This is a genomic window from Microbacterium sp. HA-8 (assembly GCF_046111165.1).
GTDB lineage: Bacteria > Actinomycetota > Actinomycetes > Actinomycetales > Microbacteriaceae > Microbacterium.
On sequence record NZ_CP162025.1, the window covers coordinates 2964102 to 3417214 of the forward strand.

Sequence of the window (453113 nt, forward strand, 5' to 3'; positions counted from 1 at the left end):
CCCAGTCGGCGATACGCTCGGCGCCCTCGCGCACATAGGCCTCGATCGAGCTGCGCAGACCCCCCATCATCGCCGCCACGACCACGTTGCCCGAGGCCTCGGCGAGCGACAGATGGAACTGCGCGTCGAGCACAAGGAAGTCCGCCGCGGTCAGCCCCGGCCGATCCATCGCGTCGAGCGCGGCGAGCGCCACCGCGAGCGAACGATCGGGATCGGCGGCGAGGGATTCGACGACGGCGGTCTCGAGCAGCAGTCGCGTCTCGACGATGTCGTGCAGCGGAAAGCCCTGCGCGGCGACCTGCAGCCGCAGGAGGGCCGCCATGCCGCCCTGCGGGGTCGCGATGATGATCGCCCCGGCCGCGGGACCCGACCCCGTTCCGGTGCGCACGAGCCCCAGTACCTCGAGGACGCGCAAGGCCTCGCGCACACTCGATCGGCCCACGCCGAGGCTGGCGGCGAGCTCCCGCTCGGCGGGCAGACGGTCACCGGGAGCGAATCGTCCATCGATCAGGCCGCGCTCGATGTGCTCGAGCACGACCTCCCAGGCCTTGGGTGACTCCGGCGTCCTGTTCTGCATGCTGCTCCGCTGCTTGTGTGGTCAGGCCACGCTAGCGCGTGTGGTCTGACCACGCAACAGGCAGATCAGGCTCCCGCGTAGCCCGCGGGATTCTGCTGCTGCCAGTGCCAATAGTCGCGGCACGCGTCGTCGATGCCCAGCCGGGTCCTCCAGCCGAGATCGACCGCCGCCTTGGCGGGATCGCAGTAGGTCGCCGCGACGTCGCCGGGGCGGCGCGGGAGTGTCTGCTGCGGCAGCTCGCGCCCGACGGCCTTCTCGAACGCAGTGATCAGCTCGCGCACGCTCACCGGCACCCCCGTGCCCAGGTTGTACACGACGTGGCCCGGGCTGGCCTTCTCCAGCGCGGCGACGTGCCCCTCGGCCAGGTCCACGACGTGGATGTAGTCGCGCAGGCCCGTGCCGTCGGGGGTGTCGTAGTCGTCGCCGAAGACGCCGATGCGATCGAGCGCGCCGATGGCGACGCGCGAGACGAACGGCATCAGGTTGTTCGGGATGCCGGCGGGATCCTCGCCGATCAGGCCACTCGAGTGCGCGCCGACCGGATTGAAATACCGCAGCACCGTGACGTTGAGATCGGGGTTGACCCGGGCGACGTCCTCGAGTACGACCTCGTTCATGCGCTTGGATTTCGAGTAGGGATTGGATAGATCGACGCTCGTCGTCGACGTCTCGGTGAAGGGCAGATCGGCCGGGTCGGAGTACACCGTGCCGGTGCTCGAGAACACGAACGAGCGGATGCCGTGGGCAAGTCCCACCCGCAGCAATGCGAACGTGGTGCCCAGATTGTTCGCGTAGTAGTCGAGGGGCTTCTGCGTCGACTCCCCCACCGCCTTGAAGGCGGCGAAGTGGATGACCGCTTCGAAAGGCCCGTGCTGATCGAAGACATCCTCGACCACGGCATCGTCGCTCGCATCGCCCACCACGAGAGGTGCCGGCCGGCCCGTGATCCGCTCCACGCGCTCGGCGGCCGCCGCGTGCGTGCCCGAGAGATCATCGAGCAGGACGACCTCGTGGCCGGCATCGAGAAGGGCGACCGCGGTGTGGGCGCCGATGTATCCGGCACCGCCGGCAAGGAGTACACGCATGCCCTCCAGCCTACTCAGCCCGTCCGCGCCCCTCACGCGCCGGCGACCCCCAGCCGGCCCCCGGATTCCTCGAGGTAGCAGGCGCCGCAGAGGGATTCGTAGGTGACGAAGTGCTCGTCGCGCAGCGCTGCGGTCGCCGCGTCGATCGCGACCTGGTCGCCGTCGAAGACGAACCGCCCCGCCACCACGCGACCGTTGAAGACGGCCTTGCGGCCGCAGCGGCAGATCGTCTTGAGCTCTTCGAGGGCGTGCGCGATCTCGAGGAGCCGGCGCGAGCCCGGGAAGGCCGCTGTCAGGAAGTCGGTGCGGATGCCGTAGGCCAGGACCGGGATGTCCTCTTCGATCGCGATCCGGAAGAGATCATCGACGTGGCGAGGGAGGAGGAACTGCGCCTCGTCGACCAGGAGACACGCGACATCCGACACCCTCCCCTCCGGCAGGAGCTCATCGTCGGCCGCGTGCCTCACCCGCTCGCGATGCCGCTCGAACAGCGCGCGAGCGTCGTCGTCCGGACCGATGAGGAAGTCGACACGGCGTGAGACGCCGAGCCGCGACTCGACCTGATCGGCGCCCTTCGTGTCGATCGCGGGCTTCGCCAGCAGCACCCGCTGTCCGCGCTCCTCGTAGTTGAACGCGGCCTGCAGGAGGGCGGTCGACTTGCCCGAGTTCATCGCACCGTAGCGGAAGTACAGTTTGGCCACCGCCCGAGTCTACGAGCAGGCGACCTCTGTCACCGACGCGGCTCAGGCGCTGATCGAGAGTGCCTTCGCGGTCTCGGTCATCGACGCCCGAGCGGCCGCGGCATCCGGATTCAGAGTCGTGCCGTAGCTCGGGATGAGCTCCTTCAGGCGCGGCTGCCACTGCTCGATGCGGTCGGGGAAGCAGGTCTGGAGCAGGCCCAGCATGATCGACACGGCCGTCGAGGCCCCCGGCGATGCGCCGAGCAGCCCCGCGATCGAGCCGTCCTCGGCGGCGACCACCTCGGTGCCGAACTGGAGGACGCCGCCCTTCTTGGGGTCCTTCTTCATCACCTGTGCGCGTTGGCCCGCATCCAGCAGCTCCCAGTCCTCGTCCTGCGCGGTGGGCATGAAGGCACGCAGGCTCTCGACCTTGTCTTTGTGCGACTTCATCAGCTCACCGACGAGGTAGGTGATCAGCGAGGGGTTGTCGATGGCGACCTTGAGCATCGGCAGGATGTTGCCGGGGCGCACCTGGGTCACGATGTCGAGCATCGAGCCGTTCTTGAGGAACTTCGGGCTGAAGGTGGCGAACGGGCCGAACAGCAGCGAGGTCTCGCCGTCCACGACGCGGGTGTCGAGGTGGGGAACCGACATCGGCGGCGCCCCGACGGATGCCTGGGAGTACACCTTGGCGCGGTGCTGAGCGACGAGCGCGGGGTTGGATGTCTTCAGCCACTGGCCACCGATCGGGAACACTCCGTAGCCCGAGATCTCGGGGATGCGCGAGCGCTGCAGGAGCTTGAGCGCCCAGCCGCCCGCCCCCACGAAGACGAAGCGCGCCTTGATCTGTCCCGGCGTGCGGCCGATGGAGTCGCGGTAAGTCACGAGCCATGTGCCATCCGGCTGCCGCTTGAGCTTTCGCACCTCGCGGTTGGTGCGCACATCCGCTCCCCGTTCGCGGAGATCGTCGAAGAGCTGACGGGTGAGGGCCCCGAAGTCGACGTCGGTGCCGGCCGGCACCCGCGTCGCCGCGAACGGCTCGTCGCTCTTGCGCCGCTTCTTCATCAGCAGAGGCGCCCACTGGTGGATCACCCGCGAATCCTCGCTGTACTCGATGCCGGCGAACAGGGGCTGCTCGCGAAGGCTCTCGTAGCGCTTCTTGAGGTATGCGACGTCCTTCTCACCCCGCACGAAGGTCATGTGCGGCGTGGCATTGATGAAAGTGGAGGGGGCATCGAGCACCCCGCGCTCGACGAGCGAGGACCAGAACTGCCGGCTCTGCTGGAACTGCTCGTTGATCGCCACCGCCTTCGCCGGATCGACGGACCCGTCGGGGCCGGCGGGCATGTAGTTCAGCTCGCACAGCGCCGCGTGGCCCGTGCCGGCGTTGTTCCAGGCATTGGAGCTTTCGAGCGCGACATCGTGAAGGCGCTCGAAGACGGTGATCTTCCAGTCGGGCTGCAGCTCTGCGAGAAAGGTACCCAGGGTGGCGCTCATGATGCCGCCACCGATGAGTACGACGTCGACGGTTTCGGTCACCCGACCATCCTAGTTCGGCGCGCGACCGGCCCCGACCGCGCGCCGGGAGCGGAGCGGGCGGGCCGGGCTCAGGCCGCCGCGGTCGCGGCGAGCTTCGCCGCGACGAGTTCGGCGATCTGCACGGCGTTCAGCGCCGCACCCTTGCGCAGGTTGTCGTTGCTGATGAAGAACACCAGGCCGCGCCCCTCGGGGGCGGACTGGTCGGCGCGGATGCGGCCGACGAAGCTCGGGTCCTTGCCCGCGGCCTCGAGCGGAGTGGGAACCTCCTGCAGGGTCACCCCGGCAGCATACGCGAGGATCTCGCGCGCCCGGTCGGGGGTGATCTCACGGGAGAACTCGGCGTGGATCGAGAGCGAGTGCCCCGTGAACACGGGCACGCGCACGCATGTGCCCGCGACGCGGAGATCGGGCAGCTCGAGGATCTTGCGGCTCTCGTTGCGCAGCTTCTTCTCTTCGTCGGTCTCGTTGTCGCCGTCGTCGACGAGGTTTCCGGCGAAGGGGATGACGTCGAAGGCGATCGGGGCGACGTACTTCTCCGGCGCGGGGAAGTCGACGGCGGAGCCATCGTGCACCAGGCGCAGCGTGTCGCCCTGGGCGAGCACACCCTCGACCTGGCCGAGCAGCTCGTTGGCGCCCGCAAGGCCCGAGCCGCTGACGGCCTGATATGTGCTGACGATCAGGCGCTCGAGGCCCGCCTCGGCGTCGAGGGGCTTGAGCACGGGCATCGCCGCCATGGTCGTGCAGTTGGGGTTGGCGATGATGCCCTTGACGGCCCGCTCGATGGCGTGGGGGTTGACCTCGCTGACGACGAGGGGCACCTCGGCATCCATGCGCCACGCGCTGGAATTGTCGATCACCGTCGCACCGGCTTCGGCGAAGCGGGGTGCGTGCGCGCGGCTGCCGGTCGCGCCCGCCGAGAACAGCGCCACGTCGATGCCGGCCGGGTCGGCCGTCGCGACATCCTCGATCTCGATCTCGTGACCGCCGAAGTCGACCACCGTGCCGGCCGAGCGCGCGGTGGCGAACAGACGCAGCTCGCGGATCGGAAAGGAGCGCTCGATCAGGATCTCACGCATCACGGTGCCCACCTGGCCGGTGGCGCCCACGATGGCGACGGAGATTCCGGAGTCTGCGATACGGGTCATGGCGGTGCTTCCTCGGTTCGGGGGGATGCCGACGATCATACCGAGCGCGAAAGACCGCGCCCGCGCGGCTCAGCGGCCGGTGCCGGCGTGCACGGTGGCGTCGGTGTCGCCGTCGAGCCCGTAGGCGGTGTGGACGACGCGCGCGGCCTCGGCGAGATCGTCGGCTCGGACGACGACGGAGATGCGGATCTCGGACGTCGAGATCATCTCGATGTTGACACCCGCGATGCTGAGCGCCTCGAACAGCGTCGCCGACACACCCGAGTGGGTGCGCATGCCGGCGCCGACCACCGAGAGCTTGCCGATCTGGTCGTCGTGCACGAGGCTCTCGAAGCCCACCGATGCCTGCTCGGCGGCGAGCGCCTTGAGGGCCGTGGCCGCGTCGCCCTTGGGGAGCGTGAACGAGATGTCGGTGCGTCCCGTGGCCGCGGCGGAGACGTTCTGCACGATCATGTCGACGTTCGCACCGGAGCGCGCGACGATCTTGAAGATCTCGGCGGCCTTGCCGGGCACATCGGGCACGCCGATGACGGTGACCTTGGCCTGCCCGAGGTCGGTCGCGACACCCGCGACGATCGGCTCTTCCATGCCCTCTCCCTGCTTTCCGTGCGCCGCGCGGCGCGTCTCGTCGAGCACGAGCGTGCCCTCGCTCGAGCTGAAGGTCGACCGCGCGTGGATGAGCACGCCGTGGCGTCGGGCGTACTCGACCGCGCGGATGTAGAGCACCTTCGCCCCGTTGGCGGCGAGCTCGAGCATCTCCTCGCTCGAGACGACGTCGAGCTTGCGCGCCTTGGGCACGATGCGCGGATCTGCGGTGAAGATGCCGTCGACGTCGCTGTAGATCTCGCACACATCGGCCTCGAGCGCGGCGGCGAGCGCGACGGCGGTCGTGTCGGATCCCCCGCGCCCCAGCGTCGTGATGTCTCGGGTGTCGCGGTTGAAGCCCTGGAAGCCGGCGACGATGACGATCGCGCCCTCATCGAGCGCCTCGCGCAGCCGGATCGGGGTGACATCGACGATGCGGGCGGCGCCGTGCGTGGCATCCGTGATCATTCCGGCCTGGCTGCCGGTGAAAGAGCGCGCCTCGAAGCCCATGGAGTGGATTGCCATGGCCAAGAGCGCCATCGAGATGCGCTCGCCGCTGGAGAGCAGCATGTCGAGCTCGCGCGGGGCGGGGATCGGCGCGACCTGGTTCGCCAGATCGAGCAGCTCGTCGGTCGTGTCGCCCATCGCGCTGACGGCGACGACGACGTCGTTGCCCGCACGGCGCGAATCGACGATGCGCTTGGCGACACGCTTGATGCTCTCGGCGTCGGCGACCGATGAGCCGCCGTATTTCTGCACGACCAACGCCACGATGGATTCTCCCGGTTGTGGGCGGCCGATCGGTGCGTGTGCCGCCCGTGCCATTCTACGGATGCGCGCATGCCCGCCCGTCCATGTGTTCGGTCAGGTGCGCGACGTAGGGTTGTTCGGCCCCACCCCGCTCCAGAGAACTGCCCTCATGTCGCCTCGCCGCAGCCGCACCCTGCTGTCCCCGCTCCGCCACCTCGTCCGCACCGAGGATCCCTCCGCCGCCCTCACCGAAGCACTGCCGGTCATCGACGACGCGATGGCGGTGCGCATCATCGACCTCGCGGTCCGCATCGGCGAGACGATGCTGACAACCGGTGCCCCGGCGAGCGAAGTCACCCTCACGATCGTGCGCGTGGCCGGTGCGTACGGCCTGTCCCCCGTGCACATCGACGTGACGTACAACTCGATCACGGCGGCTCACCACCGCAGCGGGGCGACGCGGCCCATCACGCTCATGCGAGTCGTGCGTCAGAGCGCTCCCGACCACGACAAGCTGCGCCACCTGCAGGCGCTCGTGGTCGACATCCGGCAGGGACTGGACATCGACACGGCCCGCGAACGCTACCGGGCGATCCGGCGCGCGGCGTTCCGCTATCCGCCGGTCGCCGTCATCGCGGCGCAGGCGCTGCTGGCCGTGGGTGTCGCCGTCATGTTCGGCGCGACGCCCGCCGTCGTCGCGATCGCCGGCGTCGCGGCGGCTCTGGCAGCCCTCACCCAGTTCGCCCTCGCCCGCGCGCGGGTGCCCTTCTTCTTCAGCCAGATCGCGGGCGCCTTCGTACTGACCATGGTCGCCGCCGCGGCGCCGCTGCTCGCTCTCACCGGACTGGTGGCGGCGGATGCTGTCCGCCCCTCGGTCATCGTCGCGTCGGGCATCGTGCTGATGCTCGCCGGCCTCACGGTGGTCGGCGCCGCGCAGGACGCGATCGACGGATTCGCCCTCACCGCCCTCGGCCGCATCCTCGAGCTGACCATGCAGACCCTGGGTGTCGTGCTCGGCATCCTCGCGGCCCTGCAGGTGGCCCTCGTCGCGGGGATCGGCATGGCCGCCCCGAGCGAGGCGCTGCCGTTGGGGGCCGTGCCCCTGCAGCTGACCGGGGCGGTGCTCATCGCGATCGCCGTCGCGCTCTACAACGGTGCGGGGCTTCGCATCGTCGCAACCAGCGCTGTGCTGAGCCTCGTCGCCTGGCTCGGCTTTCTCGCCGCCTCGGCGACGGGACTCGATGCGGCCGCCGCGAGCGGCATCGGGGCCTTCGCCGGCAGCTTCCTCGGCATCGTCGCCGCGCACCGCCTGCACGTGCCGTCCGTCGCGATCACGACGGCGGCCATCCTGCCGATGGTGCCGGGAGCCGCGGTGTTCCGCGGGCTTCTCACGATCGTCGACGCGAGCGAGTCGCCCGACCTGCTCGGCCCGGGCTTCGGCACCCTCGCAAGCGCGGCCGTCATCGGCGTGAGTCTCGCCGTCGGCGCCTCGCTCGGCATCTATCTCGGACAGCCGGTGCGCGCGACCCTCGGCGGGGTGATCCGCTCCCGCGCCCGCGTGCGGCGCTGAGCTCGCGACGGACGCGGAGCCCGCGACGCGGCGAGACCAGGCGCTACAGTTCGGGCATGACGGACGATCTGGCGCTGTGGTCGGAATTCAATGTGGCGATGCTCGGCGCGACGGCCGCCCTCGCCGGCCTCGTGATCGTGGCGATGAGCGTCAACATCCGCGAGATCATCGCCTCCCGCGCGCTGACGGCGCGACTTGCCGCGGGCATCGCCGCGCTCGTGCTCGCGATCGTCGCGTCGGGCACGGCATTGGTGCCCGGCATCCACCCGGCGGCCTACGGCGTGGTGTTGATCGCTGCGGCCCTGTTCGCGGGGGTGTTCCAGGTGAACGCGAGCGTGGCGATCTTCACCGATCCCGAGCCCGCGGCCCGCGCGCGGCTGGCCAAGTCGCTCCTGGGGTTCCTGCCGATCCTCGCCTACCTCGTCGGCGGGTCGATGGCGATCGGCGGCGCTCCGGGGGCTCTCGCCGTCACCGCCGCGGGGGCGCTCATCGCGATCGTGGCCGCGATCATCGTGGCGTGGGTCGTTCTGGTCGAGGTGCTGCGCTGACCGCTGCGGGCGGGGCTGTCCGCCAGGTGCGAGAACAGGAGATGTGGCGGAAACAGGAGCAACCGAGCCGAAATCTCCTGTTCTCGGCGCATCTCCTGCGTCGGACACGTGCGGCGCAGCGCTCTGCCCTGCCCACAGGGCACAGGGGGGCGCAGGTGCGCAAGGGCGCAAAAGGCGCGTCCTCGCGCCGCCGCTACAGAGTGCGGCGACCCTCGAACGCGCGCCCCAGGGTGACCTCATCGGCATACTCGAGGTCGCCGCCGACGGGGAGGCCCGATGCGAGCCGCGAGACGCGGACCTCGAGCGCGAGCAGCAGCCGGCTGAGGTAGGTGGCGGTCGCCTCCCCCTCGAGGTTGGGGTTGGTGGCGAGGATGACCTCGTGCACCGTGCCGTCGGCGAGACGCGTCATGAGTTCGGTCACGCGCAGATCGTCGGGGCCCACGCCGTCGATCGGGCTGATCGCGCCGCCCAGCACGTGGTACAGGCCGCGGAACTCGCGGGTGCGCTCGATGGCCGCGACGTCCTTCGCGTCCTCGACGACGCAGATGACCTCGGGATGCCGACGCGGATCGCGGCAGATGCTGCACCGCTCCTGCTCGGCGACGTTGCCGCAGATCTCGCAGAACCGCACCTTCTCGCGTACCTCGGCGAGCAGGGTCGCGAGACGTGCCACGTCGAAGGACGGTGTCTGCAGGATATGGAAGGTGATGCGCTGCGCAGACTTGGGACCGATGCCGGGCAGACGCCCGAATTCGTCGATCAGGTCTTGGACGATGCCGTCGTACATCAGGTGAACCTCGTCGGGGGCTCGAATCGCTCCTCGCGCACGAAGCGCGCACCGAGAACCTGTCGCACGACGGCCTCGCCATAGCGCTCGACGCCGACGGGCGAGGGTGCGAAGCGGGCAGGGGGCACGCGCACCGGGGCCGCCGGACCTCGCACGTCGATGTCGGTCTCGTCTGCCTCGTCGCCGGTATCGACCGGCGGTGCGGAGTCGGCGATCACGTCGCCCTCGTGCGGGGCGGTGGCCTCGGGCGCGAGGGGGGATGCTGCGGCCTCTTCGGGCTCGACGTCGACGGCGAACTGCGCGGGCACGGAGCGCACAGGCGCGATGACCATACCTCTGGGCGCGGACGAGGCGTACGCCGACGAACCCGCAGGCGACGCGGGCGCCTCATCGGCGGGAGAGGTCGGAATAGGGGCGACGGCCCACTCCGTCACCGGGGCGGGCTCGATGGCACCTGCCGCCCGTGCCGCGGGTGCCGGGGCATGACCCGCGGCCGGCCCGCGAGCGGGCGTCGCGGTGCGCGCGACGCCGCCGTCCGAAGAGGGCGGGCTCGCCCACGCGCTGCTCTCGGGCGGTCCGGGCTCGGGCTCGGGTTCGTCGACCGGCGGGGGCGGCGGCGCCTGGCCGTCGGCGTCCAGACGCGCAATGAATTTGACGCGCACCGCGAGGACACGGTCGATGGCGGTGCGCAGGTCTTCACTGGCCCCGGCGCCCGCCGTGCGCTGCTTGAACTTGGCGACATCGCTCTGGCTCTGGAAGGTGAGCGTGAGGACATCGCCGGTGTAGGCCTGCACGCGCGCATTGCTCGCCACCAACCACGAGGAGCGGCTCAGGCCTTCGAGATTCGAGAGGACCTCGGGCCATGCGTCGCGAACATGGGCGAGGGTGAGGGGCCCCTCGGGGACAGGACGGGCGGCGCGGGCGGGCGAGGCCGCCGGCGGCGGCGGCGGCGCGGCCGCAGGCGCGGCGGGTGCATCGGTCGCGGGCGGCACGGCCGGAGCGGCCGCCTCTCGCACGTTCGGAGTCGGCTGCGGCGTCGCCACCACAGGCGGAGCAGCCACAGGCGGAGCAGCCTCAGGCGGAGCAGCCACGGGCGGAGCGGCCGCCGGTGCCGCGGGAGCGGGCGTGACCCCCGCGGCACGAGGCGCCGCAGCCGGAGCAGGGGCCTCGTCGGACGGGCCGATGCGCTCGGCCGCGGCCTGTGCGCCGGCGGGAGCCGCCGCGAGCACGCGCGCGATCATGAGCTCGAGCTGCAGGCGCGGGGATGTCGCCCCGGTCATGTCGTCGAGCGTGCGGCTGACGAGGTCGGCGACGCGCGAGAGGCGGTCGGCTCCGAAGATCGACGCCTGCCGCGACATGCGCGCGAGTTCGTCGGCGCCGATGCCGCGCAGCACCGCCGCGGCGCCCTGCCCTGTGGCCTCGACGACGATCAGGTCGCGCAGCCGCTCGAGCAGGTCGTCGACGAAACGGCGCGGATCTTGCCCGGTCTGCACCACGCGGTCGACAGCCTGGAACGCCGCCGCCGCGTCGGCACCGGAGAGTGCGTCGACGACCTCGTCGAGCAGCTCGGTGTGCGTATAGCCGAGGAGCGAGACGGCACGCTCGTACCGCACCAGCACCGTCGGCGAATCGGCCGCGGTATCGGAGCCGGCGATCAGCTGATCGAGCAGCGAGAGGGTGTCACGGGGGGATCCGCCGCCGGCGCGCACGACGAGGGGCAGCACGCCCGGCTCGACCGAAACGCCCTCTTCGGTGCACAGCTGCTGCACGTACTCGAGCATGGGCCCGGGTGGCACCAGCCGGAAGGGGTAATGGTGCGTGCGGGAGCGGATGGTGCCGAGCACCTTCTCGGGCTCGGTCGTGGCGAAGATGAACTTGACGTGGTCGGGCGGCTCTTCGACGAGCTTGAGCAGCGCGTTGAAGCCCTGCTGCGTGACCATGTGCGCCTCGTCGAGGATGAAGATCTTGTACCGGTCACGGGCCGGGGCGAAGATCGCCCGCTCGCGCAGGTCGCGCGCGTCGTCGACGCCGTTGTGCGAGGCCGCATCGATCTCGACGACATCGAGCGAGCCCCCGCCCGCGCGAGAGAGCTCGACGCAGCTGGCGCAGGTGCCGCACGGGGTGTCGGTGGGACCCTCGGCGCAGTTGAGACAGCGGGCGAGGATGCGCGCCGACGTCGTCTTGCCGCAACCGCGCGGCCCCGAGAAGAGGTACGCGTGACCCACCCGATCGTTGCGCAGCGCGGTCATCAGCGGATCGGTGACCTGCGACTGCCCGATCATCTGCGCGAACGTCTCGGGACGGTAGCGGCGGTAGAGGGCGGCGGTCACGCCCCCAGCCTACGGCGTGGGTCCGACATCCGTTCCGGCGTGATCAGGTGTCCGCCCCGAAGCCGTCGTCCGGGGATGCCGGCAGTGATCCCGAGACCACAGCGACCGATCCCGTGATGACGGGGATCGTGGTCGTCACCGTGGGGACGGATGCCGAGAGCAGGGTGCCGTCCTCGCGACGGACGTCCTCGAACTGCTCGAGGGAGGGCTTGCCGCGTCGCACCGGACCCTGGTCGGCCAGCGGGACGACGACCTCCGCGCCGGGCGTCGCGGTGTACGACTGCCCGCGCACGCGGAAGGCGACAGCATCCCCACCCTCGTCGACGCTCGCCCGGAGCGCGTCTCGGGTGATCGTGACGTGCAGCGGGGTGCTCTGCCAGCGCAGCGTGAACGACAGCTCCGGCCACGAGGCGGGCAGGCGCGGGTCGAACGAGAGGTCGCCGTAGTGGTCGCGCATGCCGCCGAATCCGCAGACGAGAGCGGTCCACACGCCGCCTGCGGACGCGACGTGCACACCGTCGGCGGCGTTGTGATGCAGGTCGCCGAGGTCGACGAAGATCGACTCGAGGAAGTACTCCAGCGCGAGGTCCTGATACCCCACCTCGGCCGCGAGGATCGACTGCACGACCGCCGACAGCGTCGAGTCGCCCGTCGTGAGCGGGTCGTAGTACTGGAAGTCGGCGAGCTTCTCCTCGGCCGTGAAGTGATTGCCCTGCAGGAAGAGCGCGAGCACGACGTCGGCCTGCTTGAGCACCTGGAACCGGTAGATCACGAGGGGGTGGAAGTGCAGCAGCAGCGGCCGCTTGTCGGCCGGCGTGTGCTCGAGGTCCCACACCTCGCGTTCGAGGAAGAGCGAGTCCTGCGGGTGGATGCCGAGGGCCTCGCTGAAGGGGATGTGCATCGCCTCGGCCGCCAGATCCCAGCCTTCGGCCTCGCTCGGATCCAGCCGCAGCCGGTCGGCCATGAGCCGGTACGCCTCGGGGTCGTCCTGCTCCATCTCGCGGACGGTGCGGGCGGCGAAGCGCAGATTGAAGCGCGCCATCACGTTGGTGAACAGGTTGTCGTTGACCACCGTGGTGTACTCGTCGGGCCCCGTGACGCCGTGGATGTGGAAGGTGGGCTCGTCGCCGCCCTCGCGCCAGAAGCCGAGCGTGACCCACAGCCTCGCGGTCTCGACCGCGATGTCCACCCCGTCGCGGTAGAGGAACTCGACGTCATCCGTCGCGCGCACGTACTTCGCGAGCGCGTACGTGACGTCGGCGTTGATGTGGTACTGCGCGGTGCCGGCGGCGTAGTAGGCCGAGGCCTCTTCGCCGTTGATCGTGCGCCAGGGGAACAGTGCGCCCGCCTCGTTGAGCTGGAACGCGCGCTTGCGCGCGGCGGGGAGCATCAGCGTGCGCATGCGCAGGGCGTTGCGGGCCCACAGCGGCGAGGTGTAGGTCAGGAAGGGCAGGACGTAGATCTCGGTGTCCCAGAAATAGTGGCCGCTGTAGCCCGACCCGGAGACGCCCTTGGCCGGCACACCCTGACCGTCGGCGCGGCCCGCGGCCTGCGCGAGCTGGAACAGACACCAGCGTGTCGCCTGCTGCAGGTCCTCGTGGCCTCCGATGCGCACGTCGGAGCGCTCCCAGAACGCCGCCATCCAGTGCCGCTGGCGCTCGTAGATGTGCTCGATCCCCTCGCCCGCGGCGCGATCCAGCGAACGGCGGCACCGGTCGACCAGCTCCCGCGCGGGCACACCGCGGGAGGAGTGGTAGGTGACGATCTTCGTCACCGTCGTCGGCACACCGGCCTTGGCGCTGACGCGGAAGACGTTCTTGGCGATGTCGGGCTCGATCAGCGTGCGCGCCTCGAACTCGTTCTCGGTGTCGATGAAATGGTCGGCCGCCACCGCCACCGTCATGCCCGAGGCGTTGACCCGGTAGCTCAGGGTCGATCGGTTGCCGTCCTGCCAGTACTCCTGCGGCAGCAGCACGCGCTCGGCGATGCGCTCGGCCTTGCGCGGGTCGAACCCGGCTTTCTTCGGCGCTTTCGGTGTGCCGCCGTAGACGTCCTCGCCGTCCTGGCGGTTGATCAGCTGGCACGAGACGGTCACGGCCGCGTCGGCGTTGAGCACCGTGACCGTGACCCGCATGACCGCGAGGTGCTTCTCCTCGAACGACACCAGGCGGTCGAAGTCGATCTGGACCTGCTTGCCCGCCGGTGTGCACCACAGCACGTTGCGGCGCAGCACCCCTTCCTTCATGTCGAGCTCGCGCCGGTACGCGCGCACGTCCGCGATGTCGAGCGAGAGCGGCTCGTCGTCGATGTAGACGCGCATCACCTTGGCGTCGGGGGCGTTGACGATGGTCTGGCCGACCTCGGCGAAGCCGTAGGCCTGCTCCGCGTGCCGGATGGGCCACGTCTCGTGCAGGCCATTGATGAACGTGCCGTGCTCGTGGGCGCGGCGGCCTTCGGGATGGTTTCCGCGCAGGCCCAGGTAGCCGTTGCCCACCGCGAAGAGGGTCTCGGTGACGCCCGTGTCCTCCTCGGAGTAGGCCGTCTCGACAAGTCGCCAGGGGTCGACGGGGAAGCGGTCGCGATCGATCATTACGGCGGATGCTCCTTGTGCGGGGGGATCAGAAGGGCGAGAGGATGCTGTCGTCGCGGCCGGTCAGCGCACGAACTCGTCGAGATCGGAGACGACGATGTGCGCGCCGGCGGCGGTCAGCGCCTCGGCGCCGGCGCCGCGATCGACGCCGACGACGAGTGCGAAGCCGCCGGCGGCGGCGGAGGCGACTCCGGAGACGGCGTCTTCGACCGCCGCGCAGCGGGCGGGATCGACTCCCAGCATCCGCGCCGCTTCGACGAAGACATCGGGCGCGGGCTTGGAGGCGAGGTGGTCGCGTTCGGCGATGACGCCGTCCATCACGACGGGGAACCGGTCGCGGATGCCCGCGGCGGCGAGCACCTCTTCGGCGTTCTTCGAGCTCGAGACGACCGCGATCGGCGTGCCGGCGGCGGCGAGCACGTCGAGCAGTCGCAACGACCCGGGAAAGGCCGCGATGCCCTCGCTGCGCAGCACGCGCGCGAACACCTCGTTCTTGCGATTGCCGATGCCGCAGACGGTGTCGGCCGACGTCGGATCCGACGGCGCCCCCCACTCGATCTCGATGTCGCGGCTGCGCAGGAGGCTGGCCACGCCGTCGTAGCGCTTCTTGCCGTCGAGGTACTCGAAGTAGTCGCGCTCGGTGTAGGCGGGAGTGATGTCCCAGTCGGCGAACAGCTGGTCGAACATCGTCTTCCAGGCGTACTCGTGCACCTCGGCGGTCGGGGTGAGCACCCCGTCGAGGTCGAAGAGCACAGCGTCGAAGGTGGAGAGGTCGGGCAGGGCGTCGGCGGTCACAGAACCTCCAGGCGGGCGGCGCACCGCGGGTCGAATCAGCGGCTCCCCATCGTGCCGTGGTGCCAGCGTAGCCCCGCGGAGCGCGACGCCGGTACCGGCAGGATCGGAGAGCTCAGTCGCGTGTCGCGGCGAGGGTCTGGCGAGCGATCTCGAGCTCCTCATTGGTGGGCACGACGAGCACCGCGACGGCGGAGGAATCTGTCGAGATCCGCCGTGGCTCCCTGCTGCGGACGGCGTTTCTCACCGGGTCGATCTCGACCCCCGCGAAGGCCAGCGTGGCCATCGCCTGCTCGCGCACGAGCGGTGCGTTCTCGCCGACGCCCGCCGTGAAGGAGATGACATCGACACCGCCGAGCTGGGCGATGTAGGCCCCGGCGTAGGCGCGGAGGCGGTGGATGTAGACCTCGAAGGCGAGCGTGGCATCGGGGTCCCCCGCCTCGACGCCCGCGACGACGTCGCGCATGTCGCCCCGGCCCGAGAGGCCCAGCAGCCCGCTGCGCTTGTTCAGCATGGTGTCGAGGTCGGAGACCGACAGGTCTGCGCGGCGGGCGAGGTGGATCAGCACCGCCGGATCGAGGTCGCCCGAGCGCGTGCCCATGACGAGGCCCTCGAGCGGGGTCAGGCCCATCGAGGTCTCGACCGAGCGTCCACCCTCGATCGCCGTGACCGAGGCGCCGTTGCCGAGGTGGAACACGATCTGACGGAGCGCATCGACAGGTCGCTCGAGGAAGGCGGCGGCCGCCTCGCTGACGAACTTGTGGGAGGTGCCGTGGAACCCGTACCGGCGCACGCGGTGCGCGCTCGCGAGCTCGCGGTCGATCGCGTACGTGTAGGCGGCCGGGGCGAGGCTCTGGTGGAAGGCGGTGTCGAACACCGCGACGTGCGGGATGTCGGGGAACGCCGCCTTCGCCGCACGGATCCCCTGCAGATTGGCGGGGTTGTGCAGCGGGGCGAGCACCGAGAGCTCGTCGATGTTGATCTCGACGAGAGGCGTGATCAACGTGGGCTCGAAGAAGCGCGCGCCGCCGTGGACCACGCGGTGCCCGACCGCGATCGGCGGGCTCTGCGCCAGCGAGGGGCCGTCCTGCGCGAACGCCTCGAGCATGACCGCGAACCCCGCCGCGTGGTCTGGGATCGGCAGGTCGCGCTCGAATGTCGCGTCGAGCACCGTCGGTTCCGGGGCGGCCGACGCATCCGTCCGCATTCCCGCCACCGTCACCGTGTGCGCGGCATGTCCTACGGACTCGCCGATGCGCTCGACGAGACCCGAGGCGAGCACGGCCTCGGTGTCGGCGTCGATCAGCTGGTACTTGAACGAGGATGAGCCGCTGTTGACGACGAGGATGGCACTCATGCTCACTCCCCCTGGGCCTGGATCGCGGTGATCGCGATGGTGTTCACGATGTCTTCGACGAGCGCGCCGCGAGAGAGATCGTTGATCGGCTTGTTCAGACCCTGCAGCACGGGCCCGATGGCCACCGCGCCCGCCGAGCGCTGCACCGCCTTGTAGGTGTTGTTCCCCGTGTTCAGGTCGGGAAAGACGAAGACCGTCGCGCGTCCGGCAACCTGAGAGCCCGGCATCTTCGCGGCCGCAACGGCGACGTCGGCCGCGGCGTCGTATTGGATCGGCCCCTCGACGAGCAGCTCGGGAGCGCGCTCGCGCACGAGAGCGGTCGCCGCGCGCACCTTCTCGACGTCGGCTCCCGACCCGGATTCCCCGGTCGAGTACGAAAGCATCGCCACCCGCGGCTCGATGCCGAACTGCGTCGCCGTCGCCGCCGACGAGATCGCGATGTCCGCGAGCTGCTCGCTCGTGGGATCGGGGATCACGGCGCAGTCGCCGTAGACCAGCACGCGGTCGGCGAGCGCCATCAGGAAGACCGAGGAGACGACCGAGACGCCGGGCGCCGTCTTGATGATCTCGAACGCGGGGCGGATCGTGTGCGCCGTCGTGTGCGCCGCGCCCGAGACCATGCCGTCGGCAAGGCCCAGATGCACCATCATCGTGCCGAAGTACGACACATCGGTCACGGTGTCGGCCGCCTGCCCGTGTGTGACGCCCTTGTGGGCGCGCAGCCGCGCATACTCCTCCGCGAAGCGGTGCACGGTGACGGCGTCGAACGGACTCAGCACCTGCGCGTCGCGGATGTCGATGCCCAGCTCGATCGCGCGATTTCGCACCTCGATCTCCTCGCCGAGGATCGTCAGGTCGGCGATGCCGCGCGCGAGCACCCGCGCTGCGGCCCGCAGGACTCGGTCATCATCGCCCTCGGGCAGCACGATCCGCTTGCGCTCGGATCGCGCGCGCTCGATGAGCTGATACTCGAACATGAGCGGAGTGACCACCGTCGCCCGGGCGACACCGAATGCGGCGAGCAGCTCGCGCGTGTCGACGTGCTTCTCGAACAGTGCGAGGGCGGTGTCGTAGCGGCGCTGCGAGTCGGCCGCGAGGCGTCCGCGCGTGTTCATGATGCGCACGGCGGTGTCGTAGGTGCCGAGATCGGTCGTGATGATCGGCAGGGTGGACCCGAGCCCGTCGATGAGACGCGTGATGGCCTCCGGCAGCTCGAAGCCGCCGTTGAGCACGATGCCCGAGATCGAGGGGAATGTGCCCGACGCGTTCGCCAGCAGAGCCGCCAGCAGCACCTCGGACCGGTCGGCGGGGATCACGACGACGGCGCCCTCGAACAGCCGGGGCAGCACGTTGACCATCGACATCCCGGCGACGACCACCCCCAGCGCCTCGCGGGTCAGCAGATCGGGGTCACCCGAGAGCAGATGCCCCTCGACGGAGCGCATGATGCCGCGGATGGAGGGTGCGACGAGGAAGAGGTCCTCGGGGATCGCCCACACCGGCACCGAGCCCCGCCCGTGCACCGTCAGCGATCGGCGCAGGGCCTCGACGGTGCCCTCCAGTGTGGCGGCGTCGGCCCTGTTCGCCACGACCGCGAAGAGCTCCGCACGTCCGTGGGCGAGCTCCACGAGGGCGAGGTCGGCGATCTGGCCCATCTGATCCGGAGTGCGGGCGATGGAGGAGCCGAGCTGCTCGGTCTGGCCCTGCCCGGCGCGCCCACCGAGCACGAGCAGCACAGGCGCCCCGAGGTTCGCCGCGATCCGCGCGTTGTACGCCAGCTCTGCGGGGCTCCCGACGTCGGTGTAGTCGCTGCCGAGGATCACGACCGCATCGCACTGCGCCTCGACGGCCTTGTAGCGCTCGACGATCATCGACAGCGCAGCATCCGGATCGGCGCGCACGTCGTCGTAGGTGACGCCGAGGCACTCGTCGTAGTCGAGGTCGACACCGTCATGATCGAGCAGCATCTCGAGGACGTAGTCCCGCTCGAGGGTCGAACGGGCGATCGCCCGGAAGACGCCCACCCGGGGCATCGCGTGGCTGAGGGTGTCGAGAACCCCGAGCGCGATGGAGGACTTGCCCGAGTGCCCCTCGGCGGACGTGATGAAGATGCTCTGCGCCACGCGACCAGCCTAGGTTGCGGGATGCCGCGCGGCACTGCTGCGTGCGCACCGACATGGATCCGCCCCGGCGGAAAAAGAAAGACTCTCCGCGCACCCGGCAGAGCCTGGTTACCCTTGCTACGTTTCCGTCCTGGGGGAGTTGGCCTGGATGCCGTCACGCGGAGAGCTGCCCCCAGTCTAACCCGCGCTCGGGTCAGAGATCTCCCACGACGAGACTCAGCTAAAAGGTCCGGGAAGGGCTGCGCGTGCCTCACGTAGGAATGTCCGCGTAGTTCCCTGGGGTGATGAGCAGGGAGTTGTCGATGGCGGCGCGCCGTGAGATCACGAAGAAGTTCGCCCGCGAGTATGCGAAAGCAGGCAAGGAAGAGAAGGGCCGGCTGCTGGACGAGCTTGTGCACGCGACAGGCTGGACGCGTGATCACGCGCGCCGCGCGATCCGTGCCGCGAACGCACGCAAAGGTGCCGCGCGCGATCAGCAGCGTAAGCCGCGTGAGCGGAAGTACTCCTACGATGCGCTCGTGGTGCTGCAAGAAGTCTGGCGGCTGTCCGGGCAGCCGTCGGGAAAGTACTTCGCGGCGATCATGGACGACACCCTCGAACGCCTCGTCCGCTTCCGTGAGCTCGGCAAGGTCGAGCAGCGGGTCACACCGGAGGTGCTGGACGAGTTGCGATCGATGAGCGCCGCGACGATCGACCGGTACCTGAAACCGCACAAGGACGCCGCCTACCCGGTCGCGGTCTCGGGCACGAAGCCGTCCCACATCCTGCGCTCTTCGATCCCGACGCGCACCAGCATGGACGCCCCGCTGACCGTCCCGGGGTTCCTGGAGCTGGACACCGTCGCGCACTGCGGCCACTCCCTCAAAGGCGAGTTCCTGCGCACCCTGACCGGCACCGACCCGGTCGCGGGGTGGACGATGCTGCGCACGATCCGCAACAACGCCTACGTGCACGTGCACGGCGCCCTGGAATGGATGGTGAAGAACGCGCCCGTCCCGGTCGCCGGGCTCGACTTCGACAACGGATCCGAGTTCATGAACTGGGGCGTGATCGCCTGGGCGGACAAGAAGGAGATCCCCGTCACCCGGGGGCGTCCCTACAAGCACAACGACAACGCGCACGTCGAGCAACGCAACGGCGACTGGGTCCGCAAACACGCGTTCCGCTACCGCTACGAGACCGAGGCGGAGATGACCCTGCTCAACGAGCTCTGGGATTTCGTGATGGCCCGCAAGAACCATCTGCTGCCCTGCGTGAAAGCGATCGACTGGACCCACACCGCAGCCGGCCGGAAGAAGCGCGTCTACGACAAGCCACGTACCCCCTACCAGCGGTTGCTCGACGCCGGTGTGCTCGACGAGAAGACCCGCGCCCGACTGGAGCGCGAGCATGCGAAGCTGAACCCGGCACGGATCACCCGACGGATCAACCAGATCCAGCAACAACTCATCGAACTCGCCGCCGCCCGCACCCAGGGCACCCGCCCCGCCGCCTGAGCTACGCGGACATTTCACGTGAGGCAAGCATCACTCACTCCCGGACATCTTGACGTGAGGCAAGACGTCCCAGCCCCGGGCGCCCCTGCAGAGGTTACGATCGGATAACGGTGCCGACGACGACCCGAGTCCTCGCCCGTTCCGCTCGAGGGGGTCCCATGCAGCAATCCGCAGCACCGATCGATGCCGACCGCTTCGCGGAGCTCTCCACCGGCATTCTCGAGTCGATCTCGGAGGTGATCGACGGCAAGCCGCAAGCCGTGCGCACAGCGCTGATCGCGCTGCTTGCCGAGGGGCACCTGCTGATCGAGGATGTGCCCGGCGTCGGCAAGACGATGCTCGCCAAGGCCCTCGCGCAGAGCGTCGATGCGAGCGTGCGGCGCATCCAGTTCACCCCCGACCTGCTGCCGGGAGATGTCACCGGCGTGTCGGTGTTCAACCCCGTGCAGCGCGAGTTCGAGTTCAAGGCGGGCGCGATCTTCGCGCACATCGTCATCGCCGACGAGATCAACCGCTCCTCCCCCAAGACGCAGTCCGCCCTCCTCGAGGCGATGGAGGAGGGCCAAGTCACCGTCGACGGCCACTCTCACGCCCTGCCCGAGCCCTTCCTCGTCGTCGCGACGCAGAACCCGCTCGAGATGGAGGGCACATACGCCCTGCCCGAGGCGCAGCGCGACCGCTTCATGATCCGCATCTCGATGGGGTATCCCGACGCGGCCTCCGAGGCGCTGATGCTGCGCCAGCGCGACGCGATCAATCCCCTCGACCGCATGCGCGCGGTGGTCGACACGGCCCAGGTGCGGCAGATGATCGCCTTCGCGCGCGCCGTGCACGTCTCCCCCGCCGTCGAGGAGTACGCCGTCGCGCTCGCACAGGTCACCCGCAACCACCCGGATCTGCGCCTGGGCGCGAGCCCCCGAGCGACCCTGCAGCTCGTGCGGGCCGCGAAGGTCTGGGCTGCCCTCGACGGACGCGCCTTCGTCATCCCCGACGACCTCATCGCGCTCCTGCACCCCGTCTTCGCCCACCGCCTGATCCCCTCCCGCACCATCGCGGGGGCGCGCGCACGCGGGGGCGCCGACGCGATCACGGCGATCCTCGATCGCATCGCGACGACCGTGCGCGTGCCCGTCGCCGCCCGCGCATGAGTCGGTGGTGGCCCCTCACTCTGCGGGGCACGGGCGCACTGATCCTCGCGCTCGCCTGCTTCGTGCTCGCGGGCGAGCTCGGCACCGTCGAGCTGCTCTACGTCGGCAGCCTGCTGCTCGCCCTCATCGTGGCGAGCATCGTGGTGCTGCACCTGGGCCGACGCATCGACGATGCCGAACGCACGCTGCACCCGGAGATGGTCCCGGTCGGCGAAAGCACCGAGGTGCGCGTTCGCATCACGATGCGCGGGATGCTGCCGGCCGGTGGTGCGCGCTGGTCCGACGCGCTGCCGCGAGGCCTCCGCAGTCCCGCGCGGGGCGACATCGACGCGTTCGACACCTCTTCCGGGCCCGGCTCCCGCACCGCGACCGTCAGGTACACGGCGACGGCTCTGTGCCGCGGCACGTGGCCGCTCGGGCCGCTCTCCGTGCGCACGAGCGACCCGTTCGGCATCGCGGCGCGCACGCACCGCGTCGCCGGCGACACCCGGGTGATCGTCCCGCCCGCCGCGACGGCGCTGGATCATGTGCCGATCAGCGCGGGCGAGTCCGGCGGAACCCTGCACGCCGCGAGCGATGAGCTCGGTCAGGGCGCCGACAATCTCATCGCCCGTCCCTACGCCCCGGGCGATTCGATGCGGCGGATCCACTGGCGCGCGACGGCGCACCGCGACACTCTGATGGTTCGGCAGGAGGAGCAGGAGCAGACCCCCACGGCCACCGTCATGCTCGATCGCAGCGCCGTGCGCTGGGACGCCTCCGCCCGCCACTCCCCCGGCGCCGACTCCGGATTCGAAGCCGCGCTCTCGGCGTGCGTGTCGATCGTGCTTCGGCTCGCCCGCGACGGATACCTCGTGCACGTGCGCGACTCCGACGGCCAGGCGCTGTGCGACCCCATACCCGGCACCGAGTCGGCGGATGAGACCGACCACATGCTCACGCGGTTCGCCACCATCACGACCCGGCGGGATGACACGCTGCCCGCCGTGGCGCGCCTGTTCGCGGGCGACCAGGTCGGGCCGCTGCTGCTGATCACGGGTCGGCTCGACGCGGCCGACGCCGCAGCCCTCGCCCCCGCCGCCCACCATTCCGCGCTGCCCGCGCTGCTGTGCACCGCGGCGTCCGCCGACGCCTTCGCCACGGCGGGTGCCTCCGGGTGGCATACCGCGGCGATCGGGCCGGATCTCGATCTGCAGGCCGTCTGGGTCGGAGTCGCCGAGCACGGGGGTCGACGTGTCCACGCCTGAGGGCGGCATCCGTCGTCGGCCGCAGGCGACGCTCGCGATCGCCGTGCTGCTCGCGGTCGTGACCGCGCTGATGCCGCTGCTGCGGGTGATCTCGGGGGGCGCCTGGCTCGCCACCGCGCTCGGGATGATCGTCGCCGTGCTCGCCGCGGGATACGTCGTGCGATGGCTGCGCCGGCCCGCGATCATCGTGTCGGTGGTCGAAGCTGCCGTGTGGCTCGTCGCGATGACGGTGCTCTTCGGCGGCGGCACCGCTCTGCTGGGCGTGATCCCCACCCCCGACACCCTGCGCCAGGTGCCACTGCTGATGGATGCTGCGCTGCAGCAGATCCGCGACGGCGCGGCGCCGCTGGATGCCGGTCCCGCCCTGGCCTTCCTCATCGTCGCCGCCGCGGGGCTCCTCGCGATCGCGATGGACCACGTCGTCGTGACGGCGCCGATGCCCCTTCTCGCGACGGTGGGGCTGCTCGCCGTCTATCTCATCCCCTCCATCGCGGTGCCCTCGGGCATCGACCTGGTGGGGTTCATCGCCTTCGCGGCCGCGATCCTGCTGATGCTCGCCGTCGAGACTGCGACGCGCGACCGCTCCAGCGGGTCGGGCGCCCGAGGGGCGTCCCGGGTGCCCGCCGGCACCGCCGCGGCCGTCGGCACCGCCGCGATCGTCGCGGCCGTCGCGATCGCCCCCGTGATGCCCGCTCCGCAGTCGGCCGGTTCGACCGTGATCGCGGTGCGCGGCAACACGATCGACCCGAGCCTCGAGCTCGGACAGGACCTGCGCCGCCCGCAGGAGGTCGAGGTGCTGACCCTGCGCAGCGACGCGCCCGCGCCGCCCTACCTGCGCGCCGTGACGCTCTCGGAGTACGACGGCGACGAGTGGGAACCCGACCGCGGCGTCCCCGCGACTCTCGAGGCCGGATTCGATCCCGTCATCGTGGATCCGGATGTGCGGGTGTCCGAGTACACGGCGACGATCGAGGTGCGCAACTTCGTGAGCCCGTGGCTGCCGATCCCCTACCCCGCCGTCGGCATCGACGGGCTCGACGGCGAGTGGTCCACGATCGAGCAGAACCGCACCGTGCTCTCCCGCCAGTCCTCGCCGCAGGGTCAGGACTACAGCGTCAGCTACCAGGTGCCGCGGCCGACGCTCGAGCAGATCCGCGAGACCGACGCGAGCGTGCCGGCTGGTTCACGCTCGCTGCAGCTGCCCGAGGGGGAGGATGAGGCGATCGGCGCGATCCGCGAGACGGCGCTGGCGGTCACCGCGAGCACCTCGACCGACTATGACGCGCTCGTCGCGCTGCAACGGTGGTTCCGAAGCCCCGACTTCGAGTATTCGCTCGTCGCCCCCGTCAACGATGGGTTCGACGGCTCCGGCCTCGAGGCCGTCCAGGCGTTCCTGGAGGAGCGCAGCGGATACTGCGTGCATTTCGCGTCGGCGTTCGCGATCATGGCGCGCACGCTCGACATGCCCTCGAGGATCGTCGTCGGCTATCTTCCCGGCGCCCCGACACAGGAGCAGATCGACCGTCAGACCGTGCACACCGTCGTCAGCTCCCAGCTGCACGCGTGGCCCGAGGTGCACTTCGCCGGGATCGGCTGGGTTCCCTTCGAGCCCACGAACAGCCTGGGCGTGCCGACCGGGTTCGCCTCGGGAGCGGTGTCGGGCTCGGCCGATTCACTGACCCCGGATGCCGGGGGTGCAGCATCCCCCGCTCCCTCGAGCTCGCTGGCGCCCGGCATGACCGACGGGCTCGACGAGTCGGGTGCGCCTCTCGATTCCCGCGTCGCGATCGACCCGACCGGTCCGGTGTTCCTCACGATCGCCATCGCCCTCGCCCTCGTGCTGCCCGGCCTGTGGCGTGTCGTCCGGCGCCGTGCGCGGCTGCGCGAGGCGGACGCGGGCGACGCGGCCGCGGCCTGGCAGGAGATCGTGGACACCGCCGCCGATCTCGGCATCAGCTCGCCGAACGGCGAGTCGCCGCGCGCGCTCGGACGCCGCCTCGTCGCCGAGCACGGTGCACCCGCCGCGGAGATGGGCGTCGTGGTCGGCGCGATCGAGCGCGCGAGCTATGCCGGCGCCGCCGATCACGCCCCCGACCTGGCCGACGCGGTGCGCGCCGTGCAGTCCGGGCTCGCGGCGCGCGCCGATCGGCGCGACCGCCTCTCGGCCGCCGTCGTGCCCCGCTCGCTGCTGCGCCGCGGATACCGGGCGGTCGGCGGGGCCCGGCAGGCACGATAGGATGGTCGGCGGCCCTTCGGGGTCACGTGCCCGTCCGCGGGCGCGGGAGGATTCGCCTAGTGGCCTATGGCGCACGCTTGGAAAGCGTGTTGAGTGAAAGCTCTCAGGGGTTCGAATCCCCTATCCTCCGCCCCTTTCCCTCGCCATCCCCGACCCACCTGTTGTTGCGTGTGCGTGCACAACTGCGGACCGAACGGGCGACACGCCGCACCTCGCGCCGCGACACGCGACGGGGCCGGCACGAGGTCCGCAGCTGTGCACACCCGGTGGGCGCAGACCGGACTCACGACGGGAGGAGCTCGGCGAGCAGCTCGCGCACGCGCGCCTCGATGTCGTCCCGGATGCCGCGCACGTCTTCGAGCGATCTGCCCGTCGGGTCCTCGAGTTCCCAGTCGAGATATCTCGGGCCGGGGTAGACCGGGCAGGCGTCTCCACAGCCCATCGTCACCACGACGTCCGCGGACCTGACCGCGTCGTCGGTCAGCGGCTTGGGGAACTCGCCCCCGAGCGAGACCCCGATCTCGTCGAGCGCCGTGACGATCGTCGCGCGGACCGCTCCCGCGGGCGCCGAGCCCGCGGTGCGCACGACCACCCGCTCCCCCGCGAGTTGGCGGAGGATTCCGGCGGCCAGCTGCGAGCGCCCGGCGTTCTCGACACAGACGAACAGCACCGCAGGTGTCGAGCCGGCCGGCGCATCAGCGCGGGCCCTCGCATCCAGGCGCGCCGTCGCGAACGCCGCGGTGCGCGACCCGATCAGAGCGTCGGTGTTGCTCCGTGTCAACAGACGATGACTCTCGACGACGTAGCGCTCGATCGTCTGCCGGCTGAACGTTCCGCGGTATCGCTCGACGAGCCCGGCCACGATGCGCGTCAGATCGAGGTCCGTCGACGCATCGGGCGTCTCCGTGCCGAGCAGGGCATCGATGCGCTCGATGTGCCGAGGATCGAGCGAGTACCAGACGCGCCGCCCCTCCGGTCGGCGCTCGACGATTCCCCGCGCCGTGAGCTCCTTCATGTGGTGGCTGACCGTCGGCTGGCGAAGGCCCAGGGCGTCCGCCAGACGGCCCACCAGCGCCCGACCATCGGGCGCATCTCGGATCAGGCGGACGATGCGGGCACGGGTGGGATCGCCGAGCACCGTCCAGTCCTCCGAACCACCACCGAAACCCATAGACCGAAGTCTATGCGCCGACCGCCGTCACGAGACGTCCGCCGGAACGAGCTCCTCCAGCAACTGCTCGACGCGCGCGCGGATGTCCTCGCGCACCGCGCGCACCCCGTCGAGGTCGAGGTCGGCGGGATCCCGCAGCTGCCAGTCGAGGTACCGCTTGCCGGGGTAGATCGGGCAGGCGTCGCCGCAACCCATCGTGACGACAGCATCCGCCGCCCGCACGACGTCGTCCGTGAGGGGCTTGGGATATTCCTCGTCGACGGGGATGCCGAGCTCGGCCAGCACCTCGGCGACCTCGGGGAGGATCTGCTCGCCCGGCTGCGACCCGGCGGAGCGCACGTGCACCCGCCCGCCGGAGAGGTGGCGGGTGAGGGCGGCGGCCATCTGAGAGCGTCCGGAGTTCTGCACGCAGACGTAGAGGATCTCGGGGACTGGCTTCGCGATCAGCCCCTTCGACTGCGCGAGGGCGGTGAGGCGGTCCCGGGCGAACTTCTCGGCCAGCGACGGCAGATGCACCGAGACGGAGGCCGTTCGAGCGAGGGCGGCGTAGGACTCGAAGACGATGCGCTCCACCGTCTCCTCGTTCACCATCCCCGTGAAGTGCTGCGCGAGGCGCTCGGAGGCGCGCTGCAGCACGGAGTCCGCCGACAGCAGGCCATCCTGGCCCCTGCGGGTGGTCATGAGGCTCTCCGTGCCGGAAGCAGCTCGCCGATCAGGCTCTCGATGCGGCCGCGGATCTCGTCGCGGATCGGCCGGACGGCCTCGATGCCCTGGCCCGCCGGGTCGTCGAGCTCCCAGTCCTCGTAGCGCTTGCCGGGGAAGATGGGGCAGGCGTCGCCGCAGCCCATCGTGATGACGACGTCCGACTCTTTGACAGCCTCGACCGTCAGCACTTTGGGCGTGTTGCCCGTGATGTCGATGCCCTCCTCCGCCATCGCGGCCACCGCGACGGGGTTGATCTGGTCTTTCGGCGCGGAACCCGCCGAGAGGACCTCGACATCGTCGCCCGCGAGCGCGCGCAGGTACCCCGCGGCCATCTGGGAGCGGCCGGCGTTGTGGACGCAGACGAACAGGACGGTGGGCTTGTCGGACATGCTGTCTCGCTTTCTCTTTCTCAGAAGCATAGACGGCTGTCTATTGCTCTCGCGGAACGGGAGGTGAACTCCCGTCGACGATTCGCCGTAGCCTCAGTCGGAACCCGTCACCGCACTCCGCCGCTCGATCAGGACCGTGTCGCGCCACCGTCCGGCGTGGGCACCGCGCCCCGAGCGGGCGATGCGCTCTCGGCGTCCCACGACTCGGAAGCCCGCCGACTCATGCAGACGCAGGCTCGCCGCATTTTCGGGAAAGATGCTCGACTGGATCGTCCAGATATCCACGGCCTCTGCCGCGGCGATGAGCGCATTCAGCAGCATCCGCCCCACCCCCGCGCCCCGCACCTCCCGGTCGACGTACACCGAGTGCTCGACGACGCCCCGGTACGCGGGCCGCGCCGAAACGGGGGATGCCGCGGCCCATCCGCGCACCGTTTCGGCGTCGTCGACCGCCACCCATCGGAGTGCTGAGGGACGCGCGGCCTCGAACACCTCCCACGATGGGGTGTCGATCTCGAAGGTGGCCTCCCCCTCGTCGATGCCCTGCCGATAGATGCGCTCGACGGAGGACCAGTCCGCGGCGGTCATCGCCCGCACGCGCATCAGGCGCAGCATCCACCCGAGGCGTCGCCTGTGGAGCAGACACCGGTCGCGGGAAGCGAGAGCTGCACCGTCGACGCGGCACTCATGTCTCCATCAAGCCACGCCGCGACGGAGCGCACCTGCTCGTATCCGGTCGCGAGCAGGAACGTCGGCGCCCGACCGTAGGACTTCATGCCCACGATGAAGAAGCCGCTCTCGGGGTGCGCGAGTTCGCGGTACCCGTGCGGCTCGACCGTGCCGCAGGTGTGCACGTTCGGGTCGATGAGCGGCGCGAGGCGGCGGGGGGCCTCGACGATGTCGTCGAGCTCGAGGCGGATCTCGCGCAGCATGTCGAGGTCGGGGCGAAAACCCGTGGCGTTGACCACGACATCGGTCGCGTGCGAGACCACCTCGCCGCGGCGGTGCCCGACAAGCGACACCTGGTCGCCGGCGCGATGCGCGCGGATGATCTCGAATCCGTCGACCATCTCGATGAGCCCGTCCGAGACGGCACGGTCGACCCGTCCGCCGAGACGGGCGCGATCGGCGAGCTCGTCATCGCCGGACGACGTCACCCGCACCGCCGCACTGCCCCGGATCAGCCAGCTCACTCGCGTGCCGGGCTCCTCGCGGGCCAGCGCGACGAGCGCCAGCAGAGTGTTTGCGGCGGAGTGACCGGCACCGACGACACTCGTGTGGCGTCCGGCAAATCGAGGCCGATCGGCGCCGAGGACATCGGGAAGCGCCGGCGCGACCCGGTCGGAGATCTCGGCCAGGCCGAGCAGGTCGAGTCCGTTCGAGGAGAGCGGGTTGGGCGAACGATAGGTGCCCGAGGCATCGATCACGGCCCGCGCCGGGATCTCGTCGATGTCGCCGCCGGCCGTGCGGGTGCGGATCACGAACGGCGTCGAGGCCCGGCCCCTGCTGCGGGTGCGGTCCATGCCCTCGCGGCTCACGGCGACGACCTCGGTGCCCAGACGCAGACGCGCGCCGATCTCGGGCACCTCGGCGAGGGGAGCGACGTACGCCTCGACGAGTTCGCCGCCGGTGGGCGCCACCTCGGGGGCAGGATGCTGCCACCCGCGCGTTTCGAGCAGCTCCCGCGCCACGGGGTCGACGAGGTGCCGCCACGGCGAGAAGAGGCGCGTGTGTCCCCACGAGCGGACGCTGTCCGCGACGCGGTCACCGGCCTCGAGGATCACGAAGTCGATGCCGCGGCGCTGCAGGTGCGCCGCCGCCGCGAGCCCGATGGGACCCGCCCCGATGACGACCGCCGGAAGGGTTGCGAGCCTCGCGTCCTCGCGCACGCGAGGGGTCAGATCGAGCAGGGTCATGGCGGCCTCCGAAAGACATCGACGAACTTCGATGTAGATTCTGCGCCCGAGTATCGATGATTGTCAATATCGACTATCGTCGATGCATGCCCACCCCGCTCGCCGTGACCGACGTGACCGTCGTCGGCTCCTGCTGCACGCCTCTCGTGCGCGAACCCCTCTCGGCCGAAGAGGCCGAGCAGCTTGCCGTCACGATGAAGGCCCTCGCGGATCCGACCCGACTGCGCCTGCTCTCGATCGTCGCCGCCTCGGTGAACGCCGAAGCGTGCGTCTGCGACCTCATCGAGCCCGTCGGTCTCAGCCAGCCCACTGTGTCGCACCATCTGAAGGTGCTCACCGCCGCGGGCTTCCTCACCCGAAGCAAGCGCGGCACGTGGGCGTACTACGCGCTCGTCCCGGGTGCCCTCGACCGCGTCTCGCGGATGCTCGCGTCGTGAACGCCACCGCCCGCGCCGCTCTGGGCGAATTTCTCGGCAGCGCCCTGCTCGCCGCCGTCGTCGTCGGATCCGGCATCGCCGCCCAGCGCCTCTCGCCCGGCGACATCGGCCTGCAGCTGTTCGAGAACGCATTCGCCACCGCCCTCGGCCTCGCCGTGCTCATCGTCGTCTTCGCCACCGTCTCAGGTGCGCACTTCAACCCGGTCGTCACAATGGTCGACGTCGTCCTGCACCGCCGCCCCTGGTCGATCACCGCGATCTACCTGCCCGCTCAGATCGCAGGGTGCATCGCCGGAGCCGTGCTCGCCAACCTCATGTTCGCCGCGCCCGCCGTGTCGTGGAGCACGACCGAGCGCGGAGGATGGCCGCTGCTGCTATCGGAGGTCGTCGCCACCGCGGGATTGGTGCTGGTCATCTTCTCCCTGGTTCGCACCGGCCGATCTCACCTCGCGGCGCCCGCGGTGGGGGCGTATATCGGCGCGGCCTACTTCTTCACCGCTTCGACGAGTTTCGCCAACCCGGCGATCACGATCGGTCGCATGTTCAGCGACACCTTCGCGGGCATCTCCCCCGCTTCGGCGCTGCCCTACATCGGCGCGCAGCTGATCGGGGGCGCCCTGGGGTGGGCGCTCGTGCGCGCGCTGTATCCCACCGCCATCGCGCCTGCCGTACCCGCGGCATCGACCGCGAGCTGATCACGGACGCGGCTCCGTCCCTGCGGAGGCGCCCGCGCGCTGACCGCGCACTGGGCAGCGGGCCCCACCTGACCGCGGACTCGGCAGCGGCGCCTCCGGCTCATCACGGCGGCGCACGCCCCGCCTCCTCCGGCCGCTCCGCCCGGCGACGGCGCATCTGCGCGAGCGGCAGCGCGAGCCGCGGGTTGTCTGTCAGGAGCGGTTCGTGGCGATCGAGGAAATCCCAGTACGCCGCCGTGACGGCATCCGCCTGCGCGTCCTTTGCGGTCGGCCACCACGACCCCATGCGCTGGAGGTAGGCGCCGCCCGAGACGTAGGGCTTTGTCGCCACGCGACCGCCGTCGGCGTACTGACTCATGCCCTGCACATTCGGGACCATCACCCAGTCGTAGGCGTCGACGAACATCGCCGAGAACCATTCGAAGACCTCGCGCGGCTCGTACCCCTGCAGGAGGAACCAGTTGCCCAGCACCATGAGCCTCTCGATGTGGTGCGCGTACCCGTACCGGTGCACGCGCGCGAGCACGGCGCGCACCGGCACGGGCAGGTCGTCGGGGATTGCTTCGCCCGTGTACCACCAGGGCTCGAGTGCGCGGGTCAGACCGAAGTGGTTGGCGTGCACGAGGTCGGGCTGCGCGCGGAATGCGCCGCGCATGTACTCGCGCCACCCGATCACCTGACGGAGGAATCCCTCCCGGCTCTCGAGAGGTGCATCCGATGCCTCGACCGCCGCGACGACCTGCGCGGTCGTGATCAGACCGATGTTGAGCAGTGGACTGATCACCGAGTGGAAGAGGAAAGGCTCGTCGGCATCCATCGCGTCCTCGTAGCGACCGAACAACGCCAGCCGCCGCTCGACGAAGTCCGCGAGCCAGCCGCGAGCGGCGTCGGAGGTGACGGGAAGCCAGAAGGTCTCGGGGTCGCCGGGGTGATCGGCGAAGACTGCGGCGGTGTCGGCGATGGCGCCCCGGGTGATCTCGTCCGGTTCGAGGGCAGGCAGCGGCGGGATGTCGATCGCCAGTGCCCTGCTTCGCCTGTCGCGAGGAAGGGGGTGGCGGTTCTCGGTGTCGAAGTTCCAGCGGCCGCCCGCGGGCGCCCCGTCGTGCACGAGCACGCCGGTGCGACGACGCTGCCACCGGTAGAAGTCCTCCATCCGGCGTGCGGGGTGTGCGGCGAACCAGCCGTCGAGCGCGCGGTCGGTCGTGAGGAACAGATCGTCGGGATACGTGCGGGTGTGCACGCCGCGCGCCGCGGTGACGGAGAGGAGGCGACGGTGGACCCGATCGTCGGTCGGTCGCATCCATGCGAGGTGCGTGATGTCGTGCTCCTCGATCGTCTTCGACAAGACCCGCGAGAAGGACGCCTCGGAGTCGCGGAGACGATGGTGGACCACGTCCCGGCCCGCCTGCCGAAGTTCTGTGACGGCGTGCCGCATGGCCGACAGCAGCAGGACGATCTTGTGGGCGTGATACGGGCGACGTCGGAAGGCCCCGACAGACTCGATGACGATGAACAGGTCGATCTCGGGGTCGGAGTACGCCGGATGCTCATCGAACAGTTGCGTCGCGAGCACCAGGGCGGCCTTCATGTCTCCACCATCGCAGGACTCGGCCACTGCGGTGCGAGAATGAGCGCATTCTCATCGTATTTTTGTTCTATTCTCATCTGAGCCTGGCAGGCTATACATATGAACCTTTTGACGGCTATGCGACGGCGACTTGAGTCCCTCGCGGGTGTCGTCGAACTGGATGTCGCGGCCCATGACCTGCCGGCAAGCGCCTCACGACTGAGCGACGCATCTCTCATCGAGGGGTTGCGCGACCTCGCAGCACTCGCCAACGACGTGGCACGCCTGCAGTCGGTGCTCGCCGGGGTGGCTGCGCACAGGTCGCGACGCGAGGACGGCCACTCCGGGCTCGCGGCAACACAGGGACACGCCACGCCCGCGGCGCTCGTTCAGGCGATCACCGGCGGCACGAGAGCCGAGGCGCAGCGTCAGGTGCGCGTGGGGCAGGCGTTGCTCGACGACGACTCAGGCTGCGCAGGGCCGGGCGCTGATGATCCGGCGTCGGGTGACCAACCTACGATGCTGCCGGGATGCGACCCCGAAGCGACATCGGCCCTGTCCGCGCGCACGCCGTGGCACGACCCGCTGCGACGCGCCCTGCTCGAGGGCCGCATCACCACGGCACAGCATGATGCGATCCGCCGGGGCCTGGGCGCGCCCACGACCGACGGCGCCGACGCGCTCGCCGCCGAGGGCGCATGGTCGGTGGCCGCCGAGATGCTCGTAGACGAGGCCGCCGGCACAACCGTCGAAGGTCTCGCCGCACGCGCGCGCACCATGCGCGACATGCTCGACCCTGCCGGCGCGGAGGAGCGATTCGCGCGCCGCTACGACGCGCGCTCGTGGCGCACCTGGATCGACGAGAACGGGCAGCACCACGCCCGAGTCGTGTTCGACGACGAAGCCGCACTCTGGGTGCGCTCATTGCTCGCCTCCGCGGTGCGCCCCCGACGAGGCGGGCCTCGGTTCGTCACGGAGGAGGAGCAGACGCCGTCCGCAGCAATCCGGGACGACCCGCGCACCAACGAGCAGATCGAATACGACCTGATCATCGACGTGCTGCGCGCGGGCTCACTGGCGCAGGCGTCGGATGTCTTCGGAGCCCGTCGGCCGGGTGTGCGCATGGTCGTCGTCAAAGACCTCGTCGGCCCTCGCGACCCGTTCGGCCGCCTCCTCGCGGTCGGTCACGCTGAAGACGGCGGGCAGTCGCTGCCCGGCACTGTCATCGATCGGGCGCTGTGCATGCACGGCTCCACCGAGGTGACCGTGGACGGCCGCGGCAATCCGCTCGACGTCGGGCGCGAGCAACGCCTGTTCACGCCAAAACAAAGACTTGCTCTGACCGTGCGCGACGGCGGCTGCGTCTGGCACGGATGCCGGCAACCAGCGTCGTACTGCGAGGCCCATCACATCGACCATTACGTGGCCGATGGCGGGCGCACCGACATCGACCGTGGCGTTCTCCTCTGCAGGTTCCACCACATGCTTCTGCACAACCGTGGATGGAGAATCGAACGGTTCGGATCGGGCCCGCTCATGCTTCGCGCACCCGGCGATCCGCGCGGCGGCGGCACCGTGCTGACGTCGAAGGCGACGTGGCGATGGGCGTGGGACCCTCCTCCGCTCGACCGCAAGGGATGGCGCGCGGCGTGAGCACGGGCGATCGCGACGACGCGCGGCGCGATCTCGTTGATGCACGCCGCGCGCGGCACGCGGCGTCAGTTCTCGACGTCGCCGCGCCACTCCCCTGTCTCGCGCGGGTGCTCCTCGATGAACTGCGTGAAGTTCTTCAGATCCTTCTTCACGGCGTGGTCGTCGACCCCGAAGGCGGCGCCGGCCTTCTCGAGCACGCCCGACGGCTCCCAGTCGATCTGCACGGTCACTCGGCACGAGGCATCCGTCAGCTTGTGGAACGTCACGACGCCCGCGTGATTCTCATCTCCGCCGACGCTGTTCCACGCCACCCGCTCATCGGGATGCTGCTCCGTGATCTCGGCGTCGAACTCGCGCACCGCGCCGCCGATCTTCACGACCCATCGCGTGTGGGTGTCATCGGTCTGCGTGATGGACTCGACGAAGCTGAGGAAGCGGGGGAACGACTCGAACTGCGTCCACTGGTTGTAGGCCGTGGTGACGGGGACGTCGACGTCGACCGTTTCGATGATGCGTGCCATGAGGACTCCTTCTCTGCTCGCGCCACCGCCGCGGATGGCGGCGGCACATGTGGGCGACGGATGCCGACAACGCTAGGCACGGCAGACCACACGCTGACGGGGGTTGACAAGCCGCGGCCGCCGCACCCACGCGCGCGTGCCGCAGCGCTCGCGTCACGCCCCCGCGACACATCCCACGCGAGCGACGAAAAGACGCGACGCTACCCCTGCACCCTCCGCACCGACACGCGGTAGGGCATAACTAACACTCCTAATTACTAGTTTGGTGAGCAATACTGGAGTCATGTCCACTGCTCAGACCACGTTCGCGCTCGGCGCCCGGTCCCGCTGGACCGAGGTCGAGGAAGGATTCCACGTCGGCAACAGGGGCGGCGAGTACGCCGGCTCCGTCAGCAAGGTCGAAGACGGCTTCGTCGCGTTCGACGGCATCGGCACCCCCGTGGGCCGATTCGCCACCGTGGAGCAGGCACAGGCCTCCGTCGACAGCGTCGTCCCGGCGGGCGAGCCGCCCGCCGTCCGCGTCGCCCGCGCCCGCCTCGGCATGACCGCCGCCACCATCGCCGCCGGTGTCGCCGGCACCCTCCTCCTCACGGCGGGCGTCCTCGCTCCCTGGCTCTGACGGCCCACGGCCCCACCTCCCCACATCCCCGCACCCCCTCTTCGAAAGGCCGCACGCCCGTGACTGCCCACGCACCCCTCGACGCCGCCACCCTCGCCCTCCCGCCGACCGAGCCGCTCGACCTCTCGGAGCTCGCCGAACTGACCGGCACGCCGTCGCGCCGCTAGGCTGGGTGACGAAGCTTCCCCTTCGAAGGAGATCCGATGTTCATCGTCGCCCTGGTCCTGTTCATCGCCGGCATGTGGCTCACGGGGTTCGCGTTCTCGCTCGAGGCCTGGCAGGGCCTCGTCTTCGCCGCCGGCATCCTCTGCGTCTCGGCGGCACTCGCGATCCCGGTCCACCTGGCCCAGCGACGCTGATACCCGCGACGCCTCACCGCGCGACGCTGACGCCCGCGACACCTGGTGCCGAGACCACCCGAGCCGGGATAATGACGCCATGGCGGGCACCAGCGGCACCTACAGCGCGATCTCGAGCTTCTCGCGCGTCGAGATCCTGCACCTGATCCAAGAAAGACCCCGGCGCACGATCGCCGAACTCGCCGAGGCCACCGGCCTGCACGCCAACACCGTCCGCGAGCACCTCGACCGCCTGACCGAGGGCGGGCACATCGTCCGCGAGACGGAGCACCGCACCACCCGCGGCAGGCCGCGCGTGCTCTACTCCGCCGCGACCGGTGAGGCCGAAGCATCCAGTCCCATCGCGCGGCGCAAGGCCCGCGAAGCCGCCGAGCGCGGCGACATCATGCGGCGGGTGATGCCGTGGACCGGCTCATCGGTCAACGAGATCGGCACCGATGCCACCCATCAGCTCGACGCGATCGTCGACCACCTCAGCGAATCCGGCTTCGACCCACTCGTCGACGACAAAGAGCTCACGATCGATCTGACCCCCTGCCCCCACGCGACCGCACAGGCGGGGCACCGCGCAACGCTGTGCTCCGTGCACCGGGGCATCATGCAGGGCGTGCTCACCGCGGCCCGCGGCCCGCTTCTGATCGACGGCATGCGATCCAGCTGCAACCCCGAGGAGTGCGTGGTCCAGCTCACGACGCGCTGAGCGCCGCCCGATCCCCCGCGCCGACCCGGATGCGATCCGGACGCGTGTACACGTTCATCGAATCCCCCCGCAGGAATCCGACCAGCGTGAGACCCTGGGCCGCGGCGAGCTCGACGGCGAGGGACGAGGGCGCCGACACCGCCGCGAGGATCGGGATGCCGGCCATCACCGCTTTCTGCACGAGTTCGAAGCTCGCGCGACCCGACACCATCAGCACGTGACCCGACAGCGGCAGCCGGTCGTTCAGCACGCCCCAGCCGACGACCTTGTCGACGGCGTTGTGGCGCCCCACGTCCTCGCGCAACACGACGAGCTCTCCGGTCGCCGCGTCGAACAGGCCGGCGGCGTGCAGCCCGCCGGTCTTGTCGAACACCGCCTGGGCTGCGCGGAGCAGGTCGGGAAAGGTCACGAGCACCTCGGCGGCGACGTCGACAGCATCCACCGCGACATCGTAGGAGGACACCGTCTGCACCGCCTCGATGGAGGCCTTGCCGCACAACCCGCACGAAGAGGTGGTGTAGAAAGTGCGGGCGAGGTCGGGATCGGGTGCGGCGACCCCCTGAGCGAGGGTGACATCCAGCACGTTGTACGTGTTCTCGGCGGCGCCCGCGATGGGCCCGCCGGCGCCCGGCCCGCCGCAGTGGATCGCCGAGTGGAACTGCCCTCCCGCGGCGATGACCCCCTCCGAGACGAGGAATCCCCCCGCAAGCTCGACGTCGTTGCCCGGGGTTCGCATCGTGATCGCCAGCGACGCGCCGCCCACGCGGATCTCCAGCGGCTCTTCGACCGCGAGCGTGTCGGGGCGGCGCACCGGCTGCGTGCCGAGCGTGATCCTGGTGACCGGCCGCCGTGCCGTGATGCGTCCCACGATCAGCCGCCGATCGCGTTCATCCCGCGGGCCGGCTGCAGGAACGCGGGGTCGTTGATGGCATGCCCGGGCAGCTTTCCGTGCACGCATGAGCGCAGCATCGCGTCGATCGCGTCGTCACCCTCGCCGGCGCGCAGGATCGGCAGCAGGTCGTACTCGGTGGTGGAGAAGAGACAGTTGCGCAGCTGCCCGTCCGCGGTCAGGCGCAGCCGGTCGCAGTCGCCGCAGAAGGGTGCCGTGACCGACGCGATGACACCCACCGTGTGCGGTCCGCCCTCGAGGGCCCACTTCTCGGCGGGAGCACCCCCGCGCCCCGGCACCGGGGTCAGCGTGAAGCGCGCGGAGAGCGCGGCGAGGATCTCGTCGCGCGTGACCATCCGCGATCGATCCCAGGTGTGGCCGGCATCGAGGGGCATCTGTTCGATGAAGCGCATCTGCGCATCGTGTGCGATCGCGAACTCGACGAGGTCGACGATCTCGTCGTCGTTGACCCCGCGCATGGCGACCGCGTTGATCTTGAGCGGGCGAAGTCCGCAGTCCCGGGCGGCGGCGATCCCATCGAGCACCTCGTCCAGGCGATCGCGCCGGGTCAGGTCGCGGAAGCGATCGCGTCGCAGCGTGTCGAGACTGATGTTCAGCCGCGACAGGCCTGCGTCGATCAGCTGCGGCAGCACCTCGCGCAGACGGATGCCGTTGGTCGTCATCGCGATCTGCACGGGTCCGTCCGGGCCCGAGACGGCGGCGAGGCGACGCACCACCTCAACGATGTCGGTGCGCAGGAGCGGCTCGCCACCCGTGAGCCGGAAGGTGGTGATGCCGGATGCTGCGGCCACTCTCGCGACGCGCTCGATCTCGTCGAGACCCAGGATGCTCGTGCGTGCGAGCCACTCGTTGCCCTGTTCGGGCATGCAGTAGGTGCAGCGCAGGGAGCATCGATCGGTCAGCGAGATGCGCAGGTCGCGGTGGACCCGGCCGTGCGTGTCGATGAGGGGTGAGCCGGAGGCCTGAGCGTCCCGGGCCGCGGGCCCCGGCATCCGCACGCCGATCGTGACCGGCACGGCGCTCACGGCGTCGCCCCGCTCTCGAGCGCGCGTGTGCCGGACATGCGTCCGAGCCTATCCCCGCACGGGCTTATTCACGGCCGGATCAGGCTCGCCGAACGACGGGAATGCGGGAATCTCGTTGTCGAGATACCGCCCTCCCGTGTGGTCTGACCACATGCTACGGTGAGTCGCGAACCGCCCCCTGAGCGAAATCGGAGTCCGCCCGTGGATCTGCTCGACCCGCTGCTTCTCGCCCGCTGGCAGTTCGGTCTGACGACCCTGTACCACTACCTCTTCGTCCCGCTCACCCTGGGACTCGCGCTCGTCGTCGCGATCTTCCAGACCGTCTGGCACCGCACGGGCGATGTGAAGTGGCTGCACCTGACGCGGCTGTTCGGCAAGATCTTCCTGATCAACTTCGCGATGGGCGTCGTCACCGGGATCGTGCAGGAGTTCCAGTTCGGCATGAACTGGTCGGCCTACTCGCGCTTCGTCGGCGACGTCTTCGGGGCGCCGTTGGCGTTCGAGGGCCTCATGGCCTTCTTCTTCGAGGCCACCTTCATCGGTCTCTGGATCTTCGGATGGGACCGACTGCCCCGCATCCTGCACCTGCTGTCGATGTGGATGGTCGTGCTCGGCTCCACCCTGTCGGCCTACTTCATCCTCGCCGCCAACGCCTTCATGCAGAACCCCGTCGGCTATCAGATGGCCGCCGACGGGGGCCGCGCGGAGCTGATCGACTTCGGAGCGGTGCTGACCAACCCCGTCGTGCTCGCCGCGTTCCCGCACACGATCTTCGCCGCGTGGATGTTCGCGGCCGCCGTCGTCATCGCCGTCTCGGCGTGGCATCTCTCCCGCGGCCAGCATCTCGAGACGATGCGCTCCTCGCTGCGGTTCGGCCTGTGGTTCATGATCGTCTCGTTCGCCGGCGTCGCCCTCTCGGGAGACCAACTGAGCCTCGTCATGGTGGCGACGCAGCCGATGAAGATGGCCGCCGCCGAGGCGATGTGGAACACCGCCTGCGGTGCGGACGCGTCGTTCTCGATCTTCTCCCTCGGCACCCCCGACGGGTCGGAGGAGATCTGGTCGCTGCGCGTGCCCTACCTGCTCAGCTTCCTCTCCACGCATACGTTCGACGGCTGTGTCGAGGGCCTCAACGACCTGCAGGCGCTGTACGAGCAGCAGTTCGGCGAGGGCGTCAGCTACATGCCCATCATCTGGGTCACGTACTGGTCGTTCCGCTGGATGATCGGCCTCGGCGGTGCCGCCGCCCTCGTCGCGGTCGCGGGCCTCTGGGTCACTCGCAAGAAGGCGACCAAGCCGGTCGCGGGCTGGATGTGGAAGATCGCGATCTGGTCGGCCCCGCTCCCCCTGCTCGGCAGCCTCGTCGGCTGGGTCTTCACCGAGATGGGTCGCCAGCCCTGGATCGTGTTCAGCCTCATGCTCACCGAGGACGGCGTCTCCCCCAACGTGCCGGGGTGGACCGTGCTGATCTCGCTCGTCGCGTTCACGCTCATCTACGCCGCGCTCGCGGTGGTCGAGTTCGGACTCATCCTCAAGGCCGCGCAGAAGGGCCCGGATCCGCTGCCCGATCCGAACGCGCCGAAAGACGATTCCGACGACGCCCACCGCCTCACCTCGACGGTCTACTAGGAGCCGATCATGGATCTCGCCTATCTCTGGTTCTGGATCATCGGATTCCTCTTCATCGGGTACTTCGTGCTCGACGGGTTCGATTTCGGCGTCGGGATGTCGCTGCCCTTCCTCGGCAAGGACGACATCGGCCGCCGGCAGATCATCAACACGATCGGTCCCGTGTGGGACCTCAACGAGACGTGGCTGATCGTGGCGGGGGCCTCGCTGTTCGCCGCGTTCCCGGAGTGGTACGCGACGCTCTTCAGCGGCTTCTACCTGCCGCTGCTGCTCATCCTGCTGGCGCTCATCGCCCGCGGGGTGTCGTTCGAGTACCGGCATCAGCGCGACAGCCTGCGCTGGAAGAAGGGCTTCGACACGATGATTGTCGTCGGGTCCGCCGTGCCGGCGCTGCTGTGGGGAGTCGCCTTCGCGAACATCGTGCAGGGGGTGCCGATCGATCAGGACTTCGAATTCACCGGCACGCTGCTGACGCTGCTGAACCCCTACGCGCTGCTGGGCGGCCTCACCACGCTCCTGCTGTTCTTCACGTACGGCGTGAGCTTCGTGGCGCTCAAGACCGACGGAGCGGTGCACGACGACGCCCGCAAGCTCGCCGCCCGCGCCGGGTTCGTGACGATCGTCGTCGCGGCGCTGTTCCTGCTCTGGACGGTGCTCGCCCACCCCGCGCTGCCCGTCATGCTGCTCGCGATCGCCGCGGCCGTCTTCCTCATCCTCTCGGTCGGCGCGAACCTGCGCGACCGCGAGGGCTGGGCATTCGGCTTCGGCGCCGCGACCGTCGTAGCGGCGGTGGGGACGCTGTGGTTCGCGCTCTACCCCTCCGTCATGCCCTCCTCCACCGACCCGGCCTTCAGCCTGACCATCGAGAACGCCTCAAGCACCGACTACACGCTGACGATCATGTCGTGGGCGGCCCTGATCTTCCTGCCCCTGGTGCTGGCCTACCAGGGGTGGACGTACTGGGTGTTCCGCCGCCGCGTCTCGCGCTCACGCATCGAGAAGGCCGCCGCGGAGGCCCACTGATGCGGGCCGGCGATAGCCTCGACATGCTGTGACCGACCAATCCGATGCCCCCGGCGCGCGCACGCCGCGCACGCCCCCCGTCGACCCCCGCCTGCTGCGGTACGCGCGCGCCTCCCGCGGCTTCTTCGTCGCGCTGGCCGTGATCTCGCTCGCGCAGACGGTCGTGATCATCGCCTTCGCGTGGCTGCTCACGCGCGCGATCACCGGCGCGATCGACGGGATGCCGTGGCCCGAGCTCTCGGGGACCCTTCTGGCGCTCTGCGGCGTGGTGCTCGTGCGCGCGCTGATGATCTGGGTGCGCGATCAGGCCGCGGCGCGCGCCGCCGCCCGTGTGCAGGCACAGCTGCGCGACGGGCTGATGAGCGCCGTCGGGCACCTCGGGCCGGGCTGGCTCGAGCGACAGAACTCCGCCGCCCTCGCGGTGACGGCCGGTCGGGGGCTCGAAGCGCTCGACGCGTACTTCGGCCGGTACCTGCCGCAGCTCGTGCAGACCGCGATCGCGACCCCCGGCATCCTGATCGTGATGTGGTGGGCGGACTGGATCAGCGGCCTCACCGTGCTGCTGACGCTGCCACTGATTCCGATCTTCATGATCCTCATCGGCCTCGCCACCCGTGCCGTGCAGAAGCGGCAGTGGCAGACCCTGCAGCGCCTCGCGGCGCGCTTCGCCGATACGGTGCAGGGTCTGTCGACGCTCACCGTCTTCGGGCGCCAGCACCGCGCGGCGGCCTCGATCGACGAGGTGACGGGGCGGTACCGCGTCGAGACGATGAAGGTGTTGCGCGTGTCGTTCCTGTCGGGGTTCGCTCTCGAGTTCCTCGCGAGCATCGCCGTGGCGATCGTGGCGGTCTCGATCGGGTTCCGTCTGCTCGATGGCGCGATGGTGCTCGGCGTCGGGTTGTTCGTGCTGCTGCTGGCGCCCGAGGCGTATCTGCCGCTGCGCCAGGTGGGTGTGCAGTTCCACGCGGCCGCCGAGGGTGTCGCCGCGACGGCGGATGTGTTCGCCGTGCTCGACGCCGCGCAGGCGCTCGGCGCCGCGCCGCGGGCCGCACAGACGACGCAGAATGCCGGGGGGCCGGCACGACTGGAGCTGCGCGGCCTGCGGGTGCGCCGCGGGGATCGGATGCTGCCGGCCGTGGATCTTGTGGCGCGGGCGGGCGAGGTCGTGCTGATCGAAGGACCGAGCGGGTCGGGCAAGTCGAGCATCTTCGCCGCTCTGCGCGGCACCGCGGCGTTCGAGGGCGACGCGTCGTGGGCGGGCAGCCCCGTCTCCTCCCTCTCCCCCGCGAGCTGGCTGGCGTGGGCGGGTCAGCGGCCCGGGCTCATCGCGGGCACCGTCGCCGCCAACATCGCGCTCGGTTCGCCGGATCCCGATGCGGGGCGCGTCGATCGTGCTCTCGATCTCGCCGCCGCGGAGGGTATCGACCCCGCTCTGGAGCTCGGGGTGCAGGGTGGCGGACTCTCGGGTGGTCAGGCCCAGCGCGTCGCGGTGGCCCGCGCCCTGTACCGCCATCTCTCGGGTGTCGCGCCCGTGATCGCGCTGGATGAGCCGAGCTCGGCCCTGGATGCCGAGACGGAGCGCGCCCTGTGGGTGCGCGTGCGCGAGATCGCCGATGCCGGCGCCCTTGTGCTGCTCGTGTCGCACCGCGCGTCGGCGCGTGGCATCGCCGACCGGATCGTGTCGCTGCGCGGCGCGGAGGTGATCGCGTGAGTGCCCGCTCCACCGTGTCGACCCGTGGCCGCCTCACGCCGCGCACCCGCGACGTGCTGCGCGGCGCGATGCCGCCGCTGCGGCGCTTCTGGCCGGGTGCGGCATCCGGATTCCTCTCCGAGGCATCCGCCGTCGCACTGCTCGCGGTCAGCGCGTGGCTGATCGTGCGCGCGAGCGAGCAGCCGATCCTGCTCGCGATCTCGGTCGCGGTCGTGGGGGTGCGGCTGTTCGCACTGACGCGCGCGGTGTTCCGCTACACCGACCGCCTGGCCGGGCATGACGCGGCGCTGCGCCAGCTGGCGACGACCCGCTCCGATCTCCTCCGGCGGCTCATCCCGCTCGCGCCCGACGGCCTCGGCCGCACACGCCGGGGATCTGTTCTCGGGGCCCTCGTCGATGACGTCGACGAGCTGCAGAATCTTCCGCTGCGCGTCGTGCAGCCGCTGACGGCGTCGGCGCTCGTCGCGCTCGGCGCGGTGGTCTTCGTCGCGACGGTGTCGTGGACGGCGGCGCTCACGCTGCTCGCGTGCCTCGTCGCCGCCGGCGTGGCGGCGACCCTGTGGGGCTGGGCGCTGGGCGCGCGTGCGGAGCGTGCCCTGGCCCCGCTGCGGGCTCGCCTGGCCGACCAGGTGCTCGATCACCTGGGCAGCCTCGACGTGCTTGCGGCATACGGCGCCGAGGCCGAGAGCCGGGAGCGTATCCGCGAGACCGACGCGCTGCTGCGTCGTGCGGTCGTGCGGCGCGCGGGCGCGCAGGCGGGCACCGCCGCGGTCGTGTCGCTGCTGGCGGGCGCGGCGTCGATCCTCGCCGTGGTCACCGCGGGGGCACCGGGCGCGCTGCCGGGGCCCTCGCTCGCGGTGGTCGTGCTCGTGCCACTCGCGGTCTTCGACGTGTTCGCCTCGGTGCCGCTCGCGGCGTCGGCCTGGCGGCAGGTGCGGGCGAGCGCGCAGCGCATCGCCGTGTCGCTGCCCGAGGCCGCACCGCCCGAGATCGTGGCCGCGGGGCCTGCCCCCACGGGTGTCGCACCCGCGCTCGGTGCCGGGCCCGCCGCGGGGTTGCGACTGCGTGGGGTCTCCGCCCGCTGGCCGGCGGCCGCGAGGCCCGCGCTGCGCGATGTCGATCTGCACGTGCGCCCCGGCGAGCGCGTGCTCGTCGTCGGGTCCAGCGGTGCAGGAAAGTCGACCCTCGCGCACGTCCTCGTGCGCTTCCTCGAGCACACGGGCTCGTACGAGATCGGCGGGGTGCCGGTGCGGCAGCTCGCCGCCGACGATGTGCGCCTGAGCGTCGGACTGTGCGAGCAGCATCCGATGCTCTTCGACGAAGACATCCGGCAGAACCTGCTCTTCGCGCGCGACACCGCGAGCGACGCCGACCTCGTCGCCGTGCTCGAGCGCGTGGGTCTCGGGCCCTGGCTCGCCGAACGCGGCGGACTCGATGCCCGCGTCGGCGAGCGCGGCGCTCTCGTCTCGGGCGGGCAGGCGCAGCGCATCGCCCTCGCAAGGGCGCTCCTGCGCGGCTTTCCCGTGCTCGTCCTCGACGAGCCCACCGCCGGCGTCGACGTCGAGGCCTCGGATCGCCTGCTCGCCGACCTGCTGGGCGCGGTCGGACCCGAGCAGGCGGTCGTGCTGATCTCGCACGTGGGGGTTCCGGGCGGCGCGGTCGATCGTGTCGTGCGGCTGGCGGATGGTCGTGTGCTCGACTGACCCCGTTCAGGGCAGCGCGCGACCGAAGGCCTGCTCGCCGGATCCCGAGGGCAGCCGTGTGAATCCCAGGCGGTCGTAGAAGGCGAGCGCACCGGCGTTCTGCGCATCCGCGACGAGATGCACGCCGCCGACGCCGCCGAGCGCCAGCGCATCGCAGAACCGTTCGACGAGGGCGCGGCCGGCACCCCGGCCCTGGGCATCGGGCAGCAGGTCGATGTGCAGGTGCGCGGGGTACGTCGCGGCGTAGGGCGCGGGTACGGTGCCGCGCGCGTCGGCGTACGCGATCATCTCGGCGTCCCGCGCATCGCGCACCCCTGCCGGGGTGGCGTATCGTCCCCGGCGCGCCGGCCACCATTGTTCGGCGAACCAGGTCTCGAACGCGGCGGTGTCGGGCGTGCCGACGACATAGCCGCGTGGCCCCCGGACGCCCGCGTCGTCGCCTGCGTCGTCCTCCAGGACGAAGCAGAAGTCCGGATGCCGCGCCGCATACGGCAGCACGAACAGGTCGGGCAGCAGCCCATCCGACGAGTGCGCGCCCGTCGCGTCGGCGCCGGCGGCGCCCGTGCGCACGCAGATCTCGGCCAGCGCCTCATGATCGTCCGGCCGGACGGGACGGATCCGGGTCACGCAGACGCACCAGGCGTGACGGCGCCGGCCTCCAGAGCGGCGCGCGCCGCCGACCGCGAGCGCATCGCTCCGGCTCCGGCTCCGGCCCCGATCGATTGCAGACGCACGTCGGCCGGCGCCAGCGTCAGGCGCACCGGGACCCCGGCGGTCAGGCGCAGATCGGCGACGACGTCGGCTCCGACATCCACCGCCACCGCCGGGTCGGCGGTGTGCACGCGCGCACCCACCGGCGTCTGCTCCACGCGCGTCACCCGCGCCAGCCACGTTCCGGGGGTGCTCTCGTCGTCGGTGACCAGCCGCAGGGCGCCCGTCCAGGATGACTCGCCCGCGCGCTCGAGGCGCACGACCCCGGGGCGGAAGACAGCGGCGACCGCACCGCCGTCCTCCTCCGCGGCGGCGCGGGAGGCGGCATCGGCGCTTTCGATCAGCACCTCGGGGCTGACGCCGGGCGCCCGCCACAGGCCACCGCGCGCGACGCCTTCGACCCGGTTCAGGCCGGCGATGCTCGCCGCGAATCGCGTCGCGGGGGCATGCAGCACGTCGCGCACGTCGCCCGACTGCGTGACCCTGCCCTCCTCGATCAGCACGAGACGGGAGGCCAGACCCGCCGCGTCGACCGCGTCGTGGGTGACGATGAGAGCCGTTGCGCGGGTCGCGGTGAGCTGCTCGCTGAGCATCGCGCGGATATCGCCCGCCGTCTCGGGGTCGAGGGAGGTCAGCGGCTCGTCGAGCAGAAGCACCTGAGGGGCCGTCGCCAGGGCACGGGCGATGGCGACGCGCTGCTGCTGACCCCCCGACAGGTGCGCGGGGCGCTTGTCGCCGGCGCCCGGGAGGCCGACGCGCCAGAGCCAGTCGTCGGCTTCACCGAGGGCCACCGAGCGGCCGATGCCTCGCGCGCGGGTGCCGAAGGCGACGTTCTCGCGCGCCGTGAGATGCGGAAACAGGCGCGGCTCCTGGCCGAGGAGGACCGCCCCGCGCTGCGCCGCCCGCAGGTGCCGACGCGGTCGCGCGGAGGCGACGTCGCGATCGCCGATGCGCACCCGGCCCTCGCTCAGCCGCGCGAGGCCGGCGATCGCCGCGAGCAGCGTTGACTTTCCGGCACCGCTCGGTCCCATGATCGCCACGACCTCGCCGGGCTCGCACGCCACCGAGGCCTCGAGGCGGAACCCGCGGCGGGCGACGGCGACGTCGGCGACCAGGCCCGAGCCCGTCATCGCGGCGCCCCCTGCCGCCAACCGCGGACGAGCAGCAGCACGACGAGCGAGGTGACCAGCAGCAGCAGCGACAGCGCGACCGCCGTGCCCTGACCGACACCGGCGCCGTTGAAGGCGGTGTAGATCGCGAGCGGCATCGTCTGGGTCACGCCCGGCGCGTTGCCGGCGAATAGCGCGGTCGCGCCGAACTCGCCGATCGCGCGGGCGAAGCAGAGGATCACGCCCGCGAGCAGCCCGGGCGCCGCGAGCGGCAGTGTCACCCGCCAGAGAATGCGCCAGCGTCCGGCGCCGAGCGTGGCCGCGGTGTTCTCGTACTCGACGCCGGATGTGCGAAGCGACCCCTCGACGGCGAGCACGAGGAAGGGCAGCGCGACGAACACCTGCGCCAGCACGACGGCCGCCGTCGTGAACGGCAGGGTGATGCCCCAGGTGGCGAGCACCTCGCCGACGGGACTGCTGCGTCCGAAGAGGAACAGCAGCGCAACGCCTCCGACCATCGGCGGCAGCACGAGTGGCACCGTCACGAGCACGCGCAGCACGCCCGCGATGCCCGGGCGCGCCCTCGCGATCACGAGCGCGAGCGGCATGCCCAGCACGGTGCACACGAGGGTGGCGATACCCCCCGTGCCCAGCGAGAGCAGGAGCGCATCGATGGCCTCTGGCGAGGTGATGTCGGCCCACAGATTCGCCCATTCCATGCGCCCGACGAGCGCGCCCAGGGGCACGACCAGCAGCGCGAGCCCGAGCAGGGCCGGCACGACGAGGATCGGCGGCAGTGTGCCACCGGGCGCCCTCGGCTCGGCGGCCGTCACGGCGCCCCGAATCCGCGCGCGCCGAGCATGTCCTCTCCGCGACCCGAGACCACGTACGCGACGAAAGCCTCGGCGGCCGCGCGATCGGTCGCGGTCTCGAGCACCCCGATCGGGTAGCGGTTGACGACACCCTCGGCCCCCGCCGGAGTGAAACTCTCGACGGGCTGACCGACGACATCCGTCGCGTACACCAGGCCCGCGTCCGCTTCGTCGGCGGCGATCTTGGTCAGCACGGCGGTGACGTTCTGCTCGTAGCTGGCGGCGCGCACGGTGAGGCCGGCGGCCTCGAACAGACGCTGGGATGCTGCGCCACACGGCACCTCGTCGGCGCACAGCACGACGGTGGCCGCGGGGTCGGCCAGGTCTTCGAGCGTCGTGATGCCGGCGGCGTTGCCCTCGGGAACGGCGACGACGAGCGTGTTGGTCGCGAAGAGCTCGGGCGCCGGCACGAGTTCTGCGACCGCCGCCATGTTCGCCTCGTCGGCGGACGCGAACACGTCGACGGGCGCACCCTCGGCGATCTGGGTGGCGAGCGTGCGGGATCCGTCGTACACGATCGGCAGGATATCGACCCCGGGGTTCGCTGTCTCGAATGCGAGAGCGATCTCATCGAATGCGGCCTGCAGCGACGCCGCGGCGTAGACCCTGACCTCGCCCGAGAGCGCGCCCGCGGCCGGGGTGCTCTGCCGATCGGCGGGCGCGCTGCCCGCGCAACCCGCGAGCGCGAGCGCGCCGGCCGCGACGGCTCCGGCAAAGGCGCGGGATGCTGCCCGCAGACGCCCGCGCACGCCTCAGGCCCTCGGGGTCTCGACGATGACGGTGGTCGCCTTGACGACGGCGACGGCGAGCGATCCGACCTGGAGGCCGAGCTCGGCGACCGCCTCGGCGGACATGAGCGAGACGACGCGGTGGGGGCCAGCCTGGATGTCGACCTGCGCCATGACGCCGTCGAGCTGGAGGCGGGTGACGAGGCCCACGAATCGGTTGCGGGCGCTCGAGAGGCGGTCGGCCGGATCGGCCGCGGCGTTGGCCGTCTCGATCGCGCGGGCGGCGAGCGCTGTCCCGGGCACCTCGGCGGGGGTGGCGCCCGTCGTCGACAGCGTGCCCTGCTCGATCCAGCGCCGCACGGTGTCGTCGCTCACGCCGAGAAGCCGGGCCGCTTCGGCGATCTTGTACGCGGGCATGGGTCGATGATACCCGCGTTCGCGGACGTAGCGGGCCCCAGCATCCGCATCTGCGTCTTGCCTGCGGATGCCTCGGAGCCCACGCCGTGCCCTCCTTCGGCGTGCCCCCTTCGGCGTTGGGGCGTTGAAATCACCGTGGGGCGCGCTGCAGCACGCCCCAACGCAGCCCTGACGCCCCAACACGGGACTCGCGCGGCCATCCCGGCACCCGGACGCGGCCCCCCTTCGGCGTTGGGGCGTTGAAATCACCGTGGGGCGCGCTGCAGCACGCCCCAACGCAGCCCTGACGCCCCAACATGAGAGCGGGAGCGGGTTAGCCTGAAGCCATGCGCCTTCCCCCGCTCGTCGAGCCCGTCGACGAGCTCAGCGAGAACGAGCGCGCGCGAACCGCGCGCCACATCCGCCTTGCGCCGCTGGGCGAGCTCGGTCAGCGGCGCCTCGCCGCCGCGCACGTCGCGGTCGTCGGCGCGGGCGGGCTCGGCTCGCCCGTCATCCTCGCCCTCGCCGCCGCCGGGGTCGGCACCCTGACGGTCATCGACGACGACATCGTCGAGGCATCCAATCTGCAGCGCCAGGTCATCCACTCCCTCGCCGCCCTCGGGCAGCCCAAGGTCGACAGCGCCCGCGCGGTCATCGCGGGCCTGTCGCCGCAGACGCGCGTGGTCACCCGCAACACCCGCCTGAGCGAGGCGAACGCCGCGGACCTGCTGCACGGCGCCGATCTCGTGATCGACGGGTCCGACACATTCGACACGCGCGAGGCCGTCGCGGCGGCCACCGAGGCACTCGGCATCCCCCTCGTCTGGGGCACCGTCCAGGAGTTCGACGGACAGGTCACGGTGTTCTGGGCGTCGCCCCCGCCCGGCGCGACGCCCGTGCGCCTGGCCGACCTCTACCCGTCCGGAAGCGTCGGCGACGTGCCGACCTGCGCCGACGTCGGGGTGCTCGGCGCCCTGTGCCTGCAGATCGGCTCGCTCATGGCGACCGAGGCGATCAAGCTCATCACCGGCATCGGTGAACCGCTTCTCGGCCGCGTGCTCGTCATCGACGGGCTGCGGGCGCGGCAGCGCGAAGTCCCCCTCGCGCCGTCGACCGCCCGGGCCGCACCCGCGTCGACACCCGCGTCGACGCACGCGACCGACACCGCCCCGACCGCTTCCCCGCACATCGACGCCGTGACCCTCGCCGCCCTGATCGAGGGCGGCACCACCCCCGACCTCGTCGACGTGCGCGAGGCGCACGAGCTCGAGCGCGGTGCGATCACCGGCATCCGGCACATCCCCCTCGCGGATCTGCTCGCCGATCCGGCCGGCGCCGCACCCCCGCCGCACGCCTCCACCCCCACCGTCGTGATCTGCCAGGTCGGCGTCCGCGCCCGCCGCGCCGCCGACGCCCTGCGTGCCGTCGGCGTCGACGCCGTCGTGCTCACCGGAGGAATGGATGCCTGGGCCCGATCGAGGCGCGAGTCGTGAGCGACGACCTGCGCAGCGTCGAGCAGCACCTGGCCGACATCCTCGCCTTGACGAGCGTGCTCGGCCCCGAACCCGAGCCGCTGTCCCTCGCGGACGCCGCTCACCGCGTGCTCGCGGCACCCGTGCTGGCGCGCGTGGACATCCCCGTGTTCGACAACTCCGCCATGGACGGCTTCGCCGTGAGGTTCGCGGATGTCGCCACCGCGGCATCCGACGCGCCCGTGACGCTGCGGGTCATCGCCGACCTGCCGGCCGGCACCGAGGCCGATCCGCCGCTGCGGCCCGGTGAGGCCGCGCGCATCATGACCGGCTCCCCCGTGCCGGCCGACGCCGACACGATCGTGCCGTTCGAGGACACCGCCGCGGGGCTGTCGGAATCGCTAGAGACCACCGCGGTCGTGCGGGCTCCGAGGGCGCCCGGCGCCCACATCCGCCGCCGCGGCGGGGACGCGCGCGCGGGTGATGAGATCGTGCCCGCGGGGAGCGATCTCGGTGCGCTGCAGCTGGCCGCGGCCGCGGCCGCCGGCGTCGATGCCGTCGTCGTCTCGCGCCGCCCGCGCGTCGCCGTCGTCTCGACGGGATCCGAGCTCGCCGCGCCCGGCGCACCCCTGCGACGCGGCCAGATCCCCGAGTCCAACTCGACCCTGCTGGCCGGGCTCTGCCACGAGGCCGGCGCCGACATCGTGCTCGTCACGAGCGTCGACGACACCGAAGCGGCGTTCGTCGGGGTCCTCGAGCGCGCGGGTCGTGCGGGCGCCGACGTCGTCATCACCTCGGGCGGGGTGAGCGCGGGGGCGTACGAGGTCGTCAAGAACACCCTCGCGGCGCCCGCGGACGGCGCTGTCGTGTCGTTCGTCAAGGTCGCCATGCAGCCCGGCAAACCGCAGGCGTTCGGCACGCTCGCGGGGGGCGCGCTCTTCTTCGGACTACCCGGCAACCCGGTCAGCGCCGCCGTGTCGTTCGAGACCTTCGTGCGCCCGGCGCTGCGGACCATGCTCGGCGCGAGCAGCATCCATCGCCCGCTCCTGCGGCTGCCCGCCGCGGTCGGATGGCGCACGCCGCCGGGGCGACGGCAGTACCTGCCCGCCGCGATCGACCGCACGGACCCCGCCCGGTGGAGCGTCCGCCCGGCGACCGCGGGAGGCTCGGGCTCGCACCTCGCGGGGGGCCTCGCCCGCGCCGAGGCCTACGCGATCGTCGGCGCCGGCATCGACGCCGTCGAGGCGGGGGATGCGGTCGATGTCATGCTGGTGACATGAGCTTCACGCACCTGGATTCCGCGGGTCACGCCCGCATGGTCGATGTCACCGAGAAGCAGCCGACCGTTCGCGCCGCGACGGCGCGCGGGTTCGTCCGGTGCGCGCCGCACGTGATCGAGGCGCTCCGCGACGGCACCGCACCCAAGGGCGATGTGCTCGCCGTCGCGCGGATCGCCGGCATCCAGGGCGCCAAGAAGTGCGCCGACCTGCTGCCGCTGGCGCACATCATCGGCGTGCACGGCGCGGTCGTCGACCTCGCGATCACCGACGCCGGGGTCGAGATCGAGGCCACGGTGCGTACCGCCGACCGCACCGGTGTCGAGATGGAGGCGCTCACCGCCGTCAGCGTCGCGGCCCTCGCGATCGTCGACATGGTCAAGGGCATTGACAAGTCCAGCTCGATCGAGAACGTGCGCATCACCGCCAAGCAGGGCGGCCGCTCCGGCTCGTGGACCCGCCCCGGCGAGTAGCCCGTGCGACGCCTCGACGCGATCGTGCTGGCGGGCGGGCGAGCCTCGCGCCTGGGCGGCGCGATCAAACCGCTCCTCGAGATCGAGGGGCGCTCGCTCCTCACGCGGGCGATCGATGCGGCGGTGGATGCCGGAGCCCGGCGCATCGTCGTCGCCTCGACGCCGCTCGGCGATGACCCGCGGGTGACGTGGGTGCGTGAGGATCCCCCGTTCGGCGGTCCCGTCGCCGGGATCGTCGCGGCGCTCCCGGCGATCGACGCCGAGTGGGTGCTGGTGCTCGCGGCCGACCTCCCCCGCGCCGCCGCCGCCGTGCAGGCGCTCCGCGCCGGCTGGCCGGATGCCGCGGCCGAGGCGGCGACCGAGGGTGTCTGTCTCGTCGATGCCGAGCACAGGGCGCAGCGGCTGACCGCGGTGTATCGCACAGCATCCCTGCGCCGTGTCGCCGCCGCGCTTCCGGCGGCGGGGCGGGGTTCGGCCGTGCGCGCGCTGACCGACGGACTCGCCCTCTCCCTCGTGGACGACGTCGCGGGGGCTTCGCGCGACGTCGACACATGGCAGGATCTTGAGCAGGCGCGATCCCTGGCCCGAGCGGCCCGGACGGCGCCGGAGACGGAGAGCATCATGTCGGACGAGACCTCGCGCACGCTTCCCCCCGAAGCCCTCGCCGCCTGGGCTGCGGCCCTGCGGGAGCGGTTCGACCTCACGGAGGACGATCTGCCCGTCTCCCTGATCCTCGATCTTGCGCGCGATGTCGCAGGCGATGTCGCCCGCCCCGCGGCGCCCTTCAGCGCGTTCGCCGCGGGACTGGTCGCCGGTCGCGCGGGCGGCACGCCCGCCCAGGTGCGCGAGGCCGTGGCGGCGATCGCGGCCCTCGCCGCCGACTGGGCGAAGGACGGCGCCTGATGGCGCGGGTGCGCTACTTCGCCGCCGCCGAAGAGGCGGCGGGACGAGACGAGGAGTCCCGGGACGAGACGACGTTGGGCGCGCTGCGCGCAGCGCTCGTGGCGGACTACCCGGCGCTTGCGGGGATCCTCCCCCGCTGTGCCGTGCTCGTGGGCGGCGCCCGCGTCTCGGACGTCACCCCGCTCGCGGCCGACGCGACGATCGACGTGCTCCCGCCCTTCGCGGGCGGGTGACTCAGCCGCCGAGACCCTTCCACGCCGTCGTGCCGTCGGCCTCGACCTGACGCTTCCACACCGGCAGATCGGTCTTGATCGTCTCGATGATCGTGCGGCACACCTCGAAAGCCTCGGCCCGGTGCGACGAGGCGACGGCGATCACGACCGCCGCATCGCCGACGGCGAGGCGCCCGATCCGGTGACTGACGGCAACGATCGCCCCGCCTCCGCCGATCGCGTCGGCCGCGATTCGCACGAGACCCGTCTCGGCGTCGGGATGCGCGGTGTACTCGAGCGCGACGACGGCACCGGCCGCATCCGGATCATGGTCGCGCACGCGGCCGACGAAGGTCGTCAGAGCGCCGGCGCCCGCATCGTCGACGGCGCGCAGGTGCGCGTCGAGATCGAGAGGCTCCGAACTGATCCGCGCGAGGCGGACGCCGCTGGCGTCGCTCACGCCGCCCGCGTGCTCCACGCCACCCGCGTGCTCCAGGCCACCCGCGTGCTCCAGGCCAACCCCGCCCGCGTGCTCCACGCCACCCATCAGTGATCACCGCCCGCGAGCTGATCGACGACATGCCGCGCGACCGAGAGCACGACAGGCATGCCCGACGCGACCGCCGCGGTCGAACCCGGCAGGTTCACGATCAGCGCCCCCGCGGTGTCGACGACTCCGGCGAGACCGCGGGACAGCATCCCGGCGGGCTTCTCGTCCGCGCCGAGACGACGCAGCTGCTCGGCGATTCCGGGCACCTCCCGATCGAGCACACGCGCGGTGCCCTCGGGCGTCTGATCGCGGGGGCCGACCCCCGTGCCCCCGGTCGTGACGATCACCCGGGCGCCCGTTGCGAGCGCCGCGCGCAGCGCATCCGCGACACTGTCGGCGCCGTCGGAGACGACCGTCGCGTCGGCGCAGGTGTATCCCGCCGCACGGAAGGACTCCACGGCGACGGGCCCGCTGTGGTCGGCGCGCACGCCCCCGGCCGAGCGGTCCGACACCGTGATGACGGCGGCGGGGGGCGGTTCGGAGGACGCGTGCACATGCATGGCTTCAGCCTAGGCGTGCGTCACTCGCCCTCATCGCGCGCCTCGGCCGCGGCCACGATGCGGTTGGCCATGCCCGCGAAGATGAAACCGTGAAAGGGCAGCACGGCCAGCCAGTAGAGTCGGCCCGCAAGTCCCCGCGGAAAGAACACCGCCCGCTGTTCGTACCGCGCGCCACCCGCGGTGGGCACCGCACGCATCTCGAGCCATGCCAGGCCCGGCACCTTCATCTCGGCGCGCAGGCGCAGCAGCGAATCGGCCGCACCGCCGCCGCGCTCGACGTCCTCGACGCGCCAGAAGTCGAGGGCGTCGCCGACGGCGAGGCGATCGGGATGCCGCCTGCCGCGGCGCAGGCCCACGCCCCCGACGACCTTGTCCATCCACCCGCGCACGGCCCACGCGAGCGGCCATGAGTACCAGCCGCGTTCGCCGCCGATGCCCTCGATGACCTCCCAGAGATCCTCGGCCGGCGCGGCGGTGTCCATGCGACGCGCGTCGGTGTACACGACCCGACCCGCCCAGTCGGGGTCGGCCGGCAGCGGATCGCTCGGGGCGCTGTGGACGGCGGCATCCTGCCAGCTCGTCTCGACCCCGTGCACCTTCTCCCGACCGAGCGCGAGCGCCACGGCGCGGCGGTAGGGGGTGAGGCCGTCCTCGGGCGGCGGGATCAGCCCGTCGATGTCGTGGTCCTTCATGACGCAGTCGTTCTGCAGCGACTCCACGAGCGGACGCGCGAGCGACCCCGGGATCGGTGTGACGAGGTTGACCCAGTGCGACGCGAGCCCCGGGGTCAGCACCGGCAGCGCCGCGATCGCGCGCTGCGGCAGCCCCGCCTCGACGGCGTACCCGTTCATCATCTGGCCGTAGCGGAGCACGTCGGGTCCGCCGATGTCGACCGTGCGATTGACGTCGGGCGCGATGCGCGCAGCGCCGAGCAGGTAGTGCAGCACGTCGCGCACGGCGATCGGCTGGATGCGGTTGCGCACCCATTTGGGCGCCGGCATATAGGGCAGCACCTCGGTCAGGTGTCGCACCATCTCGAACGACGCGGAACCCGAGCCGATCACGACGCCCGCCTGCAGCACGAGCGTGGGTACGCCCGAGGCGAGGAACACCTCGCCGACTTCGACGCGCGAGCGCAGGTGCCGCGAGAGCTCGGCGTCGTCGGGGTGCAGCCCGCCGAGATAGACCAGGCGCGTCACGCCGGCGGCCGCCGCGGCCTCGGCGACGACGCGGGCCGCGCGCAGATCGGTGTCGGCGAAGTCCTTGCCACCACCCATCGAATGCACGAGGTAGTAGAGCACGTCGACGTCCGCGACGGCACGGGTGAGCGCATCCACGTCTTCGGCGGCTCCGAGTTCGATCTCGACGTCATCGCCCCACTCGTAGGCCGCGACACGGGCCGCGTCGCGGGCGAGCACGCGCACGCGGTAGCCGGCGGCGATCAGGCGCGGCACGAGCCGCCCGCCGATGTAGCCGGTGGAGCCGATCACGAGGGCCCGCGGTTGGTCTCCGTCGGGTCGGGGCCGGGCGCGCAGGGCTTCTTCGCGCCCCGTGGGCGCCGCGATCTGGGTCACACTCGCGACGCTACGGGCCGGGGCGCGACGGCGGCAACCCCTTGACGGCGCCCCCGTTCGTCGCGCCCGCAAGGGCCGCGGCGCCCTCGTGAACGCCGAACCCACATTTTTGCAGCGAGCCACCACTCGACGCGTGGGGTTTCGCTGCAAAAATGTGGGTTCGGCAACGTCGCGCGGCCGGCGCGCCGGGCCGGGCCGCGGGGCCGGGCCGCGGGGCCGGGCCGCGAGCCGTCAGCCCCCGCGCCGCTCGAGCCGGACGATGACCGACTTGGACGTCGGCGTCCCCGAGACGTCGGCGGTCGAATCCAGCGGCACGAGCACGTTGGTCTCGGGATAGTAGGCCGCCGCGTTGCCGCGCGGCGTGCGGTACGCCACGATCCGGAACGCCTCGGCCCGCCGCTGCTCGAGATCGCCCGAGGGGCCGCGCCACTCCGACACGAGATCGATCACGTCGCCGTCCGCGAACCCCAGGGCATCGATGTCGTCCGGGTTCACCATGACGACGCGCCGCCCGTCGTGGATGCCGCGATAGCGGTCGTCCTTGCCGTAGATCGTGGTGTTGTACTGATCGTGCGAGCGCAGGGTCTGCAGCAGCAGCCGCCCCTCGGGGATCCGCGGGTACTCCAGCGCGTTGACCGTGAAGTGCGCCAGACCGGATGCTGTCGCAAAACGCCGCCCGTCGCGGGGGCCGTTCGGCAGGAAGAACATGCGCCCCTTCGCGATGCGGGTCTCGTAGTCCTCGAAGCCCGGAATGACGCGCGCGATGTGCGATCGGATGAGCGCGTAGTCGGATTCCAGCGCGCCCCAGTCGGCGTGCGGCACGTTGCCGGCATCGCCGACGAGAACGGCGTCGGGGCCGGCAGCCTCTTCGCAGGCCGTGCGCTCGACCTGGTCGCGGTCGACGTCGCCGCCGTGCGACGCCGGGGCGACGACGGAACTCTGCCCCGCATCCTGGCCGAAGACCAGCGCGCACAGGCGCGCGATGATCGCGACCTCGCTGAGCATGTCGGACGACGGGGGCCGCAGCCGGCCGCGGGACGCGTGCACGGCACCCATCGAGTCCTCGACCGTGACCCGCTGCTCCCCTCCGGCGCGCGTGTCACGGTCGGTGCGACCGAGGGTCGGCAGGATGATCGCGCGGCGCCCCGTCACGACGTGCGAGCGGTTGAGTTTGGTCGACACGTGCACGGTGAGATCGCACCGCGACATCCCCTCCTCCACCACGCGGGTGTCGGGGGTCGCGCTGACGAAGTTGCCGCCCATGCCGAGGAAGACGCGCACCCGGCCGTCGCGCATGGCGCGGATCGCCTCGACGGTGTCGTAGCCGTGCTCGCGCGGCGCGGTGAACGAGAACTCGCGGTCGAGCGCCTCGAGGAAGGCCTCGGACGGCTTCTCGTAGATGCCCATGGTGCGATCGCCCTGCACGTTGGAGTGCCCTCGCACGGGACACACGCCCGCGCCGGGCCGGCCGATGTTGCCCTGCAGCAGCAGCACGTTCACGACCTCGCGCAGCGTCGGGACGGAGTGCTTGTGCTGGGTCAGTCCCATCGCCCAGCAGACGATCGTCGCGCTCGATCGCCGGACGGTGTCGGCGACGTGCCGCAGCGACCCTTCCGAAATGCCGGTCGCCTGAACCAGCTCGCTCCACGGCACAGCGCGCACGGCCTCGGCGTACGCGTCGAACCCGGTCGTGTGCGCGGCGATGAAGTCGGTGTCGAGCACGTCGGCTCCGGCATCCGCCGCCTCGATCAGGACCTTGCCGATCGCCTGGAACAGCGCCTGGTCGCCGCCGAGGCGGATCTGGACGAACTGGTCGGCGAGCTTCGTGCCACCCAGCAGCACACCCTTGGGCGTCTGCGGGTTCTCGAAACGCATCAGGCCCGCCTCGGGCAGCGGATTGACCGCGATGATCGTCGCGCCGCGCTCCTTCGCCTTCTCGAGCGCGCTCAGCATGCGGGGGTGGTTGGTGCCGGGGTTCTGGCCCGCGACGATGAGCAGGTCGGCCCCGTGGATGTCGTCGATCGACACCGTGCCCTTGCCGATGCCGATCGTCTCGGTCAGCGCCGACCCGCTGGATTCGTGGCACATGTTCGAGCAGTCGGGCAGGTTGTTCGTGCCGAGGCCCCGCACGAGCAGCTGATAGAGGAAGGCAGCCTCGTTCGAGGTGCGCCCCGAGGTGTAGAACACGGCGTCGTCGGGGTCGTCGAGCCCCCGCAGCTCGGCGGCGATCTCACCCAGCGCCTCGTCCCACGAGATCGGCCGGTAGTGAGTCGCGCCCGCGTCGAGCACCATGGGCTGCGTCAGCCGCCCCTGCTGCCCGAGCCACCAGTCATCGTGTGCGCGCAGGTCGTCGATCGGGTGGGCCGCGAAGAACTCGGGCCCCACCCGGCGCACCGTCGCCTCCTCGGCGACGGCCTTCGCGCCGTTCTCGCAGAACTCGGCGATGTGGCGCTTGTCCTCCTCGGGCCACGCGCATCCGGGACAGTCGAAGCCGTCCTTCTGGTTGACCCGCATGAGGGTCTGGATGCTGCGCCCCACGCCCATCTGCTCGTTCGCGATCTGCAGCGCGTGCAGCACCGCGGGCACGCCGACGGCGACCTTCTTGGGGCGCGTGACGTGCAGACGGGACTCGTCGATATCTGATGCCGGGGGCTTCGTCGCCATGCCGCCATGCTACGCCTCACCCCCGCAGATGCCTATGCCGATAGGTATCTGATCGAGGCGGAGGCCGGTGCCGGTGTGCACAGCTGCGGACGTGATCGCCGACACGCCGGGGATGGGGTCGGTGCACCGGCGTGTTGCGCTGCCGGTCCGCAGCTGTGCACGGGGCGGGGCCAGACAGAACGAGATCAGCGGCGGCCGGTGCCGAAGATCCCGCGGATGACACTCGTCAGCACCGTCTGGGTCGCCTTCGACCCGAGAACCTGCTCGATCGTCGACTTCTGGGCCCGGGCGGGGGTGCGCGCCCGTCCCTGCGTCTTCTTCAACAGACGCTCGTACTCGACCCGCGCCTTCTTCTCCGCCGCCGCGGCCTTCTTGGCCTCAGCCTCCTCGACCCGCTCGATCGCGGCGCGCTGCCTCGCATACTCCGCGTCCGTCTTCGCCTTCGCGAGCGCCGCCTCTTCCATCGCGGCCGCCTCGGCCGCCGCGCTCATCCGCGCGGCGAGCATCTCACGCGCCGACTCGGGATCGATCGCCGTGCCGTATCGCGCGAGCAGCGGCGAGGCCTGCACGGCGGCCTGGATCGCCGGGGCCGGCGTCGGCGACATCAGCCCCTGCGGCGCCCGCAGGCGCGTCCAGGCGACAGGCGACGGCGCACCCTTCTCGTTCATCACGGTCACGATCGCCTCGCCGGTGCCCAGCTCCTGCAGCACACGTTCCAGGTCGTATCCCGACCGCGGGTAGGTGCCGACGCTCGCCCGCAGCGCCTTGGCATCGTCGGGGGTGAACGCCCGCAGCGCGTGCTGCACCCGCGAACCCAGCTGCCCGAGCACGTCGGAGGGCACGTCCTTCGGCGTCTGCGTGACGAAGAAGACCCCGACCCCCTTGGACCGGATGAGGCGGACCGTCTGGGTGATGGCGGCGAGGAAGTCCTTCGACGCGTCCCGGAAGAGAAGGTGCGCCTCATCGAAGAAGAACACCAGTCGGGGCTTGTCGACATCCCCCACCTCGGGCAGCACCTCGAACAACTCGGCCAGCAGGTACATCAGAAACGTCGAGAACAGCTCGGGGCGCTCGATCACTCCCGGCACCTCGAGCAGACTGATGATCCCGCGACCGTCGGGTGCTGTGCGCAAGAAGTCGGCGACATCGAACTCGGGTTCGCCGAAGAACACATCCGCCCCGCCGTCGGCGAACGTGATCAACTCGCGCAGGATCACGCCCGCCGTCGCCTTCGACAGCCCGCCGAGCCCCTCCAGCTCGGCCCTGCCGAGATCGCTGGTCAGATACGTGAGCACCGCGCGCAGGTCCGCGAGGTCGACCAGGGCGAGTCCGTTGCGGTCTGCGTAGTGGAAGACGAGCCCCAGGCTCGATTCCTGGGTCTGGTTCAGGCCCAGGACCTTGGCCAGCAGCAGCGGCCCGAACCCCGAGACACTCGCGCGCACCGGAATGCCCGTGCCGACGCCGCCGAGGGCGAAGTACTCCGCGACGGATGCTGTCGCCACCCACTCCTGACCGATCGCCCGCGTGCGGGCCGACAGCTTGTCGGAGGGTTCGCCCGCGGTCGCGACGCCTGTCAGGTCGCCCTTGATGTCGGCGGCGAAGACCGGCACGCCGTGGGCCGCGAGCTGCTCGGCGAAACCCTGCAGGGTGCGGGTCTTGCCCGTGCCGGTCGCGCCCGCGATGAGGCCGTGCCGGTTCATCATCGACAGCGGGATGCGCACCGCCGCGGTCGGCACCGCGTCACCGTTGACGAGGGCGCCGATCTCGAGCGCGGGCCCCGCGAACGCGTAACCGTCGATGATCGCGGCGACCTCGTCCGCACCGAGGGGCCCCGCCGTCGTCGACACCGTCGCCTCGACGGAATCGGGCACCGGCGCGCCGGCCGCAACGGGCGCGGGCGCCTGCGCAACCCTGGCACGCGCCATCGCGGCTTGCGCTTCGGCAGCGGCGAGTTCCGCGCGCGCCCGCGCCGCGGTCAGTTGTGCGTCGGCAGCCTCCGCCGCGGCGCGCAGGCGATGGAGCTCCGCCTCGGCCGCGACCACCGCGGGGTCCTGCGAGGAATCGCCGCTCATGCGTGAGACCCCTGCGACGGCACGGCGCGCAGCATCCGTTCGTCCTCCCGAGTGAGAACCACGGTGAAGATCGCCGCGACCAGCAGCGCCGAACCCGCACCGGCGAGTGCGCCGCCGGCCGTGTCGCTCAGCCAGTGCGCGCCGAGGTAGGTGCGCGAGAAGGCCATCAGCAGGATCCACGCGACGCTGAGCAGCGCCACCCACCGCCGCGGAAACACGATGAAGAGCGCGACGGCGATGGTCGCGGCGTTGGCGACGTGACCCGAGGGGTAGGAGCCGAAATCGGCGAGCACGATGATGTCTTCGGGACGAGCCCGACCGAAGAGGCGCTTGAGCACCTGCACGACGATCGCGGAGAACAGCGATGCCGCGAGGAAGTACGCGGCTCCCCAGGGCCTGCGCGAGACCGCCAGGAGCGTCGCGACCCCGAGGGGGACGACGAGGATGCCGAACCATCCCCCGCCGAGCCAGTTCATCGCGTACGAGACGAAGAGCAGCACGCTGGTGCGTCCCGATGCCAGCCACGACGACCACAGCGCGTCGATGTCGAACGGTGCGTTGCCGCGTCCGATCGAGATCCAGGCGCCGAGGGCGACGGCGGCCGCGAGCAGCACGACACCGGCCACGAGATGGAGCGTCAGCCGACGACGATGGGCGGGTGTCATCCGCTCATCATGCCAGCGCCCGGCAGGGGCTGCGAGCGCCGATCAGGGCGTGAGCGCCTGCACGGAGCGGGGGCGCACGATCAGCCAGAGCGAGAGCACTCCGATCACGCCGCACCCGGCCATCACGCCGGCCATCGTGGTCGCCGTGATGCCCGCACCGCCCGAGACCCAGCCGACGACCGGCGAGACGAGCCCCGCGACACCGAAGTTGACCGCACCCAGGATGGATGCCGCCGTACCCGCGGCTTTGCCGTGGCGGTCGAGGGCGAGCACCTGCGTGCAGGGGAAGGTGAATCCGCAGGCGGTCATGAACAGGAACAGCGGGATGAGTGTTCCCCAGAGCCCCAGCCCTAGCTGGTCGAACACGATGATGGCCACGGCGGTGACGACGAGCGCCGCGGTGGAGTAGGCCAGCACCCACTGCGGGCCGAACCGGGCGGCGAGGCGGGACGAGACCTGCACGCCGATCACGAGGCCGATGGAGTTGACCGCGAAGAGCACACCGTAGAGCTGGGCGTCGAATCCGTAGCTCTCCTGGAACAGGAAGGACGAGGCCGACAGGTAGGAGAACAGGCCGGAGAACGTCATGCCGCCGATCACCAGGACGCCGACGAAGATACGGTCGGAGAAGACGCTGCGATAGCGCTGCCAGATGGTGGTCGATCCGCGCTCGGCCCGCCGGGCCGGCGGGAGCGTCTCGGGGATGAAGAGCAACGTGCACAGCAGCATGACGGCGCCGTAGACCGCGAGCACGACGAAGATGCCCCGCCACGGCATCACCAGCAGCAGCGCCGAACCGATCAGAGGCGCCACGACCGGGGCGACGCCCGAGACGAGCGCCAGCCTCGAGAGCATGACCACCAGCCGCTTGCCGCCGAACAGGTCGCGCACGATCGCCATCGCGACCACGCCGCCCGCGGCCGCACCCGCGCCCATCAGCACGCGGGTGATGCCCAGCGTGATGAGGGTGGGCGCGATCGCCGCGGCGATGCTCGCCGCGACGTGCAGTGCCGTGACTCCGATCAGCGGCAGCCGTCGGCCGACCTTGTCGGAGAGCGGCCCCACCAGCAGCTGGCCGATCGCGAAGCCGAGCATCGTGCCCGTGAGAGTGAGCTGGATCGCCGCCGCCGTGGTGTCGAAGTCCGACTCGAGCACGGGGAACGCGGGCAGGTAGAGGTCGATCGTGAACGGGCCGAGCGCCGTCAGCGCGCCGAGCAGGATGACGTAGCCGAACCGCCGCGCCGCGGAGAGGCTGTCGCCGGGATGAAGCATGATCGGCGCGGTCGCCGGGTTGGCGCCGAGCACGCGGATCGCTCCCGTGCGGGCTCGGTGGGCAGCGCCGTTCGCGGTGTCGGAGGGGACGACGGGCGAGTTGCCGGTTTCGAGCACGAAGGAACCTTGCTGACGAGAGAGTGGGATGCTGATCGAATCGATTCGATCACTGCCAGTGTACCCGTTTCGCAGTCGGCGTCCAGGCTCGCCACGATGCGCGCGAATAGACTCGACCCGAGGCGCGTCCGCCCTTTCGACCCCTTCGAGCCGAGAGCATCCGCAGCATGTCCCCCAAGAATTCGAGCGGCAACCCCGCGAAGCAGGCCGAGCAGGCACTGACCGTCAAGCAGCAGCGCGAGGCCAAACGCGCCGAGAAGCTCGCCGAATACCAGCGACAGGTCGCCAAGCGTCGCCGCACGGGTGTGATGTGGTGGATCGTCGGCGGCGTCGCCGCGCTGGCCGTCGTCGGCGTCGTGGTCGCCTCGATCGTGTTCCAGCCGGCGCCGCGTCCGAGCTACGAGGCGGGGGCGGGGACAGGCATCGAGATCGCGGGCGTCGAGACCTTCGCGCACGAGACCACCCACGTCGAGGGCGTTGTCGAGTACGAGCAGACGCCCCCCGCGGGCGGCCCCCACAACCAGTACTGGCTCAACTGCGCCGAGTACTCCGTGCCCCAGCAGAACGAGTACGCCGTGCACTCGCTGGAGCACGGGGCGATCTGGGTGACGTATGACCCCGAGCTCGTGCAGGGCGAAGACCTCGAGACGCTGCGGTCGTACATGCCCTCCAGCTACTACATCCTGTCCCCGCACGAGGGCATGGACTCGGCGATCGCCCTCAGCGGCTGGAACTCGCAGCTCAAGCTCGACGCGGTCGACGACGAGCGCATCCCGCAGTTCTTCGAGGAGTACTGGCGCAGCGCCGACGTCCCCGAGCCCAACGCGGTCTGCACCGGCGCGATCGACGGCGAGGGCAAGGTCTGAGTCCTGTGGCGACCGACTCGGTCCGCACGGGACCCCCGCGCTGGCTCCTGGTCACACTCGGCGCCCTCGCGATCGCCGCACTCGCCTTCGCCGCGGGACGTTTCACGACCTTCGGCGCCCTGACCCAGGCATCCACCCCCACCTCGGACTCGGCCGAGGCGGGATTCGCCCGCGACATGCAGCTGCACCACGCGCAGGCCGTCGACATGGCGATGACCCTGTACCGCGAGACCGACGACCCTGAGCTGCGCGCTCTCGCGTACGACATGGCGACGGCGCAGTCCGCGCAGCAGGGCGAGATGTACTCGTGGCTCGTGTCGTGGGGGCTTCCGCAATCGGGGGGACAGATGATGGCGTGGATGTCGGAGTCCGACGAGCACGCGCATGGCGGCGCATCGGGTGAGCCGCTCACCGACGCCGAGCTGCGGGCGCAGATGGGCATGGCCACCGACGCCGAGCTGGCGGAGTTCGAGGGCGCGTCCGGCACCGCGGCGGACTGCATGTTCCTCGACCTGATGACGACCCACCACGAGGGCGCGATCCAGATGGTCGACGCCGTGCTCGAGCTCGGCTCCGAACCGAGGGTGCTGCACGTCGCGCAGGGCATGAAGGACACGCAGCAGTTCGAGATCGACTCGATGGCGGCGTCGGCGGCTCGGCTGGGCTGCAGCGCGGGCTGACCTTGCGGGTCCGGCTTCTCGGCGATCAGTCCTTGGCGCCGAGCTCGGCGAGCTGGCGACGGACGTAGGTCTGCTGCACCGAGCGGGTGATCCCGATGACGACGATCGCCCCGGCGCAGAGCCCGCCGATCAGCGCCAGCGCCTCCTCTCGCGGCCAGGCGAGGTCGAAGAAGTCCACGGCGAGCGGCACATTGAGGATCACGACGAGCCCGCCGACCATGCCCGCGAGGATCGCCGCCTTGATCCAGGTGAGCGGCAGCGAGATGAGGGCGAGCACCCAGATCCCGAGGATCGCGACGATGATCGTCGACCCCGTGCGGATCTCTTCGATCGGAACCTCCCAGAGGTGACCGGCGATGCGGGAGAACACCGTCAGAGCCAGGCCGATCGTGATGCCGGCGGGGATCGCGAAGCTCAGCGACCGGCGGAGGAACCCGGGGATGTACCGCTGCGCGTTGGGCAGCAGCGCCAGGAAGAACGCCGGGATGCCGATCGTCAGACCGTCGGTGATCGAGAGCTGTCGGGGCAGGAACGGGATCTCCATGATCATGAGCCCGAACAGGATGGCGATCGTCGTGGCGTAGGCGGTCTTGGTGAGGAAGAGCATCGAGACGCGCTCCATGTTGGCGATCACCTTGCGTCCCTCGGCGACGACGCCCGGCAGCCTCGAGAAGCGGCCATCGAGCAGCACGAGCCGGGCGACGGCCTTCGTCGCCGCCGAACCCGAGTTCATCGCGATGCCGATATCGGCCTGCTTGATCGCGAGGGCGTCGTTCACGCCGTCGCCGGTCATCGCCACGACATGCCCCCGCGACTGCAGGGCCGTGACGATTCCCTTCTTCTGGTCGGGGCTGACCCGGCCGAAGACCGTGTGCTGCTCGAGCTCGTCGGCGAGCGCATCGGCGTCGTCGGGGAGCGTGCGCGCGTCCACGCCCGCGGACACGTCGAGACCGAGCTCGCGGGCGATGGCGGCGACGGTGTGGGGGTCATCGCCGGAGATGACCTTGACGTCCACTCCCTGCGCGGCGAAATACGCCAGTGTCTGGGCGGCGTCCTCGCGGACCCGCTCCCGCAGGGTCAGCAGCACCACGGGGTCGAGCCCGCGCGGCAGGCTCTCCCCCGACACCAGAGCGTCATCGAGCGGGGTCGGCGAGTACGCGAGCAGGATCGTGCGGCTGCCGGTCGAGGCGAGTTCGATCACGGCGTCGGCGAGGGAGGCCTCCCCGTTCTCGGCACGAGGTCCGCTCCACGCGACCGCCCGGGTGGCAGCATCCGGGAAGACCATGGTGGGCGCCCCGAGCACCCACGTGCCAGGCTCGCCCGCGAACGACACCGCGCTCCACTTGCGGCGCGACGAGAACGGGATCTCGCGGGCGGAGACCCGCGGCGGCGCGGCCGGGTAGCGGGAGGCGAGACTGCGGGCCGTCGCGTTGGCGTCGGCGGCGGCACCGAACCAGCCGAGGGCCTCGCGCCAACCCTCGACATCGCCGTCGAGCGGGTGCTCGGCGTCGAAGGCGATGTCGCCGTACGTGAGGGTGCCGGTCTTGTCGAGGCAGACCGTGTCGACCCGCGCGAGACCCTCGACGGCCGGCAGCTCCTGCACGAGCACCTTCTCGCGCGCCAGTCGTGCCGCGCCGACGGCGAAGGTGATGCTCGTCAGCAGCACCAGCCCCAGCGGGATCATCGCCGTGATCACGGCGATCGAGTCCACCGCCGCCTGCTGCCAGGAACCGTCGGCGAGGGCCTGCTCCCACCCGCCCTGCACCTGGACCTGCGCATTGGTCACAAGCAGCGCCACGGGCCCGATGCCCCACGCCACCCAGGCGAGCACCCGGTTGACCCCGCGGCGAAGCTCCGAGCGCACGAGCGAGAACCGGCGGGCCTCTCCGGCGAACTGGTTGGCGTACGAGTCGGCACCCACCTTGGTCGCGCGCGCGTCGCCGCGCCCGCCCACCACGATCGAGCCGCTGAGCAGGTCGTCGCCCGGGTGCTTGTCGACGGGATCGGACTCCCCCGTGAGCATCGACTCGTCGACCTGCAGACCCTGCACATCGAGCGCCGTCGCGTCGGCCGGCACCTGATCGCCCGCGCGCAGCACGAGCAGGTCGTCCTGGACGACGTCGGCGGGAGCGATCTCGGCCTCGACGCCGTCGCGTCGCACCCGCGCGCGCGGCGCGTTCAGCAGCGCCAGCCGGTCGAGGGCCAGCTTGGCCCTGATCTCCTGATAGCAGCCGATCAGCGCATTGAAGATCGCGGCGAGCCCGAACAGCGCGTCCTGCCAGCGGCCGAGCACCAGCAGCGCGGCGAAGCACGCGAACACGATCGCGTTGAAGAGCGTGAAGACGTTCGCCCGCACGATGCTTCCCCACGTGCGGCTCGTATCCGCCTCGAACGCGTTCGTGCGACCCGCTGCGACGCGCTCGGAGACGTCGGCTGCCGAGAGCCCGCGCGCAGCGCCCGGGTCGGACGTGCCTGTGCTGGTCACGCCCGCCCGGGCCGCAGCATCCATGGGGTCACTGTAGCGAGGCGCACTACCCCTTCGTCGAGCCCGCGAGCAGACCGCGCACGAAGAATCTCTGCAGCGCGAGGAACACGATCAGCGGCACGATGATCGCGATGAACGCGCCCGCGGTGAGCAGGTACCAGTCCTGGCCCCGGTTTCCGGTCATCTCGGCCAGCAGCTTCGTGATCGGCGCGACGTTGCCGTCGGCGAAGATCAGCGAGACGAGCAGGTCGTTCCACACCCACAGGAACTGGAAGATCGCGATCGACGCGAGAGCCGGCACGGTCAGCGGCAGCACGATGCGGAAGTAGATCTGCCCGTGCCCCGCACCGTCCACGCGCGCCGCCTCGATGACATCCGGCGGGATCTCGGAGGTGAAGTTGTGCAGCAGGTAGATCGCCAGCGGCAGGGCGAAGATCGTGTGCGCGATCCAGACCTGCGAGTAGCCCGCCGCGCCGATGGCCTGGATGACCGGGACGCCGAAGATCGTGCCCTGCGAGAACAGCTGCAGGAGCGGGATCAGCGCCATCTGGATCGGCACGATCTGCAGGGCGAACACGAACAGGAACAGCAGGTTCTTGCCCTTGAAGTCCATCCATGCGAACGCGTACGCGGCGAGCGAGGCGATGACGATCGGGATGACGGTGGCCGGCAGCGTGATCGCGAACGAGTTCACGAACGCGCCTGCCATGTTCAGCTGGCTGTTGCCCGACTGCAGCGCCGTGGCGTAGTTGTCGAGGGTCCAGCCCCAGTTCTCGAAGACCGTCCACCACCCGGTGGTCTGGATGAACTCCCGCGGACGGAACGACGAGATGAAGACGCCGAAGGTCGGCAGGGTCCACAGCACCGCGATGACGAGGGCGGCAAGCGTCGCCCACCGCGAGGTCAGGCGCTTCTTGGTGCGCCCGAGCGCTTGCTTCTCCGCCCTGCGCTCACCCCGTGCGAGCTCCTTCTTCGTGTCGGGGTCGACGGGCAGTTCGATCGGCTGTACGGCGCTCATCAGCGCACCTCCCTCTGCTTGGAGAGTTGCCTTGCGTTGTAGACGATGATCGGCAGGACGAGCACGAACAGGATCACCGCGAAGGCCGCGGAGCGCCCGGCCTCGAAGCTGCGGAACTGCGTGTACATCTCGTTGGCGATGACCGAGGTGTTGTTGGCGCCCGCGGTCATGGTGCGGACGATGTCGAAGACCTTCAGCGAGGCGATCGAGATCGTGGTCAGCACGACGATGAGCGAGGGCCGGATGGCGGGGACGACGACGTTGATGAACCGCTGCCACCCGTTGGTGCCGTCGAGCTCGGCCGCCTCCAGCTGCTCGGTGGGCACGCCCTTGATCGCCGCCGAGAGCACGACCATGGCAAAACCGGTCTGCACCCAGATGAGCACGACGATGAGGAACAAGGTGTTCCAGGGGTCCGCCGCGAGGAAGTTGATCGGCTCGCCGCCGAACCACACGATGACCTGGTTCAGGAAGCCGATCTGATTCTGGTCCTCGGGACGCGCGGTGTACATGAAGCGCCAGATGATCGAGGCGCCCACGAACGAGATCGCCATCGGCAGGAAGACGAGGATCTTGTAGTACTTCTCGCCGCGGGTCTTGTCGATGAAGTAGGCGTATGCCAGGCCCGCGATCGTCGAGACGATCGGGGCGACGAGCACCCACACGATCGTGTTGAGGATCGTGCGCACGCCGGCGTCGGTCGAGAAGATCCAGGCGAAGTTGTCGAGACCGACGAACGCCGTGCCCCGCGAGTTCATGAACGCCTGGAAGATCGTCTGGATCGACGGGATGACGAGGCCGATGATCAGCAGCACCAGCGCGGGGCTGAGGAATCCGATCAGCTGGAAGAGGTAGCCGGCGCCGGACTTGGCCCGCATGTCGAGCCAGAAGAAGAGGAGGCCGACGACACCGGCGGCGAGGATCGCCCAGGTGTAGGACTGCAGCGCCCAGAGCACGACGAGCGGGATGAGGATGCAGGCGGCCAGGCGGATGATCGTGTAGACGCGGCCCTTGCGCGGCGCGATCTCGATGAAGAAGAGCAGGAGCCCGATCACGACGAGGAATGCGCCGATGATGATCGGGATCTCGAGCCACGGCGAGAGGGTGCTCAGCCACTGGAGGAAGGCGGTCACGGGGGTCCTTTCGAGTGCTTCGTCGAACTCGCAGGCGTGGCGATGGCGCTCAGCCTGCCCTCAGGTTAGGGAGTGGGGCCGCCCCATGACAGGGGCGGCCCCACGGACCCGGTCGATCAGCTCGACGGCCAGCCGGCCTCGATCTGCTCGAGCACGGTGGCGGTCGGCGTGCCGCCCACCCAGTCGCGCATGCCCGCCCAGAACGTGCCCGAGCCGACGGCGCCGGGCATCAGGTCGGACGCGTCGAAGCGGAACGTGGTGCCGGGATCCTGCAGGATCTCGATCGCCGCCGACAGGATCTCGCTCGAGGCGTTCTCGGGGTCGAGCCCGTTGTTGGCCGAGATCACGCCGCCGAGCGCGACGCGGCTGTTGGCCCATTCGGGGCTGGAGAGGTACTCCTGCACCATCTGGACGGCCTCGCGATCATCGAACGCGCCGACGATCTCGCCACCGCCGGTGACGACGGCGCCCTCGGCACCCTCCTCGAAGGGAGGTGTGAGGAACGCCCAGATGTCGCCGTCCTCGGCGACCGTGCCGCCGGCGTCCGTGATGAACCCGTCGTAGAACGATGCCTGGTGGTGCAGGACGCAGTCACCCGACACCAGCGCAGAGGCCGGGTCGCCGAAGGGCGTCGTGCCGATCGACTGGACATCGCCGAATCCGGCGTTGACGTAGTTCGGGTCGAGCATGATCTTGCCCACCTCGTCGAACGCCGAGGAGATCTGCGGGTCGGTGAACGGGATCTCGTTCGCGACCCACTGGTCGTACACGTCGGTGCCCGACTGGCGCAGGACGACGTCCTCGATCCAGTCGGTGCCGGGCCATCCCGTGGCGGCGTCCGAGCCGAAGCCGACGCACCACGGCGGGGCGCCGGTCGACTGCTGGATCTGCGCCGTGAGGTCGAGCAGGCCCTGCCAGGTCGTGGGGATCTCCCAGCCGTTCTCGGCGAACAGCGAAGGCGAATACCAGATCCAGCCCTTGACGCTCGCCATGAGCGGCGCGCCGTACACGGTGCCGTCCACGGTGCCGTAGCCCGCCCAGTCCTCGGACCAGTACTCCTCGACGTTCTCGACGACCGCCTCGGGCGCCGGCACGAGATAGCCGCGATCGGCCATGTCGGCGAGAAGACCCGGCTGTGGGAAGATCGCGAGGTCGGGCGGGTTGCCGCCCTGGGCGCGCACCGCGATCTGAGCCTCGAACTCCTGGGAGGCTTCGTACTCGATGTCGATGCCGTTCTCCTCCTCCCATTCCGCCCACGACTCGTTCAGCAGCTCGGCTTCGGTGTCGACGATGGTGCCGTACACCGTGACGACGTCATCGGAGCCGCCGCCCCCGCCGCCGTCCGTCGCACCCGGGCCGCCGGTGCAGCCTGCGAGAACGAGCCCGCCGACCGCGAGAGCCGACGCCGAGACGAGGATCCTGCCCCGTCGCTTTGCCATCATGTGATCCTCCTCATTGAGTTCGCGCGTTCATCGCGCGTGGTCACCGCCACCGCAGGACACGGTCGGGAACCGATTCCATGTTCACCGTAGAGGACTCAGTCTCTTCACCACAACGACTGCGTGTCACAACTCGGTAACCGCTTCTCGGCGGGCGGAAACGCCCGTGGTACGGTCCTGACTACCGTGAATGTGATGAGCATGGCGCAGCGCAGCGCTCATGGAATCGATTCCAGCCGGGACCGCTCCCATGGAACTGCGCACGCAGGGCTGCGCCCACACCCGAGGCGCGAGGAGGCGCGATGAGCGGGATCGCCGATGTCGCCCGGCACGCCGGGGTCTCCAAGGCCACCGCGAGCCGAGCCCTCACCGGCAACGGATACGTCGCCCCCGAGACGCGGCGCCGTGTCGAACAGGCTGCGACCGAGCTCGGCTACATCGCCTCGAGCAGCGCGGCAAGCCTCGTCACCGGCCGCACGCGCAACGTCGGCGTGATCCTGCCGGGCCTGACCCGCTGGTTCTTCTCCGAGGTGCTCGAGGGCGTCCAGAGCACCCTGCTCTCCCACGGCCATGACCTCACCCTCTACGACGCCACCCCCGGCACGGAGGGCCGGTCCACGATCTTCGCGACCTTCCTCGGCCGCAAGCGCTTCGACGGACTGATCGCCGTCTGCATCGAACCCGACCATCACGAGATGGAGCGCCTGCTCGCCCTGGGCAAGCCGATGGTGAGCATCGGCAGCTACGACATGGGCGCAGCATCCGTCGCCGTCGACGACACGGATGCTGCCCGGCGCGCCACCGAGCACCTGATCGATCTGGGCCACCGTCGCATCGCGTTCGTCGGCGGGCCGCGGACCGGCATGACCCACGGTGATTCGCTGCGCCTGCACGCGTATCTCGGCGCGATGTCCGCGGCGGGACTCGGCGACCTCTCGCGGCACGCGACATCGGCGGTGTCGATGCCGGGGGGCTACGGCGCGGCCGTCGACCTGCTCGGCGACTCCCGCGACCGGCCGACCGCGATCGTCGGGGTGTGCGACGAGGTCGCGATCGGCGCGATCATCGCGGCGCGACGACTCGGATTGCTGGTGCCCTCGGATCTGAGCGTCGTCGGCATCGACGACCACGAGAACGCCGAGATGTTCGCGCTCACGACGCTGCAGCAGCGCCCGCGCGAGCAGGGGTGCCTCGCCGCGCGGCTGCTGCTGCGTCGCCTCGACGACCCCGACGCCGAGCGCGAGCACATCCGCGAGGCGTCGCGTCTTGTCGTGCGCAGCTCGACGGCGGCGGCGGATGCTGCGCAGTCGGCCATCACCGCCGGCGTCGGTCGCCGGCGGGATTGACGCGCGCAGGAATGCGTACACGGGAAAGGCCCCGGACACCGCGTGCGCGGTGCCGGGGCCTCTCTGCGTGGAGCGTGATTACTTGAGGGTAACCGTCGCGCCGGCCTCTTCGAGAGCGGCCTTGGCCTTCTCGGCGGCGTCCTTGTTCGCGCCCTCGAGCACGGCCTTGGGGGCACCGTCGACGACGGCCTTGGCCTCGCCGAGGCCGAGCGAGGTGAGCTCGCGGACGACCTTGATGACCTGGATCTTCTTGTCACCGGCGGCCTCGAGGACGACGTCGAAGGAGTCCTTCTCCTCGACCTCTTCGGCGGGGGCGCCACCGGCGGGGGCACCCGCGGCGACGGCCACGGGGGCCGCGGCGGTGACGTCGAAGGTCTCCTCGAACGCCTTGACGAACTCGCTGAGCTCGATGAGCGTGAGCTCCTTGAACGCGTCGAGCAGCTCCTCAGTGCTGAGCTTTGCCATGATTTTCTCCTTGATCTGGGTTGTTCAACCGGGGCCTTGTCAGGCCGCGGACTCCTGCTTCTCACGCAGCGCGTCGACCGTGCGGACGGCCTTCGACAGCGGCGCGTTGAACAGATAAGCCGCCTTGGTCAGCGAGGCCTTCATCGCACCGGCGAGCTTCGCCAGCAGGACTTCACGGCTCTCGAGATCAGCGAGCTTGTTGACCTCTGCGGCGGTCAGGGGGGAACCGTCGAAGTACCCTCCCTTGATCACGAGCAGAGGGTTAGCCTTGGCGAAGGCACGCAGACCCTTCGCGACGGCGACGGGGTCGCCGTGCACGAAAGCGATGGCCGAGGGACCCTTGAGGTCATCGTCCAGGCCCGTGACCCCCGCGTTGGACGCGGCGATCTTGGTCAGCGTGTTCTTCACCACGGCGTATTCCGCGTCCTGACGAATGCTGTTGCGCAGCTCCTTGAGCTGGGCAACCGTCAGACCGCGGTACTCGGTCAGCAGAACGGCGGTCGAGTCCTCGAAATTCTTCGTGAGCTCGGCGACCGATGCATCCTTCTGCGCCATGGCCACTCCTTGTGTGTACGAGGCGGCCCGCGGTGGCGGGGCGCCGGCCTCAGACGCCGGACCCCGCACATGAAAAAAGCTCCGGCGCAGGGCACGGAGCGGGAATTCTTCCGAAGAAGTTCGTTCGTACACCTGCGCGGGCCCCTGCTGTGCAGAGCTTCGATCGCTGTGCGCTTGCGCGCGCACCGATGACCGGCGGTCTTTGGCTTCGTACACCATACCCCGGCCCCGGTTCATCCACAAAATCCCCTCCCCTGCCCGCGAGCGCACGACGTGTCGCCCAACGCACGACCTGCCCGCGCGTGAAACGTCGTGCACTCGGCGACAAGCCGTGCGCTCGGCGGGGATCGCGGCGCAGTCAGGAGGGAGGGGTCACGCCGAGGGAGCGCAGGTGATGCCCGAGGCGGGCAGAAGTTCGCGCCTGCGCATCGCCCCAGCGCAGCATCCGCCGGTTGGTCGTGCCGCGGATCCAATCCTCGCGATACTTCTCGTCGAGGAGCACGTCCTCGAGCGATCGCCCCGAACGCAGGGCCTCATCGCGATACTTCGTCTCGCCATCGCACTCGCCGAATGCGTCGATCTCGTCGAGCCCGAGATCGAGGTAGTACCAGCGCCCGTTGGGCGCCGCGACCGGCACCTGGACTCGAAGGACGCGGAACCCCAGCCGGTGCAGCTGCAGCCGACTCACCGATTCCAGCGGCAGCTGTGCGCGCGCCTGCGCGAATTCCGTCACGAATCGCGCAGACCGGATGCCGCGTGCGCCGCCGGCCGCCGCGATCCGCGCCGTCATCAGTCGCCGCCAGCGTGCGAGCGCATCCTCATTCCATTCCCGCTGCCGCTCGGCGACAGACCGCTCGGCCGCGTCCGCGATCGACACCGCCGCCTCGAGCGGCAACGACCGCGACGTATCGAACACGGTGCGCGCAAGTGACGTGCACGTGACCCCTCGGACAACGGTGACATCCTCGGGCGGCAGCGGGCAGACGTGACGGAAAACATCGGGGCCGCTGGCGATGCGCCGCGGCGCGTCCGTCGTGAGGTGTACGCGGGCGGGGTTTCGCCGGTAGAGAGGCAACCCGTGCACAACGGCGGCAGACTCGTGCGAAACCACGCCCGATCCGCGGCCGTCGCGCACGACGGCGAGGACGTGCAGGAGATGCCGGGATTCCGGCCACAGATTCGTCCAGACCGCTGACTCGACGTACCACCCGCGACGAACCACGGTCAGCTCCCCCGAGCGGACCCGGCCGGCAATAGTGCGCTCGCTCATCCCGAGCGCCCGCAGGGCGGCGAAAGAGACGAGGATCTGCGAAAGTTCGTCGACGGTGGCGTGGCGCGGCATCCCGCAACGATGCAGCACACCGAAGCTCAATACCCGTCTGCGCGGCCTTCGCGACACCCGCTCCTCGCTCGCGCCCGCCTGTGGAGGAGCCGCCCCCCATCGCCGAGCGCACGACGTGTCGCCCAACGCACGACCTGCCCGCGCGTGACACGTCGTGCACTCGGCGACAAGCCGTGCGCTCGGCGGGGATCGCGCGGAGGGCGGGCTAGGGTCGAGGGCGTGACCCCCGAACTCGCCGCACGCATCGTGGCCGACAGCCGCGATCGGGTGGCCTGGGTGCGTGCGCGCTCGCGCGGGATCACGGCCACGGATGTCGCTACCCTCACGAGCGTGAACGCGATCCGCAAGGCTGCGGACCAGAAGCTGATGGGCTCGCGCTTCTCGGGCAACGCCTACACCGATCACGGCCGACGCCGCGAGCCCGAGATCGCGGCTTGGGTCGCCGCGACGCACGGCATCCGCCCCTCTTCGGCTCTGTTCCACGCCGTCGTCGAGAAGCGCCATCTCGCCACGCCCGACGGCATCGGACTCACCCCCGACGGCACCGTGATCCTCGCCGAGATCAAGACGACCAACAAGGCATGGCGCTCGATCCCCCGCTCCTACCTGCGGCAGGTGTGGTGGCAGCAGCACGTGCTCGGCGCCGAACGCACCCTGGTCGCGTGGGAGCAGCATGACGACTTCGTCCCCGTCGGCGACGAGCCCCGCTGCGCATGGGTCGATCGCGACGAAGCCGAGATCGATCGGCTCGTGACTCTGGCCTCCGCGCTGATCGACGAGCTGTACCGACGCACGACGGGCAAGCCCCTCGTGCGCGACGACGAGCGGATGCTGTCCTCCGGCACCGCGCGCCCGCAGCCGTATCGCGCGCTCGCCCTCGCGGACTGACGCGCGGTGCCGGGCGACAGCATCCCACCCGGCCCCGACGAAGTAGTTGACGTGCGTCAACCATGCGCATATAGTTGACGCAGATCAACTTTGCGGCAGCGTGGCCGCGACCGCCCGGCGCACGAAAGGCCCCGCATGGCCACCCACCCCGCCGCACCGGAAAGCACCCGGACTCCCTCACCCGCGCCGATGTCGCGTCGCGCCGTCCTCGAGGCGCTCTCGGGACTGCTGCTCGGAATGTTCGTCTCGATGCTCGCCGCCACCGTCGTATCGACGTCGCTGCCGGTCATCGTGCACGATCTCGGCGGCGACCAGGCCGCCTTCACCTGGGTGGTGACCGCGACACTGCTGACCACCGCGATCTCGACGCCCGTCTGGGGCAAGCTCGCCGACCTGTTCGATCGCAAGCTCCTGATCCAGATCGCGCTCGTGCTGTTCGTGCTCGCGACGGCGGCCGCCGGCTTCTCGCAGGACACCGGCACACTCATCGCCTTCCGCGCCGTCCAGGGCCTCGGAGCCGGTGGCCTCGCCGCACTCAGCCAGGTCATCATGGCCGACATCATCAGCCCCCGCGAACGCGGTCGGTACATGGGACTGTTCGGTGCCGTGATGGCCCTCGCCACGGTCGGCGGTCCGCTTCTGGGCGGTGTCATCACCGACGGCATCGGCTGGCGCTGGAACTTCTTCGTCGCGATCCCGTTCGCGATCGCGGCACTCGTGATCCTGCAGCGCACGCTGCACATCACCCGCACGAGGCGGGAGCGCGTGCGCATCGACTACCTCGGCATCGTGCTGCTGGCGACATCCGTCTCGCTCCTGCTGGTGTGGATCACGAACGCCGGCGACACCTACTCCTGGTGGAGCGTCGAGACCGCCCTGATGGCGGGCGGCGCGCTCCTCGCGGCGGTGCTGTTCATCGTCGTCGAGCTGCGGTCGAGTGAGCCGCTCATCCCTCTCTCGATGTTCCGCAACCGCACCTTCACGCTGTCGGTGATCGCATCGATCGCCACGGGCGTGGCGATGTTCGGCACGTCGGTGTTCCTCAGCCAGTACATGCAGATGGCCCGGGGCGCGACGCCCACCGAGGCGGGTCTGATGACCCTGCCGATGATCGGCGGGCTGCTGCTGACCTCGATCCTCGTCGGCCAGCTCATCAGCCGGTACGGGCACTGGAAGCCGTACCTCATCGCCGGAGCGCTCTCGCTGATCGCCGGATCCTCCCTGCTGTCGACACTGCACTACGACACCCCGTTCGTCCTGGTGTCGCTCTACATGTTCCTGCTGGGCGCCGGCGTCGGGATGAGCATGCAGAACCTCGTGCTCATCGTGCAGAACACCGCCCGCCCCGAAGAGATGGGCGCCGCGAGCTCGGGGGTGACCTTCTTCCGCAGCCTCGGCGGCACCGTCGGCGTCTCGGCGATGGGAGCGGTCCTCGCGGCGAGCGCGACCGACCTCTTCGCGGTCAACCGTGGCGCTCTCGCCGCCGCGATCGAGACGCTCGGGGAGCAGGGCGCGTCGGTTGCGGCGCAGCTGCAGTCGGGCACGCTTCCCGCGGTCAGCGCGCTGCCCGAGGCCGTGCGGGTGATCGTCGAGGACGTCTACGCCCAGGCGATCGCCGACTCCTTCCTCATCGCCGTGCCGCTCGCGGTGATCAGCCTGATCGCGATCGCCTTCCTGCCCAACAAACCGCTCACGCGGATGACGACGACCGAGCGCATCGCGGCGGGCGAGGCGGATCTGGCGACCGTGTCGACCAGCGAGGGGATGTCGGCGATCCCCGCGACCGGCGCCACGCCGCGCCCGTAGGGTCGGACCATGCCCGAACCCGACGACCTCACCGAGCGGACGGACGCCGTGCGTGCCCTCGAGGCCGAGTTCGGCGCGCTCATCCATCAGCTGCGGCGGGTCATCGCCGAGAATGCGCAGCGGGTGAGCCCCGGGATGCTGCCCGCCGCGTACAAGGTGTTCACGACGATCGTGCGACGCGAGGGCATGAGCCTGTCGGCCCTCGCCGAGTCGCTCGCGGCCGACAAGGGGCAGATCAGTCGCACCGTGCGGGAGCTCGAGCAGCTCGGCCTGATCACGCGCACTCCCGACCCGGAGGACGGGCGCTCGAGCCTGCTCTTCGCCACCGAGCACGGCGTGGAGCGACTCGCTGCGGCGCGCGCACCGCAGGAGCAGTCGCTGCTCTCGGCGCTGGGAGAGTGGTCGGTCGACGACATCCGCTCCCTCACGCGGCTGCTGCACGCGCTCACGGCCGGCGAACGTCCCGACACGGTTTAGCCGCGCGGTAGCACCGGTGTAACACCGGCGAGATATACCGGGGCTTTACTGGGACGCATCAGACACCTGTGCGGTATGCGCAAGGTCGCGCAGAACGGAGCAGTCGATGACCCCTCGTCCCCCGCACCCCGGAACCACTCCCCTGGCCGGCGCGCCGCGCGTGCCCGAGTCCATGCGCGCGATGGTGATCGACGCGCCGGGCGGCCCCGAGGCCTTCCGCTCGGCCGAGGTCGACGTGCCGCAGCCGGTACTCAGCGAAGTGCTCGTGCGCGTGGTCGCCGCGGGCGTCAACCCCATCGATGCCAAGACTCGCGCGGGTCGTGGCGTCTCGCCCGCGATCTCCGCCTACCCCGCCGTGCTGGGGTTCGACTTCAGCGGCGTCGTCGTCAAGGCTCCCTACGAGACGCACCCGCTGCAGCCGGGCACTGCCGTGTTCGGCATGGCGTCGTTCCCGCGCACACAGGGCGCATACGCCGAATACGTCGTGGCGCAGAGTCTCTCGGTCGCGAAGATGCCCGCGGCGCTGTCGCACGTCGAGGCGGCCGGGGTTCCGCTGGCGGCACTCACCGCCTGGGGACTCGTCGTCGAGACCGCGCACGCGCATGAGGGCCAGCGGATCCTCATCCACGCCGGCAGCGGCGGCGTCGGCCACTTCGCCGTGCAGCTCGCGGCCTACTTCGGCGCCCATGTCACGGTGACCGCCTCGGGCCGCAACTCCGCCTGGCTGCGTGAGCTCGGGGCCGCCGTGGTGATCGACTACACAGAGATGATGGATTCGGCTCCGGCGCCGGCGTGACCCGAAATTACACGGACGCCGTTCGCGGCTGTCTTTTTGTGGATCTGTCCGTCGACGCCGCCGGGGTCGCTGCGGGCCGGGCGGGCACATGACTTGATAGGAGCCTGACCGGAAAGTCGTCTCACCTTTGTGCTGTCTGCACTCACCCGACCCGCGGTGACGTTCATCACCATTGGAAGGAATCCCGTCAATGACGAGCATGACACTCGACCCGCCGCTGACCAACCCGTTGCCACCAGGCTCCGAGTTGGTCGCCGGGGTCGACACACGCACAAGAACACGCATCACGTCGCGATCCTCGATCTCGTGGGCCGACCTGTCGCGGACCGAGAGTTCCGTGCCGACGGTCGCGGTTACGCGCAGATCGTCGCGTTCCTCCACGCGCACGGTGATGTCGTCCGTATCGGGGGGAGGGAACGGGGTCGTACGGGGCTGGCCTCGCACGCGCGCTGACCACGGCGGGGCTGACCGTCATCGAAGTCGCGCGACAGGACCGGCAAGCCCGCCGTCGTCGCGGCAAGTCCGACCCCCTCGACGCCCACCAGGCAGCGGTCGCTGTCCTCTCTCAGGAACGGACACCGCGATCCCAAAGTCTGGTGATGGCGCGGTCGAGTCGATGCGGATCCTCCTCGCAGAGCGGCGCTCGGCGGCCAAGGCCAGAGCGCAAGTGATGAACCAGATCCACGCGCTGCTGATCACCGCACCCGAGCTCGTGCGACAGGCGTTCCGCGCTCTCAGCGGGCAGCGTCTGGTGAACACGCTCGCCAAGACTCGGCCCGGAACAATCACGTCCCCCGATCCCGCGGTCGTCGCCCGGCAGACACTGCGACGGTTCGCGGTCCGACACCTCACGATGCAAGCCGAGATCGACCTGATAGAACAACAGTTGGAGATGCTCGTCCGGCAGGTCAACCCCACGCTGCTGTCCCTGAGCGGAGTCGGTCCTGTCACCGCAGCGACGCTCCTGGTCGCCGCGGGCGACAACCCCGAGCGGCTCGGAACCCGCGCCAGCTTCGCCGCTCTCGCCGGTGTCGCCCCGATCCCCGCCTCCTCCGGACAACGCACACGGCATCGACTCTCTCGCGGCGGGAACCGGCACGCGAACGCCGCGCTGCACCGGATTGTGCTGTTGCGCATGCGGCCGACAAGCGAAAGGCATCCCGATCAGCGTTCTCGCCGCCACTCTCGGCGTCCCCTACCAGCGGCTCCGACGACTCGAGATCGGCACTCGCGCCGACCCTGAACTCGAGGCCCGAGCGACCGCCATCCTGGAGCAGATCAGCCCACCACTGGCCGCTTGACAGCAATAGGAGCATCCACGACGCGATTCGAAGAGGTCATCGCCGACGTGGATGTCGTGATCGACCTCGTCGGCAACGCCGCCGATTCGACGAGATCGCGCTCGCTTCGGGTGCTGCGACCCGGCGGACTCATCATCAACGTCCCCACCGGCAGCTGGCCGGACTTCGCCGCCGACGCCGCGGCCGCCGGGGCGCGGGCGACGACGTACAAGGTCGTGCCCGACGGCGGCGCGCTGGCCACGATCGGCAGGCTGCTCTCCTCCGGCTCCATCCAGGTCTACATCGAGCGGGTCTTCGACCTCGCCGACGCCGCCGCCGCCCACACGGTCCTCGAAGAGGGGCACACCCGGGGCAAGCTCGTCCTGCGCGTCAGCGACGACTGAGCGCCGTCCCGGCGGCGGCGATCACCTCCGCCGCGACCGCGCCCAGCAGCGGTGAATGCAGATTCCACTGCTGCCAGTACAGGGCGACGGGGATGCCCGGCCCGCCGATGTGCACCAGTTCGCCGCCGGCCAGCGCATCCGCGGATTGCAGCAGCGGCAGCATCCCCCACCCGAGCCCCGCGCGCACGGCGGCGGCGAAGTCGTGCGAGGCGGGCACGAAGTGGCGTGGCGGGGCGCCCGGGTCGGCGCCGACGGCGACCAGCCAACGCGTCTGCAGATCGTCGCGCCGGTCGAAATCCACCAGGGGCGCCGCCTCGAGCTCGTCGGCGGTCGCGCCCCGCCCGAGCCAGCGGGCCACGAAGGAGGGTGTGGCCACGGCCTCGTACACCATCGTCCCGAGCGCAGTCGCGACGCACCCGGCGATCGGATCGGCCTGCGATGTGACGCCCGCGAGGGCCGTGCCGTCGGCCAACAGCGCGGCGGTGAAGTCCTGATCGTCTCGGTGCAGATCGAACACGACGGGATGCTGCCGACTCAGGCGCGCAAGCGGCTCGAGCAGCCACGTGGCGAGTGAATCCGCGTTCACCGCGAGCGAGATGCGCGCCGTTGCGGCGTCGTCGCGCCCGAGTTCGGCGAGCGCATCGTGTTCGAGGAGCGCCATCTGTCGCGCCAGGCGCAGGACCACCCCGCCGGCGGCGGTGGGCCGGACAGGACGACTTCGCACCACGAGCACGCCACCCAGCTGATCCTCGAGGGTGCGCACGCGCTGGCTCACCGCCGAGGGCGTGACGTGCAGCCGGCGTGCGGCGCCCTCGAACGACCCCTCGTCGATCACGGCGAGCAGGGTCGACACGAGATCGAGGGGCAGCTTCATGAAGCCAGGCTAATGCAGCATTCAGAACATCAACTGGTCTGATTCGGCACCCGATCGTACGCTCGAACGGTGCCCTCCTCGCTTCTCGCCGGTCTCGGCCTCGGCCTCTCGCTCATCATCGCGATCGGCGCGCAGAACCTGTTCGTCCTGCGACAGGGCATCCGCCGCGAGAACGTGCTCGGCGTGGCCCTGATCTGCATGATCAGCGACGCCCTGCTGATCATCGCCGGGGTCGCGGGCATCGGCCTGATCCTCGCCCAGGCGCCTTGGGCGGTCGAGGTCGTGAGGTGGGCCGGCGCCGCTTTCCTCGTCGGCTACGGGGCCCTCGCGGCGCGGCGCGCCTGGCGCCCCTCCACCGGCGCCCTGCGGGTCGACTCGGCCGCCGCGGGACCCGGCCGGACTGCGGTGTTCGCGACGACGCTGGCGCTGACGTGGCTGAACCCCCACGTCTACCTCGACACCGTCTTTCTGCTGGGCTCCGTGGCGAACACCCACGGCGACGCCCGATGGTGGTTCGCCGCGGGGGCAGTGGCCGGCAGCATCCTCTGGTTCGGCTCGCTCGCCTTCGGCGCCCGGCTGCTCAGCCGCCCGCTCGCCTCACCGCGTGCGTGGCGACTGCTCGACGCCGTCATCGCCGTCGTCATGATCGCTCTCGGCATCAGCCTCGTCGTACCGCACTGACACCGCCCGCACATGCGAGAAGGGCCCCCGCGCGATGCGGGAGCCCTTCTCGTCTGGCGTATGCGATCAGATCGCGTTGACATCCAGCGGGATGCCGGGGCCGAACGTGGTCGACACGGCACCCTTCTGGATGTAACGACCCTTCGAGCTCGAGGGCTTCAGGCGCACGATCTCGTCGAGAGCGGCCTTGAGGTTCTCATCGAGCTGCTCGGGCGTGAACGAGGCCTTGCCGACGACGAAGTGCACGTTGGCGTGCTTGTCGACGCGGAACTCGATCTTTCCGCCCTTGATCTCCTCGACGGCCTTGGCCGGGTTGGGCGTGACCGTGCCGGTCTTCGGGTTGGGCATGAGGCCACGGGGGCCCAGCACCTTTCCGAGACGACCGACCTGGCCCATCAGCTCGGGCGTGGCCACAGCCGCGTCGAACGACGTGTAGCCGCCCGCGACCTTCTCGATGAGCTCGGCTCCACCGACCTCATCGGCGCCGGCCGCGATGGCGGCCTCAGCGGCGGGGCCCGTGGCGAAGACGATGACGCGGGCCGTCTTGCCCGTGCCGTGGGGCAGGATGACCGTGCCGCGCACCATCTGGTCTGCCTTGCGGGGGTCGACGGCGAGCTTGAGCGCGACCTCGACGGTCGAGTCGAAGGTCGCGGAGCCGGTCTCCTTGGCCAGGGCAACGGCCTCGGTGGGCGTGTAGAACGTGTCAGCCGCGATCTTCGCGGCGGCGGCCTTGTAGGCCTTGGACTTGGTAGCCATGATCCCTATCCCCCTCAGTCCTCGACCGTGATGCCCATGGAACGGGCGGTGCCGGCGATGATCTTCGAGGCGGCCTCGATGTCGTTCGCGTTCAGGTCGGGCTGCTTGGCCTCGGCGATCTCGCGCACCTGCTCCTTGGTGAGCTTGGCCACCTTGGTCGTGTGCGGGGTCGATGAGCCCTTCGCGACGCCGGCCGCCTTCTTGATCAGCTCGGCTGCCGGGGGCGTCTTCAGGATGAACGTGAAGCTGCGGTCCTCGTAGACGGTGATCTCGACGGGGATGACGTTGCCGCGCTGCGCCTCGGTGGCCGCGTTGTATGCCTTGCAGAACTCCATGATGTTGACGCCGTGCTGACCGAGCGCGGGCCCGATCGGCGGCGCCGGGTTGGCGGCTCCGGCCTTGATCTGGAGCTTGATCAGGCCGGTCACCTTCTTCTTGGGTGCCATTCTTCTTTTCCTCTCGACGAACGATTCGGACCCCTCGACGAGCTCAGGGGCCGAATCCTTCTCCCGCGTCCGGTCTTTCCGGGGCGGTGGTCTGTGGTTACTGCTTGGTGACCTGGTCGAACGAGAGTTCGACCGGGGTCTCGCGCTCGAACAGGGACACGAGCACCGTGAGCTTGCCGCTCTCGGGCTTGATCTCGCTGATCGAGCCGGGAAGACCCGCGAACGAGCCTTCCTTGATCGTGATCGTCTCGCCGATCTCGAAGTCGACCTCGGTGACGACGCTGCGCGCCTGCGTGGCCGAGCCCTTGGCGGCACCCTTGGCGGGTGCGACCTCGGCGACCTGCACGAGCGACTTCAGCATGTTGAAGGCCTCTTCGAACCGCAGCGGCGTGGGGTTGTGGGCGTTGCCCACGAAGCCCGTGACGCCGGGGGTGTGGCGCACGACCGACCAGGTGTCCTCGTTGAGGTCCATGCGCACGAGCACGTAGCCCGGGATGCGCACGCGGGTGACCATCTTGCGCTGGCCGTTCTTGATCTCGACGACGTCCTCCATCGGGACCTCGACCTGGTAGATCTCGTCTTCGACCTCGAGCGACGACTTGCGCTGCTCGATGTTGGCCTTGACCTTGCGCTCGAAACCGGCGTAGGAGTGGATGACGTACCACTTGCCCGGCAGGTACCGCAGCTCTGCGCGGAAGGCCTCGTAGGGGTCCACCTCGGCGTCCTCATCCGAGTCACCCTCGGCCACGTCGGCATCGCCGGCCGGGTCGGGTCCGTCGTAGTCAGAGACCTCGTCGGCGGCCTCGGCCTCGCGCTCGGCGGCCTCGTCGGCCAGGGAGTCGGTGAGCACCTCGGCGGCGGCCTGTGCCTCGGCCGCCTCGTCGATGTGCAGGGCGTCGTTCACGATGGCGTCGGCCTCCGGGTCCTCGATCTCGTCCAGCTCTTCTTCGACATCGTCCTCGCCGTCGTCGGCGACCAGGTGCACCGCGAGGTGCTCGGCGGGCTCGACGGAGTGCTCCTCCGCGGCGAGGACGTTGCCCTCCTGGGCCTCGTCGTCCTCGCTGGACTGCTCCGCAGCGGTCGCCCAGTCGGCGTCGTCGAGATGTCTTTCGGTCACTGGTTCACTTCCGTCCGGGGCTCCGTCGTACGGAGCCCTCGATGCTTGTCAGGGCGTCGTGCGCCCCCGGTCAAATCGTCAGGAGACCACGGCCCCGCCGGGCACCCCGAAGACGACCGAGGCCATCCACGAGAACACGAAGTCCAATCCGTAGACGACCGCCATCATCACGACGACGAACCCGAGAACGACCGCGGTGAACTTCAGCAGCTCCTGCCGGGTCGGGGTGACGACCTTGCGGAGCTCGGCGAAGACCTGACGGATGAACAGGGCCAAGCGGGAGAAGACGCCGGGACGCTTCTCCTTGCCGGTCTTGCCGCCCGCGGCGACGATCTCGCCGTTCGGCTCGTCCTGGGCCACTGCACTCACCTGATGTACCTTTCGTGTGCCAGCACGGGGCTGACGCGCAGGGCGGACAGGAATCGAACCTGCAACCTGCGGTTTTGGAGACCGCTGCTCTGCCAATTGAGCTACCGCCCTAGAGGCCGTCTCCGGCCCCGGGCCCGCACTCGATCGTCGCGCTCAAGACGTGGGCCTTCGCCCGGTCACGGGCACGGCGAAAGAGTGCAGATTTACACTGCTCTTCCCAGTGTACGGCATGCCCCCGGAGCCCGCGAATGCGCGTCGCCCCGTCAGTACTCCGCGATGCCGTAGCGCTCGGGCTCGGGGCCGATCCGGAAGGCGCGCCCGGTGAGCGCGCGCGGGGTGATCCGCACGTAGTTGTACTTCAGCGTCGGCACCCAGGGCGTCAGCGGCAGAGTGTCGGCTACGCGCACCTCGTCGGAGGTGTCGAGCCGATGCGCCCGCCCGCGCACGACGACGCTCCACGCGTCGGTGTCGGTGTGCGCGTCGACCTCGAAGATCACCTCGTCGTTGACCGTCAGCTCGAACAGCTTGCTGCCCTCGGCGGTGCGGAAGAGCACGCTCTCGCCGTCCACGACGTAGTTGACCGGAAAGATGTCGATGACGTCGCCGACGTTGGTCACCAGACGCCCGAGCTGCTCGCCGCGCAGTCGCTCCCAGCATCCCGCGTCGTCCAACCGCGTCACCGCGTCGTTCTGCGTCTCATCCATGAGGCAGACCTCCCAGCCTCTATCGTCGCGCGGATGCTCTCGCGCCGCCACCGCGCAGGCCGTGCAAAACCCGCCCGGCTAGGGCCCTACGCGGATGAGCTTCTTGTTCACGAACTCGTCGGCGGCCAGCAGCCCCATCTCGCGCGACGTGCCGCTGCGCTTGACGCCGCCGAAGGGCAGCTCGGGCGAGTCGGCGAGGACAAGATTGACGTAGACCATGCCGGCCTCGATGCGGTCGGCCACGCGCTGGGCCTGCTCGGGGTCGGTGGTGAAGACGTAGGAGCCGAGCCCGAAGGGGGTGCCGTTGGCGACGGCGATCGCCTCCTCCTCGTCCGCGACGCGATAGACCACGCCGACGGGTCCGAAGAACTCCTCGCGGTAGGCGTCCATCTCGGGAGTCACCCCGGTAAGCACCGTGGCCGGGTAGTAGGCGCCGTCGCGCGTGCCGCCGGTGACGAGGGTCGCGCCCTGCGCGATGGCCTTCTGCACCTGCTCGTCGAGACGTTCGGCCGCGGTCAGCGAGGACAGCGGGCCGTTGACGGTGTCGTCGGCGAACGGGTCGCCGAGTGCGGAGTCCGCCATCGTCGCGGTGAACCTCTCGACGAAGGTGTCGTACAGGTCGTCGACGACGATGAAACGCTTGGCGGCGTTGCAGGACTGCCCGTTGTTGTCGAGGCGCGCATCGACCGCGGCGCGTACGGCGGCGTCGATATCGTCGGTCGAGAGCAGGATGAAGGGGTCCGACCCGCCGAGTTCGAGGGCCACCTTCTTGAGGTGGCGACCCGCCTGTTCGGCCACGGCGGCGCCGGCGCGCTCCGACCCGGTCACCGAGACGCCCTGCACGCGGGGGTCGGCGATGATCGTCGCCGCCTGCTCGTTCGTGGCGTAGACGTTGACGTACACCCCCTCGGGAAACCCGGCGTCCCGGTACATCGCCTCGATCGCCGCCGCCGATTCGGGGCACTGCGGCGCGTGCTTGAGCAGAATGGTGTTGCCCAGCGCGACGTTGGGGGCGGCGAAGCGAGCCACCTGGTAGTACGGGAAGTTCCAGGGCATGATGCCCAGAAGCACCCCGAGGGGAGCCTTGCGGATCACCGCGGTGCCCTCGCCCAGGATGTCGATCGGCTGGTCGCGCGTGATCGCGAGGGCGTTGTCGGCGTAGAACTCGGTGATGTCGGCGGCGAAGTCGACCTCGCCCTCGGCCGCGGCGAGCGGCTTGCCCATCTCCCGCACGATGATCGCGGCGAGCTCGTCGCGGCGCTCACGATGCAGCTGCGCGACGCGGCGCAGCAGGTCGGCGCGCTCCCCCGCACCGCTCGTGCGCGCCCAGTCGCGGTGTGCGCGGTCGGCGGCGGCGATCGCGGCCTCGATCTGCGCATCGGTGAAGGCCGGATACGTGGCCAGGGTCTCGCCCGTGGCCGGGTTGACGACGGCGTAGTCGGTCATGGTGCTCCCGTTCCTCTGCCCGCCGCTCAGGCGGGGATCAGCGTGTACTTCGTCGACAGGTATTCGTGGATGCCCTCGAGGCCGCCCTCGCGGCCGACGCCCGACTGCTTGACGCCGCCGAACGGGGCGGCCGCGTTGGAGACGACCCCCACATTCAGCCCCATCATCCCCGTCTCGAGCCGGTCGATCATCCGGTGGCCGCGGGCGAGGTCCTGCGTGAAGACATAGGAGACGAGGCCGTACTCGGTGTCGTTGGCCAGCCGCACGGCCTCGTCCTCGGTCGTGAACGTCGCGATCGCGAGCACCGGCCCGAAGATCTCCTCGCGGAGGATGTCGCTGCCCGGTGCCACGTCCGTCACCACCGTCGGGGCGAAGAAGGTGCCCTCCCCCGCGATCGCCTCGCCGCCCACCCGCACGCGGGCACCGCGTTCGACGGCGTCCGCGACGAGGTCGGTGGCCTTGGCCACCGCCTTCTCGTCGATGAGCGGTCCGATCTGCACGTCGTCGTCGGTGCCGCGCCCCACGCGCATCGCCGCGACGCGCGCGGTGACCCGCGCCGCGAACTCCTCGGCGACATCCGCGTGCACGATGAAGCGGTTGGCGGCGGTGCAGGCCTGGCCGATGTTGCGGAACTTCGCCAGCATCGCCCCCTCGACCGCCCTCTCGAGGTCGGCGTCGTCGAACACCACGAAGGGCGCGTTGCCGCCCAGCTCCATCGACACGCGCAGCACGCCCTCGGCGGCCTGCGCGATCAGCTTGCGGCCCACCGGCGTCGAGCCCGTGAACGAGAGCTTGCGCAGCCGCGGGTCGGCGATGATCGGCGCCGAGACCTCCCCGGACGACGTGGTCGTGACGACGTTCACGACTCCCGCCGGAAGCCCCGCCTCGGCGAGGAGCCCTACGAACATCAGCGTGGTCAGCGGGGTGAGCTCCGCCGGTTTGATCACGACCGTGCAGCCGGCGGCGAGCGCCGGGGCGATCTTGCGCGTCGCCATGGCGAGCGGAAAGTTCCACGGCGTGATGAAGAAGGAGGGCCCGACGGGGCGCTGCGAGACGACCACGCGCCCCGTGCCCTCGGGGTTGAGTCCGTACCTGCCCGAGACCCGCACCGCCTCCTCGCTGAACCACCGCAGGAACTCCCCGCCGTAGGTCACCTCGCCACGGGACTCCGCGAGGGGCTTGCCCATCTCGAGGGTCATGAGCAGGGCGAGGTCGTCGGCGCGCTCGCGCACGAGGTCGAAGGCGCGGCGCAGGATGTCGCTGCGTGTGCGCGGAGCGGTCGCCGCCCACTCCTCCTGAGCGGCGACGGCGGCATCGAGGGCGCGGATGCCGTCACCCGGCGTCGCGTCGGCGATGGTGCGGATGACGCGCCCGGTCGCGGGATCCTGGACGTCGAAGCGCGCGCCACCCTCGGCATCCATCCATTCGCCGCCGATGAACAGCCCGGTCGGCACCGCCGCCAGCAGCGCTTCCTCCCGCTCCCGGCCGGTGCTCACCGGCCGGCCTCCGCGCGGGCGCGCCGCGCGCTGGGCGGGGCGTCGAGCGACAGGGTCTCACCGCGGAAGAAGGCGGGGCTGCGGAAGCGCTGGATCACCATGATGACGATACCGAGGCCGATGATGACGACACCGAGCACGAAGACACTGCCCAGGCCGAACCACTCCGTGCCGCTGCCGTAGTCGGGATCCATGCTCTCGACGAGCGTGATCACGAACAGCGTGGCCAGGATGATGCCGCCCACGAGCGGGAACAGCAGCGTGAAGAAGACGTTGCGCGCCGAGTCGAACCACTGCCTGCGGAAGTACCAGACGCACGCGAAGGCCGTGATGCCGTAGTAGAAGCAGATCATCAGGCCGAGGGTCGTGATCGTGTCCCACAGCACGTTCTCGTTGACGAAGCGCATGACCGCGTAGAACACCGACGCCACCACGGCCGACACGATCGTCGCGTAGCCGGGGGTGAAGAAGCGCGGGCTGACCTCGGCGAAGCGCTTCGGCAGCGCCCCGTAGTGTCCCATCGCGAGGAGGGTCCGCGCCGGCGAGACGAAGGTCGACTGCAGCGACGAGACGGAGCTTGTGAGCACCGCGAGCGAGACGAGGAAGGCGAGAGGCCCCAGGATCGGACCGCTCAGGAAGAAGAAGACGTTGGCCTGGATGTCTTCGTTGCCGAGCCCCAGCTCGCCCGTGCCGACACCCGCGAACGCGAGGAGCGAGATCGAGATCAGGAGGTAGAGCACGACGATCGTGATGACGGTGAGGGTCGCCGCGCGCCCCGGGGTCTTCTCGGGGTCCTTCGTCTCCTCGTTCATCGTGAGGGTGACATCCCACCCCCAGAAGATGAAGATCGACAGCGACAGCCCCGCCACGACGGCCGTGAACGACCCGACGGCGAAGGGGTTGAACCACGACAGCTCGGGCGCGGTCCCATCGAACGCGTTGCCCTGCGCGACGTGCACGAAGGCCGCGATCGAGAAGACGACCAGCACGAGCACCTGGAATCCGACGAGGAAGTACTGCAGCCGCTGCGTGGTCTGCATGTCGCGGTACGAGATCGTCGTGGCCCCGAGCATGAACAGCAGGCAGACGATGACGTTGATGAAGGGGTTGAAGGCGAGGTCGGCGATCGACCCTCCCGCCTGCGCGATCTGATCGATCAGCAGGAAGAGAAACTCCACCGCGATGCCGGCGAGGTTGGAGAGCACCAGGATCGTCGCCGCGATCAGCCCCCAGCCCGCCATCCAGCCGACCCACGGTCCGAAGGCGCGAGCGGCCCACGTGAACGAGGTGCCCGAGTCGGGCATCTGCCGATTGAGTTCGCGGTACCCGAAGGCGACGAGGAGCATCGGGATGAAGCCGATGAGGATGATCGCGGGCACCTGGAATCCGACCTCGGACACGGTCGGGCCGAGAGCGGCCGTGAGCGTGTAGGCGGGGGCGATGCACGAGATGCCGATGACGACGGCGCCGATGAGGCCGACCGCGCCGGCGCTCAGGCCCTTCTTCGACAGTCCGCCGGTGACCGGGTCGCCCGTGCGGGCGCTCTTGTCGGTGGTGCTCATCGTTGGGCTCCTTCGGGGGTGCGGGTGCGCGGGACGACGATCATGGGCACGGGCAGCTCGCGCAGCATCTTGGATGCTGTCGAGCCGAGGAACAGGCGACGAGGCTGTGCGAGGCGGCTCGATCCCACCATCACGACCTCGCCGGGCTGCCAGCCGAGATTCGCGACGGCCTCCTCGATGCTCTCGCCGGCGGCGACGGTGGCCTCCGCATCCACGCCCTCCGGAAGCTCGCCGCGCGCCTTCTGCAGCACGCGGTCGGCGTGCGCGGCACCGGCCAGCCGGATCACGCCGGTGTCGACCCCCGAGGGCATGTCGACGGCGACGAGCGAGACCAGGCGCAGGGGCGCCCCGGACGCGGCGGCGAGCGCGACCGATTCGTCGAGCAGTGCGTCGGCGCCGGGCTTGGTGCCCACCGCGGCCGTGATGCGCGTCACGTCGGCGTCGACGTCCGCCGCGCCCGCCGGGGCGAGGACGACGGGCACCGTCGACGAGTGCACGAGCTCATTGGCGACCGACCCGAGACCGAAGCGGCCGCCGCGAGTGCCGCGCGCGGCCCCCACGACGATGTAGTCGGCCCGGAGGTCGGCGGCAGCATCCATCAGCCCTTCGGCGAAGGACTCGGCGTACCGGAGGTGCGTGGCCTGCGCGATGCCGGCGGGGATCTTCGCAGACCCCGCGGCGAGCCACTGCGCCGCCTGATCGCGCACGAACGCGTCGTAGCCGGCGTCGGGGGGAACGACCGCGCCGCGCCCCTCCTCCGGCAGCACCATGACCAGCTCGACCCGGCCCGCCGACGCGCGGGCCAGTCGCGCGGCGAGCCCCGCCGCGTCGGAGCCGGCGTCGGTGGCGGTGTATCCGACGACGAACACGGGTGCGCTCATGCGCGGGCCTCCTCGATGATGTGCGCCGCCGCCTCGCGGCCCATGCGGATCGCGCCGTCGACGTGCTGGTATCCGGTTCCTGCCAGGTCGCTGCAGGCGAAGTGGATGGGGCCGACCGGCGTGCGCAGGTCGGCGCCGTACCGGTGCAGACCGCCGAGGTCGAAGCTCGCGGCGTAGGCGCCGCGGGTCCACTCCTCGGCTCCCCAGTCGCTCTCGTAATAGACGACGGGGTCTTTTGCCTCGGGCCCGTAGTAGTGCGAGAGGGACTCGAGGATTCGCTCCTTGCGCTCCTCGGCGCTCAGGCGGAACAGGTCGTCGGCGATCTGGTCGGAGACGAAGCCGACGAGCGTGCCCCGGGAGTCGCCGTGGTTGGTGTTGTCGTATGCCTCGTGCGAGAGCTCGTACGGGCTGAACGCGGTGCCCGAGAGGCCCTTGTCGCGCCAGAAGGGCGTGTCGTAGACCGCGTGCACCTTGATGACGAAGCCCATCGACAGGTGCTGGTGCATCTGGTGCTGCAGGCGTGGGAGCGGGGGCTCGAACGAGATCCGCGAGTACAGGTTGGGGGCGAGGGCGACGATCGCGAAGCGGGCGCGGACGGTCATGCCGTCGGCGATGGCGGTGACCCCCGCCGCGGCCTCTGAGCCTGTCGAAGGGCCCCATCGCAGCGTGCGCACGGGCTGACCGGTGAAGACGTCGGCACCGAGCCGTTCGGCCAGCAGCAGGGGCACCTGCTGGAGCCCCCCGACGACGCGCTTGTCGAGGATGAAGTCGGCGTCGACGAGGTGCGAGTAAGAGCCGGCGGATGCTGCCATCAGCAGCGACTGCAGGAGGGAGAACGTGTGCGTGGGCTTGGTCAGCATCGCCGAACCGGTCGCGAACGCGAGGTTGCGCACGGCCTCGTCATCGTCGGTCTGTGCGCGCAGCCACGCATCCCATGAGATCCGGTCCCACTCCGCCGCCTTCTCGTGCGCCCAGGGACGGTCGGGGTCGATCTCGGCCACCATCGCATCGAGCCGCTCGGTGATCTCGGCGATCGCACGCGCGGTATCGGGCGAGACGGGGAACATCTCACCGCGGAAGCGGTGCGATACGCCGTCCGGCCCGACGTACACGCTGTCGCCCTCGCGGAATCGGCTGTAGGTCTCGAGCCCCAGCTCCGAGATCGTCTCGATGAGGGCGTCCTGATCCGGCGAGACCCACTGGCCGCCGATCTCGAGCATCGCGCCCTCGATCTCGTCGGTCCACAACCGGCCGCCGATGCGGTCGCGCGCCTCGAGCACGGCGACGGAGAGACCGGCCCCCCGCAGGTCGTTGGCGGCCGTCAGGCCCGCCGCGCCGGCCCCGATGACGACGACGTCACGGCTGATCTCGGTCATTGCTGTCTCCTTCATGCGCCGACGAGAGCGGTCTCGAGCACGTCGAGCCCCTCGGCGAGCAGATCGTCGGTGATGGTCAGCGGCGGGAGGAAGCGGATCACATTGCCGTGGGTGCCGCAGGTGAGCACGATGACGCCGGCCGCGATGCATGCTTTCGCGACGCGGGCGGTGAGCGACCCGTCGGGAGCGCCCGTGGCGGGGTCGACGAACTCGGCCGCGATCATCGCGCCGTGGCCGCGCACGTCACCCACGCGGGGGTCGCGGGCCTGCAGCGCCGTCAGACGACCGGTGAGCTGCGCGCCGATCTCGGACGCGCGCTCGAGCAGACCGTCCGCCTCGTACGATTCGATCGCCGCGAGCGCCGCGACGCACGCGAGCGGATTGCCGCCGTAGGTGCCGCCGAGTCCGCCCGCGTGCGGGGAATCCATGATCTCGGCGCGCCCGGTCACCCCCGACAGGGGTAGTCCGTCGGCGATGCCCTTCGCCGTGACGACGAGGTCGGGCACGATGCCGAAGTGCTCGCTCGCGAACCAGCGTCCGGTGCGGGCGAAGCCCGTCTGCACTTCGTCGGCGATGAAGACGGCGCCGTTGTCGCGGCACCAGTCGACGAGGGTGTTCAGGAACCCGTCGGCGGGGACGATGAATCCGCCCTCGCCCTGGATCGGCTCGATGATGACCGCCGCGACGTTCTCGGCGCCGACTTGCTTCTCGATCAGCGTGATCGCGCGGGCGGCGGACTCGGGTCCGGTGAGGCCGTCGTGGAAGGGGTACGACATCGGCGCGCGGTAGACCTCGCCGGCGAAGGGGCCGAAACCGTGCTTGTAGGGCATGTTCTTGGCCGTGAGGGCCATCGTGAGGTTGGTGCGTCCGTGGTAGGCGTGATCGAACGCGATGACGGCCTGGCGTCCCGTGTGCTTGCGGGCGATCTTGACCGCGTTCTCGACGGCCTCGGCGCCCGAGTTGAACAGGGCCGTGCGCTTGTCGTGGTCGCCCGGAGTCAGGCGATTCAGCGCCTCGGCGACCGCGATGTACGACTCGTAGGGGGCGATCATGAAGCACGTGTGCGTGAAGCGCGCGACCTGCTCGGTCACCGCGGTCACGACGCGGGGATTGGCGTTGCCCGCCGTCGTGACCGCGATGCCCGACCCCAAGTCGATGAGCGAGTTGCCGTCGGCGTCGACGACGACGCCCCCGCCGGCCGCGACGGCGGCGATCGGCACCGTGTGGCCGACTCCCGCCGCGACGGCCCGCGCCTTCCGATCCAGCACCTCGCGCGAGCGGGGTCCCGGCAGTTCGGTGACCAGGCGCCGCTCCTGAGGCAGTGTCGGGCCGCCGACCGGACGCGGGGCAAGGGTTTCGGTGACGCTCATGAGCGCCGAGCGTAGGGGCGGATGCTGCGCGACAGCATCCGCCCCTGTGTACATTCTTTGCGAACGTGCTGTACGAGGTGTACACCGGAGACGTGAACGCGCACACCCCCGCCCCGACGTTGCGAGCACTGCTCGGCCGAACCGAGCTGCGACTCGCACTCGCCGTGCGCGATGAGGACCTGCCGACGGGCGCCCTCGACGCCCCCATCCGCTGGGTGCACAGCTCGGATCTCGCCGACCCGACTCCGTTCCTCTCGGAGGGGCTGGCGCTGCTGACCACCGGCACGCAGTTCACCACCGCGGGCGAGGACCCCGAGCCCTACGAGGCCTACGTGGCGCGCCTGGTCGTGCGCGGGGTGGTCGCCCTGGGCTTCGGCACCGAGGTCGTGCGCGCGGGGATTCCCGCGCCTCTCGCCCGCGCGTGCGCCGACGCTCGCCTCCCCCTGTTCGAGGTTCCCTACCGCACCCCGTTCATCGCGGTCGCGCGCGCCAACGCCGAGGCGATCGCCGCGCAGGACTACGCCCGACGCAGCTGGTCGCTCGCCGCCCAGCGCTCCATCGCTCTCGCCGCCCTGCGCCCGGACGGTCTCGACGAGAGCATCGCCGAACTGTCCCGCCAGCTGGGCGCGTGGGTGGGCCTCTTCGACGGTGGAGGCGGGCTGGCCGTCGAACACCCGCCCGGGTCGCTCGGCACCGGGGTGCCCGCGGCCGTCGCGGACGAGGCCCGCCGCGTGCTGCGCCGCGGGGCGCGGGCCGCGTCGACCCTGCGGGCGGACGAGGCGCCGTACACCCTGCAGACCCTCGGCCGCGGCGGTCATCTGCGCGGCGTGATCGCGGTGGCCGGCGACCTCGATGCGGAGGCGCGGGTGGTCGTGACCTCCGTCGTCGCGATGGTGGGTCTGGCTCTCGAGCAGGGGCGCGACCTCGCCCGGGCGCGTGTCCAGCTGCGGGGCGCGCTCGTGCAGCTGCTGCGCGCGGGGCGCGTGGGCGAGGCCCGCCGTGTGGCCCGCGAGCTCTGGGGCGGGCTACCCCCCGCCCCCGTGCACATCGCCTGGACGGATGCTGCCGCCTCTCGCCGCGAGAGCCTCGTCACGGGTCTCGACGCGATCGCCGAGCAGCATCGCGGCGCCGTGATCCACGGCCGCACCGAGGACGGCATCGTGCTGATCGTCGGTGCGGGTGCGGGCGCGGGTGCGGGTGCGGGCGCGGGCGCAGGTGCGGGTGCGGGCGCGGATGATCCGCTGCCGGCGGTGGCCGCGCTCGCCCGCGAGCACGATCTGCGGATCGGCGTGTCCGACGCCGTGGCCTACGAACAGCTCGCGGCCGGGCTCGAGCAGGCGCGGATCGCGCGGGAGCGCGGCGCGGGCACCGGACTCGCGCGGTTCGGCGACGCCGCGCGAGACGGGGTCCTCGCCCTCGTCGACGCCGAGGCCGCCCGCGCCGTCGCACGGTCGCGGCTCGCTCCCCTGCTCGAGCGCGACGCGACCGCGGGATCGACCCTCATCGCGACCCTGCGCACGTGGCTCGAGCAGGACGGCTCGAACGAACGCACGGCACAGGAGCTCGGCATCCATCGTCATACGGTGCGGGCGCACGTGGCCCTCGCCGCCCGTCTGCTCGGCCGCGACCTGTCGGGCTTCGCCGCGCGCGCCGACCTCTGGACCGACCTGCGCGCGCTGCACTGACGCCCACCCCTGCCCCCGCGGGCCCCGCGTCGCGGCGAACCCACACATTTGCAGCGAAACCCCACCCGACGAATGGTGGCTCGCTGCAAAAATGTGGGTTCGGCGTAGCGGCGGGCGCGGCGCGCGCGGCGCGGCGGGCGGCGGCGGGCGGCGGCGGCGGCGGCGGCGGCGGGCGCGGCGCGACGACGCGGCGGCGCCGCGTCAGCCCGGCGCGTGCGCCTGGAGGAACTCGTACACCTCGGTCGTGTCGACGCCCGGGAACGACCCCGTCGGCAGGGTCGCGAGCAGCGTGCGGGGCGTGCGCACGTTGGGCCAGGCGTTCTCACGCCACGCCGCCTCGAGGTCGGCGGGCGCCCGGCGGCAGCACACCTCGACCGAGTGCTTCGACACCCCGCGGTTGGGTGTGTCGCGGCCGAGGAACCATTTCGTGTCGTCGAAGCGCACCCCCACGCTCACCGAGTGCGCGCCCTCACTCGAGTGCTCGACGCGCGCCGTGCACCAATACGTGCCGTTGCCGGTGTCGGTGTACTGGTAGTACGGGTTGAAGCGGTCGTCGACGTCGAACACGACACGGCTGGTCCATCGCCGGCAGCACATCTGCCCCTCGATCGCGCCCAGACGGTCGGTCGGAAAATTGACGTCGTCGTTCTCATAGGCCTTGGTGATCGTGCCCGACTCGTGCACCTTGAGGAAGTGCACCGGGATGCCCAAGTGCACGCTCGCGAGGTTCGTGAACCGATGCGCCGCCGTCTCGTACGACACGGAGTACGCGTCGCGCAGATCCTCGATCGAGATCGCCTTCGCCGCCTTCGCTTCGACCAGCACCGGCACGGCGTGGGACTCGGGGATCAGCAGCGCCCCCGTCAGATAGTTCGTCTCGACCCTCTGCCGCAGGAACTCGGCGTAGCTGCGGGGCTCGGCGTGGCCGAGGATCCGGCTCGACAGCGCCTGCAGCACCGCGGTGCGGGGGTCGCCCTTCGCCGAGATGCGGCTCGAGAGGTAGAGCCGTCCGTGGCGCAGGTCGGCGACGCTACGGGTCGTCTGCGGCAGGTCGGGCACGTAGTGCAGGGTGAACCCGAGATGGGCGGCGATGTCGGATGCCGTCCTCTGGGTCAGCGGACCTCCCGGGTGACCGACCGCCTCGAGGATCCCCCGCGCCTGCGCCTCGAGATCGGCGAAGTAGTTGTCTTGCCGACGCATCAGGTGGCGCAGGTCGACGTTGGCCCGCCGCGCCTCCTCGGGGGTCGCTGCCCGCTCGTCGCGGAGACGGTCGATCTCTCCCTGCAGCGACAGCATCGCGCGCAGCACCTCATCGGGGATCGTCTTGCCGATGCGGAACGACGGGATGCCGAGGGCCTGGAACGTCTGCCCCTTCATCGCCCGCTCGAGCGATATCTCGAGCGACGCGCGCTCGTCGAGCGGCTCGGCCTCGAGCAGCGCGTCGATGCTCACCCCGAGCGCCTTGGCGATCGCCCGCAGCAGGGTGAGTTTCGGCTCGCGCTTTCCGGTCTCGATCATCGAGAGCTGGCTCGGGGCGCGCTCGACAGCTCCCGCGAGGTCGTCGAGGGTCATGCCCCGCGCCGTGCGGAGCTGACGGATGCGCCGCCCGATCGTCAGGGCGTCGGCCTCGGCCTCTTCGTCTTCGGTGACTTCTACGATCGCCATGCTCGGCATTCTGTCACAGAGCGTGAATTTTCCTCAATCTTCTCCCCGAGATTGTGCAGTCCGGTGCGTCAAATTCACACAAAGTAGACGCATGACCCACTGACCGGCCCGACCGGATCTGCAAAGGACGACGATCATGACCCTCATCACCGAACCGACGATGACCCGCCCTTCGACGAGCTCAGGGCGCGCCGCGACAAGCGCGGGGCGCGCGCTCGAGGTCGTCGGTGCGATGCGGACGCGATACGACGAGATCCTCACCCCCGATGCCCTGGCCTTCGTCGCGGCGCTCCACGAGCGCTTCGCCGGGCGTCGCCATGACCGCCTCGCCGACCGCATGCGCCGCCGCTTCGAGATCGGCAACGGCCACGATCCGCGCTTCCGCGACGACACGGCGCACATCCGCGAGGACACGCAGTGGCGTGTCGCCGGGGCGGGACCCGGGCTCGAGGACCGCCGCGTCGAGATCACCGGCCCGACCGACCCGAAGATGACCATCAATGCGCTGAACTCGGGCGCGAAGGTGTGGCTGGCCGACCAGGAGGACGCGACGAGCCCGACCTGGGGCAACGTGATCGAAGGACAGCTCTCGCTGCGCGACGCGATCCGCGGCGAGTTGACGTTCACCTCCCCCGAGGGCAAGCGCTACGAGGTCACCGCGGAGCGCACGCCGACGATCGTGATGCGCCCCCGCGGCTGGCACCTGACCGAGGCCCACATCCGGTTCACCGACCGTCTCGGTCGCCAGATGGCGGCATCCGGCTCGCTCGTGGACTTCGGGCTGTACTTCTTCCACAACGCGCAGGCGCTGATCGACGGTGGTCGGGGGCCGTACTTCTACCTCGCCAAGATCGAGTCGTCGGAGGAGGCCAAGCTGTGGGACGACGTGTTCTCGTTCAGCGAGGACTACGTCGGCATCCCGCACGGCACGATCCGCGCGACGGTGCTCATCGAGACCCTGCCCGCCGCGTTCGAGATGGACGAGATCCTCTTCGAGCTGCGCGACCACTGCGCCGGGCTGAATGCCGGCCGGTGGGACTACATCTTCTCGATCATCAAGAACTACCGCGGCCGTGGGGCCCGGTTCGTGCTGCCCGACCGCAGCGAGGTGACGATGACCGTGCCTTTCATGCGGGCCTACACCGAACTGCTGGTCAAGACGTGCCACCGGCGCGGGGCGTATGCGATCGGAGGCATGAGCGCGTTCATCCCGAATCGCCGCGACCCCGACGTGACGGCACGCGCGTTCGAGAAGGTGGCCGCCGACAAGAAGCGAGAGGCCGGCGACGGCTTCGACGGTACGTGGGTCGCTCACCCCGACCTCATCCCGACAGCCATGGCCGAGTTCGATGCGGTGCTCGGCGACCGTCCGCACCAGCTCGATCGGCAGCGCGATGACGTCGAGGTGAGCGCCGCCGACCTGCTCGACGTGCACATCGGTTTGCCCGTCACCGAAGCGGGCGTGCGCGGCAACGTGTCGGTGGCGATCCGGTATCTGGAGGCGTGGCTGCGCGGCCAGGGTGCCGTCGCGATCGACAACCTCATGGAGGATGCGGCGACCGCCGAGATCTCGCGCTCGCAGATCTGGCAGTGGATCCACCAGGACCGCGAGCTGCACGACGGCACGCGCATCACGCGCGAGTACGTCGAAGGCCTGATCGGGCAGGAGCTGGATGCTGCCGCTCGATCGACCGGCGACCGGTTCGACGACGCCGCCGCCATCTTCCGCGAAGTAGCCCTCGGCGCCGACTTCCCGGCCTTCCTGACTCTGCCCGCCTACGCGAAGTACCTCGTCGAGCACGAGTGACACCCCGCATCCACCCACGATCAAGGACGAACATGACCACCTATCAGAACGACATCGACGCCATCGAGACCCTCGCGCAGCAGAGCGGGCCGAGCTGGGATGCCATCAACCCGGAGTACGTCGCCCGGATGCGCGCGCAGAACCGCTTCCGCACGGGCCTCGAGATCGCGCAGTACACGGCCGACATCATGCGACGCGACATGGCGGAGTACGACGCCGACTCGTCGCTGTACACGCAGTCGCTCGGCGTCTGGCACGGCTTCATCGGCCAGCAGAAGATCATCTCGATCAAGAAGCACCTGAAGTCGACCAACAAGCGCTACCTGTACCTCTCGGGGTGGATGGTCGCCGCCCTGCGCTCGGAGTTCGGGCCCCTCCCCGACCAGTCGATGCACGAGAAGACCTCGGTGCCGGCCCTGATCGAGGAGCTCTACACCTTCCTCCGCCAGGCCGACGCCCGCGAGCTCGATCTGCTCTTCACGAAGCTCGACGAGGCGCGGGCCGCCGGCGACGAGACGGCGCAGGAGTTCATCCAGTCCCAGATCGACAATCACGAGACCCACGTCGTACCGATCATCGCCGACATCGACGCCGGCTTCGGCAACCCCGAGGCGACGTACCTGCTGGCGAAGAAGATGATCGAGGCGGGCGCGTGCGCCATCCAGATCGAGAACCAGGTCTCGGACGAGAAGCAGTGCGGCCACCAGGACGGCAAGGTCACCGTCCCGCACGATGACTTCATCGCAAAGCTCAATGCCGTGCGGTACGCCTTCCTCGAGCTCGGGATCGACAACGGCATCATCGTCGCCCGCACCGACTCGCTCGGCGCAGGCCTCACCCAGAAGCTCGCCGTCTCGCACGCACCGGGCGATCTCGGCGACCGCTACAACGCGTTCCTCGACGTCGAGGAGGTCACAGCATCCACTCTCGGCGACGGCGACGTCGTGATCCGGCGGGAGGGCAAGCTGCTGCGTCCGAAGCGCCTGGCAAGCAACCTCTACCAGTTCCGCGCGGGCACCGGCGAAGAGCGTGTCGTGCTCGATTGCATCACGGCGCTGCAGAACGGCGCCGACCTGCTGTGGATCGAGACCGAGAAGCCGCACATCGAGCAGATCGCCGGCATGGTCGATGAGATCCGCAAGGCGGTGCCGAACGCGAAGCTCGTCTACAACAACAGCCCGTCGTTCAACTGGACCCTCAACTTCCGCCAGCAGGCCTACGATCTGCTGGCGGCCCAGGGCGAGGACGTCTCGGCCTACGACCGCGCCGACCTCATGAACGTCGCCTACGACGACACGGCGCTCGCCCGGCTCGCCGACGAGAAGATCCGCACCTTCCAGCGCGACGGAGCGGCTCGCGCGGGCATCTTCCACCACCTCATCACGCTGCCGACCTATCACACCGCCGCGCTGTCGACGGATGACCTGGCCAAGGGCTACTTCGGCGACGAGGGGATGCTGGCGTACGTCCGCGGCGTGCAGCGTCGCGAGATCCGCGAGGGCATCGCGACCGTCAAGCACCAGAACATGGCCGGAAGCGATATCGGCGACAACCACAAGGAGTACTTCGCGGGGGATGCGGCCCTCAAGGCCGGCGGCAACAACAACACGATGAATCAGTTCGGCTGACGTCGTCAGAGCAGCCCGCGCTCCATGGCCAGGGTCACCGCACGGGTGCGGTCGGCGACACCGAGCTTGTCGAACACCTTGATCAGGTGCGTCTTCACGGTCGATTCACCGATCCCCAGATCCACCGCGATCTGCTTGTTGCTGCGGCCCCGCGCGACGCGCGAGAGCACGTCGCGTTCGCGGGTCGTCAGCGAGAGGGATGCTGTCGGCTCGCGCATGCGCTGAACCAGGGCCACCGCGACCTGGGGGGAGAGCGCCGTCTGCCCCGCCGCGACCGATCGGATGCCCGCGACGATCTCGTCGCGCGGGGCCGCCTTGAGCAGGTAGCCGCTGGCTCCCGCCTCGATCGCGGCGAGGATCTGATCGTCGGACTCGTAGGTCGTGAGGATCAGCACGCGGGGGGCGGGGTCGCCCGCCTCCCCCGCGACGATGCGCACGGTCGCCGCGACCCCGTCGACACCGGGCATGCGCAGGTCCATGAGCACGACATCCGGGCGGGTCGCGGCCGCCAGACGCACCGCCGCGTCGCCGTCGGCGGCCTCGCCCACGACCTCGAGCCCGGCCTCGTCCGAGAGCAGCCCCGCAAGTCCAGCCCGCACGATGGGGTGATCATCGGCGATGACGAGGCGGATCATGCCGGTACCACCGCGTCGGGCACGCGCACCGTGACCGTGGTCCCCGCCCCGGCGGCCGACACGACCGCGAACTCCCCGCCGGCCAGCCCCACACGCTCGGCCATGCCGTCGAGCCCGAAGCCTCGCGGTGCGGTGCCGGCGTCGAAGCCCCGGCCGTCATCGGCGACGACCAGATCGACCGCGCCGGCAGCATCCACTCGCACGCTCACGCGCACGAGCGTCGCCCGGGCATGCTTGCGCACGTTGGCCAGTGCCTCCTGCAGGCAGCGCAGCAGCACGACCTGGGCCTCACGAGCGAGGGATGCCGCCCCCGGCGCCGCGTGCAGATCCAGATCGATAGCGAGCCCCGCCTCGGCCCGGAACCGCGCGACGAGGCGTTCGAGGGCGGCTTCGAACGCGGCGTCCGAGGGCACCGCCGCCGTGCGCGAGACGAGAGCGCGCGCCTCGCCCAGTGCCTCGCGCGCGATCTGCTCGAGCGTCGCGACGGTGTCGGCGGCGGCATCCGTCTGCCCCTCGCGGGACTGACGACCCGCGCGCTCGGCGAGAAGCACGAGGCCCGCGAGGGTCTGCGCGAGGGTGTCGTGGATGTCGCGGGCCAGGCGCTCGCGCTCGGCCGCGGCTCCGCGATCGCGGCTGAGCGCCTCCACCTCCCGCTGTGCGGCGGTGAGCTCGGCGAGGAGCCGCGCCCGCTCTTCGCCGTACTCGGCGATGCTGTAGATCCACAGGCCGAGGGCCGTCGCGAACACGAACGAGAAGATCGCCGTGGTCGCTCCCGACACGAACGCCGACCAGCCGAAACCGCCGCCGACGAAGAAGCCGATCCAGACCGCGAGGGCGACGACGCCCGAGGCGATCACCGCGGGCCGCCGGCGCGGGGCGAGCACCCAGACGAGCGGGTAGGCGAGGGTCTGCAGCATCGCCAGAAAAGGCGCCACCGAGGTCGCGACGATCAGGAGGACCCCCAGCGCTGCGACGAAGACGGGATAGCGCCAGCCCGGATCGCGGCCGATCACCGGTCGCGCGATCGCGGCGTAGAGCACCGCGAACACGACGATCGCGACGATGCCGCCCACGCGGGTGCCCGCCTCGTCGGACCCGAGGCCGGCGAGCAGGGCGACGACGATGACCGCCGCCGCGCCCGTGACCGCGATGTCCCACCACCGGCGGTTCAGCATGGCGTTCCCCTCACTCCCCGCTCAGGCTACGCGTCGCGCCGGATCCACCGGAAGGTGAGGCGGCTGAGCACGAGCCCCACGACGAGCCACGCAGCGAGCGCGAGCACCACCCAGCCGAGGTCCCACTCGCCGGTGGGTTCGAGCGCCGCGTACTCCTCCGGCAGGAAGACCGCGCGCATGCCGCGCGCCATCCACGCCAGCGGGAAGATGCTCGCGATGTTCTGCAGCCACTCGGGCAGCTGCCAGAAGAAGAGGTACACGCCCGAGATGAACTGCAGCACGAGGGCGATCGGCACGACCACGGCCGTGGCGCTCTTTCCGGTCCGCGGCAGCGACGACAGGGCGATGCCCAGGAGCGCTGACGTCGTGATGCCGAGCACGAAGACCCACGCGAACGTGCCCCAGGCCGCGGCGTCGCGGGGCAGCTCCACCCCGAAGACGAGCGTCGCGACACCCAGCAGCAGTGCCGCCTGCAGCACGCCGGTGGCGAGGACCTGCCCGATCTTGCCGAGGAAGTAGCTGACCGGCGAGAGCGGGGTGCCGCCCAGGCGCTTGAGGGTTCCCTCCGTGCGCTCGATCGCGATGTCGATCGCGAGGTTCTGGAACCCCGAGAGCAGCAGGCCCGCGGCCATCAGCCCCGGCAGATAGATCTGCGCCACCGGCAGCGCGGGCACGCCGGGGGCGGGCTGGAAGTCGCCGTCGGCTCCGAAGATCGTGCTGAACAGCGCCAGCATGACGACGGGGAACAGGAAGGTGAAGAACAGCGTGTCCGCCGAGCGGAAGTAGGTGCGCAGTTCGTATCGGGCGCGCCACACGCCCAGGGTCGCGACGCTCATCGCCGTGCTCCTTCGGTCGGCGCCGCAGCGGGCGCGGGGGATGTCGGGGGTTCTTCGACGAGCTCGAGGTAGATGTCCTCGAGGCTCGGGCGACGGATCTCGAGCCCGGCGGGCTCGGTACCCAGACGTGCGGCGAGGGCGGTCACGAAGGCCCATGGCTCGGCGACTCGCCTCTCGTGCACCTCCCCCGCCTCGATCCAGCGCACGATCGGCGTCGTCGCACGCTCTCCCCCGAACGTCGCGACGGGGCCGATCGCACGCAGGCGTCCGGCGGCGATCACGGCCACACGGTCGGCGAGCTGCGCCGCCTCGTCGAGATAGTGGGTGGTGAGCAGGATCGTGACCCCGTCGTCCTTCAGACCCCGGATCAGCTCCCAGAACTCTCGCCGCGCGTGCGGGTCGAACCCCGTCGTCGGCTCGTCGAGGAAGAGCAGCTCGGGGCGTCCGATGATGCCGAGCGCGACATCCACCCGCCTCTGCTGGCCTCCCGAGAGCTTCGAGATGCGTGTGTTCGCCTGCGCCTCGAGCCCCACCGCCGCGATGACCTCGTCGACGTCGCGAGCACGCGGATAGTAGCCGGCGAACTGCCGCAGCTGCTCGCGCACGGTGACCAATCCCGCCTCGCCGTGCGCCTGCAGCACGATGCCCAGGCGCGCCTTCCAGTCCAGGTCGCCGCGTGCGGGGTCCACACCCAGCACCGAGACCTCGCCGGAGGTGCGCCGACGATACCCCTCGAGGATCTCGACGGTCGTGGACTTGCCCGCGCCGTTGGGTCCGAGAAGCGCGAAGGTCTCGCCGCGCGCGATATCGAACGACACGTCGTCCACGACATGTCGATCTCCGTAGCTCTTGCGCAGGTTCCGCACCCGCACCGCATTCGTGTCCATGTCTCCACCCTGCCGCCGGGGCGAGACCTGCGACAGCGTCCGTTCGCAGGAGTCGGCATCCCCCATTCGGTGGACCCCCGGCATCCCTCACGTCATCCGCGAACGGGGCCGACTACGCTCTAACGCGTGACCGAACGCGCTCCGCTCTCCCGCAAACTGTCCGCCATCGCCGAGTCGGCGACCCTCAAGGTCGACGCCAAGGCCAAGGCCCTGCAGGCGGCGGGTCGCCCCGTCATCTCCTACGCCGCGGGCGAGCCCGATTTCGCGACGCCGCCCTTCATCGTGGATGCTGCCGCCTCGGCCCTGCGCGACCCCGCCAACTACCGCTACACCCCGGCCGCGGGTCTGCCGGTGCTCCGCGAGGCGATCGCCGCCAAGACGCTGCGCGACTCGGGACTCGAGGTCGCACCCTCGCAGATCATCGTGACCAACGGCGGCAAGCAGGCTGTCTATCAGGCCTTTCAGACGGTCGTGAACCCCGGCGACGAGGTGCTGCTGCCGGCTCCCTACTGGACCACCTACCCGGAGGCGATCGCACTGGCCGACGGCGTGCCGGTCGAGGTGTTCGCGGGCGCCGACCAGGAGTACAAGGTCACGGTCGACCAGCTCGAGGCCGCCCGCACCGACCGCACGACGGTGCTCGTGTTCGTCTCGCCCTCGAACCCCACCGGCGCCGTCTACACGCCCGAGGAGACGGCCGCGATCGGCGAGTGGGCGCTCGCTCACGGCATCTGGGTCATCACCGACGAGATCTACCAGAACCTCGTCTACGAGGGTGCCCGGGCCGTGTCGATCGTCGAGGCCGTGCCGGAGCTTGCGGGTCAGACGCTGCTGGTCAACGGTGTCGCCAAGACCTACGCCATGACCGGGTGGCGCGTGGGCTGGATGGTCGGTCCGGCCGACGCGATCAAGCTCGCCGGCAACCTGCAGTCGCACCTCTCGAGCAACGTCAACAACATCGCCCAGCGCGCCGCGGCCGCGGCCCTCACCGGTCCGCAGGACGAGGCCGAGGCCTTCCGCGCCGCGTTCGATCGCCGCCGCCGCCTCATCGTCGGCGAGCTGTCGAAGATCGACGGCGTCTCGGTGCCCACCCCGCTCGGCGCGTTCTACGTCTATCCCGACGTCACGGGTCTGCTCGGGCGCGAGTGGGCGGGAGTGACGCCGACGACCTCCCTCGAGCTCGCCGACCTCATCCTCGAACAGGCCGAGGTCGCGGTCGTCCCCGGCGAGGCGTTCGGTCCGAGCGGGTATCTGCGCCTGTCGTACGCGCTCGGCGACGACGCTCTCCTCGAGGGCATCCAGCGCCTGCAGCGTCTCTTCGCCTGATCTGCCGCCGAGTGCACGGCGTGTCGCCGAGTGCACGACTTCGCCCGCGCGGGGAGGACGTGCACTCGGCGACAACCCGTGCGCTCGGCGAACGAGCTAGAGCTCGACGTTGAGCAGGACGGGCTCGGGCTGCAGGATCAGCCCGAACTCGGACTGCACCCGGCCCTGGATGAAGCGTGCGAGCTCGGCGATCTCTGCCGCGCTGGCCCCGCCTCGATTGGTCAGCGCGAGGGCGTGCTTGCTCGAGAGCGCCGCCCGCGAGCGCGGAAGCTTGAACCCCTTGCGCAGCCCGGAGTGCTCGATGAGCCACGCCGCGCTGACCTTGACATCGGGCGCCGCGCCCGAGGGCTGCGGCACGGTGCCATCCCACGTCGCCAGCGGGATCACGGTCACGGTGTCCATGTCGGGCTTGACCGGCCACCGCGGGCACTCATCGGGCAGCGTCCTGGCGAAGGACGTCGACACGATCGCGTTCTGGAAGAACGACCCCGCGCTGTAGGTGTCAGGGTCGGCATCGTCGAGCACCATGCCCTTCGCCGCGCGGGTGGCCAGCACATGGTCGCGGATCCACGCCAGGGTGACGGATGCTGTCGCGTCGATGCCGAGCGCACGGCGCAACTGCTCGCCCCGCACGGGAAAGGCACCGGCACCGACGGCCCGCAGCTCGAGGGTGACCGAGAGGATCACGGCCGAACGCTCCGCGACCGACCCGTAGTGCGCCTTCAGGACCGAGGTGCGAAAGCCCAGCCCGAGCTGCGCCGCGGGAAGGATCGAGACCTCGCCGGTGGCCTCGTCGATCAGCTCCACCTCGATGAGGGTCTGCTCGATCTCCTGCCCGTAGGCGCCGATGTTCTGCACCGGAGCGGCGCCCACCGTGCCGGGGATGCCGGACATCGCCTCGATGCCCGCGAGGCCCTCGGCGACGGTGTAGGCGACGAGTTCGTCCCAGTCGTGTCCGGCCGCGACGCGCAGGCGCACGTGGCCCTCGCGGGGCGAAGGCAGTTGTTCGATGCCGCGTGTGCGCACCAGCACGACGGTGCCCTCGACCTCCTCATCCCCGACGAAGAGGTTCGAGCCGCCGCCCAGCACGAGCCACGGCTCGCGCGCGGCCCACGCCTGCCGCAGCGCGGCGACGAGGGCGTCGCGCGTGTCCGCCTCGACGAGGCGCTCGGGGACGCCGCCGGTTCGCAGTGTCGTCAGCTCGGCGAGCGGCCGAGGGGTCAATTCGGGCATCAGGCGAACGTCACGCGCACCTGGGCTTTGCCCAACACCGTCGTGTCGGCGCAGGTCACGGTCAGATCGATGCGGCCGGTGCGGGCCTCGGCGTCGAACTGCGCGAGCGTCGCGACCACGTGTACGTCCGCGCCCGTCTCGGCGTCGACGACGACGGGGCGGGTGAAGCGCACGCCGTAGTCGGTGATCCGACCGGCGTCGCCGAGCCACGGCACGATCGTCGCCCCGGCAAGACCCATGGTCAGCATCCCGTGCGCGAGCACACCCGGAAGACCCACCCTCGCTGCGACGTCGTCGCGGTAGTGGATGGGGTTGAAATCACCCGAGGCGCCGGCGTACCGCACGAGGGACTCGCGCGTCAGATGCACCGAGCGTTCGGCCACGATCTCGCCCACGGCGGGCAGGTCGGCTGCGCTCATGCGTCCTCGCCTCCGATCAGCAGGATGGATGTCGCCGTCACGACGTGCGCACCGTCGGCGTCGACGACCCGGGCCTCGCTCGTGACCATCGCCCCCTTTCCGACGGCGCGCACGCCGGTCACGGTGAGGGTGGCGCGCAGCTCGTCGCCCGCGACGATCGGGCGGCTGTAGGCGAAGCGCTGCTCGGCGTGGATGGTGCGCTCGAGCGCGATTCCCGCGTCGGGCTCGGCGAGCAGCTGCTGCAGCGTGAGGTCCTGGATGACCATCGCGAAGGTGGGCGGGGCCACGATGTCGGGGTACCCGAGGGCCTGCGCGGCGGCCGGATCCGCGTGCTGGGGGTCGGTCGCGAAGACGGCGCGGGCGAACTCGCGCACCTTCTCACGACCCACGAGGTAGGGGGCGGTCGGCGGGAAGACCCGCCCGACCAGCTCGGGGTTCACTGACACCCGGCCATCCTACCGAGCGGTCGCGACCGGGCCGTGGTCAGCCCTTGCGGCGCAACGCGCGGTAGACGATCTGCCCGGCGATGAAGACGAGGAACACCGCGAAGATCATGTTGCCGGTGAAGGGGTCGATGCTCTTGGCGATCCATGCGCCGAGCGCGGTGGTGGTGCACGCCGCGACGCCGACCAGCAGCGCCCCCAGCAGGTCGATGTTGCCGCGTCGGATGTTGCCGATGGTGCCGGAGATGGCGGTCGGGATCATCATCAGCAGGCTCGTCCCGCGCGCGATCAGGTCGCTCGTGCCGAACAGGAGCATGAGTGCGGGGACGACGATGATTCCGCCACCCACGCCCAGAAGGCCAGACAGCACCCCGGTGATGAGTCCCAGGCCGACCAGGCCCGCACCCGTGACCCACGTCAGATCGAACGGCTCGCCGCGCACCGGCACCACGAAGAAGAGGCTGACGACGACCGCGAGCATGAAGCCGGCGAAGCCGAGCTGCAGCGCCTTGACGGGCACCTTCGGCAGCAGCCAGCTGCCGACCTGGGCGCCGACGACGGCGCCGGCGGCGAGGATCAGGGCCGGGATCCAGGCGACGTCCTGGGTCAGGGCGTACGCGATGACGCCGACGGTGGCGGTGGGCACGATCGCACCCAGTGAGGTGCCCGTCGCGCGGCGCTGCGGGTAGGTCGCGAGCAGCACCAGCAACGGCACGATCACCACCCCGCCGCCGACGCCGAACATGCCCGAGAGCAGTCCTGCGAACAGCCCGATCCCGAGGTGCGTGAGGATTCGACGCGCTCCCCACGTCCGCTCGTCGATCGCCCGTGCTGGATCGTCGCTCATCATCCGCCCTCCCACGACCGGGGTAGCGGGCCGCAGAGAAACCCTAGTGGAGCGCCGGGGCGCCCCCGATCACGCCGGGTCGGCGTCGGGTGCGCGCCCGGCGTCCGCCGGCCGCGGCGAGCGGGCGGGCGGTGCGCCGAACATCTGCGCGACCTGCTCGAGTCGCGCCGACATCTCGTGGATCTCCGCGCGCGTCGCCGGCAGCTCGTCCTCGTGCCCCCGGGCCGCGCGCTCGGCAACCCACGACGCGAGCGTCGCGGTGACCGTTCCCACGACCGCGACGCCCCCGATCATCAGCCCCACCGCGACCAGGCGACCGAGGAAGGTCACCGGCGTGTAGTCGCCGTAGCCGACGGTCGTGATAGTGACGAAGGCCCACCACAGCGCATCCCAGAAGTTCGTGATGTTGGCCTCGGGCGAGGCACGCTCGGCCTCGAGCACCGAGAGGGCCGCCAGATAGATCAGCATGAGCGCCGCGGCCGCGCCGTAGATCATGATGCGGCTGCGCAGCGCCGAGCCCGCCGTACGGCGGAGCACGTGGAACACCGTCAGCACGCGCAGCAGCCGCAGCGGTCGCAGGGCCGGCACCAGCACGACGACGAGGTCGAAGATGTGGCGACGGAACCATCGTCCGCGCTCGCTCGCGAGCGAGAGGCGCACGACGTAGTCGACGACGAACATCAGCCAGGTGATGAAGATCAGCGACTCGGTGACGAGTCGGTCGGGGCCGCGCAGCTCGGCGATGACCTGCCAGGAGTAGGCGACGGTGAAGACCAGGGATGCCGCGATCAACGGCCAGTAGGTCAGCTTCTCCCAGCGATCCTCGGTCATGCACCGCACTCTAGAGGCGCGTCCCGGCACCCCCGCGGCGCCCCGCCGCACCATCGCGAGCGCCGTCGCGGGGCCGATCGCAAGGGATCAGATGTACCCACATTTTTGTCCCCCATTCGGTGGACAGAAACACTGCCGGTCCGGTAGCTTTTCCCATACCCGATCTCAACGATGTGAAGTGGGGACTTTGCATCGCCAGTCTCATCGGCGTGCGATGGGGCGACACGCTTCGGGGGGAAACAAGACAAGTCCCTCCTGCGCCGACGACTGGGGAAGACGACGGCGCAGGAGGGCTTTTCTTGCGTGCGCAGGCATCGCGCTAACGCGATATCCGCGCCGCGAGGGGCATCATGGTCTGAGCATGATGGCCCGCGCACCCTCCAGGATCGGCCGGTCGGCGCGCACCGCCGCGGGCCAGGTCGTGAATGCCGCCCAGCTTCTGCTGGCGGCGAAGGCCGCCGGTGCGGCCGTGATCGCGTGGTGGCTGGCGCCCCTGATCCCCTTCGCCGACGACGAGTACTCCTACTACGCACCGCTCGGCGTGCTGGTCGCGATGTATCCCACGCTGGCGGCCTCGGCACGCTCCGGACTGCAGGCCCTGATGGGGCTCGCCGTGGGCATCGTGCTGGGTGTCGCGGGGATCCTCCTCATTCGTGCCGGCGTGCCCGTGCTGCCGGTCCTCGCGCTCGTGGTGGGCGTCGGTGTCCTGCTCGGCGGCGGGCGCGCCCTCGGCGTGGGTCGCGACTGGATCGCGATCGCGGGGCTGTTCGTGCTGATGCTCGGCGGCTCGGACGCCGACGGATTCTCGATCTCGTATCTCGCGACGATGGGCTTCGGTGTGCTGGTCGGCATGCTCGTGAACGTGCTGATCGCGCCGCCCCTGCGCCTGCGGCACGCCGGCGAGCGGCTCTCGGCCTTGCGCGACCAGATCGCGAGCGATCTCGACACCATGGCCGGCGCCGTCGCCGATGGCGCCCTCGATAGCGACGCACTCGGTGAGGCGATGGTCGCGCTCGCGGACACCGCCGCCGACGTCGCGGACGACGTGCGCGAGGGCGATGTGAGCCGCAAAGGCAATCCGCGCAGCATCCGCCATCGCGAACAGCAGCGCGAGAACACCGCGCGCTTCCGCGCGATCGAGCGCATCGTGTTCTTCACCCGCGACCTGGCCGATGTGCTCGCCCGCATGCACGAGCAGCGATCGCCGCTGCTGGGCGCCGCACACCGCGACGAGCTCGCCGCCGTCATCCGCGCGACCGGTGCGTTCGTGGCGGCGCCCGTCGGCAGCCCGGACGCCCCAGATCTGCTCGCGACCGCCGAGGCGGGCCTCGACGAGTATGCGCGGCTCGTTCCCGAGCGCCTCAGCCCGCCGCGCGATGCCGGCGCGGAGCTGACCGCCATCGAGTGCCTGCGGCGCATCCTCGAGGCCGCCCGGCCGTTCGCGTGATCCGGGGGATCCCCGTGCCCGGCGATGTGCGCTCTGTGCCTCACGGGGTTTCGCGTCACACGCCCGTCATCTCACGTCGCTAGCGTGAGGGAGAATCATCCGGCCGGCGGCACCCACCCCAAGGAGACTTGCGACCGATGACACTCCCCCCGCTTCTGACCCGAGCCACCCGAAGGGCCCTCATCTTCGCCACGGCCGCCGCGGTCGTCATGGGCGCCCTGGCGGCTCCCGTCGCGAGCGCCGCGGACACGAGCCGCACGGCGCACGCGAGCACACGCGAACCGGGCACGCTGCCGGCGCTGGGCTTCTCCCTCAACGGAGAGGCCCTCTCGGGGCCCGTCTCGCCGGCGCACTACGCCACCCTCGGCGAGATGACCCCCGGCACCGTCTGGGCACGCGTGGGCTTCAACAGTGACGGCAACTGGCGGGCGAACGTCGACGAATACCTCGTCCCCATCCGCAAGGCGGGAATGAAGGTGCTGCTGCGCGCGTCGTTCCGGGGTGCCGTCTACAACAAGAAGGTGCCCCTGAACGCCACCGAACAGGCGCGCTACGGCGACTTCGTCCGCGACCTCGCGCAGTACGTCAAGACCAAACACGGCCTCACCCCCGACGATGTCGTCTTCGAGCACCCGAACGAGAGCAACGGCCTGGTGTCGGGGGCGGCCTACGCGGCGGCCGCCAAGAACGCCTACCCGAAACTCAAGTCGGTCGATCCCGGATTCCAGATCATCGGCGCCAGCGAGAACGTGTACGCGTCGAACTGGAAGACCTGGCTCAAGGACGTCTACAGGGGCGGGTACGCATCGGCATCCGACGGTGTGAGCTTCCACAACTACGACCCGCAGGGCGATGGCTCCCGGTACGCCTTCCTCGAGAGCGTCATGAAGGAGCACGGGCACTGGCCCGCGATGGTGTGGCTGAGCGAGTTCGGCACCACCACCGTCCCCGGCGCGAAGGGAAATGGTTCATGGGGTGCAGGACGGGTGGCACAGAGCGAGGCGGGACAGGCCGTGCGCATCACCGGCGTGCTCGAGTATCTGCGCGACGAGTACCCCTGGATCACGCACGCGTTCGTGTACGCCGATGAGGACATCCCACCGCGCAAGTCCTCCGACCGTTCGAGGCCTACTTCGGCATCTTCGCCAACGATTCGAAGGGCACGATCACGCGGGAGAAACCCGCCGTCCAGGCCATTCGCGACCTCTACGCGGCAGAGGCCGCAGCGGGCGTGGGGCCCACGGCATCCTCCGTCGCCTCGGCGGATCAGCGGGCGACGGCAGCCCCCGCGGCCCTCGCCCCCGCACCTGTCACGGGCGATTCCCAGACCCTCGCGAGCTTCGCTTTGAGCGGCTCCGCGCCGTCGTCGTCCGGCCAGGGGGTCAGAGTGACTCCGATCACCGGCAGCGGATTCGGCACCGCACCCAAATACGGCGACTACACCCCCGCCTACGGTCGAAAGCTGCTGCAGACCAACCCGACCACCACGACGCCGAAGACGAATGCCGCCTACGTCGAGACGGTGCTCACCCCGGCCGTGGCCGGATCGACGGTGACCGTCGAGTCGATCCAGCTGAAGGCCGCCCGAGGCGGGGATGCGCAGCCTCGAGGTCTGGTCATCGTCGCCGTCGTCGACGGCCGACCGACCACCCTGCTCTCACAGCCGATCGCGACGCAACGACCCAAGCTCAGCGCCTTCAGCGTCACGGGGCTCGCCCTGACGGGCAAGGAGGTGCGCATCCGCATCTATCCGTATTCGCCGGTGCAGACGGCGACCGTCGAGATGTCCGATCTCTCGATCACGGGACGCATCAGCGGCTGAGGTCAGTGCACGACGGCCTTGAGCACGACCATGACGAGGCCGAACGCCGCGGTGCTCAACGTCCTGACGAGCGCTCGCGGTGCTCGTAGAGACCGTGGTGGGCGACCGGCCCGGCATAGACATGAGCGATCCAGAAGACCAGGACCGTCACGACGACGGTCAGGAGCACCTGCAGCGAGGTGGCCCGGTGCATGCCTGCGACGACGATCATCCCCGAGACGAGGATGACCCCGTAGACGGCCTGCTCGGTGGCGAAGCTCGCGCGGATGACCTTGGACGGCAGATCCGCGGGCTCCGGTTCACGGGACGACGCACTCATGGCCCTCATCGTGCCAGATGCGGCGCCATCAGTCGCCTGGCGTTCTTCGCCACCGCACGATGTCAACCGGTCGCGAGCGGCGCGATGACCGTCGCGTCGCGCGCGTCCTCCCGCGCGGCGTAGTGGGCGAGGGCCCCCTCGACGGTCAAGGCACCCGTCGTCTCGGCGAGTGCGGCATCGTAACGCTCCAGGACGCCGCGCACGTAACGATTCGCGAGCGGGACGCAGGCGTCGTACACCGCGACGAACAGCCGGCGGGCCTCGCGCCGCGGCCAGTCGCTGGGGAGGTAGGGCGCAGGCAGATCCGGGTCGATAGTGGGAAACCCCCGCCAGCGGCCGAGCGCGACGAGGGCGATCTTGAGCGCCTCGGCAGGCGCCACCTCGCCGGCACGGAGCCGATAGACGAACGGGCGCAGATCCGCGATGAAGTCCAGGTAGACCTGGCGGATCTCCGCGAGCGGCCAGAGCTCGTGCGGATCGAGGTCGCCCACCATGTGCGACGAACGGAAGATCAGGCCGTCGCTGGGAAGATGCTCGCCCAGCGACTTCTCGATCAGGGCGACATCGGCGTGCGGCGATATCCACACACCGTCGCGTGCCGGCCCGAATCCGAGCCAGCGAAGCCATTCGCGAAGACGCTGCCGGCGGTCACGCTCCTGCTCGCTGAGTGAGAAGACGACCACCGTCCACTCCCCGTCCCAGGTCCGCTCTTCGCGGCCGAAGGACATCGTGAGTCGTTCGCTGACGGGCACAGTGGCCGCGACGTCGGGACTGAGGGCATAGGCCGTGTTGCGTCCGGACCGTGAGACCTCGAGTGTGCCCCGACGCGCGAGACGGCTGAGGGCTGCGCGCGCGGCTTCGGGCGACACCCCCAGGGGCGCGACGAGCTCGACCAGCGCGGCCGACGGGATGGGAAGCTTCGGGCTGTAGCGCCAGAACTCCCCGATCAGCAGAAGGACGAGGCTGGGCGCCGATTCATGCTCGAGATCTCGGGGCAGATGCGGAGAGTCGACGACCGAGTGGTAGTAGTACGTCACTCGCGACCTCCCATCAGCGTGCGGTCAGCCTATTGCGTCATGACGCGATCAGGATGCTGCCTCATTCTAGACAATGCGTTTGACGCGCGTCCATTGCCGTGTCATAGTTCCTCTCAATGCAACCCGGTCGCCTCGCGATCCGTCTCGGAGTTCAATGATGAAATCACCCGCCACGCACTCTCCCGGTCCCGCGGTCGAGACTCGACTCTCGACAGGGCACGTCGCGCCCGGGTTCGAATCGGTCAGGAACGCGCTCGATGCGATGCTGCTCTCCGATCCCCGATTCAGCGCCCAGATCACCGCGGTCTGGCGCGGAGAGACCGTGGTCGATCTGACCGGCGGCCCGGACCTCGCGGCAGACTCCGTCACCGGCGTGTTCTCCGCGACGAAGGGCGTCGCCGCCACCGTCATCGGTCTGCTGCTGGAGCGGGGTCTGTTCGATCTCGACGAGCCGATGGCGACGTACTGGCCGGAGTTCGCCGCCGAGGGCAAGGGCGAGATCACCGTTCGCCAGGTCTTCTCTCACCGCGCCGGCCTCGTCGGCGTCGACGACGGCTTCGCGGTCGAAGAGTTCATCGACTCCGCGCGGGCCGCCGCGAGGCTGGCCGCGACGGCTCCGCAGTGGCAGCCCGGCTCCACGCACGGGTATCACGCGCTGACCATCGGCATCCTCATGGAGGAGTTCGTCCGGCGGCTGACGGGACGATCGCTGCAGGAGGTGTACGAGACCGAAATCCGTGCACCGCGCGAGATCGACTTTTATCTCGGCTTCCCCGAGTCCGAGGAGCCCCGATTCCGCGAGGTTCTGCCGCCCGCGCCCACCCCAGCCGAGGCCGCCGAGCTGAGCGCACGGGCCTCGTCCACCGACGGTATCCAGGCCCTCGCGTTCAACGTGCTGCACGGTGAACTGCCGCCTGCCGGGGGCGACATGGGCCCCAACAGCCGGCGGATGCGCGCGTCGGGCTTCGCCGCCATCGACGGCATCGGCTCGGCCCGAGGACTCGCCCACCTCTACCAGGCGATCCTCGGCGGCCCCGGGGCCGAGCCCCTCCTGTCGAAGACGACGACGGAGCAGATGAGCCGCGAGCAGTCCGTCGGCCCCGACCGGGTACTGGTCCTGCCCACGTCGTTCGCCATCGTCTACGTGAAGCCCAATCCGCGGCTGGATTTCGCGAGCTACCGCGCCTTCGGCCACGACGGCGCGGGCGGTGTCCTCGCCTTCGCCGACCCTGTCCATGACCTGGCCTTCGGCTACGTGCCGATGCCGATGCAGCTCCCGGGGGGAGCTGACCCGAAGGGCATCGAGCTGTCGCGACTGATTCGCGCCAGCATCCGCAGACTCCAGCAGTAGCTCACCACCCGCCCGAAACACACGAGTCATAGGAGACCGAAATGTTCAGAAGATCAGCAATGGTGGGGGCTGCGGTCATCGCGCTCGCGCTCGGCATCACCGGCTGCACCGGGTCGGCGAACACGCCGTCGGAGGAATCGGACACCCTCACGGTCGGCATGGCCACTCCCCCGGTGAGCCTTGACCCGTCGAAGGCTGCCGCCGGCTTCGGCCTGCTCTACGTCGACCCGGCCTACGCGTCGCTCATCAACACGTCCGAGGATGGCGAACTCATCCCCGGGCTGGCCGAGGAGTGGGGTTACATCGGCGACGACAACAAGACCTTCACCCTCACCCTGCGCCCCGACCTGAAGTTCGCCGACGGAACGGATCTGACCGCGCAGTCGGTCGTCGACTCGGTCGCGTATTTCGTCACCGGCAGCGGCCCGACCAACTCCTTCTTCCGCAACCTCACCCTCACCGCCGTCGACGACGTCACCGTGGAGGTCGTCTCGTCGGAGCCCAACCCGATGCTGCCGTTCCTGTTCTCCAACACGATCCTGGGCGGAGACATCATCAGCGCCGCGGGCCTTGCAGACCCCGAGGGTCTCGCCTCGGCCACTTTCGGAGCCGGACCCTATGTCTACGACCCGGAGCAGTCGGTCGCCGAGGACCACTACGTCTACACACCCAATGAGAACTTCTGGGATCAGGATGCCATCCACTTCGACAAGATCGAGATCAAGGTCATCCCCCAGATCCAGTCGCAGGTGCAGGCGCTGAAGTCCGGCCAGATCGACATGATGGCCGGGGATCCCTCGGTGGTGAGCACTGTCGAAGACGAGGAGTCGATCGCGATCGCGGCCGCGCCGATCGTCTGGAACGGCGTCTACCTGCTGGATCGCGAGGGCGTCGTCGCGCCCGCCCTCGCGGATGTGCGCGTGCGCCAGGCGCTGAACTACGCCGTCGACCGGGAGGCCGTGGCCAGGGCGGCCTACGGCGAGGCCGGAACCCCGATCGATCAGGCCGCCGTCCAGGGGTTCGACGGATACGACCCCGACCTCGAGGGCACGTACCCGTACGACCCCGAGAAGGCGAGGGAGCTGCTCGAGGAGGCGGGGTACGGCGACGGATTCACAATGGCCGTGAACTATCAGTCCTTCGATCCCGGATCGACGAAGATGATCCAGGCCGTGGCGGCGCAGTGGGCCGAGATCGGCGTGACGCTCGAGCTCAAGGGCAACACGAACTTCGGCGAATGGGTCGGTGACCTCGTGTCAAAGAACTTCCCCGCCACGGTCCTCAACGGCACGGGTGGCCAGCCCCAGTACCTCGACGCCGAGTTCGCCTGGCTGCCCACGTCCATCATGAACGTCTTCCAGGTATCGGACCCCGGCATCCCCGAGGCCTTCAACACACTCGCGACGGCATCCGCCGACGACAGCGGCGCGGCAGCGCGGGCATTCCAGAAGGTGATCGTCGACAACGCCCTCGCCGTTCCGATCGTGCAGTTCGACGCCTACGCCTTCCACGACACGGACCTGAAGGGTGTCGTGTTCGCCCCCGGCATCGCCGCCGTCTCATCGATCGTGACCTGGACGAAGTGACGATCAGACGTCCGTGAAGCGGACGCCGGTCGGGGCCGCCCCCGGTCCCGACCGGCGTCGCTCAGGATCAGAGAGACCCATGACTTTCATCATCGTTCGAAGACTCCTGCTGTCCATTCCCCTGCTGTTCATCGCGTCGATCATCACGTTCGTGCTTCAAGCATTCGTGCCCGGGGATCCGGCGCGGACGCTGCTGGGGCTCAACGCCACGACGGCGCAGTACGAAGCGCTGCGCGAGTCGCTGCACCTGAACGAGCCGATCCTCGTCCAGTACTGGCTGTACCTCTCCAGCGCTCTGCGGGGCGACTTCGGCTCGTCGATCTTCACCGGCGAGGCCGTGCTGGACACCATCGGCCAGCGTCTGCCCGTCACCCTCTCGCTGATCGTCGCCGCCACCTTCGTGGCGACGGTCATCGGCGTGCTGTTCGGAGTCTTCAGCGCCACGCGAGGACGAGTCGTCCGCCGCATCGTCGACGTGTCGTCCCTGATCGGCAACGCGCTGCCGAACTTCTGGGTCGCACTCATGCTCGTGGCCATCCTCGCGATCGGCATGGGCATCCTGCCCGCGACGGGGTACACCTCCTTCGCCGACTCGCCCTCGGGCTGGGCGACGAGCCTCATCCTTCCGGTCGCCGCGCTGAGCCTCGGTGGTATCGCGCTGGTCGCCAAGGTCACGCGAGACGGGATGCTCACGACATTGGAGCTGGACTACATCCGCACCCTCCGCGCGTCCGGAGTGAGCCGCGGCTCCCTGATCTGGAAGCACGCGCTGCGCAGTTCCGGGATCGCGGTCGTGACCGTCATCGGACTGACGCTGATCAGCTTCGTGTCGGGATCCATCCTGATCGAGAACGTGTTCGCGCTGCCCGGGCTCGGCACGCTGATCGTGTCGGCCACCAACAAACACGACGTCCCTGTCGTCCAGGGCCTGGCCATCACCTTCACCCTCATCGTCATCTTCACCAACTTGATCGTCGATGTCGTCTACGGTCTGCTGAACCCGAAAGTGAGAATCGATGACCTCTGCCGCGGCACCGGACGCCGGATCGGATGCCCCCTCGACGGCACGGTTGACGCTCGGCCAGGTGCTGCGTCGTCCGGTGCCGCTCATCGCGCTCATCGTCATCGTCACGATCACCGCAGCGGTGGTGCTCGCTCCGGTCATCGCACCGTACGACCCGCTCGCGCAGGATCTCGACGCCATCCTCGTCGGCCCCTCGGCGGCCCATCTTCTGGGTACCGACCAGCTCGGCCGAGACATCTACAGCCGGCTGCTCTTCGGCGGCCAGCCGGCGCTCCTGGGCGTCCTCGTCGCCGGCATCGTCTTCGCTGTCTTCGGACTGGTGCTCGGCCTCCTCGCCGGGTACCTCGGCGGGTGGACGGACCGCGTCATCGGCGGTGTGCTCGATGTGCTGATGTCCCTTCCCGCCATCGTCGTGATCCTCGCGGTGCTCGCGATCTTCAGCCAGAGCATCGTCGCCGCCATGTTCGTCCTGGGCCTGCTCAGCTCCGCCAACCTCGCCCGCGTTACCCGCAGCACCTGTCTGGCGCTGCGGGAGGAGTTGTTCGTCTCAGCCGCGACGGTTTCCGGGATCGGCCCCGTGCGCATCATGTTCCGCCACGTGCTGCCCGCCCTGATCGGGCTGACCATCGTGCAGGTCGCACTCTTCGCCGGGATCGCGCTCGCCGTGCAGACGGGACTGGGATTCCTGGGACTGGCGACACCTCCGCCCGCGCCGAGCTGGGGCGGGATGGTGGGCGAGGCTGCCCAGGTGATGAGCCAGAGCGGATTCTTCCTCTTCATCACGGGGGCCGTCATCGCCGTCATGACACTCGCCTTCGGACTCCTGGGTGACGGCATCCGCGACCTGAACGCCGATCTGAGGGGACGATCGTCGGGAGCGACGAAGCGCCCCGTGCGCGCGACGGACGACCTCCGCGCGCAGGCATCCGAAGACGTCCTCCTCGAGCTGCGTGACTACTCCGTCGCCTTCTCCTCACCCTCCGGGGCGAAGACAATCGTGGACGAGATCTCCTTCGACGTACACCGCTCGTCGGGGAGTCCGGGAGCGGCAAGACGGTGACGGCCCTGTCGTTGCTCGGTCTGCTGCCCCCGAACGGCGCCGTGACGGGCGGGCACGCGTGGCTTGACGGACGGGATCTGGCGACGCTCACAGAGAAGCAGTACGAAGGCGTTCGCGGCACCGAGATCGGTCTCGTCTCCCAGGAGCCGATGGTCGCCCTGGACCCCCTGTTCACCATCGGTTCGCAGCTCTCCGAGGTCGTGCGGCGCATCGGAGCCGTGCCGCGCCGCGAGGTGCGCAGCACGGTCATCACCCTTCTCGAGAGCGTGAAGCTACCCGAGCCCGCGATGCTCATGCGCAAGTACCCGCACGAACTCTCGGGCGGCATGATCCAGCGCGTCGCCATCGCCATGGCCCTCGCCGGCTCTCCGAAGCTCCTGCTCGCGGACGAACCGACGACGGCTCTCGACGTCACCGTGCAGGCTGGGATCCTCGATCTGCTGCGCGAGCTGCGCGACTCGCGCGGGATGACGGTGATCCTCGTCACACACGATCTCGGGGTGGTGGCAGAGATCTGCGACGCCGCGATCGTGATGTCGCAGGGGAAGATCGTGGATTCCGGATCGATCGACCACATCTTCTACGATTCCGAGCACCCCTACACGAGAACTCTGATCGCGAGCACCCCAAGCCTCGAGGAGAGCGCAGCATGAGCGTCGAGCCGCTGCTGAACGTGCAGTCACTGAGCATCGAGTACCCGTCCCCTCGCCTCACAAAAGCACCGACTCGGGTCGTGCACGACGTGGACTTCTCCATCGGCGTCCGTGAGACGGTTGCCCTGGTGGGCGAATCCGGATCGGGAAAGACGACGATCGGCAAGGCCATCCTGGGCCTCGTGGCGCCGGCTTCGGGGCGGATCCTGCTCGACGGGCGCGACATCTCCGCTCTCCGCCCGCGGCAACGTCGCGCCTTGGCGGTCGATCTGCAGGCGGTCTTCCAGAACCCGTACGGATCGCTGAACCCGTCCATGAAGGTGGGGCAGATCCTCGCCGAGCCGCTGTTCGCCGATGGGTCGGTCAGCAGAGCGGACGCGCTCACCATCGTGCGACGCCTGCTGGAGCGGGTCGGGATGCCGGCCGACAGCGTCTCGCGCTACCCGGCGAACTTCAGCGGAGGACAGCGTCAGAGGATCGCGATCGCGCGCGCGGTGGCACGCAATCCCCGCCTCGTCGTGTGCGATGAGCCGACCAGCGCGCTGGATGTCACCACGCAGGCGGCGGCGCTGGATCTGCTCGCCGAGCTGCAGGATTCGCTCGGCGTCTCCTACCTCTTCATCACCCACGACCTGGCCGTGGTGAAGGAGTTCGCTGATCGCGCGATCGTCCTGAGGAACGGCTCCGTGGTCGAGAGCGGAACGAGTGCACAGATCTGTCTTCAGCCCTCGCACCCGTACACGCGAGCGCTGCTCGCCTCCGCTCCGGTTCCCGACCCCAGGATTCAGCGGAGACGTCGCGCTGCGCGGCTGGCCATGGCGTCGGGGGCCGCTCCGGTCACTCCCGCCACTCCCGTCGCGGGCGGGTGACACCCGGGAGCTCCCCCGCAATGGGCTGGGAGTGTCGCATGAGGCGGCGGTTCCGCCGGGTGAAGTTGCGAGACTCGGATGACGAGTACTCGGCCGGTGGGAGTGAGCAGTGGCGAACACACGTGCAACGCGGTCGATCATGGCCGTCGGCATCCTCTACACGGTCGTGATCCTGTTCGCGACGCTGGCACCGATCCCGTGGGCATCGCTGAACAACAACCAGTTGCCGCTGGGCGTACTCGATCCCGATGCGTGGCTCACAGCGACCACGTGGACGGTCGGCTCCGTCGTGGAGGTCGCCGTCAACCTGCTGATGTTCGTCCCCATCGGCGTCTTCGCCGCACTCGTGCTGCGCGGCGCCTGGTGCTGGATCGCGCCCGTGCTGCTGAGCGCCGGCATCGAGATCGCGCAGATCGCACATCCGGATCGCATCTCCGACCCGCGCGATCTCGTCATCAACACCTCTGGTGCGCTTCTGGGGGTCCTGATCGTGCGGATGGCGCGACGTCCGGCGGTGACCCCCTCGTCGCTCGCATGACACTTGAGGCACGGTCGCAAGCCTCCTCGCCGCGACAGAGGAACGCGACCCGCGCACGAAACGTCAGGATGCTGCGACGCAAATGCAGCTTCGACCAGGCTATTAATCTGTAGCAGGAGCGGGGCTTGAACCCGCGACCTCACGATTATGAGTCGTGCGCTCTCACCAACTGAGCTACCCTGCCGAACGGCTTCCGGCGGTCGAGACCGGAGGCTGCGAGCCCCGAGTCAGGATTGAACTGACGACCCCTTCCTTACCATGGAAGTGCTCTGCCACTGAGCTATCGGGGCGTTGAACCCGCATGCGGGCAACCAGAAGAGAATACCAGAGCCGCGGCATCCCGAAAGAATCGTGTCAGCCGCCGGCGTGCTCGCGGAGCCAGGTGAGCGGGTCGATGCGCTGGTTGTTCACGAAGACCTCGAAGTGCAGGTGCGCGCCGTACGAGAGGCCCGTGTTGCCGGTGAGGCCGAGGAACTGCCCCACTTCGACCGTGTCGCCTGCCTTGACCTGCAGCGATCCGTACTGCATGTGCGCGTAGTGCGTCGAGAAGATCTCGCCGTCGATCTCGTGATCGATGATGACGTGCACACCGAAGGCCGCGCCGCTCTCGCTCGCGACGCGCACGGTTCCGCCCGCGACGGCCTGGATCTGCGCACCCTCGCCCGGGGTGAAGTCCAGCCCGTAGTGGAACGAGCCCCAACGCGGTCCATAGCCGTCCGAGATCGGCACGCCGGCGGCGAACGGCCACTGGATCGGCGCCGACGGGTCGTTGACGAAGAAGTTCGTGTGCCGGGTGATGCCGGTCGCGGCGGCGATCTCGGAGAACGTCGCCATCGTGTAGGTCTCGTCGCGTCCGAGCTCTGTCGTCGCGGTGTCGGGTGCGACGTACGCCTGAATCTGCTCGACCTCGGCCTCGTCGGTGGATGCCGGAGCCTCGATCGTCGTGACCGCATCGGTCTTGGTCGCAGCGGCGACGGCCTCGGCGGGCGCGCCGACGGCGATCGTCATGAGGCCGACGACGCCCATGACCCCGACACTGAACGAGGCGGCGACGGCTTGTTTCGCGAAGACACGGGAACGGCGGGCTCGCGCCCTGCGAACCCGCCGCGGTGCGCGGTCCTCCGCCTCGGACTCATCCGCGGCGGAGGCCTCGGCGTCCGCCGCGTCCTCAGCCTCGGGCTCCGCATCGAAAGCCGCGGCGGCCACACTGATCGGAGTCTCTCCGGTGAAGGCGAAGGCGCGCGCGGCGCGAGCGAACGCATCGTGCTCGGCGTCGCGATCCGCGATCCCCGCGACCGGTCCCTGCGCCTGCGCCGCCTGCTCCGCCTTGACCCGACGCAGCTCCGCCCGCGTCATCATCGCGGGGCGCCCCACGGGAGACGTGGGCGCGGGGGCGTCTGCTCGACGGGCACGGCGCGTAGCGCCGGGGTCCGCCAGGGGGGCGTCGGACTGCAAGCGGTGGAACTCTCGGTCGGGTTCGTATCGGGGGGCGATACGCGGACTTCGGGGTGGAGGTGTCGTCACGATCCATTCGGGTGAAAGGTAACGAATGGATAAACCTTAGCGGCTCGGTCCTGAGAATGCCATGTGGGCACCCCGGTCAGGATGCGAGCGCGTCGGCGAGCGCCTGCGTGAACGCGGGCCAGAATCCCGGCGCCGCGGCGATCAGCAGATCCCGGCTCGCGCGCTCCCCGTCGAGGGCACCGACGATTCCCCCGGCCTCTTCGACGATGAGCGCGCCCGCGGCCTGGTCCCAGGGCCACAGTCCGCTTTCGTAGTAGGCATCGACCCGCCCCGCGGCCACGGCGGTCAGATCCAGCGACGCGGCACCCATGCGACGGATGTCGCGGGCGATCGGCATCATCTTCCCCAGCACCGCGAGCTGGCGCGTCCGCTTCTCCGGGTCGTACCCGAAGCCCGTCGCGATCAGCGCGCCCGAGGCGTCGGGTGCCGCGTTCACGGCGATGGGGCGCTCCCCGAGAAAGGCACCCGCTCCGCGCGCGGCGTGGAAGAGCTCACCGGTGGCGGGATTGTGCACGACCCCGGCGAGCGCGGTCCACTCGCGGGGATCCGGCGTGCCCTGCACGACGCCGATCGAGACGGCGTACGCGGGGATCCCGTACGCGTAGTTGACGGTGCCGTCGATCGGGTCGACCACCCACGTCACCCCCGTGGTGCTCTCCCCCGCCCCGGACTCCTCGCCGAGGAACCCGTCGCCCGGCCGCTCGGCATCCACGCGGGCGCGAATGAGCGCCTCGACCTCGCGATCGGCTTCGGTGACGATGTCGGCGAGACCCGACTTGGTGGCGGCGATCCGCACCCCCTCGTCGCGGCGGCGCCGGGCGAGTTCCCCCGCCTCGCGCGCGATGTCGATGGCAAGCTCGCTCAGCGTGGATTCGATCGTCACCCCACCACGCTACCGAGTCCCGGCATCCACCCCACCCGCCCGGCGGCGCGCACTAGCGTGATCGGCATGAATCACGCCGGACCCGCCCGACCCGTGCACGATGTCGTGATCGTCGGCGGCGGACACAACGCCCTCGTCGCGGCGGCCTACCTCGCGGGGGCCGGACGCAGCGTCGTCGTACTCGAGCGAGACGGCCACGTCGGCGGCGCGGCCGTCTCGGAGCGCCCGTGGGCGGGCGTGGACGCCCGGCTTTCGCGCTATTCCTACCTGGTCAGCCTGCTTCCGCGGCGCATCATCGACGATCTCGGGCTCGAGATCACCCTTCGCCGCCGGCGCATCTCGTCGTACACGCCCGTGCCGGACGCACCCGAACGTGGCCTGCTGATCGACACGGAGGATGCCGCGGCCACGGCCTCTTCGTTCGCGCGGGCGACGGGCGATCGTGCCGACGCGGACCGGTACGCGGCGTTCGGTGCGCGGCTCGCCCCCCTCGCGCGTGCGGTCTTCTCGTCGATGACCGAGCCGCTCGCACGGCCCGAGGAGCTTCGCCGACGCGTCGGCGACGACGCGCTGTGGCACGGTCTCGTGGAGGCGCCCCTCGGCGAGCTGCTGCGCACCCAGAGCCAGGACGACCTCGTGCGGGGCGTGCTGCTGACCGACGCGCTCATCGGCACGTTCTCGTACGCCGACGATCCCTCGCTGCGCCAGAACCGCTGCTTCCTCTACCACGTCATCGGCGGAGGGACGGGCGACTGGGACGTGCCGGTGGGCGGTATGGGTCGGGTCACCGAAGCCCTCCGGGATGCGGCGCTGCGCGCGGGTGCACGGCTGCGCGTGCACGTCGAGGCCGTGTCGATCACGCCCGACGGCGAGGTCACCCTCGACGACGGCGAGATCGTCGCGGGTCGGCTCGTCCTGAGCGGGGTCGGCCCGGCGGTCCTCTCCCGCCTGCTTCGAGCGGGAGGCGCGACGACGGATGCTGTCACGCCGGCACCGGAGGGGGCGCAGATCAAGGTGAACATGCTCCTCGACCGTCTGCCGCGACTGCGGGACCGCGAGGTGGCGCCCGAGCAGGCCTTCGCGGGCACGTTCCACATCAATGAGACGATGACGCAACTGGACACGGCCTTCCGGAGTGCGGCGGACGGGTCGATCCCCGATCCGCTGCCCGCGGAGATCTACTGCCACTCGCTCACGGATCCCTCGATCCTCGGACCGGACCTCAGGCGACGAGGCGCGCACACCCTCACGCTGTTCGGCCTGCAGACGCCACACCGTCTGACCACCGACACCGACCCCGACACGATCCGCGCTGCGCTGCTTCTGGCGGCGGAACGCTCGCTCGAGAGCGTGCTCGCCGAGCCGTTGGCGCCACTGCTGCACACGGGTCCCGATGGCACCCCCTGCATCGAGGCACGCACGACGGCGGATCTCGAGGACTCTCTCGGCATGGTGGGGGGCGACATCTTCCACGGCGAGCTGTCGTGGCCGTGGCTGGAGTCGGACGCCACGGAGACGACGCCGGGCGCTCGGTGGGGCGTGAGCACCCGGCACGACAGCATCCTGATGTGCGGGGCCGGCGCACGTCGCGGAGGCGCCGTCAGCGGTCTCGGCGGCCACAACGCCGCGATGGCGGCGCTGGAGATACTCGGTCGCGCCGGATGATCAGCGCGGCGGCGCGGGCGGTGACGGCGGCGCGGGGGGCACCTGAGAGACGGGAGGTGCGGGCGGCGCCGGCTGCGCGTGCGGCGGGACGGGCGGCATCGGCGGAACGGGGGCCGCGTACCCCGAAGCGGGCTGCTGCGGATAGCTCGGGCGCCCCGTGTAGTACGCGTTCCAGTCGGGCGATCCGTCGGACATGACCGGCAGCGGGGTGCGCCCGTCCGCATAGGTCGGCCAGGGCAGCGCCGCCGGCGCGGGCGGAGCGGCGACGACGCGCGGCGAGTTCAAGGCCTTCACGAGCGGGACGAGGGCGGTGCCGACCGCCGCGAGGATCGTGACGGCCACGACGACCCGCCAGTAGAAGTCCGACCAGCGGGCGTCGAACATGAGCGGCAGCAGAAGCATGATCGCGAGCACCGTGGACAGTCCGACGGTCACGGCGGTGCACGCCCGCGTGAACACGGTGGCGTTGCGTTCCTGCGTGCGGATGAGCAGTCGCGCGTGCAGGATCGCCAGCCGCACGACCAGCACGATGGCCACGAACTCCATGAAGCGCGTGTATGACGACATCCACCACGCGTCGATCGGAGTCCAGATCTTGATCGCGCCGGCGAGAAGGATGACGACCCAGCCGACCATGCTCAGCAGCACGTACCACTGGGGTCGTCGAGGGGCCTGCCCCGCGTCGAAGACGGCCGCGCCCGCGAACGCCGCGAGGAGCAGGATCGTCGCGAGCGCACGGCCGATGATGCCACTCTCGCCCCCGAAGAGAACCCAGAAGACGCAGACCAGGGCCGCGGCCACGAGGGCGGCGATGGCGATGATCACCGACAGCCGCCAGAAGGACCTTCGCTCTTCGTACTGCTCCGACATCGTCGTTCTCCTTGCTCAGCCGCAGACGAGCCCATCCTGGCACGGAGGGTGTATCAGGCGGAGGAGACTGCACTCCTCTGGGGAGAAGAATCCGTCCGCACCCGATGGGGAGGACGGGGAAATGAATTGGCCCCCTCGGGCAGCCCATTGGGGACTGGGCGACTCGAGGGGGCCCTGCTTCTTCCTGGTCGAACGCGAAACCGCTTGGGGAACCGGCCCGCACGCCGCTGGGGACGGCGTCTCGACACTTCCCGGAAGAGCTGGTAACAGCATAAACCCTTCGGCGATAGTGGGTCTGTCCCCCCTTTGGGGGACAAACGGCCACGTTCGCGTCCCCTCTTCGGGGGACAGATGAGCTTTCAGAGAGCTCACGCGCGAGAGATCGACGGGAATCGCGATCGATCAGATCGCGAAGATGCTCCAGGTTCCCGCGGCTGTCGAGCTGGGGTCAAGCAAGATGAGAGCATTCTCACTGTTGAAGGCGTCGGGTGGACAGGTCATCGGCTCGACCGCCAACCCGCGCCGAGATCGGGACTCGTCGGGCAGATCCGCCGTGTGCACCTGCACCCACGCGCAGTCCCTTCCCCAGGCCATTCCGACGCCCGAGCCCTGCCCATCGGTCACACGCACGGTCACCCGCCCGCCGGGTGCCGATTCGAGGTCCGTGAACGCATGATCGATCCGGGCACCCGCGATCCGGCGCGGGGCGCGGAAGTCGAAGCGGTCGGCGTCGATCTCGACCGAGCGCAGCTCGGTGGGGATCAGCCGGTCCTCCGTCACCTCGAGCACCTGGCGGGCCGGCAGTTCGAGGATCCAGTCGTCGACGCGGCCCGGCCCGGCGACGAGATAGGGGTGCGGTCCGGTGCCGAACGGCGCGGTCTCGCCCGAGAGATTCGTCGCCCGCACCGTCTGGGTGAGCCCGTCCGCACTCAGGGCATAGGTGGTCTCGATGCGCAGCCGCCACGGGTACCCCGCCTGCGGCTCGATCTCGGCGGCGAGCGTGACATGGTCATCGCCTTTGTCGACGGCGTCGAAGTCGAGCCACGCCACGAGTCCGTGCAGGGCGTGGCCTCGCGCCGGTTCGGTGAGGGCGAGCACGTGGTCGCGACCTCCGAACCGGAACCGGCCGTCCACGACGCGGTTGGGCCAGGGCGCCAGCGTGGCACCCCGGTAGGCTGGGCGCACCTCGTCGGCGTCGAAGGGAACGGTCAGATCGCGCTCCCCCGCCGCGGAGCTGAACCTCAGCACACGCAGCGATGCCCCCACGCTGGCGATGACGGCGGTGTAGTCGCCCGCCCGGAGGGTGTGCTGAGTGCCGGATGCGGGGCGTCTGTCTTCATGGATCACTCGACGTATCCTGCCGCAACGGCGGCGTATCGCGCGCGGACCTCGCTTCGGGTGTCGACGTCGAGCGTGCGCTCCATCGCCGATGTCCACGTCGGTCGCGAGCCGTTCAGCACCCAGGCCGCCTGGACCGCGGCACCTCGCGCGACATACTCCCCCGGCGCGGGAACGACGACGGGCACGTCGAAGACCTGAGCCGCGATCGCCGCGACGGCGGGGTTGCGCGCGGCGCCGCCGATCAGCAGCACGCGCCGCGCGACGACGCCCTGGGCGCGCACCGCGTCGACGCCCTCGGCGAGGCCGCACAGCATCCCCTCGATCGCTGCGCGGGCGACGCCGGCTCGCGTCGTCGTCGCGAGGGTGAGGCCCGCGAGCGTCGCGGTCGCATCCGGCAGGTTGGGGGTGCGCTCGCCCTCGAAGTAGGGCACGAGCACGGGCGCCGGGGCTCCGGCATCCACCTCGAGGGCGAGTCGCCCGAGCTCATCGTGATCCACGCCGAGCAGCGCCGCGATCGCATCGAGCACACGCGCCGCGTTGAGGGTCGCCACGAGCGGAAGGTAGCCTCCGGCTGCGTCGGCGAAGCCGGCGACCGTGCCGGACGCATCGGCCACCGGATGATCCGTGACGGCGAACACGGTGCCGGAGGTGCCGATCGAGACGACGACATCTCCGGTCGCGGCGCCCAGGCCGAGCGCCGCCCCCGCGTTGTCGCCCGCCCCCGGACCCACGAGCACGCCGCCGGCGGTGCGCCCCGCGGCCTCTCCCGGGCCGAGCACTCTCGGGCGTACGGCGTCGTGCCCGAGAGCCCGCACGAACAGCTCATCGTCGTACCCGGCAGCACCCCAGTAGGCCGTACCGCTGGCATCCGAGCGGTCTGTGGTCAGCTCCTCCAGCACCGGGCCCTTCGCCGACTCGCCCGTGGGGCCGAAGCCGCGCAGCCGCCAGGTGAGCCAGTCGTGCGGTAGCGCGACCGCGGCCACCCGGGCGGCGCGCTCCGGCTCCGCATCGCGCAGCCAGCGCAGCTTGGTCGCGGTGAACGACGCCACGGGCACGACCCCCGTCCGCCGGGCGTACTCACCCGCCCCGACCTCGCCGATCAGGCCGCGCGCCGCCGATGCCGAGCGGGTGTCGTTCCACAGCAGCGCGTCGCGGATCACCCGCCCTTCGGCATCGAGCACGACCATGCCGTGCTGCTGCCCCGCGACCGACACGGACGCCACGTCGCCGAGTCCGCCGGCATCCGCGATCGCGTCCGTCAACGCCACCCACCACGCATCGGGCGACACCTCGGTGCCCGGGGGGTGCGCGGCGCGCCCCTCGCGCACGACGCGCCCCGTCGCGACATCGACGATGACGACCTTGCAGGACTGGGTCGACGAATCGACCCCCGCGACGAGCGTCATGGCGTCCGCGCTCAGCGGGCGCCGAGCAGGTGCTCGGTCGCCAGCTGCTGGAGCCGGACGAAGCCGAAGCCCTTGCCGCCGAGGTAGGCCGCGGCGTCGAAGTCCTCGTACGCCGACCGGTCGGCGAGCAGGTCGTCGTACGACTCGCCGGGGTTGAGGGTGGGCACGGCGAGCTCGGCGACCTTCGCGGCCTCGAGCGCCTCCTGCACCTCGGGGTCGGCGCGGAAGGCCGCGGCTCGCTCCTTGAGCAGCAGGTAGGTGCGCATGTTGGCGGATGCCGACTCCCACACACCCTTCTCGTCCTCGGTACGCGAGGGCTTGTAGTCGAAGTGACGGGGGCCATCGTAGGCCGGTACCCCACCGGGGCCGCCGTTCTCCAGCAGGTCCACGAGCGAGAAGGCGTTGTGCAGATCACCGTGGCCGAAGACGAGGTCCTGGTCGTACTTGATCCCGCGCTGGCCGTTGAGGTCGATGTGGAAGAGCTTGCCGTGGTAGAGCGCCTGCGCGATGCCCGCGGTGAAGTTCAGGCCCGCCATCTGCTCGTGGCCGACCTCGGGGTTGACACCCACGAGCTCGGGACGCTCGAGCGAGTCGATGAAGGCGATCGCGTGGCCGAGGGTCGGCAGCAGGATGTCACCGCGCGGCTCGTTGGGCTTGGGCTCGATGGCGAAGCGGATGTCGTAGCCCTTGTCGGTGACGTAGTCGCCGAGCAGGTTGACGGCCTCGCGATAGCGCTCCAGCGCCTGTCGCACATCCTTTGCCGAGTCGTACTCGGCGCCCTCGCGGCCGCCCCACATGACGAAGGTCTTGGCACCCAGCTCCGCGGCCAGGTCGAGGTTGCGCAGCACCTTGCGCAGGGCGAAGCGGCGCACGTCGCGGTCGTTGGACGTGAAGCCGCCGTCCTTGAACACGGGGGCCGAGAAGAGGTTCGTGGTCACCATCGGCACGACGAGTCCGGTGGCGGCGAGCGCGCCCTTGAGGCGATCGATCTGCATCTGACGCTCGGCGTCGGTGGATCCGAACGCGAAGAGGTCGTCGTCATGGAACGTGAGTCCGTACGCACCGAGCTCGGCGAGCTTCTCGACGGCGTGCACGACATCGAGCGCGGGCCGCGTCGGGCCCCCGAACGGGTCGGTGCCGTTGTAGCCGATGGTCCAGAGGCCGAACGAGAACTTGTCGGCGGGCGTGGGGGTGGGCATGCGATCCTGCTCCTCGCTGAACGGAAATGTTGTTAGCGACAACCTATACCACGCATCGTCCGCCCGCGACCCCCTACGCTGGTGCGATGACCGACCGCGCGACCACCTTCGAGGCGGTGCGGCGCGCGAACCTCGCACGGCTGGTGCGCCTCGTGCACCTCGAAGGACCGCAGTCCCGCGCGCAGTTGACGGCCACGACGGGCCTGAACCGCTCGACCATCGCCGACCTCGTCGGCGAACTCGTCTCGCTCGGCATCGCCGCCGAGCTGCCGCCTGCCCCTTCCACGCGCGCCGGCCGCCCCTCCCCCGTCGTCGCGTGCGATCCCCGGATCGTGGCGCTCGCCGCGAACCCCGAAGTCGACGCCCTCACACTCGCGGCTGTGCGCCTGGACGGCTCCGTCGCCGCGCGTCTGCGCATCGAGGTCGACCGCCTGCTCACGCCCGACCAGACGGTGGCGATGATCGCCGGCTGGAGCCCGGCGGAACTCCACGGCGCCCGTATCGTCGGTCTCGGCCTCGCCGTGCCCGGGCTCGTCCGCGCGGCCGACGGCATGGTGCGCCTCGCACCGCACCTCGGCTGGCACGACGTGCCGCTGCGCGACCTCGCGACGCACGCCACCGGCCTGCCGGTCGTGGTCGACAACGACGCCACCCTGGGCGCGATCGCCGAGCACTTGTTCGGCGCCGGCCGGGGCATCGACGACCTCGTCTATCTCAACGGCGGCGCCAGCGGAATCGGCGGCGGCCTGATCGTGCACGGGATGCCGGTATCCGGTCTCTCGGGATACGCCGGGGAGTTCGGACAGAACCGGCCCGGCATCCCCTCCTCGGCGGATCGCCTGGCCGGCGACGGTGTTCTGGAGGACGAGGTGAGTCGGGCACGCCTGCTCGCCGTCGCGGGACTCGCCTCGGCCGACGAGCCCACGCTCGCCGCCGCCCTCGCCGCGAGCGATCTTCCCGATGCCGCCGACGAGATCGCGCGCCAGCGCCGCATCCTCGCCACCGCGCTCGCGAACGCGGTCAACGTGCTGAACCCGCGCGTGATCGTCCTCGGCGGGTTTCTCGCGACGCTCGCCGCGGGCGGCACCGACGAGCTGCTCGACGCGGTGCGCGCCCTCTCGATGCCGGCCGCCGGGGAGGATGTCGAGATCCGCCCGGCGGCACTCGGCGAGGATCGCCTGCTGATCGGCGCGGCGGAGGCCGCCTTCGCGCGCCTCCTCGACGACCCGGTCGGCATGCTGCCCCCCGGGCGTTGAGCGAGCGCAGCGAGACGCCGGCTCTACAGCCCCTGCGCGAGCCGGTAGTAGGCCTGGTTCCACCGCACCTCGCGCTGGAAGTCGCGCACCGTCGTGGTGTCATCGATCACGAGCAGCTCGGTCTTGGCGATCTCGGCGAAGTCGCGGAACACGTCGATGCCCACGGCGGTGGTCATGACCGTGTGGTGCGCGGCGCCGGCGATGAGCCAGGCGGCGGCGCTCGTGGCGAAGTCCGGCTGCGGCTTCCAGATCGCACGTCCCACCGGCAGCTTGGGCAGATCCGGGGCCTCGACGTTCTCGACCACGTTCGCCGTCAGCCGGAACCGGTCCCGCATGTCGCTCATGGCCACGACGAGCGCGGGTCCCGGGTCGGCGGTGAACACCAGGCGTACGGGATCCTGCTTGCCGCCGATGCCGAGCGGGTGGATCTCGAGTCTCGCTCTCTGCGACGACAGCGATGGTGACACCTCGAGCATGTGCGCCCCCAGGATGCGCTCGGAGCCGGGCACAAGATCGTAGGTGTAGTCCTCCATGAGGCTCGCACCTCCCGGCAGCCCCGCGCCCATGACGTTCGCGACGCGCACGAGGATCGCCGTCTTCCAGTCGCCCTCTGCGCCGAAGCCGTAGCCCTCGGCCATCAAGCGCTGCACCGCGAGGCCGGGCAGCTGGGTGAGGGCACCGAGGTCTTCGAAGCTCGTCGTGAAGGCGCCGAACCCGCCCTCCTCGAGGAAGGAGCGCAGTCCGAGCTCGATCGCGGCGCCGTCGCGCAGCGACTGATGACGCTCGCCGCCGGCGCGCAGCTCGGGCACGACATCGTACTCCTCTTCATAGAGAGCCACGAGGGCATCGACCTCCGCGTCGGATGCTGTCGCGACAGCATCCGCCAGCTCGTTGACACCCCACGTGTTCACCTGCACGCCGAAGCGCAGCTCGGCCTCGGTCTTGTCACCCTCGGTGACCGCGACGTAGCGCATGTTGTCGCCGAAGCGCGCGAGCTTGAGGCTGCGGGCGGCCGCCCAGCCCGCCGCGGCCCGCTGCCATGATTCGACCTCGGCACGAACGCGGGCATCGGAGGCGTGACCGGCGACCGTCTTGCGCGCGACGCCGAGGCGGGTCTGGATGTAGCCGAACTCGCGGTCGCCGTGCGCCGCCTGATTGAGGTTCATGAAATCGAAGTCGATGTCGGCCCACGGCAGTTCGACGTTCGCTTGCGTGTGCAGGTGCAGGAGCGGCTTCTGCAACGCGTCGAGGCCGCCGATCCACATCTTGGCGGGGCTGAACGTGTGCATCCACGCGATGAGGCCGATGACCTCGTCGGCCGCGTTGGCCTCGAGGGCGAGGCGACGGATGCTGTCGGCGTCCTTCAGCACGGGTTTCCAGACGACCTTCACGGGCACATGGCCCTCGAGCTGGGCGACGACACCCTGCGACTGCTCAGCGACCTGGCGCAGGGTCTCTTCGCCGTACAGGTTCTGGCTGCCGGTGACGAACCAGACCTCGTAGGCGTCGAGGGTCGTGGCGAGGGGCGTGCGGGTCATGTCGTTCTTCTTTCGGTCGGTTCAGAGGACGGCGGTGGCGGCGCGCTCGATCGCGAGCCCCACCTCGTAGCGGGTGAGGTAGGAGGCGTAGCCCGCGGCATCTGCGGCGTCGGGGGCCGCAGTTGCGAACTCCTCGTCCGCGAAGACGCGCTGCGCGAGATACGCATCCAGGGGCAGCTCTGCGGCCGCGTCCAGGTAGGCCGCGAGCACGGCGATGCCCCATGCGCCGCCCTCGGACGCCGTCGCGGCGACCGCCACGGGCGCGTCGATCGCGGCCGCGAGGAAGCGCTGCGCGACGCCGGCGGTGCGGAACATGCCGCCGTGCGCGTACATCGTCTCGATCTCCACGCCCTCGCCCCGGAGCACCCGCATCCCGAGGCTCAGGGTTCCGAAGACCCCGTAGAGCTGGGCGCGGAAGACGTTGCCGAGCGTCAGGCGCGAATCGGGGGTGCGGACGACGAGCGGACGCCCCGCGTCGAGTCCCGCGATGGGCTCCCCCGCGAGGTGGTTGTACGCGAGGATGCCGCCGGCATCCGCCTCGGCGTCGAGTGCTTCACTGAAGAGCACCTCGTACACGGCGTCGGCCTCGAGGGGCGTGCCCGCCGCCGCGGCGAACCGCCCGAAGACGCTCACCCACGCGGCGAGCTCGCTCGCGCCGTTGTTGCAGTGCACCATCGCCACCGGGTCGCCGGCGGGCGTGGTCACGATGTCGAGTTCGTGGTGCACGCGGGCCAGGGGCCGATCGAGCACGACCATCGCGAAGATGCTCGTGCCGGCGCTGACGTTTCCGGTGCGCGGCGAGACGGCGTTCGTGGCGACCATTCCGGTGCCGGCGTCACCCTCGGGCGGACAGAACGGGATGCCGGGGCTGAGCGATCCGGTCGGGTCGAGCAGGGCCGCTCCCTCCGTCGTCAGCTCGCCGGCGATCACGCCGGCGGCGAGGACCTCGGGCAGCAGCTGAACCAGGTCGGCCGGAAGCCGGCCGCTCACGAGCCGGTCGTATGCCGAGAGCATCGCCTCGTCGTAGCCGCCGGTCGCGGGATCGATCGGGAACATGCCGGAGGCATCCCCCACCCCGAGCACCCTGTGCCCGGTGAGACGCCAGTGCACATAGCCCGCGAGGGTCGTGACGAAGCGGATGCCGGGCACATGCTGCTCGGCGCCAAGCACCGCCTGGTGCAGGTGCGCGATCGACCACCGCAGCGGGATGTTGACGCCGAACAGTTCCGTGAGCTCGGCGGCGGCGGGACCCGTGGACGTGTTGCGCCACGTACGGAAGGGGACGAGCAGATCTTCGTCGGCCCCGAACGCCAGGTAGCCATGCATCATGGCCGAGACACCGATGGCACCGAACGTGGTGGGGCGCTCCCCGTGACGACGCTCCGCGTCGGCGAGGAGACCGGCGACGGCATCCTGCAGTCCCGACCAGACGTCCTCGAGCGCGTAGGTCCAGGTGTTGTCCTCGAACCGGTTCTCCCACTCGTGTGAACCGACCGCGAGGACGGTGCCGGGGTCGGCGGCGTCGACGAGGCAGGCCTTGATGCGGGTCGATCCGAACTCGATGCCGAGCGCCGTGCGGCCGGCGCGGATCGCGTCGGCGCTCATCGGGCGTCCTCGCTCTCGTCGCGGCGGTCGTCGGTGGCCTGGCCGTAGACGTTCTGGTACCGGCCGTAGAGGGCGTCGATCTTCTCCTGCGGGATCGGGACCAGCGGACCCGCCTGCGCCGCGATATGAACCGTGCGCGCCGCGTCCTCACACATCACCGCGGCCTTGACCGCATCCTTCGCCGACACCCCGATCGTGAACGGCCCATGATTGCGCATCAACACCGCACGGCTCCGGTGACCGGTGAGGGTCTCCACGATCCCCCGACCGATCGAGTCATCCCCGATCACCGCAAACGGACCCACCGGAATCGGACCCCCGAACTCATCCGCCATCCCCGTGATCACACACGGAATCGATTCCCCCCGCGCCGCCCACGCCACCGCATACGTCGAATGCGTGTGCACCACACCACCCACACCCGGCATATTCCGATACACATACGCATGCGCCGCCGTATCACTCGACGGAGACCGCTCACTGCCCGGCGTCCCCGGCACCACAACCCCGTCCAGATCGCACACGATCATGTTCTCCGGCGCCAGATCGTCATACGACACCCCGCTCGGCTTGATCACGAACAGATCCGCACCCGGCACACGACCCGACACATTCCCACCCGTCCACACCACCAGCCCATACCGCACCAACTCACCATGCAGACGGGCCACATCCTCGCGGGTCCGCGCCACCGCGACCTCGAGGGGCTCGGGGGTGGACGTCGTCGTCGCAGCGGTGCTCATGACCGGAATGTTACCGGTAACAGATCCGGTTTGTCACGTGTCATTCACCCGCGACGCCGGGGCGGCGACCGAGTCGCGTTCGACGAGAACGGGGGCGGATGCCGGAGCGACAGCATCCGCCCGATCGACGAGCGCCGCGATGCAGCGCCTTGCTTCGCCCTCGATGTCGAGGCGCACCGTGGTGAGGGCGGGGGCGTAGAACGCGGCGTCGGGGTTGTCGTCGAACCCGACGATGCTGACCCGTGCGGGCACGTCGACACCCGCGCGAGTCAGGCCCGCCGCCAGGCCGAGCGCCATCTGGTCGTTCGACGCGAAGACCGCGGTCGGAGCATCCGGCCTGCCCACGAGGGCTGCGATCTCGACCGCCACGGCCGCGCCCGCGGCTGCCGTCCAATCGCCCGACCAGCGTCCCGCGCGGCGCAGGCCGCGCGCGGCCAGAGCGTCATCGAACCCGGCCTCGCGCGCCGCCGCCTCGACCCAGTCGTCGGGACCTGCCAGCAGCGCGATCCGCTCGTGGCCGGCGGCGGCGAGGTGGTGAGCGGCGAGCGCCGCACCCGCCCGCTGAGCGGCGGCGTCGCCGTGCAACGCGACGACCGCCGCACTCCCGCCCGCGGCGAGCGCATCGAGCGATCCGGTGTGAGCGGCGACCACCGCGATGCCGTCGACACCCTGCTCGCGCAGATGTGCGGCCGCCGCGCGCACGGATTCTTCATCCGCCGCGTCGGCATACGCGGTGCTCACCCAGCGCCCGGCGTCGCGGGCCGCGCGCTCCAGCGCGGCGATGCCCACCGAGGGACCATAGAGGCTCGCATCCGAGGCGAGGATGCCGATCGTGCGCGACACGCTCGTACCGAGCGCCCGCGCCGCGTTGTTGACGCGGTAGTCCAGCGCCTCGATCGCATCGAGCACCTTGCGCCGCGTCTCGGGCCGGATGTGGGGGTGGCCGTTGAGCACACGCGACACCGTCTGCGTCGACACGCCCGCGCGGGCGGCGACCTCGCGGACGCCGGCGGCGCGTGGGACGGCTGGCTGCGACATCCGATCCTCCTCCGGGCTGGGGTTCAGCGTAGCCGCGCCGCGGAACGGGTCGATCGACGGATCGTGCGTCTTGCGATCTGCGCGCGCGTCGGCCGCCCACATCGGAATCGAATTTTTGTGCTATACTGAGGCCTATGGACATTGACGAGGTACACCCCTCCGAGTCCTCCGTCGCGCTCACCCCGCAGCAACTGCTCGATCATGTGTTCGATGATGTGCAGGTTGATCAGTTCGAGATCAACCGACGCGACGCCCGCCGCGCGCGAGGCATCGCCGAGGCCGTCGACCTCGCGAGACGGCACGCCTACGTGTACTCCGACCTGCCCGGCGACGCCGGCGAGGCGATGGCCGAGCGGGGCGCCTACTTCGACATGTCGCTGCGCCTCGCGCTCTCCGAGACCACCCTGCGCGCGCTCGCGGGCACGGCCCGCAACGCGGCTCGGCTCCTGCCCGAGCTGTGGCAGCGGGCGACCGACGGCTTCGCTGCCCTCTCCCTCGTCGACGCAGCGGTGACCGGTGCCCTGCGACTACAGCCTGCCGCCGATGCGACTCGCGCCGAGATCAGCGCCGCCGCCGCGGCGATACGCGAACTCGATGACGCCGCATCCGAATGGGTGCTGACCTGCACCCCCGCCTCTTTTCGCGCCAGACTCGCCCGCCTCGTCGAGCGCCTCGACGCGCGGCGCGCCGAGGCCCGGCACGCCGCCGCGATGCGTGACCGGCGCGTGGTCATCGAGCACGTCGACAACGGCATGTCGTGGGTGTCGGCCCTGATCCCCACCGTCGATGCGGTCGCCGCGGGTCGGCGCCTGACCGCAACGGCCAAGGCGATCGCCAACGGCGGCGGCGAGACCCGACGACGCGATCAGGTGCGAGCAGATCTCTTCAGCGCATGGCTGCGCGGTGAGGGCACAGCCACGGCCGTCAAGACCACCGTGTTCGTCACGGTTCCCGTGACGCTGCTCGCCGGCGACACGACGGCGGCACTCCCCCGGGAGCAGGCGCAGCTCGTCGGACACGGCCCGATCGACTCCCTCACCGCGGCTCAGCTGTTCTTCGAGGCCAAGGCCTTCCGCCGAGTGATCACCGACCCCGTGCGGGGCATCGTCCTCGACATGGATCGCCGCACGTACCGGCCGACCAAGGCCCAGCGCGACTGGCTCGTGCTCACCCACGGCCGGTGCGCGCGTGACGGGTGCTCAAGACTTGCGCTCGACGCGGATCTCGATCATGACAGAGCCTGGGCACGCGGCGGCACCACCGACGCATTCAATCTGCGTCCTCTCTGCCCGCCCGATCACACGCACCGGCACAAGACGAGATTCCGGTTCGTGTCGCGCCGCGACGGCACGGTCCAGGTGACCACCCCGACCGGGTTCACCACATCGCCTCCGCCGCCCTTCTGATCAGCACGACCCCGCCGCGCCCGGGCTGTGCGAGCCTGGGGCCATGCGCATCGCACTCACCGGCTCATCCGGCAAACTCGGCTCCGTCGTCCTGCGCGAGCTCCGCGCCGCGGGTCACGACGTCATCGGACTGGATGCCGTCGGCGCCCGCGACCCGGGCTTCGTCCAGGTCGATCTCACCGACTACGGGCAGGTGATCGACGCGCTCGCCGGCGTGAACGACACCCACGACGGCGTCGACGCGCTCGTGCATCTCGCGGCGATACCGGCCCCCGGCATCCGCGCCGATGTCGCGACCTTCCACAACAACATGCTCGCCACGTTCAACGTCTTCTGGGCGGCGATACGCCTCGGCATCGAGCGGATCGTGTACGCCTCGAGCGAGACCGTGCTGGGGCTGCCCTTCGAGGTGCCGCCGCCGTACATCCCCGTCGACGAGGAGTACGCCGCTCGACCCGAGTCCGTCTATTCGTTGGTCAAGCATCTCGAGGAGCAGCTGGCGATCGAGCTGGTGCGCTGGCATCCCGAGGTCTCGATCACGGCGCTGCGCTTCTCCAACGTGATGGCGCCCGAGGACTACGCCGCCTTCCCCTATGACGACGACGTGCGCGAGCGCAAGTGGAACCTCTGGGGCTACATCGACGCGCGGGACGGGGCGCAGGCGGTGGCGAGGGCATTGGATGCCGCACCCGCGGGCTTCGACCGATTCATCATCGCGGCGGCCGACACCGTCACGACGCGCACGAATGCCGAACTCGTCGCCGAGGTGTTTCCCGACACCCCGGTGCACGGCGACCTCGGCGAGCACGACACGATGCTCTCGATCGCGAAGGCACGGCGCCTGCTCGGATTCGATCCCCAGCACTCGTGGCGCGACGCGACGCAGTGAACGAAGAAGGCCCGCGCAGTGCGCGGGCCTTCTCACAACGTGGCGAGTGAGGGATTCGAACCCCCGAAGGCTACGCCGGCTGATTTACAGTCAGATCCCTTTGGCCGCTTGGGTAACTCGCCAGTGCGCGCCCGTCCGACTTTCTCAGACGACCGGAAGCGCGATCACCAATCCTACCCCGTGCGGGAACGCTCCAAGAACCGAGGCCGGCCGGGTCAGGTACCGATGCTGTCGATGTCGACGTCGCGCAGCTCGCTCGCGGTGCGCAGCAGCGCCCCCTCGAAGCGGCACGTCGCGGCGGCGATCTCCATCGCCTCATCGAGCACCTCCTGCCACCCCGGTCCGTCGGCGGGCGGCTGATCGCGCACGAGCGCCGCCACGATCGCGGCGAGGCTCGCATCGCCCGCCCCCATCGTGTCGACGATCCGGCCGCGCAGGGTCGCCACCGGCGAGGAGACGTCGAAGCCCTCCCCCGTCATGCCCGCCCCCGCGGCTCCCCGCGTGGCCAGGACGACCGGGGCTCCCAGCGCGCGCACACGGGCGACAGCGTCGTCGAGCTCGTCGGAGTACATCAGTGCCGCGTCGTCGTCGCCGACTTTGACCACTGCGGCCCGCGGCACCAGGCGCTCGAACGCCGCGACGAACGCCTCGAGATCGTGCATCATCCCGGTGCGCGGGTTGGGGTCGATCACGAGCCGCGTATCGGTCGCCGCGACAGCATCCACGAGGTCCTGCGTCTGGGCGGCGTCGTCGAGCGGAAAGCAGCTCACGACCGTCACGGGCGCCGCCGCGATCGCCGACCGCTCGCGCTCGCCGAACACCACACGTCGCGCCTGCGCGGCGGCGTTGAACTCGTAGGTGGGTTCACCGCCGCGCGAGCGCACGCTCACCGCCCGGGAGGAGCCGTGCGGAGAGGGCGACGGGATGAGCTCGACGTCGAAATCGGCCAGGTAGGCGGCGATCCGCTCACCGGCGGCATCGTCGCCGACCATCGCGATCAACGACGTCGGCACCCCGAGTCGCGACAGACCGACGGCGACGTTCAGTGCCGCTCCACCGACGAACTCGCGCAACCCGAGATCGTCGCGCAGCTCATCGATCAGGGCATCGCCCACGACCACGACTCGATCCTGCGACATCGGCGCCTCCTCGCGCTCCACCTGTGCGGGTCATCCGCTCCCATCGAGCCTAGGACGACAGCACGCGCTCCACGAGGCGTTCGGTGCGCAGTCTCGCGCCGTCGATGCGCAGATCGACGCTGCTGCGCACCTCCGACGGGGCGAGCGGCGTCGCCAGGCGCACGTTCTCGTGGCACGACAGATCGGCGCAGATGTACGTACCCACGCTGCTGCCCTCGATGCCCGCACGCCCCGCCTTGCGCGCCGTGAACAGCGAGACCTGATCCGCCGGCTGCATGGTGTGACAGATGTCGCACAGAGCGGCCCGCGCCCGCGACGAACCGTCGGCGGCGCGAAGGGCGACCCCGGTGGGCGCTCCGGCGTGCTCGGTGATGAGGTAGCCTCGGCCGCGCGCGCGGGGATCGCGCCAGGCGAGAAAATCCAGGTGATCCCAGTCGGTGAGCAGGAAGTCGTGCGGCAGCGCGACATGTCGGAGCTCGTCGGGAACCACGTTCACGAACGAGGCCCGCACCTCAGCTTCGGTCAGCGGCCGCATGTCACCTCCAGGCACTTTCCTCGTCCCAGTCTACGAAGGCCTCGCGACAGGGGCGGTCACGGGCCCGCGTCGCTAGACTTTCGGAATGGCCGATTCATCCTTCGACAACGTTGCCAAGTAACCTCTGACCGCCATCTGCTCTCGGCCGCTCCGATCGCGCACCGCTCTCGGAGAACTCCAAACTCAGGTGGGATGTCGGATTAAGGCGAACCGCGGCGGCACGCTGCAACTTCAGCGCCTGGAGGGCTCCGCACGCCCTTTCAAGCGCCAGAGCAGCCAAAGTCCAGTCATCGGTATAATCGCGAGGCCCACGAGGACCATGGTGTGCCACATGTCGAATGCGCTGAGTTGGGGTTCAGGGAGAGACGGCCCAAATGAGGAGTCAGCCACGGACGACTCCTCACTCACAACTCGGGTGAGCATCACGACCGCAACCATCACGGCGAACACGATGAATGGTGTCGCGATCGCCACGATCTTCTCCCATCTCCTCCACAGGCGACTCATGCAAACCAGCACAACGCCGACGACCCACCCGACGGCGGGAACGATGAATCCGCCGAATCCGAGTACGAGCGCCGCGGTGATGGCGAAGCCGCGCGATCGTTCGACCGGCGTCTTCACTTGTCGCTCAACCGTCATATGGGCAGGCCGCACTTGGGCGTCACGGGCCTCGCGTGCGATCGACGCAGGAGTGCCCAGCTGGGCGATCCGGGCGGCGGTGGCAGTCGCGTCCAACCCGCTTAGCTCTTCCAGGATTCCAACACGGATTTCGGATGCGATTCCGAACGGCAGACCGCTCATCGCGGAGTCCAGCCGCTCTAGGAAATCGTCCCGCAGTCGCACGGATTCGTGGTCAGTCATGGTCTCTGTCCTCTCCGAGAAGGTCCGTCACCGACGCCGCGAACGGCGTCCAGTATGTCCGGAACTGTGCGAGTTGCACCTGCCCCGATGGCGATAGTCGGTAGTACTTGCGCGCCGGACCAGACGGTGATGGCTGATCGAACGTCGTCACCCACTCGTTCTCGCGCAGCCGCGCAAGAAGCGGATAAAGGGTTCCGATGCTCCCGATGAGCCCGGCCTGGGTGAGCGACTCGTTGAGCTGCCAGCCATACATCGGTTCGCGCGCCAGGAGGGCGAGCACGCAGTACTCGACCACGCCCTTACGCATTTGTGCGCCGACGTCGTGACTCATGTTTAACACGCTACCCTGTATAGCACGCTAGCGGTCACGCCGCCCGCGTCGCACTGAACGCCACTGGCTAGAATTGCAGAATGGCAAACGACTCGAGCTTCGACATCGTCAGCAAAGTCGACCACCAGGAGGCCGAGAACGCCCTCAACCAGGCCCGCAAAGAGATCGAGCAGCGCTACGACTTCAAGGGCACGGGCGCCTCGATCGAATGGTCGGGTGAGCAGGTGCTCATCAAGGCGAGCAGCGAGGAGCGCGCCAAGGCGGTGCTCGATGTGTTCCAGTCGAAGCTCATCAAGCGGGGCATCTCGCTGAAGAGCCTCGACTCGGGCGAACCGTTCGCCAGCGGCAAGGAGTACCGCATCGTCTCCTCCATCAAGGACGGCATCTCGCAGGAGAACGCCAAGAAGATCGGCAAGATCATCCGCGACGAGGGGCCCAAGTCGGTCAAGTCGCAGATCCAGGGAGACGAGCTGCGCGTGCAGTCCAAGAGCCGCGACGACCTGCAAGAGGTCATCCGCGTACTCAAGGCCGCCGACCTCGACGTCGACCTCCAGTTCATCAACTACCGCTGAGCCGCGTCGTGGCGGCCGGGTACGTGTTCTCCGACTCCCGAGCCGCCATCGACCGCGCCCGCGTTCACGGCTGGCTCAGCGAGCAGGCCTACTGGGCTCTCGGACGTACGCGTGAGGTTCAGGATGCTGCGATCGACGCCTCGCGCAACTACGGCGTCTTCGAGCGCGACTCAGGCGAACAGGTCGCGTATGCCCGTGTCGTCACGGACGCAGCGACCTTCGCGTGGCTGTGTGACGTCTTCGTATCCCCGCGGGTGCGGGGAACGGGCGTCGGCAAGCAGCTCATCGCCGGCGTCGTAGCCGACCTCGAGCCGCTCGGTCTGAAGCGGATTCTGCTCGCCACCGGCGATGCGCACGGACTCTATGCTCAGTACGGCTTCGCGGCCCTCGACGACCCCACCACGATGATGGCGCGCACCACCATCGCACCGGCGAATCCGGCCGTGGGCTGAGCGCAGCGCTCAGCCGAACCAGCCGGCGAACAGCCCGACGATCCCGAGCACGACGAGCAGGGCGAAGACGAGACCTCCGACGGGCCAGCCGAAGCCCGCACCTCGGCGCACGGCGAAGAACAGCCCCACCACGCCCAGCAGACCCGCGATCACCGCGAACATCATCGCCATCGGGAAGGTGAAGAAGAACAGCCACGGCGCCTCGGGCGAGACGGTCACCGCGAGCAGCAGCACGATCACGCTCGGCAGCAGCCCGACGGCCATCGTGATGACGCTCGCGAGACCCCACCGACGCGCGACGGTGGCTGCGGGCGCCGGATCCATGCTCATGACGCCCAACGTATCGCCCCGCGCCCGTGCAAGCCGTCAGCGCCGGGCCACGAAACCGGACACCCAGCGGTCCAGACGGGCGTACGCCTGCCGCCGAGGCTCGGGCCGCGAGAGGAACACATCGTGCAGCGCCCCCGTGATCCGCTCCACCGTGACCGACGGGCCCAGACGCAGCGCCGCCCGTGCGATGTCGTCGACCACGAGCACCGAATCGGCACGCGTGAGCTCGTCCGACCACCGTGTCGGAACGGCGCTGCGCGCCGAGAGCAGCACGCACACGGGCGCCTCGATCGCGAGGCCCGCCGCGACCTGGGCGTGGCCGAGGAGCACCGCGTTCAGCCAGCCCGCGTGCACCGGCATCGAGTGCTCCGGCCGCCACTGCGGATTCACCTCGACGGGATCGTCGGGATCCGCCGCCTCGGCTTGCGCGCGCGAGTAGAAGCCGAGATCGACCTGCGGGGCGACATCCAGGGGCCGCATCCGCGCCTGCAGCCCCACGAGGGGCGCGACGGCCGCCCGGGTGATGCCGCTCAGCTGGAACTCCAGCCATGGGCTGTTCAGGATCACCGCCGACGCCACGCCGGGGTGCCGGTGCGCCCACAGACTGAGGATGAGCCCGCCCGTGGAATGCCCGAGCAGCACCAGGCGACGCGCCGTCGGCCCGGGCTCCATCCCGCGCCCCATCGCCGTCAACCCGGCGGCGATGTCGGCGTCGTAGACGGCGAGATCGTTGACGTACCCCGGCGTCTGTCCCGGCCGCAGCGACCGGCCGTACTTGCGCAGATCGAGCGCGAAGAAGCGCGCACCCCGTTCCGTGAAGTACCGCCCCAGCCGTCGCTGGAAGAAGTAGTCCGACCACCCGTGCACGTACAGCACGTCGACGTCGGCGAGCGGGCGCCGGTCGCCGAACACGGCCCCGAGACGCCCGCGCCCCGGCAGCGCCCGCACGAGGGTCGCGACGACATCGCCCTCGTCATCGGTGCCGAGAGGCAGCATCCGCTGCTCGAACCCGGTCCCGAGGATGTCGGGGATCCAGGTCTCGCGGTTCACACCGCCAGGCTAACCCGCCTCACTCGCCCCGCGAGACGCGCACCATCTCGTCGCGCGGGACGACCTTGATGCGGGCGCGCTCGTGCGGCGCGCCCAGCGCGACCTCGTGCTCGTCGAGGCGGTGCCAGCCCTCGAGGTCGGTCCACGCGATGCCGCGCGAGGCCAGCAGCTCGGGGATCGCCGGCTCCGACGGATCCTCGGGCTGCCACCACGACCCCTGGTCGTTGATCAGGTGCCGCACGGTCTCCATCGCGTCGGACTTGGTGTGTCCGATCAGTCCCACCGGGCCCCGCTTGATCCAGCCCGTCGCGTAGACGCCGGGCACGCGCTCGTTGGAGTCCTTGCGCAGCACCTGGCCCTCGTGGTTGGGGATGACGCCGTGCCGCTTGTCGAACGGCACCCCGGGCAACGGCGACCCGAAGTAGCCGACGGCACGGTAGATCGCCTGGATGGGCACCTCGCGCAGCTCGCCGGTGCCGGTGACCCCGCCCTCGCCGTCGGGCCGCGTGCGCTCGTACACGAACGACGACACCCGACCCTCGGCATCCTTCGTGACCTCCACCGGCTTCGCCCAGAAGTGCAGGTGCAGACGACGGGATGCTGTGCCGCCGGTGTTGTTGACCGAGTCCCTGGCGCGCCACGACTGCAGCACGCGGTCGATGACCATGACCTGCTTGTTGCTCGCGATCGCGGCCTTGGAAGCCTCGTCGTAGTCGAAATCCTCGTCGTAGACGACCATGTCGACATCGCGCAGTTCGCCGAGCTCCCGCAGCTCGAGGGGGGTGAACTTGACCTGCGCGGGGCCGCGACGGCCGAAGACGTGCACGTCGGTGACCGGCGATGCCTTCAGGCCCTGGTAGACGTTGTCGGGAACCTCGGTGGGCAGCAGGTCGTCGGCGTGTTTGGCGAGCATGCGCGAGATGTCGAGGGCGACGTTGCCGTTTCCGACCACGGCCACCGACTCCGCCTCGAGCGGCCACGTGCGAGGAACGTCGGGGTGGCCGTCGAACCAGCTCACGAAGTCCGCGGCACCGTACGAGCCCGCGGCGTCGATTCCGGGGATATCGAGGTCGGTGTCGCGGATCGCTCCGGTCGAGAAGATCACCGCGTTGTAGTGGCGCTTGAGATCGTCGAGGGTGATGTCCTGTCCGAAGCGCACGTTGCCGAACAGGCGGATGTCGCCGCGGTCGAGCACCTCGCGCAGCGCCGTGATGATGCCCTTGATGCGCGGGTGATCGGGGGCCACGCCGTAGCGCACCAGACCGTAGGGAGCGGGCAGCTGCTCGAACAGGTCGATCGACACGTCGAATTCGCGCTCGGCCTTGAGCAGGATGTCGGCGGCGTAGATGCCCGCGGGTCCGGCGCCGACGATGGCCAGCCTCAGTCTGGTCACGGAGGATTCCTTTCGGATCGAGCGGCGCGGGGTCGCGCCCTGAGCCTGTCGAAGGCTCAGCTGCTGCGGTCGACGACGACCTCGGCGAATCGGGTGAGCGCCTCGCGAACCGGACCGCTCGGCAGGGGCGTGAGGGCGGCGACCGCATGGTCTGACCACTCGTGCGCGAGGCGCAGCGTCGCCGCGGTGGCGTCGTGTTCGCGCAGCTGTGCGAGATCGTCGTCGAGGATGGCGGGATCGGCGCCGTCGGCGATGCGGGCGACGCCCTCGTCGATGCGGGTGCGCAGGGCGATGGATGCCGAGTCCTCGCGCTCGCCGAGGAGCAGGTAGGGCATGGTCGGAACGCCGGCGCGCAGATCGGTGCCGGGCACCTTGCCCGTCTCGTCTGCGTCGGCCGAGAGGTCGATGACGTCGTCGAGCAGCTGGAACGCGACGCCGATCTTCTCGCCGAACACGCGCATCGGCTCTTCGAACTCGGCGGGGCCGCCCGAGAAGACGACACCGGTCTGGGCGGCCGCGGCGATGAGCGAGCCGGTCTTGTCGGCGAGCACCTGCAGGTAGAACGCGACCGGGTCATCGCCCGCCTGGGCGCCCACGGTCTCGTGCATCTGGCCGAGCACGAGCCGCTCGAACGTGTCGGCCTGCAGCTGGATGGCGCGCTCGCCGTGCCGCGCCATGATCTGGCTCGCACGGGAGAAGAGCAGGTCGCCCGTGAGGATCGCGACGTTGTTGCCCCAGACCGCGTGTGCACTCGGCACCCCGCGGCGCACGTCCGCACCGTCCATCACATCGTCGTGGTAGAGCGAACCGAGGTGTGTCATCTCGAGCGCCACGGCGCCCTCCACGACCCGCACGGTCGCCCCGTCGCCGAGCTGCGAGGTCAGCAGGGTGAGCATCGGACGGATGCGCTTGCCGCCGGCCTCGTAGAGATACCGGCTGGTGGTGTCGGCGAGCGCGTCCGAGACGCGCAGTTCGTCGGCGAGCGCGGCCTCGACCGCCTCGAGGCCGTCCTCGACGCGCGAGAGGAGCTTGCGGGCGCGCGGACCCGCGAAGACGCGCTCGGTCAGACCGAGTCGGCTCGCCAGGTGCGAGCCCGGCGCAGAGGGGCTCGGGGTCACCCGTCCAGCCTACCGGCGGGTTTCACCGCGCGGTGCAGGGCGACGATTCCGAACGAGAGGTTGCGGTGCGCGACGGCCGACCACCCGGCCTGGCGGATCCACGCCGAGAGTGTGCGCTGGTCGGGCCAGTCCTTGATCGATTCGTTCAGGTACTGGTACGCGTCGGCGTTCGAGCTCACGACCCGCGCGACCAGCGGCAGCACCCGGTCGTTGTAGAAGCCGTAGAGCTTCGCGAAGGCCGGCTGAGGGGGGTGCGAGAACTCGCAGACCACCAGGCGCCCGCCGGGTTTGGTCACCCGCAGCAGTTCGGCGAGCGCCTTCTTCGGATCGATCACGTTGCGCAGCCCGAACGACATCGTCACGACGTCGAACTCGTCGTCGCCGAAGGGCAGTGCCGTCGCGTCGGCCTGGGTGAACGACAGATTCGGGATGCCGCCGTGACGCCGCCTGCCCTCGGCGATCATCCCCGGCGAGAAGTCGGCGGCGGTCACCCGCGCGCCACTGCGGGCGAGGGCGACCGACGATGCCCCCGTCCCCGCGGCGAGATCGAGGATGCTCATGCCGGGACGCGGGTCGACCGCTCGAGTCGTGGCGATCCGCCACAGCTGATCGTTGCCCAGGCTCAGCACGGTGTTCGTCGTGTCGTACCGGGTGGCGACGGTGTCGAACATGCCGCTCACACGCGACGGGTCCTTGCCGAGATCGGCGCGGTTCGGCTGGTCGGTCATCACCCGTCGAGTCTAGGCGCGCGATCTTCGAGGGCGGCGAGGGCTGCCAGCCACCGCCCGGCCGTCGCAGGGTCGAAGGGCGCCTCGTGGTCGCGGACGCGCCGCTCGAGATCGGCGGCGCGGCGCTCGAGGGCTTCGACGATGTCGAGCGGATACCCGTAGCGCACGCGGTGCTCCTCCCACTCGTCGATGTCGTCGATCCAGATGCCGCGCTCCGCGTGGTCGACGACGTCGAGGTCCATGTCGATGCCCGAGGGCTCGTACTCCCCCATGCCGGAGGCCACGGGCGCCCAGCGCACGTCCCAGGCGAGATCGATGTAGACGCGGGTGCGGTGCGGGGGTGCGTTCATCGTCAGGGCGTGATCGCCCGCGGGCGGCAGCAGCGTGACGTTGTCGTGCGGGGCGACCACGTCCCGACCGGGCCGCACACTCCGCCAGCCCGCGCGCTGCCCGAACCAGTCGCCGTGCGCATCGGCGCCGAGGTACACGCACTCGTGCAGCCAGTGCACGCCGCCGTCCCACTTGCGCCAGCGGAAGAAGAGCCGCGTTCCCACGGCGGGCCGAGCTATCACGGTGCGAGTCTAGGCTGGAGAGGTGACCCCGCCCGCCCCGCCCCGTGTGCGCCGGCTCGTGGTCCACACCCGCGAGGTCGACCCGATCGAAGACATCCTGGCCTACGCCAGCCCCGCCGATCCCCTGGTCTGGCAGCGCCGCGGCGACGGATTCGTGGGCATCGGCATGCTCGCGGCCCTCGAGGTCGGGGGGCGTCGCCCCGAACCCGACAGCGGCACGCGCTCCGCGGCCCTCGCCGAGGCGTGGCGCGCTCTCGCCGCGGCCGCGGACGTGCACGACGAGGTGGGACTTCCGGGCACCGGCCTCGTCGGTTTCGGCGCGCTCGCCTTCGCCGACGGCTCGGCATCCACGAGCACGATCATCGTGCCCGAGGTCATCGTCGGACGCCGGGACGGTCGCTCGTGGATCACGACGATCCGTCGCCCCGACGCGGACGCGACGGACCCGCAGCCGCGGCCATGGGGCGAGTACTGGTCGGCGACCCTCGGGCCGGGCACGCTCGATGCTCCGGGGTACCAGCGCGCCGTGCGCGGGGCGCTCGGCGCGATCCGCGCGGGAAAGGTCGCCAAGGTCGTGCTCGCGCGCGATCTCGAGGGCACCGTGCCCGCCGGCGCCGACCTGCGCCGCCTCGTCCGCGCCCTCGCGGGCGGGTATCCCGATGTCTGGACCTTCGCGGTCGACGGGCTCATCGGGGCGAGTCCCGAGACCCTCGTGACCGTCGCCGGCGGCACCGTCACCGCCCGCGTGCTGGCGGGGACGGCCTCGCGCGGCGCAGACGCCGACACCGACATCCGGGCCTCCCTCGATCTCGCCACGAGCGCGAAGGACCAGGACGAGCATCAATACGCCGTGCGCAGCGTGCTCGCGGCGCTGCGGCCCCACACGAGCGCGCTCGCCTCGGGAGAGACGCCCTTCACGCTCAAGCTGCCCAACGTCTGGCACCTGGCGACCGACATCGAGGGCGAACTCTCGCACGGCGCCTCGGCCCTCGACCTCGTCGGGGCGCTGCATCCGACGGCGGCGGTCGCCGGCAGCCCCACTCCCGCAGCGCTGGCGGCGATCGCGCGCCTCGAGCCCTTCGACCGCGGCCGGTACGCCGGTCCCGTCGGGTGGATCGACGCGTCCGGAGACGGCGAGTGGGCGATCGCCCTGCGGTGCGCGCAGTTCGGCGAGAGCGATGCGGAGGGAACACGGCCGGTGCACGCCCACGCGGGCGCCGGCATCGTCTCCGGCAGCGACCCCGAGTCCGAGCTGCTCGAGACGAGGGTGAAGTTCCGCCCGATCGTCGACGCGCTCGCCTGAGCAGGCCCGCGGGCTACGTCGCCGCGAGGCGCCTCTTCTCGGCCTCGATGTCATAGTCGGCGGCCGGCCACTGCGGGTCGATGGATTCGAGCGCGTCGAGCAGCAGCGCCTGCACCGCCAGTCGCGAGTACCACTTGCGGTCGGCCGGCACGACGAACCACGGCGCGATGTCTGTCGACGTGCGCTCGAAGACGCTCTGGTACGCCGACATGTAGTGCGGCCAGCGCACGCGCTCGTCGACGTCGCCCGGGTTGTACTTCCAGTGCTTGTCGGGACGATCGAGCCGCTCCCGCAGACGCGCCGCCTGCTCCTCGTAGGAGATGTGCAGCATCACCTTGACGATGCGGATGCCTCGGCCCACGAGCTGCGCCTCGAAGGCGTTGATGGCGTCGTAGCGGCCCTCGATCTCGTCCTCATCGGCGAGGTGGCGCACCCGCCCGATGAGCACGTCCTCGTAGTGCGAGCGGTCGAACACGCCGATCATGCCGGGCTCGGGCACGCGCCTCTCCACGCGCCAGAGGAAGTCGTGCTCGAGCTCCTCCGGTGTGGGCTTCTTGAAGGCGGCCAGCTGTACCCCCTGCGGATCGACGCCGCCGACGACGTGGCGGACGATGCCGCCCTTGCCCGCGGTATCCATCGCCTGCAGCACGAGCAGGACGGCGTCGGGCGCGCCGCCGCGGCTGGCGGCGAACAGCCGCTCCTGGTACTCGCCGAGCGCCAGCAGCCCGGACGCGAGATCCGCCTGCCCGCCGTCCTTCATGCCCTCGTACCCCGGCGTGGACTGCGGGTCCCGGCCCGAGAGCACGAAGCCCGCGCCCGCTCTCAGGACGGTGGCGGGGTCGGCGCTCCAGTTGTGCTGGCTCTTGGCGATCATGCGCTCATCCTGCCGCACGAGCCCCTCAGCGCGGCAGCGGCACCTCGATGAGCTGCCGGCCGCCGACGGGAGCCGTCAGCAGCTGGTCGAGCGCCGCGCGCGTGGTGACCCGGTGATACTCCCATCCGTACGCGAGCGCCAGATGCTCGAGGCGCACGTCGTGGGGCGTGTACATCACGCGATCGAGCACGCTCGCCTCCGCGAGCGCGGCCACCTCGAGCCCGTCGAAGATGGTGCCGCCGCCGTCGTTGCCGACGATGACCTGCACCCGGGGTTCGGCCTCGGCGGGGGGCAGCAGCATCGCGCCGACGTCGTGCAGCAGCGCCAGGTCGCCGAGCACGACGCGGGTGACACCCGGCCGGCCGTCGCGCTGGCTCGCGAGGGCGATGCCGATCGCGGTTGCGACCGTGCCGTCGATGCCCGCCACGCCGCGATTGGCGTGTACCGGCACCTTCTTTCCCGGCAGCAGCTGGTCGGCCACGCGCACCAGCCGCGACGAGCCGAACATCAGGCGATCGTGCGGCCAGCTCGCACGCCAGACCGCGTCGACCAGGCCCGGGCGATCCAGCGGCCGGCGGACGGCGTCGAGCTCGGCATCCACCGCGCGCAGACGCTCGGCGGGATCGGTCGAGGACAGCCCCTCGACATCCGGCGCGGCCGGCGCAAGATCGACCATCCCCGCCCGCGACGCGCTCATCCAGGCGCCGAGCCAGTCGCGATCGGGATCCCCCGCGGCAGCGGTGACGGCATCCACCGACTCGGTGACGCCGTTGAGGTTCAGCCGCTCGCCGGGACCGCGCACGGCGATGACCTGCACGTCGGCGCGCGAGAGCACGGCCACCACCTCGCGGCTGAGCGTCGGGCGGCCGAAGACGATCGCACGCTCGATGCGCCCGCCGAGCTCGGCATCGCCCAGCAGCCGCCGGTATCCGTGCACGACGAGGCGACCGAAGCGCGCGCCGCTGACGATCTCGGCGATGAGGGGCCACGATCCCCGGTGCGCGAGCAGTTCGGCGTCGGGCCCGGCATCGGCTCCCGCGATCACGACGGTGCGCGGGCCCCGCTCGAGCACGAACGGGTCGGGCTCGAGCGGGTCGGCGACATCCGCGTCCCCGATTCCTCCGCCGCCCTGATAGAGAGCGCCGGAGCCCTCGTCGGGGTCGACCACGACGTCGGGGGTGGTGCGCCGGGGCGCGGTGAACCAATCCGGCAGCGCGCCCGCGAGCGGCTCGCGCAGGGGCAGATTGATGTGGGCGGGACCCGCGGAGCGGGAGCCCGCCCCGGCCGCCGCGACGTAGGCGTCGACGGCGATGGCACGGAAGGTCGCCGTCTGCGCGGCCAGGGCGTCGCCCTCGTCGGCCTCGGGCACGGGTGCGTCGAGCGCGAACCGCGTCCAGGGTCCGAACATGCCGGGCTGGCGGGTGGTCTGGTTGGCACCGACGCCGCGCAGCTCGGGCGGGCGATCGGCGCTGAGCAGCAGCAGAGGCACCCCGGCGTGGTGGGCTTCGGCGGCCGCGGGCATCAGGTTGGCGACGGCGGTGCCGGAGGTGCACACGACGGCGACGGGCCGCTGGGACTCGCGCGCGAGGCCCAGAGCCGTGAAGCCCGCCACCCGCTCGTCGACGCGCACGTGCAGCGCGATCTCGCCGCGCCGCTCGAGGTCGGCGGCCGCGAGCGCGAGCGCCTGCGAACGCGAGCCGGGGCTGAGTACGACGTCGGTGAGCCCGAGCCGGACGAGCTCATCGAGCAGGGCGGCCGCGGCGCACGTGGCGGGGCTCGCCTCGGAGAGCGGCCGATCGCCGCCGACGACCGACACGTCAGCCGATGGCGCCGCGGCGGGGACCGCGGGGGTCGTCGCCGTCGGGGTCAGGGGTCTCGTCGGGTTCGGCGTCGGGGGCCGGCGTCGTGCCGGCGCGGGCGTCGCGCGGGTCGTCGGCCTCGGCGTCGAGCTGGGCGAGCTCCTCTTCGAGACGGCGGATGCGCTCGTCCTGATCCGAGATCGTGCCGATCTTGCCCAAGAAGTCCGGATCGTCGTCGGGTGCCCGGCGGGTGGCGGCGCCCTGCTTGCGTCCACGGCCGATGATGAACCACAGCAGGCCACCGATGACCGGCAGCAGCACGATGATCGCGAGCCACACGCCCTTCGACACGCCGCGGTGACGCGAAGGCGGCTGCACGGCGCAGTCCACGATGCTGACGACGTAGAACGCCAACGCCAGCACCGCCAGGATCAGCAGGACGCGGGGCATCTGCCCATCCTAGGCGTCCCCGGGTGAGAAGGGGCCGTGCGCGTGCGGCGCCTAAAATGAAGGGGTGAACCTGCCGCCCGTCCTCGTCTACACCGTGCTGCGGCTGCTGGCCTTCCTCGTCCCGCTCGGCCTCATGATGCTGCTGCCGATCTTCCGCGACAACTGGCTGCTGGCTGTGATCTTCGCCGCCCTCATCGGGCTGAGCCTGTCGATGATCTTCCTGCGCAGGCCGCTCGACGCCGTGACGGGCGAGCTGGCCGCGAAACGGCAGCGCCGGAGGTCGGAGTCCACCGCATCGCAGGACGAAGACGTCGAGGATGCCGCGACCGAGGCCCCGCGCCGCTCAGGCGACGAGCGCCCAGGCCAGCAGCCCCGCGTAGACGAGTGAGGTCAGCGAGGTCAGGGCGAGCGCGGTGACGAGCTCGCGCGGCGCGCGGTACGACCACACGATCAGGATCGCCGGAAGCCCCGCGAGCAGGGCGAGCAGCGTCAACCAGGCCACGGGGTAGAACAGCGCGAGGAATCCCGCGATCCCGAACGGCGCGAGCACGAACAGGGTGAACACCACCTGCGTGGCGCGACGTCCGATCAGCACGCTGAGCGTGCGCTTGCCGGCCGCGCGGTCCTGGTCGATGTCGCGGAGGTTGTTCGCCAGCAGAACCGCGCAGGCGAGCAGCCCCATCGCGACCGCCGCGAACCAGGACTCCTGGGGCAGCGCGAGCGCCTGCACCCAGGTGGTGCCGAGGGTCGCCACGAGGCCGAAGAAGACGAACACGAACACCTCGCCGAGCGCCATGTATCCGTAGGGCCGCTTGCCGCCCGTGTACAGCCACCCCGCGACGATGCAGAGCGCGCCGACCAGCAGCAGCCACCACTGCTGGGTGCGGATGACGATGGCGAGGCCGGCGAGCGCGGCGAGCGCGAAGAACGTGAGCGAGACCGTCAGCACCGCGCGAGGCGACGCCTTGCGCGAGGCGGTCAGGCGGGCGGGACCGACGCGGTGGTCATCGGTGCCGCGGATGCCGTCGCTGTAGTCGTTGGCGTAGTTGACGCCGATCTGCAGACAGACAGCCACGGCGAGGCAGGCGAGCGCGATCACCCAGTGGAACACGCCCGTTGCGAGCACGGCCGCGGCCGTGCCGACGACGACGGGTGCGACCCCGAGCGGAAGGGTGCGCAGCCGCGCCGCGCCGATCCAGTCGCGCGCGGTGGCGGGGGTGACCCGCACCGCCGTCTTGGCCGGACGGCGACCCGCGGGGTGCCCGCCCGTGCGCTTACGGCTGCCGGGGTTCTTGCGGTTCTTCGCGGGTGATCCTGCCACGAGGGATCATCCTAGGCGGCGACCGCCGAATCGCTCGCGCAGGGCCACCCGATCGGGTTTGCCGGAGGCCAGCAACGGCAACGCATCGACCCGCACGATCTCCCGCGGGCGCGCCGGCGCGCCGAGGGCGCTCTGCACGGCGGCGCGGGCGTCGGCGAGGTCGTGCGCCGCTCCCTCCGCCGTCACGACGACGGATGCCTCCCCCCATGTCTCGTCTGCGACCCCGATCACGACGGCATCGCGCAGTGCGGGCACCGTGTGCACCGCGGACTCGACGAGGTCGAGGCTGATGTTCACGCCGCCCGAGACGATGACGTTGTCGGCTCGGCCCGTGATGCGCAGCATCCCGCCCTCGACGGAGCCGAGGTCGCCGGTGCGGTACCAGCGCTCGTCGTCGAGCGTCGGGAAAGCCCGCGCGGACCCGGCCGGATCGTCGACGTATGCGGTCGCGAGCACGGCGCCCGTGATCAGCACCTCGCCGGAGCGGATGCGCAGACGCACGCCGTCGAGAGGCGTGCCGTCGTACACACAGCCACCCGCGGTCTCGGTGGAGCCGTAGGTGCGCACGAGTCGCACCCCGCGGGCCGCCGCCCGCTCGAGAAGGTCGGGCGGGGTCTGCTGCCCGCCCACGAGCACCGCGTCGAAGCGCGCGAGCGCCTCGGGGGCGGTCTCGAGGAGTCCCCGCACCTGTGCCGGCACGAGGGAGGTGAAGGCGGGGATGCCGCCCGGCAGCCGCCGCGTCGCCGCCTCGAACGCGGCACCTCCGGTCCGGTCGACGGTGGCGACGGGGGCACCCGCGAGGGCGGCGCGCACGAGCACCTGGATGCCGGCGATCCGGGATGCCGGCAGCGCGAGCACCCACGCTCCCGCCCCGATCCGGCCGGCGGTGGCCCGTGCGCTCGCACTCAACGCGTCCGCCGTCAGCGCGACGCGTTTGGGGATGCCCGTGGAACCGCTCGTGGCGAGGACGAGAGCGGTGCCGGGCGGGATGTCGCGGGCGCCGATCCGCGCGGGGTCGGTGCCGACGACGACCGGCGGACCGGCGGCATCCATCGCCCGGATCAGCGCCGCCTGCAGCGCCGACGGGTCGGCGGGGTCCCCCGGAACGGGCGTCAGTAGTGCCACGGGTAGGGCGACCAGTCGGGATCGCGCTTCTCGAGGAACGAGTCGCGCCCCTCGACCGCCTCGTCGGTGCCGTAGGCCAGACGCGTCGCCTCGCCCGCGAAGACCTGCTGACCGACCATGCCGTCGTCGACGGCGTTTAAGGCGAACTTGAGCATGCGGATCGCGGTCGGGGATTTCGTGAGGATCGTGCGCGCCATGTCGATCGCCTCGCGCTCGAGCTCGGCGTGCGGCACGACCCGGTTGACGGCGCCCATCTCGTACGCGCGCTGTGCCGAGTACTCCTCGGCGAGAAAGAAGACCTCCCGCGCAAACTTCTGCCCGATCTGGCGGGCGAAATACGCGCTGCCGTATCCGGCGTCGAACGACCCGACGTCGGCATCGGTCTGCTTGAACCGGCCGTGCTCGGCGCTCGCGATCGACAGATCGCACACGACGTGCAGGCTGTGCCCCCCGCCTGCGGCCCACCCCGGGATCACGCCGATGACGACCTTGGGCATGAAGCGGATGAGGCGCTGGACCTCGAGGATGTGCAGACGGCCGGCGCGCGCGGGCGCTTCGACCGACTCGGCGACCGACTCGGCCCCTGAGCTCGTCGAAGGGGCGTACTCGTAGCCCGACCGTCCCCGGATGCGCTGGTCGCCGCCGGAGCAGAACGCCCATCCGCCGTCCTTCGGGCTCGGGCCGTTGCCGGTGAGCAGGACGACGCCGACCCGCGGGTTCTGGCGTACGCGGTCGAGGGCGTCGTAGAGCTCGTCGACGGTGTGCGGGCGGAACGCGTTGCGCACCTCGGGACGATCGAACGCGATGCGGGCGATCCGGCCGTCGGGCGAGAGGTGCGCCGTGATGTCGGTGTAGTCGTCGGCGCCGGGGGCCGGAGCCCAGGCGTCGGCGTCGTAGAGCTCGGAGACCATGGATCCCAGCCTAGGCACCCGCCGTGTTGCGCTCGTCGCGCCAGCGCAGCCAGCGTTCGACGAGCGCCCAGTCGAAGTCGGGGCCGCGCAGCGCCAGCGTGAACAGCCGCACGCCGCCCGCGAAGAGCGCGTCGACCTCATCGTCGCTGCGCCGGTCGAGCTCGTTCGAGACGATCAGGCGGCTCACGTCGCCGCCGTCCCGCGCGGCCCACTCCTCGATCACCGAGATCTTGTGCGCGAGCCCCTCGGAGGTGGTGAAGCTGTGCCAGTAGTCCGCGTGCCGCGCGACGATGCGCAGGGTCTTCTGCTCACCCGCGCCGCCGATGAGGACGGGGATCTCGCGCGTGGGGGGCGGGTTGAGGACGCCCCAGCGCGCGCGGATGCGCTCGAGCCCGTCGGCCAGATCGTTCAGTCGCGATCCCGCGGTGCCGAACTCGTACCCGTACTCGTCGTAGTCGCGCTGAAACCAGCCCGAACCGGTGCCGAAGATGAACCGGCCCTCGCCGCCCTTCGCGCTGATGTGGTCGATGGTGCGCGCCATGTCGGCCTGCAGGTCGGGGTTGCGGTAGCTGTTGCAGTTGACCAGGGCGCCGAACTGCACCCGCTCGGTCTGCTCGGCCCAGGCCGCCAGCTCGGTCCAGGATTCGAAGTGCAGGCCGTCGGGGTCGCCGGAGAGCGGGAAGAAGTGGTCCCAGTTGAACAGGATGTCCACCCCCATCCCCTCGGCGCGGACGACGGCCTCGCGGATGAGCTCGTAGGAGGTGTGCTGGGGCTGCAGCTGCACGCCGAGCATGACGGGAGTCTCGAGAAGCATGCGGTCAGCCTACGACCGGGGCAGGATGGACAGCGTGACCGACGATGCCGCGCCCCTGCCCCCGTTCGACGAGCTGCGCGAGGGAGCGCGGGTGGTGGCGCTGCCGATGCGCACCCGGTTCCGCGGGGTCGACACGCGCGAGGCGCTGCTGCTGTCGGGTCCGGGCGGCTGGAGCGAGTTCTCGCCCTTCGCCGAGTACGACGACGACGAGGCGGCGACGTGGCTGTCGGCCACGATCGATTTCGGGTGGATGCCGCAGCCCCCCGCCGTGCGGCACGAGATCCGCGTGAACGCCACCGTCCCGGCGGTGCCGGCCGAGTCCGTGCCCGAGATCCTCGCTCGCTTCGAGGGCTGCCGCACGGCCAAGGTGAAGGTCGCGGAACCGGGACAGACGCTCGCCGATGACGTCGCCCGCGTGCGCGCGGTGCGCCGCGAGATGGGCCCGGAGGGGCGCATCCGAGTCGACGCCAACGGGGCGTGGAACCTCGACGAGGCCGAGCACGCCGTGCACGTGCTCGCCGACTGCGACCTCGAATACATCGAGCAGCCCTGCGCGTCGGTCGACGAGCTGGCCGAGCTGCGCCGCCGCATCGGCTACCTCGACATCCCCATCGCCGCCGACGAGAGCGTGCGCCGCGCCACGGACCCCCTCGCGGTCGCACGGGCGGGGGCCGCCGACATCCTCGTGATCAAGGCCCAGCCGCTGGGCGGCGTGCGCCGCGCGCGGCGGATCGTCGAGGAGGCGGGGCTGCCCGCCGTCGTCTCGAGCGCGCTGGACACGTCGGTCGGACTGTCGATGGGCGCAGCGCTCGCCGCGGCCCTCCCGCAGCTCGACTACGACTGCGGTCTCGGCACCTCGGTCCTGTTCGCCGCCGACGTGTGCGAGCCCCCGCTGACGCCCTCCTTCGGCGCGATCCCCGCGCGGCGCGTCGTGCCCGACGCCGACGCGCTCGCGGCGCGTGCCGCATCACCCGAGCGACGGGAGTGGTGGCTGCAGCGCCTCGAGCGCTGCTACGCCGTGCTCAGCGCCCGGACGGACGCGCCGAGATGATGAGGGCCGTCGCGCGCCCGAGCTCCTCGCTCGTGCGTCGGCGGATCTCGTCGGCGTCGGCACCGGCCATGACCGCGCGGACCGAGCACGACTCGAACACCGTCATCATGATGCGCGCCGCCTCCTGGGCAGGCAGCCGCAGCTCGAGATCCTTCGCGCGGGAGATGTCGTCGATGATCTGGGCGATGCTCACGAGCACCTCGGCCTCCTGCGCGAGGTAGGCGGTCGCAAGCTGCGGGTCGCGCAGCGCGTGGATGCGGATCTCGGCCATCAGCAGCACACCGAGGCGGTCATCCGATGAGACGTCCATGACCTGCTGCACGAGCTGCACGGCGCTGCCGGGGGCGACGTCGAACCTGCCCTCCCCCTCGAGCGCGGCCACACGCGCCGTGACCGCATCGACGCGCTCGCGCGCGACCCTCGCCGACAGCTCGAGGAACAGCTCGTCCTTGGACTCGAAGTTGGAGTAGAACGCGCCGCGGGTGAACCCCGCCCGCTCGCACACCGCCTCGACCGACGCGGCATCCAGACCGACCTCGGCGAACACCTGGGCGGCAGCATCCAGCAGCCTCTGACGGGTAGTCTCGCGACGACGGGTCGTCGGGGTGGCGGACTCGCTCATTCGCCGTCCTTTCGACGTGTTCACACGGACTACTCAGGTTCGGGTGCGTAGCCGTCCCTACGATACACCTATGTATCGGATACAACGCCGTATCGAACTCGTCCGTCCGTAGTTCTGGAGGCACCGTGTCCACACTGCTCTACGCCCTCGGCCGCTGGTCGTACCGTCACGGCGGTCGCGTGCTGGTGGCCTGGCTGCTGCTGCTCGGGCTGACCGGCGCGGGGGCGCTGTTCCTGAACCAGGGCACCGACAACTCCTTCTCGATCCCCGGCACCGAGGCGCAGGAGGGCATCGAGCAGCTGAACCGCACGTTCCCGCAGGCCAGCGGCACGAGCGCGCAGTACATCGTCGTCGCGGCGGAGGGCGATCGGGTCGACGAGGAGCCCTACTCCTCGGCCATCGCCGGATCGATCGCCGACATCGAGGCGCTCGAGGGAGTGCTCGCCGTCACCGACCCCTTCGACGAGATGGTCTCGGGCCTCGTCACCGAAGACGCCTCCGCCGCGCTCGTACGCCTGCAGTTCGATGGACAGGCCACCGACGTTCCCGCCGAGTCGCGCGACGCCCTGACGGCGCTCACCGACGAGCTCGGCGCCGAGCTGCCCGAGGGCAGCGAGGTCGCCCTCGGCGGCGACCTGTTCTCGCAGTCGGTGCCGGGAGTCACCATCACCGAGGCCGTCGGCCTGATCATCGCCCTGCTCGTGCTGATCGTCACCTTCCGCTCCTTCGTCATGGCGGGGCTGCCCCTGCTGACCGCGATCATCGGGGTCGGCCTGTCGATGGCGGGGATCTTCGTCGCGACGCTGGTGGCGCCGATCTCGTCGACGACCCCTCTGCTGGCGCTCATGCTGGGACTCGCGGTCGGCATCGACTACGCCCTCTTCATCGCCGCACGGCATCAGGACCAGGTGCGGGAGGGCGTGGATCCGGAGGAATCGGCGGCCCGGGCCACGGGCACCGCGGGCTCCGCGGTCGTGTTCGCCGGCGTCACCGTGCTGATCGCCCTCATCGGCCTGTCGTTCGCCAACATCCCGTTCCTGACGACGATGGGAATCGCGGCCGCGGCGGCAGTCGCCATCGCCGTCCTCGTCGCCGTCACCCTCACCCCCGCCATGCTCGGCTTCGTCAAGGGCAAGGCGATGGGCAGGATGCCGCGGCCCCGTGCCGCGAAGACGCCCCGACCCGGCTTCGCCGCACGGTGGGTCGGCGGGGTCACCAAGCGCCCCCTCGTCACGACCATGGCCGTCGTCGTCGGGCTGGGCGTGCTCGCGATCCCCGCGGGCAGCCTCGCCCTAGCTCTGCCGAACGCGGGCATGCTGCCCGAGGACTCCCAGGCCCGGCAGAACTACGACCTGGTCGCCGAGGAGTTCGGCCCCGGATTCAACGGGCCGCTCATCATGACCGGGACGATCGTGACATCGACCGATCCGCTGGGGCTGATGGAGGACCTCGCCGCCGAGATCGAGCAGGTGCCGGGCGTGCGCGAGATCGCCCTCGCCACCCCGAACGAGACCGCCGACACGGGCATCATCCAGATCATCCCCGAGACCGCCCCCGACTCCCCCGAGACGGCGCAGCTCGTGCGCGATCTGCGCGCCGAGCACGACCGGCTTCTCGACGAGTACGGCGTCGACCTGAAGGTCACGGGGTTCACCGCCGTCGCCATCGACATCTCTGACCGGCTGGGGCAGTCCCTGGTTCCGTTCGCGATCTTCGTCGTGGGCCTCTCGTTCGTGCTGCTGATGATCGTCTTCCGCTCGATCGCGGTGCCCCTCACGGCGGCCCTCGGCTACCTCCTCTCGGTCGCCGCGGCCTTCGGTGTCGTCGCGGCCGTGTTCGAGTGGGGCTGGTTCGCCGATCTCCTGCACGTGACCAAGGTCGGGCCCGTGATCAGCTTCATGCCGATCGTGCTCATGGGGGTGCTGTTCGGGCTCGCGATGGACTATCAGGTCTTCCTCGTCACCCGCATGCGCGAGGACTTCGTCCACGGGATCGACAAGACCCGTGCCGGAGCGGTCGCCGCCGTGCGTTCGGGCTTCACCGCCTCGGCGCGCGTGGTCACCGCCGCCGCTCTGATCATGTTCGCGGTCTTCGCCGCGTTCGTGCCCGAGGGTGACTCATCGATCAAGCCGATCGCCCTGGGCCTTGCGGTGGGCATCGCCGTCGACGCCTTCCTCGTGCGCATGACCCTCATCCCCGCGCTCATGGCGCTTCTGGGCGAGAAGGCGTGGTGGATCCCGCGGTGGCTGGATCGGATGCTGCCTTCCTTCGACGTCGAGGGCGACGCCGTGCGCCGCGAGCTCGAGTACGCGGACTGGCCGGAGCCCCGGACGACCGCCGTCGTCGCGGCCGAAGGCCTCGCGCTCACCGAGGAGGACGTCACCGTGTTCGCCGAGGTGAGCGTGCGCGTCGAGCCCGGCGAGACCCTCGTCGTGACCGCCCCCGACCCGCGCGCCGCGCGGGCCCTGCTCCTCGCCGTCGCCGGCCGCGTCACCCCCACCGCGGGTCTGCTCAAGGTCGCCGGCCACCTGTTGCCCGGGCGCTCCGCGTGGGTGCGCGCCCACGTCGGCGTCGCCCTGCTCAGCGACGCCGACGACCCGCTCGACGACCTGCGCCGCGCGCTCGCAGGCCCCCCGCGCACGGTGGTGGTCGACGGACTCGATCGCGTCGCCGATCCCGCCGCGCGCGACGAGGCCGCGGCACTGCTGCGCGATGCCGGAGAGCGGGTGGCGGCGCGCGGGGGCGAGCTGACCGTCCTCGTCTCTGCCCGCCGCGAGCCCGTCGCGCTGGCCCTCCTGGCCGAGGCGCGCCGCCCCGGCGTCCGCGGCCTGTCGCTCTCCGCGGCGTCGGCGCCGGCATCCCCTCTTCCCCTTTCTCCCTCGACCGAGACCGAGGTGCACGCATGACCCTCCCCATCGAACGAGCGCGCACGCGCCGACCCGTCACCTGGCTCACCGTCATCGGTGTGCTGCTGCTGCCCGCCGTGCTCGGGGCGATCCTCGTCACTGCCCTCTACGACCCCACCGAACGCCTCGATGCGATGACGGCCGCGATCGTGAACGAGGACGAACCCGTCACGATCGACGGCCAGACGACGCCGCTCGGGCGCCAGCTGACCGCCGGTCTGGTCGAGGGGTCCGACGACGTCGCCTCCAACCTGAACTGGGTGCTCTCCAACGCCGACGACGCCGCCGCGGGTCTCGCCGACGGCACCTACCAGGCCGTCGTGACGATTCCCGAGAACTTCTCCGCCGCCGCGACGTCCTCGGGCACCTCCCTCTCGCAGGTCGAGGGGGCATCCGCCCCCTCGCGCGCCGTCATCGAGGTCACCACGCCTCCCGACGCCCTCATCGTCGACGACGCCATCACCGCGCAGATCACGCAGACCGCGGCCTCCGTGCTCGGCGAGCAGCTCTCGACGCTCACTCTCGAGAACGTGTTCGTGGGGTTCACGACCCTCGGCGACCAGCTCGGCGAGGCCGCGCGCGGCGCCTCCGACCTCGCCGACGGCGCCCAGCAGGCCGCGGACGGGGCTGCCGAACTGCCGGGCGGGGTCGCGGCGCTCGGTGAGGGGGCCACCGGGCTCGCCTCCGGCGCCGGCCAGCTCGCCGGTGGACTCGCGACGATCGCCGACGAGACCCGCGGGGCCGGCGACGGCGCCCAGCAGATCGCCGACGGCGCGAACGCGGGCGCCGCCCAGATCGAGGCGCAGGGCCTCGTGCCCGCGCAGCTGCTCGAACTCGCCACCGGCACGCAGACCGCTGCGACGGCGGCCGCGCAGCAGTCCGGTGCCCTCGCACAGGGACTCGCCGATCTCTCCGCCACCTGCGTGGACGAGGGCGGCTCGGAGGAGTTCTGCGCCGCGCTCGGCACGCAGGTCGCATCCGCGTCGGAGGCCGCCCGCACCATGGAGGGCGCCGCGACCCAGGCCTCGTACACCGCCGTCGGGCTCGACCAGCTCGCGGCGGCGCTCCCGGGCGAGATCGCGGGCCAGTTCCGCGCGCTCGGCTCGGGCGTCGGCGAGCTCGCGGGTGGTCTCGACCAGCTCGCGGCGGGCGTCGACCAGTCCGCCTCCGGCGCCGCAGGGCTGCAGTCCGGCGCCGCGCAGCTGGGCGCGGGACTCAGGGAGCTCGAGACGGGCACGGCGACACTCGCCACCGGCGTCGGTGAGCTCGCCATGGGCACGGCGTCGCTCGCCGACGGCCTCGCCGAGGCATCCACCGCCCTGCCCTCGTACAGCGACAGCGAGGCGCAGACCCTCGCCGAGGTCGTCAGCGACCCGGTCGAGGCGAACGGCATCGGCTCGTCGCTGTTCGGTGCCTCGGCGATCCCGCTCCTGGCCATGCTCGTGCTCTGGTTCGGATCGCTCGCGACCTACATCGTGATGGGCGCGGCGAGCGCCAAAGCCCTCTCCTCCCGTCGCCCCTCGGCCCTCCTCGCCCTGCGCGCCTTCACCCCCGCCGCCCTCGTCGGCGCCGGGCAGGGCCTGCTCGTGGCGATCGTCGTGCAGATCGCGGCCTCCTACGAGTGGGGGGCGTGGTGGTCGTTCGCCGGGGTCAGCGTGCTCGCCGGTGTCGCGTTCGCCGCGATCAATCAGGCGCTCGTCGCGGTGCTCGGCGGGGCCGGCCGCTGGGTTGCCGCTCTCGTGGGTGTGCTGGCCGTGGCGACCGGCATCGTCTCGACCGTTCCGGGCGTGCTCGCCTCGGTCGCGACCCTCGTCCCGACCTCGCCGGCCTACCACGCGATGCTCGGCGCCCTCATCGGCGGCGGTGGCGTCGCGGCGGGAGTCGGCGCGCTGATCGTGTGGGGCCTGCTCGCGCTGGTGGCCACGACGCTGGCGGTGGCGCGCAGGCGCACCACGTCTGCGCGGGCACTGCTGACGGCATCCGTCGCCTGACCCCGCGAGGCGCGGCGGCAGCGCGCCGTCGCGCCTCAGCTCAGGCCGGAGTAGGCGTGCAGGCCCTTGAAGAACATGTTCACGACCGTGAAGTTGAACATGACGGCGGTGAAGCCGACGATCGACAGCCACGCCGACCGCGTACCGCGCCAGCCGCGGGTCGCGCGGGCGTGGATGTACCCGGCGTAGAGCACCCAGATCACGAAGGTCCACACCTCTTTGGTGTCGAACCCCCAGTAGCGGCCCCACGCGTCCTGCGCCCAGATCGAGCCCGCGATGAGCGTGAACGTCCAGAAGATGAACCCGATGATCGCGAAGCGGTAAGCCAGGCTCTCGAGGCTCTCGGCGGTGGGGATCGTCCGCAGGAACCGGCCCGAGGGGGCGGCCGCGGGAACCGCCGCGGGCGCTGAGGCGAGGCGCGCCTCGCGCCGTGCCTGCGCGAGCTGAAGCACCGAGAGCGCGAACGCGAGCGCGAAGAAGGCCGTCGCGAGCGAGGCGACGAAGACGTGGATGACGAGCCAGATCGACTTGAGCGGATCCATCAGGGGCACGACCTCGACGTAGAACGAGAGGGTCGCGGCCCCGAGCAGCACGGCGACGAGGCCCGTGATGAAGGTGCCGAGGAACCGGAGGTCGTAGCGCAGGAGCACGGCGAGGTAGACGGCGATGATCAGCAGGGTGCCCGTCATCGCGAACTCGTACATGTTGGACCACGGCACACGCTCGGCCGCGATGCCGCGGGTGAGGGTCGCGGCCAGGTGGAACAGGAACGCCAGCACCGTCAGCGATGTGCCGATGCGCGCCCACACCTGCCGCGGGCGCCGCGCCGGAGCTGCGGCGAGGGTGTCGGCCGGCGCCGATGCGCCGCCGGAGACGGCGCCCGCGCCGACGAGCACGCGCTCGGGGGCGAGGGCCTCGGCATCCTTCGCCTCAGCGGCCGCCGCACCACGCCGGGCGAGGTCGAACGCGTAGGCCACGAAGCCGAGTGCGTAGATCGCGATGGCGGTCCAGATCAGCAGCACCGAGACGGCGTCGAGCGAGAGCGTTTCCGAAGCGGGCATGGCCCCAGTCTACGTGGGCGTACCCCGTCAGAGCCGGGGCTGTCGGGCGTTCAGATCGCGCTCGTGGCGGTCGGCGATCTGCGCGACCGCCGCGGCGAGCGCGGGGTCCTCACCCCGGGCGAGCCCGGCGTATTCGATCTGCACCGTGGTCTCGTCGGCGGCCCGGGCCTTGACCCAGACGCGCCGCCGCGGCACGAACAGCGCCGTCAGCAGACCCAGCATCGCCAGCACCGCGAAGGCGAGCACCCACGGTGCCGACGAATCGCGATGCACCTGCAGCGACGCGAATCGCTTGACCGTGTCGTCGGCGGCGCCCGCCGCCTGGTTCTCGAACGTGACCGTGCCCCAGCCGTTCGGCAGATCCGCCGACATTCCCGGCGCCAGTTCGATCGAGTCGAGACCCGAGTCGCCGCCCGTCAGCTGCTCCATGCCTGCGGTGTCGAGGGCGTACACCGAGCGCGGCGTGCCGTCGTTGATGCCGAGGTCGCCGGCGAAGACGTTGAGGGTGAGCACCGGGTTGATCAGGTCGGGGAAGATCGAGGTGTACGCGCCGGATTCGAGCGTGCCCTGCGTCGGGTAGAAGAACCCGACGAGGCCCAGCTGCTCGGGCAGACCGTCCGGCACCTTGATGACGCCGAGCGAGGTCATGTTGTTGTCCTGGGGCAGGAAGGGCTGCGACTCGCTGTAGACGACATCGCCCGCGGAATCGCGGATCGTGATGGTCGGGGCGTATCCGTTGCCGAGCAGATAGATCTTGTCGCCCGCCACATCGAGCGGGTAGTTCACGCGCACCTCGCCCTCGCGCGCCTCCTCGCCGGGGATGCGGGTCGTCACGACGGCGGTGAAGTCGCCCGCCTGCCCCGCCGCGTTGGTGCCCGGGTCCTCGTAGGTCACCTGGAACTCCTCGAGCGTCATCGCGTAGGGCGCCAGTCCGGACCCGTCGACGAAACGACCGGGGTTGAACGAGGAGTAGTCGCTGAGCGCGTTGACGAACGTGGTGCCCTCGACCACCACCCGCTGGCCCGTGTACGCGAACCCGCCGCCGAAGCCCACCGCCACGAGCACGCCGACGAGCGAGAGGTGGAAGACGAGGTTGCCGGTCTCGCGCAGGTATCCGCGTTCGGCCGAGACCGACCACGCGCCCCGCCCGTCGTAGCGCTCGACCCGGTAGCCCGCGCGCGAGAGCTGGGCCTGGGCGAGATCGACGGCACGGGATGCTGCAGCCTCGGCATCCTGCCCCTCGGGCACCGCGTGCTCGCGCACACGGTGGTCGGCCAGCCGGGACAGGCGCGCGGGGGTGCGCGGCGGACGGGACATCAGGGCTTTGGCGTGATGCTTCGCGCGCGGGATCACGCATCCGATGAGCGAGATGAACAGCAGGATGTAGATCGCCGAGAACCACGGCGAGGTGTAGACGTCGAAGAGCCGGAACCAGTCCAGCACGGGGGCGGTGTCGGGATGATCGGTGTAGTACTGCGTGACGCCGTTGGGGTCGGCGCTGCGCTGCGGCACGAGGGATCCGGGAATGGCCGCGATCGCGAGCAGCAGGAGCAGCACGAGCGCGGTGCGCATGCTGGTCAGCTGACGCCAGCCCCACCGCAGCCAGCCGACGAACCCGAGGGCCGGCGCCGAGACGTCCGCGTCGCCGTCAGCGTGATCGCCCGGGCGCAGCGGGTCGCCCGAGACGTCGAGCTTCTCGTCAGAGCGGGAGCTGGACACCGCCGATCACCGCCCCGAGTCTCGACATGACCTGCGTCCAGACGCCCGTCACCATCAGCAGTCCGAGCGCGATCAGCAGCGTGCCGCCGATGATGTTGACGACGCGGATGTGCCGGCGCAGGAACGACACGGAGCGCGTCGCCCAGCCCAGGCCCAGGGCGAGCAGGACGAAGGGGATGCCCAGGCCCGCCGAATACGCGAGTCCGAGCAGTGCGGCACGCCACGGATCGCCGAGATTCCACGAGATCGAGAAGATCGCCGTCAGCGTCGGACCGATGCACGGCGTCCAGCCGATGCCCATCGCGATGCCGAGCAGGGGCGCCCCGATCAGGCCCACGCTGCTGCGCGCCTGGGGTCGCAGCGTGCGCTGGGCGATGCCGAAGAGTCCGATGAACACCAGGCCCATGAGGATGACGACGACGCCCATGATCCGGGTGATGGGGTCGGCGTAGCGGACGAAGAACTGCCCCACCGTGCCCCCGAGCACGTTCACGGTCATGAAGACGAGCGTGAAGCCCGCGATGAACAGCAGCACCCCGCCGAGCAGCCGGCCCCGCCCGACCGCGGCGGCGGTGCGGGCTCCGCCGCGTCGCGGGGCGACCGTGCCGCCGATGAATCCGAGGTAGCCGGGCACGAGGGGCAGCACGCACGGCGAGAGGAAGGAGATCAGCCCCGCGAGCAGCGCCACCGGCAGAGCCAGCCAGAGCGCGCCGTCGACGACCATCGCGCCGGGGTTCACGCGGGCTCCTGCACGAGATCGTCGACGATCGTCGAGAGGATCGAGGCGGTCTCGAGCTGGCCGATGATGCGCGCCGCCACGCGTCCCTCGCGATCGATCACGAGGGTCGTCGGGGTCGCCTGGATGGGCGTCGCGCTCGCGAAGGCGAGCTTGACCGCGCCGTCGTTGACATCGATCACGCTGGGATAGGTGATGCCGTAGCTCTCGGCGAAGGAGAGTGCCGTGTCGGGCTGGTCGTAGGTGTTCACGCCGAGGAAGGCGACGCCCTCGTCGGCGTGCTCCTGCCAGACCTGCTCGAGCAGCGGCGCCTCGACCCGGCAGGGGCCGCAGGCGGCGTACCAGAAGTTGATCACCAGCACCTCGCCCGCCGTGTCGGCGCTCGAGACCTCATCGCCTGTCTCGGTCACGCCCGCGAACTCGACGGGGTCGCCCCGCTGGTCCTCGGGGATCTCGATCACCTGGAACTCACCCGAGATGTAGCCCTTGTTCGTTCCCTCGCGGTACTCCTGCGCGAGCGTGTCGTTCGTCGTGCAGCCGGCCAGCAGCGCGGCGGCGACGAGCGCGCCCGCCACGGCGAGCACTCTGCGGGCGCTCATACGGCTCCCACGTCCACGGCGCCCGCTGTGTCAGCGGGCTCGGCGTACGACAGCTCGCGCCAGCAGGTGCGCTCCCCGTCGCCCGCCGGCTCGTCGCGCACGAGCGTCGTCACGCTCGAGAGCGCGCAACGACGCGCGCGGGGATCGTGGCGCAGCGGCTTACCCGCCACCGCGAGGTGGGTGACCCAGATGGGCAGCTGATGCGAGACGACGACGATGTCGCCCGAGGGCGCAGCATCCCACGCCGCATTCATCGCCTGCCGCATGCGCGAGACGACCTGGCTGTACGGCTCCCCCCAGCTGGGCAGATCGCGATCGCGCAGGTGATGCCAGTTGAAGGGGTTCGCGAGCGCTCGGCTCATGCGTTTGCCCTCGAAGACGTTGGTGGGCTCGATCACGCGCGCATCGATCACGGGCGTCGCCCCGAAGAGCTCGGTGAACGGCTCGGACGACTCGCGGGCGCGCTGCAGGGGCGAGACGACGAGGGATGCCAGGGGCCGGTCGAGCCGGTGCACGAACTCGGCGGCACGGCGGGCCATGACCCGCCCCTCTGCGCTCAGGCCGTAACCGGGGAGCCGGCCGTAGAGCACGCGGGCGGGGTTGTGGACCTCTCCGTGGCGCACGAGATGAAGGCGTTCGGCGGGCACCGGGCCAGTCTACGGGGGCGCCCGGACGCCGAGCCTGGACGCGGGCCGAGAGCCGCCGTCTCAGGCGGCGTCGGTCGCGCCGTCGTCGCCTCCGCGCGAGCGCAGCAGCGCGCGGGTGCGCACGTAGAGGAACCAGGCGACGGCTGCCACGGCGGCGGCGATGACGACGTACTGCAGCACGTCCGCGTACTGCTCGACGATGTGCCACTGCTCACCGAGGAGGAAACCCGCCAACACGAAGATCGTGTTCCAGATCAGGCTGCCGGCGGCCGTGAGCAGCCCGAACTTCCACACCGGCATGCGGGTGACCCCGGCGGGAATGGAGATCAGGCTGCGGAAGATCGGGATCATGCGTCCGAAGAAGACGGCCTTGCCGCCGTGCCTGCCGAACCACGCGACCGTGCGGTCGATGTCCTCGGGGTGCAGCAGCGGCATCTTGGCGGCGAAGGCGCGCAGGCGCCGCACGCCCACCCAGGCCCCGATGCCGTAGAGGACGAGTGCGCCGACGATCGACCCGGCGGTTGTCCAGAACAGCGCCTCGAAGAGCGTGAATGTGCCGCGGCTGGCCGTGAGGCCCGCCATCGGCAGGATCACCTCGCTCGGCAACGGCGGGAAGAGGTTCTCGAGGGCGATCGCGATGCCGGCGCCGACGGGGCCGATGACCTCCATGAGCGAGACGGACCAGTCGATGAGGGCGGTGAGCCAGGATCCGTCGGACGCAGTCATATATCTGAGGGTAGCCCGCCCGTGTTACGGGTTTCTGAACGCGCGCCTAGACTGGGCGACCGTGAGCGAACGCGTACTGGTCAAGCAGCTGAAATCCCTTCCCGACGGGCCGGTGACGGTCTCCGGCTGGGTCGAGACCGTCCGCGATCAGAAGAAGGTGCAGTTCGTGATCCTGCGCGACGAGTCGGGCGCGGTCCAGCTGGTCAACCCCGCCACGCGCGAGATCCCCGAGGACGCCGACGCGACGGCATCCTCCGCCCTCGCTCTCACGCAGACGATCTCCACGCTCGCCACCGGCACGTTCCTGACCGTGACGGGCGCTCTGAAGGCCGACGAGCGCGTCAAGCTCGGCGGCGTCGAGATCAAGATCGGGCGGCTCGAGATCGCCGCCGAGGCCCTGCCCGAGACGCCGATCGCCGCAGACTCCGGCATGGACAAGCGCATGGATTGGCGCTTCCTCGACCTGCGTCAGGCCCGCAACAACCTCATCTTCCGCGTGCAGACCACCCTCGAGCACGCGATGCGCACGTACTGGATCGAGCGCGACTACATCGAGGTGCACTCCCCCAAGCTCATGGCGAGCGCGTCGGAGTCCAACGCCGAACTGTTCGAGGTGCCCTACTTCGAGGACAAGACCGCCTACCTCGCGCAGAGCCCGCAGTTCTTCAAGCAGATGGCGCAGGTCGCCGGATTCGGCAAGATCTTCGAGATCGGCGACGTCTACCGCGCCGATCCTTCCTTCACCTCCCGGCACGCGACCGAGTTCACCTCGATCGATGCAGAGATCTCGTGGATCGACTCGCACGAGGACGTCGCACGCATGCAGGAGGAGCTGCTGGCCTTCGCCTTCGAGGCGGTCAAGGTCAAGCACGGCGCCGAGATCGAGGAGCTGTTCGGGATTCCCGTCGAGGTACCCGCCCTGCCGTTCCCGCGCATTCCGCTGGCCGAGGCGCGCGAGATCGTCGCGGCGCGCGGCTACGAGATCCCCCGGACCGACGGTGACCTCGATCCCGAGGGCGAGCGGCAGATCTGCGCACACGTCAAGGAGAGCTTCGGCCACGACTTCGTGTTCGTCACGGACTACCCGGCCGACATCCGCGCGTTCTACCACATGCGCGACGAGCAGACGGGGCTGACCAAGAGCTACGACCTGCTCTACCGGGGCGTCGAGATCACGACCGGAGCTCAGCGCGAACACCGCGTCGACGTGCTGATCGAACAGGCCCGGGAGAAGGGCCTCGAGCCCGAGAGCCTCGATTTCTACTTCGACTTCTTCCGCTACGGTGCGCCGCCGCACGGCGGCTTCGGGATGGGGCTTGCCCGCCTGCTCATGCTGCTGCTCGGCGAATCTTCGATCCGCGAGGTCACCTACCTCTTCCGCGGCCCGACCCGTCTCGCGCCGTAGCGCGGGTCTCGGCGGCGCGCCGAGCCGCCGCTCAGATCTCGAAGTCCACGGCGACGCGGCCGGAGCGCACCGAGCCGATGTACTCGGCGGCCTCGAGGTGCGCGGGATGCGAGCCGTACGCCTTGAGCCCGTCGACGTCCGCGAAGTCCGCGACGAGCGCGACATCCCAGTTCTCCTCGGGGAACGCCGTGTTGACCCCCACCGAGAGCGCCCGGATCGAGGGCACCACGCCGACGAGAGACTCGAGCCGGCGCTTGACCTCGGTCGCCTGCGCGCTGCGGGTCTCGTCGTCTTCGGCGGCGAGCTTCCAGCTCACGACGTGGCGCAGGGTCATCCGGCTCTCTCCTTGGTTCGATCATCGGCCGCGATCAGGGCGTCGCGCAGCCGGTCGGATGCCACGCGCCAATGGGCGTGCAGCTCTCCGTCGACGAGCACGACGGGAATCTTCTCCCACCAGCGCTCGTACAGCGACGTGTCCTCGAGGATGGATCGCTCCACCACCTCGACACGGTCGGCGACGCCGTCCGGAAGATCGGCGAGCACTCGCTCGATGACGCCCTCTGCCACATCGCAGAGATGGCAGTCGGGCTTTCCGATCAGGGTGAGGACCGTCACCCCTTCATTCTACGCGCGGCATATCCGCACGCGGCGGCGATGCCCAGACGGGCGTCGTATCGTGGCAGGCCCGCTCACCCTCACCAAAAGGAGACACATGCTCAATCCCTGGCTCGGCTTCGCCATCACGGCCGCCGTCTGCGTCGTCACAGCGATCGTCGTCACCGCGCTCGTATCGCTCACGGTGCGGCTCGTCGCCCGCAAGCGGGAGTGGCCGGGTCGGCTGATCACCTACGCCCGGCGGCCGTTCCGTGCGCTGGTGCTCCTGGTGTCGCTGTGGATCGCGTTCGCGCTCGCCTTCCCCGACCGGGACTGGATCGACACGATCGATCAGATCTTCACGATGGCGGTCATCGCCGCCGGCGCCTGGCTCGCGATCGCCCTCGTCCGCTTCGCGACGGACCTCGCGATCGGCCGGTACCGCATCGATGTCCCCGACAACCGCGTCGCCCGCCGCATCCGCACCCAGACGCTGATCCTGCGACGCCTGGCGATCGCCGTCATCGTCGTCATCGCCATCGGTGCGGCGCTGCTGACCTTCCCCGCCGTGCGCACCGTCGGCGCGAGCCTGCTCGCCTCGGCCGGTATCGCGTCCATCGTTGCGGGCCTCGCCGCCCAGTCGGTGCTGGCGAACATGTTCGCCGGAGTCCAGCTCGTCTTCAGCGACGCGCTGCGCGTGGATGACGTGGTGGTCGTCGAGGGCGAGTGGGGTCGGGTCGGGGAGATCACACTGAGCTACGTCGTGCTCGATCTGTGGGATGACCGCCGGCTCGTGCTGCCCTGCACCTACTTCACCACCAAGCCATTCCAGAACTGGACACGACAGGGCAGCGAGCTGCTCGGCGCGGTGGAGCTGGATCTCGACTGGCGGGTCTCCCCCTCGCGCATGCGCGAGCAGCTGGTCGAGGTGCTCGCCGACACCGCCCTCTGGGACGGCCGGGCTTCGGTGCTGCAGGTGACCGAGGCGACCGGCGGCCTCGTGCGCGTGCGCATCCTCGTCACCGCGAGCGACGCGCCGACCCTGTTCGACCTGCGCTGCTACGTCCGCGAGGCGATGGTGTCATGGGTGCAGCGCACGATGCCCGCGGCGCTGCCTGTCCAGCGCGTCATGATGACCGCCGAGTCGTCGGAGCCCGCGCTCGAGGAGCCCCGCGGTGACACCGACGGCCTGTTCACCGGCAGCGCGGAGGCGCAGCAGCGCGCGCAGAGCTTCACGCAGGCGATCCCCGTCGTCGCCGGGGGGAACGACGACGGGGAGGATGCCGGCGGTCAGCGCTCGACGGGGTGACCCGCCGCCATCCACTCGCCCGTGCCGCCCTCGACGTTGGTCACATCGTATCCGCGGGCCTCGAGCGCCTGGACGACCCGGGCGGAGCGCCCGCCGGCCTGGCAGATGACGTCGAAGGGCTCGTCGGGCAGCTGATCGAGCAGGTCGCCGATGCGCGACATGGGCAGGTTCACGGCGCCCGGCACGCGGCCGGCGGCGAACTCGTCCTCCTCACGCACATCGACGAGGGGCACGCCCTCGCGCTCACGCAGCTGCTGTACGGTGATCGACTTCATGGGTCAGGATGTCCTTTCCGTGGTAGGCGAGGAGCGTCTGCATGCCCCCCGAGAGTGTGGCCGAATCGATACCCGCCGCGGCGAGCTGACGATGCGCGAGGTAGGAGCGCACCCCGGATGCGCAGTGGATGCGCACGGGCCGGCCGGCGGCTGCGCGACGCACCTCGTCGAGGCGCTCCCGCAGCTCGGTGTGCGGGATGCGCAGGGCTCCCGGCAGGAACCCGGTCCGCCACTCGTCCGCGCGCCGCACATCGAGCACGAGCGCGTTCGAGAGCACATCGTCGAGATCCTGCGGCTGCCACAGGCGCGTGATGCCCTCGAGCACGTTCTGACCGAGCAGCCCCGCCATGTTGACGGGGTCCTTCGCCGACCCGTAGGGCGGCGCGTACGCCAGATCGAGATCGATCAGGTCATCGACACCGAGCCCGGCGCGCATCGCCGTGGCGATCACGTCGATGCGCTTGTCGACGCCGTCGGCGCCCACGGCCTGCGCACCGTAGATACGACCGGGTTCGTCGGAGGATGCGGGGGCGAAGTGCACGACGAGGTGGATCGCCTCGGCACCCGGGAAGTAGCCGGCGTGCGAGCCCGGGTGCAGATGCATCGTCTCGTGGGCGACACCCGCCTCCTCGAGCGTTCGCCGATTCGCCCCGGTCAGGGCGGCCGTCAGACCGAAGACCCGCACGATGGCGGTCCCGAGCGGCGGCGGCATCACGCGCGCCGAGCGCTCACCGAGCATCGCGTCGGCGATCAGGCGTCCTTCGCGGTTGGCAGGGCCCGCGAGGGCGACGGGTCGAACGGCGCCCGTGACGGGGTCCGTCTTGGCGACGGCGTCGCCGGCGGCCCAGACGTGGGGGATGCTCGTACGCCCGTGAGCGTCGACGATGATCGCGCCGCGCTCGATCGCGATGCCCGCGTCGCCGGCGAACGCCGTGTCGGGGCGCACCCCGACGGAGAGGACGACCAGGTCGGCGGGCAGACCGCGCCCGTCCGAGAGCCGGACGATCGCGTGGTCACCGGCATCCTCGACGGCGGAGGCCGCGATTCCGGCGTGCACACGGAGGCCGTGGCGCTCGAGTTCGGCGGTCACGAGGCTCGCCATCTCGGTCTCCAGCGGCGGCAGCACGTGAGGTGCGAACTCGACGATGTCGACCTCGAGCCCGCGCTGGCGCAGCGCTTCGGCCGCCTCGACGCCGATGAAGCCCGCACCGAGCACCACCGCACGACGGGCGGAGCCCGCCGCATCCTTCATCCAGGCGGCATCGCCGACCGTGCGCAACGTCCGCACGCGGGAGTCGTCGAGTCCCGGGATGGGCGGGCGCAGGGCGAAAGCACCGGGCGCCAGCATCAGTTCGTCATAGGCGAACTCGGTCTCGCCGCCCGCGGTCGCGGCCACCACGACCTTGCGCACCGGATCGATGGAGGTGACGTCGTGGCGCACGCGCACGTCGAGATCCAGCGCCGCACGCAGGCTCTCGGGTGTCTGCACGAGCAGCTGGGACTGCTCGTCAATCTCGCCGCCGACGAAGTAGGGCAGGCCGCAGTTGGCGAAGGAGACGTGATCGCCGCGCTCGAGCACGAGGATGTGCGCGTGCTCGTCGAGCCGGCGCGCACGGGCCGCGAAGCTCATGCCCGCAGCGACGCCGCCCACGACGACGATACGGCGGGGGGTATGCGTGAGCTCAGGCGAAGGCATGGAACAGCTTCTCCAGTCGGGCACGGTCATCGAGTCCGGCCTCGCCGCGGGCGATGCACTGCTCGAGCCCGCTCGAGATCACGGCGAAGCCGGCGGCGTCGATGGCCTTGGACACTGCGGCGAGCTGGGTGAGCACGTCTTTGCAGTCGCGCCCCGACTCGATCATCGCCATCACGCCGGCCAGCTGGCCGTGCGCGCGCTTGAGCCGCGGGAGCACGTTCGGCATGTCGACGTGCAGTTCGTCCGCGGCGGTCTTGTCTGTCGTCATGACCTCGATGCTATACCCCCGGGGGTATCCACGCAAATACCGTGACAACACGAAGCGCCCGTCCTTCGGACAGGCGCTCGGTGTGTACGGCCCCGCGGGGCCTGGCCGCTACTTCTTGTTGCGGCGCTGGTGGCGAGTCTTGCGAAGCAGCTTGCGGTGCTTCTTCTTCGCCATGCGCTTGCGGCGCTTCTTGATGACTGAACCCACGGAAAACCTCACTAAGTCGGGGTCTGGGCGCGGTGCGCGGTGCTGCGCGGAGCGCCCGGGAACGGGCAAAGCGGAAAAATGCCTCGGAGCAGTCTAACAGGAGGGCAGAGCTCCGAGAGCGCGCGTCAGCCGGCGTCGGCGATCGGCCGCTGCAGCGCCTCGGTCACGGCCTGCTCCGGCACACGGTACGACCGCCCGAACCGAACCGCGGGCAGGTCACCCGCGTGCACCAGCCGGTAGACCGTCATCTTCGACACGCGCATGATCTCGGCCACCTCGGCGACCGTCAGAAACCGCATGTCCGGCAGTTCTGCCATCTTCCCTCGTTCCCCATCGGATGTGTTCCCCAGACGCCGTTTTCGCGGCGCTCAGCGACACTCTAGGGCCCGGCCGAGTCGCGTGTAAACCCGTGGGACTGCTGTGACCAGTGGGAAGAGAGCGTCAGTTACCGAACTTGCGCAACGCGCTCGTGACGGCGTGTTTGGCCGAGGCGGCCGCGCGGCCCACGAACTCGGCGGCGTGCGCGGCCGGTTCGGGCAGGCTCGCCGCCCCCGCCGCCTCGAGCAGCTCTTCGGCATCGGCGTCGTCGATCAGGAAGGGCACCAGCCAGTCGTCCACCTGCTCGAGGGGGGCGGCGTGCAGGCTGTAGTAGCGGTGCTGACCCTCTTCGCGCACCGTCACGAGGTCGGCATCGCGCAGCACCTTGAGGTGCTTCGAAACCGTCGGCTGACTCACGCCGAGCTCGTGCACGATCTGCGAGACGCTCGTACCGGCACCCCCGGAGCCCCCGTGCGCGCGCAGGATGTGCAGGATCTCGCGCCGGGTGCCGTCCGCGATGACGTCGAAGATGTCGGCCATGACGTTAGGTTAGCCGCGCGGGGGCCGGAGTACCATGAGCGAGTCTTCGGTGCGAGAGGGGCAGGTGCATGGCGACGAGCCGTTCGACGGCGCGCGCCGGTGAGTGGAGGAGCAGGCTCCGCGAACTGGGTCATTTCCTCCGCGACTCCACCACTTCCTCCCCTGCCCGCTTCGCGATCATCGTCTTCGCGGCCCTCATCCTCATCTTCACGGCGCTGCTCTCGCTGCCCGCAGCATCCGCCTCGGGTACCCGCGCACCGCTCGCCGACGCGCTCTTCACGGCGGTCTCGACCATCTGCGTGACCGGTCTGACGGTCGTCGACATCGCCACCTACTGGTCACCGCTGGGCAAGGTCATCATCTTCATCGGCGTGAACATCGGCGGTATGGGGGTGCTCACGCTCGCATCGATCCTGGGGCTGATCATCTCGAAGCGCCTGGGCCTGCGAGCCAAGCTCATCGCGGCGGGCGACTCCAATCCCCTGCGCGCCCACGGCGGTCCCGTCAACGAGGGGCAGACCGTGCGCCTCGGTGAGGTCGGACAGCTGCTGGTCACCGTGGCCCTGTCTACCCTCGTCATCGAGGGCGTCATCGCCGCCCTCCTCTACCCCGCTCTCCTGATGGCCGGCGTCGGCGCGCTCGAGGCGCTGTGGGAGGCGCCGTTCTACGCCGCGATGGCGTTCACGAACACCGGTTTCACGCCCAACCCCGGCGGCCTGGAACCCTTCGCCGACGACTACTTCCTGCTCACGGTGCTCATGATGGGCGTCTTCCTCGGCAGCATCGGGTTCCCCGTCATCTACACCCTCTCCAAGCACCTCTGGCACGTCGGCAAGTGGTCGCTGCACACGAAGCTGACCCTGATCACGACGATGCTGCTCTTCCTCGCCGGCGCCATCGCCTTCCTCGGGCTGGAGTACGACAACCCCGGCACTTTCGGGTCGATGGACGCGTGGGACACCACCTTCCAGGCCTTCTTCCTCTCGGCGATGACGCGCTCGGGCGGATTCTCGGTGGTCGACGTCGGCGAGCTCTACGGGTCCTCCCTCGTCGTCGGCTCGATGCTCATGTTCGTCGGCGGCGGCTCGGCGTCCACCGCGGGCGGCATCAAGGTCACGACGCTCGCCGTGCTCGCGCTCGCCGTCTGGTCCGAGGCCAAGGGCCGCACCTCCGTCGAGGCGTTCGGTCGCCGCATCCCGAGCGACGTGCAGCGGGTCGCCCTGTCCGTCGTCGCGTGGGGCGCGACGATCGTCGCCCTCTCGACGATCACGATCACCCAGATGACAAAAGCGCCCGTCGAAGAGGTGCTGTTCGACGTCATCTCGGCCTTCGCGACCGTCGGTCTGTCGACGGGTCTCACGGCCGAGCTGCCCGATCCCGCGGCCTACGTCATGGCGCTGACGATCTTCATGGGCCGCATTGGTACAGTGACACTCGCCGCGGCCGTGGCCGCGACATCCCGATCGCAGCTGTATTCGCTTCCCGTGGAAAGGCCCATCGTTGGTTGAGCAGATCCGCGGCGACGCGCCCGTCCTGGTCATCGGACTCGGCCGCTTCGGCGCCGCGTGCGCCGGCGAGCTGGACCGCCTCGATCGTGAGGTGCTCGCGATCGACGAGAGCCTCGACCTCGTGCAGAAGTGGTCGGAGCGGGTCACCCACACCGTGCAAGCCGACGCCCGCAACATCGACGCCCTCAAACAGATCGGCGCCGCCGACTTCCAGGTCGCCGTCGTCGCCGTCGGATCGAGCATCGAGGCATCCGTGCTCATCACGGCAAACCTCGTCGACCTAAAGGTCCCTCAGATCTGGGCGAAGGCCGTATCGCAGTCGCACGGCAAGATCCTCGCGCGCGTCGGGGCCAACCACGTCATCTACCCCGAGCGCGAGGCCGGAGAGCGCGTCGCGCACCTCGTCAGTGGGCGGATGCTGGATTTCATCCGTTTCGACGACGACTTCGTCCTCGCCAAGATGTATCCCCCGCGGTTCATCCGCGGGGTGGGCCTGAACGAGTCCGGCGTGCGCACCAAGTACAACGTCACCGTGGTGGGTGTGAAGAGCCCCGGCAAGCCGTTCCGCTACGCGGAGGCCAACACGGTCGTCACCAACCACGACCTCATCATCGTCTCGGGTACCAACAGCGACATCGAGCGGTTCGCCGGGCTCGACCGGTGACCGCACCCGCGCTCAGGGCAGCTGAGCGAACGCCTCGACGCGATCGGTGGGGCCCACGATCAGGATGCGGTCGCCGGGCGAGAGCACCGTCTGGTTGTCGGCGTTCTGCCACGCCCCCTCGAGGGTCTTGAACGCGGTCACGGTCACGCCGTGCGTGCGCCGGAGCGTCGTCTCACCGAGCGGGGTGCCCTGGAAGCGTTCGGGGGCGGCGATCTTGGCGAGGGAGTAGCCCCGTTCGATCTCGAGGTAGTCCATGGCGGCGCCCCGCACGAGGTGGGCGACCCGGCGCCCCATGTCCTTCTCGGGAAAGATCACGTGGTGCACACCGAGCTGCTCGAGGATGCGGCCGTGCTGCTCGCTGACCGCCTTCGCCCAGATGACGGGGACCTTCAGCTGCAAGAGGATCGAGGCGGTGAGGATGGACGCCTGCACGTCGTCGCCGATGGCCACCACGACCCGGTCGAACTCGTCCACCGCGAGCTGGCGCAGCACCTCCTCGCGGGTCGAATCGGCGCGCACGACCTGGGTGAGCTGGCCGTTGAGGGATTGCACGAGCTCCTCGTCGACGTCGATGCCGAGCACCTCCGTGCCGGAGGCCATGAGTTCGAGCGCGAGCGAGCTGCCGAAGCGGCCGAGGCCGATGACGGCGACGGAGTCCGCCTCCGCGATGCGGCGGGAGGAGTCGCCGAAGAGGGGGAACCTAGCCAATGGCGGGCCTTTCCTTGGGGTATTCGTAGAGCACGCGGCGCGTGCGCAGGGCGAGGGCGGTGCCGAGGGTCAGCGGTCCGATGCGACCGAGGAACATCAGCAGCACGAGCACGACCTCCGCCGCCGCCGGCAGGTCGTAGGTGATGCCGGTGGACAGGCCCACCGTGCCGAACGCCGACACCGCTTCGAAGAGCACCCGGTCGAAGGGATGCCCCGTGATCACCATGAGCGCGATCGTGCCCGCCATGACGGCCGCGAGCGCGATGAGCACCACGGCGATCGCCTCGCGGTGCACCGCGCGCGAGAGCCGCTTGCCGAAGATCGTCACCGCGCCTTCGCCGCGCAGCTCGGTGACAAGGATGAAGAACAGCACCGCGAAGGTCGTCACCTTGATGCCCCCCGCCGTGCCGGCGGGGCCGCCGCCGATCAGCATCAGCACGTCCATCCCCACCCACGTCTCGTCGCGCATCAGACCGATGTCCACGGAATTGAACCCCGCCGTGCGCGTCTGCACCGAGTGGAAGAAGCCGATGAGCAGCCGCGTGAGCGGGTCGTAGGCACCGAGGGTGTCGGGGTTGGTCCACTCGAGGACGGTGATGTACAGCATCCCGACCAGAAGCAGAACGGGCGTGGCCCACAGCACGATGCGGGTGTTCATACTCCAGCGCAGCGGGCGACGGAACTCACGGCGCAGCTGCATGAGAACCGGGAACCCGAGTCCGCCGAGGATGATCGCGCCGCAGATCGGCAGGCAGATCCAGGGGTCGGCGGCGAAGCCCATCAGGTTGTCGCTGTACAGCGCGAAGCCGGCGTTGTTGAACGACGACACCGCGTGGAACAGCGCGTGCCACGCCGCCTCGCCGATCGCGTAGTCGTAGCCGAGGACGAAGCGCGGGAAGAGGAACGCGAAGGTCACGCCCTCGATGAGGAGCGAGATCACCAGGATGCGGCGCGCAAGGCCCCGCACCTCGCCGATACCGCCGGCCTTGGCCTCGGCGGCGGCGTTCAGCCGGGAGCGCACCCGGAGCTTGCGGGCGATCGCGATGCCGATGAGCGAGGCCGAGATCATGATGCCCAGGCCCCCGAGCTGGATCAGCACCATGATGACGACGAGACCGACATCGCTCCAATGCGTGGGCGTGTCGACCGCGGTCAGCCCCGTGACGCAGACGGCGGAGGTCGCGGTGAACAGCGCGTCGAAGACATCGGTCCAGCGGCCCGAACGCGACGAGATCGGCAGCATGAGCGCCAGCGTGCCGACGGCGATGGCACCCGCGAATCCGAGGACGACGACCTGGGCGGGATGCAGGCGGCGGGTGCGGCGCAGCCGCGTTCCCGAGGCCGCGACGCGTGTGGGCACGGAGGGGAACGATACGCCTCCTGCGGCGGAACGCAACCCTGCCGCGGCGTGACCCCCGCAGGCGCGGCTCAGGCCCCCGCGGCCAGCTCCCGCGCCCGGGCGAGCGCAGCGTCGGTTGCCCGGATGAAGATCTCGTCCAGGCGGGCCTCTTCGAGCACGGCGACGGCGCGCTCGGTGGTGCCCTTCGGGCTCGTGACGCGGCGGCGAAGCTCCGCCGGATCCAGACCCGACGCGGCCAGCAGCGCGCCCGCGCCGATGAAGGTCTGCTCGGCCATCAGGCGCGCGTCGGCCACGGCGAAGCCCTTGCCGATCGCGGCGAGGGTGAGCTGCTCGATGAGCAGGTACACGTACGCGGGACCCGAGCCCGAGATCGTCGACAGCGCGTCGATCTGGGTCTCGGGTACCTCGATCACGACCCCGCACGTCTCGAACAGCCGCCGGACGAGGGCGCGCTGCTCCGGGGTGACCGTCGCCGCCGCGCTCAGTCCCGTCACCGCCTTGCCCACGACCGCGGGCGTGTTGGGCATCGCCCGCATCGCGGACGCGCGGTCGTCGAGGGCCCGCTCGATCGTCCCCAGGGACACTCCCGCGGCCAGGCTCACGACGACGGTCCCGGGCCGCAGGACGGGTGCGATCTCGCGCAGCAGATCCGACACCATCGCGGGCTTGACCCCGATGAGCACGACGTCGGCGCCCGCCGCGGCGCGGAGATTGCCCCCCTGCTCGACCTCGAGCGCGATGCTCTCCACTCCGGACCGACCCTCGAGGGTCGCGGCCTTGGCGCGCGAGCGATTGGTCACGACGACGTGCGGCGCGATCCCCGAGGCGACGAGGCCCTCGAGAATCGCTCCGCCCATGGACCCCGCCCCCAGGATCGCGACGGGCGGCAGCGGGACGTTCGGGGGCGTCGACATGACAGCATCCTATGATTCCGGCCTGCGCCGCATCATGCCCCCGGACGCGGGCGCGCGGGACGTCTAGGATCGCCTCTGGGGCTCCGCCGCCCCGAGGGAGGACCGCACCATGACGCTCTTCGACGGCATCACCGCCCGCATGATCGAGACCCCGGGTCTCGCCGTGAACATCCTCGAGCGCGAGGGGGACGATCCCGCGACGACCCCCGACAAGACGCTCGTGCTCGTGCACGGCAATGTCTCGTCGAGTCTCTTCTGGCAGGAGCTGATGCAGGACCTGCCGCACGACCTGCGGGTGATCGCCATCGACCTGCGCGGATTCGGCGGCACCGAGAACGCCCCCGTCGACGCCACTCGCGGCGTCCGGGACTTCAGCGACGACGTGCACGCCACCCTCGAGGCGCTCGGCATCGAGTCGGCGCACCTGATGGGCTGGTCCATGGGTGGCGGCGTCGTGATGCAGTACGCCATCGACCACGGTGCGCTCAGCCTGACCCTGCAGTCCCCCGTCTCGCCCTACGGCTTCGGCGGCACACGTCGCGACGGCTCGCGCCTCACCGACGACGACGCCGGCACCGGGGCGGGCGGAGCGAACCCCGACTTCGTCGCACGCCTGGCCTCGCACGATCGCACGGCGGACGCGCCGACCTCGCCCCGCAGCGTCTTCCGCGGCTCGTACGTCGCCGAGGGGTACGCGAGCGAGCACGAGGACGTCTGGGTCGAATCCATGCTCACCACCTCGACGGCGTCGGGCAACTATCCGGGCGACTCGGTGGCGAGTGAGGACTGGCCGGGATTCGCGCCCGGACCCAGCGGCGTGCTCAACACGATGGCGCCCGGCAACTTCGACGTGTCGGGCATCGTCGACCTCGACCCGAAGCCGCCCATCCTCTGGGTGCACGGCACACTCGACGCGATCGTGTCGGACGCGTCGTTCTTCGATCTGAACCACCTCGGAGCTCTCGGCATCATTCCCGGCTGGCCGGGCGAAGACGTCGCGCCGGCCCAACCGATGGTCTCGCAGACCCGCGACGTGCTGACCGCCTACACGGCAGCCGGCGGAGAGGTCGCCGAGCTCGCTCTCGAGGGTGTGGGCCACAGCGCGCACCTCGAGCGGCCCGCCGAGGTGCGGCGGGCCCTGCTCCAGGTCATCGGCTACGTCGACCGGCCGGCGGACCCCGCGCCGCCGACCGAGGCGATCATCCTTCGCTCGGCCGACTGATCCCCCCCGTGAGCTAGCGGCGCGACGAGAAGAACGCCCCGAGCAGCGCGGCGGATTCGGCCTCGCACACCCCGCCCACCACCTCGGCGCGCGAGGGCAGCCGCCGATCCCGCACGACGTCATAGACGGAGCCCGCCGCCCCGGCCTTCTCATCCCACGCCCCGAACACGACTCGCGAGACGTGCGCCTGCAGCGCGGCGCCCGCGCACATCACGCAGGGCTCGAGCGTCACCACGAGCGTGCAGCCCGCGAGATTCCAGGAGCCGAGGGATGCCGCGGCACGGCGCAGCGCGACGACTTCGGCATGGGCGGTCGGGTCGCCGGTGACCTCCCGCAGGTTCGCACCCTCGGCGATCACCGTCCCCGCCGCGTCCAGCACGACCGCACCCACGGGGATGTCGCCCCCCTCGGCCGCGCCCTGCGCGAGCGACAATGCGCGGCGCATCGCTGCGAGGTCCGTGGGCGCGGGTGGGAGCATGGCTGACCTCCTGGTGACCCGCACGAGCCTACGCCGATGGGGAGTTCTCCCCATCGGCGCTCGGTCCGCCCGTCAATAGACTCGACTGCGGAGGAGGGGTGCCATGGCTGATCTGCGTTTCGATCTCGACGCCGTGCGTGACATCGCGAGCGACCTGAGGACGATAGCGTCGGAATTCCGCGACGCGAACGTCGGCAGCGAGCGCATCGCCGACGCCACGGGACACCCCGGCCTCGCCGACGCGGTGCGCTCGTTCGCCCATTCGTGGGACGACACCCGCGAGGAGATGCTCGGCACCATCGAGGGGCTGGGCGAGGCCACCGACGCGATCGCCGACGCTTTCGCGCAGACCGACTCCGACCTCGCCGATGCGTTCGCCGAGCAGCCCGCGGGGGCGACCGGCACCCGCGGCATCCCGAGGGCCGTATGAGGCCCGCGGACTGGTCGGCGCTCGACCTCGCCACCGATCCCGTTCCCGGCGACCCGTCGATCGTCCGCGCCGGCGGACAGGACTATGTGGATGTCGCCGCCGCGATCTCGCGGACGGCGATGCGCCTGCGTTCCCTGAGCCTCGAGGGCACGGTGTCGGAGGCCCTCGAGACGCTGGGCGAGACCGCACGCACCGTCGCCGACGACATCTCGCGAGCGCAGACCCGATATCGCGAGACCGGCAACGCGCTGATCGACTACGCGAGCACTCTCGAGAGCGCGCAGTCGGAGTCGCTGTCGGCGCTCTACGCCGCCCGCGAAGCGCGCACCGAGCAGGAGAGCGCGGCGGGCGCCCAACGGCGCTACCTGCGCCTCGCCTCGGACGCGACCGACCCCGCCACGGTGCTGCGCTATGAGAATCTCGCCGACGACGCCCTCGGGGAGAACCGGCTCGCGGGCTCCCGCGTGGCCGGCGCGCAGGGTCGCGTCCACGATGCCGTGGGCGCGCGAGACCGCGCCGCCGAGACCGCACGCACCCGCATCGAGAACACGACCGCCGACGACGGTCTGGGCGACTCGTGGTGGCAGGACTGGGGCGCCGATGTCGTCGCCGTCATCACGGATGTCGCCGGCTGGGTGGCGACGATCGCGGGAGTGCTGGCGCTGGTGGTGTCGTGGATCCCCGTGATCGGACAGGTGCTCGCCGCAGCCCTGCTGCTCATCGCCGGCATCGCCGCGATCGTCAACGCGGTCGGCAACATCGCCCTGGCGGCCACGGGTGAGCGCAGCTGGACCGAGGCGGTCATCAGCATCGTCGGTGCGGCGCTCTCGGTCGTCGGCCTCGGCGCCGCCGCGCGCCTGGTCGGATCGGCGGCGGCGGCGGCGCGCATCAACAACCTCGCCCGCGTGCAGTCGGGTTGGGCCGGCGAGGCGCTCACCGTGCGCGAAGCGCTGCGAGTGCGCCCGAGCGCGATGGCGGAGTCCGAGAGCCTCTGGCGCACCCCCGTCGCGGCCCCGCAGAACGGCGACGACGCCTTCCGGCTGTGGGGCACGCGCCCCGGCGCGAGCAGCGGGTCGGGTGCGGGCGGAGGCTCGTGGTCGCCTACCGACCCGCGCACCCTCGCCCACCACAGTGAGAGCCTCGGGCTGCCGGATGTCAACTACGCGGACACGCTCTCGATCGGGCACATCACCGACGCGACGCAGGTGCAGCACGTCCGGCACGCTCTGCCCCTGGACGGCATGCCGGGCGGCGGGGCCGAGTGGGTGTTCCGCGGTGGCAGCCCGGTCGACCCGACGGTCGGACGGGTGACTGACGTCGACGTGCCGATGAGGCTGCCGTGACGCGCGTGGGCGAGCGCGCCTTCGACCACCGTGTGATCATCGTGTGCGGCGGAGAACGCTGGAGCGGGCCGCTGTCGGCCGATCGTCCGCTGCCGGAAGACGCGCCCTTCCGCGGTTTCGTCACGACATCGGATGCCGGCATCCCCCGCTTCGCGTGGATCGCGGGCCGCACACTCTCCCACGACGACGGCGCGGTTGTGACCGAGGGACTGCTGTACGAGGTGTCCGAGCGTCAGCGTGATGACCCGCCCGGCATCCCCGCGAACGGGCGCCGCTTCCGGCAGGTGGCGGAGATGTTCGTGACGGGGTCGGAGACAGCGGCGGAGCGGCTGCGCGCCGCGTGCTGACCCCCGCTGCGCGTCCGCCCGCTGGCAGGATGGACCGATGAGCTTCTCCCCCGACGATCCGCCCCTGGCCGTCGCCCCCTCGACGGATGTCGGGTCCGCCCGGCTCGCGGCCGCCCTCGCGGCGGTCGACGTCGCGGCGATCGGTCGTGCGCTGCGGCAGGACTACGTCATCGTCCCGCTGCTGCGCGGATCCGACGGGCGCACCCAGACGCGCGTGGTCTCGGCCGACGACGCCGAGGGCGAGCGGCGATGGGTGCTGTGCGTATTCTCGTCGACGCAGGCGTTCGCGGACTTCGTGCAGGACGATCCGCAGCGCGAATTCGCCATCCGCACGGGCGCGTCGCTCGCGGGCACGATCGAGTCGTACCGTCACCTCCTGCTCCGGATCGACTTCGACCCCGCGGGGCCCCACCCCGTCACCGCTGAGATCGACGATGTGCTGGCAGCCCTCGCCCCGGACCCCTCGGACGATCCCGTGCGCTGGATCACCGAGAGCGACGACGGCCCCGCCCACGGTCTGCGCCCCGGTGAGCGGATCGCGGGCCTGGAGCTGGCCCTGCCCGACGACTGGGCGCGCATCGATCTGACCGACTCCGCCCGCACCACCGACGATGTCGCGGCCCTCGTCGGACGCCAGCTGCAGGGGCTGGCCACGGCGCCGGTGCTGCGCGGGCAGCTCACCGCGTGGCTCACCTCGACCGCCCGCGCGGCGGCGGCGGGCGGTGGCCGCGAGATGGCGTTCCTCGTGCGACGCACCGAGTCCGCCGCCGCGGCGCTGAGCGTCACGACCTACGCGCAGCAGCTCGGCGAGGCGCCCGCGGGCACCCACCTCGACGCCGTCGTGGAGCGTCTGCGACCCGCGCTCGCTGAGGCCGATGACCTCTCGCGCGCCCGGACCGCCACGGGGCCCTTCGTGCGACACGTCCACACCTCCTCCGGCGCGGCCGAGCTCGAGGCCGAGGGCACAGCACTGCTGGTTGCGGACTACTGGCTCGAGAACCCCGATGCGCGCGGCATCAGCCTCGTCAGCTTCAGCACACCCCACGTCGATGCGCGCGAGGCGATGCTGCTGCTGACCGACAATGTCGTCCTCGGCGCGGCGTGGCAGATCCATCCGCCCGAGGAGGACGCCCCCGGCGGCGACCGCTCCGACAGGTAGCCTGTCCGTATGCGTGTGCACGTCGCCGACCACCCCCTGATCACCCACAAGCTCACGGTGCTCCGCGACGCGACGACCCCGTCGCCCGTGTTCCGTCAGCTGACCTCCGAGCTGGTCACCCTGCTCGCCTACGAGGCCACCCGCCAGGTGCGGGTCGAGCCCATCGAGATCACCACGCCCGTCACCACGACGATGGGGGTGAAGATCGCCGATCCCCGCCCGATCGTCGTGCCCATCCTGCGCGCCGGCCTGGGCATGCTCGAGGGGCTCGTCACCCTGCTGCCCACCGCCGAGGTGGGTTTTCTCGGCATGGTCCGCAACGAGGAGACCCTCGAGCCGACGACGTACGCCGAGCGCCTGCCCGATGACCTCAGCGATCGGCAGTGCTTCGTGCTCGACCCGATGCTCGCCACCGGCGGATCGCTCGGGGCCGCGATCGAGTTCCTCTTCGCCCGCGGCGCGCAGGATGTCACCGCGATCTGCCTGCTCGGCGCGCCCGAGGGTGTGGCCGCGATCGAGAAGCAGGTCGACGGCAAGGACGTCACCCTCGTGCTGGGTGCCCTCGACGAGCGCCTGAACTCCAAGGGCTACATCGTTCCCGGGCTCGGCGACGCCGGCGATCGGCTGTACGGCACCGTCTGACTCACCCGACGAGGCGCGAGAAGGCGCTCAACCGGGCCACGCCCTCGGGCGTGTGCGGAAGATCGTCGAGCAGCGCGGGCGAGTACACGAGGTAGGCGGCGACCTTCGCCCGTGAGATCGCGACGTTGAGGCGGTTCGCGAGCAGGAGGAAGTCGAGGCCCCGCGGAGCATCGCGCCCCGATGACGCCGCGAGCGTGACGATCGCCGCCGCCGCCTCCTGCCCCTGGAACATGTCGACCGTGCCGACCGGCACGCCCGGCAAGCCCGCCTCATCGAGTGCCCGGCGCACCGTGGCGACCTGGGCGTTGTAAGGCGCGACGACGATCAGATCCGTCGCCTCGAGGGGGCGCGCGGGCACCGGGTCGGCGCCGCCCGCGTCATCGAGCGCGACGTCGCGGTAGGGCCTGCCGATGAGCGCGCGGGCGATCTCGACGACGCGCAGCGCCTCCTCGGGGGATGCCGTCGTGTTGCCGGTATGCGTCACCGGCGAGATCTGCACGCCCGGCGCCACACCCTCGATCTCGCGCACGGCCGCCGACGGGTGGGATGCGAGTCGCCCCGCGTAGGCGAGGTGCGACACGGGCAGCGCGACGGCGGGATGCATGCGCCGGCTCTCGGGCAGGAAGAATCCGTACCCGGAGGGCAGCACGGCCTCATCGCGCATGACCCATCCGAGCGCCGACGTGTCGACGGGCTCGGGGTGCGTGCCCTGGCTGACCTGCGGCAGCTGCTGGGGATCGCCCAGCAGCAGCAGCCGCGATGCGGCCAGCGACACCGCGATCGTCGAGGCCAGCGAGAACTGGCCCGCCTCGTCGATGACGAGCAGATCGAGGGACGCACGCGGAATGCGTCCCTCGTGGCTGAAGTCCCATGCCGTGCCGCCGATGACGTAGCCCGTCGCGGCGTTCTCGGCCGCGAATGCCGCGACGCCGTTCTTGGGCAGCACGGTGTAGCCCGGGCGCGCACTCTCGTCTTTCGGCGCCTTGCCCACGAGTCGGGGCGGGACCCCCGCCGCGACGACGCGCTCGAGCATGTGCTCGACGACCGCGTGGGACTGCGCCACCACGCCGACACGCCAGCCGTGCTCGCGCACGAGGCGCTCGATGACGTGGGATCCGATGTACGTCTTGCCCGTGCCGGGAGGGCCCTGCACCGCGAGGTAGCTGCGATCGAGGGTGCGCAGGGCCGCCACGACCTCGGCGGCGTCGACGGGGGTGCCGGGCGCGGGCATGTCCGAGACGCCGCGGGGCGGGAGCCTGCGCAGGATGTCGGCGGCAGGACCGGCGGGCAGCTCGCCGTCGGCGTCGATCAGCGCATCTGCCCATGCGTCGATCGCGGACTGCTGGTTGCCCGCCCGCGGCGGCGCGGCCGGGGTCAGGGCGATCGGCAGCGGGGCCCACGTCATGCCGGACACCGAGGTCTCTTCGACGATCGCGCCGTCGTCGCTCTCGTCGATGACCTTCACGCGACGATCGGCGTGGATCCAGCGCGGAGAGGCCTCGAAGGGAAAGGGTGCGGGCAGCTCGTAGAGCGCGAAGGGGTCGGTGCCCACCTTGAGACGTGTGCCGGGGGCGGGCTCACCCACGAGCCTCAGCACGCGCACATCGACGCGGCGACCCTCGGGGCGATGCCAGTCCTCGAGCACCTCGCAGCGGGCACGATCGAGCGCGACGACGTCGCGCGCCTGATCCCACACGCCCACGGGCTCGCGCAGGCGCAGGAAGTGGGTGGCCCAGAACGACTTGGCCTCGCGCGGGTAGTAGTCGATCGCGGCGGCCGCGAGGCGCAGCGCACGCTCGTCGTCGCCGACGTCGCCTGCCGATCCCGGCGGGCGCGAGGCCGCGAGGGCATCCGCGCGGCGAGCCAGCGCCTCGGCGCGCGGCGAAGGCGCATACCCCGTGCTCTCGGACTCGGGATCGGCTGCCGCCGGCACGCCGTGTTCGGCGGCGCGCTCGCGCAGCCAGTCGCGCAGGCGCCGCGTGGAGACGCAGTCGTACCGGTTGTAGTCGCCGATGTCGTCGAGGATGCGCTGCGCTGCCGCCGTCTCGCCCTCATCGGCCAGCGCCCGCGCCTCGACGTACCGCACGATCGACTCATCGCCGCGCTGGACGTCGCTCTCGCGGCGCTCCTCGCCCATATACAGGGGTTCGAGCTTCTTGATCGAGTACGAGCGCGACCCCACGCGCAGCGCCCGCCGCACGATCGGATACAGGTCGACGAACACACCATCGCGCAGCAGGGTGTCGACCTCGGCCTCGCCGACGCCGTGGCGCGCAGCCATGGCGAACAGGTGACTGGTCTCGTAGGGGGCGTAGTGGTAGATGTGCATGCCGGGGTGCGCGAGGCGATGCACCCGGACGAACGCCAGGAAGCGCTCGAGCGCCTCGCGCTCGGCGGCGAACGAGTGTGCCCAGATCGAGGAGAACTGCTCGCGATCGTCGACCCAGCCGAAGAGGTAATCCAGCCCCCACACTCCCCCCGATCCCTCGGTGTAGAGCGGGTCGCCCTCGAAATCGAAGAAGAGATCGCCGGGATCGGCGGGAGGCAGTGCTCCGAGCGCGCGCGGAGCGACCACACGGTAGGGCGGCGCTGCCGACTCGTGGGCCTCGAGCTGGAGCGCCGCCTGGGTGACCAGCAGCGCGAAGACCTCGGGGTTCATCCCCGGCGGCACGGCCGCGACGTCGGCTGCCGCCAGCTCGTCGATCGTCTGCACCCCGTTCGCCCGCAGCCGGTCGCGCTGCGAGGGCCGCATGCCCGCGACCAGCAGCAGATCCCGTGCCGACTCGACCTCGATCTGACAGGTGGCGCAGCGGCCGCAGGCGACGAAGCGGTCATCGCCCCACACCGCGGGCGCGATCGCGGGGCCCTCGGCGATGCGGCGGTCCTCGATCAGGACGGACAGGCGCGCGCGCCGCAGCCGGTACACCGGCAGCACGTCGTCGACGGCATGCACGCTCGTCGTGCCGTCGCCGAGCAGCAGCTCGACACGATCGGCGCGCGGCACCTCCAGCCGGTCGAGCTGCTCGACATATGCCGCGAGCTGCATGAGCGCGGTCACGCGTGCGCGGCGGGCCAGCTTGGTGTCCTGCACGACCCAGCGCCCGTCCGGGTCGCGCAGGAGGAAATCGGCGAAGCCCACGAAGTCGTCGGTCGCGAACGCCGCCTGGAAGACCACGCGGGCGTCGGAGCCGAGCGCTTCGCGGGTCGCCCGCGCGGCCTCGGCCAGCGCTGCGGCGTCGGCCGACGAGGCGCGCGGGATCTCGACGACACCGGCCCCCAGCTCGGCGCGGTAGCGCTCGAGGACGCGCTCTTCGTGGCGGTCGCCGAGGCGTGCCGCGCGCTCGAGCGTGAGGTCTTCGGGCTCCTGCACCGCGGGCACCCGACCCAGCCTCGCGTCGATCGCCCGCAGCCACGCGAACTCGCACTCGGACGCGGCCTTGAGGTCGCTGGCGCTGGTGACGAGGCGGGCGGGGCTTTCAGCCGTGGCGGGTGTGTAACGCATCGGTTCGAGGCTAGCGGCGGGCTCCGACATCCACCCGGCGGCATCGGTGCAAGACTGGGCGGGTGAACGAGAGCCTGCCGTTCGAGAATCCCTACCGGCACGGGTTCGCCCGGATCGCGGCGTGCACCATCCCGGTCGCGATCGCCGATCCCCGCACGAACGCCGACGCCGTGATCGACGAGGCGCGCGCGGTCGACGCCGAGGGCGTGGCCGTCGCGGTGTTCCCGGAGCTGTGCCTGTCGGGGTACAGCATCGACGACCTCGTGCTCCAGGATGCCGTGCTCGACGCCGTCGAGGACGCCGTCGCCCGAGTGATCGACGCGTCCGCCGATCTCGGGACGGTGCTCGTCGTCGGTGCCCCGCTGCGCCACCGCCACCGCCTCTACAACTGCGCCCTCGTGATCCAGGGGGGGGAGCTGCTGGGCGTCGCGCCGAAGTCGTATCTGCCGACCTACCGCGAGTTCTACGAGCGGCGCTGGTACGCGCCCGGCGACGACCTCACGGGAGCCGACGCCCGATGGATCACCGTCGCGGGCGTCGAGGCGCCGTTCGGTCCCCACCTGCTCTTCGAGGCCACCGACGTCCCCGGCCTCGTGCTGCACGCCGAGGTGTGCGAAGACGTCTGGGTGCCGATCCCGCCCTCGGCCGAGGCTGCGCTGGCGGGAGCGACAGTCCTCGTCAACCTCTCGGGCAGCCCGATCACGATCGCCCGCGCCGACGATCGCAAGGCGCTGTGCCAGTCGCAGTCGCTGCGCTGCCTCGCCGTGTACGCGTACGCGGCCGCGGGCGCCGGCGAATCGACGAACGACCTGTCCTGGGACGGGCAGACCATGATCTACGAGGCCGGCAACCTGCTCGCCGAGACCGAGCGGTTCCCCGACGGACCGCGCCGCAGCATCGCCGACGTCGACCTCGACCGCATCCGTCAGGATCGCGCCCGGCAGGGCACGTTCGATGACAACCGCCGCACCCACGCCGCGCGCGCGGACGAGTTCTTCCGCATCCCGTTCACGCTCGGATCCCGCACGGCGGCAGGGCTGCGACGCACGCTCGACCGGTTCCCGTTCGTCCCCGACGACCCCGAACGCCTGGCCCAGGACTGCTACGAGGCGTTCAACATCCAGGTGTCGGGCCTCGTGCAGCGCATGCGCGCGATCGGCGATCCCAAGCCCGTCATCGGCGTCAGCGGCGGTCTCGACTCCACGCACGCCCTGCTCGTCGTGGCTCGCGCGATGGACCGTATGGGGCGGCCGCGCTCCGACATCCTCGCCTACACGATGCCGGGATTCGCGACGAGCGACCACACCCGCTCCAACGCGATCGCGCTGGCCGAGTCGGTGGGCGCGACGATCGAGACGATCGACATCCGCGAGAGCGCCGCGCTCATGCTCGCCGAGATCGGACACCCCTTCTCCGGCGGCGAGCCCGTCTACGACATCACGTTCGAGAACGTGCAGGCGGGGCTGCGCACCGACTTCCTCTTCCGCCTGGCGAACCAGAACGGCGGCATGGTCATCGGCACCTCGGACCTCTCCGAGCTCGCCCTCGGCTGGGCGACCTACGGGGTCGGCGACCACATGAGTCACTACGCCGTCAACACGGGCGTTCCCAAGACCCTCATCCAGCACCTGATCCGGTGGGTCATCGCCGCCGGCGAGGGTGTGGATGCGGGCGAGGCGCGAGTGCTCCAATCCGTGCTCGACACCGAGATCAGTCCCGAGCTGGTGCCCGCCGGGCAGGACGGCAAGGTGCAGTCGACGCAGGACAAGATCGGTCCCTACGCCCTGCACGACCTCACCCTCTTCCACGTGCTGCGCTATGGCATGCGCCCCTCGAAGATCGCCTTCATCGCCCTCGAGGCGTGGAAGGACGCGGATGCCGGAGCCTGGCCCCCCGGCTTTCCCGAGAGGGATCGGTACTCCTACGACCTGACCGAGATCGTGCGCTGGCTGGAGGTGTTCCTGCAGCGTTATTTCGGGTTCGCTCAGTTCAAGCGCTCGGCGATCCCGAACGGACCCAAGGTCGCCGCCGCGGGTTCGCTCTCGCCCCGCGGCGACTGGCGCGCCCCCTCGGACGGCAACGCGCGCGCGTGGCTCGACGAGCTGCGTCAGGCGCTGCCGCAGTTCACGACCCGCTGATCTCCGGTTCGTCACGCACGCGGTCGCGCAGGCCCACCCGGTCGGGGATCTCGAACGCGAGCCCCGGCAGCCAGGTCGAGGGATCCGGCCACGGCCGCGAGGAGGGCAGCGCGGTCAGCATGCGCCGGATGGCGGCATCCCGTGCGTGCCCGGGCGTCTCGGCGGGAAGCACGCGACGCGGAGCATGCTGCCCGAGTGCACCGCACCACCAGTGCCGCCACGCGCCATCGGCGGATGCCGGGTCGAGGACGATGTAGTAGTCGGGCATCAGGGCGCGCCCGTGCTCGAAGGCGTCGAGCGCCGTCTCGACCTCGATCTCGAGCGTGCCGAGGGTCGCGCGCTCCTGGTAGAGCTCTATCCACGCCGCGGCGACGTGCTCGAGGGGGTCGGCGTCGTGGACGATCCAGGGCATCGCGCACGCGGCGATCCGGCGGGACGCGACGTCGGGGTCCGCCTCGCGCAGCGACAGTGTGTCGATGCCGGGCAGACCGGCCAGGGATGCGAGGGCGGAATCGGAGGAGGGGCCGACGATTGCGACGACCGTGCCGCGCATCGACGCTCCCGCGGGGGTGTCTGCAGTGGAGTGCGCCATGTCTCAGGATACGCCCGGGCGTGTTGCCGGGGCGTGACGCGCGCCGATCGATCGTGCGTCGGACGCGCGAGAGCCCCCGGGCGGGGGGGACCCGGGGGCTCTCGGTCGGCTCAGTTCGAGCCGGCGGATGCGACCGAGGCGACCGATGCCGGGGACGCGGGACTCGGGGCGCTGTAGGCGCTGGGTGCGCTGGCCGGCGAGTCGGGCACCGGCGCCGGAGCGGGCGCGGGGGGTGCGGGGGCAGGGGCCGGGGCGGGCGGCGGGGTGACCGGCGATGCCACGCTCGGTACCGAGGGGACCGACGGCGTCACCGGGGTCGGGCTCGGGGCAGAGACGACCGAGACCGACGTGTCGCTGACGTTGAGCTGCACGCCGCCCGGGCGGTCCAGGACGCCGTCGCGCCCGGTGATGGCACCGCCCGGCACGACGGTTCCGTCGGTGGTGCGCAGGTCCATCGTGCTCGCGGTGGCGGCCGCGCCGCCGGCCAGCAGGCCGATGCCCACGGCTCCGACGGCTCCGTAGGCGATCCACTTCTTCTTGTTCATGATCGGTTCTCCTTCTGGGGTGATCCGGGTGGGGGGCTTCCCGAACGATCTCCAGCCTGCGGGTCGGGGCTAAGGCGCCTCGAAAGCGACCGTGAGGCCGCTCTTATCCACGAGGTCTGCCGCTGCGAGCAGACGATCGGCCCGCACCCGATCCGCCGACTCGGCCGCCGCGAGTGCATGACCGAGCAGCTGCACGATGGCGCGCGCGGCGACCGCGGGGTCGTCGGCGAACCGGCGTCGCGCGCCCTCGGCGAGCGCCCAGGCCCGTTCGGCATCGCCCCACCCCTCGGTCAGCAGCGCACTGGCGACGGCGTGCGAGAGGAAGGCGCCGGCGTCGTCGGCGGGGTCGCCGCGCCCCGCCGTGTCGACGTCGATGAGGGATGCCAGGTGGATGCTGTCTCCCGAGCCGGTGAGGAAGAGCTGGCCGACGTGCAGGTCACCGTGGATGCCTGTCTCGACGCCGCCGGCCTGCGCGCCCAGCGCCTCCGCGCGCGCGGCGAGGTCGTCGACGAGCGCCCCGGGCAGGCCGGCGGCGATCAGGCGGGCGCGGTACCACGGCAGGCGCGCCAGCAGCGATGTGCGGGCAGGCACGCGCATCGGCACGGTCGCGATCCGTCGGCGCAGCTCGTCGACGAGGTCGAGCAGCGCCTCGGGCTGCCACACCACCTCGGTGGCGGGGGTGCCGTCGGCCTGGTCGAGCACGAGCAGTCCCTCCGGCGACCATCCGCGCACGGCCGGCACGGGGATGCCCGCGGCCGCGAACGCCGCGTGCGCCCACACCACGCGCTCGACGCGCCCCGGCCGGACGACCTTGACCCACGTCGCGGCGCCGGCCGACGGCATCCGCAGCACGGCACGACGCCCGGCGCGGTACGCCATGATGCGGGGCTGGCCCTCGACGGCGACGCCGAGGCGCTCGAGCAGCACCGCGGCCGCGCCCCCGAACGCCGCCGGCGCGAGGGCCGGCAGGTGCGGATCGGCGGGATGGGGCCACACCCGCACACCCTCGGCGGCCAGCCCCGTCTCGGCGGTCACCTCGAGCCCCGACGTGTCGACGAACCAGGTCTCGGTCGCGTCGCCGTCACGGCGGACGTCGAACCCGGCGACGGAGCCTCGACCGAGGGGTTCGCGGCTGAGCATCCGCAGATCGCCGGAGTCGACGCCCAGCGCGTCGGCGAGCAGACCGGCCTCGGCGGGCGCATCGGCCCCGGCGGGCGCATCGGCGGAAGTGGGCACGATTCCGATTCCAGCACGTCGCGCTAAGGACGTGTGTGAGACCTCTCTTAGGGTCGATCCCGCCGAAGGCCCCCCGGCCATACTGAAAAGGTGACCGAGCAGACTCCCCCACCCGCGCGGCGCACCGGCCTTGCCCGGGTATCGGTGCGCACGCGGATCATCGCCGTGATCACGATCGTCGCCGCCCTCGGGATGCTGACGGTCGGTGTCGCGGTGTACGCCGTGGAGCGCGCGCGAATCCTTGCGCAGATGGAGGGTCAGCTGCAGTCGAGCCTGGATTCGGCGCGCTTTCTCGTGCAGCAGGGTGTGCAGGACGGCAGCTGGACGACCTCGATCGAGGCGCTCACGGCTGTCGTGCAGCGCATGAGCCCGGACGACAACACGGGCGCGCTGGGCATCATCGACGGCGCCGCCGCCCTCGCACCCGGTGTGCCCCTCGACGTCGACCTCCAGTCCGCTCCGGGATTCGTACCCCACATCGTGGCGGCGACCGCCGACGGCGACCCGGTCATCGGCGTCTACGCGGACGACGGCGTCACCTGGCAGTACCTGGCCGCCCCGATCACGGTCGAGGGCTCCCCCGCCCCGGAGACGACGCTGTTCACGCTCGCCTACGACATCGAGGCGGAGCTCGCCGAGATCAACGTCGCCGCGCGCGTGTACCTCATCGCCGCCGGCATCGCCCTGATCGCGATCGCCGGCGTCGCGTGGCTCGTCGCGACACGGCTGCTGCGGCCACTGCGCACGATGCGCGAGACCGCCGAACGCGTGTCGGCGCACTCCCTCTCCGAGCGCCTGCCGATCGAGGGCCGCGACGACGTCTCCGAGCTCGCCGAGACGATCAACGCCATGCTCGACCGCCTCGATCAATCCCTCGACTCGCAGCGCCGCCTGCTGCACGATGTCGGGCACGAGCTGAAGACACCGATCACGATCGTGCGCGGCTATGTCGAGGTCATGGATCCCGACGATCCCGCCGACGTGCGCGAGACGCAGACACTCACGGTCGACGAACTCGATCGGATGGGCAGCCTCGTCCAGGACCTCGCGCGCGCGGCCTCCCTGCACGGCCCGCGCCCCATCGCCCCGCGCCCCGTCGATGCAGCGGACCTCCTGCGCCAGATCGTGCGCAAGGCGGAGGGGATCGAGGGCGCCGACGTCGCGCCCGGTCCGGTCGCCGACGTGGTCGCCGTGCTCGATCCCGAGCGCATCACCCAGGCGATGCTGCAGCTGGCCCAGAACGCCGTCACACACGGCGGCGGACGCCTCGTGATCGGCAGCCGCAGGGTCTCGGCAGGGCTCGAGCTGTGGGTGCGCGACTACGGTCCGGGCGTGCCCGATGCACTGAAGGAGCGGATCTTCGAGCGCTTCCAGCGCGGCGCCGACGACACGAGGGCCGGCAGCGGTCTCGGCCTGAACATCGTGCAGGTGATCGCCCGCGCCCACGGCGGCACGGCGCGGGTGGTGGATGCCGAGGGCGCACAGGGCGCGGTCTTCGCGATCACGCTCCCCCTCACCGACGCGACTCCCCCACGGCCCCCGCTCCCGACGGCCGCCGACGCGCTGAGCGGGGTGCGCTGATGGCGTCGATCCTCATCGCCGACGACGAGAAGCGCATCTCGGGATTCATCGAGAAGGGCCTGCGATCGGCGGGTTTCGCCACGACGATCGCCGCGACCGGGCCCGACGCGCTGCATCTGGCCCAGACGGGCGAGTTCGACCTGCTGGTGCTGGATGTGAACATGCCGGGCATGGACGGCTTCGCCGTGCTCGAGCAGTTGCGCGGGTCGGGATCGCGTCTGCCGGTGATCATGCTGACGGCCCGCGTCGAGCTTCACGACACCGTCGCGGGTCTCGAGGGCGGGGCCGACGACTACATCGGCAAGCCCTTCCGCTTCGACGAGCTGCTCGCCCGGATCCGACTGCGCATGCGCAAGGAAGAGTCCGCCGCAGCCCCCGAGCTGCGCCACCGCGACATCTCGCTCGATGTCCGCACGCGCAAAGCGCACGTCGCCGGCGATGCGGTGGAGCTCTCGGCACGCGAGTTCGCCCTCGCCGAGGAACTCATCCGCCACGCCGGTCAGGTGCTCAGCCGCGAGCAACTGCTCAGTCGTGTGTGGGGGTACGACTTCGATCCGGGCTCCAACGTCGCCGACGTGTACATCGGCTACCTGCGGCAGAAGCTCGGCGCCGATCGCATCGAGACCGTGCGCGGCGCGGGCTACCGCCTGCTCTGACGCGGGTCAGACCTCGGCGGTGCGGGCGTTGTAGACCGTGATGCCCCCGGCATCCACCGCCGCGCGGTAGGCGCGGAACACCGCGAGCGCCTCGTCGCGCAGCACGTCCTGTGTGACGCGGATGCCGCGGGCCTCGAACTGCTCGGCCCAGTCGTCGACCATCGGCCCCTCGTCGAACGTCGAGATCTGCTCGAGCTCGGGGCCCGCCCCCGCCACGACGAGCGAGCGCACGCCCGACCACATCGTGGCGCCGTAGCACTGCACGCACGGGCGCCAGTTGACCACCAGCTCGTGCTCGGGAAGGTCGGCGCCGCCGAGATCCCACGACCCCACGCGCGCCTGCGCGGTGCCGAGTGCCGTCACCTCGGCGTGCGCCGAGGACACCCCGCTGCCGAGCACGACGTTCACGCCGACCGAGACGATCCGACCGGTCTCGGTCTCGGCGACGAGCGCCGCGAAGGGCCCGCCGTTGCCCTCCCGCCAGTTGCGATCGGCGAGGCGGTGGACGAGCGCCATGCGATCGGCCACATCGGGCAGGATGTCGGGCACGCCCGCGAGCTCGTCGGCGACCCAGGACGGCAGCTGCACCGTGTAACCCGTGGCGAAGTGGGCAAGGTCCATCGTTCAATCCCTCTCGTGCTGCGCGTCGAGCGCCGCGATCTCGGCGCCGAACTGCGCGCGCAGCCGGGCCTTCTCGTCATCGTCGCAGAATGCCGCGTCGATCCCGGCCAGCGCGATGCGGGCCGCGCCCTCGGCATCGACCCCGAGCGCCGCGAGACCCTCGCGGTACTCCCGACCGATGTCGGTGCGGAAGAACATCGCGTCATCGGTCGAGACCGTCACGGTGAGCCCCGCATCGATCATGCGACGAATGCGGTGGGCGGGATCCAGGGTCCAGCCCGAACAGATCGTCGTCGAGATCGGCGTCGTCGTGAATCCGATCCCGCTCGCGCGCGCCTCGGCGACGAGGTCCGGATCGTCCATGATGCGGTAGCCGTGGTCGATGCGATCGACGCCGAGATCGTGCAGGGCGATGCGCACCGCGTCGGCCTCCGAGCGGTCGGTCTCCCCGACGTGTGCGGTCAGCCGGAAGCCCTCCGCCCGCGCGAGCGCGTACGCGTTCGCGAACGTCTCGGGCGCCTCGCGCCCATCGGGGGTCAGATCATCCATCCCCAGACCCACGACGGCGGGATGCCGGTGCTCGGCCATCTGCTCGACGAGGCGCAGCGCGGACTCGGGAGTGTCGGCCCGGTTGATCGCGACGACGATGCGAAAGCCCACCCCCCACTGCCGCTGCGCGGCCTCCAGGCCCTCGATGACGGGGTCGACCACGTCGGTGTACGACATCCCACGGCCGGCGAAGTACTGCGGATTCAGGTAGTACTCGCGGTAGCGCAGGTTGCCGGTCTCCACGCCGATCCGCACTCCGTCGAGGGCGACGGCGTGGAAGTCCTCGGGATCGCGCAGCACGTCGTGCGCGATCGTGAACGCCGCGAGGAAGTCCCGCAGATCGCGGTAGTCGAACAGCCGCTCGGGGTCGGTGGTGGGAAGCGCCACGCCGTGCTTCGCCGCCAGCCGCACGAACAGCTCGGCGCTCATGGTCGAGGTGAAGTGGCAGTGCAGCTCGGTCTTGGGCAGCAGCTGCAGGTAGTCGGGGTACGAGATCATCGCCGGCCATCCTGTCTCACGCGTGTTTCGCCGGTGTGACGCCGGCCGGGGGTCCGCGCTGATCCGGGAGAATGGATGACGTGAGACTTCTCGTCGCGGCGCTGGACGCCGAACTCGTGGCATTTCCCGCCGAGATCGAGGGCTTCGGGCGCCTCGTGACCGGACCCGGCAAGCTGAAGGGAGCGGTGGGGCTGACCCGCGCGCTCACCGCGCAGACCTACGACGAGATCGTGGTCGTGGGCACGGGCGGGGCGATCGACCCGCGCCTGGGTGCCGCGGTCTACGAGGTCACCGCCGCCGTGCAGCACGACGTCACCGATATCGACGGCATCGTCGGCCAGCACGTGTCGATGCCCGCTCGCGTCGAGACGCGGGCGGTGGATGCTGCCCCCCGGCGCGTGCTCGACGAGGTGACGATCGCGACCGGCGATCACTTCGTCGACGACGCGGAGGCTGTGGCGACGATCCGGCCGCTCGGGGCAAGCATGGTCGACATGGAGACGTACGCCTACATCTGGGTGGCGCAGGAGTTCGGGGTGCCCATCCGCGTGCTCAAGGCCGTCTCGGATCGGGCACAGGATGACGCCATCACGGACTGGCGCACGGCCGTGACGGCGTGCAGCGCGCAGCTGTGGGAGGTCTTCCGCGCCGACTACGGCGTGTGAGTCAGTCGTCGTCGCCGCGAGCGAACACCGCGCGCAGCACGAAGAAGACGATCGCGGCGACGACGGCGACGACGATCAGCTTGAAGACGAACGCGAGGACCGAGAACAGCACGTTCACGAGGAACCACGCGATGAGCACGGCGGCGATGACGCCGAGGATCGTCCAGAGGGTTCCGCTCTTCATCCATCCAGCCTAACCGCCGGTGCGAGCGGGAACGCCCGCCGGGCCCGCCGGTTTCCCCCGCGACGCGCCCGGCGTCCCCAGCGAATCTGCGGCGGCGACGGTGCCTGGCGGGCAGGCTATACCCGCCCCAGCGCGGCACACAAGGTTCGGCGGCGGCATATCAGTGGGGGACGGCCGCGCGCTGCCGGATCACACTCGGTCCCTGTGCCGACGCCTCGACGTGCAGCTGCGCGGGCACCTGATCCTTCATCGTCTCGACGTGGCTGATCAGCCCGATCGTGCGGCCTCCCTGGCGCAGCTCGTCGAGTGTGCGCATCGCGACGTCGAGGGTCTCGGGGTCGAGGGAGCCGAAGCCCTCGTCGATGAACAGGGTGTCGAGCCGGATGCCGCCCGCGCGGCCCGTGACGACCTCGGCAAGTCCCAGCGCGAGGGCGAGCGAGGCGAGGAAGGTCTCGCCGCCCGAGAGGGACTGGGTGGGACGGGCACGCCCGGTGTGGGCGTCCATGATCTCGACGCCGAGCCCCGACGCGGCTCCACGCGCCGCGCGCGCGTCGGTGTGGCGGAGGCGATAGCGGCCGTCCGACATGTCGGACAGGCGCAGGTTGGCGGCCGCCACGATCTCTTCGAGCTCGGCGGCGAGCACGAAGGTCTCGAGTGTCATGCGGCGGGTGTTGGGCGCCTTGCCCGCCACGGTGTGCGCGAGGCGGGCGATGATCTCGTGCTCGTCGCGCAGTCGCGCGGTGTCGGCATCGGCGTGCGCTGCCCGAGCGGCGAGCGCGCGCAGGGTCTCGGCCACCTGCTCGGCGCGCGCCAGCGCGGCGGCGGCCGTGGCGCGCTCCGCGCGGGCCAGGTCGACGGCGGACGTGAACGGGGCGAGGTCGATCGGCTCTTCGGGCAGCACCTCGAGCTCGAGCTCGAGGAGGGTCGCCCGCTCGGTCGCGAGGGCCAGGTCGTGGGCGCGGATGCGCGCCTCGAGCTCAGCGCGCGTGTCGTCGTCGCGCAGCGCCGTCAGCGCGGTGGCTTCGTCGTCGAACCCGTGCCGGCGCAGCGCCGCGTCGCGTGCGGTGGCGGCGTCCTCCGCCCCCAGGACGGCCGCCGCACGCTCCTCGGCGGCGTCGGCGAGGTCGCGCGCGCACCGGATCACCCGCGCGATGGCGTCGAGTCGCGCGGCGACCGTGGCGTGATCGCCGCGCGCCTGCGCCACGGTGCGGCGCGCGGTATCGAGGCGCTCGGTCGCGACCGCGAGCGTCTCGGCCGCTGTCGCCCGCTGGGCGGCCAGCACCGCCTGCTCCTCTGCGGCGCGCTCGTTCTCGGCGACGAGTGCCGCGCGCTCGTCGCGCAACGTTTGCACGAGTGTCTCGGCCGTTTCGGCCGTCTCGAGCGCGGAGGTCGCCGCGGTGAGCTCGGCGTCGAGCTGCGCGCTCGAGCGCCCTCCCGCCGAGGCCGCGGCCTCGGCGTGGCGAGCGCGGGCGTCCGCCAGCGCGGAGGTCGCCTCGGCATCGGCCCGGGCAGCGGCGGCCTTGGCCTGCTCCGCGGCGGAGATCGTGTCGGCGTCGGCGGCGCCGGGTGCGCGCTCGGCCGGGTGCGGGTGTTCGCGCGCGCCGCAGACGGCGCACGGGTCGCCGGGTACCAGCGTCGCCGCGAGCTCGCCGGCGAAGCCGTCCAGGCGCAGGCGCAGGAGCGCCGCGACGTGCGCCGCCGCGGCGGCGAGCGCCTCGCCGGCGTCTCGCGCGGAGCTCTCGGCCGCGCGCAGTGCCTCGGCCAGGCTCTCGGCGCGCGCTGCGGCGTCGCGCTGGTCGCCGAGCGCCCGCCGCCGTTCGCGTGCGGCGGGCAGGAGCGCCGCCGAGGCATGCGCCGTCTCGAGTCGCACATCGAGCGCCGCGAGAGCGGCCGGACGGCCCCTTGCCGCCTCGTCGGCGCACAACCGGCGCTCATCCAGATCGGCGAGCACCACCTGCGCCGCGGCCGTGGCCGCGGCGAGGTCATCGAGGGAGGCCTCGGCGAGCGCCGCGGCCCGCCAGGCTCCGCGGTCGGCCGTCGCCTCGTCGGCCAGCGCGCGCAGGGCGACGATGTCGTGGTCAACGATCTCGTCGCCGAGGGCGAGTTCGCGCGGCACCGCGTGTGCGGGCAGATCGGCCCACGCGGCACGGGCCGCGCGCTCGTCGGCTCGGGCGCCTGCGGCCACCGTCGCGGCGTCGCGAGCCTTCTCGACGTCGGCGCGCACGACCTCGGCACGCGCGGCCTCCGCGAGGGTGCGGCGGTCGTCGTCGATGCGGGGCGTCTGCGACTCGAGCTCGGCGAGGCGCAGACGCGAGCGGTCACGCTGACGCTGACGCTCGCCCTCGGCCGTGCGGGCGGCCAGCACAGCCTCGGCGGCGTGCAGGGCGGTCTCGGCCGCGACATGCGCGTGCTGCGCCGTCTCGGCCCGATACGCCGCGCGATCGGCGACGCGGGCCACCTCGGCGGGATCCGCGGACGCGGCGACCTCGATGCCCGCGTCCGTCGCGACGCGGCGCGCCTCGTCGAGCACCATCGCCATCTGGTCGGCGCCGGCCCCCGCCGCCGCCTCGGCGATCCTGCGGCGCTGCTCGAGGGCCTTCTCGTACTCCTCGAAGCGGCGAGTGCCGAACAGCGTGCGCAGGAGGGCCTGCCGCTCATCGTTCTTGGCGAGCAGGAAGCGCGCGAACCGTCCCTGAGCGAGCAGGATCACCTGCAGGAACTGCTGCTGGGTCAGCTGCAGGATCTGCTCGAGCTCGTGTGCGACGTCGACGGGGCGGGCCGCCAGACCCGTCCAGACCCCGCCCCTGTGCTCCTCGAGGGCGGCGCGGTGCGCCTCGAGCGCCATCCCCGATCCGCGCCGCTTGGGTCGTTCGTACTCCGGTGCCCGGGTGACGCGGAACCGGCGCTCGCCCGTGCTGAACTCGACGATGACCTCGCTCACGTCGTCGGGCGCGCAGTGGTCGCTGCGCAGGCGCCGCTCGCCCGACTCGTACCGGGGCACGCCTCCGTAGAGGGCGAAGCACACCGCGTCGAGGATGCTCGATTTGCCGGTGCCGGTGCGCCCGGTGATCAGGAAGATGCCGTCGTCGGCGTAGGCGTCGAAGTCGACGACCTGCCGCTCACGGAAGGGCCCGAACCCCTCGACCTCGAGCCTGTGCAGCCTCATGCGAGGGCCTCGGCGCGCACTCGGTCATCGAGCACGTCGGCCAGCAGCTCGCGCTCGCGCTCGGAGGGCCCCTCGCCCGCGCGGACGTGGTCGAGGAAGGCGTCGATGCGCTCGGTGTCGCTGACGGCGTCGCGCAGACGTTCGCGGTACGTCGAGCCGGAGTCTTCGGCCACGATGGCCGGCGCGTGCACGACGGTCGCGCAGTGCGGGAAGCGGGCGCGCAGGCGTCGCATCGGGTCGACCTGAGGCGCGGTGTCGGTGTACTGCGCGCACACCCACGAGTCCTCGTGCACGGCGAAGCGCTCGTCGCCGAGGAGCTCGTCGATCGGCGCGGTCAGGGTGACCAGCGGCCGGGGCACCGGAAGTCCCAGCCACTCGACGCCCGCCAGGCCCCGCGCATCGAGGTCGACCAGCCACGAGCCGCGCGGCTTGTGCTGCTCGCCGAAGGAGTAGTGCAGCGGTGCACCGGCGTAGCGCACACGTGCCGAGAGCTCGCTGCGGCCGTGGATGTGGCCGAGGGCGACATAGTCGGGACCGTCGAACACCGACAGGGGCACGACGTCGAGCGTGCCCTGTCGGATCTCGCGCTCGACGCCGGGCGTGGGCTCGATACCCGCGGCGAAGCAGTGCGCGAGCGCCACCGACCGCCCGCCGCGCACCGCGAGGTCGGCGCGCACGAGCGACATGGCGTGCGACATCGTCTGCGCCTGCGTGCGCAGCGTCTCGTCGGGCCACAGCGGCCGCACGATCGAGGGCTCGAGGTAGGGGATGCCGTAGAAGTGCACGGGACCGTGCTCATCGTCGATCGTGACGGGATCGGCGAGCGTGCGCGGATCGGTGCGCACGTGCACGCCGGCCCGTGCGAGGAAGGGCGCCTGGAATCCCAGCCGCGCCGCGGAGTCGTGGTTGCCGCTCGTGACCACGACCTCGGCGCCGGCATCGCGGATCGCCGCGAGCGCGTCCGTGAGCAGCGTGTAGCACGCGGCGGCGGGCGTCGCGGAGTCGAAGACGTCGCCCGCGAGCACCACGACGTCGACGCCCCGATCGCGCACCTGGCCGGCGAGCGTCTCGAGCACGCCGTGCAGCGCGACGAGGGTGGCGTGGCCGTGGAAGGAGCGGCCGATGTGCCAGTCGGAGGTGTGCAGGATGCGCATGCCCACACGCTACGGTCGGTCTCCGACATCGACCGGAAGCGCCCCCGCGGTTCGCCGAGAGCGCACGCGCCGACACGCCCGCGAAACACACCGGGCGTACCCTGACCGCATGGACCTGCCCGACGTCTGTGTCGTCTACCTGCTGCGCCCCGGCGCGGCAGGCGGCACCGACGTGCTGCTGGGCTACAAGCGCACCGGGCTCGGCCTCGGCAAGGTCGTGGGCATCGGCGGCAAGGTCGAGGCGGGCGAGAGCGTCCGCGAGGGGGCCGTGCGCGAGGTGCACGAAGAGACCGGACTGCACATCGAGGCCGACGACCTCGAGCCGGCCGGCGTGCTCGACTACCTGTTCCCCTCCCAGCCCTCGTGGTCGCAGCGCTCGCACGTGTTCACGTGCACCACCTGGCGGGGCGAGCCCGTCGAGACCGAGGAGATCGTGCCGCGCTGGTTCGCACTCGATGATGTGCCCTACGCGCGCATGTGGGACGACGCCGGTCGCTGGCTGCCCGACGTGCTGCGCGGCGGGCGGATCGCCGCGCGCTACACCTTCGGCGACGACCTCGCCACGGTCGTTGCCGAAGAGCGCCGGGCGGTCGCCTGAGGGCGCTCAGGCTCTCGTGCGGCCCCGCCGGCGCGACGTGAGGTCGACCACGGCCAGCACGAAGGCGATCGCGAAGAACAGGGCGACCGCCAGCATCCCGTACATGTAGGCGTCGTGGTAGACCACGAGCGGCGGCGCCTCGTCCTGCTCGCGGAAGACCGCCGCGTAGAACAGCGACAGCGCGACGGCGGTGCCCACGGCCGTGCCGATGCGCTGACCGAGCTGCCCTACCGAGCCGGCGAGACCGCCCTGCTGGACCGGGATCTCGGCGAGCGCGAGCGTCTGGTTGGGAGCGATCACGAGGCCTCCCCCGAACCCGCCGACCGCCATGATCCCCGCCATGACGAAGGCGACGGATGCCGAAGGCAGATACAGCGCGGCGAGCACGAGACCGCCGACGCTCAGCAGCACGGCCGCAAGACCCCACACGACGATGGGGCGACCGTACCGCCCGACGAGGTTGCCGCCGAGCCACGACGCGACGGCGCTCGCCAGCGCGAACCCGATCGAGACCATGCCGGCGAACACGGGCTCCAGGCCCAGGCCGCTCTGCAGGTACAGCGTCGTGAGCAGGAACAGCGCGGGCGCGCCGGCGAAGTAGGTGGTGGCGATGAGCGTGCCGTTGCGGAAGGAGGAGACCCCGAACAGGCTCAGCGGGATCAGCGGGTTGTGCCCGCGCGCGCTGTAGCCGCGCTCCCAGGCGACGAACGCCGCCGCGAACAGGGCGAACACGACCAGCAGCCACCAGCGCAGCGGATCGTCGTCCGGGGATCCGGTGGTGAACAGGAACGGCCACATCAGCGCGAGCACCGTGATGCCGAAAAGCACGACGCCCACGGGGTCCAGCTCGAGCCGGCGACGCGATCGTGCGCGCGTCGAGGGCAGCACCCACGCCGCGAGCGCGATGGCGATCACTCCGAGCGGCAGATTCATCCAGAAGATCAGGCGCCAGCCGTCGTCGGGGCCGCCGAGGGCGATCATGAGACCGCCCAGGGTCGGGCCGACCGCCGTCGCGACGCCGATCGTCGCACCGAACAGGCCGAAGGCGCGGCCGCGCTCCTTGCCCTGGAACAGCTGCTGGATCAGCCCCAGCACCTGGGGCATCTGGATGCCGGCGGCCACTCCCTGCAGGAGTCTCCCCGCCAGCAGCACCGCCGTGTTGGGTGCCAGCGCGCAGACGACGCTCGTCAAGGTGAACAGGGTGAGCCCGACGATGAAGAGCATCCGACGGGATCGCTGATCGCCGAGGCGGCCCATCGGCACGAGCGCGAGGCCGAACGTGAGCACGTAGCCCGACACGATCAGCTGCAGCTCGGTCGATCCGGCCCCGAGCGCGGCCTCGATCGAGGGCAGCGCGACATTGACCTTGGACAGGTCGAGGATCGTGATGCCCGCCACGGCGACGCAGACCCAGAAGGCGCGCCAGCGCTGCGCCGACGAGAGGGGGATGCTCTGGGTGCGCGGCGCGCCGCCTGGCGCGTGGGCTGAATCCGACATCTCTCCCCACGCTAGTGCCCCGCAGCCGCCGTCGGGCACGCGCGCGACGCGCGGGTAGCGTGGTGGGGTGAGCGACGACCTCGATCCGTTCGGCGATCTCGCCGAGAGCGCCGACCACCTGATCGACGAGGTCACGGGAACGCCCGACCCCGAGCATCCACCCCGTCCCTTCACCCACGACGGGTCGACGCTCATCGTCGGCGAGCGCGGGACGGGGGCGCGCACCTTCGTCCTCGTGCACGGCATCGGAATGGGCCGCAAGGTCTTCGGCGACGTGGCGCTGCACCTCGAACGGACCGGACGGGTGATCGCGGTCGACCTGCCCGGCTACGGAGAGTCCCCCGAGCCGCCCCGGACGCCGACGATCGAGCGCATGGCCGACACCGTCGCGGCGCTGCTCTGCGCCGAGCGGATCGAGCGGCCCGTGCTGATCGGCCACTCGATGGGCACGCAGGTGGTGGCCGAGGTCGAGGCCCGGCACCGCCTCGCGTCCGCGGTCGTGCTCGTCGCGCCGACCGTGAACGACCGTGCCCGCCGCGCGCTGACGCAGCTGCGGCTGCTCGTGACCGACCTGCTCGACGAGAGCCCCAAGGTGCTGCTGCTGGGTGCGCGCGAATACCTGCGGGCCCGGCCGCACCTGATCCGCAAGACGCGGGCGATGCTCGTGCACCGCCCGGAGCGGACCTACCCCCGCATCGCCGTGCCGGTGCTCGTGCTGCGCGGCGAGGAGGATCCGGTCTCGCCCCGGGACTGGTGCGAGCGCGTCGTACGCGCGCTGCCCCACGGCGAGTTCGTCGAGGTGCCCGGCCACGGGCACGAGACCATGATCCGCGACGGCGGCCCCGCCGCGCGCCGGATCGTGGAGTGGCTCGGCGGCTGAGCTAGCCCGCGGCGATCTTCTGAGCGGTGTCGCGGATGTCGGCGTCCGAGAGCTCGATGCCGACCTGCTCGAGCCGCTGACGCAGCACGTGCTCGATCGCCTCGGCGTCCTTGTCGCCGACATCGGCGCGAGTCTGATCGACGATGCCGGCGAGCTTGGCGGCGTCGGTGGTCGGGTGCTGATCCATGGCGGGATCGTCCTGCGTGTTCGACATCATGACTCCTCTTCGGAGAGATCGTCGTCTTGGATGAGGTCGGGATCGGCGTTCTGCGTCGACTCCGGCCCCTCGACGGGCAGTCCCGCGTCGCTGAGCTCGGGCGAACCGATCGCGTCGGCGTTCTGCTCGGCGCTCTCGCCGTCGGCGGTCTGTCCGCTCTCCCAGCCGCCGGGCGGGTCGGCGTCGATGACACCCTCGGGAAGATCTCGGTCGTGGTCCGCGGTCATGGCGCACCCCTTTCGTCGAGCCCCAGCATCCCGCGCCCGCTTCGCGGTGCCCAGGGGGTTGACGGCGTGGATGCCGGGGGTTACTCGCCGCGCGCGGCGTCGCGACCCCGCCGCGCGTCGTCGCGCACCTGGCCGGCCAGCAGCTGACCGCCGCTGGTCAGCAGCGCCCGCCGCCACGGCAGCACCCCCTCGATCTCGATCTGGATCGACATCGACAGGATCGTGCGGATCAGCACGATGAGCCCGAGGATCAGCGCATCCTCGAGCGAGGGCTTGGAGGTGATCGTGCGGATCAGGTCGGCGGCGACGAGGATCTCGAGCCCCAGCAGGATCGCCGACCCGAGCGTGTTGCGCAGCGTCTGGAACGCGGTGCGGCCGCCCTCGTGCCGCGAGAGCGAGCGCGCCCCCAGCACGAGGGCGATGATCGCGCCGATGATCATCGCGGCCGCGCCGGTCGCCTCGAAGCCGACCGCGATCGCCGTGAAGACGTGCTCCATATCCACGGGGTCAGCCTAGAGCGCCGGCCGGCGTCAGCGCGGACGCAGGCGCAGACCCGACATGCCGCCGTCGACGGCGAGCGCGGTGCCCGTGGTCGATCCGGCGCGCGGGCTCGCGAGGTAGGCGACGGCGTCGGCGACCTCGTCCGCGCTGACGAGACGGCCGTGCGGCTGACGGGCCTCGAGGGCGGCACGCTCCGCGGCGGGGTCATCGGCCGCGCCGAGCAGCCGGCCCACCCACGGGGTGTCGGCGGTGCCGGGGCTGACGGCGTTGACGCGGATGCCCTCGCGCACGTGATCGGCGGCCATCTGCAGGGTCAGCGCGAGCACCGCCCCCTTGCTCGCGCCGTACAGCGCGCGCCGGGGCAGCCCGGCGGTCGCGGCGATCGACGCCATGTTGACGATGGATGCCGCGTCCGACCGCCGCAGCCACGGCAGCGCCGCGCGCGCGACGCGCACCATGCCGACCACGTTCACGTCGAAGACCCGATGCCATTCGGCGTCGTCGTTGTCCTCGATCGAGCCGGCGGCTCCGATGCCGGCGTTGTTGACGACGATGTCGATGCGACCGTGGTCGGCGCCGACGGCGGCCACGGCCGCCCGGACTGCGACGTCGTCGCCGACGTCGACCGTGTGACCCCCGGCATCCCGCGTCGCTTCGTCACGATCGAAGACGACGACCGTCGCGCCGTCGGCCGCGAGCCGTCGAACGATCGCCGCACCGATGCCCGACGCGCCGCCCGTGACGATGGCGACGAGACCCTCCATTGAGGCGCTCACACCATCACCTGGCGCTGGCTGCCGAGACCGTCGATCTCGAGCTCGACGACGTCCCCCGCCCGCAGATAGGGGAATCGCCCCGAGAGCGCAACGCCCTCCGGGGTGCCGGTGAGGATCAGGTCTCCCGCCTCGAGTGCCATGAACTGGGACAGATGCCAGACGATGTACGGCACATCGAAGATGAGATCGGCGGTGCGGGAGTCCTGTCGCGGCTCGCCGTTGACCCGGCTGCGCAGCCGCAGGTCGGAGGGGTCGACCTCGTCGGGGGTGACCAGCCACGGACCCGTCGGCGTGAAGCCGGGCGCGGACTTGCCCTTGCCCCACTGGCCGCCCGAGATCTCGAGCTGCCACGCCCGCTCGGACAGGTCGTTCGCGAGCACGAAGCCCGCGATGTGCGCCGACGCGGCGGCGGGGCTTTCGAGATAGAGCGCGCGGCTGCCGATGACGACGCCCAGCTCCACCTCCCAGTCGGTCTTCTCGCTGCCGCGCGGGATCGCGACGTCGTCGTGGGGCCCCGCGATCGTGTTCGGCGTCTTCTGGAACATCACGAGGTTCTCGGGGGGCTGCGAGCCCGACTCGGCCGCGTGGGCCGCGTAATTCATGCCGACGCAGAGAATCGCCGAGGGTCGGGCGATCGGCGCGCCGATGCGCGGGGGCGGGCCCTCGAGCGGTGAGAGCACGCCCGCGGCGAGCGCCTCCCGCGCGCGGGCGATGCCGCCCCCGGCGAAGAACGCGCCGTCGATGTCCGCCGTCAGACCCGACAGATCGTAGAGGATGTCGTCGGCCACGACCGCGGGCGTCTCGGCGCCCGCTTCACCGACTCGAGCGAAACGCATAGAACTCCCGAACATCTGATCGCTGGGGGCGTTCGTGCCCCCGCTTCGGCCCACATTATCATTTGACCGCGCAGACATCGGATGTTTAGATGGCGCTGTGAGCACCTCATGAGCACGATCACCTCCGTCGCGACGGCCGACATCCGCTTTCCGACGTCGCTGTCGCTCGACGGCTCCGACGCGATGAACCCCGATCCGGACTACTCGGCGGCCTACGTCACGATCACCACCGATGCGACGGGCGCCGACGCGGGGCTCGCGGGGCACGCCTTCGCGTTCACGATCGGGCGCGGCAACGACGTGCAGGTCGCCGCGATCCGGGCCCTCGAGGGCCACCTGGTGGGCCGCGACGCCGAAGCGCTGCTCGCCGACATGGGCGCGGCATCCGCCCTGCTCACGCACGACTCGCAACTGCGCTGGCTCGGCCCCGAGAAGGGCGTGATGCACATGGCGATCGGCGCGGTCGTGAACGCGCTGTGGGACCTCAAGGCCAAGCGCGCGGGCCTGCCGCTCTGGCGGCTGCTGTCGCGGATGAGCCCCGCCGAGATCGCCGACCTCGTCGACTACCGCTACCTCAGCGACGCGCTCACCCGTGACGAGGCGATCGCGATCCTCGAGGCCGCGGCCCCGGGTCGCGACGAACGCGAGCGCGTCCTGCTCGCCGAGGGCTACCCCGCCTACACCACCAGCCCCGGCTGGCTCGGGTACTCCGACGAGAAGCTCGCCCGGCTGTGCCGCGAGGCGATCGCCGACGGGTACCGGCAGATCAAGCTCAAGGTCGGCACGAGCCTGGACGACGACATCCGGCGTCTGCGCATCGCCCGGGAGGTGTGCGGCGATGACTTTCCGATCGCGATCGACGCGAACCAGCGCTGGGACGTCGGCACCGCGATCGCCTGGGTGCGCGAGCTCGCGCCCTTCGGCCTCGCCTGGGTCGAGGAGCCGACGAGCCCCGACGACATCCTCGGCCACGCGAGCATCGCCCGCGGCATCGCCCCCGTGCGGGTCGCGACCGGCGAGCATGCCCACAACCGGGTGATGTTCAAGCAGTTCCTCCAGGCCGACGCCCTGCAGGTCATGCAGATCGACGCGGCGCGGGTCGGCGGCGTGAACGAGAACATCGCGCATCTGCTTCTCGCGGCGAAGTTCGGGGTGCCGGTGTGCCCGCACGCGGGCGGGGTCGGCCTGTGCGAGGCCGTGCAGCACCTGTCGATGTTCGACTTCGTCGCGGTCTCGGGCACGATGGAGGGCCGCATGATCGAATACGTCGACCACCTGCACGAGCACTTCGTCACCCCGACCGACGTCCGGGACGGCCGCTACCGTGCGCCCCTCGCCGCCGGCGCGGGCACCGAGATGCACGCTGCCTCCATCGCGCGCTACGGCGACCGCGTCACGGGGGTCCCGACCGCATGATCGAGCGCCTCGGATTCGGCGCGGCATCGCTCGGCAACCTCTACCGCGAGGTCGATGACACCGACGCCGAGGCCGTGCTCGAGGCGGCGTGGGCGGGCGGCATCCGCTCGTTCGACACGGCGCCCCACTACGGGCTCGGGCTGTCGGAGCGGCGCCTGGGGGCCTTCCTCGCCGGCAGACCCCGCGACGGGTTTGTCGTGTCGACGAAGGTCGGCCGGGTGCTCGAGCCGAACCCCGGCCCGCGCTCCGGCCGCGACACCGAGGGCTTCGTCGTCCCCGACGACCTCGTGCGCCGGTGGGATCCCTCCCCCGCCGGCGTCGCGCGAAGCCTCGACGACTCGCTGAGGCGCCTGGGCCTCGACCGTGTCGACACCCTGTTCCTGCACGACCCCGACGTCTACGACCTCGATGCCGGCATCGGGATCGGCCTGCCCGCGCTGATCGCCCTGCGCGATCGAGGCGTCGTGTCGTCGGTGGGGGTGGGCGTGAACACGGTGGATGCTGCGCTGCGGGCCGTGCGAGAAGCCGACGTCGACGCCGTCATGATCGCCGGCCGATACACCCTGCTCGAGCAGCCGGCGGCCGAGGAGCTGCTGCCGCTGTGCGCCGAGCGGGGCGTGCGCGTCGTCGCGGCCGCCGTGTTCAACTCGGGCCTGCTCGCGGTCGACCGCCCCGAATCCGCGCACTACGACTACGGCGACGTGCCGCCCGACGTCGCCGCGCGCGCTCGGCGGCTGGCCCGGATCTGCGGACGGCACGGCGTCGCGCTGCCGGCCGCGGCGCTGCAGTTTCCGCTGCGGCATCCCGCGGTCGACGAGGTGGTCGTCGGCACCGCTCGCGTCTCGTCGCTGCGCGCCAACCTCGAGCATGCCCGCTCGGTGATCCCCGACGCGCTGTGGGACGAGCTGCGCGACGAGGGCCTCACCGAGGCGTTTCAGCCCGAGAGACCGTAGAACCTGCGCGCGGTGCCGCCGAACACCGCGACGTGCTCCTGCGGCGCGAACGCCGCACCGACGATGTCGATGGCCTGCGCGGTCGACAGACCCCCGGCATCCACCCCGCTCACCGGCCAGTCGCTGCCGAACATGCAGCGCCGGGAGCCGAACAGACGGGCGGTCACCGCCAGGAACCCCGGCACGTGCGCACGCAGCAGATCGTGGTCGGCGACCTCGGCGGCGAAACCCGAGCACTTCACGTGCACGGCAGGCAGGCCCGCCAGCCGGCGCCACGCCCGCTCCCACGCGGCTCCCGCTTCGCTGTGCACACCCTGCGCGATCGGCGGTTTGCCCAGGTGATCGATCACGACCGGGAGGTCGGGGACGCGCTCGAGGGCGCTCGCCAGCTCGTCGAGCTGGCCCGCGCGCACGCAGGCGTCGAAGACGAGACCTCTCGCGGCGACGGCGGCGAGCCCGCGCCCCACCGCGGACTCGCGCAGGTGGCCGACCGGCCGGTTCTGCAGCGTGGCGCGCACGCCGCACACGAGCGGGTGCGCGGCGAAGCCGTCGAGGGCCTGCCCCAAGGCCGGGTCGGCCAGGTCGACGTGCGCGACGAGCCCGGCGAGACCCCGCCATTCGAGCGCCGCCACCCACTCGACCTCGGCCTGTGCATCCTCGATGCGCGCGTCTGCCTCGACGAACACCCAACCCGACACCCGTCCGGCAGCGTCGTCGAGCTCGGACGGAAGCCGGGCGCGAGCGAGCGCGGGGTGCCCGTCGAGCCACGGATAGCGCAGCGTGCCCGGGTCCCACACGTGCGCGTGGGCATCGAGGATCCCCGAGGTCAGAGCGCCTGGCGCAGCCATCTCTCCACCCCGGAGACATGGGCGACCATGAGGGCCGCCGCCAGCTCGGCGTCGTGATCCTCGACCGCGGCCAGGATCGCCCGGTGCTCATCGATGGTGCGGGCGACCGAGCCACCCTCGGTGATACCGCGCCAGACACGGGCCCGCACGGTGTGACTCGAGAGGGAGTCGAGCAGGCTCGTCAGATAGGCGTTGCCCGCCGCCTCGGCGATGGCGTGGTGGAACTCGACGTCATGAGCGACCAGGCCTTCGACGTCGGCGTCCGGCGACACCTCCACCGCCGCGGCGAGCGCGGCGAGCGCCGGTGCGGTGGCCCGCTGAGCCGCGGCCGCCGCAGCCTGAGGCTCGAGCATGCGCCGCACCGCGAGGATCTCGAGGATCGAGTCGTCCTGATGCAGATCGACGACGAAGGTGAGCGCCTCGTGCAGCAGGCGGGGCTCGAGGCTCGTCACATACGTGCCGTCCCCGCGGCGCACGTCGAGCACGCGGATGACCTCGAGCGCCTTGACCGCCTCGCGGAGCGAGCTGCGGGAGAGGCCGAGCGCGTCACTCAGCTCCTTCTCGGGCGGAAGCCGCGAGCCCGGCGGCATCTGCCCCGAGACGATCATCTCTTTGATGCGGAGGATCGCCTCGTCTGTCACGGCCACGCAACCAGCCTAGCGATACATCCGATGTCTGGATGGTGCTACGCGCTGCGCCGCTGCGCGAGGATGCCGCGGCGCTCGGGGTGCGCGGCGAACCAGTCGGCGACGTACCAGCACACCGGGCTCACCGACCGGTCTCCGGCCGCCTCGAGCTCGGAGACGGCGCGCTCGACGACCTCGCCCGCATATCCGTGGCCGCGGAACGTCGGAATCGTGTAGGCGCGGGTCATCGCGACGGTCTGTCCGTCGTCGCGGTAGTCGAGCACGCTGACAAGGTCGTCGCCGCGGCGCAGGGTCCAGCGCGAGGCGTCGGGCTGCTTCTCGAAAATCAACTCGGTCACCACGGCAGACTAAGCCCGCCCGCAGACATCGGGCCTGCGAGCGGGCTGTGAGGTGCTCGCACACGACCGATTGCACGACCGGCGGGGCGGGAGTGCCACCGTGTGACGGGTGAGGCGCCCCGGCCCGACCGGTCGTGCAGACGTCACCCGGGCAGCACCCGCGTGGTCGCCAGTTCGCGATACCAGAGGCCGGAGTCCTTGACCGTGCGCTCGAGGGTGTCGAAGTCGACGCGCACGATGCCGAAACGCTTGGCGTAGCCGTAGCCCCACTCGAAGTTGTCCAGCAGCGACCAGACGAAGTACCCGCGCAGGTCGACCCCGGCCTGCATCGCGCGGTGCGCGGCGGTGAAGTGCCGGCGCAGGTAGTCGAGCCGTTCGGGATCGGGCACCGACCCGTCCTCGGCGACCTCGTCGTCGAAGGCGGCGCCGTTCTCGGTCACCATGAGCGGCTGATCCGGGAACTGCTCGCGCAGCGACAGCAGCAGCTCCTCGAGGCCCTCCGGGGCGATGTTCCAGCCCATGGCGGTGTAGGGGCCGGGCTGCTCCACGAACTCGACGATCTCGTTGCTGCCGGGCCACGCGGTGCCACCCTCGGCGCCCTTGTGACCGTCGTGCGCCTGCCTGGGCGAGACGCCGTCCCACAGGCGCACCGTGGCGGTGGAGTAGTAGTTGACGCCCAGCACGTCGATCGGCTGGTGGATCGCCGCGAGGTCGCCCTCGCGCACGAACGACCAGTCGGTGACGGATGCCGTGTCCTCGAGCAGGTCGGCCGGGTACTCCCCGCGCAGCATGGGCCCCGTGAAGGCGCGGTTCGCCAGCGCGTCGATGCGGCGCATCGCCTCGGCGGCACCCTCGCCCTGCCCCCGAAGCACATGGAAATTGAGGGTCACGGAGTAGTCCGGGTCGCCGGTCGAGGTGGTCCGCAGCGCCTGCACCGCGCGGCCGTGGGCGAGGTTCAGGTGGTGCACCGCGGCGAGCGCGGCCGCCGGCTCGTGCCGCCCCGGGGCGTGTCCACCCTGTCCGTAACCGAGGTATGCCGAGCACCACGGCTCGTTCAGGGTGGTCCAGGTGTGCACCCGGTCGCCGAGCGCGGCGCCCATGATCTCGGCGTAGCGCTCGAACGCCTCGGCGGTGGCGCGCGAGGCCCAGCCCCCGGCATCCTCGAGCGGCTGCGGCAGGTCCCAGTGGTACAGCGTCGCGACGGGTCGGATGCCGCGCTCGAGCAGGCCGTCGACGAGGCGCGAGTAGAAGTCGATGCCCGCCTGATTCACGGTTCCTGAGCCGGTCGGCTGGATGCGGGGCCAGGCGATCGAGAACCGGTAGGCGCCGAGGCCGAGCTCCTTCATGAGATCGAGGTCCTCGTCGACGCGGTGGTAGTGGTCGCATGCGACATCGCCCGTGTCGCCGTTCCACACCTTGCCGGGGGTCTTGCTGAACGTGTCCCAGATCGAGGGCCCGCGGCCGTCCTCGTCGAACGCGCCCTCGACCTGATACGACGCCGTCGCCGACCCGAAGGTGAAACCCTCGGGAAAGACGAGACCCGAGTCCCGGTAGTCTCTGCTGCCCTGCTGCGCCATGCTCACTCCGTCACCTTCGTCGTATCGACCGCGAACGTCTCCGCACGCCCGTCCGGCGTCGTCACGGTCACCTCAGTCTGTCCCTCGCCCCCGGCGAACACACGCAGCCGCAGCCCGTCGAGGTAGTCGTAGTCGGGGCGGTCCTCGCGTGCGCCCCACGGGATCACCGCGCCGGGGCGCACGTACAGCGGGAGGCTGTCGAAGCCGTGCGTCTCGCGCAGCCATCGCCCGCCGTGCGCCGTCTCGCCCGTGAGGAGAGAGGTCCACTCCCCCTCCGGAAGGTAGAACTCGACCTCGCCCGAGGCGGTGAAGACGGGGGCGACGAGGATGTCGGCGCCGAGCATGTACTGCCTGTCCAGGTACGCGGCGGCCGGATCGTCGGGGAACTCCAGCGCCATGGGTCGCATGACGGGCGTGCCGCGTTCGGCGGCCTCGAGCCCGGCAGCGTAGAGGTAGGGCATCAGGCGCATCTTCAGGTGCGTGAATCGGCGCGTCACATCGACCGCCTCCTCGTCGAACACCCACGGCACGCGGTAGGACTGCGAACCGTGGAAGCGGCTGTGGCTGGAGAGCAGACCGAAGGCGGTCCAGCGCTTGTACACCCCGGCATCCGGAGTGCCCTCGAACCCGCCGATGTCGTGCGACCAGTGCGCGAAGCCGCTGAAGGCGAGCGAGAGCCCGCCGCGCAGCGTCTCGGCCATCGACTCGAACGTCGACGTCGAATCGCCACCCCAGTGCACGGGCATCGTCTGGCCGCCGGCCGTGGCCGACCGCGCGAAGAGCACGGCCTCGCCCGAGCCGCGCGCGTCGACGAGCACATCGTGCACGGCTCTGTTGTACAGCTGCGCGTAGAGGTTGTGCATGCGGTAGGGATCGGAGCCGTCGTGCCAGCGCACATCGACGGGGATACGCTCGCCGAAGTCGGTCTTGAAGCAGTCCACGCCCTGGTCGACGAGCGCCCGGAGCTTGCCCTGGAACCAGGCCACAGCATCCGGATTGGTGAAATCGACCAGCGCCATGCCGGCCTGCCACATGTCCCACTGCCACACGGACCCGTCGGGGCGGCGGACAAGGTATCCGGCGGCGCGCGCCTCGTCGAAAAGCGGCGAGCGCTGCCCGATGTAGGGGTTGATCCACACGCTGATGCGCACGTCGCGCTCGTGCAGGCGCGCGAGCATGCCGTCGGGGTCGGGGAACACCCGGGGGTCCCACTCGAAGTCGCACCAGTTGAACTCGCGCATCCAGAAGCAGTCGAAGTGGAACACCGAGACGGGCAGCTCCCGCGCCGCCATCTGCTCGAGGAAGCCCGTCACGGTCGCTTCGTCGTAGTCGGTCGTGAAGCTCGTCGAGAGCCACAGCCCGTACGACCACGCGGGCACGACGGGAGGGCGGCCGGTGAGGGCCGTGTACCGCTCCAGGACGTCCTTGGGCGTGGGGCCGTCGATGACGAAGTACTCCAGCACCTCGCCGTCGACGGAGAACTGCACGCGCTCGACCGATTCCGAGCCGATCTCGAACGACACCCGGCCGGGGTCGTTCACCAGTACCCCGTAGCCCCGGTTCGAGACGTAGAACGGCACGCTCTTGTAGGCCTGCTCGCTGGAGGTGCCCCCGTCGGCGTTCCAGATGTCGACGCTCTGCCCGTTCTTGGCGAGGGGCCCGAACCGCTCGCCGAGGCCGTACACGAGCTCGCCGACGCCGAGGTCCAGCTGCTCCTGCACCAGGGTGCGGTCGCGGGGGGCGCCGCCGTGTCGGGTGAGCTCGACGGGCCCGCGGTCGACGTGCGCGTCGGCGTCGATCTCGACGTAGGCCTGCGCCTTGTGTCCACTGCCGGTGAGCCGTCGGCCGGCGTGATCGAACGACAGCGACCAGGGGGCGCCGCGCCGCACGCTCGCGGTGAGCGCTCCCGTCGTGAGCGTGCCGCCCGCGTCGGTGACGGATGCTGCGCCGCGGCCACCCGTCGACGCGCCGGGCAGTTCGAACCCACCGTGCCAGGCCCTGCCCTCGTGGTGCGCGATGCGCACGCGCACGACGCCCTCGAGCGGGGAGGAGAGGGTGACCGTCAGGACCGGTCGGTTCAACGTGTCGCCGCGCCGCTCGATCACCTTCGTGGGAGCTGTGACGACAAGGCCCGGACCGTCGACGGTGTCCTCGCTCCGCCAGATGTCGTAGGCCTCCTGGCCGTACACCGCGCTCACTCCGGGGCGCAGCTCCCAGAAACCGTCGGTCAGCTTCATGATGTCTCCTCGATGACGCGAACGGCGCCTGCGGGCACGGTGGCGGGAGCGGCGAGCCGCTCCCCCGTGAGCAGATCCACGCCCGTGGCCTCGACCGTGAGGTCGGTGTCGGTGTGATTGATCGCGAAGAGGTAGCGGGATGACCCGTCCTCTCGTCGCGAGAGTTCCACGCCGCGCTCGGCGACGGCGATCGGGGCGATCGCGGCCTCCTCCAGCAGCGTCTCGAGCAGCTGGTCGAGGTCGGTGTCGGATACCCGCGCGGACAGGTACACGGCGCTGCCCCGCCCCGTCACGCGTCGCGTGATCGCGGGCGAGCCGGCGAGGGGTCCGGTCGAGAGGCGCGCGATGATCTCGGCGTCGTCGACACGGACCCTTTCGGTCCAGGTGCTCGCCGTGAAGCCGTTGTCGAGCTGTACCCGCTCGTCTCCCAGGAGCGGGAAGAACTCATCGACGCGCACGCCCAGCAGGTCGCGGAATGCGCCGGGGTATCCGCCGAGCCGCACGGCGTTGTCGTGATCGACGATGCCCGAGAAGTAGCTCACCAGGACATGGGCGCCCCGCTCGGCCGCCCGATTGATCGCGGCGGCATCGGCGTCCGTGACGAGATACTGCGTGGGCAGGAGCACGACGCCGTACTTCGTCAGGTCGGCGCCCGCGGGGAGGACGTCGATGTTGATGCCCCGCGCCAGCAGCAGCCCGTAGAGAGCGAGCGGCAGATCGAGGACGTCGAGCGCCTCGCTGGGGGTGCGCGCGCTTCGCCACGCCGACGCCGAGTCGTGATCGAAGATCATCGCCACCCGGGCGGGCTCGACCCGCGTGCCCCGGATCGGGGCCAAAGCCTTCAACGCCGCGCCGAGCCTTTCCACGTCGCGATAGATCGTCGAATCGCTGCCGGCGTGGGGCACCATCGCGGAGTGGTGCTGCTCGGAGCCGCGTGCCGACTGGCGCCACTGGAAGAACATCGCGCCGTCCGCGCCCCGCGCGATGTGCGACAGGGTGTTGCGCATCATCTCGCCGGGCACCTTCGCCGCATTCACCGGCTGCCAGTTGACGGCGGCGGTCGAGTGCTCGATGAGGAGCCACGGTTCGCCCGTCGCGACGGCGCGTGCCCGATCGGCGCTGAAGGCGAGTTCGACATGACGCTGCGGGTGGTCCGCGGTCGTGTAGTGGTCGTTGGCGACAAAATCGACCTCGCGCGCCCACCGTGCGTAGTCCGCGGCTCCGGGTCCGCGCTGGATCATGAAGTTCGTCGTGATCGGGATGTCCGGCGTGATCTGGCGCAGAACGTCGCGTTCGGCGACGTAGTGCCCGAGGAGGGCGTCCGACGTGAACCGCTCGAAGTCGAGTCGCAGCGCGGGATTGTGACTCGTGCGCACCTCCCGCGGCGGCATGACCTGGGCGAAGTCGCCGTAGGTGTGTCCCCAGAAGGCGGCGCCCCACGCGGCATTGAGTGCACCGATCGTCCCGTGCTTGCGTTCCAGCCACCGCTGCCACGCCTGTGCCGTCTCGTCGCTGAAGCACGAGGAGTTCTCGTTGCCGATCTCGTTCGAGACGTGCCAGGACCGCAGCGCGGGATGCCCCGCGTAACGCTCCGCGATCGCGCGCACCATCCGCAGCGCATAGTCCCGGAACGTCCGCGAGCTCGGCGACCAGGCCAACCGGCCGCCCCGCGACGTGCGCACTCCGCGCGCATCGACGGTGGCGATCTCCGGATGCGCGTCGAGCAGCCACATCGGGGGTGCGGCCGTCGGCGTGGCGAGGTTCACCCCGATGCCGGCGCCCGCGAGCATCCCCATGATGCGATCGAGCCACGCCCACTCGAAGACCCCGTCGAGGGGCTCGAGAAGCCCCCAGGAGAAGATCCCGAGGTTGACGACGTTGACGCCGGCGCGGGTCATCAGCTCGATGTCCTCCGGCCACAGAGATTCGGGCCACTGTTCGGGGTTGTAGTCACCACCGAACACGAGGCCATCCGCAAGCCACGGGAAGGACCTCCCGGCGGAGAGGTCCGCCGCGCGCGAGTGGATCGTCTCTCTCCGCAGGCGTTCGTGCCGCATCGGATCTCCGCTTCCTTACGAGGTCTCGGTCGGGTCGCCGTGCGCGATCATCGCGCCGCCCGCTGCCATGCGGGGTCACCGACTATTTTGTCAATCAACGAAACAATATCATGCGGAAAGAAGCTCCCGCATGGCGGCGACGGCCGCCCCCCGGGCATAGAGCCCGAAGTCGAAGCGCGGGCGCAGGATGCTGACGTCGTCGGGTTCACCCTGCTCGAGGAACTCCACGAGCGATGCACGCAGCGGCTCGGGCGCGAGCTCGACCATGTCGAGCCCCTCGCCCATGAGCGCCACCGCGTCGGGATCGAAGGCGTTCACCGCCTCCGCGATGACGGTCCCGACGGCGCGCGCCGCGTCACGCACGGCCGCCGCCGCGCGCGCCTCGCCCGCGCGGGCGCGGTCGATCACGGTGTCGTATTCGCCGGGGCCGACGCCGGCGTTGTGCTCGATCGCCGGAATCGTCACGAAGCTGTGAATGCAGTCGGTGTGCCCGTTCTCGCAGCGACGCCCCCGACCCCCGATGCGACTGTGCCCCACACGGCCCGCCCGGCCGTGCGCGCCCTGGTGGAGTTCACCGGCGATCACGACTCCCGAGCCGATGCCCGCGCCGATGCCGAACACCACGAGTGAACTGCGCGGCGGACCCGATCCGAACCAGTGCTGCGCGCCGGTCAGCGCATGGACGTCATTCACGACGGTCGCGGGCAGCACGGTCGCCTCGGTGACCAGCCGAGCCAGGGCGACGGCATCCCACCCCAGGAAGTTGGAGTGGCGCAGAACCGCACCCTCCGGAGATTCGGTGACATCGCCGGCGACGGCGATGCCCAGGCCCGCGACGGGGCCGGCTCCCCGCGGCGGCGCGGGTATCGAGCGCGCGATGAGCGCGACGACGTCGGCGACATCGCGACTGGGCAAGGTCTGGACCGACTCGGCCACCGCTCGCCCCCGCATGTCCGTCAGCACCATGTACATCGTGTCGGCGGTGAGCTTGACCCCGGCGAAGTGCACCGCCTCCGGTCGCAGCTCAAGCATCTCGGCGGGACGCCCCCGCGTGCCGAGTGCCTGCGCCGGCCCCTCCACGATCAGCCCCGCGTCGATCAGGTTTCGTGTCGTGCGGGTCAGGCTCGTGCGGGACAGTCCGAGCTTCTCTGCGATGCGCACCCTGGACTGCGATCCATGCAGCAGCAGCTCGCGCAGAACCAGCCGCTCCGTATCGGGCAGACCGGGCCAACGCGGGATCACCGGCGAGGAGGCGGACACGACCACAGCCTAGAACTCCCCTCCGCCGACGCTTCTGCGGGCGCCGGCGCGGAAGTCGGATGCGGTCAGAACGACGGTGCTGCCCGCGTCGAGCACGACATCGAGGACCGATGCGCCCGAGCGGACGCGCACGCTGCGCGTCCGCTCGTCGCGGGTTCGCAGGCTCGCCGTGACCAGCGCGCGGTCACGCCACGTCAGGTCGACGATCACTCCGGGTCGAGCGATCAGCCCCCGGGCCGACCCCGCGGCGAGCGAGGGGGGAAGCGCGGGCAGCAGCCTCAGATCGTCGTGGCTCTGCAGCAGCATCTCTGCGAGCGCAGCCGGGTAGCCGAGGTTCGCATCGATCTGGAACGGCGGGTGCGCCGCGAACAGATTGGGATAGAGCCCACCCGCCCACGGTCCGGTCACCTGCGCCGCGTCCCGGAAGAGCAGCCGCAGCAGATCCTCGGCGCGATCGCCGCGCCCGAGCCGCGCCCAGAGCACGCTCTTCCAGATCAGTGACCAGCCGGAGGACTCGTCGCCTCGACGAGTGAGGGATGCCGCCGCCGCGTCCCTCGTCGGCAGGTCCCATGGCTGGGTTCCCGGAAAGAGGCCGACCAGATGACTGACATGGCGGTGGTGCGCGTCCTCCTCCGCACGAGGACGCGCCCATTCCCGGAGCAGGCCGCCGTCGACCGCGGGGCTGCCGGGAAGGGAGCGGGCCAGGGCGAGCGCTGCGACGGCGACGGGATCATCACCCTCACCGAGACGATCGGCCACCTGGGCGACGGCGTGCAGCGCCTCGCGCGCGAGGGCGAGATCCATCGTCGTCGTCGCGTCGATCGCGCCGATGCTCCCGTCCGCCATGACGAACGCGTTCTCGGGCGATGTTGCGGGCGCGCTCGACCAGCCACCCGCTCCGTCGGGGCGGACCCAGTCGAGGAGGAACATCGCGACGCCGTGCATCGCGGGCCACAGCCTCCGAAGGCGCGCCGAGTCGATGGCCCCGAAGCCCATCGCGTCCGCGATGTGAAGCACGAGCCATGGCCCGGCCATCGGCCACGCCGTCCATCGCGCATCCCCGTGACCTGCCCCGACCGGCGAGGAGAGGAGCCAGGCGTCGGAGTTGTGATGCGCCACCCACCCGCGCGCGCCGTAGAGGCGAGCCGCAGTCTCGGTGCCGGCGATCGCGAGCGCGGAGATGAAATCCCACAGCGGTTCCGCGCTCTCATCGAGTCCCGTCGGGTGCGCCGCCCAGTGATTCATCTGCATGTTGATGTTCAGCGTGTAGTTGGAACTCCACGGGGGCTGCATGGTGTCGTTCCAGATGCCCTGGAGCGTCGGGGGCAGCCCGCCGGGTCGCGACGAGCTGAGCAGCAGGTACCGGCCGTAGTCGAACAGCACCTGAGCCAGGTGCGGATCCTCGGCGAGCGGACCGGATGCGGCGCTCTGAGCGCGGCGAAGCCGGATGTCGGTGGGGAGCTCTTCGCCGGACTCCGACAGCGGGACCGAGCCGAGGTCGACCGCGCATCGGGACATCCGCATGGCGAACTCGGTCGTGTGCTCTGCCACGAGTTCCGACCAGCCCGCCTCCAACGCGGCATCCACCCGCTCTCGCGCGCGCTCGGCAGCGTCTGCGGCGGATCCCTCCGGGGGTCGGCCCACATCAGTGAAGGTGGTCTCTGCGGCGAGGACGAGAAGAATCTCACCCTCGTCGCGGCGGACGCCGACGACGACAGCGGCCTCGAGCGCGTCCCCCGGCGCATCCGACCAGGTCACGGGCACGGCCTGCGGCTCGTGGGTGGGCGCGACATCGGATGGCAGCCGGAGCTGCAGTTCGGCGCCGTCGCTGCCGGAGGCGCGAGCGAGGACGTGATGGGCGGAATCGAGGTGCCACGCCGCCTCACCGCCACCGCGGATGCGGTGCACGAGCACGCCCCGGGTGTAGGAGACGAACGTATGCTCGTCGAATCCGCCGAGGCCCACATGGTGGATGCCGGTGGCGAGGTCGAGTGCGCGACGGTACCCAGGCGCGTCCGACGTCCCCCTCCGCGTGAGGCGCAGCTCACCCAGCGGGAGGTAGGCCTGCGAGTACGGGACCTGGAGAGGGGCGAGGGCCGCGGCCGCCGCACCGGGGTCGTCGCCGCCGACCGCCTCGCGCGCCGCGCTCAGCAGGCCCGCGGCGCGCTCGGCCGACACGACACCGCCCGAGCGCTCGCTCGAGGGCGAACCCGACCACGCCGTCTCCTCGTTGAGGAGGATCCGCGTCGTGGGCAGGTCGCCGTCGAGCATCGCCCCGAGCGCGCCGTTGCCGAGGGGAAGCCGTTCGACCCACTCGTGCGCGGGGGTGCGGTAGATCAATCGTGACACGTCATCCACGCACGCTGCCGGCCGTGAGACCCGCCCGCCAGAACCGCTGCAGCGAGACGAAGACGATCGCGATGGGGATGATCGAGACGAGCGAGCCGACCACGGTGAGGATTTGAAGGCCGGGGATGGTGATGGAGGCCTGGCTCCATCCCGTCAGTCCGACAGTGAGCGGCATCAGCTCCTGATCGGTCAGCACCAGCAGGGGCAGGATGTAGCTGTTCCAGCTGCCGAGGAAGGCGAACAGCAGCACCGTCACCAATCCTGTTCCCATCAGGCGCAGCCCGAGTGAGGCGAAGATGCGCAGCTCGCTCGCACCGTCCAGACGCGCCGCCTCGACCAGTTCGATCGGCACGGAGGACTGCGCGTAGATGAAGCACAGCAGCACGCCGAACGGGTAGACGAGGGCCGGCAGCAGAAGCCCGGCGTATGTGTTGTCGAGGCCCATGCCGACGAGCAGCACGTAGGTGGGCTGGGCGATCACCGTCCCCGGGACCAGGAGGCTGGCCAGCACCACCGAGATCAGGACGTTGCGCCCCCGGAATCGGTAGACGGCCAGGGCATAGCCGGTCATCGCGCACACCAGGGTGGTCAACGCCGATCCGATGACGGAATAGATGATGGAGTTCAGGCCCCATCGCCAGAAGATGCCGCCGTCGTAGGTGCTGAGCTCCGCGAGGTTCTCGAACAGATTGAACTCGGCGAACGCGAAGCCGGGCGTCGAGAACAGATCGCCCGTCGACTTGGTCGAGGCGATGACGAGCCACAGCACCGGGATGAGGAAGTACGCGGCCGCGACGACCATGACACCCGTCACCACGATCATCCATCCGCGGCTCACGCGGTCGCCGTTGACGAAGGCCGTGCGCCGTCGAGGTGTCGGTTCGGGGGTCTGGGACGCCGCCGGCTCGACCGGTGCGTCGACGGGAAGGGTGCTAAATGCCATCTGCGGCTCGTTTCGTCGTTCGCCGGTTCACGGACAGCACGAGGAGCGAGACGACGAGAGTCGCCAACCCCAGGATCACCGCCATCGCCGACGCGAGGTTGGGGTCCTTGCCCAGTGTCGAGGCGGCGTAGATGGCCATGTTGGGCGTGTAATCGCTCGGAATGTTCGAGGTGATCGTCTGCAGCACCTGCGGCTCGTTGAACAGCTGCAGTGTTCCGATGATCGAGGACAGGGTCGTGAGCAGGATGGCCGGGGCGATCATCGGGAGCTTGATCTGCAGCGCGGTGCGCACCTCGCCGGCGCCGTCCAATCGCGCCGCCTCGTACATCTCGCGCGGCACGGACTGCAAAGCGGCGAACAGGATGATCATGTTGATGCCGATGAGCGACCAGAGATTGATGTTGGCGATCGACCAGAGCACGGTGCCCGGCGCCAGCAGGTTGAGATCGATGCCGATCGACGAGAAGAACTGCAGGATCGGGCTCACCGACGGCTGGTAGAGGAAGCCCCAGAGCAGGGCGGCGATCACACCGGGCACGGCGTAGGGAAGGAAGACGGCGAACTGGAAGAAGCGCCGCCCCTTCACCAGAGCGGTGTCGAAGAGAAGGGCGAGGCCCGCAGCGATGATCATCATCACTGGCACCTGGACGACGCCGTAGAGGATGACCCGCGGAAAGCCCATCAGGAAGTCGCGATCGCCGAAGGCACGGATGAAGTTGTCCAGCCCGACGAACTCGATCGCCGATCCGCCGAACCCCAGCCCGCTCGATTGACGCGAGTAGAGGCTGTTCACCACGGCCACGACGATCGGCGCGACGAGGAAGACGATGAAGAGGACGACGAACGGCGCGACGAACAGGTAGGGGGCCCAGGGCCCCCCGGCGCCGGAGAACCGGCGCCGGGGAACCCGGGGGGAGGCGAGCGAGGTCATCACTGGACGACGCTGAGTCCGCGTGCCTCGAGGTCGGCGATCGCCGCGGCCTGCGCGATGTCGAGCGCCTCGAGGAACGTCTGCTCACCGTTGATCACCTTGGCGAACTCGTCCAGGATCGCGGTCTGGATGGTGCCGTAGTTGGGGCCTTCGACCCAGGTCGCGGGTGTCTCCTCGGCGGATTCGATGAACACCTCGTTGATGACCTGTCCCCCGTAGAACTCGTTCTCCGAGAGCAGCGCCGGCGAGGCGAGCCCGTTCAGGGTGGAGGGGAAGAGACCGCCGACGGTGATGAGCGTCTCCTGCGTGTCGTCCGAGCCGTTCAGCCAGCTGGCGAACTCCGCGGCCGCCTCGGCATCCTCCGTGTTCTTCAGCACGACGACCGCAGCGCCGCCCGAATCACCCGAGTTCTCCGACCCTGCATTCTTGGGGAGCGGGGCCACCGCCCACTGCCCGGCGAGCCCTGACGCGTTCTCCGCGAGGATGCTCGGGAACCAGGCCGCGTAGCTGATCGTGGCGATCGTGCCGTTGTTCACCAGCGCCCAGTACTCCGGCGTCCACATCTGCTCGGTGGTGACCAGTCCCTCATCGAGCAGGGTCTGCCAGCGCTCGGCGACGAGCTGGCTGCCTTCGTCGTTCACGCCGACGGTCCATGCGTCGCCGTCGATGCCGTACCAGCTGCTCTCGGCCTGCTGGATCTCCTGTGCCCACTGGCCGATCTCGCTCGGCGAGAGGTTGGCGATGTACATGTCGGGGTTGGCGGCCTTGAGCGCGCGAGCCGCGTCGAGGTACTCGTCCCACGTCTCGGGGAATTCGAGCCCGTACTGCTCGAAGATGTCCGTGCGGTACATCGTGCCCGCCGGGCCGATCCCCTGCGGCACCCCGTACACGCGCCCGTCGAACGACACCGACGCCCACGAGGCGGGCGTGTAGTTCGACTCGTCCTCGGCGACGTAATCGGTGATGTCGATCACACGCTCGGCGATGACGTAGTCGGGCAGATCGTGTGTGCTCAGCTGCACGAGATCGGGTCCCTGACCCGCATCGACGGCCGCTTCGACCTTCTGCCCGTCGTCGCCAGTCATCCGATGAAAGCTCACCTGGATCTCGGGGTTCTCCTCGTTCCACTGGGCGACCAGATCCTCCAGGCCGGGCACCCAGCCCCAGAAGTCCACCTCCCGCACACCGCCGTCTGCGGTGTCGTCGCCACCACTCGCGGAGCAGGCGGCGAGACCTCCCACGAGGAGCGCACCCGCCGCGGCAGCCGCGGCGGCTCGCATGACGGGGCGCTGACCACGCGTCCTTGCAATCATCAGATGTCCTTTCCAGACGACACTGTCATCTCCCGTCGCGTTCATTCGCTGTGGGATCGGGCCGGCGCGGTCGCAGGTTGTCGGATGTTACGCTCGACCCAACGGCATTTTGTCCTCATGTGAAACAAAAAGTCAAGCCCTTTCGGCAGTAAACATCCGATGTATCCCGCGGACGGAGCGATCATGGCCCTCTCCCACACCGATATGCCGCTCGAACTCCTGCGGGAGTACCGGCCGACGCTCGACGTTCCCGGCGACCTCGACGAATTCTGGCAGCGGACTCTGCGCGAGGCCCGATCGCCCGAGGGCGCCGTCGAGGTGCACCCTCTCGATTCGCCGTTCACCGAGTTGATCGTCGAAGACCTGACCTTTCCGGGATTCGCCGGCGAGCCGATACGCGGCTGGATCACGCGGCCGCGCGCGGATTCGCCGCTGCCCGCCGTCGTCGAGTACGTCGGATACAACGGGGGGCGGGGTGTGCCCGGTGAGAAGCTCGCGTGGGCCGCCGCGGGTTTTGTGCATGTGCTGATGGACACGCGCGGCCAGGGCAGCGGATGGGGCAATGGCGGCGCAACAGCCGACCCGCACGGGTCAGGGCCTGCGACTGCCGGCTTCATGACGCGCGGAATCGAGGATGCGGAGACGTACTACTACCGTCGCGTGTACACCGACGCGGTGCGCCTGCTCGATCACGTGGCGGCGCTCGCGTTCGTGGACGCGTCTCGCATCGCCGTCTCCGGCGCCAGCCAGGGCGGCGGCATCGCCCTCGCGGCGGCCGCCCTCTCGAACATCCCCTTCGCTCTTCTGCCCGACGTGCCGTTCCTCTGCGACTTCCCTCGGGCGATCACCAGAACGCCCGAGCCGCCGTTCACCGAGATCACGCGGTACCTCTCCATCCACCGCGACCGGGTGGACGACGTCTTCCGGACGCTTTCCTACTTCGACGGCGCCGTCCTCGCGGCGAAGATCACGCAGCCGGCGCTCTTCTCCGTCGCGTTGATGGACGAGATCGTCCTCCCCTCGACCGTCTTCGCGGCCTACAACGCGGCGACGAGCACGGACAAGCGGATCGAGGTCTACGCCTTCAACGGACACGAGGGCGGCAGCATGCGCCACTGGCACGACCAGGTGGCCTGGCTGCGCGATCGACTCTGACCTGCGAGAGCGCTTCGGTGCGGGCTGAGCAATCTGTCACATCTCCTCGGGCGTGGCGCCGCAGCATCCGTGCGGTCGTCTTGCCTCACGTCAAGATGTCCGGGAGTGAGTGATGCTTGCCTCACGTGAAATGTCCGCGTAGCTCAGGCGGCGGGGCGGGTGCCCTGGGTGCGGGCGGCGGCGAGTTCGATGAGTTGTTGCTGGATCTGGTTGATCCGTCGGGTGATCCGTGCCGGGTTCAGCTTCGCATGCTCGCGCTCCAGTCGGGCGCGGGTCTTCTCGTCGAGCACACCGGCGTCGAGCAACCGCTGGTAGGGGGTACGTGGCTTGTCGTAGACGCGCTTCTTCCGGCCGGCTGCGGTGTGGGTCCAGTCGATCGCTTTCACGCAGGGCAGCAGATGGTTCTTGCGGGCCATCACGAAATCCCAGAGCTCGTTGAGCAGGGTCATCTCCGCCTCGGTCTCGTAGCGGTAGCGGAACGCGTGTTTGCGGACCCAGTCGCCGTTGCGTTGCTCGACGTGCGCGTTGTCGTTGTGCTTGTAGGGACGCCCCCGGGTGACGGGGATCTCCTTCTTGTCCGCCCAGGCGATCACGCCCCAGTTCATGAACTCGGATCCGTTGTCGAAGTCGAGCCCGGCGACCGGGACGGGCGCGTTCTTCACCATCCATTCCAGGGCGCCGTGCACGTGCACGTAGGCGTTGTTGCGGATCGTGCGCAGCATCGTCCACCCCGCGACCGGGTCGGTGCCGGTCAGGGTGCGCAGGAACTCGCCTTTGAGGGAGTGGCCGCAGTGCGCGACGGTGTCCAGCTCCAGGAACCCCGGGACGGTCAGCGGGGCGTCCATGCTGGTGCGCGTCGGGATCGAAGAGCGCAGGATGTGGGACGGCTTCGTGCCCGAGACCGCGACCGGGTAGGCGGCGTCCTTGTGCGGTTTCAGGTACCGGTCGATCGTCGCGGCGCTCATCGATCGCAACTCGTCCAGCACCTCCGGTGTGACCCGCTGCTCGACCTTGCCGAGCTCACGGAAGCGGACGAGGCGTTCGAGGGTGTCGTCCATGATCGCCGCGAAGTACTTTCCCGACGGCTGCCCGGACAGCCGCCAGACTTCTTGCAGCACCACGAGCGCATCGTAGGAGTACTTCCGCTCACGCGGCTTACGCTGCTGATCGCGCGCGGCACCTTTGCGTGCGTTCGCGGCACGGATCGCGCGGCGCGCGTGATCACGCGTCCAGCCTGTCGCGTGCACAAGCTCGTCCAGCAGCCGGCCCTTCTCTTCCTTGCCTGCTTTCGCATACTCGCGGGCGAACTTCTTCGTGATCTCACGGCGCGCCGCCATCGACAACTCCCTGCTCATCACCCCAGGGAACTACGCGGACATTCCTACGTGAGGCACGCGCAGCCCTTCCCGGACCTTTTAGCTGAGTCTCGTCGGCGGTTTGACACATTCCGACTCATTCGGTCATAATCAGGCGCATGACTGACTACGCACGCCCGCTGTCCGCCTGGGAGGCGAACGGGAGTGCCGGCACGATGATGGCCGGCCGCGTTGTCATGTGCTGTCGAATGTGCCGCTGACTCGGTGATACCGCCGGGCTCGTCCGCCGCTTCTGAAACCACGGTGAAGAGCCCCCGAGCACAGGATCCGCGCGAGACGCGCGTCGATCCGGATGCTTCGCCCCCGGCCCCGGGCCGGACCATCGCAGCACTTCCGAACCCGCAGGGTTCCCTTCCTTCCGAGGACACCACCACCATGTCGAACACCGCCCTTCTCGAGCGTCCCGCCACTCGCCCCTCGCACCTTCGCGCCGTCGAACCCGTGCAGCCCGCACCCGCAGCGGCCGCACCCGCAGCTCCCGCCGCACGCGCCCTTCCTGCCGGCACCGCACCCCGCGGCTTCGCGCTCTACGTGGGACTCGACGAGGCCAAGGCCGCCGCCGACGGCGTGAGCCTCGGCACGATCGTCGAGGCACTGCGCCGCACCCTCGCCGAGATCGCCCCCTCCGCCGAGACGTACGCCACCGTCGCCCTCGCTCCCACCAACGCGGGAGGCCGCGACGTCGACCTGGTGCGTCTGGCGCTGCACGAGCCCAGCGCGGTCGCCCGCGCCAAGCCGGATGACGAGGACGAGAACCGCGCCCCCGCGGGCGTCGTCGTCGACATCTCGCGCAAGAAGGTGTTCCTCGACGGTGATTCGGCGGCGTTCACCTACAAGGAGTTCGAGCTGCTGCAGTACCTCGTGCTGCGCGAGGGACGCACGATCGAGCGCACCGAGCTCGTCTCGTCGCTCTGGTCGGCATCGACCGACGACGAGGCGCCCGGCGAGCGCACGATCGACGTGCACGTGCGGCGTCTGCGCGCCAAGCTCGGCCGCTACGAAGACATCGTGCGCACCGTGCGCGGGGTCGGCTACCGCTTCGACCGGCACGCGGACGTCTCGATCCGCTACGGCCACGGCACCCCTTCGCCCGACCGGTTCTGACGTCGGCGGGGCGACGTAGGGTGGCCCCATGACGACGAGACGGGATGCTGTGACCACAGCATCCGCTCGCCCCCTCGAGACGGAGTACCGCCCCGCGCACCCTCTCGATCTGCGCCGGGTGGTCGGTGTGCAGAAGCGGGGACGCAACGATCCCGCCTTTGTCGTCGACGGGCCGGTGATCTGGCGGGCCAGTCGCACCCCCCGCGGAGTCGCGACGCTTGCGCTTCGCGCGGCGCCGGGCGGAGTCGTCCGCGGCGCCGCGTGGGGGCCGGGTGCCGAATGGGCGCTCGATCAGCTGCCCGCGCTGTGCGGCGCACAGGACGACACCACGGGGTTCGACGCCGGGCTGCACCCCCTCGTCGCCGACGCGCATCGTCGCTCGCCCGGACTGCGCCTCGGCCGCACCGACATCGTCTTCGACCCCCTCGTCTGCGCGATCATCGAGCAGAAGGTCACGGGGCTGCAGGCCTTCGCGGCGTGGCGACGACTCGTCACCTGGCACGGCGAGCGCGCCCCCGGACCGACACCGGCCCCGATGTACGCGCCGCCGAGCATCGAGGGCTGGCGCGCGATCCCGTCGTGGGACTTCCACCGCGCGGGGCTCGAGCCGCCGCAGGCCCGCACCATCGTCGAGGCCGCCCGCGTGGGACCCTCGCTCGCCCGTGCCGCCGCGGCGACCGGCGCCGATCGTGATGCGGTGCTGACCAGCGTGCGCGGCATCGGCGTGTGGACCGCCGCAGAGGCGCGCATACGCGCTTTCGGCGACCCCGACGCCGTGAGCGTGGGCGACTACCACCTCGCGCATCAGGTCGGCTTCGCCCTGACGGGGCGGCGCACCGACGACGACGGGATGCTGGAGCTGCTCTCGCCGTGGGCGGGCCATCGGCAGCGCGTGATCCGGCTGATCTACGCCAGCGGCGTCGTCGAACCGAGGCGGGGGCCGCGCCTGGCCCCCGAGGACCACCGAGACCGGTGACCCCGCCGACTCAGCCCGGCGAGGACGCGACATCGACCAGCACCGACTCGACGACGGCGGCCGCGTCGTCCTCGACGATGATGGCCTGATCGTCGGTGAGAGGCTCGAGGTGGAACTCGCGCGCGTACTGCGCGCGCACCCGCTCGATCACCTCCCGTCCGAAGAGCGCCCCGTCCGCGTGCGGCAGCGGAACCACCCCGAGAAGGTGCAGCCCCGTCGTCGAGGTCAGATCCGGCGCGCTCGCGCGGTCGTGCATGGGCGTCAGGGGCGAGACGTCGGGGCCCATCACGACCGCCCCGGCGCCCGTTCCGACGTAGACGAGTCCCTCATCGAGCATAGAGGGCAGCATCCACGCGAATCCCGAGGCCCGCATGTGATGCAGCAGCACGAACACATCGCCGTCCGCGACGTAGACCAGGTCGGATTCACGCAGCGCGGCGCTGAGGCGCGAACCGGTCACCTCGGCGATGTCGACATCGTGCACGTCGTATCCGATCGCGGCGAGCGCGCGCCGGTCGGCGTCGACAAGGCCGGAGTCGGCGCGCTCGCGGCCGGCAGTCGGCACGAACGCGACGCGCACGGCACCGGGGTGCTTGCGCACCCTCGTCTCGACGAACTCGGGGAGGGCGCCGAGCCCCCGCGAAAGAAGCAGCAGATGCCTGGACATGCGATCACACTCCACGACTACTCAACTCCACCCGGGGCGGGTGCGGCAAGACCCGCTCCCGGCCCACACGCCCGGCGAGCCCTAGGCTGGGGCGCATGACGGAGCGAACCCCCTGGCCGCGCGGCCGATGGACCTGGCTACTCGGCACGATCGGACTGCTCGCGGCCGGCGTGCTCGTGGGACTGGTCCTGCAGAACTGGCTGCTCGGGCTCACGATCGGGGTCATCGTCTCGCTCGGCTGGCTGCTCGCCTACGAGTCCTGGCGGGGACGCAACGTGGGCGTGAACGACGAGGATCACGGCATCCAGCTGTAGCGGGCGATCCGTCGTGCGGGGCCTACCCTCCGCGGCGTAGGCGACGTATCGTGTGCGGCAGGAGGTGAGCGGCATGCGAGCCAGAGTCGGAGACCGCGTGCTCATCCACGGGCGCACGGTCGGGACGCCGGAACGCACCGGCGAAGTCATCGAGATCCGCGGACGCGACGACGAACCCCTGCTGGTGGTGCGTTATGACGACGGCCACGAGGGGATCCTCGCGCCCGGATCGGACTGCGAGATCGTTGCGGGGCCGTAGGGACGGCGGCGGAATGTAGGTTAGCCTAACTTGCATGACGACGACCGATTCCGCGATCTCCTCCGGCTTCTCCCTCGGACGCGCCCCGCTCGAGCTGCGATTCCGCAGGGCGGTCCTCGTCGCCCGGGAGCGGCTCACCCCGCACTACGTGCGGGTGCGTCTGCAGGGCGAGGATCTGCGCGGTTTCACCTCGCTCGGCAGCGACGACCACATCCGCGTGTTCTTCCCGGACGCCCCGGTCGATTCGATCGAGGAGATGCGGGCGGCACCCAGCCGCGAGTACACGCCGCTGGCGTTCGGCGACGACTGGCTGGAGCTCGAGTTCGTCGTGCACGGCGACTCGGGCGTGGCGGGCGTGTGGGCGGCGAACGCCCCGCTGGGATCGGAGGTCGGCGTCGGCGGGCCTCGTGGATCGATGGTGATCGAGGGCACCCCCGACGCGTGGCTGCTCGCGGGCGACGAGACCGCCATTCCGGCGATCCGCCGATTCGTCGCGCTGATGGAGCCCGACACGCGGGGGCGGATCGTGATCGAGGTGCAGGACGCCGCGCACGAGCTGCCCCTCACCGCCCCCGTGGGTGTGCGGGTGGAGTTCGTGCACCGCGGCGCGGAGCCGGCGGGGTCGGCGCTGACCACCCGGCTCGACGAGATCGGGGCCGGCGAACGCCCCGACGGCGCTGTGTTCGGGTTCGTCGCCGCCGAGCAGTCGATCGTCCGCTCCGGCCGCGCGCTGCTGCTCGAGCGCTGGGGGCTCTCCGCCGAACAGGTCGTCATCAAGGGCTATTGGAAGCGCGACACCGCCGAGTACCACGCCCCGCACTGAGGGCGTCGACGGCGCGCATCGGGGCCCTTGTGCGTGTCGGTGGTCGGGGCCACACTGGGCGTGCCGCACGGCCGGGCGCGGCATCCGTCAACGACAGACAGGAATGCTCATGGCCAGCCTCAACCCGTACATCTCGTTCCGCGACACCGCCCGCCAGGCGATGGAGCACTATCGGGCAGTCTTCGGGGGTGAGCTCTCGATCGACACCTTCGAGTCCTACGACATGGGACAGGACCCGAGCGAGAACCACCTCGTCATGCACGCGCAGCTCGAGACCCCCGACGGTTTTGTGCTGATGGCCGCCGACACCCCGAGCGGCATGCCCTACCGCGAGCCCGCCGGCATGTCGGTGTCGGTCTCGGGCGACGACGAGTCGGCGCTCGAGAAGTACTGGGCGGGCCTCGCCGAGGGAGGCACCGTCGTCATGCCCTTCGACACCCCGCCCTGGGGCGGCCGCTTCGGCATGCTCACCGACCGCTTCGGCATCGACTGGATGCTGGCGCTCAACGCCCCCGAGGACTGAGGCGCTCAGGGACTGACGACCGTGGGGTCGATCGCGACGATGCGGTCGTCCCCCGGCGCAGGCTCCCCGCGCCCGTCGGTGTTGTTCGTGACGATCCAGAGGGCGCCGTCGGGAGCCGCCGCGACGGCGCGAAGCCTCCCGTACTGCCCCGCGAGATACTCGGTCGCCGTCGACGGGTCATCAACCGCGACGGCCCGCAGCACCCGGCCGCGCAGGTTGGCGATGTAGAGGGTGTCGCCCACGACGGCGATACCGGACGGGCTCGCCGCGTCGGTGGGCCACTGCTGCACGGGATCGACGAACCCCGCGGCCGCTCCCCCTGCACCCTCGAACTCGGGCCATCCGTAGTTGGCGCCCGGCTCGATGATGTTGAGCTCGTCGAACGCGTTCTGACCGAACTCGCTCGCGAACAGGCGGCCGTCGTCGGCCCACGCCAGTCCCTGCACGTTGCGGTGCCCGAGGCTGTAGACCGGCGATCCCGCGACCGGGTTGTCGGCGGGGATGCCGCCAGCCGGCGTCACCCGCAGGATCTTGCCCGCGAGGGAGCCGGGATCCTGCGCGGTGGCCGGATCGCCGGCATCCCCCGTCGTGATGTACAGCGCACCGTCGGGCCCGAAGGCGATCCGCCCGCCGTTGTGGTTGCCTGCCCTGGGCAATCCGTCGATCACGATGGTCGGTGAGCCGAGCGCCCAGGCGCCCGCCTCGCCCTCGAGCGGGTAGCGCTGCACGCGGTTGGCGTCGGCCCCCGTGGGGTAGACGTACAGCGCGTCACCCGCGGGGGCGACGGCGAGTCCGAGCAGCCCACCCTCGCCGCCGGTCGCGACGCCGTCGATGACCGCCGCCTCGCGGACCGTGCCCGCCGCCGTCACCTCGAGAACGCGGGCGGAATCGCGCTCGGAGATCAGCACCGAACCGCCCGCGAAGACCACCGACCACGGTGCGGAAAGTCCCGTCACGACATCGGTGGGCGCCTGCGGTAGCGGCGCAGCGGTCGACGCCGCAGGCGAGGGCGCCGGCGCGACCGCGGACGGCGTCGACGGCGCGGCTGCAGGCGCGGAACACCCCACCAGCACCAGGAGTCCCAGCGCGAGTGCGCCACCACGACACCCGCGGCCGCTGATCAGAACTCCTCGTGCGTGTCGGGGTCGCCGTTCCACAGGCGTCCTCGCTCGAGGGCTGCGATCGCGGCGACCTCGTCGGCGTCGAGGGCGAACCCGAAGACGTCGGCGTTCTCGCGCTGACGATCGGCGTCGCCCGACTTGGGGATCGCGGTGCTGCCCAACTCGACGTGCCAGCGCAGCACGATCTGCGTCGGGGTGACCCCGTGCACCGCCGCGAGGTCTCGCAGCAGGGGCTCGGTGAGCAGTTCGCTGCGCCGGGCCAGCGGGCTCCAGCTCTCGGTGCGGATGCCGTGCTCGGCGTGGAACGCCCGCAGCGCCGCCTGCGGGAAGTAGGGGTGCAGCTCCACCTGATTGACGGCCGGTACGACGCCCGTCTCGTCGATGAGGCGCTCGAGCATCGGCACGGTGAAGTTCGAGACGCCGACGGATCGGACGAGCCCCCGCTCGCGCAGATCCAGCATGCCGCGATAGGTGTCGACGTACTTGTCGACCGCCGGGTTCGGCCAGTGGATCAGATACAGATCGATGCGATCGAGCCCCAGTCGCTCGATCGACTCCTCGGCGCTCGCCGTCACCTCGTCGCGCCCATGGTGCCGGCCCGGCACCTTCGTCGTGACGACGAGGTCGTCGCGGGCGACGCCCGATCGGCGCACCGCCTCACCCACCTCGACCTCGTTCTCGTAGTTGACCGCCGAGTCGAGCACGCGGTAGCCGGCGTCGATCGCCGAGACGATCGCCGCGACGCCATCCCCGCCCTGCAGCTGATAGGTGCCAAAGCCGAGCTCGGCGAAGGGGTGTCCGTCGTTGAGGGTGATGCCGGGGATCGTGACCATGGATCCATCCTCCCCCGCGAACGCCGACGCGGGTGCTCGGATTCACTCGCCTGAAACAAAACACGGCACAATGACGACATGATGCACATCGGCGAGCTCGCGGACCGCGCCGGCATGTCCCTCCGCACGATCCGGCACTACGACGACGTCGGGCTGCTCAAGCCCTCGGGTCGCACCGAGGGGGGATTCCGTCTCTACACCGAGGACGACCTCGTCCGCCTGCTCCTCATCCGCCGGATGAAGCCGCTCGGCTACACGCTGGAGCAGATGGGCGAGCTGCTCGGGGTGATCGCGGCGCTCGCCGCAGACCCCGACGACGCCGACCAGCGCGCGGCCTTCGAGCGCATCGCGGCCGAGGCGACCGAGCGCCGCGATCGTCTGCGTCTGCACCTCGAGTACGCCGACGAGTTCCTCGAGATCCTGCGCGAGCACTGACGCGAAGGATCTTCTCGGCACGATGTCGATTTCCGGGCTCTCCGTTCGACGTGGTAGGAGAGGGCGGAGAGACCGACCCGACGAACGGAGAGCGAATCATGGCGAAATTCATGCTGATCATGCGCAACAGCGGTTCCGAGCAGGATTATGCAGACATGGACTTCGAAGCGGTCATCAATGCGATGGGTGCCTACAACGAGTCCATGATCAAGGCGGGGGTCATGGTCGGCGGTGATGGGCTGACCGATGCCGCGCAGGGCGCCGTCGTGGAGTTCACGGGTGAGGCGCCGATCGTCACGGACGGACCCTACGGCGAGACGCACGAGCTCTTCAACGGCTTCTGGACGATTCAGGTCGCGACGCAGGCAGAGGCGATCGAATGGGCCAAACGCGCCCCGCTCGGCCCCGGCAACAAGATCGAGGTGCGTCGCACGACCGACGAGAGCGACTTCGAGGAGTACTCGGACAACGAGTACATCCAGAAGGAGAAGGAGTGGCGGGCAGCGGAGGCCGCGACCGAGTGAACGCGGATCCGCGACGCACCCTCGATGCGCTCTGGCGGATCGAGGGTGCACGCGTCGTGGCGACGTTGGCGAAGCTCACCGGCGACATCGCGCTGGCCGAGGACCTGGCCCAGAGTGCCGTCGTCGAAGCTCTGCAGTCGTGGACCGAGAAGGGTGTTCCCCGCAACGCCGGGGCGTGGCTCACTGCGGTCGCCAAACGACGCGCGATCGACGAATGGCGACGGCGAGCCCGTCTGGACGAGCGCCACCGCGCGATCGCTCACGACCTGGCCGCAGCTTCCGAGGAGGCTTGGGAGCCGATCGATGACGATGTCCTGCGACTGGTGTTCACGGCATGTCATCCGGTGCTCTCACGCGAGTCGCAGGTCGCGCTGACGCTGCGCGTCGTGGGCGGCCTCACCACCGAGGAGATCGCGCGGATGCTGCTCGTGCCGGTCTCGACGGTGCAGGCGCGGATCACGCGGGCGAAGAAGACCCTGTCGGCGGCGCAGGTGCCGTTCAGGACACCGGAGCCCGCGGAGTGGAGCGCGCGCCTGGCCGCAGTGCTCGGTGTGGTGTATCTGATCTTCACCGAGGGTTATGCGGCGACCAGCGGCCAGCGATGGATTCGGCACGAGCTCGCCGATGAAGCCCTGCGGCTGGGAAGGATGGTCGCGGTTCTCATGCCCCGGGAACCTGAGGCGCACGCGCTCGTGGCGCTGATGGAGCTGCAGGCCTCGCGTTTCGCGGCGCGGACGGCGCGGGATGGATCGCCGATCCTGCTCGCCGACCAGGACCGCACTCGGTGGGATCACGGCCAGATCCAACGCGGCGTGGCGGCGCTCGAGAGGGCCGATATCACCGCCCGCAGCCGCGGGTCGGCGCGCGGTCCTTACGCTCTGCAAGCGGCTATCGCGCATTGCCACGCGCGCGCCGGCAGTGTGCAGGAGACAGACTGGGAGGGCATCGTGGTGCTGTACGAGGCCCTGGGAAGAATCGATCCGAGTCCCGTCGTCGAACTCAATCGCGTCGTCGCCGTGTCGATGGCGACCGGCCCGGCGGACGCGCTGCCCATGGTGGACGCTCTCGCGGCGCGGGGGATGCTCCCGCACTCTCATCTGCTGCCGAGCGTCCGGGGCGAACTGCTCGCCCGGCTCGGCCGCCGCGACGAAGCCCGCCTCGAGCTGCTCGCCGCAGCAGCGTTGACCGCGAACGTCCGGGAGGCGGACGTGCTGCGCGCGAAGGCCGCCGCCCTGCCCTGATGCAGGCTCAGCCGGCCGCCGCGCGACGCAGCGAGAGATCCAGCGCCCCGGCTCGGGCGAGATCGACGGCGCCGGCCACCGCGCCCCGCGCGACGATGTCGGCGCCCAGGCTCGAGGCCGCCAGGCGCGGCGCCGGCAGATCGAGGTCTGCCGCCAACCGATGCCGCGCCGCCTCGAGCACACCGCCGATGCCCGCCGAGATCGCGCCCGAGACGACGATCAGCTCGGGGTCGAACAGGCTGCCGAACACACCGGCCACCCGCGCGAGCATGGCGCCCACCCGCTCGACGATCGCCGACGCGTCGGGATCGCCGGCGGCGGCGAGCTCGAGCACCATCCGGCCGTCGATGTGCTCGACCCCCGCGACGGCGAGGGGATGCTGCGCCCCGATCGCCCCCGAGGCGACACCCTCGCGCGCCCACTGTGCGGCGCGATAGCCGAGCCCCCATGCACCGTCGACGCCGCGCACGTGGTCGAAGGCCACCATCTCGGCGATGCCGCCGTGCGCGCCACGCAGGAGCCGGCCATCGGCCACCACTCCCGCGCCCAGACGCTCGCCCGCCAGGAGGGTGACGTAGTTCGCCACTCCCCGCGCGATGCCGACGGATCCCTCGGCCACGGCCGCGAGCGAGGCGTCGTTCTCCACGCGCACGAGCGGCGCCCAGGCTGCGAACATCTCGCCGAGGTCGGGGTTCGTGAGACGCCAGAATCCTTCGCGGTGCGGCGGCGACACGCCCTCGGCGTCGACCGGGGCCGGCACGCCGACGCACAGCGCGAGCACGTCCTGTCGCCTCCGGCCGGCTGCTGCGAGCGCCGCATCGACGGCCGACGCGACGTCCGCGCGACGACCGTCCGCCGAGAGATGCTGCTCGTCGCGCACGATGTGCTCGCGCGAGAGCGACTCGCCGCGCAGGTCGGCGACCGTCGCCGTGATGTGCACACGCCCCGCGTCGAGGCCGACGACGACGGCGCCATCGGCGCGCAGTTCGAACCGGCGGGCGGGGCGCCCTTTGCTGTAGTCGCCGACCGCCCGAGCGTTCGGGAGCTCGCGCAGCAGTCCGCGCCCCACGAGGTCGTCGAGGGCGTCGATCGTCGTGGAGCGCGTCAGCCCCACGGCGGGCATGGCGTCACCGGCGGTGAAGACGCCCGTCCCCCACGCGTAGTCCAGCACCGCATCGAGGCTCGCTCGACGGGGCACGACACGGGCGGAGGGGATCTCGGGCACGGCTCTTGACCTTTCGGGCTCTTCCCTGCATTATGGTCCACACGAACTTGATTTGATGTCTAAATCTAATCCGCGTACAAAGCTGTACGGTCGCCGTTCCGGATATCGGGCGATCGTGGTCGACAACGGCTCCACCGACGGCTCGGCCGACATCGCGCGCGGATACGACGCCCTCGTCGTGCACGAGGCCCAGCGCGGGTTCGGGGCGGCGGTGCACCGCGGGCTGCTCACGGCGACAGCACCCGTGGTTGCGTTCTGCGACGCGGACGCCTCGATGGATCCGGGTGATCTGCCGCTCGTAGCAGGCCCCGTGCTCGCCGGCGAACACGATCTCGTGCTGGGCAGGCGGCGCACGACGAGCCGCGGCGCATGGCCCGCGCACGCCCGGTTCGCCAACTGGGCACTCGCGCGCCTCATGCGCCGCGCGACAGGGCTCCCCCTGCACGACCTCGGCCCCATGCGCGCCGCCGGGCGCAAGCCGCTGCTCGCCCTCGGGTTGCGCGACCGGCGCAGCGGCTACCCGCTCGAGATGGTGCTCGCCGCCCGCCGCGAGGGCTGGTCGATCCTCGAGGTCGACACACCCTATTCCGCGCGCGTCGGGCAATCGAAGGTGACCGGCACGATCAAGGGCACGATCACGGCGATCCGTGACATGTCCCAGCTGCTGGCCGAACACAAGAAGGACGCCGCACGCGGCCGGACCGAGAGGGTGCGCCCATGACGACGCTGATCGTGATCGCGAAGGAGCCGCTTCCCGGCCGCGCGAAGACCCGCCTGCATCCCCCGCTCTCGCTCGAGCAGGCCGCCGAGCTCGCGGCCGCCGCGATCGATGACACCCTCGAGGCCATGGCGTCGGTGCCGGCCTCGCGACGCGTGCTGCTCTACGCGGGCGAGCGGGTGCCGGCATCCGCCGTCGGCTACGACGTCATCGCGCAGTCCGAGGGCGGCCTCGACGAGCGCCTCGCGGCGGGTTTCGACGCCTGCGCGGGGCCGACGCTGCTGATCGGCATGGATACCCCGCAGGTGCGCGCCCGCGATCTCGCGCCGGCCTTCGGCGCCTGGCCCGACGACATCGATGCCTGGTTCGGTCCGGCCCTCGACGGCGGGTTCTGGGCTCTGGGCATGCGCGAACCCCGCGGCGATCTGATCCGGGGTGTGACGATGTCGCATCCCCAGACCGGCGCCCGTCAGCGGCGGCGCCTGACCGATGCGGGCCTGCGGGTCGGCACGCTGGCGACACTGCGCGATGTCGACACCATCGCCGACGCCGACGCCGTGGCCGCCCTCGCACCGCAGACGGCGACGGCGCGCCTCATCCGCTCGTTCCGGTCCGCCGCGGTCGCCTGACGCGCCACGCCCACACGGCGATCGCCGCCGCGGTGACCGCCGCGAGCACCGCGACGAAGACGCCGTGATTCAGGGCGTAGTCCAGCGGCAGCACCGAGGGGTTCGCGGTGCCCGCCGCCTTCTTCAGGATCTGCGGCACGACGACGGCCGACATGATGAGCGCGACGACGAGCGCGCCCTGCGCGATGAGGAACGGCACGAACGGCATCCGATGGCCGGCGCGCCGCGCGAGCACGCTGACCACCACGACCGCCATCGCCGCGACGCCGTCGTGCACGACGAGCGCGCCGATCAGCCACGCGGCCACCGCGGGATATCGCTCGGGCGGGACGTCCTGCACGAACACCAGGGCGCCACCGGCGAGCAGCACGACACCCGAGGCGATGAGCGCGACACGCCAGATCTGCATCGCGTCGGCGCGCTGCGTCACTGTGGGCATCACATCACCTCCAGCCGGCTCAGCCACTTGGTCTGCAGCACGCCGGGGCGGGCCGGGGCGATGATCCTCGCGGGGAAGCCGTGGTCGATGTCGAGCACCTCGCCCTCGAGCCGCAGGGCGACGAGGGTCAGATCGTCGCGGACGAACTCCCGCGTCATCTGCGACGTGCCGAACCTGCTGTTGGTCTGCAGGCTCACCACGCGAACGGCGGCGGATGCCGGGGCCCCCACCTCGTCCATCAGGTCGCGCAGCCGCGGACCCGACCAGTTCGCCATCTGGCTCCAGCCCTCCACGCACGCGATCGGCAGGCGCACGTCGTGCTGAGGCAGCGCGGTCAGCGCGGCGTAGTCGAAGGCGCGGGTCGTCGCACCGTTGGCGACCGTGAGCGTCCAGTCCTCCGCCGTGGCGAGCTCGACGACGTCGGCGGCGCGGGCCGTGCGGTTGACCGGCAGCCCCTGGGGGCCGACTCCCGCCTTGCGCGGCGCGAAGACGTTGATCGGATCGAGCACGCGAAAGGACTGTCCCGCGGTGAGCAGGACGACGGCCCCCGTCGCGGTCGCCGTCGTGGCGAAGAACGCGCGGCGGCTCAGCCGGGCACGCGGGTCGGGCGGCTCGGGAGCCGGGGCGCGATCGATCCACGCGAACAGGCGACCGGTGACCCCGGCATCCGCCCTCTCGCCGGTGCGCCGGCGCAGCTCGTCGGGCACGTCGAGCACGGCGTCGGGATCGGTCGGGGCGTCCCGCTCGGCATCCGCCGCGCTCCTCTTGCTCCAGTTGCGGGCGATGACGGGGAGCTTGACCCCGATGTGGATCGCGAGCGAGCCGATCACGACGAGCGAGAGGGCGAAGTGCACGGTGCGGAAGGAGAAGCCGAAAAGTGCGTAGAGCTGGTACGTGTTGAGCAGCCCGATCGCGACCTGCACGAGGGAGGCCGCGACGAACAGCGCGATCGATGCCCGCTCGAGCAGATGCGCGACAGTTCGCACGGGCGGCGACTGGAAGAGCTGGGGGAACACCGCGTAGAGCTTGGCCAGAAGCAGCGGCAGGCAGGCGATGCCCGCGGTGATGTGCAGCCCCTGGGTCACCTGATAGAGCCAGAGCGGGCGGGTCGGGAACACCATCCACGGCAGCGGATCCTGAAGGAAGTGACTGTAGAGGCCCGTCGCGAAACAGATCAGGAAGGCGGCCCCGAGCAGGCGCCCGATCACGACGGCCGTGCGGGCGTTGCGGGAGGGTGCGCGCAACGCGTGGCGGGTCTGATGCAGCAGGCGCTGGAGGCGGGGGGCGATGTTCATGGCGTCGTATCAGGCCGATGCCGCGACGTGCCGCGGCAGCCGCACGTCGAACCGGCAGCCGCCGGGGATGTTCTGCACCGACACCAGGCCCGCGTGGGCGTGCACGATGCCCTGCACGATCGCGAGCCCCAGACCCGCCCCCGCGGAGTCGATCGGGCCCGTGCCGCCTTCGCGAACCGGCGCGGGTGTGCGCGAGGGAGTGCCGCGCCACCCGGCCTGGAAGATGCGCGACAGGTCTCCCTCGGGGATTCCACCCCCGGCATCCTGCACGCTCAGCACCACCTCGTCGCCGGTGCGCTCCACGCGCACCGAGATCTCGCCGCCCGCGGGCGTGTGCTGGATGGCGTTCGTGACGAGGTTGCCGACCACGCGGGCGAGTTCGCGGGGATCGCCCGTGACCATGACGTCGCGCGCACCGGCCTCGCGCAGCACCACGCCCCGTGCGCGGGCGAGGTCGGCCAGGCCCGCCACGGCGTCGCTCACGAGGTCGTAGAGCGAGAACTGCTCCATGCTCAAGGCGAGGGTGCCGGAGTGGATCTTCGACAGCTCGAACAGGTCGTCGACCATCGCCGAGAGCCGGTCGACCTGGGCGCGCATCTGCCGGTGGAAGCGCTGGGGGTCATCGGCCATCCCGTCCTCCAGTGCCTCCGCCATCGCGCGCAGGCCCGCCAGCGGTGTGCGCAGGTCGTGCGAGATCCAGGCCACGAGTTCGCGGCGCGACGAATCGAGCGCCTCGACCTCTTCGCGAGCCTCGGCCAGCCGCCTGCTCGTGTCGGCGAGGTCGGCGGCCAGCGCCGCGAACTCGGTGCTCTCGCGCTTGGTCGCTGTCGTCTCGACGCGGGCACCGTCCCCGAGGGCACGCGTCAGCTCGCGAAGGCGGCGGCTGTCGCGGGCGAAGGCGCGACCGAGCACGAGGGCCACCCCGAGCGCCATGACGGCCGCCACCCCCGTGATCCAGAAGGCGACGGTCAGGTCGTGCGGCGAGATGTACATCGCCTGGGCGACGGCGATCAGGCCCGCCACGACCGCGACGACGGGGGCCGCCACGACGACGCAGAGCTGCACGAGCATCGACCGTCGGCGGGTCAGGCGCAGCACGAGAAGGCCGAGCGCGCCGACGATCGCCGCACACACCAGCGCGGTGGCGACGACCGCCACCAGGTCAGGAAACGGCAGCACGGGTGTGGCCCCCTCCGAGGTCGAGGCGGTAGCCGACGCCCCACACCGTGACGAGGTAGATCGGGTCGGTGGGGTCGGCCTCGATCTTCTCGCGCACCCGGCGCACCGTCACGGTGACGGTCGAGAGGTCGCCGAACTCCCAGTGCCAGACGGACTTGAGCAGCTGTTCGCGGCTGAACGCCTGCTGCGGGTGGGTGAGCAGAAAAGCGAAGAGGTCGAACTCGCGCACCGACAGGGCCAGCGGTGCGCCGTCGCTGGTGACGGTGCGGGCGGTCGTGTCGAGCACGAACGGGCCGAGGGTCACGGGGCCCGTGGCCGACGCCTCGACGGGGCTGCGCCGCAGGATCGACTGCACCCTCAGGGTCAGCTCGCGCGGCGAGAACGGCTTGGTCAGATAGTCGTCGGCGCCCGCCTCGAGCCCCGTGATGCGGTCGTCGGTGGCGCCGAGCGCCGTGAGCATGAGGATCGGCACGCGTGAGCTCTCCCGTACACGGCGGCACACGTCGATGCCGTCCATGCCCGGCAGCATCCGGTCGAGCACGATCAGATCCGGCGGATCGGCGGCGATGGCGGCCAGGGCGCCGGGGCCGTCGACGGCCTCGCTGACGATGAGACCCGCCGAGCGCAGGTAGCTCGTCGCGACCTCGAGCACCGTCGGGTCGTCCTCGACGACGAGCACGCGCCGATCGACGACCTCGCGGGCGGGCGAGGCGTTCGGCTGCGGCGACGTCATGTCGACAGGTTAGGTCGCCCCGCCGTCTCGCGGTATGACGAGGGGGATGCCGGCGGCCACTGTCCGCGATTCGTAAGGTCGCCCAGAGCGCAAGGGGGTTCGCCGGACCGCGGGTGTTTCGTAGGGTCGGAGGATGCCCGACGCCACCCCCGCGCACGAGCCCGCATCCGCCGCCGCGCGCGCGCACGAGCCCGCGGTCCCACGCGTCCCGCGCGTTCCCGGGCAGGAGGCCCCAACCGGCCACGCACCGGGGCGCGTCGCGGCCTGGGTGGGCCTGGCGGTCGCCCTCGTGCTGATCGCCGCCGCCATGATCATCCCGGCCGCGACCGGATGGAACGTTCGGGTGCGCTGGTTTCCGCCGCTGCACGCCGAGTGGATGCCGCGACTCGGGCCCGGAACGATCGCCGCCGTGGTGCTGGGCGGGCTCGCCGTCGCGTACGCCGCCCGGATCGCAGGCCGAGCCCGTTACGGGTGGCTGCTGCTCTGGGTGTATCTCGCGGCGTCCGCGTGGCTGCTCTCGCTCGCGCTCGTCGACGGGCTCGATGGCATCGGGGTGATCCTCGACACGCAGTACGAGTACATGAACACGGCGCGGGCCGTGACCGACTTCGGCGCGACGCTGCAGGAGTACATCTCGCGCATCCCGCTCGACTCGGTCGACAACTGGCCGGTCCACATCGCCGGGCACCCACCGGGGGCGCTGCTGTTCTTCTACGTGCTCGTGCAGGTCGGCCTCGACACGGGGCTCGCCGCCGGGTTCGCCGTGCTGTTCGTCGCCGCCACGACTCCGGTCGCGGTGCTGCTGACGCTGCGCCGGCTGGGCGCGGAGGACTCGGCCCGGCTCGCGGCGCCGTTCCTCGTCTTCGGGCCCGCCGCGATCTGGATGGCGGTGTCGGGCGACGGCATGTTCGCCGCGGTCGCCGCGTGGGGCATCTGTGCTCTCGCGTACTCGGCCACCGCGGTCTCGCGAGGCGCGATGATCGCCTGGAGCGCAGCATCCGGCCTGATTCTCGGGTACTGCGTGATGCTCTCGTATGGACTGCCGCTGCTGGGTGTGCTCGCGGTGACGGTGCTGGTGATCGGGCGCACGTGGAAGCCGTTGCCGGGTGCGATCGTCGCGGCGCTCGCGGTCGTGCTCGCGTTCGCCGTCGCGGGTTTCGCGTGGTGGGAGGCCTACCCCGTGCTCGTCGAGCGCTATTGGGCGGGGATCGCGACCAGACGCCCGATCGAGTACTGGATCTGGGGCAACTTCGCCGCCCTCGCCTTCAGCGCGGGGCCCCTCGTGGGTGCCGCGGTCGCCGTCGCGATCGCTCGCGTGCGAGGCTTTCGCACGCTGACGCCGGCGCTCGCGACGACCGTGCTGCTGGCGTTGGCGGGCTTGGCGATGGTCGTGCTGGCCGATCTCTCGGGCATGAGCAAGGCCGAGGTCGAGCGCATCTGGCTGCCCTTCGTGCCGTGGATGCTGGTGGGCACCGCCCTGCTGCCGCCGGCGTGGCGCCGTCCCGGGCTCGTGCTGCAGGTCGTTTTCGCGATCGTCGTGCAGCATCTGCTCTTCACCGGCTGGTAGGACGCAGGGGTGAGTTCGGCGCAGGATCCGCGGGAGGCGGCGGCACGATACCGGCTCGAGCGCGCGGCCGCGGACGAGGCCCGCGCGCGTGGCGAGGAGCCGCCCGGGGCGGTTGGCGGGGGCGCCGCGGCTGGCGGGGACGCCGCGGAGCCGCGCGGCATGTCGCAGGCCGAGCGCGCGGCGTTCATCGAGCAGTCCATCCAGCAGGCGATCCGCCGCGGCGATTTCGACGACCTGCCGGGGGCGGGAAAGCCGCTCGTCGGGCTGGGCGCGTCGCATGATCCCGATTGGTGGATCAAGCGCAAGATCGAGTCCGAGCAGCTGCGCGGGCTGGGGCCGCCCGCGCTCACGCTGCGGGTGGAGAACCGGCAGCTCGATGCCCGCCTCGACGAGCTCGCGCGCGAGGCCGACGTGCGCGAGGTGCTCGAGGACTTCAACCGCCGCGTCGTCGAGGCGCGCCGGCAGTTGCTGGGCGGACCTCCCGTCGTGACGCCGACGCGAGAGGTGGATGCCGAGGTCGACGCGTGGCGAGAGCGCCGGACCGCGCGCGAGGCCGCGGAGGTGGAGGCGCGGGCCGCGGCTCGGGCGGCGTCGGCGGCTTCGGCGCGTTCGGCGCGCGATCGCCTTCGGTGGTGGCCGCGGCGGGGACGTCGACGGGCGGACGGGCGCTGAGCGGAGGCGTCTCGGGCGGCATCTCGCGACGAGGGCGGGAGGTGTCGAAGGGCCTTCGAAGGGCTGTCGAAGGGCCGGTGAAGGGCTGTCGAAGGGCCGGTGAAGATGAGAAAGGTCTCACCAAGAAAGTTCTCGGATCGGGGCTCTTGAGGGTCGATTTCCGGGGGTCGATGTCGGAGGCCCCGCGTAGAGTTTCGAACATGAAGACGAAGCCCGGGGGTGACATGCACGACGACAACGTCGACGGCGTGGATGCTGTCGCGGCGGCCCTTGCGGCGAAGTACGCGGCCGCGGTGGCAGGGGTGGCCTCGGCCGAAGCTGAGGTCATGGCGGTGCTGGCCGAGGCGCAGGCGGTGGGGTTGGAACGGGTCGCGGAGATCCCCCGCTCCGCCGGCCGCGAAGCCGAACTACCCTTGCGGGCGCTCGCCGCGGAGCTGGGTGCGTGTGCGCGGCAACCCGATCGTTCGGTGCAGCGGCGGATGAACGACGCCCACACCCTCGTGACGCGCTTCGCGGCGTCGTTCGAGGCGCTGGCCGCGGGTGTCGTGTCGGTGGGGCATGTGCGGGCGATCGTCGAGCACGGGGTGAAACTCACCGACCCGGAGGTGCGCGCCGCGTTCGAAGCCGAGGCGTTGGAGCGGGCCGCGTCGACCACGCCGGGGCGGCTCGGACCGCAGCTCGCGCGGCTCGTGGAGCAGGTGCAGCCGACGACGTTCGCGGAGCGGCATCAGGTCGCGCGCAAGAGCGGCGGGGTGTGGGTGCGGGACGTCGAAGACGGAATGAGCGAACTCCTCCTCCGGGGCCCGGCGGTGCCGGTGCACGGCATCCACGACATGATCACCCACATCGCCCGCGACGTCCTCAACACCGCACACGCCGCCGAAACCGCGGACGCCGCGGCCGCGGATGCCGGGGCTCATGAGGAGACCGATGCCGAGTGCGAAGCCCTGGTGGATTCTCGGACGCTGGATCAGGTGCGCGCTGACGTACTCATGGAGATGGTCCTCACCCACCGCATCGACACCGAGACCGGTGAAGGGCTCGGTGACGGACACGGTGGGCTCGCCTCCATCCGCGCGACCGTCAACGTCACCGTGCCCGCCCTCGCACTCGCCGGGGTGACCGATGACCCCGCAGAGCTGGTGGGGCGAGCGCCGATCGACCTCGACACCGCGAGAATCCTCGCGAAATCCGTCCCCGGATGGGAACGCGTACTCGCCGACCCCATCACCGGCGGAGTCCTCGCCGTCGACAGGTACACGCGTTCGGCGGACTTGACCCGACATTTGAGGGTGAGGGATCCGCACTGCAGATTCCCGGGCTGCCGCATGCGCACCCACCGGTGCGATATGGATCATGGTGAGGATTTCGCCCTCGGCGGAGCAACCGATCATCGAAACCTCTGCGCGCTCTGTCGACGACATCACACTCTGAAGGGTGAGACGCCCTGGCGGGTGAAACACCACCCCGGCGGAGTCATCGAATGGATATCCCCCGGCGGACTCCACTACACAGACACCCCACCACCGGTCACCATCGGATTCATGCCCGACCTTGAGGACGCACCCTTCTGAACCGGCGAACTGAGCCTGACGCGGCAAGTCCTGAGCCGGTCGAAGGGCGCACCCTGCTGAGGCACGCCTTCGAGCTCGACGCGGACGCGCTCATTCGTGTCGGCGCCCTCTGGGAAGCTGTTGCCATGTCCCCCTCCGCACCCCCGCCGAGCGCGCACAACGCTAGCGGCGAGAACGCAGACGGCAGCAACGGCATCGGCACCCGCCCGACCCTCGAGAGGCTCGTCGTGGCCGATGCGGCGGCGTGGCGCGCGTGGCTCGACATCCACGAAGACACCTCCGACGGGGTGTATCTCGTGCTGGCGAAGAAGGGCACGACCACACCCACAACCCTCACCTATGCCGAAGCGCTCGACGAAGCACTCTGCAGTGGATGGATCGACGGACGCCGCAACCGCATCGATGATGAGACCTTTCAGCAGCACTTCACGCCGCGCCGCAAGACCTCGATGTGGTCGCAGCGCAACGTCGGCATCGTCGAGGCGCTCATCTCGGAACGCCGTATGCGACCGCGCGGCCGGCGCGAGATCGATCGCGCACAAGCCGACGGCCGATGGGAGCGTGCGTACGCCGGGCCCGCGACGGCCGAGATTCCCACCGACCTCTCCGACGCGCTGGACGCAGCTCCCGCGGCCGCGCAGCGATTCGCGGCCCTTTCCCGCGCCGACCGCTACGCCGCCATCCATCAGGTCGTGACCGCACCGAGCGCCCAGACCCGCGCGACGCGTGTGGCACGGCTGATCGCGGGCTGGCACGCCGAGCCTCCGGCATCCTGAGCCGCAAATCCCGCGGAAAGCGGCCGCCAGCCGCGAGCCGCGACCCGCGCGACGAGCTCCCTACGTCAGACGCCCGTCCCCCGGCCGCGATACGCGCAGCCATCGGTACCCGTATGCATCGATCTCGAGGTCGATGCCTGAGCGCCCGTCGAGCGGCATGCGCTCCGGCCCGAACAGATCCACCAGGCCCGTGCCCTCGGGCTCGGCCGGCAGATCGATGCGCACCGTCGCGGGCACATCGGTGAAGTTGTGCACCGCGACCATCGTGCCCACATCCGCGCTCACGCTGTGCACGAGCACCCCCGGCACGCCGCCGTCGAGGATCGTCAGCTCACCCCAGCCGAGCTCGGGCGAGATGCGGTAGCGCCCGGTGAGGTCGCGGAAGAAGTGCAGCAGACTGCCGCGATCGTTGAGCTGATCGGCCACGTTGACGTGCGCGGGCGCGTATCCGTCCCCGGGTGGCGGCGCGACCAGGCGCGAGGCCGTGGCCGACGAGAACCCGCCCACCGCGCCGTCGGTCCACTGCATCGGCGTCCGCACCACTTGGCGCTTGTCGAGGTCGGCGTTCTCGCCCATCCCGATCTCCTCGCCATAGAACAGCACGGGGGTGCCGGGCAGGCTGAACATCAGGCTGTACGCCATCCGGATGCGACGCGGATCACCCCGCAGCATCGGCGGCAGACGACGCACGATGCCCCGGCCGTACACACGCTGGTACTCCTCGGGCGCGAAGGCCTCGAAGACCTCGGCGCGTTCGTCGTCGCTGAGCTTGTCGAGCGTGAGCTCGTCGTGGTTGCGCAGAAAGTTCGCCCACTGCGACTCACGCGCGATCGCCGGCCGAGCCTGCAGCGCCGCGACCAGGGGTGCGGGGTCGGCCCTCGCGAGCGAGAGATAGATCGCCTGCATCCCCACGAAGTCGAACTGCATCGTCAGCTCATGCGCGTCGTTGCGTCCGAAATAGTCCAGCTGCTTCTCGTACGGCAGATTGACCTCGCCGAGAAGGATCGCCTCGCTCGAGCGGCGCTGCATGAACTGGCGGATGTCGCGCAGAAAGTCGTGCGGATCGCCCATATCGGCACCGGTCGGCACCTCGAGCAGGAACGGCACGGCGTCGACGCGAAAGCCCGAGATCCCCATCTGCAGCCAGAAGCCGATGATCTTGGCGATCTCGTCGCGCACCTTGGGGTTCGCGACGTTCAGATCGGGCTGGTGACGGTAGAAGCTGTGCAGGTAGTACTGGCCGCTGCGCTCGTCCTTCTCCCAGATGCTGTCCTCCTCTCCGGGAAAGACCTCGTTGGGTGCGTGCGCGGGCGGCTCGTCCGTCCACACGTAGTAGTCGCGGTAGGGCGAGTTGACGCTCCGCTTGGCCGAGACGAACCACGGATGCTTGTCCGAGGAGTGATTCACGACCAGATCGACGATCACCCGCATGCCCCGGTCCTTCGCGGTGCGGATCACCTCGACCAGGTCCCCGTGTGTGCCGAGCCGCGAATCCACGCCGTAGAAGTCGCTCACGTCGTAACCGTCGTCGCGGTCGGGAGTCGGATAGAAGGGCATCAGCCACAGCACCGTCACGCCCACCTGCGCGAGGTAGTCGATGCGCTGGGCGAGGCCCTGCAGGTCGCCGATGCCATCGCCGTTCGAATCGACGAACGTCTCGACGTCGAGGCAGTAGACGACGGCGGTCTTCCACCACAGGTCGCTGGTGTCGGTGATCTTCACGGGGTCGTCTCCTCGAGCGCGTCACGAAGGACGGGCAGGATGCGCTCGCCTGCGGCCGCGAGAAACCCTCGCTGATCGCGGCCGACGTGATGGATGTAGACGCGATCGAACCCGAGGCGCACGAGGTCGGCGATCCGGCCAGCGAGGTCGAGCGGATCGTGCGCGACGAGCACAGCTCTGCGCAGCTCGGCCTCGTCCGGGTTCTCGGTGCGCGCGTCGAACTGCTCGGGCTGCTCGAGGTCCCACGCGAGCGGCGGCGAGACGAGGCCGTTGCGCCACTGGTCGTGCGCGAGGGCGTAGGCCTCGGCATCCGTGTCGGCGAAGCTGACATGCACCTGCAGCACGCGGGGGCCGCGGCCGCCGGCGCCGTTGTAGGCCTCGAGCAGAGCGCTGAGCGCCTCGGGGGCCTGCGCGACGGTCGCGATGCCCTCGTCCCAGGCCGCGGCCCACGCCGCCGTCTCGGGCGTCACCGCGGTCGCCAGCAGCGGCGGCGGCACGTCGGGCAGGCTCCACACCCGCGCGCGATGCACCCGCACGAGCCCGTCGTGATCCACCTCCTGGCCCTGCCACAGCCGGCGCATGACGTCGACGCATTCGCCGAGCCGCGCGGTGCGCACGTCCTTCGCCGGCCATTCGTCGCCCGTGACGTGCTCGTTCATCGCCTCCCCGCTGCCGAGCGCCGCCCAGAAGCGCCCGGGGAACATCTGCTCGAGCGTCGCGAAGGCCTGCGCGACGATGACCGGGTGGTAACGCTGACCGGGAGCGTTGACCATGCCGATCGAGAACCGCGTCGTGGCGAGAGCCGCCGCGATCCAGCTCAGCGCGAAACCCGACTCTCCCTGGCGGGTCGTCCAGGGCGCCAGGTGGTCGGAGCACATGGCGCCGTCGAAGCCCGCGGCCTCGGCATCCTGGACGTATCTCAGCAGGTCGCGCGGGGCGATCTGCTCGTGCGAGGCGTGGTACCCGATGAAGACCATGTGCTCCACTGTGGCGGCGCGGCGCGCGGGGCGATAGGGCCGTGCGGCGAGCGGGTGCGTCGGCTACGATGCCGCGGCGCCGGCGGAGGTCTCGGCCGCGACCTCGGACGCAGCCAGGCGCGCCGCGGCGATGCGTTCGTCGAAGGCGGCGGCCTCAGCGAGGTCGGACGACATCTCATCGCCCCCGGTCGCGTGGACCTCAGCGAGATCGACACAGGCGCGCAGGTTGGTCAGGGCTCCGCCGAGACCGGCGGCGAGGGCTTCGGCGGCGACGACGAGGTCGGCCGCGAGACTCGGGTTGCCGATCGCCGCCATCAGATGCAGTTCGTCGACCAGATCGACGCCGACCCCACCGAGTCTCTGTGACGACACGGCCGCCGCGACCGCCGCACGGCGCAGCAGCGGATCGCGAGCGGGACCGCCCGGGTGCGCGAGCGCCTCCCCCAGCTCGGCCGATCGCACGCCGTCCGCCTCGGCGGCCTCGAGCGCCGCGGCGCGCAGCTCCTGCAGGCGCTGACCGGCAGCATCCGCCCGTTCGTCGCCCCGCGTGTAGGCGGCGACCATGTGCAGCAGCGCCGCGGCGATCGCCATCATGATCCCACTCGCGGCTCCCCCACCGGGCGCCCCCGTCGGTTCGGCGAGGCGGTCGAGCCAGTGCTCGAGACTGAGGGTGGGCCGGATGCGGGCGTCGTCGTCCATGCGCGTCACGGTACTCCCGCCTGGGGCAGACTTGTACCCGATGACGCACGCGACGCCGTGGATGGAGCGGCACCAAGTGCTGCTGTACGTGGGCGCGCTCGCGCTCGGCGCCGGGTTCGGGATGCTGGTGCCCGCCGCTGCGCGCCCGCTCGAAACCGCCATCACCCCGGTGCTGGCGCTGCTGCTGTACGCGACGTTCCTCGGCGTTCCTTTCGCCGAGATCGGCCGTGCGGTGCGCGACCGGCGGTTCCTCACGACGATCCTGATCGTCAACTTCGTGTGCGCCCCCGCAGTGGCATTCCTTCTGTCGCGATTCGTCGCCGGCGACACCGCGGTGCTCGTCGGGGTGCTGCTCGTGCTCCTCACCCCGTGTGTGGACTACGTCATCGTCTTCACGGGCCTCGCCGGCGGCTCGCGCGCCCGCCTGCTCGCCGCGACGCCGCTGCTCATGCTGGCCCAGATGGTGCTGTTGCCGCTGTACCTGTGGCTCATGGTCGGCGACACGTTCGCGGCATCCCTGGATCTGCGCCCCTTCATCGAGGCGTTCGTGCTGCTGATCGTGCTGCCTCTGGGGGCGGCGGTCGCGACCCAGCTACTCGCCCGCCGCGTGCGATGGGCGAGGCGAGTGGATGCTGCCGTCACCGCCGCCATGGTGCCGCTCATGATCGCAACCCTCGCGATCGTCGTCGCCTCGCAGGTGCACGCCGTCGCCGGCTCGTGGGCCGTGCTCATCGCCCTCGTGCCGCTCTACGCGGCGTTCGCCGCGATCATGGCGGGCGTCGGAGCCGTCGCGGGTCGTGTCGCGCGACTCGATCGACCCGGCCGCACCGCCGTGGTCTTCAGCGGCGTCACCCGCAACTCGCTCGTCGTGCTGCCCCTCGCCCTCGCCCTCCCCGCGGGCTTCGCCCTCACACCACTGGTCGTGGTCACCCAGACCCTCGTCGAGCTGCTCGTCATGGTGACGATGGTCTGGGCCGCCACGCGGCGACCTGCGACCCAGCCCCTCAGTCCCCGATGACTCAGTCCCACACGATCACGGGTCGTCCGCTCATCTCGATGACGTGCGCGGGAGTCTCGTAGAGCGCCGAGAGATTCGGGGCGGTGAGCACCTCGCCCACCGGGCCGTGGTGCACGACCCGGCCCGCACGCATCGCGACGATGTCGTCTGCGAAGCGACCGGCGACGTTGATGTCGTGCAGCACGACCACGATCGTCATGCCGCGTTCGTCGGCGAGCCGACGCAGCAGCTTCATCAGCGCGACGCCGTGCCGAGGATCGAGGTTGTTGAGCGGCTCGTCGAGCAGCAGATGGTCGGTGTCCTGCGCGAGCGCCATCGCGACGAACGCACGCTGCCGCTGACCGCCCGACAGCTCATCGAGAAAGCGCCGTCGGACGGCGCCCAGGTCGAGCAGGTCGAGCGCGTTCTCGACGAGTTCGCGATCGTGAGGCGTGCGTCCCGAACCCCCGTGCGGAAAGCGACCGTAGGCGACGAGATCCTCGACGCTCAGCCGGATCGCGAGATGGTTGTCCTGACGCAGGATCGCGAGGCGGCGCGCGAGCACCCGCGACTTGGTGTGCACGACATCGAGCCCGTCGACCGTGATGGCCCCGGCATCCGTCGCCGAGAGGCGCCCGATTCCGGCGAGCAGGGTCGACTTGCCCGCCCCGTTGGGGCCGATGATCGCCGTGACGCCCGGACGCACCTCGAGCGAGACGTCGTCGAGTGCCACGAGGGAGCCGTGGCGTTTGACGACCGATTCGGTCACGATCATGTCAGCGAGCCCTTCCGGTGAGCACGAGCAGGATGAAGAACAGACCGCCGACGAACTCGATCACGACCGGCAGCTCGGTGCCGAAGCCCAGCACCCGATCGAGGATCAGCTGCCCGCCGACGAGCGCGACCACGCCGATCGCGATCGATGCCGGGACGCTCCGCAGATGCCGGTGGCCGACGGCCCCGTAGGCGAGGTTGGCGACGATGAGCCCGAAGAACGTCACCGGCCCCACGAGCGCGGTGGATGCCGCCACCAGTGCCGAGATGACGACGATCACGTGCATCACGACGCGCCGGTGCTCGACGCCGAGCGAGACCGCCGTGGTCTCACCGAGCGAGAGCACGTCGAGTTCGCGGCGGATCGGCCAGAGCGAGGCGAGGGCGACCGCGACGAGCACCGCGGTGGGCACGAGCAGTTCGCGGTCGACCGAGGTGAAACTCGCGAACGTGAGGTCCTGGACGATGGCGAACGTGTCGGGGTCGAGCAGTCGCTGGATGAACCCCGTCACCGAGCGGAACAGCACCCCGAGGATCAGCCCCGCGAGCACGATCACGTGCAGGTCGAGGCGCCTGCGCTGGAAGAGCCACCAGTACAGCAGCACGATCGAGCCCATCATGAGCACGAGCTCGACGCCCCACGACGCGAGCGGCGGGGCGCTGACCAGGAGCGCCGGCCCGATCGCGAAGGCGACGACCGTCTGGATCGCGAGGAACACCGCGTCGAAGCCCATGATGCCGGGAGTGAGGATGCGGTTGGCGGTGATCGTCTGGAACAGCACCGTGGCCGCCCCGATCGCCGCGGCGGCGATCACCATGCCCGCGACGGTGCGCCAGCGCAGGCCGAGCGCGTACTCCCACTTTCCGGGCAGGTCGGTGAACAGGAACGCCAGGCACACGCCGACGGCGAGGGCGGCGAGCACGAGCAGAGCGATGCGCGGCGTGCGCACGGCGGCGACGACGCGCGATGCTGCGCTCCGCACGGGTGCGCTCATCGGGCACCGCCCCGCATGAGGCTGGCGCGACGCGTGCGACGGGGACCGACAGCATCCACCTGTTTCGCCGTGCCGAGGAGCAGCCAGAGGAAGACGATGCCGCCGAGCACGCCCATGACGAGCGAGAGGGGGATCTCGAAAGGGAACCGCACGAGGCGTCCGATGATGTCGCACAGCAGCACGATCGAGGCGCCGAGCAGTGCCACGAGCGGCACGGCGCGGCGCATGTTGTCGCCGATGAGACGGCTGACGATGTTGGGGGCGATGAGGCCGAGGAAGGGCAGCGCTCCGACGACGACGAGCATGATGCCGGTCACGACGGCGATGATCGCGACACCGACCGCCATGACGCCGCGCGTCTCGAGCCCGAGGCCCCGGGCGGCGTCGTCGCCGAGACCCAGGAGCGTGAAGCGGTCGGCGACGATCCAGGCGATGAGGGCAGCGGCCGCGGCCAGGTAGAGGATCTCGTAGCGGCCGCGCAGCACGCCCGAGAAGTCGCCGATGCTCCAGCTGAGCAGCTCTTGCAGCATCTCGGTGCGCAGGGCGATGAATGTCGTCACCGCGCCGATCACCCCGCCGTAGAGGATGCCGACGATCGGCACGAGCACGCTCGATCGGGCGGGGATGCGTCGCGCGAGCACGAGGAAGCCGTAGACCCCCGCCAGCGCGCCCACCGACGCCACGAGCGCCATGAGCCAGATCGGCATGGCGGGGGCGAGCAGGAGCAGCGCGAGCAGGGCGAGCGAGGCGGCATCCGTCGCCCCCGTCGTGCCGGGTTCGACAAAACGGTTGCGCACGAGCAGCTGCATGATCAGGCCCGTGATCGCGAGGGCCGCCCCGGCGAGCACGAGCGCCACCGTGCGCGGCACGCGGCTGGCGAAGAGGATGAAGGCGTCGAGCTCGGCGACGCCGATGAACAGCGAGATCGTCGCGAGGGCGGCGACAAGGGCCACCCCCGCGACGATCAGCGCGGCGGGATTGAGGCGGGTCAGGACTCGGCGCTCCCCGCTGTCGGTGCGTGCATCGCCGGGATCAGCCGGCGACGGCCTCGTGCACCGTCTCGAGCACGTTCTGGATCGCGGTCAGGCCGTTGATCACGATGTAGATCTCGCTCGCGGGCAGGTAGACGATCTGGCCCTCGGTGGCGGCGGTCGTCTGCGCGACGAGTTCGTTGTCGAGGGTGGCCTCGGCCGTCGACCCCTCGCCCGTCGCGGCGCCGCGGTCGAACGCGAAGATCCAGTCGGGGTCGGCCGTGAGGATGAACTCGTTGGTCACGGTGTCGCCGTGGGGCGAACCCTCGGCGCCGGGAAGCTCGGCGGCAGGCACCGCGGGGGTGTAGCCGAGCTCGTCGAAGAAGTACCCGAAGCGCGAGCCCTCGCCGAAGGCGCCGAACTCACCTCCCGAGACCGAGAGCACGAGGGCGGTGCCCTCGGCCGCGCCCTGGATCGTCTCGACCTGCTCCTCGATCGTGGCCGTGAGCTCGTCGACCTCGGCCTCGAGGCCGTAGATCTCGCCGAGCTGCGCGGCGCGCTCGAGACCCGCGGCGGGGTCGAACGTGCCGCCGTAGGTGCCGGTCAGATCGATGGTCGTCGAGATCTCGGACAGCTCGTCGTACTGGCCCGTGCTGCGCGCGGCCGTGACGATCAGGTCGGGCTCGAGCTCGGCGACGGCCTCGAAGTCGGGCTCGAAGAGCGTGCCCACCTTGGGCAGGTCTGCGTACTGCGACAGGTAGTCGGGCAGACCGACGTCCGGGATGCCCACGACCGAGTCGCCCGCGCCGATCGCGTCGAGCGTGTCGAGTGTCGCGATGTCGAAGGTCACGACCGCCTCGGGCGCGAAGGGCACCTCGACCGACTCGCGTGCGACCTCGCGGTCCTCCTGGAAGGAGGACTCGCCGTCCTCCTCGACGAGGGTCAGAGTGGGCCGGGCGTTCTCGACGGTCACCATCTCGGGGGCGCTCTCGGGCGAGGCGCTCTCCTCTGTGGCCGCGCCGGTGGCGCACCCGGCCAGCGCGACGGCGGTGACGACGGTCAGGGATGCCGCGAGCAGCGGTCGGTACGAGCTCATGCTGTGATCTCCTGGTGATGTTGGTTAGCCAAGCCTAAGTGAGGCGGGCTTTGGGTAGGTTACCCTAACTCACCGCCCTCTGCGCACGGGTGCGGCGCCACAGCCACACGCATATGCCCCCGGGGATATGTCGAGCGCGTAAAGTTAGTCCTTTGGGTGACGCGGGCGCGCACGTCCGCCGACGGAGGTTCAGTGGCCGGTAATGCGACCACTCGCTTCGACAACGTCTCGCTGTTGTCGGTCGCGAGTGTCCTGCCCTCGCGGGTGACGACGTCCGAAGACATCGAGCAGCGCCTCTCGAGCGCGCTCGCGCGGCTGAAGCTGCGCCCGGGTCTCCTCCAGCGCGTCGCCGGCGTGATCGAGCGACGCAACTGGGCCGCGGGCGAGGCCACCGACGAGGCGACGATCCAGGCCGGTGCGCGCGCGCTGGCCGAGGCGCGGGTCGACCCCGCCGATGTGGGCCTGCTCATCAACACCTCGGTCACCCGCAAGCACCTCGAACCCTCGGTCGCGGTGCGCCTGCACCACGGCCTCGGCCTGCCGACGTCGGCGATCAACTTCGACGTCGCCAACGCCTGTCTCGGCTTCGTCAACGGCATGAGCCTGGCGGCGAGCATGATCGAGTCGGGTCAGATCCGCTACGCCATCGTCGTCAACGGCGAGGACGCCGACGACATCCAGGTCAACACGATCAATCGTCTGGTCAACGCCGACGTCGATCGCGACGGCTTCATGAGCGAGTTCGCCTCCCTCACCCTGGGTTCGGGATCGGCCGCGGCCGTGCTGGGCCGCGCCGACGAGCACCCCGAGGGCCACCGTATCCTCGGCGGCGTGACGCGTGCCGCGACGCAGTTCCACGAGCTGTGCGTCGGCAGCGTCGACGGCATGTTCACCGACGCCAAGGCCCTGCTCAAAGGCGGCCTCGACCTCGTCGTCTCGGCGTGGAAAGAGGCGGCACCCGAGTGGAACTGGTCGAGCATGGACCGCTACATCACCCATCAGGTCTCGTCGGTGCACACCAACGCGATCGTCAAGGCCGCGAAGCTGGATCGTTCACGCGTGCCCACGACCTTCCCGCACCTGGGCAACGTCGGCCCCGCCTCCATCCCCATCACGCTCGCCGAGGAGCAGAAGACGCTCGCGCGCGGCGACCGCGTGCTGCTGATGGGTGTGGGTTCGGGCCTGAACACGGCCATGATGGAGCTCGCCTGGTGACCCAGGCCGCGATGCTTCCACCCCCCAGCCTGCCCGGGCTCGACACGCGGCACAGTCGCCTGCTGTCCGTTCCGGGGCGGGGCGCGGATGCCGGAGCCCATCGCACGTGGCACTTCCTCGATTCGGGGGCTCACCTCGACGAGCACGGCGCGTCGCCCGCGGGCACGATCCTCGCGGTGCACGGCAATCCGACCTGGTCGTACCTGTGGCGCGCCGCGGTCGCGGAGTCCGCGCGCCGGGCGGCCGAGGGCGCACCCGCGTGGCGGGTGATCGCGGTCGACCAGCTCGAGATGGGCTACTCCGAACGCACCGGGATGCACCGCCCGCTCGCCCAGCGCGTGCAGGATCTGGCCGGATTCACCGCGGCACTCGGGCTCGAGGGCCCGGTCGTGACGCTCGGCCATGACTGGGGCGGCGTCGTCTCCCTCGGCTGGGCGATCGACCATGCCGCCGAGCTCGCCGGCGTCTCGCTGCTCAACACCGCCGTGCATCACCCCGAGGGCGTGCCGATCCCGGCCCCGCTGCGCGTGGCCGGCGCACGAGGGATGCTGGCAGCATCCACCGTGCACACCACGGCGTTCCTCGACACGACGCTCGCCCTGGCCTCGCCCCGACTCGACGACGCGGTGCGCGACGCCTACCGCGCACCCTACGCCGACGCCGCCCGTCGCGCGGGGATCGGCGGTTTCGTCGCCGACATCCCGATCGATGCCCGGCACGAGAGCTTCGCCGAGCTCGAGCGCATCGCCGAGGGCGTCGCCGCGCTCACGGTGCCGGCGCTGATGCTGTGGGGGCCGCGGGACCCGATCTTCAGCGACCGCTACCTCGACGATCTCGCAACCCGCCTGCCGCACGCCGACGTGCATCGCTTCGAAGGCGCCGGTCACCTCGTCGCCGAGGACCGCCCCTACGCGGACGCCGTGTTCGCGTGGCTCGACGAGAGGGTGGCGGTGGGGGTGGATGCCGTCGCCCCCTCGGCAGCGGCCTCCGACACCGATTTCAGGCCCATCTGGCGGGGGCTCGAGGCGCGCGCGGACGACGACGACAGCGCCGTGATCGATATGGCGCGGGGCGGCGCAGCCGAACCGCTGCGGGTGAGCTGGCGGCAACTGAACGAGCGCGTGCGGCAGCTCGCCTCAGGACTTGCGGCGATGGGGGTGCGACCCGGCGACCGCGTCTCGCTGCTCGTTCCGCCGGGACCCACGCTGTCGGCGATCGTCTACGCCTGCCTGCGCCTGGGCGCCGTCGTCGTCGTCGCCGACGCCGGCCTCGGCGTCAAGGGCCTCACCCGCGCGGTGCGCGGCGCGTGGCCCGACGTCATCATCGGCGAGGTCCCCGGGCTCACCGCCGCCCGCGTGCTCGGCTGGCCGGGGCTGCGCATCTCGACCGCGCGGCTGCCGCGTGTGAGCGCGGCGGCCCTCGGCGTCGCGACGTGCCTCGCCGATGTCGCAGCGCTCGGGCGCGGGGCGCCGCTGCCGCCCGCCCCGGCGGCCGACGACCCCGCCGCGATCCTCTTCACGTCGGGCTCGACGGGTCCGGCGAAGGGCGTCACCTACACGCACGGGCAGCTCGCAGCGCTGCGCGACGTGCTCGCCGCGCACTTCGAGGTCACGGCCGAGACCGGCCTGGTCACGGGGTTCGCCCCGTTCGCGCTGCTGGGGCCCGCCCTCGGCACGCGCTCGGCGACACCCGACATGGACGTGTCGGCGCCGCGCACCCTCACGGCGCGAGCCGTGGCCGCCGCCGTCCGCGCCTCGGACGCGCGCATGGTCTTCCTCTCCCCCGCCGCCGTGCTCAACGTCGTCGCGACGGCCGATGCGCTGACCGCCGACGACCGCGCGGCGCTCGCGCGGGTCGAGGCGTTCCTCTCCACCGGCGCGCCCGTCGGCCAGGGGCTGCTCGAGGCGATCGGCACGCTCATGCCGAACGCGAGCGCGCACACCCCCTACGGCATGACCGAGTGCCTCCTCGTCACGGACGTCACGCTCGATCAGATCCGCGACGGCGCGGCCGCGACCGACCGCGGGGTGCTCGTCGGCGCCCCGATCGGGGCGAACCGCGTGCTCATCAGCGCCCTCGACGACGACGGCCGGGCGACCGGAGAGCCGAGCTCCGAGCCGGGCCTGCTCGGCGAGGTGCTCGTGAGCGCCCCGCACCTGAAAGACCGCTACGACCGGCTGTGGCTGACCGACCGCGCCGCCCTGCGCGAGACGCCGGACGCCTCGGCGGGTGCCGGCGGCGAAGGCCGGTGGCACCGCACGGGCGACATCGGGCACCTCGACGCGCGAGGGCGGCTCTGGATCGAGGGCCGGCTTCCGCACGTGCTCGTCACCTCCGAGGGTCCCCTCGCCCCCGTCGGCCCCGAACAGGACATCGAGCGCGTCGATCGTGTGCGCCGCGCGGCGATCGTCGGCTTCGGACCCCGAGGACTCCAGCAGACCGTGGCGGTCGTCGAATCGCTGCCCCCGGCATCCCGAGCAGCCCTCGCCGACCCCGAGCTCACGGCGGCCGTCCGCGCGTCGACGGCGACGCCGATCGTCGCCGTGCTCGTCGTGGCCGCCCTGCCCACCGACATCCGGCACAACTCCAAGATCGATCGCACCCGCCTGACGGCGTGGGCCGAGCGCACCCTCGCGGGAGAGCGGCCGGTGGCGCCGTGATCGTACTGGCGACCGGGGCCTCCGGGTTCCTCGGCCGCGCGGTCGCCGCCGAGCTCGTCGCGCAGGGGCACGAGGTGCGCACGCTGCAGAGGCGGCCCTCCGGCGTGCCCGGTGCCACCGACGTGCTCGGTTCGGTCACGGATGCCGCCCTCGTCGAGCGGGCTCTCGAGGGAGTCGAGGGTGTCGTGCACCTCGCCGCCAAGGTCTCGCTCGCGGGCGATCCGCGCGAGTTCCGCGCGGTCAACGTCGACGCGACGATCGCGCTGCTCGATGCGGCGCTCGCGGCAGGCGTCACGGGCATCGTGCACGTCTCCTCGCCGTCGGTCGCGCACACCGGCACGGCGCTCGCCGGCGCCGGAGCCGACACCGCCGCGCCCGCCCGCGCGCACGGCGAGTATGCGCGCACCAAGGCCGAGGCAGAGCTGCTGGCGCTCGCGCGCGACGGCGCCGCGATGCGGGTCACCGCGATCCGTCCGCACCTGGTGTGGGGGCCGGGCGACACGCAGCTCGTCGCCCGCATCGTCGACCGCGCCCGCCGCGGCCGGCTGCCGCTGCTGAACGGCGGCACCGCGCTGATCGACTCGACCTACATCGACAACGCCGCCTCGGGCATCGTCGCGGCGCTGGGGCGGATGGATGCCGCGCACGGCCGCGCCTTCGTACTCACCAACGGCGAGCCCCGCCCCGTCGGCGACCTACTTGCGGGCATCTGCCTCGCCGCCGGTGTGCGCCCGCCGCGATGGAGCGTGCCCGCATCGCTCGGCCGCGCCGCCGGATCGCTCATCGAGCGGGTGTGGGCGGTGCGCCCCGGCCACGACGAGCCCCCGATGACGCGGTTCCTGGCCGAACAGCTCTCGACCGCGCACTGGTTCGACCAGCGCGAGACGCGCCGTGCGCTGGACTGGGCGCCCGCGGTGTCGATCGACGAGGGTCTGCGGCGGCTCGCCACCCACCGCTGACCCCGGCGCCAGGGCTCGGGTCGCGCCGTGCACAACTGCGGACCTCGAGCGCGACACGCCGGGGTTCCAGGCGGTGCGCCGGCGTGTCGCGATGTCGCGTCCGCAGCTGTGCACACCCGGGCAGCCGGCCGAGTTCGACACAGGGTGAGGGATGTCGGCGGGCCGCGATAGAACGGACGCATGCCCTTCGCCGATGAGCTCCTGGGCGCCGACGAGGCGCGCGCGCTCGTGCGCGCCATCCGCGCCGCCCGACCCGACACCGACGCGCCCGCCCTCGCCCAGGCGGCAGAGTCCCTCGCGCCGCTGCCGCTCGGCGCCCGCGCCGACCTTCTGCGCGACGCTCTCCTCGACGATGTGCCCGGCGACCACGCGGCGTTGGCCGCCGTCGTTCGCCGTGCCGCGCTCGATCCGGGCTTCAGGGGGTGGCTCATCTGGCCCGTCACCCTCGCGGTCGCCACTCGCGCCGCCGACGAGTCCGAGGCGGCGTTCGATGACGGTACGGCCCTTCTCGCCGAGTTGACCGGGCGCCTCACCTCCGAGTTCGCGATCCGCACCCTGCTGCGCGCCGATCTCGACCGGGCGCTCGATCACGCGCTCGCCTGGACGCGCGCGGCCGACCCCGCGGTGCGCCGGCTCGCCAGCGAGGGCACGAGACCCTACCTGCCGTGGGCGGTCCGGGTGCCGGCGCTCCTCCGCGAGCCGCAGCGCACCATTCCGATCCTCGATGCCCTGTACCGCGATCCCGACGAGATCGTGCGCCGCTCGGTCGCAAACCACCTCAACGACCTCAGCCGCGAGAACGCCGAGTTGGTAACCGAGACCGCGGCGCGGTGGCTCGCCGAACCGGATGCCACGACAGCATCCGTCGTGCGCCATGCCCTCCGCACCCTCGTGAAGCGGGGGGATGCCGGGGCCCTCGCCCTGCTCGGATTCACGGGCGATGCGCTCGAGGTGCAGGGGCCGCGGCTGTCGGGTGCCGAGGTCCCGTTCGGCGGCACGATCGGGTTCGCGGGGCGGGTGCGCAACGCCGGCACCGTCGCCGCCCGCGTCGCGGTCGACTATGTCGTCTTCCACCGCAGAGCGAACGGCTCCCAGACGAGCAAGACATTCAAGATCGCGGTCCGCGACCTGGCGCCGGGTGAGACCCTCGCGATCGAGCGTCGCCATTCGTTCCGAGCGATCACGACGCGGCGCTACTACCCCGGCGCCCACGCGATCGCGCTGCAGGTCAACGGCGTCGTGAGCGAGCCCGCGGCCTTCGAGCTGCTCGCCGAGGCGTGATCGCGAGCGACCCCGTCCGCCCGCGTTGCTAACCTGCTCGGGTGGATGAGTCACCGCTCACCGCGGCCGCGCTCGCGGGTGCGATCGACGCGCACGCCGACCCCGCCCGGGCAGTCGTCATGCAGCGCTTCTTCAAGACGGGCCCCGAGGAGTACGGCGAGGGCGACGTGTTCGTCGGCGCGAGTGTTCCCGCGATCAGGGCGGCGGTGGGACGGCACGCCGGTCTCCCGCTCACCGAGATCCGCGAGCTGCTGGCCAGCCCCGTGCACGAGCATCGCCTGGCGGCCGTTCTTGTGATGGTCGCGCAGGTCGAGCGGGCGAGCCGGCCGCGATCGCGAGATGACGACGTCCGCCATCGGCTCCACGACGCCTACCTGCAGGCGGCCGCCCGGGGCGAGATCGACAGCTGGGACATCGTCGACTCGAGCGCTGAGATCCTCGTCGGTCGGTGGCTGCGCGATCAATCCGAAGCAGTCGCGTTCGCCGAGCTCGACCGCCTCGCGGCGAGCACACTCCTCTGGGAGCGCAGGATCGGCATGCTCGCGACTTTCGCGTGGATCAAGGCCGGCGACGCCGAACCCACGCTGCGCCTGGCCCGCACACTGCTCGAGGACCCCGAACCTCTCATGCACAAGGCGACCGGATGGATGCTGCGCGAAGTGGGCAAGCGGGTCGACCGTGGTGAGCTGATGGCGTTCCTCGACGAGCACGCGGACGCGATGCCACGCACGATGCTCAGCTACGCCACCGAGCACCTCGGCCCCGATGAGCGCGCCCGGCTCCGCGCGATTCCCCGCCGGAATCCGCTCACTCGGCGTCGCTGAGAACCACGACCTCGTCTCCGTCCTCGATGAATCGCAGTCCCGTGCCCTCGGCGAACTCGTCGCGCAACTCATCCGGGAGCTCCGATGTCACCGACAACTGCACCGTCGCGGCGAAACCGCCCGCGGCGCACCCCGAGTAGATCGGACCCGAGAAAGAGTTCGACTCGGGCTCGATCGAGGCGGCATCCATGATCAGCAGGCACTCGTCACCCACCCGCCCGCCCGTCCACCCGCCCGGCATGCGATAGATCGCGAGGCCGAAGAACCCGGCGAAGGCCTCGCCGGCGACATCCTCCGGGTCGCAATCCGGACCACCGCACTGCCATCCGGCGAAGATCTCCGGCAGCTCCGCGAACGTGTCGATGCCGAGTACGCCGACCTCCCGGGGGTCGGCCTGCACCCGACGCGAGACGACGCCGGTCACGATCGCGGTGATGAGCACGGCGATCACGAGCGAGGCGACCCAGGCGATCACGAGCCGCGACCGGCGCTGCTCACCGCGCGTCGGTGTCGCGTCCGACTGCACAGCGCTCGGGGTGGGTTCGGGCCCGGCCTCGGCCTCCCACCCTGGCTCGGGTGCACGATGACGCGGGCCCCCCGCATCTGCGGACGTCCCGGCGACGACCGGCACGGCCGGATCGGGCTCCGCTGCGGGTTCGTCGCGTCCGGCCGAGTACCTGGACGCGCGGGCGATGGCCTCGAGCTCCTCGAGGCGCCGAAGCCTCGCGGGATCGTCGGCGATGTCCGCCTCGGGACCATATGCACGCGCGCGCAGGGCGCGCAACTCGCTCACCGTCGACTCGTCCATCGGCACCCTCCCCCGCACCAGCCTACGCACGCGTGCGCGCGGAGCCGGAGGGCGTCGGCGCCGGGGCTCAGCCCAGATGCACAGCCGCGGCGCCCTCTGTGGGAGCCAACTCCTCCTTCGAGCCGCGGATGAAGACGAGGGCGACGACCGCGGCGACGACCATGACAACGGCCGCCGCGAAGAAGACGACGGAGTACCCGGCCGTCAGCGCCTCCAGCTGCGCCCCGGGGTCCGCGCTCAACGAGGACTCGGATGCCGACACGTACAGCGCCGTGAACACCGACAGGCCGATCGAGCCGCCGATCTGCATGGAGGCGTTGGCCGTCGCCGAGGCCGCCCCGGCGTCGTGCGGCTCGACGCCGCTCAGGGCGAGGTTCTGCACGGGCACGAAGATGCACGCCATCCCCACACCCAGCACGAGGAGCGCCGGAAGGATCTGCACGAAGTAGTTGCCGTCGGCGGTCAGCGCGGCGAGGTAGAGCAGACCCGCGGCGGCGATGATCGGCCCCGTGATCATCAGCGGACGCGGACCGATGATTCGCAGCATCCGCGTCGCAACCGGGGCCGTCGCCATGATCGCCAACGTCATCGGCAGACTGCCGAGCCCGGCCTGCAGCGGCGACATCCCGAGCACGATCTGCAGATGCAGGGCGAGGTAGAGCGTGGCGCCGATCATGACGGTGCCGACGATGGCCTGGATGAGGAACGCGCCGCCGCGCACCCGGTCGAGCACGACGCGCAGCGGGAGCAGAGGCTGCGCCACCCGCGTCTCGAGCCAGACGAACAGCGCCAGCAGAACAACGCCGAGCGAGAGGAATCCGATGGTCCCCAGCGTCGCCCACCCGGTCTCGGCGAGGCTGAAGCCGTAGACCAGCGCACCGAGCCCGAGGGTGACGGTGACGGCACCCCAGATGTCGTAGGTGTTCTCTCCGCCCGCCTTGCTCTCGCGCACCAGGAGCACACCCCCGATGAAGCCGACGATGACGAAGATCACGTTCACGAGCAGGCACCAGCGCCAGTCCGCGAACTCGGTCAGCACGCCGCCGAGCAGCATGCCGACGGCGGCGCCCGCACCCGCGATGACACCGAAGACGGCGAATGCCGTGTTGCGATCCTTGCCGTGCGGAAAGGTCACCGTGAGCAGGGCGAGCGCCGCGGGGGCGAGCATCGCCGCGAACGCGCCCTGAAGGCCTCGGGCGATGATCAGCTCGATGCCGTTCTGCGCGATGCCGCCGAACGCCGACGCGATGCCGAACCCGATCATGCCCACGAGGTATGTGCGCTTGCGACCCCAGTAGTCCGCGATGCGCCCGCCGAGCAGCAGCAGGGCGCCGAATGCCAGCGCGTACGCCGTGACCACCCACTGCCGCTGCCCGTCGGTCAGGGCGAGCTCGGCCTGCGCCTGGGGCAGCGCGATGTTGACGATCGTGCCGTCGAGCACGACGACCAGCTGGGTCAGCGCGAGCACGCACAGGGTCAGCCATCGACGATCCTTCGCCGGGCGGGACGGGGATGGGCCCGCGACTACGGGGTGATTCTGGGTCATCGTCATGACGAGACGCGCCTTTCGAGGAGGAACGAGTGCGACGCACCCCGTCGGACGTGCTCTTCAGCGTAGTGGATAAGCGGATGCTGCGACTCCGCTTAAGCGCAGGTTCGGCGTACACTGACCGCATGACCTCGCCCGGCGCCGACGACGCAGCCCCCGGATCGAACCTGCGCGCGGACGCCGCGCGCAATCGCGAGAAGATCCTCGACGCCGCCGCACGCCTCTTCGCCGAACGCGGGGTCGAGGCCTCGCTCAACGACGTCGCGCGCGAGGCCGGTGTCGGAGTGGGCACGGTCTACCGCAAGTTCCCGGACAAGGACGCGCTGATCGAGGAACTGACCGCGAGCAAGCTTCGAGGGATGCTGGAGCTCGTGGCGGCAGCATCCACCCGTTCCTCCGGCGCCGAGGCGCTGCGCGAGCTGATGATGGGGGCGGCCGAGTTGCGCGCCGTCGACCGCGGCCTGTTTCCGACGCTGTTCCGTGTCGGCGACCGCGCGCGACGCGATGATCGCGTGCGCGAGCTTCTGCAGGCGTGGGATGCGGTGATCGCGCGGGCGCGCGCGGAGGGAGCAGTGCGCGCGGGCTTCGCCGCGGCCGACGTCGATCTGTTCATGATGATGGTCGGCACCGTCGCCGACCGCACCCGCCACCTCGGGCCCGCCGCCTGGCGTCGGTGCGCCCACGTGCTTCTCGACGGCTACGCGGCGCACCCCGGCGACGACCCGGTACCACCCCTGCCGCTGGACGAGCAGACGCGGCGGGGCCTCTTTCTCGGCCAGTGAGCGCGCGGTGTGCTGTGATGGTCGGATGAGCACCGCAGACAGCGCCCTCTCGATCACGATCGATGGCACCCCCGACCTGCCCGGCGAGGTCCTCGGCGCGCTGTACCGCATCACCGGGCGCTCACGCGACGAGCTGCGACGCTCGATCCTGGCGGGCGAACCCGTCTACAGTGCAGACCTGTTCGGTCCCGATCATCATGAGGTCGCCCCGCGGCTCGAGAAGGCCTGCGACTACCTCGCCGGGCTGGGGCTCGGGATGATCGCCCACGATGGCGCGTAGCGCTTCTTGGTAGCGCGAGTCTGGCGAGTTGGTAGCGGTGTTGGGTGGTGTTGGTAGCGGCCCGGCCGTCGCTGACCGGGCCGCTGGTCGTTACTCCCAGTAGGTCTCTTCTGTTCGGGCGTGGTCGTGGCGGAGTCTGCGCATGTCGATTTGGCCGAGGTTGATGGTTCGGGCGTGGTTCGCGAGCCGGTTCACGATCGAGTCCGCCGCGACCCGGTCGGGTAGCTCGGTGACCCAGTGGCTGGGGCCGGTCTGCGAGGCGATCACGGTGGGGAGGCGGTGTTCACGGTTCGCGAGGATCGCGAACAGGTCGCTCGCGGCGTCGCTGTCGATCCCGACGGTGAGGAAGTCGTCGAGGATGAGCAGGTCGGTTTGCGAGAGCTCGTTGAGCAGCTTCTGGTGGGCGATGCCGTCGCCGCGGGCGATGACGAGCCTGCGGGCGAGGTCGTCCATGCGGGCGTAGGTGACGGCGTGGCCGTTGTGGCAGGCGGCGATCCCGAGCGCGCAGGCGAGGTAGGTCTTCCCGCCGCCGGTCGGGGAGATGATGAGCAGGTTCATCGGGTCGGCCCGCCAGTCGTGGGCGGCGTAGCGGCGCATCCGGACGGGGGTGATCCCTCGACCGTCCCGGTAGTCGATCTCCGCGACTGTCGCGTGCGGGATCGGGAACCCGGCCTGCCGGGTCAGCTTCTCGACCTTGTGTGCCCGCCGCTGTTCGAGCGCGTCGTCGACGGCGGTGAGGAACAGCTGCTCCGGGGTGAGGGTGTCGTTGACCTCGTCGGCGATGAGTTCCTCGAGGCGGGTCGCGACGTGCGTGACCCGTAGTGCCCGGAACTTCTCGTAGTCGATGCTCGTGAACGTCACCGGTCCGCCTCCCCGCTGGTGGCGTAGTGCGACGCGTCGCGGACGAACACGTCCGGGCCGTCGGCGACGTCGCCGCCGCGTTTCCGTGTCGACGCGGCCGGTGTCGCTGGTCGGGGCTTCTTGGTGTCGCTGTCGATGCCGGCCATGATCCGCTTCAGCGTCGTGTAGGTCGCCTGACCGCCCCGGTTGATCAGCTCCTGGCAGGCAGCTTCGAGTCGTTCCCGGTTCTGTTTCCCCAGCCCGCTGAGCACGTTCTGGCAGTCGAGGTAGCCTTGCGCCTCGATCTTCTGCCGGTCCAGGATCTGCTCGATCACCTCCACTGTCGCGGGTCCGAAGCTGCGGGCCCGGTCGGTGAACCAGCGTCTGGACCACAACCCGTCGATGTTGCGGTGCTGCGGCGGGACATGCTCGGGCAGCGTCGAGTACTGCCCCTTCCGGCCGACGAGGCGACGGTGTTCGCAGACGATGTCGTGGCCGTCGAACACGGTCACCCGGGTCTGCGTGAACCGGACCCGCAGCAACTGTCCGGCCAGCCGGTAGGGGACGGAGTAGCGTTGCGAATCCGCGGTGACATGGTAGTTGCGGCCGGCCTTGAGCTCCTTCCAGGTCACTTCCTCGAACGCGGCGTCGGGCAGCGCCGCGAGCAGGTGCGCCTCCTCGGCAGTGAACCGCTCCCACCGGGTCGAGTCGTCCGCCCGGCGCAGGTCGTGATTGATCTCCCGCACCCGCTCATCGATCGCGTCGTTGAGCTCGGACAGGGTCGTAAAGACGTCGTCCTCGAGGTAGCCGATGACACGCTTGTTGACGACGTTGACCGCGTTCTCGGCCGCCGCCTTGTCTCTCGGGCGCTTCGCCCTGGCGGGGACGATCGCGGTGCCGTAATGATCGGCGAGCTGCTGATAGCGGGCGTTGACCACTCGCTCCGCGTCGCCCTTGCGCGCCTGATGCGTCGAGGTCGCCGGGTTGTCCGGCACGACGATCTGCACTACTCCGCCATAGGACGCGAACGCCCGCACGTGCGCGTCCAGCCACGCCTCCGACCGCATGTCCGCGTAGGCGCGGCAGAACAACGCGCCCGAGAACGGCAGCACCGCGACGAACAGCACCGCCCGGGTGATCTCGCCGGTGACCGCGTCGACCAGGTCGATCGTGTCACCAGCCCAGTCCACGAGCATCGCCCGCCCCGGCTCGTGATGCAGCGTCGCGACCAGATCATTGGTGCGGACGTAGTCGGCGAACAGGGCGCAGAACTGCGAGTACCCATACTTCTTCCCCGCCCCACGCGCATCGGTGTAACGACGCCACGCCTGCAGCAACGTGAAGTGCCGGTTCTGCCGCATCGACGCCAGCACCCGCGCCAGATCCGGCTGGTCGTACTCGTCCGACACCCGCCGGCGCCCGTCCGGGAACCACTCCGCCAACTCGCGATCGCTGACCGCGATCGCCGACTCGATGCCATGCTCGACGATCGCCTGCCTCACACGCGCGACATCGCGATGCGAGCACCCCACGACCTCGGCCACGTCCCGGTAGCTGCGCCGCTCCAGCAGCAACGTGAGAATCCTCCGGTAGTCCGTCATGTTCCGCCTTCCACACAAGAACGGCGACGCCCATGCGTCACCGTTCCCTCAGCAGAGCACCACACCCCAGCCCGAGCGCTACCAACTCGCCGGAAAGCCGCTACCGACTCCGTGGACTCGCGCTACCAGGAAGCGCTACGCGCCACCCACGAGAGGGTGGACGGGCAGACCGACGAGATCACCCTCGACACGATGCGCGAGATCCTCGCCGCCGCCGAGAGCGCGGGCTGACCGATGTCGAACGGACCGCCCCGTGATCACGTGACGGAGGGGGTCGCGACCGTGAGCATGACCTTCAGCGATTCGCGATCGTCCATCGCCCTGTAGCCGGCAGCCACGTCGACGAGCGGCATGGTGCGGTCGAAGACTCGTCCAGGATCGATCGCACCCGAGAGCACCTGCGGGATCGCGGCATCCATGTAGGCGCGCACGGGGGCGGGTCCGCCGGCGAGCCGCACGTTCTTGCCGAACAGCGATCCGAACCCCACGGGCGCGTCTTCGTATTGCGGCACGCCGACTCGGGAGATGATCCCGCCCGGACGGACGATGCCGCACGCCTGCTCGTAGGCGGGCATGTGGCCGACGGCTTCGAGAATGATATGGGACCCTTCGCCGTCGGTGAGGTCCATGACCTTCGCGATGCCCTCGTCGCCTCGTTCCGCGACGACGTCGGTCGCACCGAACTCGAGGCCGAGGTCGGTGCGGGCCGTGTGCCGACCCATGAGGATGATCCGCTCCGCGCCGAGCTGCGACGCGGCGAGAACGGCGGAGAGCCCGACGGCACCGTCACCGATGACGGTCACGGTCTTGCCGGGTTCCACCTGACCCATGTGAGCGGCGTGGTAGCCGGTGAGATACACGTCCGAGAGGGTGAGGAGGGATGCCAGCATGCTCTCGTCGGCGGAGGCGGGGTCGAGGTCCGGCACAGTGACGAGGCTCCCGTCGGCGAGAGGGACGCGGGCACGCTCTGCCTGCAGCCCCCCGGTCTCGATACCGCCGTACCAGCCTCCGTGCACGCACGAGGTCTGCAGCCCCTCGCGGCAGAATACGCAGGTGTTGTCCTGGAACGAGAACGGCGCGATCACGAAGTCTCCGGGCCGCACGCTCCGCACGGCGGCCCCCACCTCCTCGACCACACCGATGAGTTCGTGGCCCATCGGGCGCCCCTCGTTCGAGGGTTCCATCCCGTGGTAGCGATGCAGATCGGACCCGCAGACGCACGTCCGCACCGTGCGGACGATCGCGTCGGTAGGGCTCTTGATGATCGGATCGGGAACGGTCTCGACGCGAACGTCACGGGCGCCGTACATGAAGGTCGCGAGCATACGGGAGGGCTCCTCGGGTTGTGGTGGGAGTAACTATTGCATCTGTCCGATGACAATGAATATGTCGGATGTGCCATTGATTCTGTGGCGAGATTCAGCGGAATCTCGGATGCCGCCGACACCGCCGGGATCGTCTCCGACGCTTTGCGTGCCATTGATTCTGCAGTTCGCCGGAGGTGGCGCGGGCGCCGAGTTGGTGTCGCGTAGGGCGTACCTGAGCGCAATTCTTCAGCGGGCTAGGTAAACGCGACACCCTTGGGCGCGGCAGCCCGTAGATCCCGGTGACCGTGCGGGAGTCTCCGCTGATCGACCGGCCTACGGGCAAGACGATGGGACAAGCGGGCAGTCGCAGTTCTAACACGGGTGGCAGGCTGGGATGGTGACAGACCTGGTTCATGCACTTGAGGATGGGACGCGTGGCCGACGGCTGTGCCTGGAGTACGCGATGCGCGTGGATGAGGCGGCGCGCTCGGCAGTGTTCTGGCTTGGTCGTCAACTCGACCCCAACCCAGGAACAGTCCTCCGCTTTTCCATCGGTGATGCCTCCGAGCGCGAAGAAGATCCGACGTTCACCGCTGAGGAGGTTGCAGCGCTCATCGACGGCGTCGACCTGACCGTGGTCCACGAGAACGTCGTGAGGGACGCACTCCAGGCATCCGTTGATCATGCTCGATACTGGCAGGAGCCCGACGGCACGGATGCCGCCGCCGCCCTTCCCGCCGTCCGGGACGCTCTCCGACGTGTCGCCCGGCATCTCAGCACGGCGCTGCCGGACCCGGCCGCTCCTCGCGGACCGGCACAGTTTGCGGTGGAGTGGACTCCGCTCGCGGACAGCGCACCTCTCGCGTCCAACCCCGCAGCCACCCTCGCCGAATGGACCCGCAACCAGCATGAGGAAGAAACGCGCGCCGCGAGGGAGCGCCCCGCCGACCCCCACGCGCGTTATTCCGGAACGTGGTGGTCCGTTCCGCAACGGCTGCTCACCACCCGCAGCAGCATCCTGGATGCTCTCGAGCTCGTCGAAGACTCCCTCGGTTGGGAGTTCGCGACGATCATCCCTGTGCACGGGACTGGGCGCACTCTCGAGATCCAATCACCGCAAGACTGGGCTGACCAGTGCCGGACTTACCCGATGGAGGTCACCGCCTCCCGCCGGCACGACTGGTTCCGGGTCACCGGCCGCGACGGAAGATGGCTGATGCCCGACTGGCAGCGCATGACCGAGAAGTGGGACGCCGTGCACCTCACCACCATCGGGTACCTCTCCGCGGCCAATCGACTCATCGAAGTCGAGGCGGAATACGGGTCAGTAATCGGCGGCTGGGGTCCCGACTCCACCATCTGGCTCACCGACGTCGCCCACGAGTCCACGCAGCCCCGAGAGCAGTGGACCCGACCCCGGAACGACTGGCGCTGGACCAAATCGGACCCGAAGGCGCGATGAACGGAAAACAAGACGCAGGGCGCCTCAGATCACACGCGTCCGCGGACCCACAGTCGGCAGCGCCCCGTCGCGGTGATGGATCGCTCTACGCGATTCGATCGCTGCTCACGGTGGCGATCCCTGGTCGCGAAGAATCATTCGACCACCGTCTATACGGAACGCGCGTCGGAGGGATTCGTAGCAAGTAGCTCAGCCACGAGATAGCTAACGTCTACCTGGACGGTGGCGGGTAAGTGCAGGTCTTCTGGCTGCAGCATTCTTACTTCCTTTCCAAAGCTGTGGGGCGCTCGTCATGAACGCCCGGTTCGGGAGTGAGCGCATCTCGGAGTGCCTCTTTCGCGGCCGCGTAGCGGCTGCGGGCAGTTGATGCGGGCATCTGCAAGACTTCGGCAGCCTCGGCGATGCTGAAGCGATCCCAATGGATGAGCCGGACGAGTTCTGCGAGATCAGGATGGATGCGGGAGAGCGCGTCACGAACCTCGGCCCCTTCGTCTGCGGGTGGCGACACCATGGCCTTCGCCGACTGGCGGATGCGGTCGGCCAATGCCTCTCTGCGACGCTCGCCTCGCTCATAGTTCCGCAGAGTGCCTCGGGCAATGCCGAACAACCACATGCGTGCGCGCTCCGGCTCGGAGGGGAGCTCGGCTATACGACGCCACGCGATAACCATTGCCTCGATGAGGAGGTCTGGGGCGTCGTCGGCGCCCACGCGACGCTGGAGATAGGCGAGAAGCGATGATGTCGTCTCGGCGAGAACGCTGCTCAGCCGGCGATCGTCACCGCGGTGACTCGTCAACTGGTCGGCTCCGTGCACTCGAGGTTCGATTTCCACTGATCAATGGACCCGGCCGAGAATCCACGAGAAGCCAGTTCCTCGCGGGCAGCGAGCACGACAGCGATCTCTACAGCTATCCCGTACTCGCTATCGGAGCCAATTTGCGACCGGTCGTATTCTTCGGATGACCGCAGCTGGACCAAAGCCCCGTCAACGTCGATGAGCGATCCCAGTTCCGCCGTTGCAAGCCAATCGCGAAGTGCGGATGCCGCATCGGGATTTGGGGAGATGGGATCACCCGATGTCTGCGTGCACACAGCTCCGCTGGGGGCTACGTACTGGAATGAGACATACGGGTCCTGCACCACCCAGTCGAGGAACCAATCACGGACGTCGTCGTTGGCGATAGCGGCCACCGACCCTCCTCCGGCGATAGCAATTGCGAGCCCAGCGGTGAGCGCAATCCTCAATCCGCGAGATCCACCGCGATTCGCCAATCGGCGAGTTCCTGCGACCACTTGGCGGACCGTGCGAGACGGAATCTCTACGCTTGTCGCCGGGTCGGCGCGGTCAAGGACATCCTCGAGCGAATCGATGCGCATCATTCCTCCTGAAGTCGTGCCGTCACTAATACGTGTCCGGTCAAACGCGAACTGTCCAAGTCGCGATCAACATGATGCCTAACTCACTTCGCCAGCAGTCCTCCTCGACCGATACTGATGGCCTTGGTCACCGGTGGTGCTGTGCGATGTCGGCCGGAAGAATCTCGATCTCACTGCCGCAACCCGCCCACAGCGGAACTGCTCCGAAGAATTGATCAGGCGCGGGCGTCGACCAGATGTATGCGTCGCTCGCGCGGTCGCTGCGGCAGAAGCGTCGCCACGACTGCCACGATCGCTGGAGGTGCGAGCAGCCAGTTGCCGATAAGCACGATGGACGCGACGGTCACGACCGCCAGCAGAATCGCCGCGACGGCGGAAACCCTCGACCGGGCGCGGCCGCGGACGACTAGGGCGTGTCTCCTAACCGTTTGAGCCAGAGGGTGATGGCTCTGAGGACTGCTCCGCCGCGGTAGGTGAGGGCGAGTTTGTCGTATCTGGTGGCGAGTCCGCGCCATTGCTTGTCTTCGTTGAAGCCGCGTTCGACGACGTTGCGGCCCTTGTAGTCCTCGAGGTCGTAGCTGACAGGTCGGCCGCCGCGAGAGCCACGGCGCTGACGGTGTCCTTGCTGATCGGATGGCTCGGGGATCACAGCGACGATGCCGCGGTCGCGGAGATGCTGCCGGATCGCTCGGGATGAGTACGCCTTGTCGCCGCGGACGCGGTCCGGTCTGGAGCGGGGCCTGCCCGGTCCGCGCCGGCCGACTCTGAGGTGATCCATGAGCACCGGGAACATCGGCGCATCACCGGCCTGGCCGGGACCGACGAGCACGACCAGCGGCAGCCCCCGGCCGTCGACGAGGTGATGGATCTTCGTGCTCAATCCGCCGCGTGACCGGCCAATCGCGTGATCAGGCGGCTCCTCGCGCAGATTCTTGTAACTCGATAGAGCCCCCTGTGTCGCGCGGGAGATTCGTCGCGTGCTGATGAGCACGGTTGATGGTGGAGTCCACGCTGACGGCCCAGTCGATCTCGCCCGCGGCGTCCGCGTCAGCGAGGATCTCCGCGTAGATCCGATCCCAGGTGCCGTCGCCGCTGAACCGGCGATGACGCTTCCACGCCGTCTGCCACGGCCCGAACTCCGCCGGCAGATCACGCCACGGCGAACCCGTCCGATACCGCCACACGATCCCCTCCACCACCCGACGGTGCTCCTGGAACGGCCGACCGCCCTTGACCGAAGCAATCGGCATCAACGGCTCGATCCGAGCCCAAGCAGCATCCGAGAGAGTACGAGTACGCGACACACTCCTACCCTGCCCTCGACCCCCCAAGGAGCTTAGGAGACACGCCCTAGTGGCGCGACGGTTGCGAGCAGGGCCAACACCATCCCACCCACGAAATAGGGACTTAGGTTCACAAGGTTCTGAAACCCGTTGGTGGTGGTCGACGTGATCTGTCCGTCGTCGCCGAGGCTGGTTGCCGTGTAGCTGGGCAAGAATCCAATGACGACAGTCGCGGTCATCACTAGACCTAGCGCGATGAACTGCAGAACTCGCCTCGCGTTCAAGTACTTAGCTGTCTCGTCACTGCTCGCCGGCTCGAACTCGGACATCGTCTGCTCCGCGACGTCGGCGGGTGAGCCGAGACGGCGGAGCACGGTGCTGATGTCGTCACCGCCGTCCAGCGCGTCGAGGATGTGTGCACGCAGGCCGTCGATGATTTCAAGCCTGTCGGCCGGTTCGATGGAAGCTAGTTCATGCTCGACAGCCCGCAACCACGCCTGTCCCTCGGGCGGCATCATGTCCTTCATCATTGCGCGCTTACCTCTTCCATCGTGCGGTCCACAGCATCACGCATCGAGGCCCATGAACTGCGAAACATAACGAGCGCCTCTCGGCCTTGAGCCGTGAGTGTGTAGTACTTCCTCGGTCTGCCGGCGTCCGAAGAGATCCACTCGCTCTCCACCAGGCCGGCGGCCAGGAGCCGTGCCATCAGTGGATAGAGCGTGCTCTCATTGCCGATCAGCCCATCGGCTTGGAGGCGGTTGGCGAGGGCCAGCCCGTAGGTCGAGCCGCTGTCGAGAATCGCCAGCACACAGAACTCCACGAGCCCCTTGCGGAGGTTCGCCGTGACTCTCTCATTGCTGACCATGTAACGCATGGTATAACGCATCGCATGGTTTGTGTATCGTCGTGCATGCGACTTGCCGCAGGCCAAGAGACCTGGCAGCCGGACCGCCCAGCTCGATAACGAAACATCCACGTGGACCTCGTGTGGACAACTCGCCCACGAAATGAACCTTTCAGACGAATCCCTACACCAGCGCTCTCGTCAGAAGAGAGGCAGCGGTCTGTTCTCTTCGAATCCCATGGACAATCGGGATCGATGCGGACATGAACAGGGTGAACGCATTTCGGCGAGGAAGGTGAGCCCCCATGAACGACACCGAGTTTGAGACGTTGCTACGTGAGTCATCGCCCGAGGTCACTACTCCTGTGGGCTTGGCCGCTTCTCAGGGACGGATACTCCGCGAAGCGCGCCAGCGTCGTGGACGACGCGTCCGAGTGTGGGTAGCCAGCCTAGGGGTATCGGTGTTGCTCATCGGCGGCGGGTCCGCTGCGATGGCTGGCGCCGGCATGGAAACACCGTGGGGCTGGGTTGCGGATAACGTGTTCTCGTTCTCCAACGGTGCAGAGCTGTGCTTCGCCGGAATGCAGGTGAAGTTTGAGGGCGTGAGCGAAGACTCCGACATCGTCCGCGAGGCCCGCGACTTCATAGCAACCTTGGACCTGGACACGCTCGACACGAGCCAGGCAGAAGCCGACCGGCTTGACGGAAATCGTGACGCGACAGACGATGCCGGCAACAGCAGCCCCGTCGAGATGAGCGACGCGACCATCCGCCAGCTGGCGCTCTCGGAAACGGTCTCAAGGCTGATGTGGGATCACCTCGAGGCTGCGGGTTATCCGATGGATCCCAGTCCGATCAGTTTCTACACGCGTACCCAGGGTTGCAACGAATGAGCGATGCGAAGACGACGGACGCCTTCGATCGAGCAGTGACAGCCAATCGAGGTGCTCTGTTGAGCTATTTCCAGCGGCGACTAACTAACCCCGCGGATGCCGCGGAAGCCTTCGGCGAGCTGCTTCTGACCGCGTGGCGATCACGACGGCGCTTGCCTGTAGAGGACGACGCGGCACGAATGTGGCTGTACGGCGTTGCGCGCAACGTGCTGCGCAACGCACACCGCACGCTCAGCCGACGTTCTGCCGCGGCGCAGCAGTTCAAAGATCAGCTTGCGACTGCTGCGGCGCACGTGCCAGACCCTCTCCATGAGGAACTGAGGAATGCCATCGCCTCCCTTTCGGAAGATGACGCAGAACTTGTGCGCCTGGTCTATTGGGACGGCCTCCCGTCGCACGAAGCCGGCCAGGTTATCGGAATCAACGCGTCGACAGCCCGGTCCCGCCTGTCGAAGGCGAGAAAAGAGATCCGAGCAATAATCGAGCCGAGCAACGTCACGGTGGGAGATCGCGATGTGTGAGCCAAGGCCCGCCGACATAGAACTACCCGATACCCAACCGATTGCCTCAGCGGGGTGGCCACGGAAGCAGTGCAACGCGCAGCTGCCGAGTTCAGCACCGGCGCAGCTTGTCCGCGCTGAAGACACTGCACCGACGGAAAAGGTCACAATCCCCACGAGGACTCAGGGTCCGGGCTGGGGTTCGCTCTCAGTGAGGTCGACGAACAGTTCGCGTTCCGGCGCGGCGTGCGCGGAGTCTTTGGGGGGCGATTCGATATTGGGGCGAAGTGCGTTGGATTCTGCTGTGCCGTGCTCGACGATCTCGATGATGACCGAATCCCATCGGTAGAGGTCTGTGCCAGCCGGGGGTTGTTGGGATGTGATGTAGAAGAGTCCGGGCCACGCGAGAGCCCCGATGGGTGGACCGTCTGGGTCTGGGTTGGCTAGCGTCACGCCAGCAGCTGAGGCGACGTCGCGGCCGATGTGGAAGGGCATTCCGACGACGTCGGGGACGGTCACCCTGTCTGCCATACGTTCGGCCATGCATCTGACGCTACGCCGGTCGACCCGATCTGACGAGACCGGAACTTCTGCCGTCGCTTCGCCCCGCGTGCGGGCCGGGACCCGCTCTGGTGTTGTGGATGCCGATTGATTGAAGATGGAGCGAGTCGATTCTTGGAGGAGCATGCGATCTAGCGAATTGATGCCCGGCAACCCGTGGCCACACGACATGCAGATCACCGTCGAGGATCGGCCGAACGCCCTGTTGGAGCTCCTCTGGATTCGTGAGGCTTACGAGCTTGAACCTGTAGGCGTTGACCTGCCACCGACGCTCTCCGATACACCTGCCGTCGTGCATGACGCTGTCCTGACGGATGAAACCCGTCTCGCATGGGAGTCAGCATGGTCCCGCGTGTGGGCGGCGGTCCTCGCTCACGCCGCGAAGGAACACGACCCGCAGTTGTTCGCCGAGCTGCACAAGACCGTGCCAGGTTCGACGGAACGGGTGGAGATGCTCCACGCTGTGGTGGGGCCGACCGGGCGAGAGGAATTCGGCGACGAGCCGTTCGACACTGCTTCCTACAGGGAATGGTCACGACGTGGGGTCGACGCCCACCGCGCGAAGCGTCCCCGTCAGCTCGACGATCACCCCGAGCGTCGCGACCTCACCGCCCTCATCCCGGCGTGGAAAAAGGGACTCACGAGAATCGTCACGATCCCGTGCCGCGGTTCGTACACGCGCAAGATCGGCGTGAACGCCCTGCTTGTCACCGACGAAACACGCGACGACAGCGATGCATACCGGCACGCCCTCGGCGCATTCGTCTGACTTAGTAGCGCGCTTAGGCTGGGCTGAGAAGCGCCCGGCGCCGTATGCCTGGGGTGGCTTCAAATCCCTGCTCTGATGGAGACTCGTTGTCATGCAGATCGTAGGAGTGCTCCCGGAGGACGCCCCAGATCCACGGGTGGAACAGTGGCAACGCATCGCGCATATGCCGTTCCTCATCTTCGGCTTCGTTCCGCAACCGACCCTCGAGGAGTTCGGCCCGTCACAGTTCGGTACGGGGTCGGATGGCGCCGGCGTACGCGACGGGTCCGTTGCCCTCGGCTACACAGTGATCCGCCACCCCGAGAATCGATCAGACCCTGCAAATCTGGCTGAGCTTGACGACGAACTCCTAGCGATGCTGGACGAGGTGCCACCGCATCCGCGTCCCAGGTGGCTCATCGAACAGACCGACCGGCTGCGGTACCCGATGCTCTGGCAAGCGGTGCGAACGAGCTGGCACCGAGACGCGGATCAGCGACCCTCGATTGGTGAAGCGCTGGTTGCGCATGCCAGTTCCGTACTGAACCAGTCCTTCCGGCGCGAGAGAGGACTCGAGGGCAGAATCGGCGGCCTCCCGCCCGCCCCCGACCTCACCGTGGCCGCAGTACAGAACGACACGGTTCTCCTCGTCGACGGTGTCGAGCACCGCGCCGCACGCATCGACACGGATCCACACGTCTTCGTGGTGGGAACAGCCTTGGATGACTCCACCTTGGTCAGCGTGGTCGTGAGTCGGGACGAGCTCGCCTATGTGCGTATCGAGCTGCAACGCCGATCAGTCTCGACGAACGTCCGGTAACGGATCCCTCACTGGGATCGACCTTCGGCGCCGGTCGACCCGCCCATATGCAACAGACAAATCTTTCCGTTCGCAGATCGCGTCGAGATCGAGCTGGCGCGGGCGGGAGGCCGAATACGCGCGGGCTTCGTCCGCTGAGACCTATGTCTTGAGTATTCGCTCTTCTGAGGGCCACCGATATTGCGGCCGAGGGCCGGTCGCGCAGTGACGGGATCGCTTCGTTGGAGGCCACCAAATATTCGGGTTCAGGGCCATCGTTTCTAGGCTCCTTCTGCCGCGCGGACCTATCGCGCGGCAGAAGGAGTAGTTCGGATGGTACGCAGGATCAAAGCGAAGCTGGTGCTGAGGCTTCGCGCAGAAGGATTCACGGGGCGGCAGATCGCCGCGCAGGGCATGTCCCGCACGAGCGTGGCGGCAGTCATCGACGCCGCTGACCGGGGAGGGATCGGCTGGGACGACGTCGCTGATCTCGACGAAGCCGAGGTGTATGCGCGGCTGTTTCCGGGGCGGGGTGAGCATGACAGTGTTCACGCGCAGCCGGACTGGGAGCGGGTGCATCGTGAGCTCGCCCGTGTCGGGGTGACGCTGAAGCTGTTGCACGGCGAGTACGTCGACGCCTGCCGCACCACGGGATCGACGGCGATGGGGTACGACCGGTTCTGCAAGACCTACCAGCAGCACGTGCTGATCGCCGGGGCCGCGTCGCGGGTCGGTCACAAGGCCGGGCAGACGGTCGAGGTCGACTGGTCGGGCAAGACGATGCAGCTGACCGACCCGGTCACCGGGAAGCAGGCGCGGGTCTACGTGTTCGTCGGCACGCTGCCGTTCTCGAGGTTCGCGTTCGTGGAGCCGACGCTGGACATGAAGCAGGACACCTGGTTGCGCGCGCACGTCGCGATGTTCGACTGGTTCGGCGGCAGTGTTCCGCGAATCGTGCCAGACAACCTGAAGACCGGGGTGCTGAAGCATCCCGCGGAGGGCGAGGTGGTGCTCAACGACGCCTATCGAGAGCTCGCGGCGCACTACTCCGCGGCGGTGCTGCCCGGCCGGGTGAGGAAGCCGAAGGACAAGGCGAGCGTCGAGAACACCGTCGGGAACATCGCGACTTGGGTGATCGCCGGACTCCGGGATCGGCAGTTCGCGACGCTGCCGGAGCTGCGGGCGGCGGTCTATGAGCGGGTGGCCGCTTTCAACGCGGAGCCGTTCCAGAAGCGCGCCGGCTCGCGGCTGGGCGTGTTCGAGGGTGAGGAGAAGCCGCTGCTGCGGCCGCTGCCGCAGGTGCCGTTCGAGATCTCGCGGTGGTTCTACGGCCGCCGGGTGCAGAAGAACGGGCACGTCGTGTTCGAGCGCAACTTCTACTCCGTCCCCTACGTGAACATCGGCCGTAGCGTCGACCTGCGCATCACCGACACCACGCTGGAGATCTTCGACGGCGATCAGCGCCTGACCAGTCATCTGCTCGCCCCGGTGGGGGCCTCGAACGAGTACCGCACCCACGACGCGGACCTGCCGGGCAGGCCCCGCTACCGGCAGTGGGACGCCGACCGGGTTCGGGAATGGGCAGCCCGGATCGGCGAGGACACCACGACGGTGGTGAACCGGATCTTCGAATCGGTGCCCGTCGACGAGCAGGGCCTCGACGCAGCCCTGGCGGTGCTACGGCTGACGCGCCGCTACTCCGCGGCCCGGGTGGAAGCAGCCGCCGGCATCGCGCTCGCATCACGGGTCCGCTCGCCGCGCTACGCGCACCTGCGGCCCATCCTCGAATCGAACCAGGATCACCCCGACGGCAGGAGCCCCTGGTCGGAACCGGCGATAGCGGAGCCCGCAGGCTACGTCCGCGGGGCGGACTACTACGCGGGAGGCGCCCGATGAGCCGGCTCGACTCCGAGACGAAGCGGAAGCTCCGGGAGATGGGCGTCGCGTCGCTGGTCGACGCGCTCGAGGTCCAGGACGACACCCTCACCCTGGGGATGGTGTTCGAGGAGCGCGTGAAACTGGCCGTCGACGACGCCCACGCCGCGTTCAGCCACGCCAAGGTCGAAGGCCTGATCCGGCGGGCGGGACTGCGCTACCCGAACGCGGACCTGCGCCGCCTCGACCTGCTCGAACAACGCGGCCTGGACCGCGGTGTGATCGCCCAGCTCGGCACCTGCCAGTTCATCACCCGTCAGCAGAACGTCGTGTTCCAAGGCTTCACCGGCTCCGGGAAGAGCTACCTCGGATCCGCGCTGGCGAAGCAGGCCTGTCAGCACCGCTACCGGGCGCACTACATCCGCATGCCCGACCTTGAAGAATCCTGGGCCACGGCGAAGGACAAGCCGGCAGGGAAGGAGAAGTGGTTGCGCAAGTACGCCGCTTTCACCCTCCTCGTGATCGACGAATGGCTCCTGGACAGCCCCGACGACAGCGTCCGCGGCATGCTGCTCGAGCTCCTCGAACGCCGCTACGACGCCTCGTCGACGGTGTTCTGCACCCAGTACGCGAAGAAGGACTGGCACCAGCGCCTCGGCTCCGGAGTCCACGCCGACGCGATCATGGACCGCATCGTCCACAACACCATCTGGATCGAGACCGGCGACGTCAACATGCGCGAACACACCGCCACGACGAACTGAGCCCAGCCGGTGAGCGCCACCACCCACCCCGGGTGGCGCTCACCGGCAATACTCACTGGCCCCGAATCCCAATATCGAATGGCCCTGAACCTCAATATCCAGTGGCTCTCAAGAGTCCAAATACTCAGCTCGGGCGATCTCGATCTCTTGCTGTGTGGCGGTCGAAAGACCGGCGACCGGTCGACGCGGGTCTAGAGTCACACCGAGGTCCTTGAGCACGGCTCGTGCTTCGGTGACCATCTGCCGCGTCGCGACACGGCCGCCCCGCGTGGGCAGGCGTCCGAGGAACATGTTCTCGGCGACGGAGAGTTCAGGGATCATTTTGATCTCCTGATGGATGATCGCCACCCCGGAGTTCAACGCCTCGAGCGGACCGGTTGGCGCGTACGGCTGTCCATCGATCGTCATCGACCCTGCATCGGGTCGCTTGATCCCCGCGATGATGGAGCTGAGCGTCGACTTCCCGGCGCCGTTCTCACCGATCAGCCCGACGACCGACCCCGCCTCAATCGAAAAATCGATTCCATGCAGGACAGTGGTGTCGCCGTAACGCTTGGTGATGCCGGTTGCGGTGAGAACTCGCTTGTTCGTCGTTTCGCTCATGACCTTCTACTCCTCTGGCTTGCCGGCTCCAGCAACAGATCCGGAGCCGGCAAGCCATTCATGGATGGGTGGGATATCAGCCCTGCGAGCCGAAGTACTTCGCGGCTCGTGCTTCCTCGAGGTTGTCCTTCGTGACCAGAATCGACTCCTGGATCTGGTCCTTCTGAATGTCCGCCTCTTCACCGTTCATCGCTTTGATGGCATTCTGCACGGCGAGCTGACCCTCGAGATACGGCTGCTGGCTGATCGTCGCGGAGATCGCGCCCTTCTCGATGGCGTCGTACACGGCGGGGAACCCGTCGATCGTGACGACACTCAGGCCGCTGCGACCGGCAGTCTCCGCGGCGCTAGCAACACCCAGAGCCATGTCATCGTTCTGAGCGAAGACACCCTGCAGATCTTCGTTCGCGGTGAGGACGTTGGCGAAAACGCTGACGGCCTTGTTCTGATCCCAGTCGGCGCTAGTGGTGCTGACCACGTTGATGTCGGGGTTCGCGTCGAGCGACGTCTGGCAGCCCTCAGCGCGCTGCATCTGGGTGGACGAGGCCGGGATGCCCTCAACGATCGCGATGTTGCCAGAACCATCGAGCAGCTCCGCGAGATAGTCACACGCCTGCTCGGCCATGGCGACGTTGTCGCTGCCGATGAAGGTCACGTAGTCCCCGCCGGCGGGAAGCTGGTCCACGGCGATCACCGGAATGCTGGCGTCGTTCGCCTGGCTGACCGACGCTCCGCCGGACGCGGAGTCCAGCTGGATGAAGATGAGCGATCCGACACCCTGGCTGACGAGGTTCTGGACCTGGTTGACCTGAGTGGAGCTATTGCCCTGCGCGTTCAGGATTACCAGCTCATAGCCCTGCTTCTCCGCCTCGTCTTCCATGCCTTCCTGAACGGCGGCATAGAACTGGTTGACGAACGACATCGACACGCCGATCTTCTTCTTGGTGCCATCGCCGGAGCCGCTGTCTCCGCCGTCGCCTCCGCTGGAGCAACCTGCGAGAGCGAGAACTGCTGCTGTGGCGAGCGCGCCGATAGCAATGGCGATCGGGCGTCGCCTGTTGTATCCAAATCGAATCGACATCGACTCTCTACCTTCCTTGGTAAGGGACCTCACCCATCGGGTGAGCTTTGTAGGGCGCAGAGCGCCCTAGTTATAGGAGCGTGTACCCGCCATCGACCACGAGGTCCACGCCTGTGCAGTAGGACGCTGCATTCGAGAGGAGGAAGACCGCTGGCCCCACCATCTCCTCCGGTTCAGCGAAACGACCCGTCGGGATCTTCTCGCTGATTTCCTCGCGCATTGATGCGACTTCGGCGCGAGCGTTCATGGGGGTCAAGGTGAACCCGGGCGAGAGCGCGTTCACGCGAATCGAGTGCGCGGCCCATTCGGTGGCGAGCGAACGCGTGAGGTGCGCCACGGCGGCTTTCGAGCTGTTGTAGTGCGCCTGGAGCATCTCGCGGTGCGAGACGATGCCGCTGATCGATGCGAGGTTGAGGATTGACCCTCCACCGGATGCCATCATTGCGCGGGCCTCAGCCTGGCAACTCCTGAAGAGCCCAATCACATTGATCCTGTAGAGACGCTCGAACTGCTCCGCGCTGAGTTCCAATGCAGGCGTGGCCTGAGCAATGCCCGCGGCATTCACCGCCAGTGAGAGGGGCCCGAGCGCATGCACGGTCTTCTCGACCGCGGAAGTCATGCCGTCTTCGTCGGTGACGTCGGCGGCAATCGCGAGCGAGCCAACGCCCATCTCAGCCACGCGCGCGGCAGTCTCAGCGGCTCCTTCTGCAGCGAAGTCCACGATCCCGACGTTCGCGCCACGTTGGGCTAGACCCAGCGCGATCGCCTTACCGATGCCAGAGCCACCGCCCGTGACCACGGCGGTCTGGCCGGCCAACGTGAAGAGGTCAGCCGTGATGGGGCTCGGCTTCACTGCCTTACTGGCCATCTTCGTTCGCTTCCTTGCGGGTGACGCCATGTCGCTGTTTCCAGGACCTCAACGCGTCAGGTGGTTGATTACCTCGGAAATATAACTCAGAAGCTGAGCTTCTGTCTACTAAATCGGACAGACTGTTCATAAATTGGGTTTTTCTGGTCCCAGGGCGCTAGACGGCAAGTCCCCCCATCTGTAGAGTTTGTCCAGGAAATGGAAGGACGACGGTGTCGCCAACGACTTTGGATGCTGACGGCGCAGGCATGAGCGCGGTCTCAAAGGCCACCCGAGTCCTCGAGCGACTCGCGTCTCGCGGCGAGCTCACGGCATCGGATCTGGCTTCGCAGCTGAACGAGCCGATCACGACCGTCTACCGCATGCTCAACAACCTTGAATCGATTGGTTGGATAGAGCGAAGCGGCCGTAAAGGCGCCCCCGCCCGACTTGGCGTTGATCTGATTGCCATCGGACAGGCGATCGCCTCGACACTGGACTTGCGGGCGGTAGCGAGGTCGTCGCTCGCCCGTCTCGCTGATGCCACTTCGGAGACCGCATATCTTTGCGTCCCAGACGGACAACGAGCAGTGTGCATCGAACGAGTCGACGGTAAGTACATCCGAACAGCCGAGCTGGCGATCGGCGGGTCCTTGCCACTTCATCTCGGAGCCGGTCCTCGTGCGATCTTGGCGTTCTCTTCGGACGAGTTCCGGCGGGCGTACTTGAGAGCGCTCCGCGGATCACAGTCGAATCCGATAACCGAGCCCGATGCCGCACGTTTGGAGTCTGAGTTGAGTCGGATACGCGAGACTGGCCTCGCCGAATCAGATGGTGATATTACTGCCGGGGTCGTGAGCGTAGCGGCACCCGTGCGAGACCATCGCGGAGTTGTCACAGCCTCGGTCACCTTGAGTGCTCTCAAGGTTCAGGAGAACTTCTCCGCCGCGGAAGCGTTCGGGGAGCTCGTCCGGCGCGAAGCCATGGACGTGTCATCGTCTCTTGGGTACCGCGATGCCTAAGCCGGACAAGCCGAGTCGAGTACTTACCTCGCTCAAATCAGCGGTTGAGGTCCTTGCGCGGTCCGGGCCCATGACGCCACCTGAACTGGCCAAAGAGATCGGCATTCCGCGCCCCAGCGCGTATCGGCTGCTGGCGGCACTTGTCCAGGACGGACTCGGGACTCAACTGCCTGATGGCACGACTTCCCTCAGTACCAAGTGGCTGTTGTTCGGCGACCGTGCACTCGCTACGGCAGCACCCTGGTTCCATCGAGATGATCTTCTCCGTGAGCTGCGCGACCTCACCCACCTGACGGTGTTTCTCAGTGTCCCGCGCGAGCACCGAACTGTATGCATTCGGAGGCTGCACGGCCAGGGTGTCCAGGTTCTGGTTCTCGAACCCGGCGGCAGTCTGCCGCTTCATCTTGGAGGCGTCGGACGAATCACACTCGCCTTCGGCCCAGAAGATCCTGGGGCGTACCTCGATGCGCACCACCCCGAGCGTCTGACCAGCAACTCGCTCGAGAGTAAGAACGCGATTCTCGCTGACGTCACGTTGAGCCGCGAGCGTGGCTACTGCGTCTCCGACGAAGACGTGACGGTCGGGGTGGGTGCCGTTGCTGCACCAGTCCTTGATCCGTCGGGGGGGTTCCTCGCGGCGCTATCGGTGGCAGGCCGGCGAGCAGACGTCATCGGACGAGAGGCGCAGCTCGTCGAGGCGCTGCAGGATGTCGCCTCTCAGATCGGGGAATCTGCGGCTACGGAGTGATGGCGTCGACGTAGCCACCATCGACTCTGATCGCGCCGCCTGTCGTCGCGGACGCAAGGTCAGAGCTGAGGTAGACGATCATGTTCGCGACCTCTTGCGGGCGAATCACCCGCTGAATGAGCGACAGCGGGCGATGCTCTCTCATGAACGCTGCCTGGGCTTCGCCCCACGGCAGCTCGTCCCCCACAAGGCCGGCCGCGAAAGTGCGCAGCCCTTCCGACTCTGAAGGACCGACAATCACCGAGTTCACGGTGACCGACGACCCAGCGGTTGCCTTCGCAAAGCCCCTAGCCACGGCGAGGAGAGCGGTCTTGGAGGCGGAGTAGTGCACCATGTCCTTGGGAACCGACACAGCAGCGTCACTCGCGATGAAGAGGATTCGTCCCCACCCACGCTCCAGCATTCCAGGTGGGCTGACCCCGTTTCGTAGGTCCAGTCGTTATGAGAGTCGTCCTGTTGTCCGCGGTCGCGGGCAGGGAGACTGGTCAGATCATGACGAACAGCAGGAAGCGTCACACCCCGGAGCAGGTCGTCCGTAAGCTCGGGCAGGCCGACAGGATGCTCGCCGACGGTCAGGACGTCGCGGCGGTGTGCCGGGAGCTCGTGGTGTCCGAGCAGACGTACTACCGGTGGCGGAACCAGTACGGCGGCCTCAAGGCCGACGACGCAAAGCGCCTGAAGGAGCTGGAGAAGCAGAATGCGACCCTGAAGCGTCTGCTCGCGGAAGCGGAGCTGGAGAAGGCCGCGCTCAAGGAGCTGGCTGAGGGAAACTTCTAAGCCCGGACAGGCGCCGCGCCGCCGTCGATCACCTCAAGCGCAAGCTGCGGGTGAGCGAACGGATGGCGTGCCGTCTGGTCGGGCTGAGCCGCTCCGCGTATCGGCGACCGCTCAAGGGCGACACGGTCGCGGACCCGGATCGGGCGTTCAGGGAGTGGCTGCGCGCCTGGGCGAAGGACCATCCCCGCTACGGGTACCGGCGGGCGTATCACGACGCCCGCGCCGAGGGGTGGGTGGTGAACCACAAGAAGATCCAACGCCTGTGGCGTGACGAAGGGCTCCGGGTCCCGCAGCGGCGTCGACGCAAGCGCGTCGGGTCCTCGACCGTCGACGCGCCGACGGCGGACGCGCCGAACGTGGTGTGGGCAGTGGACTTTCAGTTCGACGCCGACGAGCACGGCCGACCGATCAAGATCTGCTCGATCGTCGACGAACACACCCGGGAGTGCATCGGCGGCCTCGTGGAGCGCTCGATTACCGCCGACCGACTCACCGCCCACCTCGAGGACCTCGTCGCCGCCCGGGGCGCCCCGGCGGTGCTCAGGTCGGACAACGGGCCGGAGTTCATCAGCGAGGCGATGGCCGACTGGGCCGGCACCCGCACCGGCCTGTCCTACATCCCTCCGGGCTCGCCGTGGCGCAACGGGTACGTCGAGTCGTTCAACAGCCGGATCCGCGACGAGTGCCTCAACATCAACAGCTTCTACTCGCTGCTGCACGCGCAGGTCATCATCGGCGACTGGAAGGACGAGTACAACCACCACCGCCGGCACTCCTCGCTCGGCTACCTACCCCCAGCCGAGTACGCTCGACAGTGCACCCATCAAATGGAAACCGACGACTCACAGAACGTCCGGACCGAATGAAGGGGGCGGCTCACAGGCAGCGCCACCTGGGTCATTCGAACTCCCGTGAGGACGTTCGTGTCGAAGTGATCAGCCCAGACCTGGTCCGAGGTCGAGAGAGCGTCTCCGACCTGATAGACGCCAACATTGTTGACCAGAATGTCGATGTTCGGGAACTGTCGTTCGACAGCTCGGGCAGCATCGATGGAGACAAGGTCCGCGACGACACCGTCGAACTCGGCGTTGGGGACTAACTCGCGGAGCTTCTCCAACGCACTCTCGACCGAGTCGACACTTCGCCCGTTGACTCCGACGCAGGCCCCCGCTTCCGCGAGGCGCGCGGCCATAGCGAAGCCCAGCCCCCGAGTCGAGCCAGTGACAAGCGCGCGTCGCCCTCGCAGATCCAGCGAGATCATCGCTCAGCCCTTAGCGGTGACGTGATCGTGCGGATCGCCCTTGCTTGCCCACACCCGTCGATACGATCCACGCACCAGGTCCTCCAGCAGGCTCGGGCCGACCGGCGCCCATCCGAGGTCAGTTCGAGCGCTCGTCGAGTCAACCCGACTGTTGCTGGCCAACGCCACGTCGACCCATCGCTCACCGAGTTCGGCGCGCGCCTCATCGATGTGTACGCCCTCGGCTTCACCCAGTCCGAGCACCTCGGCAATCCCCTCAGCAATCGAACGCATTTCGCATTCGCCCGAAGCAATGTTGTAGACGCTCCCAGGTGCAGCCTTCTCGAGCGCAAGAAGGTAGAACTCAGCAAGGTCATACAGGTAGACATTGCTCCAGCGGTTCTCGCCCGACCCCGCGTAGATAGACCGGCCGGTCCGCAGGGCGTATCGCAAGAGGAGCGGCAGCTGTTCTGACGCTCCATCGCCGTAAACCATCGCCGGGCGAATGACAATCGTCCGGATGCCCTGATCCCTCGCGCCGAGCACGAGCTCGTCAGACTGGTAGCGCGCGGAGACGACCGGGGCGGGAGTGAAACGGTCGGTTTCGCGGTAGACGACTTCAGAGCGCACGCCGCCACCCAAGTCGGTGTACACGCCCGTTCCGCTGGTGCGAATGAAGGGACGCTCGCTGCCGGCGAGCGCGGACAGGAACGCCGCCGTCGATGGGGCGTGATCGGCGGTCGCGGTGTCAATCACACCGTCGTACGACTCCAGATCGAGGGAAGCCACGTCGTCCAGTCCACCCAGGACCGGTGTGATTCCCAACGCAGAGAGTGACTTCGCGCCACTCTCGGATCGAACGAGGCTCGAGACTCTGTGTCCGGCCCGCAAGAGGCGCTGCCCGATGGCCTGCCCGAGGTACCCTGACCCACCCGTGATGAACAGATGCTGACTCACTTTGAGTTCTCCTTAGTAGCTCGCTCCGTTGAAGAAGCTGTCGGTGGCGTCAGTTGCTCGTTCGCAACGACCTCAACTTCGAGGGACTCAAACGCCGCGATCAATGTCTGGACGTGGTGGGAGTCGTCGTGCTCGCGCACGGCATTCTCATCTGCGAACACTTCGACGAGTATGCGCTCGTTATCCGCGGCGCCCGCGTAGATGCCCCAATGCACGAGCCCTACCTCAGCCGCGAAAGCGCTCTGCGCATCCTCAAGGACGGCATCCAAGGCTCGCGAGGCTTGGGGATCAACCCGCAGCCTGACAACTTTGGCGACTGACATGACTCTCCACTCTGCGGGTCGTGTTGCTACGGTTCGCACCGAAAAGCTCCGGTGCCGCGTCCCGAGTGATCAATGTACACTAGTTTCGGACAGTTCGTCCATTTTTCGGTTGGAGCGCTGATGCTTAGACTTGGGATACTCACCAGTGGAGGCGACTGCCCTGGGCTGAACGCGGTTATCAGGAGCGCTCATATCCGGTTGTCCCGCGAGCACCGAGGGCAACTTGTCGGTTTCCGTAACGGCTGGCGTGGTGTCGTCGAAAACGACGTCATACCGGTCTCGGAGGACAGCACCAGAGGCATTGCCGGGCTAGGTGGCACGATCCTCGGAACGTCGCGGACGAATCCGCTCGATGCAGACCCCACCGGCTCCAGGGTCAAACGCGCAATTTCCGACAATTCTCTGGACGGGATTATCGCGATCGGAGGCGAGGGGTCACTCTCGGCCGCGCACGCGCTTGTCCGTACGGGCGTCAATGTTGTCGGCGTTCCGAAGACGATTGACAACGACCTCAATGGGACGGATTACAGCTTTGGCTTCGACACGGCCGTTCAGATCGCGACTGACGCGATGGATCGTCTTCTCACGACTGGGGCATCTCATGCTCGCTGCATGGTCGTCGAGGTGATGGGTCGCGATTCTGGGTGGATCGCGCTGCATTCAGGAATCGCAACGGGAGCTCACGCCGTCCTGATTCCGGAACAGCCGGCGTCCATCGAGCAAGTGATCGGGTGGGTCGAGTCGGCGCGTGAGCGACACCAACCTCCCCTGGTGGTAGTCGCCGAAGGTTTTCCACTCGGCGATGTCGGGGTGGTTGCCGAACGAGGCCACGAGCCCTCCGGACGCCCGCGACTCGGCGGCGTCGGTGAGTTGCTGGCGAGGTTGATCGAGGGTCGGACGGGCATTGAGACGCGAGCCACCACGCTCGGACACATTCAACGCGGTGGGACGCCGACTGCCTACGATCGAGTGCTCGCGGCGAGGTTCGGCGCGGCAGCTGTCGACGCCGCAGCACGTGGCGAATGGGGGCGGATGGTGTCTCTGCGCGGAGAGACCATCGTGACAGCCGACCTCGCGGAGGCAATCGGCTCAGTGAAGAGCATCACCAGCCAGCGTTACCGACGAGCTGCCGTCTGTTTCGGTTAGTCGAACGGGTCCTGACGGACCACATGGTTTAGTCGGTCGACCTTCTATGGGCGGCGACGAGATTCGCGACAACCGCGGCCGCATCCGGACGCGGGCTCGCTCCGCGGCTCCACACGGCGCTAAGCCGTCTGCGGAGATCAACGTCCGATACCCGCAACGCGACGAGCTCACGTGCGGCAACCTCATCGGCGATCGCGAGCGATGAGACCACCGCGACGGCGCCCCCGTAGCGAACGGCGGTGAGAATGGCCGCGGTAGAGCCAAAGCTCGGCAGAGTCGTCGGAAGGCTGATCTTCGCGCGGGCGAAGGCGGCCTCCATCACTTCTCTAGTGCCTGACCCGCGCTCGCGAAGAACCAAACCGCTCTGAGCGAGTTCGCTGCCTCTCACTTCCGCCCAAGATCGCCATGGGTGTGATTGAGAAACGACTGCCACCAGCTCATCTTCGCCGACAAGCGCACTATCGAGACCGTGCGCGATCCGATTGCCCTCCACGAAACCGATGTCTGCTCGCCCGTCGTGAAGCCAATTCATCACTTCTGACGAATTCCCAACACAGAGCGTGGCGGCCGCCGGAGGTATAACGCCGGCAATCCGACGATCCGCGAGCCACCTAGGAACCAGGTGCTCAGCGATGGTCAGGCTTGCGGCGATGCGCAGCGGCGTTTTGGTGAGACTTGGCAAGCACGAGATTCGCTGCGCAAGCTCGCGCGCTGATTCGACGAGCGGAGTCGCCGCGGTCGCGATCGCTTCGCCCGCGGACGTGAGCGTGCTGCCCCGGGCTGAACGCAGAATGATGGACACGCCGAGTGCGTCCTCGAGCCTCGACAAGTTCATGGAGACGGTCGGCTGACTCACTCCGAGGTCGCGCGCGACCGCGCTAATGGATCCAAGTCTTTGAAGGGCTACGAGTTGCCGCAACACTGCGAGGGTCACCCGAGCATCCAGCTCGACCGCGTCGGGTAGTGCGTTTGGATTCTCACCTCCCATAGATACAGTCTATATGCGCGCCAGCCGTTTGACCCTTCTGTCATGTGATGTCACCGGTCAGTCTGATCGCATGACTACTTCGGTGTCCCAGCGGACTGTGCCCCTGTTCGTCGCAATCGCGATACTTTCAATAGCCGCGGCGACGATGTTCGCCACGGCGCTCACTCCGGGGGTTTCGCCGCTGCTAATCGCGATCTGCCTCGGGGTGCTGGTCGGGAATGCCCGCGTTGTTCCAGCCGCTGCGAGCAGGCCGATCTCGGAGGCGTCGAGGAAGTTTCTGCGCATCGGGATCGTGCTTCTTGGGTTTAAGTTGTCGCTTACGAGTCTGATGGTGATCGGATGGGGAGGAATCTTCGTTCTCGTCCTGACAGTCGCAGGCACGTTTCTGGGAACTCTCGCCATCGGGCGCCTGCTCCGAGTGTCACGTGTGACACGGATGCTGATTGCGACGGGATTCTCCATCTGCGGCGCTTCGGCGGTTGCCGCCATGAGCGGCGTGGTTGATAGGGAGGGAAAGCACGAGGAAGAGACCGCGCAAGCGGTTGCTCTCGTCACCATCTTCGGCACTGTGGCCATGTTCGCGATTCCTGCCCTGTCCCGAGCACTTGGGCTCAGCGATCTTCAAGCGGGGCTATGGATCGGTGCGAGCGTCCACGAGGTCGCACAAGTCGTCGCGGCGGGGGGCTTCGTTTCATCGGTGGCACTTGCACTCGCGACGATAGCCAAACTGGGCCGAGTCGTGATGCTTGCCCCCCTCATCGCGATCGTCAGTGCAACAAGTGGACGACGCTTCGGGACAGCGACCGCCGTCGGTAGACCTCCGGTGCTGCCGCTGTTCGTCGCTGGATTTCTCGCGGCAGTTCTTCTCAGGACGTTCGTTCCGTTTCCGGCCGAGGTCCTCGCCGTGCTGGAGTTTGGCGCGAATCTCCTTCTTACTGCCGCGATGCTCGGCCTAGGCTTTGCAGTCAACGTTCGGAAGCTCTTCGCCACCGGAGGGCGAGCGCTGGCGCTCGGGGCGATGTCCACATTGCTAGCCGCTTTAGTCGCACTCGGAGCGATCTTCGCTCTAAGCATCCGCTGACGATCACTGGCTGACGCCAACTAGCGACCGCGGTTTCGGCCGCCACTGCTCCGCTCGAGCGGCGCCGCTCGATCGGAGGGGTGGGCTGTAGCCGATAAGACACAGCTCACTCGTCGATTGTGTTGGCGACGGTTGAAAACGAGGCCATAGCGACGCGGTCGTCGACAGATTGCAGGGCGCGGCTTTGAGTAGTCCGGACGTGATCTCACCCACCCCAGGACGTCCTGAGCCTTTCCACGAATGAGGCACCCCAGAGTCTGGCCCGTTGACCGTCAGTCTTTGCATGTTGCTCGCGCGAATCTGGCTACCGCGCCCGCCCCCTCGGCCTGGCCCGAGGGGCTGATCAGTTTGGAGCTTCGATTGGCCGGCGCGACCGACGTCGCCGCCTGTCGCCACGCGGCAGTCAGGCTTACGCGATTCGCCATCACCCGTTCTCGCGAGGGACAGCCTCAGCATCTCCCCTAGCTGGCTTCACCCAAGACATAGAGAAGCACCCGGTCGCCACACACGCGCCGGCGCCGTTAATGGTCGCCCACCGGCGAGACTCCTCGCGTGTTTGTTCGAGCGACACGCCGCCGGGCCATGACTCGCTGACGGAGTCCCTGCCGCAGAGCGCCCAAGCGACCGACTAGATGTACCCGGCCATGAGGTTGGTGTCGTTTCGGGTCTTGTGAATAGAGAGAACCCCCGGGCTTAGCGGAGATGTCTGACGTCTTCACAAACTCGGAGGTTCTCGTGCCCCACGTAATGCCCGTCTGACCTTTTCGGGCGGCAGTTGATCATCGAACGTGCCCGGGCGGGCTGAAACAAGCGCATATCGCCGCGGCGATGGGGGTGTCCCGGAATTGTGTGAGGCGTTGGCTTGATCGTTACCGCGACGAGGGCGAGCAAGGGCTGGGGGATCGCTCCTCACGCCCTCACCGGTCGCCATCTCGAACGCCAGCGGTGACCGAGCAGGCCGTTGTCGAACTACGCAGGCAGGAACGCATCGGACGCGATGAGATCGCGGCGCAGCTGGGCGTGCCCGCGCACCGTGTCTCGGATCCGCGTCCGCTATGCCATGCCGCATCTGTCTCGGCTGGACCCGATCACGGGCGAAGTGATCCGCGCGTCCACGACCACCACGGTCCGCTACGAACGACAGCATCCCGGCGAGCTGGTCCATATGGACGTGAAGAAGCTGGGCCGGATCCCCGACGGCGGCGGCTGGAAAGCACACGGCCGATCAATGGGCTCCACCGCAGCGCGGAAACAGATCATCGTCGGGTTTGACTACGTCCACTCCCTCGTCGACGACTACTCCCGTCTGGCCTACTCCGAGGTCCTTGATGACGAGAAAGGCCCCACCTGCTCGGCGTTCCTCGAGCGGGCAATCGCCCACTTCGCCGCGCACGGGATACCACGCATCGAGCGGCTGATCACAGACAACGCCTGGGCCGACCGGTGGTCGCTGCGACGCGTCTGCGCCGACAACAGAATCCGGCAGATGTTCATCAAACCCCACCACCCCTGGCAGAACGGGAAGGTCGAGAGACTCAACCGCACGCTGCAGAGCGAGTGGGCCTACCGGCGCCCATACTCGTCCAACGACGCACGCACCCAAGACCTTGCGCCCTGGCTCGAGCACTACCCCGCTGGACGACGCCACTCAGGCCTCGGAGGCAAACCAACGTGATGGCCGGGTACAACTAGATCCTCTTGAGCCGCCCCCTTCATTCGGTCCGGACGTTCTGTGGGGACTGTCAGGAAAACGGTGGATCTGGGACTGGCCTGACCGAAAGGAAGGGCTGTGAGCCAGACCATCGAGATGATCGATCCTGTGACGGGAGAGATCATTGATCAGCAACAGATCGCCGAGCAGCTGCTTGCGCAGGCGAAGGAGCAAGGCGTCAGCCTCGTCGGGCCCGGTGGCCTGCTTGGCGGGCTGACGAAGACCGTGCTGGAGACCGCGCTCGAGGCGGAGATCACCGAGCATCTCGGCTACGACAAGCACGGCAGCTCGACTGGTGAGAACGCGCGGAATGGGACGCGTTCCAAGACCGTGCTCACCGAGGTGGGTCCTGTCGTGATCGAGGTGCCGCGGGATCGGGACGGGTCGTTCCAGCCGAAGATCGTGAAGAAGCGGCAACGGCGGCTGGACGGGATCGATGAGATCGTCCTCTCGCTCACCGCGCGAGGGCTGACGACCGGTGAGGTCGCGGCTCACTTCGACGACGTCTACGGTGCCTCGGTGTCAAAGGACACGATCTCGAAGATCACCGACAAGGTCATCGAGGAGATGACGGAGTGGCAGAACCGTCCGTTGGATCGCGTGTATCCGGTGGTGTTCATCGACGCCCTGGTCGTGAAGGTCCGCGACGGGCAGGTCCGCAACAAACCTTTTTACGTCGCTGTCGGAGTCACCGTGAACGGTGAGAGAGACATCCTCGGGATCTGGGCCGGCGACGGCGGCGAAGGAGCGAAGTTCTGGCTCGGCGTGCTCACCGAGATCAAGAACCGCGGCGTCGAGGACGTCTGCATCGTCGTCTGCGACGGACTCAAGGGTCTGCCCGAGTCCATCACCACGACGTGGGAGCACGCGGTCACGCAGACGTGCATCATCCATCTGATCCGGAACACGTTCAAGTACGCGTCACGCAAGTACTGGGACCAGATCGCTCGCGACCTCCGACCGGTGTATACCGCGCCGACCGAGGCCGCGGCACGGGCGAGGTTCGAGGAGTTCGCGGAGAAGTGGTGCACCATGTATCCGGCGATCCGCAAGCTCTGGGAGAACGCGTGGACGGAGTTCATCCCGTTCCTGGACTACGACGTCGAGATCCGCAAGATCATTTGCAGCACCAATGCGATCGAGTCTCTGAACGCCCGCTACCGCAGAGCGGTCAGAGCGCGAGGGCACTTCCCGAACGACGCCGCCGCGCTGAAGTGCCTGTATCTCGTGACGCGGTCGCTTGACCCGACCGGCCGGGGTCGGGCACGCTGGGTCACCAGGTGGAAGCCCGCACTCAACGCCTTCGCGATCACCTTCGAAGGCCGAATCAACTGAAATGCGCCAGGCCAGATCCACCGTTAATCTGACACACCCGTTCTGTGAGTCGTCGGTTTCCATTTGATGGGTGCACTGTCGAGCGTACTCGGCTGGGGGTAGGTAGCCGAGCGAGGAGTGCCGGCGGTGGTGGTTGTACTCGTCCTTCCAGTCGCCGATGATGACCTGCGCGTGCAGCAGCGAGTAGAAGCTGTTGATGTTGAGGCACTCGTCGCGGATCCGGCTGTTGAACGACTCGACGTACCCGTTGCGCCACGGCGAGCCCGGAGGGATGTAGGACAGGCCGGTGCGGGTGCCGGCCCAGTCGGCCATCGCCTCGCTGATGAACTCCGGCCCGTTGTCCGACCTGAGCACCGCCGGGGCGCCCCGGGCGGCGACGAGGTCCTCGAGGTGGGCGGTGAGTCGGTCGGCGGTAATCGAGCGCTCCACGAGGCCGCCGATGCACTCCCGGGTGTGTTCGTCGACGATCGAGCAGATCTTGATCGGTCGGCCGTGCTCGTCGGCGTCGAACTGAAAGTCCACTGCCCACACCACGTTCGGCGCGTCCGCCGTCGGCGCGTCGACGGTCGAGGACCCGACGCGCTTGCGTCGACGCCGCTGCGGGACCCGGAGCCCTTCGTCACGCCACAGGCGTTGGATCTTCTTGTGGTTCACCACCCACCCCTCGGCGCGGGCGTCGTGATACGCCCGCCGGTACCCGTAGCGGGGATGGTCCTTCGCCCAGGCGCGCAGCCACTCCCTGAACGCCCGATCCGGGTCCGCGACCGTGTCGCCCTTGAGCGGTCGCCGATACGCGGAGCGGCTCAGCCCGACCAGACGGCACGCCATCCGTTCGCTCACCCGCAGCTTGCGCTTGAGGTGATCGACGGCGGCGCGGCGCCTGTCCGGGCTTAGAAGTTTCCCTCAGCCAGCTCCTTGAGCGCGGCCTTCTCCAGCTCCGCTTCCGCGAGCAGACGCTTCAGGGTCGCATTCTGCTTCTCCAGCTCCTTCAGGCGCTTTGCGTCGTCGGCCTTGAGGCCGCCGTACTGGTTCCGCCACCGGTAGTACGTCTGCTCGGACACCACGAGCTCCCGGCACACCGCCGCGACGTCCTGACCGTCGGCGAGCATCCTGTCGGCCTGCCCGAGCTTACGGACGACCTGCTCCGGGGTGTGACGCTTCCTGCTGTTCGTCATGATCTGACCAGTCTCCCTGCCCGCGACCGCGGACAACAGGACGACTCTCATAACGACTGGACCTACGAAACGGGGTCAGCCCACTCTGCTCAGGGTCGGCTGAGGAATTCACTGCACTCGTCGTCGCTCCCCGACGGGAGCGACCGGATGATCTCGATGCGCCCCGGTGGAGATCCCCGAGCGCGCAAAATGTGCCACTTCCGTGCCGCGAGCTCCGCGACCAGCTCACGCCCGTCCCGGTTCATGGAGCGAGTACGGGATCAGCTCGCTCCCGCCTGCAACAAGCCGCCGGCTCAAGCGCTCGCCGCTCCAACTTTCCGCTGACGCGGGCGAGACAGCGGTCGATGTTCGTGCCCACCACTGCAATCGTAGGGAACCCTGGGTTCACCATCATCAAGGCGACGGTGGCGGTCGATGTCGTTCGTTCGCGTGCGAACCGATTCCGCACGGCTTGTATCGGGCTGTTTCGTTCACCCCTTGCGGCGTGGCAATGAGAACAGACGTGGGTCCTAAACCGCTGAGTAGCCGCCGTCGACAGTTAGCGTCGAAGCGGTGATGAACGAAGCGGCGTCCGAGGCAAGGAAGAGAACAGCGTTTGCAATCTCCGCAGGATCTGCAAGGCGACCCATCGGAGTGTTTGCCATCAGCTCTGCGCCCTTTCCACCCCGCGCCAGCATCGGCGTAAGCACAGAACCCGGAGCAACGACGTTGACCCGAACGCCATCGCGCGCATGGTTGATCGCCACCGTCTTTGCCAGCATGCCGAGCCCGGCTTTGCTGGCGTGGTAAGCGGCGTTCGACAACCCGGGTGTGGGAGGGGTGACTACTGATGCCGACACAGACCCGATGCAGATGATCGATCCTCCGCCTCGCACACGCATGCTCGGGAGCACCGCCTGCATCCCCAAGAATGGCCCGGTCAGATTGACGCGAAGTATCCGCTCCCAGTCGTCGAGGCTCTGATTCTCTGGTGCAGATGGAGAGTTGATGCCCGCATTGCACACGAGAACGTCAAGCTCGAGACCGTCTTGTGCAAGTTCGGCTATGACCCTCTCCCAGTCTTGTTGGCTTCCGACGTCTAGCTCACAGAAGCGCGCTTCGTACCCGTAACGGGAAAGCGCTTCGCACTGACTTAGAGCGCTCGCCTTGAGATGAGGAAGATCGGCGATCACGACACGGGCGCCGGCAGCTGCGAGCACCTGCACGATGGCGGCGCCGATTCCGCCGCTTGATCCGGACCCCGTTACGAGAGCGGTCCGCCCACTCAAGGTGGAGGAGTTCACCTGGCACCTGCGCTGTCATGTGTGCCGTAACGGGCCAGCACGCGCCGCCCGACGAACGACAGCAACCGATCGGCGAGGAATCCCAGGAGGCCGATGACGAGGATGCCCGTGAACATCGTGCCGGTCTGAAAGAACTGGCGCGCGGTGAAGATCATGTACCCAAGTCCTGACTCCGCAGAGATCATCTCCGCCGCGACGATCGTGGTAAAGGCATTCCCCATCGCGATACGTGCACCCGTAATCAAGAACGGGACGGTCGAGGGCACGGTGACTCTGAAGAAGACGTCAGCCGGGCCCATACCAAGGCTGCGTGCAGCCCATCTCTTCACGGTCGGAATCGCGTAGACCCCAGCAATCGCGTTGAGCACGACGATGAAGATGCTGCTGTAAGTGATGAGAAAGATCTTCGACCCCTCACCGATGCCGAACCACAGAATCGCGACTGGAAGAAGTGCGATCGGTGGAATGAATCGGAGGAAGTTCACGTAGGGATCGAGGAATCTCCGTAGCCAGGTTGAACTCCCCAGCAACAGCCCTAGCGGTATACCGACAAGGAGTCCAATGACGAAGCCGGTAAGAATCCGAAAGAGGCTCGCACTCGCGTTCGAGACCAGACTTCCGTTCTGCAGGCTCACGATGAACGCGTCCCAAGTCTGGGCGGGAGATGCGAACAAGATGGGACTCACGAAAAGTGAGACCAGCCACCACAGCGCGATCCCTACGCCGACAGACAGCACAGGAGTGAAGAGCCGTGCCAACCTGCTCTCGCCGGGACGCCACCCCTTGCTGGGCGGCTTGCCGGATCGGATGGTGCTCGTGGCTGTCAGCGTCCCGGTCATGCTGCGGCCTTCCGACTCGGCCGCTCGAGCGACGCGTCGATTGCGTTCCAGAGCTCGACGAACTCTGTACCGTGCGCGCGTGGTCGGGGGAGATCCACGTCGAAGGTCTTCGCGATGTGAGCGTTCGGCCCGGCAGACATCACCGCTATCCGATCGGCCAGCGCGATCGCCTCATCGATGTCGTGCGTGATGAGCAGAACTGTCTTGCGGTCCGCCGCCCAGATTCTCAGGAGTTCAGATTGCATTGCACGGCGCGTTTGGCTGTCGAGCGCTCCAAACGGCTCGTCCATCAGGAGAACCTCGGGGCTGTTTGCTAGCACCCTCGCGAGCTGCACGCGTTGCTTCATTCCTCCCGACAACTGACCCGGGTACTTGCGTTCCTGCCCTTCAAGCCCAACCAGGTTGATGTATTCTTCGGTGACCCGCGTCCGCTCGCGCTTCGGCATCTTCTTGACCTTGAGCGCAAGCTCTACGTTCTCCCGCACATTGAGCCACTCAAACAGTGCCTCGAAGGTCTGGAACAGCACTCCGCGATCAGATCCGGGACCAGCGATCGGCTGCCCGCGCTTCGTAATTGTTCCGGCAGTCGGGTCCTCAAAGCCGGCGAGCAGGTTTAGTAGCGTACTCTTTCCGCATCCACTCGGGCCGAGCAGACAGAACAACTCGCCTTCCCGAAGCTCAAAGCTCACGTCATTGAAGACCGTCTGCCCACCGGAGCTCGCAAAGCTCTTGGTGACGTGTTCGAACTTGATCACTCGAGCCCTCCGAGGTCGGCCGTCATCGCTTCCGGCACTGCGGCAGTCATGGGCGCGAGATTGACGAACTCACTCCACGTCGGGACTCCGGGAATCTTCTCGGTCTCGACCGCCCAGGTCGCGACGTTCGTCAGCGTCGATACGTGGTCATCGGTGAAGGAGACTTCGTACTTGAACAGACTAAAGGGGAGCTCCAGCGCATCAACTGGCACACTGAGCGTGTCGCTCAGGATCTGGATGGCTTCATCTCGGTTCTCTTCGGTCCACTGCGCTGCCGTGTCGAGAGCGCGGAGCACCGCCTCTGACGCTTCCTCGTCCTGACTCAAGCGCTCAGACGCGACGATGTAATTCCGGCTCGTCCAGTCGTACTCGTCTCCGTACTCGAAGATGTACGCACCAGCGACGGTCTGAACGGCGGTCTGCGTGATAGGTGCCCAACTAAAGAAGGCTTGAATGTCTCCCCGCGTGAAGGCTGCAACCATGTCGTCGGTGCCGACGTTCACGACCTCGATCTGGTCCGCATCCAGATCGTGATTCTTCACGAACGCGTGCATGGAATACTCCCCGCCGGACCCCAGCGTGACTCCGACTTTCACGTCGTCGCGCTCCAGATCCTCCGGGCTCTCGATCGACTCGGACACTGTCAAAGCGTGCACCTGCGGTCCGACCGCCATCGCCCCAATGATCTCCACCGCGCCCATGCCCTGCTCTTCAGCTTTCGCCCTCGCGGAAATGACTGGAAGATCGGTTACTGATGACAGATCGACTTCCCCAGCAAGTTGCGCTTGCAGCGCTTCGTTCCCGCTGAGGAACTGTCGGCTGGCGACTACGTTGATCCCCTCTTCAGCGAAGTAGCCGTTCTTCCAGGCCACCACGTAGAGAGCTGTACCGGTACCACCGTCAATTCCGAGAGTGAGATCGAAGGACCCTGCCGGCGCTTCAGAGGGAGAACCCGTTTCTGCGGAAGGGGAGCAGCCAGCTATGAGAGCGATGCTTGCAATGATTGCGATCCCCGCCCCCAGCACATGGGTGGGGCCAGATGTACGACGCATGTGATTCTCCTTTGAACGTTGCGATGAAGTAATCGTGTCCCTCTTCGTCGGGTTCAGTCCAATTGATTTTTATCGGACCTTCTAGTAGTGATACTAATGGAGGAAAGATCATGTCTTTGAGAAAGATGGAGTACCTACTTGCCGTCGTAGAGCATCAATCGTTCACGATCGCCGCACAACAGTTGCACATCACGCAGTCAGGTCTGTCGCAGCAGATTCATGCGCTTGAGGAGAATCTCGGAGTTCGACTTCTCGAGCGGCTCGCTCGCGGCGTGAGACTGACCGCCGCGGGCGAGGCGTTCGCGAAGCATGCCGAGATCGCTCTCGCGGCCGAGCGGCGAGCGTTCTCCGCCGTTGAGGATTATCGTGCAGGGCGCGCAGGACGAATCGACATCGCGACGGTGTACTCGGTAACAGTCAACCTTCTCCCGGGAGCGCTACGCGTCTGGTCTGCGCGCATGCCAGACGTGTCCGTCCGCATTCAAGAGTTTCAGCACCGAACTTTGCTTGAAGAGGCAGCCCGGACTGGAACCTTCGATTTAGCGATCGGACCGGAGCCTGATGACTGGGATGGACCGCTTGATCGGCTAGGCGCGGAGCCGTTTGTTCTCGTACTTCCTCGCGAGCACCCTCTCCGCGATCAGATTGTCCCCTACGAGCAAGATCACGTCGGTGCACCTGCTCGGTCACTTGGGAGACTGCCGACGTCGGTCCTTCACGGTCAGACTTGGGTCATGCTCAACGTGCCAAACGGGCTGCACGATCACGTTGATTCCCACCTAGCGGCCGCTGGCCTAGGTGGACAACGTGTAGCTCTTCGCACCTCGCAGATGGATGGGGCGGCGCGGCTGGCGGCCGCCGGCCTCGGCCTCGCACTCTTGCCAGAGCACGCGGTGGTTCCTGGATTGGACGCCCTCATTTGCGAGCCGGACCCACCACTTCGCCGTCACATGGCGGCCTTCGCCAAGACGGAGTACAGCGAGATGGTGCAGTTGTTGGTACGCACCATCGCAAGCACTCGAGAAGTGTTTGCAGGAAAGCCGACCACCTAAAGGTGGGTGGCCGACCTCCCTGCCTACGCGCCCAGAATCCCGGCGACAGAGAAGCCGCCGTCGACCGCAAGTTCTGCCCCTGAGATGTGGCTCGAACACTCGCTGGCTAGAAACACGATTGCTCCGGCGACTTCCTCGGGCCACCCGAGACGTCCATCCGGCGTTCGTTCCGCCCGACGTCGCTGCGCCTCTTCGGACTGCATTCCCGCCGCCAGAGGAGTGTATGTCGGTCCTGGTATGACGGTGTTGACTCGAACACCGCGTGGTCCGAGCTCGCTCGCTAACGAGCGCGAGAGCGCGACGACGGCGGTCAAGTCCTGGGACGTGGATGCTCCTATTGCTGTCAAGCGGCCAGTGGTGGGCTGATCTGCTCCAGGATGGCGGTCGCTCGGGCCTCGAGTTCAGGGTCGGCGCGAGTGCCGATCTCGAGTCGTCGGAGCCGCTGGTAGGGGACGCCGAGAGTGGCGGCGAGAACGCTGATCGGGATGCCTTTCGCTTGTCGGCGTGCTCGGAGTTCGCGCCCGACGGGATTGTCGGTGGCGGGATTGAGCAGAGCGGCATAGATCTCGTTCGCGACGTGTCGTTTGAGGCAGCGCATGATGTCACGGTCGGTGAGTTGCTCCGAACGACGCCTCTCGAAGTAGGCCATCGTCCGAGGCTCGCGATGCCGCATGCGCAACAGCACAATCCGGTGCAGCGCGGCGTTCGCGTGCCGGTTCCCGCCGCGAGAGAGTCGATGCCGTGTGCGTTGTCCGGAGGAGGCGGGGATCGGGGCGACACCGGCGAGAGCGGCGAAGCTGGCGCGGGTTCCGAGCCGCTCGGGGTTGTCGCCCGCGGCGACCAGGAGCGTCGCTGCGGTGACAGGACCGACTCCGCTCAGGGACAGCAGCGTGGGGTTGACCTGCCGGACGAGCATCTCCAACTGTTGTTCTATCAGGTCGATCTCGGCTTGCATCGTGAGGTGTCGGACCGCGAACCGTCGCAGTGTCTGCCGGGCGACGACCGCGGGATCGGGGGACGTGATTGTTCCGGGCCGAGTCTTGGCGAGCGTGTTCACCAGACGCTGCCCGCTGAGAGCGCGGAACGCCTGTCGCACGAGCTCGGGTGCGGTGATCAGCAGCGCGTGGATCTGGTTCATCACTTGCGCTCTGGCCTTGGCCGCCGAGCGCCGCTCTGCGAGGAGGATCCGCATCGACTCGACCGCGCCATCACCAGACTTTGGGATCGCGGTGTCCGTTCCTGAGAGGACAGCGACCGCTGCCTGGTGGGCGTCGAGGGGGTCGGACTTGCCGCGACGACGGCGGGCTTGCCGGTCCTGTCGCGCGACTTCGATGACGGTCAGCCCCGCCGTGGTCAGCGCGCGTGCGAGGCCAGCCCCGTACGACCCCGTTCCCTCCACCCCGATACGGACGACATCACCGTGCGCGTGGAGGAACGCGACGATCTGCGCGTAACCGCGACCGTCGGCACGGAACTCTCGGTCCGCGACAGGTCGGCCCACGAGATCGAGGATCGCGACGTGATGCGTGTTCTTGTGCGTGTCGACCCCGGCGACCAACTCGGAGCCTGGTGGCAACGGGTTGGTCAGCGGCGGGTCGAGTGTCATGCTCGTCATTGACGGGATTCCCTTCCAATGGTGATGAACGTCACCGCGGGTCGGGTGAGTGCAGACAGCACAAAGGTGAGACGACTTTCCGGTCAGGCTCCTATCAAGTCATGTGCCCGCCCGGCCCGCAGCGACCCCGGCGTCGACGGACAGATCCACAAAAAGACAGCCGCGAACGGCGTCCGTGTAATTTCGGGTCACGCCGGCGCCGGAGCCGAATCCATCATCTCTGTGTATCGGTGATCGTGTGATCCCTCGTGTCGAGGTCAGGCTGTGAGGGCCCGAAGGTCGGGTTCGATCACCTCCTCTGTGGTGGGTTCGCCGACGCGGCGTGCGGCGGCGAGGGCGTCGAGGCCGAGGTAGCGGCGTTGCTCGGCCCACTCGTCGTGTTGCTCGGCGAGGACGGCGCCGACGAGCCGGATGATCGCGTCGCGGTTCGGGAAGATGCCCACGACGTCGGTGCGGCGGCGGATCTCCCGGTTGAGGCGTTCGTTCGGATTGTTGGACCAGATCTGCCGCCAGATGCTCTTCGGGAACGCGGTGAACGCGAGGATCTCCTCACGTGCGGCCTCGAGGTGCTCGAACGACCTGGGGAGCTTGTGCTCGAGCGCGTCCAGGACGCGGTCGAACTGGGCGTGCACGGACTCCGCGTCGGGCTGGTCGAAAACCGTGCCCAGCAGGGTCTTCACCCATGGCCACGAGGACTTTGGGGTCACGCTCATCAGGTTCGCCGCGTAGTGGGTTCTGCACCTCTGCCAGGACCCGCCGACGGTCGCGCCGATCGCTGCGACCAGACCTGCGTGTGCGTCGGACGTGACGAGCTTCACGCCGGTCAGGCCTCTCGCGACGAGGTCGCGCCAGAACGTCAGCCAGCCGGCGCCGTCTTCGGTCGAGTTGACTTGCAGACCGAGGATCTCGCGGTAGCCGTCGGCGTTCACGCCGGTCGCGACCAGCACCGCGACCTTCACGACCCGGCCGCCCTCGCGGACCTTCATGGTGAGCGCGTCGGCGGCGACGAACGAGTACGGGCCGGCGTCCAACGGCCGGGTGCGGAACGCGGTCACCTGCTCGTCAAGGTCGCGCGCCATCTCCGACACCTGCGACTTCGACAGCCCGGTGATCCCGAGGGTCTTCACCAGGTCATCCATCCGACGGGTGGACACGCCGAGGAGGTAGCTGGTCGCGACCACGGTGGTCAGTGCGGCCTCCGCGCGGCGGCGGCGTTCCAGCAGCCACTCCGGGAAGTAGGTGCCCTGCCGGAGCTTGGGGATCTTCACGTCGATGGTCCCGGCGCGGGTGTCGAAGTCGCGGTGGCGGTAACCGTTGCGACGGTTCACCCTGTCGTCGCTGATCGTGCCGTAAGCGGCGCCGCAGATCTGGTCCGCGTCCGCGGATAGCAGCTGGTTGATGAACGTGCCGAGCATCTCCCGCAGCAGATCGGGAGACGCCTGCGCGAGGTGGTCTTCGAGGAAGCGGGCAGGGTCGATATCGTGGGGTGAGACGGTCATCGTCGGGGTCCTTTCGAGATGGATGTGAAGAGTTCTCTCGAAGGATCACGCGGTGACCGTCGCTACGTCCGCAGCGACACGGTCACCCGATCCGTACACAGAGATGATGGATTCGGCTCCGGCGCCGGCGTGACCCGAAATTACACGGACGCCGTTCGCGGCTGTCTTTTTGTGGATCTGTCCGTCGACGCCGGGGTCGCTGCGGGCCGGGCGGGCACATGACTTGATAGGAGCCTGACCGGAAAGTCGTCTCACCTTTGTGCTGTCTGCACTCACCCGACCCGCGGTGACGTTCATCACCATTGGAAGGGAATCCCGTCAATGACGAGCATGACACTCGACCCGCCGCTGACCAACCCGTTGCCACCAGGCTCCGAGTTGGTCGCCGGGGTCGACACGCACAAGAACACGCATCACGTCGCGATCCTCGATCTCGTGGGCCGACCTGTCGCGGACCGAGAGTTCCGTGCCGACGGTCGCGGTTACGCGCAGATCGTCGCGTTCCTCCACGCGCACGGTGATGTCGTCCGTATCGGGGTGGAGGGAACGGGGTCGTACGGGGCTGGCCTCGCACGCGCGCTGACCACGGCGGGGCTGACCGTCATCGAAGTCGCGCGACAGGACCGGCAAGCCCGCCGTCGTCGCGGCAAGTCCGACCCCCTCGACGCCCACCAGGCAGCGGTCGCTGTCCTCTCAGGAACGGACACCGCGATCCCAAAGTCTGGTGATGGCGCGGTCGAGTCGATGCGGATCCTCCTCGCAGAGCGGCGCTCGGCGGCCAAGGCCAGAGCGCAAGTGATGAACCAGATCCACGCGCTGCTGATCACCGCACCCGAGCTCGTGCGACAGGCGTTCCGCGCTCTCAGCGGGCAGCGTCTGGTGAACACGCTCGCCAAGACTCGGCCCGGAACAATCACGTCCCCCGATCCCGCGGTCGTCGCCCGGCAGACACTGCGACGGTTCGCGGTCCGACACCTCACGATGCAAGCCGAGATCGACCTGATAGAACAACAGTTGGAGATGCTCGTCCGGCAGGTCAACCCCACGCTGCTGTCCCTGAGCGGAGTCGGTCCTGTCACCGCAGCGACGCTCCTGGTCGCCGCGGGCGACAACCCCGAGCGGCTCGGAACCCGCGCCAGCTTCGCCGCTCTCGCCGGTGTCGCCCCGATCCCCGCCTCCTCCGGACAACGCACACGGCATCGACTCTCTCGCGGCGGGAACCGGCACGCGAACGCCGCGCTGCACCGGATTGTGCTGTTGCGCATGCGGCATCGCGAGCCTCGGACGATGGCCTACTTCGAGAGGCGTCGTTCGGAGCAACTCACCGACCGTGACATCATGCGCTGCCTCAAACGACACGTCGCGAACGAGATCTATGCCGCTCTGCTCAATCCCGCCACCGACAATCCCGTCGGGCGCGAACTCCGAGCACGCCGACAAGCGAAAGGCATCCCGATCAGCGTTCTCGCCGCCACTCTCGGCGTCCCCTACCAGCGGCTCCGACGACTCGAGATCGGCACTCGCGCCGACCCTGAACTCGAGGCCCGAGCGACCGCCATCCTGGAGCAGATCAGCCCACCACTGGCCGCTTGACAGCAATAGGAGCATCCGCACTGCCGGACGCCACCACGACGGCTCCCTTCGATGCCGCATACGCGGTCTGCCCAGGTGTGCCGAGCACGGTTGCAGTCGAGCCAACGTTCACTATCGCCCCCGAGCCTGCGTGCGCCATCCAACGCGCCACACACTGAGATACGAGAAATGTTCCTGTCAAGTTGACGCCGACTACCCTGTTCCAGTCCGAGATGCTCGTCTCGAGGAACGCCTTCGTTAGCCCCACGCCAGCACAGTTGACGAGCACGTCAATTCGGCCGAATGTGGAGAGCACCCGCGATACTGCGCGTTCCACGGATTCCGGATCACGCACATCCGCACTGATGGACAGCCCATGGCTCGATACCTTCTCCTCAGCGGCCCAATCGAGACTGGCAGTCACGTAACCGGCGTTGACCAAACCCGCGATGACGGCTGCCCCGATCCCAGAGGCCCCGCCGGTCACCACTGCGACACGAGGTCGCTTGGGATCGCCGTCGGGCACCACGACTAGACCGAAGCGGCAAGCATCTCGCGATGGTCATCAACGTGTGACGACTGAGGGGCATCCAGGCCGAGAATCCTGGCGGCGTTTCCGAACATGATCTTGCCGAGAGCATCGTCGCCGATTTCGAACTGTGCGAACCTCTCGTATGCAGTTATCGGATTGAAGGGAAATGCGCTCGCGTAGACGACCTGATCCTGTAGGACCGTGCCGGCAGCTTCCAGGAACGGCTCGGAGCCAGGGAGCGCGTAATAGATGGACGCCTCGAGATAGATGTTGCTTCGGCGATACGCAAGCGCGATCAGTTCAGTGACATGGGGGTAGGTGCCGTGAGACATCACGAACGTCACCTCAGGGAAGTCCTCCGCGACGATGTCCATGGCCCACGGATCGGCGAATCGCCCGCACACCGGTCCGACCGTCACCACCACGGGGATCTCGAGCTCGGCTGCCGTCTCGTAGATGGGATAGAACTGCCGGTGGTCGGGCGTCTGCCGGAATCCCTCCGGGTCAACCGACACTCCTCGCATGCCAAGCTCTCCCACGGCTCGCCGCAACTCCTTGGTGGCAACGCGACGCATGCCAGGGTCAACTCCTGCGAACCCGATGAGCTTTCCGTCTGACTTCTCGACGCACTCCGCAATGTAGTCGTTGGTGAAGCCAACGGTGGGTGACGACGGATCGCCCACCTGCCGCCCCGTGAACACGCCGAGCGTTACGTCCGACTCGCCAACCTCCGCCAACCAAGACTCGAAGCTCTGCTCACCTGGGTACGGCCCGAACTTGGGGCGGGCCCACAGCTTCTCCGCCGCCGGGCCGGAGCAATGCTCCATGTATGTCGGTGTATTCGGACGCAACCGGAAGTCGATGATTCCCACGTTGTAACCCTTCTCGCTGATCTGATGAGCCTCTCCGGCTGTGTTCATCATCCGCAGAGTCGAATGAACAGTCCAATTGAATCTTCTGCGCCTTGCCATAAGCGCAGCTAATTTGCTCAGCTTCGGGATCACGAGATTTAGATTCCGGACGGCATAAGCGTGCGCGCACTCTGGCGTTTCTTCGCACGCCCTCAAGTTGTCCGCGACGTAGCTTGGAGACTGACGGAGCATGACCCGCTTTTCGCGACACCTGAGTTGAGACGATGATCGTCTCGGAACGAGTCCGTGAGATGCCCACCATATGAGCCGGAGTTTGGCGTCGAGCAGTTGATCTTGTCGCGCAGTTCAAGCCTGTCGCGCAGGCGGCGCGTGATCTCTGGATCAGCGAGTCATGCCTGCGGAATTGGATGAAGCGCGAGGCGGTCGACAGTGGACGCAAGGCGGGGGTGACGACCGACGAGCACAAGCAGCTCATCGAGTTCCGGCGTCGGAACCTGGTGTGGAGGTCGCAACCGGGTATTGGAGATGGAGATAGAGATTCTCAAGCACGCCAGCGCCTACTTCGCCCGGGAGAACGTGCTCCCAACGGTTTCGCCGGACGATGCACCTAGCGAGAGGTGCTGGTGGTGTGCGGGCGTGGTCGAATCATGAGGCAGTTCCGTGATCCCGACCGCAGGAACCCGACCATCAGTCAGCGACGAGGGTCTAGAGTTCGCCGATCGCTTGCCCGAGCTGCAGATACATGTCGCTGACCGCAGCGTCGTTGACCTGATATCGAACACGCTGCCCCTGACGGACCTCATCCATCGGCGGTTCAGAAATCAGTAGGCCCGATGTCATCAGCGCTGCAAGGGACTTAGCAACCGTCGGAATCGGTATCTCGAGCGCCCGCGAGATCTCAGCGCGAGAAGCCGGTCCGTTGGTCCGAAGGAAACCGATGATGCCCGCGCGCACCATATTGCCAAGGGCTTTGATGGGGTCCTCCGCATGCTCGCTATGACGAGGGCGGGCGTATTTGGGCACGGGACTATTGTGGCGCACCGGCTCCGCGAGCACTCGACAAACTGGGTAATTTAGTGATTCACATGATGAGTGTATCTCTGTAGTATCCACATATGTCAACCGCTAGATCAACCCCGCAGTCGCTCAGAGTCAGGCATAGCCGAGCCATGTCCCCCATACTCCCTACAGACAAAGGCGGATCAACGCGGCTATTCTGCGAACGGCCAGTTTTTTGCACAACCACACTCGCCCACGACGGACCCCCGTGGCGCGAGCACCGAAACATTGCGCCTCACCCTTTACGGTTCTTTCGCGCCTGCATAGGATGCCGGAAAGGCAGCTCGAGCTGGCCCCACCGTCGCGTCTCGCTCCACTGCTCACAACCAGCAGGGAGGCCAGTGCCATGACGACGCCGCAGACACCACGCCGTTCGACCGGACTGCCCTGGGCAATTGCCGGCGGGGTTGTCCTTGTTGGCGGCATCGCGGCGCTCGTCGCTGCGGCGATCATCAACACAACAACATCCGATGCTGGACCACGCACCTCGCCTCCCAGCACCAGCGCGAGCGGCGCGCCCTCGGCCGCGCCGCCCACGCAACCAACCGAAACGGGCGTCGTAGACGACGGCGTTACGGTGCAGGGTTGGGTCCCTGAGCCGATAACGCGCGATGAAGACGTCTATATCCGCGCAGCACTAGCAGCCGCCGCGACCTTCGACACCACCCTCGCAACACGAGACGAATGGCTGGCGTACCTCGACACATGGTTTACACCGGATACGCGATACGCATCAGGGGTTGATCGAGAAGCTCAGCTTGATCAGGCTCGCCTTGAACTCCGCCAGTCCGTCGTTCTCCCCGAAGACATGTGGAACTCCCTCGCGGCAGAAGACGGCCGAGTCGAGGCAGCCGCGTCGGCGGAGATCGCCTACTCCCCCGTGCCGGAGAACCCCCCTGGAGACATGTTCATCGGCGAAGCGGATGTGCTGCTCACCTTCACATCCAAGACAGAGGGGGCACAGGAGACGAGCTACGAGCAGACGGCGCGCGTTCGCGTGCAGGTACTGTGCGGCGGCGAGTCAATCCCGACCCTCGGCTCGGCGCAGCAGGTTGGCGATTGCAAGGTCGTTCGCTTCTTCGGCGCGGACGGCAGTTGACATGCCGCATCCCTCAGTCGTTGCCGCCGGTATCGTCGCGCGGTCAAAGACGTTGCGCCGCCTGGTTCTGCTCGCGGTGCTGGCGGTAGCCCTGGCGGGCGGAGCTATCGTCACTCCCCTCGTTGCGCTTCCCCTTGCCATCGCAGCGCACGGTACACCCGCAGTGCAGCCCGGAACGATCGACGGACGCACACCGGTCGTCGTCGGCGAATGGGGCTACCCACTCGCGGGCGATTACACCAAAGGTCGCGGTTTCGGCTTTCACCCGGTCAAGGGATGCTCCTACTGCCCCGCGGACCACAAGGGCTATGACATGTCGCAAGGATGCGGCGCGGCCATATTCGCTGCCGGCCCTGGCACCGTCACAACCGCCGGCAGCATGGGCCAGTTCGGCAACAGCGTTGTGGTCGACCACGGCGATGGCATCCAAACGATCTACGCCCATCTGGAGTGGGGCTCGATCGCCGTCGAAAAGACTCAGCAGGTCTCGGCGGGCACGCGCCTCGGCGCCGAAGGGACGACGGGCCTCTCCTGGGGATGCCACCTGCACTTCGAACTGCGCATTGACGGCGCCCGCCTCGACCCCGCACCATTCATGGCCGCCCGCGGTCTTCCCCTCGCCTGACCGACGAACACCAAGGAGCCCGGATGCCACTCAACGACCTACTCGTCCCGTTCGACGTGGACGTCCCCGAAATTCAGCCCGACTTCTCGGCGCCCTTCTTCCAGGGGTTTCAAGTCATCGCGTCCTACATACTGGCCGGCGCGATGATCGTCGTATTCATCATGCTGGTCATCGCGGGTGCCGCCCTCGCTTTCCGCGGACTCGCGCCCGACCGCGTCAGATCGTGGGCGGGCGAGAACATCGCTTGGATTTTCATCGCCGCCGCCATCCTGGGCGCCGCGAGCGGCCTGTTCGCCTGGTTCGTCAACTTCGACTTCGGATTCTGACCTATGCGTCGGCTCGGGATGTTTCTCCTCGGCACGCTGGTCGCTGGCGTCGCCGTTGTGGGCATCGCCGAGCCGGCACACGCAACAGCCGAAGCGTCGGGCACCATTCGGGTGGACACGGCAACGCCCGTCACGGGTCAGACGTGGTCTGCGCCGACGTTCCCGGTGACCTGCTCGAGAGAGACCGATCAGGTCAGTTGCACCCCCGAAAATGCCGCCGACATCAAGGCGCAGCGCTGCTTCACCGGCGTACTGGTCGCGGGCGAGAACGCGATGGTCTGCACGACATACGAAGGACACCACCAGAAGCTGAAGGATGCCGGAGGCAAAGAGCTCACAGTCGGATACGACTGCAGTGTGGGTGATCTCGTCTGCGTCAGCTTCGAGAACGCAGGCCGCGGCATGGCCCTGGCAACGACAGGCGGACTCTTCGTTCTCGCATCGAATATGCGGTTCGACACCTCAAGCACCCTATGGGCCGCGGCCGTCGAAGAATGGTCCTTCTGGAACTGGGCTGTGCTCGCGGTCGTCTTCGCAGCCATGATCTGGGCGATCGCAGCCGCCATCGTCGCACGGGACCGCGACCAACTCGTCGGTGCAATCATCCGGTCCTTCATCGCGATCCCCGCCGTCCCGATCACTCTCTGGCTCACCGGGCATGTCGTCAACGCTGTGGACGACATGGCGATGTACATCCTGACCCGCGACGGAGACTTCGCCCTCATCTCTACGCTCCAGAGCGTGATGTGGGCAGGCGGTCACGCGAACTACTTCTTTGCGTTCCTCATCCACGGCCTTCTGATGATCGCAACCGTGCTCCTCACATTGGTCTTCGCCTTCCGAAACCTCGCCCTCGCCGTTCTCATCATGGTCGGGCCGGTCGCATGGATGATCTTCCCGGTTCGCGGAATCGGACCGCAGTGGGTGGTTCGCTACCTCAGCGCGGTCGTCGTTCTGCTCCTCACCGGGCCACTCACGATCGGATTCCTCGCGCTGATCATCAACGGGCTATCGACAGTCCGCACGATCTGGGACCCTCAATCTTGGCCTCTGCTCATCGGCCTCGTTCTGGTCGCGTTCGCCCCCTTTGCGGTCTTCGGCCTCTTCACTTTCACGGGCGCCGTCGCCGCCGACTCGTTGGGTTCGCGGCTCGGCGGTCAAGCGGGCCGCATGGGCGCCAACGCTGCGCGAAGCGCCTCGCGTCTTCCCTCTCGCCTCGGCAGTGCGCCCGCAGGTGTCTCGCCCGGATCGACACGTGGCCGCGCTGGCAGCACCGGCCCATCCGCGACCACTGCGAAGAGCAGTCCCTCGCGGCCGACATCCGGACCGACCTCGCCCGCTGGATCAGGCGCTTCCGGATCGACCCCACCGAAACCAACGGCAACATCCGCTACTTCCACGCCCCCGACGCCCGCCGCGTCTCGACCCGTGAGGAGCACACCGTGACCGCCACCGCCGCAGAACACGCACGCCCGGTCCGACTTCCCCGTCGCTCCCGCCAAGGGGTTGTACTCGGGCTCGACCCGTGGCAAATCGGATTCGTCGCCGCAGCCGCCCTTGTCCTGCTCATCGGTGTCAATGGGTTCGGTCCCGCGGGCATCCTCTACGCAGCACCCGTCTATCTCCCCGTAGGACTGGTCGCCGTGACGACCGTGCGGGGTATCTCCGCGCCCCGGATGCTGGGACTTTGGCTCTCGAAACAATTACGGCACTCCGCAGGCGCTACGACCCACGCCTACCGTCCAGAACGCGTCCAGCTCGAAGGAACACTCAACCTGCCCGGCACGCGCGCGTCCGTGCAGATGTGGGACGTCGACGGGCTCGCCTGCGTCTACAACCCGCACGACCGATCGGTGTCGGTAACGGCGGAACTCGAAGTGCAGGGATTCCTCATGAAGGACACCCCCGACCGCCACGACCTCGCACAACAGTGGGCGCAGGTACTCGCCACGTTTACGCAGCGCGTCGGCGTCAAACGCGTGACGCTGCAGGAACGGACGACGCCCACCACGATCCGAGCGGGCCGCGAACACTTCGAGTCGAGCGCGCATCGTGCGGGCATCGACGACGACGCAGACGTGACAACGAACTATCGACAGGTGATGGATGCTTCGGAGCGCTTCGCCGTCGCCCACCGCAACTACCTGACGCTGACCTTTGACCTCGTCGCGCTCGGCCCGCAGGTTCGCGCGCTCGGGGGAGGCAAGTCCGCGATCCAGGCACTCGCCCATGTCGAGGCCAGCAACATTGCCGACGCCCTCCGCTCAGCCCGCATCACCGTCCGACGGTGGCTAACGCCGAGAGACATCGCGAGCCTGGCTCGCACCGCGTTCGATCCAGAGTTTCTGTCCACGGTGCAGAACCGCGACGCCGAGAACACCGGTGTCGCATTGAACGCAATCGGTCCGATGTACCTCGAAGAGCCGCGCGGCAAGAACGGCGTCGTGATCACAGACTCAGGAATTCACACCACCATGTGGGTGCACGAATGGCCTCGGTCCGATGCGGCGGTCGGGTTTATCTCCCCCCTCGTATTCGCGCGTCATCCCGTGACCGGCGAAGCGGTGACGCACATCTTCTCGATCGTGCTGACCCCGGTGCCCGTGAACAAAGCACTAAAGCGCATCCGTGAAGAGAAGAAGGTCTGGCGGGGCAACGAAAGGTTGCGCGCCAAGCGTGGCGCTGACGGCTCCGCCGCTGACGAAGCGGATTGGCTTGCCCTCGAGAAGCAGGAGGACGAGCTTGTCGCCGGTCACGGTGAATTCCGCTATGGCGCGTACCTGACCGTCACGGCACCTGATGAGAATGCTCTCGAACAATCGATCGCTGGCGCCCGCAACGCTCTTTCACGGGCAGGCATGGAGGCGCAGATCCTGTACTGCCAGCAGGCCGAGGCGCTGCTGGTGAACGCGCTGCCGCTCGGGCTGGGGGTGAAGTGATGGCCCGCCGAACCTTCGTCGTCTCCCCCGCCGGTCAGACGCGTGCCGAGCGTCGCGCGGTGCAGCGCGAGATCGCCGCACGAATGCGGGAAGCGCAGCCGACCAGAACCTCAAAGCGGGACCGCGCGCTACCGGAGCCAGCGGTACCAGGTCCTTTCGGCCCGGGACTCACCGAAGGGGGCTACTGGAACCTTTCCGCTCCCGTGATCCCAGCCCACCAAGCAACGTCCCAGCACCTCGCTGGAATCTATCCCTTTGTTGCGGACGCGGGACTTGGCCACCGAGGTCCGATTGTTGGCGTCGACCTCAATGCGGACGCGCTCTGGCATTTCTCACCGTGGGAGGCCTACGCGGATCCCACGGAGCGTGGGTCCTTCTCTACCAACGTCCTGGTGCTGGGGTCGTACCGGTCGGGCAAGAGTTCAACGATCAAGACACTGATTACCCGCTCCATTCCTTTCGGACACCAAGCGGTCGTCCCCTCAGACCCGAAGGGTGAATGGGTGGTCGTTGCTGAGGCGGTCGGCGGTACCGTCATCAGACTCGGCGGGGCAACGGGCGCGCGGCTCAATCCACTCGATCGAGGCCCCCGCCGCACGGGAAGCAGTGATGAGCAGCACGAGCAGATGGTGCGCCAGCGCCGCATCGCGACGCTCATCTCGCTCGTCGAGATGGCGGTCGGCGGCACGAAGCTGTCTGCGGTCGAACACGCGTGCATCCACCTCGCTCTCGAACGCGCGATCTCGGCAACGGGCGACGATCCGACGCTTCGCGAGGTCTACCGTCAGCTCGCCCGCATCGGCGCGGGCGAACTCTCCGACGAACCTGAACTCAGCGCCGCAGCCTCGCAACCTCGATTCGTACTGCGGCGGTTTGTCGAAGGCGACTTGTCCGGCCTGTTCGAGGATGAATCCACCGTGCAGTTCGACGATGCATCCCCACTCGTCGTCGTCGACACATCCGAACTCTTCGCCCGCGGCGACCTCGTCGCGCAGCTCACCCAGGTGTGCACCACATCGTGGGTCCAGGCGGTCATCTCGGATCGCGAGGCAAAGCGCACGCGCTATGTGGTCCGCGAGGAGGGGTGGCGGGACATGACCTCGCTCGCTGCCCTCCAGATGTACCAGCAGTGGCTCAAACTTTCACGCCACTACGGCATCAGCAATATCGTCATCCTGCACAAGATGGGCGACCTCGACGCAGTCGGCGAGGCCGATTCGCAGGAGCGAAACCTCGCCTACTCGATCGTCGGAGACATCGAGAACAAGTTCGTCTTCCGGGTCAACCACCAAGAACACGCGAGCCTGCGAGACCGTCTCCAAATGCCGACCGCACACGTAGACATGGCTCGGCAGCTCAGGAAGGGCGAGTTTCTGGCCTACGTCGGCCAGTTCTCGTACCTCGTCGATTGCTTCGCGACGTCCACCGAGTGGGAGTACGACCTGTTCAAGACCGACGATGCCTTGCTGCCCGCTGCCGAAATCGCGGGGTTCAGCGAGTTGATCACGCCGCTACCGCTAGACGACGTCTGGCCCATCGACGACGGCACCGATTTGGCCGGATGGCTGAGCGCTGAGAAGGAGACAGGATGACCATTGCCACCAGACCGCTCGTCTACGCCAACGTGAGCGGCGATACCGCGGAGTTCATATCTATCGATGGAGACACCGAGAGGCTTCACGCGGCTCCGGCAGAAGACATCCGTGCATCGATCGTCCGTCGCGCGATCGCCGAAGCGCAGGTAGCGGGCTCCGAGCTTGAACTGGTCACCTCCGGCGACCGCGGCGATCATCGCCTACTCATCCGTACAGACGGCAGCGTCGAGGGGGTCAAGGTCGACGAACCCGTTGACGAATCCGCCGACAGTGCGACTGATGTCGCGACCGGCGCCGTTGCGATCGGTAGCGAACAGCCCACCACCCGCCGCGCCGCTCGCACCGAGCGCCGATCCTTCATCACCACGGACGACGAGACGGAGCGCTCGCCATCCACAGGATGGCGCGCCATCCTCGCCCGTCTCGGCATCACCGTTCGTGCCTCTGCAGAGGAACTGCGACGCGAGGCCGACCAGCGAGCGGTCGCGCAACACTGGGCCGGGTGCCGCACCATCGCGGTCGCCAACGGCAAGGGCGGCGTCGGCAAGACGATGACCACCGCGATGCTCTCCGCCGTTTTCGCCCGCTACGGCGGCGGTCCCGTGCTCGCATGGGACAACAACGACACACGAGGGACCCTCGGCTGGCGCACGGAAAGCGGACGCTACGACTCGACCGTGCAAGACCTGCTGCCCGCCGCCGACTGGCTTCTCTCCCCCGACGCACCAATCTCTGACATCGCCAACTACGTCCACCACCAGACGCAAGACCGATACGACGTGCTGCGTTCCAACCCCGAGCTTCTCGCCGCCCGACAGCGCATCGAAAGCACCGAGTTCGATCTGTTGATGCGTGTCGCCGCGCGGTACTTCCGCATGGTCGTTTTCGATTCCGGCAATGACGAATCCGCCGAGCGCTGGCTGAGGATGGTTGACGCCTCCTACCAGCTCGTCATCCCCACTATCGCGGCACGAGAATCGGCAGAGTCGGCCGCACTGCTTCTCGAAGCGCTGTTGGCGCGCGATGACCACTCGGCGGAACTGGCGCGAAATGCCGTCGTCGTCGTGACTCTCTCGGAGCGTGCATCGGCGTCTGAGATTCGGCCAATCGTCGAGGGATTCACTGACCTCGTCCGCGCCGTGCACGTCATTCCCTTCGACCCGGCGCTGAAATCAGGTCCGCTGCGCTTCGACGCGCTCCGCCCGGTGACTCAGCGCGCATGGGTGCGCACGGCGGCATCGGTCGCGGAGAAGCTGTAGCGAGTAGGACTCCACTCATGGTGAGCGACGGTATCTGGCCCAAGATCGCGGCGATCGGCATCGCCGCGGTCATCCTGCTCAACATCGGATTCGCCTTCGCTGCCGAGGCGGTCACACAGATCGTGTGCGGCGCACGACCCACGCCGACTGGCTTTCTGTCGGGACTGTGGCTCGCGCTCTCCGGCGATTCGGGGACGTACACGATCGACAGATGCGCCCTGCCTGTGACGGCGATCAGGGTCGCCGATCTCGCGCTCGTGCTCGCAGTCGCCTTCGTGTCGGCGTGGGCCGGGGTCGCGTACTCGCGCTATCGGCAGTCAGATCGCTACTTCATCAACGATCTGCAGAGCCGACCCGGGTTCGCCCCCGCATCCGAGATTCGCAAGCACCTCTCCGCGCGAGCGGTTCTCCGTCGCGCACCTCAGTTGCGTCCCGAACTCTTCCAGCCGAGCCCGACAGACGTCGGTTGGCGGGTCGGTTCGTCTCGAGGACTGGATGTCTACGTGTCGATCGAAGACTCCGTCGCGCTCGAGGGTCCGCCCCGCTCGGGCAAGGGGTACCGCGTCCTCGTCTCCGCAATCCTCGACTGGTCGGGTCCGTTGATCACCACCTCAACGACGAACGACAACCTCACCGCCACCATGAAGATGCGTCGGCGTCGCGGTGCCGTCAGCGTCTTCGACCCTCAGGGCCTGTCGGGCATCCGTGACGCCATGAGGATCAGCCCTTTCGCGGGATGTGAAGACCCGCTCGTGGCTCTCCAACGAGGTTCGGCGATCATCACCGGCACCGCGCTTGGAGCCTCAACGACCAACGGCGAATGGGCCCAGGCATCCACCATCGTCCTCTCCCGCCTTCTGCACGCCGGGGCGGTCGGCGGACGGTCGATCGCCGACCTCTACGACTGGGGGACGAGCCCATCGCTCGCGCGGTCGGCAGTTGAGGTGCTGCGCTCCGATGGCGCGCCTGGGTGGGGAGACAGCCTGGAAGCCCTCGTCTCGGGCGACGAACGACTCGTGTCATCCACCTGGTTCGGTGTGCAGAACGCGGTTGCGCCGCTAGCTGTGCCGCAGATTCGAGACGCACTCTCGCCGCGATCCGGCGATCCGCGCTTCGATGCCGAGGAGTTCCTGACCGGCGAAAACACGCTGTACTTGGTTGGCTCATCGTCGGGGTCCGCCGCGATGGGCGGGTTCCTCGGTGCTCTTCTCGACGACGTCGTTGAGCTCGCACGCCGCAAAGCGCTCGCATCCCCGAGCTCGCGACTCGCACAACCACTCGGCTTGATCCTCGATGAGATCGCGAACATGTTCCGATGGGCGAACCTGCCACGCACGATGGCCGACGGCGGCGGCCGCGGCATCTGCACCTTCGTCGTACTGCAGGCCCTCTCCCAGGCCGAGACCGCCTGGTCACGGGCCGAGGCAGACACGATCTGGTCCGCCGCAACGGCCAAGATCCTTCTCGGCGGCGCAGCGCAAGTCGACCACCTGCGCGACATCGAAGCCATCCTCGGCTCACGGGAACGCCGCCGCACCCAGCGATCCTGGAGCAGCAGTCAGGCCGGCGTGAACACGAGCGAGCAGCACGACCGACTGCCCCTCATGACAGTCGACGAGATCCGTCGAATGCCTCAGACCGTCGGCCTGCTCGCCTACCGCAACCGCCGAGGCGTGCTCCTCGACCTCGCCGGATGGGACAAGCGCGCTGACGCGCGAGCGGTCAGCGCCGGCAAGCGCGAAACGGAACGTGAACAACGCGCCGTGTTTGCCGAGGACCTCGCGCGAGCAACGGGACCCGCCGCGAACGAGACCCCGGAACCATGACCAACATCCGGAAACCCCGCCGCCTCAACTCCTACCGCCGTGGCTATCTGCGCTCACCCGCTTGGTTCGCCCGTCGCGACCAGTGGTTCAGAGACGAACGGCGCCGTACGGGCACCGTTGCCTGCGCGGCATGCCTTGTGGACGGCACCGCCCGAACCCTGGAACTGCACCATCTCGACTACTCCGGCGTCGAGCGCACCGATGCCGGCTGGCGCGCGCACGAAGCGCACTCGGACCTCGCCGCTGTTCACCCCTACTGCCACGAACTGCTGCACCGACTGCTCGACCGCGACCGGCTGTTGGCACACCACCGTGATCGACGGACAGCATCCCTCTCGGCGCTTATTCGTCTGCGACGCAAGTTGCGCGCGATTGGAGGCGCGGCATGACTGATGAGACCGACGAGGCATACGAGACGATGCTCGCCGCCGAACTCGCCGAGTGGGATCCAGGCGACCGCCGCGGAAGCTCCGCGCCCCTGGGCGCCGCCGTCGTCGATTGGAAGGAGCTACCCGACGCGCAGGCGGCCGACGCGTGGCGAGCCCTGCGCGACTGGGTCGAGTGGCTGACGATCCGGTACGACGTACCCGTAACTGGCATCCCGGACTGCTGGTGGAAACACGGAGCGCTCGTGGAGGAACTCTCCGCCCTGCACACGGCCCACCGCGCGTCGTTCGATGCAAGCGACAGCGGCTACGGACCCATCGGGTGGCACGAGCGCCTCGCACAGGCGCGCGGCCGCTGGCGGCAGGCCTACGCCGGCGGCTGCGCCCACGGGCACCAGCCGCAAAAGCCTCGCTCATGGTCGTCCGCGACCGACGAGCAGGAATGGGATGCGTGGACACGCCAGTCTCACGCGCCATAACGCACCGACCGGTGCATGACAGAAAGGAACGAAAACCATGTCCACACGAATTCCGGTCACCATCGAGGGCAACCTCACGGGCGACCCCGAACACGGCACCGCCGACAACGGCACCGACTACGCGCGGTTCAGCGTCGCGGTCAACGATCGCCGACGCAACGAGCAGAGCGGAGAGTGGGAAGACGCGGGCTCGGTCTTCCACCGCGTCGTCGTCTTCAACAGCCAAGCACGTCACGTCGCCGACTCCCTGCGCAAGGGCGACGCCGTGCTCGTCGCTGGCGATTTGCGGTTCTCGACCTACACCGACCGCGAAAGCGGTGCGACTCGAGAAGCACGGGACATCGTCGCGGACAACGTCGGGGCGTCGCTGAAGTTCGCCGACGTCGAGGTCGAGCGATCCCCAAAAGCTAACGGCCCCGTAGCTCACGCTCCGGGGCCGGAAGCCACACCGGTTTCGCACACCGGTGCAGGGTTCGCTCGCTGACCATCCGCAAAGACAGAGCGGGCGGGAGTTACGTTACTCCCGCCCGCTCCTGCATGTCACGGATGAGGGTCCGTGATGGCTTCCTTGGGTCGTACCATTTAGAACATATGTTCGATCGGAGGAATTGTGGGCACGAATCGTCGATATGCCGCCCAGATCGACGAGCGCATGAACCAGAAGATCCTCGACCAGCTCGCGGCAAGATATCCGATCCAGGCACTCACCGAGCGCGAGCTACGCCTCGACCTCTACCCCGTGACCGCCGATCCTCAACCACGGCGCGTGCGCGCTTGGGTCCGATTCGGCGCGATCGCCTCGCAGATCGAAGGAGACGCGATCGCTTGGACTCCTCGAGCCGTGCAAGTCGAGTTTCGGTTGGACGGTCGAGATCAACGCGTTTGGGTCTGGGCATCGGCCGTCGACCGCGTGGAGTGATCCCGGCCTCTCGCGGCGATCATCTCGGGCCGTGAGCCTGGATAGCCGTCAGCTCAGTGAGGCTCCGCCAGGGGTCAGCATCGGCGAGACGATCGGATCCGACTTGACGATCTGCGGCCTTGCACGCGGCTCGATACGCGACCCAAGCGTGGTCGCCGCCCGGCCAACCTCGAGCCACGCCGCCTGCCGATTCTCTTCCATCGTGGGTTCCATCGAAGGGCGCAGCATCCGGGTCGCGAGCTCTTCGACTGCGTCCACGCCGGGACCGAGGGCAATCACGGAGTTCACAGCGCGTCCTCTGGTCATCCCGACATACATGCCGGCCGCATCGACGCCTAGACCAACGAGCGCGGCCTCCGTGCTTTCGCCTTGGATGCCATGGACCGTTGACGCGTAGGCGAGATGCACGTGCTCAGCGACATAGTCAAGAGGGACAAGTCGCGTATCGCCAGAGTCAGTAACACTCACGAGCCGAACTCCTTCCGGCTCGATGCGACCAACCGTCCACATCGCGCGATTTTCGACTCCCAGGCCCTTATCGTTCCGCCGCGTCTGGACAACGTCGCCCTCCACCAACCACTGATCATCCTTGCCGATGACGGCGCGTGCCGAGTCGAGTTCGCCCTGGTCTACCCGTCGCTGTTGGATAGCTTCGTTGATCGCCTGGGCTTCCGCGTTCGTGGCTGTCACCAGCGCCACGCGCCTACCAGCAGTTGCCCACGCGAAGTACTCATCAACCATGATCTGCTCGGCCTCCGCCTCGTTCGCGGCGCGACGGATCAGCCCCCGAGCACCAAGCTCATGCGCAACGTCGAGTGCGTCGTCCTTCGTGCGCGGTTCGCGCATGCGGAGCGTCAGCGCGGCATAGGTGGGATCGCGGAAGCGATGTACCGCGGTGAGTTCGACGCCCGCGGTCGAGCGCCGCGCCATGATGGCCATGGCACCCGAGTGTCCGACGGGGCGAGCTTGTAGGTGATCACCGACCATCGCGATTCCGGCACCGGTCTGAGCGGCGACGGCTGCGAGTGCGTTCGCGACCCGCAAGTCGACCATTCCGGCCTCATCTACGACGATCCGATCGCCGGCCGTCATACGGAATCGGCGGGGCCCGCCGTAGACCTGCCCCGTCGCGTCCGTGTCGCCCACAGTGAGTTGCCGCCATTGCTCAGCGCCGGCGGCCTCGGTGTGCCAGCGCCATCCGTAGTCGAGCAGCAGAGCGTGCAAGCTCGATGCACTTGCACCGATCTCGTGGGCGGCGACGCTCGCTGCCTTCTTCGTCGGCGCAACCACGAGCATCGCCCTGCCCTGCCGCTCGAGGGCTCGCTTTGCCGTCACGAGCATCGTCGTCTTGCCCGTGCCGGCGGGACCGGTGACCGCGACCAGCCGATCCGTCCCGGCGATCGCCGAGGCAGCGTGGAGTTGACCCGTGTCGAGCTCACGTCCTTCGGGTAGGACGGTCGTCGATATGTCTCGGACGACTTCGAGCGGAACCCTCGCGCCCTGCTCGGAGAGGCGCTCGAACTGCTCGGCGAGGTCGGTCTTGAGAACAGCCGTCGTGACCGCCATGAAGCCCTTCACATGGGACGGGACGCCTGCACGGTCATCCAGCAGATTCACAACGTCGCGAACGGCTCGCGCGACTACATCGTCGATCACGTGCTCAAGCAGTTGGCGGTCAGCAATGACGCCGGATGCGGCAACCGCTCGCATCGCGCCCGCACGGATATCGAACATGCTGAACCGCCCGCCGCTGCTCGCCGACCGGTTGTCCGCATCAACTACGGCCATGCGCGCGAGCAGATCGCGGTCGAGATCTGCGATCACGACCTGGTGCGGCTCAGCAGGCGACCGAGAACCGAGCAGCGCGGGATCGAGCGATGCAAGCTCGTCGCGGGCCCATTGCTCCCAGTCGCCCTCATCAATGTCGTCGGGTTTGTTCGGGCGTCCCTGCGCCCACGCCCACCGATCGATCGCTGCGAGAACGTCGTGCGATGGCTCCTGTCCCGGGTGTCCGGCGCGCCACTCCGCCGTCTTCGCCTGCCGGTTTGTCTCGATTTGGTTCGATCGGCGCGACATAGGCCGCACGGCATGTGCGAGCTGAGCGATCTCGCCCCTCTCATCGAGGGTGTACCCGTGGCGGGCCAGCGCGGCGATCCATCCGGGATCGGTCCGGGCGGCGATCTCGCCCTCTGCGTTGACGACCGTGTGCAGCTTCATCGCGACCCGCGAGTCGACGTTCGACCACCTGCCATCCAGCCCCTGCACCTTGACGTTCAGCCACAGGTGCCGGTGGATGTGCGGGTCGAGCGCCCGAGACCGTCGGTGGCGCAGCTCCACGACTTCGATGCGCTGAAGATCCTCACGGATGCTGCCGCCGGCCCCTCGCCGAGCGTTGAGTTCGCGCTGCCATGTCTTGACGATGCGGTCGCGGAGGCGATCTTGGAGCGCCTCGAACTCGGCAGCAAGCTCGGGGTGAATCAGTGAGGCGAGGCTGAACGATTTGGGGGCGTTGATCGTCCCATCAAGTACGAGGTCAGCATCCGGTGATTGGAGGTCGCGTCCCCGACGTTCCCCCGTTGCGGGGTCTTCGCCATTCACCCACCGGCGAAGCGACGTCTGGTCGAGGCTGTCCTCGAGGATCCGTCCCGCCTCGACGGTGAGTCGGGGGACGGATGCACCGGCGGAGTACGCGGCGAGCGCGTCAGTGCCCAGCGGCGCAGCGATGTGCGAGTCACACGTGCCTTCGAACGCGTACGCGACAGCCTGACGGACTCCCCCGGAGTCGACGCCCCGCTTCCATCGCTCGAGTCCACCTCGCATGAGGCGAGGCTACGCGAAAATGTTAAATCCCGACAGCGTTACACAGAAAGTGCCTGCGTGCATCGTCTCTCCGAAGGTCGATCGTCTCCATGCGCCAGCGCGAGCGCGCCGGCTGGCGTGGCTCGCTTCGACTTGACTTGGTGCCGCGAATGGTGTGAGCTCGGGTTGGAAAGGAAGTACTTTGACGACGCTTCTGTCTTGCTTCAGCGGGGTGGGCGGTCTCGACCGGGGTCTTGAGGCCGCTGGGTTCGTCACGCTCGGCTGCCTAGAGATCGATAGGGACGCGCGCGCCACGCTTGCAGAGAATCGTCCCGCTTGGCGTTTGCTTGAGCCCTCCGACGTCGTCGAGGCGGGTCGCGCTCTAGCTCCCCAGGACGTCGGAATCGCCCCGCGGGAGTTGACGCTCTTGGCAGGTGGCCCGCCCTGTCAGCCATTCAGCAAGGCTGCGCAATGGGCTGCGCCTAAGCGCGGCATCAAGGACGACAGAGGGACGACTGTCGACGGCATGATGGATCTCGCTGCATCGTTCCTGCCGAGAGCGATCCTCATGGAGAATGTCGCTGGTTTCTTGAGCGGAAAGAACAATGCAACCGCACGCATCAAGAAGCGGCTTCGGGAGATTAATAGCATGGCCGGTACGCGGTACCGGCTCAGGTCCTGGGTGGTAGATGCGGCGGACTACGGCGTCCCCCAGCACCGAGCGCGTGCCATCATGATTGCATTTCGCGACGGTGAACCCGCGCCATCTGTTCTTCCACGACCGCACGGGGAGGATCACCGCACCGTTTGGGATGCATTGGAAGACCGCGTTCCGGATCCTGTTCCATCAGCTAGGGGCGGGTATGCGGACTTGCTGACTAGCATCCCGGAGGGCAGCAACTACCAGCATTTGACAGCACGAGGGGGCGGCGAAGAAGTCGAACTTTTCGGCTACCGGACCAGGTATTGGTCCTTCCTGCTCAAACTGGCGAAGGATCGGCCAGCGTGGACCCTGCCCGCGAGCCCTGGGCCCTCGACGGGCCCGTTCCATTGGAGCGGCCGTCCGCTTGCGAGTTCGGAGCGCATGCTTCTCCAGGGCTTCCCAGCAGACTGGCGTCTTACAGAGAACGAACGTGTCAATGTAAGGCTCGCTGGCAACGCCACCCCCCCGCCACTCGCCGAAGCGATGGGAAAGCTCATCCTGCACTTGCTCGAAAAACCCGGTGAACCAATGAACGCAGAGACAATTCGGGCCTCGCTAGCAACCACCAGAAGCACCAAACCCGTGCCGCCTCCTGCCGACCCCGCACCTCTTCCCCCTCGATGGAAGGCAGTAGTGGGACCTCAGATCCCACATCCGGGGAAAGGCGCGGGGCCCGCTGGCTACCATCGCGCCAGCTCGTCCAATAGCGTCATCGTTACGGACTGAGCCAAACGGACTCACCTCCGATCACCCACGGGAGACACAACCGATGGATCAGGCCCATCACGAGGATCGCGCATCATTGATCTACCTGCGTGTAGATGAGTTGACACTGGACACGCGGAACCCGCGTTTGGTGACGGCGGCCGCACCGAGCCAGAAGAGTCTTCTCCGTCAGCTCTATGAGCAAGAATCGCTAGACGAACTCGCGCAGTCCTTCGTTGATAACGGCTACTTCGCTGAAGAGCCCCTGGTTGTCGTGAAAGAGAACGGCGAGTGGGTTGTTGTCGAGGGCAATCGGAGGCTAGCCACCCTGAAGCTTCTGCTAGGTGCGCGGGTCAGAATCGGGTGGCGTGGCGCGCGGCGTTGACTCTGGCATCGCGCGCTGACGGTCGCGAACGGGAACGGGCGGGCCGTTGCGGTGTGAGAGCGTGCGGGATCGCACGGCGAGGGGCTCGTGGCGACTGTCGGTGCGTGCTGTGACGCCCAGGGACCCCTGGGGAGGCCTATGCGGGCGCCAGCCCGGCGGCTGTAGCGACGCGGAGCTTGCGGAGGTTGTGGCAGATCGTGTGGAGTAGCCATTCGCCTTGGGCGCCGGCGAGTCCGCGTAGCCGGAGCTGTCCGGCGTTTTGCCGGGTCTTCATCTGCCCGAACGCGGGTTCAACGATGGCTTTGCGGCGCGCGTAGTCGGTGCGGCCCTGCTCGGTGCGCAGCGCGTGCGCCATCCGCTCCCGCCGGCTCGCGTCCTCTGGGGCCGGGTCCGGGGCGCCGGCGGTAGGGAAGCTCTCGCCGTGACGTTGCCGTCCCGTCGCGATCAACACCTGTGCGTCCAGATCGTCGGCGGCTTCGAGGTTGGCTTCCGAGCAGTAGCCCGCGTCAGCGAGGACGACCTCTGGGGAACGCTCGATTCCTGCCGCGTCGAGGTTCCGTAGGGTCTGCTCGGCCATCGGGACGAACTGCTGGATATCGGTGGCCTGCTGGGTGACCTCGGCGCTCAACACGATCTGGTGGCCCTCATCGACAACGGCCTGCGCGTTGAACGCGTAATCGAAGCCGCGGACCGTCTTCATCATCCGCGCCTCAGGATCGGTGAAATTGCGTTGCGCTTTCGGCTTCGGCGCCGCCGTGTCCACCGCAGTCGCGACGGCCGCGTCGGCCTGCTCAGGGGGCTGACCGGCGGCGTCGGCCTTCTTCCGCGCCACGGCTGCCGCCTTCTCGGCGGCGTCGGCCTCGATCGCGTCCTTCGCGGCACGTAGTTTTGCCAGGCGCCCCTCACGGCGGGCCAGCTCCGGGGCGACCTCGTCCCCGCGCCGGTCCTGGCCGAACTGCTGATCCTCGGCCTCATCGACCGCCTCCGCCTCGGCGAGCAGCGCAGCGACCTCGGCTTGGAGCTGATCGATCTTCGGCACGATCCGGTCATAGCTCATCGCCTTATGCCGCGACGCGTTCGCAGCCAGCTTCGTGCCATCCAGCGCGACCCGCCCCAACCGCACCAGCCCCGCCTCCGCGCAGACCCGCAGCACCTGCAGGAACAACCCCGGCAGGGCATCCAGGTGACGCCGACGAAACCGGGCCAGCGACCGGTAGTCGGGCGCCTGGTTGCCCGACAGCCACCGGAAGGCGATATCGCGCTTGCAGCGCCGCTCCAACTCACGAGACGAGGTCACGCCCGTCGCGTACGCGAACAGCAGCAGCTTCAACATCATCCGCGGGTCATACGGAGGCGCACCCGAGGCGGACGCGTACGACGCGTAGACCGGCGTCAGATCCAAGAGCTCTTCGACGACCTCGGAGATGAACCGGGCCTCATCATCCTCGTCCAGCCAGTCATCCAGACTCGGCGGGAGCAGGAAACACTGCCCCTGGTCATACCCACGGAACGTCTTGCCCGCACCCGCCGGTGCAGCCGATCCCGGCGCCCGCGCCTCACCCGGCTCGACCTCGAACAGACCCTCCAGGCTGGCAGTCACCGTCATGAATCGATTCTCCCAGCACCCCGCGCTATCCACCGGATTCACCCCGGCGCGTTAACGGAAGGATCTGACCCACGCACCTAGATGAGAGTCTGCGAGCCGATCTGAAGGTCGATGGGTGGCCCGAACTGTCCATCGCCCAACGAGACCGCATAGTCGAAGTCCCGTGCGTCAAGTACGACAACCGAGAGGAAGTGTTCCCCTTCCTCGGCTTTCGGCACATTACCGGTGCCAAGAAGTGGGCCCCCTTCCAGAAGGCTCGATTTATAGCCCAACTCATTGATGCAGGACGATCCCTCGACGAGGTGGAGGACCTGATCGGAGACAACTCCCAAACAGTGAAGAAGCTCTACCAGGATTACATTGTCTTCAACCAGATCAAGACTGAGCTGGACATGCCCGAGCGACCCATCCGAGATCGCTTTTCACTACTCGAAGTGACGCTCGGTCAACGACCCATTAAGGCCTTCCTCGGTATCCCCAAAACCCTTCCCAAGCAGGCAACCGACAAGCTCGTCCCAGAGGAGAAGCTAGACGCTCTTGAGGAAGTGGTCGGATGGGTTTTCGGAACGCCGTCGCGCGCGCCGATACTTCTCGAGTCACGCGCTATCTCAAATCGATTGGCGCCCGTGCTCGCTAGCTCAGAAGCCACCGATCGCTTGCGCTCCACGGGCGACTTGGAGTCCGCCTATGAATACAGCGCTGGCGAGAAGGAGTTCCTGCTCAAGAAGATTCAATCCGCCGAGCGCGCAATCAGAGACGTTTCTGGTCTAGTCTCCGTCTACCTGGAAGACCCCGACGTCGTCCGCGGAGTCTCGCGACTCATTCAACTCGCGCAGGGACTGGAGAAGCTGGTAGACGAACTGTGACCATCGATCTTGCGTTCCCGGCCGGAGAAGGCCCAGATTTCAGAGAGGTAGCGGATTGGTGCGAGTACACCGCTCTGACGCAAACAGCAGACTTCAAACGCGGCGATCTGAAATCGGCTATCTCGCGCGAAAACATCTCTTCCGCCGACCTCTTGGAAGAGCAGGCGTGGGCCGAACTCACGACTAGGGCGGGACTCTTCGGAGCGACCTGGCCGCTAGAACTCGACGGATCTCGGCTGCGACGGGCGGCTGCGACAGAGGACGCGCGCACTCTCTACCGTTACCTTTGCCTGCTCGGGATGGGTCAACTCGATAATGTCGACCGAAAACTCTTCGAGGAGATCGTTCGTGCGATATTCGCTGTAACTTTTGGCGAGAACACAATGCGTATTGGTCACCCGGCCTCTGCCGGGATGAGCACCTCGTTTCGCGAGCGCGCAAAGCACTACGCGACCGCTGCGGGACTCACGTCAAGCGAGTACCTCAATGACCCTCTACCTGATGACAAGGATCTCGGTCTTGACGTCGTGAGCTGGCACGGTACCGGGGACAACCGCGGCGGTGAACTCCACTTCCTCGTACAGTGCGCAACCGGGAAAAACTGGCCAGAAAAGGGGGATGACATACATCTGGGCACAATTTCGCCTCATCTCAATTGGGCTGTGACACCTGTCCGTGTGTTCTGCATTCCTGCGGTCGCACATCTCCCTGAGCAGCAATGGATTCGATTCTGCCGAAGGGCAGGACTCGTTCTCGACCGACCGCGGTTGATCGAAGCAGGGACGAACATAGAACTTAGCGATGCACTTCGCACAGCAATCCATACCCGCGAGGTGGCTCTCGTCGGTTAGCCGCCGCGGCGCACCGCACATGATGACGAACTAGGGGATTTCCGAGGGACGAGCGTGGTGAGGACGTGCGAACGCCTGGCATCGAAGCCGCTAAAGTGCCACTACTCGGCGGCCTCGTTCCACTAGATATGGCCTAGCGACGGAAGGATCTCGACCCGATTGCGCCTCCGTCGATCCCGGCAGCCGCTCGACAGGTCCCCATACCTTCCACCAATATCGAAACCGGACGAGAGGCTGCCAGCTGTCAACTGCGGCGGCGCTGAGGGGGCCAGGTGCCGCTTCTATCTGAGCAATCAGCGAACCTACCTCCGTCAGCACGCTCGTGAGCCTGAGATTCGGCTCTTCCAGAAGCCCGAGGCATCCCAGGATCGCCCGAGATGTAATGCTCAGACGCACCACCAGCAGCCGAACGTCTCCTTCCTCCCATATGGGCGGAAGTCCATCTATCGCATCTAGCGCGTCATCGACCGCGATCCAGCTGACCGATCGCAGTGCGGCAGGCCAAGCCTCAAACGCGCGACGTGCATCAAGATTCGCGGGCAAGAACGCACCAAGAGGCATCACCCCCAGCTCGCGATGTGCGAGATCGAGAGCATCTTTGCTCTCGTCCAGGGCCGCGGCGCTCACATTGACGCGGGGAGTGGTTTCATTCAGCACTGATACCTCGAAAACGCGAGCGCGTGGCAAGAGACCCCTGACTGTCACTAGGTGCGCGGGTCAGAATCGGGTGGCGTGGCGCGCGGCGTTGACTCTGGCATCGCGCGCTGACGGTCGCGAACGGGAACGGGCGGGCCGTTGCGGTGTGAGAGCGTGCGGGATCGCACGGCGAGGGGCTCGTGGCGACTGTCGGTGCGTGCTGTGACGCCCAGGGACCCCTGGGGAGGCCTATGCGGGCGCCAGCCCGGCGGCTGTAGCGACGCGGAGCTTGCGGAGGTTGTGGCAGATCGTGTGGAGTAGCCATTCGCCTTGGGCGCCGGCGAGTCCGCGTAGCCGGAGCTGTCCGGCGTTTTGCCGGGTCTTCATCTGCCCGAACGCGGGTTCAACGATGGCTTTGCGGCGCGCGTAGTCGGTGCGGCCCTGCTCGGTGCGCAGCGCGTGCGCCATCCGCTCCCGCCGGCTCGCGTCCTCTGGGGCCGGGTCCGGGGCGCCGGCGGTAGGGAAGCTCTCGCCGTGACGTTGCCGTCCCGTCGCGATCAACACCTGTGCGTCCAGATCGTCGGCGGCTTCGAGGTTGGCTTCCGAGCAGTAGCCCGCGTCAGCGAGGACGACCTCTGGGGAACGCTCGATTCCTGCCGCGTCGAGGTTCCGTAGGGTCTGCTCGGCCATCGGGACGAACTGCTGGATATCGGTGGCCTGCTGGGTGACCTCGGCGCTCAACACGATCTGGTGGCCCTCATCGACAACGGCCTGCGCGTTGAACGCGTAATCGAAGCCGCGGACCGTCTTCATCATCCGCGCCTCAGGATCGGTGAAATTGCGTTGCGCTTTCGGCTTCGGCGCCGCCGTGTCCACCGCAGTCGCGACGGCCGCGTCGGCCTGCTCAGGGGGCTGACCGGCGGCGTCGGCCTTCTTCCGCGCCACGGCTGCCGCCTTCTCGGCGGCGTCGGCCTCGATCGCGTCCTTCGCGGCACGTAGTTTTGCCAGGCGCCCCTCACGGCGGGCCAGCTCCGGGGCGACCTCGTCCCCGCGCCGGTCCTGGCCGAACTGCTGATCCTCGGCCTCATCGACCGCCTCCGCCTCGGCGAGCAGCGCAGCGACCTCGGCTTGGAGCTGATCGATCTTCGGCACGATCCGGTCATAGCTCATCGCCTTATGCCGCGACGCGTTCGCAGCCAGCTTCGTGCCATCCAGCGCGACCCGCCCCAACCGCACCAGCCCCGCCTCCGCGCAGACCCGCAGCACCTGCAGGAACAACCCCGGCAGGGCATCCAGGTGACGCCGACGAAACCGGGCCAGCGACCGGTAGTCGGGCGCCTGGTTGCCCGACAGCCACCGGAAGGCGATATCGCGCTTGCAGCGCCGCTCCAACTCACGAGACGAGGTCACGCCCGTCGCGTACGCGAACAGCAGCAGCTTCAACATCATCCGCGGGTCATACGGAGGCGCACCCGAGGCGGACGCGTACGACGCGTAGACCGGCGTCAGATCCAAGAGCTCTTCGACGACCTCGGAGATGAACCGGGCCTCATCATCCTCGTCCAGCCAGTCATCCAGACTCGGCGGGAGCAGGAAACACTGCCCCTGGTCATACCCACGGAACGTCTTGCCCGCACCCGCCGGTGCAGCCGATCCCGGCGCCCGCGCCTCACCCGGCTCGACCTCGAACAGACCCTCCAGGCTGGCAGTCACCGTCATGAATCGATTCTCCCAGCACCCCGCGCTATCCACCGGATTCACCCCGGCGCGTTAACGGAAGGATCTGACCCACGCACCTAGAGGCCGCGTCACGGCTTCCATCGCAAGTATGGCGTGAAGCCTTGGCAGATAGCTTTACTGTCGGCTTTTGGCGAATGACCGAACCCAGCGCCGACCAACTTATTACCGATCTCCTTGAAAAGCGTTCCAGCGGTGATGCCGCGCACTACACAAGCTGCTGGATCGAACAGGCAATGCAAACCCCCCTGCCCCGCTCGATGCCGGCATTATTGCCTTGGGCCGATACCATCCGCGCGTCATCAACCTGTACGCTTTGACGCCACGGCTTTGTGCAATGCCCACACTCTTTTGACCTGACTTTCGCTGCACCTGGCCAGTTTCGCCGTTTCCGCGATGCTATGCCCAGCAGTGCGCAGCGCAATGATCCGATCATGCGCCAGTGTGTCGGCCTTACGGCCGGTGTAGCGGCCGGCCTGCTTGGCCAGCTCCACGCCTTGCCGCTGACGCTCGCGCCGATCCTCGTAGTCATCGCGTGCGATCTGCAACGCCAGCTTCAAAAGCATGTCCTGGACGGATTCCAGAACAACCTTGGCCACGCCCTTCGCCTCGGCGGCCAGCTCCGTCAAATCCACCACACCAGGCACGGCTAGCCTGGCGCCCTTGGCCCGGATCGAGGCCACCAGGCGTTCGGCCTCGGCCAGCGGCAAGCGGCTGATTCGGTCGATCTTCTCCGCAACCACGACTTCACCAGGTTGCAGGTCGGCAATCAGGCGCAGCAGCTCGGCGCGATCGGCGCGTGCGCCGCTGGCTTTCTCGCGGTAGATGCCGGCGACGTAAAAGCCGGCCGCCTTCGTGCTCTCCACGATGGCATCCTGCCGGCTTAGGTCTTGTTCCTCCGTGCTCACGCGCAGGTAGATGCGTGCGACTTTCATGCGGGCCTCCTGGTCATTTTGGGTATAGGGAAAATGACCATTGTTTCACGCCTAGCCAAAAAGGGAAGGTTCCCGGTTCAAATGTCGTTTTCAGAAGACGGCTGCACTGAACGTCAGAAGCCGACTGCACTATAGCAGCGGAGGGGTTGGATCCATCAGGCAACGACGGGCTGCTGCCGGCCATCAGCGGACGCAGGGAGGACTTTCCGCAACCGGCCGTTCGATGCGGCACCGATGGCCTTCGCGCAGGGGTAGTGAATCCGCCAGGATTGACTTGCGCTGCCCTACCTCTCACTAGTGAGGGGCGGCAGCGCATCAAGCGGTGAGCGCACTCCGGCACCGCCAACTTTCAGCACATGCGTGTAAATCATCGTCGTAGAGACGTCGGAATGGCCGAGCAGATCCTGCACGGTTCGAATGTCGTAACCGCTGCGGAGCAAGGCCGTCGCGAACGAGTGGCGGAGGGTGTGCGGTGTGGCGGGCTTCGTGATGCCTGCTTGTTCTACGGCACGTTTGAAGGCGCGCTGAAAGGTCTGGTCATACATGTGATGGCGACGCACGACACCGCTCCGTGGATCGGTCGAATGCGTGTGCTGCGCAAAAACCCAGAACCACGGCCAGGAATGCCCGGCGCGCGGATACTTCCGCTCAAGGGCGTCGGGAAGCGCAACGCCGCTGCGGCCCTCGGCCTGGTCCTTCAGCCACCATGCCCGTGCACGCGACAGCTGCTCGCGCAGGCTGGGTGCCAAGCTCTCGGGTAACATCAAGGCCCGATCCTTGGAGCCCTTGCCCTCCCGCACGATGATCGTGCCGTGATCGAAATCCAGATCCTTGACCCGCAGTTGCAAACCCTCACTGATCCGCATGCCCGTTCCATACAGAAGCTGGGCGAACAAACGATGCTCGCCTTCCAGAAAACCGAGGATGCGAACCACTTCATCCGGGGTCAGCACCACCGGCAAGCGCCGCGACGGCCGAGGTCTTCCGATCTCCTGAAGCCAGGGCAGATCCGTGCACAGCACCTTGCCGTAGAAGAACAGCAAGGCCGCCAATGCCTGACGATGCGTGGAGACCGAAACCTTGCGCTCGTTCGCCAGCCAGGACAGAAATGCCTCGACTTCGCTGCTGCCCAAGGTTGCCGGGTGACGCACACCGTGGAAACGGATGAAGGCACGAACCCAGCGTCTTGCCTCACGTCAAGATGTCCGGGAGTGAGTGATGCTTGCCTCACGTGAAATGTCCGCGTAGCTCAGGCGGCGGGGCGGGTGCCCTGGGTGCGGGCGGCGGCGAGTTCGATGAGTTGTTGCTGGATCTGGTTGATCCGTCGGGTGATCCGTGCCGGGTTCAGCTTCGCATGCTCGCGCTCCAGTCGGGCGCGGGTCTTCTCGTCGAGCACACCGGCGTCGAGCAACCGCTGGTAGGGGGTACGTGGCTTGTCGTAGACGCGCTTCTTCCGGCCGGCTGCGGTGTGGGTCCAGTCGATCGCTTTCACGCAGGGCAGCAGATGGTTCTTGCGGGCCATCACGAAATCCCAGAGCTCGTTGAGCAGGGTCATCTCCGCCTCGGTCTCGTAGCGGTAGCGGAACGCGTGTTTGCGGACCCAGTCGCCGTTGCGTTGCTCGACGTGCGCGTTGTCGTTGTGCTTGTAGGGACGCCCCCGGGTGACGGGGATCTCCTTCTTGTCCGCCCAGGCGATCACGCCCCAGTTCATGAACTCGGATCCGTTGTCGAAGTCGAGCCCGGCGACCGGGACGGGCGCGTTCTTCACCATCCATTCCAGGGCGCCGTGCACGTGCACGTAGGCGTTGTTGCGGATCGTGCGCAGCATCGTCCACCCCGCGACCGGGTCGGTGCCGGTCAGGGTGCGCAGGAACTCGCCTTTGAGGGAGTGGCCGCAGTGCGCGACGGTGTCCAGCTCCAGGAACCCCGGGACGGTCAGCGGGGCGTCCATGCTGGTGCGCGTCGGGATCGAAGAGCGCAGGATGTGGGACGGCTTCGTGCCCGAGACCGCGACCGGGTAGGCGGCGTCCTTGTGCGGTTTCAGGTACCGGTCGATCGTCGCGGCGCTCATCGATCGCAACTCGTCCAGCACCTCCGGTGTGACCCGCTGCTCGACCTTGCCGAGCTCACGGAAGCGGACGAGGCGTTCGAGGGTGTCGTCCATGATCGCCGCGAAGTACTTTCCCGACGGCTGCCCGGACAGCCGCCAGACTTCTTGCAGCACCACGAGCGCATCGTAGGAGTACTTCCGCTCACGCGGCTTACGCTGCTGATCGCGCGCGGCACCTTTGCGTGCGTTCGCGGCACGGATCGCGCGGCGCGCGTGATCACGCGTCCAGCCTGTCGCGTGCACAAGCTCGTCCAGCAGCCGGCCCTTCTCTTCCTTGCCTGCTTTCGCATACTCGCGGGCGAACTTCTTCGTGATCTCACGGCGCGCCGCCATCGACAACTCCCTGCTCATCACCCCAGGGAACTACGCGGACATTCCTACGTGAGGCACGCGCAGCCCTTCCCGGACCTTTTAGCTGAGTCTCGTCGCCCAGTGGACATAAGCCTGTTCGGTTCGTAAGCTGTAATGCAAGTAGCGTATGCGCTCACGCAACTGGTCCAGAACCTTGACCGAACGCAGCGGTGGTAACGGCGCAGTGGCGGTTTTCATGGCTTGTTATGACTGTTTTTTTGTACAGTCTATGCCTCGGGCATCCAAGCAGCAAGCGCGTTACGCCGTGGGTCGATGTTTGATGTTATGGAGCAGCAACGATGTTACGCAGCAGGGCAGTCGCCCTAAAACAAAGTTAGATGCACTAAGCACATAATTGCTCACAGCCAAACTATCAGGTCAAGTCTGCTTTTATTATTTTTAAGCGTGCATAATAAGCCCTACACAAATTGGGAGATATATCATGAAAGGCTGGCTTTTTCTTGTTATCGCAATAGTTGGCGAAGTAATCGCAACATCCGCATTAAAATCTAGCGAGGGCTTTACTAAGCTTGCCCCTTCCGCCGTTGTCATAATCGGTTATGGCATCGCATTTTATTTTCTTTCTCTGGTTCTGAAATCCATCCCTGTCGGTGTTGCTTATGCAGTCTGGTCGGGACTCGGCGTCGTCATAATTACAGCCATTGCCTGGTTGCTTCATGGGCAAAAGCTTGATGCGTGGGGCTTTGTAGGTATGGGGCTCATAATTGCTGCCTTTTTGCTCGCCCGATCCCCATCGTGGAAGTCGCTGCGGAGGCCGACGCCATGGTGACGGTGTTCGGCATTCTGAATCTCACCGAGGACTCCTTCTTCGATGAGAGCCGGCGGCTAGACCCCGCCGGCGCTGTCACCGCGGCGATCGAAATGCTGCGAGTCGGATCAGACGTCGTGGATGTCGGACCGGCCGCCAGCCATCCGGACGCGAGGCCTGTATCGCCGGCCGATGAGATCAGACGTATTGCGCCGCTCTTAGACGCCCTGTCCGATCAGATGCACCGTGTTTCAATCGACAGCTTCCAACCGGAAACCCAGCGCTATGCGCTCAAGCGCGGCGTGGGCTACCTGAACGATATCCAAGGATTTCCTGACCCTGCGCTCTATCCCGATATTGCTGAGGCGGACTGCAGGCTGGTGGTTATGCACTCAGCGCAGCGGGATGGCATCGCCACCCGCACCGGTCACCTTCGACCCGAAGACGCGCTCGACGAGATTGTGCGGTTCTTCGAGGCGCGGGTTTCCGCCTTGCGACGGAGCGGGGTCGCTGCCGACCGGCTCATCCTCGATCCGGGGATGGGATTTTTCTTGAGCCCCGCACCGGAAACATCGCTGCACGTGCTGTCGAACCTTCAAAAGCTGAAGTCGGCGTTGGGGCTTCCGCTATTGGTCTCGGTGTCGCGGAAATCCTTCTTGGGCGCCACCGTTGGCCTTCCTGTAAAGGATCTGGGTCCAGCGAGCCTTGCGGCGGAACTTCACGCGATCGGCAATGGCGCTGACTACGTCCGCACCCACGCGCCTGGAGATCTGCGAAGCGCAATCACCTTCTCGGAAACCCTCGCGAAATTTCGCAGTCGCGACGCCAGAGACCGAGGGTTAGATCATGCCTAGCATTCACCTTCCGGCCGCCCGCTAGCGGACCCTGGTCAGGTTCCGCGAAGGTGGGCGCAGACATGCTGGGCTCGTCAGGATCAAACTGCACTATGAGGCGGCGGTTCATACCGCGCCAGGGGAGCGAATGGACAGCGAGGAGCCTCCGAACGTTCGGGTCGCCTGCTCGGGTGATATCGACGAGGTTGTGCGGCTGATGCACGACGCTGCGGCGTGGATGTCCGCCAAGGGAACGCCCGCCTGGGACGTCGCGCGGATCGACCGGACATTCGCGGAGACCTTCGTCCTGAGATCCGAGCTCCTAGTCGCGAGTTGCAGCGACGGCATCGTCGGCTGTTGCACCTTGTCGGCCGAGGATCCCGAGTTCTGGCCCGACGCCCTCAAGGGGGAGGCCGCATATCTGCACAAGCTCGCGGTGCGACGGACACATGCGGGCCGGGGTGTCAGCTCCGCGCTGATCGAGGCTTGCCGCCATGCCGCGCGAACGCAGGGGTGCGCCAAGCTGCGGCTCGACTGCCACCCGAACCTGCGTGGCCTATACGAGCGGCTCGGATTCACCCACGTCGACACTTTCAATCCCGGCTGGGATCCAACCTTCATCGCAGAACGCCTAGAACTCGAAATCTAACGTCCGTTCGGGCATCGAGGTCCATGTCGGGGTGGGACGGGCCCGTGGCTTCAAGATCACTTGCAGTCCGACCGCGATGTCTTGGTTGCGCGAGAGGTTGTCGATATCTGTTGATTTGCACCCAAATTTGACCCGGGATTTGCATTGAATTTTGACCCACCCCTTGTTGTCAGAATTATGTCTCGATTTTCAGTTTGCGGGTCTGTTTTTCCTCCTGCTTATTCTGAGTTGAACTGTGTTTGAAGCGGTAACTTTCATTGCCGGTTTCCAGGATGTGGCAGTGGTGGGTTAGTCGGTCCAACAACGCTGTTGTCATCTTTTCATCGCCAAACACTCGGCTCCATTCCGAGAAGCTCAAGTTGGTGGTCAGTATCACGCTGGTTTTTTCGTACAGCTTTGAGAGCAGGTGAAACAGCAGTGCCCCACCGGTTTGGCTAAAAGGCAAATATCCCAGCTCATCCAGAATCACCAAATCGGCATACAACAGACGGTTTGCGATTTGTCCCTGACGCCCAGATGATTTCTCTTGCTCCAGTGCATTGACCAAATCCACGGTGGAGAAGAAACGCACCCGTCGGTTCAAGTGCATCACTGCTTGTGTACCAATGGCTGTGGCCAGGTGAGTCTTGCCTGTGCCTGGCCCACCAATCAGCACCACGTTCTGGGCTTGTTCCATGAAGTCGCACCGGTGCAATTGTTTGACCGTGGCCTCATTAACCAGGCTTTGACTGAAGTCAAAGCCCACCAAGTCCCGATACACGGGGAACTTGGCCACCCGCAATTGATAGTTCACCGAACGTACTTCACGCTCTGCCACTTCAGCTTTAATCAAGCTGTCCAGCATGGGCAAGGCTTGATTAAATGCTGGTGAATTCTGATTGCCCAACTCCTCAATGGCGTGTGCCATGCCAAAGAGTTTCAAGGATTTGAGGATTCTCACATGGCCTTCATGCTGCATCATGGGCTCTCCTTAAACTGTCATAGCGGTTCACGTTGGCCTGTGGTTCCAATGTCAGCCTTAACCCCTTGGGAATTGGAATCGGTTTGGGTGGAGGTTCTTCGGTCAAACGTCCCAACAGATTAAGCACATGCTCCTTCGATGGCTTGCCACACTCCAATGCCAATTCCACAGCACTGAGTACCGCACCTTCATCGTGGTGCAATACAAGGGCCAGAATTTCCACCATGTCACGGTCACCGCCGGGGCGTTGCAGCAAGATGGATTGAAGCTTCTTGAACGCGGGTGGCAATTCAGCAAATGGCGCACCATTGCGCAACGCCCCAGGTTTCTTCTGAAGCACAGACAAGTAATGGTGCCAGTCGTATTGTGTGTGGCCACGCCGAGCGTGGCCACTGCCAAACAATCTTGGATGCTCGGCAATGTGTTGGCCTTCGGCAGCCATCACCAGCTTGTCTGCATAAATCCGAAGGCTGATGGCCCTGTTGGCGTAACTGGCAGGAACGCTGTAGCGATTGCCCTCGTGGTGAACAAGGCAGGTTGAAGTGACTCGCTTGGTTTGCTCCACGAATGCATCAAAGGCATTGGGTAGCGCCATCAACTCGCCTTGTTCATCGGCAAAGGCCTCTTGCACGGTTTGGTCCAATTCGGGGTGGCGCAGCTCAGACCACAGCGCTTTGCAGCGATGCTCAAGCCACACATTCAAATCAGCAAGGCTTTGAAAGTCTGGTGCCCCTTGCCACAGGCGTTGGCGGGAATCCTGCACGTTCTTCTCAATCTGGCCTTTCTCCCAACCCGATGCTGGATTACAGAACTGCGCATCAAACAGGTAGTGGCTGACCATGGCAGTGAACCGCTGATTGACCCTGCGCTCTTTGCCACGCCCCACCGAATCCACAGCGGTCTTCATGTTGTCGTAGATGCCGCGCTTGGGAATGCCACCGAAGATTTGAAAGGCATGCCAGTGGGCATCAAACAGCATTTCATGTTTTTGCTGGTAGTAAGCCCGAAGCACAAAGGCCCGGCTGTGGGCCAACTTAAACTGGGCAATCTGAAGTTTGACCTGTTTGCCCGCTATGCGGGCAAAGTCCTCACTCCAATCGAATTGGAAGGCTTCGCCACAAGCAAAGCGCAAGGGGATGAAACAACCCTTGCCCGAGGTTTGCGCCTTGAACTGTTCGGAATCTTTCCACTGTCGGGCAAAGGCACACACTCGGTCATAAGACCCGGTAAAGCCCAAAGCGACCAAATCCCGGTACATGCTGCGCAGGTTTCTGCGCAGCTTCTTTGTCTTTTTGTGCTCGGTCCCTCTTCGCCAGGCTGGTTGTGAGTCAGTTCACGATCGGTAGGGGGTGCGGGGTGTCGATCACTCCGGGGTTCACGACGGCGGAGATCCGCGAGCTCGTGCATGAGTATCAGCTGGTGGCGCATGGGCAGAAGGCGGCGTGGCTGGCGGAGCGTGGGTTGCGGTATCACCATGTGATCAAGTGGCGGAAGGCGGTGTTCGGCGGGAACCTCGACCGCGGGCTGGTGCCCAGGCAGGCTAGGGGGATGACGTTGCCCCCGAAACAGCGCACGGAGTTGGCGAAGCAGCGCGCCGCGGAACGCGCCGAGCACGAGGCCGAGACGGAGAGGCTGCAGGCGCGGATCCGTGAGCTTGAGGAGACCAACGCCGCGCTGGGAAAAGCTATCGGGCTCTTGCATCAGATGAACGAGCAAGAGCCCGACGCGCTCCAGCCGAAGACCGGTCGGTCTGGTTCCTCGACATCGACAACGCCCTCGTCGGAGAGCTGACCGCCGCGACCGGATCGCAGCGTCAGGCGCTGCAGATCGCGGGCCTGTCGCGGTCCACGTGGCATTACCGTCGCAGCCCGCGGCCCGGCGTGACCAATCCGATCCCGCAGAAGGACCGGGCGTATCCGTCTCGCATCGACCAGGCCGACAGGGATCAGATCGCGGAGCTGATCACCGCCGGCTGGGTCGAGGGCGTCTCCGTCGATCACACGTTCGCGGACGCCTGGGACGCCGGGGTGATGCTCGGCTCCCGCCGCTCCTGGTGGCGTGTCGCCGCAGACATCGAGGATCAGTCCATCCGCCCGGTCGCCCCGACACGCAGAGGCAGCACGAGACCGCCGCGCGAGGCACCGGTGCTGGAAGCGACCGGCCCCGGGCAGGTCTGGAGTTGGGACATCACCGACCTGCGCTCCCCGTGGCGAGGTGTCGCGTTCAAGGCGTACTCGATCATCGATATCTACTCCCGCAAGCTCGTCGGCTGGCGGGTCGAAGACCGCGAAGCAGACCACCTCGCCGTCGAGATGTTCCGCGCCGCGATCGCCCGCGAGGGCAGACCCGACGTCGTGCACGCGGACTCCGGGCCGGCAATGCGGTCCACCGTCCTGAAGGACTACCTCGGCAAGTTGAAGGTCACACAGACGCACAACCGGCCCCGGGTCTCCAACGACAACCCGTACTCGGAGTCGGAGTTCCGCACCATGAAGTATCGACCGAACTACCCCGGCACGTTCGAGGACCTCGAGCAGGCCAGAGCGTTCATGGCCTGGTACGTGCCCTGGTACAACGCCGAGCACAAACACTCCGGGATCGCCCTGTTCTCACCCGACGAGGTCCACGACGGCACCTGGGAACAAGCCTGGGGAAGGCGCGAGCAGACACAGCTGGCCTACTACCAGCAGCATCCCGAACGATTCCGACGCCGCCCGACCACCCCGCTGCCCGCGGGCATCGTCGGCATCAACCTGCCCAAGACCGACACCGAACCACAGCCCGAACGACTCCAGGCAGCTTGACAGCGCCCGGGTGGAGAGCCACTGCCTTAACTTGGGCTCAAAAGGACTTAACTTGCCAACGCTGTCTCGCGCTGGGTACTGCGGTTCAACCACCTTGCTTTGCAAATACTTGCGAACGGTGTTCCTGGACAGGCCGCTTCGTCGGGCTATTTCCCGAATCGACGCACCATCGCGAAAATGCCAGCGTCGAATTGCGCTCAATATCGCCACGTTTATCACTCCTTGATTTCTCCCGCCATATCCAGACGGGAAACAGTGTCATACGTGGGTCAAATTTCGACGCAAATCTTTACCCTAAGTGGGTCAATTTTAGATGCAACTCAACAGGCCATGCTGAGTGTGCGATGGTTGATCGCTTCCTCGCCGCTCTCCACGGCGACGATGGCCGCCGCCATCAGCAAGTGCGCCAGTTCCCCTATGGTGCCCTCGCTGCGTGTGAGCAGGTAGCGAGCCATGTCCAGCGTGGCAATTGGGGAAGGCCGGCGCAGCGGGAGCGAAGCGGCGAAGCTGGCCAGCAGTGAGCAGCAATCGTCGTTGGCCTCCCATACCGGCAGCATCATCGGCTCGAAGCGATTTTCCAACTGGTCATCGGAGCGGATGGCTAGGTAGGCGTCGCGCGTGCCTACCCCAACCAACGGGATGCGCAGTTCGTTGCCGAGGAAGCGCAGCAGGTTGAGGAATTCCCGGCGGTTGACGCTGTTGCCGGCCAGCACGTTGTGCAGCTCGTCGATCACCAGCATGCGCACGCCGACCTTGCGCAGCAGTGCCAGAGCCAGTTGCTCCATTTCCGGCAACCGTGGGCGTGGGCGCAGCGGCGCGCCCATCGCGGCGAGCAGCGCGACGTAGAAGCGGATCACGGACGGCTCGGACGGCATCTGCACGACCAACACCGGGATGTGCTCCTGGTCGGCGTCGGAGCTGGCCGGGTGGGTGCGGCGGAACTTCTCGACGATCATCGACTTGCCATTGTTGGTCGGGCCAACCAGCAGCAGGTTGGGCATGCGTTGCTTGTTTGGCCACGCATAAAGGGCTTCCAGCCGGTTCAGCGCCTCGACTGCGCGCGGATAGCCGATCCAGCGGTCGGCGCGAAGGCGCTGGATGCGCTCGTCCGCCGGAAGACGGGCCAAGCCCTGGGCCGCCGGCAGCAGGTGGGACAGGTCGATGATGGGATATTCGTCCACGGCTACCACTCCTCAATCTGGTCGAACGGTTTGGCGGGTGGCAAGTTGTCTGCCTGCGGGTCGGCAATATCCGTATCCGGCGGAACGGGCTTGTCCGGCCGAGCTGATGTCTTGAGGTGCTGGCGGCGATCCGCGTCACGCCGCGCCTTGCGTGTGGCCTTCTGCGCGCTGGTCACAATCTCACGCATCTGGCCGATCATGCGGAACAGCGCCGACTCATCCACCTGTTCGCGCCCTTGCTGCCGCAGTTTCGCCAGCGCCTGCCGTTGTTCCCAGAGGGTGACAGCCGGATGCGACAAGGTACGGTAGGGAATTTCCAGGTAATGCTGTCCCTCCGGTTCCAGGACCCAGATACGGCTGATGTCGCGCGGATCGCGCCGGATCAGAAAGGACGGCCAGCGTTCACGCCGCGCAATCCACGGCTTGAGCGCATCGGCGTAGTAGTGGATGTGGTCGATGACAAAGCCGGTGCGGGTCAGCGTGCGCCGGAGGATCGGCAGAAAATCGACCAGGAACGAAGTAGCGCGTGTGACGACGGCCGGTACGCCGACACGCGCCACGGCCTCGGCCCAGCGCGCGGCCGGCGGTTGGAGCAGGCCGTTGTGCACCGAACCGTGGTAGGTGCCGACCGCCAATGTGAGCCAGCGCTCTAGCTCGCGCAGCGTCAGGGCGGCCTTGTTTTCGGAATCGTAGTCGCCGCGCTGGTCAGGGTTGGAGAAGGTCGTTCCCGGCAGTTCGTCGTGAATCATCTGCATCGCCGTGCCGATGATCCGTTCCACGATGCCGCCATAGTGCGGCTGTCCCAGCGGGCGATAGTCCAGCCGGATGCCATGCTGCTCGCAACCCCGGCGCAGGGCCTCGCTCTTGAACTCGGCCGCGTTGTCTAGGTAGAGCAGCAAGGGCTTGCCGCTCATCTGCCAATCCATTTCCACGTTCAGTCCTTCCAGCCAAGGGCGCTTGTCGCAGGCGACATGCACGAGGCACAGGCCAACCGAAACGGCAGACGGCGCTTCCAGCGTGACGACCATGCCGAGCACGCAGCGGGTGAACACGTCGATGGCGAGGGTCAGGTACGGGCGGCCAATAGGTTGCCGGTCGCGGTCATCGACCACGATCAGGTCGATGACCGTATGGTCTATCTGCACCTGCTCCAGCGGCGCGGTCACGGCAGGAGGCTCGCCGCCCACACCTTGTAGGTCACGAGCGGCATCCTGGCCTTCCCGCCGGCGGATGACCTTGCGCGGGTCAAGGCTAGCGATCCGTAAGGCCACGGTATTGCGCGCCGGCACTCGCAGTTTTTGAGCCTTGCACACCTGAGTGACTTCGCGGTGAAAGGCCGCTAGGCTGCGCTTCTGCTTGGTCAGGAACCGCTTTTGCAGTAGCTCGTGGATGACGCGCTCGACCGGTTCCGGCAAGCGCCCCTTACCTTTACCTCCACCGGACTGGCCGGGCACCAGATCCGTCACGAGGCCGCTGCCTTGCCGGGCACGCCGGATCAGAACGTATACCTGGCGCCGAGACAAGCCCAGCGCCTGAGCCGCCATATCGGCCGCTTCGTGCCCGACCGTCTCCGACTGCGCCAACGGACTGATGATCTCCGCACGACTGTCAACGGCCAGTAGGAATTGCCCATAGGCGGCCAGCGGAAGTGCCCGCTGGTGGCCAGTGGAACTGCCCATTCGCGGCCAGGAGTTCTGCCCACCGGGTTGTGGTGGCCCTGGCCGCGTGAGGCAGTCCCGCCGGGTCAGGTCATGGGGGTCACCCCCGTGCCGGCGAGGGCCTGCGCGAGGCGGATGGACTCGCCGGTGGTCTGCGCGAGGTGGGCATGGTGGAGGAGCCGGTCGACGGTCGCGGTCGCGAGGGTCTTGGGCATGAGCTCGTCGAACCCGGAGGGGTGCAGGTTCGAGCTGATCGCGATCGATCGTTTCTCGTAGGCGGCGTCGACGAGCCGGTAGAGGCCTTCCGCGGCGTCGTCGCCGACGCCGAGTAGACCGATGTCGTCAACGACGACGAGGTCGGCGCGGAGGATCCGGGCGACGGTGCGGGTGACGGTGTCGTCGACGCGGTGCGCGCGGATCAGCGCGCCGAGGTCCTCGAGCCGGAACCACGCGACGCGGAGGCCTTGTTCGACGGCGTGCTGGCCGAGCGCTTCGAGGAAGAACGTCTTCCCTGTCCCGGCGGGCCCGCAGATCACGAGGTTCTCCCGCCGGTGCACCCATTCCAGGGTCCGCAACGCCTGCTGGGTCGGCGCCGGGATCGTCGACAGGGACTGGTCCCAGGAGTCGAAGGTCTTCCCGGTGGGGAACCCGGCGGCCTTGCGGCGGGCGGCGAGCATGGACCGGGACCGGCCGGCGATCTCGGCGTCGAGGAGTGCTTTGACAACCTCCGCGGGTTCCCAGCGTTGTGCCCTTGCGGTCGCGAACACGTCGGGTGCGATGCCGCGGGCGTAGGGCATCTTCAGCTGCCGCATGGTCTGCTCCAACTCGGCCGGGATCGGCGGGGCGGCAGGGGTCGCGACGCTCACAGCTCGTCCTCCTCGTCCGTCGCGATGATCTCGACGACGGGGACGATCACACCCCGCGGCTGGCCGATCGCGGCCCACCCGGACGTGCCCTGCGCGAGCGACCGGGTCTCCGACGCCGCTCTCGCCGGCGTCGCGGTGATCCGGCTGCCGAGGATCGACGTGAGATCACCGGTATCGAACCGGCCATACGCGGCTGCGGTGCCGAGGGTTTCGTCGACGACCTCGATCCCGTGGATCCGGGCGAGCTGGACGGCTTCCCGCATCTTCTGGTTCATCCGCTGCGTCCCGGCCGCTGCGGCCTCGAGCAGCCAGGCCGCGGCGCCGTGACCGATACCGAGGAACTCCGCCTCCTCGGTGCTGCGGGCCTTGATCGTGTAGTCGCCGGGAACCTTCACCCCCGGCTGGGCGGGGAAGTGGGCGTCGTCGATCCTGGGGGTCCCGGGGCGGGCGCGGTCGTGTCGGGCGACCTCGACGGGCCCGTCGATGCCGTGGTGGACGATCACGACCCGCTCGGAGTCAGCGGCGCCCTGGACACGGACGAACACCTCCGCGCCCATCAGCAGGTGCGGGACGGAATACTGCCCGTTCTCGAACGCGACCATCGGCGTGTTCTCCCCGACCCGCCGGGACACTCCGAACGCGATGGTGTGAGCACGACCCGGGACCGGGTGCAGCCGCTGCTGCTCCTCAGCGAGCATCTCGACCGGGCGCCGCTTGGTCACCCGGTGCTCCCGCCCGTTGACGTCGTCCATGAACGCGTCGCAGGCCGCCTCGAGTTCGCCGAATGAGGCGTACTGGTCGCGGAGGTTCGCATCGGTGGGCACCAGGTCCGCTTTCGCGAGCTTCACCGACGCTTCCGCGCCACCCTTCGAGGCCGGGTCCGCGGGCTGACAGGTCAGCACCGTGACCCCGTAATGCGCGGCGAACGACACCGTCTGCGCGTTGCGGACCGGGACCCCCGCGATATGCATCGTGGTGACCGTCTTCTCGTTGTCGGTGAGGACATACGTCGGCGCGCCCCCGACCGCCCGGAACGTCCGATCCAACGCGGCGAACACGCTCGGGAGGGTCTTGTCGCGGATCGGGATCACCACCCGGAACCGACTGAACGCGAGCCAGGCGACGAACAGCACCGTCTTCACCCTGGCGCGTAGCGCTTCCTGGTAGCGCGAGTCCACGGAGTCGGTAGCGGCTTTCCGGCGAGTTGGTAGCGCTCGGGCTGGGGTGTGGTGCTCTGCTGAGGGAACGGTGACGCATGGGCGTCGCCGTTCTTGTGTGGAAGGCGGAACATGACGGACTACCGGAGGATTCTCACGTTGCTGCTGGAGCGGCGCAGCTACCGGGACGTGGCCGAGGTCGTGGGGTGCTCGCATCGCGATGTCGCGCGTGTGAGGCAGGCGATCGTCGAGCATGGCATCGAGTCGGCGATCGCGGTCAGCGATCGCGAGTTGGCGGAGTGGTTCCCGGACGGGCGCCGGCGGGTGTCGGACGAGTACGACCAGCCGGATCTGGCGCGGGTGCTGGCGTCGATGCGGCAGAACCGGCACTTCACGTTGCTGCAGGCGTGGCGTCGTTACACCGATGCGCGTGGGGCGGGGAAGAAGTATGGGTACTCGCAGTTCTGCGCCCTGTTCGCCGACTACGTCCGCACCAATGATCTGGTCGCGACGCTGCATCACGAGCCGGGGCGGGCGATGCTCGTGGACTGGGCTGGTGACACGATCGACCTGGTCGACGCGGTCACCGGCGAGATCACCCGGGCGGTGCTGTTCGTCGCGGTGCTGCCGTTCTCGGGCGCGTTGTTCTGCCGCGCCTACGCGGACATGCGGTCGGAGGCGTGGCTGGACGCGCACGTGCGGGCGTTCGCGTCCTATGGCGGAGTAGTGCAGATCGTCGTGCCGGACAACCCGGCGACCTCGACGCATCAGGCGCGCAAGGGCGACGCGGAGCGAGTGGTCAACGCCCGCTATCAGCAGCTCGCCGATCATTACGGCACCGCGATCGTCCCCGCCAGGGCGAAGCGCCCGAGAGACAAGGCGGCGGCCGAGAACGCGGTCAACGTCGTCAACAAGCGTGTCATCGGCTACCTCGAGGACGACGTCTTTACGACCCTGTCCGAGCTCAACGACGCGATCGATGAGCGGGTGCGGGAGATCAATCACGACCTGCGCCGGGCGGACGACTCGACCCGGTGGGAGCGGTTCACTGCCGAGGAGGCGCACCTGCTCGCGGCGCTGCCCGACGCCGCGTTCGAGGAAGTGACCTGGAAGGAGCTCAAGGCCGGCCGCAACTACCATGTCACCGCGGATTCGCAACGCTACTCCGTCCCCTACCGGCTGGCCGGACAGTTGCTGCGGGTCCGGTTCACGCAGACCCGGGTGACCGTGTTCGACGGCCACGACATCGTCTGCGAACACCGTCGCCTCGTCGGCCGGAAGGGGCAGTACTCGACGCTGCCCGAGCATGTCCCGCCGCAGCACCGCAACATCGACGGGTTGTGGTCCAGACGCTGGTTCACCGACCGGGCCCGCAGCTTCGGACCCGCGACAGTGGAGGTGATCGAGCAGATCCTGGACCGGCAGAAGATCGAGGCGCAAGGCTACCTCGACTGCCAGAACGTGCTCAGCGGGCTGGGGAAACAGAACCGGGAACGACTCGAAGCTGCCTGCCAGGAGCTGATCAACCGGGGCGGTCAGGCGACCTACACGACGCTGAAGCGGATCATGGCCGGCATCGACAGCGACACCAAGAAGCCCCGACCAGCGACACCGGCCGCGTCGACACGGAAACGCGGCGGCGACGTCGCCGACGGCCCGGACGTGTTCGTCCGCGACGCGTCGCACTACGCCACCAGCGGGGAGGCGGACCGGTGACGTTCACGAGCATCGACTACGAGAAGTTCCGGGCACTACGGGTCACGCACGTCGCGACCCGCCTCGAGGAACTCATCGCCGACGAGGTCAACGACACCCTCACCCCGGAGCAGCTGTTCCTCACCGCCGTCGACGACGCGCTCGAACAGCGGCGGGCACACAAGGTCGAGAAGCTGACCCGGCAGGCCGGGTTCCCGATCCCGCACGCGACAGTCGCGGAGATCGACTACCGGGACGGTCGAGGGATCACCCCCGTCCGGATGCGCCGCTACGCCGCCCACGACTGGCGGGCCGACCCGATGAACCTGCTCATCATCTCCCCGACCGGCGGCGGGAAGACCTACCTCGCCTGCGCGCTCGGGATCGCCGCCTGCCACAACGGCCACGCCGTCACCTACGCCCGCATGGACGACCTCGCCCGCAGGCTCGTCATCGCCCGCGGCGACGGCATCGCCCACCAGAAGCTGCTCAACGAGCTCTCGCAAACCGACCTGCTCATCCTCGACGACTTCCTCACCGTCGGGATCGACAGCGACGCCGCGAGCGACCTGTTCGCGATCCTCGCGAACCGTGAACACCGCCTCCCCACCGTGATCGCCTCGCAGACCGGCCCCAGCCACTGGGTCACCGAGCTACCCGACCGGGTCGCGGCGGACTCGATCGTGAACCGGCTCGCGAACCACGCCCGAACCATCAACCTCGGCCAAATCGACATGCGCAGACTCCGCCACGACCACGCCCGAACAGAAGAGACCTACTGGGAGTAACGACCAGCGGCCCGGTCAGCGACGGCCGGGCCGCTACCAACACCACCCAACACCGCTACCAACTCGCCAGACTCGCGCTACCAAGAAGCGCTACGCGCCATTCACCCCGCCGACCACGGGCCCGTCGCCGAAGTCGTACTGCAACCACAGCCCCGGCTCGGTGACCCACGGCCGATGCACCCGACGGTTCCCCGCCCGCCACGACGCCTTCACCGCAGCGACCGCCCGCCTGGTCGACCGCTCCGACCCTTCGAACCCGATCGAGGTCAGCACCTCGTGGACCTTGTCGGCCCGAACCTTGCCCTTCGTCTTCTCGACCAACTCCTCGACCTTCGGCAGGAACTCGTCGATGACGCGCGGCCTGCGCGCCGCAGCGCCGACAGGCCGGCCCGCGTCCCGCGCCGCGACATACGCGGCGACCGTGTGATGAGAGCAACCCGCGAGCTGCCCCGCAGCCCGATACGACCCCGTCGCATCGAACGCTTCCAGAATCTCCATGACTTCTCCGTCAGACTTCAACACAGCCCCTTCCCGGGCGACGACGACCTAAGCACCCGTCATCGAACCGGGAAGGGGCCCCACCATCGCGACGACGCGCGGGGCGGAACCATCAGACGTGGGCAGAACTCATGGCCACCAACGGGCAGTTCTCCTGGCCACCTACGGGCAGGTCTCGTGACCGCCTACGGGCAGTTTTCCATGGCCACCGACACACGACGGCGCGCACGCTCCCAAGCCTCATCAGGCAGAGTGGCCACGCCTTGTTCTGGAATCCGTGGGGTGTCCGTCGCCATGCTCACCTCGCTTTGGTGCACACGAGTATTGAGCATAGTCGAGATTGGTGCAGATCACTTCTGATATTGAACTGTCAGGAGCTGGCTGCACAACAGCCATTACGCCCAATCAACTGGTGCAGTCGTCTTCTGAAAATGACATCAAATTGGCTAGGTGCGCGGGTCAGAATCGGGTGGCGTGGCGCGCGGCGTTGACTCTGGCATCGCGCGCTGACGGTCGCGAACGGGAACGGGCGGGCCGTTGCGGTGTGAGAGCGTGCGGGATCGCACGGCGAGGGGCTCGTGGCGACTGTCGGTGCGTGCTGTGACGCCCAGGGACCCCTGGGGAGGCCTATGCGGGCGCCAGCCCGGCGGCTGTAGCGACGCGGAGCTTGCGGAGGTTGTGGCAGATCGTGTGGAGTAGCCATTCGCCTTGGGCGCCGGCGAGTCCGCGTAGCCGGAGCTGTCCGGCGTTTTGCCGGGTCTTCATCTGCCCGAACGCGGGTTCAACGATGGCTTTGCGGCGCGCGTAGTCGGTGCGGCCCTGCTCGGTGCGCAGCGCGTGCGCCATCCGCTCCCGCCGGCTCGCGTCCTCTGGGGCCGGGTCCGGGGCGCCGGCGGTAGGGAAGCTCTCGCCGTGACGTTGCCGTCCCGTCGCGATCAACACCTGTGCGTCCAGATCGTCGGCGGCTTCGAGGTTGGCTTCCGAGCAGTAGCCCGCGTCAGCGAGGACGACCTCTGGGGAACGCTCGATTCCTGCCGCGTCGAGGTTCCGTAGGGTCTGCTCGGCCATCGGGACGAACTGCTGGATATCGGTGGCCTGCTGGGTGACCTCGGCGCTCAACACGATCTGGTGGCCCTCATCGACAACGGCCTGCGCGTTGAACGCGTAATCGAAGCCGCGGACCGTCTTCATCATCCGCGCCTCAGGATCGGTGAAATTGCGTTGCGCTTTCGGCTTCGGCGCCGCCGTGTCCACCGCAGTCGCGACGGCCGCGTCGGCCTGCTCAGGGGGCTGACCGGCGGCGTCGGCCTTCTTCCGCGCCACGGCTGCCGCCTTCTCGGCGGCGTCGGCCTCGATCGCGTCCTTCGCGGCACGTAGTTTTGCCAGGCGCCCCTCACGGCGGGCCAGCTCCGGGGCGACCTCGTCCCCGCGCCGGTCCTGGCCGAACTGCTGATCCTCGGCCTCATCGACCGCCTCCGCCTCGGCGAGCAGCGCAGCGACCTCGGCTTGGAGCTGATCGATCTTCGGCACGATCCGGTCATAGCTCATCGCCTTATGCCGCGACGCGTTCGCAGCCAGCTTCGTGCCATCCAGCGCGACCCGCCCCAACCGCACCAGCCCCGCCTCCGCGCAGACCCGCAGCACCTGCAGGAACAACCCCGGCAGGGCATCCAGGTGACGCCGACGAAACCGGGCCAGCGACCGGTAGTCGGGCGCCTGGTTGCCCGACAGCCACCGGAAGGCGATATCGCGCTTGCAGCGCCGCTCCAACTCACGAGACGAGGTCACGCCCGTCGCGTACGCGAACAGCAGCAGCTTCAACATCATCCGCGGGTCATACGGAGGCGCACCCGAGGCGGACGCGTACGACGCGTAGACCGGCGTCAGATCCAAGAGCTCTTCGACGACCTCGGAGATGAACCGGGCCTCATCATCCTCGTCCAGCCAGTCATCCAGACTCGGCGGGAGCAGGAAACACTGCCCCTGGTCATACCCACGGAACGTCTTGCCCGCACCCGCCGGTGCAGCCGATCCCGGCGCCCGCGCCTCACCCGGCTCGACCTCGAACAGACCCTCCAGGCTGGCAGTCACCGTCATGAATCGATTCTCCCAGCACCCCGCGCTATCCACCGGATTCACCCCGGCGCGTTAACGGAAGGATCTGACCCACGCACCTAGTGCTTGGAAGCAAGGATTTACGTCAGCCACACCCAACCGCTCGACTTTGACGCGAACGACCGCGCCCGCGGCCGCAAGATCGACCAGTCGTATCCCGTTCGAACCGAAAAATGCCTCAGCGCGCGACCACTCAGGCATCCGATTGAGGTCTCCTGCCGCTGGCCAGCCAGCCGGCTCTGACGCACGCATTGCTCGATCAAAGGCAAGAGCCGCGTGACAGCCGCGGTCGAAAGCGACCAACCGCCGAACGCAGTCCTCGAGGGAACTAAGAGTGATCACATCACCCTCGCCGCGTAGTACCTCGTCGAAGCCATCCCATTCGAGGGTCTCGTGAGCAAAAGCATTCCGGAGGCCCACAAAGACCGAGGAGATGGCCAATCGGCGCAGGAACTCATCACTAGCTAGCATCGCGTCTCGGACGTTGGAAAGACTTGGCGGCTCCGTCCATCGTCCTGCTCGCAACGACAAGATCGCCCAAACAAAGGGCCGGATCGATCCCTCGACGAGGTGCCGGTACGCACCCGTCAGTAACTGCGCGCGACGATCACTCGATGCTTCCGCCGCGACCGAGGCCATCGCCTCCATCACAAGAGCATGAGTCTTCCGTCCAATAGTCTCTCTTGATCTCAACGCTGCACTGAGTTCCCGACGCACACCACGGCTCTCGCCGACCGATAAGGCATCGAGCACGATGTGCATCGTCCAGGCAGCTAGTGGTGGATCCGGAGAACTCGCAATCCAGCCCACTACAGCCACTCCCGCAGATGCGTCAGAGACCGGCGCGAGGCCGAGGGATAGGAGATGCTGGCCAACTCGCGACATAAGCTCGTTCGTCCTGTACGCGAAGTGCCCAATCACTATGTCTGGTCGGAAGACACCGCGGTCATCAACCGGCTCCCGATCCCCACCGAACATCGTTCGGAGGGGGGATACGTCTCCGCGAGCTGACCTGATTGCCGTGAGGTACCGTTCGCTTACTATCTCCGCCGGCAGCGAAACCTCACGGCCTGCGCGGACGCCATTCAGCTGATCTCGAACCGTCTGGCAGAGTTCGCCCAATACGCCGACCGCCAACGCACTGCCAAACGGCTCGAAGCGCGCGAGGGCGGAAAGCCTCTCGCGCACCGCCGTCAACGAGTGCGTTTGTAGCTGTGCCCAGTCCCGCAAGTCGTTGAAGTTAACGCTGGAGGGTTTGTCAAGACCCAGCACTTCGGTAGCATCTCGGATCAGCGCGATGAGCGACTCCGAGTGGGTTCCCGTTACTTGGGGCGTCAGCGGAATCGTTGAGACGAGCGGGAAGTCGCGCTTCAGCGTCTCGTCTAGCCAGCGTTGGAGACTAGCGATCGCTCGGGACCGAGCATCCTCCGGCAACACCATGCGACAAAGCTAGCGCCCTGTCTGCATGTGCGACGGAGATGGCCGGTTCGTCGCGCGACTAGTAGGAACGCTTCAGCGCCTGTGAGCTGCGTAAACAACTCTTGGTCGCGTCAGTCTTGAGAGCCGATCTCTATCCCAACCATTCGAATCGCCCCCGCCCGACGCGACGATTTTCCTGTGACGAATCTCTCCTGCAATAGCCGGAACGAGCTTCAGTAGCTCCGACGTGTGTTGATCTCGCAACCTCACGATTTTCAGTTCGTCTACACGGTACGGAGCGCGCGACGAACGGCGCTGGCGCTCACGCCCACGACATTTGCAATGTGAGCCACCGATCGGCCGTGGGATCGAAGCTCGGTCGCAATGCCGATCTTGTCGGGAGTCATGACAGAAGGACGCCCCGCCCTGCGGCCCTCCATCCTGGCGGCTCGGAGTCCTGCGCGAACGCGGTCACCGAGCAAGGCGCGGCGGACATCATCCAACGCGATCAGGTAGGCGCTTGTTTCTGAAGTGGACGCCGGAGCCAGATCTAGTTTGGGTTCGGCGATAGACCGAAAGTAGATCGAATCATCGTCGAGGGATCGCAGCGTAGAGACGAGGTGGTTCAAGCTGTGCGAGAGCCGCGCGGCGCTCGTCACCACGAGAGTGTCGCCTGCGCTGAGCCTCGCGAGGCATTCCTTGAGCTCAGGCCGATCGCGCGGGTGCCCCTCCCCCGCATCGACGAAGACCTCTTCCGCGCCGTGCGCCTTGAGCACGGCTACGTCCTCATCAATCGGCGCACCTGCGCGCAAGGTCCGGGTGTAGCCGACGACGCGTGAAGTCATCGGCCGATCACAGGCATCTCGGGAGCAGCTGTCGTAGACGGATCGCTCGTCGGCAATGCGGAGAGCTGGCGGCGCAGCGACTGGGCCTCGGCCGCTAGACGAGACTCCAGTTGCGGGCCTGTGGTCGAGCTCGCGGGCAGGTTCATGGCCGGGACGACCTCGCGGAGAGCCACCTGATGCAACTCGATGAGCAAGGCGAGATCTGTGGCTCGCGGCGGTAGCGAGCGGGCAAAGTCCGTGATGCGGCGCAGCTCTCCTAGCCATTCGACTGCGGCTCGCTTCGTGGGTCCGCCCGCGCGGGCGCGATTGAACGAGTCGCTCGAACCGGTGGGCAGTCCGTTTCCGGACCCGTCGAGCATCGTCACCTCTACGCCCCGTTCGGCGGAGACCGCGGCAAGCACGTCGCGGACATCGGTCCAACGTGCATCGTGTTCAGCGACGGATACCTCGACGGCATGGCCTGTCCGTTGGATCTGCCGAAAGTGTGCCGACGCGACAGCAAGCAGCGATTCTGCGCGCCGAGGCACAACAACGACCATTTGCACTTGGTAGCGGGCATCGAGGAACTGCGTCGCGACGCCCAGCGCCGCGAAGGGCGTGCGGAAGTCGCCTTCGATAATGAGGGGGCGTCGCACCTCACGGGCATGGGAGATCGCCGCACGCAGCCACTCAGCAACATCCGCGTTCACGCTCGCAGTCGATGCCGTGCCCGTCTCTGCGACCGCAGCATGAAGGGCGCGAAGTTCCGTCGACGAGAGCACCGTGGCGGTCGGCGAGGCGTCAAGCGCACGCGCGATCGCTCGTCCCCGGCCGCTCCCCGGCCCCCCAGCAATGAGAGTGAGGTGAGGTGAAGTATCCCCATCCACAGGCGGGAAAAGGATTGGCTCGATAGTGCGTTCGTATTCGTTGAGGGGATCTCTGCTGCCCCCTGCTACGACGTCGCTCACGTGTTGCTCGCAACGCTTGAACCGCGTGATTCGAGTTCAGCCGTGAGCCGGTCCACAGCCGCACGATCGAACCCATTGACGGCGTTGGCCTGCGCACGAAGCCTGACGACGGAGTCCAGCGACGCACCGCCCTGTTGGGCTCGCTGGAGAAGCTGGGACGCGAGCGCGCTGGCTCCCTCACGCATCTCGTCGTACGCAATGGCGTCATTCACACGCCATGCAGATTGGCCAGCCGCCATGTTTTCCGCCTCCTGGCGCGAGTTTAGCTGGCTAAACCGAAAAGGCTGAAGCGGTATTTCGGCGTTCCTGTCCTTCGCCGTGATATCTAGCTTCCTCACGGCGGTCTGCGGTTGTCAGGGGCACGGCGCCAGCCGTGTCGCAACGCGACGCGAAGCGCCCTTGACGGCCGCGCGACGGCGCGTACGATCGCGGATCACCGGCCGAAGGGATTACTCGCGTGCGAGAGAGCTGATGTCTCTGATGAAAGCGCGCCGGTCGGCGGCGGGGTCGGTGATGAGTCCAGCGATGCGCAACCGCCACACCCCGCGCGCTGGCCCCTGCAAGCCGACGAGTGGCTTGATACACCAGGCGACGTCCTCGCCGAGCGTGTAACCCGGCTCCTCGGTCGCGCGCTCGGGGTAGTAGGTGAAGGCCGCAACAGCAACTCGCGTGATGGTCGCTTCGACGTCTGTTCTATCGATCATGCTGGTCCCTTCGTTTCGTGCGCGCAGGAGCGGCTGCGCCAATATTCTCGTTCCCCGCGATGCACAGGGCTAACTCGCGAGTGAGCACCACACCAACGACGCGCCTGGGGAGGAATCATCGCCCCATTCCTCTCGTCTGAGAGTTCGGGCCGGCGTGTGGTCGGGCGGCGTCTCCTCGCTCGATGACGCGCTTTTCGCCGATCCGGAGCCGTGCATTGATCTCGCGCGCAACGTTCTCCATGCGTTGCTCTTCGGCGGAAAGTCGGCCCGGTACATCGTGTCGGAGTTCGGGGTTGCGGGCGGCGTAGTGGGTGGTGCGGGCGCGGTAGCAATCGCGTTGCCATTCGTCGAGGAGACGTTGCGGCGTGCGACCTTCGTCGCGGAGGGCAGCGACCGCGTTCGCGTCCCGATGCGGCGCGAAGAACAGCGTGGCGCTCTCGAGGTTGGTGTCTCGTTCGGTGGATGTTGCGCGGTGTCTCCTATGCGGTGGGAGCCCGGCCTCGATGCGGCGGCGTTCTCGTGCCTTCCAGGCGCGAGCCGCCGCGAGTTCGCGTTCCTTGTTTGCCGCGTAGTACTCGCGCCTTCTTGCCTTGATCTGCTCGGCATTGCGTTCATAGTGGCGGCGTGCGTTTTCCTTCTTCTGCTCCGGGTCGTCCCGATACTTGTCACGGCGTTTCGCCGCCCGTTCTTCCTTGTGCCGCTCACGCCACTCCGCGTTCGCACGTGAGCGTTCCTCGCGATACGCGTCAGGATCTGCGGCCTTGCGTCGAGCAAGGTAGTCACGCTGGTACGCGCGACGTTGCTCGATGTTGGCGTGATAGTAGTCGCGCGACTTCCTCGCGTTCTTCTCGCGGCGCTCTTCCTCACGGCGCTTCTGCTCCGCGGCGCGGCGGTTGCGGTCCACCTCGTTCCGGTTGATCCGTTCGCGGTTCGCGGCGTCGTAGTTCCTCCGGTATTCGCGGATGTGATCCTGGTTGTTCTGCCGCCACTGCCGCTTGTACTCACGGATCCGCTCGCCCGCCTCCTCCGATTCCTCCATCGGGCATCACCGCCCGATCCCGGCCATGAACGTGGCAGCCGGACCGGATGCTGGCGAATGGGTCGTGCCTGCGCTGGCGAGCCGGTCTACGAAATCGGGCCGGAATCCTGACCAGTGGTGCTGCGGCTCATTGTCGACGATGACCACGGGCGCTTCGCTGTACCCGAGATCTTCGGTGATGAAATCGCGAGCCGCCAGATTGCCCACATCCGTCACGTCAATCACGGCGAAGCGGATGCCGCTCTCCTCCAACTTGCGGATCGTCAGCCGACACCGCTGGCAGGACGGCCCGGTCGAGTAGACGTTCACGGACAGCATCAGGACAACTCCCGCGCCGTTCGTTCGACAGCCGACGCCCCGATCCTTGGCACTCCTGAAGTTGCAGAGTCCGGGACTCCTGAAGTCCGAGAGTGCGGATGTTCGGAAATCACGGACTGCAGGAGTGCGTCCTCGGTGTCGCCGACGAGCTGATCCGCGTTCGCCAGCAGCAGGTCGATCGCAACGCGGACGAGCGTGTTCTCGGTGATCCGCTCCTGACGGTCGGTGCGGCGCCGCATCAGTGCGCGAGCGAGTTGGGTGAGCTCGACATACTGGTCCTCCCGCAGCCGAGTTTCTTTCCGGGTGAGACGTGCGTATTTCGCCACGCCTCGCACGAGCGGAGGGGCTTTCGCCTCCATCTCATTGGCCATTGCGCGCCCGGTCGGCGGGGCAAGTGACGTGACGCGCGCTCGCGCGTCACCCAGCTGTCCTGCAAGGTCGATCTTGCCCATCGTCACCACCTCGAGTGCAGTCCGGACTGCAGGTGTGACGTCAGCTCGAATCCGACGCGGGTGATGTCGGCGATCGATCCCTCGGTGCGGCGGGTGTCGGCGAGGTTGGTGACTAACCGTCCGAGCATCGGAGCATGGGCGTGGATCAGGTACTGGCGCAGATAGGACTGGAAGGTGAGCAGTCCGAACGAATCCTGCAACACCGTCTGCCACTGCTGGTACTGGCCCGGGATACGCCCGTCCACGCGGTTCAGCAGCACCCGGTAGGGCAGTCCGCGCGGTTCGATCAGGCGGGTGACCGTGCGGAGCGTGGGGTCGATCGCCATCGGCTCGGGGACGACCGGAACGATGACGTAGTCCGCAGCGTCGAGGACAGCCTCGAGGGTGCGGGTGTCTTCGAGACTTCCTGGAGTGTCGACAACGACGAGGTCGTACAAGTCGTCGAGTTCACGCAGTCGGGTAAGCACGCCAGGGTCGTGGTCGTCGGCGAAGTCGAACGGGATGTGTGCGGCCATGTTCTGCGCCCACCACGTGGTTGAACCCTGCGGATCGACATCAACGACCAGCATCCGAAATGTCCTGGACAGGTGAGCCGCCAGTTGCATCGCGACGGTCGTCTTGCCGACCCCGCCCTTCTGATTTGCCACGGCGACGATTTTCACGACGCACTCCCGAAATGCCGGACTTCGGAAGGTCGGATGTGTCGGAGTACGGAAGTCCCGAGGTTCGAGAGTGTCGGAGTTCCGACGCCAGCCGTCCCTCCCCGTAGCCGGATAGCCCGGATCCGCGGATTTGCCGTTCGGTGTTCCCTTCTCTGTTCATCTCCCTGATCTCTCACTACTAGTGAGACAACAGACCGATATGCGCGCGACGTGACGCCGATAGCCCTCTCGGCGTGATGCCGATACCGACAGGACACGAAACCGACACCCGCTGTCGGCCCTATCGGTGTCCTGCCCGGATGCGCCCCGACAATGGCCTGCCATCGGACGGAGCGCCGACACTGTGGATAGTGCCGTTCGCTGCGGCGAACCTCTGGCGATGCATCCACGCTTGATCCTTCTCGCGGTACTCCTCGGGAACCGCGGGGAATCGGTAGATGCACGACAGCCACCTTCCGTCTACCCGCCGGTCGCGAGCGACGTGCACCAGTCCCGACTCGCCGAGCACCTTCACCACCCGCTGCACGGTGCGTACGTTCAAACAGGTACGACGTGCGATCGTTGCGTACGACGGGTAGGCGTACCCCTCGGCCGCGCTCTCCAGCTCCGCCAGGCACAGCAGCACCAGCTTCTCGGCCGGGGTCAGTGGCACCCAGGGCACATCTTCCAGACCTGCGGGCGTATCGGTCGCGATCCTCGGGCGGTTGTCCGTCTCCCACGCCCAGTTGCGTGCGCTCAAGCTCATGCTCGGCCTCTGACCTCGTCATCCACGTCACGAGTCACACCGCCTCGGACGTGCGATCGCAGGTTGACGCCTCGATCCACTCCTCCAACTCGTCGAGCGCGTAGACGATTGTGCGCCCGAGCTTGCGGTACCGCGGACCCTTGCCCTCGTACCGCCACATCGCGAGTTTGCCCTTGGTCACCCCCGGGAGCATCGCCGCGACTTCATCCGGGCTGAGGAACGTGTGGGCCAGTCCCGTTCGCATCGTGTTCGTGGTGTTTGCCATGATCCAACTCCTTTGCGTATACCCGACAAGGTTTGACGAGAGTGAATCAGATGTGACAAACTACGTCAAGGTTATACATGCATATTCGTGACGCGGAGAGGCAAACTAAGGAGGTGAAAATCGACGTGCGAACACTCGAAGGCGACCCCGTCACCTGGCGCGACGCCACACTCCCGATCGGGTCCGCGTTGCGCATCGTCCCGGCCTTCCGGGCGACCATCGAAGAAGACGACGTCCCGCACGAAACAACCGTGCAAGCCCGCTACGACCGTGAACTCGGCCGCTACCGTGTCACGTCCGTCAACGTGGTCATCGCCGAACCCGGCGGCGAGATCAATGGCGCCGCGCTCCGCCGCGTGCGCGTCCAAGAAATCGTGCAGGCAGCAACACCGTCATGCATCGCGATCTCCCTCGACGACGGGAACGACCCCACAACTGTTAGCGAGCTAACAACTGCAGAGGGTCGTCTCGTCCCCGAGTGGATGGCCGAACAGGCACGGCAACGCGCTAACAAAGAAGCGCGGATGGATCTCGTCGAACTGATCTACAGCGCCGCCGCGCTCTCGGGTCAGCCCCCCACCAAAGCCGTCCAAGCCGAACTCAACGTGCCCTACCGCACCGCCGCGGACTGGATCTCCAAAGCCCGCACCGCAGGACGCCTCGAAGGCATGAGCTACATCGCCGGCCGACAGGCGGATGGGTAGCGTCCACTCATACGACTCCGCGAAAGGCCGCCGGTATCTCGTCCGGTACCGCAAGCCGGATGGCAGCAACGGCGCCAAACGAGGGTTCAGCCGCAAGCGAGATGCGGAACTCTGGCTCGCTGACGTCGAGTCCAGCCGGGCGCGCGGCGAGTTCATCGATCCGAAAGCGGCACGCGTCACGATCAACACGCTCGGCCCAGGGTGGGTCGAAAGCAAACGTGCTTCTATGAAGCCGTCTTCGTTCGCACCCGTCGAGACGGCATGGCGCCTACGTGTTCAACCCACGTGGGGTCGTTGGGCTTTGTCCGACATCCGACACTCGGACATCAAAGACTGGGTCGGCAAGCTCAGCAAGCAGGTCGGCGCCACGGTCACTATCCGGACTTTCGGTGTGCTTGCAGGCATCCTGGACGATGCCGTACACGACAAACGCATCTCGCTGAACCCAGCACGCGTGGGCGACATCCCACTACCCCGGAAGAAGAAGCGCACCCACCGGTATCTGTCCCACGAGCAGGTTGCCGCCCTCGCACGGGCATCAGGCAGTCACAGGCTGCTTGTGCTGGTCCTCGCCTACACAGGCATCAGATGGGCGGAAGCTACAGGGCTGCGCGTCCGCCACATTGACTTCGAACGCGGGCGTCTTCGGATCGAAGACAACGCAGTGGAAGTAGGCAACAGGGTGCATCTGGGAACACCGAAGTCACACAAAAGCCGCGCCGTGCCTGTGCCGCGCTTCGTCTTGGAACACCTCCGCCTTCATACCTCGCGCCTTGACGGCGACGCGCTCGTCTTCGCGGGCCGGGATGGCGGCTACATGCGCCGCACTCGGGCTAGCGAAGGATCGCGATCTTGGTTCAAGGTCGCCCTGAAGGAAGCGAACTTGGCCCTCATGACTCCACACGACCTGCGTCACACTGCCGCATCGCTCGCGGTTCAATCCGGCGCGCACGTCAAGACCATCCAAAGAATGCTCGGACACGCGTCCGCGGCGATGACACTCGACGTGTACAGCGATCTCTTCGACGACGACCTTGACTCGGTTTCGATCGCGTTGGATGCAGCTGCGTCCCGTGTCATGTCTCACGACATCGGTGACGAGTCTGCATCAGGACATCGGTGACAGTTCGGGGCTGTTTGGTGGTGACACTTCTCCTCTATTTGTGAGGGATGAGCCGTGTTGAGCCTGTCGATCCTCGTGTCCGTCTCGCGATCGCGCAGTGGCCGCCGGATGCGCCGCGTGGGGTAGTGACGACGTTCTGCGCGGAGCATTCGATCTCGCGGAAGACGTTCTACGCGATCCGCAATCGCGCCCTCGTCGAGGGGCAGGCCGCGGCGCTCGAGCCGCGGAGCCGGCGACCGAAGTCCAGCCCGACGGCCATCGCCGACGACGTCAAGGTTCAGGCAGTGGGGGTGCGGCGCGCGCTGGAGGAGTCCGGGCTGGATCACGGGCCGATCAGCGTGCACGACAAGATGATCGCCCTGGGGATGGCACCGGTGCCGTCGATCGCTGCTCTGGCGCGGATCTTCCGGGAGGCCGGTGTCGCCCGAGTCGAGCCGAGGAAGAAGCCGCGGGCCGCGTATCGCCGGTTCGTGTATCCGGCGCCCAACGCATGCTGGCAGCTCGACGCGACCGAGTACGTCCTCGCCGGCGGCCGCAAATGCGTGATCTTCCAGCTCATAGACGACCACTCCCGCTACGCCGTCGCGTCCCACGCCGCCGTCGGCGAGACCTCCAGAGACGCGATCCGGGTGGTCCGCAAGGCGATCAAACGTCACGGTGTTCCTCAGCGGCTGCTGTCGGACAACGGCATCGCACTGAACCCCTCACGCCGCGGAATCATCGGGCAGCTCGTCGAGTATGTGTCCCGGCTCGGCGTCGAACCGATCACCGGGAAGCCCTACAAGCCGACCACGCAAGGCAAGAACGAGCGGTTCCACCAGACCTTGTTCCGCTACCTCGACAAGCAGCCCATCGCCGGCAACCTCCGAGAACTGCAGGCTCAGGTCGACCGGTTCGACCACATCTACAACACCGAACGCCCGCATCAGGCGTTGCCCGGCCGGATCACACCGTTGCAGGCGTGGGAAGCGACACAGAAAGCGACCCCGCCCAGACCTCGAACCATCAAACGCAAGCCGAACGATCCGCTCCCGCCGGCACCCTCGCCGAACGGTCGGGTGCTCGACGGGATCCGCGTCGCGACAGTCCATCCGAACGGATCAATCAAGGTCCGCGGCTGCATCTTCAACATCAGCTACCCGATGCGCGGACAGGACGTGTTCGTCCTCTACGAGCCCGCCGGGATCATGGTCTTCGACGAACGCGGCACCCTCATCGTCGAACACCTCTGGCCACCACCCGGCATCCGCTACGTCGGCAACGGCAGGCCCCGCGGACCCAAACCCAAAGAACTGCCACCGATGTCCTGATACAAGAAGTGTCACCGATGTCCTGATGCAGAACCGTCACCCATGTCCTGAGACATCACATGCAGCTGCGTCCCGTTCGGGTGTTCTCAATTTGTTCTCGAATGAGGACGAAGCACCCGAGCAACGATCCTGAGACCCGCGTGAATACGCCACTATGTCGCAGAATTCTGTGGCGGAGACGGAGGGATTTGAACCCTCGGTCCCCGTGAGGGGACTCCACCTTAGCAGGGTGGTGCACTAGGCCTGACTATGCGACGTCTCCATGGCACCCAACGCGAAACGGCGCGGGCGCACCCCGCAATACTAACCGCAACCGCGGCACACGACGAACCGTGGATGCTGTGGCCACAGCATCCACGCGGGTGTCAGCCGTTGCCGTTCGAACAGGTGTCCATGGCGGCCGTCTGGCCCGCGATCGCCTCGGGCAGCACTGCGGCGGTCTCGGTGGGCTCGGGCGTCGCGCCGGAAGTGGCCTCCTGGGACGGCTCGGGTGCGGGCTCGGCCGTCGGCTCGGGGGACTGCACGATCACGCCGTCACCCTGGCTCGCCTCGCCCGACAGCTGCAGCGGCTGATTGGCCTCGAGCGCCGCCCACAGCTCCTCGGCCGCCGCATAGTTGGGCACTACGCGGTTGGAGTCGGACGGGTCGGTGAGCACGGGATAGGAGATGAAGACGATCTCGTCGAACGGAACGTCCTTGACGGCGAGCGCGATCTGCACGAGCGTCAGCGGGTTGGTCAGCGTCGCGCTCGGCGTGATGTTCTGCAGCGCGGTGCCGGCGAGCGAATACAGTGTCGCGGGGTTCGCGAGCACCTCGTCGCTGATCAGCTTGCGCGCCAGACGAGACATGTACTGCTGCTGATTCGAGATACGGCCGAGGTCGCCTCCGTTGCCGACGCCGTGGCGGGTGCGCAGAAACTGCAGCGCCTCGATGCCCTGCAGTGTCACATTGCCCTCGGGCAGGTCGAGGCCCGTGTGGTAGTCGGTGATGCCGTTGGCGATGCAGACCTCGACGCCGCCGATCGCGTTGGTGACCTCGATCACGCCACCCCATGTGATCGATGCGGCGAACGGGATGTTCTGCCCCGTGAGGTCGGAGATCGTGTTGACGGCGCACGAGAGTCCGCCGTACGAGAAGGTCGAATTGAGCGGCTGCTTGCTCATCGCCGACGACGTGCGTCCCGTCTCGGGGTCGGTGCACTCGGGGATCGGCAGCATCAGGTCGCGCGGAAAGCTCACGACCGTCACCCGACGCGGGGCGTCCGAGATGTGCACGAGCATGTTGACGTCGTTGAGCTCGCCCCCGGCGTCGGGGCCCGTGCAGCGATCGCCGAAGTACTGCGCGTACTCCGGCTCGCACGCGTCGGTGCCGGCGACGAACAGGTTGACCCCGCCCTCGATCTCGCCGATGTCGGGCGGTACGGCCGCCTGCCCCTCGAGCTCGACAGCCGCGTCGGTGAAGCTCGCGACGGCCGTGTAGGCGGTGTACGAGACGACCCCGACACCCGCGACCATCACGACGGCGAGCCCGACGGCGACGAACCGCACGATCTGACCCCAGGCGGACGGCGACGACAGCTGACCGTGCCGGGCGACGGTCGACCGACGCTTCGGCGGCTTCGTCTCGCTCACTCGGATCCTCTCGGGGCGGGGGTCCGCCGAGAACGTCTGGCGGAGGGTGTGGGATTCGAACCCACGGGACATTGCTGCCCACTGGTTTTCAAGACCAGGTCCATCGGCCGCTCGGACAACCCTCCCGGCGGCACCGGAAACCCGGAACCGTCGACGGCGTCGAGTCTAACCGACAGACGAGATGGCCCCGATTCTGGCAGGAACGGCTGGCAAGGCCCTGAAAGCGGGACGCTTTCGGCGTGGCGCTCGCGCGTCAGCGACCGAGCGCCCGCAGGATCGCGGCGACCCCGCCCTCCTGCACCGAAGTCGTCACCTCGCCCGCCGCCGCGCGCACCTCGTCGGGTCCCTGCGCCATGGCGATCGCCCGCCCTCCGTGCGCGAGCGCCCACTCGAACATGCCGACGTCGTTGCGACCGTCGCCGATCACCAGCACACGGTCGGCGGGCATGCCGAGCCAGCCCCGGACGATCTCGAGCGCGGTGCCCTTGTCGACCCCCTGGGGTGCGATGTCGAGCCACGCGGTCCAGCCGATGGCGTACGAGACCTGGTTGAGACCGATGCGATCGACCAGCTCGAGGAAGTCCGACTCGGCGTGCTCCGGCGAGACGACGACGACGCGGCACACGGGCACCGCCGCGAGCTCCTCGAACGGCACGCGGTGAGCGGCGAGCAGGTTCCAGTCGTCGAGGTACTCGGTGTACATGCGCTCGCCGTTGGGCAGCTCCACGAGGTAGTGCGCATCGGGCAGGTGCTCGCGCAGCAGGGTCAGCACGGCGGTCGCATCGAAGGTCTCGGTGTGCACCCGCTCGTAGTGCACGTCGTCGCGGTCCACCCGCTGCAGCACCACGGCGCCGTTCGAGCACACGACGTACTCGGGGTCGAGCTCGAGCGCCCGCAGAATACCGCGGGTGCCCTCCCAGCTGCGGCCGGTGGCGAGCATCACCTCGTGGCCGGCCTCGCGTGCATCGGCCACGGCCTCCACGATGCCCGGGCTCAACGTCTCGTCCTCGAGCAGGACCGTGCCGTCGATGTCGAGCACGATGAGCATCGGAGCGAGCGCGGATGCCGTCGCTGCAGCATCCCCCGTCTCCTCGGCGATGTCCTCGACGAGATCGGCTGCCTCGTCGGGCGTGACGATCTCGATCGATCCGGACTCGGGCAGCGAGGCCGACCCCTCGGGCCCCTCGTCGCTCGCCCGGTACGCGGTCATGCGATCGGCTCCAGCACCTCGAGGCCGCCGAGGTACGGGCGCAGCACCTCGGGCACCGTGACCGACCCGTCGGCCCGCTGGTGCGTCTCGAGCAGCGCGACGATCCAGCGCGTCGTCGCGAGCGTGCCGTTGAGGGTCGCGACCGTCTGCGTCTTGCCGCCGTCGGGGCGATGCCGGATGTCGAGCCTGCGCGCCTGATACGTCGTGCAGTTCGAGGTCGACGTCAGCTCGCGGTACGCACCCTGCGTGGGAATCCACGCCTCGATGTCGTACTTGCGAGCCGCCGACGACCCGAGATCTCCCGCGGCGACGTCGATCACGCGGTACGACAGGCCGAGCGGCTGCAGCATCTGCTCCTGCCACGCCAGCAGACGCAGGTGCTCGGCCTCGGCGTCTTCGGGGGTGGTGTAGACGAACATCTCGAGCTTGTTGAACTGGTGCACGCGGATGATGCCGCGCGTGTCCTTGCCGTGCGACCCCGCCTCGCGGCGGTAGCACGTCGACCAGCCGGCATAGCGCAGCGCCCCCTCCGACAGGTCGAGGATCTCGTCCTTGTGGTAACCGGCGAGCGCCACCTCGCTCGTGCCGGTGAGGTAGAGGTCGTCGTCGGGCAGGTGATAGACCTCGTCGGCGTGCTCGCCGAGGAACCCCGTGCCCTTCATGATCTCGGGGCGGACGAGGGTCGGCGTGATGAGCGGCGTGAATCCGGCCTCGATCGCGGTGTTCAGCGCGAGGTTCATGAGCGCCAGCTCGAGGCGTGCGCCCACGCCCTTCAGAAAGTAGAAGCGGGCCCCCGACACCTTGGCGCCGCGCTCCATGTCGATCGCGCCGAGCTTCTCGCCGAGCGCGAGGTGGTCGAGGGGTTCGAAGTCGAACGCGACGGGCTCGCCGACGGTGCGCACGAGCGCGAAGTTCTCCTCGCCGCCCGCGGGAACGCCCTCGATCACGAGATTCTCGATACGCGAGAGGGCGGATGCTGCCGCCTGCTCCGCCGCGGCGACCCGGGTCTGCGCCTGCTTGACCTGCTCGGCCATGCCCTTCGCCTCGGCGACCAGCGCGGCCTTCTCGTCCTTCGGGGCGGCCGCCACCCGCTTGCCGAAGGCGTTCTGCGCGGCACGCAGCTCCTCGAACGAGGAGAGCGCGGCACGGCGCTCGCGGTCGGCATCGAGGGCGGCATCCACCGTCTGAGGCGAGTGGCCGCGCGCCACCTGCGAGCGCTTCACCAGGTCGGGGTGGTCGCGAAGGAGCAGGGCATCGATCACCCGGACAGTCTAGTTGCGGCATTCATCGCCGGTTCGCGGGCACGGACGGGCGCCCGGCCTGACCCTAAGGTGGACCCATGACCGCGGCCTCCGGCACCTCCGACGACGAACCGGACCCCGCGGAGGCCGCCCGGCCCGACGACGTCATCCGTCAACCGGATGACATCGCGCCCGACAAGGCCGACGGCGAATCGGGCGCGGCGCGTCAGGTCACCCCCGAGGGCGAGACGACCTCGATGGATGCCCCCGACCCCGCGCCCCGCAAACGCGCGGCGCTGGTCTACAACCCCATCAAGGTCACGCCCGATCGCCTGCGTGCCCTCGTCACCGACCTCTCGGCGGCGGCCGACTGGGCCGAGCCGATCTTCTTCGAGACGACCGTCGACGACCTCGGCGACGACGTCACCCGCCAGGCACTCGAGGAGGGCGTCGACGCCGTGCTCGTGGCGGGCGGCGACGGCACGGTGCGCGCGGTGTCCGAGGCGATGGCGGGCACGGGCACGCCTCTGACGATCGTGCCCAGCGGCACCGGCAACCTCCTCGCGCGCAACCTGAACCTGCCCCTGAACGACCCGGAGCCCATGGTCGCGGCGACGTTCGCGGGCGACACGCACCCCGTCGACATCGGGTTCGCCGACATCCGCCGTGCCGATGGCACGCGCAATCGACACGCCTTCGTGGTCATGGCCGGAATCGGCCTGGACGCCGCGATGATCGCCAACACCAACTCGCAGCTGAAGAAGGCCGTCGGCTGGGTCGCCTACGTCGACGGCGCGGCACGTTCGCTCGCGACCGCCAAGGCGTTCCGCGTGATGTACCAGATGAAGGAACGCCGGCTGCACTCGGCCAAGGTGCAGAGCGTGCTCTTCGCCAACTGCGGCGCGCTGCCCGCGGGCATCTCGCTGATCCCGGAGGCCTCGGTCGCCGACGGCCTGCTCGATGTCGCGATCATCCAGCCCACCGGCGCGTTCGGCTGGTTGGGCGTCTGGCGCAAGGTCTGGTGGGACAACAGCGTGCTGCGCCGCTTCCGCGCGGGACGCCGCGTACTCGAGCGTCGCGGCCGCGACTCGTCGGTGCGCTACCTGCAGGGTGAGGGCATCGAGCTGGCGACCCAGCCGGCGCAGCCCATCGAGCTCGACGGCGACGAGTTCGGCGAAGCGGTGCGCATCCGCTGCACGATCGACCGCGGCGCGCTGCTCATCGTCGTGCCGGACGGGCACGACACGTCGTCCCTGTAGCGGCCTCTGCCCGGTCGGGCGTCGCGCGTCAAGGCCGCGCCGCAGCATCCCCGCGCCGGTAGCCTGCAGAAATGACGAGCCCCTCGATCGTGTGGCTGCGCGACGACCTGCGCCTGGCCGACAACCCCGCCCTGCGCGCTGCTCTCGACCGCGACGAACCCGTTGTCGTGGTGTACGTGCTCGACGAGGTCTCCCCCGGCATCAGGCCGCTCGGCGGAGCGGCGAAGTGGTGGCTGCACGGGTCGCTGGCATCGCTGGGCGAGCGCCTGCACGAGCGCGGCGGCACGCTCGTGCTGCGCCGCGGCACCGCCGCCGACGTGCTGCCGCGGGTGGTACGCGACACCGGCGCGGGCGCGGTGTTCTGGAACCGTCGCTACGGCGGCGCCGAGCGCGATGTCGATGCGGGGCTGAAGGAGACGCTGCGGGCCGACGGCGTCGAGGTCGCGTCGTTCGCCGGGTCGCTGCTCTTCGAACCCTGGACCGTCACGACCGGCGCGGGCGGGTCGTACTCGGTGTTCACCCCGTTCTGGAAGGCGTGTCTCGCGCTGCCCGCGCCGCGCGCTCCGCTTCCCGAGCCGCGCGCGGTGCCCGCCCCTGCGGAGCGAGTGGACTCCGACGAGCTCGACGACTGGGCTCTGCTGCCGACCGCGCCGGACTGGGCCGGCGGGCTGCGCGAGGTGTGGGAGCCGGGAGAGCCGGCCGCGCGGGCACGGCTGCGCGAGTTCCTCGCCGACGATCTCGCCGACTACGACGCCGCGCGCGACGAACCTGCCGCGGGAGCGACCTCGCGACTGTCCCCGCGTTTGCGCTGGGGCGAGATCAGTCCGTACACCGTGTGGCACGAGACGGTGTCGGCACGGGAGTCGGGAGCGAACGCGGGCGCCGCGTCGCGGTTTCTGAGCGAGATCGGCTGGCGTGAGTTCGCCGCGCACGTGCTGTTCTCGCATCCCGATCTGGCGACAGTGAATCTGCGCCGCGAGTTCGATGCGTTTCCGTGGCCGCGGCTCAAGCCCTCGCACCTCGAGGCCTGGCAGCAGGGCCGGACCGGCGTGCCGCTCGTCGACGCCGGCATGCGGGAGCTCTGGCGCACCGGCATCATGCACAACCGCGTCCGCATGGTGACGGCGTCGTATCTGATCAAGAACCTGCTGATCGATTGGCGGCGCGGCGAGGAGTGGTTCTGGGACACCCTGGTCGACGCCGACGGCGCCTCCAACCCCTTCAACTGGCAATGGGTCGCGGGCTCGGGGGCCGATGCGGCACCGTACTTCCGCGTCTTCAACCCCGAGCTGCAGGCCGAGAAGTTCGACAGACACGGCACGTACGTGCGGGAGTGGGCGCCCGACCACGCGGAGGGCCGCGGACCCGAGCCCCTTGTCGATCTGAAGCGCTCGCGCGCCGCGGCACTCGAGGCGTACGAGCAGGTCAAGCGCGCAGCGCGCTGAGCCCGGCGCCCGCCCGGCCGTGCGGCGCGTACGGCGCGGGCTCCGCGGGCGCCGCGTGCCAACATTCCGGAGACATCGCCCCCGAGGGGCCGATATCGGCGCCCGGAGCCGACAGACGCGGCAACTCTCCGGAGTGTTGCCCCGTCTCCGGCCGACCCCGCCCCGCGGGTCCCGCAGAGGCCGCGGGAATGCCCGGCGGCCCCGCGCGTTTGACTCTGCGATGTCTTCTTCCGCCGCCCCCGCCCTGTCCGTGCTCGATCTCGTGCCCGTGAGGTCAGGGCAGACCAGCGCCGAGGCGGTGGCGGCATCCCTCGATCTCGCACGCACCGCCGACGAGCTCGGCTATCGCCGGTACTGGTTCGCCGAGCACCACAACATGCCGGCGGTCGCGTCCACGGCGCCGCCGGTGCTGATCGCCGCCGCCGCCGCGCGCACGGCGCGCATCCGCGTGGGCTCCGGTGGCGTCATGCTGCCCAACCACTCGCCCCTCATCGTCGCCGAGCAGTTCGCCGCGCTCGAGGCCCTCGCGCCGGGGCGCATCGACCTCGGCATCGGGCGCGCGCCCGGCAGCGATCCCGGCATCACTCAGCTGCTGCGCCAGTCTGGCACGACGAGCGAGGTCGACCGGTTCCCCGACAACATCCGCGACATCCTCGCGATGTCCTCCCCCGAGGGCGCGACGGTGCGCTTCACCAGCGGCGGCACGTACGACGTGCACGCCACCCCCGCGGCGGGCGCCGCACCCGAGGTCTGGCTGCTGGGATCGAGTGACTACTCGGCGCAGCTGGCGGCGTCCCTCGGTCTTCCGTACGTGTTCGCGAACCACTTCGCCGGGGAGGGACTCGAGCGGGCGCTCGCGCTCTACCGCGACCAGTACCGCCCCAGCCAGTCGCACCCCGCGCCTCGCACGTTCGTGACCGTCAACGTCGTCGCCGCCGCGACCGCCGACGAGGCTGAGGCGCGTGCGCTGCCGCAGCTGCGGATGATGGCCAGGCTCCGCACCAACAAGCCCCTCATCCCCCTCGAAACCGTCGAGCAGGCGCAGGCCGAGCCCATGGACCCGATCGCAGAGTCCTTCGTGGCGTCGGGCCGGCAGCGGTGGTTCGTGGGCACGGGCGAGCAGGTCGCCGCCGAGGTCGCGGCCTTCGCGAACCTGCACGGCGTCGACGAGGTCATGCTCTCGCCGGTCGCGGGCGCCTTCGACGCCGAGCCACGGGATGCTGCGGGTGGCCGCGCGCAGACACTCGAGCTCGTCGCGGCCGGCGCCCGCGCGGCGGTCGGCTGACGCCGCCGCGTCGCTCCCGGGCTACGCCTCGGGGGCGCCGCTGAGCAGTCCGCGCAGCCAATCGCGCGCCTCGACGAAGACGTCGTCGGAGTAACGATCGGGATAGCGGACGACGTTGCGGTCGGCACGGGGGTACGAGCCGAGGAAGAGCACCTTCGGGCTGAACCGCCGCAGGCCCAGCAGGGCGTCGGCCATGCGCTCGTCGTGGATGTGCCCGTCGGCGTCGATGACGAACCGATAGCGGCCGAGGGCGTCGCCGATCGGGCGCGAGGCGAGCAGGCTGAGGTTGATGCCGCGGGTGGCGAACTGCTCGAGCAGTTCGAGAAGTGCTCCCGGGTGGTCTTCGGGCAGCTCGACGATGAGGGACGTCTTGTCAGCGCCGGTCGGGGGCGCCGGGGCGACCGTACGGCTGACGAGCACGAACCGCGTCACGGCGCTCGGGTTGTCGCCGATGTTCTCGGCGAGGACGGCCAGGTCGTGGTGCTCGGTGATGGTGGGCGGGGCGATCGCGGCATCGGCGTCGTTCGTTCCATCGAGCAGGCCCACGGCGCTCGCGACATTGCTCGCGCTCGGCAGGTGGGCGTGCCCCGGCAGGGCCTTGGTGAGCCACTGCAGGCACTGCCCGTAGGCGACGGGATGCGCGGCCACGACGTCGACGTCCGCGAGGCTCGTGCCGGGCAGAGCGACCAGCACGAAGTTCACAGGCACGAGATACTCACCCACGATGCGCAGTCCGGGAACGGTGGCCAGAGCATCTTGTGCAGTCGAGACACCGCCGTCGACGGAGTTCTCGATCGCGATCATCGCGGCGTGCGAGCGGCCCTCGGTGACATCGGCGAGCGCTTCGCCGATGTTGCGTACTGGCCGCCAGCGCTGCCCCCGCGCCTCGGGCACCTGCGCGAGGGCCGCCTCGGTGAAGGTTCCGGCCGGCCCGAGGTAGCTGTAGGTGCGGGGGGCGGGTTCGGCGGCGGTCGTCACAAGCAGTCAGCCTAGTCGGGCATCCGCGCCCTGTTCGGGTGCCTCGAGGCGGGTGCGAACCTCTCCCTGCCGGCGGATGCGATCGCGCCAGGCGCTCACGAACATCCAGATGGCGTAGACCAGCAACGCCCCGCTCGCCAGCGGGAGCACCCATGCGCGCAACTCCCCCGAGATCAGGACGTTCATCCATCCGAGCAACGGGATGCTGTACAGCAGCACTCCGCGCAGCTGGGGCGCCCGGACGGGTTCGAGATCGGCGGCGTCGTTCGCATCGCCCTGCGTCACCAGCACGCGCTCGCCGTCGCCCGCCCGACCCTCGCCGACGACACGGTGCGTCGCGACGGGGGACTTGCCGGATTCGAGCTGAAAGGTGACGACATCGCCCACCCGGACCTCGTCGAACTCGCGGGGCTGCACGACGACGAGCGACCCGAGCGGAATCGCGGGTTCCATCGAGCCGCCGAGGATGGTGTACCGCTCACCCCCGGCCACAACGGGCACGACGAGCACCAGCGCGGCGATCAGCGCGACGAGGCCGAACGCGCCCCACGCCAGGCCCCGACCGAGTGAGGCGATCACCGACCGGGTCAGCCGACGGCGTCAGGCAGAGGTTCGGCGACCTGCGTCAGCGTCACCGGCAGCGGCTTCAAGCTGATGCCGTAGACCATCGTCTCCGAGTCGGCGTGGTCGGCGGGAACGGCGACCGTGACCGTGACCTCCACCAAGCCGCGCCCCGAGACGTTGAACGAACGCGCCTCATTCGTTGCCGAGAACGTCAGATTCTCGGACCACTCCTCCACGACACTCACCGTGAGATCGGTCTCGATCGCGTCGAGGACGAACTGCGGGGTGTTCTCGAACTCCAGATCGGCGACGTTGAGGACTGTGTCCGCCCCCGTCGCGACATCGATCCCGAAACGGTGGTTATAGGTGACCACATCTCCGGGCACGAGCCGGCTGTCGTAGCTGTTCAGCGTTTCATAGGTCACCTCATCGCCGTTGAGGTAGTAGGTCTTCGCGCCTTCCATGAGCTGGACGTGCCCCATCTGAAGGGTCAGCTCATCGGTGCTCTCCGAGGCCTGCCAGTAGGCGAGCGATCCGGCACCACCCCCGAAGAGAGCGACGGCCGCGCCTGCGGCGATGGTTCCTTTGAGGACTTTGTTCATGGTGTTCCTTGGGGAGAGGAAAACGGCATCGTGCGGGGACACCGCTCACGCTAGGGGCGCGCGCGTCACCGGAACGCGGGCTTCAACCACCGAGGTCGGTGGTTGTGGAAGCTGGCGCGGCTCAGCCCGGGAAGTTCCGGGCGCTGCCGTCGACGACGACCTGAGCGGCGGTCGCCCGACCTGGCGGGAGCAGCCGGCCGACGAACCGGTCGTGCGCCTCATCCACGACGCCCCGCATCCACTCCGCGATCGCTGCGGCGGCGACCGCGTCGATCTCCGCCTGTCCCGCGTCGTCGAGCAGCACCACGTCGACCCCGCGGGTGCGCGCGCGTACGGCGGCCTCGATCAGGGGAGGGTGCAGCAGCCGGCCCGCGCGGTAGCCATCCCGCAGTCGCCCCTCCAGTGCCCGGGCATGCGCACGATCGTCGGCGCTGAGCTGCTCACCGGAGGCGACGCGTGCAAGAAGGGGCCCTGCCAGCTCGTCGAGCTCGGCGCGCCGATCCTCGATCTCGTGTTGTGCCGCGCGATCCCATTCCCGCTGCTGCGTCGCCGATGCCGCTCGACGGGCGAACGCTCGGGTCGATCGTCGCATGCGCACGATGGATGCCGCGAAGAGCGCCCCGAGGCCGACGATCGTCGCCGTCCGGACCACGATGCTGACGATCTGAGTCAGGTCGCCGCCCCGCACGAACGCGTCCGCGACGGGGAGGAGCAGGAGAGGGACGAGACCGACGACCGCGAGTGCGGGACGCGCGTCGAACGCCACGGCGACGAGGACGAACCCGGCAGCGGGGATGAACCACGCGCTTCCGTAGGTGAGGGGTGGCGGGGTCGCGAGCAGCCCGCCGAGGATCGTGACGCCGAGGACGACGACCACCGCGACGCCCCGCGACGCGCGCCCCGGCGGGATGGGCAGAACAAGCGCGGTCGCCGCCAGGATGCCCGCCAGGACGGTCAACGGCCACCATCCCGCACCGGGGTCGGCGACGACGGCCACCGCGGCCACGAGCGTCTGCGTCAGCACGAAGAGAGCCGCGATGGCGAGCACCCCCGGAAGCGAGAAGACGGGGCGCCGGAACGAGGGGGGCTCGGCGAAGTGGTCGTCGGGACCGCTCTCCTCGTCCCAGCGCAGCTCCACGGTCGTGCCCCGCCCCGGTGCCGATGCGACTCGCGCGTCCCCGCCGGCCAGGTCCCGCATGGCGCCCTCGATGCTCGTCGCGATCCCCAGACGACCCGGAGCCATCGAGTGGGCCGAGAATCCCACGCCGTCGTCGACGATCCACAGCACGAGACCGGCCCCGCCGACCTCGAGGCGAACGCTCCGGGTGCACGTCCCCGCGTGCCGAACGCTGTTGTCGAGGGCCTGCCGCGCCGCGACGACCACCGCGTCCATGACGTGCTCGCCGGGAGCGACGGCCCGCGCCACGCGCTCGACGGTGAAGTGCGCTCCCGCCTCGTCGGCGAGCACCCGCAGTCGATCGATCCAATCGTCGGGCTCCGTCTCGACGGCGATCACGGCGGTCGCCCGCCGGGCCTGCAGGCGCACCGCCTCGGCCGAGCCGACGACCGCCTCCGATGCGCCGCGGAGCGCCGCCAGGACGTCGTCGTGGACGAAGGAGGCGACACGGGCGCGCGCAGCGAGGCGACCCCGTGCCGCCCCCTGCTCGGCCACGACGGCGTTCACCCTCCCCGCGGTCGCATCCAGCTCCCGGCTGACCCGCAGGACATGCGCCGAGATCAGGCAGAGCGTCGCGCCGGTCATCAGCGCCTGAGCATCGTTTGCGAGCCCCGTCATCGAGTAGCCACCCAGGGCGACGCGGTAGGCCGCCACGAGCCCGGCCCAGGCGAGGATCGCCGCCCAGCCCAGGCCCGCTCCCCCCGCGACCACGGCGGCGACGGCGAATCCGCCCACGGCCGTCAGCGCCCAGGGCACGGTTCCCGCTGTCGCGGTGCCATCCAGGACCCCGCTCGCGGGGGCGAACAAGACGAGCGCGAGGAAGAAGATCGCCACCCCGGCCGCCGCGCCGACCCGCAGCGCCCCCACCCCCACCCATGCCGATGCAGCGCCCACGACCACGAGCACCGCGAAGGCCGCACCGGTCACGACGGAGAACCAACCCGGCAGCTCCACCCGGCCCTGAGGATCAGCGACGACGAACGTCGTGATGGACGAGATCACCACCGTGACGGCGATCCCCGAGACGAGCAACCGCGCAGCGGCGAGTTCTGCGCGGCGTCCGCCGCGCATCCCCCGCGCGAGCTCACCCACGGCGCGGAGCAGGCAGGAAGCCGTCCTCGAGGCTCCGCTGGTACAGCTCGATCTTCGTCGCCGCGGGGCGCCCGAGCTGGCGGTACACGGCGCGGATACGGCGCAGATGATCGTTGACGGTGTTCTCGCTCACGTACAGCGCGGCCCCCACTTCCTTGGCACCGAGGCCCACGGCGTAGAGCCCCAGCACCTCTCGCTCCCGAGCGGTGAGAGGCGCCGCACGCAGCAGAGGGTCGGTGTCCAGGGCCGACGCCCACTCGGTCGTGGGCACGTACTCCCCGCGTGCCGCGGCGAGCAGCGCGGCGGACAGGACATCGCGCGGTACGGACTTGCGCACGATGCCCAGCGCGTCCGTCCGCGACGCCTCGCGCACGAGGTAGGGATTCTCCGCGGCGGTGAGGATCAGCACGGACGCCCCCCACGCAGTGGCCGCCCGTACGTTCGCGTCGGGGGCTGTGCCATCCGGCAGACTCAGATCGAGCACGACGAGATCGGCGTCCCGACGACGGCGGACGAGAGCATCCATCGTCGTCTCGTGCCGGGCGAAGACCAGATCGGGTGCATCGTCGACGATCGCCCGCACCGCCATCGCCACGAGTTCGTGATCATCGACGATCGCGACCCGCGTCGGCATCGCGGTCGGCTGCACTTCCGTCACACGCGGCACTCTCGAACCATATCGGCACGTCCCCGCCCGGGTGTGGGAACGCGACGAAAGGATGCTGGAGCGCCCTCGGCAGGGCAGACTAAGCACATGAGCCGCGCAGGACAGCCCGCCGAGGCATCCGATCTGATCGACATCGACGAACTCATCTCGGCGTACTACGACCGAAAGCCGGACGCCGGCATCCCCGAACAACGCGTCGCGTTCGGCACGAGCGGCCACCGCGGCTCGTCGCTGTCGACGAGCTTCAACGAAGACCACATCCTCGCCACGACGCAGGCGATCATCGACTATCGCCGCGCGCAGGGCATCGAGGGCCCCCTGTTCCTCGGCCGCGACACGCACGGCCTCTCGCGCCCCGCCGAGCGCAGCGCCATCGAGGTGCTCGTCGCCAACGGCATCGACGTGCGCGTCGATGCGCGCGACTCGTGGGTGCCCACGCCCGCGCTCAGCCACGCGATCCTCGCGTACAACCGCGATCTCGACCTCGACGACTCCGGCCGCGCCGACGGCATCGTCGTCACCCCCAGCCACAACCCCCCGCGCGACGGCGGGTTCAAGTACAACCCGCCGAACGGCGGGCCGGCCGACACCGACGCGACCGGCTGGATCGCGAACCGGGCCAACGAGCTGATCGCCGCGGGCCTGGACGGCGTGCAGCGCGTGCGGTTCGCCGACATCGTGGCCGACTCGCTGGGCACTTACGACTTCCGGCAGGAGTACGTCCGCGACCTCGCGAGCATCATCGACCTGGAGTCGATCAAGAACGCGGGCGTGCGCATCGGCGCCGACCCCCTCGGCGGGGCATCGGTCGACTACTGGGCGCTCATCGCCGAGATGTACGGACTCGATCTGACCGTCGTGAACCCGGACGTCGACCCGACGTGGAAGTTCATGACGCTCGACTGGGACGAGAAGATCCGCATGGATCCCTCGTCGCCCAACGCCATGGCCTCTCTCGTCGCACGACGCGACGACTACGACCTGCTCACGGGCAACGACGCCGACGCCGACCGGCACGGCATCGTCACGCCCGATGCCGGCCTGATGAACCCCAACCACTACCTCGCGGTCGCGATCGACTACCTGTTCTCGCACCGCCCGGGCTGGGGCGCCGATGCCGCCGTCGGCAAGACGCTCGTGTCGTCGATGATCATCGACCGCGTGACCGAGTCGCTCGGGCGGCGCCTGCTCGAGGTGCCGGTCGGGTTCAAATGGTTCGTGCCCGGCCTGCTCGACGGATCCGTCGCCTTCGGCGGCGAAGAGTCCGCCGGGGCGTCGTTCCTGCGCACCGACGGCGGGGTGTGGACGACCGACAAGGACGGCATCATCCTGTGTCTGCTCGCGGCCGAGATCCTCGCGGTCACGGGCAAGACGCCCTCGCAGCGCTACGCCGAGCTCGAGGCCGAGTTCGGCGCATCGGTCTACCAGCGGGTCGACGCGCCCGCGTCCCCCGCGCAGAAGGCGGCGCTGTCGAAGCTGTCGCCGGATGCCGTCACCGCGACGGAGCTTGCGGGTGAGCCGATCCTCGCGAAGCTCTCGCACGCCCCCGGCAACCAAGCGGCGATCGGGGGGCTGAAGGTCGTGACCGAGCATGCGTGGTTCGCGGCGCGCCCCTCGGGCACCGAAGACGTCTACAAGCTCTACGCGGAGTCGCTGCGCGGTCCCGAGCACCTCGCTCAGGTGCAGGCCGAAGCCCGCGCCGTGGTGTCTGCCGCCCTCGGCGACTGAAGCGGCTCTATCGCGAAGACCCCGGGGCGCTCTCGCGCACGATGAGCGACGTCGCGACGATGTCGTGGGCCACAGCATCCCGCCCCTCGACGCGTGCGAGGAGGGCCGACACCGCGCGCGCACCCAGGGCGTCGAAGTCCTGCCGCACGCTCGTGAGCGGCGGCCAGTAGTCGGCGGCGTCGAGCACGTCGTCGAAGCCGACCACCGCGACCTCGCCGGGCACGGCGCGACCGCGATCGTGGAGCGCGCGCAGCACGCCGAGCGCCATCTGATCGTTGGCGGCGAACACCGCCTGCACCCCCGGGTCGTCGGCCAGCGACCGACCCGCGATGTGACCGGATGCTGCGCTCCAGTCACCGCGCCGGACCTCGGGCGCCGCGATGCCGGCCTCGGCGAGCGCCGCACGCCAGCCGCGTTCGCGCTCGGCCGCCGCGTACGCCGAGGCGGGCCCCGCCACGTGATGGACCGTGCGTGCCCCGCGCGCGAGCAGATGCCGCGTGGCGGCTGCGGCGCCTCCCGCGTGGTCCGACTCGACCGCGAGGAACCGCGCATCACCGCCTGAGTCGATCGCGACGACCGGCATCCCGGCCGGGACGTTCGCGGCGCGGGCCGCGGGCGTGGCCTCGTTCAGCACGATCGCACCGTCCACGCCCTGCTCCGCGAGCGCGGCGAAGGCGGCGTCGGCCACGGCGTTGGCGGCGTCGGCCACGGCGTTGGCGGCGGCGTTCACGGTACCCGGAGCGGCGTTCGCGGCGGGCACGGCGAGGCTCGCGACCACGACCGCGTACCCGCGCGCCGCGGCAGCGGCGACGAGGCTCTCGAGCATGCGGGTGTTGCCGACCGAGGCGAGGGTCGCGACGACGACGCCGAGCGTGTGCGTGCGCCCCGTGCGCAGGGCGCGGGCCGCACGGTGCGGGCGATACCCGAGACGCTGCATCGCGGCCTCGACGCGGGCCCGCGTCGCCGGATCGACATTGGTCAGACCGTTCGCGACGCGCGACACCGTCTGACCGGACACCCCGGCCTCGGCCGCGACATCGGCCATCGACACTCGCCGCTCCATGCCGACCTCTTTCTGTTCACAGCTCCGGTGGTTTTGCCGATGTTGACGTTACCATTGCTTCCGCACTATCGTGTTGACGTGAACACTCCGGAGCTTTGGACAGATCCGACCGTCACCGCGCTCGGCGCCGGCGTCATCCGCCGCGCGACCCGCATGGCCGACGGCCGCGAACTGATCTACTACGACGACGCCGACACCACCCTGCCGCCCGAGCGCGCCGTCGACCCGCGCGATCTCGCCCCCCGCCCCGCGACCGCGGCGATGCGGCACGACGTGCTCACCGGAGACTGGATCTCGGTTGCCCAGGCCCGCCAGAACCGCGCGTTCCTGCCGCCCGCCCACCTCGATCCGCTCGCCCCGCAGAGCCCCACCAACCCCTCCGAGGTGCCCTCGCTCTACGACGTCGTCGTCTTCGAGAACAAGTCGCCCTCCTTCGGGCCGGGCCTCGCCGAGGCCACGGCGGATGCACCCCGGGCCGATGATCCGCCGCAGGATCTCGCCGACCTCGACGCCCCGGGCCTCGGCCGCACCCGCTCTTCCATCGGCAGGTGCGAGGTCGTGTGCTTCAGCCCCGCGCACGAGGGCTCGTTCGGCACGCAGACCCCCGTCCGCGCACGCACGGTCATCGAGGCCTGGGCCGACCGGACGGCCGCGCTGTCGGCCCTGCCGGGGGTGCAGCAGGTCTTCCCGTTCGAGAACCGCGGCGAGGAGATCGGCGTCACGCTGCACCACCCGCACGGCCAGATCTACTCCTACCCCTACATCACGCCTCGCACGAGGTCGCTGCTCTCGGCGATCGAGCGGGAGGGCGATGACCTGTTCGAGCGCATCATCGCGTTCGAGTCCGCGGGGCCGCGCGTCGTGATCGACGCCGAGCACTGGATCGCGTACGTGCCGTTCGCCGCGCGCTGGCCTCTCGAGGTGCACCTCGCACCTCGGCGCCACGCACCCGACCTGGCGGCGACGACCGCCGCCGAGCGCGACGAGCTCGCCGAGGTGTACCTCCGGCTGCTGCGCGGCATCGACCGGCTCTACGACACCCCCACCCCCTACATCGCCGCGTGGCACCAGGCGCCGGTGCACACGGCGCGCGACACCGCGCGCCTGCACCTGCAGCTGACCTCACCCCGGCGCGCGGCCGACAAGCTGAAGTACCTCGCGGGCTCCGAGGCCGCGATGGGCGCCTGGATCGGCGACATCGCCCCCGAAGACGCCGCCACCCGAATCCGAGAGGCGATCGAGAGTTGACCGAACCCCAGACCGCAGCCGCGCAGGCGACCACCCTTCTGCGCACCCTCACCGACGCCGCCGCCGAGGGGGCGTGGTCGGCCCCCGGCCGTGCCAACCTCATCGGCGAGCACACCGATTACAACGAGGGCTTCGTGCTGCCCTTCGCCATCCAGCACCGCACGCACGTCGCCGCCGCGCGCCGCGCCGACGGCGTGGTCCGGGTGGTGTCGACGTTCGACCCGATTCCCGTCGAGGTGCGCCTCGACGACCTCCCCACCCTCTTCGACCGGCCGGATCACGGCATTCCCGAGTGGGCGGCATACCCCCTCGGCGTCGCATGGGCCGCGATCGCTGCGGCGGGTGCCGCGCCGGGCGCGCTCACGGGCCTCGACCTCGCGTTCGCGTCGGACGTGGCCATCGGGGCGGGCCTGTCGTCGTCGGCCGCGATCGAGGGGGCGACAGCATCCGCCCTCGACGACCTGTGGATGCTGGGACTCACACCCCTCGCGCTCGCCCAGGTCGGTCGCAGGGCCGAGAACGAAGCCGTCGGCGCGCCCACCGGCATCATGGACCAGGTCGCATCGATGCTCGGTCGCCCGGACGCCGCAACGTTCCTGGACTGCCGGACCCTCGAGACGCAGAGCGTCGACCTCGGGTTCGACGCCGCCGGGCTGCGGCTGCTCGTCATCGACACCGGGGTCAGTCACTCCCACGCGACGGGCGGCTATCGCGAGCGCCGCGCGTCGTGCGAGTTCGGGGCCGCGGCGCTGGGCGTTCCTGCGCTGCGGGATCTGACGATCGACGACCTGCCCCGCGCCGAAGCCCTGCTCGATGACGTCACGTTCCGGCGCGTGCGCCACATCGTGACCGAGAACGACCGGGTGCTCGACACCGTGCAGATACTGCGCGAACGCGGCCCGCTCGCGATCGGCGGGCTGCTCGTGGCCTCGCACGCCTCGATGCGCGACGACTTCGAGATCTCGGTGCCCGAGCTGGACACGGCGGTGGAGGCCGCACTGCGGGCGGGGGCGTTGGGTGCGCGCATGACGGGGGGCGGCTTCGGCGGCGCGGCGATCGCCCTCGTGCCGGATGCGCTGCGCGATGCGGTGGCGGATGCTGCGGTCCAGGCCTTCGCCGACCGCGGCTACGCCGCGCCGCACGTGTTCACCGTCACGCCCTCGCGAGGCGCCGGACGCGACGCGTAGGCGAGGCACCGGACGCGTAGGCGCTGCCGCGTACGCGAGCCTCGGCACGCACGCAACCCCTCGCGCGCCGCCGCTCACCTTCGTAGAGTCGGGGCCGGGGTCAGCCTCGCAACCCATCCGGGCCCCCTCGAGGAAGGACACATCATGGCGTATGTCACCGTCGCAGCCGAGAACTCCGTCGACGTCGAGCTCTTCTACACCGACCAGGGCTCGGGTCAGCCCGTGGTGCTCATCCACGGCTTTCCGCTGAACGGCGAATCGTGGGGCAAGCAGCAGGCGGCCCTGCTCGATGCAGGGTATCGCGTGATCGCCTACGACCGGCGGGGATTCGGCGCCTCGACGAAGGCGGGCACGGGATACGACTACGACACGTTCGCCGACGATCTGGCCGCGCTGCTGAACACCCTCGACCTGCACGACACCGTGCTCGTGGGGTTCTCGATGGGCACGGGCGAGATCGCCCGGTACCTCTCGCGTCACGGCAGCGAGCGCATCGCGAAGGTCGCCTTCCTCGGATCGCTCGAGCCGTTCCTGCTGATCACCGACGACAACCCCGACGGCGCGGGGCCGCAGGACTTCTTCGACGGCATCGTCACCGACATCCGCCGCGACCGCTACGCCTACCTGACCGGATTCTTCGCGGGCTTCTACAACCTCGACGAGAACCTCGGCTCGCGCATCTCGCAGGAGGCTGTGGATGCCAGCATCCAGGTCGCCAATCAGGCGGGCAACACCGCGCTGGCGGCCGCGCCGCTGACGTGGCCCACCGACTTCCGCGCCGACATCCCGGCCGTCGACGTGCCGGCGCTGATCGTGCACGGCACGGCCGACAACGTGCTGCCCATCGACGCGACGGGACGCCGCTTCAAGGAGCTGCTCCCCGCCGCGACCTACGTCGAGATCGAGGGCGCACCGCACGGGATGCTGTGGACCCACGGCGACGAGATCAACGAGGAGCTGCTCGCCTTCCTCCGCGCTTAGCGCTCACGCGCCGCCGAGCAACTCCTGCACCTGCTCCCGGGTGATCGCGACGTTCGGGAACGTCGCGAGGCGCCCGATCGGGAACGATCCCACCAGCTGCAGCATTCCGTCGGCCGCGTCGCCCACGCCGAACGCCTGGCCGAGGATCTCGCGCAGGCGCGGGCCGGCCGTCGTGTCGGCGAGCAGTTCGAAGATCGACGAGTCCGCCGTGGCGGGCAGCACGAGCTCGTCGCCGGGCACCTCGACGACGACGACGCCGCGGATGTCGCGGCTGGACGCGCCGACGTGCACGTCGTACGCGCCACCCTCGACGATCCAGCGGTCGACGCGGATGTCCCAGTAGGCCAGGTCCTCGCGGCGCACCGTCAGTTCGACCTCTCGGGTCTGCCCCGCCTCGATCGCCACACTCTCGAACGCCTTGAGTTCGCGCGGTGCGCGCTGCACGCTCGATCCCTCGAGCGCGGTGTAGACCTGCACGACCTCGCGGCCCGCGCGCGACCCGGTGTTGGTGACGGCGACCCGCACGAGCACGTCGCCGTTCGCGGCGAGGGATGCTGTCGGCCGGCCGTATTCGAAACTCGTGTACGAGAGCCCGTGACCGAAGGGATAAGTCACATCGAGCCCCCGCTCGTCGTACCAGCGGTACCCGACGAACAGGCCCTCGCCGTATCGGACGTGGCCGTTCTCGCCGGGGAAGTTGCCGTAGGAGGGGTTGTCCTCCAGGCGCACCGGGATGGTCTCGGCGAGGCGGCCGGAGGGGTTGACGGCGCCGTAGAGCACATCGGCCGTCGCCGACCCGCCGGCCTGGCCGAGCAGCCAGCCCTCGACGATGGCGGGCACGTCGCCCGCGAAGGGCAGCGCGACCACGCCGCCATTGGAGAGCACGACGACCGTGCGCGGGCTGGCGGCGACCACGGCGTCGAGCGCGGCGAGCTGATCGGCCGGCAGGTCGATGTGCTCGCGGTCGAAGCCCTCGGACTCGGCGGCGGCGGGCAGGCCGAGGAAGACGACGGCGACGTCGGCGGCGGCGGCGGTCGCCGCAGCCTCCGCGCGCAGCGCCGTGGCGTCGCCCGAACCGTCGATGCGGAAACCGGCGGCGAAGGAGACCGTGTCCTCGTCGGCATACTCGACGATCGCCTCGAGGGCCGTGTCGAGACGGGTCGGGTTGATCAGCGACGACCCGGCGCCCTGGAAGCGCGGCGTCGTGGCGAAGGCCCCAATGACGGCGACCTTCTGGGCGGGGTTCAGCGGCAGCATCCCGCCCTCGTTCTTGAGCAGCACGAGCGCGCGGCCGGCGACCTCGCGGGCCAGCGCGTGGTGCGCGTCGACATCGAGCGGACCGGCCTGGGCGGGACGCCGCTGAGCCTTGCCGACGAGATCGAGCACGCGACCGGCGACCAGGTCGAGGGCGGACTCGTCGAGCGAGCCCTCACGCACGGCCGCGACGACCCGCGCATCGGAGATCCCTCCGCTGGAGGGCATCTCGAGGTCGAGTCCCGCGGCGACACCGGCGACACGATCGTTGACGGCGCCCCAGTCAGAGACGACGAGGCCCTCGAAGCCCCACTCGTCGCGCAGGACGCTCGTGAGCAGCCACGGGTCCTCCGACGCGTAGACACCGTTGATGCGGTTGTAGGAGCACATCACCGTCCACGGCTGCGCGTCCTGAACGGCGCGCTGGAATCCGCGCAGGTAGATCTCGCGCAGCGGACGCGGGTCGACGTCGCTCGAGACGCGCAGGCGGTCGGTCTCCTGGTTGTTGGCCGCGAAGTGCTTGAGCGAGGCGCCCACGCCCTGCGACTGGATGCCGCGCACGAGCGCGGCGCCCATCACGCCGGAGACGATCGGGTCCTCGGACATGTACTCGAAGTTGCGGCCGCACAGCGGCGAGCGCTTGATGTTGATGCCGGGGCCGAGGATGACGGCGACGTCTTCGATGGCGGACTCGACACCGAGGGCCGCGCCCACGCGCTCCGCGAGCTCGGGGTCGAAGGTGGCGCTCAGCCCGACCGCGGGGGGAAAGCAGGTGGCCGGCACGCTGTCGGCGAGGCCGACGTGGTCGTTTCCGCCGCTCTGCTTGCGCAGGCCGTGCGGGCCATCGGTCATCATGACGCTGGGCACGCCGACGCGCTCGATCGCGGTGGTCGTCCAGAAATCGGCCCCGCTGGTCAGCGACGCCTTCTCCTCGAGAGTCAGGTCGGCGACGGCGCGTGCGTCCGTGTCGGCGGGGGTGTCGGTGAGGGTCGTGTCGGTCACGGTCACTCCTTCGTGGGATCTGTCGCCGGCAGCGACGCAGCGGCTCGACGGGCGACGCCGTCCATCAAAACCATATGGCGCTAGGTTTTGAAAAGCAAGCATCGCTCGGTCTACGCTCGGGGCATGGCACAACGGGGGTCATACGCCAAGGGCGTGGCCAAACGCGACGAGATCCTGCGCACGGCTCTCGAGGTGATCGCGCGGGAGGGCTTCCGGAACACCTCCGTGCGGGAGCTGGCCGACGCGGTCGGACTCTCGCAGGCGGGACTGCTGCACTACTTCGGCACGAAGGAGGAGCTGTACACCGCGATCCTCAGCAAGCGCGACGAAGTCGACATCGACACGTACGGCCCGATCGACACGGCGGATCAACCGCGCGGCGTACTCGAGACCTACCTCAACGTCATCCGGCACAACGCCGACGTGCCGGGCCTCGTACAGCTCTTCGCCCACGTCTCCGTCGACGCGGTCGATCCGCAGCACCCCGCGCACGACTACTTCGCCGGACGCCAGCACCGGCTGCGCGATCTGTTCGTGCCCGTCATCGAGCGATTGCAGCAGGAGGGCCGGCTGACGACGCGCATCGACCCCGCGACCCTCGCGACGATCGTGCTCGCCCTCGGCGACGGCCTTCAGACCCAGTGGCTGGTCGATCCGGAGCTCGACATGGCCGGGACCATCGCGGCGCTGCTCGGCGCCCTCGAGCTGCGCGCCGACTAGCGCCGCGATAGGAGCTCGCCGCCCCTCACGCCAGCGCGGGGATCACCTCGCGCTGGAAGAGCTCGATGCCGGAGCGGTCGTAGGCGTGCTCGGGGAAGTAGTGGATGGCGTAACCCAGCCCACGCTCGCGCAGCGCGACGAGCCGCTCGATGACCTGCTCGGGCGTGCCCACCAGGCCCGCACCACCGCGATACTCGTGCATGAACGCCTCGGTGCGGTCGCCGAGATAGGGGGCGACCCGATCCTCGATGACCGCGAGCCGCTCCGCCACCTCGGCCGCGGACGAGGCGATGACGGTGTTGAAGTTGGCCGACAGGGTGATCTCGCCGAGGTCTCGACCGATCGCATCGGTGTGGCCCTTCAGCACCTCGCGCTTGTGACTGAACTGCTCGGGATCGTTCGAGAAGTTCGTGTACTGCGCATACTTCGCCGCGATGCGCAGGGTGACCCTCTCGCCTCCACCGGCGACCCAGACGGGGATGCCGCCCTCCTGGAGCGGCCGCGGCTGCACGATCGCGTCTTCGACCGTGTAGTGCGCGCCCTGCAGCGTGGCGCGGCCCGTGCGCCAGGCCTGCTGCATGATCTGGACACCCTCGTCGAGCATCGCGAGGCGATCCTTGATCGGCGGGAATCCGTAGCCGTACGCACGCCACTCGTGCTCGTACCAGCCGCCGCCGATCCCCATCTCGACGCGTCCGCCCGAGACAAGGTCGATGGTCGCGGCGACCTTCGCGAGGTAGGCGGGGTTGCGGTAACCCATGCAGGTGCACATCTGACCGAGGCGGATGCGGTCTGTCACGGCGGCGAACGCCGCCATCAGCGTCCACGCCTCGTGGGTGGCCTCATCGCTCGGGACGGGGACGGTGTGGAAGTGGTCGTAGACCCACAGCGACTCCCACGGGCCCTCGTCGGCGCGCTGGGCGAGTTCGCGCATGACGCGCCACTGCTCGGACGGCTCGATGCCGACCAGGTCGTGACGCCAGCCCTGCGGGATGAAGGTTCCGAATCTCATCCCTCCACCCTAGGCAGGGGCGGCGCTCGCACGGTCTTCGCCGCGCACTCGGGCCCCCGGCATCCGCACGGCCATCACCTCGATCGCGGCGGGGTTGGCGTCGATGAGCACGGCGCTGCGGCCGAGAGCGGCCGCGACCGCGCCCGTCGTGCCGCTGCCGGCGAACGGGTCGAGGACGAGGTCGCCGGGACGGCTGGAGGCGCCGATCATGCGCCGCAGGATCCCCTCGGGCTTCTGTGTGGGGTACCCGGTCTTCTCGCGTCCGCTCGTGGGCACGATCGTGTGCCACCACACATCGGTGGGCAGCTTGCCCCGCGCCGCCTTCTCGGGCGTCACCAGGCCCGGGGCCATGTACGGCTCGCGGTCGGCGGCATCGGCGTCGAAGACATACCGCGCCGGGTCTTTGACGTAGACCAGGATCGTGTCGTGCTTCGTCGGCCAGCGCCGCCGGGTCTTGGCCCCGTAGTCGTACGCCCAGATGATCTCGTTCAAGAAGCAGTCCCGGCCGAAGAGGGCGTCGAGGGCGACCTTCGCGTAGTGCGCCTCGCGATAGTCCAGGTGCAGGTAGAGGGTGCCCTCGGGCGAGAGCAGACGCCACGCCTCGTACAGGCGCGGCTCGAGGAACGCCCAGTAGTCGTCGAACCTGTCGTCGTACGCCCGGAGCAGCCCCCGCACCCGCTCGTATTCGCGCCCGTGGAAGCCGCGGTTGATGACGCCCGCCTGGGCGACCCCTGCCTCCGCCGTCTCCTCCCCGGGCGACCCCGCGTCCACTCCCGGCGCCCGCGCGGTCTCCACGGCTCGCTCACGCGCGCGGCCGGTGTTGAACGGCGGGTCGAGGTAGACGACGGTGAAGGCGCCGTCGGCGAGGCCGGACATGACCGAGAGGTTGTCACCCTGGATGATGTCGACCCGGCTCACGGCACGCGCCGCAGCCAGGCGTCGGTGGCGAACTTGGCGGCGACGAGGGCCTCGGCCTCGTCGTACTCGTCCGCGCTGATGGTGCCCCGCTCCGCGCCGTACAGGTTCGCGAAGGTCTCCAGCAGCCGCTCGATGACGGCCTCCCGCGGCAGCCCGGTCTGGCTGCGCAGCGGATCGACGCGCTTCGCCGCCGAGGCCGTGCCCTTGTCGCTGAGCTTCTCGCGGCCGATGCGCAGCACCTCGGTCATCATCTGCCCGTCGATGTCGTAGCTGAGCGTCGCGTGGTGGAGCACGCCGCCATTGGCGAGACGCTTCTGCGCGGCGCCGCCGATCTTCCCGGTCGGGCTCGCGATGTCGTTCAGCGGCTGATAGGTCGCGTCGATGCCGAGCGAGCGCAGAGCCTGCAGCACCCAGTCATCGAGAAAGGCGTACGAGTCCGCGAACGTCATGCCCGCCACCAGCGCGGCCGGAACGTAGAGGGAGTAGGTCACGATCTGCCCGGCGCCCATCATCATCGCCCCGCCGCCGGAGATGCGGCGGACGACGTCGAAGCCGTGCCGAGCCGCGCCCTCGGGGTCGACCTCGTTGCGCAGGGACTGGAACGAGCCGATCACGACGGCCGAGGCATCCCACTCCCACATGCGCAGGGTCGGGGTGCGGCGCCCGTCGCCGACGCGCGCCGTGAGCACCTCGTCGAGGGCGAGGTTCATGCGCGGCGACACCGCCTTCTCGTGCACGATCTGCCAGTCGAAGTCACGCCAGCCGGGCGCCGTGACGAGGGAGCGCCGCACCGCGGTGCCGACCGCCTCGGGTGTGAAGCCCAGCATCTGCGTGCCCTCGGGGAGCGCGGCGCGGATCGCGGCGGCGATCGTCGCGACATCCGCCGTCTCCGGCAGACCGGTGACGGCCCCATCGATCGCGTCGAGCGCGACATCCGGCTCGAGGAAGAAGTCGCCCGCGAGGTGGAAGTCGGCGATCCGTCCCTCGCGCACCTCGAGGTCGACGACCACCAGCTTGCCGCCGGGCACCTTGTATTCGCCGTGCATGCCCTCAGCCTAAAGCGGGCGGACCCACGGAGTCCGGATCAGGCGCCTCTGCCGCGGCGCCGGGACCGCACGGCGCCCCATGCGATCGCCGTCGCGGCCGCGAGAGTCGCGCCGGTCACGGCACCCACACACCAGCCGATCCCCCACGCGACGGGCAGCACGGCAATGACCACGAGGGCGGCGGGAGCGGCCGAACCTGTCGCCACACCGGCGAGCAGCGCACCGAGGATGCCGGTGACCGCCGCGATGACCGCGCCCCACAGCAGATCACCCCCGAACGAGCGCACGCGGACCTCGGCGTCGACCTCCGAGCGCTCGGCGGCAGCATCCCCCCGGTCATGCCCCTGCGCCGCGCCGAAGACGGAGAACACCCGGAAGCCGGAGAAGACACCGCCGAGCACGCCCGGAAGGACGAGGGGCGACAGCACCGCCCCTGACACGACCGTGCCGAGCGAGATGCCGCCCTCGAGCACCGCCGCCACGGCGACGGGCGAGGTCAGGGCGCTGGGCAGTGCCGCGACGGCCACGAGGCCGCGGATGAGATCGACGCGGGGGCGCGTGTGCGGGCGGGCGGGCGCGTCGGTCACGGCGATCTCAGACCCTCGCCGCGAATCGCGCGTCGAGCCACGCGAGCAGGTCGGCGCGCACCTCGCCCTGCTGCACCTCGTTGAAGATCTCGTGCCGCGCGCCCGGGTAGACCAGCGTCGTGACGTCGTCGAACCCCGAACGCTCGCGGTAGGCGCGGGCGAGCCGGTGCACCGAGACGGGCCCGCCGACGGTGTCGTCGCGGCCGACCAGGAGAAGGATCGGGATGCTGTGGCCCACCGCCTCGCGCAGGCCCCGGCGCGGGCGCCCGTACAGACGCGCCGCATCGAACGGGCCGAACAGCTTCAGCAGCGGCTGCGACGTCGTGAGCGGGTCGGCGGCGAACGCCTCGCCCACGGAGGGATCGGAGGAGAGCCACGCGAGCCCCGTCGGATCCTCGTGCTTCCACGGTGCGTTGAGGTCGCCGGGATTGAGCGAGCCGGGCCAGCGCAGCGCAGACCCCGAAAGGACGAGCGCGTCGTAGGCGTCGGCGTGCCGGTCGAGCAGCATCTGCGCGAGGAACGAGCCCCACGAGTGCCCGAGCAGAACGAGGGGGAGGTCGGGGTGCGCGGTGCGGATCAATCCGGTCAGCTGCCAGAGCGCGTCGAGCGTGGCGGGCATGCCGCCCGGGCCCAGTCTGCCGAGGCGCTCGGGCGTGCCGTGCTGCGCCAGCCCGGTGCGGCCGTGGCCGCGGTGGTCGTCGGCGTAGACGGTGAAGCCGGCGGTGTTCAGTGCATCGATGAGGCTGCCGTAGCGGCCGGCGTGTTCGCCGACGCCGTGCAGCAGCTGCACCACGCCCCGGGCGGCGCCGCGGGCGGGATGCACATCGTAGACGATCGTGATGCCATGGGCGTCGGTGAACTCGGGCACGCGGTCGAGTCTAGGGGCGGGGCGCGCGGCTGTACCCCCGTGGGCGCCCGATCATTTACTTAGCATGGGTAATGAGCTATGCTAACGAAAAGCATGAGACCCGATTCCGCCACCGCTGCCACCGACGATCACTCGACCGAGGCGTCGCGTCTGCGCGGCGCGGTACTCCGGTTCGCCCGACGCCTGCGCAATCAGCGGGCGATCGACACGATGAGCGACGGGCAGCTCGCCGTCCTCGGCTGGCTCAAGATGCGCGGCCCCCACACGCTCGGCGAACTGGCCGAGCGTGAGCGCGTGTCGGCGCCGTCCATGAACCGCACCGTCAACTGTCTCGAGGAGTCCGGGTTCCTCCAGCGCAGCCCCGACGACGCCGATCGCCGCAAGGTCAACGTCTCGCTCACCGACGCCGGGCACGAGATCGTCGTCGAGACGGGCAGGCGCCGCGACGCGTGGCTCGACGACGCGCTCGCCGAGCTGTCCGCCGACGAGCGGGCGACGCTCGCGGCCGCAGCCGAGATCATGACCCGGATGGCCGACCGATGAGCTCGAGCATGTTCCGCTCGTTCTCGGTGTTCAACTACCGCGTCTGGTTCATCGGCGCACTCGTGTCGAACGTTGGCGCGTGGATGCAGTCGACCGCGCAGAGCTGGGTCGTGCTGACCGAGCTGACCGACAACGATCCCGCCGCGATGGGCATCACGATGGCGCTGCAGTTCGGGCCGCCGCTGCTGCTCGTGAGCCTGACGGGCTGGGTCGCCGACCGGTTCGACCGGCGCCGACTGCTCATGATCACGCAGGGCGCGATGCTGCTCCTGGCGATCGCCCTCGGCGTTCTGCTGCTGACCGGCGTCATGACCCTGCCGATGATGTACGGCTTCGCGCTGGCGCTCGGCATCGCGACCGCCTTCGACAACCCGGCCCGGCAGGCTTTCGTCTCCGACATCGTGGAGCGCGAGAATGCCTCCAACGCGATCGCCCTGAATGCAGCATCCTTCAACGGAGCCCGCATGATCGGCCCCGCCGTGGCGGGCATCATGATCGTCGCGATCGGCACCGGGTGGGTCTTCATCGCCAACGCATTCACGTTCCTCGCGATGGCGATCGCGCTGCTGCTGATCCGGCCCGCCGAGCTGATCCCGCGTGCCACCGCCCCGGGACGCTCGCGCATCGCCGAGGGCTTCCGGTACGTCTCGCACCGGCCCGACCTGCTCGTCGTGTTCGCGATGGTGTTCCTGATGGGTGCGTTCGGCATGAACTTCCCGATCTTCGCGTCGACGATGGCGCTGGAGTTCGGGCAGCAGGCCGACGGGTTCGGCCTGCTCTCGTCGATCCTGGCGATCGGCTCGCTCGCCGGCGCCCTGCTCGCCGCACGCCGCGATCGCGCCCGCATCCGCGTGGTGATCATCGCCACGCTCGGTTTCGGCCTCGCGTCGGCGCTGTCCGTGCTGATGCCCTCGTACTGGGCGTACGCCGCGACGCTCGTGCTCGTCGGATTCAGCGTCGTCACGACCCTCACCACGGCCAACGGCTACGTGCAGACGACCACCGACCCGGCCGTGCGCGGGCGGGTGATGGCGCTCTACGTCGCCGTCATCATGGGCGGCACGCCGGTCGGGGCCCCCATCGTCGGCTGGATCGCGGGAGAGTTCGGCCCGCGCATGGCGATCCTCGTGGGCGCCGCGGCGGGGTTCGCCGCGTTCGTCATCGGGGCGACGTGGATGCTGGCATCCGGCCGCGTGCACCGCCACGAGACGCGGCGGTTCGGGCTCTCGCTCGACCACACCCGTCCGGTGTCGATCATCGCTCCCGAGCCGGTGGAGTTCAGCGACGAGGCGGCGGGCACGACGCCGATCCCCCTCACTCGAGCCTGAGTCTTCCGGTCAGGCACGAGCCCACCGTCGGCGAGACGTCTTGCCGGCGTCGTCGCGGACGGGCTCGTCGACGATCCGGATCGAGGCGGGCGACCGCATCCCGAGTCGCCGACGCGCCCACTCCATCAGCTCGGTCTCGCTCACCGTCGCCCCCGCGACGTCGAGCACGGCGGCGATGCGCTGCCCGAGCGCGTCATCGGGCACACCGAACGCCACCGCGCTGCGGATGTCGGGGTGCTGTTCGAGCACGCGCTCGATCTCGACGGGGTACACCTTCTCGCCGCCGCGGATGATGAGATCGTCCTCGCGGTCGATGAGGTGAAGGTGACCCTCGGCGTCGAGACGACCGATGTCGCCGAGGGTGTCCCACCCGAGCGGGTCTCGGCGAGACGCGGAGCCGATGTAGTCGTAGGCGGACGTCTCGCCGCGTCGCATCCACACGAGGCCCGCCTCACCGACCGCACGCTCCTCGCCCGCCGGCGAACGGATCTGCACCTCGGTCCCGCCGATGGGTCGCCCGACGCTCCCGGGATGCTCGAGCCATTCATCACCCCGGATCATGGTCAGCCCGTTCGACTCGGAGCCCGCGTACACCTCGACGACGCGCTCGGCGCCGACCCAGTCGAGAAAGGCGCGTTTGAGGTCGACGGCGCAGGGCGCACCCATGTGCAGGAGGGTCTCGATCGATCGGAGTCTGAGCGGGTCGCGCTCCGAGACGGGAAGCCGCAGGAGCCGGTGCATCATCGTCGGCACCACGAGAGCCCACGTCACGGCGTGCGTCTGGACCGCCTCGAGCCAGGCGCGCTCGTCGAAGCGCGGCAGGATGACCAGCCGATGCCCGGTCAGCAGGCCCCGGAACGCGTAGGTGAAGGTCGCGGAGTGCGTCATCGGGCCCGCGACCAGCTGCGTCGCACGCAGCGGCAGGAACTCGGCGACCGGCACCGTGGGATCCATCGCCGCGGGCGCGTTCGCTCGCACGACCTTCGGCCTGCCCGTCGATCCCGATGTCGTCGGGGCCTTCCACGACGTGGCGACCAGGTCGGGAAGCGCCCGATCGACGGGCGGAGCGACGAGGGAATCGATCCATGGGATCCGTGGCGAGTGCGGCCTGCGGCCGATCGCCGCCCGTGGACGTGCTACGGCCTCCACGGCCGCCCGTTCCGCATCGGTGAGGCCACGTGAGACCGGCTGGGGCGTGGCGCCCGCCCGCCAGACGGCGGCGCAGGCGATGACGAAGTCCCGGCCGTTGGGCAGCGACACCGTGACGAGGTCGTCGTGACCGACCCCGCGATCGACCAGCAGGTGGGCCAGTCGGGTCGCCGCGTCGTCGAGCTCGGCCGCGGTCAGCTCCCCGTCCTGATCGATGACGACGACCGCACCCGGCTCCGCCCGCGCACGGTCAGCGAGGATCGACGAGATCGACCTGCGCATCGCCGCTCCTCTCGCCGAGCAGCCCGCGGTAGAAGTCTTCGTGGGCTCGGGCTGCCGCCGCCCAGGTGAAGGTGCGCGCGAGGCGGCGCCCGCCGTCCGCAGCCGTTCGCCGGGCTCCGGTCACCCGATCGAGCGCGTCGGCGATCTCGGGCGCATCCGTGGCGTAGGTCACCGCCTCGCCGAAGACCTCGCGCACGACGGGAAGGTCACGGGCGACGACGGGCACGCCCGCCGCCAGCGCTTCCATCGCGGCGAGCCCGAACCCCTCCTTGGTCGAGACGAAGGCGAGAGCGCGCGCGGCGGCCACGAGCGACGGCACGTCCCCGTCCGGCAGCGTGCCGAGAATCGTGGGGACCACACCCAGCTGCTCGGCTCGCCGATCGAAGGCTTCGCGGTAGGAGCGGTAGTCGAAGAGCGTCTCGCCGCCGCCGAAGACGAGTCGAAGCTCACGCCGCCTCGCGCGCAGGATCGCGAACGCCTCGAGCAGATCGATCGATCCCTTGCGCGGCTCGATCCCGCCCAGCGCGAGCACGTAGTCTCCCAGCTCGGCGCGCCACCGTGATCGGGCCGGGCCCCCCGCGGGCCCGGCGGCCGCCTCGAAACGCTCTGCATCGACGCCGTTCGGGATCACGGTGGGCGTGTAGCCGTACTCGGTCGCGACCTCGGCGGCAACGGCGCGCGAGACGCAGATCCGGGCGACGGGGCGATGGATGGCGCGCTCGTGGCACTCGATGAGCCTGGGAGTCGTGAACGCGTCGAGGTGGTGGATGGTGCGCACGCAGGCGGTACCCGCGGCCTCCACCGCGTTCGCCGAGATGCAGTCCTGCGCGTGCACGATATCGGCGTCGGCCGAGAAACTCCGGGCCATCACGGCGATCGACCTCTCGATGCGATCGCCGACGTCCTCGCCCTCGCGCGGTTCGAACGGCACGACTCGCACCCGCACGGCGGGATCGACCGCGCGGAAGAACGCGGTGTCCTCGCCACGACCGAGCGTCCACACCTCGACGTCGTGGCCGCGGGCCGCCAGCGCCTCCGCCAGCGCGAGGGTGTGCACGACACCGCCGCGCGGCTTGGTCGAGTAGGTGATCTGGGCGATCTTCACGACGTGGTCAGCCGGTACGCATGCTCCGCGCGCTGCTCGAGGTGGTTGAGGCTGCGTCGCGCGCGGGCACGGGATGCTCTCACGTCGGCCTCCGCGATCGCGAGACCTCCCTTGGCCCAGGTCTTGGCGATGATCTCGCCGGCGGGGTCGACGACCTTCGCCTGTCCGAGGAACCGCAGCCCGCCCATGACGCCCGTCTGATTGGACGACACGAGGTAGACCTGGTTCTCGGCCGCCCGCGCGCAGTCGTAGAGATCGAACAGGTGCGCTTGCCGATCGTTGCGGATGCGGTCGGAGCGATCGGTGACGCTGGCCGGCCAGGCGCAGAGGCACGCCAGGATCTCGGCGCCGTCGAGCGCGAGCGAACGCGCCGATTCGGGGAACGTCTTGTCGAAGTCGATCAGCATGCCCAGGCGCCCGACCGGAGTGTCGAACGCCGCGAACTCGTCACCGGCTCGGTAGATGCCGGACTCGCCGAGCGGCAGGTGCACCTTGCGATGCGTACCCAGGATTCCGTCGCCGGTCACACACACCGCGGTGTTGAATCTCACCTCGGCACCGTCGACGCTCGCGCGCTCCGCCACGCCGAAGCAGACCGTCATGCCACCCGCCATCGCGATCACCGACGCGATCTCGGGACCGTCCAGGTCGACGGACCGCGGCGCACTGTCCGCGTCCTGCGATGGATGCTCGAGTTCGAGCAGATATCCGCCGATGGTTGCGTCGGGAAGGACGAGCAGATCCACGCCCTTCTCGCGCGCCTGGGTGATGATGCCCGGCAGCTTCGCGAGCGTGCGGTCGATGTCACGACCGAAATGCGCCGCGACTCCCGCCATCATCACCGTGCCCATCGCCTCAGGCTATATCTCGGCACGCGCTCGCCTCAGGCGACGACGAGACTCAGCTAAAAGGTCCGGGAAGGGCTGCGCGTGCCTCACGTAGGAATGTCCGCGTAGTTCCCTGGGGTGATGAGCAGGGAGTTGTCGATGGCGGCGCGCCGTGAGATCACGAAGAAGTTCGCCCGCGAGTATGCGAAAGCAGGCAAGGAAGAGAAGGGCCGGCTGCTGGACGAGCTTGTGCACGCGACAGGCTGGACGCGTGATCACGCGCGCCGCGCGATCCGTGCCGCGAACGCACGCAAAGGTGCCGCGCGCGATCAGCAGCGTAAGCCGCGTGAGCGGAAGTACTCCTACGATGCGCTCGTGGTGCTGCAAGAAGTCTGGCGGCTGTCCGGGCAGCCGTCGGGAAAGTACTTCGCGGCGATCATGGACGACACCCTCGAACGCCTCGTCCGCTTCCGTGAGCTCGGCAAGGTCGAGCAGCGGGTCACACCGGAGGTGCTGGACGAGTTGCGATCGATGAGCGCCGCGACGATCGACCGGTACCTGAAACCGCACAAGGACGCCGCCTACCCGGTCGCGGTCTCGGGCACGAAGCCGTCCCACATCCTGCGCTCTTCGATCCCGACGCGCACCAGCATGGACGCCCCGCTGACCGTCCCGGGGTTCCTGGAGCTGGACACCGTCGCGCACTGCGGCCACTCCCTCAAAGGCGAGTTCCTGCGCACCCTGACCGGCACCGACCCGGTCGCGGGGTGGACGATGCTGCGCACGATCCGCAACAACGCCTACGTGCACGTGCACGGCGCCCTGGAATGGATGGTGAAGAACGCGCCCGTCCCGGTCGCCGGGCTCGACTTCGACAACGGATCCGAGTTCATGAACTGGGGCGTGATCGCCTGGGCGGACAAGAAGGAGATCCCCGTCACCCGGGGGCGTCCCTACAAGCACAACGACAACGCGCACGTCGAGCAACGCAACGGCGACTGGGTCCGCAAACACGCGTTCCGCTACCGCTACGAGACCGAGGCGGAGATGACCCTGCTCAACGAGCTCTGGGATTTCGTGATGGCCCGCAAGAACCATCTGCTGCCCTGCGTGAAAGCGATCGACTGGACCCACACCGCAGCCGGCCGGAAGAAGCGCGTCTACGACAAGCCACGTACCCCCTACCAGCGGTTGCTCGACGCCGGTGTGCTCGACGAGAAGACCCGCGCCCGACTGGAGCGCGAGCATGCGAAGCTGAACCCGGCACGGATCACCCGACGGATCAACCAGATCCAGCAACAACTCATCGAACTCGCCGCCGCCCGCACCCAGGGCACCCGCCCCGCCGCCTGAGCTACGCGGACATTTCACGTGAGGCAAGCATCACTCACTCCCGGACATCTTGACGTGAGGCAAGACGGGCGACGCGGACCTGCTGATCCGCCCGGGCAGCGATCATGTTCGCGACGTGCTCGGCGTCGCGCGCGATGGCGTGGAAGCGTCCGGAGCCCCACGTGTGCATCCACGGCAGGCCGATGAAGTGGAACCCGGGCACGCTCGTCTCTCCGTAGGTGTGGGCGGGGTGCCCGGCGTGGTCGAGCACGTCGAGGTCGCCGAGCCACGACCAGTCCGCACGGAAGCCGATCGACCAGATCACCGATGCGATCTCAGCGGCCGGCAGATCGTGCGGCACACCGTGGGGGTGCCAGCGCGCGACGTAGCGGTCCTCGGGCGGCGCGTGGATGCCTTCGCGTGCGATGTAGCGATCGATGTCGTTCTTGATCGACTCGGCCACCGAGTCGGCGTAGTCGAGGTTCTCCGCGAGCGTGTCGTCGAACCGGAAGCCCCCGCCTGAGAACCCGATCGCGCGGCCGTAGAGGGCCATACCCCGGCGTGCGAACTCGCGCAGGTCGATGTCTCGGCCGCCGTCTCGGCCCGTGACGTAGTGGTTCGTGGACTCGCGCTTGGCCGGCCCGTGGGCGGCGACGGGCACGTCGTAGACACCCATCTCCGCGAGCCAGGTCATGCAGTCCTTGCCCCGGTAGAAACGGGCGACCCGCGGGGCGCGCCCGAGGGCGAGGTGCACCTCGCGACCCTCGATCAGGAGATCCTCGGCGATCTGCGTGCCCGACTGGCCGGATCCGATCACGAGCACGGGCCCCTCGGGCAGCTGTGCCGCGTTGCGGTACTCGTGCGAGTGGAGCTGGAACACCGCGTCCGGGATGTCGCCCGCCCATGCCGGGGTGACGGGAACGTGGTAGCCGCCCGTGGCGGAGATGACGGAGTCCGCGGTGATGGTGCCGGCGCTCGTGCGCACCCGGAAGCCCCTGCTCGGGCGGGTCTCGACCAGTGTGACCGATGTGCCCTCGGCGACCGGCGCGTCGAAGGTGTCGGCGTAGCGCCGCACCCAGGCGTAGACCTCGTCGCGGGTCATGAAGCCGTCGGGGTCGGCTCCGTCGTACGGATAACCCGGCAGCCGGCAGTGCCAGTTGGGGGTCACGAGCGTGAAGTTGTCCCAGCGGCCGTCGCTCCACTCGTGCACGAGCGTGTCGCGCTCGATCACCACGTGCCGGATACCCTGCTGCACGAGGTGCCAGCTGAGGGCGAGACCGGCCTGGCCACCGCCCACGATCACGGCATCGAAATGGTCGCCGTCCCGCAGCTCGACGGCAATCATGCGCCGCCGCCGTCCGCGGTCGGCTCCAGGCCGGGCTCCATCGCGACGACCTCGACGTCACCGCCTGCGTACGAGGCGGCGGCCGAAGCGATCGTCTGCTCCGAGTGCATCGCCGAAGTGCACGCGAATCCGAACTTCGCCCGCACCCGTTCGCTCGCGATGGCGAGGGCCTCGCTCGTGCGTCCGACGAAGTCCGACACCGGGTACCGCTCCCCCACGGTGAGGAAGTCGTGCATCACCAGGCTCGGCGAGTAGTGCGTGCTCTCGCGGCCGTCCGGCCAGCGCACGGCGAACGTCATCTCAGGCATGGGCGAGCTCCGTCCACCGGGTCGCGCTGGCGCTCCCCGTCTCGGCGACCGGGCCGTAGACATCCGGTCGTCGATCCCGCAGGTGGAACATGCCACCGCGCATCGCCCGGAACGTCTCGTCGATGTCGATCTCGGCCACGGCGAGACCGGCTCCCAGCAGCGTCGTCGCGAGGATGTTGCCGCCCGGATCGACGACCTTGGCGTTGCCGACGTACCGCAGCGACCCGAACGTGCCCGACTGGTTCGACGCCATCCAGAAGACCTGGTTGTCGAGCGCCCGCGCGATGTCGAACTGGTTGAACCGGTACGTCCAGCGGTCGTCCTGCAGGTTCTCGGCCGTCGCCGTGCGCGCCGCCGGCCAGGCCGACATGCTCACGACGATCTCGGCACCGTCGAGCGCGAGCATCCGTGCCGCCTCGGGGAAGGCCTTGTCGTAGCAGATCTGCATCCCGATGCGCGCGAGCGGGGTGTCGAACGCCGTGTATTCGGACCCCGCCGAGTACGACATGTTCTCACCGAGCGGCTGATGCACCTTGCGATACGACCCGTAGATCTGCCCGCCGTCGAGGCACGCGGCCGCGTTGTAGCGCGTCACCCCGTCGTCGTCGAGCTCGCAGAACCCGATCGTGAGGATCGTGTCGCCCGCGAGCTCCTGGACGCGGGCGATCTCGGGTCCGTCCAGCCGGATGGCCGGCGGGAGCGAGCGTTTCGTGTTCTGCACGGTGTCGCCGTGGTTGCCGAGCGACGAGAGATACCCCCCGATCGCCGCCTCGGGGAATGCGACGATCCGCGCCCCCCGAGCACGCGCGTCCTGGAGCAGCTGCTCAATGAGCGCGTAGTTCTGGTCCAGGTCCCGCGTGAAGTTCGCCGAGACCGACGCGACGGTGAGTGTCATGGCCGGGCCTAGAGGTTGTAGGTGGAGTTGATGATCGCGCCCTTGCGCGCGTAGTAGATGAGGGCGTCCTGGACATCGAGCGGGTGCGCCGGGATGACGCCCTCGATGAGGTCCTCTTCGCGCATGCCGTGCAGGGCCATGCCGAAGCGGCAGCAGTAGACCGTGCCGCCCTCCTTGATGAAGGTCTCGAGCGAGCCATTCATGTTGAGTTCACCCGGGAATCCGGCATCCCCGGTGGTCGGGAATCCGCGGTTCGCCGTGCAGGCGAGCGTGCCCGGGCCGTAGAAGTAGATCGCCGACTCGAACCCCTTGCGGAGGGCGCGGGTCGCCTGCAGGATCGCGACGAAGCTGACCGAGGACTCGTGCGGGATGCCGTGGATCAGCGTGAAGTAGGTCTCGCCGTCCTCGGCCTGGAAGTCGGGGAAGATCTTGGTCGATCCATAGATGTTCGTGCCCTTGGGCAGCGAGGGGTGCGGGATCTCGCCGAGCGACTTGGCGATGTTCTCGGCGATCTGGGCGTCGATGTCTTCAGGCATTGGTCATCTCTTTCGTGGGGTGGTGCACGGGATGGAGCTGAAGGGAGAGTGTGTCCACACTCCCAAGCGGGTGTTTCTGTTTGGTTTCATCCGGAATGAGGTCGTGTTACGAACTCGCAGATCCGAGCCCCGTCGCCGCACTTTCGCACGCCACCGTCTCGACGCCGTCGGGCCAGCGCAGCCGGACGTCGTCTCCGGCATCCAGCGTTCCGATGACGGCGGTCTCGGCGATGCGGGATGCCGCGCGCGAGCGTCCCGGGCGGTCGGCCGTGAGCATCCCGAATCCCGGAAAGCACGTGAGCCAGTCTCCGAACGAGACGTCGTCGGGTGACGGGATCGCGGCGACGTCGAGGGTGAGCCCCGTGCCGGATGCCTCCGCGAGCATCGCCGCGCTGCCGACGATGCCACCCATGCTGACGTCCTTCGCCGCGGCGGGGCGGGCTCTCCGCACGACGGCGCCGAGCTCGCGCAACTCGGAACCGGTCCGAGCCGATGTCGTGTCCCACTGCCGGCCCTCGAACCCGCGCCGCCACCGACCACGGAGGTCGACGGTGAGGCTGAGGTCGTCGCCCACGCGTCCACCGCCGCCGGGCACCGGCCGCTTCGTCCGACCGAGCGCGGTCACCGACAGCGACGGCGCGACCCCCAGCTGGGTGTGACCTCCGAGGATCGGCAGGCCCCAGGCATCCGCCCCACTTCGCAGACCCCCGAGGATGCGCCGCGCGAACGAGGCGGTGGGGGCGGCGACGGAGTCGAGCAGTCCGATCGGCTTCGCACCCATCGCCGACAGATCGTTCACGTTGACCAGAACCGCACACCATCCGGCCCACTCGGGGTCGCGCTCGAGGATCGCCGGCAGGATCGCGTCGCACGCGGCGATGACGTCCGTGCCCGGAAGCGGCGCCCCGTCGTCGCCGACGAAGCCGCTGCCGCCGAGGGCTTTCGGGTCGTCGCCGCGCAGCCCGCCGAGCACGTCGCCGAGCGGGGCCTTCGTGGCCTGAAGCAGTCGCTGGATGCGGTCGATGGGCCAGCGCATGCGCACGTGCGGCGCACCGCCGAGGGATGTTCGCCCCCACGCTGTCCAGCCGAGGTGGCGGAACAGTGGTTCGTTGCGATCCTGCACGGTCGCCTCGAAGCGGAGCACGCCGCGGGCGAGCGCGGTCGCGCACGCTTCCCGCACGAGGGCCGATCCGATGCCGCCCGCGCCGCGGGCATCGCGACGCACGACGAGGCGGCTGCCGGTCCACCACCCGATGTCGCGTCCTTCGAGGGCCGGGGCCAGCCGCACGCCGCCGAGTACCACCTCCTCGGGGTCGACGCAGACGAGCACGATCGTGCGGGGATCGTCGTCGATGCGATCGAAATCGTCGGCATCGAAGATGCCCTGCTCGGCGACGAAGACCTCGCGACGGATCGCGCGATAGTCCTCGATCTGGCGGCCGGTCGCCCTCTCGATGCGCCACGCGGTCCGATTCGGGCGTGCACGGTGGGCGACGCCGGCGAGCAGCGGCACGTCGAGCACGTCAGGCTCCTGCCGTCTTGAGCACGCTGCAGGCCCCGCACGCCACACAGCCGGCGCGCTGGTCCTCGCCGCGCATGCCCGCCGCCTTGAGCAGATCAGCGACACGACTCGTCACCGAGTCGAGCAGCGATCGATGCGGGGCGGGCACCTTGTCGACGTCGGTGGCGAGCGTGCCCTTGAGCGGGCGGAACGGGACGACGAAGGGGTAGACACCCATCTCGATCAGTTCGCGCGCACCTTCGACGAGCTCGTCGGCGTCCTCCCCCATGCCCACGAGCAGGTAGGTCGAGACCTGATTGAAGCCGAACACCCGCACCGCCTCACGCCAGGCTGCGCGGTACTCGTCCATGCTCACGCGGGATTTGCCCGGCATCCACCGTCGCCGGACCTCGTCGTCCATCGACTCGACGTGGATGCCGATGGAGCGCGCGCCGGCGTCGTAGAGGTCGGTGATGGCGCGCAGATCGGCGGGCGGCTCGCACTGCACCTGGATCTGGAGGTCGGGCACCGCCTCCTTGACGGCGCGTACGCAGCGGGCGAGGTGCTTGGCTCCGCGGTCCCAGCCGTTGGAGGTGCCCGTCGTCATCACCATGCTCGTGATGCCATCCAGCCGCACGGCCGCCTCGGCGACCTCGGCGAGCATCGCCGGGGTCTTCACCGCGATCGTGAGCCCGGCATCCAGCGACGCCTCGATCGCGCAGAACCGACAGCGCTCGCTCTCGTCGTAGCGCACGCAGGTCTGCACGACGGTGGTCGCGAGCACGTTGCGTCCGTGGAGCTTGGCGATCTTCTCGTAGTTGACGCCCTCGGCGGTCTCGAGGTCGTAGAAGCGGGGACGCACCACAGGCTGCACATCGAAGCCGAGGTCGGCGCCCTCGAACGTGAGCCTGCCGCTGGCGTTGACCACGTAGGGGCTCGACGGGTTGAGCGGGATCGCCGCACCCTCGCCGTTTATGATGAAATGCCCGTCGTCGCTGGGGCCCGCACCGCCCGTCCGGCGCACCGGCGCATCGCTTCGGATGCCGAGCAGGGCGATGTTCACTCGGGTCGACACGTGGGCGGCGGTGTCGGTCGGAGCTGCCGATGCGGGAGTCATATCTCCAGTAGACGGATTCCGCGTTTCGGTGTGGCTACGAACGGATAGCGCTCGTGTTTCGGACCGAGAAGATTGCGTTTCGCAGCGCGTTCACGCGCCCTGAGCCCGTCGCACCCGTCGCAGGGGTGATCCGCGTACGGGTCGCCATCGTCGGTGGGGATCCCACCAGGCGGGTCCGCGGACCTCGGGGACGCCGTGGCGCATGCGGACCGACCACCCCGAGGTGCCCAGGGTGCGGTGGTGGAACCAGCACAGCAGCAGACCGTTGTCGCAGTGGGTGGGTCCACCGCGGGAGTGCTCCTGATCGTGATGCACCTCGCACCACGCCGCCCGCACCCCGCACCCGGGGATCACGCATCCCCCGTCGCGCAACGCGATCGCCTTGCGCTGCACCGCGGTGAACACGCGGTCCCGCACCCCGAGCGACACGATCCGTCCTGCACCGTCGAAACCGACCCGCTGGATCGTGCCGCAACACGCGATCTGCGCCGCCACCCCCGTGCTCACCGGCTGGTCGGAGCCCTCGACCTGCGCCCACCCCGACCCGGACACCAGGTCGTCCTCTCGCGCGTACACCACGAGCGTCGGCGCGGCCCCGCCGATCGTGGCCAACTCCCCCGCCCGTGCCGCCGCCCCCAGCGCCGTCGCGAACGCGTCATGCTGCTTCTGCAGCCGCGTGCGCCCATCCACGGGCACACCGTCACCGGATGAGCCGGGTGCGGCGTCCTCACGGAAGGTCGGACCACCCGCATTCGACCCGGGATGCTCGGGCCCGGTCACCCTCGGACTCATCAACGCATCGAAGATCGTCTGCAGCTGCGCCGCGACCTCCGGCAGCAGCATGCCCGATAACGGCACCAACCCCCGCCGCGGCACCCCCAACGCCAGCCCTCGGCCTCGCAACGCCCCAGCCTCGACCGGCTCAGCGCCGTCAGCGTCGATCGCACTCGCCCACAGGTGCGCCATCGCCCGCAGATCCGCCACCGACGGCGCAGGCCCCCGAACACCGGCATCGACATCGACATCGACATCGACATCGCGATCGCGGAGCCCCCTCGCCGCGTCGGCGAGGAACGCGTCCGCCGCCAGCACATCGTCACGCGCCGCCCGCGCGGCGGCGTCCGTCAGCGGCCCGGCGATCGCGTTCACCGCCTCGACCCCGACCTCGCCCGCCACCAGGGCATCACGAAGCGCAGGCAGGGTGGGCTCCAGCCACTCCCCTGACGCCAGGGCCCGATCGCGGTGCACCACCCGACCCGCGCGAATCATGCCCGACGCCGCGTGCGGCGACACCCGCGTGACACGCTGCACGAGTTCCGACACCGACCGGCACCCCGCCCGCGCCGAAAGCCGATCACTCCGGGCGCCCTGCGACCGCGCCTCGACGACCCCCACGGCCTCGACCAGCGCGCCCTCCACTCGCCGCGCGATCGCCGCCAGGGCACCCATCACCGCGAGCAGATCATCATCGCCCAGCGTCTCGAACGCCCCACCCGCCAGCGCGGGCTCAACCACCCCGCGCACGCTGTCGCCGACCTCGGCGAGAGCGGTGACCAGCAGGTTCATGACCCCCATTCAACAGGGGGCCACCGACATTCGATCGCCGAAAAAGCGCGGATCAAGGCATCAAAAGATGAGAGGTTGATAACGGTTCAGCGCGTCCTTTCGAGACGCCGCTCCGCGGCTCCTCAGGGACCGCACGACGGCCTCACGCCTCGCGCGTGATGGTCACCCGGACGAAGAGCTGGCTCTTGAACGGCCCCGCGTAGACGCCCCGCAGCGGCGGAACGTCGTTGTAGTCGCGGCCACGGCCCACGAGCACGTGACGGTCGCCGATCTCGATGTTGTTCGTGGGGTCGAAGCCCTGCCATTCGCCGGCGAACCACTCGACCCACGCGTGCGACTCTCCGCTGACGGCGACGCCGACCTCGGCGTTCGCCCGCGGGTGCAGGTAGCCCGAGACGTAGCGCGCCGGGATGCCGACGGCCCGCAGCGCGCCGAGAGCGATATGCGCCATGTCCTGGCACACGCCCTTGCGTGCCTCCCATGCCTCCATGGCGGTCGAGTGCACGCCGGTGATGCCGTGCATGTACTCGACGGCGTCGCCGATCGCGGCGACGATGTCGTGCGCCGCGCGACCCGGATCATCGTGCCGGCCCGCGATGGAGCGTGCGATCTCGACGACATCGTCGTGCGGCTTCGTGCGCTGGGTCTGCACGAGCTGCTCGACGGTGTCGATCGAGCGCCCCGCCTCGGCGGCGAGCTTGTCCCACGTGATACCGGTGTGCTCGAGCGGGCGCGGCCGCACCTCGACGAGCGACTTCGCGGTGAGGTTGAGGTCGGCGTGGGGCGAGAGCACGTCGAACGCGCTCACCCGGGTGCCGAAGTAGTCGACATAGTTGTTCACCGACGTCGAGGGGTCGATCTCGAGGGACGAACTCAGCACGAACTGACTGTCGGTCGTGCCCGGCAGCATCCTCGCCTCGTTGTATGACGCCGTGACGTCGCCGTGATAGCTGAAACCGGTCGCGTGCTCGATGCGGAGTCTTTTCATGAGATCTCCCCGATCCAGCTCGGCTCGGCCTGCGTCGGGAAGAACCGCTGCCGGATCGCCTCGGACGCTTCGCGGGTGACGGTCTCGACGCGCAGCATGTGGGTGGGAAGCTCGGCGAGGATCTCGCTGATCGGCCGGTATTCGAGATCGTTGCGGATACGCCCGAGCGCCCGCAGCACCTGGTTGGAGTGGCCCACCCGATCCTCGCGCGGATCGATCGCGCTCATGCACTCCTCGGCCCGCTGGATCGAGTAGATGATCGAGCGGGGGAACAATCGGTCGAGCAACAGGAACTCGGCCGCGTTGCGCGCACTCGGCATCCCCCGGTACGTGCGCAGGTACGCCTCGTAGGCGCCGCAGGAGCGGAGGATCGTCGTCCACGACGGGCCGGATGCCTCGGTCAGCGACCGCGTGGCGAGCAGTCGTGCCGTCATGTCGGCGCGTTCGATGCTGCGACCGAGCGTGAAGAACTGCCAGGCTTCGTCGCGGCTGGTCGAAGAGTCCACGACGCCGACGGCGAGCGCTGCGCGCTCACGAACCCACTGGAAGAACTCGTGCACTTTGTCTGTCTGCAGCCGGCGGGGCATGCGTGCATTGGTCGTGTTGAGGCACTCCCACAGCTCTGTGGAGACGATCTCGCGGGCGCGGCGCGCGTTCTCGCGGGCGGCGTTGAGCGAGTAGACGATGCTCGCGGGGTTCATGCGGTCTGTGGCCAGCCGCGACAGAACGTCCTCGCGGCTGACCCGCTCAACCGTCTTGACCGGGGCCGACCCCATCACCGACAGCAGCGACCGGCAGGCGATGTCCTCGTCGATCCACGGATCTTCGAGCAGAAGCTGCAGATGCACGTCCAGGATGCGCGCCGTGCCGTCGCTGCGCTCGATGTAGCGTCCGATCCAGAACAGCGATTCGGCGATGCGGCTCAGCATCCTGCACCACCATCGGCGACGGCCTGCTGCTGCTGCTCCTGCTGTTCGACGCGCGAGCGCGGACGATCGTGGGGCGAGTGGTCGACCTCGGGCTGCGCCGCGTCGTGCTCGGCCTCGAGGGCGGCAGCGGTGATGATCGGGATCGCCGCGGTGACGGTCGAGGCCTGGTCGGCGACGAGGCCGGCCAGGCCGTGCCCCTGTCCGTACTCGACGTGCGCGGGCGCCGAGCCGCCGACGACCCAGGTGTCCTTCGATCCGCCGCCCTGACTGGAGTTGACCACGAGCTGCCCCTCGGGCAGCGCAACGCGCGTGAGACCGCCCGGCAGAACCCAGATGTCGTCGCCGTCGTTGACGGCGAACGGACGCAGGTCGGCGTGGCGCGGCCGCATGCCGTCCTCCACCAGCGTGGGGATGGTCGAGAGCATGACCACCGGCTGGGCGATCCATCCGCGCGGGTCGGCGAGAAGCCGTTTGCGGAGGGTGTCGAGCTCGGCGCGCGAGGCATCGGGCCCGACGACGAGGCCCTTGCCGCCCGAGCCGTCGACGGGCTTCACGACGAGCTCGTCGAGGCGGTCGAGCACCTCTTCGAGCGCCTCGGGCTCCTCGAGCCGCCACGTGTCGACGATCGGCAGGATCGGTTCCTCCGACAGGTAGTAGCGGATGAGGTCGGGCGTGTAGGTGTAGAGCAGCTTGTCGTCGGCGACGCCGTTGCCCACGGCGTTCGCGATCGTGACGTTGCCCAGGCGCGCGGCGAGCATGAGCCCGGGCGCCCCGAGCATCGAGTCGGCTCGGAACTGCAGCGGATCGAGGAAGTCATCGTCGACGCGGCGGTAGATGACGTCGACGCGCTTGGGTCCACGCGTCGTGCGCATGAACACCTTGCCGCCCGCGCAGAGCAGGTCGCGGCCCTCGACGAGCTCGACGCCCATCAGCCGGGCGAGCAGGGTGTGCTCGAAGTACGCCGAGTTGTAGACGCCGGGGGTCAGCACCACCACGTTGGGCTCGTCGATGCCGGGCGGGGCCGACGCCCGCAGGGCCGCGAGCAGCTTGTTGGGGTAGTCGCCGACCGGACGCACCCGCATCGAGACGAACAGCTCGGGCAGCGTCTGCGCCATCACGCGGCGGTTGGAGATGACGTAGCTGACCCCGCTCGGTACCCGCACGTTGTCTTCGAGCACGCGCATCTTGCCGTGCTCGTCCCGGATCAGGTCGATGCCCGAGACCTGGATGCGCACGCCGTTGGCGGAGTGGATGCCGTAGGCCTGTCGATAGAAGTACTGGGACGACGCGATCAGCTGCGCCGGGATCACTCCGTCGCGCACGCAGTTCTGCCGCCCGTACGCGTCATCGAGGAAGGCCTCGAGCGCGCGCACGCGCTGCTTGATGCCCGCCTCGACCTCGGACCACTCGTCGAAGTCGATGATGCGGGGCACGGCATCCAGCGGGAACGGCCGTTCCTCACCCGCGAAGTCGAACGTCACGCCCTGGGCGAGGTACGAACTGGCGAGAGAGTCGGTGCGACCCCGCAGCTCCTCCTGCGTCATGCGGGCGAGCGCCTGGTAGAGCTCGCGATACGCATCGCGGGACTCGGCGAGCGCACCCGGATGCGCGGGCGAGCCGAACATCTCATCGAACGCCGGAGCGCCGTGGACGCTCTTGCGCGGCGCGAGCGTCGAGCCGTAGCCGTCGAAGAGGTCACCCATGGGTCGAGCCTAGTCCGGGGCGTGTTGCCTGAATGTTTCTTACGGGCCGGTGACGGATGCCGCCACCCGGCCCCGGCGCGGCGGCATCGACGTAGGCTCGGGCGCATGACGAGCGCCCCCACCCTTCCGCGGGCATCGACGACGGCGACATCGCGGCGTCGGAGCCTGCGCGCGGCCGGGGCGGGCGTGGCGGCCGTCGTGCTGGGTGCGGGGCTCGGCGAGCTGACCGCCGCCCTCGTCGCCTCCGAATCCAGCCCGTTCGCGGCCATCGGCGCGTTGATGATCGACGTCGCCCCCTCGTGGGCCAAGGACCTCGCGATCGCGCTCTTCGGCACCGCCGACAAGATCGCCCTGCTGGTGGGCATCGCGATCGTGCTGCTCGTCGCCGCCGCGGGAGCGGGTGTGCTCGAACGATTCCGACCACCGTGGGGCAGGGTCGCCGTGGCCGGAATCGCGGTCTTCGGCGTGATCGCGGCGATGACGCGGGCGAACGCCCCCGCGATGGCCTGGGTTCCCTCGGCGGTGGCGGGAGCAGCATCCGCCCTCGCTCTGGGCATGCTCGTGCGACTCGCGGTGCGGGTGCGCGACTCCCGTGACGCTCCCGACCCGCGCGACGCTCCCGACGCGGGACGGGATGCCGAGGGCTACGCGTCGCGACGCGGCTTCCTGCTCTGGACCCTCGGCACCGCCGCGGCGGGTGCGCTGGCAGCGGCCGGGTCGAGCGCGATCCGGGCGGGGCGGCGCGCGGCCGATGCGGTGCGCGAGGCGATCCGGCTGCCCGCCGCCGCGACGGCCGCTGCGCCGATTCCGGCGGGCGCCGAGCTGGGCATCGAGGGGCTCGCGCCCGTCATCACGCCGAACGAGATCTTCTACCGCATCGACACCGCGCTCATCGTGCCGCAGGTGACCACCGCGGAGTGGGCGCTGCGCATCCACGGCCTCGTCGAGAACGAGGTGAGCATCACGTGGGACGACCTGCTCGCCCTTCCCCTCGAAGAGAGCGTCACGACGCTGACCTGCGTCTCGAACGAGGTGGGCGGCGACCTCATCGGCAACGCGCTATGGCTCGGATACCCGATCCGGGAGCTGCTCGCGCGTGCCGTTCCCCTGCCCGAGGCCGACATGGTGCTCTCGCGCTCGATCGACGGCTTCACGGCATCCACCCCGATCGAGGCCCTCACCGACGATCGCAACGCGATCCTCGCCGTCGGCATGAACGGCGAGCCCCTGCCCGCCGAGCACGGCTTTCCCGTGCGCATGGTCGTCCCGGGCCTGTACGGGTACGTGTCCGCCACCAAGTGGGTGGTCGACCTCGAAGTCACGCGCTTCGACGCCGCGCGGGCGTACTGGACCGATCGCGGCTGGTCGGAGCGGGGGCCCATCAAGCTGCAGTCCCGCATCGACGTGCCGCGGGGCGGGGTGGATGCCGGGGCCACCGTCATCGCGGGTGTCGCCTGGCAGCAGCACGTCGGGGTGTCGGGTGTCGAGGTGCAGATCGATGACGGCGCCTGGCAGCCGGCCACGCTCGCGAGCGCCATCTCGGACGACACCTGGGTGCAGTGGAGCGTGCCGTGGGAGGCCGAGTCCGGCGACCACACCATCCGCTGCCGCGCGACGAACGCCGATGGCGAGACGCAGACCGAGGCCCGCGTGGGCGTGATCCCCGACGGAGCGACCGGCTGGCACGAGATCCGCGTGTCGGTGCGCTGACCTCAGCCGGCGAGCACGACCCGCAGCTGCTCGAGGGCCCAGTCCAGTTCGGTCGCGCGCACCACGAGCGGCGGCGCGATGCAGATGGTCTGCCCGTGCGTGTCTTTCACCAGGACGCCCCGCGCGAGCAGGCGCTCCGCGACCTCGCGACCCGTGCCGCGTGACGGATCGATGTCGACCCCTGCCCACAGCCCCGCGACGCGCACACCGGTGACGCCGTGGCCGATGAGATCCTGCAGCCGCGCCTCGAGGTGCTCGCCGAGCGCCGCGGCCCGCGCCTGGAACTCTCCCGACGCGAGCATCTCGACCACCTGCAGCCCCACGGCGGCGGCCAGCGGGTTGCCCCCGAACGTCGAGCCGTGCTCGCCCGGGCGGATCACGCCGAGCACGTCGGCATCGGCGACGACGGCCGACAGGGGCAGGATGCCGCCACCGAGCGCTTTGCCGAGCAGGTACATGTCGGGGACGACCTCTTCACGGTCGCACGCGAACGTCGTGCCGACGCGGCCGAGGCCGGACTGGATCTCGTCGGCGATCATCAGCACGCCCCGCTCGCGGGTGATCTCGCGGACCGCACGCAGGTAGCCCTCCGGCGGGACGATGACGCCGGCCTCGCCCTGGACGGGCTCGATCAGAACCGCCGCGGTGTTCTCGTCGATCGCGCCCGCGAGCGCGGCAGCGTCGCCGAACGGCACGTGCACGAACCCCGGAGCGAAGGGGCCGAAGCCCTCGCGCGCCTGATCGTCGTCGCTGAAGCCGACGATCGTCGTCGTGCGCCCGTGGAAGTTGCCGTGCGCGACGACGATGGTGGCGGCATCCGGGGCGATGCCTTTGACGCGGTAGCCCCACGCCCGTGCGACCTTGATCCCGGTCTCGACGGCCTCGGCGCCCGTGTTCATCGGCAGAACCATGTCTTTGCCCGCGAGCTCCGCGAGGGCCGCAGCGAATGCTCCGAGCCGGTCGTTGTGGTACGCGCGGCTCGTGAGGGTGAGCCGGTCGAGCTGCTCGCGCGCGGCGGCGAGGATCGCCGGGTGGCCGTGCCCGAAGTTGAGCGCCGAGTAGGCCGAGAGCAGGTCGAGGTAGCGCTTGCCCTCGACATCCGTCACCCACGACCCTTCTCCGCGGGTGATGACCACCGGCAGGGGGTGATAGTTGTGGGCCAGGTGGGCCGCTTCGTGCGCGATGATGCCGGCGGTCTGACCGCCGATCTGGGAATCCAGCACGGGTGCGCTCATCGGGAGCCTCCTCGCAGTTCGAGCGTGCAGCACTTGATGCCGCCGCCGCCGAGCAGCAGCTCGGACAGATCGATCAGGACGGGTGTGTAGCCGCGTTCGCGCAGCTGCGCCTCGAAACCGGTCGCGCGGGGCGAGATCAGCACGTGACGGCCGTCGCTCGCGGAGTTGAGCCCGAAGACGTCGCCGTCGGCCTCGGCCACCTGGATCGCGTCGGGGTAGCGCTCGGCGAGCACGGCGCGGCTCGGCGCATCGAACGCGTGCGGCAGGTAGGCGATGTTGGCGCGCAGGGCGCCACCCCGGGCCGTACCCTCGACGGGATCGAGCACGGCGATCGCGGTGTCGAGGTGGTAGAAGCGCGGGTCGATGAGGGTCAGGCTCACCACCTCGCGACCGAATACGTCGCCGACCTCGCGGTGGCTGTCGCCCGTGGACCGGAAGCCCGTGCCCGCGAGGATCGTGTCGCCCACGAGCAGGAAGTCTCCCTCACCCTCGTTCACCTCGCGCGCCTCGGCGAGCTCGAAACCGTTCGCGGCGAACCAGGTGTTGAAGTGCGTGGCCTCGGGCGCGCGCTGGGCGAAGCGGAACTTCGCACCGTAGGCGACGCCGTCGATGACGAAGCCGCCGTTGGCTGTGTAGACCATGTCGGGCAGGCCGGGCACGGGATCGATCAGCTCGACCTCGTGTCCGAGCGAGACGTAGGTGTCGTACAGGGTCTGCCACTGCCGCAGCGCGGTGGCGGTGTCGGTGGGCAGCGCGGGCTGCATCCAGGGGTTGATCGTGTAGCTGACCGTGAAGTGCTCGGGCCGGCACATCAGGTACCGGCGGCGGTGGGCGGTGCGGCCGCCGGGTGCGGTGTCGGCGGCGGCGGATGCTGCGGCTGCGGTGGATACGGCGGTTTCGGCCGCTGCGGGTGCGGTGTGCGTCGACATCTGTCGCTCCTTCGTCGAGGTGCGGCGGACGCTGTCCTGAGGCTCGGCGGTCCTTCGACTCGGCTCCGGGGAATCGCGAGGAAAGGTCACTCGAGCACGCCGAGGCCATTATCCCACGACACCCGCCGAGGCGCGGCGAGCGCCGTCACGGCAGCACGACGACCTTGCCGACGGTGTGGCGCGCGTCGACGTGCGCGAGCGCGGCGCCGGCGTCGGCGAGCGGGAACGTCCGCTCGATCACCGGGCGCAGCGCGCCCGATGCGACGAGCCGCAGCAGCTCTGCGGTGATCTCGGTCTTGGGCGTCGCAGCGAGGGGCCGGATCCGCGGGCCGGGGGTGAGGGAGAGCACGCCGGCGCGCAGCATGCGCCCCACCGGGCCGAGCACGCGGCCACCCTCGCCCGAGACGAGCACGACGCTTCCGCCCGGTGCGACGAGTCGCCGCAGCGTCCGCAGCGGGGCCGTGCCGACGATGTCGATGACCGTGTCGAAGGATGCCGGGGGCAGCTCCCGCGACTGGGTCGCGACGTCGACCCGCGCGTAGTCGAGGGTGCGCGCGGCACCGAGATCGGCGACGAGACGCTCGTTCCGCGCGCCGCAGATGGCCCAGACCTCCGCGCCGCGCAGAGCAGCGAGCTGCACCGTGTAGGTGCCGACGCCCCCGCTCGCGCCGATGATGAGCACCCGCTTGTCGGGTCCCGCCGCGGGGCCCGCGAGATCGAGCGCCTGCCACGCCGTTCCCGCTGAGACGGGGACGGCCGCGGCAACGCCGGCGGCGACCACTTCCGGCCGGCGCACGACACGCGCCGCCGGGGCGACCGTGTACTCGGCGAGCCCTCCTCCGGGCAGTTCGCCGACCACCTCGTCGCCGGGAGCGAGCCCCCGGACGCCGGCGCCGACCGCGACGACGGTGCCTGCGACATCCATCCCCCGCGTCGCCCGGCGCGGACGGCGCAGACCGAAGAAGGCCCGCACGAGCAGGGGCTCCCCGTGCATGATGTGCACGTCGCCCGCGTGCAGCGCGGTCGCGTGCACCCGCAGCAGCGCCTCGCCGGGGCCGGGCGTCGGGACCGGCACCTGCGCGCGGTGGACCGAAGACGCGTCACCGTATCGGCGTTGCACCCACGCCGTCATCGTCGCCGGAAGCGCCGCGGCGGCAGCATCCGTCCTCTGTTCGTTCGGGTGCTCGGCGGTCATGGCTGCTCCTCGGCGGTCGGGTAGTGGAAGACGTCCTCGACACGCACCCCGAAGACATGGGCGATCTGGAACGCGAGCTCGAGCGAGGGCGAGTACCGTCCCTGCTCGATCGCGATGACGGTCTGCCGCGTCACGCCGATGCGGCGGGCCAGGTCGGCCTGTGTCACCTCGCGCGCACCCCGCAGCTCGCGGATCGTGTTGGTGACTCTGGTGGGCTTGACCATCACGGCATCCCGCGGCGGTAGAGCACGACGGTGGCGATGCCCCCGACGAGGGCCGAGAGTCCGAACCCGAAGAAGATCGTGTTCGCGATCCAGAACCAGTCCGCCTCGAGCGCGCACAGCACGATCGCGCCGAGACCGCCCATGGCGGTGAACGCCTGACCCACACGGTCGCCGATCCGACCGATCTCGCGGTCGCGGACGTCCGTTCGCGAGGCCTCCGGGTCGCGCATGCCGGCGACGATCCCCCACAGGATGGTGAGGATGATCACCGCGATGATCGAGACGCCGATCGTCCAGAGCATGATCGGCACCCAGTCGACGCGCTCGAGCGATCCGCCGTCCGCCTGCTGCAGGACGACGACGATGTAGACGGTGAAGGCCGCGATCGTGACGATCAGGCCCGACCAGGTGTTGCGTTCGACGTACCCCACGACGACCTCCCAATGTCAGGAATGTTTGACATTCGGAGGCTACGCCCACGGATGCTGCGTGTCAAGAATTCTTTACACACAGCATTCGGAATCAGATGACGTCGGCGCTCCACGGGTCGGGGTTGCCGAAGCGGTGCGCTAGCGAGACGTGAGCGCGGAGACAAGGCGCGCGTTCGAGTCGTGCCACGTCTGCGCGTCAGTTTCCGCCCAGAGCTCGGCGAGCTCACCATGGGTCGAGGCAGCAACGGCAACGGCACGTTGCGCGTCTCTCACCAGGCGGCCAGAGGGCTTTCGGGCTCGACTGACGAACCCTTCCACGCTTTCGGTGTACGCGTCAGACTGAGTCGGGCGACCCAACCCATGCGCCACGACCTCTGCCGCCGCAATCGCGATAGCAGCGGTGTCCGCGTCAAGCGGCTCTTTGCTTCGAAGCGCCTCGCGCAGAGCTTCCCTCACAACGTTCCATCGCTTCTGCTCATCAAGTTCCCACGCGAAATCGGCCGCGACGTCATTGCCGAACGGTTCGCCGCTCCAAGTACCCATGGAGAGAGATTAGGGGACCGCAGAGGCGCCGTGATCAAGCCACAGGAAGCGGATTCCTAGATCACGTCACTAAAGGTGCGATCGGGGTTGCCGAAGCGGTGCGCCGTGATCGTGATCGACTGCTCGCGCAGGAACGGCAGCAGCTCGACCCGACCTGCCGTCGTCACCTCGTCGGCGTACACGGCCAGATCGGGATCCCCGGCCACCGCCTCCGCGAGCGATGACCGCAGCGCGGAGACGGATTCCGCCGCCCCGACCAGACGCACGCGCGGCGGCCGGGGCGGCCCCGCCTCATCGGCCACAGCATCCAGGAACGTCGTCGACCGCCCAGCCATCCGCTCGAGCCACTCGGCGTCGGTCTCGAGGTGCACGGGCACATCCAGCTCGCCGAGTACGCGGCGCACGGGCGCCGGCAGACCGACCGGGGCGCTCAGGGTGAACCGCGAACGGGCCCGCACACCGGCAAGCACGACGCGCAGCACAGCACGCCACTCCGCATCCCCCGTCGCGCGGACGGCGACCGGCACCGGCCGGTAGCGGAACAGGTTGCGCTCGATGCCGAGCCTCGAGACGTCGCGCACCTGTCCGAACTCGCGGTCCCAGACGACGGCGTCCGACAGCGCGGCGCGGCGCAGCCAGTCGAACCCCGGATAGTCGAGCGTCGCCTGCGCCGCCTCGATCACGGCGGTGAGGCGCGAGTCGAGCCCGCGCAGATGCAGCGACGACGACGGCGTCCCCGCGGCGGGGCGCCACGTGCCGAGCCCCACGAGATAGTTGGGTCCGCCCGCCTTAGAGCCGGCGCCCACCGACGAGCGCTTCCAGCCGCCGAAGGGCTGGCGCTGCACGATGGCGCCGGTGATGCCGCGGTTGACGTACAGGTTGCCGGCCTCGACCCGGGCCAGCCACCGCTCGAGCTCGTCGGGGCTCTGGGTGTGCAGACCCGCGGTCAGGCCGTAGTCGACGGCATTCTGCAGGTCGATCGCGTGATCGAGCGAGCGCGCGTGCATGATGCCGAGCACGGGCCCGAAGAACTCCTCGGTGTGAAAGCGCGAGCCCGCCTCGACACCGGTGCGGATGCCGGGGGTCCAGAACCTGCGCTCGGCATCGAGCGCGCGCGGCTCGACGATCCAGCGCTCCCCGTCGCCGAGGGTCGTGAGGGCCCACTCGAGCTTGCCGTGCGGGGGTTCGATGAGGGGACCGATCTCGGCGAGCGGATCGGAGGGCGAGCCGATGCGCAGCGACTGCGCCGCGTCGACGAGCTGCCGGGCGAAACGACGAGACCGGGCGACCGGGCCCACCAGGATCGCGAGCGACGCCGCCGAGCACTTCTGCCCGGCGTGGCCGAACGCGCTCTTGATCAGGTCGGCGGCGGCGAGGTCGAGATCGGCCGACGGCGTGATGATCATGGCGTTCTTGCCGCTCGTCTCGGCGAGCAGCGGCAGGTCGGGGCGCCACGAGCGGAACAGCGCCGCCGTCTCCCACGAGCCGGTGAGGATAACCCGATCGACCGCGCCGTGGGTGATCAGGCGCTGTCCCAGCTCGCCCTCGTCGATGTCGACCAGCGCGAGCACCTCGCGCGGCACGCCCGCATCCCACAGGGCATCGGCGATCACGGCCGCACAGCGCCGCGCCTGCGGCGCCGGCTTGAACACGACGCCCGAGCCTGCGGCGAGCGCGGCGAGTACCCCGCCGGCGGGGATCGCGAGCGGAAAGTTCCAGGGCGGCGCGATCACGCTCACCCGCGAGGGCACGAACACGGCGCCGCTCACGGCGTCCAGTTCGCGGGATGTCGCCGCGTAGTAGTTCGCGAAGTCCACGGTTTCGCTGACCTCGACGTCGGCCTCGGCGAAGACCTTGCCGGTCTCGGACGCGGCGACCTCGATCAGCAGCCCGCGACGCGACTCCAGCACGACCGCCGCGCGTGCGAGCACCTCGGCCCGCTCGGCGGCGGGGCGGGCACCCCACGCGGAACCCGCCGCGCGCACCCGGTCGACGATCGCGTCGAGGTCGTCGGCGCTGCGCACGCGCGCCGCGTTGATGGTGGCATCCCCCGCCGTCGACGTCTCCACCCGCGCGAGCACCTCGCGCGCCCACTCGCGGTTGGCGGCGAGCGAAGGGTCGGAATCCGCGGCGTTCGTGAACCCTGGTGCCCCGCCCGCCGCGCCGGTCGCGCCGGGGGCCGGGGTGTTCCGCGCCGCGCGTTCGCGCCGCGAGTAGACCGCGGTCTCGACGAACGCCGCTCCCGCGAAGAACTCGGGCTGCGCCACGGGACTGAGCGGCGCGGTGTCGCCGGGCGCGCCCTCCGCGGCCCCGTCCGCGATGCCCAGCACGACCTGGGTGAGCCCGGGATCCTGCACATCGCGCGCGGGGCGGCGGGTCATCGGCAGGGTGAGCGCGTCGTCGAGATCGGCCGCGTCCGGGACCGGGGCGGCGGGCCCCGCGTCGGTGGATGCCGCGTCGGTGGATGCCGGGTCGGTAGATGCCGGATCGGTAGATGCCGGGTCGGTGGATGCCGCCGCGCGATCCTGCCGGCGGCGCGGCCCCGTCGCGAGTGCGGGATCGGATGCGCGTGCGACCGAGGCGAGGTAGCGATCGCGTTCGCGCTCCCACAGGGCCGGGTCATCGGCGAGGTCGAACGCTGCCGAGAGGAAGTTTTCGCTCGAGGCGTTCTCCTCGAGTCGGCGCACGAGGTAGCTGATGGCGACGTCGAACTCGTCGGGGCGCACGACCGGCACGTACAGCAGCACGGGCCCGACATCGCGCGAGACCGCCGCGACCTGGCCCTGCGCCATGCCCAGCAGCATCTCGTAGTCGACGTCGGCGGTGACCCCGCGCTGCTCGGCGAGCAGGCGCGCGTGGGCGACGTCGAAGAGGTTGTGCCCCGCGACGCCGATGCGCACGGCCCGTGTGCGTGCGGGCTGGAGCGCCTCGTCGAGGCAGCGCAGGTAGTTGGCGTCCGAGTCGAGCTTGCGGTCGTAGGTGGCGAGATCCCAGCCGTGCAGGGCGGCGTCGACGTGCTCCATCGCGAGGTTCGCGCCCTTGACCAGGCGCACCTTGATGCGCCCTCCGCCCGCGTCCACGCGGTGCCGGGCCCACGCCGTCAGCTCGCGCAGCGCGGGGGCGGCATCGGGCAGGTAGGCCTGCAGGACGATTCCCGCCTCGAGGCGGTGCAGCCGGGGGTCCTCGAGCAGGCGGGTGAACACCGCGATCGTCAGGTCGAGATCGCGGTACTCCTCCATATCGAGGTTGATGAAGGTCGGCGCCACCGGATCGGCCGCCGACAGATACAAGGGCAGGAGGCGCTGGATGACAGCATCCACGGTCTGATCGAACGCCCACATCGAGATGCGACTGGCGATCGCAGAGACCTTGACCGAGACGTAGTCGACATCGGGGCGCCGGATCAGCTCGTGGATGCCCTCGAGTCGCCGGCCGGCCTCCTGATCGCCGAGAACAGCCTCGCCGAGCAGGTTGAGGTTCAGTCGCGCGCCGCCCTCGCGCAGCTTCGCGATCGCGGGGCCCAGCTTCTCGGTCCGCGCGTCGACGATGAGATGCCCGACCATCTCGCGCAGCACACGCCGCGCGATGGGCACGACCGGGCTCGGCAGGGCCGGCGCCATGGTGCCCCCCACCCGCACCGCTCCGCGCAGGTACCAGGGAAGGAAGTCGGGCACGAGCGGAGCCACCCGCTGCAGATTGGATGCTGCCGCCACGAGCGATTCGGGTCGCATCACGCCGTCGACGAAGCCGAGAGTGAAGGGCAGTCCGTTGCGGTCCTTCAGGACACCGGCCAGACGCTCGGCGGCGGGGTCGACATCGACCTGGGCGCTCTCGGCCACCCAACGCTGCGCGAGCTGGACGGCACGGGCGGCGAGGTCCTCGCCGGCGGCCGGGGCGCCGGTGTCCCCGTGGTCGGGGGTGGTCACCATGGGTTCAGCCTAGGCGGCGATTCCTCGGGGCTGCCGCAATGGCGGGGCTCCGGCATCCCGTGTCTTGCGCGCCTTCGGCGGTTGCGGCGTGGGGCAATTGCGGCGTCGTGCGCGTTGCGGCGTCGTGCGCGTTGGGGCGTCAGCGCCGCGTTGGGGCGCGGAGCAGCACGCCCCACGGTGATTCTGACGCCCCAACGCCGGGGAGAGGGGGTCACGGACGCGCGGCGAGGGCGCGGCCGACCGGGGTCACGTCCAGTCGCTGGGCGCCGGGCGGCGCGTCGAGGGCAGGGTGGATGCTGCCGCCCACTCGTGCACCCACGCCGGAACCTCCGGCAGCCCCTCGGGGCGCCCCACCGCCGCGAAGAGCTCATCGTGCGAGAGCGTGCCGCCCGAGCGCTTGAGCATGCGCGCGCGGATGATCGCGCGGGCGTGGATCTCGCCATCCACGAGGGCGCGATGTTCGAGGTAGATCGCGCGGTCGTCATGCCCGATCAGGCGGGTCTCGAGGTCGAAGCGCTGCCACAGCTCGAGAGACTTGCGGAAGGTGATCGTCTCGGCGGCGACGACGGCGTACCACCCGTTGCTGCGCATCGCGTCGGCCAGGCCCGTGCGGATCAGCAGGTCCCATCGGCCGAGGTCGAACAGCGACAGATACCGGCCGTTGTTCATGTGCCGCAGCACGTCGATGTCGGTCGGCAGCGTCGTGATGCGGATGCGACCGACCTCGTGCGAATCGAGCGTGCCCTCGCGCCGCAGACGACGGCGGGCGGAGAGCATCACGAGCAGGGTGCGCCAGATCACATTCACGTCGGGGATGGTAGCGAAGCGCACCCGATCCTGGCATTCGTTTGTGCGTCTCCGACAACGCCGATACACACGGCCACCCGATTTCGTGAGCGCCTGCCGCTGACGTAGAGTCTGGCCCATGGAAGCCGAGCTTCAGACCGACACCGTTGTCCGTCCCGTCCGCGACGTGGATGCCGAAGCCCTCGGTCGCGTGCACGCCACCTGCTGGCACGAGACCTACGATCACCTCATCAGCAGGGCCGCCCTCGAGAGCGTCTCAGCCCGCCGGATGGCCGAGCTGTGGACCCACTGGATGAACCAGGGCGAGGATTACATCCAGTACGCCGCACTCGTGAACGGCGAGATCGTGGGATTCGTCGGAGCGGGTCCGGCGCGCGATGACGACGCCCCGCGCGCCCGCGAGCTCTACTTCATCTATCTGCTCGACGCCTGGCACGGCACCGGCATCGGCCAGAAGCTCTTCGACGCCGTCGCTCCGGCGGGTGAGCCGCTCTACCTCTGGGTCGCCGAGGACAACCCGCGCGCGCACCGCTTCTACGCGCGCAACGGCTTCACCCCCGACGGTGCCACCCAGGACGAGCCCTTCCTCGGCGAGACGATCACCGAAGTCCGCCTCGTGCGCTGAGGATCACCTGCCCCGCCGACACCTCGACGACCACGCGGTGCACAGCTCCCGGTGAGGTGTCGAGCCGGTTGTCCACGGTGCCCGCAGAGACATTCGACGCGACGTCGTACGTCCCCTCCGGCAGGGTCAGGTCGAGGCTTCCGGCGCTGACGTCGATCTGAACGAGGTCCGGTGCGTCGCCGGTGAGGCGAGCGTCCAGCTGGCCGGCGCTGAGCGTCAGCTCGGCATCCACCACGCCCGCCAGCTCGAGCTCGGCTCGACCGGCGCTGACGTCGGCCGAGAGTTCCCGGGCCGTGCCCGTCACGGTCGCATCGCCGGCCCCCATCTCGATGTCGAGATCACCGAAGTTCCCGGTGGCTTCGAGGTCGCCCGCCGCGAGCGAGAGCTGCGCGTCGAGCACCGTGCGCTCGAGCACCTGCGGCAGCGTGAGCGTCGCGCGGCCGCTGCCGCCGAAGATCCACCCGGCACCCAGCATCCACTCGGGCGAGGCGACCACGAGCTCATCGCCGTCGCGCTCGAGCACCCATCGCTCGGCGCCGCCGCCGCTCGTGACCTCGAGGGTCGCCTCATCGACATCGCCGAAGACGACCTCGAGCGAGCCGGCCGAGATGTCGACGTCGAGCTCGGCGATCCCGCGCGCGTCGATCGTGCGGGATTCCGTGCGCACCACCGCGGAGGCGATGCCCGAGAACACGGCACCGCCCGCGACGACGACGGCGACGCCGGCACCGAGCGCGACCGTGAGGAGGGACACGACCCGCGCCGAGGGGCGCGGAGTGCCATCCGATGACCCACCGGTCGGGGAGTTCGGGACGGTTGGCGCGGGGCCGGTCGGGGCGGGGCCGGGCTGGGGCGCCGCCTGCGGGGGGAGCAGATCGCTCATCGGAGTTCTCCTGTCTGGGGCGGCAGGCCGCCGTGTTCGATGTGGGCGAGCGCGGCGAGCACCCGCCGGTTGCCGGCGTCATCCTGCTCGAGCTCGAGCTTCTGGAAGACGGCGGTGATGTGCTTCTCGACGCTGCCCTCGGTGACGTGCAGCGTGCGGGCGATCGCCTGGTTGGATTTGCCCTCGGCGATGAGGGCGAGCACCGTGCGCTCGCGTTCGGTGAGACGTCGCATACGCTCGTCCCGGGTGCGACGGCCGAGCAGCTGGGCGACGACCTCGGGGTCGAGCACGGTCGCGCCACCCCTGATGCGGTCGAGCGACTCGAGGAACTCCGACACGTCGGCGACACGATCCTTGAGCAGGTAGCCCAGCGCACCCCCGTGGCCGGCGATCAGGTCGGTCGCGTAGCGCTCCTCCACATACTGCGAGAGCACCAGCACCGGCAGCTCCGGGTGCGTGGCACGCAGCCGCACGGCCGCGCGGATGCCCTCGTCGGTGAAGGTCGGCGGCAACCGCACATCAAGGATGCACAGCTCCGGCGCCGCAACCGCCACGAGCTCATCGAGATCGTCGGCGTCGGCGACCGCCGCCGCGATCTCGTGCCCGGCGTCTTCGAGCAGACGCACGAGCCCCTCGCGCAGCAGCACGGAATCCTCGCAGATCAGGATGCGCACGGCACACTCACCTCCACGGTGGTCGGCCCGCCGACGGGACTGTCGAGACGGAAGGTGCCGCCGGCACCGATCACGCGGTGCGAGATCCCGTCCAGACCGCCACCGGGCGTGACGTGCGCGCCGCCGATGCCGTTGTCTTCGACCCTGGCCCACAGCATCCCGCCCTCTCTTTCGCGCACGAGCACGCGGCACTCGCTGGCCCGCGAGTGCTTGGCGGCGTTGGTGAGCGATTCGGCGATGACGAAGTAGACCGCCGCCTCGGCGGTCGGGCTGCACCGGGCGCTCAGGCGTACGTCGAGCCCGACGGGGATATGCGAGCGGGAGGCGAGTGCCGACAGCGCGGCGTCGAGTCCGCGATCATCGAGAACCGAGGCGTGGATTCCGCGCGCGAGCTGTCGCAGCTCGGTGATCGCGGCCTTTGTCGAGGTGTGCGCTTCGGCGATGAGCTCCTTGGCGGCGGCGGGGTCGGTCGCGACCTTCTGCTGGGCGAGGCCGAGCGTCATCCCCACCGAGACCAGCCGGGGCTGGACACCGTCGTGCAGGTCGCGCTCGATGCGGGTGCGCTCGACCTCGGCTGCGCGGACGGCCCCGGCACGCTGCACGTTGGAGGTGCGGGCGGCTTCGGCCAGCTGCGCCTCCCGCGAGGGCACCATGATCGCGCGGGCGATCACGCCGTGCAGGATCGCGAGACCGGCGATCGCGACGAGGGCGAAGACGGACGCGAGGATGCCGGCGGGCACAGCCCACGCGACGGCCACATCGATGCCGGTGCGGCCGAGGGCGACGATGCCGGATCCGGCGAACAGCGGCGAGAACGCCAGCACGATGCCGCCCGCGAACACGCCGATCAGCGGCAGCACGACCAGGCCGAGGATCGTCGCGATCGCGGCGTTGGCGACACCGCGCCACATGCCCGGGTCGATGAATTGCAGCCACACGGTGTGCACGAAGCCGCCGAATCCCGGCTTGGGGCTGCGCCGGGGCCTGCGGACGGGCAGGCCGAACCCGTAGAGGCCGTCGATGCGGGCCGTCTCGAGCCAGCCGAGGGCGTAGAGCGCGTAGACGAAGGCGAGCAGGAACAGCAGGCCGACGCCGAGCACGAGCACGAGGCTCACGCCGACGCTCAGGAGCGTGATGAGGATCGTGAAGACGACGGGGCCGACCACGCCGAGGGCGGCGAGCTGCGCGGCCGCGCCCGCGACGCGCACGGGTGAGGCGAGCGGGGATCGCGGGCGTGTTCTGGGTGGGGTGGTGGACATGGCTCCACGGTAGGACGCGGGGCGCGCCGTGCGCGCCCGTGCCTCCCACCCGTTCGGGCGGGGGTTATCCCCCGCCGCGGCGATGTGTTTCGGCGTCGGGGCGACCTCGGCGCCGGGCCCCCCGTTGCGGCGTTCGCTGCCCGGCTCCCACCCGTTGGGGCGTCAGAACGACGTTGGGGCGTGCTGCAGCGCGCCCCAACGTCGTTCTGACGCCCCAACGCCGGAAAGGCGCGCGGGTCAGCGACCCTTGACCGTGCCGAAGAGCTTGGCGATCGGGGCGACGACGAGCGGGCGCGCCGCGACCCACCCGGCGACGATGACCGCGAGCGAGACGACGAAGATCCAGAACCCGGCCCAGTTGACAGCATCCGTCCCGCCGTACATGTGGTTGAGGTTGCGCAAGGCGCCGGTGGCGAAGACGAGCGCGACGTGCACGATGATGAACGCCACGAAGTAGAGCATCACCGGAAAGTGGATCGCGCGCGCCCACTCGACCGGGTAGAGACGGTTGAGCGTGTGCGCATCCTTGGGCCAGACGCCCGACATGCGCAGACCCGTGACCGTGGCGAGGGGTGCCGCGACGAACACGGTCGTGAAGTACGCCAGCTGTTGCAGCGAGTTGTAGTTGACCCAACCGTTCTCGGTCGGCCACTGCAGGGAGACATACTGCAGCGCGGCCGAGAGCGCGTTCGGAAACACCTCCCAGCTGGTGGGAACCAAGCGCACCCAGTGGCCGGTCGCGAAGAGCAGCACGACGAAGATCACCCCGTTGACCAGCCACAGCACATCGAGCGCCTGATGCAGCCACAGCGTCAGGCTGATGCGGCGTTTGCGATTGCCCTTCGGCGACCAGAACACCGCAGGCCGCTTCTCGGAGCGCACCTGCAGCCCGGTGCGGATGATCAGCACCATGAGGAAGACGTTGAAGAAGTGCTGCCACTGCACCCACGCCGGGAATCCCTCGGAGCTGCCCGCGGGCAGCGGGTACTCACCGGGGAAGGCGGCGAGGAACTCCCTCGTGACATCGAGGCTGATGAGCCACCGCGCCGCCGCGACCGCCATCGCGGCGCCGAAGAGCAGCGCGCCGCCGCCGAGAACGGTGGCGAGCGCCCACTGGGCACGGGTCAGTCCGCGGATGCGCCGCGGTGCTTGCCGCTCGAGATCGTGACCGGTGCGCGTGCGGGCGGCGGCGCCGGGCCAGACCGTGCGGGTGAAGGGCAGGGGGATGCTGAGGTCCGGGCCCGCGGCAGCCGCCACGGTGCCGGGGGCCGGGGCGGGGTCGGGCCGCGGGCTGGACGGGGTCGCGAGCGAGGGCGGGCTGACAGCATCCCACTCGATGGCGGTCGGTGCGGCCGGCGCGGAAGGCGGCGATGACGGAGCGGGGGCCGGCGCGGGCGGCGGCGATGCCGGAGCGGTGGCCGGGACGGGGGCCGGGCGGTCGGCCGTCGGCCAGGGCGCACCTCCGGGGGTGCGCGGCAGACCCCGACGGATGCCGCCGCTCTGGGTGTCCCGTATTTCGTCGCCTGCCGCCTGCTCAGGCGACGGAGATGGGGACACCGGCCTCGGTGCGGGGGCCTCGGCGGGGGCGGTGTCCCGTATTCCGTCGCCCGGAAGGCGGTCGGGCGACGGATTTCGGGACACTGTCAGCGGGGCGACATCGACATCGACATCGACATCGACATCGACATCGACATCGACATCGACATCCTCAGCACCAGCACCAGCACCAGCACCAGCACCAGCACGAGCACCAGCACCAGCACCAGCACCAGCACGAGCACCAGCACCAGCACCAGCACCAGCACCAGCGGCATCGACAGCGGCATCGACACCGGCATCGGCAGCTGCAACGACCGGCCAGGGATCACCGCCCGGCGTGCGGGGCAGACCTCGGCGCACGATCCTCGATTGCTCCTGCACGCGGCTACTTCTTCCGCGCGGCGAGCGCGTCGATCAGCTGCGGCACGACGGTGAACACGTCGCCGACGACCCCGAAGTCGGCGATCCCGAAGATCGGCGCGTCGGCGTCCTTGTTGATCGCGACGATCGTCTTGGCCGTCTGCATGCCCGCCTTGTGCTGGATCGCCCCCGATATTCCGAGCGCGACATACAGCTGCGGCGACACCGAGACCCCCGTCTGTCCGACCTGGTGCGAGGCGGGCACGTATCCCGCGTCGACCGCCGCCCGCGACGCGCCGACGGCAGCGCCCAGCGTATCGGCCAAATGCTCGACGAGCGCGAATCCCTCGGCCGAACCGAGTCCGCGCCCGCCCGAGACGACCCTGGCCGCCCCGCGCAGTTCGGGACGCGACGACGACCGCGCGACTTCGTCGAACGACTCGACGGATGCTGTCGCCCCCTCCCCGCGCGACACGTCGATCGTCTCGACCGCAAGCGACGCGGCGGCGGCGCGCTCCTGCACAGCGCCCTGGCGCACCGTGACCACGAGAGGGCCGAACGTGGCCGCGGAAACGACACTGTAGGCACCGCCGTAGACGGAATGGTGCGCGACGACACCCTCGGCGTCGTGGGAGAGACCCACGGCGTCGACGGCCAGCGCCGCGCCGGAGCGCGCCGCGTACCGACCGGCGACATCCCGCCCCTCCACGCTGTTCGAGATCAGCACCGCTGCCGGCGCGACCGCGCGCACCGCCGCGTCGACCGCGTCGACGATCGCCGTGCCGAGCGTGGCCTCGACGCCGGGCAGTTCGGCGACGATCACACGCTGCGCGCCCTGCGCCGCCGCGTCGGCGGCGGCGCCGTCGATCCGGGTGCCGGGTTCGGCGACGAGAAGGGCGACGGGCACGCCCACGACGGCCGCCGCCCCCAGGAGACCCGCCGCTGCCGGGGCGAGGGCGCCGGATCGCCGCAGCGGCAGGAGAACGAGAATCGGTCCGGTCACAGCATCCACCTCACAGCATCCACATCACACCAGCCGGTTCTCGACGAGGAACTCGGCGAGCCTCTCACCCGCATCACCCTCGTCGACGATGGTGAGCCCGGCCTGGCGCGGGGGCTTCTCCGTCACCGAGACGACGATCGAGGCGGGCAGGTCGACACCCGAGGTGTCGACGCCGAGATCCGCCGCGGTCCAGGTTTCGAAGGGTTTCTTCTTGGCCGCCATGATGCCCTTGAATGTGGGAAACCGAGGGTCCGGCAGCGCCTCGGTGATCGAGATCACGGCGGGCAGCGGCGCCGACACACGGGCGACCCCCTCGTCGTCGACACGATCGCCCGAGACGCGATCGCCGGCGATCGCGAGTGTGGTGAGCGCGGTCGCGTGCGGCACCGCGAGCAGTTCGGCGAGCATCGCCGGGAGGACACCCCCGGAGCCGTCCGTCGAGAGGTTGCCGGTGACGACGAGATCGAACCCCGTGCGCCTCAGCGCCGCCGCCAGCACACGCGCCGTGAGCCCGAGGTCGGCGCCCTGCAGGGCGTCGTCGGCGACCAGCACGGCGTCGTGCGCACCCATCGCGAGCGCCTTGCGCAGCGCGGTCACGGCCGAGGCCCGCCCCATGGACATCACCGAGACGGTCACCCCGTCGGTCGACTCCGCGTAGGCGAGCGCGGCCTCGAGCGCGCGCTCCCCGATCTCATCGAGCACCGCTTCGCCCCGGTCACGCTCCGCGAGGCCCGTCTCGAGCGACAGCGTGCGCTCCCCGTAGGTGTCCGGCACCTCTTTGACCAGAACGATGATCCTCATGCCGCGCTGCTCCTTCGCCTCGACGAGTCTATTGTCCGGCGCTTCGCGCGGCCCTCGGCCTCGGCTACCGTGGCCGAGAGGAAGGGAGCCGAGATGCCGCGTCGCGCGCCGTTGCGGGTCGACCCCATCGCCGAGGCCCGCCGCCAGTGGGTCGCGCACGGCTGGAGCGATGCCGCCGGGGGCATGTCGGCCGTCACGAGCGTGATCCGCGCGCAGCAGCTCATGCTCGCCCGCATCGACCAGGCGCTGCGGCCGTTCGATCTGACCTTCGCCCGTTTTGAGATGCTGCGTCTGCTCGCCTTCACCCGCGAGGGTCGCATCCCGATGTCGAGCGCGACGGCGCGACTGCAGCTGCACGCGACGAGCGTGACCCACACCGTCGGCCGTCTCGCCCGCGACGGCCTGGTCACGCGCGAGGCGCACCCCCGCGACGGCCGGGCGATGATGATCGTGCTGACGGATGCCGGAGCAACGCTGGTCGAGCGGGCGACGACCGCGCTCAACGAGGTGTTCTCCGACATCGGGCTGACCGAGGACGACACGGCGCAGCTGGTGGGCGTTCTCGCCCGGTTCCGGCGCGACGCGGGAGATTTCGCCGAATCCGCGCCCGTTCCCGAGCCGCTCTGAGCCGCGCGCCTCACCGGCCCTCGAACCTCGGCGCGCGCTTCTCCCGGAAGGCGGCCATGCCCTCCTTCTGGTCGTCCGTCGCGAAGAGCGCTCCGAACGCCTGCTTCTCGAACGCCAGCCCCTGCGCGAGCGGGGTCTCCAGCGCCGCGTCGAGCGCGGCCGTTGCGGCGTAGAGAGCGGGCAGCGACTTCTCGGCGATCCGCGCGGCGGTCTCGGCGGCAGCATCCCGCAGCTCGTCGGCCGGCACCACGCGCGAGACGAGACCCGCGCGCTCGGCCTCGTCGGCGCCGATCATGCGACCGGTGAGCACGAGGTCGGCCGCCTTGTAGGGGCCGATCGCGCGCACGAGGCGCTGCGTGCCGCCCATTCCCGGAATGACGCCGAGGGTGATCTCGGGCTGACCGAAGCGCGCCGAATCGGCGGCCAGGATGATGTCGCACATCATCGCCAGCTCGCAGCCGCCGCCCAGAGCGTACCCCGCGACGGCGGCGATCGTGGGGGTGCGGACGGTTGCGAACCGCGACCACGCGCCGAAGTGGTCGCCGGCGATCATCTGGGTCGCGTCCTGATCCTCCATCTCCTTGATGTCGGCGCCGGCGGCGAAGGCCTTGGCCGATCCGGTGATGACGATCGCCCCGATGCCGGGATCGGCGTCGAACCGCGTCGCCGCGTCGACGAGCTCGTGCATGAGCCTCGTGTTGAGGGCGTTGAGCGCTTCGGGGCGATCGAGAGTGATCCACCCCACCCGGCCGGTGGTCTCGACGATGATCGTGTCGTACCCGCTCATGTGCCCTCCTCGGCATGCGCGTCGCGGGCCGCACTCGAGCGCGCCCGGACGTCGTGGATGATTCCCGAGAAATCCTGCCCCGCCCCCTCCCCCTGCGCGAACTCTTTGTAGATGTCGCGCGCGGCAAGGCCCATCCGGGCGCCCACGCCGGTGCGTTCGATCGCCCGGACGGCGAGTCCCAGGTCCTTCGCCATCAGCGCTCCTGCGAAGCCCGGCGCGTAGTCGTGGTTGGCGGGGCTCGTGGGCACGGGCCCCGGCACGGGGCAGTTGGTCGTGAGCGCCCAGCACTGTCCCGACGCGTTCGAGGCGACCTCGAAGAGGGCCTGATGGGTGAGTCCCAGCCGCTCGCCGAGCACGAAGGCTTCGGCCACGGCGATCTGCGTGACCCCCAGGATCATGTTGTTGCACACCTTCGCGGCCTGGCCGAGGCCCGGACCTCCGCAGTGCACGATGCGTCGCCCCATGACCTCCAGCAGCGGCCGGGCCCGGGCGACGTCCTCCTCGGCCCCGCCGACCATGAACGCGAGGGTGCCGTTCTCGGCGCCGACGACACCACCCGACACGGGCGCATCGATGAAGCGATGGCCGGATGCCCGGGCCAGTGCGTGCGCGGCGCGGGCGTCGTCGACCGCGATGGTCGAGCAGTCGACGAACAGCGTGTGCGTCGGCGCCGCGGAGAGCAGCCCGCCGCGATACGCCTCCAGCACGTGCCGTCCCTCGGGGAACATCGTCAGCACGACGTCAGCCTCGCCCGCCGCGGCGGGGCCGTCTGCGGCGACCCGGAGCCCTGCCGCCGCAGCGGTAACGCGGGCCTCGCGCACGACGTCGTACGTCACGACCTCGGCGCCGGCCGCATCGAGTCTCTGCGCCATCGGCAGCCCCATGTGCCCGAGGCCGAGGACCGCGACCCGCGCGCCGTGGACGCCGTCCGTGGGTTCGGCGCTCATCTCGGCGCCCCCAGAATCTCGCGCCCGATGATGACCCGCATGATCTCGTTCGTGCCCTCGAGGATCTGGTGCACGCGCAGATCGCGCACGATCTTCTCGATGCCGTAGTCGCGCAGGTAGCCGTATCCACCGTGCAGCTGCAGCGCCTCGTTCGCGACCCGGAATCCCGCATCGGTGGCGTAGCGCTTGGCCATCGCGCACCGCATCACCGCATCGGCGCGCCCCTCATCCAACGCGGTCGCCGCCTCGGCGACGAGCGCCCGCGCGGCGGCGAGCTCGGTGGCCATGTCCGCGATCGTGAACGCCACGCTCTGTCGTTCGGCCAGCGGCTCGCCGAAGGTGAAGCGCTCGTGCACGTAGCGGATGGCCGCATCCATCGCCGCCTGCGCGCCGCCGATCGAACAGGCGGCGATGCCGAGGCGACCCGGATCGAGCGCGCCCATCGCGATGCGAAAGCCTTCGCCCTCGTCGCCGAGCCGGGCGGTGGCGGGAACCCGGACCTCGTCGAGCACGACCTGCCGGGTCGGCTGCGCGCGCCAGCCCATCTTCTCCTCTTCGGCCCCGAACGACAGACCGGGAGTGTCGGCGGGCACGACGAAGGCGGTCACCCCGCGGGCCCCCGCCTCGCCCGTGCGCGCCATCACGACGTAGACCGCCGCGACGCCCGCGCCCGAGATGAACTGCTTGACCCCCGTCAGCACGTACTCGTCGCCCGCGCGGATCGCCGAGGTCGTGATCGCCGCGGCATCCGATCCCGCCCCGGGCTCGGTCAGGCAGTAGGAGCCGAGCGCCGACATCTCGACCAGGCGCGGCAGCCAGGTCTGCCGCTGCTGCGCCGAACCGTGCCGATCGATCATGCCGGCGACCATGTTGTGGATCGAGATGTAGGCGGCGATCGTGGGATCGCCCTGCGCGAGCTCTTCGAAGATCACCGTCGATGCGCGTCGGCTGAGGGCCGTGCCGCCGACGTCCTCGGCGATGCAGATGCCACCGAGGCCGAGATCACCGGCGCGGCGCAGTGTCTCGACCGGAAAGCGGGCATCGGCATCCCACTGCGCGGCGTAGGGCTCGAGCTCCGTGCGCGCGAAGTCCTGCACCGCCTGGCGGATCGCTTCGAGCTCGTCGTCGTCCGCGGGGCTGTGGGCGGCCGCGGAAACGCTCATCGGGGTGGGCTGAGCGATGGTCATGTCGTCCTCCTCCGCGCCCTCGTCGGCGCGTACGGGATGCCGGACGTCGGCATCGACGCACGGCCAACGAAGTGCCGGGTGGGCACCGTGGATTTACATGGACATCCTACTAAATCCCCGGGGCCGCAAGGGATGCATGTGTGCGCATACGCCGTTCGCCTCGTGTTCACCCGGCTGACACCGGCGGTGGTTAGGCAGGACGAGGACGCATTCGCGCCCGCACCCACCACTCCTGACCCGAGGACACAGATGCCTTCGCATACCCCCTGGCGCCGCCGCGCGCTCGGTGCCGCGGTCGTCGCGTCGACGACGTGCGCGCTTGCACTCACGCCCGTCGCCGCAGCAACCGCCAACATCGTCGCCGACCCGATCACCTACTCGGCCGACGGCGCCGCCCTCTCGCTCTCGCCCCTCGGCACCTTCGAGACCGGGGTGTTCGACGAATCCGCCGCCGAGATCGTCGTCGCGCACGGCGACCGCCTGTTCGTCGTGAACGCGCAGGCCGGCGCGGTCGACGTGCTCGACTATTCCGACCCCACGGCGATCGCGAAGCTGTACTCGCTCGAGAGCAGCGGCGTGGCCAACTCCGTCGCGGTGCGCGCGGACGGCCTGGGCGTCATCGCCTTCGAGAACGAGACGAAGACGGATGCCGGCACCCTGGTGTTCTTCGACGCGAACGCGAACGAAGCCACGATCCTCGGCAGCGTCACCGTGGGGGCGCTGCCCGACATGGTCACGATCTCGGCCGACGGCGCGTACGCGGTCGTCGCGAACGAGGGCGAGCCGAGCGAGGCCTTCGACATCGATCCCGAGGGATCGATCGGCGTGGTCGCACTGCCGGGGCTCGGCACGGTCGCAGCCCCCACGCAGGATGCCGTGCGCATCGCCGGTTTCGGCGCGTACGAGGGCGAGAACCTGCCCGAGGGCGTGCGGGTGTTCGGGCCGAACGTGGGCGGCGACGACAGCACTCGCGTCTCGCGCAACCTCGAGCCCGAATACATCGTCACCGACGGCGGCACCGCCTACGCGGCGCTGCAGGAAGCCAACGCGATCGCCGAGATCGACCTCGCGACCGCCACGGTGACCGACCTGTGGTCGCTGGGCTTCACCGACCACGGTGTCGAGGCGCTCGACCCGAGCGACCGCGACCCCGAGGGTGAGCCCTCGTTCAGCCTCCGCACCTTCGAGGGCCTGAACGGCATCTACATGCCCGACGGCATGGCCTCCTACACCGCGGGTGGGCAGACCTACCTCGTCACCGCGAACGAGGGCGACGCCCGCGAGTGGGGCGAGTACGTCGAGGGCGCTCGTGTGAAGGACCTCGGCGAGGACGGGCTGCTGCCCGTCTGTGAGACGAGCCCGCTGGCCGGCTACACCGGAGACGCCGACCTCGGCCGCCTCAACGTCACGACCGAGAACGGGCTCAGCGAGGCGGGCGACTGCTACGAGGAGCTCTACGCCTTCGGCGGCCGGTCCTTCTCGATCTGGACCACCTCCGGCGAGCGCGTGTTCGACTCCGGCTCCTCGTTCGAAGAGGTGACGCACGCCGCGGCGCCCGAGTTCTTCAACTCCAACCACTCGGAGTCGAACCTCGAGGGCCGCTCCGACGACAAGGGCCCCGAGCCCGAGACGGTCGCGATCGGCGAGCTGAGCGGGCGCACCTACGCCTTCATCGGATTCGAGCGGGTCGGCGGCATCGCCGCCTATGACATCACCGATCCGGCAGCATCCGAGTTCGTCACCTACATCAACAACCGCGACTTCGCGGTCTCGGTCGAAGACGGCGGCGAGCTGGCGGCGGCCGGAGACCTCGGCCCCGAGAGCATCGCGTTCATCGCCGCCGAGGACTCGGCCACGGGCGAGTCGCTGCTCGCGGTGGGCAACGAGGTGTCGGGCACGACGACCCTGTTCGCGATCGAGGACGCCCTGGCGCCCGAGCTCACCGACATCCAGGTGCTGACGATCAACGACTTCCACGGTCGCATCGAGGCCAACTTCGGAAACGGCGAAGCGGGAGCTGCGGTCATCGCCGGGGCGGTCGACGCGTTCGAGGCCGACAACCCGAACACGCTGTTCGTATCGGCCGGTGACAACATCGGCGCGTCGACGTTCACGTCGTTCATCCAGCAGGACAACCCCACGATCGACGCGCTCGTGGCCGCGGGCCTCGACCTGGCCGCCGTGGGCAACCACGAGTTCGACGCCGGCTTCGACGACCTGACCGACCGGGTGCTGCCCCGCTACGGCGACATCGCGTTCGGCCTCGGCGCGAACGTCTACCTCGAGGGCACCGACACCCCGGCGCTCGAGGAGTACGTGGTCGAAGAGGTCGACGGCGTACGCGTGGCCTTCATCGGCGTCGTCACCCCCGACACCGCCGGCATGGTCACGCCGACCGGAATCGCCGACATCTCCTTCGGCGACCAGCTCGAGGCGGCCGACCGCGTCGCCGCCGAGATCGTCGAGGGGGATGCTGCCGACGTGATCGTGCTGCTCACCCACGACGGCGCGGCCACCGAGGACTGCACGACGATCGCCTCGGGTGACTCGGACTACGCGGCGCTCGTGAACGGCGCCTCGGCCGACATCGACGCGATCGTCTCGGGTCACACGCACCAGTCGTACGCGTGCGAGGTGCCCGTCGACGGCGTCGCGGGCACGGAGCGTCCGGTGATCCAGGCGCACCAGTACGGCACGACACTCGGCAAGCTCGACATCTCGGTCGACTCCGAGACGCTCGAGCTCGTCTCGATCGACGCGTCGCTCGTGCCGCTCGTCGGCGACGACGAGATGCCGCTGTTCGAGGCCGACCCGACGGTGCAGGCCATCGTCGACGAGGCCGCGGCCGTGGCCGAGGAGGAGGGCGCCGTAGAGGTCGGAGCAATCAGCGCCGACATCCTGCGCGGTGGCACGCCTCCCGGAGACGACCGGGGCGTCGAGTCCACGCTCGGCAACCTCGTCGCCGACATGTACCTCTGGGCGACGTCGAACGACGACTACGCGGGCGAGCCCGCCGTCATCGGCATCATGAACCCGGGCGGTCTGCGCGCCGACCTGCTCTACGGCGAGGACGGCACGATGACCTATCGCGACGTCGCCAACGTGCAGCCGTTCGCGAACACGCTCGTCACCGTGACCCTTACGGGTGCGCAGCTGAAGCAGGTGCTCGAGGAGCAGTGGCAGCCCGCGGGCTCGTCGCGCCCCAAGCTGCACCTCGGTGTCTCGGAGGGATTCACCTACGAGTACGACGAGGCGGCAGCATCCGGTTCGCGCATCCTGTCGATGTCGCTCGATGGCACGCCCATCGCCGCGGGTGATGAGGTCACGGTCGTGACCAACTCGTTCCTGGCCGCGGGTGGCGACAACTTCGTCACCTTCGCCGCGGGCACCGACCGCACCGACACCGGCCAGGTCGACCTGTCGGCGTCGGTGGCGTACTTCGAGGAGTTCGAGGTCGTCGACCCCGCACCCCTCGGCCGCGCGGTCGCCGCGACCACCCCGTCGCCTTCGCCCTCGCCTTCGCTGCCCTCGACCGGCACGGACTGGGCACAGGTGAGCGTCGGCTCGGGCCAGGTCGAGCAGGGCGGGACGCTGAACGTGACGGTCTCGGGCCTCGAGCCCGGTCAGGTCATCGGCGCGACGCTCTACAGCGACCCGATCGTCATCTCGGGCATCCCCGCCGCCGACGCGACGGGCCGGGTATCGTTCGCGGTGCAGATCCCGGCGAACCTGCCGCTCGGCGCGCACACGCTCGAGATCACGTCGGCGGGCCTCGAACCGATTCGCATCGGCGTGACCGTCGTGGCCGAGGGTCAGCTCGCGGTCACCGGCTCGCAGCTGCCGCTGGGGCTCGCCCTCGGCGGGGCGTTCCTGCTCGTCGCCGGCGGGCTGCTGTTCGCACTGCGGCGCCGGGGCTCGCTCGTCGAGTAACCCGCGTGCACGCACTGCGGCCCCCGGCGTTCGCGTCGGGGGCCGCAGTGCGTGCGCTGGCGGCGCCGATGGGGCGGCGGGCGGACCCGGGGGGCCGGGCTCGCGATGCTCAGCTGTCGCAAAATGCGGGTCCGCCACATCCACACCCGCAACAGGCGACAGGCGAGCACCGAGGGACGCACCCCCACCGAACCCCCGGCGTTCAGCTGTCGCAAAATGCGGGTCCGCCACGCTCACACCCGCAACAAGCGACAGTCGAGCACCACGCATGCACCGAGTCGGGCAGCCACACCGGCGGCCTCACCGCACCGCGGGATGCTGCGCTACAGCCGCTCGATGAGCGTCGCGTTCGCGAGCCCGCCGCCCTCGCACATCGTCTGCAGGCCGAGGCGTCCGCCGCTGTGCTCGAGCCGCGCGAGCAGCGTCCCGAGAAGGCGCGTACCGGACGACCCGAGTGCGTGCCCGAGGGCGATGGCGCCTCCCCAGGAGTTGAGACGCGCAGCATCCGCCCCCACGTCCGCGGCCCACGCGAGCGGCACCGATGCGAACGCCTCGTTGACCTCGAAGGCATCGATGTCGCCGATCGAAAGGCCGGCGCGGTGCAGGATGCGGCGGGTCGCGGGGATCGGGCCGGTCAGCATCATGAGCGGGTCATCACCGACGACGGCGAACGAGTGGAACCGGGCGCGCGGGCGCAGCCCGAGGCTCGCGGCGACGTCGTCGCCCATGATCAGCACCGCGGACGCGCCGTCGGTGAGCGGCGAGGACGAACCCGCGGTGATACGCCAGTCGAGGTCGGGGAAGCGCTCCGCCATGGCGTCGGTGCGGAACGCGGACGGCAGCGCCGCGAGGGCATCGACGGTCGTGGCGGGGCGAACCGTCTCGTCGGCCGCGACGACTCCCGCGGGGGTGGGGACGGGGATGACCTGAGTGTCGAAGAGGCCATGGGCGACAGCATCCGCCGCCCTCGCGTGCGACCCGGCGGCGTAGACGTCGAGCATCTCGCGGGAAAGATCCCAGCGATCGGCGATCAACTCGGCCGAGACGCCCTGGTTCACGAGGCCCTCGGGATACCGCTCGCGCAAGGTCGGCGACATCGGCGACCCCTCCGCCGTCGACGAGCCGAGCGGCACGCGGCTCATCGACTCGACGCCGCCCGCGATGACGATGTCGTACGCCCGCGAGATCACCCCCTGCGCTGCGAAGTGCGCCGCCTGCTGACTCGACCCGCACTGCCTGTCGACGCTTGTGGCGGGCACCGACTCGTCGAACCCCGCGGCGAGGGTCGCCTGCCGCGCGATGTTCATGCCCTGCTCGCCGACCTGGCTGACACAGCCCAGGATCACGTCGTCGATCTGCCGCGACTCGAGTCCGTTGCGCTCGAGGAGGGCGCGCAGGGTCAAGGCGGCGAGATCGACGGGGTGTACGGCGCTGAGCGCTCCGCCGGGTTTGCCACGCCCCGAGGGGGTGCGGACGACGTCGACGATGACGGCTGATCGCATGCGACCAGGCTACGCCGGGGTTGGCAGCTCAATACGGCGACGTCTGCACGAGCGGTGGGGCTGATGATGATTCGTGATGCAGGTGCGACCCTCCCACCCGACTCGGTCGTGCACACGTCGCCCCGCAGGCCCTTACGCGCCGGGAACATGCCTCTCGTCGGGCCCGACGTACTCCGACAGCGGCCGGATCAGGGCATTGGATGCTGTCTGCTCCATGATGTGGGCCGTCCAGCCGGTCACCCGCGCGGCCACGAACAGCGGCGTGAAGATCTCGGTGTCGAAGCCCATCAGCCGGTAGGCCGGCCCCGACGGATAGTCCAGGTTCGGGTGGATGCCCTTGCGCGCGACGAAGTCCGCCTCGAGCGTGTCGTAGAGCGCCGCCATCTGGGCGGCCCCGTAGTGCTCGACGAGCGTGTCGAGCGCGGCCTTCATGGTCGGCACGCGCGAGTCGCCGCTCTTGTAGACGCGGTGGCCGAAGCCCATGATCTTGCGCTTGTCCGCCAACGCGTCATCGAGCCAGGCCGACACGGCGCCGGCCTCGCCGATCTCGTCGAAGATGTGCATGACGGCCTCGTTCGCCCCGCCGTGCAACGGTCCCTTGAGCGCCCCGATCGCGCCGACCACCGCCGAGTGGAGGTCGGCCATCGTCGAGGTGATCACGCGCGCGGTGAAGGTCGAGGCGTTGAACGAGTGCTCGGCGTAGAGGATCATCGACACGTCGAAGGCGCGGGCGACCACCTCGTGCGGCTCCTCACCGAAGGTCATCCACAAGAAGTTCCGGGAGTAGTCGAGGTCGTCGCGCGGCTCGATCGCCTCCTTGCCCCAGCGGCGACGCTGATCGTACGCGACCGCCGCCGGAAGCGCCGCGAACAGGCGCACGCTCTTGCGCTGATCGGCCTCCGGCGAGGAGTCGGATGCCTCGGCATCCCGTGCCCCGAGCACCGAGACGGCCGTGCGGACGACATCCATGGGATGCGCCGACAGCGGGGTCAGATCGATCGCGGCGCGGACGGCGGGGTCGAGCGACCGATGCGCCCGCTCCTCGGCGCGGAAGGCCTCGAGCTGCTCCGCCGTCGGCAGCTCACCGTGCCAGAGCAAGTACGCGACCGCCTCGAAGGGCTGCGTCGCGGCGAGCTCCTGCACGGGATACCCCCGGTAGAGCAGGCTGTTCGTCTCGGGGTTGACCTTACTGACGGCCGTCGTGTCGACGACGACACCGGCCAGGCCCTTCCTGATGTCGGTCGTTTCGGTCATGCCTGCTCCCTTGCTGGAGTTTTGATGTCCCACTTTCTGTCGCTCTGGCGACGCCAAGGCGACAGAAAGTGGGACATGGGTACACACATCTACACGGTGGGGCGGTGCGTCTGGAGTCGGGTCGTGGCGTGCGGGCCTCAGCGCCGTACCTCGAAGTCGAAGACGTTCTGATCGAACCGGCCGTAGCCGGCGTAGTCGATGAGGTCGTACAGGTCGGCACGGTGCTGCATCTGTCCCAGCCTGCCCGAGAGATGGCCCTGGGCCAACAGCTCGTCGAGGCCGCGTTCGGCCGCCCCCATCGCCAGGCGCAGCAGCGACACCGGCCAGATCACGATGTTGACCCCGACGTCCCGCAGCTGATCGACCGAGAACAGCTCGCTCTTGCCGAACTCCGTCATGTTGGCGAGCATCGGCACGTCGATCGCGGCGCGCATCGCGGCGAACTCCTCGAGCGAGCGCATCGCCTCGGGGAAGATCGCATCGGCCCCGGCGTCCACGAGGGCCCGCGCACGATCGGTGGCGGCATCCATGCCCTCGACGGCACGGATGTCGGTGCGCGCCATGATGAGGAGGTTCGGGTCTCTGCGGGCCTCGACGGCGGCCCGCACGCGTTTGAGGGCGGTCGACTCGTCGACCACGGCCTTGCCGTCGAGGTGTCCGCAGCGCTTGGGGTTCACCTGGTCCTCGATGTGCAGGCCAGACAGCCCCGCATCCTCGAGCACGTGCACGGTGCGGGCGACGTTCATCGGCTCGCCGAACCCGGTGTCGGCGTCGATGAGCGCGGGCAGCTCGGTCATCGCCGCGATCTGCGCGCCGCGTGCAGCGACCTCGGTGAGGGTGGTGAGCCCGATGTCGGGCAGGCCCAGGTCGGCCGAAAGCACCGCCCCCGAGATGTAGACCCCCTCGAAACCCTTGCGCTCGATCAGCCGCGCCGACAGCGGATTGAACGCGCCGGGCAGCCGCAGCAGTTCGCCCGATGCGAGCCGCTCGCGAAAGAGCCGGCGCTTCTCGGATGCCGGGGTCTGCGCGTACAGCATCAGAACAGGCCCTTGGGGGCGGGTGCCGCAGCCAGCACGCCGGGCTTCGCGGTGATCGTGAGCTGCGCGAGCTCCTCAGCCGACAGCTCGGGCAGCCGCTCGGCGAGCGCCACGAAGCGGTCGATCTCCGCGGGCTCGAGCACGGGCTCTGCGAGCAGGCGGAACTTCGCGATGTAGTCCGCTCGCGCGAACGGCCGCGCACCCAGCGGATGCGCGTCGGCGACGGCGATCTCGTCCTCGATCACGGCGCCGTCGGTCAGCGTGATGACCACGCGTCCCCCGAACGCCTTCTCGGCCGGGTCGGTCGAGTGATAGCGGCGCGTCCACTCCTGATCCTCCGCCGTCGTGATCCTGCGCCAGAGCGCGACGGTGTCGGGGCGGCCCGCACGCTCCGGCGTGTAGGAGTCGACGTGGTGCCACCCGCCGTCCTGCAGCGCGACGGCGAAGATGTACGGGATCGAGTGGTCGAGCGTCTCACGGGATGCCGTCGGATCGTACTTCTGCGGATCATTCGCGCCCGAGCCGATCACGACGTGGGTGTGGTGCGAGGTGTGCAGCACGATCGAGGCGACCTTCGCCGGGTCGACGATCGCGGGGTGCCGGCCGTGCAGCCTGCGCGCGAGGTCGATCCACGCCTGCGCCTGATACTCGGCCGAATGCTCCTTCGTGTAGGAATCCAGAATCGCCCGCTTGGTCTCCCCCGGCCCCGGAAGCGGCACCTCGTACGCGGCATCGGGTCCATCCAGCATCCACGCGATGACACCGTCCTCGCCCTCGTAGATCGGCGCGGGCGAGGTCTCGCCGCGCATCGCCCGGTCGACGGCCTCGACCGCCATCTTGCCGGCGAACGCGGGGGCGTGCGCCTTCCACGTCGAGATCTCGCCCTTGCGCGACTGCCGCGTCGCGGTGGTCGTGTGCAGCGCCTGCCCGACAGCCTGGTAGACGGTCTCGGTGTCGAGGCCCAGCAGGGTGCCGACGCCCGCAGCCGCCGAAGGGCCGAGGTGCGCGACGTGGTCGATCTTGTGCTTGTGCAGGCAGATCGCGCGCACGAGGTCGATCTGGATCTCGTACCCGGTCGCGAGCGCCCGCACGAGCGCCGCGCCGTCGGCGCCGACGTGCTGCGCGACCGCGACGATCGGCGGGATGTTGTCGCCCGGGTGCGAGTAGTCCGCCGCGAGGAAGGTGTCGTGGTAATCGAGTTCGCGCACCGCGACGCCGTTCGCCCAGGCTGCCCACTCGGGCGACGTCCGCCGCCCGGGGTCGACGCCGAACACCGTCGCGCCGCGCCCGCCGATCGAGACGGGGTGATCGAGCGCCTGTGCCCGTGCCGCCGAGACGGGCGCGCGCGTGAGGGATGCCGCGGCCACGGCCGCGTTGTCGATGACTCGGTTGATGATCATGTCGACGACATCGGGCTCGACATCCACGGGATCGGTGGCGACCTCGGCGATGCGCCACGCGAGCTGGCCCTCGCGCGGCAGGTACTCGTCGCTGCGGTGCACGCGCAGGTGGTGGCTGATGGTCATGGGGTTCCTTCCGCGAGGGAGACGAGGATGCTCTCGAGAGCGTTGTGCAGGTGCACATGCGTGGCGTGGGCGGCGAGGTCGCCGTCGCGTCGTGCGAGTGCGTGGGCGATGAGCCGGTGCTCCCCGACCGACGCGGCGAGCCGCTCGGGTTTGTCGCGGGCCAGCCGGCGCACGCGGACGAGGTGGGTGCGCACGGTGCGCAGCGCCTGGGCGAGGTAGTCGTTGGCGACCGCGGCGTCGACCGCGGCGTCGAAGCGCGCGATGAGCGCGTAGTACGCGTCGTGGGCCGTCGCACCCTCGAGCGCGCCGGCCGCGGTGGTGAACTCCCACTCGAGCACGGCGAACGCGTCGGCATCGCCGCGCTGCGCCGCGATGCGGGCGGCGGTCTCTTCGAGGGCGCGGCGCACCTCGAACAGGGCGCGGATGTCGTCGGCATCGATCGCCGTGACGACGGTGACCCGCGGAGACTGCTGCACGACGAGCCCGTCGGCGGCGAGCCTGCTCAGCGCCGCGCGCAGCGGCGTGCGGCTCACCCCGAGCCGGGCGGACTGCTCGGTCTCGGCCAGCACGGCGCCGGCGGGCAGGGCCCCGCTCTGGATCTCGTCGAGGAGGGAGCGGTAGGCGCGATCGCTCTGGCGCACAGCATCCCCCTTCGCATCACCGACACCGTTATGTATACATAATGACAGATCCCTCCGCCGCGCGGCGATCTTCGCGCCTTGAACGCATACACATCGCGCCCTCTACCGCGCGCCGCGCCCCGGGCGTAGCCTGCCCGGCATGACCAGTGTCATCCTCACGCGCGCCCTCGAGAAGCGCTACGGCCGCACGCGCGCCCTCGACGGCCTCGACCTCGACGTCGCCACCGGCGAGGTGCACGGCTTTCTGGGGCCCAACGGCGCGGGCAAGTCGACGACGATCCGCGTGCTGCTGGGTCTTGCGCGGGCGTCGGGCGGAACAGCATCCGTCTTCGGCGCCGACCCCTGGCGCCGCGCGGTCGACCTGCACCGGCGCATCGCATACGTTCCCGGCGACGTGAGCCTGTGGCCGAACCTCACCGGGGGCGAGGCGATCGACCTGCTCGCGCGGCTGCGGGGTGCGCACCGCGGGGATGCCGCGTATACGGCCGAGAAGACACGGCTGCTCGAGGCGTTCACCCTGGACCCGCGCAAGAAGGGGCGCGCGTACTCGAAGGGCAACCGACAGAAGGTGGCGCTCGTCGCCGCGTTCGCCGTGCCCGCCGACCTGTACATCCTCGACGAGCCGACGAGCGGCCTCGATCCGCTCATGTCGGTGGTGTTCCATCGCGAGCTCGCGCGGGCGCGTGATGCCGGAGCGACGGCGCTGCTGTCGAGCCATGTGCTCTCGGAGGTCGAGCAGCTCTGCGATCGCGTCAGCATCATCCGCGCGGGGCGCGTCGTCGAATCGGGCACACTCGAGCAGCTGCGGCACCTGACCCGCACACAGGTGTCGTTCGACGACGACGGCGGGGATGCTGCCGGTCTCGCCCGCATCGCGGGCGTGCACGGTGTGCGCTCGGTGCACGGCAGGGTCACGCTCGCGGTCGACAGCGATCGGGTGACGCTCGTGCTCCCCGACCTGGCGCGCCGCGATGTGCGCGGGCTGCGGATCGAGCCGCCCTCGCTCGAGGAGCTGTTCCTGCGCCACTACGGCGACGATCTCGATGCGGGGGCGGGGGCGGCCACGGGAGCCGGCACGGGGGCGGCGCCGTGACCGCCATCGCGCCCCTGCTGCGGCAGCGTCTGCGGCGCGACGCCCTGCAGCTGATCCTGTGGATCGGCACGATCACGGCGCTCACGTTCGGTGCGTTCGCGGGCATCGCCGACACCTTCGGCACCGAGCAGGAGCGCGCGGGGCTGGTCGCCGTCGCACTCGCGAACCCCGTCATCCTCGTCTTCCGCGGGCTGCCCTCGGGCACTGGCGAGGGGGCGTTCCTGATCTTCCTGATCCTGCCCTTCCTGATCCTCCTGGTGGCGTTCATGGCGTCCTTCCTCGCCGTGCGCCACACCCGGGCAGATGAGGAGACCGGCCGCACCGAGCTGGTCGGTGCGACCCCCGCGGGTCGGTGGGCGCCGTTCTGGGCGACCATCGCGCACGGCACGCTCGCGTGCGTCGCGGCCGGTGCGGTCGCCGCGGTCGCCCTCGTCGCATCGGGGCAGGACGCCGCGGGATCCGCGCTCGCCGGCGCCGCCCTCGCCGGATCGGGCGTCGTTTTCCTCGGCGTCGGCCTCCTCGCGGCGCAGCTCGTGCGTTCGGCGCGGGCGGCCAACTCGATCGCGGTGCTCATCATCGTCGGATCCTTCGTCCTCGCCGGCGTCGGCAACGCGCTCGGCACCCCGAGCGATGACCTCACCCGCATGGAGAGTTCGTGGCTCGCCTGGCTCTCGCCCTTCGCCTGGGCCGAGAACGTCCGGCCTCTCAGCGACGACGACCCGCTCCCGCTGCTGCTGTGCACGGGCGCGTTCGTCGTGTTCGCCGCCGCCGCGGCGCTCATCCAGGCCCGGCGCGACATCGGCGAGGGTGCCCTGCCCGAGCGAGCAGGGCGCGCGAACGCGGGACGGACGCTGTCGTCGACCCCCGGGCTGGTGTGGCGCCTGAGCGCCGGATCGATCCTCGCGTGGGCGCTCGGTGCCACCGTCGTGGGCGCTCTCTCCGCCACCCTCGGTGGCCTCGTCGAGCAGGTCGGCACCGACAACCCGCAGATCGCCGCGATCCTCGAACGTCTGGCGGCGGAGGGATCCATGGATCAGGGCGTGCTCGTCACCTTCTTCGTGATGGTCGGGGTGCTCGCGGCGTGTTTCGGCGTGCAAACGATCATGCGCGCGCGGCAGGAGGAGACCCACGGCACCGCCGAGCCCACCCTGGCCACCCCGCTCGCCCGTGCGGCCTGGCTCGGTGCGTTCCTCCTCGTCGCGGTCGTCGGCATCCTCGTGATCTGCGCGGCCGCTGTCGGGGCCGCGGCGCTGGCGATCACCGCGACAGCGGGCGAACCGAGCCTGGCCACCGATGCGGTCGTGGTCGGCGCGGGACAGGCGGTGGCAGCATCCGTCTTCGTCGCCGCCGCCGCGGTCGTGTTCGTGCTCGTGCCGCGTGCGACGATCCCCCTCGGCTGGGGCATCGTCATCGCCGCCGCGGCGCTCGCTCTGTTCGGCACGATCTTCGGCCTGCCCACCGAGATCATCGCGATCTCCCCGTTCGCCGCGACGCCCGTGCCGGCACCCGACGCCGTCGACCCGAACGGGCTGTGGTGGATGCTGCCCTCCGCGGCCGCGGGAGCCGCAGCATCCCTCGCCCTGATGCGCCGCCGCGAGCTCGCGACCGGCGGCTGACGGCGGGCCCGCGGCCCGGCGCCGTGCGGCCGGCGCCGTGCGGCCGGCGCCGTGCGCCCGGCGCCGGTGCCCGGCCGCCGGGCGCCCGGCGAACCCACATTTTTGCAGCGAAACCCCATCCGACGCGTGGTGGCTCGCTGCAAAAATGTGGGTTCGACCCGGTGGGCGCCGCCGGGACGGGGCGCCGCCGGGACGGGGCGCCGCCGGGACGGCGCGCCGCCGGGACGGGGCCCCCCGGGGCGGCGGCCGGGGCGAGGCCCGACCCACGTGGACGCCCCGCCCCGGCGTCAGCGGCGGCGCAGCGCCCCGCGCAGCGCGCGCAGCAGCAACAGCAGCCCGCCGAGGCCCATGAGGCTGCCGAGGAACCCGAAGGCCGGCACATCGCCCGTGACGAGAGGGCCGCCGTCGTCGACGGCGAGCAGGACGCCGGCGATGACAAGAGTGACCCCGACGACCGTGGATGACACGCGCGAGGTGATCGAGTCGATCCACGATCGCTCACCCTCGCTCTCGAACACGCGCAGCCGCATCGAGAACGAGCCGTCCTCGAGCGATCTGGTCACGGCCTCGAGCCGTCGCGGCATGCGGCGGGCCTGTTCGATCGCGAGCGCCGACCACGTCTGCGCGGTGAGAGCGGCACCGCGCGGCGACACGAGGGAGAGCGCGACACGCGGCGCGACGTCGAGGGCCCGGGCGGCCATGTCGTAGTCGGGCACGAGCTTGCGCAACGTGCCCTCGAGCGATGCCAGCGTGCGGAACACCAGCAGCAGCGAGGGCGGCAGGGCCATGCGGTTCCGGCGGAGCACGTCGAGCAGCATCCGGAACACGTTGCCGTCGGCGTGAGAGTTGCGCATGCGGGTGAGGATGACGCCGATGTCACGCTGCAGCAGGGCGACATCGGCGTCGCCGGCCGGCGGGCCGCACATCAGCAGCGCCACATCGGTCACGGCGACATCGTCTTCGTTCGCCATGCCGATCAGCATCGGCAGCAGCAGCCGGCGCATGCTCGACTCGAGCACACCCACGGCGCCGAAGTCGATCAGCGTGACGGTGCCGTCGGGATCCAGCATGAGATTGCCGGGGTGCAGGTCGGCGTGGAAGACACCGCGCACCGCGATCTGGTCCATGACAGCATCCAGGAGGGCATCGGCGATGCGCTGCGCCTCATCCGCCGGCAGGGCATCGTGCGCGAGACGGCTGAACGGGGTTCCCGTCACCCGCTCCTGAACCAGCATCTGGGGGGTCGAGAACTCCGCGAACACCCGCGGCACCCGCAGCAGCCTCTGACCCGATGCCGACACCGCCGAGCGCAGCATCTCGGTGTTCGACGCCTCGATGCGGTAGTCGAGCTCCTCGCGCAGGGCGCGCGCGAACTCGTCGACGAGCGCGCGCGCCCCGTAGTCCTTCGCCCAGTCGGTGCGGCGTTCGCCCTCGATCGCGAGCCGCTCGAGGATGTCGAGGTCGGTCGTCACCTGCGAGCGCGCGCGGGGCCGCTGGATCTTCACGACGACCTCCTCGCCGCCCATGAGCCGCGCGGTGTGCACCTGAGCGACGGATGCTGCGGCCAGCGGCTGCGGATCGATCTCGGCGAAGACCTCCTCGATCGGGCGGTGCAGCTGCGCCTGGATCGCGCTCCGGGCCTCGGGCCAGGGGATCGGCGTCGAATCCATCTGAAGGGTCGAGAAGGCCTCGATCAGGGCGGGCGGCAGCACATCCTCGCGCGAGGAGAGCACCTGCCCGAGCTTGACGAAGGTGACGCCCGCGTCGTTCATGGCGGCCACGAGCGCCGCGGGAAGCCGGTCGTCATCGCCCCGGCGGCGGCTCTCGTAGAAGCCGATCCCGTGGCGCGAGCCGATCGCGAGGATCTGCACGTACCGGCGCGCCCGATCACGCCGGCGGATCGCATCGCGCACGACGCGCACAGGGTTCCGCATGCCGTGCGAGGGCCAGAGGAACTCGAAGGTCAGCACCACGATCACGGCCGCCGCGAAGATCCACCCGACCGTCAACGCGAGGAAGGCCGCGGCGACACCGTCGTCGACGATGATGCGGCCGCCGACCAGGACGTCGGCGGCCGTGAGCGACCGCGACGCGACGGGCAGCGCCAGCACGAACACCGCGACCGAGGTCACGACCGCCCGCACCCAGCCCACCGCGACATCCAGCAGCCGGCGGATCACCCACGCCGAGACGAGGGCGAACACGAGGGCGGCGAGCGCGACGAGGACCCAGTGCGGCATGCGCCGATTCTGTCAGGCCCGGCGGCGGGGCGCGCCTCCGATGCCGCCCCGGCATCCCGCGCAGCGTCGCGCCGGCATCAACCGCACGTTGGGGCGTTGAAACCACGTTGGGGCGTGCTGCTCCGCGCCCCAACGTGATTCTGACGCCCCAACGCGGATAGGAGCGGGGCGGGATGCTGTCGCTCACGCCCCCGCGGCTCCTACGCACCCGCGGCACGCGGGCACCCCGCGGCGCTCAGGCGTCGGCGGCGGCGCGCTCGTCGTCCTCGGTGGCGACGAGCTGGCCGCACGCGCCGTCGATCTCCTTGCCGCGCGTGTCGCGGAGCGTCGTCGGGATCCCTGCCGCGTTGAGCCGGCGCACGAACTCGTTCTGCACGTCACGCTCGGACGCGGTCCAGATCGAGCCGGGCGTCGGGTTCAGCGGGATCGGATTGACATGCACCCAGCCGCGGCCGCGCGCGTTGAGCTTCTCCGCGAGCAGATCGGCGCGCCAGCCGTGATCGTTCATGTCCTTGATCAGGGCGTATTCGATGGAGACACGGCGCCCGGTCTTCTCGAAGTAGGTGCGTGCAGCATCCAGTGCCTCATCGACCTTCCAGCGCGAGTTGACCGGGATCAGCTCGTCGCGCAGCAGGTCGTCGGGGGCGTGCAGCGAGAGGGCGAAGGTGACCGGCAGGTCTTCGTTCGCGAGCTTCGTGATCGCCGGCACGAGTCCGACGGTCGACACGGTGATGCCGCGGGCGCTCATGCCGAGCCCCTCGGGCTGCTTCGCGACCATCACGCGCACGGCCTGCATGACGCGCGCGTAGTTGGCCAGGGGCTCGCCCATTCCCATGAACACGATGTTCGACACGCGCTCGAGCGAGTGGTCGGTGCTCTTCTTGCCGCCCAGCTCCCCCGCGGCGATGACGGCGTTGGCTCGCACGATCTGGTCGACGATCTCGGCCGCCGACATGTTGCGCGTGAGGCCCGCCTGTCCCGTCGCGCAGAAGGGGCAGTTCATGCCGCACCCTGCCTGGCTCGACACGCACAGCGTGATGCGGCCCGGATAGCGCATGAGAACGGATTCGACGAGGGCGCCGTCATGCAGCTTCCACAGGAACTTGATCGTGTCGCCCCCGTCGGTCTGCAGCCGACGCACCTCGGTCAGCAGCGGCGGCAGGAGACCGGCGACCAGCTCTTCGCGCCCCGCGGCCGGAAGGTCGGTCATGTCGGCGGGATCGGCGGTGTAGTGGGTGAAGTAGTGCGCGGCGATCTGCTTGGCGCGGAACCCGGGCAGCCCGAGCTCGGTGGCTTTCGCCACGCGCTCGGCGGGGGACATATCGGCCAGATGCACGGGAGGCTTGCCGCGTTTCGGAGAAGCGAACTGCAGCAGCGGCCGGCCCTCGGCATCCTTCTTCTGCGACCACCCCTCCGTCGTGGGGCGCACCTGACGCGGTTTTGTCGTGCGCACGGCGGGGGTGTCAGTCATACCTCCCAGGGTAGCCGCGCCGCCGCGGCACTACAGTGTGCCGGATGAGCGATGTCACACCCGACGCCCGGTACCTCGCGGTCCCGCCCGCCCGCGACCGCCCGGAGCCGACCCGATGACCGACGTGCGGATCCGCGCCATCGAGCCCGGCGATGCGGGCGAGGTGCTGACCCTCCAGCGCGCGGCCTTCGTGCAGGAGGCCCTGATCTACGGCACGCCGCACATGCCGCCGCTCACGCAGACTCTCGACGAGGTGGAGGCCGAGCTGGTCGAGAACGAGGGATGCGTCGCGCACATCGGCACGCGAATGGTCGGTGCCGTGCGGGGCCGCGTCGACGGCGCCCTGCTGCTGATCGGACGCCTGGCGATCGCACCCGATGTCCAGGGCGCGGGCATCGGCTCGCGGCTGCTCGCGGCCGTCGAGGCCCGCGGTCGCGCGGCGGGCTGCCGCGAGGCCGAACTGTTCACCGGGTCGCTCAGCGAGGCGAATCTGCGCCTCTACGAACGCGAGGGCTACGCCGAGTCCGAGCGGGTGCCCGGCGACGACGGCATCGAGCAGGTGTTCCTGCGCAAGTCCATCGCCTGAGGCCTCAGGGGGTGGATGCCGCCGCCAGCAGCCGCTCCAACGCCTCGACCGCGGGACGCTGGCCCTTGACGAGCAGCGTGCGGGCCTCGCCGAGGGGCACCCACCGCGCGTCGTCGACCTCGGGGAAGCGCTGCATGCGCCCCGAACGCGGCGGCCACTCGAGGTCGAACTCGCCGAAGGTCAGGTGCGGCGGGTCGAACCCTGCGCCGTCGGCGACGAACACCACAATGCGTTTGCCCGAGGAGTACACGAACGTGCCGAGTTCGGCATGGTCGAGCTCGGGCGGGGCGATGCCGAGCTCTTCGGCGAACTCGCGACGCGCAGCGTCCCGTGCCGTTTCGGTGTCGGGATCGTATTCGCCCTTGGGGATCGTCCAGGCGCCCTCGCGCTTGGAGGTCCAGAACGGGCCGCCCATATGGGCGAGGAAGACCTCGGCCGCGTCCGCGCCGTTCGGGCCGAGTCGATACAGCAGGATTCCCGCGCTCATCACCGGCATGCGGCGATGGTAGCCGCCTCGCGCGGTCAACATTCCGGAAACAGTGTCGCCCAGCGGCACGATCAGGTCCGGAATTCTGCGGGCACCGCACACGATGGCCGCCGTCGCTCCGGAATGTTGACCGATTTCGCCGCGTGACCCACCCGCCACCCGGCCCGCTCCGGTCAGCCGGGCGCGGCCCGCTTCCGCCCCGCGCCCGGCACCGTTCCCAGCCCAGCTCCCGTCAGTCGAGGAAGATGTCGGGGAACAGGGCCGAATCCGGCGTGCCCGGCACCGCTGCGTACCCCGAGAAGTCGGTGACGCCGGCCTCGGTCAGCACGTCCTCGACGATCAGCTGCCGACCCGTGCACGACGCGGCAGGCCGGGTGATGACTTCGTACGCCGCGTCGGCGTAGATCTCGGCTGTGCGGCTGGCCGCCATCACGCGGTCGCCGCCCAGCAGGTTCTGCACCGCGGCCGTCGCGATGGTCGTGCGCGGCCACAGCGTGTTCGCGGCGATGCCCGCGAACTCGGCGGCAAGGCCCAGCGTCACCATCGTCATGCCGAACTTCGCCAGCGAATACCCCGTGTGCGCCCCCAGCCACCTCGGCGTCGGGTTCAGCGGGGGCGAGAGCGAGAGGATGTGCGGGTTCTTGCTGTCGCGCAGGATCGGCACCGCGGCACGCGAGAGCATGAAGGTGCCGCGCACGTTGACGTCCTGCATCAGGTCGTACTTCTTCGCGTCGAGGTCGAGCGAGCCCGACAGGTCGATCACGCTGGCGTTGTTGATGACGATGTCGATACCCCCGAACTCACCTTGCGCCTTCAGCACCGCCTCGGTCACGTCGTCGTCGGATCTCACATCACCGACGATCGGCAGCGCCTCGCCCCCCGCCGCGCGGATCTGCTCGGCCGCCGAGTGCACGGTGCCCTCGAGGCGTGGATGCGGGGTGTCGGTCTTCGCGAGCATCGCGATGTTGGCGCCGTCCGCGGCCGCGCGCAGCGCGATCGCGAGGCCGATGCCGCGGCTTCCGCCCGACATCAGGATCGTGCGTCCGGCGAGGGGTTTTCCGGTCATCGGGGGTCCTTTCGGGATGCGGCGGAGGCGGACGCCTGGGCGAACGCGGCGATCCGCGCCCGGGCGTCGGGGGTGTCGAAGGCCGCGCCGATCGTGCGGGCCTCCTCGTCGAGCTGGTCGGCGAACGAACGCGTCGGCTGGGAACGGATGAGGCGCTTGGCCTGGCCGAAGGCTGCAGTGGCGCCCTCGAGCCAGGACCGGGCCACGGCCTCGGCCCGCGACGCGACGTCGCCCGCGTCGACGACCTCGGCGATGAGGCCCCACGCGCGGGCCTCATCGGCCGACAGCATCCGGTCGCCGAGCACGAGCTGCAGCGCCCGGCGCTCGCCGACGGCGCGGGCCAGCTGCGCCGAGACCGAGAGGTCGGGGGTGAGCCCGACACCGGCGTACCGGCTGCCGATCCGGGAGTCGGCGGCGGCGATCGCGTAGTCGCTGGCGAGGAGGATGCCGAGACCGCCACCCGCGGTCGTGCCCTGGGCGGCGGCCACGACCGGCACCGACGACTCGACGAGCGCGCGGATGCCGCCGTGGATCACGTGGGCGAGTTCGGTGATGCCCGCACCCGTCCCGACCGCGGTCGCCATCGCGACGACGTCGCCGCCCGCGCAGAAGGCGGGGCCGGCCGCGTCGATGAGGATCGCGCCGATGTCGTCGGACGACGTCGCCTCGACGCAGGCGACCTGCCAGGCGTGCGCCATCGCCTCGTCGAACGCGTTCAATCGCGCGGGCCGGTTGAGCGTGATGCGGGCGAGCCCCCCGTCGATCCGCAGACGGATGCTGTCGGTCATCGCGGTGCCATCCGGATCGCCCCGTCCAGTCGTATCGTCTCGCCGTTGAGATAGCCGTTGTGCACGATGTGCAGGGCGAGATCGGCGTACTCCTCGGGTCGCCCCAGCCGCGACGGGTAGGGCACCTGTTCGCCGAGCGAATCCTGTGCGGCCTGCGGCAGGCCCTTGAGCATCGGGGTCTCCATGATTCCCGGTGCGATCGTGACGACGCGGATGCCGTGGCGTGCCAGCTCGCGCGCGATCGGCAGTGTCATCGCGTGCACGCCGCCCTTGCTCGCGGAGTACGCGGGCTGCCCGATCTGGCCGTCGAACGCGGCGACACTCGCCGTGTTGACGATGACCCCGCGGTCGCCGCCGGGCAGCGGCTCGTTGCCCGCCATCGATGCCGCCGCCTGGGCGATCACGGTGTACGTGCCGATCAGGTTGATGCGCACGACCCGCTCGAAGTCGGCGATCGGGGACGGGTTTCCGTCGCGGTCGAGCACCTTGGCGGGCGGGGCGATGCCCGCGCAGTTCACGACGACGCGCAGCGGCGCGAGCGCGGATGCTTCGGCGACCGCCGCGCGCACCTGCTCCTCGTTCGTGACGTCGGCGGGTGCGAAGACCCCGCCGAGCTCGGCGGCGATCTCTTCGCCGGGCGAGGACGGCAGGTCGATGATCGTGACGACCATGCCCTCGCCGGCCAGACGCCGCGCGGTCGCGAGCCCGAGCCCGCTGGCGCCGCCCGTGACGAGCGCGCCGGATCTGCCTTCGTGCATGGGGTTCTCCTTCGAACATCACGCGCGCGGGCGGTCGTGGCGCCGCGCGTGGAATCGCGCATCAGCCTACGCGGCACCGGGTGTCACGCGCACCCCGGACGCCGCGCCGCCCTCACGCCGGGCCGAGGATGAAGTTCCATGAGCCCACCCACACCGCGGTCGCGAGGGCGGTCGCGCTGATCGCGGCGCCGGCGGCGACCAGCACCCACTCGCGCGCACCCCAGCGCGACTCGCGCGCCCACGTGCGTGTGATCGGGCGGCCGTCCGCGTCGGCGATTCCGCCGAAACCGCGCGCCTCCATCGCGGTCGCAAGCTTCGTCCCGCGGCGGATCGCCAGTACGAACAGCGCGAATGCCATGCCGAGAACCCGCCGCACGCGGCCCTCGTCGGCGACCCCGCGCGCCCGCCGCGCCAGCGCGAGGGCGCGCCAGTCGTCGGCGAGCAGCCCCAGCATCCGCATTCCGGCGAGCGCGCCCAGGACGAAGCGGGCGGGCAGGCGCACGATCTGGGCGAGGCCGTCGGCGAGGTCGGTCGGATCGACCGTGACGAACAGCACGATGCCCGGCAGCGCGATCGCCAGCACGCGGAAGAAGGTCGCCACGGCCAGCTCGAGCGATCCTTCGCTGATGCGCACGACGAACCACTCGACGTAGATCTGCCCCGACGTCTGCCCGTAGAGGGCGATCGTCACGGCCGTCAGGGGCGCGGCAACCCACACGGGCAGGGTGCGCAGCCAGAACTCGCGCCACCGCACCCCCGACAGCACGAACAGGATGCCGGAGAGCCCGAGCGCGACCGCTGCCGAGACCCAGTCGATGGTGAGCACGAGCGGCAGCGCGATCAGCAGCGCCGCCGCGAGCTTGGCGACAGGATTGATGCCCGCGACGGGACCCGCCCGCACGGCGCGCTCCTGCTGCTGCCCGATCACGGCGCCCTCAGCGCGAACTCGCGCGCGTGCAGGGCCCGCAGCACCGCGGCGTCGTGGGTGACCGCGACGACCGCAGCGGGGCTCTCGCCCCCACCCCCGCGCCCGTCGCGCAGCTCGGCGATCAGGGCGACGAGTTCGGCCCAGGTCAGAGCATCCTGCCCGAACGTCGGCTCGTCGAGCACCATCACGCGCGGTCGGGTCGCGAGCATGCCGCCGACGGTGAGGCGCCGCTTCTCTCCGCCCGAGAGCGTGTACGGATTGGCGTCGGCGAGCGCCGCGAGGCGCAGACGCGCGAGCAGCGCATCGGTGCGGGCGGCGATCTCGCCCTCACCGAGTCCCAGCGCGCGAGGCCCGACCTCGAGCTCGCGCCGCACCGTGGTCGCGAGCAGCTGGTGTTCGGGATCCTGCAGCACCGTGCCGACGCGCGTCAGCAGCTGACGCGACGACCATGCGATCGGCTCGCGTTTCGCATCTCCCGCGAGAGACGTGGATGCCGCCACCCGGCCCTTCGCCGGCGCCAGGAGCCCCGCGAGAGTCAGGCCCAGCGTCGATTTTCCGGCGCCGTTGGGCCCCGTGATGCCGACGACCTCGCCGGGGCGCACGTCGAGATCGACCGACCCCGCGACGATGGAGCCGCGCACCCGTGCGACGGCGAGCTCACGCGCCTCCAGCAGCGGCGCACCGGGCGACACCGCGGGGGGCGGGGGCGGCGGCGGGGGAAATCCCGGCACCCACACACCCCCCGCGGCGAGCTCTCGGCCGTGCCCGTGCAGCACGGCGTCGGGGGAACCGTCGGCGATGACGCCGCCCTCCCCCAGCACGACGACCCGGTCCACGAGCGGCAGCCACACGTCGAGGCGATGCTCGACCACGACGAGCGTCGCTCCGGTGCGTTCGAGGGATCGGGCGACAGCATCCCGCACCTCGCTCACTCCCGCGGGGTCGAGGTTCGCGGTCGGCTCGTCGAGCAGGATCAGCCCCGGGCGCATCGCGAGCACCCCGGCGAGCGCGAGTCGCTGCTTCTGCCCGCCCGAGAGCGCCGAGGTGGACCGATCGAGCGGCACATCCAGGCCCACGGCGTCGAGCGCATCGGCGACCCGAGGCCAGATCGCCGCCCGGGGCACGCCGAGGTTCTCGCATCCGAACGCGACGTCGTCGCCGACCCGCGCGAGGATCGCCTGGCTGTCGGGATCCTGCAGCACGAGCCCCGCCCGGCCCCGGGCGCGGGCGGCCGGCACCCCGTCGATCGTCAGCTCGCCGAGGCTCTCGCCCTCGTCGTCGCCGCCGAGCACCCCCGCGAGGGCGTGCAGCAGGGTCGATTTGCCGGCACCCGATGCGCCGAGCAGCAGCACCCGCGTGCCGGGATCGATCCGCAGCGAGACCTCACGCGCCGCCCACCGCCTGCGCGAGGCGTAGCGCCAGCCCCAGCCGCGCGCGTCGACCGCGGCGGGACGAACGGATGCTGTCATCACGACGCTCAGACGCGTCGCGAGACCTCGCGGCCCGACGCGAACCGCGACAGCGCGCCCGTCTGCGCGAGCCCGCGCGCGACGAACCAGGACCCCGCTCCCGCGATGACGGCGCCCGAGATCGTCGTGGAGACGATGTAGACGATCGTGAAGGTGGTGTCGGCGCCGGCGTACCAGAGGATGCGGTCGTTGATGCCGCACGCGAGCCCGGCGCCGGCCCCCGCGAGGATCGCGACCGGCAGACGCCACACGGCGTACGCGAAGAGCAGGAAGACGAGCTCGGCGCCGAGCCCCTGCACGAGGCCCGACACGATCGTCAGTGGCCCCCACTGGTTGCCCACGAGCGCCGAGATCACGGCGGCGAGCAGTTCGGTGTAGAGGGCGGCGCCGGGCTTGCGGATGATGAGGCCGCCGAGCACGCCGGCGACGAGCCAGGGACCGGCGAGCAGACCCTGCACGCCGGGCAGCAGGGGCGCGAGGGCCTCGCTGGGCAGCTGGTACCCGACGTTCCAGAGCAGGAAGACGGCGGCGCAGGCGACGCCGATGACGCTGGCGACGACGATGTCGACGACCCTCCAGCGCCAGACGATGCGGCCGAAGCCCCCCTGCACGGGGGCGGACGTGGACGTGGACGTGCTCATTGTGATCTCCTCCCTGCGCCGGCATGATCCGGATCAGGTTCGACGGTCGAAGCGTGGTTCGCTTCCTCTCAGCCCGGCTCACCGGACTCCCGTGTGTTGTGGGCATGAGTATAGCCACCCCCGCGGGGGCGATATCTTGGCCGTGTGACCCCGACCGCCGCGCCCGCCCTGGCGTGGCTGCGCGACGACACGATCACCTCCGGGGCACGGGGCGACCTCCCGGGTGACGACGACGGCGACCTGATCGGCCCCCGCCGCCCCGGATCCGCGTGGCGCGCGGCGCTGCTGCCGCCCCTCGCCGTCGTGCTCGTCCTCGTGCTCGGCTACGGCGCCGCCCTGCTGCTGTGGCCCCTGCACGCTGTCGCACCCCGGGTGGAGGCGGTGGCGGTGACGACGAACCCGGCCGTCGCCGCCGCGCCCGCGTGGCCCGCCGACGGCTCGGCCGCGCTCGGCGTCGCGGGGCTCGGCTCGCCCCTGTCGAGCGCCGGCGAGGCCGTGCCCATGGCGAGCATCACCAAGGTCGTCACGGCGCTCGTCGTGCTCGATCGTCTGCCGCTCGCGGTCGGCGAGCAAGGTCCCGAGTACACCTTCACCGCCGCCGATCGGGCGGACTACCGCGCGACGATCGCCGCCGGCGAGTCGGCGCTGCCGGTCGTGGTGGGCGAGAGCCTCACCCAGTACCAGCTTCTCGAGGGCCTGCTCATCGGCTCGGCCGGCAACTACGCCGACTATCTCGTCGCGCAGATCGCCCCCTCGCACGCGGTCTACGCGCGAGCCGCGAACGAATGGCTCGCGCAGCACGGCCTGGGCGGCATCACGGTGGTCGACCCCTCGGGCATCAGTCCGCGCAATGTCGCCACGCCCGCAGCCCTCGTGACCCTGGCGCAGCGCGCGCTGACCAACCCCGTCATCGCCGAGATCGTCGCCAAGCCCTCCGTCGACCTGCCGGGCGTGGGGCTCGTCGAGAACACGAACGCGCTGCTCGGCGAACCGGGAGTGATCGGGGTCAAGACCGGGTTCCTCGGGCGCGACTACAACCTGCTGGCCGCGCGCGACATCGCGGTCGGCGACGTCACGGTGCGAGCCTTCGTCGCCGTGCTCGGCCAAGACACCAGCGCCGCACGGTTCGATGAGGCGCGAGCGCTGCTGGCCTCGCTCGACGCGCCGCTTCAGCCGACCCTCGCGGTTCCGGCGGGCACGGTCGTCGGCACCGTCACCACCCTGTGGGGCGAGCCCGTCCCGATCGTCACCGACGCCGACGCCGCCGTCATCCTCTTCAACGGCGGCGCGGCGACCGCGACGCCGCAGCTCGCCCTGGGCGAGTCCGGCGACGACCGCGCCGCGGGCGTGGTGGCCGGCACCCTGCAGGTCACGGGGCCCGTCGATGCGGCCGACGTCGACGCGGTGCTGCAGTCGGCCGTCGAGGACCCGAGCATGTGGTGGCGGCTCACGCATCCGCTCGAGTTGCTCGGACTGGCCGACGGCTGACCCCCACCACCTCCGCGCGCATCGCTACAGTGAGCGCAGAGCCCACGAGGGGAGCGTCATGCCGCGCCTGACCACCACCGATCTGCGCCGCCGAATCGATGCCCTCGAGGCCGAGAACGCGGCGCTGCGCGAACGCGCCGCGCACGCCGCAAGCGCCGCCGACACGCTCGTGCTCGATGCGCCGGCCGACACGGCAGTCCCGCACCGCCGCGCGTGGGGCTGGACGCTGCTGGCGACCGTGCTCATCACGCTCGGCGCGCTGCTCGCCCCCATCGCCGTCGTCGCGGTCTGGGCCAATGTGCAGCTCACCGACACCGATCGATTCGTCGCCGCCTACGGACCCCTGGCCGATGATCCGGCGGTGCAGGCCGTCGTCGCCGATCAGGTGCTCACGGCGATCGAGGGACAGCTGGATGTCGGGGCCCTCACCTCCGACGTCATCGACGGCGTGATCGACCTCGGCACCGGCCCCGCGGCCACGCGTGCCCTCGAGCTGCTCAAGGGCCCGGCGGCTCAGGGGGTGCAGTCGCTCATCGACCGCACGGTCGAGGGCTTCGTCGCATCCGACGCGTTCTCGAACGTGTGGGCGACCGCGCTGCGCGTGAGCCACACACAGCTGACGGGAGCGCTCGCGGGCGAGGAGGGCATGGCGCTCGACCTCGCAGACGACGGCACGATCGGCATCCAGCTCGCCCCGATCATCGACGCCGTCAAGGACGCCCTCGTCGCCCAGGGGATCGGGCTGGCGGCATCCATCCCGACGATCGACCGCACGATCGCGATCGCGCAGTCGGACGCCCTGCCGAGCGTGCAGCTGGGCTACGGACTCACGCTGGCCGCGGGGCTGTGGCTGCCCTGGATCGCGATCGGCCTGCTCGCCGCCGGGGTGCTCGTGGCGAGGCGCCGTTCGGTGGCGCTGGTGGCGGCATCCGTCACCCTGGCGCTGTCGATGGTGATCGTGGTCGCCGGCTTCGCGATCGGACGCATCGTGTTCATCGCGACCGTCACCCCCGACCCGCTGCCCGCGCGCGCGGCCGAGGTGCTCTTCGCGACGTTCACGGGCGCGATGCGGGACACCGCGGTGGCCGTGCTCGTGCTCGCGATCGTCGTGGCCCTCGTCGGCTGGTTCACGGGACCGTTCCGCGTACCGAGGCGCCTGCGCGGGCTCGTGCATTCGGGGGCCGGGTCACTGCGCGACGTGCTGGAGCGGCGCGGGCTCAGCACCGGCCGGGTGGGCGTGTGGCTCTATCGTCAGCGCGTGCTCATGCGTGCCGCGGTCGCCGTGATCGCCGCGGCCGTCGTGCTCTTCGTGCGCCCCCTGACCCCGGGGCTCGTGATCTGGACCCTCGTGATCGCCGCTCTGGTGGTGCTCGTGCTCGAGGTCATCGAGCGTCCCGCACCCGATCCCGCCGCCGCGCCGCTCGACGAGAGCGTCGCGTAGGAGCCTCGGCGGGCGGGTCGTCCACAGGTGCCGGCCGCGGGGGCGCGGCCGCCGTGTCTCCCGAGAGCCAGCGCAGCCACCATGCCCCGGGATCGCCCTCGAGCACGAGCGCACGGACGAGCAGGGTGAGCGGGATGGAGAGGATCGCACCGAGCGGTCCGATCACGAAGGTCCAGAAGATGACCGAGAAGAAGCTCAGGGTGAGGCTGAGGCTGACCGCGTCGCTGACGAATTTGGGCTGCACGAGCACCTGGAGCACGACGTTGACGACGCTGTAGATCGCCAGCACGGCGAGCATCATCGGCCAGCCGCCCACGACGAGCGCCAGCAGGGCAGGCGGGATGACGCCGAGCACGAATCCGATGTTCGGGATGAAGTTCGTCACGAACGCGAGGATCGCCCACACCGCCGGGACGGGGATGCCGAGGGCCCAGAGCGCGAGTCCGTCGACGATCGCGACCACGGCACCGAAGCTCGCGTTCACGACGTAGTAACGCCGCACTCCCGTGCAGAACGTGCGCACCCGCGCGATCGTCGCGTGCGCCTGCTGCCCGAACAGCTCGGGCGCCTGCTGATAGCGTGCGGCGTCCGCGGACATGAAGATCACGTACGCGAGCACGAAGAAGAACGCCGTCGCGACGCCCAGGGCGGTGCCGCCGAGGGATGTCGCCAGGCTCAGGAGCGTCGAGGGCTGCAGCGCCGAGGCGGCGGCATCCGCCGCCTGCTGATCCAGGCCGACGGACTGCAGCCAGGCGAGAAGGCTGTCGGCGCTCTGGCGCAGCTGCTGCTCGAAGTCGATCACCAGACGGACGAACTGCGTGCCGGCGTAGTACAGCATCCACGCCAGCGCCGCGAGGATCAGGTACGCGACGACGATCACGGTCGTCGTGGCGAGCCATCGCGGCCACCCACGCCGTTCGAGCGGGACGCGCACCGGGTGGACGATGATCACGAGCACCGCGCCGAGGATCAGCGGTCCGGCGATGTCGCGCGCCAGGTACAACCCCGCCAGCGCCACGACGGATGCCGCGAGCGCCAGCAGCGTGCGCAGCGCGGGCGACAGCGGCTCCTTCTGAGACATCCACACCCTCCCCGGCCAGGCTATCGGTGCGGTCCGGGGATCACGCCGTACCGTCCCCGCCCCGCCGCGCACGATCAGAAGGGCCAGATCACCGGCACCCAGAGCACGGCGACGGCGACGAAGACGATCACGAGGGGCAGACCGAGGCGCCAGTAGTCGCCGAAGCGGTAGCCACCGGGCTGCATCACCATGAGGTTCACGGGTGTCGCGATCGGCGTCAGGAACGACGCCGCCCCCGCCACCGTCAGCGCCATCATGAAGGGCTGGATGCTGGTGTCCAGGGCCGCCGACACGGACGCGGCGATGGGGGCGACCACGAGCACGGTCGCCACGTTGGAGATGAACTGGCCGAGCACGACGGTGACAACGCACAGCACCAGCAGGGCCAGGTGGGGCGAGGTGTCGCCGATCCAGGTCAGGAGGGCGCCGGCGACGACATCGGCCGCGCCGGTGGAGAGGAAGGCCGACGAGAGCGGGATCATGCCAGCGATCAGCACGACCGTCGTCCACGAGATCGCGCGGTAGGTCTGCGGGATGCTCAGCACGCGCGTGACGAGAAGGGCCCCCGCGGCGAGAAGACCCGCAACGACGGGCGGTACGACGCCCGTCGCGAGGAGCACGACCATGATCGCGAGGATCACGAGAGCGCGCTTCGCCCCGCGACCGAGCGGTACCGCGCGGCGCAGCGACTGGGGGGAGGTGACCGGCGTCACGTCGCCGGTGTGCACGTAGCGCTCGAGCGACTCCCACGGGCCCTGCACGAGCACCGCATCGCCGGGTCGCAGCGTCACCTCTCCGTCGGGCCTGGGTGCCGCCTCGCCCTCCGCGCCGCGACGCACGGCGAGGATGACGAGGTTCTCGCGCCGCGTCGTCATGCCGGGAAAGACCGTGCGCCCGACGAGCGACGAGCGCGGCGGGATCAGCACCTCGGCGACACCCTCCTCGACGCTGAACATCCGCCCCGTGTCGAGCGAGACCTGGTAGCTGTCGCGCCAGCCGCGGGCCACCTCGCTCGCGTCGGTCGGCGGGTCGCCCAGCTGATCCGCCGACCGGGCCGGCAGCAGGCGATCTCCGAACAGCGCGAGATAGGCGATCGTGAGCGCCACGACCGGGACGCCCGCGAGGGCGAACTCGAAGAAGCCGAACGCGCGCCCGCCGGCGGCGACTGCCGCGTCCGAGACGACGATGTTGACGGGCGTGCCCGTCAGGGTCAGCAGCGATCCCGCGCTCGCCGCGAACGCGAGGGGGATCAGCAGACGGGAGGGCACGATCCGGGCCTTGACCGCGACGACCACGACGACCGGCAGCAGCGCCGCGACGGCGCCGTTGATGCTGATGAACGCGGCGAGGACGGCGACCATCAGCCCGAGCACGACGACGAGCCGGCCGCGCCCCGTGATGCCGCGGCGCATGACCTGCTGTCCCACCCACGCCGTGACGCCAGTGGCATCGAGCGACTCGCTCACGACGAAGAGCGAGGCGATGAAGATCACCGTCGCATCACCGAAACCCGCGAGCGCCTCCGGCAGCGTGAGCACGCCGGTCGCCCACAAGGCCAGCGCCACGCCCACCGCCACGACCTCGAGCGCGATGCGTCCGCTCAAGAACGCGACCACCGCCAGGCCCAGGATGGCGAAGGTCCAGGCGACGGGGTCCATGCGGCCAAACTAGCGTGGCCTGCGCCGCGTCAGACGAACGCGACCGTGTGCTGGAGCCGCGTGCGCACGTCGAAGATCTCGTTGCCGCCGATGTCGCGCGCGCCGGGCACGCCGCGCCGGAGCACGGTCGCGAGCGCCGCGCGGCCGCACACGACGACCGGGACGCCCCGCACCTTGCCCACCTCGAGGATCGCCTGGGGCAGGTCCTCGTCGGGCAGCACGACGATCGCCCCGCCGAAGCGCACCCCCGCGGCGCGCCCGATCACGCGCATGCGCGCCAGCAGGTCGGCGATCGGCGATCCCTCGACGTCCTCGCCCACGAGCTCGCCGCGGCGCAGCGACACCGGTCCGCCGAAGTCCTCGGACAGCACCCCGTACAGGCCGCTCGGGCTCAGCACGATGTGGTCGAGCTTGGCATCCGGCTCGCCCCCGCGCCGCCCCGCGGCGGCGACGTCGTGCCACACCGTGAAGCCCATGCCCAGGTCGGCGACGACGCGGGCGGTCTCCTCCTCGGCGAGCGCGTCGGCGAGGAGCCGCCGGATCTCGTGCGGCGCCGTGCGCACCAGATGCGGCGCGTACGGGTCCTCGAGCTCGACCCCCCGGCCGACCCACTCCCGCATGAGCGTCAGATAGCGCTCGCGCCGCCATCCGCCGGGGTGGCCGTACACGCGCGCCTTGGGCCGCGTGTCGGCCGGGGCTCCGCGCGGACGCCAGCCGGCGGCATCCGCGTCGGTCGTCGGGGCGAAATCGCCGAAGCCGTGGCCGCGGTCGTAGAGGGCGCGGGCCTCGGCGGTGCCGACCAGCTCCCACGCGCGCTGCACCTGCACGAAGGCGGCGGCGTCGCCGCCCGTATCCGGGTGCGTCGCCCGCAGCCGCAGGCGATAGGCGCGGCGAAGGTCGTCCTCGCTCGCATCCGCGGCGACCCCGAGCACCTCGTACGCGGAGTGCGAGAGGGGGCTGTCGAACATCCGGTCACACCCCTCCCCGCCGACGGCGGCTTACAGGCTACCCCGGCACGATCGGGGCGGGCTCAGCGCCGGCGCCGCGGCCGACGGGCATAGGCCGCCGCGTCGCGACTCGACAGCGCCAGCAGCACGAGCACGTCCAGACCCAGTGTGACGAGAGTCGTCGCGAGCCGGATGTCCTGCCCGCCCACCCACCACTGCAGGAAGGCGGTCGTGATCGATACCGTCGAGACGATCATCACGATCACGCGGGGCCAGTTGTGCCCCCGGTAGATGAAGACCGCGAGCACAAGATCGGCCAGCAGCACTGCCCCCACCACGAGGATCACGATCAGCAGCCCCGCCTGCTCGAGATCGGGCGAGAGGGTGATGTCGGCGATGTCCGCGGCGGCGTCGCGCGCGATCGGCCCCCAGTTGGCCGCGAGCGCGACGAGCCAGAGCGCCCCGGCCAGCACCCGCAGCAGCACGAGCGCCGCGCCCGCGGTCGTCGCCAGCGGTCTCGCCATCTCGGCTTCGCCGTCCACGGGCGCAACGAGCTCGATGGGCGACTCGAACGCGGCGCGCTTGCGTGGGGCGCTCATGACGTCACTCCTGTGGCGGGCGCCGGGGCGGGAGCGGGTGCGACGACGACCGCGCTCACGTCGACGATCGGCAGATCGCCGTCGGTGCGGATGCTGTCTCCGCCGCCGTTGCGGGCGTGATAACCCGTCGAGAAGTCGGGGATCACCGTGAGGGTGACGGCGGGGTCCGCCGTCGTCACCGTCCGGACGATGTGATCGCGCTCGATGTCGGTGTCGGCATCGATGCGGTGCGTGACCTGCAGCGTGAACAGCGAGAGCCCGACGGCCGTGTCGAAGGTGCCCGCGGCCAGCCAGTCGACGCGGATGCCGCCCGGCAGCATCCATCCGTCGGGGCACCGCCAGAACCGCACGTGGTGGCGCTGCGACGGGCTGCCGTCGACCTCCTGCTGGTAGGCGAAGTCCTGCTGTCGCGAGAACAGGAAGAGCGGGCTCACGGGCGCCTCGTGATAGCTGCGGCGACGCAGCGTGGACTCGATGATGCGCCACGACGAGGCGAG

425 protein-coding genes, 7 tRNA genes, 1 other RNA gene, 10 pseudogenes and 1 riboswitch (2 of these 444 cut by a window edge) are annotated in these 453113 nt (G+C 69.5%); of the genes and pseudogenes, 162 read left to right on the plus strand and 281 right to left on the minus strand.

Annotation, left to right across the window (positions count from 1 at the left end):
• The 6 genes from AB2L57_RS14095 to AB2L57_RS14120 all read right to left on the minus strand — a co-directional run.
• Positions 1 to 577 carry the 5' portion of a FadR/GntR family transcriptional regulator gene (locus AB2L57_RS14095; RefSeq protein WP_409047386.1) on the minus strand. It extends 140 nt beyond the left edge of the window, so 577 of the gene's 717 nt are visible here — the first part of the coding sequence; its start codon is at positions 575 to 577; the stop codon falls past the left edge of the window.
• Positions 578 to 642: 65 nt separating this feature from the next.
• Complete coding sequence (galE, locus tag AB2L57_RS14100; protein ID WP_292811525.1) at positions 643 to 1662, minus strand: UDP-glucose 4-epimerase GalE; 1020 nt, start codon at positions 1660 to 1662, stop codon at positions 643 to 645.
• A 32-nt stretch (positions 1663 to 1694) separates the two neighbouring features.
• On the minus strand, positions 1695 to 2363 hold the full coding sequence (locus tag AB2L57_RS14105; protein ID WP_292811527.1) for a thymidine kinase: 669 nt from the start codon (positions 2361 to 2363) through the stop codon (positions 1695 to 1697).
• 42 nt (positions 2364 to 2405) lie between these two features.
• Complete coding sequence (mqo, locus tag AB2L57_RS14110; protein WP_409048633.1) at positions 2406 to 3839, minus strand: malate dehydrogenase (quinone); 1434 nt, start codon at positions 3837 to 3839, stop codon at positions 2406 to 2408.
• A 110-nt stretch (positions 3840 to 3949) separates the two neighbouring features.
• A complete protein-coding gene (locus AB2L57_RS14115) occupies positions 3950 to 5026 on the minus strand; it encodes an aspartate-semialdehyde dehydrogenase (RefSeq protein WP_409047387.1) in 1077 nt (358 codons plus the stop codon).
• 69 nt (positions 5027 to 5095) lie between these two features.
• A complete protein-coding gene (locus AB2L57_RS14120) occupies positions 5096 to 6382 on the minus strand; it encodes an aspartate kinase (RefSeq protein ID WP_292811535.1) in 1287 nt (428 codons plus the stop codon).
• Between the two features lie 148 nt (positions 6383 to 6530).
• On the opposite strand from AB2L57_RS14120, the gene AB2L57_RS14125 reads away from it, so the two are divergent.
• Together AB2L57_RS14125 and AB2L57_RS14130 are read left to right on the plus strand one after the other, a co-directional pair.
• Entirely contained in the window at positions 6531 to 7931 is a 1401-nt protein-coding gene (locus AB2L57_RS14125) for a threonine/serine exporter ThrE family protein (protein WP_409047388.1), read from the plus strand.
• 56 nt (positions 7932 to 7987) lie between these two features.
• Positions 7988 to 8479, plus strand: a complete 492-nt coding sequence (locus AB2L57_RS14130) for a hypothetical protein (protein ID WP_292811539.1) — start codon at positions 7988 to 7990, stop codon at positions 8477 to 8479.
• Positions 8480 to 8672: 193 nt separating this feature from the next.
• Here AB2L57_RS14130 and recR read toward each other — a convergent pair whose 3' ends face one another.
• The 7 genes from recR to ffs all read right to left on the minus strand — a co-directional run bounded on the left by recR (position 8673) and on the right by ffs (position 18629).
• Positions 8673 to 9266 (minus strand): recombination mediator RecR, encoded by a 594-nt coding sequence (gene recR, locus AB2L57_RS14135; protein ID WP_292811542.1) that lies wholly within the window; start codon positions 9264 to 9266, stop codon positions 8673 to 8675.
• Positions 9266 to 11596 (minus strand): DNA polymerase III subunit gamma and tau, encoded by a 2331-nt coding sequence (locus tag AB2L57_RS14140; RefSeq protein ID WP_409047389.1) that lies wholly within the window; start codon positions 11594 to 11596, stop codon positions 9266 to 9268. The genes recR and AB2L57_RS14140 overlap by 1 nt, the downstream gene beginning before the upstream one ends.
• 43 nt (positions 11597 to 11639) lie before the next feature.
• On the minus strand, positions 11640 to 14186 hold the full coding sequence (locus AB2L57_RS14145; RefSeq protein WP_292811546.1) for a glycoside hydrolase family 65 protein: 2547 nt from the start codon (positions 14184 to 14186) through the stop codon (positions 11640 to 11642).
• A 63-nt stretch (positions 14187 to 14249) separates the two neighbouring features.
• A complete protein-coding gene (locus AB2L57_RS14150) occupies positions 14250 to 14981 on the minus strand; it encodes an HAD family hydrolase (RefSeq protein ID WP_409047390.1) in 732 nt (243 codons plus the stop codon).
• Between the two features lie 112 nt (positions 14982 to 15093).
• Positions 15094 to 16335 (minus strand): acetate/propionate family kinase, encoded by a 1242-nt coding sequence (locus tag AB2L57_RS14155; RefSeq protein ID WP_409047391.1) that lies wholly within the window; start codon positions 16333 to 16335, stop codon positions 15094 to 15096.
• A 2-nt stretch (positions 16336 to 16337) separates the two neighbouring features.
• Positions 16338 to 18458 carry a phosphate acetyltransferase gene (gene pta, locus AB2L57_RS14160; protein ID WP_409047392.1) on the minus strand — a complete coding sequence of 707 codons (2121 nt, stop codon included), beginning with the start codon at positions 18456 to 18458 and terminating at the stop codon, positions 16338 to 16340.
• Positions 18459 to 18532: 74 nt separating this feature from the next.
• Positions 18533 to 18629: signal recognition particle sRNA small type (gene ffs, locus AB2L57_RS14165), an RNA gene on the minus strand.
• A gap of 113 nt (positions 18630 to 18742) precedes the next feature.
• Here ffs and AB2L57_RS14170 point away from each other — a divergent pair.
• The 5 genes from AB2L57_RS14170 (at position 18743) to AB2L57_RS14190 (ending at position 24715) form a co-directional block, all read left to right on the plus strand.
• Positions 18743 to 19954: an integrase gene (locus AB2L57_RS14170; protein WP_409046856.1), complete on the plus strand. Its 1212-nt coding sequence runs from the start codon at positions 18743 to 18745 to the stop codon at positions 19952 to 19954.
• A 158-nt stretch (positions 19955 to 20112) separates the two neighbouring features.
• Positions 20113 to 21102 carry an AAA family ATPase gene (locus AB2L57_RS14175; protein WP_409047393.1) on the plus strand — a complete coding sequence of 330 codons (990 nt, stop codon included), beginning with the start codon at positions 20113 to 20115 and terminating at the stop codon, positions 21100 to 21102.
• Positions 21099 to 22349 carry a DUF58 domain-containing protein gene (locus AB2L57_RS14180; RefSeq protein WP_409047394.1) on the plus strand — a complete coding sequence of 417 codons (1251 nt, stop codon included), beginning with the start codon at positions 21099 to 21101 and terminating at the stop codon, positions 22347 to 22349. Before AB2L57_RS14175 ends, AB2L57_RS14180 begins: the two co-directional genes overlap by 4 nt.
• Positions 22336 to 24585, plus strand: a complete 2250-nt coding sequence (locus AB2L57_RS14185; RefSeq protein ID WP_409047395.1) for a DUF3488 and DUF4129 domain-containing transglutaminase family protein — start codon at positions 22336 to 22338, stop codon at positions 24583 to 24585. Before AB2L57_RS14180 ends, AB2L57_RS14185 begins: the two co-directional genes overlap by 14 nt.
• Positions 24586 to 24630: 45 nt before the next feature.
• Positions 24631 to 24715: transfer RNA gene (locus AB2L57_RS14190), tRNA-Ser, on the plus strand.
• Positions 24716 to 24868: 153 nt separating this feature from the next.
• Here the strand turns inward: AB2L57_RS14190 and AB2L57_RS14195 are convergent.
• The 5 genes from AB2L57_RS14195 to AB2L57_RS14215 all read right to left on the minus strand — a co-directional run bounded on the left by AB2L57_RS14195 (position 24869) and on the right by AB2L57_RS14215 (position 28766).
• Positions 24869 to 25756 carry a metalloregulator ArsR/SmtB family transcription factor gene (locus tag AB2L57_RS14195; RefSeq protein ID WP_292811561.1) on the minus strand — a complete coding sequence of 296 codons (888 nt, stop codon included), beginning with the start codon at positions 25754 to 25756 and terminating at the stop codon, positions 24869 to 24871.
• A 27-nt stretch (positions 25757 to 25783) separates the two neighbouring features.
• The gene (locus tag AB2L57_RS14200) at positions 25784 to 26437 is read right to left on the minus strand and encodes an arsenate reductase ArsC (RefSeq protein ID WP_292811563.1); all 654 of its coding nucleotides are present in this window, start codon (positions 26435 to 26437) and stop codon (positions 25784 to 25786) included.
• Positions 26434 to 26850, minus strand: a complete 417-nt coding sequence (locus AB2L57_RS14205; protein WP_292811565.1) for an arsenate reductase ArsC — start codon at positions 26848 to 26850, stop codon at positions 26434 to 26436. The genes AB2L57_RS14200 and AB2L57_RS14205 overlap by 4 nt, the downstream gene beginning before the upstream one ends.
• A gap of 93 nt (positions 26851 to 26943) precedes the next feature.
• Positions 26944 to 27465, minus strand: a complete 522-nt coding sequence (locus tag AB2L57_RS14210; protein ID WP_409047396.1) for a GNAT family N-acetyltransferase — start codon at positions 27463 to 27465, stop codon at positions 26944 to 26946.
• The gene (locus AB2L57_RS14215; protein ID WP_409047397.1) at positions 27453 to 28766 is read right to left on the minus strand and encodes an FAD-dependent oxidoreductase; all 1314 of its coding nucleotides are present in this window, start codon (positions 28764 to 28766) and stop codon (positions 27453 to 27455) included. Before AB2L57_RS14215 ends, AB2L57_RS14210 begins: the two co-directional genes overlap by 13 nt.
• Positions 28767 to 28852: 86 nt before the next feature.
• On the opposite strand from AB2L57_RS14215, the gene AB2L57_RS14220 reads away from it, so the two are divergent.
• Both AB2L57_RS14220 and AB2L57_RS14225 read left to right on the plus strand, forming a co-directional pair.
• A complete protein-coding gene (locus tag AB2L57_RS14220; RefSeq protein ID WP_409047398.1) occupies positions 28853 to 29203 on the plus strand; it encodes an ArsR/SmtB family transcription factor in 351 nt (116 codons plus the stop codon).
• Positions 29200 to 29898 (plus strand): aquaporin, encoded by a 699-nt coding sequence (locus tag AB2L57_RS14225; RefSeq protein WP_409047399.1) that lies wholly within the window; start codon positions 29200 to 29202, stop codon positions 29896 to 29898. The genes AB2L57_RS14220 and AB2L57_RS14225 overlap by 4 nt, the downstream gene beginning before the upstream one ends.
• Before the next feature lie 103 nt (positions 29899 to 30001).
• On the opposite strand, the gene AB2L57_RS14230 is transcribed toward AB2L57_RS14225, so the two are convergent.
• On the minus strand, positions 30002 to 31486 hold the full coding sequence (locus tag AB2L57_RS14230; protein WP_409047400.1) for a cryptochrome/photolyase family protein: 1485 nt from the start codon (positions 31484 to 31486) through the stop codon (positions 30002 to 30004).
• Positions 31487 to 31585: 99 nt separating this feature from the next.
• Here AB2L57_RS14230 and AB2L57_RS14235 point away from each other — a divergent pair, with 99 nt between their 5' ends.
• Complete coding sequence (locus AB2L57_RS14235; protein WP_409047401.1) at positions 31586 to 33118, plus strand: DUF222 domain-containing protein; 1533 nt, start codon at positions 31586 to 31588, stop codon at positions 33116 to 33118.
• A 65-nt stretch (positions 33119 to 33183) separates the two neighbouring features.
• On the opposite strand, the gene AB2L57_RS14240 is transcribed toward AB2L57_RS14235, so the two are convergent.
• Positions 33184 to 33639 (minus strand): SRPBCC family protein, encoded by a 456-nt coding sequence (locus tag AB2L57_RS14240; RefSeq protein ID WP_292815072.1) that lies wholly within the window; start codon positions 33637 to 33639, stop codon positions 33184 to 33186.
• A gap of 283 nt (positions 33640 to 33922) precedes the next feature.
• On the opposite strand from AB2L57_RS14240, the gene AB2L57_RS14245 reads away from it, so the two are divergent.
• From AB2L57_RS14245 to AB2L57_RS14255, 3 genes are all read left to right on the plus strand, one after another.
• Complete coding sequence (locus AB2L57_RS14245; protein ID WP_409047402.1) at positions 33923 to 34258, plus strand: peptide ABC transporter permease; 336 nt, start codon at positions 33923 to 33925, stop codon at positions 34256 to 34258.
• 203 nt (positions 34259 to 34461) lie between these two features.
• Positions 34462 to 34617, plus strand: a complete 156-nt coding sequence (locus tag AB2L57_RS14250) for a hypothetical protein (RefSeq protein WP_292815067.1) — start codon at positions 34462 to 34464, stop codon at positions 34615 to 34617.
• 79 nt (positions 34618 to 34696) lie between these two features.
• Positions 34697 to 35317 (plus strand): helix-turn-helix transcriptional regulator, encoded by a 621-nt coding sequence (locus tag AB2L57_RS14255; protein ID WP_409047403.1) that lies wholly within the window; start codon positions 34697 to 34699, stop codon positions 35315 to 35317.
• On the opposite strand, the gene fdhD is transcribed toward AB2L57_RS14255, so the two are convergent.
• Both fdhD and moaA read right to left on the minus strand, forming a co-directional pair.
• Positions 35304 to 36185 carry a formate dehydrogenase accessory sulfurtransferase FdhD gene (fdhD, locus tag AB2L57_RS14260; RefSeq protein ID WP_409047404.1) on the minus strand — a complete coding sequence of 294 codons (882 nt, stop codon included), beginning with the start codon at positions 36183 to 36185 and terminating at the stop codon, positions 35304 to 35306. The genes AB2L57_RS14255 and fdhD overlap by 14 nt on opposite strands.
• Before the next feature lie 2 nt (positions 36186 to 36187).
• A complete protein-coding gene (moaA, locus tag AB2L57_RS14265) occupies positions 36188 to 37219 on the minus strand; it encodes a GTP 3',8-cyclase MoaA (RefSeq protein WP_409048634.1) in 1032 nt (343 codons plus the stop codon).
• Between the two features lie 234 nt (positions 37220 to 37453).
• On the opposite strand from moaA, the gene AB2L57_RS14270 reads away from it, so the two are divergent.
• The 4 genes from AB2L57_RS14270 (at position 37454) to cydC (ending at position 43318) form a co-directional block, all read left to right on the plus strand.
• Positions 37454 to 38881 (plus strand): cytochrome ubiquinol oxidase subunit I, encoded by a 1428-nt coding sequence (locus tag AB2L57_RS14270; protein WP_292811197.1) that lies wholly within the window; start codon positions 37454 to 37456, stop codon positions 38879 to 38881.
• Positions 38882 to 38890: 9 nt separating this feature from the next.
• Positions 38891 to 39904, plus strand: coding sequence for a cytochrome d ubiquinol oxidase subunit II (gene cydB, locus AB2L57_RS14275; RefSeq protein ID WP_292811196.1), 1014 nt, complete (start codon positions 38891 to 38893; stop codon positions 39902 to 39904).
• Between the two features lie 28 nt (positions 39905 to 39932).
• Positions 39933 to 41615 carry a thiol reductant ABC exporter subunit CydD gene (cydD, locus tag AB2L57_RS14280; RefSeq protein ID WP_409047405.1) on the plus strand — a complete coding sequence of 561 codons (1683 nt, stop codon included), beginning with the start codon at positions 39933 to 39935 and terminating at the stop codon, positions 41613 to 41615.
• 68 nt (positions 41616 to 41683) lie between these two features.
• Positions 41684 to 43318 carry a thiol reductant ABC exporter subunit CydC gene (cydC, locus tag AB2L57_RS14285; protein ID WP_409048635.1) on the plus strand — a complete coding sequence of 545 codons (1635 nt, stop codon included), beginning with the start codon at positions 41684 to 41686 and terminating at the stop codon, positions 43316 to 43318.
• Between the two features lie 6 nt (positions 43319 to 43324).
• On the opposite strand, the gene AB2L57_RS14290 is transcribed toward cydC, so the two are convergent.
• The 5 genes from AB2L57_RS14290 to AB2L57_RS14310 are packed head-to-tail and all read right to left on the minus strand — an operon-like array spanning position 43325 to position 47155.
• Positions 43325 to 43945, minus strand: coding sequence for a GNAT family N-acetyltransferase (locus AB2L57_RS14290; protein ID WP_409047406.1), 621 nt, complete (start codon positions 43943 to 43945; stop codon positions 43325 to 43327).
• A complete protein-coding gene (locus tag AB2L57_RS14295) occupies positions 43942 to 45159 on the minus strand; it encodes a sulfate/molybdate ABC transporter ATP-binding protein (RefSeq protein WP_292811190.1) in 1218 nt (405 codons plus the stop codon). Before AB2L57_RS14295 ends, AB2L57_RS14290 begins: the two co-directional genes overlap by 4 nt.
• On the minus strand, positions 45156 to 45971 hold the full coding sequence (locus AB2L57_RS14300; protein WP_409047407.1) for an ABC transporter permease: 816 nt from the start codon (positions 45969 to 45971) through the stop codon (positions 45156 to 45158). Before AB2L57_RS14300 ends, AB2L57_RS14295 begins: the two co-directional genes overlap by 4 nt.
• Positions 45968 to 46759: a molybdate ABC transporter substrate-binding protein gene (modA, locus tag AB2L57_RS14305; protein ID WP_292811185.1), complete on the minus strand. Its 792-nt coding sequence runs from the start codon at positions 46757 to 46759 to the stop codon at positions 45968 to 45970. The genes AB2L57_RS14300 and modA overlap by 4 nt, the downstream gene beginning before the upstream one ends.
• Before the next feature lie 3 nt (positions 46760 to 46762).
• The gene (locus AB2L57_RS14310; protein WP_292811184.1) at positions 46763 to 47155 is read right to left on the minus strand and encodes a molybdopterin-binding protein; all 393 of its coding nucleotides are present in this window, start codon (positions 47153 to 47155) and stop codon (positions 46763 to 46765) included.
• A 326-nt stretch (positions 47156 to 47481) separates the two neighbouring features.
• Here AB2L57_RS14310 and AB2L57_RS14315 point away from each other — a divergent pair, with 326 nt between their 5' ends.
• Genes AB2L57_RS14315 through AB2L57_RS14335 form a run of 5 tightly spaced genes read left to right on the plus strand, consistent with a single transcriptional unit; the run spans position 47482 to position 51492 of the window.
• Entirely contained in the window at positions 47482 to 48627 is a 1146-nt protein-coding gene (locus tag AB2L57_RS14315; protein WP_292811182.1) for a ThiF family adenylyltransferase, read from the plus strand.
• The gene (gene glp / locus AB2L57_RS14320; protein ID WP_292811180.1) at positions 48624 to 49886 is read left to right on the plus strand and encodes a gephyrin-like molybdotransferase Glp; all 1263 of its coding nucleotides are present in this window, start codon (positions 48624 to 48626) and stop codon (positions 49884 to 49886) included. Before AB2L57_RS14315 ends, glp begins: the two co-directional genes overlap by 4 nt.
• On the plus strand, positions 49883 to 50356 hold the full coding sequence (gene moaC / locus AB2L57_RS14325; RefSeq protein ID WP_292811178.1) for a cyclic pyranopterin monophosphate synthase MoaC: 474 nt from the start codon (positions 49883 to 49885) through the stop codon (positions 50354 to 50356). The genes glp and moaC overlap by 4 nt, the downstream gene beginning before the upstream one ends.
• Positions 50357 to 50359: 3 nt before the next feature.
• Positions 50360 to 51259, plus strand: a complete 900-nt coding sequence (locus tag AB2L57_RS14330) for a molybdenum cofactor guanylyltransferase (RefSeq protein ID WP_292811176.1) — start codon at positions 50360 to 50362, stop codon at positions 51257 to 51259.
• Positions 51259 to 51492, plus strand: a complete 234-nt coding sequence (locus AB2L57_RS14335) for a MoaD/ThiS family protein (protein WP_292811174.1) — start codon at positions 51259 to 51261, stop codon at positions 51490 to 51492. Before AB2L57_RS14330 ends, AB2L57_RS14335 begins: the two co-directional genes overlap by 1 nt.
• A gap of 1 nt (position 51493) precedes the next feature.
• Here the strand turns inward: AB2L57_RS14335 and AB2L57_RS14340 are convergent, their stop codons facing one another.
• The 7 genes from AB2L57_RS14340 to AB2L57_RS14370 all read right to left on the minus strand — a co-directional run bounded on the left by AB2L57_RS14340 (position 51494) and on the right by AB2L57_RS14370 (position 60885).
• Positions 51494 to 52018 (minus strand): molybdenum cofactor biosynthesis protein MoaE, encoded by a 525-nt coding sequence (locus tag AB2L57_RS14340; protein WP_292811171.1) that lies wholly within the window; start codon positions 52016 to 52018, stop codon positions 51494 to 51496.
• On the minus strand, positions 52018 to 52521 hold the full coding sequence (locus AB2L57_RS14345) for a molybdenum cofactor biosynthesis protein B (RefSeq protein ID WP_292811169.1): 504 nt from the start codon (positions 52519 to 52521) through the stop codon (positions 52018 to 52020). The genes AB2L57_RS14340 and AB2L57_RS14345 overlap by 1 nt, the downstream gene beginning before the upstream one ends.
• A 20-nt stretch (positions 52522 to 52541) precedes the next feature.
• On the minus strand, positions 52542 to 54095 hold the full coding sequence (locus tag AB2L57_RS14350; protein ID WP_292811167.1) for an SDR family oxidoreductase: 1554 nt from the start codon (positions 54093 to 54095) through the stop codon (positions 52542 to 52544).
• 231 nt (positions 54096 to 54326) lie between these two features.
• The gene (locus AB2L57_RS14355) at positions 54327 to 56759 is read right to left on the minus strand and encodes an FdhF/YdeP family oxidoreductase (RefSeq protein ID WP_292811165.1); all 2433 of its coding nucleotides are present in this window, start codon (positions 56757 to 56759) and stop codon (positions 54327 to 54329) included.
• A gap of 185 nt (positions 56760 to 56944) precedes the next feature.
• Entirely contained in the window at positions 56945 to 58831 is a 1887-nt protein-coding gene (locus AB2L57_RS14360; protein ID WP_409047408.1) for a helicase HerA-like domain-containing protein, read from the minus strand.
• Positions 58828 to 59496 carry a phosphatase PAP2 family protein gene (locus AB2L57_RS14365; RefSeq protein ID WP_292811160.1) on the minus strand — a complete coding sequence of 223 codons (669 nt, stop codon included), beginning with the start codon at positions 59494 to 59496 and terminating at the stop codon, positions 58828 to 58830. The genes AB2L57_RS14360 and AB2L57_RS14365 overlap by 4 nt, the downstream gene beginning before the upstream one ends.
• Positions 59497 to 59538: 42 nt before the next feature.
• On the minus strand, positions 59539 to 60885 hold the full coding sequence (locus AB2L57_RS14370) for a multidrug effflux MFS transporter (protein WP_292811158.1): 1347 nt from the start codon (positions 60883 to 60885) through the stop codon (positions 59539 to 59541).
• Between the two features lie 167 nt (positions 60886 to 61052).
• Here AB2L57_RS14370 and AB2L57_RS14375 point away from each other — a divergent pair, with 167 nt between their 5' ends.
• The gene (locus AB2L57_RS14375; RefSeq protein ID WP_409047409.1) at positions 61053 to 61751 is read left to right on the plus strand and encodes a DUF3105 domain-containing protein; all 699 of its coding nucleotides are present in this window, start codon (positions 61053 to 61055) and stop codon (positions 61749 to 61751) included.
• 5 nt (positions 61752 to 61756) lie between these two features.
• On the plus strand, positions 61757 to 62431 hold the full coding sequence (locus AB2L57_RS14380; RefSeq protein WP_292811154.1) for a DUF305 domain-containing protein: 675 nt from the start codon (positions 61757 to 61759) through the stop codon (positions 62429 to 62431).
• 25 nt (positions 62432 to 62456) lie between these two features.
• On the opposite strand, the gene AB2L57_RS14385 is transcribed toward AB2L57_RS14380, so the two are convergent.
• The 4 genes from AB2L57_RS14385 to AB2L57_RS14400 form a co-directional block, all read right to left on the minus strand.
• Positions 62457 to 64940, minus strand: coding sequence for an HAD-IC family P-type ATPase (locus AB2L57_RS14385; protein ID WP_292811152.1), 2484 nt, complete (start codon positions 64938 to 64940; stop codon positions 62457 to 62459).
• Positions 64941 to 64962: 22 nt separating this feature from the next.
• A complete protein-coding gene (locus tag AB2L57_RS14390; RefSeq protein WP_292811150.1) occupies positions 64963 to 65934 on the minus strand; it encodes a carbohydrate ABC transporter permease in 972 nt (323 codons plus the stop codon).
• A complete protein-coding gene (locus tag AB2L57_RS14395) occupies positions 65934 to 67067 on the minus strand; it encodes a carbohydrate ABC transporter permease (RefSeq protein ID WP_292811148.1) in 1134 nt (377 codons plus the stop codon). The genes AB2L57_RS14390 and AB2L57_RS14395 overlap by 1 nt, the downstream gene beginning before the upstream one ends.
• 116 nt (positions 67068 to 67183) lie before the next feature.
• Positions 67184 to 68509, minus strand: coding sequence for an ABC transporter substrate-binding protein (locus AB2L57_RS14400; RefSeq protein ID WP_409047410.1), 1326 nt, complete (start codon positions 68507 to 68509; stop codon positions 67184 to 67186).
• Positions 68510 to 68808: 299 nt separating this feature from the next.
• Here AB2L57_RS14400 and AB2L57_RS14405 point away from each other — a divergent pair, with 299 nt between their 5' ends.
• Positions 68809 to 69852, plus strand: coding sequence for a LacI family DNA-binding transcriptional regulator (locus tag AB2L57_RS14405; protein WP_409047411.1), 1044 nt, complete (start codon positions 68809 to 68811; stop codon positions 69850 to 69852).
• A 78-nt stretch (positions 69853 to 69930) separates the two neighbouring features.
• Here AB2L57_RS14405 and rplL read toward each other — a convergent pair whose 3' ends face one another.
• The 3 genes from rplL to AB2L57_RS14420 all read right to left on the minus strand — a co-directional run bounded on the left by rplL (position 69931) and on the right by AB2L57_RS14420 (position 72214).
• Complete coding sequence (gene rplL, locus AB2L57_RS14410; RefSeq protein ID WP_292814434.1) at positions 69931 to 70317, minus strand: 50S ribosomal protein L7/L12; 387 nt, start codon at positions 70315 to 70317, stop codon at positions 69931 to 69933.
• A gap of 39 nt (positions 70318 to 70356) precedes the next feature.
• The gene (rplJ, locus tag AB2L57_RS14415) at positions 70357 to 70872 is read right to left on the minus strand and encodes a 50S ribosomal protein L10 (protein WP_409047412.1); all 516 of its coding nucleotides are present in this window, start codon (positions 70870 to 70872) and stop codon (positions 70357 to 70359) included.
• 358 nt (positions 70873 to 71230) lie between these two features.
• On the minus strand, positions 71231 to 72214 hold the full coding sequence (locus AB2L57_RS14420; RefSeq protein WP_409047413.1) for a hypothetical protein: 984 nt from the start codon (positions 72212 to 72214) through the stop codon (positions 71231 to 71233).
• 219 nt (positions 72215 to 72433) lie between these two features.
• Here AB2L57_RS14420 and AB2L57_RS14425 point away from each other — a divergent pair, with 219 nt between their 5' ends.
• From AB2L57_RS14425 to AB2L57_RS14450, 6 genes are all read left to right on the plus strand, one after another.
• Positions 72434 to 73102: a YqaJ viral recombinase family protein gene (locus AB2L57_RS14425; RefSeq protein ID WP_409047414.1), complete on the plus strand. Its 669-nt coding sequence runs from the start codon at positions 72434 to 72436 to the stop codon at positions 73100 to 73102.
• Positions 73103 to 73237: 135 nt separating this feature from the next.
• On the plus strand, positions 73238 to 74908 hold the full coding sequence (locus AB2L57_RS14430; protein WP_409047415.1) for an MDR family MFS transporter: 1671 nt from the start codon (positions 73238 to 73240) through the stop codon (positions 74906 to 74908).
• A 9-nt stretch (positions 74909 to 74917) separates the two neighbouring features.
• Positions 74918 to 75385 carry a MarR family winged helix-turn-helix transcriptional regulator gene (locus AB2L57_RS14435; protein WP_292814420.1) on the plus strand — a complete coding sequence of 156 codons (468 nt, stop codon included), beginning with the start codon at positions 74918 to 74920 and terminating at the stop codon, positions 75383 to 75385.
• A gap of 106 nt (positions 75386 to 75491) precedes the next feature.
• Positions 75492 to 76181 (plus strand): NADP-dependent oxidoreductase, encoded by a 690-nt coding sequence (locus tag AB2L57_RS14440; RefSeq protein ID WP_409047416.1) that lies wholly within the window; start codon positions 75492 to 75494, stop codon positions 76179 to 76181.
• A 670-nt stretch (positions 76182 to 76851) separates the two neighbouring features.
• Positions 76852 to 77424 carry a transposase gene (locus AB2L57_RS14445; RefSeq protein WP_409047417.1) on the plus strand — a complete coding sequence of 191 codons (573 nt, stop codon included), beginning with the start codon at positions 76852 to 76854 and terminating at the stop codon, positions 77422 to 77424.
• A 54-nt stretch (positions 77425 to 77478) separates the two neighbouring features.
• Positions 77479 to 77865 carry a zinc-binding dehydrogenase gene (locus AB2L57_RS14450; protein WP_409047418.1) on the plus strand — a complete coding sequence of 129 codons (387 nt, stop codon included), beginning with the start codon at positions 77479 to 77481 and terminating at the stop codon, positions 77863 to 77865.
• On the opposite strand, the gene AB2L57_RS14455 is transcribed toward AB2L57_RS14450, so the two are convergent.
• On the minus strand, positions 77852 to 78739 hold the full coding sequence (locus AB2L57_RS14455; protein WP_409047419.1) for a LysR family transcriptional regulator ArgP: 888 nt from the start codon (positions 78737 to 78739) through the stop codon (positions 77852 to 77854). The genes AB2L57_RS14450 and AB2L57_RS14455 overlap by 14 nt on opposite strands.
• Before the next feature lie 69 nt (positions 78740 to 78808).
• Here AB2L57_RS14455 and AB2L57_RS14460 point away from each other — a divergent pair, with 69 nt between their 5' ends.
• A complete protein-coding gene (locus tag AB2L57_RS14460) occupies positions 78809 to 79420 on the plus strand; it encodes a LysE/ArgO family amino acid transporter (protein ID WP_292814412.1) in 612 nt (203 codons plus the stop codon).
• Positions 79421 to 79486: 66 nt separating this feature from the next.
• Here AB2L57_RS14460 and rplA read toward each other — a convergent pair whose 3' ends face one another.
• The 12 genes from rplA to gabT form a co-directional block, all read right to left on the minus strand.
• Positions 79487 to 80176 carry a 50S ribosomal protein L1 gene (rplA, locus tag AB2L57_RS14465; RefSeq protein WP_292814409.1) on the minus strand — a complete coding sequence of 230 codons (690 nt, stop codon included), beginning with the start codon at positions 80174 to 80176 and terminating at the stop codon, positions 79487 to 79489.
• A gap of 14 nt (positions 80177 to 80190) precedes the next feature.
• Positions 80191 to 80622, minus strand: a complete 432-nt coding sequence (gene rplK, locus AB2L57_RS14470; protein WP_292814406.1) for a 50S ribosomal protein L11 — start codon at positions 80620 to 80622, stop codon at positions 80191 to 80193.
• Positions 80623 to 80719: 97 nt separating this feature from the next.
• Positions 80720 to 81739, minus strand: coding sequence for a transcription termination/antitermination protein NusG (gene nusG / locus AB2L57_RS14475; RefSeq protein ID WP_409047420.1), 1020 nt, complete (start codon positions 81737 to 81739; stop codon positions 80720 to 80722).
• A 78-nt stretch (positions 81740 to 81817) separates the two neighbouring features.
• Complete coding sequence (gene secE / locus AB2L57_RS14480) at positions 81818 to 82108, minus strand: preprotein translocase subunit SecE (RefSeq protein WP_292814606.1); 291 nt, start codon at positions 82106 to 82108, stop codon at positions 81818 to 81820.
• A 38-nt stretch (positions 82109 to 82146) separates the two neighbouring features.
• Positions 82147 to 82219, minus strand: a tRNA-Trp gene (locus AB2L57_RS14485).
• A gap of 152 nt (positions 82220 to 82371) precedes the next feature.
• Positions 82372 to 82812 (minus strand): pyridoxamine 5'-phosphate oxidase family protein, encoded by a 441-nt coding sequence (locus AB2L57_RS14490; RefSeq protein WP_292814603.1) that lies wholly within the window; start codon positions 82810 to 82812, stop codon positions 82372 to 82374.
• 78 nt (positions 82813 to 82890) lie between these two features.
• Positions 82891 to 84258, minus strand: a complete 1368-nt coding sequence (locus AB2L57_RS14495; protein WP_409047421.1) for an NAD-dependent succinate-semialdehyde dehydrogenase — start codon at positions 84256 to 84258, stop codon at positions 82891 to 82893.
• A 26-nt stretch (positions 84259 to 84284) separates the two neighbouring features.
• The gene (locus tag AB2L57_RS14500; protein ID WP_292814611.1) at positions 84285 to 85679 is read right to left on the minus strand and encodes an NAD-dependent succinate-semialdehyde dehydrogenase; all 1395 of its coding nucleotides are present in this window, start codon (positions 85677 to 85679) and stop codon (positions 84285 to 84287) included.
• 71 nt (positions 85680 to 85750) lie between these two features.
• Positions 85751 to 87316 (minus strand): APC family permease, encoded by a 1566-nt coding sequence (locus tag AB2L57_RS14505; RefSeq protein WP_292814595.1) that lies wholly within the window; start codon positions 87314 to 87316, stop codon positions 85751 to 85753.
• The gene (locus AB2L57_RS14510) at positions 87313 to 88197 is read right to left on the minus strand and encodes a universal stress protein (protein WP_292814592.1); all 885 of its coding nucleotides are present in this window, start codon (positions 88195 to 88197) and stop codon (positions 87313 to 87315) included. Before AB2L57_RS14510 ends, AB2L57_RS14505 begins: the two co-directional genes overlap by 4 nt.
• The gene (locus tag AB2L57_RS14515; protein WP_409047422.1) at positions 88194 to 89573 is read right to left on the minus strand and encodes a flavin monoamine oxidase family protein; all 1380 of its coding nucleotides are present in this window, start codon (positions 89571 to 89573) and stop codon (positions 88194 to 88196) included. Before AB2L57_RS14515 ends, AB2L57_RS14510 begins: the two co-directional genes overlap by 4 nt.
• 11 nt (positions 89574 to 89584) lie before the next feature.
• Positions 89585 to 90943 (minus strand): 4-aminobutyrate--2-oxoglutarate transaminase, encoded by a 1359-nt coding sequence (gene gabT / locus AB2L57_RS14520; protein ID WP_409047423.1) that lies wholly within the window; start codon positions 90941 to 90943, stop codon positions 89585 to 89587.
• A 92-nt stretch (positions 90944 to 91035) separates the two neighbouring features.
• Between gabT and AB2L57_RS14525 the strand changes: the two genes are divergently transcribed.
• Complete coding sequence (locus AB2L57_RS14525; protein WP_409047424.1) at positions 91036 to 92628, plus strand: PucR family transcriptional regulator; 1593 nt, start codon at positions 91036 to 91038, stop codon at positions 92626 to 92628.
• Between the two features lie 201 nt (positions 92629 to 92829).
• On the opposite strand, the gene AB2L57_RS14530 is transcribed toward AB2L57_RS14525, so the two are convergent.
• Positions 92830 to 94293, minus strand: coding sequence for a helix-turn-helix domain-containing protein (locus AB2L57_RS14530; protein WP_409047425.1), 1464 nt, complete (start codon positions 94291 to 94293; stop codon positions 92830 to 92832).
• 136 nt (positions 94294 to 94429) lie between these two features.
• Between AB2L57_RS14530 and aceB the strand changes: the two genes are divergently transcribed.
• Positions 94430 to 96100, plus strand: a complete 1671-nt coding sequence (gene aceB / locus AB2L57_RS14535; RefSeq protein WP_409047426.1) for a malate synthase A — start codon at positions 94430 to 94432, stop codon at positions 96098 to 96100.
• A gap of 32 nt (positions 96101 to 96132) precedes the next feature.
• Positions 96133 to 97728: an isocitrate lyase gene (locus AB2L57_RS14540; RefSeq protein WP_409047427.1), complete on the plus strand. Its 1596-nt coding sequence runs from the start codon at positions 96133 to 96135 to the stop codon at positions 97726 to 97728.
• Positions 97729 to 97733: 5 nt separating this feature from the next.
• Here the strand turns inward: AB2L57_RS14540 and AB2L57_RS14545 are convergent, their stop codons facing one another.
• The 4 genes from AB2L57_RS14545 to AB2L57_RS14560 are packed head-to-tail and all read right to left on the minus strand — an operon-like array spanning position 97734 to position 101261.
• The gene (locus tag AB2L57_RS14545; protein ID WP_409047428.1) at positions 97734 to 98363 is read right to left on the minus strand and encodes a response regulator; all 630 of its coding nucleotides are present in this window, start codon (positions 98361 to 98363) and stop codon (positions 97734 to 97736) included.
• Positions 98360 to 99538: a sensor histidine kinase gene (locus AB2L57_RS14550; RefSeq protein WP_409047429.1), complete on the minus strand. Its 1179-nt coding sequence runs from the start codon at positions 99536 to 99538 to the stop codon at positions 98360 to 98362. Before AB2L57_RS14550 ends, AB2L57_RS14545 begins: the two co-directional genes overlap by 4 nt.
• A gap of 26 nt (positions 99539 to 99564) precedes the next feature.
• The gene (locus AB2L57_RS14555; protein WP_409047430.1) at positions 99565 to 100374 is read right to left on the minus strand and encodes an ABC transporter permease; all 810 of its coding nucleotides are present in this window, start codon (positions 100372 to 100374) and stop codon (positions 99565 to 99567) included.
• On the minus strand, positions 100371 to 101261 hold the full coding sequence (locus AB2L57_RS14560; protein ID WP_292814269.1) for an ABC transporter ATP-binding protein: 891 nt from the start codon (positions 101259 to 101261) through the stop codon (positions 100371 to 100373). The genes AB2L57_RS14555 and AB2L57_RS14560 overlap by 4 nt, the downstream gene beginning before the upstream one ends.
• Before the next feature lie 126 nt (positions 101262 to 101387).
• Between AB2L57_RS14560 and AB2L57_RS14565 the strand changes: the two genes are divergently transcribed.
• The gene (locus AB2L57_RS14565; RefSeq protein ID WP_409047431.1) at positions 101388 to 102587 is read left to right on the plus strand and encodes a pyridoxal phosphate-dependent aminotransferase; all 1200 of its coding nucleotides are present in this window, start codon (positions 101388 to 101390) and stop codon (positions 102585 to 102587) included.
• 96 nt (positions 102588 to 102683) lie between these two features.
• On the opposite strand, the gene AB2L57_RS14570 is transcribed toward AB2L57_RS14565, so the two are convergent.
• The 5 genes from AB2L57_RS14570 to AB2L57_RS14590 form a co-directional block, all read right to left on the minus strand.
• Positions 102684 to 103820, minus strand: coding sequence for a UDP-N-acetylmuramate dehydrogenase (locus tag AB2L57_RS14570; RefSeq protein ID WP_292814273.1), 1137 nt, complete (start codon positions 103818 to 103820; stop codon positions 102684 to 102686).
• A complete protein-coding gene (locus tag AB2L57_RS14575; protein ID WP_292814275.1) occupies positions 103820 to 104239 on the minus strand; it encodes a MaoC/PaaZ C-terminal domain-containing protein in 420 nt (139 codons plus the stop codon). The genes AB2L57_RS14570 and AB2L57_RS14575 overlap by 1 nt, the downstream gene beginning before the upstream one ends.
• On the minus strand, positions 104236 to 104685 hold the full coding sequence (locus AB2L57_RS14580) for a MaoC family dehydratase N-terminal domain-containing protein (protein WP_409047432.1): 450 nt from the start codon (positions 104683 to 104685) through the stop codon (positions 104236 to 104238). The genes AB2L57_RS14575 and AB2L57_RS14580 overlap by 4 nt, the downstream gene beginning before the upstream one ends.
• A 37-nt stretch (positions 104686 to 104722) precedes the next feature.
• Complete coding sequence (locus tag AB2L57_RS14585; RefSeq protein ID WP_292814280.1) at positions 104723 to 105529, minus strand: sulfite exporter TauE/SafE family protein; 807 nt, start codon at positions 105527 to 105529, stop codon at positions 104723 to 104725.
• 69 nt (positions 105530 to 105598) lie between these two features.
• A complete protein-coding gene (locus tag AB2L57_RS14590; protein ID WP_292814283.1) occupies positions 105599 to 106360 on the minus strand; it encodes a potassium channel family protein in 762 nt (253 codons plus the stop codon).
• Between the two features lie 361 nt (positions 106361 to 106721).
• On the opposite strand from AB2L57_RS14590, the gene AB2L57_RS14595 reads away from it, so the two are divergent.
• From AB2L57_RS14595 to AB2L57_RS14605, 3 genes are all read left to right on the plus strand, one after another.
• Positions 106722 to 107807 (plus strand): FUSC family protein, encoded by a 1086-nt coding sequence (locus AB2L57_RS14595; protein WP_292814286.1) that lies wholly within the window; start codon positions 106722 to 106724, stop codon positions 107805 to 107807.
• 137 nt (positions 107808 to 107944) lie between these two features.
• Entirely contained in the window at positions 107945 to 109156 is a 1212-nt protein-coding gene (locus tag AB2L57_RS14600; protein WP_409047433.1) for a hypothetical protein, read from the plus strand.
• Positions 109157 to 109194: 38 nt separating this feature from the next.
• Positions 109195 to 109629: a hypothetical protein gene (locus AB2L57_RS14605; protein ID WP_409047434.1), complete on the plus strand. Its 435-nt coding sequence runs from the start codon at positions 109195 to 109197 to the stop codon at positions 109627 to 109629.
• A 55-nt stretch (positions 109630 to 109684) separates the two neighbouring features.
• Here AB2L57_RS14605 and AB2L57_RS14610 read toward each other — a convergent pair whose 3' ends face one another.
• Together AB2L57_RS14610 and AB2L57_RS14615 are read right to left on the minus strand one after the other, a co-directional pair.
• The gene (locus AB2L57_RS14610) at positions 109685 to 109948 is read right to left on the minus strand and encodes a hypothetical protein (RefSeq protein WP_409047435.1); all 264 of its coding nucleotides are present in this window, start codon (positions 109946 to 109948) and stop codon (positions 109685 to 109687) included.
• A gap of 62 nt (positions 109949 to 110010) precedes the next feature.
• Positions 110011 to 110985 carry a PaaX family transcriptional regulator C-terminal domain-containing protein gene (locus AB2L57_RS14615; RefSeq protein WP_292814294.1) on the minus strand — a complete coding sequence of 325 codons (975 nt, stop codon included), beginning with the start codon at positions 110983 to 110985 and terminating at the stop codon, positions 110011 to 110013.
• A gap of 154 nt (positions 110986 to 111139) precedes the next feature.
• On the opposite strand from AB2L57_RS14615, the gene AB2L57_RS14620 reads away from it, so the two are divergent.
• The 7 genes and pseudogenes from AB2L57_RS14620 to AB2L57_RS14650 all read left to right on the plus strand — a co-directional run bounded on the left by AB2L57_RS14620 (position 111140) and on the right by AB2L57_RS14650 (position 118066).
• Positions 111140 to 112336, plus strand: coding sequence for a serine hydrolase domain-containing protein (locus AB2L57_RS14620; RefSeq protein WP_409047436.1), 1197 nt, complete (start codon positions 111140 to 111142; stop codon positions 112334 to 112336).
• A gap of 41 nt (positions 112337 to 112377) precedes the next feature.
• Entirely contained in the window at positions 112378 to 113922 is a 1545-nt protein-coding gene (locus tag AB2L57_RS14625) for an ABC transporter substrate-binding protein (RefSeq protein ID WP_409047437.1), read from the plus strand.
• Between the two features lie 79 nt (positions 113923 to 114001).
• Positions 114002 to 114874: pseudogene (locus AB2L57_RS14630) on the plus strand (ABC transporter permease); the annotation flags it as partial.
• A gap of 64 nt (positions 114875 to 114938) precedes the next feature.
• On the plus strand, positions 114939 to 116006 hold the full coding sequence (locus AB2L57_RS14635) for an ABC transporter permease (protein ID WP_409047438.1): 1068 nt from the start codon (positions 114939 to 114941) through the stop codon (positions 116004 to 116006).
• Positions 116003 to 116659 (plus strand): ABC transporter ATP-binding protein, encoded by a 657-nt coding sequence (locus tag AB2L57_RS14640; protein WP_409047439.1) that lies wholly within the window; start codon positions 116003 to 116005, stop codon positions 116657 to 116659. The genes AB2L57_RS14635 and AB2L57_RS14640 overlap by 4 nt, the downstream gene beginning before the upstream one ends.
• Positions 116656 to 117528, plus strand: coding sequence for an ABC transporter ATP-binding protein (locus AB2L57_RS14645; protein ID WP_409047440.1), 873 nt, complete (start codon positions 116656 to 116658; stop codon positions 117526 to 117528). Before AB2L57_RS14640 ends, AB2L57_RS14645 begins: the two co-directional genes overlap by 4 nt.
• Before the next feature lie 109 nt (positions 117529 to 117637).
• Positions 117638 to 118066 carry a VanZ family protein gene (locus AB2L57_RS14650; protein ID WP_409047441.1) on the plus strand — a complete coding sequence of 143 codons (429 nt, stop codon included), beginning with the start codon at positions 117638 to 117640 and terminating at the stop codon, positions 118064 to 118066.
• A gap of 110 nt (positions 118067 to 118176) precedes the next feature.
• On the opposite strand, the gene AB2L57_RS14655 is transcribed toward AB2L57_RS14650, so the two are convergent.
• The 4 genes from AB2L57_RS14655 to AB2L57_RS14670 form a co-directional block, all read right to left on the minus strand.
• Positions 118177 to 118250 (minus strand) — tRNA-Met (locus AB2L57_RS14655).
• 34 nt (positions 118251 to 118284) lie between these two features.
• Positions 118285 to 118356 (minus strand) — tRNA-Thr (locus AB2L57_RS14660).
• A gap of 64 nt (positions 118357 to 118420) precedes the next feature.
• Positions 118421 to 119425, minus strand: a complete 1005-nt coding sequence (locus AB2L57_RS14665; protein ID WP_409047442.1) for a M23 family metallopeptidase — start codon at positions 119423 to 119425, stop codon at positions 118421 to 118423.
• Positions 119426 to 119666: 241 nt separating this feature from the next.
• Positions 119667 to 120473, minus strand: a complete 807-nt coding sequence (locus tag AB2L57_RS14670) for an inositol monophosphatase family protein (RefSeq protein WP_409047443.1) — start codon at positions 120471 to 120473, stop codon at positions 119667 to 119669.
• A gap of 66 nt (positions 120474 to 120539) precedes the next feature.
• On the opposite strand from AB2L57_RS14670, the gene AB2L57_RS14675 reads away from it, so the two are divergent.
• The gene (locus tag AB2L57_RS14675; RefSeq protein ID WP_409047444.1) at positions 120540 to 122138 is read left to right on the plus strand and encodes a phytoene desaturase family protein; all 1599 of its coding nucleotides are present in this window, start codon (positions 120540 to 120542) and stop codon (positions 122136 to 122138) included.
• On the opposite strand, the gene AB2L57_RS14680 is transcribed toward AB2L57_RS14675, so the two are convergent.
• The 4 genes from AB2L57_RS14680 to xylA all read right to left on the minus strand — a co-directional run bounded on the left by AB2L57_RS14680 (position 122139) and on the right by xylA (position 126954).
• Positions 122139 to 123008, minus strand: a complete 870-nt coding sequence (locus tag AB2L57_RS14680; protein WP_409047445.1) for a hypothetical protein — start codon at positions 123006 to 123008, stop codon at positions 122139 to 122141. It abuts the gene before it with no gap.
• A 402-nt stretch (positions 123009 to 123410) separates the two neighbouring features.
• On the minus strand, positions 123411 to 124355 hold the full coding sequence (locus AB2L57_RS14685; protein WP_409047446.1) for an aldose 1-epimerase family protein: 945 nt from the start codon (positions 124353 to 124355) through the stop codon (positions 123411 to 123413).
• Entirely contained in the window at positions 124352 to 125755 is a 1404-nt protein-coding gene (locus AB2L57_RS14690; RefSeq protein ID WP_409047447.1) for a xylulokinase, read from the minus strand. The genes AB2L57_RS14685 and AB2L57_RS14690 overlap by 4 nt, the downstream gene beginning before the upstream one ends.
• 11 nt (positions 125756 to 125766) lie before the next feature.
• Positions 125767 to 126954, minus strand: coding sequence for a xylose isomerase (gene xylA, locus AB2L57_RS14695; RefSeq protein WP_409047448.1), 1188 nt, complete (start codon positions 126952 to 126954; stop codon positions 125767 to 125769).
• An 86-nt stretch (positions 126955 to 127040) separates the two neighbouring features.
• On the opposite strand from xylA, the gene AB2L57_RS14700 reads away from it, so the two are divergent.
• On the plus strand, positions 127041 to 128210 hold the full coding sequence (locus AB2L57_RS14700) for an ROK family protein (protein WP_292814907.1): 1170 nt from the start codon (positions 127041 to 127043) through the stop codon (positions 128208 to 128210).
• A 23-nt stretch (positions 128211 to 128233) separates the two neighbouring features.
• Here the strand turns inward: AB2L57_RS14700 and araA are convergent, their stop codons facing one another.
• From araA to AB2L57_RS14720, 4 genes are read right to left on the minus strand one after another with little or no spacing between them, the layout of a single operon-like run.
• A complete protein-coding gene (gene araA, locus AB2L57_RS14705) occupies positions 128234 to 129748 on the minus strand; it encodes an L-arabinose isomerase (protein ID WP_292814909.1) in 1515 nt (504 codons plus the stop codon).
• Positions 129749 to 129769: 21 nt separating this feature from the next.
• Positions 129770 to 131353, minus strand: coding sequence for a xylulokinase (locus tag AB2L57_RS14710; protein WP_292814912.1), 1584 nt, complete (start codon positions 131351 to 131353; stop codon positions 129770 to 129772).
• On the minus strand, positions 131350 to 132096 hold the full coding sequence (locus AB2L57_RS14715) for an L-ribulose-5-phosphate 4-epimerase (protein ID WP_409047449.1): 747 nt from the start codon (positions 132094 to 132096) through the stop codon (positions 131350 to 131352). The genes AB2L57_RS14710 and AB2L57_RS14715 overlap by 4 nt, the downstream gene beginning before the upstream one ends.
• 33 nt (positions 132097 to 132129) lie before the next feature.
• Positions 132130 to 133134 carry a LacI family DNA-binding transcriptional regulator gene (locus AB2L57_RS14720; RefSeq protein WP_409047450.1) on the minus strand — a complete coding sequence of 335 codons (1005 nt, stop codon included), beginning with the start codon at positions 133132 to 133134 and terminating at the stop codon, positions 132130 to 132132.
• A gap of 134 nt (positions 133135 to 133268) precedes the next feature.
• On the opposite strand from AB2L57_RS14720, the gene AB2L57_RS14725 reads away from it, so the two are divergent.
• Positions 133269 to 134540: an HNH endonuclease signature motif containing protein gene (locus tag AB2L57_RS14725; RefSeq protein WP_409047451.1), complete on the plus strand. Its 1272-nt coding sequence runs from the start codon at positions 133269 to 133271 to the stop codon at positions 134538 to 134540.
• 43 nt (positions 134541 to 134583) lie between these two features.
• Complete coding sequence (locus tag AB2L57_RS14730) at positions 134584 to 135429, plus strand: NAD(P)-dependent oxidoreductase (RefSeq protein ID WP_292815634.1); 846 nt, start codon at positions 134584 to 134586, stop codon at positions 135427 to 135429.
• A gap of 40 nt (positions 135430 to 135469) precedes the next feature.
• Here the strand turns inward: AB2L57_RS14730 and AB2L57_RS14735 are convergent.
• The 5 genes from AB2L57_RS14735 to AB2L57_RS14755 form a co-directional block, all read right to left on the minus strand.
• Positions 135470 to 135551 (minus strand) — tRNA-Tyr (locus tag AB2L57_RS14735).
• Positions 135552 to 135644: 93 nt separating this feature from the next.
• The gene (locus tag AB2L57_RS14740) at positions 135645 to 136568 is read right to left on the minus strand and encodes a PfkB family carbohydrate kinase (protein ID WP_409047452.1); all 924 of its coding nucleotides are present in this window, start codon (positions 136566 to 136568) and stop codon (positions 135645 to 135647) included.
• A gap of 49 nt (positions 136569 to 136617) precedes the next feature.
• Positions 136618 to 137103 (minus strand): FBP domain-containing protein, encoded by a 486-nt coding sequence (locus tag AB2L57_RS14745; protein WP_292815640.1) that lies wholly within the window; start codon positions 137101 to 137103, stop codon positions 136618 to 136620.
• Positions 137104 to 137334: 231 nt separating this feature from the next.
• Positions 137335 to 137967, minus strand: a complete 633-nt coding sequence (locus AB2L57_RS14750) for a hypothetical protein (protein WP_292815629.1) — start codon at positions 137965 to 137967, stop codon at positions 137335 to 137337.
• Positions 137960 to 138298, minus strand: a complete 339-nt coding sequence (locus AB2L57_RS14755; protein WP_409047453.1) for a PadR family transcriptional regulator — start codon at positions 138296 to 138298, stop codon at positions 137960 to 137962. The genes AB2L57_RS14750 and AB2L57_RS14755 overlap by 8 nt, the downstream gene beginning before the upstream one ends.
• Before the next feature lie 80 nt (positions 138299 to 138378).
• Between AB2L57_RS14755 and AB2L57_RS14760 the strand changes: the two genes are divergently transcribed.
• Positions 138379 to 138870, plus strand: a complete 492-nt coding sequence (locus tag AB2L57_RS14760; protein WP_292810941.1) for a YajQ family cyclic di-GMP-binding protein — start codon at positions 138379 to 138381, stop codon at positions 138868 to 138870.
• Positions 138871 to 138878: 8 nt separating this feature from the next.
• Positions 138879 to 139322: a GNAT family N-acetyltransferase gene (locus AB2L57_RS14765; RefSeq protein ID WP_292810938.1), complete on the plus strand. Its 444-nt coding sequence runs from the start codon at positions 138879 to 138881 to the stop codon at positions 139320 to 139322.
• 9 nt (positions 139323 to 139331) lie between these two features.
• On the opposite strand, the gene AB2L57_RS14770 is transcribed toward AB2L57_RS14765, so the two are convergent.
• From AB2L57_RS14770 to AB2L57_RS14795, 6 genes are all read right to left on the minus strand, one after another.
• Positions 139332 to 139652, minus strand: a complete 321-nt coding sequence (locus AB2L57_RS14770; RefSeq protein WP_292810936.1) for a hypothetical protein — start codon at positions 139650 to 139652, stop codon at positions 139332 to 139334.
• 36 nt (positions 139653 to 139688) lie between these two features.
• Positions 139689 to 140648: an alpha/beta hydrolase gene (locus AB2L57_RS14775; RefSeq protein ID WP_292810945.1), complete on the minus strand. Its 960-nt coding sequence runs from the start codon at positions 140646 to 140648 to the stop codon at positions 139689 to 139691.
• A gap of 73 nt (positions 140649 to 140721) precedes the next feature.
• Complete coding sequence (locus AB2L57_RS14780; protein ID WP_409047454.1) at positions 140722 to 142095, minus strand: FAD-dependent oxidoreductase; 1374 nt, start codon at positions 142093 to 142095, stop codon at positions 140722 to 140724.
• 56 nt (positions 142096 to 142151) lie between these two features.
• Positions 142152 to 143213, minus strand: a complete 1062-nt coding sequence (locus AB2L57_RS14785; RefSeq protein WP_409047455.1) for a polyprenyl synthetase family protein — start codon at positions 143211 to 143213, stop codon at positions 142152 to 142154.
• The gene (gene ubiE, locus AB2L57_RS14790; RefSeq protein ID WP_409047456.1) at positions 143210 to 143941 is read right to left on the minus strand and encodes a bifunctional demethylmenaquinone methyltransferase/2-methoxy-6-polyprenyl-1,4-benzoquinol methylase UbiE; all 732 of its coding nucleotides are present in this window, start codon (positions 143939 to 143941) and stop codon (positions 143210 to 143212) included. The genes AB2L57_RS14785 and ubiE overlap by 4 nt, the downstream gene beginning before the upstream one ends.
• Positions 143941 to 144513 (minus strand): hypothetical protein, encoded by a 573-nt coding sequence (locus tag AB2L57_RS14795; protein WP_409047457.1) that lies wholly within the window; start codon positions 144511 to 144513, stop codon positions 143941 to 143943. Before AB2L57_RS14795 ends, ubiE begins: the two co-directional genes overlap by 1 nt.
• Positions 144514 to 144535: 22 nt before the next feature.
• On the opposite strand from AB2L57_RS14795, the gene AB2L57_RS14800 reads away from it, so the two are divergent.
• Positions 144536 to 145816 carry an isochorismate synthase MenF gene (locus tag AB2L57_RS14800; protein ID WP_409047458.1) on the plus strand — a complete coding sequence of 427 codons (1281 nt, stop codon included), beginning with the start codon at positions 144536 to 144538 and terminating at the stop codon, positions 145814 to 145816.
• Positions 145817 to 145829: 13 nt separating this feature from the next.
• Here AB2L57_RS14800 and AB2L57_RS14805 read toward each other — a convergent pair whose 3' ends face one another.
• From AB2L57_RS14805 to AB2L57_RS14815, 3 genes are read right to left on the minus strand one after another with little or no spacing between them, the layout of a single operon-like run.
• Positions 145830 to 146690 carry a PPK2 family polyphosphate kinase gene (locus AB2L57_RS14805; RefSeq protein WP_292810923.1) on the minus strand — a complete coding sequence of 287 codons (861 nt, stop codon included), beginning with the start codon at positions 146688 to 146690 and terminating at the stop codon, positions 145830 to 145832.
• Positions 146691 to 146715: 25 nt separating this feature from the next.
• Positions 146716 to 148506, minus strand: a complete 1791-nt coding sequence (gene menD, locus AB2L57_RS14810; RefSeq protein WP_292810921.1) for a 2-succinyl-5-enolpyruvyl-6-hydroxy-3-cyclohexene-1-carboxylic-acid synthase — start codon at positions 148504 to 148506, stop codon at positions 146716 to 146718.
• A gap of 1 nt (position 148507) precedes the next feature.
• Complete coding sequence (locus AB2L57_RS14815) at positions 148508 to 148939, minus strand: PLD nuclease N-terminal domain-containing protein (protein WP_292810919.1); 432 nt, start codon at positions 148937 to 148939, stop codon at positions 148508 to 148510.
• 64 nt (positions 148940 to 149003) lie between these two features.
• On the opposite strand from AB2L57_RS14815, the gene AB2L57_RS14820 reads away from it, so the two are divergent.
• Positions 149004 to 149327 (plus strand): DUF4229 domain-containing protein, encoded by a 324-nt coding sequence (locus tag AB2L57_RS14820; protein ID WP_292810916.1) that lies wholly within the window; start codon positions 149004 to 149006, stop codon positions 149325 to 149327.
• On the opposite strand, the gene AB2L57_RS14825 is transcribed toward AB2L57_RS14820, so the two are convergent.
• The 4 genes from AB2L57_RS14825 to AB2L57_RS14840 are packed head-to-tail and all read right to left on the minus strand — an operon-like array spanning position 149283 to position 153110.
• A complete protein-coding gene (locus AB2L57_RS14825) occupies positions 149283 to 150260 on the minus strand; it encodes a 1,4-dihydroxy-2-naphthoate polyprenyltransferase (RefSeq protein WP_292810914.1) in 978 nt (325 codons plus the stop codon). The genes AB2L57_RS14820 and AB2L57_RS14825 overlap by 45 nt on opposite strands.
• Positions 150261 to 150266: 6 nt before the next feature.
• Positions 150267 to 151385 carry an AMP-binding protein gene (locus AB2L57_RS14830; RefSeq protein ID WP_409047459.1) on the minus strand — a complete coding sequence of 373 codons (1119 nt, stop codon included), beginning with the start codon at positions 151383 to 151385 and terminating at the stop codon, positions 150267 to 150269.
• Positions 151373 to 152296: a 1,4-dihydroxy-2-naphthoyl-CoA synthase gene (locus AB2L57_RS14835; RefSeq protein WP_409047460.1), complete on the minus strand. Its 924-nt coding sequence runs from the start codon at positions 152294 to 152296 to the stop codon at positions 151373 to 151375. The genes AB2L57_RS14830 and AB2L57_RS14835 overlap by 13 nt, the downstream gene beginning before the upstream one ends.
• Positions 152297 to 152306: 10 nt before the next feature.
• A complete protein-coding gene (locus AB2L57_RS14840) occupies positions 152307 to 153110 on the minus strand; it encodes an LLM class F420-dependent oxidoreductase (protein WP_409047461.1) in 804 nt (267 codons plus the stop codon).
• Positions 153111 to 153144: 34 nt separating this feature from the next.
• Between AB2L57_RS14840 and AB2L57_RS14845 the strand changes: the two genes are divergently transcribed.
• Entirely contained in the window at positions 153145 to 154161 is a 1017-nt protein-coding gene (locus tag AB2L57_RS14845; RefSeq protein WP_409047462.1) for an o-succinylbenzoate synthase, read from the plus strand.
• Here the strand turns inward: AB2L57_RS14845 and AB2L57_RS14850 are convergent.
• The gene (locus AB2L57_RS14850; protein ID WP_292810905.1) at positions 154133 to 154783 is read right to left on the minus strand and encodes a TetR/AcrR family transcriptional regulator; all 651 of its coding nucleotides are present in this window, start codon (positions 154781 to 154783) and stop codon (positions 154133 to 154135) included. The two genes, AB2L57_RS14845 and AB2L57_RS14850, sit on opposite strands and share 29 nt — an antisense overlap.
• Positions 154784 to 154908: 125 nt before the next feature.
• Between AB2L57_RS14850 and AB2L57_RS14855 the strand changes: the two genes are divergently transcribed.
• Entirely contained in the window at positions 154909 to 157689 is a 2781-nt protein-coding gene (locus AB2L57_RS14855; protein WP_292810903.1) for an efflux RND transporter permease subunit, read from the plus strand.
• Positions 157686 to 159680: a YhgE/Pip domain-containing protein gene (locus AB2L57_RS14860; protein ID WP_409047463.1), complete on the plus strand. Its 1995-nt coding sequence runs from the start codon at positions 157686 to 157688 to the stop codon at positions 159678 to 159680. Before AB2L57_RS14855 ends, AB2L57_RS14860 begins: the two co-directional genes overlap by 4 nt.
• Positions 159681 to 159715: 35 nt before the next feature.
• On the opposite strand, the gene ccsB is transcribed toward AB2L57_RS14860, so the two are convergent.
• Genes ccsB through AB2L57_RS14890 form a run of 6 tightly spaced genes read right to left on the minus strand, consistent with a single transcriptional unit; the run spans position 159716 to position 165168 of the window.
• Positions 159716 to 160741: a c-type cytochrome biogenesis protein CcsB gene (gene ccsB / locus AB2L57_RS14865; protein ID WP_292810900.1), complete on the minus strand. Its 1026-nt coding sequence runs from the start codon at positions 160739 to 160741 to the stop codon at positions 159716 to 159718.
• 27 nt (positions 160742 to 160768) lie between these two features.
• On the minus strand, positions 160769 to 162460 hold the full coding sequence (locus AB2L57_RS14870) for a cytochrome c biogenesis protein ResB (RefSeq protein ID WP_409047464.1): 1692 nt from the start codon (positions 162458 to 162460) through the stop codon (positions 160769 to 160771).
• Entirely contained in the window at positions 162441 to 163199 is a 759-nt protein-coding gene (locus tag AB2L57_RS14875) for a cytochrome c biogenesis CcdA family protein (RefSeq protein WP_409047465.1), read from the minus strand. Before AB2L57_RS14875 ends, AB2L57_RS14870 begins: the two co-directional genes overlap by 20 nt.
• On the minus strand, positions 163196 to 163795 hold the full coding sequence (locus tag AB2L57_RS14880) for a TlpA disulfide reductase family protein (RefSeq protein ID WP_292810894.1): 600 nt from the start codon (positions 163793 to 163795) through the stop codon (positions 163196 to 163198). The genes AB2L57_RS14875 and AB2L57_RS14880 overlap by 4 nt, the downstream gene beginning before the upstream one ends.
• Positions 163792 to 164442, minus strand: a complete 651-nt coding sequence (locus tag AB2L57_RS14885) for a histidine phosphatase family protein (RefSeq protein WP_292810892.1) — start codon at positions 164440 to 164442, stop codon at positions 163792 to 163794. Before AB2L57_RS14885 ends, AB2L57_RS14880 begins: the two co-directional genes overlap by 4 nt.
• Positions 164443 to 164502: 60 nt before the next feature.
• The gene (locus AB2L57_RS14890) at positions 164503 to 165168 is read right to left on the minus strand and encodes a DedA family protein (RefSeq protein ID WP_292810890.1); all 666 of its coding nucleotides are present in this window, start codon (positions 165166 to 165168) and stop codon (positions 164503 to 164505) included.
• Between the two features lie 61 nt (positions 165169 to 165229).
• On the opposite strand from AB2L57_RS14890, the gene aspS reads away from it, so the two are divergent.
• A complete protein-coding gene (aspS, locus tag AB2L57_RS14895) occupies positions 165230 to 166573 on the plus strand; it encodes an aspartate--tRNA(Asn) ligase (protein WP_292810887.1) in 1344 nt (447 codons plus the stop codon).
• A gap of 31 nt (positions 166574 to 166604) precedes the next feature.
• Here aspS and AB2L57_RS14900 read toward each other — a convergent pair whose 3' ends face one another.
• A complete protein-coding gene (locus tag AB2L57_RS14900; RefSeq protein ID WP_292810885.1) occupies positions 166605 to 166907 on the minus strand; it encodes a Dabb family protein in 303 nt (100 codons plus the stop codon).
• A complete protein-coding gene (locus AB2L57_RS14905) occupies positions 166904 to 167188 on the minus strand; it encodes a glutaredoxin family protein (protein ID WP_292810884.1) in 285 nt (94 codons plus the stop codon). Before AB2L57_RS14905 ends, AB2L57_RS14900 begins: the two co-directional genes overlap by 4 nt.
• A gap of 97 nt (positions 167189 to 167285) precedes the next feature.
• On the opposite strand from AB2L57_RS14905, the gene AB2L57_RS14910 reads away from it, so the two are divergent.
• Positions 167286 to 168476, plus strand: a complete 1191-nt coding sequence (locus tag AB2L57_RS14910; protein WP_292810882.1) for a mechanosensitive ion channel family protein — start codon at positions 167286 to 167288, stop codon at positions 168474 to 168476.
• Here the strand turns inward: AB2L57_RS14910 and AB2L57_RS14915 are convergent.
• The 6 genes from AB2L57_RS14915 to AB2L57_RS14940 form a co-directional block, all read right to left on the minus strand.
• Entirely contained in the window at positions 168458 to 168751 is a 294-nt protein-coding gene (locus AB2L57_RS14915) for a rhodanese-like domain-containing protein (protein WP_292810880.1), read from the minus strand. The genes AB2L57_RS14910 and AB2L57_RS14915 overlap by 19 nt on opposite strands.
• Complete coding sequence (locus tag AB2L57_RS14920; protein ID WP_409047466.1) at positions 168720 to 170447, minus strand: FAD-dependent oxidoreductase; 1728 nt, start codon at positions 170445 to 170447, stop codon at positions 168720 to 168722. Before AB2L57_RS14920 ends, AB2L57_RS14915 begins: the two co-directional genes overlap by 32 nt.
• On the minus strand, positions 170434 to 170715 hold the full coding sequence (locus AB2L57_RS14925) for a metal-sensitive transcriptional regulator (RefSeq protein WP_409047467.1): 282 nt from the start codon (positions 170713 to 170715) through the stop codon (positions 170434 to 170436). The genes AB2L57_RS14920 and AB2L57_RS14925 overlap by 14 nt, the downstream gene beginning before the upstream one ends.
• 108 nt (positions 170716 to 170823) lie before the next feature.
• A complete protein-coding gene (locus tag AB2L57_RS14930; RefSeq protein ID WP_003792170.1) occupies positions 170824 to 170922 on the minus strand; it encodes a 30S ribosomal protein bS22 in 99 nt (32 codons plus the stop codon).
• Between the two features lie 125 nt (positions 170923 to 171047).
• Entirely contained in the window at positions 171048 to 171239 is a 192-nt protein-coding gene (locus AB2L57_RS14935) for a helix-turn-helix domain-containing protein (RefSeq protein ID WP_292810872.1), read from the minus strand.
• 124 nt (positions 171240 to 171363) lie between these two features.
• Complete coding sequence (locus AB2L57_RS14940) at positions 171364 to 171780, minus strand: helix-turn-helix transcriptional regulator (RefSeq protein WP_292810870.1); 417 nt, start codon at positions 171778 to 171780, stop codon at positions 171364 to 171366.
• A 68-nt stretch (positions 171781 to 171848) separates the two neighbouring features.
• Here AB2L57_RS14940 and AB2L57_RS14945 point away from each other — a divergent pair, with 68 nt between their 5' ends.
• A complete protein-coding gene (locus AB2L57_RS14945) occupies positions 171849 to 173288 on the plus strand; it encodes a TrkH family potassium uptake protein (protein ID WP_292810868.1) in 1440 nt (479 codons plus the stop codon).
• Entirely contained in the window at positions 173281 to 173952 is a 672-nt protein-coding gene (locus AB2L57_RS14950) for a TrkA family potassium uptake protein (protein WP_292810866.1), read from the plus strand. The genes AB2L57_RS14945 and AB2L57_RS14950 overlap by 8 nt, the downstream gene beginning before the upstream one ends.
• 12 nt (positions 173953 to 173964) lie before the next feature.
• Here the strand turns inward: AB2L57_RS14950 and AB2L57_RS14955 are convergent, their stop codons facing one another.
• From AB2L57_RS14955 to proC, 3 genes are all read right to left on the minus strand, one after another.
• Positions 173965 to 174660, minus strand: a complete 696-nt coding sequence (locus AB2L57_RS14955; protein WP_409047468.1) for a potassium channel family protein — start codon at positions 174658 to 174660, stop codon at positions 173965 to 173967.
• A complete protein-coding gene (locus tag AB2L57_RS14960; RefSeq protein ID WP_409047469.1) occupies positions 174653 to 176020 on the minus strand; it encodes a TrkH family potassium uptake protein in 1368 nt (455 codons plus the stop codon). The genes AB2L57_RS14955 and AB2L57_RS14960 overlap by 8 nt, the downstream gene beginning before the upstream one ends.
• A gap of 68 nt (positions 176021 to 176088) precedes the next feature.
• Positions 176089 to 176934 carry a pyrroline-5-carboxylate reductase gene (gene proC, locus AB2L57_RS14965; RefSeq protein WP_409047470.1) on the minus strand — a complete coding sequence of 282 codons (846 nt, stop codon included), beginning with the start codon at positions 176932 to 176934 and terminating at the stop codon, positions 176089 to 176091.
• A 109-nt stretch (positions 176935 to 177043) separates the two neighbouring features.
• On the opposite strand from proC, the gene AB2L57_RS14970 reads away from it, so the two are divergent.
• Positions 177044 to 178156, plus strand: coding sequence for an alpha/beta fold hydrolase (locus AB2L57_RS14970; RefSeq protein WP_292809597.1), 1113 nt, complete (start codon positions 177044 to 177046; stop codon positions 178154 to 178156).
• A gap of 13 nt (positions 178157 to 178169) precedes the next feature.
• Here AB2L57_RS14970 and AB2L57_RS14975 read toward each other — a convergent pair whose 3' ends face one another.
• Positions 178170 to 178634 carry a nucleoside deaminase gene (locus AB2L57_RS14975; protein ID WP_292809595.1) on the minus strand — a complete coding sequence of 155 codons (465 nt, stop codon included), beginning with the start codon at positions 178632 to 178634 and terminating at the stop codon, positions 178170 to 178172.
• Positions 178635 to 178737: 103 nt separating this feature from the next.
• Between AB2L57_RS14975 and AB2L57_RS14980 the strand changes: the two genes are divergently transcribed.
• Genes AB2L57_RS14980 through upp form a run of 5 tightly spaced genes read left to right on the plus strand, consistent with a single transcriptional unit; the run spans position 178738 to position 182555 of the window.
• Positions 178738 to 179064, plus strand: coding sequence for a hypothetical protein (locus AB2L57_RS14980; RefSeq protein ID WP_292809593.1), 327 nt, complete (start codon positions 178738 to 178740; stop codon positions 179062 to 179064).
• The gene (locus AB2L57_RS14985) at positions 179061 to 180407 is read left to right on the plus strand and encodes a putative T7SS-secreted protein (RefSeq protein ID WP_409047471.1); all 1347 of its coding nucleotides are present in this window, start codon (positions 179061 to 179063) and stop codon (positions 180405 to 180407) included. Before AB2L57_RS14980 ends, AB2L57_RS14985 begins: the two co-directional genes overlap by 4 nt.
• Positions 180404 to 180754, plus strand: coding sequence for a hypothetical protein (locus AB2L57_RS14990; protein WP_292809589.1), 351 nt, complete (start codon positions 180404 to 180406; stop codon positions 180752 to 180754). The genes AB2L57_RS14985 and AB2L57_RS14990 overlap by 4 nt, the downstream gene beginning before the upstream one ends.
• Before the next feature lie 37 nt (positions 180755 to 180791).
• Complete coding sequence (locus AB2L57_RS14995) at positions 180792 to 181913, plus strand: hypothetical protein (RefSeq protein ID WP_409047472.1); 1122 nt, start codon at positions 180792 to 180794, stop codon at positions 181911 to 181913.
• A gap of 9 nt (positions 181914 to 181922) precedes the next feature.
• Positions 181923 to 182555, plus strand: a complete 633-nt coding sequence (upp, locus tag AB2L57_RS15000; RefSeq protein ID WP_292809586.1) for a uracil phosphoribosyltransferase — start codon at positions 181923 to 181925, stop codon at positions 182553 to 182555.
• A gap of 1 nt (position 182556) precedes the next feature.
• Here the strand turns inward: upp and AB2L57_RS15005 are convergent, their stop codons facing one another.
• Positions 182557 to 186057, minus strand: coding sequence for a bifunctional RecB family nuclease/DEAD/DEAH box helicase (locus AB2L57_RS15005; protein WP_292809584.1), 3501 nt, complete (start codon positions 186055 to 186057; stop codon positions 182557 to 182559).
• Between the two features lie 62 nt (positions 186058 to 186119).
• On the opposite strand from AB2L57_RS15005, the gene AB2L57_RS15010 reads away from it, so the two are divergent.
• Complete coding sequence (locus AB2L57_RS15010; RefSeq protein ID WP_292809582.1) at positions 186120 to 188195, plus strand: NAD(+) synthase; 2076 nt, start codon at positions 186120 to 186122, stop codon at positions 188193 to 188195.
• Here the strand turns inward: AB2L57_RS15010 and AB2L57_RS15015 are convergent.
• From AB2L57_RS15015 to AB2L57_RS15025, 3 genes are all read right to left on the minus strand, one after another.
• Positions 188182 to 188787 (minus strand): hypothetical protein, encoded by a 606-nt coding sequence (locus AB2L57_RS15015; protein WP_292809580.1) that lies wholly within the window; start codon positions 188785 to 188787, stop codon positions 188182 to 188184. The two genes, AB2L57_RS15010 and AB2L57_RS15015, sit on opposite strands and share 14 nt — an antisense overlap.
• Positions 188788 to 188897: 110 nt before the next feature.
• On the minus strand, positions 188898 to 189332 hold the full coding sequence (locus tag AB2L57_RS15020; protein WP_292809578.1) for a hypothetical protein: 435 nt from the start codon (positions 189330 to 189332) through the stop codon (positions 188898 to 188900).
• Positions 189333 to 189401: 69 nt separating this feature from the next.
• Complete coding sequence (locus AB2L57_RS15025) at positions 189402 to 190568, minus strand: hypothetical protein (protein ID WP_292809576.1); 1167 nt, start codon at positions 190566 to 190568, stop codon at positions 189402 to 189404.
• Between the two features lie 90 nt (positions 190569 to 190658).
• Between AB2L57_RS15025 and AB2L57_RS15030 the strand changes: the two genes are divergently transcribed.
• Together AB2L57_RS15030 and AB2L57_RS15035 are read left to right on the plus strand one after the other, a co-directional pair.
• A complete protein-coding gene (locus tag AB2L57_RS15030; RefSeq protein ID WP_409047473.1) occupies positions 190659 to 192149 on the plus strand; it encodes a sensor histidine kinase in 1491 nt (496 codons plus the stop codon).
• Complete coding sequence (locus AB2L57_RS15035; RefSeq protein ID WP_292809572.1) at positions 192149 to 192805, plus strand: response regulator transcription factor; 657 nt, start codon at positions 192149 to 192151, stop codon at positions 192803 to 192805. Before AB2L57_RS15030 ends, AB2L57_RS15035 begins: the two co-directional genes overlap by 1 nt.
• 6 nt (positions 192806 to 192811) lie before the next feature.
• Here the strand turns inward: AB2L57_RS15035 and AB2L57_RS15040 are convergent, their stop codons facing one another.
• Entirely contained in the window at positions 192812 to 193426 is a 615-nt protein-coding gene (locus AB2L57_RS15040; protein WP_292809570.1) for a nucleoside deaminase, read from the minus strand.
• A gap of 3 nt (positions 193427 to 193429) precedes the next feature.
• On the minus strand, positions 193430 to 194473 hold the full coding sequence (gene add / locus AB2L57_RS15045; protein WP_292809568.1) for an adenosine deaminase: 1044 nt from the start codon (positions 194471 to 194473) through the stop codon (positions 193430 to 193432).
• A gap of 71 nt (positions 194474 to 194544) precedes the next feature.
• On the opposite strand from add, the gene AB2L57_RS15050 reads away from it, so the two are divergent.
• On the plus strand, positions 194545 to 195138 hold the full coding sequence (locus AB2L57_RS15050; protein WP_409047474.1) for a nucleoside phosphorylase: 594 nt from the start codon (positions 194545 to 194547) through the stop codon (positions 195136 to 195138).
• Position 195139: 1 nt separating this feature from the next.
• On the opposite strand, the gene AB2L57_RS15055 is transcribed toward AB2L57_RS15050, so the two are convergent.
• From AB2L57_RS15055 to AB2L57_RS15065, 3 genes are all read right to left on the minus strand, one after another.
• Positions 195140 to 195322: a hypothetical protein gene (locus AB2L57_RS15055; protein WP_292809564.1), complete on the minus strand. Its 183-nt coding sequence runs from the start codon at positions 195320 to 195322 to the stop codon at positions 195140 to 195142.
• A gap of 160 nt (positions 195323 to 195482) precedes the next feature.
• Complete coding sequence (locus tag AB2L57_RS15060; RefSeq protein WP_292809562.1) at positions 195483 to 198488, minus strand: SMC family ATPase; 3006 nt, start codon at positions 198486 to 198488, stop codon at positions 195483 to 195485.
• Positions 198485 to 199642, minus strand: coding sequence for an exonuclease SbcCD subunit D (locus AB2L57_RS15065; protein WP_409047475.1), 1158 nt, complete (start codon positions 199640 to 199642; stop codon positions 198485 to 198487). The genes AB2L57_RS15060 and AB2L57_RS15065 overlap by 4 nt, the downstream gene beginning before the upstream one ends.
• Positions 199643 to 199751: 109 nt before the next feature.
• Between AB2L57_RS15065 and AB2L57_RS15070 the strand changes: the two genes are divergently transcribed.
• A complete protein-coding gene (locus tag AB2L57_RS15070; protein ID WP_292809558.1) occupies positions 199752 to 200240 on the plus strand; it encodes an 8-oxo-dGTP diphosphatase in 489 nt (162 codons plus the stop codon).
• Positions 200241 to 200246: 6 nt separating this feature from the next.
• Here AB2L57_RS15070 and AB2L57_RS15075 read toward each other — a convergent pair whose 3' ends face one another.
• Positions 200247 to 201737, minus strand: a complete 1491-nt coding sequence (locus AB2L57_RS15075; protein ID WP_292809556.1) for an MFS transporter — start codon at positions 201735 to 201737, stop codon at positions 200247 to 200249.
• A gap of 67 nt (positions 201738 to 201804) precedes the next feature.
• Here AB2L57_RS15075 and AB2L57_RS15080 point away from each other — a divergent pair, with 67 nt between their 5' ends.
• A complete protein-coding gene (locus AB2L57_RS15080; protein ID WP_292809554.1) occupies positions 201805 to 202617 on the plus strand; it encodes an alpha/beta fold hydrolase in 813 nt (270 codons plus the stop codon).
• Between the two features lies 1 nt (position 202618).
• Here AB2L57_RS15080 and AB2L57_RS15085 read toward each other — a convergent pair whose 3' ends face one another.
• From AB2L57_RS15085 to AB2L57_RS15105, 5 genes are all read right to left on the minus strand, one after another.
• Complete coding sequence (locus AB2L57_RS15085) at positions 202619 to 202831, minus strand: hypothetical protein (protein ID WP_292809552.1); 213 nt, start codon at positions 202829 to 202831, stop codon at positions 202619 to 202621.
• Complete coding sequence (locus AB2L57_RS15090) at positions 202831 to 203061, minus strand: hypothetical protein (RefSeq protein ID WP_292809550.1); 231 nt, start codon at positions 203059 to 203061, stop codon at positions 202831 to 202833. The genes AB2L57_RS15085 and AB2L57_RS15090 overlap by 1 nt, the downstream gene beginning before the upstream one ends.
• An 80-nt stretch (positions 203062 to 203141) precedes the next feature.
• Entirely contained in the window at positions 203142 to 203558 is a 417-nt protein-coding gene (locus tag AB2L57_RS15095) for a DUF1622 domain-containing protein (RefSeq protein ID WP_292809611.1), read from the minus strand.
• Positions 203559 to 203591: 33 nt separating this feature from the next.
• A complete protein-coding gene (locus tag AB2L57_RS15100; protein ID WP_292809609.1) occupies positions 203592 to 204326 on the minus strand; it encodes an SDR family NAD(P)-dependent oxidoreductase in 735 nt (244 codons plus the stop codon).
• An 8-nt stretch (positions 204327 to 204334) separates the two neighbouring features.
• Positions 204335 to 205174: a fumarylacetoacetate hydrolase family protein gene (locus tag AB2L57_RS15105; RefSeq protein ID WP_292809548.1), complete on the minus strand. Its 840-nt coding sequence runs from the start codon at positions 205172 to 205174 to the stop codon at positions 204335 to 204337.
• Positions 205175 to 205282: 108 nt separating this feature from the next.
• On the opposite strand from AB2L57_RS15105, the gene AB2L57_RS15110 reads away from it, so the two are divergent.
• Both AB2L57_RS15110 and AB2L57_RS15115 read left to right on the plus strand, forming a co-directional pair.
• Positions 205283 to 206590, plus strand: coding sequence for an enolase C-terminal domain-like protein (locus AB2L57_RS15110; RefSeq protein WP_292809546.1), 1308 nt, complete (start codon positions 205283 to 205285; stop codon positions 206588 to 206590).
• Positions 206587 to 207543 (plus strand): aldo/keto reductase, encoded by a 957-nt coding sequence (locus tag AB2L57_RS15115; protein ID WP_292809545.1) that lies wholly within the window; start codon positions 206587 to 206589, stop codon positions 207541 to 207543. Before AB2L57_RS15110 ends, AB2L57_RS15115 begins: the two co-directional genes overlap by 4 nt.
• Here AB2L57_RS15115 and AB2L57_RS15120 read toward each other — a convergent pair.
• From AB2L57_RS15120 to AB2L57_RS15170, 11 genes are all read right to left on the minus strand, one after another.
• A complete protein-coding gene (locus tag AB2L57_RS15120; RefSeq protein ID WP_292809544.1) occupies positions 207525 to 208391 on the minus strand; it encodes an amidohydrolase in 867 nt (288 codons plus the stop codon). The two genes, AB2L57_RS15115 and AB2L57_RS15120, sit on opposite strands and share 19 nt — an antisense overlap.
• Positions 208370 to 209038, minus strand: a complete 669-nt coding sequence (locus AB2L57_RS15125; RefSeq protein ID WP_292809543.1) for a FadR/GntR family transcriptional regulator — start codon at positions 209036 to 209038, stop codon at positions 208370 to 208372. Before AB2L57_RS15125 ends, AB2L57_RS15120 begins: the two co-directional genes overlap by 22 nt.
• 38 nt (positions 209039 to 209076) lie before the next feature.
• The gene (locus tag AB2L57_RS15130) at positions 209077 to 209376 is read right to left on the minus strand and encodes a GNAT family N-acetyltransferase (protein ID WP_292809542.1); all 300 of its coding nucleotides are present in this window, start codon (positions 209374 to 209376) and stop codon (positions 209077 to 209079) included.
• A gap of 143 nt (positions 209377 to 209519) precedes the next feature.
• Positions 209520 to 210953, minus strand: coding sequence for a GH1 family beta-glucosidase (locus AB2L57_RS15135; protein ID WP_292809607.1), 1434 nt, complete (start codon positions 210951 to 210953; stop codon positions 209520 to 209522).
• A gap of 2 nt (positions 210954 to 210955) precedes the next feature.
• On the minus strand, positions 210956 to 213190 hold the full coding sequence (yicI, locus tag AB2L57_RS15140) for an alpha-xylosidase (protein WP_292809541.1): 2235 nt from the start codon (positions 213188 to 213190) through the stop codon (positions 210956 to 210958).
• The gene (locus AB2L57_RS15145; RefSeq protein WP_292809540.1) at positions 213187 to 215247 is read right to left on the minus strand and encodes a beta-galactosidase; all 2061 of its coding nucleotides are present in this window, start codon (positions 215245 to 215247) and stop codon (positions 213187 to 213189) included. Before AB2L57_RS15145 ends, yicI begins: the two co-directional genes overlap by 4 nt.
• A gap of 108 nt (positions 215248 to 215355) precedes the next feature.
• A complete protein-coding gene (locus AB2L57_RS15150) occupies positions 215356 to 216507 on the minus strand; it encodes an ROK family transcriptional regulator (protein ID WP_292809539.1) in 1152 nt (383 codons plus the stop codon).
• 9 nt (positions 216508 to 216516) lie between these two features.
• A complete protein-coding gene (locus AB2L57_RS15155) occupies positions 216517 to 218865 on the minus strand; it encodes a glycosyl hydrolase family 95 catalytic domain-containing protein (protein ID WP_409047476.1) in 2349 nt (782 codons plus the stop codon).
• The gene (locus tag AB2L57_RS15160) at positions 218858 to 219799 is read right to left on the minus strand and encodes a carbohydrate ABC transporter permease (RefSeq protein ID WP_292809537.1); all 942 of its coding nucleotides are present in this window, start codon (positions 219797 to 219799) and stop codon (positions 218858 to 218860) included. The genes AB2L57_RS15155 and AB2L57_RS15160 overlap by 8 nt, the downstream gene beginning before the upstream one ends.
• Positions 219789 to 220730, minus strand: a complete 942-nt coding sequence (locus AB2L57_RS15165; RefSeq protein ID WP_292809536.1) for a carbohydrate ABC transporter permease — start codon at positions 220728 to 220730, stop codon at positions 219789 to 219791. Before AB2L57_RS15165 ends, AB2L57_RS15160 begins: the two co-directional genes overlap by 11 nt.
• Positions 220730 to 222043: an ABC transporter substrate-binding protein gene (locus tag AB2L57_RS15170; protein ID WP_292809535.1), complete on the minus strand. Its 1314-nt coding sequence runs from the start codon at positions 222041 to 222043 to the stop codon at positions 220730 to 220732. Before AB2L57_RS15170 ends, AB2L57_RS15165 begins: the two co-directional genes overlap by 1 nt.
• Before the next feature lie 183 nt (positions 222044 to 222226).
• Here AB2L57_RS15170 and AB2L57_RS15175 point away from each other — a divergent pair, with 183 nt between their 5' ends.
• On the plus strand, positions 222227 to 223198 hold the full coding sequence (locus tag AB2L57_RS15175; protein WP_292809534.1) for an acetylxylan esterase: 972 nt from the start codon (positions 222227 to 222229) through the stop codon (positions 223196 to 223198).
• 143 nt (positions 223199 to 223341) lie between these two features.
• On the opposite strand, the gene AB2L57_RS15180 is transcribed toward AB2L57_RS15175, so the two are convergent.
• A complete protein-coding gene (locus tag AB2L57_RS15180) occupies positions 223342 to 224553 on the minus strand; it encodes an integrase (RefSeq protein WP_409046856.1) in 1212 nt (403 codons plus the stop codon).
• 396 nt (positions 224554 to 224949) lie between these two features.
• On the opposite strand from AB2L57_RS15180, the gene AB2L57_RS15185 reads away from it, so the two are divergent.
• A complete protein-coding gene (locus AB2L57_RS15185; protein ID WP_292809532.1) occupies positions 224950 to 225678 on the plus strand; it encodes a winged helix-turn-helix domain-containing protein in 729 nt (242 codons plus the stop codon).
• A 28-nt stretch (positions 225679 to 225706) separates the two neighbouring features.
• The gene (locus tag AB2L57_RS15190; protein WP_292809530.1) at positions 225707 to 226654 is read left to right on the plus strand and encodes a DNA-3-methyladenine glycosylase; all 948 of its coding nucleotides are present in this window, start codon (positions 225707 to 225709) and stop codon (positions 226652 to 226654) included.
• 10 nt (positions 226655 to 226664) lie between these two features.
• Here the strand turns inward: AB2L57_RS15190 and AB2L57_RS15195 are convergent, their stop codons facing one another.
• Entirely contained in the window at positions 226665 to 227321 is a 657-nt protein-coding gene (locus AB2L57_RS15195; RefSeq protein WP_292809528.1) for a Type 1 glutamine amidotransferase-like domain-containing protein, read from the minus strand.
• Positions 227322 to 227416: 95 nt separating this feature from the next.
• On the opposite strand from AB2L57_RS15195, the gene AB2L57_RS15200 reads away from it, so the two are divergent.
• From AB2L57_RS15200 to AB2L57_RS15215, 4 genes are all read left to right on the plus strand, one after another.
• A complete protein-coding gene (locus tag AB2L57_RS15200; protein WP_292809526.1) occupies positions 227417 to 227635 on the plus strand; it encodes a hypothetical protein in 219 nt (72 codons plus the stop codon).
• Between the two features lie 73 nt (positions 227636 to 227708).
• Complete coding sequence (locus AB2L57_RS15205) at positions 227709 to 227894, plus strand: DUF1918 domain-containing protein (RefSeq protein WP_292809524.1); 186 nt, start codon at positions 227709 to 227711, stop codon at positions 227892 to 227894.
• Between the two features lie 34 nt (positions 227895 to 227928).
• Positions 227929 to 228717, plus strand: coding sequence for a siderophore-interacting protein (locus AB2L57_RS15210; protein WP_292809522.1), 789 nt, complete (start codon positions 227929 to 227931; stop codon positions 228715 to 228717).
• Between the two features lie 109 nt (positions 228718 to 228826).
• Positions 228827 to 229240: a VOC family protein gene (locus tag AB2L57_RS15215; RefSeq protein ID WP_409047477.1), complete on the plus strand. Its 414-nt coding sequence runs from the start codon at positions 228827 to 228829 to the stop codon at positions 229238 to 229240.
• Positions 229241 to 229245: 5 nt separating this feature from the next.
• Here AB2L57_RS15215 and AB2L57_RS15220 read toward each other — a convergent pair whose 3' ends face one another.
• Both AB2L57_RS15220 and AB2L57_RS15225 read right to left on the minus strand, forming a co-directional pair.
• The gene (locus AB2L57_RS15220; protein ID WP_409047478.1) at positions 229246 to 230196 is read right to left on the minus strand and encodes a PQQ-dependent sugar dehydrogenase; all 951 of its coding nucleotides are present in this window, start codon (positions 230194 to 230196) and stop codon (positions 229246 to 229248) included.
• Positions 230197 to 230360: 164 nt separating this feature from the next.
• Positions 230361 to 231194 (minus strand): aldo/keto reductase, encoded by an 834-nt coding sequence (locus tag AB2L57_RS15225; protein ID WP_409047479.1) that lies wholly within the window; start codon positions 231192 to 231194, stop codon positions 230361 to 230363.
• Positions 231195 to 231275: 81 nt separating this feature from the next.
• Between AB2L57_RS15225 and AB2L57_RS15230 the strand changes: the two genes are divergently transcribed.
• The 3 genes from AB2L57_RS15230 to AB2L57_RS15240 all read left to right on the plus strand — a co-directional run bounded on the left by AB2L57_RS15230 (position 231276) and on the right by AB2L57_RS15240 (position 233394).
• On the plus strand, positions 231276 to 231629 hold the full coding sequence (locus AB2L57_RS15230) for a MerR family transcriptional regulator (protein ID WP_409048636.1): 354 nt from the start codon (positions 231276 to 231278) through the stop codon (positions 231627 to 231629).
• Positions 231630 to 231727: 98 nt separating this feature from the next.
• Positions 231728 to 232153, plus strand: a complete 426-nt coding sequence (locus AB2L57_RS15235) for a YciI family protein (RefSeq protein ID WP_409047480.1) — start codon at positions 231728 to 231730, stop codon at positions 232151 to 232153.
• Positions 232123 to 233394, plus strand: coding sequence for an RNA polymerase sigma factor (locus AB2L57_RS15240; RefSeq protein ID WP_409047481.1), 1272 nt, complete (start codon positions 232123 to 232125; stop codon positions 233392 to 233394). The genes AB2L57_RS15235 and AB2L57_RS15240 overlap by 31 nt, the downstream gene beginning before the upstream one ends.
• 7 nt (positions 233395 to 233401) lie before the next feature.
• On the opposite strand, the gene AB2L57_RS15245 is transcribed toward AB2L57_RS15240, so the two are convergent.
• Positions 233402 to 234619, minus strand: coding sequence for an ROK family protein (locus tag AB2L57_RS15245; RefSeq protein WP_409047482.1), 1218 nt, complete (start codon positions 234617 to 234619; stop codon positions 233402 to 233404).
• 55 nt (positions 234620 to 234674) lie between these two features.
• Here AB2L57_RS15245 and AB2L57_RS15250 point away from each other — a divergent pair, with 55 nt between their 5' ends.
• Positions 234675 to 235340: a glycosyltransferase family 2 protein gene (locus AB2L57_RS15250; RefSeq protein WP_409047483.1), complete on the plus strand. Its 666-nt coding sequence runs from the start codon at positions 234675 to 234677 to the stop codon at positions 235338 to 235340.
• Positions 235337 to 235966: a DUF2064 domain-containing protein gene (locus tag AB2L57_RS15255; RefSeq protein WP_292809508.1), complete on the plus strand. Its 630-nt coding sequence runs from the start codon at positions 235337 to 235339 to the stop codon at positions 235964 to 235966. The genes AB2L57_RS15250 and AB2L57_RS15255 overlap by 4 nt, the downstream gene beginning before the upstream one ends.
• Here AB2L57_RS15255 and AB2L57_RS15260 read toward each other — a convergent pair.
• The 4 genes from AB2L57_RS15260 to AB2L57_RS15275 are packed head-to-tail and all read right to left on the minus strand — an operon-like array spanning position 235932 to position 239612.
• Positions 235932 to 236405 carry a hypothetical protein gene (locus AB2L57_RS15260; RefSeq protein WP_409047484.1) on the minus strand — a complete coding sequence of 158 codons (474 nt, stop codon included), beginning with the start codon at positions 236403 to 236405 and terminating at the stop codon, positions 235932 to 235934. The genes AB2L57_RS15255 and AB2L57_RS15260 overlap by 35 nt on opposite strands.
• Positions 236405 to 237700, minus strand: coding sequence for a molybdopterin-dependent oxidoreductase (locus AB2L57_RS15265; protein ID WP_409047485.1), 1296 nt, complete (start codon positions 237698 to 237700; stop codon positions 236405 to 236407). The genes AB2L57_RS15260 and AB2L57_RS15265 overlap by 1 nt, the downstream gene beginning before the upstream one ends.
• A gap of 9 nt (positions 237701 to 237709) precedes the next feature.
• Positions 237710 to 238879: a sensor histidine kinase KdpD gene (locus tag AB2L57_RS15270; RefSeq protein WP_292809502.1), complete on the minus strand. Its 1170-nt coding sequence runs from the start codon at positions 238877 to 238879 to the stop codon at positions 237710 to 237712.
• Positions 238863 to 239612, minus strand: a complete 750-nt coding sequence (locus AB2L57_RS15275) for a response regulator transcription factor (protein ID WP_292809500.1) — start codon at positions 239610 to 239612, stop codon at positions 238863 to 238865. Before AB2L57_RS15275 ends, AB2L57_RS15270 begins: the two co-directional genes overlap by 17 nt.
• A gap of 133 nt (positions 239613 to 239745) precedes the next feature.
• Here AB2L57_RS15275 and AB2L57_RS15280 point away from each other — a divergent pair, with 133 nt between their 5' ends.
• The 4 genes from AB2L57_RS15280 to AB2L57_RS15295 all read left to right on the plus strand — a co-directional run bounded on the left by AB2L57_RS15280 (position 239746) and on the right by AB2L57_RS15295 (position 244201).
• Complete coding sequence (locus AB2L57_RS15280) at positions 239746 to 241179, plus strand: hypothetical protein (protein ID WP_409047486.1); 1434 nt, start codon at positions 239746 to 239748, stop codon at positions 241177 to 241179.
• Between the two features lie 9 nt (positions 241180 to 241188).
• Complete coding sequence (locus tag AB2L57_RS15285; RefSeq protein ID WP_292809496.1) at positions 241189 to 241851, plus strand: DUF1992 domain-containing protein; 663 nt, start codon at positions 241189 to 241191, stop codon at positions 241849 to 241851.
• Between the two features lie 200 nt (positions 241852 to 242051).
• Positions 242052 to 243425: a DUF222 domain-containing protein gene (locus tag AB2L57_RS15290; RefSeq protein WP_409047487.1), complete on the plus strand. Its 1374-nt coding sequence runs from the start codon at positions 242052 to 242054 to the stop codon at positions 243423 to 243425.
• Between the two features lie 125 nt (positions 243426 to 243550).
• A complete protein-coding gene (locus tag AB2L57_RS15295) occupies positions 243551 to 244201 on the plus strand; it encodes a YdeI family protein (protein ID WP_363331367.1) in 651 nt (216 codons plus the stop codon).
• Between the two features lie 60 nt (positions 244202 to 244261).
• Here the strand turns inward: AB2L57_RS15295 and AB2L57_RS15300 are convergent, their stop codons facing one another.
• The 3 genes from AB2L57_RS15300 to AB2L57_RS15310 all read right to left on the minus strand — a co-directional run bounded on the left by AB2L57_RS15300 (position 244262) and on the right by AB2L57_RS15310 (position 247599).
• Positions 244262 to 245923: an alpha-amylase family protein gene (locus AB2L57_RS15300; protein ID WP_292814871.1), complete on the minus strand. Its 1662-nt coding sequence runs from the start codon at positions 245921 to 245923 to the stop codon at positions 244262 to 244264.
• Positions 245920 to 246900 carry a TIGR03885 family FMN-dependent LLM class oxidoreductase gene (locus AB2L57_RS15305; RefSeq protein WP_409047488.1) on the minus strand — a complete coding sequence of 327 codons (981 nt, stop codon included), beginning with the start codon at positions 246898 to 246900 and terminating at the stop codon, positions 245920 to 245922. Before AB2L57_RS15305 ends, AB2L57_RS15300 begins: the two co-directional genes overlap by 4 nt.
• A 63-nt stretch (positions 246901 to 246963) precedes the next feature.
• The gene (locus AB2L57_RS15310; RefSeq protein WP_409047489.1) at positions 246964 to 247599 is read right to left on the minus strand and encodes a cyclodeaminase/cyclohydrolase family protein; all 636 of its coding nucleotides are present in this window, start codon (positions 247597 to 247599) and stop codon (positions 246964 to 246966) included.
• Positions 247600 to 247639: 40 nt separating this feature from the next.
• On the opposite strand from AB2L57_RS15310, the gene AB2L57_RS15315 reads away from it, so the two are divergent.
• Positions 247640 to 248617 (plus strand): arsenic resistance protein, encoded by a 978-nt coding sequence (locus AB2L57_RS15315; protein WP_409047490.1) that lies wholly within the window; start codon positions 247640 to 247642, stop codon positions 248615 to 248617.
• A 1-nt stretch (position 248618) separates the two neighbouring features.
• On the opposite strand, the gene AB2L57_RS15320 is transcribed toward AB2L57_RS15315, so the two are convergent.
• The 4 genes from AB2L57_RS15320 to AB2L57_RS15335 all read right to left on the minus strand — a co-directional run bounded on the left by AB2L57_RS15320 (position 248619) and on the right by AB2L57_RS15335 (position 252432).
• Positions 248619 to 249371, minus strand: a complete 753-nt coding sequence (locus AB2L57_RS15320; protein ID WP_409047491.1) for an ABC transporter ATP-binding protein — start codon at positions 249369 to 249371, stop codon at positions 248619 to 248621.
• A gap of 1 nt (position 249372) precedes the next feature.
• Entirely contained in the window at positions 249373 to 250365 is a 993-nt protein-coding gene (locus AB2L57_RS15325) for an iron chelate uptake ABC transporter family permease subunit (RefSeq protein WP_409047492.1), read from the minus strand.
• Positions 250362 to 251318: an iron chelate uptake ABC transporter family permease subunit gene (locus tag AB2L57_RS15330; RefSeq protein ID WP_409047493.1), complete on the minus strand. Its 957-nt coding sequence runs from the start codon at positions 251316 to 251318 to the stop codon at positions 250362 to 250364. Before AB2L57_RS15330 ends, AB2L57_RS15325 begins: the two co-directional genes overlap by 4 nt.
• Positions 251319 to 251397: 79 nt before the next feature.
• Positions 251398 to 252432, minus strand: coding sequence for a siderophore ABC transporter substrate-binding protein (locus AB2L57_RS15335; RefSeq protein ID WP_409047494.1), 1035 nt, complete (start codon positions 252430 to 252432; stop codon positions 251398 to 251400).
• Positions 252433 to 252624: 192 nt separating this feature from the next.
• On the opposite strand from AB2L57_RS15335, the gene AB2L57_RS15340 reads away from it, so the two are divergent.
• The 5 genes from AB2L57_RS15340 (at position 252625) to AB2L57_RS15360 (ending at position 259371) form a co-directional block, all read left to right on the plus strand.
• Positions 252625 to 253647, plus strand: coding sequence for a 3-oxoacyl-ACP synthase III (locus tag AB2L57_RS15340; protein WP_292813515.1), 1023 nt, complete (start codon positions 252625 to 252627; stop codon positions 253645 to 253647).
• Positions 253648 to 253658: 11 nt separating this feature from the next.
• Positions 253659 to 256307, plus strand: coding sequence for an alpha/beta fold hydrolase (locus AB2L57_RS15345; RefSeq protein ID WP_409047495.1), 2649 nt, complete (start codon positions 253659 to 253661; stop codon positions 256305 to 256307).
• Positions 256304 to 257266, plus strand: coding sequence for an NAD-dependent epimerase/dehydratase family protein (locus tag AB2L57_RS15350; protein WP_409047496.1), 963 nt, complete (start codon positions 256304 to 256306; stop codon positions 257264 to 257266). The genes AB2L57_RS15345 and AB2L57_RS15350 overlap by 4 nt, the downstream gene beginning before the upstream one ends.
• A 180-nt stretch (positions 257267 to 257446) precedes the next feature.
• Positions 257447 to 258547 (plus strand): DNA alkylation repair protein, encoded by a 1101-nt coding sequence (locus tag AB2L57_RS15355; protein WP_409047497.1) that lies wholly within the window; start codon positions 257447 to 257449, stop codon positions 258545 to 258547.
• Positions 258548 to 258588: 41 nt separating this feature from the next.
• Positions 258589 to 259371, plus strand: a complete 783-nt coding sequence (locus tag AB2L57_RS15360; RefSeq protein WP_409047498.1) for a DNA alkylation repair protein — start codon at positions 258589 to 258591, stop codon at positions 259369 to 259371.
• Here the strand turns inward: AB2L57_RS15360 and AB2L57_RS15365 are convergent.
• Positions 259355 to 260179, minus strand: coding sequence for a hypothetical protein (locus AB2L57_RS15365; protein ID WP_409047499.1), 825 nt, complete (start codon positions 260177 to 260179; stop codon positions 259355 to 259357). The two genes, AB2L57_RS15360 and AB2L57_RS15365, sit on opposite strands and share 17 nt — an antisense overlap.
• A gap of 67 nt (positions 260180 to 260246) precedes the next feature.
• On the minus strand, positions 260247 to 261731 hold the full coding sequence (locus AB2L57_RS15370; protein ID WP_409047500.1) for an MFS transporter: 1485 nt from the start codon (positions 261729 to 261731) through the stop codon (positions 260247 to 260249).
• Between the two features lie 122 nt (positions 261732 to 261853).
• On the opposite strand from AB2L57_RS15370, the gene AB2L57_RS15375 reads away from it, so the two are divergent.
• Both AB2L57_RS15375 and AB2L57_RS15380 read left to right on the plus strand, forming a co-directional pair.
• Positions 261854 to 262510 (plus strand): TetR/AcrR family transcriptional regulator, encoded by a 657-nt coding sequence (locus tag AB2L57_RS15375; protein ID WP_292813499.1) that lies wholly within the window; start codon positions 261854 to 261856, stop codon positions 262508 to 262510.
• Positions 262511 to 262535: 25 nt separating this feature from the next.
• Positions 262536 to 262790, plus strand: coding sequence for a hypothetical protein (locus AB2L57_RS15380; protein ID WP_409047501.1), 255 nt, complete (start codon positions 262536 to 262538; stop codon positions 262788 to 262790).
• 90 nt (positions 262791 to 262880) lie between these two features.
• On the opposite strand, the gene AB2L57_RS15385 is transcribed toward AB2L57_RS15380, so the two are convergent.
• The 3 genes from AB2L57_RS15385 to AB2L57_RS15395 form a co-directional block, all read right to left on the minus strand.
• Positions 262881 to 263651 (minus strand): ATP-binding protein, encoded by a 771-nt coding sequence (locus AB2L57_RS15385; protein WP_036301803.1) that lies wholly within the window; start codon positions 263649 to 263651, stop codon positions 262881 to 262883.
• Entirely contained in the window at positions 263648 to 265231 is a 1584-nt protein-coding gene (istA, locus tag AB2L57_RS15390) for an IS21 family transposase (RefSeq protein WP_036301801.1), read from the minus strand. The genes AB2L57_RS15385 and istA (AB2L57_RS15390) overlap by 4 nt, the downstream gene beginning before the upstream one ends.
• Positions 265232 to 265488: 257 nt before the next feature.
• Positions 265489 to 266556 (minus strand): alcohol dehydrogenase catalytic domain-containing protein, encoded by a 1068-nt coding sequence (locus tag AB2L57_RS15395; RefSeq protein WP_292813494.1) that lies wholly within the window; start codon positions 266554 to 266556, stop codon positions 265489 to 265491.
• 445 nt (positions 266557 to 267001) lie between these two features.
• Here AB2L57_RS15395 and AB2L57_RS15400 point away from each other — a divergent pair, with 445 nt between their 5' ends.
• Positions 267002 to 268000: a hypothetical protein gene (locus tag AB2L57_RS15400; protein WP_409047502.1), complete on the plus strand. Its 999-nt coding sequence runs from the start codon at positions 267002 to 267004 to the stop codon at positions 267998 to 268000.
• Between the two features lie 259 nt (positions 268001 to 268259).
• Here the strand turns inward: AB2L57_RS15400 and AB2L57_RS15405 are convergent, their stop codons facing one another.
• The 6 genes from AB2L57_RS15405 to AB2L57_RS15430 all read right to left on the minus strand — a co-directional run bounded on the left by AB2L57_RS15405 (position 268260) and on the right by AB2L57_RS15430 (position 271528).
• Complete coding sequence (locus AB2L57_RS15405; protein ID WP_409047503.1) at positions 268260 to 268832, minus strand: RNA polymerase sigma factor; 573 nt, start codon at positions 268830 to 268832, stop codon at positions 268260 to 268262.
• A complete protein-coding gene (locus AB2L57_RS15410; protein WP_409047504.1) occupies positions 268793 to 269191 on the minus strand; it encodes a hypothetical protein in 399 nt (132 codons plus the stop codon). Before AB2L57_RS15410 ends, AB2L57_RS15405 begins: the two co-directional genes overlap by 40 nt.
• A 401-nt stretch (positions 269192 to 269592) precedes the next feature.
• A complete protein-coding gene (locus AB2L57_RS15415) occupies positions 269593 to 269724 on the minus strand; it encodes a hypothetical protein (RefSeq protein WP_409047505.1) in 132 nt (43 codons plus the stop codon).
• A gap of 59 nt (positions 269725 to 269783) precedes the next feature.
• Positions 269784 to 270681 (minus strand): IS5 family transposase gene (locus AB2L57_RS15420; protein ID WP_409047506.1). Its coding sequence is split into 2 segments (ribosomal slippage): positions 269784 to 270345 and positions 270344 to 270681, totalling 900 coding nucleotides; the frame shifts between segments, so codons are not numbered across the junction.
• Positions 270682 to 270713: 32 nt separating this feature from the next.
• Complete coding sequence (locus tag AB2L57_RS15425; RefSeq protein ID WP_409047507.1) at positions 270714 to 271178, minus strand: HAAS signaling domain-containing protein; 465 nt, start codon at positions 271176 to 271178, stop codon at positions 270714 to 270716.
• Between the two features lie 8 nt (positions 271179 to 271186).
• Entirely contained in the window at positions 271187 to 271528 is a 342-nt protein-coding gene (locus tag AB2L57_RS15430) for a PadR family transcriptional regulator (protein ID WP_409047508.1), read from the minus strand.
• 284 nt (positions 271529 to 271812) lie between these two features.
• Here AB2L57_RS15430 and AB2L57_RS15435 point away from each other — a divergent pair, with 284 nt between their 5' ends.
• Both AB2L57_RS15435 and AB2L57_RS15440 read left to right on the plus strand, forming a co-directional pair.
• Positions 271813 to 272400: a hypothetical protein gene (locus AB2L57_RS15435; protein ID WP_409047509.1), complete on the plus strand. Its 588-nt coding sequence runs from the start codon at positions 271813 to 271815 to the stop codon at positions 272398 to 272400.
• Positions 272397 to 272921, plus strand: a complete 525-nt coding sequence (locus AB2L57_RS15440; RefSeq protein ID WP_409047510.1) for an RNA polymerase sigma factor — start codon at positions 272397 to 272399, stop codon at positions 272919 to 272921. The genes AB2L57_RS15435 and AB2L57_RS15440 overlap by 4 nt, the downstream gene beginning before the upstream one ends.
• Positions 272922 to 273083: 162 nt before the next feature.
• Here the strand turns inward: AB2L57_RS15440 and AB2L57_RS15445 are convergent, their stop codons facing one another.
• Positions 273084 to 273443 (minus strand): PASTA domain-containing protein, encoded by a 360-nt coding sequence (locus AB2L57_RS15445; protein WP_409047511.1) that lies wholly within the window; start codon positions 273441 to 273443, stop codon positions 273084 to 273086.
• A gap of 115 nt (positions 273444 to 273558) precedes the next feature.
• On the opposite strand from AB2L57_RS15445, the gene AB2L57_RS15450 reads away from it, so the two are divergent.
• The 4 genes from AB2L57_RS15450 (at position 273559) to AB2L57_RS15465 (ending at position 277647) form a co-directional block, all read left to right on the plus strand.
• Complete coding sequence (locus AB2L57_RS15450) at positions 273559 to 274230, plus strand: hypothetical protein (RefSeq protein ID WP_409047512.1); 672 nt, start codon at positions 273559 to 273561, stop codon at positions 274228 to 274230.
• Between the two features lie 106 nt (positions 274231 to 274336).
• Positions 274337 to 275029, plus strand: coding sequence for a hypothetical protein (locus AB2L57_RS15455; protein ID WP_409047513.1), 693 nt, complete (start codon positions 274337 to 274339; stop codon positions 275027 to 275029).
• Positions 275030 to 275341: 312 nt separating this feature from the next.
• Positions 275342 to 276904 carry an IS21 family transposase gene (istA, locus tag AB2L57_RS15460; RefSeq protein WP_409046895.1) on the plus strand — a complete coding sequence of 521 codons (1563 nt, stop codon included), beginning with the start codon at positions 275342 to 275344 and terminating at the stop codon, positions 276902 to 276904.
• Complete coding sequence (locus AB2L57_RS15465) at positions 276901 to 277647, plus strand: ATP-binding protein (protein WP_409046896.1); 747 nt, start codon at positions 276901 to 276903, stop codon at positions 277645 to 277647. Before istA (AB2L57_RS15460) ends, AB2L57_RS15465 begins: the two co-directional genes overlap by 4 nt.
• Before the next feature lie 108 nt (positions 277648 to 277755).
• On the opposite strand, the gene AB2L57_RS15470 is transcribed toward AB2L57_RS15465, so the two are convergent.
• From AB2L57_RS15470 to AB2L57_RS15480, 3 genes are all read right to left on the minus strand, one after another.
• A complete protein-coding gene (locus AB2L57_RS15470; RefSeq protein WP_409047514.1) occupies positions 277756 to 278250 on the minus strand; it encodes an ATP-binding cassette domain-containing protein in 495 nt (164 codons plus the stop codon).
• Between the two features lie 76 nt (positions 278251 to 278326).
• Positions 278327 to 279172 (minus strand): sugar ABC transporter substrate-binding protein, encoded by an 846-nt coding sequence (locus AB2L57_RS15475; RefSeq protein WP_409047515.1) that lies wholly within the window; start codon positions 279170 to 279172, stop codon positions 278327 to 278329.
• 229 nt (positions 279173 to 279401) lie between these two features.
• Entirely contained in the window at positions 279402 to 280199 is a 798-nt protein-coding gene (locus AB2L57_RS15480; protein ID WP_100809655.1) for a glucose 1-dehydrogenase, read from the minus strand.
• Positions 280200 to 280447: 248 nt separating this feature from the next.
• Between AB2L57_RS15480 and AB2L57_RS15485 the strand changes: the two genes are divergently transcribed.
• Positions 280448 to 281200 (plus strand): IclR family transcriptional regulator, encoded by a 753-nt coding sequence (locus AB2L57_RS15485; RefSeq protein ID WP_100809654.1) that lies wholly within the window; start codon positions 280448 to 280450, stop codon positions 281198 to 281200.
• Entirely contained in the window at positions 281193 to 281948 is a 756-nt protein-coding gene (locus AB2L57_RS15490) for an IclR family transcriptional regulator (RefSeq protein ID WP_100809653.1), read from the plus strand. Before AB2L57_RS15485 ends, AB2L57_RS15490 begins: the two co-directional genes overlap by 8 nt.
• Here AB2L57_RS15490 and AB2L57_RS15495 read toward each other — a convergent pair.
• Complete coding sequence (locus AB2L57_RS15495; protein WP_409047516.1) at positions 281938 to 282351, minus strand: SDR family NAD(P)-dependent oxidoreductase; 414 nt, start codon at positions 282349 to 282351, stop codon at positions 281938 to 281940. The two genes, AB2L57_RS15490 and AB2L57_RS15495, sit on opposite strands and share 11 nt — an antisense overlap.
• 89 nt (positions 282352 to 282440) lie before the next feature.
• Between AB2L57_RS15495 and AB2L57_RS15500 the strand changes: the two genes are divergently transcribed.
• Positions 282441 to 283591 (plus strand): IS3 family transposase gene (locus AB2L57_RS15500; RefSeq protein ID WP_087132324.1). Its coding sequence is split into 2 segments (ribosomal slippage): positions 282441 to 282711 and positions 282711 to 283591, totalling 1152 coding nucleotides; the frame shifts between segments, so codons are not numbered across the junction.
• Here AB2L57_RS15500 and AB2L57_RS15505 read toward each other — a convergent pair.
• Genes AB2L57_RS15505 through AB2L57_RS15515 form a run of 3 tightly spaced genes read right to left on the minus strand, consistent with a single transcriptional unit; the run spans position 283549 to position 285245 of the window.
• A complete protein-coding gene (locus AB2L57_RS15505) occupies positions 283549 to 283986 on the minus strand; it encodes an SDR family NAD(P)-dependent oxidoreductase (protein WP_409047517.1) in 438 nt (145 codons plus the stop codon). The two genes, AB2L57_RS15500 and AB2L57_RS15505, sit on opposite strands and share 43 nt — an antisense overlap.
• Positions 283987 to 283989: 3 nt before the next feature.
• Positions 283990 to 284922, minus strand: a complete 933-nt coding sequence (locus AB2L57_RS15510; protein ID WP_100809652.1) for an NAD-dependent epimerase/dehydratase family protein — start codon at positions 284920 to 284922, stop codon at positions 283990 to 283992.
• Entirely contained in the window at positions 284919 to 285245 is a 327-nt protein-coding gene (locus AB2L57_RS15515) for an antibiotic biosynthesis monooxygenase (RefSeq protein ID WP_100809651.1), read from the minus strand. Before AB2L57_RS15515 ends, AB2L57_RS15510 begins: the two co-directional genes overlap by 4 nt.
• 120 nt (positions 285246 to 285365) lie before the next feature.
• On the opposite strand from AB2L57_RS15515, the gene AB2L57_RS15520 reads away from it, so the two are divergent.
• Positions 285366 to 286391, plus strand: a complete 1026-nt coding sequence (locus AB2L57_RS15520) for an ATP-dependent 6-phosphofructokinase (RefSeq protein ID WP_100809745.1) — start codon at positions 285366 to 285368, stop codon at positions 286389 to 286391.
• Between the two features lie 28 nt (positions 286392 to 286419).
• On the opposite strand, the gene AB2L57_RS15525 is transcribed toward AB2L57_RS15520, so the two are convergent.
• Positions 286420 to 287379 carry a LysR family transcriptional regulator gene (locus AB2L57_RS15525; protein WP_100809650.1) on the minus strand — a complete coding sequence of 320 codons (960 nt, stop codon included), beginning with the start codon at positions 287377 to 287379 and terminating at the stop codon, positions 286420 to 286422.
• A 70-nt stretch (positions 287380 to 287449) separates the two neighbouring features.
• Between AB2L57_RS15525 and AB2L57_RS15530 the strand changes: the two genes are divergently transcribed.
• The 3 genes and pseudogenes from AB2L57_RS15530 (at position 287450) to AB2L57_RS15540 (ending at position 291506) form a co-directional block, all read left to right on the plus strand.
• On the plus strand, positions 287450 to 288460 hold the full coding sequence (locus tag AB2L57_RS15530; protein ID WP_157813847.1) for a YeiH family protein: 1011 nt from the start codon (positions 287450 to 287452) through the stop codon (positions 288458 to 288460).
• A gap of 755 nt (positions 288461 to 289215) precedes the next feature.
• Positions 289216 to 290135, plus strand: a pseudogene (locus AB2L57_RS15535) (IS481 family transposase).
• Between the two features lie 132 nt (positions 290136 to 290267).
• Entirely contained in the window at positions 290268 to 291506 is a 1239-nt protein-coding gene (locus AB2L57_RS15540; protein WP_409048637.1) for an IS256 family transposase, read from the plus strand.
• Positions 291507 to 291545: 39 nt separating this feature from the next.
• Here AB2L57_RS15540 and AB2L57_RS15545 read toward each other — a convergent pair.
• The 5 genes and pseudogenes from AB2L57_RS15545 to AB2L57_RS15565 all read right to left on the minus strand — a co-directional run.
• Positions 291546 to 292681: pseudogene (locus AB2L57_RS15545) on the minus strand (IS3 family transposase); the annotation flags it as partial.
• A gap of 509 nt (positions 292682 to 293190) precedes the next feature.
• On the minus strand, positions 293191 to 293964 hold the full coding sequence (locus tag AB2L57_RS15550; protein ID WP_100809647.1) for an SDR family NAD(P)-dependent oxidoreductase: 774 nt from the start codon (positions 293962 to 293964) through the stop codon (positions 293191 to 293193).
• Positions 293961 to 294803: an ABC transporter permease gene (locus tag AB2L57_RS15555; RefSeq protein ID WP_103663514.1), complete on the minus strand. Its 843-nt coding sequence runs from the start codon at positions 294801 to 294803 to the stop codon at positions 293961 to 293963. Before AB2L57_RS15555 ends, AB2L57_RS15550 begins: the two co-directional genes overlap by 4 nt.
• Positions 294800 to 295558, minus strand: a complete 759-nt coding sequence (locus tag AB2L57_RS15560; protein ID WP_103663513.1) for an ABC transporter ATP-binding protein — start codon at positions 295556 to 295558, stop codon at positions 294800 to 294802. Before AB2L57_RS15560 ends, AB2L57_RS15555 begins: the two co-directional genes overlap by 4 nt.
• Entirely contained in the window at positions 295555 to 296610 is a 1056-nt protein-coding gene (locus tag AB2L57_RS15565) for an ABC transporter substrate-binding protein (RefSeq protein ID WP_100809643.1), read from the minus strand. The genes AB2L57_RS15560 and AB2L57_RS15565 overlap by 4 nt, the downstream gene beginning before the upstream one ends.
• 110 nt (positions 296611 to 296720) lie before the next feature.
• Between AB2L57_RS15565 and AB2L57_RS15570 the strand changes: the two genes are divergently transcribed.
• Positions 296721 to 297662, plus strand: a complete 942-nt coding sequence (locus tag AB2L57_RS15570; protein WP_100809642.1) for a LysR family transcriptional regulator — start codon at positions 296721 to 296723, stop codon at positions 297660 to 297662.
• 23 nt (positions 297663 to 297685) lie between these two features.
• On the opposite strand, the gene AB2L57_RS15575 is transcribed toward AB2L57_RS15570, so the two are convergent.
• The 3 genes from AB2L57_RS15575 to AB2L57_RS15585 all read right to left on the minus strand — a co-directional run bounded on the left by AB2L57_RS15575 (position 297686) and on the right by AB2L57_RS15585 (position 300776).
• Positions 297686 to 298009, minus strand: coding sequence for an SDR family oxidoreductase (locus tag AB2L57_RS15575; RefSeq protein WP_409047518.1), 324 nt, complete (start codon positions 298007 to 298009; stop codon positions 297686 to 297688).
• The gene (locus AB2L57_RS15580; protein ID WP_409046946.1) at positions 298006 to 299277 is read right to left on the minus strand and encodes an IS110 family transposase; all 1272 of its coding nucleotides are present in this window, start codon (positions 299275 to 299277) and stop codon (positions 298006 to 298008) included. The genes AB2L57_RS15575 and AB2L57_RS15580 overlap by 4 nt, the downstream gene beginning before the upstream one ends.
• 257 nt (positions 299278 to 299534) lie before the next feature.
• Positions 299535 to 300776, minus strand: a complete 1242-nt coding sequence (locus tag AB2L57_RS15585) for an IS256 family transposase (protein WP_100809640.1) — start codon at positions 300774 to 300776, stop codon at positions 299535 to 299537.
• Positions 300777 to 301097: 321 nt separating this feature from the next.
• On the opposite strand from AB2L57_RS15585, the gene AB2L57_RS15590 reads away from it, so the two are divergent.
• A complete protein-coding gene (locus AB2L57_RS15590) occupies positions 301098 to 302369 on the plus strand; it encodes an IS110 family transposase (protein WP_409046946.1) in 1272 nt (423 codons plus the stop codon).
• Here the strand turns inward: AB2L57_RS15590 and AB2L57_RS15595 are convergent.
• The 3 genes from AB2L57_RS15595 to AB2L57_RS15605 all read right to left on the minus strand — a co-directional run bounded on the left by AB2L57_RS15595 (position 302347) and on the right by AB2L57_RS15605 (position 304775).
• A complete protein-coding gene (locus tag AB2L57_RS15595) occupies positions 302347 to 302877 on the minus strand; it encodes an SDR family NAD(P)-dependent oxidoreductase (protein ID WP_409047519.1) in 531 nt (176 codons plus the stop codon). The genes AB2L57_RS15590 and AB2L57_RS15595 overlap by 23 nt on opposite strands.
• A gap of 2 nt (positions 302878 to 302879) precedes the next feature.
• Positions 302880 to 303803, minus strand: coding sequence for an amidohydrolase family protein (locus AB2L57_RS15600; protein WP_157813846.1), 924 nt, complete (start codon positions 303801 to 303803; stop codon positions 302880 to 302882).
• Between the two features lie 654 nt (positions 303804 to 304457).
• Positions 304458 to 304775, minus strand: a complete 318-nt coding sequence (locus tag AB2L57_RS15605; RefSeq protein WP_146048083.1) for a helix-turn-helix transcriptional regulator — start codon at positions 304773 to 304775, stop codon at positions 304458 to 304460.
• A gap of 382 nt (positions 304776 to 305157) precedes the next feature.
• On the opposite strand from AB2L57_RS15605, the gene AB2L57_RS15610 reads away from it, so the two are divergent.
• The 12 genes from AB2L57_RS15610 to AB2L57_RS15665 all read left to right on the plus strand — a co-directional run bounded on the left by AB2L57_RS15610 (position 305158) and on the right by AB2L57_RS15665 (position 316264).
• On the plus strand, positions 305158 to 305910 hold the full coding sequence (locus tag AB2L57_RS15610) for a hypothetical protein (protein ID WP_157813845.1): 753 nt from the start codon (positions 305158 to 305160) through the stop codon (positions 305908 to 305910).
• Between the two features lies 1 nt (position 305911).
• Positions 305912 to 306535, plus strand: coding sequence for a M23 family metallopeptidase (locus AB2L57_RS15615; protein ID WP_157813844.1), 624 nt, complete (start codon positions 305912 to 305914; stop codon positions 306533 to 306535).
• Positions 306536 to 306558: 23 nt separating this feature from the next.
• Positions 306559 to 306861: a hypothetical protein gene (locus AB2L57_RS15620; RefSeq protein ID WP_100809635.1), complete on the plus strand. Its 303-nt coding sequence runs from the start codon at positions 306559 to 306561 to the stop codon at positions 306859 to 306861.
• A 3-nt stretch (positions 306862 to 306864) separates the two neighbouring features.
• Positions 306865 to 308307 (plus strand): hypothetical protein, encoded by a 1443-nt coding sequence (locus AB2L57_RS15625; protein ID WP_100809634.1) that lies wholly within the window; start codon positions 306865 to 306867, stop codon positions 308305 to 308307.
• Positions 308304 to 309800: an SCO6880 family protein gene (locus AB2L57_RS15630; protein WP_100809633.1), complete on the plus strand. Its 1497-nt coding sequence runs from the start codon at positions 308304 to 308306 to the stop codon at positions 309798 to 309800. Before AB2L57_RS15625 ends, AB2L57_RS15630 begins: the two co-directional genes overlap by 4 nt.
• Entirely contained in the window at positions 309800 to 311392 is a 1593-nt protein-coding gene (locus AB2L57_RS15635; RefSeq protein ID WP_409047520.1) for a hypothetical protein, read from the plus strand. Before AB2L57_RS15630 ends, AB2L57_RS15635 begins: the two co-directional genes overlap by 1 nt.
• Positions 311389 to 312654 (plus strand): ParA family protein, encoded by a 1266-nt coding sequence (locus AB2L57_RS15640; RefSeq protein ID WP_100809631.1) that lies wholly within the window; start codon positions 311389 to 311391, stop codon positions 312652 to 312654. The genes AB2L57_RS15635 and AB2L57_RS15640 overlap by 4 nt, the downstream gene beginning before the upstream one ends.
• Positions 312615 to 314480, plus strand: coding sequence for a type IV secretory system conjugative DNA transfer family protein (locus AB2L57_RS15645; protein ID WP_409047521.1), 1866 nt, complete (start codon positions 312615 to 312617; stop codon positions 314478 to 314480). Before AB2L57_RS15640 ends, AB2L57_RS15645 begins: the two co-directional genes overlap by 40 nt.
• The gene (locus AB2L57_RS15650; RefSeq protein ID WP_100809630.1) at positions 314477 to 314869 is read left to right on the plus strand and encodes a hypothetical protein; all 393 of its coding nucleotides are present in this window, start codon (positions 314477 to 314479) and stop codon (positions 314867 to 314869) included. The genes AB2L57_RS15645 and AB2L57_RS15650 overlap by 4 nt, the downstream gene beginning before the upstream one ends.
• Positions 314866 to 315345, plus strand: a complete 480-nt coding sequence (locus AB2L57_RS15655) for a hypothetical protein (protein WP_100809629.1) — start codon at positions 314866 to 314868, stop codon at positions 315343 to 315345. Before AB2L57_RS15650 ends, AB2L57_RS15655 begins: the two co-directional genes overlap by 4 nt.
• Positions 315346 to 315382: 37 nt before the next feature.
• Positions 315383 to 315829, plus strand: a complete 447-nt coding sequence (locus AB2L57_RS15660; protein ID WP_100809628.1) for a single-stranded DNA-binding protein — start codon at positions 315383 to 315385, stop codon at positions 315827 to 315829.
• 126 nt (positions 315830 to 315955) lie between these two features.
• On the plus strand, positions 315956 to 316264 hold the full coding sequence (locus tag AB2L57_RS15665; RefSeq protein ID WP_100809627.1) for a hypothetical protein: 309 nt from the start codon (positions 315956 to 315958) through the stop codon (positions 316262 to 316264).
• Positions 316265 to 316312: 48 nt separating this feature from the next.
• On the opposite strand, the gene AB2L57_RS15670 is transcribed toward AB2L57_RS15665, so the two are convergent.
• On the minus strand, positions 316313 to 319084 hold the full coding sequence (locus tag AB2L57_RS15670; RefSeq protein ID WP_100809626.1) for an AAA family ATPase: 2772 nt from the start codon (positions 319082 to 319084) through the stop codon (positions 316313 to 316315).
• 154 nt (positions 319085 to 319238) lie between these two features.
• On the opposite strand from AB2L57_RS15670, the gene AB2L57_RS15675 reads away from it, so the two are divergent.
• Together AB2L57_RS15675 and AB2L57_RS15680 are read left to right on the plus strand one after the other, a co-directional pair.
• Positions 319239 to 320492 (plus strand): DNA cytosine methyltransferase, encoded by a 1254-nt coding sequence (locus AB2L57_RS15675; RefSeq protein ID WP_100809625.1) that lies wholly within the window; start codon positions 319239 to 319241, stop codon positions 320490 to 320492.
• Positions 320493 to 320535: 43 nt separating this feature from the next.
• A complete protein-coding gene (locus AB2L57_RS15680) occupies positions 320536 to 320856 on the plus strand; it encodes a ParB N-terminal domain-containing protein (RefSeq protein ID WP_409047522.1) in 321 nt (106 codons plus the stop codon).
• A 136-nt stretch (positions 320857 to 320992) separates the two neighbouring features.
• Here the strand turns inward: AB2L57_RS15680 and AB2L57_RS15685 are convergent, their stop codons facing one another.
• The gene (locus AB2L57_RS15685; protein ID WP_081766114.1) at positions 320993 to 322435 is read right to left on the minus strand and encodes an IS1182 family transposase; all 1443 of its coding nucleotides are present in this window, start codon (positions 322433 to 322435) and stop codon (positions 320993 to 320995) included.
• A 218-nt stretch (positions 322436 to 322653) separates the two neighbouring features.
• Here AB2L57_RS15685 and AB2L57_RS15690 point away from each other — a divergent pair, with 218 nt between their 5' ends.
• Together AB2L57_RS15690 and AB2L57_RS15695 are read left to right on the plus strand one after the other, a co-directional pair.
• Complete coding sequence (locus AB2L57_RS15690) at positions 322654 to 323328, plus strand: hypothetical protein (RefSeq protein WP_409047523.1); 675 nt, start codon at positions 322654 to 322656, stop codon at positions 323326 to 323328.
• The gene (locus AB2L57_RS15695) at positions 323325 to 324179 is read left to right on the plus strand and encodes a hypothetical protein (protein WP_146048081.1); all 855 of its coding nucleotides are present in this window, start codon (positions 323325 to 323327) and stop codon (positions 324177 to 324179) included. Before AB2L57_RS15690 ends, AB2L57_RS15695 begins: the two co-directional genes overlap by 4 nt.
• Before the next feature lie 885 nt (positions 324180 to 325064).
• Here AB2L57_RS15695 and AB2L57_RS15700 read toward each other — a convergent pair.
• On the minus strand, positions 325065 to 326507 hold the full coding sequence (locus AB2L57_RS15700) for an IS1182 family transposase (RefSeq protein ID WP_081766114.1): 1443 nt from the start codon (positions 326505 to 326507) through the stop codon (positions 325065 to 325067).
• Between the two features lie 182 nt (positions 326508 to 326689).
• Here AB2L57_RS15700 and AB2L57_RS15705 point away from each other — a divergent pair, with 182 nt between their 5' ends.
• On the plus strand, positions 326690 to 326872 hold the full coding sequence (locus tag AB2L57_RS15705) for a hypothetical protein (RefSeq protein ID WP_409047524.1): 183 nt from the start codon (positions 326690 to 326692) through the stop codon (positions 326870 to 326872).
• Here AB2L57_RS15705 and AB2L57_RS15710 read toward each other — a convergent pair.
• The 4 genes and pseudogenes from AB2L57_RS15710 to AB2L57_RS15725 all read right to left on the minus strand — a co-directional run.
• The gene (locus AB2L57_RS15710; protein WP_036299198.1) at positions 326855 to 327487 is read right to left on the minus strand and encodes a recombinase family protein; all 633 of its coding nucleotides are present in this window, start codon (positions 327485 to 327487) and stop codon (positions 326855 to 326857) included. The two genes, AB2L57_RS15705 and AB2L57_RS15710, sit on opposite strands and share 18 nt — an antisense overlap.
• A gap of 284 nt (positions 327488 to 327771) precedes the next feature.
• Complete coding sequence (locus tag AB2L57_RS15715) at positions 327772 to 328653, minus strand: integron integrase (RefSeq protein ID WP_072178600.1); 882 nt, start codon at positions 328651 to 328653, stop codon at positions 327772 to 327774.
• 83 nt (positions 328654 to 328736) lie between these two features.
• Positions 328737 to 329948, minus strand: coding sequence for an integrase (locus AB2L57_RS15720; RefSeq protein ID WP_409046856.1), 1212 nt, complete (start codon positions 329946 to 329948; stop codon positions 328737 to 328739).
• A gap of 78 nt (positions 329949 to 330026) precedes the next feature.
• Positions 330027 to 330146: pseudogene (locus tag AB2L57_RS15725) on the minus strand (integrase); the annotation flags it as partial.
• A gap of 244 nt (positions 330147 to 330390) precedes the next feature.
• Between AB2L57_RS15725 and AB2L57_RS15730 the strand changes: the two are divergent.
• The 3 genes from AB2L57_RS15730 to AB2L57_RS15740 all read left to right on the plus strand — a co-directional run bounded on the left by AB2L57_RS15730 (position 330391) and on the right by AB2L57_RS15740 (position 332199).
• Positions 330391 to 330738 (plus strand): quaternary ammonium compound efflux SMR transporter QacE delta 1, encoded by a 348-nt coding sequence (locus tag AB2L57_RS15730; RefSeq protein ID WP_000679427.1) that lies wholly within the window; start codon positions 330391 to 330393, stop codon positions 330736 to 330738.
• Entirely contained in the window at positions 330732 to 331571 is an 840-nt protein-coding gene (gene sul1 / locus AB2L57_RS15735) for a sulfonamide-resistant dihydropteroate synthase Sul1 (RefSeq protein WP_000259031.1), read from the plus strand. The genes AB2L57_RS15730 and sul1 overlap by 7 nt, the downstream gene beginning before the upstream one ends.
• A 127-nt stretch (positions 331572 to 331698) precedes the next feature.
• Complete coding sequence (locus AB2L57_RS15740; protein ID WP_000376623.1) at positions 331699 to 332199, plus strand: GNAT family N-acetyltransferase; 501 nt, start codon at positions 331699 to 331701, stop codon at positions 332197 to 332199.
• A gap of 175 nt (positions 332200 to 332374) precedes the next feature.
• On the opposite strand, the gene istB (AB2L57_RS15745) is transcribed toward AB2L57_RS15740, so the two are convergent.
• Both istB (AB2L57_RS15745) and istA (AB2L57_RS15750) read right to left on the minus strand, forming a co-directional pair.
• Positions 332375 to 333160: an IS21-like element IS1326 family helper ATPase IstB gene (istB, locus tag AB2L57_RS15745; protein WP_000983249.1), complete on the minus strand. Its 786-nt coding sequence runs from the start codon at positions 333158 to 333160 to the stop codon at positions 332375 to 332377.
• Positions 333147 to 334463 (minus strand): annotated as a pseudogene (gene istA, locus AB2L57_RS15750) (IS21-like element IS1326 family transposase); the annotation flags it as partial. The pseudogene istA (AB2L57_RS15750) and the gene istB (AB2L57_RS15745), both read right to left, overlap by 14 nt.
• A gap of 53 nt (positions 334464 to 334516) precedes the next feature.
• Here istA (AB2L57_RS15750) and AB2L57_RS15755 point away from each other — a divergent pair.
• Positions 334517 to 334951, plus strand: a complete 435-nt coding sequence (locus tag AB2L57_RS15755; protein ID WP_409047525.1) for a hypothetical protein — start codon at positions 334517 to 334519, stop codon at positions 334949 to 334951.
• Between the two features lie 89 nt (positions 334952 to 335040).
• Entirely contained in the window at positions 335041 to 335964 is a 924-nt protein-coding gene (locus AB2L57_RS15760) for a transposase (protein ID WP_409046861.1), read from the plus strand.
• 9 nt (positions 335965 to 335973) lie between these two features.
• Here AB2L57_RS15760 and AB2L57_RS15765 read toward each other — a convergent pair.
• From AB2L57_RS15765 to AB2L57_RS15785, 5 genes and pseudogenes are all read right to left on the minus strand, one after another.
• Positions 335974 to 336183: pseudogene (locus AB2L57_RS15765) on the minus strand (winged helix-turn-helix transcriptional regulator); the annotation flags it as partial.
• A 101-nt stretch (positions 336184 to 336284) separates the two neighbouring features.
• Positions 336285 to 337145, minus strand: coding sequence for a TniB family NTP-binding protein (locus tag AB2L57_RS15770; RefSeq protein WP_000344784.1), 861 nt, complete (start codon positions 337143 to 337145; stop codon positions 336285 to 336287).
• 2 nt (positions 337146 to 337147) lie between these two features.
• Positions 337148 to 338749, minus strand: a pseudogene (locus tag AB2L57_RS15775) (Mu transposase C-terminal domain-containing protein); the annotation flags it as partial.
• A 140-nt stretch (positions 338750 to 338889) separates the two neighbouring features.
• Positions 338890 to 339669 (minus strand): IS21-like element helper ATPase IstB, encoded by a 780-nt coding sequence (istB, locus tag AB2L57_RS15780; RefSeq protein ID WP_198159083.1) that lies wholly within the window; start codon positions 339667 to 339669, stop codon positions 338890 to 338892.
• Positions 339666 to 340808 (minus strand): annotated as a pseudogene (locus tag AB2L57_RS15785) (DDE-type integrase/transposase/recombinase); the annotation flags it as partial. The pseudogene AB2L57_RS15785 and the gene istB (AB2L57_RS15780), both read right to left, overlap by 4 nt.
• 150 nt (positions 340809 to 340958) lie before the next feature.
• Here AB2L57_RS15785 and istA (AB2L57_RS15790) point away from each other — a divergent pair.
• Positions 340959 to 342542, plus strand: a complete 1584-nt coding sequence (istA, locus tag AB2L57_RS15790) for an IS21 family transposase (protein WP_036301801.1) — start codon at positions 340959 to 340961, stop codon at positions 342540 to 342542.
• The gene (locus AB2L57_RS15795) at positions 342539 to 343309 is read left to right on the plus strand and encodes an ATP-binding protein (RefSeq protein WP_036301803.1); all 771 of its coding nucleotides are present in this window, start codon (positions 342539 to 342541) and stop codon (positions 343307 to 343309) included. The genes istA (AB2L57_RS15790) and AB2L57_RS15795 overlap by 4 nt, the downstream gene beginning before the upstream one ends.
• Before the next feature lie 105 nt (positions 343310 to 343414).
• Here AB2L57_RS15795 and AB2L57_RS15800 read toward each other — a convergent pair.
• The 12 genes and pseudogenes from AB2L57_RS15800 to AB2L57_RS15855 all read right to left on the minus strand — a co-directional run.
• A pseudogene (locus AB2L57_RS15800) lies at positions 343415 to 343828 on the minus strand (IS21 family transposase); the annotation flags it as partial.
• A 606-nt stretch (positions 343829 to 344434) separates the two neighbouring features.
• Positions 344435 to 345877 carry an IS1182 family transposase gene (locus AB2L57_RS15805; RefSeq protein ID WP_081766114.1) on the minus strand — a complete coding sequence of 481 codons (1443 nt, stop codon included), beginning with the start codon at positions 345875 to 345877 and terminating at the stop codon, positions 344435 to 344437.
• Between the two features lie 78 nt (positions 345878 to 345955).
• On the minus strand, positions 345956 to 347362 hold the full coding sequence (locus AB2L57_RS15810) for a hypothetical protein (protein WP_409047526.1): 1407 nt from the start codon (positions 347360 to 347362) through the stop codon (positions 345956 to 345958).
• Between the two features lie 263 nt (positions 347363 to 347625).
• Entirely contained in the window at positions 347626 to 348186 is a 561-nt protein-coding gene (locus AB2L57_RS15815) for a recombinase family protein (RefSeq protein ID WP_157814048.1), read from the minus strand.
• The gene (locus AB2L57_RS15820; protein WP_157814047.1) at positions 348183 to 349133 is read right to left on the minus strand and encodes a zeta toxin family protein; all 951 of its coding nucleotides are present in this window, start codon (positions 349131 to 349133) and stop codon (positions 348183 to 348185) included. Before AB2L57_RS15820 ends, AB2L57_RS15815 begins: the two co-directional genes overlap by 4 nt.
• A 449-nt stretch (positions 349134 to 349582) precedes the next feature.
• A complete protein-coding gene (locus AB2L57_RS15825) occupies positions 349583 to 349837 on the minus strand; it encodes a hypothetical protein (protein ID WP_100812810.1) in 255 nt (84 codons plus the stop codon).
• A 115-nt stretch (positions 349838 to 349952) separates the two neighbouring features.
• Positions 349953 to 350741 carry a hypothetical protein gene (locus AB2L57_RS15830; protein ID WP_409047527.1) on the minus strand — a complete coding sequence of 263 codons (789 nt, stop codon included), beginning with the start codon at positions 350739 to 350741 and terminating at the stop codon, positions 349953 to 349955.
• A gap of 141 nt (positions 350742 to 350882) precedes the next feature.
• Positions 350883 to 351194: a glutaredoxin family protein gene (locus AB2L57_RS15835; RefSeq protein ID WP_181003473.1), complete on the minus strand. Its 312-nt coding sequence runs from the start codon at positions 351192 to 351194 to the stop codon at positions 350883 to 350885.
• Positions 351194 to 351646, minus strand: a complete 453-nt coding sequence (locus AB2L57_RS15840) for a hypothetical protein (RefSeq protein ID WP_219811481.1) — start codon at positions 351644 to 351646, stop codon at positions 351194 to 351196. Before AB2L57_RS15840 ends, AB2L57_RS15835 begins: the two co-directional genes overlap by 1 nt.
• 2 nt (positions 351647 to 351648) lie before the next feature.
• Positions 351649 to 352308, minus strand: a complete 660-nt coding sequence (locus tag AB2L57_RS15845) for a ParA family protein (RefSeq protein WP_100812808.1) — start codon at positions 352306 to 352308, stop codon at positions 351649 to 351651.
• 280 nt (positions 352309 to 352588) lie between these two features.
• Positions 352589 to 353053, minus strand: a complete 465-nt coding sequence (locus tag AB2L57_RS15850; RefSeq protein ID WP_100812807.1) for a helix-turn-helix domain-containing protein — start codon at positions 353051 to 353053, stop codon at positions 352589 to 352591.
• Positions 353054 to 353087: 34 nt separating this feature from the next.
• The gene (locus AB2L57_RS15855) at positions 353088 to 353318 is read right to left on the minus strand and encodes an AlpA family transcriptional regulator (protein ID WP_232711389.1); all 231 of its coding nucleotides are present in this window, start codon (positions 353316 to 353318) and stop codon (positions 353088 to 353090) included.
• Positions 353319 to 353431: 113 nt separating this feature from the next.
• On the opposite strand from AB2L57_RS15855, the gene AB2L57_RS15860 reads away from it, so the two are divergent.
• From AB2L57_RS15860 to AB2L57_RS15870, 3 genes and pseudogenes are all read left to right on the plus strand, one after another.
• Entirely contained in the window at positions 353432 to 354022 is a 591-nt protein-coding gene (locus AB2L57_RS15860) for a hypothetical protein (protein WP_100812806.1), read from the plus strand.
• On the plus strand, positions 354015 to 355145 hold the full coding sequence (locus tag AB2L57_RS15865; protein ID WP_409047528.1) for a tyrosine-type recombinase/integrase: 1131 nt from the start codon (positions 354015 to 354017) through the stop codon (positions 355143 to 355145). The genes AB2L57_RS15860 and AB2L57_RS15865 overlap by 8 nt, the downstream gene beginning before the upstream one ends.
• Positions 355146 to 355270: 125 nt before the next feature.
• Positions 355271 to 356481: pseudogene (locus tag AB2L57_RS15870) on the plus strand (integrase core domain-containing protein).
• A 144-nt stretch (positions 356482 to 356625) separates the two neighbouring features.
• On the opposite strand, the gene AB2L57_RS15875 reads toward AB2L57_RS15870, so the two are convergent.
• From AB2L57_RS15875 to serS, 5 genes are all read right to left on the minus strand, one after another.
• Positions 356626 to 356717: transfer RNA gene (locus AB2L57_RS15875), tRNA-Ser, on the minus strand.
• Positions 356718 to 356820: 103 nt separating this feature from the next.
• Positions 356821 to 358086 (minus strand): LCP family protein, encoded by a 1266-nt coding sequence (locus AB2L57_RS15880; RefSeq protein WP_292809962.1) that lies wholly within the window; start codon positions 358084 to 358086, stop codon positions 356821 to 356823.
• 37 nt (positions 358087 to 358123) lie between these two features.
• A tRNA-Ser gene (locus AB2L57_RS15885) sits at positions 358124 to 358211 on the minus strand.
• A 128-nt stretch (positions 358212 to 358339) separates the two neighbouring features.
• A complete protein-coding gene (locus AB2L57_RS15890) occupies positions 358340 to 359296 on the minus strand; it encodes an HAD family hydrolase (protein ID WP_292809960.1) in 957 nt (318 codons plus the stop codon).
• Complete coding sequence (gene serS / locus AB2L57_RS15895; RefSeq protein ID WP_409047529.1) at positions 359293 to 360558, minus strand: serine--tRNA ligase; 1266 nt, start codon at positions 360556 to 360558, stop codon at positions 359293 to 359295. The genes AB2L57_RS15890 and serS overlap by 4 nt, the downstream gene beginning before the upstream one ends.
• 77 nt (positions 360559 to 360635) lie before the next feature.
• Here serS and AB2L57_RS15900 point away from each other — a divergent pair, with 77 nt between their 5' ends.
• From AB2L57_RS15900 to AB2L57_RS15910, 3 genes are all read left to right on the plus strand, one after another.
• A complete protein-coding gene (locus tag AB2L57_RS15900; RefSeq protein WP_292809958.1) occupies positions 360636 to 361796 on the plus strand; it encodes a diacylglycerol kinase family protein in 1161 nt (386 codons plus the stop codon).
• A 71-nt stretch (positions 361797 to 361867) separates the two neighbouring features.
• Positions 361868 to 363241 carry a deoxyribodipyrimidine photo-lyase gene (locus AB2L57_RS15905; RefSeq protein ID WP_292809957.1) on the plus strand — a complete coding sequence of 458 codons (1374 nt, stop codon included), beginning with the start codon at positions 361868 to 361870 and terminating at the stop codon, positions 363239 to 363241.
• 220 nt (positions 363242 to 363461) lie between these two features.
• Entirely contained in the window at positions 363462 to 364526 is a 1065-nt protein-coding gene (locus AB2L57_RS15910) for an LLM class flavin-dependent oxidoreductase (protein ID WP_292809955.1), read from the plus strand.
• 21 nt (positions 364527 to 364547) lie between these two features.
• Here the strand turns inward: AB2L57_RS15910 and pheA are convergent, their stop codons facing one another.
• The 5 genes from pheA to AB2L57_RS15935 all read right to left on the minus strand — a co-directional run bounded on the left by pheA (position 364548) and on the right by AB2L57_RS15935 (position 369597).
• Positions 364548 to 365504 carry a prephenate dehydratase gene (pheA, locus tag AB2L57_RS15915; protein WP_292809953.1) on the minus strand — a complete coding sequence of 319 codons (957 nt, stop codon included), beginning with the start codon at positions 365502 to 365504 and terminating at the stop codon, positions 364548 to 364550.
• Between the two features lie 6 nt (positions 365505 to 365510).
• Positions 365511 to 366083, minus strand: coding sequence for a signal peptidase I (locus AB2L57_RS15920; protein WP_409047530.1), 573 nt, complete (start codon positions 366081 to 366083; stop codon positions 365511 to 365513).
• Between the two features lie 8 nt (positions 366084 to 366091).
• Complete coding sequence (locus AB2L57_RS15925; RefSeq protein ID WP_409047531.1) at positions 366092 to 366670, minus strand: alternate-type signal peptide domain-containing protein; 579 nt, start codon at positions 366668 to 366670, stop codon at positions 366092 to 366094.
• Between the two features lie 121 nt (positions 366671 to 366791).
• Positions 366792 to 368939, minus strand: coding sequence for a sensor histidine kinase (locus AB2L57_RS15930; RefSeq protein ID WP_409047532.1), 2148 nt, complete (start codon positions 368937 to 368939; stop codon positions 366792 to 366794).
• A complete protein-coding gene (locus tag AB2L57_RS15935) occupies positions 368932 to 369597 on the minus strand; it encodes a response regulator transcription factor (RefSeq protein ID WP_409047533.1) in 666 nt (221 codons plus the stop codon). The genes AB2L57_RS15930 and AB2L57_RS15935 overlap by 8 nt, the downstream gene beginning before the upstream one ends.
• A 96-nt stretch (positions 369598 to 369693) precedes the next feature.
• Between AB2L57_RS15935 and pgm the strand changes: the two genes are divergently transcribed.
• Positions 369694 to 371334, plus strand: a complete 1641-nt coding sequence (pgm, locus tag AB2L57_RS15940; protein ID WP_409047534.1) for a phosphoglucomutase (alpha-D-glucose-1,6-bisphosphate-dependent) — start codon at positions 369694 to 369696, stop codon at positions 371332 to 371334.
• 7 nt (positions 371335 to 371341) lie between these two features.
• Here pgm and AB2L57_RS15945 read toward each other — a convergent pair whose 3' ends face one another.
• Positions 371342 to 372397: a LacI family DNA-binding transcriptional regulator gene (locus AB2L57_RS15945; RefSeq protein ID WP_409047535.1), complete on the minus strand. Its 1056-nt coding sequence runs from the start codon at positions 372395 to 372397 to the stop codon at positions 371342 to 371344.
• Between the two features lie 153 nt (positions 372398 to 372550).
• Between AB2L57_RS15945 and galT the strand changes: the two genes are divergently transcribed.
• The 3 genes from galT (at position 372551) to AB2L57_RS15960 (ending at position 375813) form a co-directional block, all read left to right on the plus strand.
• Positions 372551 to 373645: a galactose-1-phosphate uridylyltransferase gene (gene galT, locus AB2L57_RS15950; protein ID WP_409048638.1), complete on the plus strand. Its 1095-nt coding sequence runs from the start codon at positions 372551 to 372553 to the stop codon at positions 373643 to 373645.
• Positions 373642 to 374832, plus strand: coding sequence for a galactokinase (galK, locus tag AB2L57_RS15955; RefSeq protein ID WP_409047536.1), 1191 nt, complete (start codon positions 373642 to 373644; stop codon positions 374830 to 374832). The genes galT and galK overlap by 4 nt, the downstream gene beginning before the upstream one ends.
• Before the next feature lie 144 nt (positions 374833 to 374976).
• Positions 374977 to 375813, plus strand: coding sequence for an alpha/beta fold hydrolase (locus AB2L57_RS15960; RefSeq protein WP_409047537.1), 837 nt, complete (start codon positions 374977 to 374979; stop codon positions 375811 to 375813).
• A gap of 3 nt (positions 375814 to 375816) precedes the next feature.
• On the opposite strand, the gene AB2L57_RS15965 is transcribed toward AB2L57_RS15960, so the two are convergent.
• Positions 375817 to 378069, minus strand: a complete 2253-nt coding sequence (locus tag AB2L57_RS15965; protein WP_409047538.1) for a glycoside hydrolase family 3 C-terminal domain-containing protein — start codon at positions 378067 to 378069, stop codon at positions 375817 to 375819.
• 123 nt (positions 378070 to 378192) lie between these two features.
• On the opposite strand from AB2L57_RS15965, the gene AB2L57_RS15970 reads away from it, so the two are divergent.
• A complete protein-coding gene (locus AB2L57_RS15970; RefSeq protein ID WP_409047539.1) occupies positions 378193 to 378789 on the plus strand; it encodes a TetR/AcrR family transcriptional regulator in 597 nt (198 codons plus the stop codon).
• A gap of 25 nt (positions 378790 to 378814) precedes the next feature.
• Here the strand turns inward: AB2L57_RS15970 and AB2L57_RS15975 are convergent, their stop codons facing one another.
• Genes AB2L57_RS15975 through AB2L57_RS15995 form a run of 5 tightly spaced genes read right to left on the minus strand, consistent with a single transcriptional unit; the run spans position 378815 to position 383220 of the window.
• Positions 378815 to 379801 (minus strand): LLM class F420-dependent oxidoreductase, encoded by a 987-nt coding sequence (locus tag AB2L57_RS15975; RefSeq protein WP_409047540.1) that lies wholly within the window; start codon positions 379799 to 379801, stop codon positions 378815 to 378817.
• A gap of 9 nt (positions 379802 to 379810) precedes the next feature.
• The gene (locus tag AB2L57_RS15980) at positions 379811 to 380677 is read right to left on the minus strand and encodes a DNA-methyltransferase (protein ID WP_409048639.1); all 867 of its coding nucleotides are present in this window, start codon (positions 380675 to 380677) and stop codon (positions 379811 to 379813) included.
• Positions 380678 to 380715: 38 nt separating this feature from the next.
• Positions 380716 to 381765, minus strand: coding sequence for a biotin/lipoate A/B protein ligase family protein (locus AB2L57_RS15985; protein ID WP_409047541.1), 1050 nt, complete (start codon positions 381763 to 381765; stop codon positions 380716 to 380718).
• Positions 381766 to 381803: 38 nt separating this feature from the next.
• The gene (locus AB2L57_RS15990) at positions 381804 to 382352 is read right to left on the minus strand and encodes a hypothetical protein (RefSeq protein ID WP_409047542.1); all 549 of its coding nucleotides are present in this window, start codon (positions 382350 to 382352) and stop codon (positions 381804 to 381806) included.
• 7 nt (positions 382353 to 382359) lie between these two features.
• Positions 382360 to 383220, minus strand: a complete 861-nt coding sequence (locus tag AB2L57_RS15995; RefSeq protein WP_409047543.1) for an alpha/beta fold hydrolase — start codon at positions 383218 to 383220, stop codon at positions 382360 to 382362.
• Positions 383221 to 383313: 93 nt separating this feature from the next.
• On the opposite strand from AB2L57_RS15995, the gene AB2L57_RS16000 reads away from it, so the two are divergent.
• Both AB2L57_RS16000 and AB2L57_RS16005 read left to right on the plus strand, forming a co-directional pair.
• Positions 383314 to 383763, plus strand: a complete 450-nt coding sequence (locus AB2L57_RS16000; RefSeq protein ID WP_409047544.1) for a MarR family winged helix-turn-helix transcriptional regulator — start codon at positions 383314 to 383316, stop codon at positions 383761 to 383763.
• Complete coding sequence (locus AB2L57_RS16005) at positions 383760 to 385091, plus strand: MFS transporter (protein ID WP_409047545.1); 1332 nt, start codon at positions 383760 to 383762, stop codon at positions 385089 to 385091. Before AB2L57_RS16000 ends, AB2L57_RS16005 begins: the two co-directional genes overlap by 4 nt.
• Positions 385092 to 385100: 9 nt before the next feature.
• Here AB2L57_RS16005 and AB2L57_RS16010 read toward each other — a convergent pair whose 3' ends face one another.
• The 3 genes from AB2L57_RS16010 to AB2L57_RS16020 are packed head-to-tail and all read right to left on the minus strand — an operon-like array spanning position 385101 to position 388478.
• Positions 385101 to 386522: an AMP-binding protein gene (locus AB2L57_RS16010; RefSeq protein ID WP_409047546.1), complete on the minus strand. Its 1422-nt coding sequence runs from the start codon at positions 386520 to 386522 to the stop codon at positions 385101 to 385103.
• Positions 386491 to 387627: an MSMEG_0565 family glycosyltransferase gene (locus AB2L57_RS16015; protein WP_409047547.1), complete on the minus strand. Its 1137-nt coding sequence runs from the start codon at positions 387625 to 387627 to the stop codon at positions 386491 to 386493. Before AB2L57_RS16015 ends, AB2L57_RS16010 begins: the two co-directional genes overlap by 32 nt.
• Positions 387624 to 388478 (minus strand): carbon-nitrogen hydrolase family protein, encoded by an 855-nt coding sequence (locus AB2L57_RS16020; RefSeq protein WP_409047548.1) that lies wholly within the window; start codon positions 388476 to 388478, stop codon positions 387624 to 387626. The genes AB2L57_RS16015 and AB2L57_RS16020 overlap by 4 nt, the downstream gene beginning before the upstream one ends.
• Before the next feature lie 117 nt (positions 388479 to 388595).
• Here AB2L57_RS16020 and AB2L57_RS16025 point away from each other — a divergent pair, with 117 nt between their 5' ends.
• Complete coding sequence (locus AB2L57_RS16025) at positions 388596 to 389807, plus strand: integrase (protein ID WP_409046856.1); 1212 nt, start codon at positions 388596 to 388598, stop codon at positions 389805 to 389807.
• Between the two features lie 34 nt (positions 389808 to 389841).
• Here AB2L57_RS16025 and AB2L57_RS16030 read toward each other — a convergent pair whose 3' ends face one another.
• The 10 genes from AB2L57_RS16030 to AB2L57_RS16075 form a co-directional block, all read right to left on the minus strand.
• A complete protein-coding gene (locus AB2L57_RS16030) occupies positions 389842 to 391131 on the minus strand; it encodes an MSMEG_0569 family flavin-dependent oxidoreductase (protein WP_409047549.1) in 1290 nt (429 codons plus the stop codon).
• Positions 391128 to 391439 carry an MSMEG_0570 family nitrogen starvation response protein gene (locus AB2L57_RS16035; RefSeq protein ID WP_409047550.1) on the minus strand — a complete coding sequence of 104 codons (312 nt, stop codon included), beginning with the start codon at positions 391437 to 391439 and terminating at the stop codon, positions 391128 to 391130. The genes AB2L57_RS16030 and AB2L57_RS16035 overlap by 4 nt, the downstream gene beginning before the upstream one ends.
• Positions 391432 to 392334, minus strand: a complete 903-nt coding sequence (locus AB2L57_RS16040) for a carbon-nitrogen hydrolase family protein (RefSeq protein ID WP_409047551.1) — start codon at positions 392332 to 392334, stop codon at positions 391432 to 391434. The genes AB2L57_RS16035 and AB2L57_RS16040 overlap by 8 nt, the downstream gene beginning before the upstream one ends.
• Positions 392335 to 392342: 8 nt before the next feature.
• Positions 392343 to 392870 carry an MSMEG_0572/Sll0783 family nitrogen starvation response protein gene (locus AB2L57_RS16045; protein WP_396642376.1) on the minus strand — a complete coding sequence of 176 codons (528 nt, stop codon included), beginning with the start codon at positions 392868 to 392870 and terminating at the stop codon, positions 392343 to 392345.
• 106 nt (positions 392871 to 392976) lie between these two features.
• Positions 392977 to 394392, minus strand: a complete 1416-nt coding sequence (locus tag AB2L57_RS16050; RefSeq protein ID WP_409047552.1) for an MSMEG_0567/sll0787 family protein — start codon at positions 394390 to 394392, stop codon at positions 392977 to 392979.
• Between the two features lies 1 nt (position 394393).
• Complete coding sequence (locus AB2L57_RS16055) at positions 394394 to 395488, minus strand: MSMEG_0568 family radical SAM protein (RefSeq protein ID WP_409047553.1); 1095 nt, start codon at positions 395486 to 395488, stop codon at positions 394394 to 394396.
• Between the two features lie 90 nt (positions 395489 to 395578).
• Positions 395579 to 397054: a DUF222 domain-containing protein gene (locus AB2L57_RS16060; protein WP_409047554.1), complete on the minus strand. Its 1476-nt coding sequence runs from the start codon at positions 397052 to 397054 to the stop codon at positions 395579 to 395581.
• Between the two features lie 142 nt (positions 397055 to 397196).
• Positions 397197 to 398042, minus strand: coding sequence for a transglutaminase family protein (locus AB2L57_RS16065; RefSeq protein WP_292809900.1), 846 nt, complete (start codon positions 398040 to 398042; stop codon positions 397197 to 397199).
• Positions 398039 to 398971 carry an alpha-E domain-containing protein gene (locus AB2L57_RS16070; RefSeq protein ID WP_292809898.1) on the minus strand — a complete coding sequence of 311 codons (933 nt, stop codon included), beginning with the start codon at positions 398969 to 398971 and terminating at the stop codon, positions 398039 to 398041. The genes AB2L57_RS16065 and AB2L57_RS16070 overlap by 4 nt, the downstream gene beginning before the upstream one ends.
• Positions 398965 to 400674, minus strand: a complete 1710-nt coding sequence (locus AB2L57_RS16075; RefSeq protein WP_292809896.1) for a circularly permuted type 2 ATP-grasp protein — start codon at positions 400672 to 400674, stop codon at positions 398965 to 398967. Before AB2L57_RS16075 ends, AB2L57_RS16070 begins: the two co-directional genes overlap by 7 nt.
• Before the next feature lie 105 nt (positions 400675 to 400779).
• Here AB2L57_RS16075 and AB2L57_RS16080 point away from each other — a divergent pair, with 105 nt between their 5' ends.
• Positions 400780 to 402384 (plus strand): molybdopterin-dependent oxidoreductase, encoded by a 1605-nt coding sequence (locus tag AB2L57_RS16080; RefSeq protein WP_292809894.1) that lies wholly within the window; start codon positions 400780 to 400782, stop codon positions 402382 to 402384.
• A 2-nt stretch (positions 402385 to 402386) separates the two neighbouring features.
• Here the strand turns inward: AB2L57_RS16080 and rocD are convergent, their stop codons facing one another.
• The 8 genes from rocD to AB2L57_RS16120 all read right to left on the minus strand — a co-directional run bounded on the left by rocD (position 402387) and on the right by AB2L57_RS16120 (position 411677).
• Entirely contained in the window at positions 402387 to 403619 is a 1233-nt protein-coding gene (gene rocD, locus AB2L57_RS16085; RefSeq protein WP_409047555.1) for an ornithine--oxo-acid transaminase, read from the minus strand.
• Entirely contained in the window at positions 403616 to 404548 is a 933-nt protein-coding gene (ddaH, locus tag AB2L57_RS16090; RefSeq protein ID WP_363331323.1) for a dimethylargininase, read from the minus strand. Before ddaH ends, rocD begins: the two co-directional genes overlap by 4 nt.
• Before the next feature lie 145 nt (positions 404549 to 404693).
• Positions 404694 to 405743, minus strand: a complete 1050-nt coding sequence (locus tag AB2L57_RS16095; protein WP_409047556.1) for an NAD(P)-dependent alcohol dehydrogenase — start codon at positions 405741 to 405743, stop codon at positions 404694 to 404696.
• Entirely contained in the window at positions 405740 to 405967 is a 228-nt protein-coding gene (locus tag AB2L57_RS16100; protein ID WP_292809888.1) for a helix-turn-helix transcriptional regulator, read from the minus strand. The genes AB2L57_RS16095 and AB2L57_RS16100 overlap by 4 nt, the downstream gene beginning before the upstream one ends.
• Positions 405967 to 406398: a hypothetical protein gene (locus AB2L57_RS16105; protein WP_292809886.1), complete on the minus strand. Its 432-nt coding sequence runs from the start codon at positions 406396 to 406398 to the stop codon at positions 405967 to 405969. Before AB2L57_RS16105 ends, AB2L57_RS16100 begins: the two co-directional genes overlap by 1 nt.
• 138 nt (positions 406399 to 406536) lie before the next feature.
• The gene (locus AB2L57_RS16110; protein ID WP_409047557.1) at positions 406537 to 406941 is read right to left on the minus strand and encodes a DUF4259 domain-containing protein; all 405 of its coding nucleotides are present in this window, start codon (positions 406939 to 406941) and stop codon (positions 406537 to 406539) included.
• Between the two features lie 56 nt (positions 406942 to 406997).
• Positions 406998 to 410870, minus strand: a complete 3873-nt coding sequence (locus AB2L57_RS16115) for a proline dehydrogenase family protein (protein ID WP_409047558.1) — start codon at positions 410868 to 410870, stop codon at positions 406998 to 407000.
• Positions 410871 to 411116: 246 nt separating this feature from the next.
• Positions 411117 to 411677, minus strand: a complete 561-nt coding sequence (locus AB2L57_RS16120) for an acyl-CoA thioesterase (protein WP_292812868.1) — start codon at positions 411675 to 411677, stop codon at positions 411117 to 411119.
• 118 nt (positions 411678 to 411795) lie between these two features.
• On the opposite strand from AB2L57_RS16120, the gene AB2L57_RS16125 reads away from it, so the two are divergent.
• Positions 411796 to 412302 carry a GNAT family N-acetyltransferase gene (locus AB2L57_RS16125; protein ID WP_292812871.1) on the plus strand — a complete coding sequence of 169 codons (507 nt, stop codon included), beginning with the start codon at positions 411796 to 411798 and terminating at the stop codon, positions 412300 to 412302.
• Here AB2L57_RS16125 and AB2L57_RS16130 read toward each other — a convergent pair.
• The 7 genes from AB2L57_RS16130 to AB2L57_RS16160 all read right to left on the minus strand — a co-directional run bounded on the left by AB2L57_RS16130 (position 412277) and on the right by AB2L57_RS16160 (position 418821).
• Complete coding sequence (locus tag AB2L57_RS16130; RefSeq protein ID WP_292812873.1) at positions 412277 to 413185, minus strand: hypothetical protein; 909 nt, start codon at positions 413183 to 413185, stop codon at positions 412277 to 412279. The genes AB2L57_RS16125 and AB2L57_RS16130 overlap by 26 nt on opposite strands.
• Complete coding sequence (locus AB2L57_RS16135) at positions 413182 to 413859, minus strand: response regulator transcription factor (protein ID WP_292812875.1); 678 nt, start codon at positions 413857 to 413859, stop codon at positions 413182 to 413184. Before AB2L57_RS16135 ends, AB2L57_RS16130 begins: the two co-directional genes overlap by 4 nt.
• The gene (locus AB2L57_RS16140) at positions 413847 to 415118 is read right to left on the minus strand and encodes a histidine kinase (RefSeq protein WP_409047559.1); all 1272 of its coding nucleotides are present in this window, start codon (positions 415116 to 415118) and stop codon (positions 413847 to 413849) included. Before AB2L57_RS16140 ends, AB2L57_RS16135 begins: the two co-directional genes overlap by 13 nt.
• 237 nt (positions 415119 to 415355) lie before the next feature.
• Complete coding sequence (locus tag AB2L57_RS16145) at positions 415356 to 416675, minus strand: cytochrome b/b6 domain-containing protein (protein ID WP_409047560.1); 1320 nt, start codon at positions 416673 to 416675, stop codon at positions 415356 to 415358.
• Positions 416676 to 416761: 86 nt separating this feature from the next.
• Positions 416762 to 416956: a hypothetical protein gene (locus AB2L57_RS16150; protein ID WP_409047561.1), complete on the minus strand. Its 195-nt coding sequence runs from the start codon at positions 416954 to 416956 to the stop codon at positions 416762 to 416764.
• 86 nt (positions 416957 to 417042) lie between these two features.
• Positions 417043 to 418029 carry an electron transfer flavoprotein subunit alpha/FixB family protein gene (locus AB2L57_RS16155; protein WP_409047562.1) on the minus strand — a complete coding sequence of 329 codons (987 nt, stop codon included), beginning with the start codon at positions 418027 to 418029 and terminating at the stop codon, positions 417043 to 417045.
• Between the two features lie 15 nt (positions 418030 to 418044).
• Positions 418045 to 418821 (minus strand): electron transfer flavoprotein subunit beta/FixA family protein, encoded by a 777-nt coding sequence (locus AB2L57_RS16160; protein WP_409047563.1) that lies wholly within the window; start codon positions 418819 to 418821, stop codon positions 418045 to 418047.
• Positions 418822 to 418914: 93 nt separating this feature from the next.
• Between AB2L57_RS16160 and AB2L57_RS16165 the strand changes: the two genes are divergently transcribed.
• Complete coding sequence (locus AB2L57_RS16165) at positions 418915 to 419448, plus strand: MarR family winged helix-turn-helix transcriptional regulator (RefSeq protein ID WP_409047564.1); 534 nt, start codon at positions 418915 to 418917, stop codon at positions 419446 to 419448.
• A 10-nt stretch (positions 419449 to 419458) separates the two neighbouring features.
• Here the strand turns inward: AB2L57_RS16165 and AB2L57_RS16170 are convergent, their stop codons facing one another.
• The 3 genes from AB2L57_RS16170 to AB2L57_RS16180 are packed head-to-tail and all read right to left on the minus strand — an operon-like array spanning position 419459 to position 422345.
• Positions 419459 to 420235, minus strand: coding sequence for an enoyl-CoA hydratase-related protein (locus AB2L57_RS16170; RefSeq protein WP_409047565.1), 777 nt, complete (start codon positions 420233 to 420235; stop codon positions 419459 to 419461).
• On the minus strand, positions 420232 to 421182 hold the full coding sequence (gene mmsB, locus AB2L57_RS16175) for a 3-hydroxyisobutyrate dehydrogenase (protein ID WP_409047566.1): 951 nt from the start codon (positions 421180 to 421182) through the stop codon (positions 420232 to 420234). Before mmsB ends, AB2L57_RS16170 begins: the two co-directional genes overlap by 4 nt.
• Positions 421179 to 422345 carry an acyl-CoA dehydrogenase family protein gene (locus tag AB2L57_RS16180; RefSeq protein WP_409048640.1) on the minus strand — a complete coding sequence of 389 codons (1167 nt, stop codon included), beginning with the start codon at positions 422343 to 422345 and terminating at the stop codon, positions 421179 to 421181. Before AB2L57_RS16180 ends, mmsB begins: the two co-directional genes overlap by 4 nt.
• A 273-nt stretch (positions 422346 to 422618) precedes the next feature.
• Between AB2L57_RS16180 and AB2L57_RS16185 the strand changes: the two genes are divergently transcribed.
• Entirely contained in the window at positions 422619 to 426299 is a 3681-nt protein-coding gene (locus tag AB2L57_RS16185; RefSeq protein ID WP_409047567.1) for a choice-of-anchor I family protein, read from the plus strand.
• A gap of 323 nt (positions 426300 to 426622) precedes the next feature.
• Here AB2L57_RS16185 and AB2L57_RS16190 read toward each other — a convergent pair whose 3' ends face one another.
• The 5 genes from AB2L57_RS16190 to AB2L57_RS16210 form a co-directional block, all read right to left on the minus strand.
• The gene (locus AB2L57_RS16190; RefSeq protein ID WP_409047568.1) at positions 426623 to 427801 is read right to left on the minus strand and encodes a thiolase family protein; all 1179 of its coding nucleotides are present in this window, start codon (positions 427799 to 427801) and stop codon (positions 426623 to 426625) included.
• A 132-nt stretch (positions 427802 to 427933) separates the two neighbouring features.
• Positions 427934 to 429055, minus strand: coding sequence for a bifunctional 2-methylcitrate synthase/citrate synthase (locus tag AB2L57_RS16195; RefSeq protein WP_409047569.1), 1122 nt, complete (start codon positions 429053 to 429055; stop codon positions 427934 to 427936).
• Between the two features lie 137 nt (positions 429056 to 429192).
• Complete coding sequence (gene prpB, locus AB2L57_RS16200) at positions 429193 to 430092, minus strand: methylisocitrate lyase (protein ID WP_409047570.1); 900 nt, start codon at positions 430090 to 430092, stop codon at positions 429193 to 429195.
• Positions 430092 to 431618 (minus strand): MmgE/PrpD family protein, encoded by a 1527-nt coding sequence (locus AB2L57_RS16205; protein ID WP_409047571.1) that lies wholly within the window; start codon positions 431616 to 431618, stop codon positions 430092 to 430094. Before AB2L57_RS16205 ends, prpB begins: the two co-directional genes overlap by 1 nt.
• Positions 431615 to 432259 (minus strand): GntR family transcriptional regulator, encoded by a 645-nt coding sequence (locus AB2L57_RS16210; protein ID WP_292812321.1) that lies wholly within the window; start codon positions 432257 to 432259, stop codon positions 431615 to 431617. The genes AB2L57_RS16205 and AB2L57_RS16210 overlap by 4 nt, the downstream gene beginning before the upstream one ends.
• Before the next feature lie 139 nt (positions 432260 to 432398).
• On the opposite strand from AB2L57_RS16210, the gene AB2L57_RS16215 reads away from it, so the two are divergent.
• On the plus strand, positions 432399 to 433352 hold the full coding sequence (locus tag AB2L57_RS16215) for an ABC transporter ATP-binding protein (protein WP_292812324.1): 954 nt from the start codon (positions 432399 to 432401) through the stop codon (positions 433350 to 433352).
• Positions 433349 to 434968 carry an ABC transporter permease gene (locus tag AB2L57_RS16220; protein ID WP_292812327.1) on the plus strand — a complete coding sequence of 540 codons (1620 nt, stop codon included), beginning with the start codon at positions 433349 to 433351 and terminating at the stop codon, positions 434966 to 434968. The genes AB2L57_RS16215 and AB2L57_RS16220 overlap by 4 nt, the downstream gene beginning before the upstream one ends.
• A gap of 287 nt (positions 434969 to 435255) precedes the next feature.
• On the opposite strand, the gene AB2L57_RS16225 is transcribed toward AB2L57_RS16220, so the two are convergent.
• Positions 435256 to 437208, minus strand: a complete 1953-nt coding sequence (locus tag AB2L57_RS16225; protein ID WP_292812329.1) for an AarF/ABC1/UbiB kinase family protein — start codon at positions 437206 to 437208, stop codon at positions 435256 to 435258.
• Between the two features lie 235 nt (positions 437209 to 437443).
• Complete coding sequence (gene rlmN / locus AB2L57_RS16230) at positions 437444 to 438679, minus strand: 23S rRNA (adenine(2503)-C(2))-methyltransferase RlmN (protein ID WP_292812331.1); 1236 nt, start codon at positions 438677 to 438679, stop codon at positions 437444 to 437446.
• 115 nt (positions 438680 to 438794) lie between these two features.
• On the opposite strand from rlmN, the gene AB2L57_RS16235 reads away from it, so the two are divergent.
• On the plus strand, positions 438795 to 439265 hold the full coding sequence (locus tag AB2L57_RS16235) for a GNAT family N-acetyltransferase (RefSeq protein ID WP_292812334.1): 471 nt from the start codon (positions 438795 to 438797) through the stop codon (positions 439263 to 439265).
• A 4-nt stretch (positions 439266 to 439269) separates the two neighbouring features.
• On the opposite strand, the gene AB2L57_RS16240 is transcribed toward AB2L57_RS16235, so the two are convergent.
• The 7 genes from AB2L57_RS16240 to AB2L57_RS16270 all read right to left on the minus strand — a co-directional run bounded on the left by AB2L57_RS16240 (position 439270) and on the right by AB2L57_RS16270 (position 445402).
• Positions 439270 to 439761, minus strand: a complete 492-nt coding sequence (locus AB2L57_RS16240; protein WP_292812336.1) for an NUDIX domain-containing protein — start codon at positions 439759 to 439761, stop codon at positions 439270 to 439272.
• 223 nt (positions 439762 to 439984) lie between these two features.
• Complete coding sequence (locus AB2L57_RS16245; RefSeq protein ID WP_409047572.1) at positions 439985 to 440818, minus strand: SDR family oxidoreductase; 834 nt, start codon at positions 440816 to 440818, stop codon at positions 439985 to 439987.
• Positions 440815 to 441606, minus strand: coding sequence for an enoyl-CoA hydratase/isomerase family protein (locus tag AB2L57_RS16250; RefSeq protein WP_409047573.1), 792 nt, complete (start codon positions 441604 to 441606; stop codon positions 440815 to 440817). The genes AB2L57_RS16245 and AB2L57_RS16250 overlap by 4 nt, the downstream gene beginning before the upstream one ends.
• The gene (locus tag AB2L57_RS16255; RefSeq protein ID WP_292812343.1) at positions 441603 to 442364 is read right to left on the minus strand and encodes an SDR family NAD(P)-dependent oxidoreductase; all 762 of its coding nucleotides are present in this window, start codon (positions 442362 to 442364) and stop codon (positions 441603 to 441605) included. The genes AB2L57_RS16250 and AB2L57_RS16255 overlap by 4 nt, the downstream gene beginning before the upstream one ends.
• Positions 442365 to 442476: 112 nt before the next feature.
• Entirely contained in the window at positions 442477 to 443292 is an 816-nt protein-coding gene (locus AB2L57_RS16260) for an energy-coupling factor transporter transmembrane component T family protein (protein ID WP_409047574.1), read from the minus strand.
• Positions 443289 to 444761 carry an ABC transporter ATP-binding protein gene (locus AB2L57_RS16265; RefSeq protein WP_409047575.1) on the minus strand — a complete coding sequence of 491 codons (1473 nt, stop codon included), beginning with the start codon at positions 444759 to 444761 and terminating at the stop codon, positions 443289 to 443291. Before AB2L57_RS16265 ends, AB2L57_RS16260 begins: the two co-directional genes overlap by 4 nt.
• Before the next feature lie 8 nt (positions 444762 to 444769).
• A complete protein-coding gene (locus AB2L57_RS16270; protein ID WP_409047576.1) occupies positions 444770 to 445402 on the minus strand; it encodes an ECF transporter S component in 633 nt (210 codons plus the stop codon).
• Positions 445395 to 445505: riboswitch (TPP riboswitch) on the minus strand. Its footprint overlaps the gene before it by 8 nt.
• Positions 445506 to 445546: 41 nt before the next feature.
• On the opposite strand from AB2L57_RS16270, the gene AB2L57_RS16275 reads away from it, so the two are divergent.
• Positions 445547 to 446890, plus strand: a complete 1344-nt coding sequence (locus tag AB2L57_RS16275) for a D-alanyl-D-alanine carboxypeptidase family protein (protein WP_409047577.1) — start codon at positions 445547 to 445549, stop codon at positions 446888 to 446890.
• Between the two features lie 58 nt (positions 446891 to 446948).
• The gene (locus AB2L57_RS16280) at positions 446949 to 448331 is read left to right on the plus strand and encodes a hypothetical protein (RefSeq protein ID WP_409047578.1); all 1383 of its coding nucleotides are present in this window, start codon (positions 446949 to 446951) and stop codon (positions 448329 to 448331) included.
• On the opposite strand, the gene AB2L57_RS16285 is transcribed toward AB2L57_RS16280, so the two are convergent.
• The 5 genes from AB2L57_RS16285 to AB2L57_RS16305 form a co-directional block, all read right to left on the minus strand.
• On the minus strand, positions 448273 to 449412 hold the full coding sequence (locus tag AB2L57_RS16285) for an AI-2E family transporter (protein ID WP_409047579.1): 1140 nt from the start codon (positions 449410 to 449412) through the stop codon (positions 448273 to 448275). The two genes, AB2L57_RS16280 and AB2L57_RS16285, sit on opposite strands and share 59 nt — an antisense overlap.
• A 74-nt stretch (positions 449413 to 449486) precedes the next feature.
• Entirely contained in the window at positions 449487 to 451070 is a 1584-nt protein-coding gene (locus tag AB2L57_RS16290; RefSeq protein ID WP_409047580.1) for an SLC13 family permease, read from the minus strand.
• Positions 451071 to 451099: 29 nt separating this feature from the next.
• Positions 451100 to 452038: a DnaJ domain-containing protein gene (locus AB2L57_RS16295; protein ID WP_292812362.1), complete on the minus strand. Its 939-nt coding sequence runs from the start codon at positions 452036 to 452038 to the stop codon at positions 451100 to 451102.
• Between the two features lie 62 nt (positions 452039 to 452100).
• Positions 452101 to 452616, minus strand: a complete 516-nt coding sequence (locus AB2L57_RS16300; RefSeq protein WP_292812364.1) for a hypothetical protein — start codon at positions 452614 to 452616, stop codon at positions 452101 to 452103.
• Positions 452613 to 453113, minus strand: partial view of an LssY C-terminal domain-containing protein gene (locus tag AB2L57_RS16305; RefSeq protein ID WP_409047581.1) — the 3' portion only. The gene runs 366 nt beyond the window's last position; 501 of the gene's 867 nt are visible here — the last part of the coding sequence; its start codon lies beyond the right edge, outside the window; it ends in the stop codon at positions 452613 to 452615. The genes AB2L57_RS16300 and AB2L57_RS16305 overlap by 4 nt, the downstream gene beginning before the upstream one ends.

Coding starts and splice junctions, on each gene's coding strand:
- galE (WP_292811525.1), bottom strand. CDS start 1,662: ATGCGTGTACTCCTTGCCGGCGGTGCCGGATACATCGGCGCCCACACC.
- mqo (WP_409048633.1), bottom strand. CDS start 3,839: ATGAGCGCCACCCTGGGTACCTTTCTCGCAGAGCTGCAGCCCGACTGG.
- AB2L57_RS14115 (WP_409047387.1), bottom strand. CDS start 5,026: ATGACCCGTATCGCAGACTCCGGAATCTCCGTCGCCATCGTGGGCGCC.
- AB2L57_RS14125 (WP_409047388.1), top strand. CDS start 6,531: ATGTCGCCTCGCCGCAGCCGCACCCTGCTGTCCCCGCTCCGCCACCTC.
- AB2L57_RS14130 (WP_292811539.1), top strand. CDS start 7,988: ATGACGGACGATCTGGCGCTGTGGTCGGAATTCAATGTGGCGATGCTC.
- recR (WP_292811542.1), bottom strand. CDS start 9,266: ATGTACGACGGCATCGTCCAAGACCTGATCGACGAATTCGGGCGTCTG.
- AB2L57_RS14145 (WP_292811546.1), bottom strand. CDS start 14,186: ATGATCGATCGCGACCGCTTCCCCGTCGACCCCTGGCGACTTGTCGAG.
- AB2L57_RS14155 (WP_409047391.1), bottom strand. CDS start 16,335: ATGAGTGCCATCCTCGTCGTCAACAGCGGCTCATCCTCGTTCAAGTAC.
- AB2L57_RS14170 (WP_409046856.1), top strand. CDS start 18,743: ATGAGCAGGGAGTTGTCGATGGCGGCGCGCCGTGAGATCACGAAGAAG.
- AB2L57_RS14175 (WP_409047393.1), top strand. CDS start 20,113: ATGCAGCAATCCGCAGCACCGATCGATGCCGACCGCTTCGCGGAGCTC.
- AB2L57_RS14180 (WP_409047394.1), top strand. CDS start 21,099: ATGAGTCGGTGGTGGCCCCTCACTCTGCGGGGCACGGGCGCACTGATC.
- AB2L57_RS14195 (WP_292811561.1), bottom strand. CDS start 25,756: ATGGGTTTCGGTGGTGGTTCGGAGGACTGGACGGTGCTCGGCGATCCC.
- AB2L57_RS14200 (WP_292811563.1), bottom strand. CDS start 26,437: ATGACCACCCGCAGGGGCCAGGATGGCCTGCTGTCGGCGGACTCCGTG.
- AB2L57_RS14205 (WP_292811565.1), bottom strand. CDS start 26,850: ATGTCCGACAAGCCCACCGTCCTGTTCGTCTGCGTCCACAACGCCGGC.
- AB2L57_RS14210 (WP_409047396.1), bottom strand. CDS start 27,465: ATGCTGCGCCTGATGCGCGTGCGGGCGATGACCGCCGCGGACTGGTCC.
- AB2L57_RS14215 (WP_409047397.1), bottom strand. CDS start 28,766: ATGACCCTGCTCGATCTGACCCCTCGCGTGCGCGAGGACGCGAGGCTC.
- AB2L57_RS14220 (WP_409047398.1), top strand. CDS start 28,853: ATGCCCACCCCGCTCGCCGTGACCGACGTGACCGTCGTCGGCTCCTGC.
- AB2L57_RS14230 (WP_409047400.1), bottom strand. CDS start 31,486: ATGAAGGCCGCCCTGGTGCTCGCGACGCAACTGTTCGATGAGCATCCG.
- AB2L57_RS14235 (WP_409047401.1), top strand. CDS start 31,586: ATGAACCTTTTGACGGCTATGCGACGGCGACTTGAGTCCCTCGCGGGT.
- AB2L57_RS14240 (WP_292815072.1), bottom strand. CDS start 33,639: ATGGCACGCATCATCGAAACGGTCGACGTCGACGTCCCCGTCACCACG.
- AB2L57_RS14245 (WP_409047402.1), top strand. CDS start 33,923: ATGTCCACTGCTCAGACCACGTTCGCGCTCGGCGCCCGGTCCCGCTGG.
- AB2L57_RS14250 (WP_292815067.1), top strand. CDS start 34,462: ATGTTCATCGTCGCCCTGGTCCTGTTCATCGCCGGCATGTGGCTCACG.
- AB2L57_RS14255 (WP_409047403.1), top strand. CDS start 34,697: ATGGCGGGCACCAGCGGCACCTACAGCGCGATCTCGAGCTTCTCGCGC.
- moaA (WP_409048634.1), bottom strand. CDS start 37,219: ATGCCGGGGCCCGCGGCCCGGGACGCTCAGGCCTCCGGCTCACCCCTC.
- cydB (WP_292811196.1), top strand. CDS start 38,891: ATGGATCTCGCCTATCTCTGGTTCTGGATCATCGGATTCCTCTTCATC.
- cydC (WP_409048635.1), top strand. CDS start 41,684: ATGCCGCCGCTGCGGCGCTTCTGGCCGGGTGCGGCATCCGGATTCCTC.
- AB2L57_RS14295 (WP_292811190.1), bottom strand. CDS start 45,159: ATGACGGGCTCGGGCCTGGTCGCCGACGTCGCCGTCGCCCGCCGCGGG.
- AB2L57_RS14310 (WP_292811184.1), bottom strand. CDS start 47,155: ATGCCCGCGTACAAGATCGCCGAAGCGGCCCGGCTTCTCGGCGTGAGC.
- AB2L57_RS14315 (WP_292811182.1), top strand. CDS start 47,482: ATGCGCCTTCCCCCGCTCGTCGAGCCCGTCGACGAGCTCAGCGAGAAC.
- moaC (WP_292811178.1), top strand. CDS start 49,883: ATGAGCTTCACGCACCTGGATTCCGCGGGTCACGCCCGCATGGTCGAT.
- AB2L57_RS14335 (WP_292811174.1), top strand. CDS start 51,259: ATGGCGCGGGTGCGCTACTTCGCCGCCGCCGAAGAGGCGGCGGGACGA.
- AB2L57_RS14340 (WP_292811171.1), bottom strand. CDS start 52,018: ATGGGTGGCGTGGAGCACGCGGGCGGGGTTGGCCTGGAGCACGCGGGT.
- AB2L57_RS14345 (WP_292811169.1), bottom strand. CDS start 52,521: ATGCATGTGCACGCGTCCTCCGAACCGCCCCCCGCCGCCGTCATCACG.
- AB2L57_RS14355 (WP_292811165.1), bottom strand. CDS start 56,759: ATGGCGACGAAGCCCCCGGCATCAGATATCGACGAGTCCCGTCTGCAC.
- AB2L57_RS14360 (WP_409047408.1), bottom strand. CDS start 58,831: ATGAGCGGCGATTCCTCGCAGGACCCCGCGGTGGTCGCGGCCGAGGCG.
- AB2L57_RS14365 (WP_292811160.1), bottom strand. CDS start 59,496: ATGACACCCGCCCATCGTCGTCGGCTGACGCTCCATCTCGTGGCCGGT.
- AB2L57_RS14375 (WP_409047409.1), top strand. CDS start 61,053: ATGTCCCCCAAGAATTCGAGCGGCAACCCCGCGAAGCAGGCCGAGCAG.
- AB2L57_RS14385 (WP_292811152.1), bottom strand. CDS start 64,940: ATGGATGCTGCGGCCCGGGCGGGCGTGACCAGCACAGGCACGTCCGAC.
- AB2L57_RS14390 (WP_292811150.1), bottom strand. CDS start 65,934: ATGAGCGCCGTACAGCCGATCGAACTGCCCGTCGACCCCGACACGAAG.
- AB2L57_RS14400 (WP_409047410.1), bottom strand. CDS start 68,509: ATGATGGCAAAGCGACGGGGCAGGATCCTCGTCTCGGCGTCGGCTCTC.
- AB2L57_RS14405 (WP_409047411.1), top strand. CDS start 68,809: ATGAGCGGGATCGCCGATGTCGCCCGGCACGCCGGGGTCTCCAAGGCC.
- rplL (WP_292814434.1), bottom strand. CDS start 70,317: ATGGCAAAGCTCAGCACTGAGGAGCTGCTCGACGCGTTCAAGGAGCTC.
- rplJ (WP_409047412.1), bottom strand. CDS start 70,872: ATGGCGCAGAAGGATGCATCGGTCGCCGAGCTCACGAAGAATTTCGAG.
- AB2L57_RS14420 (WP_409047413.1), bottom strand. CDS start 72,214: ATGCCGCGCCACGCCACCGTCGACGAACTTTCGCAGATCCTCGTCTCT.
- AB2L57_RS14430 (WP_409047415.1), top strand. CDS start 73,238: ATGGCCACCCACCCCGCCGCACCGGAAAGCACCCGGACTCCCTCACCC.
- AB2L57_RS14435 (WP_292814420.1), top strand. CDS start 74,918: ATGCCCGAACCCGACGACCTCACCGAGCGGACGGACGCCGTGCGTGCC.
- AB2L57_RS14440 (WP_409047416.1), top strand. CDS start 75,492: ATGACCCCTCGTCCCCCGCACCCCGGAACCACTCCCCTGGCCGGCGCG.
- AB2L57_RS14445 (WP_409047417.1), top strand. CDS start 76,852: ATGAACCAGATCCACGCGCTGCTGATCACCGCACCCGAGCTCGTGCGA.
- AB2L57_RS14455 (WP_409047419.1), bottom strand. CDS start 78,739: ATGAAGCTGCCCCTCGATCTCGTGTCGACCCTGCTCGCCGTGATCGAC.
- rplA (WP_292814409.1), bottom strand. CDS start 80,176: ATGGCTACCAAGTCCAAGGCCTACAAGGCCGCCGCCGCGAAGATCGCG.
- rplK (WP_292814406.1), bottom strand. CDS start 80,622: ATGGCACCCAAGAAGAAGGTGACCGGCCTGATCAAGCTCCAGATCAAG.
- AB2L57_RS14490 (WP_292814603.1), bottom strand. CDS start 82,812: ATGGATGAGACGCAGAACGACGCGGTGACGCGGTTGGACGACGCGGGA.
- AB2L57_RS14495 (WP_409047421.1), bottom strand. CDS start 84,258: ATGACCGACTACGCCGTCGTCAACCCGGCCACGGGCGAGACCCTGGCC.
- AB2L57_RS14500 (WP_292814611.1), bottom strand. CDS start 85,679: ATGGATGCCGAGGGTGGCGCGCGCTTCGACGTCCAGGATCCCGCGACC.
- AB2L57_RS14505 (WP_292814595.1), bottom strand. CDS start 87,316: ATGAGCACCACCGACAAGAGCGCCCGCACGGGCGACCCGGTCACCGGC.
- AB2L57_RS14510 (WP_292814592.1), bottom strand. CDS start 88,197: ATGAGCGCACCCGTGTTCGTCGTCGGATACACCGCCACCGACGCCGGC.
- AB2L57_RS14515 (WP_409047422.1), bottom strand. CDS start 89,573: ATGACCGAGATCAGCCGTGACGTCGTCGTCATCGGGGCCGGCGCGGCG.
- gabT (WP_409047423.1), bottom strand. CDS start 90,943: ATGAGCGTCACCGAAACCCTTGCCCCGCGTCCGGTCGGCGGCCCGACA.
- AB2L57_RS14530 (WP_409047425.1), bottom strand. CDS start 94,293: ATGGCGATCGTAGAAGTCACCGAAGACGAAGAGGCCGAGGCCGACGCC.
- aceB (WP_409047426.1), top strand. CDS start 94,430: ATGACCCTCATCACCGAACCGACGATGACCCGCCCTTCGACGAGCTCA.
- AB2L57_RS14540 (WP_409047427.1), top strand. CDS start 96,133: ATGACCACCTATCAGAACGACATCGACGCCATCGAGACCCTCGCGCAG.
- AB2L57_RS14545 (WP_409047428.1), bottom strand. CDS start 98,363: ATGATCCGCCTCGTCATCGCCGATGATCACCCCATCGTGCGGGCTGGA.
- AB2L57_RS14550 (WP_409047429.1), bottom strand. CDS start 99,538: ATGCTGAACCGCCGGTGGTGGGACATCGCGGTCACGGGCGCGGCGGCG.
- AB2L57_RS14555 (WP_409047430.1), bottom strand. CDS start 100,374: ATGAGCGTCGCGACCCTGGGCGTGTGGCGCGCCCGATACGAACTGCGC.
- AB2L57_RS14560 (WP_292814269.1), bottom strand. CDS start 101,261: ATGGACACGAATGCGGTGCGGGTGCGGAACCTGCGCAAGAGCTACGGA.
- AB2L57_RS14570 (WP_292814273.1), bottom strand. CDS start 103,820: ATGCCCGAATTGACCCCTCGGCCGCTCGCCGAGCTGACGACACTGCGA.
- AB2L57_RS14575 (WP_292814275.1), bottom strand. CDS start 104,239: ATGAGCGCAGCCGACCTGCCCGCCGTGGGCGAGATCGTGGCCGAACGC.
- AB2L57_RS14585 (WP_292814280.1), bottom strand. CDS start 105,529: ATGAGCGACGATCCAGCACGGGCGATCGACGAGCGGACGTGGGGAGCG.
- AB2L57_RS14590 (WP_292814283.1), bottom strand. CDS start 106,360: ATGACCGAGGATCGCTGGGAGAAGCTGACCTACTGGCCGTTGATCGCG.
- AB2L57_RS14595 (WP_292814286.1), top strand. CDS start 106,722: ATGATGGCCCGCGCACCCTCCAGGATCGGCCGGTCGGCGCGCACCGCC.
- AB2L57_RS14600 (WP_409047433.1), top strand. CDS start 107,945: ATGACACTCCCCCCGCTTCTGACCCGAGCCACCCGAAGGGCCCTCATC.
- AB2L57_RS14610 (WP_409047435.1), bottom strand. CDS start 109,948: ATGAGTGCGTCGTCCCGTGAACCGGAGCCCGCGGATCTGCCGTCCAAG.
- AB2L57_RS14620 (WP_409047436.1), top strand. CDS start 111,140: ATGATGAAATCACCCGCCACGCACTCTCCCGGTCCCGCGGTCGAGACT.
- AB2L57_RS14625 (WP_409047437.1), top strand. CDS start 112,378: ATGTTCAGAAGATCAGCAATGGTGGGGGCTGCGGTCATCGCGCTCGCG.
- AB2L57_RS14635 (WP_409047438.1), top strand. CDS start 114,939: ATGACCTCTGCCGCGGCACCGGACGCCGGATCGGATGCCCCCTCGACG.
- AB2L57_RS14645 (WP_409047440.1), top strand. CDS start 116,656: ATGAGCGTCGAGCCGCTGCTGAACGTGCAGTCACTGAGCATCGAGTAC.
- AB2L57_RS14665 (WP_409047442.1), bottom strand. CDS start 119,425: ATGATGACGCGGGCGGAGCTGCGTCGGGTCAAGGCGGAGCAGGCGGCG.
- AB2L57_RS14675 (WP_409047444.1), top strand. CDS start 120,540: ATGAATCACGCCGGACCCGCCCGACCCGTGCACGATGTCGTGATCGTC.
- AB2L57_RS14680 (WP_409047445.1), bottom strand. CDS start 123,008: ATGTCGGAGCAGTACGAAGAGCGAAGGTCCTTCTGGCGGCTGTCGGTG.
- AB2L57_RS14690 (WP_409047447.1), bottom strand. CDS start 125,755: ATGACGCTCGTCGCGGGGGTCGATTCGTCGACCCAGTCCTGCAAGGTC.
- xylA (WP_409047448.1), bottom strand. CDS start 126,954: ATGCCCACCCCCACGCCCGCCGACAAGTTCTCGTTCGGCCTCTGGACC.
- AB2L57_RS14700 (WP_292814907.1), top strand. CDS start 127,041: ATGACCGACCGCGCGACCACCTTCGAGGCGGTGCGGCGCGCGAACCTC.
- araA (WP_292814909.1), bottom strand. CDS start 129,748: ATGACCCGCACGCCCCTCGCCACGACCCTCGACGCCTACGAGGTCTGG.
- AB2L57_RS14710 (WP_292814912.1), bottom strand. CDS start 131,353: ATGAGCGCCGACGCGATCCGCGCCGGCCGCACGGCGCTCGGCATCGAG.
- AB2L57_RS14715 (WP_409047449.1), bottom strand. CDS start 132,096: ATGAGCACCGCTGCGACGACGACGTCCACCCCCGAGCCCCTCGAGGTC.
- AB2L57_RS14720 (WP_409047450.1), bottom strand. CDS start 133,134: ATGTCGCAGCCAGCCGTCCCACGCGCCGCCGGCGTCCGCGAGGTCGCC.
- AB2L57_RS14725 (WP_409047451.1), top strand. CDS start 133,269: ATGGACATTGACGAGGTACACCCCTCCGAGTCCTCCGTCGCGCTCACC.
- AB2L57_RS14730 (WP_292815634.1), top strand. CDS start 134,584: ATGCGCATCGCACTCACCGGCTCATCCGGCAAACTCGGCTCCGTCGTC.
- AB2L57_RS14740 (WP_409047452.1), bottom strand. CDS start 136,568: ATGTCGCAGGATCGAGTCGTGGTCGTGGGCGATGCCCTGATCGATGAG.
- AB2L57_RS14745 (WP_292815640.1), bottom strand. CDS start 137,103: ATGCGGCCGCTGACCGAAGCTGAGGTGCGGGCCTCGTTCGTGAACGTG.
- AB2L57_RS14750 (WP_292815629.1), bottom strand. CDS start 137,967: ATGACTGACCACGAATCCGTGCGACTGCGGGACGATTTCCTAGAGCGG.
- AB2L57_RS14755 (WP_409047453.1), bottom strand. CDS start 138,298: ATGAGTCACGACGTCGGCGCACAAATGCGTAAGGGCGTGGTCGAGTAC.
- AB2L57_RS14760 (WP_292810941.1), top strand. CDS start 138,379: ATGGCAAACGACTCGAGCTTCGACATCGTCAGCAAAGTCGACCACCAG.
- AB2L57_RS14770 (WP_292810936.1), bottom strand. CDS start 139,652: ATGAGCATGGATCCGGCGCCCGCAGCCACCGTCGCGCGTCGGTGGGGT.
- AB2L57_RS14775 (WP_292810945.1), bottom strand. CDS start 140,648: ATGCTGCCTCTCGGCACCGATGACGAGGGCGATGTCGTCGCGACCCTC.
- ubiE (WP_409047456.1), bottom strand. CDS start 143,941: ATGACCGACCAGCCGAACCGCGCCGATCTCGGCAAGGACCCGTCGCGT.
- AB2L57_RS14805 (WP_292810923.1), bottom strand. CDS start 146,690: ATGATCGCCAAGAGCCAGCACAACTGGAGCGCCGACCCCGCCACCGTC.
- AB2L57_RS14815 (WP_292810919.1), bottom strand. CDS start 148,939: ATGCCCCGCGTCCTGCTGATCCTGGCGGTGCTGGCGTTGGCGTTCTAC.
- AB2L57_RS14835 (WP_409047460.1), bottom strand. CDS start 152,296: ATGGTCTCCGAGCTCTACGACGCCGACGCCTGGGCTCCGGCCCCCGGC.
- AB2L57_RS14840 (WP_409047461.1), bottom strand. CDS start 153,110: ATGCTTCTCGAGACTCCCGTCATGCTCGGCGTGCAGCTGCAGCCCCAG.
- AB2L57_RS14850 (WP_292810905.1), bottom strand. CDS start 154,783: ATGAGCGAGTCCGCCACCCCGACGACCCGTCGTCGCGAGACTACCCGT.
- AB2L57_RS14860 (WP_409047463.1), top strand. CDS start 157,686: ATGACCCTCCCCATCGAACGAGCGCGCACGCGCCGACCCGTCACCTGG.
- ccsB (WP_292810900.1), bottom strand. CDS start 160,741: ATGCCCGCTTCGGAAACGCTCTCGCTCGACGCCGTCTCGGTGCTGCTG.
- AB2L57_RS14880 (WP_292810894.1), bottom strand. CDS start 163,795: ATGAGCGCCCGCAGAGTGCTCGCCGTGGCGGGCGCGCTCGTCGCCGCC.
- AB2L57_RS14890 (WP_292810890.1), bottom strand. CDS start 165,168: ATGACTGCGTCCGACGGATCCTGGCTCACCGCCCTCATCGACTGGTCC.
- AB2L57_RS14900 (WP_292810885.1), bottom strand. CDS start 166,907: ATGACCCTGCGCCACGTCGTGAGCTGGAAGCTCGCCGCCGAAGACGAC.
- AB2L57_RS14910 (WP_292810882.1), top strand. CDS start 167,286: ATGCTCAATCCCTGGCTCGGCTTCGCCATCACGGCCGCCGTCTGCGTC.
- AB2L57_RS14915 (WP_292810880.1), bottom strand. CDS start 168,751: ATGAAGTCGATCACCGTACAGCAGCTGCGTGAGCGCGAGGGCGTGCCC.
- AB2L57_RS14920 (WP_409047466.1), bottom strand. CDS start 170,447: ATGCCTTCGCCTGAGCTCACGCATACCCCCCGCCGTATCGTCGTCGTG.
- AB2L57_RS14925 (WP_409047467.1), bottom strand. CDS start 170,715: ATGACGACAGACAAGACCGCCGCGGACGAACTGCACGTCGACATGCCG.
- AB2L57_RS14935 (WP_292810872.1), bottom strand. CDS start 171,239: ATGGCAGAACTGCCGGACATGCGGTTTCTGACGGTCGCCGAGGTGGCC.
- AB2L57_RS14940 (WP_292810870.1), bottom strand. CDS start 171,780: ATGGCCGACATCTTCGACGTCATCGCGGACGGCACCCGGCGCGAGATC.
- AB2L57_RS14945 (WP_292810868.1), top strand. CDS start 171,849: ATGGCGACGAGCCGTTCGACGGCGCGCGCCGGTGAGTGGAGGAGCAGG.
- proC (WP_409047470.1), bottom strand. CDS start 176,934: ATGTCGACGCCCCCGAACGTCCCGCTGCCGCCCGTCGCGATCCTGGGG.
- AB2L57_RS14970 (WP_292809597.1), top strand. CDS start 177,044: ATGACGCTCTTCGACGGCATCACCGCCCGCATGATCGAGACCCCGGGT.
- AB2L57_RS14975 (WP_292809595.1), bottom strand. CDS start 178,634: ATGCTCCCACCCGCGCCCACGGACCTCGCAGCGATGCGCCGCGCATTG.
- AB2L57_RS14980 (WP_292809593.1), top strand. CDS start 178,738: ATGGCTGATCTGCGTTTCGATCTCGACGCCGTGCGTGACATCGCGAGC.
- AB2L57_RS14985 (WP_409047471.1), top strand. CDS start 179,061: ATGAGGCCCGCGGACTGGTCGGCGCTCGACCTCGCCACCGATCCCGTT.
- AB2L57_RS14995 (WP_409047472.1), top strand. CDS start 180,792: ATGAGCTTCTCCCCCGACGATCCGCCCCTGGCCGTCGCCCCCTCGACG.
- upp (WP_292809586.1), top strand. CDS start 181,923: ATGCGTGTGCACGTCGCCGACCACCCCCTGATCACCCACAAGCTCACG.
- AB2L57_RS15005 (WP_292809584.1), bottom strand. CDS start 186,057: ATGCGTTACACACCCGCCACGGCTGAAAGCCCCGCCCGCCTCGTCACC.
- AB2L57_RS15015 (WP_292809580.1), bottom strand. CDS start 188,787: ATGGCGCACTCCACTGCAGACACCCCCGCGGGAGCGTCGATGCGCGGC.
- AB2L57_RS15020 (WP_292809578.1), bottom strand. CDS start 189,332: ATGAACAAGAAGAAGTGGATCGCCTACGGAGCCGTCGGAGCCGTGGGC.
- AB2L57_RS15035 (WP_292809572.1), top strand. CDS start 192,149: ATGGCGTCGATCCTCATCGCCGACGACGAGAAGCGCATCTCGGGATTC.
- AB2L57_RS15040 (WP_292809570.1), bottom strand. CDS start 193,426: ATGGACCTTGCCCACTTCGCCACGGGTTACACGGTGCAGCTGCCGTCC.
- add (WP_292809568.1), bottom strand. CDS start 194,473: ATGATCTCGTACCCCGACTACCTGCAGCTGCTGCCCAAGACCGAGCTG.
- AB2L57_RS15050 (WP_409047474.1), top strand. CDS start 194,545: ATGGATGACGTGAGACTTCTCGTCGCGGCGCTGGACGCCGAACTCGTG.
- AB2L57_RS15055 (WP_292809564.1), bottom strand. CDS start 195,322: ATGAAGAGCGGAACCCTCTGGACGATCCTCGGCGTCATCGCCGCCGTG.
- AB2L57_RS15060 (WP_292809562.1), bottom strand. CDS start 198,488: ATGAGGCTGCACAGGCTCGAGGTCGAGGGGTTCGGGCCCTTCCGTGAG.
- AB2L57_RS15065 (WP_409047475.1), bottom strand. CDS start 199,642: ATGCGCATCCTGCACACCTCCGACTGGCACATCGGCCGCTCCTTCCAC.
- AB2L57_RS15070 (WP_292809558.1), top strand. CDS start 199,752: ATGGACCTGCCCGACGTCTGTGTCGTCTACCTGCTGCGCCCCGGCGCG.
- AB2L57_RS15075 (WP_292809556.1), bottom strand. CDS start 201,737: ATGTCGGATTCAGCCCACGCGCCAGGCGGCGCGCCGCGCACCCAGAGC.
- AB2L57_RS15085 (WP_292809552.1), bottom strand. CDS start 202,831: ATGTCGAACACGCAGGACGATCCCGCCATGGATCAGCACCCGACCACC.
- AB2L57_RS15090 (WP_292809550.1), bottom strand. CDS start 203,061: ATGACCGCGGACCACGACCGAGATCTTCCCGAGGGTGTCATCGACGCC.
- AB2L57_RS15095 (WP_292809611.1), bottom strand. CDS start 203,558: ATGGAGCACGTCTTCACGGCGATCGCGGTCGGCTTCGAGGCGACCGGC.
- AB2L57_RS15100 (WP_292809609.1), bottom strand. CDS start 204,326: ATGGAGGGTCTCGTCGCCATCGTCACGGGCGGCGCGTCGGGCATCGGT.
- AB2L57_RS15105 (WP_292809548.1), bottom strand. CDS start 205,174: ATGCGTTTCGCTCGAGTCGGTGAAGCGGGCGCCGAGACGCCCGCGGTC.
- AB2L57_RS15110 (WP_292809546.1), top strand. CDS start 205,283: ATGAGCACGATCACCTCCGTCGCGACGGCCGACATCCGCTTTCCGACG.
- AB2L57_RS15115 (WP_292809545.1), top strand. CDS start 206,587: ATGATCGAGCGCCTCGGATTCGGCGCGGCATCGCTCGGCAACCTCTAC.
- AB2L57_RS15120 (WP_292809544.1), bottom strand. CDS start 208,391: ATGGCTGCGCCAGGCGCTCTGACCTCGGGGATCCTCGATGCCCACGCG.
- AB2L57_RS15135 (WP_292809607.1), bottom strand. CDS start 210,953: ATGGCGCAGCAGGGCAGCAGAGACTACCGGGACTCGGGTCTCGTCTTT.
- yicI (WP_292809541.1), bottom strand. CDS start 213,190: ATGAAGCTGACCGACGGTTTCTGGGAGCTGCGCCCCGGAGTGAGCGCG.
- AB2L57_RS15145 (WP_292809540.1), bottom strand. CDS start 215,247: ATGCGGCACGAACGCCTGCGGAGAGAGACGATCCACTCGCGCGCGGCG.
- AB2L57_RS15160 (WP_292809537.1), bottom strand. CDS start 219,799: ATGGCATTTAGCACCCTTCCCGTCGACGCACCGGTCGAGCCGGCGGCG.
- AB2L57_RS15165 (WP_292809536.1), bottom strand. CDS start 220,730: ATGACCTCGCTCGCCTCCCCCCGGGTTCCCCGGCGCCGGTTCTCCGGC.
- AB2L57_RS15170 (WP_292809535.1), bottom strand. CDS start 222,043: ATGATTGCAAGGACGCGTGGTCAGCGCCCCGTCATGCGAGCCGCCGCG.
- AB2L57_RS15175 (WP_292809534.1), top strand. CDS start 222,227: ATGGCCCTCTCCCACACCGATATGCCGCTCGAACTCCTGCGGGAGTAC.
- AB2L57_RS15180 (WP_409046856.1), bottom strand. CDS start 224,553: ATGAGCAGGGAGTTGTCGATGGCGGCGCGCCGTGAGATCACGAAGAAG.
- AB2L57_RS15185 (WP_292809532.1), top strand. CDS start 224,950: ATGTCGAACACCGCCCTTCTCGAGCGTCCCGCCACTCGCCCCTCGCAC.
- AB2L57_RS15190 (WP_292809530.1), top strand. CDS start 225,707: ATGACGACGAGACGGGATGCTGTGACCACAGCATCCGCTCGCCCCCTC.
- AB2L57_RS15195 (WP_292809528.1), bottom strand. CDS start 227,321: ATGTCCAGGCATCTGCTGCTTCTTTCGCGGGGGCTCGGCGCCCTCCCC.
- AB2L57_RS15200 (WP_292809526.1), top strand. CDS start 227,417: ATGACGGAGCGAACCCCCTGGCCGCGCGGCCGATGGACCTGGCTACTC.
- AB2L57_RS15205 (WP_292809524.1), top strand. CDS start 227,709: ATGCGAGCCAGAGTCGGAGACCGCGTGCTCATCCACGGGCGCACGGTC.
- AB2L57_RS15210 (WP_292809522.1), top strand. CDS start 227,929: ATGACGACGACCGATTCCGCGATCTCCTCCGGCTTCTCCCTCGGACGC.
- AB2L57_RS15215 (WP_409047477.1), top strand. CDS start 228,827: ATGGCCAGCCTCAACCCGTACATCTCGTTCCGCGACACCGCCCGCCAG.
- AB2L57_RS15225 (WP_409047479.1), bottom strand. CDS start 231,194: ATGGTCACGATCCCCGGCATCACCCTCAACGACGGACACCCCTTCGCC.
- AB2L57_RS15230 (WP_409048636.1), top strand. CDS start 231,276: ATGCACATCGGCGAGCTCGCGGACCGCGCCGGCATGTCCCTCCGCACG.
- AB2L57_RS15235 (WP_409047480.1), top strand. CDS start 231,728: ATGGCGAAATTCATGCTGATCATGCGCAACAGCGGTTCCGAGCAGGAT.
- AB2L57_RS15250 (WP_409047483.1), top strand. CDS start 234,675: ATGTCTAAATCTAATCCGCGTACAAAGCTGTACGGTCGCCGTTCCGGA.
- AB2L57_RS15255 (WP_292809508.1), top strand. CDS start 235,337: ATGACGACGCTGATCGTGATCGCGAAGGAGCCGCTTCCCGGCCGCGCG.
- AB2L57_RS15260 (WP_409047484.1), bottom strand. CDS start 236,405: ATGCCCACAGTGACGCAGCGCGCCGACGCGATGCAGATCTGGCGTGTC.
- AB2L57_RS15265 (WP_409047485.1), bottom strand. CDS start 237,700: ATGAACATCGCCCCCCGCCTCCAGCGCCTGCTGCATCAGACCCGCCAC.
- AB2L57_RS15275 (WP_292809500.1), bottom strand. CDS start 239,612: ATGACGTCGCCGCAGCCGAACGCCTCGCCCGCCCGCGAGGTCGTCGAT.
- AB2L57_RS15280 (WP_409047486.1), top strand. CDS start 239,746: ATGCCCGACGCCACCCCCGCGCACGAGCCCGCATCCGCCGCCGCGCGC.
- AB2L57_RS15290 (WP_409047487.1), top strand. CDS start 242,052: ATGAAGACGAAGCCCGGGGGTGACATGCACGACGACAACGTCGACGGC.
- AB2L57_RS15295 (WP_363331367.1), top strand. CDS start 243,551: ATGTCCCCCTCCGCACCCCCGCCGAGCGCGCACAACGCTAGCGGCGAG.
- AB2L57_RS15305 (WP_409047488.1), bottom strand. CDS start 246,900: ATGGTCTTCATCGGGTACCACGCCTCGCACGAGCAGATCGCCCCGCGC.
- AB2L57_RS15310 (WP_409047489.1), bottom strand. CDS start 247,599: ATGGACGACGACGCCCGCATCCGGCCCACCCTCAGTCTCGAGCACTGG.
- AB2L57_RS15315 (WP_409047490.1), top strand. CDS start 247,640: ATGACGCACGCGACGCCGTGGATGGAGCGGCACCAAGTGCTGCTGTAC.
- AB2L57_RS15320 (WP_409047491.1), bottom strand. CDS start 249,371: ATGATCGTGACCGAATCGGTCGTCAAACGCCACGGCTCCCTCGTGGCA.
- AB2L57_RS15325 (WP_409047492.1), bottom strand. CDS start 250,365: ATGAGCGCACCCGTGCGGAGCGCAGCATCGCGCGTCGTCGCCGCCGTG.
- AB2L57_RS15335 (WP_409047494.1), bottom strand. CDS start 252,432: ATGAGCTCGTACCGACCGCTGCTCGCGGCATCCCTGACCGTCGTCACC.
- AB2L57_RS15345 (WP_409047495.1), top strand. CDS start 253,659: ATGCTTCCACCCCCCAGCCTGCCCGGGCTCGACACGCGGCACAGTCGC.
- AB2L57_RS15355 (WP_409047497.1), top strand. CDS start 257,447: ATGCCCTTCGCCGATGAGCTCCTGGGCGCCGACGAGGCGCGCGCGCTC.
- AB2L57_RS15365 (WP_409047499.1), bottom strand. CDS start 260,179: ATGGACGAGTCGACGGTGAGCGAGTTGCGCGCCCTGCGCGCGCGTGCA.
- AB2L57_RS15370 (WP_409047500.1), bottom strand. CDS start 261,731: ATGACGATGACCCAGAATCACCCCGTAGTCGCGGGCCCATCCCCGTCC.
- AB2L57_RS15375 (WP_292813499.1), top strand. CDS start 261,854: ATGACCTCGCCCGGCGCCGACGACGCAGCCCCCGGATCGAACCTGCGC.
- AB2L57_RS15380 (WP_409047501.1), top strand. CDS start 262,536: ATGAGCACCGCAGACAGCGCCCTCTCGATCACGATCGATGGCACCCCC.
- istA (WP_036301801.1), bottom strand. CDS start 265,231: ATGACGGACTACCGGAGGATTCTCACGTTGCTGCTGGAGCGGCGCAGC.
- AB2L57_RS15395 (WP_292813494.1), bottom strand. CDS start 266,556: ATGCTCGCGACCTTCATGTACGGCGCCCGTGACGTTCGCGTCGAGACC.
- AB2L57_RS15400 (WP_409047502.1), top strand. CDS start 267,002: ATGCGCGTGGATGAGGCGGCGCGCTCGGCAGTGTTCTGGCTTGGTCGT.
- AB2L57_RS15425 (WP_409047507.1), bottom strand. CDS start 271,178: ATGATGCCGCCCGAGGGACAGGCGTGGTTGCGGGCTGTCGAGCATGAA.
- AB2L57_RS15430 (WP_409047508.1), bottom strand. CDS start 271,528: ATGGTCAGCAATGAGAGAGTCACGGCGAACCTCCGCAAGGGGCTCGTG.
- AB2L57_RS15435 (WP_409047509.1), top strand. CDS start 271,813: ATGAACGACACCGAGTTTGAGACGTTGCTACGTGAGTCATCGCCCGAG.
- AB2L57_RS15440 (WP_409047510.1), top strand. CDS start 272,397: ATGAGCGATGCGAAGACGACGGACGCCTTCGATCGAGCAGTGACAGCC.
- AB2L57_RS15445 (WP_409047511.1), bottom strand. CDS start 273,443: ATGGCCGAACGTATGGCAGACAGGGTGACCGTCCCCGACGTCGTCGGA.
- AB2L57_RS15450 (WP_409047512.1), top strand. CDS start 273,559: ATGGAGCGAGTCGATTCTTGGAGGAGCATGCGATCTAGCGAATTGATG.
- istA (WP_409046895.1), top strand. CDS start 275,342: ATGGTACGCAGGATCAAAGCGAAGCTGGTGCTGAGGCTTCGCGCAGAA.
- AB2L57_RS15465 (WP_409046896.1), top strand. CDS start 276,901: ATGAGCCGGCTCGACTCCGAGACGAAGCGGAAGCTCCGGGAGATGGGC.
- AB2L57_RS15470 (WP_409047514.1), bottom strand. CDS start 278,250: ATGAGCGAAACGACGAACAAGCGAGTTCTCACCGCAACCGGCATCACC.
- AB2L57_RS15475 (WP_409047515.1), bottom strand. CDS start 279,172: ATGTCGTTCGTCAACCAGTTCTATGCCGCCGTTCAGGAAGGCATGGAA.
- AB2L57_RS15480 (WP_100809655.1), bottom strand. CDS start 280,199: ATGGCCAGTAAGGCAGTGAAGCCGAGCCCCATCACGGCTGACCTCTTC.
- AB2L57_RS15485 (WP_100809654.1), top strand. CDS start 280,448: ATGAGCGCGGTCTCAAAGGCCACCCGAGTCCTCGAGCGACTCGCGTCT.
- AB2L57_RS15490 (WP_100809653.1), top strand. CDS start 281,193: ATGCCTAAGCCGGACAAGCCGAGTCGAGTACTTACCTCGCTCAAATCA.
- AB2L57_RS15495 (WP_409047516.1), bottom strand. CDS start 282,351: ATGCTGGAGCGTGGGTGGGGACGAATCCTCTTCATCGCGAGTGACGCT.
- AB2L57_RS15505 (WP_409047517.1), bottom strand. CDS start 283,986: ATGATCTCGCTGGATCTGCGAGGGCGACGCGCGCTTGTCACTGGCTCG.
- AB2L57_RS15515 (WP_100809651.1), bottom strand. CDS start 285,245: ATGTCAGTCGCCAAAGTTGTCAGGCTGCGGGTTGATCCCCAAGCCTCG.
- AB2L57_RS15520 (WP_100809745.1), top strand. CDS start 285,366: ATGCTTAGACTTGGGATACTCACCAGTGGAGGCGACTGCCCTGGGCTG.
- AB2L57_RS15525 (WP_100809650.1), bottom strand. CDS start 287,379: ATGGGAGGTGAGAATCCAAACGCACTACCCGACGCGGTCGAGCTGGAT.
- AB2L57_RS15530 (WP_157813847.1), top strand. CDS start 287,450: ATGACTACTTCGGTGTCCCAGCGGACTGTGCCCCTGTTCGTCGCAATC.
- AB2L57_RS15540 (WP_409048637.1), top strand. CDS start 290,268: ATGATCGATCCTGTGACGGGAGAGATCATTGATCAGCAACAGATCGCC.
- AB2L57_RS15555 (WP_103663514.1), bottom strand. CDS start 294,803: ATGACCGGGACGCTGACAGCCACGAGCACCATCCGATCCGGCAAGCCG.
- AB2L57_RS15565 (WP_100809643.1), bottom strand. CDS start 296,610: ATGCGTCGTACATCTGGCCCCACCCATGTGCTGGGGGCGGGGATCGCA.
- AB2L57_RS15570 (WP_100809642.1), top strand. CDS start 296,721: ATGTCTTTGAGAAAGATGGAGTACCTACTTGCCGTCGTAGAGCATCAA.
- AB2L57_RS15580 (WP_409046946.1), bottom strand. CDS start 299,277: ATGACGAGCATGACACTCGACCCGCCGCTGACCAACCCGTTGCCACCA.
- AB2L57_RS15585 (WP_100809640.1), bottom strand. CDS start 300,776: ATGACCGTCTCACCCCACGATATCGACCCTGCCCGCTTCCTCGAAGAC.
- AB2L57_RS15590 (WP_409046946.1), top strand. CDS start 301,098: ATGACGAGCATGACACTCGACCCGCCGCTGACCAACCCGTTGCCACCA.
- AB2L57_RS15600 (WP_157813846.1), bottom strand. CDS start 303,803: ATGATGAACACAGCCGGAGAGGCTCATCAGATCAGCGAGAAGGGTTAC.
- AB2L57_RS15610 (WP_157813845.1), top strand. CDS start 305,158: ATGACGACGCCGCAGACACCACGCCGTTCGACCGGACTGCCCTGGGCA.
- AB2L57_RS15615 (WP_157813844.1), top strand. CDS start 305,912: ATGCCGCATCCCTCAGTCGTTGCCGCCGGTATCGTCGCGCGGTCAAAG.
- AB2L57_RS15620 (WP_100809635.1), top strand. CDS start 306,559: ATGCCACTCAACGACCTACTCGTCCCGTTCGACGTGGACGTCCCCGAA.
- AB2L57_RS15625 (WP_100809634.1), top strand. CDS start 306,865: ATGCGTCGGCTCGGGATGTTTCTCCTCGGCACGCTGGTCGCTGGCGTC.
- AB2L57_RS15635 (WP_409047520.1), top strand. CDS start 309,800: ATGGCCCGCCGAACCTTCGTCGTCTCCCCCGCCGGTCAGACGCGTGCC.
- AB2L57_RS15640 (WP_100809631.1), top strand. CDS start 311,389: ATGACCATTGCCACCAGACCGCTCGTCTACGCCAACGTGAGCGGCGAT.
- AB2L57_RS15645 (WP_409047521.1), top strand. CDS start 312,615: ATGGGTGCGCACGGCGGCATCGGTCGCGGAGAAGCTGTAGCGAGTAGG.
- AB2L57_RS15650 (WP_100809630.1), top strand. CDS start 314,477: ATGACCAACATCCGGAAACCCCGCCGCCTCAACTCCTACCGCCGTGGC.
- AB2L57_RS15655 (WP_100809629.1), top strand. CDS start 314,866: ATGACTGATGAGACCGACGAGGCATACGAGACGATGCTCGCCGCCGAA.
- AB2L57_RS15660 (WP_100809628.1), top strand. CDS start 315,383: ATGTCCACACGAATTCCGGTCACCATCGAGGGCAACCTCACGGGCGAC.
- AB2L57_RS15670 (WP_100809626.1), bottom strand. CDS start 319,084: ATGCGAGGTGGACTCGAGCGATGGAAGCGGGGCGTCGACTCCGGGGGA.
- AB2L57_RS15680 (WP_409047522.1), top strand. CDS start 320,536: ATGGATCAGGCCCATCACGAGGATCGCGCATCATTGATCTACCTGCGT.
- AB2L57_RS15705 (WP_409047524.1), top strand. CDS start 326,690: ATGACCGAACCCAGCGCCGACCAACTTATTACCGATCTCCTTGAAAAG.
- AB2L57_RS15710 (WP_036299198.1), bottom strand. CDS start 327,487: ATGAAAGTCGCACGCATCTACCTGCGCGTGAGCACGGAGGAACAAGAC.
- AB2L57_RS15720 (WP_409046856.1), bottom strand. CDS start 329,948: ATGAGCAGGGAGTTGTCGATGGCGGCGCGCCGTGAGATCACGAAGAAG.
- AB2L57_RS15730 (WP_000679427.1), top strand. CDS start 330,391: ATGAAAGGCTGGCTTTTTCTTGTTATCGCAATAGTTGGCGAAGTAATC.
- sul1 (WP_000259031.1), top strand. CDS start 330,732: ATGGTGACGGTGTTCGGCATTCTGAATCTCACCGAGGACTCCTTCTTC.
- AB2L57_RS15740 (WP_000376623.1), top strand. CDS start 331,699: ATGGACAGCGAGGAGCCTCCGAACGTTCGGGTCGCCTGCTCGGGTGAT.
- istB (WP_000983249.1), bottom strand. CDS start 333,160: ATGATGCAGCATGAAGGCCATGTGAGAATCCTCAAATCCTTGAAACTC.
- istA (WP_036301801.1), top strand. CDS start 340,959: ATGACGGACTACCGGAGGATTCTCACGTTGCTGCTGGAGCGGCGCAGC.
- AB2L57_RS15810 (WP_409047526.1), bottom strand. CDS start 347,362: ATGGTGTTGCCGGAGGATGCTCGGTCCCGAGCGATCGCTAGTCTCCAA.
- AB2L57_RS15815 (WP_157814048.1), bottom strand. CDS start 348,186: ATGACTTCACGCGTCGTCGGCTACACCCGGACCTTGCGCGCAGGTGCG.
- AB2L57_RS15825 (WP_100812810.1), bottom strand. CDS start 349,837: ATGATCGATAGAACAGACGTCGAAGCGACCATCACGCGAGTTGCTGTT.
- AB2L57_RS15835 (WP_181003473.1), bottom strand. CDS start 351,194: ATGCTGTCCGTGAACGTCTACTCGACCGGGCCGTCCTGCCAGCGGTGT.
- AB2L57_RS15840 (WP_219811481.1), bottom strand. CDS start 351,646: ATGGGCAAGATCGACCTTGCAGGACAGCTGGGTGACGCGCGAGCGCGC.
- AB2L57_RS15850 (WP_100812807.1), bottom strand. CDS start 353,053: ATGAGCTTGAGCGCACGCAACTGGGCGTGGGAGACGGACAACCGCCCG.
- AB2L57_RS15855 (WP_232711389.1), bottom strand. CDS start 353,318: ATGGCAAACACCACGAACACGATGCGAACGGGACTGGCCCACACGTTC.
- AB2L57_RS15865 (WP_409047528.1), top strand. CDS start 354,015: ATGGGTAGCGTCCACTCATACGACTCCGCGAAAGGCCGCCGGTATCTC.
- AB2L57_RS15890 (WP_292809960.1), bottom strand. CDS start 359,296: ATGACCGCGTACCGGGCGAGCGACGAGGGGCCCGAGGGGTCGGCCTCG.
- AB2L57_RS15900 (WP_292809958.1), top strand. CDS start 360,636: ATGACCGCGGCCTCCGGCACCTCCGACGACGAACCGGACCCCGCGGAG.
- AB2L57_RS15905 (WP_292809957.1), top strand. CDS start 361,868: ATGACGAGCCCCTCGATCGTGTGGCTGCGCGACGACCTGCGCCTGGCC.
- AB2L57_RS15910 (WP_292809955.1), top strand. CDS start 363,462: ATGTCTTCTTCCGCCGCCCCCGCCCTGTCCGTGCTCGATCTCGTGCCC.
- AB2L57_RS15925 (WP_409047531.1), bottom strand. CDS start 366,670: ATGAACAAAGTCCTCAAAGGAACCATCGCCGCAGGCGCGGCCGTCGCT.
- pgm (WP_409047534.1), top strand. CDS start 369,694: ATGAGCCGCGCAGGACAGCCCGCCGAGGCATCCGATCTGATCGACATC.
- AB2L57_RS15945 (WP_409047535.1), bottom strand. CDS start 372,397: ATGGAGCGGCGAGTGTCGATGGCCGATGTCGCGGCCGAGGCCGGGGTG.
- galT (WP_409048638.1), top strand. CDS start 372,551: ATGGCCGACGGCCGCGAACTGATCTACTACGACGACGCCGACACCACC.
- AB2L57_RS15960 (WP_409047537.1), top strand. CDS start 374,977: ATGGCGTATGTCACCGTCGCAGCCGAGAACTCCGTCGACGTCGAGCTC.
- AB2L57_RS15970 (WP_409047539.1), top strand. CDS start 378,193: ATGGCACAACGGGGGTCATACGCCAAGGGCGTGGCCAAACGCGACGAG.
- AB2L57_RS15975 (WP_409047540.1), bottom strand. CDS start 379,801: ATGAGATTCGGAACCTTCATCCCGCAGGGCTGGCGTCACGACCTGGTC.
- AB2L57_RS15980 (WP_409048639.1), bottom strand. CDS start 380,677: ATGTCCGGCCTCGCCGACGGCGCCTTCACCGTCGTCTACCTCGACCCG.
- AB2L57_RS15985 (WP_409047541.1), bottom strand. CDS start 381,765: ATGCACGGCGAATACAAGGTGCCCGGCGGCAAGCTGGTGGTCGTCGAC.
- AB2L57_RS16000 (WP_409047544.1), top strand. CDS start 383,314: ATGAGACCCGATTCCGCCACCGCTGCCACCGACGATCACTCGACCGAG.
- AB2L57_RS16005 (WP_409047545.1), top strand. CDS start 383,760: ATGAGCTCGAGCATGTTCCGCTCGTTCTCGGTGTTCAACTACCGCGTC.
- AB2L57_RS16010 (WP_409047546.1), bottom strand. CDS start 386,522: ATGCGCAGGTCGATCTCGTCGATCCTCGCTGACCGTGCGCGGGCGGAG.
- AB2L57_RS16020 (WP_409047548.1), bottom strand. CDS start 388,478: ATGGGCACGGTGATGATGGCGGGAGTCGCGGCGCATTTCGGTCGTGAC.
- AB2L57_RS16025 (WP_409046856.1), top strand. CDS start 388,596: ATGAGCAGGGAGTTGTCGATGGCGGCGCGCCGTGAGATCACGAAGAAG.
- AB2L57_RS16030 (WP_409047549.1), bottom strand. CDS start 391,131: ATGATTGCCGTCGAGCTGCGGGACGGCGACCATTTCGATGCCGTGATC.
- AB2L57_RS16035 (WP_409047550.1), bottom strand. CDS start 391,439: ATGCCTGAGATGACGTTCGCCGTGCGCTGGCCGGACGGCCGCGAGAGC.
- AB2L57_RS16040 (WP_409047551.1), bottom strand. CDS start 392,334: ATGACACTCACCGTCGCGTCGGTCTCGGCGAACTTCACGCGGGACCTG.
- AB2L57_RS16045 (WP_396642376.1), bottom strand. CDS start 392,870: ATGCCTGAAGACATCGACGCCCAGATCGCCGAGAACATCGCCAAGTCG.
- AB2L57_RS16055 (WP_409047553.1), bottom strand. CDS start 395,488: ATGACTCCCGCATCGGCAGCTCCGACCGACACCGCCGCCCACGTGTCG.
- AB2L57_RS16060 (WP_409047554.1), bottom strand. CDS start 397,054: ATGAACCTGCTGGTCACCGCTCTCGCCGAGGTCGGCGACAGCGTGCGC.
- AB2L57_RS16065 (WP_292809900.1), bottom strand. CDS start 398,042: ATGAAAAGACTCCGCATCGAGCACGCGACCGGTTTCAGCTATCACGGC.
- AB2L57_RS16070 (WP_292809898.1), bottom strand. CDS start 398,971: ATGCTGAGCCGCATCGCCGAATCGCTGTTCTGGATCGGACGCTACATC.
- AB2L57_RS16075 (WP_292809896.1), bottom strand. CDS start 400,674: ATGGGTGACCTCTTCGACGGCTACGGCTCGACGCTCGCGCCGCGCAAG.
- AB2L57_RS16080 (WP_292809894.1), top strand. CDS start 400,780: ATGACGAGCGCCCCCACCCTTCCGCGGGCATCGACGACGGCGACATCG.
- rocD (WP_409047555.1), bottom strand. CDS start 403,619: ATGAGCGCACCCGTGCTGGATTCCCAGATCGGCGGTCAGACCGCCGGC.
- ddaH (WP_363331323.1), bottom strand. CDS start 404,548: ATGTCGACGCACACCGCACCCGCAGCGGCCGAAACCGCCGTATCCACC.
- AB2L57_RS16095 (WP_409047556.1), bottom strand. CDS start 405,743: ATGACCGCCGAGCACCCGAACGAACAGAGGACGGATGCTGCCGCCGCG.
- AB2L57_RS16100 (WP_292809888.1), bottom strand. CDS start 405,967: ATGGTCAAGCCCACCAGAGTCACCAACACGATCCGCGAGCTGCGGGGT.
- AB2L57_RS16110 (WP_409047557.1), bottom strand. CDS start 406,941: ATGGGTACTTGGAGCGGCGAACCGTTCGGCAATGACGTCGCGGCCGAT.
- AB2L57_RS16115 (WP_409047558.1), bottom strand. CDS start 410,870: ATGGTGACCACCCCCGACCACGGGGACACCGGCGCCCCGGCCGCCGGC.
- AB2L57_RS16125 (WP_292812871.1), top strand. CDS start 411,796: ATGGAAGCCGAGCTTCAGACCGACACCGTTGTCCGTCCCGTCCGCGAC.
- AB2L57_RS16130 (WP_292812873.1), bottom strand. CDS start 413,185: ATGAGCGATCTGCTCCCCCCGCAGGCGGCGCCCCAGCCCGGCCCCGCC.
- AB2L57_RS16140 (WP_409047559.1), bottom strand. CDS start 415,118: ATGTCCACCACCCCACCCAGAACACGCCCGCGATCCCCGCTCGCCTCA.
- AB2L57_RS16150 (WP_409047561.1), bottom strand. CDS start 416,956: ATGCCGGTGTCGATGCCGCTGTCGATGCCGCTGGTGCTGGTGCTGGTG.
- AB2L57_RS16160 (WP_409047563.1), bottom strand. CDS start 418,821: ATGAGGATCATCGTTCTGGTCAAAGAGGTGCCGGACACCTACGGGGAG.
- AB2L57_RS16165 (WP_409047564.1), top strand. CDS start 418,915: ATGCCGCGTCGCGCGCCGTTGCGGGTCGACCCCATCGCCGAGGCCCGC.
- AB2L57_RS16170 (WP_409047565.1), bottom strand. CDS start 420,235: ATGAGCGGGTACGACACGATCATCGTCGAGACCACCGGCCGGGTGGGG.
- mmsB (WP_409047566.1), bottom strand. CDS start 421,182: ATGAGCGCCGAACCCACGGACGGCGTCCACGGCGCGCGGGTCGCGGTC.
- AB2L57_RS16180 (WP_409048640.1), bottom strand. CDS start 422,345: ATGAGCGTTTCCGCGGCCGCCCACAGCCCCGCGGACGACGACGAGCTC.
- AB2L57_RS16185 (WP_409047567.1), top strand. CDS start 422,619: ATGCCTTCGCATACCCCCTGGCGCCGCCGCGCGCTCGGTGCCGCGGTC.
- AB2L57_RS16190 (WP_409047568.1), bottom strand. CDS start 427,801: ATGCGATCAGCCGTCATCGTCGACGTCGTCCGCACCCCCTCGGGGCGT.
- AB2L57_RS16195 (WP_409047569.1), bottom strand. CDS start 429,055: ATGACCGAAACGACCGACATCAGGAAGGGCCTGGCCGGTGTCGTCGTC.
- prpB (WP_409047570.1), bottom strand. CDS start 430,092: ATGCTGTACGCGCAGACCCCGGCATCCGAGAAGCGCCGGCTCTTTCGC.
- AB2L57_RS16205 (WP_409047571.1), bottom strand. CDS start 431,618: ATGACCATCAGCCACCACCTGCGCGTGCACCGCAGCGACGAGTACCTG.
- AB2L57_RS16215 (WP_292812324.1), top strand. CDS start 432,399: ATGACCAGTGTCATCCTCACGCGCGCCCTCGAGAAGCGCTACGGCCGC.
- AB2L57_RS16225 (WP_292812329.1), bottom strand. CDS start 437,208: ATGCCGCACTGGGTCCTCGTCGCGCTCGCCGCCCTCGTGTTCGCCCTC.
- rlmN (WP_292812331.1), bottom strand. CDS start 438,679: ATGACTGACACCCCCGCCGTGCGCACGACAAAACCGCGTCAGGTGCGC.
- AB2L57_RS16235 (WP_292812334.1), top strand. CDS start 438,795: ATGACCGACGTGCGGATCCGCGCCATCGAGCCCGGCGATGCGGGCGAG.
- AB2L57_RS16240 (WP_292812336.1), bottom strand. CDS start 439,761: ATGCCGGTGATGAGCGCGGGAATCCTGCTGTATCGACTCGGCCCGAAC.
- AB2L57_RS16245 (WP_409047572.1), bottom strand. CDS start 440,818: ATGACCGGAAAACCCCTCGCCGGACGCACGATCCTGATGTCGGGCGGA.
- AB2L57_RS16250 (WP_409047573.1), bottom strand. CDS start 441,606: ATGACCGACAGCATCCGTCTGCGGATCGACGGGGGGCTCGCCCGCATC.
- AB2L57_RS16255 (WP_292812343.1), bottom strand. CDS start 442,364: ATGCACGAAGGCAGATCCGGCGCGCTCGTCACGGGCGGCGCCAGCGGG.
- AB2L57_RS16265 (WP_409047575.1), bottom strand. CDS start 444,761: ATGACAGCATCCGTTCGTCCCGCCGCGGTCGACGCGCGCGGCTGGGGC.
- AB2L57_RS16270 (WP_409047576.1), bottom strand. CDS start 445,402: ATGAGCACGTCCACGTCCACGTCCGCCCCCGTGCAGGGGGGCTTCGGC.
- AB2L57_RS16280 (WP_409047578.1), top strand. CDS start 446,949: ATGCCGCGCCTGACCACCACCGATCTGCGCCGCCGAATCGATGCCCTC.
- AB2L57_RS16285 (WP_409047579.1), bottom strand. CDS start 449,412: ATGTCTCAGAAGGAGCCGCTGTCGCCCGCGCTGCGCACGCTGCTGGCG.
- AB2L57_RS16290 (WP_409047580.1), bottom strand. CDS start 451,070: ATGGACCCCGTCGCCTGGACCTTCGCCATCCTGGGCCTGGCGGTGGTC.
- AB2L57_RS16295 (WP_292812362.1), bottom strand. CDS start 452,038: ATGTTCGACAGCCCCCTCTCGCACTCCGCGTACGAGGTGCTCGGGGTC.
- AB2L57_RS16300 (WP_292812364.1), bottom strand. CDS start 452,616: ATGAGCGCCCCACGCAAGCGCGCCGCGTTCGAGTCGCCCATCGAGCTC.